This window comes from Vandammella animalimorsus, assembly GCF_002288875.1.
GTDB classification, from domain to species: domain Bacteria; phylum Pseudomonadota; class Gammaproteobacteria; order Burkholderiales; family Burkholderiaceae_C; genus Lampropedia; species Lampropedia animalimorsus.
Genome location: NZ_NTBH01000002.1, coordinates 1 through 352346, shown reverse-complemented (window position 1 = coordinate 352346; position 352346 = coordinate 1). Strand labels below are relative to the sequence as shown.

Below are 352346 nucleotides of genomic sequence, written 5' to 3'. Positions count from 1 at the left end.
CCGCCAAACTTCTTGGACAGCACGGTGGCGATCGCTGCAGTCAGCGTCGTCTTGCCATGGTCCACGTGACCAATCGTGCCCACGTTCACGTGGGGCTTGGTGCGCTCAAACTTACCTTTTGCCATTTTGAAATTTCCTTGAGAGAAAAGAACACGCCCGTGATTGCGGTTTTAGGTCTGCATGCCGCTGCTGATTTCCTGCCCACGGGCGAAACAGGAGCGCGGCATCGCAGACCGACCCTTGCGGATCGGGAAAGACGCAAGCAGCTTACTTTGCGCGAGCGGCAACGATGGCGTCGGCCACGTTCTTGGGCGCTTCAGCGTAGTGCTTGAATTCCATGGTGTAGGTGGCGCGGCCCTGCGTCATCGAACGCAGCTGCGTGGCGTAGCCGAACATTTCGGACAGCGGCACCTCGGCTTTGATGGCCTGGCCGCCGCCAGCGATGGCTTCCATGCCCTGCACCATGCCACGACGGCTGGAGAGGTCGCCCATCACGGTACCGGCGTAGTCGTCCGGGGTCTCGACTTCCACGGCCATCATCGGCTCCAGGATTACAGGGTTGGCCTTGCGGGCCGCTTCCTTGAAGCCGAAGATGGCAGCCATCTTGAAGGCCTGTTCGGACGAGTCCACGTCGTGGTACGAACCGAAGGTCAGGCGCACGCGAACATCCACCACGGGGTAGCCGGCCAGCACGCCGCTGGTGAGCGCTTCTTCCACGCCTTTTTGCACGGCGGGGATGTACTCGCGCGGCACCACGCCACCCTTGATTTCGTCAACGAACTCGAAGCCCTTGCCGGGCTCCATGGGTTCGAGCGTGAACACCACGTGGCCGTACTGGCCCTTACCACCGGACTGACGCACGAACTTGCCTTCCACATCGGTCACCGACTTGCGCACGGTTTCACGATAGGCCACCTGCGGCTTGCCGACGTTGGTTTCCACGCCAAACTCACGCTTCATGCGATCGACGATGATGTCCAGGTGCAGCTCGCCCATGCCAGCGATGATGGTCTGGCCCGATTCTTCGTCGGTGCGCACGCGGAATGACGGATCTTCGGAGGCCAGGCGCGACAGGGCAATGCCCATCTTCTCCTGGTCAGCCTTGGACTTGGGCTCCACGGCCTGCGCGATCACTGGCTCAGGGAAGACCATGCGCTCCAGCACGATGGGCGCAGCCATGTCGCACAGCGTATCACCGGTGGTCACCTCCTTCAGACCCACACAAGCGGCGATGTCGCCAGCGCGGATTTCATCGATTTCCGTACGCGCATTGGCACTCATCTGCACGATGCGACCGATGCGCTCTTTCTTGCCCTTGGTGGCGTTGAGCACGGTGTCGCCCTTGGTGAGCACGCCCGAGTACACGCGCACGAAGGTCAGCTGACCCACGTAGGGGTCGGTCATCAGCTTGAACGCCAGCGCGGAGAACTTCTCGTTGTCGTCGGCCTTGCGGGTCAACGGCTTTTCCTCGTCGTCCGGGTCGGTGCCTGCCACGTCGGGGATGTCCACTGGCGAGGGCAGGAAATCCAGCACCGCGTCCAACATGCGCTGCACGCCCTTGTTCTTGAACGCCGAGCCGCACAGCATGGGCTGGATTTCGTTGGCGATGGTGCGCTGACGCAGGCCGGCGATGATTTCCTTTTCGGACAGATCGCCTTCCTCAAGGTACTTGTTCATCAGTTCCTCAGAGGACTCGGCTGCGGCCTCGACCATCTTCTCGCGCCATTCCTTGGCGGTATCCACCAGCTCGGCAGGAATGTCCACGTATTCGAACTTCATGCCCTGCGAGGCCTCATCCCAGAGGATGCCCTTCATCTTGATCAGATCGACCACGCCCTTGAAGCTGTCCTCGGCGCCGATGGGGATCACCACCGGCACGGGGTTGGCCTTCAGGCGCAACTTCATCTGCTCGACGACCTTGAAGAAGTTGGCACCGGTGCGGTCCATCTTGTTGACGAAGGCCAGACGCGGCACCTTGTGCTTGTTGGCCTGGCGCCAGACAGTCTCGGACTGGGGCTGCACGCCGCCCACGGCGCAGTACACCATGCAGGCGCCGTCGAGCACGCGCATGGAGCGCTCCACCTCAATGGTGAAGTCCACGTGGCCCGGGGTGTCGATGATGTTGATGCGGTGCTCGGGGCGGCTCATGTCCATGCCCTTCCAGAAGGCCGTCACGGCCGAGGAAGTGATGGTGATGCCACGTTCTTGTTCCTGCTCCATCCAGTCGGTGGTGGCGGCGCCGTCGTGCACCTCACCCAGCTTGTGGGTCACGCCGGTGTAGAACAGGATGCGCTCGGACGTGGTGGTCTTGCCGGCGTCGATGTGCGCCGAGATGCCGATGTTGCGGTAGCGCTCAATGGGGGTTTTGCGAGCCATTTGTCAAATACTCCATAACGGCCAAAGCCCGCCCTGTGCTGTACGGTACAGGCCGGGCTTGCAGCCGCAGAAAAAATCAATCAGAAACGGAAGTGGCTAAAGGCCTTGTTAGCCTCGGCCATGCGATGCACCTCATCGCGCTTGCGCATGGCGCCGCCACGGCCTTCGGTGGCCTCGATCAGCTCATTGGCCAGGCGCTGAGCCATGGACTTTTCGCTGCGCTTGCGGGCTGCATCCTTGATCCAGCGCATGGACAGGGCCAGACGACGCACCGGACGCACTTCCACGGGCACCTGGTAGTTGGCGCCACCAACACGGCGGGACTTGACCTCGACCATCGGCTTGACGTTGTTGATCGCGGTGGTGAAGACCTCCAGCGGATCCTTGTCCTTTTGTTTCTCACCGATGATGTCCAGCGCACCGTAGATGATGCGCTCGGCCACCGCCTTTTTGCCGCCTTCCATGATCACGTTCATGAATTTGGACAGCTCGACATTGCCGAACTTGGGATCCGGCAGGATTTCACGTTTGGGAACTTCGCGACGACGTGGCATTTTTCACCTCAAAAATTGCTTCAGTTGGCGCTGACGCGCCATGCAACACCAAAGGGCGCTGCACTTACTCGACCCCAGACAGGCACACACCTGCAACCAAAGGGCCACTACGCCTGCCGCTCGTCAAGCGGATACAGGCACCGTAAAACCAGAACACCGGCCAGGCCGGCAAAAAACGAAAGCGGGCACCGCAGCAAAGCCGGCACCACAGGCGGCCATCAGGCCTTCTTGGGACGCTTGGCGCCGTACTTGGAGCGCGCCTGCTTGCGATCCTTGACGCCTTGCAGGTCCAGCGAACCACGCACGATGTGGTAGCGCACACCAGGCAAGTCCTTCACACGACCGCCGCGCACCAGCACCACGCTGTGCTCCTGCAGGTTGTGGCCTTCACCGCCGATGTAGGAAATGACTTCGAAGCCGTTGGTCAGGCGCACCTTGGCCACCTTGCGCAAAGCGGAGTTCGGCTTTTTGGGAGTCGTGGTGTAGACGCGAGTGCAAACGCCGCGGCGCTGCGGGCACTCTTCCATCGCAGGGCTCTTGGACTTGACAGTCTCCACCGTGCGCCCGCGACGGACAAGCTGATTAATCGTTGGCATTGAATCGAGTTCCTCAACGTGATTGCAAAACGTGAACCCAGGCAGGGGCCCGAGCATAGCCTCTCACCCTAGCGAAAACAAAGTACGCAAGGCGAAAAGCCGACCATTATCACATGGCCGAGCCAATCAGGCAAGCCTCGCCCTCTGGGCCCGGCTGCTCCCATGGGCGCGCCGATACGCTGCAGAGCCCTCAGATGGGAACCGTTGTGCGGGCCGCTGGGCAAAACTTTTCACAGACTTTCATCCGCCTTCATCACGCGCCCTCATCGGCGTCGAAGGCAGCTTGGAGCCATTGCATTTCGGCCTGCGGCCCTTCGCCATCGACCAACATCACATCAAAACGGCAGCCAGGCCAGCTCACGCCCGAGTGCTGGGCCAGGTAATGCCGCGCTGCGGCCACGATGCGCCGGCGTTTGCGCGCGTCGATGCTGGCCGCCGCGCCTCCGTGGCTCTGGCGGCCGCGCACACGCACTTCGACGAACACCAAAGTGCCATCGGGCTCGCGCACGATGAGGTCGATTTCCCCGCCGCCACGCCCGGGCGCGCGCCAGTTGCGCTGCACCAGTTGTAGGCCCTGGGCCTGCAGGTGCGCCAGCGCGCGCGCCTCGCCCGCCTGGCCGATGCGCTGTCGCAGCGGTGCGACAATGCCCGCCTGTGCCGCGCTTGGCGCGCTGCGCCCCTGCCCCAGCCTGCCGGCAATCGTTTTGAGAAACCGCATGACTCCATCCTTCTCCCTGGCCTTGCAGGCAGCGCAACAGGCCGCCGCCGCACAGCATTACCCGAAGGCCGCACTGTATGTGGTAGCCACACCGATTGGCAATCTGGCCGACATCAGCCTGCGCGCGCTGCATGTGCTGCAGCTGGCCGACACCATCGCCTGCGAGGACACGCGCCACACCCGCCAGCTGCTCAACGCCTACGGCATCGACAAGCCCCCTGCCGCGCTGCTAGCGGCGCATCAGCACAACGAGCGCAGCGCTGGCGATGCCATCGTGCAGCGCTTGACCCAAGGCCAGCGCGTGGCCCTGGTCAGCGATGCGGGCACGCCCGGCATCAGCGACCCTGGCGCGCTGGTGGCGCAGGCAGTGCAGCAGGCGGGCTTTGCCGTGCTGCCCATCCCCGGGGCCAGCAGCGTCACGGCGGCGCTCAGCGCCACGGCGCTTGCGCAACCGCCCGATGCGCCGGGCGGCTACGTCTTCATGGGCTTTTTGCCCGCCAAGGGGCAAATGCGGCAGGCTGCTCTGCGCGAAGTGCAGCAGCAGGCGCGCGCTGTGGTGCTGCTGGAGGCGCCGCACCGCATTACCGAGCTGGCGCAGGCCTTGGCCGAACTGGGCGAACGCCGCATCACCCTGGCCCGTGAACTAACCAAGCAGTTCGAGCAGCTGCACACGCTGCCTGCCGCAGAAGCCAGCGCCTGGCTGACTGCCGAGCCCTCGCGCCAGCGCGGCGAGTTCGTGGTGATCGTGCACCCGGACACTGCGCCGTCTCAGGCCGCCACCCCGGATAGCCCGCCGCCCGAAGCCCTGCGCCTGCTGCAATTGCTGCTGGCAGAAGACATCCCCCTCAAAAGCGCCGCGCGCGCTGCGGCCCACTTCACGGGCGCATCGCGCAAACTGCTGTATGCCGCTGGACTGGAGCTGGGCAAGACAGACGACGCCCCGGGCCCTGCGGGCGGGTGATGCCCGGCCCGTTGGCAATGGGCAGCGGCAGGTAGAATCGGCCCTTTTTGCGCGCGCATCGCGGGCTTGCAGATTGACGAACACCGCCACATGGTGAGGGCCTGTTCAGGGTCTGAGCGCGCCGCGCCGCCTGGACTCGCCCCGCCCAGCCCGAGATCACGTTCCGCTCACGCCATGTCTTCCGACCACTCCGCCCCTACCGATTACCGCAGCAAGCTCAACCTGCCCGATACCCCCTTCCCCATGCGCGGCGATTTGCCCAAGCGCGAGCCGCAATGGGTGCAGCAGTGGGAAGAAGGCGGCCTCTACCAGAAGCTGCGCGCGGCGCGCAAGGGGCGGCCGCTGTTCGTGCTGCACGACGGGCCGCCGTATGCCAACGGGCAGATTCACATCGGCCACGCGGTCAACAAAATCCTCAAGGACATGATCGTCAAATCGCGCCAGCTCGAAGGCTTTGACGCGGCCTACGTGCCCGGCTGGGATTGCCACGGCCTGCCGATCGAGAACGCGATTGAAAAGCTGCACGGGCGCAACCTCAGCCGCGACGACATGCAGGCCAAGGCGCGCGCTTTTGCGCAGGAGCAAATCGCCCAGCAAATGGCCGATTTCAAGCGCCTGGGCGTGCTGGGTGACTGGGAGCAGCCCTACAAAACCATGAACTACGCCAACGAGGCGGGCGAGCTGCGCGTGCTGAAAAAGGTGATGGAGCGCGGCTTTCTCTACCGCGGCCTCAAGCCCGTGTACTGGTGCTTTGATTGCCAATCCTCGCTGGCCGAGTTCGAGATCGAATACGCCGACAAGAAATCGGACACGCTGGACGTGGCCTTCAAGGCCCACGATCGCGCCCGCCTGGCCGCGGCCTTTGGCCTGCCGGCCCTGCCCGATGCGGCCAAGGATGCGTTTGCCGTGATCTGGACCACCACGGCCTGGACGATCCCGGCCAACCAGGCGCTCAATCTCAACCCCGAGATCGAGTACGCGCTGGTCGATACCGCCCGGGGCTATCTGATCCTGGCGCGCGTGCTGGTAGAGAAATGCCTGGAGCGCTTTGGCCTGACGGGCGAAGTCATCGCCACCGCGCCGGGCAAGGCCCTGGCCGATCTGCCCTTCGAGCATCCGCTCTACGACGCCGATGCGGGCTACCGCCGCCTCTCGCCCGTGATCCTGGCCGACTACGCCACCGCCGAGGACGGTACCGGCATCGTGCACTCCGCGCCCGCCTATGGCGTGGACGACTTTTATTCCTGCCTGGGCTACGGCCTCAAACACAACGAAATCCTCACCCCCGTGCAAGCGGGCGGCGTGTACGCGCAGGACTTCCCGCTCTTTGGCGGCCTGCACATCTGGAAGGCCGTGCCCGTCATCCTCGATGCGCTCAAGCTCGCCGGGCGCCTGCTGGCCACGCAGCCCATCACGCACAGCTACCCGCATTGCTGGCGCCACAAATCGCCGGTGATCTACCGCGCCACGGCGCAATGGTTTGTGCGCATGGACGAAGGCCAGGGCCTGTTTGCCCTGGAGCAGCCGCCCATGACGCTGCGCCAGACGGCGCTGGCCGCCATCGAGCAAACCAGCTTTTACCCCGCCAACGGCAAGGCGCGATTGCACGACATGATCGCCAACCGGCCCGATTGGGGCATTTCGCGCCAGCGCAACTGGGGTGTGCCGCTGCCCTTCTTCCTGCACAAGGAGACCGAGGAGCTGCACCCGCGCACCATGGAAATCTTCGACCAGGCCATTGCCATCGTCGAGCAAGGCGGCATCGAGGCCTGGAGCCGCGCCAGCGCCGAGGACATCCTCGGCCCCGAGGATGCGCCGCATTACAACAAGCTCAACGACGTGCTGGATGTGTGGTTCGACTCCGGCTCCACCTTCTCGCACGTGCTGCACGGCACGCACGCCGCCGTGGGCCACCACAGCGGTCAAGAGGCCGATTTGTACCTGGAAGGGCACGACCAGCACCGCGGCTGGTTCCACTCCTCGCTGTTGCTGTCTTGCGCGCTCAATGGCCGCGCACCCTACAAGGGCCTGCTCACCCACGGCTTCACCGTCGATGGCCAGGGCAAGAAGATGAGCAAATCCCTGGGCAACACCGTCGCGCCGCAGCAGGTCAGCAACAAGCTGGGCGCGGAAATCATCCGCCTGTGGGTGGCCTCGACCGACTACTCGGGCGATTTGGCCATCGACGAGAAAATCCTCGCCCGCGTCGTCGATGCCTACCGCCGCATCCGCAACACGCTGCGCTTTTTGCTCGCCAACACCAGCGATTTCGACCCCGCGCGCGACGCCGTGCCGCTGGAGCAAATGCTGGAGATCGACCAATACGCCCTGGCGCGTGCTGCCGCCTTGCAGCGCGAGATCCTGGCGCACTACCACGTCTACGAGTTCCACCCCGTGGTGGCGAAATTGCAGGTCTATTGCTCCGAGGAGCTGGGCGCGTTTTATCTGGACGTGCTCAAGGATCGGCTCTACGTCACCCAGGAGAAAAGCCTGGCGCGGCGCAGCGCGCAAACCGCGCTGTGGCACATCACCCACGCCATGCTGCGCTGGATGGCGCCCTTCCTCTCCTTCACCGCCGAGGAGGCCTGGCCCATCTTCGCCCCCGGCCAGAGCGAGAGCATCTTCATCGAGACCTTCTACGACATCCCGGTCACCGCCAGCGCCGACCAGTTGCTCGCCAAATGGGGCCGCATCCGCGCCATCCGCGACGTGGCCAACAAGGAGATCGAAAACCTGCGCGCCGCCGGCGGCATCGGCGCCTCGCTGCAGGCGGCCCTGCACATCAGCGCCCAGCCCGAGGACTACGAACTGCTGGCCAGCCTGGAGGACGACCTCAAATACGTGTTCATCACCTCGGCCGTGCAACTGCAGCCCGGCCAGCCCGGCCAAGCACCGCAGGTGCAGGTCTCGCCCGCGGCGGGCAACAAATGCGCCATGACCTGGCACTACAGCGACACCGTCGGCCAGGACGCCCAGCACCCCACGCTCTCGGCCCGCGCCATCAGCAATCTGTTCGGCGCAGGCGAAGTGCGCCGCTTCGCCTGAACGCGGCCGCCGCCGCGCACCGCCTGCCTGGAGCACCGCGCCCGTGCCTGGCCGCAGCGCATCCAAGCCCCCAGCTCCGCCCAGCGCCAGCGCGGGCCGCTGGCGCAGCGCCGGCTGGGTGCTGCTGTACCTGTTGATCTCGGCCCTGGCGCTGGCGCGCTCGCTGCCCTGGTGGGATCCCGTCTATGCCCACACCGCCTGGTACTTCGATTACACGCAAGGCTTCGTCAAGCGCGGTCTGGCCGGCGAGCTGCTGCGGCTGGCCGGGCTTGCGCCCACGCACGCCACACTGCGCCTCATCAGCCTGGGCCTGAGCGCCGCCTTCTGGCTGGGCGCCAGCCTGCTGCTGTGGCGGCTGTACCAGCGCAGCGGGCGCCACAGCGGCATGGCTTGGCTGGCGCTGGCGTTTGCCAGCAGCTCGGCCACCTGGCAGCACTGGCTGATCGACGCGGGCCGACTCGACCATCTGCTGCTGGCGCTGGCGCTGGCGGGCATGGCGCTGCTGACCACCGTGCAACGCCCGGCGCTGGCCTTGGCCCTGGTGTTGCCGCTGAATCTGCTGGCGCTGCTGGTGCATGAGGCAGCGCTGCTGCTGTTCATCCCGCTGCTGCTGGCCTGGTGGCATTACCGCCAGGGACCAGCCGCGCGCGGCTGGATCCTGGCCTGCGCCGCCCTGAGCGCACTGGCCGCCGTGCTAATTGCCGCGCTGGGCACGCGCGAGCCGCTGGACTTTGCCGAGGACTTCGCCCGCCAGCAGGCCCGAGCTGGCGGCTGGCTGGTGGCCGAGTCCTACGCCGTGCCCTACCAGGGCGGCCTGCGGCACAACGTGCAACTGAGCCTGCAGCGCCTGGGCGATGTGCGCCAGCTCTACTACCACCTGGAGCTGTTGCTGCTGTGTCTGCTGCCCCATGCCTGGCTGCTGTGGCAGGCCGGGCGGCAGCCTGCTGCGCCCATGCCTGCCTCCGCCCCGGCTTCAGCTGCTGCGCCAGTGCCGGCACGCCCCATCCTCTGGCGCGCATGGCTGTTGGCCTGCCTGGCGCCCTGCCTGCTGTATGCCGTCTCGATCGACTTCTACCGCTGGTGGGCCTGGGCCATTTGCAATCTGTACCTGGCCGTCATGCTGCTGTGCCTGTGCGATGCGCCGCTGCGCACGCGCCTGGCGCACGCTCTGGCCGAGCAGCGCGCCGTATTGCTGTACCTGATTGCCAGCGCGCTGCTGATGGGTGGCCTGGGGCCCGACAATCCTTACCCGCTCGTTACCCTGCACACCCGCTGGGGCGAGCTTTAGAGCCCCGCAGATCAGTCGCGCAGGCTCTACCGCCGCCCGCCCAGGCGGGCCAGCGGATCCTGCCGATAGAACGCGCGCAGCAGCGCATACCACTCTGGCTGCCATTGCTGCAGCCGCTGCGGCTCGGTGAAAAAACTCTCGGAGCTGACGGCAAAGAACTCCGCCGGATCGGTGGCCGCATAAGGGTCCAGCGGCAGGCCGTCGTAGAGCGCCTGGCCCTGGGGCGAATCGGGGTCCACATCCGGGGGCATGGCCGCATCCAGCATGTCCAGCGCCCGACCCAGGCGCCGCCAGCCGCCCATCAGCTGAGCCTGCCAGTGCGCCGGGTCAATCCCTGTACCTCCCAGATGCGGCATGCCATCGGCCGCGCCATGGGCCATGTCCAGCTTGTGCGCGAACTCATGGATGACCACGTTCATGCGCTGGCCGAGCTGGCCAGGCGACTCCTGCTGGCCGGGCCGGGCCTGCTCCCAGGCCAGCACCAGCGGCCCGCCCTCCCAGGCCTCGCCATAGCTGGGCTCGTCCATGGCGTGCACCACGCCAGCGGCATCGACTTGCGCATGCCGCGTCACGAACGCACCGGGGTAGATGACGATACCCGTCCAGCCCTCATACCACTGTGTGCCCAGATTCAGGATCGGCAGGCAGGCCTGTAAGGCAATGCCCAGCGCCATGGCGTCCGTGACCTGCAGGCCCTGCACGCCGTCGAACCTCTTGCTGGCCAGAAACCAGGCGCAATGCTGGCGCAGTCGCTGCTGCTCCTGCTCCTCCAGCCCATGCAGAAACGGCAACGCCGCCAGTTGCTGGCGCCACAGCCCTTCGTCGATGGCCGCCTGCTTTTTCGCCACCGCCCGCGCCGAGGCGCCCTTGCCCAGCAGCCAATTGAAAACTCCCATACCTTGCTCTCACTTCCCGTGAAAGTTGTGATGACATTCCAGACGGAAAAAAGGCCTTGAAGGAGCACTACCCCTTCAAGGCCTGTTTTGGAGCTCGTCCTCCAAACCCTCGCGCTGCGCTCTTAACCCAGGAGTGGTAACGCTAAACGCAAGGGATTTGGCAATAAGCTCTCATCGCCGGCGCCAATCAACGGCGGCCCAGCCGGCCCTGGCGGGCCAGCACCAGCACCGCCAGCATCATCAGCAGCAAAGCCCAGGGCGCATTGGCAGGCACCGGCACCGGGCTGGCGCTGGGTGCGCCCACTGGCGCGGGCTGCACGCTCGAACGGTTGTTGCTCTGCACCACATCGCTCTGATCGCTGTCCACCGTGGCCGTATTGCGGTACTCGCCCGAAGGCTTGACCTTGGCATCAATCCACAGCGAGGCGCTGGCGCCATTGGCCAGGTTGCCCAGCGTCCACACGCCCGTTGCCGCATCGTAGGCTGGGCTCTGCGCCGCCACGAACTCATAGCCCGAGGGCAGACGATCCTCCACCTTGACGCCCGTCGCATCGGCCGGCCCCAGGTTCTTCACCTCCAGCGTGAAGCGCACGGTCTCACCCACGTTCGGCGCGAGTTTGTCCACCGACTTGGTCACCTGCAGGTCCACCTGCACATCATTGACCTTCACCGTGGCTTTCGCAGGGCTGCACACCGTGTCGTTCGGGGCCAGCAGGCAGATTTCGTACGGATATTCGTACGTGCCCGCAGGCGTGCCCGGCTTGACCGTGATGGTGCCGTCCGGATTCATTTCCAGACCGCCCGTGGCCGGCGGGTTCGGCAGCGTGCCCGGCTTGAGCGTCACGTTCGTGCCAATCACTGCCGGCTGGCCATTGGCCTTGTCGCCGCCATTGCCGTTGTTGTCGGCCACCACCGACGGCGTCTTGCCGCCCGTGCTGGGGATCGTGCCCATGTCGTCGTCCACGGCCTGGATGGTCGGGTTGACCTTCACCGTGGCTTTCGCAGGGCTGCACACCGTGTCGTTCGGAGCCAGCAGGCAGATTTCGTACGGATATTCGTACGTGCCCGCAGGCGTGCCCGGCTTGACCGTGATGGTGCCGTCCGGATTCATTTCCAGACCGCCCGTGGCCGGCGGATTGGGCAGCGCGCCCGGCTTGAGCGTCACGTTCGAGCCAATCACTGCCGGCTGGCCATTGGCCTTGTCGCCGCCATTGCCGTTGTTGTCGGCCACCACCGACGGCGTCTTGCCGCCCGTGCTGGGGATCGTGCCCATGTCGTCGTCCACGGCCTGGATGGTCGGGTTGACCTTCACCGTAGCTTTCGCAGGGCTGCACACCGTGTCGTTCGGGGCCAGCAGGCAGATTTCGTACGGATATTCGTACGTGCCCGCAGGCGTGCCCGGCTTGACCGTGATGGTGCCGTCCGGATTCATTTCCAGACCGCCCGTGGCCGGCGGGTTCGGCAGCGTGCCCGGCTTGAGCGTCACGTTCGTGCCAATCACTGCCGGCTGGCCATTGGCCTTGTCGCCGCCATTGCCGTTGTTGTCGGCCACCACCGACGGCGTCTTGCCGCCCGTGCTGGGGATCGTGCCCATGTCGTCGTCCACGGCCTTAACCGTTGCCTTGGCCGTCACCGTCGCCGTGCCGCTGTTGTTGCTCGGATCATCGCCCGGGGTCGTCGTGCTGCTCACCGTCGCGGTGTTCGCGTAGTCGCCCGTGGCGTTCACCGTCGCCTTCAGCGTCAGCGTCGCGCTCGCACCATTGGCCAGGTCGCCCACCGTCCACGTCGGGGCAGTGTAGGTACCCTCGCTCGCCGTGGCGCTCACCAAGGTGTAGCCGCTTGGCAGCTGCTCGTTCACCGTCACCGCTTGCGCTGCCGACGGGCCGTCGTTGGTCACCGTGATCGTGAACGTCACTTCATCTCCCACAGACGCATCGGCTTTGTCCACCACCTTCGTCAGGCGCACGTCCGCCTTCGCCTTGGCCGTCACCGTCGCCGTACCGCTGTTGTTGCTCGGGTCATCGCCCGGGGTCGTCGTGCTGTTCACCGTCGCGGTGTTCGCATAGTCGCCCGTGGCATTCACCGTCGCCTTCACAGTCAGCGTCGCATTCACACCATTGGCCAGGTCGCCCACCGTCCAGGTCGGGGCGGCGTAGGTGCCCGCACTCGGCGTGGCGCTCACCAGTGTGTAGCCGCTTGGCAGCTGCTCGTTCACCGTCACCGCTTGCGCTGCCGACGGGCCGTCGTTGGTCACCGTGATCGTGAACGTCACTTCGTCTCCCACAGACGCATCGGCCTTGTCCACCACCTTCGTCAGGCGCACGTCCGCAGCATCTTTGACCACCACCGTTGCGGTGGCATTGGCACAGGTTGCAGGATTGGTCGCAGGATGCAGGCAGATCGTGTACGGGTAGGTGTACGTACCAGGCGCAGTGCCTGCAGCCACCGTGATCACGCCAGTGTTTGCATCCATCGTCAACGCAGTGTTCGATGGCGTGCCCGGCGTCAGCGTCACGTTTGTGCCGATCACTGCTGGCTGGCCGTTGGCCGTATCAACCCCTGCGCCGTTATCCAGCACCACGCTCGGCGTCACGATCGGGTTCGTCGCACTGAAATTGTGCTCACCCATGTTGTCGTTCACTGCAGCAATCACGCCTTTGATCACCACCGTTGCGGTGGCATTGGCACAGGTTGCAGGATTGGTCGCAGGATGCAGGCAGATCGTATACGGGTAGGTGTACGTACCAGGCACAGTACCTGCCGCCACCGTGATCACGCCAGTGTTTGCATCCATCGTCAACGCCGTGTTCGACGGCGTGCCCGGCGTCAGCGTCACGTTCGTGCCGATCACGGCCGGCTGGCCGTTGGCCGTATCAACGCCTGCGCCGTTATCCAGTACCACGCTTGGCGTCACAACCGGGTTCGTTGCACTGAAGTTGTGCTCGCCCATGTTGTCGTCAACAGCGTCGATCGACACCACATGCACCGTTTCCGTTGCCTTTGCGCAGATCGTCGGGTGGCTCACCAGGCAGATCTCGTACTCCACCGTGTGCGCCCCCACAGGCGCGCCCGCAGCCACTTCAATCAGGCCCGTGGCCGGGTTCAGCGCCACGCTCGGGTTCGACGCAGACACCTGCGCCAGTCTCACGTTCGTCAGCGTGGCATCCGCGCCATCGGCCTTGTCCGTGCCGCTGCCATTGTCGGCCAGCACAGAAGGCGTTGTGCCCCCTGTGGCCGCGTTGTAGCTGCCCAGGTCGTCGCCATGCGCCTCGATCGTGGGCAGCAGCTCGCCAAAGTTGTAGTTCACGGCGCTCACGCCGCCATCAAGCAGCATGCCTGTGATGGCGCTGGGGGTCGTGCCTTGTGCAGTGGCAACACCCACGGCGGCAGGGCCAGTGCCAGGGGTGGTTTTGCCATCGTAGTAACCAGCCGGTTGATCGGGCTGCACCACTTTGTACAGACCGTTTTGCAGGCCGGTGAACTGGTAGTCGCCATCTGCATTGGTGAGGGTTTCCGGATAGGTCACCAGGATGTCGTCACCCGCACAAACAGGTGGCAGGGTCGTTCCCATGTCGGTGCTGTCCACCGTGCCATTGGGGCCGACCGTGCAGGCGTACAGCACCAGTTTGTTGTTCTGGATGCCGTCATCACCCGCATCCACCTGGCCGTTGTCGTTGCGATCGACGTACACCTTGCCCGATAGGCTGTTGACGCCGCCCTGAATGCGCACGCTTTCATTGGCCAATGCGTAGATGTACTGCAGGCCGCTGGGCGCTGCCTCGGGTGAATGGGCGCCCACGCTGTTGTTGTAAATGTCGCCTTGCCGGGCAATGGCCGGGTCGGTCGCAAAGTGCAGCATCACCGGATACTGCTGGCCATGGGCCATGGTCATGCCAGCGGGCGGGTTGATGCGTACGGCTGTGGCCGCGCCAATGTCGCTCGGGCAGCCTGCAGTGCCAAACTCCGTGCTCAGGCACCATTTGGTGGCCCCGCCTGGGATGGCATTGCTGGGATCGCGTGGATTGTTGTGGATTTCGCCAGGCGCGCGATTGGTGTAGTACACCGCCTCGCCATGCGCCACATCCACTTGGGTCAGACGGTAGGCGCCAGGTTGCATCACCGTAGCTGGGCTGCGGCCCGTGAAGCTGCGGGCAGGGTCGCTCTGGTCGTCACCTACATAGGGCAGGATGTCGATCAGATCGGGCACATCTTCTGCCGCCACTGGCAGGTCAGAGCTGTAGGCGATGCGGTACTGGAAGTTCTGACCCGGTTGGATAGAGCCAGCGCCGCCAGTCAAGGTCTTGCTCAGGCTGACCCGGGCTGGCACTTGCACCAGGATGTCGGTATGCGCGGCCTTGAGGCAGTTGCCATAGCCGATCGGCGCCACGGCGCTGAAGCTGCAATCGGCCTGGTCGTCATTGGCCCCACCGCTGACGGCGGCGTAATTGCGCAAGGTGCTGTTGGCTGCGGCAGTGACTGCCACTTGGGCGGCGAACTCGATGGTTTCGAGCTTGGCGCCGTCGCTGTTGTCTTGCCCCAGGAACGGCTTTTTCGTGCCCAAATCCCAAGTCAGCGTGGTAAAGCCAGCCGCCGGGGTGTCGGCCTGGACCGCAGGCTCACGCGCTGTGCCAGCCACCGTGGCGCTGCCAGCCACGTAGCTCAGGCCAGGCGGAAGGATGTCGGTCACCGTATATGGCGCATCGACCTGCGGCATTTGCGTCGAGAAACGCGGCTGCAGCACATAGCGCACCTGATCGCCAGCGGAAATCACCGGCAGGTCGTTGACATTGGTGTGGCCCTTGACGGTCTTGGTCACGCGCGAGTAGGTCAGCGAAGGCACGACCTCCAAGTGCTCACGGTAGTTGTATCGTTCAAAGTTGTAGTTGTCGGCCCGGGCTGTGGCGCGGTTGCGGATCAGACTGCCTGCGGCAATGTTCTGACCCGCCTGGCGTGTGGTGCCCGCCCCGCGACCGCTCTTGACTTCGATGTCGGCCGCCCAAGTTTTGCGCAGCTTCAGGCCGCGCACAAACAGATAGGCGCTCTGCCCAGGGGGCAACGCCTCAATGTCGGCGCGCACATAAACCAAATCCTCGCCCACAGCCGCCAGGTTGTCGTGCCACTCGATATCGGTGTTGCTGTCAGCGCAATGGTGGAGCGTGCTAGGAAGGCCACCGCCTCCGCCATACTCGGAGTCTCCCGGCGCACCATTGTCCAGCGGGCCCGATGACGAATCGGTGCTGGCGAAATAACGGCTGCCATTTTTGCGTTTGCCATAACGAATGCGTGTTACCAGGCTTGCATCGCCCTGAATCTGCGCTTCAAAGTCTGCGCCCGGCACCCGCTCAGCGCCCATGGAGAGATCGAATGCCGTGCGGTCGATCACTTCACAGGCCGAAATCCCCCGCAAGGGCTCCGGGCCTTTGTTGACAATGCTCAGGCGCGAAGCCACCACCTGGCCTGCCGCCATGTAGTTGACGTGATGATCCCCGTCCTGGCCCGGATCTCTGAACGTGCCGTAAGGCGCGCCCGGGCGGGAATCCGGGGTGTAGATCTTGCTCATGGTGCCCTCAGGCTGACGCACCATGTCGTAAGCGGCTTCATCATTGCCCGTGTTGTTGCTCACGGCGCTGACACCGGCAATCGGCTGGCCACTGACCGAAGCGCCTTGGTAGTTCAGCAGCTTGATCTTGTGCGGAGTCGACACACCGGGCGTATAAGAGGTCAATGGCGTCCACAGCACCAAGGCCTTGTTGCTCACCCACCAGGCCGGATCGTTGCTGATGTCCAGGCCACCGCGCAGCAAGGTCGGGCGGCGCAGCAGATTGGTGTCCATCCCGCTGATGGTGACTGCCAGCTGGCTGCCCGCCGCCGTCACCGCGCAGCTGCCGCCATTGGGCACAACATAGGTTTCCGTGCCGTTATAGGCTGCGCCGGTATCCCCCACCCTTTGGTACAGGTTGATGGAACTGCCGTTCTCATGGCTGGGCCAGCCGTTCAGAGGGCTACCACAGGCGCTGCTGATAAAACTACCCGAAGCGCCCCCGTGCTCGCCAGCCCCAGCGACGTGCCAGTTGTCCAGCTGGGTGCCTGCGGGATAGCCGGAAATGTCCACATTGATGGTCACGTCGCCTTGCAGACGCTCCACGCCCTTGCGGCCCCAACCGGCCGGGTGAGCGGCGCGCAAGCCAATCAAAGGACGATGGAATGTGCCATCCTCGTTGTTCGGGCCGTTGCTAACAGAAAAACCATAGGCCCTTGGGTTGCCCGAATAGCTCATTTCCACCACTGCGTCGTAAAACGGCGCAGCGGTAATGTCGATGGAATTGGCATTGCTGACCGGCTGCAAAGGCGCCGTCACCGCCGCCGAGGTCAGCGTAGTGGCGGGCGCCTGCAAGGTATCGCCATTTTTGGTGACGCTGCCGCGCACGAAGGCGCGCAGAATCACGTTCTCCGTGGTCGAAGCGGCAATGCTGGGCAACACACACGTGAGCGTCTGCTTGTCCTGGGAGATGGCCGAACCCGCCCCGGTACATTGGCTGGGCAAGGCCAGCCATTCGGCAAAGCCGCCAACGGGCAGCACACTGACGATCGTGACGTTGCTGTCGGGCTGCGGATCGGTGCTGACAGCCACCTGGTAATGCACTTCATCATTGGTGCGTACCCTGCCATTGCTCGGCCCCGAGTCATAGCCTGGCACGCTGTCCTGAGCTGGCTGGTCCCAGCCGGCGGTGCCATCGGCCGCCACGGCCACAGTCAGCTCCTTGACTGCGGCATGCGCCTGCGGCAGCGCCACGGCCAGCCACAAGGCGGCAGCCGTCGCACTCAACTGCCACAGCCTGCCCGGCCTGGATGAGTTGATCTTCGTCATCAAAGAAAGTCCTTTCGACTGTGAAAAATGAATGGGGCCGCCATCTGCTGCGCTCTTTGCACATGAGCTACCGCAACAGTCAATTGCAAAAAGATGCAATAAAAACACATCACTCAAACTTGCGCAGCCCCATTCCTGAGCCGGGCAGCAGCGCCCGACTCTCCCTTATAAAGTCGCATATGCTACTGGAAGCACAACTGGTTGCAAAAACAAACTGGGCAGAAGGGAACTATTTCAAGTCTTTGATGTGCGGATTCCTTTTAGCTACAAGAAAAAGAAAGCCTGCAATCAGACGGCTTTGGTTGCTACAGACTCATACATAGCCTGATCCGAACGGGGGCTTTCAAGTGTCTCTGCCTGAACAAACGTGAACCGCTCCAGCTGCAGCAACAGCCCCACCGGCGCCGACGCTTTTTCTGTCCCGCTAGAATCCTGCGGTCTTCAGCAGCCACCTCCACTGGCTGCGGCGCAGATGCGGGTCGCCATCGGCCTCATCGCCCATTCACAACCAACCACAAAAGGACGACACATGAGCTACACACTGCCCGCCCTGCCCTACGCCTACGATGCCCTGGAGCCGCACATCGATGCGCAAACCATGGAAATCCACCACACCAAGCACCACCAAGCCTACATCAACAATCTGGCCACTGCCGTCAAGGGCACAGAGTTTGATGGCCAGGCCGCCGAAGCGCTGATCCAGCAACTGGACAAGCTGCCCGAAGGCATTCGCACTGCCGTGCGCAACAATGGCGGGGGCCATGCCAATCACAGCCTGTTCTGGACGGTGATGGCACCGGCCGGACAAGGCGGCGGCGGTCAACCCAGCGGCGCGCTGGCGCAGGCCATCGAGCGGGATCTGGGCGGCTTCGAGGCCTTCAAAGAGGCCTTTACCAAAGCCGCACAAACGCGCTTTGGCAGCGGCTGGGCCTGGCTGTCGAGCGACAAGAGCGGCAAGCTGCTGGTGGAAAGCAGCGCCAACCAAGACAGCCCGTTGATGGCCGGCATTGGCTCTGGCAATACCCCCATCCTGGGCCTGGATGTGTGGGAGCACGCCTATTACCTGAAGTACCAAAACCGCCGCCCTGACTACATTGGCGCGTTTTTCAACGTCGTGAACTGGGCCGAAGTGGCGCGCCGCTACGAAGAGGCCATGGCATCCTGAGCCCCAGGGATCAGTAGCACCAAGCAAAAAACCGCAGTCCCTGACCGGGTCTGCGGTTTTTTCATTGCCCAATCAGACGAGGCCTGTCCGCTTCAAGGGATTGGACGATTGGGCACCCCCCTCTAGACTGCCGCCCATCGAGCGCCTGTTCAAAACCTTGGGTTCACAGTCCGGAGTCGAAAAAAGCCGGCTTGAGCTGGGCGGCAAGGCTTTGAAACAACCCTTCATTGCCCACCCCTCAAGCACTTGCTTGGCCCTGCAGAGATTTTTGCTCGGGTTATCAGCCCCCCAGCCAACTCTGGCCAGCCTGGGAAGCCTGCAACAGCAGCCACGTCATCACCACATAGCGCAGCAACTTACCCAGCGCCATGTAGATCGCGCACTGTGCTGGCGGCAAGCGCAGCCAGCCTGCCACCGCGCACAACGGATCGCCGACCACTGGCAAAAAACTCAGCAAACAGGCTTTGGGACCGAAGCGCTGCAGCCAACGCAAGGCTCTGGCGTGCGTTGGCTGCCCATCCAGTCGGCGCTTACGCTGCACAGCGCGCTGCGCTGCGCTGCCCATCCACCAACTGATCATGCCGCCCAAGGTGTTGCCCAGCGTAGCCACCAGTACAGCCGGCCAGAACAACGCTGGATTGAGCTGCACCAGGCCAAACACCGCCGGCTCCGACCCCAGAGGAAGCAACGTGGCCGACAGCAAGGCCACAGCGAACACCGTGGACAAGCCATACTCAGGCAACGCCAGCCAGCCCAGCAGCGTATCCAACTCGAATTGCCACATGCAAAAACGCGTTCGTTCGATCAGGCACGCTGGCCGCAATGGGACAACGCCTTCAACCTCAGAGCCGGCTCAAAAGCATCCGCACTGAGCGCACCATGCGCAGGTTTGAGCGGTCTGCGGCGCTGCAGCCCACTGCAGTTGCAGAACGCATTTACCCACTCGCGCCGAAGCCTGGAACAAGCGCTCACTGTGCAGGCGGGCGAGGCGTGACATCCGTCACATCCGCGGCCTGTGTGCGGCCTGGCACCCCCCCCGACCGACGGCGCAACCCCGGGCGCTGGGCTGCAGCATAAGCACGCCGAAAGCCATTTCTCGGGTCAAAGCGAGCCCCTTGCCAGACGGTTTTCGGCTCGCGCCCCAGCCACCGGGCCCAAAGCTGGCGCACCTTAAAGACCAGCCAAGCGCCAGCCATCACAAACATGAGGACGAAAAACAGCGCAGCACCCAACATCAGGCCCAATAAAAGTAAAAAAGTGCTAGCAATTGTTGTCATCAACCCATTCACATTCACCTCCTGCTCACTCAATCCTCGCAGCTGATCGCCAAACACCTTTGACAAACCATGCCCCCAATTTTGGGCGCATGCCAGGCGCTTCAATGACAGGCCTCGTACTTTTACATTTCAGTCACATACCAGATGCCACACCATGGAGCATACCGCAAAATTTGCTGTGCCGTATCGTGGCTGAATTCAACGACCATCCATTTACACCATTTCTAAAAAACATATTTTTACCTCAGATTTTCTATTTTCCATACAATGTGTTTTCGTTTTTGACAGAAAAAGAAAGGACTTCCTATGCTTCGCTATGCAGTGATCTTCTTCGTCATCGCACTCGTTGCCGCACTCTTTGGCTTCACCAGCATTGCTACAGGCGCTTCAGAGATCGCGAAGATTCTGTTCTTCGTATTCATTATTTTCGCTATTGTGACATTCGTTCTGAATGCCATCCGAAAATAAATCAACACATCCTATAGAGCGGATATGTGCAATCGACCGGATTACGATTGAATCGCATTTTCGAAAAGCGACCCTTTGCACATCTCCAAACACACGCAGCTTTGCGCAAAATTATCACAATCAGAAAAGGATTTTCAATGAACACACAAGGAAAAACTCCCGTGCAAAATGCGGCCGTCGAGGCAGAGGCAACGGTGCGCAAAGCAGCTTCACAAAGCGTGCAGGCAATTGAAAAAGGCGTTGATAAGGCCGCAGATACCGCGCAGGATCTGACCGACAAGGCCCTGGATGGCGTTGAGCGTGGTCTCAATCAAGCTCGCAAGGCCATCGATTCTGGTCTGGAGAAGGCCGAGCACTCCGTGCGCAGCCTGCATCAACGCTCCGACCCTGCCATTGACGCTCTGGCACACAAGGCACTGGACGTGGCCACGCAAAGCATCAACCTGGTCGCCGATACCAGCGAGCGCGCACGTCAACGCGTGCAAGAACTCAGCGAAGCCACCAACCGCTATGTGGTTGAGAAGCCAGGCAAGTCGCTGCTCATGGCAGCCGCCACGGGCGCCATCCTGACTTTGCTGCTGACCGGTCGTCGCGGCCGCTGAATCCGCGATCACAACCACGCGGGGTTTGCCGTGCATCCCCGCTTTACTTCCACACAATAGAGGAGAGAACCCCATGACCGCTACACGACTGACTCAAGCCCTGGCACTGGCTGCAGCACTGGGCATTGCCGCCGTCACAGCCACCGGCTGCGCCGTGGCCCGCGACCAGCAAACCGTTGGCGCTTACATCGACGATGCAGGCATCACCACAGCCGTCAAGGCCAAGCTGGCTGAGGATCCCACCACTTCTGCCGTAGCTATCAGCGTTGAAACCCTCAACGGCGAGGTGCAACTGTCGGGCTTTGCCAAGTCGCAGCACGAAAAAGACCAGGCTGGCCAGATCGCCGCTGGCGTCAAGCACGTGAAAAACGTCAAAAACATGATTGTCGTGCGCCCGTAATAGTGCTTGCTTGGTTGGCAGATGCGGTGCGTCTACCGCGCGGCCTCTGCCCACAGGCATTGCAATTGCTTCACAGCCCGGCCTTTGTGCCAGGCTTTTTTATGCCCTCCGCCCAGCGGCATTCAACGTTCGAATTTCGTGGAGAGGATGATGGCCGTGGTCGTGCGCTCCACGCCATCGAGCATGCCAATGCGGTCGGTCAGCTCGTCCATGGCCTGTACCGTGGGCGCCACGGCCAACGCGATCAGGTCCGAGGCTCCACTGACTGAGTACAGCGCCCGCACTTCTGGCAGACCATGCAAGGCCCTGGCCACAGTGGGCATCTGCCGTGGGGCCAGCTGGACCATGATGTGCGCACGGATATGGCCGCGCTCGCTCTCGTCGCTGACACGCACGGTATAGCCGGCAATCACGCCCTCGCGCTGCAGGCGCTGCATGCGGCTTTGTACCGTGGTGCGCGGCAGCTTCAAGCGCCGCGCCAGCTCAGCGATCGAGGCGCGCGCGTTCTCGCGCAGCAAGTTGAGCAATTGCCGATCCTGCTCGTCCATTGGCTTGTCTCCAGTCGTTTTGCCATCAAAACCACGTCATTTTGCCGAAATCCATTGATTTTTCGTCGAAACAATGGATTGAAAGCGACGGTTTGATCTGGAAAATGTCAACCAGCGTGCAGCCCCCGCAGGCATCTGCCCCCCATCAGCCCGATGGCTTTCGCCTCAGGCCAAGGCGCAAGGGGCAGCGCGATGCCGGGCCGGGGTATCGCGCCAGCATTGGCAGCGCAGTCTTGGCGCGCAAGGCGCGGTTGGACGGTCGGCTATTTGCGGGGCGGCACGCCAGGCGGCTGCACGGCCCAATGCCCAGACAGTGCCACGGCCTGTGGCTATGTCCGTGCTCCCGCCCCTATCCATAGAGCATCGACTTTGCGAGGAGCACGCCCATGACGACCCTGCTGCACACCCTGGCGCCGCTGCGCGCCCATGGCCTGGCCAGTACGATAGGTCTACCCGATGACTGCATCGAGCGCATGGCCGCCAACCATCCCGAGCTGGCCGAGGCCATCGCCGAAGCCGCATCTGCCTATGCCCACATCGCGGCAGAGTTTCCAGAGCTGTTGCAGCTCGACGAAGCCGAGCAGCTGCGCCGCATCCAGGCCGGCTTCCTCAACTTCTACGCAGGCGATGCTGTCAACCCCTACGTGGCCATTGCCGCGCGCGGGCCCTGGCTGGTCACGCTCAAGGGGGCTGTGCTGCTGGATTGCGGTGGCTACGGCATGCTGGGCCTGGGCCACAGTCCGCAGGCCGTGCTGGACGCCATGGCCAGGCCCCAGGTCATGGCCAACATCATGACGCCCAGCCTCAGTCAATTGCGCTTTGTGCGCGCCATGCGCCGCGAAGTGGGCCAACGCGCCGGGGCCTGCCCTTACAGCCACTTCATGTGCCTGAACTCCGGCTCCGAAGCCGTGTCACTGGCTTCGCGCATCGTCGACATCAACGCCAAGCACCAGACCGACCCGGGCGCACGCCATGCTGGCAAGGCCATCAAGCGCCTGGTGCTCAAGGGCGCCTTCCACGGCCGCACCGAGCGGCCTGCGCTGTATTCCGATTCCAGCCGCCAGGCCTATATCCAGCATCTGGCCAGCTACCGTGGCGAGGACTCGGTGCTGACCGTGGCGCCTTACGACGTGGCTGCCCTCGAAGCCGTCTTTGCCCAAGCCGAAGCCCAGGGCTGGTTCATCGAGGCCATGTTCATGGAGCCCGTGATGGGAGAGGGCAACCCCGGCCGAGCCGTGCCGCGCGCCTTCTACGACCGGGCGCGCGCGCTGACCGCAGCGCACGGCGCGCTGTTGCTGGTGGATTCCATCCAGGCCGGGCTGCGCGCCACGGGCTATCTCTCCCTGATCGACTACCCGGGCTTTGAAGGCATTGCCCCGCCCGACATGGAAGCCTACTCCAAGGCCCTGAACGCCGGCCAGTACCCGCTGTCGGTGCTGGCCGTAGGCAAGCGAGCCGCCGCCATTTACCAGCGTGGCCTGTACGGCAACACCATGACGGCCAACCCGCGCGCGCTGGATGTGGCTTGCGCTGTGCTGGAGGCCATGACGCCAGCGTTGCGCGAGAATATCCGCCGCCGAGGCATCGAAGCCGTGTCCCGCTTGCAAGCCCTGCAGGCCAAACTGGGCGGGGCCATCGTCCAGGTTCAGGGCACAGGCCTGCTGTTCTCTTGCGAGCTTTCACCAGAGTTCAAAAGCTACGGCCAGGGCAGCATTGAGCAGTGGCTGCGCCAACATGGCCTGGGCGTGATCCACGGCGGCGAAAACGCCCTGCGCTTCACGCCGCATTTCGGGCTGGATGCGCAGGAGCTTGAGCTGCTGCTGCAGCTGGTGCAGCGCGCCTTGCAGGAGGGCCCGCGCATTGCTCCTGAGCGCCCCTACACCAGGGCCGGCAGCAATGCCACGCTACAAAGTCGGCTTGTCGCCACTTCTTGAGCGCCCCCCGCCTCTCGCCACAGCGCAAGGGGGCGTTGAGAATGGGTTTGCGCAGCGGTTTTTCGAGGCAAAAGTCGCAAATGCAAGGCAAAAACGCTTGTAAGGCCTGGACACCTTGCAAGCGTTTTCAACGCAGCAGTTGCGGCTTCTCGATCGAAAACACCGCCGCAGCACTCAATCTCAACAAGCCCTAGCCCCAAAAAGGGGGGCCGGGCATCAACCGCGAAAACGATGCGGGCTGTAAGGTGCTGGATCGACCAGCGGGGCTTCACCGTGCATCAACTGCGCCAGCAGTTGGGCCGTGACCGGGCCCAGCGTAAAGCCCTGGTGCGCATGGCCGAAGTGGAACCACAGCCCCGGATGGCGCGGCGCAGCGCCGACGATGGGCTTCATGTCCACCGTGCAGGGGCGCGAGCCCATCCAGGGCTGGGCCTCCACCGGCTCGCCCAGCGCCACCACGCTGCGCGCCACCTGCTCGGCCTTGAACAACTGCACCGGCGTGGCCGGGGAGTCGAGCCGCGCGAACTCGGCCCCCGTGGTCAGGCGCAAGCCCTGTTGCATTGGCACCAGCATGTAGCCGTGGTCGGCGTCGAGCACCGGGCGCTGCAAGGCCTGGCTGCGGTAATGACGGTGGTAGCCACGCTTGATGAACAGCGGCAGGCGATACCCCAGCCGCCGCGTCAGCGGCTCGGCCCAGGGGCCCAGCGCGATCACGGCCTGCTGCGCATCGATGCGCCCTTGCGCCGTCTGCACAGCCCAGCCCGCGCCCTGCGGCTGCAGGCTGGCGGCGTCGCCCTGCAGGATGCGCCCGCCCAGGCGCTCGAAATACTGCGCATAGCGCTGCACCAGCGCCCCTGGATCGCGCACAGCCCAGGGCTGTGTCCAGTGCAGCCCGCCAGCAAAACCGCCTTGCAACCCAGGTTCCAACGCCTGCAGCGCGGCGCGATCCAGCGGCGTGGATTGCACGCCCCATTCGCGCTCAAGCTGCCGGGCATAGGCCTGCAGCAGCGCCAGCGCCCGCTCGTCGCGCATCGCTTTGATCCAGCCGCTTTGCTGCACCAGCTCCTGGCCGCCGGCCTCAGCCAGCAGCGCGGCGTGTTCGTCCAGCGCGTGTTCGATCAAGCGGCCAAAGTCGCGCACGATGGCGGCATAGCGCTGCGGCGTGGAGTTGCGCCAGTACTGCGCCAGCCGCCCTGCCAGGCCAGGCAGGGCCGTCCAGTCGTAGCGCACATCGATGCCCCGCTGCAGCGCAGCCCGGGCGATGGGCAGCAGGCCCTGCGGAAAGCCGTAGGGCTCGACCGCCTCGCGCTGGACCAGGCCGGCATTGCCGTAGGATGTCTCGCGCCCAGGCCGCTGGCGGTCGAGCAGCACAACCGCATCGCCGCGCCGCGCCAATTGCACGGCGGTGCAGACCCCGACCATGCCCGCGCCCAATACGATGACGCTGTTGCCCACTTGCACCTCCTTGTTGTTCTGCCCTTGCCGGTGCGCCGCTGTTGCATCAAATCAAGGCAACGATCACTGCGGCTTCTTGCGCGGCTTGCGGCCTCGCCCGGCCAAAGCATAGTCGAAGACGGCATCGGGCAGGCGGCGCAACAGGCGCGCCACCCAGCCCATTTGCCAGGGGATGACGACCGAGCTTTGCTGCTTTTCAATCGCCTCATAGGCACGGGCGGCAAAGTCTGGCGCGCTCATCAGAAACGGCATCGAAAACGGATTTCCCGCCGTCATGGCCGTATCGACAAAGCCCGGGCTGATGGTCACCACGCGCACGCCACTGCCGCGCAGATCACCGCGCAAGCTCTCGCAATAGGCGATCACGCCGGCCTTGCTGGCGCTGTAGCCGGCGTGGCCAGGCAGGCCGCGCACGCCAGCCACGCTGGCAATGCCCACCAGCGTGCCGCTGCGGCGCTGGCACATGGGCGTGATAAAGGGGATGAAAGTCGCGGCCAGGCCGCGGTTGTTGGTCTCCCAGATGGCCTGCATGTGCGCCAGGTCGTCCCAATCGGCGGTGTCGATGCCGTGGCTGATGCCGGCGCTGGCAATGACCACATCGGGCAGGCCCTGCTGCTGCAGGCATTGCTGCGCGACGGCGCGGATTTGCTCGGGCTCGGACACATCGGCCGCATACAGCGCGCAGTCGGCCTCGGGCAGTTGCAGGCGCGCGCGCCACTGCTGCATCAGCTCCAGCCGCCGCGCCACCAGGGCCAGCCGCCAGCCTCGGCGCGCATAGTGCTCGGCCAGGGCCTGGCCCAGGCCGCTGGAAGCGCCAGTGATGAAGACCAGTCGCGCCGGCTGTGTGGCCACGGCTTTGCTGGCAGTTGAAGGGGATTGGGCATATGTCATGAGCAAGATTCCTGCCAATGCGGTGGTGGTGGAGGTAGCGACAGAACCTGCGCGCGATCTCTGTGCCGAACCCAGATCGCTCTCAGGGCCGCGCCCGCGCCGCCGTTTCGGGCTGCAGCACGCCGCGCACGCGGCCTTGCAGTTCGGTAATGCGCTGCTTTCTGTCGTAGTCCAGGCGCTCGCCGCTGAGGCGGTCCTGGCCGCGCAACAACAGCACCGGCTGCGTACTGCGCACGCGCTGCGCGTCGGGCCAGAGCTGCAGCTCCTCGCCACGGAACTCCATGCGAGGGCTACCAGCGCTGGCATGCTGCACGACTACGGCGTTGCCCTGCAAGCGCACATGCAGCTGCTGCTGATCGCGCGTGTGGGTGCTGGTGCCGGTATCGGCGGTGGCTGTGACGATATCGCCCGATTCGGTCACAGCCCGCAGGCGCATTGCATCGACCTGCAATGTGTCGTCATTGGGGTAATGGCGCCCCTGCTGGCCGAAGAGCTCCAGCGTCAGCTGCCCATCGGGTGTGTAGTTGCGCACGACGAAGTCGCGCATTTGGTAGTCCGGCTCGTCCTGCGGCAGCTCTACGGCCTCGAACACTTCGGGCTGCGGCGCATTGCGCACCAGCCAGTAGCTGCCCAGGGCCAGCAGGCCCATGGCCAGCATGGGGCTGTAGATGGAAAGCTTGTCCAGCCGGTAGCGCAGGCTGCGTTTGGCCTTGTGTTGGTTTTGCTGGGGCATGGCGCGGTGTCCTCGCTGCGTTGCGGCGGCCCTGCTCAGGCCGGGTTGCCCATGGCCTGCTGCAGCAGCGCGCCATAGTGGCCGCCGGCCGTCAGCAGCAGGTCGCACAGCTCACGCACTGCGCCCTGCCCGCCCGCCGCCTGGGTAGTGTAGTGGGCCAAGGCCTTGACCTCTTCATGCGCGCCAGGGGGCGCGCAGGCCAGGGCGCAGCGGCTGAGCACGGGCAGATCGGGCCAATCATCGCCCATGGCCGCCACCTGCGCCCAGCCCAGGCCCAAACTGTGCAGCAGCTGCTCGGCCGCGGGCAGCTTGTGCTCCGTGCCGTACATCGCATGCTGCACCCCCAACGCTTGCAACCGCAGGCGCAGCGCGGCGCTGTCGCGGCCGGTGATGACGGCCACCTCGATGCCCGCCTGGGCCAGCAGCTTGATGCCGTGACCGTCCAGAGTGTGAAAGCGCTTGAGTTGCTCACCCTCAGGGCCGTAGTAAAGCCCGCCGTCGGTGAGCACGCCATCGACGTCGAGAAACAGCAGGCGCACCGGCTCGGCCTGCACCAGCAGGTGGTGCGCAAAACGCGGTGCAATGGCAATCGCAGGCATGGCAGCTCCATCCACAACAAGGTCTGCGCCCAAGGCGCAGACGGGCAATCTCAAATGACCTTGGCGCGCATCAGGTCGCCCACGTGCAGGGCGCCGATGAGCATGCCGGCCTCGTCCACCACCAGCAAGCTGGTGATGCGGTGTTCCTCCATCATCTGCGCCGCCTGGGCAGCCAGGGCCTGGGGGCCGATGCTGCGCGGCCGCGCGTGCATCAGCTCAGCGGCGGTGCTGGCGCGCAAGTCCAACCCGGCCTCGATGTGGCGGCGCAGGTCGCCATCGGTGTAAATGCCCAGCACCTGGCCCGGCGCGGCCTGGCCGTCACTGCCATCGGCAATGACGGCGGTCATGCCCAGGCCCTTGGCGGAAATTTCGTGCACCAGCTCGGCAAAGCCGGCCTGCGCGCCAACGCGCGGTACGGCGCCGCCGCTGCGCATGACGTCGCGCACACGCGTGAGCAGACGCCGCCCCAGCGCGCCGCCCGGGTGCGAGCGGGCGAAGTCCTCGGCGCGAAAGCCGCGCGCGTCAAGCACGGCCACAGCCAGCGCATCGCCCAGGGCCAGCTGCACGGTGGTGCTGGCCGTGGGCGCGAGGTTGAGCGGATCGGCCTCTTGCGCCACCTGGGTATCCAGTACCACGTCGGCATGCCGGCCCAGGGCCGATTGCGGGCGGCCAGTCATGGCAATGATGTGTGCGCCCAAGCGACGAATGACAGGCAAGATGTTGACCAGCTCCTCGCTCTCGCCGCTGTTGGACAGGGCCAGCACCACATCGGCGGCCGTCACCATGCCCAGATCGCCGTGGCTGGCCTCGGCCGGATGCAGGAAGAAGGCTGGCGTGCCGGTGGAGGCCAGTGTGGCGGCAATCTTGCGGCCCACGTGGCCGCTTTTGCCCATGCCAGTGACAACCACCCGCGCCGGGCTTTGCAAAATCATCTGCACAGCCTGCGCAAAGGCCTGGCCCAAGCGGGAATGCAGGGCCTGCAGTTGCTCGATCTCAATCTGTATCGCCTGACGCCCCATGTGCAGGGCGCGCTGGGCATCGAAAGGCTGAGGCGCGGCGGCACGGTCGGGTTCAGGCAGGGTCATGGTCACGACAGGGAATTTCAAAATAGGCAAGAAAAGGTCTGCACAAATCCAGCGGAAAAGCGTGCCCGGTGATTCAGGATGGGCTGCCAAGCGCAAGCCGAAGCGCAAACCAATGCAATACCAGGCGGTATCGCGAGGGTTTGTAATGGAAGCAGCCCCCTGGCTCCGCAGATGCGCCCGGCGCTGCAATTTGGGCAGTCATCCCCAGGGCGATCGGGGCAAGGGCAAGCGCACGGGCCGGCAAGCCTACGGCAAACGCGGCGCTGAGGCTTCTGATCCCCAAGCTCATCGCAGCCAGGCCAGCACGCCGTCCGCCTCGGCGGCCTCGCTGCCGCCGGACTCCTGGCTGGCCAGAATTTGCTTGGCCAAGCCCTTGCCCAGCTCCACCCCCCATTGGTCAAAACTGTTGATGCCCCACAGGCGACCAGCGGCGAAGGTGCGATGTTCGTACAGCGCAATCAGCGCCCCGACGGAGAAGGGGTCAAGCCGCTGCAGCACCAGCATGGTGCTGGGTCGGTTGCCAGGGCAGTGGCCATGCGCCGGGCCGTCGTGCTTGCCCACGGTCAGCGCCTGGGCCTGGGCCAGCGCATTGGCCTGCAGCGCACGGTGCTGGGCCAGGCTGCCCAGGCCTTTTTCCCGCAGCACGATGAACTCCACCGGCACGATCTGGCGACCCTGGTGGATCAGCTGGAAAAATGCATGCTGACAATTGGTGCCCGCCTCGCCCCAGACCACGGGCGCCGTGCTCAGTGGCAGCGGCTGACCGGCCCAGTCGCAGCCCTTGCCATTGCTCTCCATTTCCAGCTGCTGCAGATACGCCGGCAAGCGGCGCAGGCCATGGCTGTAGGGCGCAATGCAGCGGCTGGCAAAGCCATGGAAGTTGCCGTACCAAATGTCCAGCAGGGCCAACTGCACAGGCAGGTTGGCCTCCAAAGGCGTGTGGCGAAAGTGCTGGTCCATGGCATGCGCACCAGCCAGCAAGGCATGGAAATGCCCAGCGCCGATGGCAATGGCCACCGACAGGCCGATGCTGGACCACAGCGAAAAGCGCCCGCCAACCCAATCGGCAAAGGGGAACAGGGTTTGCACGCCAAAGGCTGCAGCAGCCTGGGCATTGCTGGTCATGGCCACGAAGTGCCGCGCCACCAGCTGCCGCTGCGGCTCGGTCAAGGCATCCCACGAAGCCGGGCTGCCCTGCACTGCCGGTGCCAAGCCATGGCCGGACAGCAGCCAATCGCGCGCCACATGCGCATTGACGATGGTCTCGGCCGTGCCAAACGATTTGGAGGCCAGCAAAAACAGCGTGCGCGCGGGATCGAGTCCGCGCAGCGTCCAGCCCAGGTCATCGCCGTCCATGTTCGAGACGAAATGGATGCGCTTGCCCGGCATCTGGTAAGCCTGCAATGCCTGCACGACCACGGCCGGCCCCAGGTCTGAGCCGCCAATGCCAATGTTGACGATGTCGGTGATGCGCTCGTCGGCGCGCACCTGCTGGGCAAAGTCCAGAAACGCCTGCTGGCAAGCGCGCATCTGTGCCAGGGCCTGGGCCATGGCGGGATGCTCTGCCGGGTAGTCGGCCGGGCAGCGCAGCAGCACATGCCAAGCCGCGCGCTGCTCGGTGGTGTTGAGCGCCGCGCCGCCAAACAGCGCCTCGATCGACTCTTCCAGCCGGCACTGCTGCGCCAGCGCCACCAGCAGCGCCTGGGTCTGAGCATCGAGCAGATTTCGCGAGAGATCGGCCTGCACGCCAGGCGCCTGCAGCGCCATGCGCGCAAAGCGCCCAGGCTCCTGCTGCAGGGCCTGGCGCACATCAAAATGTCGCGCCTGTTGCGCAAAGTGCTGCTGCAGCGCCTGCCATGCGGGCACTGTGTCGCAGCGAGGCGTGTTGGGCGAGGACAGCGGATCAAGCATGCAATCAGCGCCCATGCGGGCTGTGTCGTAAGCCGTTGCAGGAGGAATACAAGGCTGTTGTATCCATCAGCGAACCGCTCATGCGTTTTGCATGATCTGCTCCAGCCGCACGGCATCGGCGGCAAATGCGCGAATGCCCTCGGCCAGCTTCTCGGTGGCCATCGCGTCCTCGTTGAGCGCGTAGCGGAACTGCGCCTCGTCGTAGCGCACGAACTGCTGCGGCTGCTGCTTGGCGCGCTGCGCATCGAGCTGAGGCACCAGGCCGCCCGGCTCGGTCGGCGTGGCGGCCAGCTGCGCCAGCAGCTCGGGGCTGATGGTCAGCAGATCACAGCCGGCCAGTGCCAGGATCTGGCCGGTGTTGCGAAAGCTCGCGCCCATGATCTCGGTGTCGATGTCAAAGTGCTTGTAGTAATCAAAGATGCGACGCACCGATTGCACGCCGGGGTCGTTTGCGCCAGCGTGGGCGGCTTCGTCCCAGGCGCTGCCGGCCTGCTTCTTGTACCAGTCGTAGATGCGCCCCACGAATGGGGAGATCAGCTGTACCTTGGCCTGGGCGCAGGCCACGGCCTGGGCGAAGGAAAACAGCAGCGTCAGGTTGGTGGCGATGCCGCGCTGCTCCAGCACGCGTGCGGCCTGGATGCCTTCCCAAGTGGCGGCGATCTTGATGAGCACGCGCGCCGTATCGACGCCGGCGGCGCGGTACAGCTCGATGATGCGCTCGGCGCGCGTGAGCGTGGCGTTGGCGTCAAAACTCAGGCGCGCATCGACCTCGGTGGAGACGCGGCCGGGTACCTGCTGCAGGATTTCCGTGCCAAAGCGCACGATCAGGCGATCCATGCGTTCGGCCAGATCCAACCCCTGGCTTTGTGACAGCGTCTGGGCCACCAGATCGGCGTACTCGGGCTTTTGCACGGCCTTGAGAATCAGCGATGGGTTGGTGGTGGCGTCTTGCGGCTGGTAGGCCTGAATTTGGTGGAAGTCGCCCGTATCGGCGACCACAGTGGTACAGCGCTTGAGGGCTTCGAGTTGGGTGGACATGGGCAGGATGCTGCAGGCAAAAGGGCGAGTGTAGCGGCATTGCCGCAAGGCGCGGCCCTGCTGAGAGCAAGCGTTATCCCCAGCGATGGTGGGCAGGCTCTCAGAGCCTGTTCAAAATCTTTGCACGGCGGTCAAGAGAGCGGATTTGGGCGCTCTGCCGCGTTGCAAAGCCTCGCCATAGCCCAGCTATGGCTGCGTTTTGCGCCTTGCAGTCCACCCCAAACCACTTCTTGTCCACTCGCGCCGAGATTTTGAACAGGCTCTCAAAGGGCTTGCGTCGCTGGCGCGTCCAACCCATCCTCCGGCGGGGTCTCAGGCTCTGGCTGGGCATCGGGCTTGCGGCGCGCCAGCTTGCGCAGTTCGCCCATGAGCTCGCTGGCCATCAACTCCAGCAGTTGCAAGTCCACATCTTCTTCGTCGTGCGGCTCATCGTCCATCAGGCACAACGTGCCGATGACCTCGCCGCGCCGCGCCCGCAGGGGCACGCCAGCATAAAAGCGAATGCCCTGCTCGTTCAATGCCGGATTGCGGGCAAAGCGCGGGTCGTGCTGCACGTCCTCCACCACCAGGGGCTGGCCGTTGCGTGTGACGTAGGAGCATACCGACTGCGCGCGCGGCAGGCCGGTGCTGGCCGGGTCCGCGTCCACCTCGGCCAGGGTGCTGCCAGGGGTATGCACCCAGTCCTCGCCCACCAGTGAGATTTGCGCATGCTTGACGGCAAAGGCATTGGTGGCTCGGCGCACCGTGTCGCGGTACAGCGCCAGCTTGTCTTCGGCCAGCATGTCGCTTTGCTGCAGAGCGCGCAGGCGCCGCGTTTCGTCCTCGGGGATGGCCGCCGGGATGTACTCCAGCGCCGCGCCATCGGCAAACTGGCTGTTCACGCTCAGCACCACCTCGTGCATGCGGTTGACCAACTCATCGGCCGAGAGGCGCTGCGCCATCTGCGATGTCAGCTCCAAGCCTGGGGCGTTGAAGACGCAGGCAATGATGCGCACATGTGGCCAGCGTCGGCGGATGCGGCGGCTGATGTGGCGAATCTGCGCCTGTGGCTGCGGGCTGAAGGCCACCAGACACAGCACCTGGCAGGTGTCCAGCTGGGGCAGGCTGGCCAGATCGACGCGCGCGCCCAGCGCGTGGGTGCTGACGCTGGCAGTGTGGCCATACAGCCGCAGGCCATGCGCCAGGGCTGCAGCGGCCATGGCGTCCACTTCCCAGCGCGAGCCCAGACAGTGCACAGCGGCCACCTCGCCTTCAGGCGCCAGGGTGTGCGCCGGCGGCGGGTATTCATCGGCCAGCTCATCGAGCAGACCATCCATGCCGTTGTCGAAGCGAAAACGCTGCTCGGCCGTAGCCATGCTGCTGTGCAGGTGACTGGACAGGCGCAGAGACGGCAGCAGCACGGAGTCGTAGTACTGCACCAGCGCCAGGGGCAGATCCTGCTCGTCGTCTGCAGAGCGCGGCATGCTGTCTTCGATGGTCTGTTGCGAAATTTCCAGCGCAGTCTCCACGTCTTCGACCAGCAGGCGCTGGTACAGGCGTTGCGCAGGCGTCAGCACCGGCTCGCTGCCCAGCAGCACTTCCAGAAAGTGCAGCGCAGGGATGGTGCGCCCCAACACCAGCAGGCAGACCGACAGCGGCGTGGCCAGGATCAGTCCGATCGGCCCCCACAGCGCCGTCCAGAATGTGGCCGAGACGATGATGGCCAGCGTGGACAGGCCGGTGCTTTCACCGTACAGCCAGGGCTCGACGATGTTGTTGCTGATCAGCTCCAGCGCCAGGATCAGCGCTACCGTCCAGATCAGCATGCTCCAGCCTGGCTCGACGGCGAAGGCCAGCGCCACAGGGAAAATGGCCGCCAAGGCCGGGCCTGCATAGGGCACATATCGCATCAGCGCCGCGACCACGCCCCACAGCAACGCCCCAGGCACGCCGATCAGCCACAGCCCGACCGCCAGCGGCACGCCGTAGGTGATGTTGACGATGAGCTGCATGCGCAGGTATTTGCCGATGCGCTGCGAAGCGTCGTCCAGCGCCTCCGTGGCCATGTTGAGGTTGCCGCCCATCAGGCGCAGCAAGCGATCGCGCAGCGCATCACGATCCAGCAGAATCAGCACCACGAACAGAATCACGATACCGGCCATGAGCAGCGGCTCGCTGATGCGCAGCAGCCAAGTCTGGGCCAGCTGCACGTTCGTGGGAGGCGCAGGCACCACCTGCACTTGCTGCACGGACTGCTCGGGCTCTGCCTGCGCCGCGCCTTGCGGCTGTCCGGGCGCAGGCTCGGCCGACTGACCTGCGATGTCGCGCTGCAAATCCTGCAGGGCGCGCGTAAGCCCATCGAACATGCCCGCCCCCTCCACAGAGGCGCTCAGCCCGCGCAGCTTTTCGCTCATCGTGGCCTGGTAACGGGGCAGGCTCTCACCCAGCGCCGCCAGTTGCTGTCCAAGGTATGCGCCCAGGCCACCCAGGCCGCCGAGCACCACGGCCACCACCAGCACGATGGCCACCATGCGGGGCAGGCCCCAGCGCTTGAGCCTGCGCACCAACGGATCAAGCAAAAAACCCAGCAGGATCGCCAAAGCCAACGGAATCAGCAATTCACGCCCGAAATACAGCGCACAGATGACGGCCGCGCCAATCACCAGCACCGTGGCAGCGCGCAGGCCCGGCACCAAGGCGGTCAGCTGCGCCAGCGCGGCTTGCTCGGGCACATCACCATGCCGCAACACTTCAGCGGGTCGGTGCGGCTGGGCGCTGGGCGCGGCTGCGGGGGAAGAAACAGGCTTTTCAGACATGGGCAAATGGGATAGATGCAGGGCACAGCGCCGCAACGGCCCCGATTCTCGGCAAGCGCCCTGGCATGGGCCGCCACGGCTGCTGTAAGAGTTGCAAGCCTGTGTGGAAGCAAAGGCGGGCCTGGAAGGCCCGCACACACGCACGCACAGACCAGATCAGGCCATCGCCGGGGCCTGCTCGGTCTGGATATTCAGGCGGCCTTCCTGCACGGCATGGCAGGCCACCTGGGCGCTGCCCACACGCAGCATGACGGGGCGCTCGGTGCGGCAGCGCTCGTTGGCGTGCGGGCAGCGCGGGTTGAAGGCGCAACCTTTGGGCGGGTTCAGCGGGTTGGGCACCTCGCCCTGCACTGGCGTGCGCGCCTTGCCTGTGTCGTGCATTTTGGGAATGGCATCGAGCAGCATGCGCGTGTAGGGATGCAGCGGCCGCTCGAACAGGTCTTTCTTGTCGGCCAGCTCGACGATGCGCCCCAGGTACATCACGCCCACCTGGTCGCTGACGTGACGCACCACGGCCAGGTTGTGCGAGATGAACAAATAAGTCAGCTGGCGCGCCTGCTGCAAGTCTTTCATGATGTTGAGCACCTGCGCCTGCACCGACACGTCCAGCGCGCTGGTGGGCTCGTCACACACCAGGAACTCAGGCTCGGTGGCCAAGGCGCGCGCAATCGAGATGCGTTGGCGCTGGCCGCCAGAGAACTGGTGCGGGTACTTGCTCATGTCCTGCGCGCTCAAACCCACCGATTGCAGCAACTCACCTACGCGCTGGCGCAGCTGCTCGCGGTTTTTCATCATGCCGTGCTCACGCAGCGGCTCGGCAATGATGTCCTCGACCAGCCAGCGCGGGTTCAGGCTGGCGTAGGGATCCTGAAAAATCATCTGGATGCGCCGGCGAATGCGCTCGGCGCCGGCAGAGCGGTAAGCCTGATGCGCATCCTGCCCGTCAAACAAAAACTGGCCGCGCGTGGGCGGGTACAGGCCCACCAGCAGGCGCGCAACGGTGCTTTTGCCACAACCGGACTCGCCCACCAGCGCCAGGGTTTTGCCCTTGGCGATCTCAAAGCTCACGCCATCGACAGCGTGCAAAAAAGTCTTGGGCTTGCGCTCGATGACGCGGTTGAGCCAGGGGGCCGAGACATCGAAAGTACGCGCCAGATCGTGCACGCGCACCAAAGGTTGGGCAGTGCTTTCGGAGTTGGCAACCCCGGCCTGCGGCGCGGCCGCTGCTGAAGTGGCAATCAGGGCGTCGGTCATACGGTCTCCGTCTCGTGGGGGGCGGCTGGCTGGGCGGTGGCCAACCAGCAGGCGGCATGGGTAGCGCCGGCGGGCTGCAGCTCCGGGCGCTCGCGGTAACAGCGCTCGAATGCCTGGGGGCAGCGCGGGTTGAAGGCGCAGCCCGCCGGGATGGCATTCAGGCGCGGCATGGCGCCGTCGATCTGGTTGAGGCGCTCGCGGTCCATGTCCATATCTGGGATAGAGGCCATGAGCCCGCGCGTGTACGGATGGGCCGGATGGTTGATGACTTCGTGCACCGGGCCGATCTCTGCCACGCGCCCGGCATACATCACGGCCACGCGGTCACAGGTTTCGGCGATCACGCCCATGTCGTGCGTGATGAGCATCACAGCCGCGCCGCGCTCCTTGCAGATGCGCTTGAGCAGGCCAATGATCTGCGCCTGGATGGACACATCCAGCGCCGTGGTGGGTTCGTCGGCGACGATGAGCTTGGGCTCGGCCGCCAGCGCCAGGGCAATCACCACGCGCTGGCGCATACCGCCAGAGAACTGGTGCGGGTAGTGGTCGATGCGCTCCTCGGCAGCGGGGATGCCCGTGTCCTTGAGCAGCGCGATGGCGCGCTGGCGCGCCTCCTTGGCAGAGACCGGCAAGTGCGTGACGATGGTTTCCACCAGCTGGCGCCCCACGGTGTACAGCGGGTTCAACGAGGTCAGCGGATCCTGGAAGATGGCGCCAATGTGCCGCCCACGAATGGGGCGCATCTGCTCCTGCGTGAGCTGGTCGATGCGCTGCCCATCCAGCCAGATCTGGCCGCCAGCCACGCGCCCAGGCGGCTCCAGCAAGCCAATGATGGAGGCGCCGGTGAGCGATTTGCCCGCTCCCGATTCACCCACCACACCCAGGATTTCACCCGGGGCGATGTCAAACGAGACGTTGTCCAGCGCACGCAAAACGCCGTGGCGGTTGGGGAACTCCACCACCAGGTTTTTCACTTGCAATAAGCTCATGGGGACTACTCCTTATTCTTCTCTTCAGCGCCCGGCAGCCCAGGGCGCTGCACCGCCTGCCTGCATCAGCGCAGCCGCGGGTTGAGCGCATCGCGCAGCCAGTCGCCCAGCAGGTTCACTGACAACGCAATGAGCACCAGCATCAGGCCCGGGAAGATGGTGATCCACCACTCGCCGGAAAACAGGAAGTCGTTGCCGACGCGAATCAGGGTGCCCAACGAAGGCGAGGTCGGCGGCGCGCCCACCCCCAGGAAGGACAACGTGGCTTCGGTGATGATGGCTGTGGCAACCTGGATGGTGGCCAGCACCAGCACCGGGCCCATGACGTTGGGCAGTACGTGCTTGCGCATGATGCGCACCGAAGGCACGCCCGTCACGCGGGCGGCCTGCACGTATTCCTTGCCGCGCTCAACCAATGTGGAGCCGCGCACCGTGCGCGCGTACTGCACCCAACCGGTCAACGCAATCGAGAGCACCAGCACGCCAAAGGCCAGGGTATCGCCCGCATTGGGAAACACGGCGCGCCCAACACCCGCGATGAGCAGCGCAATCAGAATGGCCGGGAAGGACAGCATCACGTCCGAGATGCGCATCAACACGGCATCCACCCAGCCGCCCTTGAAGCCGGCCACCAGCCCCAGCGTGACGCCCAGCAGCAGGGACAGCAGCACCGAGCTGATGCCCACGACCAGCGAGATGCGCGCGCCATAGATCAGGGCCGAGAAGATGTCTCGCCCCTGGTCATCCGTGCCCAGCAGGTACTTGGTGCTGCCGCCCTCGATCCATGCGGGCGGCAGTCGCGCATCGCCCAGCTCCAGCGTGCTCACGTCCAGCGGGTTGTGTGGCGCCACCCAGCCCGCAAACAAGGAGCAGAACACGCACACCAGCGCAATCAGCGCCGCGACGATGGCCAGGGGCGAATGGCGAAAGCTGTAGCCCACATCGCTGTGCCACCAGCGGGCCAGAAAGTTGGAACGGGAAGCAGGTTCAGTCATCGTGTATTTGGATCAAGCAAATTGCAATTTGCCAGGTGCCCGGTTGCAATGGCGCAGTCGCCAGACATCTGGTTTTTTTCTTGTCCGATGCGCGCGTGTCGCATCGGCTCCGGCGCTGCGTCAATGGCCCGCCGACTTCTCCACCCGCAGACGGGGGTCGACCACGAAGTACAGCAGGTCCACGATCAGATTGATCACGACGAAGATCAGCGCGATCAAGCACAGGTAGGCGGCCATCACCGGCACGTCGGCAAAGGTCACGGCCTGGATAAACAACAGGCCCATGCCCGGCCACTGGAACACCGTCTCGGTGATGATGGCAAAAGCAATCAGCCCGCCCAGCTGCAAGCCAGTGATGGTGATCACGGGCACCAGGGTGTTCTTCAGCGCATGGCCGAAATAAATGGCGCGGTTGTGCAAGCCACGGGCGCGGGCGAACTTGATGTAGTCGGTGCGCAGCACTTCAAGCATTTCGGCGCGCACCAGACGCATGATGAGCGTGAGCTGGAAGATCGCCAGCGTGATGGCTGGCAGCGTGATGTGGTGCCAACCCTTGGCGCTGAGCAAGCCAGTGGACCACCAGCCCAGCTCGGTGACCGGGCCGCGCCCAAAACTGGGGAACCAGCCCAGCGTGACGGAAAACACCAGAATCAATAAGATGCCGATTAAGAAAGTCGGCAACGACACGCCCAGCAGCGAAATCGTCATGAACACCTGGCTCATGAAGCTGCCACGGCGCAGCGCTGCATAAACGCCCATGGGCACGCCCACCACCAGCGCCAGCACAGCAGCCACCAGCGCCAGCTCCAGTGTGGCCGGAAAGCGCTCGGCAATCAGCGCCGAGACCTTCACCCCCTGGCGCAGACTCAAGCCAAAATCCCCCTGCACGGCATTGACGAGAAAGTGCCAGAACTGCACGAAAAAGGGCTTGTCCAGCCCTAGATCGGCGCGCAATGCGCTGATTTGCTCGGGCGTTGCGTCCTGACCCAGCATGGCATACACCGGATCGCCCACGTACTGAAACAGCATGAAGGCAATGAACGCGACGGAGACCATCACCACAATGGCCTGAATCAAGCGGCGGAGAATGAAGACAAGCATTCGAATCGAGGGGGTATGGATGTCATCGCAGCATGCGCTGCTGGCGTAGCCTGGCATCACGCGCTAGATGCTAGATGCGCGCAGGCCAATCATGGCAGTGTCAAGTGAAGTTCGCGTGCCAACTGCTGGAGCGGTCACAAACAGGCGCCCCAAGCCAGCGCACACGACAATCGTCGTCGTGATGAGGTATTCCGGATACTCAGCCTTTACTGGCTATCCGCAATACCTCATCTTGGGCGGTATCGATGGTGATAGGCACTGCCTGCAAAAACAAAACTGGGCAATCCCCGGACGCGCAAGGGGTGATAGCGTAGCAGGCATCACCGGCCAGCGCACAGCCATCCGCCCAAGCCACACTTTGCGACTGGCTTCAAAGCGCTGTAGAAGTGCATGAACCCTGCCTGCACAAGCGAAAGCTCGTGCGGGAGATCTCGCGGCAGTCGCGCCCACATCAAGCAAAACCCCGCCAAGCCAAACAGCTCGGCGAGGTTTCGCAGAAGCGGCCAACAGACTCTGGGCTTATTCAACCACCACGCGGCGCATGTCCAGGCGGTTATCAGCGCGGTGCACCACGCTGACGTTCTTCTTCATCACCCAAGGGATGATCTGGTTGTGCAGCGGCAAGTGCGACACGGTGTCATTGGAGACCTTCAGAGCCTGGCTCAGCAACTCAGTACGCTTGGCCGGGTCGCCTTCTGCCTTGGCAGCGTCGATCAGGCGATCGGCCTCGCTGTTGCTATAGCGCCCCACGTTGTAGTTGCCATCGGCGCCCGTGGCCTTGGTGCGCACCAGGGACTGTAGGGAATACATGGCATCGAAGGTCGGCACGCCCCAGCCCAGCATGTAGATGCTGGCTTCATGGCGCTGGATCATGGGGAAGTAGGTGGCCGTGGGTTGCGTGCGCAGTTTGGCTTTGACGCCAATGCGCGCCCACATGGCCGTGACGGCCTGGCAAATGGCCTCATCGCCAATGTAGCGGTTGTTCGGGCAGGCAAAGTCCACCTCGAAGCCGTTAGGGTAGCCGGCTTCTTCGAGCAACTTCTTGGCAGCGGCCACGTCGTAAGGCAAGCGTTGGTCCAGCTCCTTGGTGTAGCCGTTGACCATGGGCGCCACCAGCGTGCCGGCCGGCTGGCCAAGGCCACGCAAGCTGTTCTTCACAATGGTGTTGATGTCAATGGCCTGGTAGAGCGCCTGGCGCACCTTGACTTCCTTCAGAGGGTTCTTGCCCTTGATGTTGGAACCAGGCAGCTCATCACGGTGCTGGTCCATGCCAAAGAAGATGGTGCGGTTCTCAATGCCGTCCACCACCTTCAGGCTGGGCGTCTTGCGCAGGCGCGGCAGGTCTTGCGGCGTGGGGTCGAGCACGAAATCCACTTCACCCGAAAGCAACGCGGCCATGCGTGTTGCCGCCGAGCCAATGGGCTGATAGATGACCTCCGTGACATTGCCGGGCATCTTGCCCCACCAGTTCGGGTTGCGCTTGAGCACCATGCGCGTGTCAGGCTGCCAAGACTCCAGCACGTAGGGGCCGGTGCCCAGGGCATTGCGGTGCGCAAAGTTTTCATCCGCACCTTTCATATCCTTCGGGGCCACGGAATTGTTCTTCTCAGCCCAGGCCTTGCTCATCATGCGCAGCTCGGTGAGTTGGCGCGTCAGAATCGGGTTGACAGCCTTGAGGTGCAAATCCATGGTGTGTTCATCGACTTTTTCTGCACGCTCAATGCTGTTGGCAAAAACAGCCAGGTTCGAAGTCGGCGCCATGGCTCGCTGGATCGAGAAGACGGCGTCGTCGGCCGTGAAAGGCGTGCCATCAGAGAACTTGACCCCCTCGCGCAGCTTGAAGCGCACTTGCGTAGGAGAGACCTCCTCCCAGGAAACAGCCAGCAAGGGCTCCACTTCGAAAGTCTCACTGTTGTAGTAGGTCAGACTTTCATACACCATGGCATGAACGCTATTGTTCAATGCATTGTTCTGCGAGTGGATGTCCCAGCTGGTGATATCGCCCTGGCTGCTCCAGCGCAGCGTTTTGGCATGGGCCACGGGCAACGCCGCCAACACTGCAACCGCCACCGAGGCAGCCAACACACGTTTCTTCAAAGCCATTCAAAACTCCTGTAATTCAATTTGCGAGAAAGCCACCTCGACACAGCCAAGCAGCCTGCTGCGCATAGCAATCCCATCTCGGGCGCCCGCTGGTGACCAACAAGACTCGACACACGACTGGCCGCGTACCTTCCGCATAAGCAACGGCGCTGCAGTCAAGCCAATGCCAAACTGCAGCGCCGCGGATGACGAATAAGCGCATTATTCCATCGTGACTGCCCATCGCAATCGGCATTGCGTAATTTTTAGGGAAATTCCTGATCAGCTGCTTTGCGACCCCACAGCAGTTCAATCAGAACAATCCAATAAAAAAACGCCCCTGTTTTACCAGGGGCGTTCAATCAAATCATCCATTGGGGCCTGAATTTCTCAGGCCAACCAATTAGAAGTTGTGGCGCAGGCCGATACCGAAGTTGTTTTCGTCGCTGAAGTGCGTGCCGTAAGCAGGGCCTTCTTTGTCAGCACGGTAGTAAGCACCGTACACGAAGGTGCGCTTGGACAGAGCGTACTTGCCTTCGACCACGAAGTCGATACCGTCACGGGTACCATTGCGGTCTTCAGCGTACACAGCGTCAGCAGCCAGGCTGAAAGCGCCCAGGGGCAGGCTCACGCCCAGGGAGTAACCTTCCACGCCAGGAACAACCTTGGTCGAACCAGTGTTCGGGCCACCCATGTAGCCACCAGCGGCCACATCGTTGTAGTGGTAAGAAGCAGCCAGCTTCAGGGCGCCGAAGTCGTAAGAAGCACCCACGTTGGCGTTCTCAACACGGCTACGCTGACCCCAGCCAGTAGCCACTTCAGCAGCGTTGTAGCCAGCAGCCACAGCCAGAGGGCCGTTTGCGTAGATCAGAGCCACGTCATAATGACCCTTGGTGTCGGTGTAGCTGCCCAGCTTGTAGTTGTCTTCGAACACATAGCCGACAGAAGCCTTCAGGCCACCGAAGCTAGGAGTCACGTACTTGATCATGGCGTTGTCACGCGAACCACCGCCGTAACCGAAGTTCAGAGCAACCGCCGAATAGTTGGCAGTACCGGTGATTTCGTAAGCAGCAACGGAGTCGAAGCTGGGAGTCAGCTGACGACCAGCGCGCAGCGTACCGAAGCCACCTGCCAGGCCAACCCATGCCTGACGCTGGAAGCCGGAGCTAGCGCCGTCGGCCAAGCTCACACCTTGTTCAAATTGGAAGTTGACCTTCAGGCCGTTGCCCAGATCTTCAACGCCACGGAAGCCGATGCGGCTGGTGCCGTTGTTAATGTTCGAGTTGGCGTGCGCGCCTTGCGTGTCGTTGGCATCACCGATAGCGATGTCGGCCACGCCGTACAGGGTCACAGAAGACTGAGCCATTGCCAGGCCAGAAGCAGCAACAGCGGCCAAGGCGATCAGAGATTTTTTCATTGCGGATACTCCAAGGTTAAACATAGGGCTCCGGTACGGGGGGTCAGGGGCTGCATTTCTGCCATGTTTGAATCCCGCCGGTTCCCCGAGCCAACCTCCTGGTGGGGAAGTTAGGACGTATTGCAGCAGACGCGGCGGAGCTTGGCAAAGAGTATTTGCAATTGGCGCGGCATTCTTCCGCTTTTCGTTGCATCAAGACAACACCACCGAGCGCAGCCCATCGCGGCGCGGAGTTGGCGCCGTACACGCCGTCACCGGCTTTTGTCTCCCACAGCGCAAAAAATGGCCTTGTACTGGCTGCAAAATCGGCGATCCCCAATCAAAACGGCTCTGCCTGTCATGTTGACACCACACCCCTACCCGGCCTGGCGTGGCCCAATGTGGGCCTTGCCCGCGCTACTGGCCGCGCTGAGTGTTCTGGGCCCATTTGCCATCGATACCTATCTGCCTGCATTTGAAGGCATTGCCGCATCACTTGGTACGTCCAAAGCCCATCTGCAGCACACATTGGCGGCTTATTTGCTCGCTTTTGCCGTCATGAACCTGTTCCATGGCGCTCTGGCTGACAGTTTCGGTCGCCGCCCAGTAGTGTTGTGGGGCGTTGCTGCCTTTGCCCTGGCCTCTGTCGGGTGCGCTCTTGCTCAATCGCTGGAGCAGCTGGTGCTCTTTCGTGCACTGCAGGGGCTTTCATCTGGCGCCAGCATGGTGGTGTCGCGCGCCATCATTCGCGATGTGTTTCCGCCTGCGCAGGCTCAGAAGGTGATGAGCCGGGTCACCTTGTACTTTGGTCTGGCACCAGCCATTGCACCCGTCATCGGTGGCTGGCTTTACACCTGGGCTGGCTGGGAGAGCATTTTCTGGTTCATCGCCCTGCTTAGCGCCGGGCTGTGGTGGCTGAACTGGCTGGTACTGCCCGAGACCCTGGCGCCGCAGGCCCGCCAGCCGTTTGCATTGCAATCGCTGCTGGCCGGATATTTTTCTTTGGGCAGAAGCGCTCGCTTTCTGCTGTTGGCCATCAGCAGCGCCCTGCCCTTCAACAGCATGTTCATCTATATTTTGGCGGCGCCAGAATTCCTTGGGCAACATCTGCAACTGGCTCCCACGCAGTTCTTTTGGATGTTTCTCTGCACCATCGGCGGCATCATGGGGGGCGCCATTGCCAGCGGCCGCATGGCCGGCATCATGCCCCCGAAACGCCAGATTCGCCATGGCTTTCTCATCATGGCCATCGCCGTTGTGCTGAACATGCTGTTGACCGGGCTGAGCATGGCGCTCGGGCAGCTCCAACCCTTTGTGCTGATCCCCCCGCTGGCACTGATTTCTTTTGGCTGGGCCATCGTCATGCCGCCAGTAACTCTGCTGGTGCTGGACATCAACCCCATGCGCCGCGGCATGGCCGCATCCATGCAAGCCTGCTTGGCGTCTGCAGCCAATGGGCTGGTTGCCGCACTGGTCGTGCCGCAGGTCATGCACTCGCCCATGGCGATTGCAGTGGCCTCCGCTGTGTTCTGGTTGGTGGGCATGCTGGCCTGGTTGTACCTGCACTTGCGCTGGCCAGACATCGGCCGGCACACCGACGCCACTTGAGTCTGCGCAGCAAGCCTTTCACCAACGCCTACACCCCAGGACATTGGGGTAATCGGGCATAGGCAATGTCTTGCACAACTGTTATATTTTGCAGCGCACAAAATTTCTTTTCTCCAGCCATGCTCTACCAGATCTACGAAGCGCAGCGCTCACTCTCTGAGCCCTTTGCCGACTTTGCCAAAGCGGCATCCAAGATGTTCTCCAGCCCTTCGCTGCCGTTTTCCAGCCTGCCCATGGCGCAGCGCGTCTCTGCAGCCTACGACTTGCTCTATCGCTTGGGCAAGGACTACGTCAAGCCGGAATTCGGCATCGAAACCGTTGATCTCGATGGCGTCAATGTCGCCATCCATGAGCGTGTGGAGATTGACAAGCCCTTTTGCCGCCTGCTGCGCTTCAAGCGCTTTTCCGATAACCCCGCCACGCTGGAAAAAATGCTGGGCCAGCCCGTAGTGCTGATCGTCGCGCCGCTGTCTGGCCACTATGCCACTTTGCTGCGCGAGACGGTGCGCACCATGCTCACCGGCCACAAGGTCTACATCACGGACTGGAAAAACGCCCGCATGGTGCCCACCAGCGAAGGCGATTTTCATCTGGATGATTACGTCAACTACGTGCAGGAGTTCATCCGCTACCTGCAAAAGCAGTATGGCAACTGCCACGTGGTCAGCGTCTGCCAACCGACAGTGCCCGTGCTGGCAGCCGTGTCCCTGATGGCCAGCCGCAAAGAGCTGCTGCCCCTGTCAATGGTGATGATGGGCGGCCCCATCGATGCGCGCAAGACCCCGACCTCCGTCAATGACCTGGCCGTCAAGCGCAGCTTCGAATGGTTTGAAAACAACCTCATCTACCGCGTCCCCTACGGCTACCCAGGCGAAGGGCGCCGCGTCTATCCTGGTTTTCTGCAGTACTCGGGCTTCGTTGCGATGAACCCGGATCGCCACGCCAGCAGCTATTACGACTACTTCCGCAACCTCATCAAGGGCGATGAAGATGCCACCGAACACCACCGCAAGTTCTACGACGAGTACAACGCGGTGCTGGACATGGACGCCAACTACTACCTGGAAACCATCGACACCGTATTCCAGCGCTTCAAGCTCGTACATGGCACCTGGGAAGTGCGCAACCCCGAAGGGCAGCTTGAGCTGGTGCGCCCGCAGGACATCCAGAACGTCGGCCTGCTGACCGTTGAGGGCGAACTCGATGACATCGCCGGCAGCGGCCAAACGCAAGCGGCTCACCAGCTGTGCGAAAACATCGATGAGTCGCAGCGCGCGCACCTGGATGTCATGGGCGCTGGGCACTACGGCATCTTCAGCGGCAGCCGCTGGCGCAAGGTTGTCTATCCGACGATCCGTGACTTCATCGGGCGCTTTCAACCTGCTCTGCCAGCAGCGGCCAAGGCCGCAGTGCAAGAGGCCGCTGCCGCCACTGCCGCAGGCGATGCACTGGCAGCCGCCAACAATGAAGAAGCTGCCCTGCCCTCGGCAGAGCAATCCGCGGCCGTCAAGGCCTCCGCCAAGGCACAGGAGTCGACTGCGCCTGCAGCCACCAAGCCTGCCTCAGCAAAGCCTGCTGTCAAAGCGGCGCCCAAAGCACCGTGGCCGGAGCACAAGGCCAAGGCTGGCGGCACCAAGCCCAGCCGCAGCACATCCTCCGGCAGCAAAAAAACCAGCGCCTCCAACAGCAAAGCCAATAGCTCGCGCTGATTTGCTCCCAAATCAGCGCGGTATGGGGTTGCCTGCGGGCCTGTACACGGCGCACGAGCAGGCCCGCACCACCTTGTTCTTTCAAGGCCTTTTGAAATACAGCATCCCCTGCGCTGCGCGCCATACCGTACATCGCCCTGTTTCAAGCCATGTCCCAATGCACCCGCGCCATGCAGGCAGCGCAGCTGGATGCGGCTTTGCCGCAAACGCAATGCACCCGCTGCGGCTACCCGGATTGCCAATCCTACGCCCACGCCATTGCCTTTGAGCAGGCCCCCATCAATCAATGCCCGCCAGGTGGACAAGAGGGCGTGCGCAGGCTGGCCGAGATCACCGGGCGGCCCGCCTGGCCATTGAATGCAGCACACGGTGAGGAATCCGCCCGCGCCATGGCCATCATCGACGAGCAATGGTGCATTGGCTGCACGCTGTGCCTCAAAGCCTGCCCAGTCGATGCCATCATCGGCGCCAACAAACGCATGCACACGGTGCTGGAGTCCGCCTGCACCGGCTGCGAGCTGTGCATCCCCGTCTGCCCGGTGGATTGCATCCGCATGCAGCCCATCACCGGCCAGGCCACAGGCTGGGCTGCATGGAGCCCCGCCCAGGCTGAGCAAGCACGAGTGCGCTATCGGCGCCACATGCAACGACAGGCAGGCCGCGCCACCATCGCCACTGTCGGCCCCAGCAGCAGCAGCGGGCCACTGGCTCGCCACCATGGGCAACACGAGCCAGCACCAGGGCCTGAACAGCCAATGGCCTTGCACGACAACCGCCCGCTGCAAGCAACGGGCGCTGCCCCCACAAAAGCTGAAAAACACCAAATCCTGGCGGCCGTGCTGGCCAAAGCGCAGGCCAGGCGGCGCGCACAGTAATTGCGCACTGGCTCCCCCCTTGCATGCGACAGACCCTTTGTATGACTTCATCCTGGTTGAAATCAGGGCTCGTGGCTTTGTGCATGAGCATGGCCTGGATTGCAGGACAGGCTCAGCAGAGTCCAGCGGCCACAAATGCAACGAACAGCCAGACTGGCGTGACTCCCATACACGCTGCAAAACAACAATCCAGTTCATCGGCACAGGCAAAAGCGCCTCCGGCGCCATCGCCATCAACGCCCACACAATCTGAAAAGCCCAACACTGGGCCTGTACTGCTGCGCATCCAAACACCCTGGCACGACACACTGAGCCTGACTGAGCAAGATCTGCTGGCCCTGCCTCAAACCGAAGTGCGCACCAGCACTCCCTGGACAGACGGGGTTCGCAGTTTCCAAGGCCCGCTGCTGCGCGAGGTGCTCCAACTCGCCAGTCACGGGCGCGACGTCAGGAGCATGAGCCTGCTGGCAAAATCGCTCAACGATTATCATGCCCAGATCCCGGCCAGCGATGCGTGGAAGTGGGATGTGATCATTGCCTTGCGCATGAACGGCCACCCCATGTCGCGGCGCGATAAAGGACCGCTGTGGATCGTTTATCCGCGCGACTCGCATGCTGAGCTCAAACAGCCCCATTACGACCACCGCTGGCCCTGGCAGCTGCACTTTATGGAGCTCTACGAACTGCCGTAACCACCAGCCTGATCCCCAAAAGCCGCCACAAAAGTCATATCCCCGGCCCTGCAATGACGCGCCCTTCACGTCCATTCCCACCGCCGCCCCAGCTGTGGCGCTTGGCCTTGGCGGGCATGATCGCTCTGGCGATCACACTGGTGTATTTGCTGATCCAGATCTTGCTGATGCAGCAGACACAAATTCAACGCACGGGCGAGCGCGTTCTGTGGGACATCGCGCAAGCCGAACGCGAGACGCTGCGCATGCAGCACAGCTTGCAGCAATGGCAAAGCGGCGCGATGGACAACGAAACCATGGCCTTGCGCTATGACCTTTGGCAAAGCCGCATTCAGCTGCTGCGCGATGGGCCGCAGTGGCGCAATCTGCACGCCATGGGGCTGGCGCCGTTGCTGCATGACGTATTCAGCCAAGCCCTGACCGGACCTGCGCGCGCGGCCTCAGCGCCCGACACCCCCATGCCCATGGCAATGCCAAGTCCGGCTTTGCTAGAAAGTCTGTCAGAAAAACTGCGCGCCGCAAGCAGCCAGATTTCGACCACCGAGCGCGTCGAATACGACCAGGCGTTGGCATACCAACACCAGCTCATCCGCGCTGCCCTGTTGGCTTTGCTGCTGCTGATCATTTGCACGCTCGCTCTGCTATTGATGCTGCTGCGCCAGCTGCGGCAACGCGCGCGCCACACCGCCCTGCTGATGGAGCAACGCAGGCTCCTGCAAAGCGACATTGCCGCATTGCAAACCGCCCACCGCGCGCACGCCCTGTACCGCTACTTCGTGGCCCTGCTCTCACAGCAAATGCGCGCGCCGCTGCTGGAAATCAACACCCACATGCAGCGTCTCAAGCATGGCATACAGCGCCACCCAGCCAACTTCCCCGACCAGGGCAATGATCTGAGCCCCTTGCTCGAACGCAAAAGCCGCCACATCCGCGAAGCCACCTTGCGCGTGCACAACCTGATCAACAGCGTGCTCAGCAGGCTGCGCATCGAAAACGGCCAGCTGCGCGCCAGCCGACTGCCTTGCAGCCTGTATGTGCTGGCGCAGCAATGCTCTGGACACATCCGCACCCTCTACCCTGGGCGGATTCTGCATCTGCGCATCCAGGATGCCGACCAGAGCGAGACGGACGGCAGCGACACCCATGCGGCCCCCAAGCAACCGCTGACGCTGCGCACCTACCGCACCGCGTTCGACGTGCGCCAAGCCCGCCTGGCCAACCTGCCAGCCTTTGCGCTGTCGGCCGATCCAGCCCTGCTCGAACAACTCATCCTGAATGTGCTGGAAAACGCCTGCCGCTATACCCCACCCGACTGCCCCATTGAAATGAGTCTGTCCAGCACTCGCAACGCACTGGAGCTGCGCGTACGCGACTGGGGCCAAGGCCTGAGTGAAGCGCAAATTGCCGCCCTGCTGCCAGCCGCCCAGGACGACATCGAGGCCATTTTGACCAACGAAAAAGGCCTGGGCTTGCAGGCGGCGCAAGCCATTGCCCAGCTGCACGGCGGCACGCTGAGCGTCACATCCGCACAGCCGCAGGGCTTGTGCGTCACACTGATCCTGCCGCGCTGAATGGTATGCGCTGCAGCCACAGCTGCAGTTGCAGCTCCAGCCGCGCCTTGGCTGGTGGCAAAGGCAGCAATGGCCAGTTCGGCGCTGGGCCGGGCACCACGGCCCCGGCATTGCAGCGGCTGGTTACGGCCACGGCCACCCCAGCCTCGCGCTGGGCCTCGCACAAGGCCGTGTGCAAGGCATGGTGCAAGGTCGCATTGCCCGTGCCCGCCACCAGCAGCCCCTCAAAACCGGCCGCCACCAAGGCCTGAACCTGGCGCGCATCAAACCCCGCATGGCTGCTCAGCCAAGCCACGGCAGGCGGTGGCGTCTGCGCTGCAGCCCGCAGCAGCGCCTGGTAATGGCCTGGCGCCCATAGCCCCTCGGCCCACGGCTCATCCTGCCCGGGCCCTGGCGAGCAAGGCGCTCTGGCCAAGCGCACCTGCCCCTGCTCCACCCAGGCCAGCGGGCCAGCCTCACCGGCACTGAAAGCCGGCACATGGTAAGGCTGCACTTTCTGCACTGTCAGCGCATCGAAGACGCGGCCCGCAGCCACTGTCAGCACCTGGCAGCCTGCGCCTGCGCGCACCAATCCAATCTGCACGGCAGACAGTGCGAGCACACAGGCGTCAAACAGGTTCTGCGGTCCATCTGCGCCCAGCGCACCAGCCGGGCGCATGGCGCTGACCAGCACCACTGGCTTGCCCACGGCAGGCAGGCAACGGTGCAGAAACCAAGCGGTCTCCTCCAGCGTGTCCGTGCCATGCGTCAGCACCACGCCCTGCACCTGCGGCTGCGCCAGCGCGGCGGCCGTGGCCTGGGCAATGCGCAGCCAATCGCCGGCATCCAGATCCTTGCTGTCCTTTTGCAAGATTTGCTCGGCATGCAGCTGAGCTGGCAGTTGCTGCAGCGCCGGCACGGCATCGAGCAATTGCTGCACCGGCAACACGGCGGCTTGGTAGCCCACGTGGTCGCTTGCGCTGGCGGCCTGACCGGCGATGGTGCCGCCCGTGGCCAGGATGCGCAGCTGCGGCGCGGCGCCGCCGCTCATGCCTCAGCCCCAACCGGCGCCAGCGCCAGCAAATGCGCATGCACCTGGCCAGCGCGCAGATAGTGGCGGCGCTGCCAGCCCAGTTCGGCCAGCTCGGCCTGGCCCCATTCACGACCGCTTTCCCAGTACAGCCAGCCATCGGGCGTCAGCGCGTTACGCGCCAGCTGCAAGGCTGACTCATCCAACCCAGCGGCATAGGGAGGGTCGAGAAAGACCACATCCCAACCCTGGGGCTGCTGCGCGCAGGGCGCACGCAGCGCCGCCAGGCCATCGCCGCACTGGATGCGCACATTGCCCGCCTGCAGGCGCTGCGCATGGGCCTGCAATTGGCGGCACAGGCCCGGGTCGCGCTCAACCAGCAGCACCTGCGCCGCATGGCGCGAGGCGGCCTCCAGCCCCAACGCGCCGCTGCCCGCAAAGGCGTCCAGGCAGTGGCGACCGTGCAAATCCTGGCCCAGCCAGTTGAACAGGGTCTCGCGCACGCGATCGGGCGTGGGCCGCAGGCCAGGGCGCGCGGCCACCGGCAGGCGGCTGCGCTTCCATTGCCCGCCGATGATGCGCACCTGCCCTGGCGCCGCTTTGGCCGCTTTGACCGCTGTCGCCTTGGCAGCGCCGGCCTTGGTCTCGCGGGCGCGGCCGGCCAACGGCGGCGTATTCAAGGCCTGTCCCCCAGGCCGACAATGACGGTGGCCATGGCCTGCGGCTGCAGCGCCTTTTGCAACGCACGGTGGATGTCGGCAACGCTCAGAGCCTGGACCTTGGCCGTCCAGGTGTCCAGATAGTCCAGCGGCAGGTCGTTCCAGGCGATGTTGGCCACATTGCCCAGCAGCTTGGCGTTGCTGTCGATACGCAGCGCAAAGCCGCCAATCAGATTGGCCTTGGCATCGGCCAGCTCTTTCTCGGTCGGGCCCTTGGCGACGAATTCGGCCACCAGCTCATGCACCAGCTGCACGGCCGCTTCGGCCTGGTCGGCGCGCGTTTGCAAACCGATGGTGAAGGCCCCGGCATGGTTGCCCGGGCTGAAGCTGCTGGAGACGCCATAGACCAGGCCGCGCTGCTCGCGCACTTGCTCCATCAGGCGCGACCCAAAGCCACTGCCGCCCAGGATGTGGTTGGCCACCAGCAGCGCCAAAAAGTCCGGGTCATCGCGGCGAATGCCCGGCTGACCAATCAGTACCTGGGCCTGCTCAGCCGCAAAGGGGATACGCTGGCTGCTGGCCTGCGACAGCGGCTGCACCTCAGAGACGGCCGGCAAGGCCTTGCAGACCGTGGCTTGGGGCAACTGGGCCAGCAGCTCGTGCACCAGGCGGTCGGCCTGCTCGCGGCCGATGCGGCCGACCACGCTGACCTTGGCCTGGCAGGGCTGCACATGCCGGGCATAAAAAGCTTGCATGTCGCGCACGCCGATCTGCGCCAGGGTCTGGGGCTGTACTTGATAGCCGTAGGGGTGCGCGCCGTAGACGGCTTGATCGAAGGCCTGGCCTGCGATCACGCCCGGGCGGGTCTGGGCCTCACGCAGCGCGGTGCTCCAGCGCTGGCGCTCGCGTTGCCAGACGGCCTCGGGCCAGGCGCTCTGGCCAATTTGCCGCGCAGCCAGCGCCACGGCCTTGGGCAGAAGCTGCTCATCGGTCAGGCTGCGCAGGTGCAGCGTGAAGCGATCGCGGCTGGCGCTGGCCTCGAACGATGCACCCAGGTCGGCCCAGGCCTGGCCCAACTGGTCTTCGTCCAGGGCGGCCTGGCCGGCCACTGCGCGCACGCCCTTGGTCAGCATGCTGGCCGTGGCCGTGGCCAGGCCGGCCTGGTCGGCCGGATCGCGCCGCGCGCCGCCATCGAAGTCGATCTGTACATCCACCATCGGCAGGCTGGGGCTGTGCACCAGCCAGACCTGCGCGCCGCTGGCCTGGCGCCAGTGCTCGATGGGCAGCAGCGATGGGGCCTGCGTCTGCGCATCGGCCGGCAAGGGCTGGTGCAGCACCGCTGGCTGCTGTACTTGTTGCTGCGCTGGCTGTGGCGCTGACTGCTGTGCAGCCTGCTGGGCCGCTGGCGGCAGCGGCGCGCAGGCCACCAGCGCCGCCGCGCTCAGGGCATGGATGAGAAATGGGCGCTTCATCATGGTTGCTCCTTGCGTGTGGCCTTGGGTGCCGTGGATGCTGCGGCGGATGGCGCCTGCGGCTGCAACTCGGCCACCGTCAGCCCATCGTCACCGAAATAGCGCGCCGCCACGGCCTGCACCTGCTCGGGCGTGACTTCGCGCAGCCGCTGGATCAGCAACTCGCTGGCATCGAGCGGCCAGCCCTGGACCCAATTGCGCCCCAGCTCATTGGCCTGCGCGAACATCGAGTCCTGCTCGTACACCGTGGCCGCCGTCCACTGCGTGACCACTCGCTGCAGCTCCTGCTGGCCAACGCCGCGCTGCGCCACCTCGGCAATCGTCCGGCGCAGCGCCTGCTCCACGGCCTGGCCATCGCGCCCGGGCGCGGGGATGGCGCTGAGCAGGAACAGGCCATTGCCGCTGCGGTTGCTGAGCATGGCGCTGGCATCGACGCTGTCGGCCACGCGCTGCGGGCCGCGCACCAGCGCGCGCTCCAGCCGCGCGCCCTCATAGCCGCTGAGCACGCCGGCCAGCGCCATCAGCGCCAGCGCCTCACGATCGCTGGCGGTAGGTTGCTGCAACTGCTGCAACGCCGGGGCCTTGAAGGCCATCAGCAGCACCGGCTGCTCGACCCGATCGCGCAGCACAATGCGCCTGGGGCCTTGCTGCGGCGGCTCCTGCGTGATCTTGCGCGCCGGCAGCGTGGCTGCCAGCTGCGCACTGCTCTGCAGCGCATCGCCATAGTGGCGCGCCACCAGCGCCAGCGCCTGGCGCGGCTGCACCTGGCCTACCACCACCACGGCGGCATTGGACGGCACATACCACTGGCGGTAGAAAGCGCGCACGTCCTCGGCGCGCATGCGCTGCAAGTCGTCCATCCAACCGATGATGGGGCGGCGCTGCGGCGCGGCCATGAAGGTGGCGGCCATCAGCTGCTCGAACAGCTTGGCGCGCGGCTGGTCGTCGGTGCGCAGGCGGCGCTCTTCCTTGATGACCTCGATCTCGCGCGTGAACTCCTCATCGGGCCACTGGTTGTGCGCAAAGCGCTCGGCCTCCAGGCCCATCACCACGCCCAGCTGCTGCACCGGCACCTGCTGGAAATAGGCCGTGTAGTCCAGGCTGGTGAAGGCATTGTCCTGCCCGCCCAGTTCGGCCACGCGGCGCGAGAACACGCCCGGCGCCAAGGCCTTGCTGCCCTTGAACATCATGTGTTCCAGCGCATGCGCCACGCCGCTGGTGCCATCGGCTTCGTCGATCGAGCCCACGCGCACCCACAGCATGTGGATGGCCGTCGGCGCGCGCCGGTCGGGCTTGACGATGACCTCCAGCCCATTGGCCAGCCGGTAATGCGCCAGCGCCTCATCCTCGCGCAGCGCCTGCGCGCCGACCGGCAATTGATCAGTCGATGCCGCTGGCGCTGCCACCTGCGCGGCCGGCGGTTTGTCCGCCTCCAGCGCGGCAGTGCCTGGGGCGCTGGCGCATGCGGCCAGGCAGGCCGCAGCCAGCAGCGCTGCGCTGCGCCTCAACCAAGGTTTCATACAATCGCGCTCTTGCGTCTTCACAGTCCAGGTTCTCCATTGATGAAGGCGCCACAGCGCCCCGTCGGGCACGTTGCCCAACGCCTAAATGCCATTTTGGCGCGTGCCCAGGCCCGTGCCCCTGGCAGCACCAACGCCGCGCATTATGTTCAGCTTTTTCAGAAAAAAATCCCCAGCCCCCGCGCCCAGCGAAACCAGCGCCAAGCCACCGGCTGTCGACAGCAGCGTCATGGACTGGTTGCGCCAGCAAGCCATCGACACGCCGCCCGCCGCGCCCCCCGCCGCGCCGATTGCGCCGCCCACGCCTGCGCCCCTTGCTGCCCCTGAGGCCCCCAAGCTCGCCGACGCAGCTGAAACAGTGGGCCCGGCTCACACAGCGCCTGCCCCTGCACAGCGCCCTCAGCCCCCGGAGCCAGTCACCGCGCCACCTGCGGCCGTTCCCGCCGTCGAGCCGCACGCGCCCCCCGGCATCAACGCGCCAGCGTCTGCCCCCGTGCAGCCCCCTGTATCGGCTGCCATCCCGGCCCCGCCCACAGCCGCGCCCCTGCAACCCGCCGACCTACCCGCGGCGCCGGCCCAGTCACTGAGCCCACCACCGGCCGTGACCACAGCGCCGCCGCCTGCGCCGCTGCCCCCATCCGCGCCCGCCGTGCCCGCACCCGGCACAGCGTCGTCAGCCCAGCAGGCTGTGCCCACGCCCACGCCCATGCCGCAGCCGGCAGCCCCGGCCGTGGGCAGCGCCCCCGTGGCCGCGCCCGCCCCTGCCGAAACAGCCCCCGCCAGCGCCACACCTGCACCCGCTGCGGAACGCAAAAGCTGGCTGGACAAGCTCAAAGCCGGGCTGCGCAAAACCGGCAGCAGCATCTCCACCGTCTTTACCGGTACGAAAATCGACGAAGACCTGTACGAGGAGCTGGAAACCGCGCTGCTCATGGCCGATGCGGGCGTCAAGGCCACCACCTTCCTGCTCGATGACCTGCGCCGCCGCGTCAAGGCCGCCAAGGCCACCGATCCGGCCCAGGTCAAAGGCCTGCTGGCCGATGCCATTGCCCAGCTGCTGCAACCGCTGGAAAAAACCCTGGTGATCGGCGAGCACGAGCCCACCGTCATCATGGTCGCGGGCGTCAACGGCGCGGGCAAGACCACCTCCATCGGCAAACTCACGCGCCACCTGGCCGATGCCGAGGCCAGCGTGCTGCTGGCCGCGGCCGACACCTTCCGCGCCGCCGCGCGCGAGCAATTGGGCGTCTGGGCCACGCGCAACACCGTGGAAATCATCGGCCAGCAAGGCGGCGACCCGGCCGCCGTCAGCTTCGACGCCGTCACCGCCGGCAAGGCGCGCGGCAAGGACGTGGTGCTGGTGGACACCGCCGGTCGCCTGCCCACGCAGCTGCACCTGATGGAAGAGCTGAAAAAAATCAAGCGCGTCATCACCAAGGCCGAAGCCAGCGCCCCGCACGAGGTGCTGCTGGTGATCGACGGCAACACCGGCCAGAACGCGCTGGCCCAGGTCAAGGCCTTTGACGACGCGCTGCAACTGACGGGCCTGATCGTCACCAAGCTCGACGGCACCGCCAAAGGCGGCGTGCTGGCCGCCATCGCCCAGGAGCGCCCCGTGCCCGTGTACTTCATCGGCGTGGGCGAAAAGCTCGAAGACCTGCAAACCTTCAACGCCCGCGAGTTCGCCCAGGCGCTGCTGGATTGAGCGGCCTTGGCCGCTTACGCCAAGCCCCTGACGGCCCTCTAGGCCGCCAGGGGCTTTTTGCATGGCAGTCATAGAGGCCGAGCCTGCTCACGATCTCGGCACGAGTGTGAGCAGGAGGCGGTTTGGAATGGGCCGCTCAGACGGCCCGTGCAGAGTCTCAGCGGCGGCGCAGGCCCAGGGCCGATACCAGTGCCAGCAGCCCGCCCAGCAGCATCAAGCCCAGCGGCCCCAGCACGGGCACGCCCGGCAGCCCCGTGGCGCCTGGCAGCGGCACATGCTGTGGGCGGAATGCGGCGTTGACCGTGCAGGGCGCGGTCACCGGCCCGGTGGCGAACGCGCGCTCGCCCACGTGCGCGCCATCGCAGTCGCTGGTCACGGATTCGACCTCATAGCCATCGGCCGGCAGCAGTGTGAACACGGCCCTGCCGCCTGCGGCCACGCTTTGCACGCTGGGCAGGATCTGGCCACCATGGGCATCGGTGGCCACGGCGCGCACGGCATGGTGCGGCCCAGGCGCCCAGGGGCGGAAACGGGCCTGCACCCGGCAATCGGCCGAGAGCGGGCCGGTGAAGAACGTCTCGGCACCGGCCCAGGATGCTGTGCCGCAACTGCTGTCGATGGCATCGAGCATCTGGCCAGGGTCAGGCTTGATGACGATGGCCGCTTCTGCACCGGCAATGCCCTGCTGCAGCGCCGGTGACACCTGGCCGCCCGGGCCGGCACTGGCACGCACGGCCCAGCTGATGCTGGCGCAGCCTGCAGCCCAGTCGCCGCCAGCAAAAGCATTCCACTGGGCATCGGTGGGCGAAGCCGGCTGCAGTCGGTTCGGGCACAGAGCCGACCAGGCGCCCGGCATCAGCCCTGGCGGCAACTCGGCCGGCGGGCTGCCGGTGAGCAGGTTGTGCTCGACGCGCAGCTACAGCAGCGCCGTCAGGCCGCCCAGCTCCGGCATCGCTCCGCTGAACTGGTTGTTGTTGAGGGACAGGCGCTTCAGCCTGGGCAGGCCCTGCAAGGCTGGCAAGGGGCCGCTGAACTGGTTGAAGCTGGCATTTAAATCCTGCAGCTGCGGCAAGTGCCCCAGCCGCAGCCGCCCGGCAAGCCGGTTGTGGCTGAGGTTGAGCTCCACCAGAGCCGGTAAGGCATCGAGCAGCGGCAACTGGCCATCGAGCAAATTGTGGTTGGCCACGAAGGCCTGCAATCGCTCCATTCCGGCCAGGCTGGGCACAGCGCCGGTGAGCCAATTGCCCGCCACACTGAAGTGCTGCAGCGCCGGCGCGCCCGTCAATACTGGCAACTCGCCGCTGAGCCGATTGTCCGCAGCGCCAAACTGGCGCAGCGCAGGCAGGCCATCGAAGCGGGGCAACGCACCGCTGAAACGGTTGCTGGTCACATCGAAACGCTGCAGCGCGCTCAGGCCCTGCAACGCGGGGATGGGCCCGTCGAGACGGTTGCGGCTGACATCCAGATGCTCCAGTTGTGGCCAGGCAGCCAAGTCGGGCAGCGGCCCCGCAAGCTGATTGCCGGAAAGCTCCAGCCGGCGCATGTGCCGCAGATTGGACAAGCCCTCTGGCAACTGGCCATCGAGCCGGTTTTCCGGCAAGCGCAAACCCACCACATGGGCCTGGGCCGCATCGCACAATACCCCCTCCCAATCGCATTCAGTGCCCGGTGCGGCGAAATCGGCGCCCTGCTTCCAGCCCGTGCGGCGATGCCAGCCATCGCCCTGCGTGTGCGTGTACACATCCAGCAGTGCTTGGCGCTCGGCCGCAGGGATGGCTGCCTGGGCTGCCGCCAGGCCCAGCAGCGCCAGCGCTGCCCCAGCCAGGGTATTTCGCAAGATAGGCGTCATTGGCAATCCTTTTTTTCTGAACCCAGATCCAGCTGTTCATGGCGTGCAGACGCGCACCACCTTTTGCCCACGTGGCCTGGATTCTAGGCAGCGGCCTGGCTACACCCCATCGGTGATAACGCCAGCGCAGGGCGCATGTCCCACACCATCACTGTGGCGCAGACGAGCGCTGGCGGCTGCCTACCAGCAGCGTGCCCAGCCAGCCCAGCAGCGCGATGGCGGCCAGCACGGCCAGCGGGCCCAACGCGGCGGCCAGTGGCGCGCCCAGTTGGTTCAGGCGCAGCGAGGCCTGGATGGCCGCCGTGCTGGGTGAGGCCCAGCGCAGCCATTCCAGCCAGAGCGGCAGGGCTTCGGCCGGCCAGGTGAAGCCCGCCAGAAAGGCCAGTGGCAAGCTGGTGAACAGCACCAGGTAGAGCACGCGCTCGCGGTCGGCCACCCACAGCCCCAGCAGCGCCGCGCAGCCGACTACGGCGGGCACGAACAGGCCCAGCAGCGCCAGCGCGCCCAGCGGGTTGCCGCCGCTGGGGTAGTCGTGCCAGAAGAACATCCAGCCAAAGTAGTACAGCCCGGCCAGCCAGCCGGGCAGGCAAAAGGCCAGCAGCCGCGCCAGCCAGGCGCTGGGGCTGGCTGCGGCGCGTTGTTGTTCACGCCAGGTGGCCACCAACATGGCAATGCCCATCAGCAGGGTTTGTTGCAGGATCAGCAGCGCCACGGCCGCCACGACGAAGCTGCCATAGCCGCCCGTGGGGTTGAACAGGGCGGCGCTTTGCAGTTGCAGCGGCGCGCGGCTGGCGGCGGCCTGCGGCGCACTTTGCCCGCCAGCCTGCAAGCGCTTGAGCTGCACCCCGGCAGCGACGGTGCCAAAGCTTTGCGCAAAGCCTTGCTGCACTTGCTTGCTCACCAGCGGATAGCTGCCGTGGGCATAGACCGTCACATGCACCGGCTCGCGCCGCAACACGCCACGCTTGAGGCCGCGCGGCAATTCGGCGTAGCCGTAGATGTCGCCGCGCAGCAGGGCCTGGCGGGCCTGCTGGGCATCGGCCGTGACCAGGTTCACGGCCAGTTGCGGGCTGGCATCGGCATAGCGCAGCAGTTGGCGCGTCAGGCTGTCGGCCTCGGGCACGACGATGGCCACGGGCACGCGCTGCACCACCTGCGCGCTGTAAAACCAGGGGTAGAAAAAGCTGTAGAACAGCGGCCCGCCCACCACCAGCAGCAGCACGCCTTGATCCCTGAGCATGGCGCGCAGCGCCGCCAACCAATGGGCAACAAAGCCTTGGCGCGGCGCAGCATCCGCGGGCGGGGCTGGGGGCGTGGGCCGGACCATCTCAGCGCCCTCCCCACAAGGCCGGGCGCGGCAAAGCCCAGCGCAAGGCCATGGCAGACAGAGCCAGGCCCAGCAAGCAGGCCAGCCACAGGCCGCCCAGCACCGGCAGGCTTTGCGCGATGTCCGCGCCCATTTGCAATTGCTCGATTTGCAGGCGGATGTAGTGCGTGTACGGCATGGCCACAGCCCAGGCGTGGGCGCCGGGGCTCATGGCCAGCAGCGGAAAGCCCACGCCGCTGAAAGCGAAGGCCGGCGCGGCCAGCAGGCCGGCAAACGACAGCGCCGTGCGCAGCGAACGGGTGGCCGCCGCCAGCAGGCCGCCCAACACCAGGCTGACCGCCACCAACGAGGCCAGCGCCAGCAGCACCCAGACCAGACTGCCAGCGGCCTGCCAGCCGCGCCATTGCGTCAGATACACCAGGCCCGCCATGCCCACCAGCGACAGCGACAACCAGGCCGGGGCGAGCTTGCCAACCAGTGCGCTGGCAATGGCCCACCAGCGCGGCAGACCCAGCCTGGCCGCCGTGGCCACTGCGGGCGCATCGGATGCATCGGGCACAGCGGGCGGTGCGGGCAGCAGCCAGTCGCCCAGGCTGCGGTCGCGCAGCTCGCGCCCGACCACCCAGGCCCCGCTCGTCATGGCCAGCACGTACAGCAGCGCGGGGATCAGCGCCAGGGCCAGAAAGGCCTCGTAGTTGCCCGAGGGGTTGAACAGCGGCCGCAACTCCAGCGTGATGGGCTCGCGCCAAATGGGCAAGGCCTGGGCGGGCGTGCCGCGCTTGGCGCTGGCCTGCATCTCCAGGCCGGCGCTCAGGGTGCCGACGACCTGGCGCACATCGCGCTCGATCAAGCCCGAGTGTGTGCCCATCTGGGCGTTGTGCAACAGCGTCAGCGCCGCGCCCTGGCCTTGCTGGATGCGCTGCTCGGTCTGACGGGGGATGTGCAGCACGGCATACACCCGCATGGACTGCAAAGCCTGTTGCGCCTGGGCGGCGCTGTGCACGGGCTCGGCCAGCGCCAGCCCAGGGCTGGCTTGCAGCATCCGCTGCAACTGGCGCGGCAACGCGCCCGCGCCCTCATTCCACACGGCAATGGGCAGGCCGCGCGGCAGGCCCGCCGAGAAGGTGGCGCACAGCAGCGCCACGGTCAGGGCCGGCACCCAGGTGAGCATGGCGCGATCCCAGGGGCGGCGGCGCAGCAGGCGCAGCTCGCGCCGCAGGCTGGGCCAGAACGCGGCCATACTCACAGCGCCTCTTGCAGCACCACGCTCATGCCGGGGCGGGCGCCTTCGATGGGTTGGAGCGGCCGGGCGCGCACTTCAAAAGTGCGGGCGTCGAAGCCCTGGCTGGCGCGGGTGGCGCGCCAGGTGGCAAAGTCCGGCAGCACGCCCAGGAAGTACACCTCGAACGTCACGCGCTGCCCGCCCAGCGCGGGCAGCGCCGCCTCGAAGCGGCTGCCCTTGGCAAAGCGTTGCAGCAGGTCTTCGCGCACGTTGAGCACCACCCATTGGTCGCTCAAGTCGGCCACGGTGACCACGGCCACGCCCTGCGGCGACAGCTCGCCCTCCTTGGCCAGCACCTTGGCCACCTCACCGCCGATGGGGCTGGCCAGCCGGGTTTCGGCCTGCGCCACCTGGGCCTCGGCCAGCACGGCCTGCACCTGACGCGCCTGGGCGGCGGCGGCGGCGCGGTCCTCGCTGCGCGCGCCCTCGCGCGCCAGTTGGTATTGGGCCTGCGCGGCCTGGGCCTGGGCGCGGCTGGTGCGGGCGTTGGCGCGCGCCTCGTCGCGCTTTTGCGCCGCCACCAGCCCTTGCGCGTACAGGCTTTGCACGCGCTGATAAGAGGTCTCGGCCAGCTCGGCGGCGGCCACGGCGCGCTGCCATTGCAGGCGCGCCATTTCGATTTCCTGCGGCCTGGCTCCGTGCTCGGCCTTCTCGGCCTGGGCCTGGGCGGCCTGCCCGGCGGCCTCGGCCTGGGCGATCTTGGCGCGCACCTCGGGGCTGTCCATCTCGATCAGCAGATCGCCCGCAGCGATGCTCTGGCCTTCGCGCACCAGCACCTTGGCGATGCGCGCGGTGATCTTGGGGGCGATATCCACCTCGCGCACTTCCAACTGACCTTGCAGGTACAGCGGCGCGGGCTGGGCGGCACGCCAAAAGCCCCAAGCGACGAAGGCCAGCGCAGCCAGCGCGACGATGGCGCTGAACAGGCCACGCAACAAGGAGCGAGGGGCCGTGGTGGGGGGCGGGGCAGAGGCAGTCATGGGCTCAAGAAGTGATCGATCGACGGCATTGCGGGCCAAACCCGCCAGGAATGCACAGGCAAGCGGGAGAGGGGTCAGGGCGTATCGGGCAGGAGCTGGATATCGGCCTGCTGCTGGTAGTGCTGGAACTGCTCGCCCTGGCCGCTGCTCTCCAGCAGCGCCGCCAGGGCCTTGACGTATTGGTTGGCGCTTTGAGCGCGCTCGGTCTGCACCTTGGCCAGTTGCAATTGCGCGTCCATCAAGTCCAGCGCAGTGCTGGTGCCCGCGCGCAACCCGGCCTGGCGCAGGCGCAGCAGCTCCTGGGCCAGTTGCTGCTGATCTTGCTGCGCCAGGTAGCGCGTGCGCGCGTGTTCGGCATCCAGCCAGTGCTTTTCCACCAGCAGGGCGATGTCCTGCAGCGCCTGGCGCTGGCTGTGCTCGGCCTGCTGCACCTGCTGCTGGGCGGCCTGCGCCAACTGGCGATGATCGATACCGTCCCACAGCGTCCAGCGCAGCGCCACGCCGGCCACCCAACTGGGCTTGCCCGAGCTGGGCAGCTCGTGATTGGCAAAGGCCAGCACGGTGGGCTTGCGCCGCGCCTGCTGGGCGTCGTGCAGCGCCTGGGCCTGGCCGCGCTTGGCCTGAATCTTGTCCAGCCCAGGGTGCTGGCGCTGAGCTGCCGCAACGAATTGCGCCAGCGGCGGCAGCGGCTGCGATTGCACGAACAGCGGCGTGCTCAGACGCAGCGGCCCTGGCTTGCCGATGCTGTTCTGCAAAGCCGCCTGGGCCAGCCGGGCGGCATCGCGCGCCTGCAGGGCCTGCTGCGCGGCATCGGCCAGCGCGCTGCGCGCCTGCAGGCGCTCGACGTGGGCAATCACGCCGGCCTGCTCCATGCGCTGTGCAGCCAGGTCATGCTCGCGCACGGCCTGCAAGGCGCGCTCGCGCAGCGTGGCGGCGCGCTCGGCCAACTGGGCGTCGAAGTAGCGCTCGATCAGCTGGCGCTGCAGGCTGGCGGCGGCCAGGCTGGCATCGGCGGCGGCCTCTTGCTCGGCCGCGTCCAGCCCGTGGCGCAACGCCTGAGTCAACCCGCCGGTGTAGAGCGGCCAGACGCCCGAGAGGCTGGCCGTGGCGCGCTCGTCGCGGCGGCGCAGCGCGTAGCTGTCCGGGATGGCCGGCAGCCCGGCAGCAGCTGGGCCCACGGCGTGCGCCAAATCGCCGGGCAACTGCGCCAGCGCACCAGCAACAGCCTGGCGGAAGCTGCCCAGGCCCAGATCGGCATTGACGGAATAGGCATAGCCCGAGGCCTGCAAGGCCAGCGAAGGCCGGCCCAGGCCCTGCATGCCAGCGCGGCGCAGGCGGGCGCTGTCGAGCTGGGCCTGGCTGGCCGCCAGCTGCGACGAATGCCGCAGCAACAGCGCCTGGGCTTGCTCCAGGCTCAGGGCCTGGCTGGGCGCCGGTGCTTGCGGCGCTTTCGGCGAGGTAGTGTGGACAGGCGATGCAGGCGGCGCGGCCTGCGCCGCAAGGCAGAACAGCACGCTGGTGGCAAACAGGCGGCAACGCATGGCAAAGCTCGTGGGGGAAATATTGCAGTGGGCCGGGCAAGCGATGATACTGCGCGCCTTGCGCGCGGCGCAGCGCGGGCCGCGCGCCATGTTTCATTGATTGCCGCCGCGCTTCTTATTCCCCCCTGCGATGACCACATTGACCATCACCCGCCCCGACGACTGGCACCTGCACCTGCGCGATGGCGCGGCGCTGCACACCACGGTGGCGCATGCCGCAGCGCAGTTTGGCCGCGCCATCGTCATGCCCAATCTGCGCCCGCCCGTGACCGACGCGGCCCAGGCGCTGGCCTACCGCGAACGCATCCTTCAGGCGCTGCGCCAAGCGGCCCCCGAGGCGAGCTTCGAGCCGCTGATGACGCTGTACCTGACCGACCGCACCACGCCCGAGACCATCCGCAGCGCCAAGGCCCAGGGCCTGCCGGCCTGCAAGCTGTACCCGGCCGGCGCCACTACCAACAGCGACGCTGGCGTGACCGCGCTGCGCAACATCTACCCGGCGCTGCAGGCCATGCAGGAGGTGGGCATGGTGCTGCTGGTGCATGGCGAGGTGACAGACCCCGAGGTGGACCTGTTCGACCGCGAGGCGGTGTTCATCGAGCAACAGCTCATGCCGCTGCGGCGCGACTTCCCCGAGCTGAAGATCGTCATGGAGCACATCACCACCCGGGAGGCCGCGCAGTACGTGGCCGAGGCCGACCAGCACCTGGCCGCGACCATCACCGCGCACCACCTGCTCTACAACCGCAACGCCATCTTTCTGGGCGGCGTGAGGCCGCACTACTACTGCCTGCCGGTGCTCAAGCGCGAAATCCACCGCCAGGCGCTGCTGCAGGCGGCCACCTCCGGCAACCCCAGGTTTTTCCTCGGCACCGACAGCGCCCCGCACGCCGCGCCGCTGAAGGAGGCGGCCGTGGGCTGCGCCGGCTGCTACACCGCCGCCGCCGCCATCGAGCTGTATGCCGAGGCCTTCGAGCAGGCCGGCGCGCTCGATCGCCTCGAAGGCTTCGCGGCCTTTCATGGCGCAGACTTCTACGGCCTGCCGCGCAACACCGAGCGCATCACGCTGCACAAGCGCAGCTGGCAGATGCCCGAGGCCTACCCCTACGTCGAGACCGTGCTCAAACCCCTGCGCGCCGGCGAAGCCATGGCCTGGCACAGCGCGCCGGCGGCCACATTGGCAGCCAGTTGAGCCCCTGCCGATGGCGGCCTGACGGTCGCGCCGCCGCCCGCACACGCAGGCGCGCCGGCCGCCTCCCGGCAGGGCCGGGCGGCGCTTATACAATGCCCGCTGCATTTGCTCCCACCGCCTTTTCTTCGAGCCGCCCGTGTCCCTGACTGCCACCGCCGCCCCTCTCTCCCCCCAAGCCTCCCAGCCCGGCCAGCGCCGCCTGGGCGAGTTGCTGGTGCAGGCCGGCAAGCTCGGGCCGCGCGACCTGGAGCGCGCGCTGGCCGCGCAGCAGGAGATGGGCGGCATGCTCGGGCGCGTGCTGGTGCGCCTGGGCGTGGTCTCCGAGGCCGATCTGATGCCAGTGCTGGCCGGCCAGCTGCAGGTGCCGCTGGCCACGGCCGCCGACTACCCGGAGCAGCCGCTGGAAGTGCCCGGCCTGGCGCCCGGCTTTTTGCGCACCCACAATGCCTTTGCGCTCTGGCAGCGCGAGGATCGCCTGGGCGTGGCCCTGGCCGTGCCGCAGGACGAGTTCGTGCGCAAAGCCCTGCATCTGGCCACAGGCTTGCAGATCGTGCCGCACCTGGGGCTGGAGAGCGACATTGAGCGCGCGCTGGATCAGGCCGAGGCCGCCGCCCAGCAGGCCGAGCAGGAGGCCAGCGCCGACGACCTGCTCGGCGGCCTGGATGCGGCCGATTTCGTCGAGCACCTCAAGGATCTGGCCAGCGAAGCGCCAGTCATCAAGTTGGTCAACACCATCATCGGCCGCGTCATCGACCTGCGCGCCTCGGACATCCACCTGGAGCCGTTCGAGGATGGCCTGCACGTGCGCTACCGCGTCGATGGCGTGATCAACGTGGCCGAGGTCATCGCGCCGCGCCTGGCGCCGGCCGTGGGCTCGCGCGTGAAGCTGCTGGCGCACCTGGACATCGCCGAGCGCCGCCTGCCGCAGGACGGGCGCATCAAGACCCGCGTCAAGGGCCGCGAGCTGGATTTGCGCGTCTCCACCGTGCCCACGGTGTATGGCGAGAGCATCGTCATGCGCGTGCTCGACCGCGCCAGCGTGCGCCTGAACCTGGACGACATGGGCTTTGCCCCCGATACGCTGGCGCGCTTCAACGAGCTGCTGGCCAAGCCGCACGGCATCTTTCTGGTCACCGGGCCGACCGGCTCGGGCAAGACCACCACGCTCTACGCCGGCCTGGCCAAGCTCGACGCCGACAGCCAGAAAATCATCACCGTGGAAGACCCGGTGGAATACCAATTGGCGGGCATCAACCAGATTCAGGTCCACCCGCAGATCAACCTCACTTTTGCCAACGCGCTGCGCGCCATCCTGCGCCAGGACCCGGACATCATCATGATCGGCGAGATGCGCGACGGCGAGACGGCGCAGATCGCCGTGCAATCCGCCCTGACCGGCCACCTGGTGCTCTCCACCCTGCATACCAACACTGCGCCCGGCGCCATCATCCGCATGGAGGACATGGGCGTAGAGCGCTACCTCATCACCTCCTCGGTCAACGGCGTGCTGGCCCAGCGCCTGGTACGCACGCTGTGCCCGCACTGCAAGCAGCCGCACGAGCTGGCCCCGCAGGTGCTGCAGGACACGGGCCTGGCGCGCTTCGTGCAGCCGGGCCAGACGCTGTACCGCCCCGTGGGCTGCGAGCACTGCCGTGGCACGGGCTACAAGGGCCGCACCGGCATCCACGAGCTGATGGTGCTCGACGAAGTGCTGCGCCGCGCCATCCTGGACGGCAAGGACGCAGCCGAGCTGGCCAGCCTGGCCGCCCAGCGCGGCATGCTCAGCCTGTACGAGGACGGGCTGCGCAAGGTGGCCCAGGGCCTGACCAGCCTGGAAGAAGTCACCCGCGTCACACAGGACCAAAGCGATGCCTGATTACGCATGGCGCGCCGCCAATGCCAGCGGCCAGATCAGCAGTGGGGTGCTTTCGGCGGCCTCGCAATCGCAGGCCATGCAGCAATTGCGCGCGCGCGGCCTGCACCCGCTGGCGCTGACCCCGGCCAGCGGCGAGGAGCTGGCCCTGGCACGCGGCCAGGCCGCAGCCGGCCAGGCGCCGCTGCTGGGCACGGCCAAGCCCAGCCGCAAGGACCGCGGCCCCGTCAACGCGCAGGACGTACACGCCATGACGCGCGAGCTGACCATCATGCTGCGCTCGGGCCTGGCGCTGGACACGGCGCTGAAGGTGCTGATCGACATGAGCCACAAGCCGGCCATGCGCCAGCTGGTGCAGGAGCTGCTCGAGGCCGTCAAGGGCGGCAGCGCCTTCAGCAAGGCGCTGGCGCAGCACCCGAAACACTTCGACGACTTCTACGTCAACATGATCCGCTCGGGCGAGGTCAGCGGCCAGATGGCCGGCGTGCTGGCGCGCCTGGTCGAGCACATGGAGCGGCTGCGCGCACTGCGCGAGAGCGTGGTCTCGGCCTCCATCTACCCGGCCATCCTGCTGGTGATGACCCTGGCCGTGTTGGTGTTCATGATGACCTTCGTCGTACCGCGCTTTCGCCCGATGTTTGCCGATATGGGCGATGCGTTGCCGCTGCCCACGCAAATTTTGATGATCTCCAGTGATTTCTTTGTCTCTTGGGGCTGGCTGCTGGGGCTGGCGCTGGCGGCGCTGGCGGCGCTGGGCTGGCGCTGGCTGCGCAGCCCGGCCGGGCGCGCCTGGTGGCAGGCGCGCATCCTGCGCCTGCCCATCATCGGCGCGCTGGCCGCGCGCTACCAGATGACGCTGTTCACGCGCTCGTGGGGAACCTTATTGGGCAACGGCGTTCCGATGCTCACCGCCCTGGGCATTGCTACCGACACGGTGAGCAACCGCAGCATCCGCGAGCCGCTGCTCAAGGTCGCGCCCGCCGTCAAGGAAGGCGTGCGCGTGGTCGATGCCATGGGCAAGACCGGCATCTTCGAGCCGCTGGCCATCAACCTGATCCGCGTGGGGGAGGAGACCGGCAAGATCGGCGCCATGTCGCTGGAGCTGGCCGACATCCTTGATCGCCAGGTCGAAACCGGCATCAAGCGCGCGCTGACGCTGCTGAGCCCGCTGATGATCGTCGTGCTCGGGGTCATGGTGGCCTTCATCCTGATTGCGCTGATGATGGGGATTTTGTCCATCAACCAAGCAGTTGCATGATTTGGTGTATGCGTCCGCAGCACCTGTTTTTTGTTTTTCCGTGTCAGAAAGAACTTTTATGCTGTTTTCTATACCAACCCGTCCAGCAAGTTCCACGCTCCGTATGGGGCACTCATTACAGCGCGGTTTTACGCTAATTGAAATTCTGGTGATCGTGGCCATCCTAGCCTTGCTAGCTGGGCTAGTAGGTCCACAGGTCATGAACTTCTTTGGCGGTTCACAGACAAAGACAGCGCAAATTCAAATTAATCAATTTGAAAACACCTTGGAAGCATTTAAGTTGGACACTCTTCGTTATCCAAACTCAAGTGAAGGCTTGCAGGCATTAGTGACTCGTCCTGGCAATGTTTCTAATTGGAATGGTCCTTATATGAAAAGTATCCCGGCAGACCCCTGGGGGAATCCTTACCAATACAAATTCCCTGGTCCCAATGGCGGTGTGCAAATCCTCTCCTACGGTGCAGACGGTGCCCCCGGCGGCGAGGGCCCAAACGCCGACATCAGCAACGCCAAGTGATGAGGGCCTGCCCAAGCTGCCACAGCTGCAGCTTCTGGCATCCCATCCGGCATTGACCCAGGCCACAAGCTCTTGCTCCGCCCTGTCCTGCACCTCGCCTCCTGGCCGCGCGCGCTGCGCAGGCGCCAGCGCGGCTTCACGCTCATCGAGCTGCTGGTGGTCATCGCCATCGCCGGGCTGATGGCGGCGCTGGTGCCGCTGGCCTACACCCGCATCCACGAAGGCGCGCAATACCGCGATGCGGTGCGCAGCCTCTGGACTTCACTGCGCACGCTGCGCGACGAGGCCTACAGCAGCGGCACGGTGACGCACTTCACGCTCGATTTGCGCAGCAGGCAGTTCAACCTGGGCCCGCGCAGCTACACCCTGCCCGAGGGGTTGGAGCTGCGCACCACCGTGGCCGAGCTGGACCCGCAGGCCGGGCGTGAGGTGGCCGCCATTTGGTTCCTGCCCGAAGGCGGCTCCACCGGCGGCAGCATCGAGCTGCTGCGCCCCAATGGCGATGGCACGCGGCTGCGCGTGGACTGGCTCACCGGCGACATCACGCAGGAGCCGCTGCTGCCATGAATGCCCGCCGCTCCAGTCGCTCAATCCCAGCCCGCGCTGCGACAGGCTTTACGCTGATCGAAGTGCTGGTGGCGCTGTTCATCATGGCACTGGCGCTGGCGCTGCTGTACCGCACGCTGGGCAGCAACACCCAGGCCGTGGCCATCAGCGGCCAATACCAACGCGCCACCATGCTGGCGCAGTCGCTGCTGGGCGCCCACGACGCCTTGCCCGAGTCGGGCTGGAACGCCCAGGGCCAGTCCGGCGGCTTCGACTGGCAGGTCAGCAGCCAGCCCTACGCCACCGCGCCACAACAGCAGCACCTCAGCGTGGTGCCGCTGCACGAGCTGAACATCCGCGTGTCCTGGCGCGACGGCGAGCACGAGCGTGTCATCGCCCTGTCCACGCTGCGGCCGCAGCGCTACATCGATGGCAGCGCCAACGCACTGCCTGATGACGCAGGAGCGCCGCAATGAAGCGCATGGCTCGCGGCATGGCGCACGGCTTCACGCTGCTGGAAATGCTGGTGGTGATGGCCTTGCTGGGCCTGGTGATGCTGGGCCTGGGCTCGTCCTTCTACAGCCTGGCGCAGACCGAGACGCGCATCGACGCGCGCCTGGACCGCGCCAGCCAGTTGCGCAGCGCCATGCACTTTCTCGAGCAAACCCTGGGCCATGTGGTGATGCGCCGCCGCCCTGGCGTGCGCCATGAAAACGAGTCGCACTACTGGTTCGAGGGCGATGCCCAGCGCATCCGCTGGATCGGCATCATGCCCGCGCGCTACGGCATGGGCGGGCAGCACTTCTTCCAGCTCGCCGCCGAGCCCACCGAGCAGGGCCAAGCCCTGGTGCTGCGCTTCATGCCCTGGCAAGACCTGCCCCAGCTGCCCGAGCCCAGCCAGATGCAATCGCGCGTGCTGCTCAACGACCTGAGCCACTTCGCCATCCGCTATCGCGGCGAGGAGCAGGACGCCATCGCCTGGGCCGAGCAATGGCGCTTTCCCTTCCAGCTGCCCTCGCACGTCATGCTGGAGATGCGCACCACGCAGCTGGCGCTGCCGGTCAAGATCATTGCGCTGCGCCGCCCGGGCGCGGCCTCGCAATCGGGCAACCGCGCCACGGTGGGCGGAGGCAACGGATGAGCCCGCGCAGTCCCATGCCTCAGCGCAGGCTGCGAGCACGCGGCTTCGCGCTGATTGCCGTGCTCTGGGTCGTGGCCATCATGAGCGTCATCACCGTCGGTCTGGTGCAATCAGTGCGCTCGGAGATCAAGACCACCGCGCTGGAACGCCAACGCCTGCAGGCCCAGGCCCTGGGCGAAGCCGCCATTGCCCTGGCCGCGCAGCAGGCCGACCTGCTCGCCCAGGAGCGCCCCGACCAGGGCGTGTTCGAGCTGAACGTGCAGTACGGCGGCGTCAGCATCCCGGTGCGCATTCAAGGCCTGCACGGCCTGGTCAACCTGAGCAGTGCGCCGCCCGAGCTGCTGGCGCTGCTGCTCGAGCGCATCGGCGGCCTGAACGGCGCTGCCGCGCAGGAGCTGGCTGCGCGCATCGTGCAGTGGCGCGACGAGCCCACCAGCAACGGCATCGCACGCGGCATCGAGGCCCCCGAAGACCTGCTGCAAGTGCCCGGAATGCACTACGCGCTCTATGCTAGAGTGGCGGGCTTTGTGACGGCCAGCCTGCGTTATGGCAACCTGGATTTGCGCTCCAGCCCGGCTGCGCTGCGCGCCGTGTTTGGCCTGCAGCCAGGCGATACCGCGCCAGCGGGTGCTGCACAACGCATGGAACGCATCCAGCTGTTTTTCCGCTTTACCGCCCTGGTGCCGCAAGAGGGCGCCACCTTTGAACTCACACGCGATATGCGCGTGAGCCACTTTGCGCAACGCAGTGGCCTGTATTGGCAGGTGCTGGACAGCCGTATCCGCGTGGCCAGCGCCGATGCCACTGTGCCCTGAAGCCCCTCTGCCACACCCTGTTTTCGGTCTGTCGTTTCCCCATAGCCCGCATGAGTGCACCGCCCTCTTTCACCCCGCCCGAAAAGCCGCAAGATTCACCCTGGGTGCTGTTCGGCCTGGACCTGCGCACCATCGGCCGGGACTGGCTTCAGGCCATGAAGCAGTTGCACCAGCGTGCGCCGCTGCGCTGGTTTGAGCTGGCGCCCAGCTACCAATTGCTGCGTGCCGATGGCAGCCTAGCGCGCTGGCAGGATGGCCGCCTGCGCCCTGAGGAGCGCCCGGAACGCGCCAGCCATACACCGCTGTGGGCCATCGAGCTGCCCGAAGCGCTGCTGCTGCGCCGCAGCCTGACGCTGCCAGACCTGCCTGCGGCCCAAATCCGCCAGGCTGTGGAGCTGGACATCGCCAGCAGCAGCCCCTTTCCTGCAGACGAGCTCATCTGGGGCTTCAGCGAACAGCCTGTGAGCAGCCACAGCGCCGCACGGCAGATCCAGGCGGTCTTTGGCGCGCGTCAGCACATTCAGCAATACCTGGACGGGCTGCGCCAGCGCCCGCCCGCCCATGCTGGCGCAGCAGCCCTGCCTGCCGCCTGGCCCTTGGAGCGCAGCGAGCTTTGGGCCTTCGCGCCGCAGGGCGGCCGCCCCATCGTGCTGCAGGGCTTTGCCGAGGGCATTGCCCAGCAGGCCATCAATGCCCGTCGCCAGCGCACCTGGCTGGCCCTGCTGCTGGCCGCCGCGCTGCTGACGGCCCTGGCCGTCACGCCCACCTGGCGGCTGCGCAACCAGGCCATCGAGGCCAATCAGGCCTATCACGCGCTGCTGGCTCAGGCCAGCCGCCAGGACGGCGAGCGCACGGTGCTGATGAGCGCGCTGGAGAGCGCCACCCACATCCAAAGCCAGATGGCGCGGCGCGTCAACCCGGCAGAGGTCATCGAGCTGCTGAGCAAGCTGCTGCCCAATGACGTTTCGGCGCTGGAGCTCAAATGGGACGGCGAGGCCATCGACCTGACAGCCGAGGCCGGCAACGCCGCCGCCATCATCCAACTGCTCAGCGAGCATGAGGCCTTTGCCGAGGTGCGCACCACACGCCCAGTGCAGGTCGTGCCACGGGCCGACAAGGAGCGCTTTTCCGTGCAGATGCGCCTGGCGCCCGGAGCGCTGAACACCGGCTACACGCCCGAGCCCCTGCCTGAGACAACGCCACAGGCCGCACAGGCCGAGCCAGCCGCTGCGCCCATCCCCCAGCCCGATACCGCCGCAGGTGCAGCCAGCACGGCCGCACCTGCGCCCAGCCCGGCATCGCCCCAAGCTGCCCCGATGGACGCAGGCGTGACGCCGCCTTCGGCCAGCCGCAGCCCGCAAGGCCAGAGCGACGTGGCCCCGGGCGCCATCGCTCCGGCCCCGGCGCTGGCCCTGCCCGGTGCCTCGCCGAACACACCCGTCCCAGCCAACATGCCCGGCGTTGGCCAGTCACCTGCCGCTGGCAGCAGCGCCACGGCGCCGGTGGCTGAGCCTGCGCCCACAGCGCCAGCCGATGGCAACGCGCCTGCCGAGGCAGACGCCGAGGCCGAGGCTTTGGACGAGCCCGCTGAAGGAGGAAACGCGCAGTGAGCGTCGCCCAACCAACTACGATCCCATTCGCGCAGCGCCGCCTCTCCAAGGACAGCCTGCTGCAACTGCTCACTGGCCTGCTGGTGCTGGCCGCGCTGCTTGCCGGCGGCGCCTACGTAGTGAAAAAACACCTCTGGGCCCAGCAGACCCTGGCCGACGTTGGCCCGCGCTATCAGCGCCTACTGGGCATCACGCAATCCGAAGCGCAAATGCAGCAGGCCTTGCAGCGCAGCAGCCTGCTGCTCGATGCCTACACCTACCCGGCCGAGCGCGACACCGGCCAGATCGGCACCGACATCCAGCAAAAGCTGCGCGCTGCGTTCTCCGGCACGCAAATGGTCATCCAAAGCAGCCAAGTGCTGCCCGAGGAGGAGCAGGAAGGCCATCTGCTGGCCATCCCCGTGGAAGTGCGCATGGAAGGCAACCTTCAAAGCCTGCGCCAGGGGCTGGTGACTCTCTCGGCCCAGCGGCCCACCATTCAGATCGCCTCCATCTCGCTGCAGGCTGGGCGCAAACTCAGCCCTTACGACCCCATCCAACTCATTGTGCAAGCCCGCTTTTTCGTCTGGAGGCGCGCCGCATGAACACACGTCGTTCTCCGATCGCGCTGCTCTGGCTGCTGAACCTGGTGCTGGCACTGGCCCTGGCATTGGCTTGGCTGCTCTGGGGCCGCTCGCGCTGGACTGCGCCGCCGGCCATCGCGCCGGATTACACCTCGGCCCTGCAAGGCGCGGCGCTGCCAGGCCAGCTGCAACTGGCCGATTACCCGACGATCACGCAAAAACCGCTGTTCGAGCTCGAGCGCAAATGGCCTGATCCAGCGCCGCCGCCCCAGACTCCGCCCGCGCCACCGCCAGAGCCCGAGCCGGCCCAGGCCTTTGATTCGGCCCGGTTGCTGGGCGTGTACGACCAGGATGGCCAAGGCGTGGTGATTGTGGAAATCGAGGGCAAGAGCCGGCGCCTGCGCATCGGGCAAAGCCTGGAGGGCTGGACGCTCTCGGCCCTGGATGCCCGCTCGGCGCGCTTCACGCGCTCTGGCCAGAGCGCCAAGATACTGAGCATCGAGCGCCGCCGCCCGCAGGCCAAGGACAATGCCGCAGCAGGGGCAGCCCCCGCTGCCTTGCCGGGCGCGGCCACCGCCAACCGGCGCCCGATCATCGCGCCCGTGCCTGCCGCAGTGCCGCGCCCGCTGCCGCCGCGCTGATGCTGAGTGAACGCCCCCGTACACAACCCAATGAATCGCCTCACTTCGTAACGATTTTTTCATGCCATTGAAACCCGCCGCCTGCCTGGCGCAGTGGGCAATGCGCCCGCTGTAATACAGTGCCCCATTGCTTCAATGGATCCGATTGCATTTGATCGCCGCCGATTGCGCGCCATGCCCATGTCCCGTTTGACTTCCGTCCCCCGCCCCCAGGGCCCAGGCCGCCAGCCGCTGACTGCGCGCTGGGTCTGGACCTGTCTGGCCGTTGCCGCCAGCCAGTTCGCCTGCAGCCACCTGCCGCCACAGGCCGACAACGCCACCGGCCAAACCAGCGCCAGCGCCTCTGCCAGCGCCACGACGGTGCAGGCCAATTCAGAAGAGGTGCAGGCCTGGCAGGGCACGACCATGGCCGTCTCTGGCGATGCGCCCAGGCCCAATCCCCGCATCGAAGGCCGTGCTGCCAATGGCCAAGACGATGGCCCGCCCGAGCCGCAGATCCGCATCTACGAAGGCGAGGGCGTGACCCTCAACCCGCCCAAGCGCGCCGTGGCGCTGACCGGCCAGGCCGGCGAGTTCAACTTCGAGGAAGCGCCCATCACCGAAGTGGTGCACGTCATGATGGGCGAGATCCTCAAGGCCGACTATGTGCTGCACCAGCCCATTGGCGGCACTTTGACGCTCTCGACCCGCAAGGCCGTCTCCAAGGACACGGCCATGTCCCTGCTCGAGACCGCGCTGCTGGCCAACGGCCTGCTGATCGCGCAGGACAGCCGCGGCTTCTACCACATTGGCCCACCCGAGGCGCTGCGCGGCATCGTGCCCGCGCCGCGCATGGCCGGCACCGGCTACGGCCCGCTGCCCCCGGGCTATGGCATCGTGCTGCTGCCGCTGGAATACATCGGCGCGGCCGAGATGGCCGAGATCCTCAAGCCTGTCATGGGCGACAGTTCGCTGCTGCGCGTGGACACCATCCGCAATCTGCTGGTGCTGGCCGGCACCCGGCCACAGGCCGAGGGCTGGATGGAGCTGGCGCGCACTTTCGACGTGAACCTGCTCAAAGGCATGTCGGTAGGCATCTTCCCGCTCAAGTACGCCTCTGTATCCGACGTGCAAGCAGCCATGCAGGTGCTGGCTGGCGAAACGCCCGGCGGCAGCGGCGCAACGGCCACCGCGCCGGGGCAGCAAAACCTCTCGCCACAGCAGCGCGCCGCCCAGCTGCGCGCACAACAGCAGGCCGCACAGGGCCGCCAGGCGCAGCCGGGCGGCCAGCAGCAGGCGGCCACGCCCATTGCCGCGCAGGTACTGCCGGTGCTGGGTTCACTGCGCATCGTGCCGCTGGAGCGGCTCAACAGCATCATGGTCATCACGCCGCGCGCGCAGTATCTGGAGCAGGTCAAGACCTGGATCGAGCGCCTGGACCAACCCAATGACAGCGTGGAGCCGCAGCTGTTCGTCTACGGCGTCAAGAATGGCTCGGCCGCGCACCTGGCCCAGGTGCTAGGCGGCATCTTCGGCGGCACGCCCTCGGCCAGCGGTGCCGTTGCCAACAGCGGCGTGGCCCCTGGCCTGAGCCAGGCCAGCACGCAGACCACCGGCTTTGCCAATGCCAACACCGGCAGCCGCTTCGGCGCCGGGGCGGGCCTGGGGGGCAACAATCGCCTGAGCGCCGGCGGTCTGGGCAGCAACCAGCCAGTCGTCAACACGGCCCCAGTGGCCATGGATCTGGGCGCAGCGCGCGTCATCGCCGACCCGCTCAACAACGCCATCCTGGTCTGGGGCACGCGCCAGGAGTACGAAAAGATCGAGGCCACGCTCAAGCGCCTGGACAAGCAGCCCGTGCAGGTGCTGCTGGAGGCCAGCATCATCGAGGTCACGCTCACCAAGGAGCTGGAGTACGGCCTGCGCTGGGCCTTCAACGGCAACCTGGGCGATGGCTTCCGTGGCACGGGCGGCTCGCCCGTACTGCAAGGCATTACCCCGCCGACCAACAGCGCGCTGGACATCGGCCGCTTTGCCGCTGGCGGCACAGGCAATGCCTTCACCTATGCGCTCACGCGCGGCAACCGCGTCAATGCGTTGCTGCAAATGCTGGCCAAGCGCAACCTGGCCAAGATGCTCTCCAGCCCCTCGCTGCTGGTGCTGGACAATCACACAGCCAGCATTCTGGTGGGCGATCAGATCCCGATCGCCACCAGCTCACTGACCACGCCATCGGGCACGAACAACACCCAGAACGTCTCGCGCACCTACCAGTACCGCGACACCGGCGTGTCGCTGCAGGTCACGCCCTCGGTCAACGCTGGCGACATCGTGACGCTGGATGTGAACCAGGAAGTCACCAACCTGCTCTCGGCCGGCAGCGGCGACGACACCAACCCCAGCTTCGTGCAGCGCCAAATCTCCAGCAAGGTGGCCGTGCGCTCGGGCGAGCCCATCGTGCTGGGCGGTCTGATCCGGGAAAATACCCGCAACGGCAACGACGGCATCCCCGGCCTGGTCGACATCCCGGTGGCGCGCCATGCCTTTGGATCCACCAACCAGCGCAATGAGCGCACCGAGCTGCTGGTCATCATCACGCCGACGGTGATCCGCTCCAGCGACGAATTGCGCGATGCTGGCAACGAGCTGCGCGACCGCATGCAGGATCTGCTGCGCACCCGCGTCGAGGAAATCAAACGCGGCGGCCCGGTGCTGCCAGGCGAGGAAGACCTGGCCGATCTGGTCAAGCCCTTGACGCAAACCACGTTGCCGCCCGCTGCCGAGTTGCCCGCCACGGGCCAGAATTCGGCCCGCCCTGCCAACCAATAAACTTGGAACAGGCCCTACCACGGAGAATTGTCTATGCCACACACCAGCCGCCAACCCGCCCGCCCTCGCCTCAGCCACCGCGCCGCCTGGGCCGCTGCACTGTGCTCGGCCGCCGCACTGCTGGCAGCCTGCAATACCCAGAAAGCCGACAACCGCCCGCCCGAGGAAATCATCAGCGAGCGCGCCGCCGCCCGCTGGCAAGCCATGATGGATCGGGAGTACGCCAAGGCCTACGAGTACGTGGCCCCCAGCGTGCGCAGCGTCATGTCGCTGGACGGCTACAAGCGCCGCTACAACATCCTCAGCGACCAGCACCCCTCATCCTGGAAAAAGGCCGAAGTGCGCGGCGTGAGCTGTGAGAGCAGTGATGCCTGCACCGCCAAGGTCTATCTGGAAACCCAGATCCACGTGCCCAAGTTCCAAGGCATGCGCGCCACGGCTGAGACCGAAGAGCGCTGGATCCTGCAAGATGGCCAATGGTGGGTGCATTTGCGCTGAGCGCTGAGCATCGAACGCGGGGCCTCACACCCACCCCCAGCAAAACGCCACGCCTTGCCGCAACGGACAAGGCGTGGCGTTTTTTTGATGGCCTGGGCCTGGGCGGCACACGCCGTTCAGCTACGCTGCATTGCCATTAGTCCTGCTCAAACGCAGCCTGCGCCTGCGCGCCCGGCATGCTGGCAATGACCTGGGCCACAGCCGCCGTCAAGCGTTTGGCATACGGCACATGCAGAAACTCATTAGGGCCGTGGGCATTGCTCTTGGGGCCCAGCACCCCGCAGACCATCATCTGCGCCGTGGGAAAGCCCTGCGAGAGCAGGCCCATCAGCGGAATGGTGCCCCCCTGGCCGATGTAGCCACAGGGCGCACCAAAGTGCGCCTGGCTGGCCGCATCCAGCGCCTGACGGAACCAGTCGTCCATGGCCGGGGCATTCCAACCATTGCTGCCATGCACGTTCTCCCAGGTCACGCGCGCCTGGTAGGGGGCGTTGTCTTCCAGCAGGGCTTTCATCTGCTGCACGCAGGCGGCGGCATCCACCAGCGGCGGGATGCGAATGCTGAGCTTGAAGGCCGTGTGCGGACGCAGCACATTGCCCGCGCTCTCCAGCGGCGGCATACCGTCCACGCCGGTCACGCTCAACGTGGGCCGCCAGGTGCGCTTGAGCAGCGCCTGCACCGGATCGGTGGTTGTAGGCAGAGCGAACAGCGTGGCGCCCCCGCAGTCGTAATGCGCCCAGGGAAAGCGCGCATAGACTTGCTCACCCAAAATGGCAGCCGTGGCGCGCGCCTGCTCCAGCCGCTCGGGCGGCACTTCACAGTGGAAGACCTCTGGCAGCAGACGCCCGCTGGCGCTGTCCTCGAGGCGATCGAGCACCTGGCGCATGATGCGAAACGACGAAGGCACCACGCCCGAGGCATCACCCGAGTGAACGCCTTCGGTGAGGATTTCGACTTTGAGCGTACCGGTAATGTTGCCGCGCAGGCTGGTGGTCAGCCACAGTTGGTCGTAATTGCCTGCACCCGAGTCAAGGCAGACCACCAGACCCACGTCGCCCATGCGCGGCTTGAGCGCATCGATGTAGGGCAGCAGATCGACCGAGCCGCTTTCCTCAGAGGTCTCGATCAGGCCGACGATGCGCGGGTGCGGCAGCTGCTGGCGCTTGAGCTCCTGCACAGCGGCAATGCTGGCGTAAACGGCATAACCATCATCGGCGCCGCCGCGGCCATAGAGCCGGCCTTGCTCATACTTGGGCGTCCACGGCCCCAGGTCGCTGCGCCAGCCGGAGAACTCGGGCTGCTTGTCCAGGTGGCCATACATCAGCACCGTTTTGCCCGAGGCGCGGCCACTGGCAGCGATGTCAAAGAACAGCACCGGCGTGCGCCCGGGCAGGCGCACGATCTCCAGCTGCAGGCCGGGCACTTTCTGTGCCAGCACCCAATCGGCCGCATCCTGCAGCACCTTGTCCAGCAAACCATGCGCGGCCCAGTCCGGATCGAACATGGGTGACTTGGCCGGCACGGCAATGTAGTCCTGCAAGCGCTGCAGAATGTCTTCATCCCATTGACGGCCAATGTGCGCCAAGGCCTGTTCGGGCTGCAGAGTACGGGAAGAGATGGGAGTGCTCATGAGTGCCAACGGAGCAAAACAGGGGGATGCGTCAATCTCAGCAGAGGCCACCCAGCCAGCGCGCCCCGCTGGCTGGGTGGGATGGGCCAAGGCGCCCGTTCAGCGCCAGCGGCTCAGGGCGCGCAGCGGTCGCTCCATGCGCTCGACCATGCGCCAGCCGCGCCAGACCAGCGGGCCCATCCACAGCAGCGAGCGCAGCAGCTTGCGCGGGCCCAGCACCAGGCCGCTGCCCAGGGCCAGCCCCACGGAGATGGGGTGGCGCAGCGCAAAGTCTCGCCCTGCCAGCCACAGCGGATTGGCACCGACGGTGTGCGCCGCCGCACGCGCCCAATGCCTGGGCGGGGCCGGCTCGGCGTCGAACGCAGCCGCCTCGCTGGCCGCCAGGCGCGTGCGCGCTGCCATCGCATGCCTTGGCGCCTGCGCGGCATGCAGACGCAAGCGTTGGCGCTGCTGGGCAATGCGCTGCAGCACCAGCGCCTCCTCTGGCTGCACCGAAGCGCCAGCGTGCTTCAAGAGGGCCGCCACGTCACGCAGTGCGTCGTCGTCGTCGCGGCCTGGTATGCGGTTGACATTCATAAACGCTCCTTCATTGCGCGAAAGTCCTGCGCCAACACCGTGCGTGTCAGCACGAAAGGCTTGGCCATGCGCTTTTTCATCATGACGATGACCAGCAGGGCTATCAGCAGCAGCCCGCCCCATGCGCCGCCCAGCACCCACAAGGCCGTATGCCACTGCGGGCTTTGCCAGTAGGCCAGCATCACAGCCAGCGAGCCCACGATCAAGGCCCCGAACAAGAACATCAGCAACAAGGCCACGGCAATGGCCATGCCCACAAGGCCCGTCCATTGCTTGCGCCATTCGAGCTGCGCCAGATCCAAGCGGTCGGCCACAGCCAGGCCGCCCTCATCCAGCCAATAGCGCGCCGACTCGCGCAGGCGCTCAACACCCAACAATCTTTGCCAATTCATTGCCCAGCCTTTCTTCAAAACAAGAAGCCAGCCTGCGGCTGGCTTGATTGGCCTGCAACTGGCAGGCCACGAAGAGCTTGTTCCGCCTTTGAATAGGCCTCAGAGCCTGCTCAAAGGCTTTGCGCAGCTGCTGGATCAACGACGGCCCAGCAAAAAGCCCAGCACTACACCCACAGCAACGGCTGCGCCAGCCACATGCCAGGGCTCATCGTGGGCATAGCGGTTGGCGGCATCGGCGCCATCACGTGCACGGCTGGCCGCTTCCTGGGCGGTACGCACCGTGGCTTCGCGCAGACGGTGGTAGCCATCGTCGAATTTTTCGCGCAGCTGGCGGATTTGCGGCACGTCGTCCAGATCGCGGCTGGAGATCACATCGCGCAGTTCAGACACCAAACGCTCGAAATCATCGCGGGGTTGCTTGGAGAAAATTCCCATCTCTATACCTTTCTTTTCTGTTGGTTGATGCCCGCAGACTACAGGCACAAAGGACAAGGGGTTCTGCCACAACCCCATGGCCGGCCATCTTAACAAGCGGTGTTTTCCTCAGGGGCTCGTAAGGTTTTCAGTGCCAGCGGCTGCATCAAGCCAGGCTTTCCTGCTGGGCAAACTGCACCAGCGCATCCTCGCGACCAGTCTCGCGGATGTGCGTGGGCAGGCCAATGCGATTCATCAGATTGATGAAGGGCTGGTAGGGCAACTCTTCCACATTGACCATGCCGCGCACGTCCCACACGCCCTGGGCAATCAGCATGGCTGCGGCCGCAGCCGGCACGCCGGCGGTGTAGGAAATGCCCTGGCTGCCCACTTCGGCAAAGGCCTCGACGTGGTCGGCCACGTTGTAGATGAAGACCTCGCGCGGCTGGCCATTCTTGACGCCCTTGACCAGGTTGCCGATGCAGGTCTTGCCTACGTAGCCCGGCGCCAGCGAGGCCGGATCGGGCAGCACGGCCTTGACCAGCTGCAGCGGCACGACGCTTTGGCCGTTGTCCAGCGTGACGGGCTTTTCCGACAACAGACCGATGTTGCGCAGCACGTTGAAGACGTTGATGTAGTGCTCGCCAAAGCCCATCCAGAAGCGGATGTTGGGCACGTTCAGGTTTTGCGACAGCGAGTGCAGCTCATCGTGACCTGTCAGGTAGGAGGTTTGCTGCCCGACCACGGGCAGATCGTCGGTGCGCTGCACCTCGAACATCTTGTTGGACTGCCACTGCCTCCCCTGCCAGGACCAGACCTGGCCGGTGAACTCGCGGAAGTTGATCTCCGGGTTGAAGTTGGTGGCGAAGTAGCGCCCGTGGCTGCCGGCGTTGATGTCGATGATGTCGATGGAGTCGACCTGGTCGAAGTATTCGTTGACGGCCAGCGCCGCATAGGCATTGACCACGCCGGGATCGAAGCCGCAGCCGAGGATGGCCGTCACGCCGCGCTCGGCGCAGCGGGGCTTGCGCTTCCACTCGTGGTTGGCGTACCAGGGCGGGGTTTCGCAGATCTTGTCGGCATCCTCGTGGATGGCCGTGTCGATGTAGGCTGCGCCCGTTTCGATGCAGGCCTCCAGCACCGACATGTTGACGAAGGCATGGCCCAGGTTGATGACGATTTGCGCGCCGGTGCGCTCGATCAGCGCGCGCGTGGCTGCAGTGTCCATGGCGTCGAGCTGATGCGCCTGCAGCACGCCCTGTGGATCCTGCAGCGAACCTTTCTCACGGATGCTGTCGATGATGGCGTGGCATTTGCCAATGGTGCGCGAGGCGATGTGGATGTCGCCCAGCAAACGGTTGTGCGCTGCGCACTTATGCGCCGCTACCTGCCCAACTCCACCAGCGCCGATGATCAAAACGTTCTTCTTCATTTCGCACAAAGCCCCCTGTAAACAGTGGTTGAAAAAATCGCCATTCAGGCCCTCAGGCATGCCTCAGGAGAGGCTGCGCAGATAGTCCTCATAGCCAAAGGATTGCACCAGCTCCTCGCGGCCATCCAGCCGGGCCACGACGATGCTGGGCATGGCCACGCCATTGAACCAGTTCTTCTTGACCATGGTGTAGCCGGCCGCGTCCTCGATGCTCAGACGATCGCCCACTTGCAGCGGCCGCTCGAAGCGGAAGCTGCCAAAGATATCGCCGGCCAGGCAGGTCTTGCCGCACACCAGGTATTCGTGCTCGCCGGTGTTGGGCTCGATGCGCGCGCTCAGGCCATAGATCAGCAAATCCAGCATGTGCGCTTCGGTGGAGCTGTCGACGATGGCCAGCGGCTTGCCGTTGAAACCCACGTCCAGCACGCTGACCTCCAGCGTGGCCGCGCCGGCCACAGCGGCCTCACCGGGCTCCAGGTACACCTGCACGCCATGGCGCTGGGCAAAAGCCTTCAGACGCTGCGCCAGCGCATCGAGCGGATAGCCAGGATCAGCAAAATGGATTCCGCCGCCGAGGCTGACCCATTGCACCTGCGCCAGCAACGCGCCAAAGCGCGCCTCGATCTGGCCCAGCATGGCATCGAAACTCTCGAAGCTGCGGTTCTCGCAGTTGTTGTGGAACATCAGCCCCGAGAGCTGGCCCACAACCTCAGCAATGCGCTGCGGATCAGCCTCGCCCAGCCGGCTGTGCGGACGCGCCGGATCGGCCAGCAAATAAGGCGAATTACTCACCCCCGGATTGACCCGCAACCCCACGGGCAGACCCGCCGCAGCGGCGCGCGCGCCAAAGCGCTGCAACTGGCCCAGCGAGTTGAAAATGATCTTGTCGCTGTGCGCCAGCACCTCGTCGATCTCATGATCGGCAAAGGCCACGCTGTAGGCATGCGTCTCGCCGCCGAACTTCTGCCGGCCCAGCTTGACTTCGTGCAGCGAAGAGGAAGTCGTGCCCGCCAGGTACTGGCGCATCAGCGGGAATACCGACCAGGTCGAAAAACACTTGAGCGCCAGCAGAGCCTTGGCGCCGGACTGCTCGCACAGCTGCGCAATGCGCTGCATGTTGACCAGCAACCGCTGCTCATCGATGCGGTAGTAAGGGGTTGCGAACTGGGCCGCTGACTGGGCCGCTGGGGTGGTGGTGGGCAATTGCTCCTGCTCCTTGGAAAAAGCGATGCATCAACCAAGCCGGCAAGCGGCTGGTGCGAAAAAAGTATGCGCTGCTGGCCTTGCGCTGCTGCAAGGCTGGGGGGAAGTGAGGCGTGGCCTGCGCCTGAGGTCGGAGCAGCCGGCAAAGCAGACCGACCCATCAGCGCGGGCTGTGGCGGCTTGGCCACTGGGGCGCGGCATACGCGCCCAGGCAAGACCACAACAAAGAAACAACGGCCCAGCCTGCGCCGGCAGGGCCGCTGCGCCATTACCAGACGATCAGCGCACGCAGCGCGTGGTAGCTGCGCGCTGCCGCCAACGACAGCGTGGCATCACGCTCCCAACGATAAGTCGTGGTCAAGGCAAAAGTCATGGCGTTGCATCAACCTGGTTGGCGAATAAAGAAACGGGGCCGGCCGGCCCCGTGCGGATGCTTGCAGGCTGCGCGGCCTGCAGAGGCTGGGCATTTTACCTGAGTTGCCCCAAACCCAGTCAGTCCAGCGCCGCCAGCGGATGGGCTGCGGTTGGCCAAGGGCTGTCGAAGAATGCCGCCACCTCGCGCTCGTCCACCTCCTCAATGCGCGCTGGCTTCCACTGCGGCTGGTGGTCCTTGTCCACTGCCAGCGCGCGAATGCCCTCGATGGTCTCGCTGTTCTTCTGGCGCTCATCGCGCAGGTAGAAGCAGTGACGCACCAGGTCGCGCTCCATGCGCAGGTCATCGGCCAGACTGAGCTGGCGGCCACGGCGGATTTGCTCCAGCACCACGTGCAGCATCAGCGGCGAGCGCTTGCGCAGGGTCTGCGCCGTCTCGGCCGCCCAGGTGGCTTGGCCGTCTGCATGGGCGCCGCCCTCCAGGGCCTCGATGATGGCCTTGACGCTGCCCAGGCCGAAGATGCGGTCGATCGCCTCGCGCTGGGCGCTGGCCGGGCTTTCGGGCGCAGCGGCAAACTGCTGGCGCACATAGTCGCTGACGGCTTGGGAGTCGGCAAAATCACCGGCCAGACCATCCCACAGCGCGGCCAGTTTTTCCGAGGGCATGAAACCATCGGCCAGGCCAAAGGCCAACGCATCGCCCGCGCCAATCACGTTGCCCACCAAGGCCAGGTATTCGCCCACGTGGCCCGGCGCACGGCTGAGGAAGTAGCCGCCGCCCACATCTGGGAACAGGCCAATGCCGGTCTCGGGCATGGCCATCTTGGTGCGCTCGGTGACGATGCGCAGATCCGCCCCTTGCGAAATGCCCATGCCGCCGCCCATGACGATGCCGTCCATGAAGGCGATGTAGGGCTTGCCCAGGTGGTGCGTGAGGTGGTTGAGCTGATATTCCTCGGTAAAGAAGTCCTCCAGCTGCGGGTTGCCATCACTGCCGGCGCGGTGCAGGAAGCGAATATCCCCGCCAGCGCAGAACGCTCCGAACGGCCCCTCGCGCCCATTGCCGCGAATAGCAATGGCCAGCACAGCCGGATCGTCGCGCCAAGCCTGCAGCACGCGGGCCAGCTCACGCACCATGCCCAGCGACAGCGCATTGAGCGCTTTGGGGCGGTTGAGGGTGATGAAGCCGGTCTTGCCGCGGACTTCGGTCAGGATTTCTGGGGAATCGCTCATGGGTTGTCTCCTGAATGGTTCACAAGTCAAGCAAAGCAGCCGATTATGCAGGCTGCCCGGCCTGCGCAAGCCCGATAATCGCGCGCCATGCAAGAGTGGCTCATTGTTTCGTTCGCATCGCTGTTTGCCGGCTTCGTTGACTCCATCGTCGGCGGTGGCGGCCTGGTGTTGCTCCCCACCCTGTTTGCCGTCTATCCGCTGGCCTCGCCCGCCACGATCAGCGGCACGAACAAGACCGGCGCCATCTTCGGCACCAGCTTTGCGGCCTGGAAGTACGCGCAGCGCGTGCACTTCGACTGGGCCGTGCTGCTGCCGGCCGTGGCCTGTGCCTTCGCCGGCGCCATGCTCGGCGCCTGGGCGGTGACGGTGGTCTCGGCCCAGCTGGTGCGCAAGCTGCTGCCCTTTATGCTGCTGGCCGTGCTGCTCTATACCCTGTACAAAAAAGACTTGGGCAGCCACCACCAGCCGCGCGGCAGCACAGGCCGGCAAGCCGCGCTGGCCAGCGGCCTGGGGCTGATGATTGGCTTTTACGACGGCTTCTTCGGCCCGGGCACCGGCAGCTTTTTCGTGTTTGCGCTGGTGCGCCTGCTGGGCTACGACTTCCTCAACGCCTCGGCCAGCGCCAAGCTGCTGAACATCTCCACCAACTGCGCCTCCATCTTGCTGCTGGGCCTGGGCGGCTATATCTGGTGGCACCTGACCGTGCCGCTGGCGCTGGCCAACGTGCTGGGCAGCATGCTGGGCACGTTCATGGCGCTGCGCTATGGCTCAGGCTTCGTGCGCTGGATCTTCGTGGCCGTGGTCTCGCTGCTGATCGTCCGCTCGCTCTGGGATGCCTTTTTGCGCTGATGGCACAGCTCGGGCGCAACCGGTCGCGCTCTTGCGCCGCCACAGCGCATGAGCCGATACTGCCGCATCACGAATGGACTGTGCATTTCGAGGAGATGACCATGGATTGCTATTGCCTGCTGTTTGCCGACTACGACGCGCTGGACTTGATGGGGCCGGTGGAGATGCTGCAGCACGCAGGCGCGAGCTTGCACTATGTGTCGCAGCACGGCGGACTGGTGCGCAGCCGCGCGGGCTTCGAGGTGATGACGACGGCGCTCAAAGAGCTGCCGGCGCAGGCGCTGCTGCTGGTGCCTGGCGGCCAGGGCACGCGGGCGCTGGTGCAGGATGCGCATTTCCTGCAGACGCTGCGCCAGTGGGTGGCGCAGGCGCACACAGTGCTGTCAGTGTGCACGGGCGCGGCGCTGCTGGCGGCTACCGGGGCGCTGAACGGGCTGCGCGCCACAAGCAACAAGAAAGCCTTTGCCTGGGTGCAAGGCTGCGGCCCCCAGGTGCTGTGGCAGCCGCGCGCGCGCTGGGTGCAGGCCGGCAAGTTCCACACCTCTTCGGGCGTGTCGGCGGGCATGGACATGGCCCTGGCCTTCATTGCCGAGCGCTGCGGCCTGGAAGAAGCCCGGCGCATCGCCCGGCATTGCGAGTACCTCTGGAGCGAGAACCCGCAGGACGACCCGTTCGCTGCGCCGCTTTGACCTGCCCCATGGCCATTGGCGCTGCGGTTCGTGCAGCCCGGCGCACTTGCACTGAGACTGAGATTCTTGAACAAGCCTCAAGGCGCTGGCGGGCCATGCTGCCAGGGCTCCAGGCTGTGCTGGGCGCCGCTGCGCTTCAACGTGTGCAGTGGCAGTACGGCAGCATCCATGGCCACTTCATCCACCCGCCTGGGCTGGCCCAGCGGCGCGGCCGTGGCACGGCCGGTCTGCACGGCGGCGATGTCTTCTGCGCTGGGGTAGAGGCCAGCGAGCCAATAGTCCATCACGCGCCGCGCGATGGGAGCGGCGTGGGCTGCGCCAAAGCCAGCGTTTTCAACGATGACGGCCACGGCGATTTGCGGCTTTTCCAGCGGCGCAAAGGCAATGTAGAGCGAGTGGTCGCGCTGGTGCTCAGCCAGCTTGGCGGCGTTGTAGCGCTCGCGCTGGCCGACGGAGGCGGCCTGGGCTGTGCCGGTCTTGCCGGCCGAGCGGTAGGGCGCGCCAGCAAACACACGCCGCGAGGTGCCGCGCAGTACCACGCCTTCCATGCCCTCGGCGATCACGCGCAGGTGCTCGGGCCGGTAACCCAAATCCACACCGGCGGGCTGCTCGATGGCCAATAGCTCGTTGCGGGTCACGTCCAGGCGGCCCTTGGCCAGGTGCGGGCGGTGGCTGATGCCTGCGTTGGCCAGCGTGGCCGTGGCATGGGCCAGCTGCAGCATGGTGAAACTGTTGTAGCCCTGGCCGATGCCCAAGGACACCGTGTCGCCGGGGATCCAGCTCTTGCGCCGCGGATCGCTGAAAGCATTGCGCTTCCATTCGCGGTTGGGCAGGATGCCACGGCTTTCGCCGTTGAGGTCAATGCCGGTGAGCTGGCCAAAGCCCAGCGGTTTCATGAAGTCGTGAATTTTCTCCACGCCCATCTCATAGGCCAGCGAGTAGTAGTAAACGTTGCTCGAGCGCGTGATGCTGCGGCGCATGTCCACCGGGCCCAGCGCCGCGCCGCTGCGGTAGCGGTGGCCGGCCAGGGTCCAGGTGCCGCCGTCCTGGATGACGGTGTTGGCGCTGCGCGCGCCAGTCTCCAGCGCGGCCAGGGCCATGAAGGGCTTGTAGGTCGAGCCTGGTGGGTAGGTGCCGCGCAGCGCGCGGTTGAACAGCGGCCGGTCGATGGATTCATTCAGGGCCTGCCAGTTTTCCTGATCAATGCCTTCGACGAACAGGTTGGGGTTGAAGGTCGGCATGCTGACCATGGCCAGGATTTCGCCATTGCTCGGGTCGATGGCCACCAACGCGCCGCGCCGTTCGCCAAAGAGCTCCTCGACCAGGCGCTGCAGCTTGATGTCCAGCGACAGCACGACGGTGTTGCCCGCGCGCGCCGGGGAGCTGTCCATGACGCGCAACGGCCGCCCGGCCGAAGAGCGCTCGAGCTGCTCCACGCCCGTGATGCCGTGCAGTTCACTCTCGTAACTGTCCTCGATGCCCAGCTTGCCAATGTGGGTCGAGCCACGGTAATTGGCTTCTTCGTCGCGCTCCTCGATGCGCTCAAGGTTTTGCTGTGTGATACGGCCGATGTAACCGATCACGTGGCTGGCGGTGTTGCCCATGGGGTAGGTGCGAAACAGCCGCGCGGCCACTTGCACGCCAGGAAAGCGCCAGCTCTGCGCGGCAAAGCGCGCCACTTCCTCGTCACTGAGCTGGGTGCGGATGGGCAGCGAGTCGTAGCGCCCGGCCTCGCTGCGCAGGCGCTCAAAGCGACGCCGGTGGATGGGCTGAATGTCCACCAGCTCGGCCAACTCGTTGATGGTCTGCTCCAGGTTGCGCACCCGCGCCGGCGAGATCTCCAGCGTATAGGCCGAGTAGTTGCCCGCCAGCAGCACGCCGTTGCGGTCGACGATGTTGCCCCGGTAGGGCACGATGGGCACGACTGCCGTGCGGTTGCTCTCGGCGCGCTCCTGAAACTCCTCATGGTGCAGCACCTGCAGGTAATAAGCCCGGCTGGCCAGCACCAACATGCCAGCCAGCACCAGCAAAGCCATGAAAACGATGCGACCCGTGAAGCGGCCAGCATCATTTTTCACATCCTCAAAGCCAGTCATAGCGGACGCCGCTCTTTTTCCGTCAAGGGGCTGAGCTGTGGCGCCAGCAGCCAGTGCCGCACCAGCGGCCACAGCAAAGCCTGTAGCAGCGGGGCCAGAAACACCAGAGAAGAAGGCCAGATGCGGCTGGAGAGCCAGCCCAGGCAGGCCTGCAGAGCGCTAACGAAAAAAAACGGCAACAGCAGCAAGATGGCTTGCTGCATACCGCCCTGGTACCAACGCAGGCGGTTCTGCACCGTCTGCACCCAAAACACGGCCACGATGTAGGCCAGCGCATGCTGGCCCAGCAAGCTGGCGTGCAGCACGTCTACGGCCACCCCCAGCACAAAGGCCGTGCCAATGCCCACGCGCTGGGGCTGGTGCAAGGCCCAGAAGCACAGTACCAGCAGCATGACATCGGGAAACCACGGCACTTGGCCCATGGGCAAGGCATGCAGGCACAGCGCAGCCAGCAGGCTGGCGGCAATGAATAGGGGCCTGGCCGGACGCAGAAGCTGTTCAGTGCGGTGAATGTTGAACATGTGGCCTACCTCCCTGCGGCCCTGGCAGCCCCGGTCTGCCCTTGGCCCGCATTGCCTGGCGTCACTGGCTCGGGCGGCAGCTGTGGGGGCTCAGGCCCGTGCTCGCCATACAGGCCTACGGGTTCGAGCACCATCACGTAGCGGGCACTTTGCACCTGGGCCAGGGCCTGGGCAAAGATGCGAATGAAGGGGGCATCGCTGTGCGTTTCGACGAAGTTCACAGTCCCCACGGGCACGCCCGGCGGATAGTAGCCGTCGATGCCGCTGGTGACCAGCACATCGCCTTCCTGCACGTCCGAGCCGGTCGGCACAAAGCGCAGCTCCATGCGCCCGCCGCTGCTGGCCGCGCGCACCCCGGATGCCACCATGCGCAGCCCGGTGCGCAAGCTCATCACCGGCACGCTCTGGTCGCGATCGGTGACCACACGCACCTCGCTGGAGAAAGGAAAAACCTGCGTGACCTGGCCGAGCACGCCAAACGAATCGAGCACCGGCGCGCCGGGGCGAACGCCTGCCAGCTGCCCTTTGTCGATCACCAGCCGGTTGGTGTAAGGGTCGGGCGCGGCATAGGCCACTTCGGCCGACAAGGCCTTGGTGGAAACGCGCGCGCGCAGCTCCAGCAAGCTACGCAGGCTTTCGTTCTCGCGCTCCAGGTATTCAACGTGGTTGACCCGCTCTGCCAGCGCCATGGCTTCGCGCTGCGCCTGCTGCGCCTGCTCTTGCGCCTGGCGCAAATCCTGCGTATAGCCTTCCAGCGTGCGCCAAGCCTGCACGGGCTGGCCCATCAGCCATTGCAGCGGATAAACAGCCGCGCCCACGGCCTGGCGCAGCGGCCCGGCAACCTGAAAGCGCCCATCGACGACCATCAACAAAATGGCCAGCGCGCCAAATACCAGCAGCTTCGCCGCCGGCGTGGTGCCATCCGTGAAGATGCGTGGCGTGCGGCGCTCGAACATGATGGCCGGCTATCGGTGAGTGTGAATCAATGCCCCGGCTGGCGCATGCGCCAGGGCGCGGTGGTGGCAAAAGGCGCACGGCAGTAGTGCAGCCATGGACCCCACCCGTCAGCCTTCGTCGGTGAAGATGCTGGCCATGTCGTCGATGCGATCCAGCGCCATGCCACAGCCGCGCACCACGCAGGCCAGCGGCGTCTCGGCCACCAGCACTGGCAGGCCAGTTTCCTCGGCCAGCAGGCGGTCCAGATCACGCAGCAGCGCGCCGCCGCCTGTGAGCATCATGCCGCGCTCGGCAATGTCCGCGCCCAGCTCGGGCGGGGTCTGCTCCAGCGCCGTCTTCACGGCCGAGACAATCTGGTTGAGCGGCTCGGTCAGTGCTTCAAGCACCTCGTTGCTGGAGATGGTGAAGCTGCGCGGCACGCCTTCGCTGAGGTTGCGGCCCTTGACCTCCATCTCCAGCACCTCGCCGCCGGGGAAGGCCGAGCCGATTTCCTTTTTGATGAGCTCAGCCGTTTGCTCGCCAATGAGCATGCCGTAATTGCGGCGGATGTAGTTGACGATGGCCTCGTCGAACTTGTCGCCGCCCACTCGCACGCTGCCTTTGTAGACCATGCCGCCCAGCGAGATCACCCCCACCTCAGTCGTGCCGCCGCCAATGTCCACCACCATGGAGCCGCGCGCCTCGGACACGGGCAGGCCCGCGCCGATGCCAGCGGCCATGGGCTCCTCGATCAAATAGACCTTGGATGCGCCAGCCTTGAGCGCCGCATCCTTGATGGCGCGGCGCTCCACCGGGGTGGAGCCGCAGGGCACGCAAATGATGATGCGCGGCTGCGGCGCCAGCAGCGAGCGCGGATGCACCATGCGGATGAACTGCTTGATCATCTGCTCGGTGATGACGAAATCGGCAATCACGCCATCCTTCATGGGGCGGATGGCCTCGATGTTGCCTGGCACCTTGCCCAGCATGGCCTTGGCCTCATGGCCCACGGCCTGGATCACCTTCTTGCCCCCTGTGCTCAGGCGGATGGCGACCACCGAAGGTTCATCCAACACCACCCCTTTGCCACGCGCAAAGATCAAGGTGTTGGCCGTGCCAAGATCAATCGCCAAATCGGTGGAGAAATAGCGACGCAAAGATCCGATCATTGAAAAAAATCCTTTGCCAGCGCTGCCCGGCGCGCTCCAGTGCGCCGCAGCGGTGGCGTTCGCAAACGCGATGATGGCCTGTTCACCGCCACCCTTTGCCCAGGCGGCCCAAGACGGCGCGAACAAGCCTCAAATGTTCTGAAAAGACGGCAAAGGGCAGATAATACCGCACCTGTTCACGCTGCTGAAGCAGACTGCCCATGACCGAGCCTTTGGCCACTGCCTCAGCCCGTTGAGTCGCGCGCCCATCCCCGCACGCGAACTTCCCCATGGCATCCCCGGCTGCGCCGCCAAGGCAATGCCAAGCCCCGTATTCCACGACATGGCCCTGACCTCCGACGACCTACACCGCATTGCCAGCCTCTCCAAGCTGTCCTTTGACGAGCCACAAAGCCAGGCGCTGCTGGCCCAGATCAACAGCTTTTTCGAGCTGGTCGAACGCATGGAGGCGGTGGACACCAGCGGCATCGAACCGCTGTTTCACCCCGTCTCCGCCATCGAAGACATTCAGCTGCGCCTGCAACCGGACGAGCCCGATGCCCGCAGCCAGCGCGAAGGCAACATGCAAAACGCCCCCGCCGCCGAGGACGGCTTCTTCCTCGTGCCCAAAGTGATCGAATAAGCAGGCCCTGCCGCCCAGCGCACACTGCCCTTTGCGCACGCCGCCCTGCCCGGCATCGGGCTGGCCAGCGCAGCGCCTTCGGCGGCCTGCACCGCTTTCTCGCATTGAAAACCCACACTGCCCGATCCCGCCCTGATCCATGAGCACCACCGACTTGCACGCCCAGAGCCTGCGTGAACTGAATGCCGCTCTGCGCCAGCGCCGCATCTCCGCCACCGAGCTGGCACAACACTTTCTGGCCCGCATCCGCCAGCACCAGGCGCTGGGCGCCTTCCTGGCCGTGGATGAAGAACTGACGCTGGCCCTGGCCCGCGCCGCTGACGACCGCCTGGCCGCTGGCCAGGCCGGCGCGCTGGAAGGCCTGCCGCTGGCGCACAAGGACATCTTCGTCACCCAGGGCTGGCCCAGCACCGCCGCCTCGAAGATGCTGGCCGGCTACCGCTCGCCGTTCGACGCCACCGTGGTGCACAAGCTGGCCGCCGCCGGCGCGGTCACGCTGGGCAAGCTCAGCTGCGATGAATTCGCCATGGGCTCGGGCAATGAAAACACCGCCATCGCCCCCATCGGCCAGTCACAAGCCGCGCCCTGCCGCAACCCCTGGGATGCCAGCCGCGTGCCCGGCGGCTCCTCGGGCGGCAGCGCCGCCGCAGTGGCCGCAGGCCTGACCCCCGCGGCCACCGGCACCGACACCGGCGGCTCCATCCGCCAACCCGCCGCCTTCTGCGGCATCACCGGCATCAAGCCCACTTACGGGCGCGTCAGCCGCTACGGCATGATCGCCTTTGCCTCCAGCCTCGACCAGGCCGGCCCCATGGCCCGCTCGGCCCAAGACTGCGCGCTGCTGCTCTCGGCCATGGCCGGCCCCGACCCCGAGCACGACTCCACCAGCCTGGACGCCCCTGCCGAAGACTTCACTCGCCAACTGAACGACAGCATCGAAGGCCTGCGCATCGGCGTGCCACAGGAGTTCTTCGGCGACGGCATTGCAGGCGACGTGCGCGCCGCCGTCGAGGCCGCCCTCAAGGAATACGAAAAGCTCGGCGCCAAGCTGGTGCCCGTCTCGCTGCCGCGCACCGAGCTGTCCATCCCCGTCTACTACATCATCGCCCCGGCCGAGGCCAGCTCCAACCTCAGCCGTTTCGATGGCGTCAAGTTCGGCCACCGCGCCGCGCAATACGACGACCTGAACGACATGTACGTGCGCACCCGCAGCGAAGGCTTTGGCGAGGAAGTCAAACGCCGCATCATGGTCGGCACCTACGTGCTCTCGCACGGCTACTACGACGCCTACTACCTCAAGGCCCTGAAGCTGCGCCGCATGATCGCCGACGACTTCCAGCGCGCCTTCCAGCAGTGCGACGTCATCGCCGGCCCCGTGGCACCCAGCACCGCCTGGGCCATTGGCGCGCACAAGGATCCGCTGGCCGACTACCTGGCCGACATCTTCACCCTGCCCGCCTCGCTGGCGGGCCTGCCCGGCATGAGCGTGCCCGCCGGTTTTGGAGCAGGCGGCATGCCCGTGGGCCTGCAACTGATTGGCAACTACCTGCAGGAAGCGCGCCTGCTGAACGTCGCCCACCGCCTGCAACAGGCCACGGATTGGCATTTGCAAACGCCCGCTGGCTTTTGAGTTGCGTGGCTTATGTGGCTGGCCTATTTCGACGAAAACAAGTTCGACCTCTCAACGGGGCGGGACTCGTTTTGGATCGGCGGCATTTACGTCTCGGAAGAAGCCCTGCCGGAGCTGGAAAAACGCCTGCGCCAGATCCAGACGGACATTTTCGGCAGCTCCGTGCTCTCGGCCAAGACCGAATTGCATGGCAAGGAGCTCTTCCACGGCAAGGGCAATCTGCGCAGGCACTCGCTGCCTGAACGCCTTAAAGTCTTCAATGCCGTGGCCGACGCCTTGGTGGAGCTGGCCCTGCCACTGCAGTTGATCCGCATCGACGTGGCCAAGCACCGCAAGCGCTACACGACGCCAGAGCCGGAATACCGCCTGGGGCTGATGCTGATCCTGGAGCGCTACAGCGAATTTCTCGAACAGCAAGAAGCGCGCGGCCTGGTCTTTTGCGACTATGAAGCCGATGAAATCACCCAGGCCGTCATGGACTTCTCCGCCTACAAGCAAGCGGGCTCGACCAAATACTGGTTTGGCCGCTCACTGGAGCCCATCCACGACACCATTTACTTCACCTACTCGCACCACAGCCGCTTTCTGCAAGCAGCCGATTTAATGGTGTATCTGGCCGCACGCTTTGACCACCAGAACATGCCGCCTGCCAAGTGGCACGAAGCCCAGGCCTGGGCCATCTGGCAAAAAATAAAGGCCAGTGTTCGCATTCAACACTGGCCCTGAAAGAGGAACGACTCTCTTCACACTTGAAGATACCGCTTACAGGAACGGCGCGAGTCGTTGCGGGCGATTCTACAACAGCACATCCACATGACCACAGCACTCATCCAAGGCTACGAAGTCGTCATCGGCTTTGAAACCCACGCCCAACTGGCCTGCGCCAGCAAAATCTTCAGCCGCGCGCCGCTGGGCTTTGGCGCCGCGCCCAACACGCAGACTGCGCCGGTGGATTGCGCCCTGCCCGGCACGCTGCCGGTGATGAACCGCCAGGCCGTGGCCTGCGCCATCCGCCTGGGCCTGGCGCTGGGCAGCCATGTGGCGCCGCGCTCGATCTTTGCGCGCAAAAACTACTTCTACCCCGATCTGCCCAAGGGCTACCAGATCAGCCAGTTCGAAATCCCCGTGGTGCAAGGCGGCGAGGTCAGCTTCTTCGTCGATGGCGAGAAAAAAACCGTGCGTCTGGTGCGCGCCCACCTGGAGGAAGATGCGGGCAAATCCGTGCACGACCAGTTCCCCGACGCCTCGGGCATCGACCTCAACCGCGCCGGCACGCCGCTGCTGGAAATCGTCACCGAGCCGGACATGCGCTCCACCGCAGAAGCCGTGGCCTACGCCAAGGAACTGCACAAGATCGTCACCTGGATCGGCATCTGCGACGGCAACATGCAGGAGGGCAACTTCCGCTGCGATGCCAACGTCTCCGTGCGCAAGCCCGGCCAGCCCTTTGGCACGCGCCGCGAGATCAAGAACCTCAACAGCTTTCGCTACATGCAGCAAGCCATCGACTACGAGATCCGCTGGCAGATCGAGCAGCTCGAGGACGGCCACGCCATCGAGCAGGCCACCGTGCTGTTCGACCCCGCCACGGGCGAGACCCGCGCCATGCGCACCAAGGAAGACAGCGCCGACTACCGCTACTTCCCCGACCCGGATCTGCCGCCGCTGGTCATCGCCCCCGAGTGGATCGCGCAGGTCAAGGCCGACATGCCCGAGCTGCCGCGCCAGATGGCCGAGCGCTTCGTGCGCGACTGGGGCCTGCCCGAATACGACGCCACCACGCTGACGCAAAGCCAGGCCATGGGCGCTTACTTTGAAGAAGCGGCCCAAGCCTGCGGCCAGGCCAAGCTGGTGAGCAACTGGGTGATGGGCGAAATCTCGCGCCGCCTCAACACCGAGGAAATCGGCATCGAAGCCGCCCCCGTGCGCCCGGCGCAACTGGCGGCGCTGATCGGCCGCATCCACGACGGCACCATCTCCAACAACGCCGCCAAGCAAGTCTTTGAAGCCCTGTGGAGCGGCCAGGCCAGCAAGGTCGATGCCGTCATCGAGGCCAAGGGCCTCAAGCAAATGAATGACAGCGGCGCGCTGGAAAAAATCATCGACGAGGTGATCGCCGCCAACCCCGCCAACGTCGAGCAATACAAGGCCGGCAAAGACAAAGCCTTCAACGCCCTGGTCGGCCAGGTGATGAAAGCCAGCAAGGGCAAGGCCAACCCGCAACAGGTCAACGAATTGCTCAAGGCCAAGCTGGCGGGCTAAGCTGTCCAAGCAATGCCTGCAAGCTGCTGCGCCACACAACTCTGCAAAGGAGCGCCATGAACAGCCCCACCCCATCGACCGACCCGCTGCAGCGCTGGCACCAGGTGCTGCAAAGCCGTGACCCGACGCAGCTGCAGGCCTTGCTGCACCCGGACGTGGTGTTCCTCTCCCCGGCCGTTCACACGCCGCAACAGGGCCGGGCGCTGACCATGGCCTATCTGCTGGCGGCCATGCAGGTGCTGGGCCAAGACAGCTTTCAGTACCTGAACACCTGGCGCGGCGCGCAGTCGGCGGTGCTGGAGTTCAGCGTGCAGCTCGATGGCGGCCTGCAGGTCAACGGCATCGACATGATCGAATGGGACGACGCCGGGCTGATTACCCGCTTCAAAGTCATGGTGCGCCCGCTCAAGGCGCTCGAAGGCGTGGTGCAGCACATGCGCGCTGCGCTGGCGCAGCAGGCCCAGCGCAGCGCGGATTGAAGGGCCTCTCACAGGCCCAATCACTCAGCCCGATGGCTCAGCCCAGCAGCCCTTGCGCGCGCAGCTGCTCCACGCGCGCCTTTTCCTTGGCCATGCTCTGCGCCGCATAGGCCGCGTATTCCTTGGGGCCCATGTAGTTCAGCGGCTGGTTAAGCTGCGCCAGCGCCTGGCGCCCTGCGTCCGATTCCAGCGCCTGCTTGAAGGCATCGTGCACAGCCTGCACTTGGGCCGCGTCCATGCCCGGCGGGCCGGCCAGACCAAAGGGCGAATCCACCCAGGTGTCAGCGCCCAGCTCGCGCATGGTGGGCAAATCGGGAAACAGCTCCGAGCGCTGCTCGGTGAGCATGGCCAAATACCTCATGCGCCCGGCGCGGATGTACTGCACCGCTGTGCCCGTCATGGCCGCAGCGTCCAGGTGGCCGCCCAGCAGCTCGGTGGTGATGTCGCTGTCGCTCTTGTAAGGCACGATGTTGAGCTCCAGCCCCAGCGCCTGCGCCACCTCGCCCATGACGATGCGCGGCGTGCCGGTGGCGCCGGTCACGCCCACTGTCAGCTGGCCTGGGCGCTGCTTGGCCTCTTGCGCAAAATCCTGCCAGTTTTTCCAGCGCGCATCCTGGCGCACGGCGAAGCCGAACACGTAATTGGTCATGCAGATGATGTAGCTCAGCTTGAGCGGATCGAAGCTGACCTTGGTCAGAAAAGGCTCGCGAAACACCGTTGCCGGCAGCACGGCAATGGTGTGCCCATCGCGCGCCCGCGCCAGGGCCACCGCGCCGAAGGTGCCATTGGCGCCGGGACGGTTTTCGATCACGATCTCCTGACCCAGCGCCTGCGCGGCCTGGGCCGAGAGGGTGCGCAACAAGGTATCGGTCGGCCCGCCCGCGCCATAGGGCACGATCAATTGCAGCGGCTTGCTGAACTGGCCTGCAGCCCAGGCGGGGATGGCGCCTGCGCTGGTCAGCAGGCCCAGGCCTGCCAGCAACTGGCGGCCCATGAAGTCACGGCGATTGGGGTGTTGGCGCATGGTGGATTCCTTTCGATTGGGGCGTTGCACATTGCCGGCCAGGCCAGCGGGTTGAGGTGATGTGGGGCTGTGTCGCGGTGGTCGTTTCAGGCCAGGGGCCTCACAGGCCCTAATCCAGCGTGATGCCGGCTTGTTTGATGACGCCGGCCCATTTGGCGGTTTCCTCGGCCATGAAGGCATCGGTCTGGGCCGGCGGCAGGCCTTTGGGGAAGGTGCCCATGCGCTGCAGCGTGGCCTGCACTGCGGGCTCTTGCAGGATTTGCGCCGTGGCCTGGGCGAGCTGCTGCACCACGGCGTCGGGCACGGCCGCCGGGGCGATCAGCGCGGCCCAGGTGCTGCCTTCGACGCCGGCAATGCCTTGTTCGGCAAAGGTGGGCACATCGGGGATGGCCGGCAGACGCTCGGCCCCGGCCACGCCAATGAGCTGCACCCGCCCTTGCGGGCCGCCGTGCTCGATCAGGTTGGTGGGCGCATCGAGCAGCAGGTCGATGTGGCCGCCGATCAAGTCGGCCAGCGCCGGCGCTGCGCCGCGGTAGGGCACGTGCACCATGTCCACCTTCGTGCGCCACTTGAGCAATTCGGTCGTCAGATGCGCCGATGCGCCCTTGCCCGATGAGCCGTAGCTGAGCTTGCCCGGGTGCGCCCGGGCGTACTCGACCAGCTGGGCAGCCGATTGGAACGGCGCCTGCTTGGCCACCCCAGCCACCAGCGGCGAGATGCCCAGCAGCGAGACACCGCGCAAGTCCTTGGCCGGGTCGTAGGGCAGCTTGGGGTAAAGCGTGGTATTGACGGCGTAGGCAGCGATGACGACGCCCAGCGTGTGGCCATCGGGCGCGGCGCGGGCCAGCTCGGCCACCCCGGTGATGCTGTTGGCCCCAGGCTTGTTGTCCACCACCACGGGCTGGCCCAGGCGCTGCTGCAGGCCTGGCTGCAGCAGCCGCGCCATCTGGTCGGTGAAGCCGCCGGGCGCATAGGGCACGATGATGCGCAGGGGCCGGCTCGGCCAGGGCTGGGCGCCCTGCCCGGCCTGCGCCTGGATCTGGGTCTGGGCCTGCTCACTGGCCTGTGCAGGTAGGCCAGGCAGCGCCAGCAGAGCTGCCGCGCCCAGCGCTGCCCAGGCGGCCCGCGCCATGCGCGCCGTACGCCCAGTCCCCCCCATCTTCCCAATGCGCGCAGAGCCTGCGATACCTGCGACGCCGCAGCGGCGCAGCGCCTGAAACGGTGCGTGACAAGCGGTGATGACGGACATGGCGATGCTCCTTCCCCGGTGGTTGTTGACCAGATTAGCGCCCGCGCCTGCGCCAGGGTCACGCCATGCGCGAGCTTGTGGCCCCGGCACAGGGCCGTTCAGACCATTCAAGAAGGCTTGGATGCGCTCGACGCCTCAGCCGCAGCGGGCAGCTTGAGCACGCCCTGCGCCTGCAGTTGCTGCAATTGCGCATCGCTCATGTCCAGCAGCCTGTGCAGCACCTCGCGCGTGCCCTCGCCCAGCGTGGGCGGCGCATGGCGGATGGGCAGGCGCTGGCCGTCGAGGCGGTAAGGCGGCGCGAACACCGGCACCGCGCCTGCCACGGGGTGGGGCAGCCTTTGCAGCAGGCCGCTGCGCTGGGTGCGATCGCTGCTTAGCGCCTCGTGCAGGCCGCTGACTTCGCCGCAGGGGATGCCCTGCGCACGCAAGCGCTGCAGCAACTGCGCGCGCGGCCAGGCCGCAATGGCCTGCTGCAGCAGCGGCGCCAGCGCCTGGCGGTGGCGGGCGCGCTGCACGTTGGTGGCAAAACGCTCGTCCTGCACGATCTCCGGGCGCTCGATGACGTGCAGGCAAAACTTCTCGAACTGCGCGTTGTTGCCCACGGCAATGATGAGCGGGCCGTCAGCGGCCTCGAACAGGCCGTAGGGCATGATGGACGGATGGGCGTTGCCGTAGCGCGCCGGGTCGTGGCCCAGCTCCAGGGCCTCCAGGCCGTAGTAGCCAGTCACCATCAGGCCGCAGTCGTACAGCGCCATTTCGATCAACCGGCCGCGGCCGCTGCGCTGGCGCTCAAACAATGCCGCCAGCACGGCCTGCGCGGCGGCCATGCCGGTCATCAAGTCCACCACGGCCACGCCAAATTTCAGCGGTGGCTGCCCGGCCTCGCCGTTGAGGGCCATCAGCCCGGCCTCGGCCTGGATCACCAGGTCATAACCGGGGCGCGCGGCCTCAGGGCCGCTGCTGTCGTAGCCGGCCACGGCGCAATAGATCAACTCTGGCTTGAGCGCCTTGAGCCGCTCGTAGCCCAGGCCGAGCTTTTCCGCGCCGCCGCTTTTGAAGTTGTGCACCAGCACATCGATCTGCGGCAGCAGCGCCTCGATGATCTGCAACGCCTGCGGGGTTTGCAGATCCAGCGTGACCGAGCGCTTGTTGCGGTTCATGCTGTTGTAGTAGGTCGTCTCGGTCTGGCCGATGCGCAGGCCCCAGTCGCGCGTGTCATCGCCGCGGCCAGGGTGTTCGATCTTGATGACCTCGGCGCCGAAGTCGGCCAGCACCTGGGCGCACAGCGGCCCGGCAAACACGCGCGAGAGGTCGAGCACGCGCACGCCGGCCAGCGGCAGGGGCTGCGGCGCTGCGGCATCTGCTGCATCTGGGGCCGCACGCCCGGCGGGCTGAGTTTTTGCATCCATGGCCTGCTCCTCAATCGCGCGGCGCCTGGCGCAGGCGCACAAAATCGGGGTTGCGCTTTTCGAGAAAGGCGCCAATGCCTTCGCGCGCCTCGTCCCGGCCCTGGGCCTGCACCATGCGCTGCGCCTCTTCTTCGAGCTGTTGCGCCAGCGGCTGGCTGGCGGCCATGCGGCACAGCGCCTTGATGTCGGCCATGGCCTGCATCGGCCCCTGGGCGATCTGCTGGCCCAGCTCCAGCGCCTGGGCTCGCGCCTGGCCCGGCGGCGTCAGCGCGTTGACGGCGCCCAGCGCATGCAGTTGCACGCCGCTGATGCGCTCGCCCGTCAGGCACAGCTGCGTCATGCGTTGGCGCGAGAGGAACTGCGCCAGAAAATGCGTGGCGCCGCCATCGGGGCTCAGGCCGACTTTGACGTAAGCGACGGAAAACACGGCGTCTTCAGCAGCCACCAGCATGTCGCAGGCCAGCGCCAGCGACAGCCCGGCGCCTGCGGCTGCGCCTTCGACGGCGGCAATCACCGGCTTGGGGCAATCGGCGATGGCGCGCACCAGGATGTTGAGGCGTTCGAGCTCCTCGCGGCGCTGCTGCGGCGCCATGGCGTGGCGCTGCGCCAGCTGGCGCAGATCGCCGCCAGCGCAGAAGTGCCCGCCCTCGCCGGTGAGCACGATCGCGCCCACGCTGGCATCGTCTGCGGCCTCGCGCAGCGCCTGCACCAAGCCCAGGTAAAAGCCGGGCGTGAGCGCGTTGCGCGCCGCCACGTTGTTGTTGGACAGCAGCAGCACAGCGCCCAGGCGCTGGCGCAGCAATGGCTGCTCGGTCGTTGCAGGGGCGCTCATGTGGTCTGCTCCTCCGTGGTGGCTGCGGCGGCATTGAGACTGGCGAAATTGCGCCCTTGCGCCACCAGTTGCTGCAGCAGCTCGGCAGGCTGCCAGAACAGCGCATCTTCCTGGGCGAAAGCCTGGATGTCGGCCAGGATGGTCTGCAGCCCTTGCGCATCGGCCCAGTGCATGGGCCCGCCGCGCCAGCGCGGAAAGCCATAGCCGCCCAGGAACACGGCGTCCACGTCCAGCGGGCGCAGCGCAATGCCTTCCTGCACGACCTTGGCACCTTCATTGACCATGGCGGCCATGTAGCGGCGCATGATCTCATCGGCGCTGAAGCTGCGCGGCGTGATGCCCTTGCGCGCGCGCTCGGCAGCGGCGATGGCCAGCACCTCCTCATCGGGCTGGCCGCTGCGCGCGCCCTCGGCATAGCGGTAAAAGCCGCGCCCGGTCTTTTGGCCGAACCAGCCGCGCTCGCAGATGCGGTCGGCAATCTCCACATAGCGCGCACGCGGATCGCGCGTGGCGGCGCGGCGCTTGCGCGTGGCCCAGCCGATGTCGCCCCCGGCCAGGTCCGTGACCTGGAACGGCCCCATCGGGTAGCCAAAGCCGCGCACGGCGGCATCGATCTCGTAGGGGCTGGCGCCGTCTTCCATCAGGTAATCGGCCGCCTGTTTGTACACGGCCAGAATGCGGTTGCCGATGAAGCCATCGCAGACGCCGGCGCGCACCGGCGTTTTCTTCATGCGCGCAGCCAGTGCAAAGGCCGTGGCCACCACGTCCGGCGCGGCCTGCGCGGGCACGACGATCTCCAGCAGCTTCATGATGTGCGCCGGGCTGAAGAAGTGCAGGCCGATCACGTCCTGCGGCCGGCCCGTGGCCGCAGCGATGGCGTCGATGTCCAGGTAAGAGGTGTTGGTGGCCAGCACCGCGCCGGGCTTGCAAACGCGCTCGAGCTGGGCAAACACGGCCTGCTTGACGGCCAGATCCTCGAACACGGCCTCGATCACCAGATCCACCTCGGCCAGCGCGGCGTAATCGGTGCTGGCGGCAAAGCGCGCCATGGTGGCGGCCTTGGCCTGCTCGCTCATGCGGCCCTTGGCAATCAGGCCGTCATAGACCTTTTCCACATTGGCCTGGCCACGCGCCAGGGCCTGGGCGTCGCGCTCGATCATGGTCACCGGCAGGCCTGCATTCAGCGCCGCCACGGCAATGCCTGCGCCCATGGTGCCGCCGCCGACCACGCCGATGCAATGCACTGGGCGCGGCGCGGCGGCGCGCGCCTCTGGCACCTGCGCGGCGGCGCGCTCGGCCCAGGCCGCATGCAGCAGCGCGGCGTGCTGGGCGCTGCCGCGGGCTTGCTCGAACACGGCCTGCTGGCCCGCCAGGGCCTGCACCCAGGGCTGCTGCACAGCCGTGCGCAGCGCCTGCAGGATCAAACCGGGCGCTTGCAGGCCGCGGCTGCTCTTGCGCTGCGCCTGCTCCTGCGCGTCCAGCTCTGCCAGAGCCTGCTCAGGCGATGCCAACGGCTGGGCCGAGGCCGGGCGCGGCCCAGCCTGCTGCGCCAGCAACTGCCCGGCCCAGGCCAGGCCAGCGGCCAGGGCATCGTCGCCATCGGCCAGCAGCTGATCGACCAGGCCGGCATCGCGAGCCTGCTGGGCCGTCAGCGCCTTGCCGCCCAGCAGCCATGCGGCAGCGGCTTCGGCGCCCATCCAACGCAGCGCGCGCGCCATGCCGCCCGCAGCCGGCGGCAAGCCCAGCGCCCAATCGGCCCAGGCCAAACGGGCCGAGGGCAAGGCCAGCCGGTAGTGCGCAGCCAGGGCCAGTTCCAGGCCCGCGCCTTGCACGCTGCGTTGCAGCACGGCGATGACGGGTTTGGGAAAGGCTTCGATGCTCTGGCAAGCCGCGCGCAGCGCCTGGCCATCGGGCGTGCGCGCGGCATCGCCCTGCACGGCCGCAGCGTCCAGCGCGCCATCCCAGGCGGGGCCGGCCAGCAGCAGCACGGCCTGCGTGGCCGCATCGTCCTGGGCCTGTTGCAGCGCCTGCTGCAGGGCGGCGCACACGACGGCCTGATCGGCCAGCACAGGCGCGCGCTGCAACTGCAGCGCCAACACCGGGCCATGCTGCTGCCGCAGCAAGGGCGCCGCAGCATTCGGGTTGGGGGAAGAGGCAAGGTCGGACATGAAGAAAAGGCCTTTTCTGTTCGGTTTCCAGCGGACGAGGGGCCATGCTAAATGCAAGGCATGGCAAAGGCTGTCCGCCAGCCGACAGCGGCACGGGGCGTGCAGTCAGCGTGAGGCTCAAATCCTGCTCAACCGCTCGGCGCAACTGGGCAAGAAGCGGTTGGGCATGGGTGCAAGGCGACACATTGCGCCGATCACGCAGCCATGGCCAACGCTGTGGCGAGGCTTTGCAGCGCAAGCGGATCGGCCCAATCCGCAATCCGGAAACCGCCGTGCAAAGATGTTGAACAGCGGCTCTCAGCGTCGCTGCGCTGCGGGCTGGCCTGGCTGGCCTGGCTGTGGGGCCGTGCTCAACGGCGCCAGCGGGGCGTCCAGCGTTGGCGGCGGCACGGCGCATTCGCGGCCCACGGTGTGCAGCGTGCGGCCATCGCGGCGCAGGATGTAGTGGTCCTGGGTCTGCAGCGCGTCCAGGCGCAGCCGGCCACTGACGAGAAAGTAATCGCTGCCGACGCTGAAATAGCGCTCGGGCAGCGCCATCTCCCCAGGCAGCAGGGCCTGGGCCATGGCCAGCGAATCAAAATGCTGCAGGCTGCGCACGGCCACCAGGCGCGCTGCGGCGCTGCCGGCGCCCTCGGGCAGCGCGGCGGCCAGCACACGCTCGCTGGCGGTGTTGAGGTTCAGCCGCGTGCGCACCGCCGGCAGCAGCGTGATGTGCGGGCGCAGCAAGGCGATCTCGGGCTCGCGCAGGCCCAGCCAGGCCAGCTGCTCGACACAGGTGGGCGCCAGATCCACATCGGCCTGCAAATCCACGCGGGTGGCCTCCAGGTAGCGTTGCGCCAACGGCGCAGCGCGGCCTGCGCCCAGACCGAGCTCGATGAACAAACGCTCGAACTGCTGCAGCACCTGCGGGTCGATCTGGCCGCCATCGAGCAGATTGGCAAAGTTCAGCCGGCCGTTGAGATCGACGATGGCGCCAGAGAAGAAGGCCTCACCCAGATCGGCGTTGGCGTCCGTGGCGATGTTGTGCTCGGCGCTCAGAAAGGTGCCCAGCTTGGCCTCGGCCAGCGGCACGGCCCAGGGCTCGTTGAAGTGATCGCTGGGCTGGCCGCCCTGGCTGCTGGAGGCCGAATCGACCACGGCGTCGATGTTCAGGATGATCTTGGACCAGTCCAGCGCGCCGCGCACCAGCCAATGCGACTGCATTTGCGCGCGCTCATCGGCCTCGGCCTGGGCGCTGCGCCACTGACGCCAGCTGGCCGCAGCTGCCATGCTGGCCAGCAGCGCCACAATCAGCATGGCCAGCAGCAAGGCCGCGCCGCGCATGCGCGCCGCAGCGGCGGGCCGCAGCCGCTGCGCCAGGCCGCCTGAGCGATGGGGGGGCATGCGGCCGGCCATCAGCGCGCACTCCCGAACAGTGGGCTGAGCCAATCGCGCGTGATGCGACCGCCAAAGCCGCTGTGCTCGGCCAGCTCCAGCTCCAGGCGGATGCCGTCGGGCAGGCGCATGCGCACGGCTGGGCTTTGGTAGCGCTGCGCATTGCCTTCGCCCTCTGCGCCGCCCTCGCCATTGCCCTGCCCGTTGCCTGGGGCCTGGCCACCTGGGGCATCGGGCGCATCGAGTGCGCCATCGCGCTGGCCATCGGCTGGCGGCCGCTCCTGGCGGTCGAAGGGCTGGTCCAGCCCGCCCTGCGGGCCGCCACCGCCTGGGCCTGGGCCACCGGCCCAGCCCAGTTGCTGGCTGGACAGCGGGTTGCTCCAGCGCCCTTCCAGCGCATAAAAAATCTGCCAGCGCACCAGCGGCAGCAGGCGCACGGCCTGGCCGTACTGTGACTGGCCCTGCCCCTGGGCCCAGAGCTGGGCCGCATTCCAGGCCGCCAGCCATTGGTGACGCTGGCTGATGGGCTGCGACTGCCAGCGCAGCCAGTGGCTCTGGCCGTCGATCTGCTGCTCCGCCCAGGCCACGACGCGCAGGCTGGGGGGGTCGCCCTCGTGCACGCGCGTGCTGGCGCGCGTCAGGCGCAGCACCTTGCCGTCCCAGTCCAGCGTGGTCAACGCCGGCACCTGCACCAGTTGATCCAGGTCGCGCTGCCACTGCGCCAGCGCGGTCTGCAGCAGCGCCTGCTGCTGCGCGCTGCGCTCGGCATGGGCCTGGGCGCGCAACAAGCCGTCGATGCCACGCCAGCTCAGACCTGCCAGCACCGCCATCAGCGCCACGGCCACCAGCACCTCGATGAGCGTGAAGCCGCACGCCGCGCGCCCTGCGCCTGCAGAAGTTCTTTGGCCCGCCATCTCAGAAGCGCCCCACCAGGGTCGAGAGCGAGAGCACAAAGTGCTGCGCGCTGTGCACACGCGCATCGACGCGCCGCAGCGAAGGGTTGACGGTGCCGCTGCTGACCACCTCGACCTCGAACGCGCGCCCGGCCTGCTCGCAGCGCTCGCGCGTGGTGCCAATGGAGGGCAGCTGGGTCTGCGCCAGCAGGCGCACCTGCACCAGGGCGTTCTCGGCGCACCACTGCGCCAGCATCACCTCCTCGCGGCGCTGGGCGTTGTGCAACAGGCCGCCTGCGGTGCGTGAGCCCGCAGCCAGCGCCACCGCCACGATGGCCAGCGCCACCAGCACCTCCACCAGCGTGAAGCCATGCTGGCGCAGCCCGCGCGCGGCAGGCTTGGGCGCGGCTCGGCGCGGCCAGGGCAGCGTCATGGCACGCGCACCTCGAACGGCGCCAGACCATCGCTGACCACCTGCACGCGCAACGCCGGCTGATCCGGCAGGCTGAGCGTGATGGCCGTGGGCGTGAGAATGGGCTCGGGCCCCAGCAGCACCGGCTGCACGGGCTGGGCCACTACGCCCGGCTGCTCCCAGCGCGTGGGCAGGTCTTGCAGCAAATGCGGGATGCGCCCCTCGAACACAAAGCCTTCGGGCGTGGGGCGCCAATGCACCGCATGGCCGCTGGCGCGCGAGTGCAGCCGCGCCGACTCCAGCAACGCCGCCAGGCGGTCGCCCTCGCGCTCGAGCGCGCGTTGCCCGCTGTCTGGCCAGGCCAACACCATCACCGCCGCGCCGACAGCGATGATGGTGGCCACCACCAAAATCTCCATCAGCGTGAAGCCGCGCTGGCGGCGCGGCTTCAGCGGCGTCAGTGACAGGCGCGAAGGGCAGCACGGCCAGGCTGGCCGGCCTGCAGTGCTGCCCGCCCAGGCCATGGCTGCGGTGTACGCCTTGCGGCCCATGCCAACTGGCTCCTCGCGCTGGAACTTTGAACCGTCTGAACAGCCAGCGGGCGCTTACTGCCAGCTGCCGATGTCCGCGTCCGTGCCCTCGCCGCCGGGGCGGCCATCGCCGCCGTAGGAGAGCACATCCACCTCGCCATACACGCCGGGGAAGACGTACACATACGGATTGCCCCAGGGGTCATTGGGCAGCTTGCCATTGTCCAGGTACGGGCGACTCCACTTGGCCGGCACCGGCTCGGTACTGGGCCGCGCCACCAGCGCCTGCAGACCCTGATCGCTGGTCGGGTAGCGCATGTTGTCGGTACGGTAGAGCTTGAGCGCCGTCATCAGCGTATTGATGTCGGCGCGCGCGGCTGTCTGGCGCGCCTCGTCAGTGCGGCCCAGGATGCTGGGCGCCACCAGCGCAGCCAGCACCCCGATGATGACCACCACCACCATGATCTCGATCAACGTAAAGCCCTGCTGGCGGCGGCCAGCAGGGCGGCGGGAAATGCTTGTCAACATAGAAACGCCCTGGAGCAAAAAAACACAGGCAGCACACGAGCCACAGGATTAGGGCTTGTCGAGATGGGGGTGTTGCGGCGGTTTTTCGATCAAAACTACGCAGTTGCTGCGTCGAAAATGCTTGTAAAAGGCATCCAACCTTGCGCGCATTTTCGCCTGGCACCTGCGGCTTTTGCCTCGAAAAAAACGCTTCGCAACCCCCATCTCAACAAACCCAGCCGCCAATGCAACACACGACAGCGCAAAGGCAGCAACCAGGCAGCTGCTGCCAGCTGCGGCGTGAATCATAATCGCAGCCCATGCGTACGCCTTTTCTCTCCTCCGCCTGGCCTCCGCGCCTGCTCACGCTGGGGCTGTGGGCCCTGGCTGTCGGCAGCGCCGCTTTCTGGCTGCTGCAACTGCCCAGCCAACAGCCCCCGGCCGAGGCCGACGTGGCCCAGGCCGCCTTGCTGGCCGATGCCCAGGGCCTGAATCAGCTGCTGGGCGCTGATGCCGCCGAGCCGCAAGCGGCCCCGGACGAGCCACCGCCGCCGGCCGCGCAGTACCAGCTCGTGGGCGTGCTGGCCGGCGCACGCAGCGGCCACGGCGCCGCGCTGATCGCCGTCAACGGCCAGCCCGCCAAGCACTACCGCGTTGGCGCCTTGCTCGACGGCGGCGAAAACCTCTACCTGCAGTCGGTCTCGGGGCGCAGCGCGCAACTGGGCCCCAGCCGGGGCGGCGCAGCCCAGCTGCAATTGCAGCTGCCCGAGTTCGAGCCCGCCCAGCGCCCGGCCGCCGCCAGCCCACTGTACGCCGCGCCGACCACCCAGCCCATTACCAACAATCTGCCACCGCGCCACTCACCGCGCTCCACCCAACAGCATGTACCCATGCCGCCTGGGGGTTGAACAAGGCCATCACCGGCAGGCCCCATGCACCCGCGCAGGCAGCGTGTGCGCCAGTTCCGGCTGCTTGAAAAACCACAGCACCCGGATCAATTTGCGCTCACCGCCCCATTCCCGAATCGGCATGTCGTCGTATGTCACCAGCTCCCAGCCCTGCGCATTTTTCGCCTGCGGCGGCGCTGCGCCATCGGCCAGGTACTGGATGTCCTGCACGTAATGGGCCATCTTGAAATAATCGGCGCGGCATTCGTGCCGATAACTCACCAGCGGGCCGTACACGTAGAAATTTCTCAATTGATAACCGGGCTGCCCTTCCGTCCAAACGGCCATTCTGGGCACGAGCGCAGCGTCCTGCCCCTGGGTCTGCCAATGCCGCTCAATGGCCTGTGCCTGCTGGGCAAAAACCTTGTTGGCCTGCTTGTTCGACGGCCCTGCGCCGGCGCGGCTGAATTCGTACCAATCCTGCCCGCCTGGAATGAGCAAGGCCAGATTGAAATTCAGGGAATGCTGGTCAATGCCATACACCAACGTCAGCTGCACCAGGCCCATCAGCCCATAACCCAATGGCTTGGGCGCCACAGGCAAATACCTGAGCGCCGCCCACAGCAGCACAGGGATGATCGGCACAAACAGGCGATACAAATACATCATGTGCACGGTGCCTGCAAACAGCCCATACGCGCCATAAAGCAGCAAACCGGCTATCAGCGCGTGAAAGCGGCTCGGCTCGGCTCGGCTCGGCTCATTTTCAGCTACTTTTTGCCTGCCCAACAACAATGCCAAAGCCAATGGCAACAGCAGCAAAACCACTAACGAAAATTCATAAAAAAGCCCTTTACCCAGCGCAGCAGCAGAGGATTTGGAAATATTTTTATTGTAAAAAGAGGTTGGCAATAAATCGCCATAATACCAATAGCACCATGCAAACCACAGGGCAAACAGCGTTGCCAGAAAAATTGCCACGCCCCACACCCTGACATTGCCTTTGCGCCGCCACAGCACGGTGCACACCAGCGGCCCCAACAGCAATACCATGTCATAGCGGGTGAAGCCCGCCAGCGCGCACAGCACCAAAATACCCATATCGCCGCGCACGTTGCTGTCTTGTGCTGCACATGCACATATCAGCAGGATCAGCACCAGCAAAATCGGGGTTTCCAGGCCACCCAAAGTCCAGAACGCCACGGGCGGGAATGTCAATAACAGGAATTGGTACAGGCGGGCCTTTTCAGGACTGAAAGCAAACATCCTGTACGCGGCCCAGCCAGCCACCCCAAAGACTGCCACTGCGGCCAGCAGCACATAAGTCCTGACCGAGCCGCCAGCCAACCACGCAAGCCCCGCCATAAAAAACGCATGCAATGGCGAAGTCAGCGCATTGACGGCATCCCCCTGATTGAAAACCAGGCCAGCCCCATGCACCAGGTTTTCCGCATAACGCGCCACGATGAATGCATCATCGGCAAAGGAGCCGTAAAACAAAAAAACAACGAAAACAAAAAACAAAAAACAAAAAATAAAAGACCTACTCACAACCCATTACCCAATCAACAAACCACCACAAACAGTCAAAACTGACCAAAATCACAGAAATTCCACAAAATACACCAGCTCCCAAAACCCCAAAAGCCATCATAAATGACATATTTTAAATAAAAAACCCCAAAACAACCAGAATAGCACATCTTCAATAGAAATAAATCCCCAGACCCAGCCAAGAAACTAAGGGTTTACACCGATATCCGCAATCAAAGAAACGCTTACCATCAAGACTCACTCAACAGGAGATAGCAACATGGCAACAATCGTGATTGAAGGTCTTTTGAGAAATGGCGTAACATTTCATGGAGACTCCATAATGGAGAAAAGAATATTCAAAGAAATCGTCAACCGCTACGAGAGCTCTACAGGACAAGAGGATCCACCTTTTTACACAGGGACAAACAAAAAGTTTTTTTGCTGGGCCCGTTCAGGACATACATCGCTATGGGCGCTAGATACATACAGAAACGCCATGCAATTCGCAATGACAAGAAATCACGTCATCATGCTCGGCGCAAATGATGTTGGCTTTCACTGGAGTCCACATTCACTTGGCACCAGAGTAAAAGAGCTAGCCACATTAATGCTAAACCAAAGACTACATCAATTCAACCCCAATTCGCCAGCAGACAATATAAATTTCATAACAACATCTGCGAATGCAAACTTCAAAGTCCTCATTTGCGGACTTCCTGTTATGCAATCCTTCCAAAACGTATGGCAACAACACAACAACCAACTGCAAATCAAAACAAATGAATTAATTTCTATTTATGGCTCATCTAGAGTGCAATTCTTGAACTTTTCTGGGCTGGTTCCACCATCCATGGTAGACGGGATAGGCCACCCCTCAAAAGCAGCCGCCGCAACATATGCAAGCCACATTTATCAGAAATGTCTCAACATGGGCATGCAGATAGCATAATTCATTCAAGAGAGAAACACATGATAAATCGCCGATCATTTTTATCCAGCTCTGCAATTTTTCTATTTGCAGCACCAAAGATAGCAGCAGCCTCTTCACACCAATCAATGAGCCTCAGCTCTCTATTAAAAGAAATAGATAGCCTTAGGATCAAGGAAGGAAAATTTGTCAACGCTTTTAAAAACACCAAGAATGGTGGAATCGAATGGGCAGCATCCAGCCAGGCCCTCTTAAGCATTTCACAAATTATCATCAATGATGACACAGATGGAATATTAATTCCCTACTTAACCAAGCTTCTTGAAAACATAAACAACCACCTGTTTACCCCCGACATAAAGTTCACAGCCAACTCATATCAAAAAGAAGAGCAATCAAAAAATAAGATTGCTGCAACTGGAGCATTTCTTTCACTGATAGGGAAAATTAAAGAAAAAGACTCAAACCAACGCTGGTTGAGAGAGAACATATCGAAGATCATTAACTATGCATACTTCAACTCCTTCGAAGACCAAGCTCAAAGCCCTCAAAAAAGCCCTAAAAATATTACCAACCCCGAAATTCTCGAAGATCTAGAAGGCTACATCTACCTTTACAACGGCCTAAAAGATATAGAGAAAAAATTAATTGATAACGGATTTAAGGAAGAGGCTCACTTCATATCAAGAAAAACCCCGGACTATGAGAAAAAAATAAATCAATTGATAATCGACTCCAACTATAAAGATCCATCAGCACTCTACGCTGAATCACTGAGTATAGAGTCACTCTCACATCACGCTGAAGAAATATGGAAATACAATAAGAATAGAATTTTAAACTCAACCGATAGCACAGAGTTTCCAACGAAGTATTTGGCTCTATCGGCAAGCATCGCCACTCAACGCAGGGCGCACTTAGTAACAGAAAGATGCCTTTCACTGCTTAGCCGCCAACGCCAAGAAATCAACTGCACACTTCCAATAGATATCATTGCATTACTTGCTGTTTCGGCTTATCATTCAGGAGGCATACTGCACTAAATTTTATAAAATCCCTGTAAGGCTACTCAAAATCGGCTTTGGATGGCTGCAAGGTAAAATTTCCATCATCACAGGAACCATATCCACAGTCCATCCAAGTCCGTCCACCTACCCCTGCAGTGATTTACCTCCTTTCAGCCCTATCATTTCTGAAGTTCTCTAATTACCCCAAAAAATCTTTTCTCCACTATTTTCAATTAGCGGCATTTACCTGCCTTCGCAGGCAGAGACTGAATAACTAGAGAGTACGGAGCACATCCGTCAGAATGTAATGCTTTCGCTGGCAAATGCAGCATCTCCTTGCGGGTGCCCCTTTTAATCCCCCTCTAACAAGGTGAGAGGGGAAGTGAAAAACTCTGCTTGTAAAGATCTTAAAAGGAATGGCTTTTAGCCCAGCGCGCGCTGGATCAGGATTTTCTGCACGTCGCTGGTGCCTTCGTAGATCTGGCAGACGCGCACGTCGCGGTAGATGCGCTCGACCGGGAAGTCGTTGACGTAACCGTAGCCGCCCAGCGTTTGGATGGCGGCGCTGCAGACGCGCTCGGCCATTTCGCTGGCGAACAGCTTGGCCATGGCCGCCTCGCGCAGGCAGGGACGGCCGGCATCGCGCAGGCTGGCAGCGTGCCAGATGAGCTGGCGCGCTGCCTCGATCTGCATGTCGCATTCGGCCAGGCGAAAGCCCACGGCCTGGTGGTTGATGATGGCGGTGCCAAAGCTCTCGCGCTCCTTGGCGTATTGCACCGCGGCCTCGAAAGCCGCGCGCGCCATGCCCACGCTTTGCGAGGCGATGCCGATGCGCCCGCCTTCGAGCGAGGACAGCGCGATCTTGTAGCCCTCGCCCTCTTCGCCGATGCGGTTTTCCACCGGGATGCGGCAGTCCTCGAAGCGAATCTGGGCCGTGTCGCTGGAGTGCTGGCCGAGCTTGTCCTCGAGCCGCTCGACGTGGTAGCCGGGATTGTCGGTGGGCACGATGAAGGCGCTCATGCCCTTCTTGCCCGCGGCCTTGTCGGTGACGGCAATGACGATGGCCACCTGGCCGTTCTTGCCGCTGGTGATGAACTGCTTGACGCCATCGATGATGTATTCATCGCCCTGGCGGCGCGCAGTGGTGCGCAGCGCAGAGGCGTCCGAGCCGACCTGCGGCTCGGTCAGGCAGAACGCGCCCAGCATCTTGCCCTGCGCCAGCGGCTGCAGCCATTGGCGCTTCTGTGCGTCATTGCCATAACGCATCAGGATGGCGTTGACAGGGCAGTTGGTCACACTGATGGCGGTGCTGGTGCCGCCATCGCCGGCGGCAATTTCCTCCAGCACCAGTGCCAGCGTCAGGTAGTCCAGACCAGCGCCGCCGTATTCAGCGGGCACGCAGATGCCATAGGCGCCCAGCTCCGCCAGGCCCTGGTGAACGTCGGCAGGGAAGTGGTGCGTACGGTCCCATTGCGCGGCATGCGGGGCGATTTGCTCCTGCACGAAAGCGCGCACGGCATCGCGAATCATGGTCTGGTCTTCAGTCAACAGCATGGGCAGGTCTCCAAGGTGCGTTGCAACGGAAAGGCCCGCACGGGCCACGCACCAGTGCGCCTGCACGGCACGGGCGCTGCGCAGCACGCGCGGCGCGCTGCGTGCAGACCCTTCAAAGGGAAAACAGGCATTGTAGGGGCCGGCCCACGCACCCGGCTGCTACCATGGCCGCCGTTTTTTGTCCTGTCCGCGCCCATGTCGCACCCCTCGCCCGCCAGTCACGCCCACGCCCCACTCGCCGCATCCCAACCCCGCGCAACGCCGCCGTCACAGGTCACCGCCGGGGTCGTCAATGCCCTGGTGGCCGGGGCGTTCTGGGGGCTGATCTTTTTGATCCCGCTGCTGCTGCCGGACTTCAACGCCTGGCAGCTTTCGGCCGCGCGCTATCTGGTCTATGGCTGCGTGGCCGTACTGCTATTGGCGCCGCGCTGGCGCCGCCTGCGCGGCCGGCTGGGCCGCCAAGAGCTGCTGGGGCTGCTGGGGCTGAGCATGCTGGGCAACATCGTGTACTACGTGCTGCTGGTCTGGGGCGTGCAATGGGCCGGTGCAGCGCCCACCACGCTGATCATTGGCTTGATCCCGGTGCTGGTGACGCTGTTTGGCACCAGCCGCCAGGGCGCCATCGGCCTGCGCCCGCTGTTGGCGCCGCTGGCGCTGTGTCTGCTGGGCACCAGCCTGGTGGCAGCCCAAAGCCTGCTGCAAGGCAGCCCGGCCACGGCCACGCTCAGCACCGCCCAGCGCGCACTGGGGCTGCTGGCCGCCAGCGGCGCGCTGCTGAGCTGGTCGGCCTATTCGATCTACAACAGCCACTGGCTGCGCCGCCGCCCGGACATCTCGCCGTGGGACTGGTCGCTGCTGACTGGGCTGGCCACCGGGCTGCTGTCCCTGGGGCTGGCTGTGCCGGCCTTTCTGGCCCCCTGGGTGGCGCCGACTGCAGGCGACTCGGCACACACACCTGCGCAGTGGCTGTACTTCTGGCTGCTGACGGGCACGCTGGCCATCCTGGCCTCAGTGGTGGGCAACAACTTCTGGAACCGCGCCAGCCGCCAGCTGCCGCTGACCATGATCGGGCAGATGATCGTGTTCGAGACCGTCTTTGGCCTGGTCTATGGCTTTCTCTATGACTGGCGCCTGCCCTCCATGCTGGAATGGCTGGCCATGACGGCCCTGATCGCCGGCGTGCTGTGGTGCGCGCGCGTGCACCAGCGCCAGCATCGGGGGGCTGCATAGTAGGGCCTGTCCCCAAGGCTGCAGGCCCGTGCATGGCCTGCAACTACGATTTGCCACCACCATCGCCCGGTGCGCCCAACCGCCCGGCAAAGCCCAAGCATGGCCAGCGCCGGCAATGGCCGCGCCGCCTGCCACGACCAGCCAGAAAGGACCGCCATGACAGCAGAACGCCTGCCCCCCTACCCCGACATGCCCGCCGCACACACCATCGACGCCAATGGCGCGCGTTTTTCGGTGCATGTGGCCGGCGCCGGTCTGCCCATCGTGCTGCTGCACGGCTTCCCCGAGCTGGCCTACTCCTGGCGGCACCAGATCGAGCCGCTGGTGCAGGCCGGCTGCCAGGTCATCGTGCCCGACCTGCGCGGCTACGGCCACACCGGCGCACAAGGCGCACTGGAGGATTACCGCATGCACAACCTGGCGCGCGACGTGCTCGGCATGCTGGACGCACTGGGCATTGCGCAGGCCGTGGTCGTCGGCCACGACTTCGGCGGCGCCCTGGCCTGGACGCTGGCGCGCGACCACGCCGAGCGCCTGTTGGGCGTGATCGCCCTGAACACCCCCTACACCCGCCGCACCGAGGACGACCTGATCGCCACCTTGCGCAAATACCGTGGCGAGCAACACTACATGGTCTTCTTCCAGAAGCCAGGCCAGGGCGAGGAGCTGCTGGGCCGCGACGTGGCCGCCACCTTCTCCGGCATGATGCGCCGCCCCAACCCAGCCGCCATCGCCGAGATGGCGCGCCAGCAGCCCGAACTGCTGCGCGCCCTGCCCGCCACACTGCTGGGCCACACCCCGCAGCTGTGGGGCGAGCCGCTGCTCAGCCAGGACGAGCTGGCCGTCTATGTGCACACCTACAAAGCCACTGGCTTCACCGGCGGCCTCAACTGGTACCGCAACCTGCACCGAAACTGGCTCGACAGCGCCGGCACGCCCGACATGGTGCAACTGCCCGCGCTGATGCTCACCGCCGAATACGATCTTGTGCTGCCGCCAGCCACCGCACAAGACATCACCCGCAACGTACCACGCGCCCAGACCGAACTGATCCGCAACTGCGGTCACTGGAGCCAGCAGGAGCAGCCCGTGCGGGTCAACCAACACATCATCGACTGGCTGCGCGGCTGCGGGCTGCTGCCTGCCTCCTAGGGCCTGTCGAGATTGGGTTTGCGAAGCGGTTTTTCGGGGCAAACGTCGCAAATGCAAGGCGAAAACGCTCGCAAGGCTCCTGGACACCTTGCAAACGCTTTCAACGCAGCAGTTGCGGTTTTTTGACCGAAAACACCGCCGCAACACTCAATCTCAACAAGCCCTGATAACACCGCCACGCCTGCAATGGTCGCAGCGCATCACAGCATCTGCCCCACATGGGCCACCATGGTGTACATGGGGCGGCGCAAGCTGGGGTCAAAGGGGTTGATGTGCTGCGACAGCTGCCGCGCCTCACGCAGCAGCAGGTCGCGCACGATGGGTAGGCGCTCATCGCTCAGACGCGAGACGTGCGTGGCGATGGACAGCGCCGCCACCACACTGCCATTGACATCGAATACCGGCACGGCAATGCCGGCCATGCCCTCGAGCAGGCCGTCGCGCTTGAAGCTGTAGCCCAGCTCGCGCGCCTGGCGCACGGCGTTGCGCAGATAAACCTCGTCATAGACGTTGTAGTGCTGGATGCGAGGCAGGTTGTAGCGCAACACCTCCTCATGCTCGGCCTCGGGCAGGTGCGCCAGGATGACCAGCGAGCCCTGCCCTACCCCCAGGGCCACGCGCCCGCCCACATCCCCCGTGAAGGTGCGCACCGGGTATTGGCCTTCGACGCGATCGAGGCAAACGGCATCGAAGCTGGAGCGCACCATGAGCAGCACCGTATCGCCCAGGCTGGCATTGAGGCGCAGCAAGGCTGGTCGCGCCAGAGTGCGCAAATCCTGGCCCGCCGAGGCCTGCGCGGCCAGGCAGAACAAGTCCAGGCTCAACCGATAACGCTTGCTGTGCGCATCCTGCTCGACCATGCCTTCCTGCACCAGGCTTTGCAAGAGGCGGTGGGCGCTGGCCTGGGTCAGCCCCAGCGCCTGGGCCAAATGGGTCACGCGCACGCCTTCGCGCTGATGCTGAGCCAACGCCCGCAGCACGCTAAAGATGCGGTGGGTGGCGCTGCGCTGGTGCTGGGCAACAGTGGCTTGCGTGTCGTCGGCGGCCATTGCCGGATGGTGGCGCTGTCTGCCGGCTCGTGCGGATGTGGTCATGGCGTGCATCCTATCGGAAGGAATCGGAGACTAACATGCAAATTATTTCGATGAACGGAAGATTTATATTTCTTGTTCCGTTTTTGGTGTTTTCACCTAATTTCTTTTGCGCAATCTGATTGAAAAATGCAAAAAACCTTTGGTCGTTTTGCGGTGAGTGGATTCATTCAATGAGCTTTCTGCGTCTTCATCAGCTTGGGAAACAGTATGGCAAGAACTGGGTGGTTCAGGACTTCAGCCTGGACGTTGCCCAGGGGGAGTTCGTCTCGCTGCTGGGGCCCTCGGGCTGCGGAAAAACCACGACCCTGCAGATGATTGCCGGCTTCGTGCAGGCCAGCACAGGGACCATCGAGCTGCAAGGGCGTGATATCACACGGCTCAAGCCGCATCTGCGCGGTCTGGGCATCGTGTTCCAGAGCTACGCGCTGTTTCCGCACATGACGGTGCGCCAGAACGTGGAATTTGGCCTGGAGATGCGCAAATGCCCGGCGCAAGAGCGCCGCGATCGGACCATGCGGGTCTTGGAACTTGTGCACTTGCTGCCCCTGGCCGATCGCTACCCACGTGAACTATCAGGCGGCCAGCGCCAGCGCGTGGCGCTGGCGCGGGCGCTGGTGATCGAGCCACCGCTGCTGCTGCTCGATGAGCCGCTGTCCAACCTGGATGCGCAACTGCGCGAGGAGATGCAATTGGAGCTGCGCGACATCCAGCGCAAGCTGGGCACGACCACAATCATGGTCACGCACGATCAGGCCGAGGCCATGTCCATCAGCGATCGCGTGGTGGTGATGCAGGCCGGGCGCATCACCCAGGTGGACACTCCCCACACGCTGTATGAAAGGCCGCGCACCCCGTTCATTTCCCGCTTTGTCGGTAAAGCCAATGTCATTCAGGCCCAGCCCGTGCTGGATGCTCAGGGGCGCTGGCAGGCCGTCGCCGCAGGCATTGCGCTGCTCGGCCCGCTGGATGGCCCGCCAGCGGGCACGCCTGAAGACGCCACGCTGGCGCTGGCCATCCGCCCCGAGAAACTGCAGCTGACGACCACCGGCGCGGGCCGCTGCCAGGGCCGCATCACGCAATGCCTGTTCCTGGGCAGCCAGTGGATGTATGCATTGCACACCCCTTTGGGCACGCTGATGGCCTTGCGCAGCAACGACGGCACAGCCCCGCTGGCGCTGGGGCAAGAGGTGGGCGTGGACTGGCAGGCGCACAACCTGCACATGCTGGAGGCCCAGGCATGAGCGCACCTAGCAACGCCAGACGCTGGCAAGCCTGGGCCATGACGGCGCCCGCGCTGGCGCTGTTTGCCACGCTGCTGCTGACCCCGCTGGCGCTGATCGTTGCCTTGTCATTCAATGCCTACGACCCCATCGCCGGAGCAGTGCCAGGCAGCTTTACGCTGAACAACTATCGGCAGGTACTGAACGACCCGTATTACTACGAGATCTTCTGGCGCACGCTGCGCATATCCGCTGTGGTGACGCTGCTGTGCATTCTGATCGGCGCGCCCGAAGCCTATATCCTCAGCCGCATGCGCAGGCCCTGGCGCTCGGTATTCCTGCTGGTAATCTTGGCGCCGCTGCTGATCTCCGTAGTGGTGCGCGCCTTCGGCTGGAGCATGCTGCTGGGGCCCAACGGGCTGATCAATGCGGCGCTACAGGCACTGGGCCTGGGGCCAGTGCGCCTGCTCTACAACGAGACGGCCATCGTCATCGCCCTGGTGCACGTGATGATGCCCTTCATGGTGATTGCGGTGTGGACTTCGCTGCAAAAGCTCGACCCCTGGGTGGAGAACGCCGCACTCTCGCTCTCGGCCACGCCGCTGACCACGCTGCGCCGCGTGGTGCTGCCGCAAGTGATGTCTGGCGTGCTCTCGGGCGGCCTGATTGTGTTTGGCCTCTCGGCCAGCTCATTTGCCATCCCCGGCCTGCTGGGCGGCCGCCGGGTGAAGATGGTGGCCACGCTGATTTACGACGAATACCTGCATGAGCTGAACTGGCCGCTAGGGGCAGCCATCGCGCTGCTGTTGTTGGCGCTCAATCTCATCATCATGGTGGGCATCAGCCGCATGGTCGAGCGCCGCTATCAAAAAGCCCTGGGTTGATTGCAACGCGCAAGGGATAAGAAAAAAAGGAGATGCCCATGCAGAAAAATGGCCCCATTGCCTTGCTGTTTCACACGCTGGTCATGGCATTCATGCTGGCGCCGCTGCTCATCGTCTGCCTGGCTGCGTTTTCGCCAGCAGAGACTCTGTCCGTGCCCACGGGCAGTTGGTCGCTGCGCTGGTTCCGGCAAGTCTTCCAGCACCCGGACTTCGTGCAAGCCTTCTACAACAGCCTGGCGCTGGCCACGGCAGCGGCAAGCATCTCCACCGCCTTGGCGCTGGCTGCGGCCATGGCCATCGTGCGCTACCCCATCCCTGGGCGCGCCTGGCTGCAGGGGCTGTTTCTATCGCCGCTGATCATTCCGCACCTGGTACTCGGGGTGGCCATGCTGCGCCTGCTCTGGCTGGTGGGCGGCCAAGGCAGTTTTGGCTGGCTCATCCTGGCCCATGCGCTGGTGGTCACGCCCTATACCATGCGGCTGATCATGGCCGCTTTGCTGGGCGTTGACCGCAGCGTCGAGCAGGCTGCCCAATCGCTGGGCGCCAGCAGCAAGGTGGTGGTGGTGCGCATGACGCTGCCCATGATCCTGCCCGGCCTGACTGGCGGCTGGCTGCTGGCCTTCATCAACAGCTTCGACGAGCTGAGCATGTCCATCTTCGTGGTCTCGCCCTCGACCGTCACGCTGCCAGTGCGCATGTACATGTACGCCACGGAGTCGCTCGACCCGATGATGGCCGCCGTCTCCGCCCTCATCGTCTTTCTCACGCTGGGTCTGATGCTGCTGCTCGACTGGGTCTATGGCCTCGATCGCGTGCTGATCGGCAAGCATTGAGAGGAGTCTGCTCTCATGCCCAGACCATCCGCACATGAAGTCCGCGCAGAGGCCCTGCTCCAGCGCCTCAAGGCCCTGGATCGACCTGTGGTGCAGTTCACGCTCGACGGCCAACCAGCCAGCGCCCTGCTGGGCGATACGGTCATGACAGCCATCCTCACCCAGCGCACACGGCTGCGCATCCATGAATTCAGCCAACTGCCACGGGCGGGCTTTTGCGTCATGGGCGCCTGCCAGGATTGCTGGGTGCGCCTGGCCGACGGGCGCAGCATCCGCGCCTGCCAAAGTCTGATCGAACCGGGCATGGCCATTTGCACCGACGGCGCACAACGCCCTCCAGGCCCATGAACGTCGCCGTGCCCGATTTCCGCCTGCAGCGCCACGCAGCCGCCGACCTTCCGCCCGTTGTCGTGGGCGCAGGCCCCGCTGGCGTGCGCGCTGCCGCCACCTTGCTGGCCCACGGCCTGCGCCCAGTGGTGGTGGACGAGGCGCCCCGCGCGGGCGGGCAGGTGTATCGCCAGCCGCCGCCGGGGCTGGAGCGCAGCCCGCAGGAGCTCTATGGCATCCAAGCCGGGCGCGCCCAGGCCGTGCACGCCTGCTTTGCCAGCATCCAGGCCCAGATCGATTACCGTCCCGATACGCTGCTGTGGAACGCCCAGCCTGACGGGCTGGATCTGCTGCACCAGGCCTCGCAAACACTGTCCTGCCTGCCATGGCGCGAGATCATCGTCGCCAGCGGAGCCACTGACCGCGTGCTGCCCTTGCCAGGGTGGACGCTGCCCGGCGTCTACACCCTGGGCGGCGCGCAGGTAGCGCTGAAATCCCAGGGCTGCGCCATCGGCAGCGCCGTGGTGTTCGCGGGCACCGGCCCGCTGCTGTACTTGGTGGCCAGCCAATACGCCCTAGCCGGCGCACAGGTTGTGGCCGTGCTCGATACCGCCCCGCGCGCGGCGCGCTGGCGCGCCATTCCCGGCATGCTCAACCAGCCCGTCACGGCAGCGCAGGGGCTGCAACTCATCGCCTGGCTGCGCGCAAAGCGCGTGCCCGTGCATCGGGGCGTGCAACTACTGCACATCGAAGGCGATGCCCGCCAGCAGCGCGCCCAGGCCATCGTCTGGCGCGACCATGCCGGCCGCCCACAGCGCAGCACCTGCAACGCTGTGGGCCTGGGCCATGCCCTACGCCCGGAAACCCAGCTGGCCGATCTGCTCGGCTGTGCGTTCAGCTTCTCGCCCGTGCAGCGCTGCCACGTGCCAACGATCGACGCCATGCGCCGCAGCAGCGTGCCCGGCGTATACCTGGCCGGCGATGGCGCCGCCATCTTGGGTGCCAATGCGGCCGAATGCTCGGGCGAGCTGGCAGCCTGGGCGCTGCTGGCCGACCGCGGCCTGCCGGTGGATGCCGCACGCATCGCCCGCCTGCAGCGCCAGCTTGCGCGCGCGCAGCGTTTCCGCCAGGCCATGGAGCTGGCCTTCCCTCTGCCCGCCGCGCAATGGGCGCAGCACTGCCCAGACGAGCTCGTCATCTGCCGCTGCGAGCACATCACCGCAGCCCAAGTGCGCACTGCCATCACGGAAGGCGGCGCGCAGGAGCTCAACCGCCTCAAGGCCTTGTGCCGCGTGGGCATGGGCCGCTGCCAGGGCCGCATGTGCGCCCCAGCCGCCACCGAACTGCTGGCCCACACCCTGGACATGCCCGTGCAGCAGGCCGGGCGATTGCGCGCGCAAGCCCCCATCAAGCCCGTGCCGCTAGGCGCCGCCCTGGGCCCGCAAAAAACGGAGGGCAATGCCCCATGAGAGACGGCACCCGCATTGGCAGCGACGTCATCGTCATTGGCGGCGGCATCATGGGCTGCGCCACGGCTTTGTTCCTGCGTCAACGGTACAGGCTGCGCGTCACGCTGCTGGAGCGCGACGTCTGCGGATCCCGCGCCAGCGGCATCAACTTCGGCGGCGTGCGCCGCCAGGGTCGCGCCATCGCCCAGTTACCGCTGGCCCAGCGCTCCCAACAGCTCTGGGGGCGGCTGCGCAGCCTGATCGGCACCGATGGCGAATACGAGCGCAGCGGCCATTTCAAGATGGCGTTCACGCACGAGCACATGCAGGCCCTGGCCGAATACGCAGAGCGCAGCAAGGACTACGGCCTGAATCTGCAGCTCATCGAAGGGCGCAGCGCCCTGCAAAAGCACTTCCCGGCCGTGGGCGCGCGCATCCTCGGCGGCTCGCTCTGCCCCGAGGACGGCCAGGCCAATCCGCGCCTGGTAGCGCCAGCCTTTGCCCAGGCGGCTCGCCGCCATGGCGTCGATGTGCGCGAGCACACCACCGCCTGCGCCGTAGAGCACGATGGCCAGCGCTTCATCGTCCACGCTGCTCCCACCCAACGCACAGCCCAGCCTGAGGCCGCAATCGCCCCTAGCCTGTGCGCCTGTGCGCCTGTGCTCGTCAATTGCGCCGGCGCCTGGGCAGCCCCTTTTGCCGCCCAATGGGGCGAGGCTGTGCCCATGCACACCATCCCGCCTGCCATGGGCGTTACCGAACCCCTGCCCTTCTTCCTGCCCTGGAGCCTCGGGGTCGAGGGTGGCAGCATCTACCTTCGCCAAGTGCGCCGGGGCAACATCGTTTTCGGCGGCGGGCGCGGCCATTTGTTCCCTGCCCCACATACTCCGCCGCCCCACGACTGCGACACCCCCAGCCAGCCGTCCGAGCACGCACGCACAACCCAGAGCGCCTTGCTGACACAGATGGCGCGGCTAAGCACCTTGTTTCCTCAGCTGGCCCATGCCCAGCTGATCCGCACCTGGAGCGGCAACGAAGGCAACCTGCCTGATGACCAGCCCATCCTCGGGCCCAGCTTGCGCCGGCCCGGCCTCTACCACGCCTTTGGCTTTTCCGGCGCTGGCTTCCAGCTCGGCCCCGGCGTGGGCGAGGTGCTGGCCGAGCTCATCGCCCAAGGGCGCACCAGCACGCCGCTGAACGCCTTTGCCATCGACCGTTTTTGCACCCGCGGGGCGGCACAGCCCCACACAACCCATGAAGGAGACATGCCATGAAAAAACCGCAACAGACCTTGCTGAAGGCGTCCTTGGGCCTGGCAGCGACCAGCGCCGCACTGCTTTGCGCCAGCGCCCAGGCGCAAACCCAAACGCTGTACATCGGCATGAACGGCGGCAACATGGAGCGCACCTACACGCAATTCGTCTTTCCGCCCTTTGAAAAGGCGCACAACGTCAAGGTCGTCGTCGTGCCCGGCACTTCCACCGACATCCTGGCCAAGGCCCAGGCGGCCAAGGGCAAGGCGCAAATGCACGTCATGACGCTGGACGACGGCATCATGTATCGAGCCATTGGCATGGGCCTGTGCGAAAAGCTCCAGCCAGGTGAGCACCTGGCCTCGCTGCCACAGATCACGCGCATCAAGGACCAGGCCGTGGGCCTGTCCATGGGGTTGACGGGCCTGGCCTACAGCACCAAAGCCTTTACCGATCAAGGCTGGGCGCCGCCCACCTCCTGGGGCGATCTGGCCGATGCCAAATACAAAGGCAAGGTCGTCGTGCAGTCCATGCCCGCCTCTTCCTTTGGCCTGCACGCCTTTTTGATGTTCAACCGCCTCAAGGGCGGCAACGAGAGCAACGTCAACCCCGGCTTCGAGGCCTGGCCCGAGACCATCGGCCCCAACGTCGTCGAATACATCCCCAACTCCAGCAAGATCGTCGAGATGATGCAAGCGGGCGACGCCGCACTCTTTCCATACACCTTCACGCAGACCGAGCTGATGAAATCCAAGGGCGCTGCCATGGAGTTCGTCGCCCCCAAGGAGGGGGCCGTGGTGCTCATGACAGCGCAATGCGCACTGGCCGACAACCCCGACAGCGCCATGGCGCACAAGCTGATGGACTACCTGGTCAGCCCAGAGGCCCAGGCGCTGGCCATGGAGCACGGCTCCTACAACCCTGTCAATCCACAGACCCCGCTCAAGGGCAAGGCCGCTGAAGACCAGACGCGCATGAATGAAATCCTCAAGTCCGCCGTCGTGCTGGACTGGGACGTGATCAACGCCGAGCGTCCGGCGTGGAGCAAGCGCTGGAACCGCACGGTGGAGCGATAAGCATCCCCCAACACATTGCATGGGCCATCAACAAGGAGATTTTTATGACCACATTGCATTGCACTCGCAGCCGTGGCCGCGGTCGTAAGCTGGCGCGCAGCGCCGCATGGGCATTGCTCACGCCCCTGGCTCTGTCTGCGGGCCTGGCTTGGGCCCAGTCACTGACCATAGGCCTGGCCTCGGAGCCCACCGCCGCCGACCCGCACTACCACAAGGTCACGCCCAACGATGCCTTGGCCGCGCATGTCTTCGAATCGTTGGTCCATCGCAATGCGCAAATGCAGCCCGTGCCGGCCCTGGCGGAGTCCTGGCGCGCGCTGGACGACTTGACCTGGGAAATCAAGCTGCGCCAGGGCGTGAAGTTCTCCAACGGCGCACCCTTCACCTCGCAAGACGTGCTGTTCACCATCTGCAGGGTTTTGAACAACGAGGCCAACGTCTCGCGCTCCTACACCGAGCCGGCACGCAGCTTCACCGATGTGCAAACGCCCGATGCGCATACCGTCATCCTGAAGACCACGCGCCCCATTCCCACCATGCCTGTGGAGCTGGCGCGGGCGCTGCCCATCATCTGGAGCGGCATCGCCCAGTTCGACAAGTTGCATTTCGCCCCCAAGGAAGGCTGCGGCGTGACATCACCCTGGCCCACCGTGGCCGATTTCAATACCGGCAAATTCCTGATCGGCACAGGGCCCTACAAGATCAAGTCCTACGTCAAGGGCGCCGGCACCGAGCTGGAGCGCAACGAGGGCTATTGGGGCGAGAAGCCGCACTGGGAGAAGGTCAAGCTGGTGCCCGTGCCCAATCCAGGCGCCAGGCTGACGGGCTTGCTCGCCGGCGACTACGACCTGATCGAAAACCCTGCGGCGCGCGATTTGCCACGCATCAAGAACAACAGCCAGTTCGATTTCGTGGCCACGCCATCCACGCGTCTGATCTTCTTCCAGCCTGACGTGGGCCGCGCGCAAAGCCCGTTCGTGAAAGCGCCCGATGGCAAGAACCCGCTGCAGGATCTGCGCGTGCGCCAGGCCATCAACATGGCCATCGACCGCAAGGCCATCGTCCAGCGCCTGATGGATGGCATGGCCACGGTGGCCTACCAATACATGCCCGATGGCATGTTCGGCAGCCTGGACAAGCCCGAGGAAATCGCCTTTGACCCCAAGCGTGCCAAAGAGCTGCTGGCCGAAGCCGGCTACCCCAATGGCTTTGAACTGACGCTGACCTCCACCAACGACCGCTACGTCAATGATGGGCAAATCGCGCAGACCGTGGCCCAGTACCTCACGCGCATCGGCATCAAGACCCAGGTAGACGCGCAATCGGCTGCCATCTACTTTCCCAAGCGCGCCAAGCGCGAGTTCAGCTTTGCCATTGGCGGCTGGCCATCGGAAAACGGTGAGGCATCGGCACTGTTCCAGTACTGGCTGACCACTACCGATCGCGAGAAAAGCCTGGGTACCAGCAACTACGGCGGCTTCAGCCATGCACCATTCGATGAAGTCTTCTTGCCAGCCATGCTGCTCATGGACGATGGCGAGCGCCGCGCCCAGTACCAAAATGCCACACGCATCGCGCTGGAGAATGTGCCACTGATCCCTCTGCATTTCGAAAGCAGCATCTGGGCCTTCAAGAAAGGGCTTAGCTACGAAGGGCGGCGCGACCAATACACGCTCGCTACGGCGGTTAAACCTGCACCTTGAGAAGCCCGTTCACGATTGCGGTGCGAGTGCGAAAACGGCAGCTTTGGATGGCTTTGCGAGGCAACAGACTCGCGCCAATCCACCAGTCCGCCAATCCGCACGATGCCGAAATTCGTGCAGACCTTGCCTGACAAGGAGTTCCCGTGATCCTGTATGTGCTGCGTCGCCTGGTGCAAAGCGTGATGGTGCTGCTGGCGGTATCGCTGGTGGTGTTTCTGGCCGTTTATGCCGTGGGCGACCCCATTGAACTGCTGGTCAGCCCCGACGCCAGCGAGGCCGACCGCCAGGCCATGATCGAGCGCCTGGGCCTGGATTTGCCTGTGTGGCAGCAGTACGTGAACTTCATGCACAAAGCCTTGCATGGGGATCTGGGCGTTTCCTTCGTGCACGGCGTGCCCAGCATCGAGCTGATCCTGCAGCGCTTCCCGGCCACTTTCGAGTTAGTGCTGGTGGCCATGGTGCTGACCTGCGTACTGGGCATTGCGCTGGGACTGCTGGCCGGCCTTTACCACGACCGGGCCCTGGGGCGTGCTCTGATGGGCGGCTCGGTGCTGGGCTTTTCCCTGCCCAATTTCTGGCAGGGCATGATGCTGATCTTGCTTTTTGCCGTCTGGCTGCAATGGCTGCCCGCCTCGGGCCGGGGCGAGACAATGCCGGTGCTGGGCGTGCCCTTTTCGCTGCTGACGGCCGATGGCTGGCGCCACGTACTGCTGCCGGCCACGAATTTGGCGCTGGCCAACATCGCCCTGGTCTTACGCTTGACGGCCACGGGCGTGGTGGACGCCAAGACACAGGATTACGTCAGGTTCGCCCGCGCCAAGGGCATCAGCGAGCGGCGCATCGTGGGCCGCCACATCCTGCGCAATATCCTGATCCCGGTGATCACTGTCATTGGCATGGAGTTTGGCCATCTGCTGGCGTATTCGACCATCACCGAGAAAGTGTTCGCCTGGCCCGGCATGGGCAAGCTGCTGATCGAGAGCATCGAGCGTCTGGACCGCCCGGTGGTGGTGGTCTACGTCATGCTGGTGACCTTCGCCTTCGTCGTCATCAACCTGGTGGTGGACGTGCTTTATGCAGCGCTCGATCCCCGCGTGCAATTGCAGCAGGAGGCCGCATGACGCAGCGTCTTGACTCGCCGCCGCTCACACCTGAGCCGCGTGCCGCTTGCGCCGCCCAGCCATTGCAGCACACACCCCAGCGCCGCGCTATCCTGCGCCGCCTGCGCAGCAGACCTTCAATCAAGGGCTCGGTCCTGGCGCTGCTGGCGCTGTTGGCAGTAGTACTGCTGGCGCCCTGGCTTGCGCCCCAAAACCCCTATGACCTGGCAGCGCTGGATTTTCTCGATGGACGCCTGGCGCCCGGCTCGCAGTCGGCATCGGGCGCGACCTATTGGCTGGGCACCGACGACCAGGGGCGCGACATGCTCAGCGCCATTCTCTACGGCCTGCGCATCAGCCTGGTGGTAGGGCTCAGTGCCGTGGGGTTGGCCGCACTGATCGGCTCCCTGATTGGCCTGTTCGCAGCCTACCGGGGCGGCGCCATCGATGCCCTGCTCATGCGCGTCGTGGATTTCATTCTGGGTTTTCCATCCATGCTGGTGGCGTTGGTACTGCTGGCAGCCATTGGCCGAGGGGTGGACAAGGTCATCCTGGCCATCGTACTGGTGCAATGGGCCAACTACGCGCGCATCATGCGCGCCCGTGCCTTGCAGGAGCGCAAGAAGGAATACGTCGAGGCCGCGCGCAATCTGGGCTTTTCTGCCTGGCGCATCATGACGCGCCACTTGCTGCCCAACTGCATCGCCCCGGTGCTGGTGTTTGCCACCATTCAGATAGCCAATGCCATCGCGCTGGAGGCCACGCTCTCCTTCTTGGGCGTGGGCGTGCCCATCACCGAGCCTTCGCTGGGCCTATTGATTGCCAACGGTTTCAGCTATCTGCTCTCGGGAGAGTACTGGATCAGCATGTTCCCCGGCCTGGCCCTACTGGCGCTGATTCTGTCGATCAATCTGCTGGGCGATCGCTTGCGCGCAGCCCTGGACCCAAGAAGCTAAAAGGAGCTAAGACATGGCAGAGCCTTTGCTGCAAATCCGCGATCTGCACACCGTCTTCCACACCGAGCAAGGGGCCTGGCCAGCAGTGAGCGAGCTCAGCCTGCACCTACAACGCGGCGAAATCCTGGGTCTGGTGGGAGAGTCGGGCTCGGGCAAATCGGTCACGGGCTTTTCCATTTTCGGCATGATCGATGCGCCGGGTGAAATCACCCAGGGCCAGGTGCTGCTGCAGGGCCAAGACCTGCGCCAGCTCTCGCCCAAAGCCATGCGCAGCCTGCGCGGCAGGCGCATCGCCATGATTTTCCAGGACCCGCTGATGACGCTCAACCCAGTGCTGCGCATCCAGGAACAGATGGTGGAGGCAATCCTGGCCCACGAGCGCGTGCCGCGCGCCCAGGCCTTGCAGCGTTGCGTCCAAGCGCTGGCCATGGTCGGCATCCCCGCGCCGGAGAAGCGTCTGCGCAGCTACCCACACGAGTTCTCCGGCGGCATGCGCCAGCGCGTGGCCATCGCCATCGCCATGCTCAACCGACCCGAGCTCATCATCTGCGATGAACCCACGACGGCGCTGGATGTCACCATCCAAGGGCAAATCCTCTACCGCATGCAGCAGATTTGCCAGCAACACGGCACGGCGCTGATCTGGATCACTCACGACCTGGGCGTGATTGCCGAGCTGGCCGACCGCGTGGCCGTGATGTACGCCGGGCGCATCGTCGAAAGCGGCCAGGTCGATGCGGTGTTCGACGCACCGCGCCATCCCTACACGCAAGGCCTGCTGCAGTCGCTGCCCGCACAGGCCCAACCGGGCCAGCGCCTGGCACAAATCAATGGCATGGCCCCCAGTCTCTCGGGGCGCGTGAGCGGCTGCGCCTTTGCGCCGCGCTGCACCCGTGCCAGCAACCGCTGCCTGTCCGAGCAGCCAGCGCCACGCACTGAGGAAACCGCGCAGGGCCTACGCGAATATCGCTGCCTCCACCCACTGGAGGCCAGCGCATGAACAGCACTCATAGACTGGACATGAAAACCGCCGAGCCTGGCCAGGCCCTGCCAGTGATTGCACTGCGCGAGGTGCATAAACGCTTTAGCCATCGGCCAGACGCCCTGACCCGATGGCTGGCCGCCATCACGCGCCAGCCGCTGCAAACGCGCACTGTGCACGCCGTCAATGGTGTCAGCCTGGACGTCGCGCGCGGTCAGGTGCTGGGGTTGGTGGGCGAGTCCGGCTGCGGCAAGTCCACCCTGGGGCGCATCGTCGCCGGCCTGCACCAGCCCAGCCAGGGCCAGCTGTACTACCAGGGGCAGGATGTGCGCAGCCTGCAAGGGGCCGACAAGCTGGCCTACACCCTGGGCGTACAAATGGTGTTCCAGGATCCGCAGGCCTCGCTCAACCCGCGCCAAAAGCTCCATCAAATCCTCGGCGAAGCCTTGCGCGTACACCGCCTGACGCCTGCGGCCGACATCCCCGAGCGCATCGACGCCGCACTGGCCGAGGTAGGCCTGGCGCCGGAATACCGCAGCCGCCTGCCGCACCAGCTCTCCGGCGGCCAGCGCCAGCGCGTGGGCATTGCCAGGGCGCTGATGGTCAACCCGGAATTTCTCGTCTGCGACGAGCCTGTGGCCGCGCTGGACGTATCCATCCAGGCCCAGGTCATCAACCTCTTCATGGACTTGCGCGCCCAGCGCGGCCTGACCTGCCTGTTCATCAGCCACGACATGAGCGTGGTGCGCCACATCTGCGACCGCGTGGCCATCATGTACCTGGGCAAGATCGTCGAAATGGCCGATACCGCCAGCGTCTTCGCCCAGGCCCAGCATCCCTACACCCAAGCTCTGCTGGCCGAAGTCCCCGACGTCTCGCGGCGCAAGCGCATCTTCGCGCCCATTCAAGGCGAAATCCCTTCGCCGCTGAATCCGCCGCCGGGCTGCAGCTTCCACCCACGCTGCCCACACGCCATGCCGCGCTGCCGGCAGCAGGCGCCCGCACTGCAGGCCTGCGCCGCCGGACACAGCGTGGCCTGCCACCTCGTGCAAGGCTGAGTGCAATGCCTGTCAGAACCTCCACCCAGGCTCTGACGCGCCCCGCCCGTTTTCTGCACCTCTTGAATGAACACATGACTTTCGATACCACCCCCCTCGTGCAAGGCATTTGCGACTGGATGCGCTGCGAATCTCCTTCCAGCGATGCGGCTGCCGTCACACGCATGGCCGAGCTGATACGCGATGCAGCCCAGGCCGCCGGCCTGCGCACCACGCTCACGCCCATCCGCGCCGAGCGCCCAGGCCGGCCCAGCGGCCCTGAGCTGCCCCTGCTGCACATCAGCAACCGGGCAAAGGGCGACGCCCGCCCAGGGCTGTTGGTGCTGGGCCATTGCGACACCGTCCACCCCATCGGCATGCTGCAGGAAAACCCCGTGCGCATCGAAGGCGATCGCCTCTACGGGCCAGGCGGCTACGACATGAAGGCCGGGGTGTACATGGCGGTCAGCGCACTGGGTGCAGCAGCACGTCCCGGCAGCACGGCGTTGCCGGTGGATCTGCTCATCGTGCCCGATGAGGAAACCGGCAGCCATGCCTCGCGCATGCACATCGAAGCCTTTGCCCGCAACGCCCGCTACTGCTTGGTGGCCGAACCTGCACGTGCGCACGGCGGACGCTGCGTGACCGCGCGCAAAGGCACGGGCATGCTGCATCTGTGCGTACAGGGGCGCGCCTCGCACGCCGGGGTAGCCCACGCACAAGGGCGCAGCGCCATCCGCGAAATGGCCCACCAAATTCTGGCTCTGGAGGCCATGACCGATTACGAGCGCGGCATCAGCGTCAACGTCGGCACCATCACGGGTGGCAGCGCCACCAACACCGTGCCGGCCCAATGCCGCTGCACCGTGGATTTGCGCCTGCCTGATACAGCAGCCATCGACGAGCTGCTGCCCAAGCTGCGCGCTTTGCGTCCCATGGGCGAAGACATGACACTGCAGATCGACATTGAAATCAACCGCCCGCCCATGGTCAAAACCGAACATACCCAGCGCTTGCTCGAACGCGCCCAGGCCTCGGCCCGCGCCGTGGGTCTGACGCTCGAAGAAGCACCCCCAACCGGCGGCGGCAGCGACGCCAACTTCACCGCAGCGCAGGGCGTTCCATCACTGGACGGCCTGGGCGCAGACGGCGACGGCGCCCATACCCGGCAAGAGCACATCCTCATCTCCACCCTGGCATTGCGCACACGCTTCTGGCATCACCTGTTGACGCATCTAAATTAGGGACTGTCTACATGACCAAGGCAATCTCAGCGCAAAGGTATGCACTACGAATCAAGATGGGCAACAAGGCTCAAAGTGGCGCAGACAGTCCGAATTCGCATTCTTGCCTGCCGTGCATGGACCTTGAACAAGCTCTTGTTTAATTAAGGGGAGGCACATCCACCCCACAGCCGCACGGCTTACGCCCTGCTTCAGCGCTGGCATGGGCATCCGCTTCTACAATTGGCCCATTGCGTGCCATCAATGGCCGTCATCACTTTTTCGCCAGCTCGCGCCAGCCACTGATGACGCCATAAGCACTGCGGGCCTGTCAGGAGTTCTTGCCGGCAGGCGCTTTTCTCTCTCATTTCCCGATCGAAGCGATCCGCCCAAGCCGTGTTCTGGCATGGGCAAGCCGCACCAGCGAGTGCCGCCAGGTAAGCCTTGAAGGGGAAATGGCATCACCCCCATCGACGAGATATCCCTATGTGCGCAAGAAAAATCAACCTGGCAGAAATGGCCGATGCGGTGGCCACCAAGGTGCAAACTCCCGTCGCAGCGCCCCCCGCGCCCCTGAGCGCGACATTGTCCAGCCCTGCCGATGCTGGCAGCACGCCACAACAGGTAAAAACACGCCAGGCCCGCAAGGCCCTGGGGCTGCCTCAGGTCAATTTCGCGCGGTTGATCAATACTCCGTTGGCCCTGCTCAACGACTGGGAGCAAGGCCGCCAAGTGCCTCCCGGCGCGGCCGTGTGCCTGTTCGAGCTGCTGATTCGCCACCCGGAGCTGGCCAAGGAGCTGGAGCAGCCCGAGCAGGGCTGAGCCCTTCCGCCTTCGAACTCTGCCACCCCAAGGCACACAGCCCCCGGCTCGCCGGGGGTTGTTTTGTTTCAAAGCAGGCAGCAAAAAAGGGCTTACGCCCATTCAGGTCGTAAGCCCTTGCACATTCGCTGGTGCCGGAGGCCGGAATCGAACCGGCACGCCTTGCGGCGGCGGATTTTGAGTCCGCTGCGTCTACCAATTTCACCACTCCGGCTGGCAGAAAGCAGCAAATTATATGGCACATTCGCGGCATGCAATTCCAAACAATTGAGGACATCGTCGGCCAAACGCCATTGGTGGCGCTGCAGCGCCTTGAACGTCAGGCGTGTCTGGCGCGCGGCAATACGCTGCTGGCCAAGCTCGAGGGCAATAACCCTGCGGGCTCGGTCAAGGATCGCCCCGCGCTGGCCATGATTCAGCGCGCGCAGCAACGCGGCGAGATCCGCCCCGGCGACACGCTGATCGAGCCGACTTCGGGCAACACCGGAATTGCGCTGGCCATGGCTGCGGCCATCAAGGGCTATCGCATGGTGCTGGTCATGCCCGAGGATTTGTCGATTGAGCGCGCTCAGACCATGAAGGCTTTTGGCGCCGAGCTGATTCTGACGCCCAAGAGTGGCGGCATGGAGGCCGCGCGCGATCTGGCCGAAGCCATGGCCGCCCGGGGCGAGGGCGTGATCCTCAACCAGTTCTCCAACGCCGACAACCCGGGCATTCATTACGAGACCACCGGGCCGGAGCTGTGGCAGCAGACCCAGGGGCGCATCAGCCACTTCGTCAGCGCCATGGGCACCACCGGCACCATTACCGGCGTGGCGCGCTATCTGAAGGAGCAGAACCCTGCCATCCGCATCATCGGAGCCCAGCCTGCTGCTGGCGCGCGCATCCCAGGCATCCGCAAGTGGCCCGAGCCCTACCAGCCCAGCATCTACGATCCGGGCCTGGTCGATGAGCTGCTGCTGGTGGCCCAGGACGATGCCGAGGAGATGTGCCGCCGCCTGGCCCGTGAGGAGGGCATTTTCGCCGGCATTTCATCGGGCGGCGCGCTCTGGGCCGCGCTGCAGGTGCAAGCTGCAGCGCGCGACGCAGTGATTGCCTTCGTGGTGTGCGATCGGGGCGATCGCTACCTGTCCACCGGCGTGTTTCCGATCTGAAACGCTGCCAGTTCCCCCTCCACCGCCCGCACAAGAGCAAAGTACCCATGAGCACCCCCACCTACGAGATGCGCTACTGCCCCCACTGCGCCACGGCGCTGGCCTGGGTGCAGGCGCCTGAAGACAGCGGCCTGGTTGACCGGCTGCGCTGCCCGGCCTGCGGCTGGACGCACTGGAACAACCCCACGCCCGTGCTGGCGGCCATCGTCGAGTACCACGGCCAGATCCTGCTGGCGCGCAATGCGTTATGGAAAGACCGCTTCTTCGGCCTGATCACGGGCTTCATGGAGGCGGGCGAGTCGCCCGAGCAAGGCATTGCCCGCGAGGTCAAGGAGGAGGTCAACCTCGACGTACAGCAGTGCACACTGGTTGATGTCTCGGCCTTTTTGCGCATGAACCAGGTGCTCATCAGCTACCACGTGGTTGCCACTGGCGAGATCGCGCTCTCGCCCGAGCTGTCCGAATACCGGCTGGTCGATCCGGCCCAGGCCACGGTCTGGACCACCGGCACCGGGCTGGCACTGCAGAAATGGCTGCGCGCGCGCGGCTTCGAGCCGCAGGTCATCGAGCGCTATCCACAGACCAGCGCCCAGGCCAGCAGCGCAGCGCCCAACGATGACGCAGCCAGCGGCGCGCCAACTGCTGCTGCCTCACCGTCGGCAACCAGCCCAACCGCGCCCCACGATGGCGCCGGCGATGCGGTGGCCCTCGAAGTCGATGCCAAGGGCCTGCGCTGCCCGCAGCCCATTCTGCGCGCCAAAAAGGCCTTGGCCACGCTGCAAAGCGGCCAGCGGCTGCGCGTGCTGGCCACCGACAGCGGCTCGCTGCAGGACTTCGCTGCCTTCGCACGCCAGACCGGCAATGCGCTGATCGCACAGCACACCGACGAGGCCGGGGTGCACCATTTCGTGCTGCAACGCCGGTGAGCGCCGATCGCCCGCCCCGGCACTCTGCCACCTGCCACGCCATATGAGCACCGCCACCGCGCCCGCGCCACGCCACGCGGCAGGCATTGCCTACATGCTGGCCGGGGCCTTTTCCCTGGCCTGCAGCGACGCCCTGGCCAAATGGCTGGGCGCGCACTACCCGCCCATGCAATTGCTGCTGCTGCGCGCTGCGCTGGCCACGCCGGCGCTGCTGGCACTGGTGGCGCTGACGCTGGGCCCCGCCGCGCTGCGCACGGCCAACCTGGGCATTCACACGCTGCGCGGGCTGATCAACGTCGTCTGCGCCATCTGCTTTTACTGGAGCATGACGCTGCTGCCGCTGGCGCACACCACGGCGCTGACTTTCTGCGCGCCGCTGTTCATCGCGCTGATCTCCGCCCTGGTACTCAAGGAGCGCCTGGGCCTGGGCGCCTGGCTGGCCATCGGCGCGGGCTTTTGCGGCGTGGTACTGATTGCCGCCTCACATGGCGGCGGCGCGCAGGCAACCCATCAGCCCCTGTGGGCCATGGCCTTGCCCGTGATCACAGCGCTGGGCTACGCCATCATGATGCTCAGCGCGCGGCGCATCCGCCCGGGCGAACACATGCTCACCACCATGACTTACATCGTGCTGGGCCAGCTGGTGTTTGCAGCGCCCATCGCCCTGCTGGGCGGCTTCTGGGTGCCGCTGTCGCCCGCGCACGCACCGCAGCTGGCCGCGCTGGCGCTGTGCGCCACGCTGGGGCTGGGCTTCATCACACAGGCGTTTCGGCTGGCGCCGGCGGCCGTGGTCGTGCCCTTTGACTACAGCCTGCTGCTGTGGTCCACGTTGCTGGGCTGGCTGATCTGGCGCGAGCAGCCAGCATGGGGCTTTTACCTGGGCGCAGCGCTGATCGTCGCCGCCGGGCTGTACACCGCCCTGCGCCACGCCCGGCGCTGATTCAGCGCCTTGTTCAGACCCGTTCAAAACTGCGGCTTGCGCTTGGCCAGAAAGGCGGCAATGCCTTCGCGGTGCTCAGCGCTGGGGGCGTAGTCGTATGCGCCCGGCAGCAGCGCGGCCAGGGCCTGTTGCGGGCTGGCATCGGCCAGCGTGCGCAGACTGCGCTTGTGCATGCGCGCGGCCTGCGGCGCCAGGGCCAGCAGGCGCTGCACCCATTGCTGCGCGGCAGCCTCGAACTCCTGCTCGGGCAGCAGCTGGGCCAGAAAGCCCACTTCGTGCAACGCCTGCGCCGGCAACACCTGCGCGGCCAGCAACATGCGCCGCGCCAGCGCATCACCCACGGCGCGACCTACCAAGGCCAACTCGCGCGGCGCCATCGGAAAGCCCAGCCGCGCAATCGGCGCGCCGAACTGCGAGCGCGCCGTGGCAATGCGCAGATCGCAGCAACTGGCAATCTCCAGCCCCGCGCCCATGCAGGGGCCGTCGATGGCGGCAATCAGCGGCACGTCACAGGCCAGCATGGCGCTCAGGCCGCCCCAGACCTGCTGTTCATGAAAATGCGCCAGCGACTGGGGCTCAAAGCGAAACTGCGCGTACTCGGAAATATCGCCGCCGGCGCAGAACGCGCCATCCTCGCCGGTGACCAGCACGCAGCGCAGCTGCGGCTGCTGCGCGATGCGCTCGAATACCTCGCGCAACTGCAGCCACATGGCCACCGTCATGGCCCCGAGTTTTCCCGGATTGCGCACGCGCACATGCGCCCAGCAGGGCGTACCGCCTCCATTGCCATCGCCCCCGCCTGCGGCGTGCCAATCCAGCGCAATGCCTGCAGTGGCGCGGCTTTGCTTGTCCTCCATTACCATCCTTTCGTCCTGCGGCGCACGCCTGAGCAACAGCGCTGCGCTCCATTGATGAACCCGTACCACGGGCTCGGAAATCCGCGTTTGCCTCAATGGCGCAAACAATTTTGGCGTGTATGCTTGATCCGTTTTGCGCGTTCTGCCGCCAAGCGCATGGTCAGGCACGCGCGAGCAAATCCATCAAAACCTGTTCTGCATCTCGAACAGTCCCGCACACACATCAAGGAGTCATCATGACGCAATTTCGTCTCAAGTCGGTCGTCACTGCCGCCGCCATCGCTGGCGCGCTGGCATTCTCGGCTGGCGCCTACGCCCAGAACATCAAGATCGCCGTGGTCGGCCCGACCACCGGCCCCGTGACGCAGTACGGCGACATGGTCAAGGAAGGCGTGGAAACGGCCATCGAGCAGATCAACGCTGGCGGCGGCGTGCTGGGCAAGCAGCTTGAGGCCGTCTACATCGACGACGCCTGCGAGCCCAAGCAAGGCCCAGTGGCTGCCAACCGCGTGGTCAACGACAAGATCGGCTACGTGGTCGGCGGCGTTTGCTCGGGCGCCACCATCGCTGCTGCGCCGATCTATGACGAGGAAGGCGTGGTCATGGTCACGCCCTCGGCCACCTCGCCCGCGCTGACCGACGGCAAGGACTACCAGTTCATCTTCCGCACCATCGGCCGCGACGACCAGCAAGGCCCGGCCGCCGCCAAGTTCATCATCGAGAAAATCAAGCCCAGCAAGGTCGCCGTGCTGCACGACAAGGCCTCCTACGGCCAGGGCATTGCCAGCGCCGTGCGCGACAACCTGCAGGCCGCCAAGGTGCCCGTGGCCATTTTTGAAGGCATCAACGCTGGCGATACCGACTACTCGGCCGTGATCACCAAGCTCAAGTCCGAGGGCATCGACTTCGTGTATTTCGGCGGCTACCACCCCGAAATGGGCCTGCTGCTGCGCCAGGCCAAGGAGCAAGGCGTGACGGCCAAGTTCATGGGCCCCGAAGGCGTGGGCAACCCGGACATCAACGCCATCGCTGGCGACGCCGTTGAGGGCATGCTGGTGACGCTGCCGGCCGACTTCACGCAAAACCCGGACAACGCCAAGATCGTGCAGGCCTTCAAGGACAAAAAGCGCAACCCCGGCGGCGCCTTCCAAATGACGGCCTATGCCGCCACGCTGGCCATTGCCGAAGGCATCAAGGGCGCAGGCGCCAACGAGCCTGAGAAGGTGGCCCAGTTCCTCAAGGGCGCCAAGCTGCCCAGCCCGGTGGGTGAGCTGTCCTGGAACAAGGCAGGCGACCTCAACAGCTTCAAGTTCGACGTCTTCAACTGGCACAAGGACGGCAGCAAGACTGCTGCGCAATAAGGTCCGCGTCCAGCACCGTGCTGATGCCGCAGCCTTTGCGGCATCAGCGCATCAAAAAAGCAGCGCCCACAGGGCGCTGCTTTTTTATGCCGCGACAAACAAACTCAACGCACGCGCATGCCCGGCTGCGCGCCGGGGAAGGGTTCGAGCACGTAAATGCCAGGCTGGCTGCCCTCATCGGCGTGGCTGGCGGCCAGCACCATGCCTTCGGAGAGGCCGAACTTCATCTTGCGCGGCGCCAGGTTGGCGACCATGACAGTGAGCTTGCCCACCAGCTGCTCGGGCTGGTACATGCTGGCAATGCCGCTGAAGACGTTACGGGTCTTGGGTTGGCCGTGCTCGTCCTGCTCACCCACGTCCAGTGTCAGCTGCAGCAGCTTGGTTGAACCTTCGACGGCGCTGCACTGCAGGATTTTGGCGATGCGCAGGTCGATCTTGACGAAGTCGTCGATGGTGATGGTCTGGGCCAGCGGCTCGCCGCCGGGGGCTTGGGGATCGAAGGCCGGGGCAGCTTTTTTCTTGGCCTCCTTTTTCGTCTCGGCAGGCGCAGCGGCGGGCGCGGCGGGGGCCTCGAACAAGGCTTCGAGCTGTTTTTCGTCCACGCGCTGGATCAGGTGCTTGAAGCCGGCGATGACCTGGCCCGCGCCCAGCGGCGTTTGCACATCGGCAAAGCTGAAGGGGGGCACCTGCAAAAAGCCCTCGACCTGGGCCGCCAGCGCGGGCAGCACGGGCTTGAGGTAGATGGTGAGGATGCGGAAGGCCTCGATGCAGGTGGTGCAGACATCGTGCAGGCGCTCGCTCTGGGCCGGGTCCTTGGCCAGCTCCCAAGGCTTGTTGGCGTCCACGTATTCGTTGACGCGGTCGGCCAGCAGCATGATCTCGCGCAGCGCGCGGGCAGTGTCGCGGCGCTCGAAGGCATCGGCAATGTCATCGGCCTTGGCGCGCAGGGTTTGCAGCAGCGCATGGCCATCGCCCGTGGGCAGGCCCAGGCGGCCATCGAAGCGCTTGGCGATAAAACCTGCGGCGCGGCTGGCGATGTTGACGTACTTGCCCACCAGGTCGGCGTTGACGCGGGCCATGAAGTCCTCGGCGTTGAAGTCGATGTCCTCATTGCGGCCGTTGAGCTTGGCGGCCAGGTAGTAGCGCAGCCATTCGGGGTTCATGCCCAGCTTGAGGTACTTGAGCGGGTCCAGCCCGGTGCCACGGCTCTTGCTCATCTTCTGGCCGTTGTTGACGGTGAGAAAGCCATGCACGGCAATCTGGTCGGGCGTCTTGCGGCCAGAGAAATGCAGCATCGCGGGCCAGAACAGGGTGTGGAAGGTGACGATGTCCTTGCCGATGAAGTGCACCTGCTCCAACTGCGGGTTGGCCATGTAGGCCTCATAGTCCTCGCCGCGCTGCGCCAGCAGGCTCTTGAGCGCAGCCAGATAGCCCACCGGCGCATCCAGCCAGACGTAGAAGTACTTGCCCGGCGCATCGGGAATTTCGATGCCGAAGTACGGCGCATCGCGGCTGATGTCCCAATCGCCCAGGCCCTCGCTGGTGCTGCCGTCCGGGTTGGTGCGCACAGTGAACCATTCCTTGACCTTGTTGGCCACCTCCGGCTGCACATGCTGGCCGTTTTGCGTCCACTCCTGCAGGAAGCCCACGCAGCGCGCGTCCGAAAGCGTGAAGAAGAAATGCTCGGACTCCTTGAGCACCGGCTTGGCGCCCGAGAGCGCCGAATACGGCGCAATCAACTCAGTGGGCGCGTACACGCTGCCGCAGACCTCGCAGTTGTCGCCGTACTGATCCTGAGCATGGCAGCGGGGGCACTCGCCCTTGATGTAGCGGTCGGGCAGGAACATGCCCTGCTGCGGGTCAAAGAATTGCTCGATGGTGCGCGTGGCAATCAGCCCGGCCTGTCTCAGATCGCGGTAGATCTGTTGCGCCAGCTCGGTGTTCTCCGGGCTGTGGGTTGAATGCCAGTGGTCATGGCTGATGTAAAAACCATCCAGATACTGCTTGCGGCCGGCAGCAATGGCGGCCACGAACTGCTCGGGCGTCTGTCCCGCCTTCTGCGCCGCGATCATGATGGGCGCGCCGTGGGCATCGTCAGCGCCCACAAAATCCACCCGGTGGCCCTGCATGCGCTGAAAGCGCACCCAGATGTCGGCCTGGATGTATTCCATGATGTGGCCGATGTGGAAAGTGCCGTTCGCATACGGCAAGGCAGTGGTGACGAAAATGGTGCGTGGCTTCATAGATTCATTCGGGGCGCAGGCCGTGCCTGGCAAAACAAGCGCGCCCATCAAGCAAGGCCTGCATGAATCGCAAGGCTCACTGGCCGCTGGATTCATGCAGACCTTGCACAGGCTCTGAGGGCGCGGCGATTTTATGGCCTGTTGCCGCGCCATGCCCTGGCGCTATGCAGCCACTAAGGGGCAAAGCCCGCTGGCGGGTGAACAAGCCCTAGAATCTGGCGCACCCCATAAGCAAAATTCATGCCGCAATGAGCAAGACCCTGTTCCTCCCCTTGGCCACCGCCAGCGTCGTGCTGTTGGCTCTGGCCTTGCCCCAGCCTCAAGCGCACGCGCTGGCCAGCGACCGCGCCCAGCCCATGAACATCGAAGCCGATTCGTTGCGCCACGACGAGGCCAAGCAGACCACGGTGTTCACCGGCCGCGTGGTCGTCACCAAAGGCAGCATCGTGCTGCGCGGCGACTCGCTCAATGTGCTGCAGCGTGCTGATGGCAGCCAGCTGGGCACAGTGCAGGCAGGCGGCGGGCGGCGCGCCTTCTTCAGCCAGCAGCGCGACACCCCCAAAGGCGCCCCGAAGGAAACGGTGGAGGCCGAGGCCACGCGCATCGAGTACGACAGCAAGGCCGACCGGGTGCGGCTGCTGGGCCGGGCGCAGCTGCGCCGTTACCAGGGCGGGCAGCTCAACGATGAGATCAGCGGCGGCGAGATCGTCTACCACAATGGCAGCGGTCAGTTCAGCGTCGATGGCGCAGCGCGCGGCGGCAGCAGCAGCGGCTCGGCGCCTGCCGGCCAGGGCGGTCGCGTGCGCGCCGTGATCGGCGCCAGCACCACGGGCCAGGCCGGCAGCGGCAGCGACCGTGGCAGCCGTGGCGCCAAGGCCCCGGCCACGCCGCTGGCGCCCAGCAGCGAGCTGCAACAGACCGCCCCTTGAACCCACAGCCATGACGCAAGCAACACAAGGCCCGCACGGGCCAGACACGCCAGCAGCAGCCGCTGCCCCAGCCATCGGCCTGGTGGCGCGCCACTTGCAGAAAAGCTATGGCGGGCGCAAGGTGGTCAAGGACGTTTCGCTCGATGTGGGTCCGGGCGAGGTCGTAGGCCTGCTCGGGCCCAACGGCGCGGGCAAGACCACTTCGTTTTACATGATCGTCGGCCTGGTGCGCAGCGACGGCGGCGAAATCCTCATCGACGGCCATGACGTCACCGACATGCCCATCCACAAGCGCTCGCGCCTGGGTCTGTCCTATCTGCCGCAGGAGGCCTCGATCTTTCGCCGCCTGACGGTGCAGGAGAACGTGCAGGCCGTGCTGGAGCTGCAGTTCGACGCCCAGGGCAAGCCGCTTAGCAAGGCCGAGGTGCAGCAGCGCCTGCAGCAACTGCTGGAGGAGTTGCGCGTCGATCATCTGCGCAGCGCGCCGGCGCTGTCGCTCTCGGGCGGTGAGCGCCGCCGCGTCGAGATCGCCCGGGCGCTGGCCACGCAGCCGCGCTTCATCCTGCTGGACGAGCCCTTTGCCGGCGTGGATCCGATCGCGGTGATGGAGATTCAGCGCAGCATCGCCTTTCTCAAGGAGCGCGGCATCGGCGTGCTCATCACCGACCACAATGTGCGCGAGACCCTGGGCATTTGCGACCGCGCCTGCATCATCAGCGAAGGCGCCGTGCTGGCGCACGGCCCGGCGCAGGACATCATCGAAAACCCGGACGTGCGCCGCGTCTACCTGGGCGAGAACTTCCGCATGTGAGGCGCGGCCATGAAGCTGGGCGTTTCCCTCAAGACCTCGCAAAACCTGGCGCTGACGCCACAGTTGCAGCAAGCGATCCGGCTGCTGCAGCTGTCCACGCTGGAGATGCAGCAAGAGGTCGAGCACATGCTGGAGGAAAACCCCTTCCTGGAGCTGCAGGAAGGCGACGGCGACGCCAGCCTGGATACCCCGCCCGCAGACGGCAGCGCGCCAGAGCTGGGGCGCGATGGCCCCACCAGCCCCGGCGGCGACCACGTCGGCAGCCATGACGGCGCTGCCGAAGAGAGCGATGGCGAGAGCGACGCCACCGGCCAGGCCCAGGGCAGCGAGGAGCGCGAGTTCGAGGCCGTGCCCGAGGACTGGAGCGGCGATGGCTCCATGGACATTTCCCCAAACGATGGCGAATGGGGCAGCGATGCGCCCGCACCCGGCGCAGCAGGCGCGAGTGACGAGGTGGACGCGGCAGACATCAACAGCGCGCACATTTCGCTGGCCGACTTCCTGCACCAGCAGGCCGGCGAGTTCTTCCTCGACGCCGTGGACCGCTGCGCGCTGGACTTTCTGATCGAATCGCTCAACGAGGACGGCTACCTGGAGGACACGCTCGAAGACCTGGCCCTGCCGCTGGCGCGCAGCCTGGAGGACGTGGACGAGCTGCTGCACCACTTCCAGCTGGCGCTGAACCTGCTGCACACCATGGAGCCCGCCGGCGTGGGCGCGCGCGACCTGGCCGAATGCCTGCAACTGCAGCTGCGCGCGCTGCAGCGCGACGAGCACTGCGACTGCGAACCCGCGCTGCTGGCCCTGGCGCAGCAGCTGTGCCAGCAGCCACTGGAGCTGCTGGCCAAGCGCGACGTGCGCCAGCTCTGCCAGCTCACCCAGGCCGAGCCCGAGCAGGTGCGCAACGCGCTGCTGCTGATCGCCCGGCTCGAGCCCAAGCCCGGCAGGCGCTTTGCCGACGTGGAGCGCAATGCCATCGTGCCCGACGTGCTGGTGCACGCCGCACAGACCGGCCAGCAGCGCGGCGCGCCAAGCGGCGACTTCGTGGTGCGCATCAACCCCGACGTCATGCCGCGCCTGCGCGTGCACGAGGTCTATGCCCAGGCACTGCGCGGCAGCAGCAGCCACGCCGAGCTGCAGCAGCGCGTGCAGGAGGCGCGCTGGTTCATCAAGAACATCCAGCAGCGCTTTGACACCATCCTGCGCGTATCCAAGGCCATCGTCGCGCGCCAGCACGACTTCTTCGTGCATGGCCCCACCGCCATGCGGCCGCTGGTGTTGCGCGACATCGCGCAGGAGCTGGGCATGCACGAATCGACCATCTCGCGCGTGACCACGGCCAAGTACATGGCCACGCCGCAAGGCACTTTCGAGCTCAAATACTTCTTCGGCTCTGGACTGGAGACCGACAGCGGCGCCAGCGCCTCCAGCACCGCCGTGCGCGCGCTGATCAAGCAATGGATCAGTGCCGAAGACCCCAGCCAGCCGCTTTCGGACAGCCAAATCGCCAACCTGCTCAAGGAGCAGGGCATCGAATGCGCGCGCCGCACCGTGGCCAAATACCGCGAGGCGCTGCGCATCGCCCCCGCCAATCTGCGCAAAAGCCTGTGACCACCGCCTCCCGCCCCCCATCGCCCCGCCCTGCACCTGCGCCTGCATCCACTCCCGCGCCCGCTGCTGCGCGCCAGGCTGCGCAGCCCGTGCCCTATTTGTTCCTGCCCTGCGCCGCGCACACCGAGGCGCTGCTGGGCGCCGAGGTGCAGCGCATCACCGGCCTGCCCGAGGCAGCGCTGACGCTGCAGCGCGCCGGCCTGGCCATCCACCCCAGCGCCGACAGCCAGCAGCTGCTGGCCCTGGCCATGCAGCTGAACCTGCACAGCCGCATCGCGCAGCGCGTGCTCATCGTGCTGGCGCAAGGCCCCTACCAGCGCGAGGACGATCTCTATGCCCTGGCCGCCCAGGTGCCCTGGGAGCAATGGTTCACGCCCGGGCAGACCTTCAAGATCGAGGCCACGGCCCAGCGCAGCCCGCTCAAAAGCCTGAACTTCGCCGCGCTGCGCATCAAGGATGCCGTGGCCGATCGCTTTCGCGCCCGGCAGGGCCAGCGCCCCAGCGTGGACACCCAGCGCCCGCAGGTGCGCATCCACCTGCACCTGGATGCTCAAACCCAGCAGCTGGCCATCGACACCAGCGGCGCGCCGCTGTTCAAGCGCGGCTGGCGCGAAGACAAGGGCGATGCGCCGCTGAAGGAGACCCTGGCTGCCAGCATGATCGCCGCCACTGGCTGGCAACCGCTGTCGGACGCCCCGCTGCCGCTGTACGACCCCTGCTGCGGCAGCGGCACCATCGCCATCGAGGCCGCGCAAATGGCCTGCAACATCGCCCCGGGCCTGCAGCGCCGCTTTGCCTTCGAGCACTTGCTGCCGCACCAGCCGCAGCACTGGCAACAGCTGCGCGAGCAGGCCCTGGCGCAGCGCCGCGCGCCGGCCGCGCCCGTCTTTGGCAGCGACATCGCACACCGCATGGTCGATTTCGCGCGCCGCAATGCCGAGCGCGCCGGCGTGGCCCAGGCCGTGCAATTGCGCGGCGGCGACCTGTTGCAGCGCCTGCCGCCCTGCGCGCAGCCGGGCATCCTGCTGCTCAACCCGCCCTACGGCACGCGCATCGACGCCGCCGGCAGCGCCGGGCGTAACCTGCAGGCGCGCAAGCAAGTGGGCTTTTCAGCGCGTGAATTCAGCAGCGACGACGACGGCGCAGCCTTCTTCGCCCAGCTGGCTGCGCACTGGAAAAGCCACTACGGCGGCTGGACGGCCTGGCTGCTCAGCCCGGACATGAAGCTGCCGGGCAAGCTGCGCCTGAAGGAGTCGCGCCGCGTGCCCATGTGGAACGGCCCCATCGACTGCCGGCTGTTTCGCTTTGACCTGCAAGCGCGCCGGTCATAGCGTGCGCTCTCAGCGCAAGCGCCCGGTGCGCAGGTCGCACTGCATGGCCTGGCCGGACTGGAAGTCGGCGATGCGCATGCCCGAGTCGGGATGGGTGGACAGCCAATCCCAAGCTGCGCCCGACTTGCGGCCAGCCTGGCCCTGCCCCTGTGATGTGGGCATGGGGGTTTCGGTCACGGCGGCAAACAGCTTGGCCAGCGGGCGCGTGTCCATCTTCTGGTGGCGCATCAGCGCCATGGAAAAGCAGTCGGCCTCGCGCTCGTGTGCGCGGCTGTAGGCCAGCGTGGTCAGGCTGGTGCTGGCCAGCGCCACCCAGCCGGAGACGTCGCTGAGCGCCATGCTCAGCACGGCATTGAGCACGGTCTGCTCGATCAGCGCGCGGCTGGAGTGGCGGTGCACGATGTGGCCGATTTCGTGCGCCAGCACGCCCAGCAGCGCGTCATCGCCCAGCTTGTGCTTGTCGGCCAGGGCCACCATGCCATCGGTGAGCACCATCACGCCGCCGGGAAAGGCCAGCGCATTGGCGCCGATGAGCTCGCTGGCGCGAAACTCCAGCCGCCACATCGGCTGGTAGCTGCGGTAGCGGCGCAATGGCTCGGGGATGTCGGCCAGCATGGCCTCAAAGCGCTGGCGCAGCGCCAGCTGGCGCGCGGCCGGCAGGCCGCTGGGCCTGAACACCTTGCCATCGAGCTGGGCCAACGCTTGCTGGCTGATCTCCAACTCCCAGCCAATGGGCACGAAGCGCGCCAGCTGCGTGGCCACCATCGGCGTGCCATAGCGAAAGAGCAGCACCAGCAGCAGCACGCTGGCGGCGGTAAAGCCCAGCAGCAGCTTCCAGCCCAGTTGCAGGCGCTCGGCCACTTTGCGCTTGCCGCCTGCGCGGTTGTAGGCCTCGTGCCATTGCGCGGCGCTTTGCACCTCCAGCGTGCCGTGCTCGCCCAGGGCCACGGTCAGGCGGTTTTGCGCCGCGCCGCGGCCATAGGTTTGCGGCCATTGCACCTGGCGGTGCGCCAGGCACAGGCCATCGCCGGCTGCATCCAGAGGCTCGATCACCAGCTGCGGGCCACCAGCGGCCGGCTCGATCATGACCAGCACGCGCCGGCCGCGGCTGCTCAGGCCGTCATACCACAAGGCCTTGAGGGCGCGGCCAGGCTGTGCAGCCGGGGCAGGGGCGGTGGCGCGATGGGCGGGCATGAGAGCTCAGGAGATGATGTCAAAACCGGCAAAGTCGGCAACGGCATCGGCCAGCGCGCCGCCTTCCTGCTGAATCACCAGCAGGCTCTTGATCTGCGAGACGCCGCCACGGATGTAGACGGTGGTGGAGTTCCACTTGGCGCGGTATTCGCGCACCCGGGCAAAGGGCCGGTAAAAGCCCAGCGTGAGCAGCGTCAGCAGCCAGTTCTGCATGCGCAGCCAGACGAAGCCCGGCACGCTCAAAGCGCAACGAAAGCGCGCGATGTCGCTGATGCCGGTGCGGTTCCACACCAACCGGTGCTGGGCCGCCTCGCGGTAGGCCAGCGCGGCCTGTAGGCCCGTCAGCAGCGCGATCAAGCCGCCCAAAAAGGCCAGCAGCACTTGCTGCATGGATGGAATCCAGTCCTCCAGCCGCTCTTGATCGAATTGCTCGCAGGCCTGCGGCAGCGCGCTGCCTGGCTGCTGCCCGCCTTGCTGTGGCGATGCCGGCGCTCGGGACGATTGCGCCTGCTCAGCCTGGCGCTGCATGTGCTGCAAAAACTCCTGCCACTCCTGCTCAGACACGCCCTCGGGCCGCTCCATATCGCGCAAGTCCTCATAGGTTTGCTGTTGTTGCAGCTGCACGGCGCACTGGTAGGCCTGCACCAGCCCGCTTTGCACGAGCACGTAGCCCACACCGCCGACCATCACCGCCAGGCCCACCAGGCCAATCAGCGTGCTGGCCAGCCAGATCTTGACGAAATCCCAGTAGCTGGCGCGGAACACGCCGCCTTCGATGCCCAGGTAGCTGCGCTGCACCAGCAAGCGCTGGTAGTTGAACAGCACGCGCACCACACACAGCCAGCTCACCAGCAGCGCCAGCGCAATCAGCACCCAGCTGCCAGGACTCAGGCCCAGCCAGGTCGTGGGGCGGGTTTCCTCCAGCAGGCTGGGCGAGGTGAAGGTGGCGATCATGTCCAGCCCGACGTAGGCGAAAAACCAGCTGGCGGCCATCAAAAACACCGGCCAGCTGGCCCAGTAAATCTCCTTCCAGTTCGTGCCAAAGCGCAGGCGCAAGCCCCGCCAGCGCGTGGCCGTGACACGAAAGCGCTTGGCGCTGCCCCACAGAAAGGGGATGGCCACGGCTGCGCTGGTCAGCGCCAGGCCCACCAGCAGCAGGTTGTCGTGGCTGATGGCCCAGTCAAAGAGCTTGTACAGCCCCAGGAAGATGAAAAAGCCAATCACCATGCGCTTGATGCTGGCGTGAAACTCCAGCGGGCTGCGCGCGATCACGCTGTGGCTGAAGAAGTATTCGGCCGTGCGCTTGCGCGCCCAGGGCGTGTAGATGCCCAGCGTCAGGATCAGCAGCAGCACATTGACGAACCAGACGCGGAAGTACTGCGCGCCCGTGCCGGTGAACTTCAGGGGGTAAGCCTTGACGGGAATCTTGGATTTGTCGGCCCTGGGCGCAGCCGGGCGCGCGGCCCTGGGTCGCAGCGGCGGCGCAGCACCATCTGGCGGTTGCAAGGGCGCGCTGGCGGGCTCCTCATGCAGGCGCGATTGCGCCACCAGCTCCCATTGCTGCGAATCCGCACTCGATGGCGAGTCCACGCTCGAATCGCTGGCGCGCGAATCGGCATCGTCGGGCATCCCAGCTGCCCCGCTGCTGTGCACATCGTCCTGGCTCATGCGCTTTCCCCCCTCATATAAGAGCCTGCCCCCCCAAAAAATCCTCGCGCCGCGCTCATCCCCAGAATCGGGCCTCTGCTGCGCCCACGAAACTTGCCAATAGCGCGCTGTTGGCCGCGCTTTGCGCCTTGCAGGCATCCCGACCTGAGCGAGCGCCATTCGCAGCGAATGGGGGGGTAGGCTCTCAGGCGCAATATCGAAAGGATGCAAGTGTAACGTTTTGTCTAAAGATCCCCGAACATGCCAGGAACATGCGGTTTTGTCGGCACAACATGGGCGTCTGGATCAAGGCAAGGGATTTGCAGGGCTTGCCCAGCAGGCGCAGAATCGCGGCTTTGCCGCCCGCCCTTTTGCCCTCTTGCCAACCGTGAAATTCCGTGCCTACTGGCGCCGTGCCCGCCCGCTGTCGGGCCGCACCCGCACTGCGCGCAACAACCTGTGGCTGAGCCTGGTGCTGGCCTTTGTGGCCGGCGCGGCCAATGCCGGCGGCTTTCTGGCCGTGCAGCAGTACACCTCACACATGACGGGCATCGTGGCGCACATGGCCGACTCCATCGCGCTGGGGGCCTACCATGCGGTGTTTGCCGGCCTGGGCGGGCTGCTGTCCTTCATCATGGGCTCGGCCTGCACCGCAGTCATGATCGGCTATGCCCGACGCCACCGGCTTGAGAGCGAATACGCCATGCCGCTGCTGCTGGAAGCTGCGCTGCTGATGCTCTTTGGCGCGCTGGGCGCACGTCTGCAAGCCCTGCCCTCGCTGCTGTTCATCCCAATGACGGTGGTGCTGCTGTGCTTCATCATGGGGCTGCAAAACGCCGTGGTCTCGCAACTGGGCGGCGCGCAGATCCGCACCACGCACGTCACCGGCATCGTCACCGACATTGGCATTGAGCTGGGCCGCCTGCTGTACTGGAACCGCACTGACCTGGGCGATGAGCAACGCAAGGTGCGCGCCAACCGACGCCACCTGGCCATGCTCGGCGCGCTGCTGCTGTGCTTCTTCGTCGGCGGCGTGGTGGGCGCTGTGGCCTTCAACACCATTGGCTATGTGTTCACGGCCGCGCTGGCCTTGATTCTGGTGACCCTGGCCACCGCGCCGGTGCTGCTGGATTTGCGCATTGCCTGGCGGCGCTGGCGCAGCGTGCGCCGCCGCCGCCGCAGCGCCCCCACTGAAGGAAAAACAAGCCCCAAGGGTTGTTGAGATTTGGTTTGCGAAGCGGTTGTTCGCGGCAAAAGTCGCAAATGCAAGGAAAAAACGCGCGCAAGGCCTGGACGCCTTGCAAGCGTTTTCCAACGCAGCAGCTGCAGGTTTTGACCGAAAACACCGCCGCAGCACTCAGCCTCAACAATCCCTAGGCTGCTGGGTTCGCTCAGGCCTTGCCTGGGGCGTTGCAGCACAGGGCCGCTACAATCGCCCAGCCCATGCCATGCCGCCATCGCGGCAGCGCCCGGCAAGGCGCTGCGGCACAGCGCGCCACACACCGGGCGGGGGGGCTTGTTCCAACCTTGCTTGGCCGCTGCTTGCGTGCGCCATGCCTGCGCCATTTTCTATGCACACCACTGACCTGCTTCGCCTTTGCAGCGCGGCAGCGCTTGCGGCCTTGCTCGCAGCCTGCTCCAGCACCTCGTCCGATCGCTCCGCCAACTGGTCCCCCGACCGGATCTACACCGAGGCGCGCAGCGAGATGAATGCCTCGAACTTCGAGAAGGCCGTGCCGCTGCTGGAGCGCCTGGAAGGGCGTGCAGCGGGCACTACGCTGGCGCAGCAGGCGCAAATCGACAAGGCCTACGCCCAATACCGCAATGGCGACAAGGCCGAGGCCATCGCCACGCTCGATCGCTTCCTGCAGCTGCACCCGACCAGCCCGGCAGCCGATTACGCGCTCTATCTCAAAGGCATCGTCAACTTCAACGACAACCTCGGGCTGTTTTCCTGGCTGCACCGCCAGGATTTGTCCGAGCGCGACCAGCGCGCGGCCAAGGAGTCCTTCGAGGCCTTCAAGGAACTGGTCGAGCGCTACCCCGAGTCGCGCTATGCACGCGACGCCCGCCAGCGCATGGTCTATATCGTCAATGCGCTGGCCTCCTACGAGGTGCATGTGGCGCGCTACTACTACTCGCGCGGCGCCTACGTGGCCGCCGTCAACCGCGCCCAGCTGGCCATTCAGGACTACCAGGACGCCCCGGCGCTGGCCGAGGCGCTGCAGATTCTGGAGCGCTCCTACGACAAACTGGGCATGACCGAGCTGCGCGACGACACGCGCCGCGTGATCGAAAGCTCCTTCCCGCAAGGACTGCCCGGCGCGCAACCGGCGCAGCCCAAATCCTGGTGGCGCTTCTGGCGCTGACCCGCTGAGCCGCTGACCACTACGAAAGGGCGCTGTCATGACACCTCTGCAATCGGCTTGCCGCACCTTGTTGTTGAGCGCCGCCCTGGGCCTGGGCGCTGGCGCGCCGGCCTGGTCTTATTGGATGAGCAGCGATGGCGGCATGAGCCTGTCCATCGGCGCGGGCAATTACCTGCTCAGCAGCCAGGTGCTCAAGAACAGCTCCGGCGGCGGCAAAAAGGCCCAGGCCTCGCGCAAGGCCGCGCCCAAGCCCAGCGCCTACCGCTACCGCTACGCCCCAGCCGTCAGCCAGCAGGTGCGCGCAGAGTTCGTGCAAGGCATGCGCCAGCGCATCGAACAATCCAGCGCGGGCGATGCCACCAGCCTGGCCATCGTCAACGCGCTGGCCGATTACGACGGCATTGCCTCCGTGCGCGAGCAATTCAAGCGCATGGGCCACGACCCCGACAGCGTGGCCACGGCCATGGCCTTCTGGCTGCTGGGCAATTACCGCATCGTGCATGGCATCGACACGGCCCAGATCGAAACCGCCGGCCTGCTCAAGCAGCTGCAAAGCGTGCTCAGCAGCGACCAGGGCATGCTCAAGCAAAGCGATGCCGACAAGCAGCGCATGGCCGAGCTGCTGCTGTGGACGGCCATCGTGCAGCAAATCGCCTACAACCAGGCCGATGAAAAGAAAGACGCCAGCGCCAAGGCCCAGGCTGCCAGCCAGGCGCGCGCCAGCCTGCAGCGCGTGGGCTTTGACGTCGATGCGCTGCAGCTGGACTCCAGCGGCTTGCGCCTGCGCTGACGCCCTGCCCACCGCCGCCATCAACGGCCCCCCAAGCGCCATCAGGACTGCATGATGGCGTAGCCGTGCAGGCGCTCGTGCTCGGCCAGCGCAAAACGGTCGGTCATGCCGGCGATGAAATCGGCCACGCTGCGCGCCGCGCCTGCATCGCTGCCGGCCTGCTGGGCGCGGGCGGCAAACTCCGGCGGCATGCGCTCGGGCGCGGCCAGGTAGTGTTGGAACAAATCGGTGATGACCTGCTGGGCGCGCTCGGTGGTCTGCTGCACCTGCGGGTGGCGGTACAGGTGCTGAAACAGCGCCTGCTTGAGCTGCACGGCCTGGCGCTGCATGGCCTGACTGAAGCGCAGCAGCGGCGGCAGCAGGCGCACGGCATCGGCGCTGGCTGGCCGGTGCTGGGCCAGGTGTGCGCTGGTGGTGTCGATGACGTCGTAGATCTGCGCGCTGAGCATGCGGCGGATGGTCTCGTACAACCAGCGTCGGGGCTGCTGGCGCAGCGCCGGGAACTCATCGGCGGCCTGGGCGTGGTGCTGGGCAAACAGCGCCACGTCCTGCAGTTGCTCGGCATGCAACAGGCCCGAGCGAATGCCGTCGTCGATGTCGTGCGCGTTGTAGGCGATGGAGTCGGCCAGGTTGCACAGCTGCGCCTCCAGGCTGGGGCTGGGCCACTGCGCGTCCAGAAAGCGCCGCGCAATGCCGCCAGGCTCGCGCGCCTCGATGGCGCGGGCATTGCGCGCCGAGCAGTGCTTGAGGATGCCCTCGCGGGTTTCAAAGCACAGGTTCAAGCCGTCAAACTGCGGATAGCGCTGCTCCAGCACATCGACCACGCGCAGGCTTTGCAGGTTGTGCTCGAAGCCGCCGAAATCACGCATGCAGGCGTGCAGCGCATCCTGCCCGGCATGGCCAAAGGGCGTGTGGCCCAGATCGTGCGCCAGCGCAATGGCTTCCACCAAATCTTCATCCAGCCCCAGCGGCCGGGCGATGGAGCGCGCCACCTGCGCCACCTCCAGCGAATGCGTCAGCCGCGTGCGGAACATATCGCCCTCGTGGTTGAGAAACACCTGCGTCTTGTAAACCAGGCGGCGAAAGGCCGAGGAATGCACGATGCGGTCGCGGTCACGCTGGAAATCGCTGCGCGTGGGCGCAGCGGCTTCGGCCACGCGCCGCCCGCGCGTGTGCGCAGGCTGGCTGGCATAAGGCGCGTGGCGGGCGCTGGCGGGGGCGGGGCTCATGGGCGGGTGGTTTCTGCAGGGCATCACAAAGGGGTTGTTCGGCAACGGACGGCAACAACAGGCGGGCAACAACAGGCGGCAACAGGCGCGCGGCGCATTGTGCCGTCTATCATGCGCTGCTGCGGCCACAGCGCCGCGTCTGAGAGCCGTGCAGGAGATGAACGACATGCGCATGCCCACCGCCGAGCCATTCGAGCGCTACTGGATCGTCAACCCACACACCGTGGCCGAGGCCAATCTGCGCATGGGCGCTGCCTTGCTCATGGTCATGGGCGGGGGCATCGGCGTGTTCTCGCTGCTCAAGATCGGCGGCTGGTTCAGCCTGCTGGCCCTGCCCTTTGCGGCCCTGGCGCTGCTGGCCGCGCTGGTCTGGGGGCGGCTGTTTGCCTTTGCCTTTTTGCACCCCCAGCGCCGCATGGCGCAGATCGACCAGCATGGCCTGCGCCTGGTGGTGGACCACAGCGCGCTGGCCGGCTTCTGGCCCCGCCAGGAACTGGGCCCGCCCATGCCCTGGCCGCAACTTCAGGCCGTCTACGCTTACCAAACGCAGCGCATGGGCGAGCACGGCATGCTGTACTTCAGCCACCTGGCCGTGGTGTTCAAGGATGGCCAGACCCGGCGCTTTGACACCGACGTGCTGGGCCAGCACGCCGTCAGCGAAGACATTGCCGCCGCGGCCCAGGCCGTGCTGGCCGGCCAGCGCCCGGCTGCCGCGCCGGATGTGGCGCTGCGCATCCGGCCGCTGGGCTGGCTGGTGGCGACGCTCGGCCCGCTGTGCGCGCTGCTGCCAACCAGCCTGCTGGTCTTGCAGGAGGAGCTGAAGCCCATCTTGGGGCCCCACTTCGAGCGCACCATCGACTACTCCATGCTGCTGCTGCTCCTGATGCTGTGCGCCCGTCTGGCGCCATCCTGGCAGGCGCAGCAAGTGGAGTTGCCTGCCCCGCCCTCACGCGCGTAATGGCGCTTGGCAAGAAAAGCCAAACGCCCATCCGCTGCGCTGCCATTGCACGCCGTCCAGACAGCGCCTTGACGCAAAGGCTCCAAAGCCTGGGGCCGCCTTTCAAGTCAGGCTGGTATCGACCACGCGCTTTTGCAGCGCCAGGTATTCCTGCGACTGCATTTCGTTCAGGCGCGAGACGGTGCGCGGGAATTCATGCGCCAGCGGGCCTTGCAGGTACAGCTGCTCGGGCGCAACAGCGGCCGAGACCATCAGCTTGACGCTGCGGTCGTAGAGCACGTCCACCAGCCAGGTGAAGCGCCGCGCCTCCGAGGCCAGGTTGACCGACATCTGCGGGATGTCCGACACCAGCACGGTGTGGAACTGGTTGGCGATTTCCAGATAGTCGTTCTGCGAGCGCGGGCCGCCGCACAGTTGCTTGAAGTCGAACCAGATCACGCCGCCGGCGCGGCGCTTGGCCGGGATGCTGCGCGACTCGATGCGCATCAGCGGCTCCTCATCGGCGCTTTCGGCCAGTTGCTCGAAGGCTGCGGCCATGGCGGCGTCGGCCTCGGGGCCGTTGGGGCAGTGGTAGAGCTGCACGTGCTGCAGCGTGCGGCGGCGGTAGTCCGTGCCGTTGTCCACGTTGACCACCTCCATGCGCTCGTTGAGCAGGGCGATGGCCGGCAGAATCCGGTCGCGGTGCAAACCGTTGGGGTAGAGCTCATCGGGCCTGAAGTTGGAGGTGGTGACAAAGCCCACGCCGTTGTCGAACAGCGCCAGCAGCAGCTTGTAGAGAATCATCGCGTCCGTGATGTCGGCCACGTGGAACTCATCAAAGCAGATCAGCTTGTAGCGCTTGGCAATGCGCGCGCCCAGCACGTCCAGCGGATTTTGCGTGCCCTGCAGGGCGTGCAGCTCGCGGTGCACCTCGCGCATGAACTCATGAAAATGCAGCCGCACCTTGCGCTGGATGGGCACCTGCTGAAAGAAGCATTCCATCAAAAAGCTCTTGCCGCGCCCCACGCCACCGTACATGTACACGCCCTGCGGGATCTCAGGGCGGTTGAGCAGCTTCTTGAAGCGGTTCGAGCGCTTGCTCTTGTAGGCCGCCCATTCCTCGGCGCAGCGCTGCAGCGCCTCCACCGCGCGCAGCTGCGCTGGGTCGGCCTGATAACCCTTTTCCGCCAAACTGGCCTGATAGGCCTCTCGCACATTCATGCCTGTGTCACCTTCTGTTGTTGCGCCACGCCCTGCGGCCAAGCGGGCGATTGTCCCATAGCCCCGGCGCGCAGCCGCGCACGGCCCTGAGCCAGCCAGCGGCGACAATAGCCGCCTTGGACATACCGCCACCCACCTCCCGTCGTCACACTGCCGCCGCCCGCCCCATGCCCAGCCAAGACCCCTTCAGCCCCTGGCACGCCGCAGACGATGCCCACGACAGCCCCGCCGCGCCCATGAGTACCGCCCGCGCCCCCGGCGCCAGGGTCTGGCCAGTGGGGGCGCTGTGCCTGGCCATTGGCGATGCGCTGCAGGCGCGCTTTGGCGCCGTGGCCGTCGAAGGCGAGATCAGCGGCCTAAGCCGCGCCGCCAGCGGGCACCTGTACTTCGCCCTCAAGGATGCCCAGGGCCAGCTGCGCTGCGCCATGTTCCGCCGCGCCGCGCAACTGGCCGCCTTCGAGCCGGCCGAGGGCGACCGCGTCATCGTGCAGGGGCGCGTCAGCGTCTACGGCCCGCGCGGCGACCTGCAGCTGGTGGTCGAGAGCATGCGCCGCGCCGGCCTGGGCAGCCTGTACGAGCAATTCCTGCAACTGAAGCAACGCCTGCAGCAAGAGGGCCTGTTCGATGCCGCGCGCAAGCGCCCGCTGGCGGCGCTGCCGCGCGGCCTGGCCATCGTCACCTCGCCCAACGCCGCCGCGCTGCACGACGTGCTCAGCGCGCTGCGCCGCCGCGCGCCGCACGTGCCCGTGCTGCTGGCGCCGGCCCTGGTGCAGGGCGCGGGCGCGCCGGCCTCGCTGCGCGCGGCGCTGGCCCAGCTCTACGAGGGCATCGCCCAGGGCCGGCTGCGCCGCGCCGATGGCCAGCCGCTGCACATCGACACCATCTTGCTGGTGCGCGGCGGCGGCTCCATCGAAGACCTCTGGGCCTTCAACGACGCCGAGCTGGCGCGGCTGATCGTGCAAAGCCCGGTGCCGCTGGTGGCCGGCATCGGCCACGAGACCGACTTCACCATCGCCGACTGGTGCGCCGACCTGCGCGCGCCCACGCCCACCGCCGCCGCCGAGCTGGCCGCCCTGCCCCGCCAGCAGCTGCTGCAAGCCTTGCAGCACAACCACGACCGCCTGACCCAGGCGCTGGACCGCTACGGCATGGAGCAGCAGCGCCGCCTGCAATGGGCCGGCCACATGCTGGCGCGCCCCTCGGCGCTGCTGGCGCAGCACGCCGCGCAGCTGCAACGCAACGCCCAGCGCCTGCGCCACAGCGGCCAGCAACAGCTCGGGCGCCAGGCGCTGCGCCTGCAACAGCACGGCGCGCAATGGCCGCGCGCACTGCAGGCCAGCCTGCAGGCGCAGCAACAGCGCCTGGCCCAGGCCGCGCTGCGGCTGCGCATGCTCGACCCGCAACAGGCGCTCGAACGCGGCTACGCCATCCTCAGCACCGCGCAGGGCGAGATCGTGCGCGAACCCGCGCAACTGCAGCCCGGCCAAACCATCACCGCCCGGCTGGCCCAGGGCAGCGCCACGCTGCAGGTGCCACCGCACACGCCTCGCGCGTCGCCACACCCCCAGCCCAAACCCCCACCAGCGCCGCAGCAAAAGCTGCCGTTTTGAGAGCCTGCTCAAAGTCTCGGTCGAGTGGGCAAGAAGCGATTTGGAATGGGCTGCAAGGCGCAAAACACCGCCATAGTCACAGCTATGGCGAGGCTTTTCGGGGCCACAGACCGCCCCAACCCGCTTTCATGCCGACCGCGCAGAGATTTTGAACAGACTTCTGCGTCTCAAAACCGCACTGGCTGCTGCAGGCGCAACAGGCGCTGCTCTATGGGCGGGTGGCTATCGAGCCAGCGCGCCAGGCGGCCGTAGAAGTCTTCGCTGGGGGCGATCCACAGGTGCGCAACGGCCAGGCTTTCCGCGCCGCTACCCATCAGCTCCAGGTCTGCGAGGCGGTTGCGCGGCACATCGCGGGGAAGGTTGCGCGCGCGGATCTTGCGCAGCGCGCCGGCCAGGCCGCGGCTTTGGCGCGTCCATTCGACGGCCCGCGCATCAGCCAGGTATTCGCGCTGGCGTGAGATGCCCGCCTGCAGCGCACAGCCGGCCAGCCAGCCCAGCAGCCCGGCATAGCGCATCAGGCCACCGAACAGGCGCACCGTCCACAAGTCGGAGTTCGCCAGCGTGCGGCCATAGCCATAGACCATTTGCAGGCCGAAGACCATGGCCGCCAGCTGCATGTTCAGTGCGGTATCGCCTTCACGGATGTGGCTGAGCTCGTGCGCGACCACGCCTTGCAGCTCATCGCGCTCGAGCTCGGCCAATGCCTCGACCGTGACCAGCAAGGCCTGATCGCCACGCCGCCAGCCTGCGGCCAGTGCGTTGATCTGCGCGCTGCGATCCAGCACCATGATGGCCGGCACGGGCATGCGCGCGGCCACGCACAGCTCCTGCACGACGTTGATGTAGACCTGCTCGCGCGGCTGCGCGGCATCGGCCATGCGCCCGCCCAGGCGCCGCGCCAGGGCCACGCCGCCGCCTTGCTGCAGGTGGCTGTGCTCCAGCCACCAGCCGCCCAAGATCAGCAGCAGCGCCATGCCCATGTTGCCCCAGAAGAAACCGCGCGGCCTGGCATCGAAATCCAGCAGCCATTGCAGCAGCCACAGCGGCAGGCTGAGCATGGCATGCACGCCCAGCCCCACCAGCGGCAGCACCAGCCAGAAGCCCAGGCGCAACCAGCCGCTGGTGCGGCGCGAGTGGCGTTGCTGGCGGCGAAATCCCATGGCCTTTGCCCCTCATTGCTCAGTACAGGCGCTGTACCTGCCCGGCCTGTGGATGGGGATGCGCAAGATGCTCAAAACCGCACCTTGGGCGCCTGGCGCTCTTGCTCGCTGCTGGTGGATTCGAGCATGGGCAGGCTGGCAAAGCGCGCCAGCGCCGCAATCAAATTGGAAGGGAAAGACTGCGTAGCGTTGTTGTAGGCCAGCACGGTGTCGTTGTAGGCCTGGCGGGCAAAGCCGATGCGGTTCTCGCTGCTGGCGATTTCTTCGCTCAGGCGACGCATTTCACCATCGGCCTTGAGCTCGGGGTAGTCCTCGGCCACGGCCATCAACCGACCCAGGCCGGCGCCGAGCACGGCCTCCGCCCCGGCCAGCGCCTGCAGCGCGCTGCCGTCACCGGCGAGGGCGCGCGCCTGCTGCGCCGCGCTGATGGCCTGGCTGCGCGCCTCGGTGACGGCCTGCAGGGTCTCGCGCTCGTGCTGCATGTAGGCGCGCGCCACTTCGACCAGGTTGGGGATCAGGTCGTAGCGGCGCTTGAGCTGCACGTCGATCTGCGCATAGGCGTTCTTGACCTCGTTGCGCAGCGCAATAAAGCGGTTGTAGGTGGCCACGGCCCAGACCAACAGCAGGGCCAGCAAGACGAGGATCACGATGGTAGTGGTGGACATGGCGCGGCCTCCTCAACAAATCCAGTGACAGACCTGCAGCCTGTGCGCAGGCAGACTGCAGAAAACACAGCCCAATTATCACATGTGATTCATCACATGACTACCGGATTTGATGCTCTGGCGGCTTGGCTACCCGGCATCGCGGCGCGCCAGCAACATGCTGTCGCCATAGCTGAAAAAGCGGTATTGCTGGGCGATGGCGTGCTGGTAGAGCGCACGCACGTGTTCATAACCGGCAAAGGCGCTGACCAGCATCATCAGCGTGCTCTTGGGCAGGTGGAAGTTGGTCAGCAGCAGATCGACGACCTGGAATGCAAAGCCTGGGCGGATGAAGATTTGCGTCTCGCCCTCGGTCTGGCCGGTCTGCGCCCAGCTCTCCAGCGCGCGCACCGAGGTCGTGCCCACGGCCACGATGCGCCCGCCACGGGCGCGGCAGGCGGCCATGGCAGCCAAGGTCTCAGGCGGTATGTGGTAGCGCTCGCTGTGCATGCGGTGCGCGTCCAAGTCTTCGGTCTTGACGGGCTGGAAAGTGCCCGCCCCAACGTGCAGCGTGATGGCCGTACGCTCGATGCCGGCAGCCTGCAGCGCCGCCAACGTGGCCTCATCAAAATGCAGGGCAGCCGTGGGCGCGGCCACGGCGCCAGGGGCGCGCGCGAACACGGTTTGATAGCGCTGCGCGTCCTGCGCGGCGTGCGGGTCGTCGCCCTGGGCCTGCTGGCGCTCGATGTAGGGCGGCAGCGGCAAATGGCCCAGCCGCTCCATCAAATCCCAGGCGCTCTGGCCGGGCGGCGCCAAGAGGCGCAGGCGAAACAGCGGCCCCTGCTCGTCTGGGTAGCGGCCCAGCAGCTGGGCATCGAAGCCGCCTTGCTCGCGGCCGCCGGCAAAGTGCAGCAACGCGCCGACGGCAGGCTTTTTGCTCACGCGCAAGTGCACGGCCACTTCGTCTCCGTGCAGCACGCGCTCGACGAGGATTTCCAGCCGACCACCGCTGGCCTTGTGGCCGAACAGCCGCGCTTTGACGACCTTGGTGTCGTTGAACACCAGCAGGTCGCCAGCCCGCAGCAGGCTGGGCAATTGGTGGAACACGCGATCGACCGGCGGCCAGCTGCGCCCATCAAGCAAACGCGCCGCGCTGCGCTGCGCTGCGGGGTGGTGGGCGATGAGCTGCTCGGGCAGCGCGTAGTCGAAATCGCTGAGACTATGATGGCCGGAGGCAGCAGGCATGGGGAAGTCTGAAGTTCAGGAAGGCATCGATTTTATGGATGCGATGCACGTGCAGCAGCGCCATGCATCTCTACAGCCTTCGACTGCTTTACTTGACAGGAAAAGCCAAGACCCGCCGTTACCTGAATCTCAACAATGCCCAAACACCTTGCCTGTTGGCCGCTATATCGCCGATGCTTTGGTCGAAGAAGCTGAGATCAGCCAATCGCGTGATGAGGCAATCCGTGTCAGCTTCCTGCCCCAGCGGCCTGTACGACGACCAAGGCGTCCACAACCGTAACGCCATTAGCACTGGCCATGACTGGATTCAGATCCACGGATTGGATGCGGCCATGGGCCTCAGTCACCCACTGCCCCAGCGCCACTGCGCTGTGCGCCAATGCCAGCAAGTCGATCGGTGATTCGCCACGCACCCCTTGCAGCACCGACGCGATACGCAAGCGCGAGATGGCGTACAGCACTTCATCCATACTGCACGGTGCGATCAGCAGCTGAGTGTCCCGCAGACTTTCAACATACTTGCCACCGTCACCGATCAGCACAGTCGCACCAAACACCGGATCCCAGTGCGCGCCCAGCATCATTTCACGCTGACCCTTTACCATGCGGGCCACCAGCACTCCTTCACACGGGGCTCCCAAACGAATCAGGGTCTGAGTTTGTGCTTCAAACGCGGCCCGCACAGCGGCCTCGCTGTTGCAATCGAGCGCCACCAGGCCATGCTCACTCTTGTGCGGCACGGCCGGAGAGCTGGCCTTGACCGCCACAGATGCGCCCATGTCACGCCAAGCCTGCACAGCCTCGTCAGCGCTTTGGCAAAGACGGTGTTCGACGATCGGCAGCCCAGCGCAGCTCAGGGAGCCGGCAGACTGCAACATCGCCGGCGACAAATCGGCAACCCCAGCCCCAGCCCCAGCGCCACCGAGCAGCATCAGGCTAGTAGCTTCGCTGAGTGTATGAGAGGGGGCTGCTGCAACCAGCTGGCTCGGCGGAGCCTGCCAATCGGGGTTTTGCTGACTGCTTCGCATCAGCTCGTGGTGACTAGCCAGTTGAGCCAAAGCCGACAGGGCCGCACCGGTATGGCCGGCAGTCGGGACACCACGACGCTGAAAGGCCTGCATGGCCTCTTCTTGCCAGACTGATACGACAATCGGTTTATCGAACTCCTGCATGAAGCGCAAACTGTCATCAGCGAAGCGGTCAACGTCATACCCCATGCCAGTGACAGGGATGTCCAGCAGCAGCATGTCCACTTGGGGGTCACGGGCCAGAGCAGGCAGGGCCTGACCAAACAGGCCGCTGTTGGTCAGCAACGCCGCCGTCACATCGACCGGATTGGTGGTGGCAGCAAAACTCGGCAGACTCTGGCGCAGCCAGGCCTGCGTGTCCGGCTGCAGCACGGGCAGCTCCAGACCCAGAGTTTCAGCATGGTCCGCTGCCATCACACAGCTGGCACCTGAGTTGCTGAGCACTGCCACGCGTCGACCCTGCGGCTGCCATCCATGCAAATAGACGGATGCACAAGCTGCCAGCGCATGCGCATCTTCGACGCGCCAGATGCCATGCTTGCGCAGAAAAGCCGAAACCGCCCGATCCTCGCTGGCCAACGCCCCCGTGTGAGAGGCGGCGGCCTTCTGCCCTGCAGCGGAGTGGCCAGCTTTGACCGCCACGATGGGCACACCGCGCGCGCGCGCCAGCCGCGCTGCCTCGGCCAAGTGCTCCGGATCCTTCAGGCTTTCCATATAGAGCAGCAGTAGTTGGACTGTGGGGTCCTGCAGAACTTCGATCGCCAATTCGCTGACGGTCACATCGGCCTCGTTGCCGGTTGCATGCATATGGCGCACACCGATACCCTGACGCCGCAGCATCCCATAGACCATGGCGCTAACGCCTCCACTCTGACTGACAATCGCCACCGGCCCGTCTTTCGGTGGCGCTTCAATAAACATCGTGGAAAAGCTGGAGATCGCGCCCGTTCCAAAATTGGCTAGGCCCTGACTGTTCGGGCCGACGATGCGCACACCGCCCGCCTGTGCCGCGGCCATCAGCCGCGCCTGTGCCGCACGCCCATCCGGACCAGCCTCCCCGTAGCCAGAGGCAATCACGATGGCAGCCGGCACGCCCAGTACCGCACAATCCTCTATAGCCTCCTGCGCGGCATCCCCAGCGACCACCACGATCGCTAGATCCGGCGGTTCGGGCACATCGCGCAAACGCGCATAGCATGGCAGACCCTGCACCACATCCCGGCTAGGGTTGATGGGCAAGATTGAGCCAGCAAAGCCGTGCTCACGCATGTAGTGAATGGGGCGGCCTCCGATCTTGTGGATATTGTCGGAGGCTCCTACCACCGCCACGGAACGAGGAGCTAGAAACGCAGACAGGGAATGATTCATAAATACCAATCAGAAAGGATTTGAAAGTAGGCTATTTCGCTGTGCACACTGACGAACGAAATACAGCAGCACGCCTTCCTCGTGAGACCTGAATGACGCACGCACTGGCTCACCGATCACCAAGCCAGTATCGGCATGGCCCATAACGAGCGGGCCTTCTTCAAGACGAGCCAAAACGATGGTGTAGGGCACCAAGGCCTTGAAGCTCTGTGCCGGCGCTCGATGGATCTCTGTGACGGCATGCACCCAAGCACGCCCTGAAGCCGCACGCCACTCCAGCGCACGACTGTGGCAGTCAGGACAGCTAAAACGCTCCAGTGCGTGGTGCTGGCCACATTCTCGGCATACCTGCAACAGCACTTGCCGCGCTGCCAGCCCTTGTTGGAAACGGCAGTGGGTCATGGGAACTTAGCTCGCATCAAGGATCAGACTGACATGGGCAGACAACACCCCACCATCGGCATGAAACAGCGCTCGCCGACGTCCTGCAATCTGACGACTGCCGGCCCGTCGCGCCAGCTGTTGATAGGCCTCGACCAAATGCATCAGACCACCAGCCACGCCGGAATGACCAAACGACAGTAGCCCCCCATGGGTGTTGAGCGGGCAGGCTCCATCGGTATCGAAATCGCCCGCCAGCAAGCGGCGCACAGCCTGCCCAGGCGGCGCCACGCCCAGCTCCTCAAGCAGCATCACCAAGGTGATGGTGAAGGAGTCATAGATCGCCAGGTAATCTATGTCAGCGATGCCATAGCCGGCCTGCGCCAGCGCTGCCTGTGCACTGCGCGCTGCCCCTGTGTCGAACACATCATCGATAGCGCAAAGGTGCTGGTGGCGGTGCGCCTGGCCTGCTCCGGAAATGCGTACTGGAGTACCGGTACCTGGCTCAGCCGAAACAACCACAGCCACGCCGCCATCGGAAATAGGGCAGCAATCGGACAGACGCAACGGCGTAGCAATAACGCGCGCCTGCTGTGCCTGCTGCAGATCAAGCGGCTCGCGCAAATGTGCCTGGGGGTGCAATTGCGCATGGCTGCGCATCAACACGGCAAAACGCGCCAGATCAGTGGAGTTCACCCCCGACTCGTGCATGTAGCGCGAGGCTAACAGTGCATAGTAGGCTGGCACCGAGGCCCCATTGGGCACTTCGACAGCAGGGTCACCGACCTGTGCCAAAGTCTGCATGGCTTGGTCACGCTGCTGGCCGCTCAAGCGATTCTCACCGGCCACGACCAGCACATTGCGGCAGCGCCCAAAGCTCACCAATTGCGTCGCCAGCATCACCATCACGCCACCAGTGGCCCCTCCCGAAGCCAAGCCATGGGCATACTGCGGTTGCAAGCCCATAAACTCGCAAAATCGATTGGCCAACATCAGGTGTGGCAGAGTAGTTGCGTAACCACTGAGCACGCCATCAATGGCCGCCCCCTCCAACCCAGCGTTGTCAAGGGCTTGCGCAGCTGCCTCACCCATTAGCGTCAGAGGATCACTGCCAAGCAATCGACCGAATGCAGTGTGGCCACCCCCGCGGATGAACACCTCTCCAGCCATCATTTCTGAACCAACGGGCACTGAGACTCCGCCAGCGGCATGAAGGCCTGCTGGCCCGGGATCGTCGCCAACAGCTTGTAGTAGTCCCATGGCTCCTTGGACTCCTCTGGCTTCTTGACCTCGAACAGGTACATGTCATGCACCATGCGACCGTCTTCGCGGATATGGCCACCGGTAGCAAAAAAGTCATCAATGGGCGTAGCCTTCATCTGTCGCATTACTGCCTCGGTATCGTCAGTACCTGCTGCCTTGATGGCCTTGAGGTAGTGCATCACCGAGGAATAAACGCCCGCCTGACTCATGTTGGGCATGCTCTTGACTCGTGCGAAGTAGCGCCGGGACCATTGCCGCGTGGCCTCGTTCATATCCCAGTAGAACGCTTCGGTCAGCACCAGGCCCTGCGCCGCCGGCAGGCCTAACGCGTGTACGTCGTTGATGTAGAGCAGCAGCCCCGCCATGGTGGTGCGGCCATCCTGCGTCAGCCCAAACTCGGCGGCCGACTTAATGGCATTGACAGTGTCGGTGCCAGCATTGGCCAAGCCCACCACGTCGGCGCCGCTGGTCTTGGCCTGCAGCAAATAGGCAGCAAAGTCGCTGGTGGAGATTGGATGGCGCGCCGCACCCAACACCTCCCCGCCGTTGGCTCTGACCACCTTCGAAGCGGAGGTCTCCAGGCTATGGCCGAAGGTGTAGTCGGCTGTAAGAAAGTACCACTTCTTACCTCCGCGCTGCGTCAGCGCCTGTGCGGTGGAGTTGGCCAGTGCATAGGTATCGTAGACGTAGTGCACCAGCGTGGAGGCACACAAATCATTGGTCAGACGCTCCGTACCAGGGCCGGAAAACAGCGTGATACGGTTTTTCTGTCGGGCAACTTCCAGCACTGCAATCGCCGGCGCGGATCCGGTGACATCGACGATGGCGTCGAGCCGATTCTTGTCGAACCATTCACGCGCCTTGCTGGCAGCAATGTCCGCCTTGTTCTGGTGATCCACGGACAACAGCTCAATCTTCTTTCCCAGCACCTCGCCGCCGAAATCTTCAATGGCCATCTGCGCGGCCATCACGCTGCCCCGCCCCGTGATATCGGCGTACGGGCCGCTCAAGTCCATCAGCATTCCCAGTCGTACGGCATCGTCAGAAACCTGCGCCAAAGCAAAGGCATGTCCAGCCAATGCCGAGACGGCCATCAGGCTGGCCAGCCAGGCGCGCGGAGAAAATGTTTGTTTCTGCATACTTTGTCTCCTGTTGGTAGTGGAAAAAAGAATGGCTCGCGATCAGACTCCTACACTGTGGCAATGGGGGTGACAGGTGAGCCGACCGCCCCCGGCAGGCGCAACGGCGGCGCCGTAAGAAAAAAACGATAGCGCTGGTGTGCATACAACCAGTCAGCCAGATCACGCAGGTACCACAGCTCGGCCAGCGGCAGGCCCAATTTGAAAAGGCAGTGCTGGTGCAACGGGAACAACGGGTACTTGACCTGCCCCACTGGCGGGGGCAGGGCAGGCGTTCGCTCAACAGCGTAGTTGTCAGCCGCAATGGCGGCGACCTGTGAGTCAGTGATCCATTGCAGCAATCGCTCGTCACGACCATTGAGCGCTGCACAATGGCGGTGCAGCTCCGTCACGTCCGGCTGTCGCTCCATTTGCAGTAACAGCTCTGCATAACCGGTGCGCAATACCAACATATCGCCAGCTTCTATCTCAACACCTGCGCTCTCAATGGCATACATCAGGTCGTCGTAGCCAACGTGACGCAACTCCATGCCGAACACGCGCACCAAATCGAGCAGCACGCCCCGCCCTTGCATGCCCTTGACGGCCATGGCGTCCACCCCCAGCGCGCCAGCATGGCTGAGCTGCCCATGTGCTGCGCAAGCGCGGTCGCTGGCAGAGTTTGCACAAGACATTTCGGGGCCGATGATGTGCTCGCCGGCTCGGTAGCCGTTGTAGTAAACCAACTCCTCCACTCCATCCCCATCGGCATCGAACAGCGCGCCCACATGAGCCAGTGAGTCCCACTGCGTCGAATACTGCATTGACAGCAGCACCTGATCGTCGCTGATGCCATCAATAGCAGCCGCATCCAGATCGTCCCGCAGCAAGTGATTGAAGTACGGCGTCTCGCCCCGGTAGGTCGGCCCTTTTTGCGGCGGATGCCGGCGCGGGTTGAGCACACTACCTCCGGGGAAATCCAGTGGCATCGACAGACAGAAACTGAGTCCTGCCTGGATCTCTTGCGCCCCCTTGCGCACCTGCTCGGGGCCAATCAGATTGACTCGTCCCAATTGATCATCAGGGCCAAAATCGCCCCAGTTGGAGCCTGGTGGTCGTTGAATCCAGCGTTTCATGGCAAGACAGCGTGAGGTAAGTCAAAGGGTCGGCGAGATAGTTCGGACTGTTCGTGCCACTGCTGCGTGATCATGGCGGCCTCTTTCCGCAACTCGACCACGATGGCATCTCGACGCTCGATCAGGCGCTCGCTCAAAGCGGCAATGCTGATGGCGCCTAGCAAGTCACCATTAGCGTCAGGCACAGCGATCGCAATGCCGCCCATGTGCTCCACCACCACATCCAGCAGCAACGCATAGCCTCTTTTACGCGTGCATTCGACCTGCTGGCAGAGAAAATCCACACTGATGCGTGGATAGCGCTGCAAGCGCGGAGCGATGCTCAGCATCACCGCCTCAACCTCGGCATCGGGCAGTGCCGCCAATAACGCCAAGCTACCCGCACCCACGCCCAACGGACGCCGGCTACCGATGCCCAAATAGTTGGCCCGGATCGGGAACGTGCCAAAACGCAACTCGGTGCATACCGACTCCCAGCCGCTGAGCTCAGAGAAAATGACCGAATCTTCGAAACGGTGCGCCAAGCGGATCAGTGCAGGTCGCGCCAAGTGCCGCGCATCCATCCGTTGAGCAGCAGCAGCACGCGCCACCAGCCACTCTCGCCCTAAGCTAAACCGTTTGCTGCGCGCATCGCGCTGAACCATTCCTTCGGCCACCAAGGTTTCCAATAGGCGCAACGCTGACGCCTTGTCGATGCCGGTGGCCTGGGCCAAATCCACCAGGCGCGCATTGCGCTCATCCGACAGCGCTTTGAGCAAGCGACAAGCTTTTTGCACGGACGTATTGATGGCAGGCAACAGCAGGCTCCTTAAATCAAAAGGATTTCACTGGCATCGATTTTTCTGCGCCGTCTAGACTCTGTCATTGCGCAATGCAGCATAGTTTTGTATTCCAAAACTGCCGTTCCTCTCCTCCTCGCTATGCAGCCGACCTGAAGCCTCCAACAGCCTCGGCCCTCACGCAGTTTTTCAGAAGACAAAACTTTTATGCACTGCAGCGTGACTCTTGCCCAAGGAAGGGCTAGAACGGGCTCCTTCATCTTCTTGTCCATTGAAGTTGGCAACGAAAGCAAATCAAGGAGCAGTCATGGCAAAAAAAGTCTTAGTGGTAGGCGCCTCCGGTGTAGTTGGCCAGTCGGTACTGCGGCATTTCAGCACCCTCCCAGACTGGCAATGCATAGGCGCCAGCCGGAGAAAGCCGTTCGATGTCGGGGATGCGGAGCATGTGGCCATCGACCTGCGCGACGCCGAGGCCACCCAGCGCCAACTAGCACAGTACAAAGGCATCACGCATCTGGTATTTGCTGCTGTGCACGAAAAGCCTGGGCTGATCGCAAGCTGGAGCGATCCAGAGCAAATGCAGATCAATCTCGCCATGCTTCGCCACGTAGTCGAAGCGCTGGAGGTCGGCGAGCACGAACTGCAACATATCACCGTGTTCCAGGGGGGCAAGGCCTATGGCGTGCACATCAACCCGCAGGTGCCTGTGCCCGCTAAGGAATCCTGGCCACGCCATCCCCACGCTAACTTTTACTGGCTACAGGAGGACTACCTGCGCGAGAGACAACCGCGACGCCGCTGGCACTGGACAGTGCTGCGCCCGAGAATAGTTTTCGGCGATGCATGGGCCAGCAACATGAACATCGTTCCGGCACTGGCCGTATATGCAGCCCTGCTCAAAGCTTCCGGCGAGCCGCTGCATTTCCCCGGCGGGCCGCCACGCATCTACCAGGCCACTGATTCGGACCTGATCGGTCGCGCTTGCGCCTGGGCCGCCACTTCACAAAGTAGCCATGAACAAATTTTCAACCTGACCAACGGCGATGAGTTTGTCTGGCACAACGTCTGGCCCACGATCGCACGCGCATTCGACATGGAGCCGGGCGAGCACCGCCCCTGTTCACTGGAGCAAAGCCTGCCAGCCAAGGAGGGTCTGTGGCAACAAATCGTGCACCGGCATGGCTTAAAAGCACCTGCGCGGCTGGCTGACTTTGTCGGCCAGGGTTTCGCCTATGCAGACTTCCAACTCAACCATGGCAAGCAGGCTCCGCTACCAGCGTCCATCGCCAGCACCATCAAGATCAGGCAGGCAGGTTTCGCCGACTGCATCGACACAGAGGCCATGCTGGTCAAGTGGATCGACCGCTTCAGGCAACTGTCATGGGCGCTGTAGCACACAGATCGACATGGCCAAACGCTACCCCATCGACACGGATGCACCGACAATCAGCGTAGCCGCATCGAAGTTTCAAGCCGCAGCAAACGCGCACCTACAACGCCGAGCACGTATGCGGCATAGCGTGACGGTGCGGTGCCTCCCACACTACAAAGTGCTGCTGTGTACTGCTTGAGCGAAAAGGAATGCTCCTATCAGGGTGCAATAGGTGTCACTATCAAAAACGCCATACGCAATCGAGAACTGCGAGTGCGGCAGACAGCGCCTTGCTTGGGCAATGCAATGGCAAAGCCGCCGATTGTAGGAGTGCCATCCGGCCACGCACGGCACGTGCAATGCGCCCATCCATGAAAAACCCCCGCAGCCAATGCAGGCGGCGGGGGCGTTGGGGTTGGGTTGGAGTTGGGGCGCGGGATGCTTCAACGCTTGCGCTGCAACAACGCAATGGCTTCGCCCACAATGCCACGGCGGAACAGCAGCACGCAGACGACGAAGATCAGGCCTGTGACGATGGTGACCGACTCGCCCAGCGAGCGGAACCATTCGATCTGGGTGAGCGAGGCGATCCACTCGCCCCATTCGCCCACCTTGTTCTCGATGGCCACGACCACCACCGCGCCCACCAAGGGGCCGAGCATGGTGCCCATGCCGCCCACCAGCGTCATCAGCACGGCATGGCCGGACATGGCCCAGTGCACGTCGGTCAGCGTGGCAAAGCCCAGCACCAGGGTCTTGAGCGCGCCGGCCAGGCCCGAGAGCGCGGCCGAGAGCACGAACACCAGCAGCTTGAAGCGGTTGGTGTCATAGCCCAGGGAGATGGCGCGCGGCTCGTTCTCCTTGATGCCGTGCAGCACGTGGCCAAAGGGCGAATGCACGATGCGCATGATGAACAAGAAGGCCACAGCCACGATGGCCAGGGTCACGTAGTACATGGTCAGGTCGCTGCTCAGGTCAAGCACGCCCAGCAGCTTGCCGCGCGGCACGCCCTGCAGGCCATCTTCGCCGCCGGTGAACTTGGCCTGCAGCCAGACGAAGTACAGCATTTGCGCCAGCGCCAGGGTGATCATCGTGAAGTAAATGCCCTGGCGCTTGATGGCCAGATAGCCCATGACCAGGCCCAACAGCGCACCAAAGGCCGTACCCAGCAGCAGGCCCAGTTCGGGCGGCACGCCCCAGACTTTGAGCGAGTGGCCGGTGATGTAGGCCGCACCGCCCAGAAAAGCTGCGTGGCCGAACGAGAGCATGCCGGTGTAGCCGAACAGCAGGTTGAAGGAGCAGGCAAACAGCGCGAAGCAAAACAGCTTCATCATGAAGATCGGATAAGCGCCGATGTGGGGCGCGGCGATCAGAGCCAGCAGCAGCGCCGCATAGCCGACGGCAACGAATGTCTTGTTCATAGTCTTGATTCCCGCCTTGTCATTGTTCCTTGCCAAACAAACCGGCAGGGCGCACCAGCAGCACGATGGCCATGATGACGAACACCACCGTGGACGAGGCTTCCGGATAGAACACACGGGTCAGGCCCTCGACCACCCCCAGCAGCAGGCCGGTGACGATGGAGCCCATGATGGAGCCCATGCCACCGATCACCACCACGGCGAAGACGGTGATGATGAGGTTCTGCCCCATCAATGGCGAGACCTGGTAGATCGGCGCAGCCAGTACGCCGGCAAAGGCCGCCAGTGCCACGCCGAAGCCGTAGGTCAGCGTGATCATCAGCGGCACGTTGATGCCGAAGGCCTCCACCAGGCGGGGGTTCTCGGTGCCGGCGCGCAGGTACGAGCCCAGGCGCGTCTTCTCGATCATGAACCAGGTGAACAGGCACACCGCCAGCGAGGCCACGACCACCCAAGCGCGGTACTTGGGCATGAACATGAAGCCCAGATTCACGCCGCCCTTGAGCAGATCAGGCGTGCCGTAGCTCAGGCCGGATACGCCATAGGCCGAACGGAACGCGCCCTCGATCAACAGCGTCAGCCCCAGTGTCAGCAACAGGCCATAGATGTGGTCGAGCTTGTAGATCCAGCGCAGGAAGAAGCGTTCGAGCACGATGCCAAACAGCCCCACCACCACGGGCGCGCCCACCAGCATCACCCAGTAGTTGATGCCCAGGTAGTTGGCGGCCATCCAGGCCACGACCGCGCCCATCATGAACAGCGCGCCATGGGCAAAGTTGATGACGTTGAGCAGGCCAAAGATCACAGCCAGGCCAAGGCTGAGAATGGCGTAGAACGAACCATTGACCAGCCCCAGCAAAAGCTGGCTCAACAGGGCGGGCAGCGGTACTCCGAAAATGGTATCCATGGCAAAGATGCACTGGGTTGATCAGGCGCGAGACAATCGCTGGGGCCTGCTGTGCGCGGAGGCAATCAGCAGGCTAAGGCGCGCGCAAGCGCGCCACAAGAGCCAGGGCGCCGGGCAAGCCGGCGCCCCGCGCTACGGCGTCACTTCCAGAGCGCGCACTTGGTTTCTTCTTTCTTGAAGAACACTTCGCTGGCGGGCAGGGTCTTGACCACCTTCAGGTAATCCCACTCGCGCTTGGACTCGGCCGGCTTCTTCACCTCGACCAGGTACATGTCGTGCGCATAGCGGCCATCGGGGCGGATCGTGCCCTTGGCGTAGAAGTCGCTCAGCTCCTTGCCGCGCAGCACGGCGTTGACTTTTTCAGTCTCCAGCGTGCCTGCTTCCTCAACGGCCTTGAGGTAGTTCATCACAGCCGAGTAGTTGGCCGCATGGATGGAAGTGGGCATGCGCTTGGCCTTTTCATAGAACTTCTGCGCCCAGGCGCGCGAGGCCTCATCCTGGTCCCAGTACCAGCTGGTGGTGAACTGCAGGCCCTTGGTGGAATCCAGCCCCATGCTGTGGATGTCGGTCAGGAACAGCAGCAAGCCAGCGAGCTTCATCGAGCCAGTGATGCCAAACTCGTTGGCAGCCTTGATGGTGTTGATGGTGTCGCCACCGGCATTGGCCATGCCCAGCACTTTGGCGCCAGAGGTCTGCGCCTGCAGCAGGAAGGAAGAGAAATCCGAAGCATTGAGCGGATGACGCACATTGCCCTTGACCTCGCCGCCAGCGGCCTTGACGGTGGCGGCCGTGTCTTTTTCCAGCGCGTGGCCGAAGGCGTAATCGGCCGTCAGGAAGAACCAGCTCTTGCCGCCTTCTGCCACCACGGCCGAGCCCGTGCCACGCGCCAGGGCCATGGTGTCGTAGGCGTAGTGGATGGTGTAGGGCGCGCACTGCTCATTGGTGAAGGCCGTCGAGCCTGCGCCATTGACCAAATACAGCACGTTCTTTTCCTTGGTGATGGCGTTGACGGCCAGGCCCGCGCTGGAGTTGGTGCCGCCCAGGATCATCGAGGCCTTTTGCGTGTCGATCCACTCGCGCACCTTGGCTGCAGCAATGTCGGCTTTGTTCTGGTGGTCGGCCGTGACCAGCTCGATGGGCTTGCCCAGCACTTTGCCGCCGAAATCATCGATGGCCATTTGCGCAGCCAGCGCGCCATTCTTGCCATCCACGTCCGAGTACAGGCTGGACATGTCGGTCGCAAAGCCGATCACGACCTTGTCCTGTGCTTGGGCGGTGCCCATTACACCCGCGGCGGCCAGCAGGCTGGCCAGCACAGTCAGTTTGGTTTTCATGATGACGATCTCCTTGTTCACTTTGAGGGGGTAAAAGATTGGCAAAGGATGAAAAACGGCTGGCGCCACAGACCTCAGGCCATTTTCAAAATGAAGAATACGCAGCGCGATGCTTGCACATCGCGCCCTGCTGCGATTGGGGAAGTGACATCACACGCCCAACAGCTCGTTGAGCAAATCCATCTTCTCCTGCAGCTGCGCCGCCTCGAAGTGCTCAATGACCTCGCCATGCTCGATCACGTAGAAGCGATCGGCCAGCGGCGCGGCAAAGCGGAAGTTCTGCTCCACCATGACCACGGTATAGCCCTTGGCGCGCAAGGTACTGATCATGCGCGCCAGCGCCTGCACGATCACCGGCGCCAAGCCTTCGGAGATTTCATCGAGCAGCAACAGATTGGCGCCCGTGCGCAGGATGCGCCCCACGGCCAGCATCTGCTGCTCGCCGCCGGAGAGGCGCGTGCCTTGGCTGTGGCGGCGCTCCTTGAGGTTGGGGAACATGGCATAGATCTCTTCCACGCTCATGCCCGCCTCCTGGCCTTTGCCCACGCTGCCGCCCAGCGCACGCACGAAACCCACGCCCAGCACGGGCGGCAGCAGCAGGTTTTCCTCCGTCGTCAGACTGGAGAAAATGCCCCGCTCCTCAGGGCAGTAGCCAATGCCCAGGTGCGCGATGCGGTGCGTGGCCATGCCCACGGTCTCCACCCCGTTGACTTTGATGGAGCCGCTGCGCTTGCCGATCAGGCCGGTGATGGCCCGCAGAATCGAGGTGCGGCCCGCGCCGTTGCGGCCCAGCAGGGTAACGACCTCGCCACGGCGCACCTGCAGATTCACGCCATGCAGCACGTGCGATTCGCCGTACCAGCCGTGCAGATTGTTGATTTCCAGGGCCAGGGGCGCCTGGCTTGCGCTGGTGCTCGTCATGTCAGTGCGCTCCTTGCAATTGGCCTTCGCTCGTGCCCATGTAGGCCTCCATCACGCGCGGATCTTGCGAGACCTGCTCGTAATTGCCCTCGGCCAGCAACGCGCCACGCTGCAGCACCGAGATGCGGTCGGCGATCGTCGAAACCACCTTCATGTTGTGCTCGACCATCAAGATGGTGCGCCCCTTGGAGACTTCCTTGATCAGCGCCGTGACGCGATCCACGTCTTCGTGGCCCATGCCTTGCGTAGGCTCGTCCAGCAGCATCAGCTCAGGCTCCATGGCAAGCGTGGTGGCGATCTCCAGCGCACGCTTGCGGCCGTACGGCAGGTTGACGGTGATTTCATCGGCCAGCTCGCGCAGCCCCACCTCGCCCAACAGCTGCAGGGCGCGGTCGTTGAGCTGATCGAGCGTGCGCTCGCTCTTCCAGAAATGGTATTGCGTGCCCAACTGGCGCTGCAGCGCGATGCGCACGTTCTCCAGCAGCGTCAGATGCGGGAACACTGCCGAGATCTGGAACGAGCGGATCACGCCGCGCCGCGCAATCTGCGCCGGCTTCTCGCCCGTGATGTCAATGCCGTTGAAAGTGATGGTGCCGCGCGTGGGCACGAGAAACTTCGTCAGCAGGTTGAAGCAGGTGGTCTTGCCGGCCCCATTGGGCCCGATCAGCGCATGGATATGACCGCGCTGGACCTGGAGGTTGACCTGGTCCACGGCAGTGAAGCCCTTGAACTCCTTGGTCAGATTCTGCGTTGCAAGAATGATGTCACTCATGGCCAAAAACGCGCCTGTGAAACGATGGCAGTTCTTGGGGTGTTCTGCATGAACCCCAGCGCGCACCAGGCGCCGAATTCGTGCAGACCCCCTTGCCCAACAAAATTGTTGAACAAATCGTCAAAGCGTTTAAGCATACAGCCAATCGGGCGCCATTCAGGCCGGCACATATATGGGAAAACCCTTGGATGCCTGCCCATGCCGGGCCGCCGCAAGCCGCTGCCCTTGCGCACGCAGCCGCGGCCCGTGGCATGGCCGCCGCTTCTACAATCCAGCGCCCGATCCCTCGACAGCCTGTCCGCGCCTGCTGCCATGAAGAACACCGCCGCCCCCTGCCCTGCCGACGCCAAGCCCGAGCTGGCCGGCCACACGCCGATGATGGCGCAATACCTCTCGCTCAAGGCCCAGCATCCGCACACGCTGCTGTTCTACCGCATGGGCGATTTTTACGAGATGTTCTATGACGACGCGCACAAGGCCGCGCGCTTGCTGAACATCACGCTCACGCAGCGCGGCCAGTCCGCCGGGCAACCCATCCCCATGGCCGGCGTGCCATTCCACTCGGTCGAAACCTATCTGGCGCGGCTGATCAAGCTGGGCGAGTCGGTGGCCATTTGCGAGCAGGTTGGCGATCCGGCAGCCAGCAAAGGGCCGGTCGAGCGCAAGGTAGTGCGCGTGGTCACGCCCGGCACACTGACCGACAGTGCCCTGCTGCCCGAAAAGCATGAGGCCGTGCTGCTGGCCATCAGCGAGGCCAGTGGCGCGCGTGCGCGCAGCCAGGCTGGCGGCGCCCAGTACGGCCTGGCCTGGATGAGCCTGACCCAAGGCATCGTGCACCTGGCGCAGTGCCCGGCGGCGGCGCTCGATGCCTGGCTGGAGCGCATCGGCGCGGCCGAGGTGCTGCTCAGCGCTGGCGCCAGCAGCGCACTGGAAGAGCAATTGCGCCAGCGCCAGCAGGCAGGCATCGGCTGCGCCCTGCAAACCGTGCCGGCCTGGCAGTTCGACGCCACGCTGGGCGCCAACAAACTCAAAGAGCTGCTGCAGGCGGCCAGCCTGCAGGCCTGGAGCGCCGAGGCCCTGCCGCTGGCGCACGCGGCCAGCGCCGCGCTGCTGCACTACGCTGCCCACACCCAGGGGCGCGAGGTGCCGCACCTGCAGCGCATCAGCGTGGAGCGCGACGACGCCGTGATCCACCTGCCGGCCACCACGCGCCGCAACCTGGAGCTGGTGCACACCCTGCGCGGTGAGGCCGGGCCCACGCTGCTGTCGCTGCTGGACAGCTGCATCACCAGCCTGGGCAGCCGCCAGCTCAAGGCCTGGCTGTTGAACCCACCGCGCGCGCGCGATGCAGCCATGCAGCGCCTGGCGCACATCGACGCGCTGCGCCAATGGCAGGACGATGGCGCCCAAGCACTGTGGCAGCACTACCGCCAGCAGCTGCAGGGCGTGGCCGATGTCGAGCGCATCAGCGCGCGCATCGCGCTGGAGCAGGCGCGTCCGCGCGAGCTGGTGGCCCTCAAACACACGCTGCGCCAGGCACAGGCGCTGGCCGAGGCGAGCGGCCATGCGGCGCTGCAGGATGTGCTGCAGGCCCTGGCGCCGCCGGGTGGGGTCATCGCCCTGCTGCAGCAGGCCCTGCTGGAAGAGCCCGCCGCCCTGGTGCGCGATGGCAATGTCATCGCCCGCGGCTTCGATGCCACGCTCGATGAGCTGCGCGACATCCAGAACAATGCCGACGGCTTTTTGCTGGCGCTGGAGGCGCGCGAGCGCGAGCGCACCGGCATCGCCAACCTGCGCGTGCAATACAACAAGGTGCATGGCTTTTACATCGAGGTCACGCAGGCCCAGCTGGACAAGGTGCCCACCGAATACAAGCGCCGCCAGACGCTGAAGAACACCGAGCGCTTCATCACGCCCGAGCTCAAGGCCTTCGAGGACAAGGCCCTCTCGGCGCAGGAGCGCGCGCTGGCGCGCGAGAAATGGCTCTACCAACAACTGCTGGCGCAGCTGCAACCGCACGTGCCGGCGCTGCAGCGCGTGGCGGCGGCGCTGGCGCAGCTCGATGCGCTCAGCGCGCTGGCCGAGCGCTCGGTCACGCTGAACTGGTGCGCGCCACAATTTGCCATCGAGCCCTGCATCGACATTGAACAAGGCCGCCACCCAGTGGTCGAGATGCGCCTGGCCGAAACCTCGCAGGCGGCCTTCATCGCCAACGACACGCGCATGGGCGGGCGCACGCGCATGCAAATCATCACCGGCCCGAACATGGGCGGTAAATCCACTTACATGCGCCAGGTGGCGCTGATCGTGCTGCTGGCCAGCATGGGCAGTTACGTGCCAGCGCAAAGCTGCCGCATCGGCCCCATCGACGCCATCCACACCCGCATCGGCGCGGCCGACGACCTGGCCAATGCGCAATCGACCTTCATGCTGGAGATGACCGAGGCGGCGCAAATCCTGCACAGCGCCACGGCGCATTCGCTGGTGCTGATGGATGAGATCGGGCGCGGCACCTCCACCTACGATGGCCTGGCGCTGGCCGGCAGCATCGCCAGCCACCTGCACGACAAGACGCGCGCCTTCACGCTGTTTGCCACGCACTACTTCGAGCTCACCGAGCTGCCTGCTCAGCTGCCACATGCAGTGAACATGCACGTGGCCGCCGCCGATAGCGGCAGCCGCATCGTGTTCCTGCACGAGCTGCAGCCCGGCCCGGCCAGCCGCAGCTATGGCATCCACGTGGCCAAGCTGGCGGGCATGCCCGCCGCCCTGCTGCACCAGGCGCGCGCCACGCTCGAGCGCCTGCAGGCCCAGCAGCAGCCGCAACAGGCCCAGGCCGATTTGTTCAGCCCGCCGCCCATGGCACTCGAAACCGCAGGAGCAAGCAGCGCCGACGCCGCGCGCACACAGGACGCCATTGCCGCCCAGGCCCTGGCCCAGCTGCAGGCGCTGGACGTGGACGCCCTGACGCCGCGCCAGGCGCTGGAGCAGCTCTATGCGCTCAAGGAGCTGCTGGCCTCCTGATGCGCCACAGCGCAGGCCGTGCAGGAGAATCGCAGGCAGCGATGCTCAACCGGCCTGCAATTCCAGCCCCGCGTGCTCACGCAGCGGGTGGAAGGTGATTTTCGGGAAGCGCTCCTGCGCCAGGCGCACGTCGTAGGGGCTGGTGCACATATAGGCCAGCGCGCCAGCGGCGTCGTGCGCCATGCGCAGCGGGTAGGCGTTTTCGAACTGGCGCAAATCTTCGGGGGTTTCGGCCGTGATCCAGCGCGCGCTGGTGTACTGGCTGGGCTCCAGCCGCACTTCGGCGTCGTATTCGGTTTTCAGGCGGTGCTGCACCACTTCGAATTGCAACTGCCCCACCGCGCCCAGCAACATGTTGCCGCCCGCATCGGGTTTGAAGACCTGGATCGCGCCCTCCTCGCCCAATTGCAGCAGGCCTTGCTGCAATTGTTTGGTGCGCAGCGGGTTTTTCAGCACCACGGTGGCGAACATTTCCGGCGCGAAGAAGGGCAGGCCGGTGAATTGCAAATTCGCGCCGTCGGTGATGGTGTCGCCCAATTGCACGCCGCCGTGGGTGGTGAAGCCGATGATGTCGCCCGCGAAGGCTTCTTCCACGGCCTCGCGGCGCTGGCTCATGAAGGTGACGACGCTGGTAGGGCGCAGCTCTTTGCCGGTGCGCTGCACCTTCATCTTCATGCCGGGCTTGTATTGGCCGCTGGCCACGCGCACGAAGGCGATGCGGTCGCGGTGGTTGGCGTCCATGTTGGCCTGCACCTTGAAGACCACGCCGGAGAAGGCCTTGTCCTCGGGGTGGATGGTGGTTTCCGTGGCCTCGCCATTCTTGGCGATCAGGCGGCTGATGCGCGGGCCGGGCGGGGGCGACATGTCCACCACGGCGTCCAACACCTCCATCACGCCAAAGTTGTTCACGCCCGAGCCGAAGAACACGGGCGTGAGCTTGCCGGCGAGGAATGCCTCATGGTCCCACTCGGCCGATGCGCCCTGGGCCAGCTCCATGCTTTCCAGCGCATCGTCAAAGGTTTTGCCAAAGCGTGCGCGCAGCTTGTCGGCCTCAGCCAAGGGGATGACTTCAAAGTCCTGCGGGCGCTTTTCGGTGCCGGCCTGGAACACCGTCATGCTTTGCGTGCGCAGGTTGATGATGCCGCCAAAGCTCTTGCCCTGGCCCACGGGCCAGGTGATGGGGCAGCAGGGCATGCCCAGCTCGCGCTCCACTTCATCAAGAATGTCCAGCGGGTCGCGCACCTCGCGGTCCATCTTGTTGACGAAGGTGATGATGGGCGTGTCGCGCTGGCGGCAGACTTCGATCAGGCGCCGCGTTTGCGCCTCCACGCCGTTGGCCGCGTCGATCACCATCAGCGCCGAATCCACGGCGGTGAGCACGCGGTAGGTGTCCTCGGAGAAGTCCTTGTGGCCGGGCGTGTCCAGCAGGTTGATGACGTGCTCGCGGTAGCTCATCTGCATCACGCTCGATGCCACCGAAATGCCGCGCTGCTTTTCGATCTCCATCCAGTCGGACGTGGCGTGGCGGCTGGCCTTGCGGCCCTTGACGGCCCCGGCGATCTGGATCGCGCCGGAGAACAGCAGCAGCTTTTCGGTCAGCGTGGTTTTACCCGCGTCCGGGTGGGAGATGATGGCGAAGGTGCGGCGGCGGCGGGTTTCTTTGGCGTAGGTCACGGCAGAAGGCTCGGGCAGGCAGGCCCGTGCGCCCAAACGGGCGCCAGGGCAAAACAAAAGCGCGCTATTTTAAGAAGCTGTTCACGGCCCCCGCCCCCGGCTGAAAAGCTCAGTGAAGTGGTTTGGGATGGGCTGCAAGGCGCAAAACGCAGGCGGGCCGGGCGGCCCAGCGAGGCTTTGCGGGCGCGGCAGACCTCCCAAATCCGTTTCCATTACCCCGCTTCCTCACAGAGCCTTCGACCAGGCTCAGAGCTTGGTCAAGGCCTGGGGGCGGCGGGCAACAAGTGGTTTGGGACGGGCTGCAAAGCGCGAAACGCAGCCGGGCCGGGCGGCCCGGCGAGGCTTTGCGGGCGCGGCAGACCGCCCACATCAGCTTCCACCACTCCGCCGTTCATGCAGAGCTTTCGACCAAGCTCAGAGCTTGGTCAAGGCCTGGGTGCAGCGGGCAATCAAGCGGTTTGGGATGGGCTGCAAGGCGCGAAACGCAGCCGGGCCGGGTGGCCCGGCGAGGCTTTGCGGGCGCGGCAGACCGCTCACATCAGCTTCCATCGCTCCGCCGTTCATGCAGAGCTTTCGACCAAGCTCAGAGCTTGGTCAAGGCCTGGGGGCAGCGGGCAACAAGTGGTTTGGGATGGGCTGCAAGGCGCAAAACGCAGCCGGGCCGGACGGCCCGGCGAGGCTTTGCAACGCGGCAGACCGCCCAAATCCACTTGATTGCCCGCCGCCCCCAGGCCTTGATCAAGCTCTTAGGGTAATCCTGCCCATGACAAGCCCCATGACGCACAGCACAATACGCCCCCCAGCCACGCTGCCACCCAGCGTGGCATTTTGATGGCAGGCCTCTGGCCTGCCTTTGCGGCCCGGCCATTGAGCTGTGCAGCCGCCTGCACGACACAACACTTCGACACTCACAAGGAGCTTCTCAGCATGATGCTTTCCTGGCGCACCCCCGTCCTGGCTGCGGCGGCCGCACTTTGCCTGGGCGGCGCGGCCCTGGCCGCGGACACGATCAAGATCGGCATTCCCCAGCCCATGACCGGGCCCAACACGCAATACGGCGACCAGATTCAGGCCGGGGCCCTGACGGCCATCGAAACCATCAACGCCGCCGGCGGCGTGGTGGGCCGCAAGCTCGAGCCCATCCTGATCGACGACGGCTGCGAGCCCAAGCAGGCCGTGCCGGCGGCCAACCAGGTGGTCAATTCCGGGGCGCGCTACGCCGTAGCGCACGCCTGCTCGGGCACCACCATCCCGGCTGTGCCGATCTATGAGGAAGAGCAGATCGTCACCATCACGCCAGGCGCAACCAACCCGGCCGTGACCGATACCATCAAACCACATTTCTTCTTCCGCACCATTGGCCGCGACGACCAGCAAGGGCCGTTTGCCGCGCAATACATTGCAGAGAAGCTCAAGCCCAAAAGCGTAGTGGTGCTGCATGACAAGCAGTCCTACGGCGCAGGCGTGGCCACGCAAGTGCGCGATGCGCTGCAAAAGCATGGCGTCAACATCAGCCTGTTCGAGAGCATCAATGTGGGCGACAGCGATTACTCGGCCATCATCACCAAGCTCAAGACCATGGCGCCGGATTTGGTGTATTTCGGCGGCTACCACCCGGAGCTGGGCCTGCTGCTGCGCCAAGCGCGCGAGCAGGGCCTGCAGGTGCAGTTCATGGGCCCGGAGGGCACGGCCAACCAGGATCTGGTGGCCATTGCCGGCCCGGCCATCGAAGGCCTGCTGGTGACGCTGCCAGCGGACTTCACCAAGCGCCCGGAAAACGCAGACATCGTCAAGGCCTTCCGCGATGCCAAGCGCGATCCGGATGGCGCCTTCCAGATGCCAGCCTATGCCGCCGTGGAGCTGCTGGCCACCGCCATCAAGGCCGTGGGCGACGACCCGGAGAAAGTGGCCAATTACCTGCACGCCGGCAGCTTCGAGACTTCGATCGGCAGGGTTGAATTCGATGCCAAGGGCGATCTGAAGAATTTCGAGTTTGCCGTCTACCAGTGGGACAAGGACGGCAGCAAGAAACAACTGTAAACAGGCCTTAGTATTGCCCCGCCGCGCGCCTGCCAGGCGCCACCCGCCGCAGCGCGCGCCATCCTCCCAAGAGGGATTCCGAAGCCGGCGCCAGCCACACGCTGAGCGCCGGCTTCGTCAGGAGCCATTTCTACATGTCTGAACTTGCACAAATCATCCAGCAGATCTTCAACGGTCTGTCATTGGGGGCCATCTACGCCCTCATCGCCATCGGTTACACGATGGTCTACGGCATCATCGGCATGATCAACTTCGCACACGGCGAGATCTACATGATCGGCGCCTACGTCGGGCTGGTCACGCTCACAGCCTTTGGCACACAAAGCGGGCTGCCGCTGCCGCTCATCATTGCCGCCATGCTGCTGGTGGCCATGGTCGTGACCGCTGCCTACGGCTTTGCCGTCGAGCGCATTGCCTACCGGCCGGTGCGCGGCGGGCCGCGCCTGGTGGCGCTGATCTCGGCCATCGGGATGTCGATCTTTCTGCAGAACTGGGTCGCGCTGGGCCAGGGCGCGCGCGACCAGGCCGTGCCCACGCTGATCTCCGGCGCAGCCACGCTGGACATGGGCGGCTTCACCGTCACCCTGCCCTATTCGCGCATGCTCATCATCGGCATCACCGTGGCGCTGATGGTGGCGCTGACGCTGTTCATCAAGAACTCGCGCATGGGCCGCGCCTCGCGCGCCTGCTCGCAGGACATGAAGATGGCCAGCCTGCTGGGCATCGACACCAACCGCGTGATCTCCTTCACCTTCGTGCTGGGGGCGGTGCTGGCCGCCGTGGGCGGCGTGCTCATTGCCATCACCATCGGCAAACTCAACCCCTTCATTGGCTTCATCGCCGGCATCAAGGCTTTCACCGCTGCGGTGCTGGGGGGCATTGGCTCCATCCCCGGCGCCATGCTCGGCGGCGTGATCCTGGGCCTGGCCGAGACCTTTGCCGCGGCCTACATCTCCTCGCAATACAAGGACATCGTGGCCTTCAGCCTGCTGGTGCTGATCCTGTTGTTCCGCCCCACCGGCCTGCTGGGCAAACCTGAAGTGGAGAAGGTCTGATGTTGATGCGCGACGCTCTGAAAAATGCCTTCATCGCCGCCGCCATGACGGCGATCATCATTACCCCGATTTTCGGGCTGCAACTGGTGCGCCAGGGCTCCCAAACACACCTGAATTCGCAGTGGGGCCTGGTGGCTGCGGGCTGCGCCATCGTGTTCGTGCTGCAGCTGCTCAAGCCCTCGCTGGCGCAGATCTTCAGCTATGCACGCCTGCCCAGCCTGCCGGCCATGCCGCGCAACGGGCAGAAGGTCTTGGGCCTGCTGCTGATTGTGCTGGCCATTGCCTGGCCATTCTTCGGCACGCGCAGCCAGGTGGACATCGCCACGCTGGTGCTGATCTACGTCATGCTCGGCCTGGGCCTGAACATCGTCGTGGGCTTTGCCGGCCTGCTGGATCTGGGCTTCGTGGGCTTTTACGCCGTGGGCGCCTACACCTATGCCCTGCTCTTTCACTGGGCTGGCTGGTCGTTCTGGCAGGCTCTGCCGCTGTCGGGCGCAGCGGCGGCGCTGTTTGGCTACCTGCTGGGCTTTCCGGTGCTGCGCCTGCGCGGCGATTACCTGGCCATCGTCACGCTGGGCTTTGGCGAGATCATCCGCCTGCTGCTGATCAACCTGACCGAGTACACCGGCGGCCCGGACGGCATCTCCGGCATCCCCAAGCCCACCGTGTTCGGCTATGAGATGACGCGCCGCGCCAGCGAGGAAGGCGCGCAGACCTTTCACCAGATGATGGGCTGGACGTTCTCCAACCAGCACATGGTGATCTACCTGTACCTGATGGCGCTGGTGCTGGCGTTGATCACGCTGTACGTCTCCAACCGGCTGATCCGCATGCCCATCGGCCGCGCCTGGGAGGCGCTGCGCGAGGATGAGATCGCTTGCCGCTCGCTGGGCCTGAACCCGACCAACATCAAGCTCTCGGCCTTCACGCTGGGGGCCATGTTCGCCGGTTTCGGCGGCGCTTTCTTCGCCGCGCGCCAGGGCCTGGTCAACCCCGAGTCCTTCACCTTCATCGAGTCGGCGCTGATTCTGGCGGTGGTGGTGCTGGGCGGCATGGGCTCGCAGATCGGCGTGATCCTGGCGGCCATCGTGCTGACCGTGCTGCCCGAGGTGGCGCGTGAATTTGCCGAGTACCGCATGCTGCTGTTCGGCCTGGTCATGGTGCTGATGATGATGTGGCGCCCGCAAGGGCTGCTGCCCACCAAGCGCCCTCACGTGGAGATCCAGCAATGACCGCACAGACCTTTTCCCACTCCGCCCCGGCCGCCATGGCCGGCGGCCAGGTGCCGCTGTTGAGCGTGCGCGAGCTGAGCATGCGTTTTGGCGGCCTGCTGGCCGTGGACAACGTGGCCTTCGACGTCGGCCCCACCGAGATCTTCGCCATCATCGGCCCCAACGGCGCGGGCAAGACCACGGTGTTCAACTGCGTCGGCGGCTTCTACCGCCCCACCAGCGGGCAAATCCAAATGGCCGGGCAGAACATCGCCGGCCTGCCCAGCCACAAGGTGGCGCGCCACGGCCTGGTACGCACTTTTCAGAACGTGCGCCTGTTCAAGGAGCTGACCGCACTGGAAAACCTGCTGGTGGCGCAGCACACCCAGGTTGAGAGCAACATGCTCAAGGGCCTGCTGAAGCTGCCCTCTTACCGCAAGGCAGAGCAGGATGCGCTCGAGCGCGCCGTCTGGTGGCTGGACTTCATGGGCATCCGCCAGTACGCCAACCGCGAGGCGGGCAATCTGGCCTATGGCCATCAGCGCCGCCTGGAAATCGCCCGCTGCATGATCACCAAGCCCCGGCTGCTGATGCTCGACGAACCGGCTGCGGGTCTGAATCCGCAGGAGAAAGTCGAGCTGCAGCACCTGATCGCCCAGCTGCGCGAGGACTTCAACGTCGCTGTGCTGCTGATTGAGCACGACATGAGCCTGGTGATGAACGTCTCCGAACGCATTCTGGTCATGGAACACGGCAAGCCCATCATCACCGACACCCCCGACGCCGTGCGCAACGATCCGCGCGTCATCAAGGCCTACCTGGGAGAAGAATGATGAGCCTGATCGTCGAAGAAACCCTCACCGTCACCACCCACGCCACGTACAGCGCCGCACCGCTCAAGCCCATGCTGCAGCTGGAGGACATCCACACCCACTACGGCGCCATCCAGGCGCTCGATGGCGTCTCCATCCACGTCAACCAGGGCGAGATCGTCACCCTGATCGGCAGCAACGGCGCGGGCAAGACCACCATGCTCATGACCATCTGCGGCAACCCGCGCGCCACCAGTGGCCGCGTGCTGTTCGAAGGTCAGGACATCACCCGCCAGCCCACGCACAAAATCATGCAGGGCGGCATCGCCATCTCCCCCGAAGGGCGGCGCGTGTTCCCCGATCTGACCGTGGTGGAAAACCTCAAAATGGGCGGCTTTTTCCAGGACAACGACGCCATCGAGGCCGGCATCGAACACGCATTTGCGCTGTTCCCGCGCCTGAAAGAGCGCGCCCACCAACGCGCCGGCACCATGTCTGGCGGTGAACAACAAATGCTGGCCATCGGTCGCGCCCTGATGAGCAAGCCGCGGCTGCTGCTGCTGGACGAGCCCACGCTCGGCCTGGCGCCGCTGATCATTGCGCAGATCTTCGAGATCATCCAGACCATCCGCGCCGAAGGCGTGACCGTGTTCCTCGTCGAGCAAAACGCCAACAAGGCCCTGCAGATCGCCGACCGTGGCTACGTGCTGGAGACCGGCAAGGTCGTGCTCGAAGACAGCGGCGCCAACCTGCTGGGCAACCCGGACATCCGCAAGGCCTACCTCGGCGCTTGAGCAAGCGCTCAAGGCGCAACGCCACCCACATGGGCAGCCCACGGGCTGCCCATTTTTTTGCCGTGCAGACCCATGCCGGGCGCTTGTGCCTGACAACCCCAATCAGCCCAATCAGTTTGCCAACAGATAATTAGCCCGCATACAATATGCCGCATGATGAGCCTTGAGAAAAAATACCAGGCCCTGCTTAGCCAGGCCCAGCAGCACGATCTGGCCGATGCACAGAGCATGCGCCTGTGCTTCGAGCTGCTCTCACTCAGCAGCGCCATTGACCGCGACTGCGCCGCACGGCTGGCGCCATACCGCCTTTCCGAAGGGCGCTTCGTGCTGCTGTTCCTGCTCGACGCCGCAGAGGGCGCAGCGCTGGCGCCCAACGTACTGGCCGAGCAGGCCGGCATCAGTCGCGCCACCGTCACCGGCCTGCTCGACGGACTGGAACGCGAGGGCCTGATCGAACGCCAGCCCGATGCCCACGACCGGCGCGCACTGCGCATCGTGCTCACCGCCCAAGGGCGGCGTACGGCCCGCAAGGTGATCGCACAACACAGCCAATGGATCGCCCAGCTGCTGGCCCCGCTCAGCAGCGCCGAGCGCGGGCAGCTCCAACGTCTGCTGGGCAAAGTCGCCGCCGCCATGCAGGAGAACACTCCATGAGCGACCAGGCCCCAGCGCGCAAAGGCGCTACCCGCGCCGCCGACATCCCGCCCGAGTTGCTGCAGGCGCTCTCGCGCGGCGAGGCCGCCAGCGCCACGCTGACCGAAGCCCTGGCCCTGGACCAACGCCAGCTCGCCCGCAGCGCCTTGCCAGAGCTGAGTGCAACCGCCCTGGCCCAGATCGACGCCGCCTGCCAGCTGGGCATCCTCAAGCGCATGCAGGCGGTGGCCGACGCGCTGCTGGCCGCGCTGGGCCCAGATGGCATCGCCCGCTGCCAGCAGCACCCCAGCGACACTGTGCGCGGCTGGGCCTGCTTCATGATCGGCGCCCAGCCCGGCCTGCCATTGCCAGAGCGGCTGACCGCCATCGCCCCACTGGCCGACGACCCGCACTTTGCCGTGCGCGAATGGGCCTGGCTGGCCCTGCGGCCCCATCTGGCCGCAGAGCTGGATGCAGCCATCGACGCACTGACACCCTGGGCGCAACACCCCAGCGAAAACCTGCGCCGCTTCGCCAGCGAAGCCCTGCGCCCGCGTGGCGTCTGGTGCGCGCACATCGCCGCCCTCAAAACAGCGCCGCAACGCGCCCTGCCCATCCTGCAGCCGCTGCGCGCCGATGCCTCGCGCTACGTGCAGGACTCCGTGGCCAACTGGCTCAACGATGTGGCCAAGGACCAGCCCGAGTGGGTGCGCACCCTGTGCCGCCAATGGCTGCAGCAATCGCCATGCCCGGCCACGGCCCGCATCTGCCAGCGCGCCCAGCGCAGCCTGCCCGCACAAGCCCCATAGCGCTTGCCTTGCATAACACGCTCTAGTGTGAACAGGCCCTAACCGTTTGGATTTTTTGGAGGACAAGACCCATGACCCAGCAATACCTCGTCGAGCTTTACACCCCCAACGCCGCCTGGCTGGCCCTGCCTGCAGAACAAAGGCAGGCATTCATGAACCAGATCAATCAGGGCATGCAAGGCCTGGCCGATGCAGGCATTGAGCTGCTGAGCCTGGCGCCCACCGCCATGAATACCCCGCACGCCAGTGCGCATCGCTTTCTGGGCATCTGGCGTTTTCCCGACGCCCAAGCCCGCGATGCCCTGCTGGCCGGCATTGAAGCCAGCGGCTGGTACCGCTATTTCGATCATCTCAACGCTGCCAGCGCCACGGGCGGGCTGCAGGCACATTTGCAGGATTTGCTGCACTGGCACAGCGCGCCGCAGCAACATGATGCAGCCCAGTGAAAAACCACCTATGAGCTTGGGCCCCATCCCCCATAGGCGGCTGCATTGAGCTGCCCCAACGGGCTAACGGGCTCATTGCGCAGGCGCGCATTTTTTGGATCGCTGGTTTGGGGCTGTGGGCGTTTGATGAACTACGCGCCTGCCGCCAAATTCGTTACGAATGGCTCTGCCCCAAGATGAGGTGGCCCGCAAGTCATCAAACATTCCGATCCGATTGACTGCCCACTCGCGCCGAGAGTCTTGAGCAGGTTTTCATGCGCGCAAAAAAACCAGGCGACCCATAAGGGCCGCCTGGTTTCAAGCGCGCTCAGCCTATCAGGCTACGCGACGGCGCAGGCCCACGGCGACCAGCAACGCCAAGGCCAGCAGCAGCACGCCACCCAGGCCCAGGGTCGGCACCGGCACTGTCGAGGGCGCTGGCGCCCCAAGCGTGGTGCGCGAGGGGTTGTTGCCCGCAGCCGGATCTGTGCCGCCCTTGCTGTCGTTGTCAGCGCCGGTGCCGCCACGCACGTCCAGCGGGCTGGATGGAACCGGGAATGGGCTGGTTTTGCACACAATGCTCTCACCCACAGCCAGCGTGGCCTGCGGCGAGTTAGGTGTGCAGCTCACGGTCACGCCCGAAGGCAGGGCCGAAGTGAAACCACAGGTCGCATTCAGCGCCGTGGATGGCCCATTGTTCGTACAGGTCAGTTCACACGTTGCCGATGTGCCCGAGACCGTACAGGCAATGGCCGAAGTCAAATCGGTGTCTGCGCCCCGCTCGGCAAAGTTGTTGCCTGTCGAGCCGCCAGCCGGCAGAGTCGCAATGGTGATCACGCTGTTGGCGGTGGTGCCAGGCGTGCCACCACCGCCATCGGCCGCCCCGGTGCCCGGGGTGTTGTAGGCATTGCCGTGACCTGTGGGCTGGGTCTCAGTGATGGTCACATTGGTGGCGCCCACCGGGAGGTTGGCAAACGTGTAGCTGCCATCCAGCCCGGTCGTCGTGGTCAACGTCACTGGCGAACCGCCGCCCGGGGGCGTATACGTCAGCGTGACAGTCACGCCGCCAATGCCTGGGTCGGTCGTGTTGCCATCGTCGGCATTGTTGCCATTGCCTTCGACATAGACGCGGCCGGAGACCGAGGTGCTCTGGCGCTGCTCGGCAAAGTTGTTGCCCGTCGAGCCGCCTGCCGGCAGAGTCGCGATGGTGATCACGCTGTTGGCGGTGGTTCCAGGCGTGCCGCCGCCGCCATCGGCCGCGCCGGTGCCCGGGGTGTTGTAGGCATTGCCGTGACCTGTGGGCTGGGTCTCAGTGATGGTCACATTGGTGGCGCCCACCGGGAGGTTGGCAAACGTGTAGCTGCCGTCCGGCCCGGTCGTCGTGGTCAACGTCACTGGCGAACCACCGCCCGGGGGCGTGTAGGTCAGCGTGACAGTCACACCGCCAATGCCTGGGTCGGTCGTGTTGCCATCGTCGGCATTGTTGCCATTGCCTTCGACATAGACGCGGCCGGAGACCGAAGTGCTCTGGCGCTGCTCGGCAAAGTTGTTGCCCTGCGAGCCACCCACGGCCAGTGTCGGGATGGTGATCACGCTGTTGTTTGTCGTGCCAGCGTCGTCGCCACCGTTGACTGCCCCGTTGGAGCCCGGGGTGTTGTAGGTGTTCACGTAATTCGCAGGCTGAGTTTCGGTGATGGTCACATTGGTGGCGCCCACCGGCAGATCGTTGAAGGCATAGCTGCCATCCGGCCCGGTAGTCGCGTTCAGCGTCACTGGCGCAGCGCCGCCCGGGGGCGTATAGGTCAGCGTGACCGTCACGCCGCTGATGCCAGGGTCGGTGGTATTGCCATCGTCGGCATTGTTGCCATTGCCTTCGACATAGACACGGCCCGAGACCGAGGTGCGCTGGCGCAGTTCGGCAAAGTTGTTACCCGTCGAGCCGCCCGCCGGCAGCGTGGCAATGGTGATCACGCTGTTGTCGCTCGTGCCAGGCGCGCCGCCGCCGCCATCGGCCGCCCCGGTGCCCGGGGTGTTGTAGGCGTTTTCGTAACCCGCAGGCTGGCTCTCGGTGATGCGCACGTCGGTGGCACCCACCGGCAGGCCGCTGAAGATGTAGCTGCCGTCCGGCTCGGTCGTGGCGTTCAGCGTCACCGGCGCGCCGCCGCCGGGGGGCGTGTAGACCAAAGTGACGGTCACGCCGCCAAGACCTGGGTCGGTGGCATCGCCATCGTCGCTGGTGTTGCCATTGCCTTCGACATAGACGCGGCCCGTGACCGAGGTGAGCGAGCGCTCGCCGAAGTCATAGCCAGTGGCATTGTGGTCGGCTGGCAAATCAATGGCGCTGATGGAATCGCCGGCGACCGTGCCGCCTGCCGTGCCTGCTTTGTTGCCGGTGGTTTCATAGTCTGCAGGCTGAGTTTCGACCAGCGTGTATTGGCCCGCTTCCAGGTCGCAGAACAGGTATTGCCCCACAGCAAGGCCAGCGGCAGGCACCGGGCACAGGCCGGGGCCGCCAGTGGCGGAGGCGCTGCCATCGACCGGGTTGTAGAACTGGCCAGCCGGGATAGCGGCCGTGGCCGTCACCGCGGTGCGATCGGGCATGCCAGTGCGCTGCAAAGTCACAGTCTGGCCGCCCAGACCGGTGTCGCCGTTGCCCGGATCGAAACCGGCAGTTCCACCATTACCGTCCGGATCGGCGAAAACCGTGCCCTGGATGCTCGATGCGTACACGCGCACCTGCACGTTGTTCGAGGTCACATCAAAGCGCGCGCCCGTGCCTTCCTGCGCGGCGGTGCCTGCGCTGCCGTGGGCACCGCTGAAGTTGTTGGCGTACACATCGTCGTGGCGCGAGCCGGGCGTCTCGAAGTCGAGCTGGAATGCACGGCTGGGCGCACCAGAGGCAAAGGGCGTGGTGTCCTTCATCAGCAGTGCTGTGGTGTTTTCCGGCACCGTCCAGTTCACGCCTCCTATATTGGTGGCCAGCACCCAGTTGGTGCTGCCGCTGTTGTTGCCACAGCCAGCCGCTGCTGGCACGCCCGGCGCGAACATAGGCCAGCTGCCTGTAACACTGGTGATGTTGCTGGAGCATTTGGGGTTGGTATTGACGGTGGTCGGGAGATCGGTCGTGTAATAAACCGCATAGCCGCTCGCCGCAGGCGCACGCACCTGCGTCACGGGACGGGTACCGCTGAAACCAGTGCCACCACGCGGCGGCTCGCCGTTATAGGGCAGTACGTCGATCAACCGGTGCTCTTCCACCTTCTCGTTGCCCACGTTCTGGTAGCGCAGCTCCATGGTGAAGCCCGAGCCGATTTGCTTAAGGGCATCGCCAATCACCGACTTCTGCACCACCAGGCCGTCGATGGCGCCCAGGCGCACAGTGCGCGTGGCCTGCCGCTCTGCCAGGCGCTGGGCCGCGGTCTGGTTGACGCAGTTCAGTGCGCCGCCCGCGACGCTGGCCCCGGGGGCGCAGCCACGGATCTCGACCTGGTTGATCAGCGAGGCATTGGGGATATTGCCCGGCGCATCAAGCATGATTTCCGCTTGGAACTCGACCACCGCGATGTCTGCCGCCGGGTTGCTGGCATTCACGTTCGGCAGACGGATCTGGAGGGTGGAGGCGGCGAAGGCGGCCGACTGGTCGTCCAGATGGAAATTGCCGGCCGGCACAGGCGCTCCGCCCCATTTGAGCGAGCCACTGACAAAGCGCATGCCCGCCGGGATGGTGTCGATCAGGATCAGGTCGTTGCCGATGGTCACGCCCGGCTGGTTCGACACCAGGCGCGGCCACAGTTGGTAGGTCACGATCTGACCCTTGGTCTTGGGCACGACCGGGTTGTCGGCCGCCGGGCCTCCAGCGGGGTCAACGCCCTCAATGCCTTTGCGGATGCCAACAGACTGCGTGGACAGGCGCAGGCGGTCACTGTAGGCATCGTCGCAATAGCGGGCCGGGTCGGTACTGGTGGCAACGCAAGTTGCATTGCTCGAAGGCAGCAGTGTGGCATTCGGGTCATTGCCCATGAAGGCACGGCTGGAATGCATCCAGTTGAGGGTGCCGGGCTCGAAGCCGGATGCGACCGAGCTTTGCTGCAAGCCGTAGTTGGGGATGATGCTGCCATCGGGCCAGGTAGCGCCATCATCCGGGTTCGCGGGCAGCGTGTTCAGGTGCACGAACATCTGGACGCGACCGCCTGCGGGAACGTTGGCATTGAGCAGGCGGGCCGAGTTGATGAACGGCACCAGCGCCGGGTTGGCCTCCAGCGCGCTCTGGGTGATCCAGCCGGAAGGCAGAATGCCGGTGGTCGCCACGCCGGCAGCGGCGGCGACGGCGCTCAGCGTGGAGTCGCCATCGTTGCAGCTCGCATCGCGCAGCATCGTTTCGTCGCCGTTGCCAAAGGCGGAGAAGCCGAACTGGACTTCTTCATCCTCAGGCTGCACACTGGCCGAGCTGACGCCACCCGCGGCGCCCGAGTCCCTGTAGAAGTGGGCGTAGCCGGGGCTGTAATCAGTGTTGCTGCTGATGGTGGGGAGCTTTTTCCAGCGGTAGGGGCTGTTGGCGCCTACGGCAGGATTGCTCGGCGGCGGCACCCAGATCCCGTGTACGGAGGGGTCGAACAGGTCGAGCCGCAGTTTGCGGTTGTCCCAGTGGTCGCACAGCGAAACCTGGACGGCACTGAGCCCGGTGTTGCTCCAGAGCAGGTAGGAATCGATGAAATCGCCCGGCCCGATCATGTCATTGCTCATGCGGTTGGAGGGCGCGTGGATCAGCGGCGCGGAGCGGCCCTTGCTCGTGGCGTAGAACAGCTTCTCGAAGGCGCCCGAACAAACGTTGATGTTGTTGGTCACCACCACGTTGTTGGCGGGCTCATCACTGCCGTTGGGTACGCCCGACAGGCCCGGGGCGGTGAACTCCGCGATCTCGTTCTTCGGCGAATACTGGCACCTGTTGCCGTTGTCGGTCACCGTGTCCTTGGGGACCCAGACGCGGATGTAGTGCAGCGCCGTGGCATTGGTCGCAGCCACCCAGGGTGCCGTGATCTCGCCCGAAGTCAGCGGCGGATTGGTGGTGGAGGCGGTGACGGTGACCGTGTTGCCAGTCTGGCTATAGGCATAGGAGCCAGTGCCAGCATCCACCGGCGTGGTGCCCGGCACGCCGCCAGCGGGGAAGGTGTTGCCGTTGCGCTCGCGGTAGCTTTTCACCTCGTATACACAGGCGTCCGGCCCCAGGCCGCTGAGATCGTCGGTGTAGCTCCAGCCCTGTCTCAGCGATTCATGGCCTTTGGTTTCCGGGATGTTCAAGGCCACGGTGTAGATCAGCGCCACCCCCTTGCCGGTGGCGGGGGAGTTGCAACCAGCGGGCTTGTCCATGGCCCCGAGCCTGTCGATGAAGCGCTTGACCAAATCGATCTGCGGCTTGGCCACCACGGTCACGCCAGGCGCGGTACCGCTGGCGCCAGCGGCATCCTGATCGGACACGATCTTACCGGCGACGCTGCTCAGCACGCTGCCGTTCTGGGCCTGGCTGTTGGTGGTGACATCAAAGAACAGCGTGCCGGACTGGTTGGCAATAGGGCCATTGGGCGGATTGGCGCCGCTGCCGGCCAGCAGGCAGTCCACCGTGCGGCCATCGGCGCTGAGGGCACTGGTGGCATTGCGGCAGGCGGCCAAGCCGCCGCTGGTGGGGGCAAAGCGGAACGGCTCCGTGGCAGGCAGGCTCACCGTGATGCGGACGTTGTCCTGCGCCCCAGGCGGCGGCGAAATCTGGTAATCCACCTTGTAGCGCGCCTCGTCATTGGTACACAGCACGCCGTTGTTGACATCCGCATCCAATGCACAGCTGCCGGTGCCATCGTGCACCTTGGCAACAGCAACGCTCAGCCCGGCCAAAGCCTGGCTTGACCACGCGCTGCCCAGCACCAGCAGCGACAGCGCCGCCAACTGCTTTCTGTGACAGCGGAAAGAAGCGCTGAAACGCTTTCTGACTCCAATCCACATGATTAAAAAGCTCCCTTGCAAATGCAACTGGATTCGGCACCGTCAACCGTAGCAGAGCCGAAATGGCGGATAGTGTAGCCGTAACCTTATGAAACCTCTGCAAACTCTCAGGCCCTGTGTAAAACCTCGGAGCCAGCGAGCAACAAATGATTTTGGGATGGGCGGAAAAGCAGTGCAGGTTGCCAGCATGGGCAAAGCGGCGGACTCCATGAAAAAAGCCGCCTACGGGCCATACCTCCCATAGGCGGTTCAAGCTGCGATTGTGCCGGCCTCCTCTGGCAGCAGGCACAGGCCCTACGGCGCGTTAGCGCATGCGCCGCACCCCCAGAAAGGCCAGAGCGCTGGCCAGCAGCAGCAGCCCCAGCGGCGCATTGACCGGCACCGGCGTCGTCGAGGGCCCAACAATGAGCGAGGCCACCACCACCGTCACCGTCGCCTCGGCACAGTTCGGCGCCAGGGCATGACACACGCGATAGACCAAGGTGTAGCTGCCAACGCCCAGGGGCGATGCCATGCGGACACTGCCTGTGGCCGGATCCAGGCTCAGGTCGGGGTGGCTGCTGGAGCGCTGCGTCAGCACCACCTGCGCCAGCTGCACAGGGTTGCCACCCAGCGTGTCATTGGCCAGCACGCTGGGCAATACCACGCCCGTTGCCCCTTCGAACACGCGCACCTGATCGGGCTGGGCCACGATGTTGGTTGGCCCGGCGCTTCCGATGGTCACTGTCACCGTGGCCGTATCACACGGGCTGCCGCCGGTGGCGCAGATGCGATATTGCAGCGTATGCGCGCCCACTGGCAGGCCTGCCGCTGCCTGGACTGCGCCAGTGGCGACATCGAGCGTAAGGCCTGGATTGGAGCTGCTCACCAGGCTGAGCGTCACAGCCCCCAGCGCGGCTGGCGTGCCATTGACGGTGTCGTTGACCAGCACATTGGCCACGGCCACGCCGCCTGCCGCCGTGGCCGCTCCTGCATCGTCCACGGCATCAATGGCGGCTGCAGCCCCATTGACGCGCAGCACCTGGCTGCCGACGAAGTTGGCCACGTTGCTCAGATTGGTGATGTTGGCCGTGCCGTTGGTGTGGCTGCCGGGCACGTCCGAGGTCACGTCCACGGCCACTTGGCAGGTGCTCTCCGCACCGGCGGAGGCCGCAGCGGCCACGCTGGCGCCGCCGACCACGATGCTGCCCGCCCCGGCTGCGGCATTGACCGTCATGCCCGCTGGCAAGGCCCCCATGGCGCCGCCGGCCGGGCAGTTGGTCTGCACATTGGGCGTGGCCGCCACCTTCACGCCAGCGGGCAGGTTGTCGGTAAAGCCAATGCCGTTGACGGCCGAGGTGGTGCGGTTGTTGATGTTGAACGTCAGCTTAGAGACCTGACCGGCATTGATGACTGCGGGGGCAAAGGCCTTGGTCAGATCCACCGCGCTTTGCGCGAAGCTGATCATGTATTCGACCTCAAATTGGGGCGCGCCCGCCGGTACATTCCACTGCACGGCAATGCCGTTGTCGGTGGCGGTATTGGTATCGATCTGATTGCTCAAGTCGCCTGTGCCGGTCTTGCAAGAAGTGCCGTTGTCGGTGCCCGAGCAGATCTGGTTGCCCGGATAGGTGTAGCGGCCAGAGAAATAACGATCCCAAAGCGGCGTGTTCGAGCCTGGCGTATGCCACAAGGCCTCGAACTGGGCATTGCGCGTCACGCCGACCAGATCGGGCACGCCCGTGGTGTTCCAGGCGGCCGTGCGCACGATGCCAGGCCCCTCATCATCACCGAGCAAATAGGTGTCAATATTCTGGTAGAGCTTGACGCTGGCACCGCTGGCTGGCAGGCCCGAGAGCGACAGGCGTCGCTTGAGCCACAGCTCGGGGGCCACGTATTCGTCACGGATTGTCAGCGTGATGCCGGCATCGACCGCCTCCGCTGGCTTGAGCACCGTGGTCACGGCCCAGGGCGAGGCGCTGGTGCCCGCGCCAGAGACCGCGCTTTGCGATACTTGCGTGAACTGGTAGCCCACGTCGGTATTGGCATTGGAGTTGTGATAAACACGCGTTTGCGCATCGCTGCCCCGATCCACACGCAAGAACACGCTGTTATAGATAGATCCGCTGCTGGGCGTGTTGTTGGGGCCGTAAACCTGCCCCTGGCCATTGAGCCAGACCTGAATCTGGCTGTTGCTGCCAATCGCCCAGCGCAGTCCATCGGCGCCCTGGGGCTGCTGGCCGCCAGCGGGGTTGAGTTCCCTCTGAGTATTGGCTCCGCCTGCCTGCACCGCGCAGGCCACTGCCAAGCTGGCTGCCCCCAGCAGCCATCCCTTGGCCCTGGCGGGCAGGCGCCGCCGCTTGACTTGACTCACTCTTCTCTGCATTTCCTTCACTCCTTGTTATTGCAATATGCATGCGATGCATGGCCCTGCCTGGAGCTCGGGGAAAAACCAACCAAGCACCGGACGAGAAACGATAGTGGCTGGAAATTCTATGAAAGCCAAATATCAGCTACCGCAGGAATGCAGCAATTCACAATCCATCAAGAACTGTTACGTAAAAAAAAGTTGCAAGCGCCGCTTTCGGATGTTCGCACCGCTTGTTGGAGTTTTGCATCTCAGTGCTTCAGGCGAGCGACATCCGCCCCACTTGCCTGTCGCGCGCGAAGGTGGGGCAAAAGGATCAGAAAGGCCGCAGCGCCTGGGCTTACCAAGCCAGGCTGGGCAAAGCGAAGCCCTGTGGAGCTTGTTTTTCGTCGCCGAAACTGACCAGCTCCCACGCTTGCTCGTCGGCCAGCAGGGCGTGCAGCAGCTGGTTGTTCATGGCGTGGCCGGAGCGGTAGGCGCTGTAGGAGGCCAACAGGGGCTTGCCCAGGATGTAGAGGTCGCCGATGGCGTCCAGGATCTTGTGGCGCGCGAATTCGTCGTCGTAACGCAGGCCGTCCTGGTTCAGGACTTTGTAGTCGTCCATGACGATGGCGTTGTCGTAGCCGCCGCCCAGCGCCAGGCCGTTGGCGCGAAGCATTTCCACGTCGCGCGTAAAGCCAAAGGTGCGCGCGCGGGCGATGTCGCGGGCGTAGTTGCCCTGGCCCATGTCGAAGCTCACGCATTGGCCGGTGGAGTCCACGGCCGGGTGGCTGAAGTCGATCTCGAAGCTCAGGCGGTAGCCGTGGTAGGGCTCCAGCCGGGCCCATTTGCGCTCGCCCAGCGACTCGGTGCGCACTTCGACGGGTTTGCGCACGCGCACGAATTGCTTGGGTGCGCCCTGCAAGGCAATGCCGGCCTTGCGCAACAGGTACACAAAGCCAGCGGCAGAGCCATCGAGGATGGGCACTTCCTCGGCCGTAAGGTCGATGTAGAGGTTATCGATGCCCAGCCCTGCACAGGCGGACATGATGTGTTCGATGGTGCTGATGCGCGCGCCTTCCCGGCCAATGGTGGAGGCCAGACGCGTGTCGAATACAGCCTGGGCCGAAACCGGCACGGGCTCAGGCTCGGGCAGGTCAACGCGTGTGAAGACGATGCCCGTGCCCACTGGCGCAGGGCGCAGAGTCAGCTCGACCCGTTGGCCGCTGTGTAGTCCAACGCCCACGGCACGGATCAGGGTCTGGATGGTTCTCTGGGCTAGCATGGGCGCGCATTCTATTGAAAAACGGTATTGGCCGCTGTGGGCCTGCCAGGGCCGTCCCCGGCTGCTGCCGGGGACGGCCCTCCTTCACAAACCAAGCACGGGTTTTAGTCGGCCTGTTTGCGCAGGAAGGCGGGGATTTCCACGTCGTCCATGCCGCTGGAGGACATGGCGTCCACGCGCGCGGCGGCGGCGCTGGCATCGCTGCCGCGCGAGGTGCGCCAGGCCGTGGGCACGGCCAGGTTGTTGAGCTGGCTGCTGCGCATGGGCACGGCCGCGCCGCCGGCCAGGCCGCCGCCGCGCACCATGCCTTGCATGCCTTGCAGGGGCAGGTTGTCCGTGCCGGTGCGCAGCGTGCTTTGCACCATGGTCAGGTTCTGACGGCGCTGCTGGTGGTTGACCAGGCCGGTGGCCACGACGGTCACGCGCAGCTCGTCACCCAGGCTGTCGTCGTAGGCTGCGCCGTAGATGACGTGGGCATCGTCGCTGGCATAGGCGTTGACGGTGCTCATGGCCAGCTTGGACTCGGACAGCTTGAGGCTGCCGCGCGCGGCCGTGACCAGCACCAGAATGCCCTTGGCGCCCGAGAGGTCGATGCCTTCGAGCAGCGGGCAGGCAATGGCCTGCTCGGCGGCGATGCGCGCACGGTCAGGGCCGGAGGCGCTGGCCGTACCCATCATGGCCTTGCCCGGCTCGCTCATCACGGTCTTGACGTCGGCAAAGTCCACGTTGACGTGGCCGTGTTCGTTGATGATTTCGGCGATGCCGCCCACGGCGTTGCGCAGCACGTCGTTGGCGAAGCCAAAGGCCTCATCCTGCGTGATGTCGTCGCCATAGACGGTCAGCAGCTTTTCATTGAGCACCACGATCAGCGAGTCCACATTGCGCTCGAGCTCGTCCAGGCCGGCATCGGCATTTTTCATGCGGCGCGGGCCTTCCCAGTCGAAGGGCTTGGTGACCACGCCGACGGTGAGAATGCCCATCTCCTTGGCCACGCGCGCGATCACTGGCGCTGCCCCCGTGCCCGTGCCGCCACCCATGCCGGCGGTGATGAAGAGCATGTTGGCCCCCTCGATGGCGCGGCGGATTTCCGACTCCGCCAGCACCGCAGCCTCCCGCCCCTGCTCAGGCTTGCTGCCTGCGCCCAGGCCGTTGGTGCCCAGCTGGATGATGCGCGCGGCCGAGCTGCGCGAGAGCGCCTGTGCATCGGTGTTGGCGCAGATGAATTCCACCCCCTGCACGTTGTTCTCGATCATGTGCTGCACGGCGTTGCCGCCGCCGCCGCCCACGCCCAGTACCTTGATGCGTGTGCCTTGGGTGAACGATTCGTTGTCGATCATTTCGATGCTCATAGTGTTTCTCCTTGCGGGTTGGGGGATGGGGTGAAATCAAAACCAAAACAAAAATGAATGGGGCCGTGGCGATGCCTGAAAGCGGCATCGCCGCGCCAGCGGCTGCAATCTGTAGGCAGCCGCCAGCGCCGGCGGCCGCGCTTGCGCAGGAACCAGCGCAACAGCTTGCGGGGGATGGGAATGGGTGGCGCCATGTCAGAAATTCCCCGCGATGAAGTCACGAATGCGCGCCAGCAGGTTCTTGACCGGCCCGCTTTTGGTGGCGGCCTTGTAGCCGCGCGTGCGCTCGATGCGCGCGTCTTCGAGCAAGCCCATGACGGTGGCCGCGCGCGGCTGGGCAATCATGTCGGCCAGTGGGCCGTCGTAGTTGGGCACGCCCCGGCGCACGGGCTTGAGGAAGATGTCCTCGCCGAGCTCGACCATGCCGGGCATGACCGAGGAGCCGCCGGTGAGCACCACGCCCGAGGACAGCAGCTCCTCGTAGCCGGACTCGCGGATCACCTGCTGCACGATCGAGAAGATCTCCTCCACGCGCGGCTCAATCACGCCGGCCAGCGCCTGCTTGTTGATCAGGCGCGGGCCGCGATCGCCCAGGCCAGGCACTTCGACCTGCGAATCCGGATCGGCCAGCATGGCCTTGGCGCAGCCGTTCTCGACCTTGATGTCCTCGGCGTCCTTGGTGGGGGTGCGCAGCGCCATGGCAATGTCGCTGGTGATCAAATCGCCTGCGATCGGAATGACGGCGGTGTGGCGGATCGACCCGCCCGAGAAGATCGACACATCCGTGGTGCCCGCGCCGATGTCCACCAGCACCACGCCCAGCTCGCGCTCGTCGTCGGTGAGCACCGACAGGCTGGAGGCCAGCGGATTGAGCGCCAACTGGTCGACTTCCAACCCGCAACGGCGCACGCACTTGATGATGTTTTCGGCCGCGCTTTGCGCACCGGTGACGATGTGCACCTTGGCCTCCAGGCGCAGGCCGCTCATGCCAATGGGTTCCTTGACCTCCTGGCCGTCGATGACGAACTCCTGCGAGGCCACCAGCAGCAAACGCTGGTCGGAGGGGATATGCACCGCCTTGGCGGTTTCCAGCACGCGGCTGATGTCGGCCTGCGAGACTTCCTTGTCCTTGATGGCCACCATGCCGCTGGAATTGAAGCCGCGCACGTGGCTGCCGGTGATGCCGGTATAGACGCGCTGGATCTTGCAGTCGGCCATCATCTCGGCCTCGCGCAGCGCCTGCTCGATGCTTTGCACCGTGGCCTCGATGTTGACCACCACGCCGCGCTTGAGCCCATTGCTGGGCGCAGCGCCAAACCCGGCCAGGCGCAGCTGGCCGCCCTCCTGTACCTCGGCCACCACCGCCATGACCTTGGCTGTGCCGATGTCAAGCCCCACGATGACGTCTCTGTATTCCTTAGCCATTTTCATCAGGCCTTTGCGGCCAGTGTCCATTTCGTGTCGGTTGATCCATTGCCCATGCCCCGGCCTCACTTGCCCTGCCCACGCGCCTCGGGCTGCGTGGCCACGCCACGCAGGCGGATGGCATAACCGTTGCTGTGCCGTAAATCGGCATACTCCAGTGCACCGGGCTTGACGCCCAAAGGCCCCAGGGCCTGCGGCAAGGTGTCGATGAAATCCAGCAGCCGAGCGCCAACCTGGGCCTGCTCGCCAGCGCCCAGCTCCAGCTGCGCGCCGTTATCCAGAAACAGCTGCCAGTTGCCACGTGGCGTCAAGTACAACGCCACAGCCTGTGCGGCTTGCGCGGTTGGCTGGTGCTGCTGCAACAGCTGCGCCAGATAGCGGTACATGGCCAGCACCTGCTGTGACTGCCCATCCGGGCCAGCCAGACGCGGCAGGTTCTCGTGCTCGACCTCACCACGGTTGGCCTCAAACACTTCGCCAAAGCTGTTGAGCATGGCCTGGGTGTCCGAGCCGTCCCACATGGCCACGGGCTGATGCTCTTCCAGCACCACCTCCAGCGTGTTCGGAAAGCCACGCCGCAGCTCAGCGTGTCGCACCCAGGGCATTTGCTCAAATGCCTGCCTGGCCAGTGCCAGGTTCAGCGTGAACAGATTGCCCTGCAACTGCGGCAGCACATTGGCGCGCAAACTCACGGCGCTGCTGTGTTGCGGGTTTCCATGCACCACCACTTGCGCAATGGCAAAAGCCGGATTGCGCAGCAGCCAGGCCACCAGCGCAGCACAGGCCAGCGCAAACACGCCCAAAAACACCAGCGAAGCCGTGGCGTTCATCAGGCGTACATCCACTGGTGGCGGCTGGATTACGCTCATACCGCAGCGGCCCTTTCGTCCATGTGTTGCCGAGGTGCTGCGCCATCGCAGCGTGCCGCCAACAGGATTTGCAGACACAAGTCCTCATAACTGATGCCTGCAGCGCGCGCGGCCATCGGCACCAGCGAGTGGCCAGTCATGCCTGGCGAGGTGTTGATCTCCAGCAAAAAGGGCTTGCCATCGCTTTCGCGGATCATCACGTCCACACGCGACCAGCCGCGGCAGCCCAGCGACTGGTAAGCCTGCAGGCTCATGCGCTGGATCTGCTCTTCCAGCTGCGCAGGCAGGCCACTGGGGCAGTAGTACTGCGTGGACTCGCCGAAATACTTGTTCTCGTAGTCGTAATTGCCGCCGGGCGCGACGATGCGGATCACCGGCAAGGCGCGCGCCTTTTGCCCGGGCAGCTGCAGCACCGCACAGGTGGTTTCCTCGCCATCGATGAATTGCTCGCACAGCACCTGCGCGTCGTAGCGCGCGGCCAGCGCATAAGCCTGCTCACACTGATCGCTGCTGACGACCTTGGTCAGGCCGATGGTCGAGCCCTCGCGCGCGGGCTTGACGATCATGGGCGCGCCCAACTCTTCAAGCGCCTGGGCCACGGCCTGGGGCGAATCGGCCAGGCGCCAGCCTGGGGTGGCCAGCCCATCGGCTTGCCACAGGCGCTTGGTCAGCACCTTGTCCATCGCCATGGCCGAAGCTGTCACGCCCGGGCCGGTATAAGGGATACCCAGCAGCTCCAGCAGGCCTTGGATGGTGCCGTCCTCTCCGCCACGGCCGTGCAGCGCAATGAAGCAGCGCGCAAAGCCTTCCTGGCGCAAGTCCCACAGCGGGCGCTTGCCAGTGTCGAAGGCGTGCGCGTCCACGCCATGCGTGCGCAGGGCCTTGAGCACGCCCTGGCCTGACATCAGCGAGACCTCGCGCTCGGCCGAGGTGCCGCCCATCAGCACCGCCACCTTGCCCAGCTCGGCCACGCTCAGCTCCAAATCCTTGTTCATTGTTTCGACTCCACTTCAATGCCTTGCGCCGCCCTGGCACGCAAGCGCTGGGCCCAATCGTCGGCGGCCGCGCCAATGTTGCCCGCGCCCATGAACACCACCACATCGCCATCGGCCAGCGTGGCCTCGATGGCCTCGCCCAGCGCCGCCACCGATTCGACGAACACCGGCTCGACCTTGCCAGCCACGCGGATGGCGCGCGCCAGCGAGCGCCCATCGGCAGCAACAATGGGAGGCTCGCCTGCGGCGTACACCTCGGTCAGGAACACGCCATCGGCAGCGCTCAGGGCTTGCACGAAATCCTCAAAGCAATCGCGCGTGCGCGAATAGCGGTGCGGCTGAAAGGCCACCAGCAGGCGCCGCCCCGGGAATGCGCCGCGCGCTGCGGCAATGGTGGCGGCCACTTCCACCGGGTGGTGGCCGTAGTCCTGCACCAGCTCGAACTCGCCGCCGCGCCCGGTGGGCAACGCGCCGTACTGCTGAAAGCGCCGGCCCACGCCCTGGAACTGCGCCAGCGCCCGCTGCATGGCCGCATCGTCCGCACCCAGCTGCGTGGCAATGGCGATGGCCGCCAGCGCATTGCGCACGTTGTGCTCGCCCGGCAGATTCAGGCAAACAGGCAAATCCGGCATGGCGCGGGCCGTGCCGTGGCCGCGCTGTACGGTGAAGTGCATGCGCGTGCCCTCGGCGCGCAGATCAACGCCACGAACCTGCGCCCCCTCGCCCAGGCCATAGGTGGTCACGGCGCAGTTGACCTGGGGCAGGATGGCGCGCACGCCTTCGTTGTCGCTGCACAGCACGGCCGTGCCATAGAAGGGCATGCGGTGCAAAAAGTCCACGAAAGCCTGGTGCAGGCGGCCCAGGTCGTGGCCGTAGGTTTCCATGTGGTCCGCGTCGATGTTGGTGATGACGGCCATCACCGGCGTCAGGCACAGGAAGGAGGCATCGGACTCATCGGCCTCGACCACGATGTAATCGCCCTGCCCCAGGCAGGCATTGGCGCCAGCGCTGTGCAGACGACCGCCAATGACGAAGGTCGGGTCCAACCCAGCCTCAATCAGAATGCTGGTGACCAGGCTGGTGGTGGTGGTCTTGCCATGCGTGCCGGCCACGGCAATGCCCTGGCGCTGGCGCATCAGCTCAGCGAGCATCATGGCGCGCGGCACCACTGGGATGCCGCGTTGACGCGCGGCCACGACTTCGGGGTTATCGGCCTTGACGGCGGTGGAGGTGACCACGGCATCGGCCTGCGCCACCTGTGCGGCATCGTGGCCGATGAAGGTGTGAATCCCCAGCGACTGCAGGCGCCGCACGGTGGCGCTGTCCTGCAGATCCGAGCCGCTGACGATATAGCCCTGGTTGTGCAACACCTCGGCGATCGGGCTCATGCCCGCGCCGCCGATGCCCACGAAGTGAATCTGGCGCACGGCGTGCTTCATTCGACCAACTCCTCGCATGCCTGCACGATCTGCTCGACCGCATCCATTTTTGCCAGCGCCTGGGCCTTGGCGGCGCGCGCGCGCAACTCATCGCGCGTCAGGCGCTGGATGAACTCGGCCAGGGCCTGGGGCGTGAGCGCGTTTTGCTGTACCAGCCAGGCCGCGTCCTCGGCCACCAGGTAGTTGGCATTGACCGTCTGGTGGTCGTCCACCGCGTGCGGATAGGGCACGAAGCAGGCTGCCGCGCCCACAGCGGCGATCTCGGTGACGGTGCTGGCGCCAGCGCGGCACAGCACCAGATCGGCCTCGGCATAGGCGCGCGCGGTGTTCTTGATGAAGGCCGTCAATTCGGCCTCGACGCCCGCCTGGGCGTAATTGGCCTTGAGCGCTTCGAGCTGCTTGGCGCCGCTTTGGTGCATGACCTGCGGGCGCTGCTGCGCGGGGATCAGCGCCAGCGCGCGCGGCACGATGTCGTTGAGCGCCTGCGCACCCAGGCTGCCGCCGATCACCAGCAGGCGCAGCGGCCCTTCGCGGTGGGCAAAGCGCTTGCGCGGCGAGGCCTGCTGGGCGAACTCAGCGCGCAAGGGGTTGCCCACCCACTGCGCGCCGCGCAGCGCCTTGGGGAAGGCCGTGAACGTCAGGCGCGCCACGTGCGCCAGCAGGCGGTTGGCCAGGCCTGGCACGGCATTTTGCTCATGCAGCACCAGCGGGATGCGGCGGCTGACTGCGGCCAGCCCGCCGGGCACGCTGATGTAGCCGCCAAAACCCAGCACCAGCTGCGGCTGCAGCTGCGCCATCAGGCGCCGCGCCTGCAGCCAGGCCGAGCCCAGCCGCCAGGGCAGCAGCAGCAAGGGCTTGACGCCCTTGCCGCGCACACCGGCAAAAGCCACGGTGTGCAGCTCCAACCCATAGCCGGGCACCAGCTGGTGCTCCATGCCGCCGGTGCCGCCCAGCCAGGCCACCTGCCAGCCGCTGGCCTGCAGCGCCTGGGCCACGGCGATGCCTGGGAAGATGTGCCCACCCGTGCCGCCGGCCATGATCAGTACCCTTTTGCCCGATGCACTCATGTTGCCCTCTCCCCCCGGCCTTCTGCGTCGAGTCTTCTGCCCTGCATCAAAAGCCTGTTTTCATAATCCACCCGCAGCACCACGGCCATGGCCACCAGGTTCAGCAGCACGGCCGAGCCGCCAAAGCTCATCAGCGGCAGCGTCAGCCCCTTGGTGGGCAGCGCGCCCAGGTTCACGCCAATGTTGATGACCGACTGAAAACCGATCCACAGCCCGATGCCTTGCGCGACCAGGCCGGCAAAGATGCGGTCCAGCGCCACGGCCTGGCGGCCGATGACCATGATGCGGCGCGTGAGCCAGAAGAACACGGCAATCAGCACCGCCACGCCCAGCAGGCCGAACTCCTCGCCGATCACAGCCAGGATGAAGTCGGTGTGCGCCTCGGGCAGCCAGTGCAGCTTTTCCACGCTGCCGCCCAGGCCCACGCCCCAGCCCTCGCCACGGCCAAAGGCGATCAGCGAGTGTGTGAGCTGGTAACCGCGCCCGAGCCGGTGCTCCTCGGCCCAGGGGTCGAGGTAGGCAAAAATGCGGTCGCGCCGCCAGGGCGAAGTCCAGATGATGAACATGAAGGCCAGGCCCAGCACCAGCAGCATCAGCAAGAAGCCGCGCAGATTCACCCCGCCCAGGAACAAAATGCCCACGGCAATCACCGCCACGACCACGAAGGCGCCCATGTCCGGCTCGGCCAGCAGCAAAAAGCCAATCAGCCCCACGGCCGCGCCAATGGGCGCGACGGCGCGAAAGAAGTCCTCGCGCACGTCCATGCGCCGCACCATGTAGTCGGCCGCGTAGATCACCACGGCCAGCTTGGCCAGCTCCGAGGGCTGAAAGCGCATCACGCCCAGCGGCAGCCAGCGCCGCGCGCCGTTGACGGAAATGCCCAGCCCCGGCACCAGCACCAGCGCCAGCAGCGCCAGCGTGCCCAGCAGCAGCCAGATGGCGCTGGCGCGCCAGGTTTCCATCGAGATCTGAAACACCGCGATGGCGGCCACCAGCGCCACGACCATGGAGACGGCGTGACGGATCAGGAAAAACTCGTTGCTGATGCCGCCAAAGCGCGGGTTGTCGGCCAGCGCGATCGAGGCCGAATACACCATCACCAGGCTCCAGGCCAGAATGCCCGCCAGCACGCCCAGCAAGGTCTGATCGACGCTCTGGATGGTCACCGGCCTGGGCGAAGTGGTGTAGCGGTACTCCAGCCCGGCCGAGCGCACCGGCAGCTCCAGCGCGCCATCGGGCTCGCGCCCGCGCAGACCCAGGCGGCCCAGCCAGCCGCTTTTCTTGTTCGGTGTGGCCATGCTCATGTCCAGGCCTCCAGACTTTGCCCAGCGTCCAACGCCAGCGCCTGCACGCTGTCGGCGAACACCTGGGCGCGGTGTGCGTAGTCGCGGAACATGTCCATGCTGGCGCAGGCCGGCGAGAGCAGCACGGCATCGCCCGGCTGCGCCAGCGCCGCCGCCTGGGCCACGGCTTCGGGCAGGCCATCGGCGTGCACCAGCGGCACGCCGCAGCCCTGCAGCGCCTGGGCAATGGCCGGCGCATCCTGGCCGATGAGCAGCACCGCACGCGCCGCCTGGCGCACCGGCTCGCGCAGCGGCGAGAAATCCTGCCCCTTGCCCAGGCCGCCCAGAATCACCACCAGCCGGCGGCTGGCGCGGGCATCGGGCACCAGGCCGCACAGCGCCGCAGCGGTAGCGCCCACGTTGGTGCCCTTGCTGTCGTCGATGTACTCCACGCCCTGCACCAGGCCCAGCGACTGCACGCGGTGCGGCTCGCCACGGTATTCGCGCAGGCCGTGCAGCATGGGGGCCAGGGCCGCGCCCGTAGTGCTGGCCAGCGCCAGCGCCGCCAGGGCGTTGGCCACGTTGTGCTGACCGCGGATGCGCATCGCATCGGCCGGCATGAGCCGCTGCACGAACCACTCGCCCGCCTGGGCCTTGCGGCCCTGGCCGCTGCGGCCGGCCGGCGGCGCCTCGCCCACGGTGGTTGCCAGCCAAGGCATGCCGTGCTCCACAACCACGCCCCAGTCGCCCCATTGCTGCGGCGCCTGCAGGCCGAAGTGCAGCACCTGGCGCTGTGCCGCAGCCCGCCCGCCCCTGGGCGATTTGGCGGCGGGCGCGGGCGTCAGCTCGGGCAACAAGGCCATCAAAGTGGCGTCGTCACGGTTCATGACGACCACGCCCTGCTGGCCATACACCTTGGCCTTGGCCTGCACATAGGCCTGTTGGCTGCCGTGCCAGTCCAGATGGTCCTGGCTGATGTTCAGAATCACGCCGGCCGTGGGCTCGAAGCCGCTGCTGTAGTCCAGCTGGAAGCTCGACAGCTCCAGCACCCAGGTCTGTGGCAGCGCGCGCGCCAGGGCATCGGGTCCGGCCTGCGCGGCTGCGACGAGCGGCTGTGCCTCGCCGTCAGCGTCGGTGTCGGTATCGGTGTCGGCTTCAGCCTCGGGGCCGGCGTCCAAGTCGGCGCCGGTCTCCTGCTCGGCGGAGGGCGCGGCAAGCGCGGGTTGCGCCTGGCCCTGCGGCTCTTCTTCTTGCTGCGCTGCGGCCTCGGCCTGGGCCAGACATTGCGCCAAGGTGTCGAGCAGCGAGGGGCCGATGTTGCCGGCCACGGCCACATGCTGGCCGGCGCGTTCGAGCAGCTGGGCCGTCAACGACGTCACCGTGGTCTTGCCATTGGTGCCAGTGATGGCCAGTACCCTGGGCTGGTAGTGGTGCTGCTGGCGCAAGTGGCGCAGCGCCTGGGTGAACAGATCCAACTCGCCACCGAAGAACACGCCGCTGCGCGCTGCCGCCTCACGCACTGCGGCCACTTCGGTTGGGGCCAGGCCGGGCGAACAATACACAGCCGAAACTTCGACGTGGCCCACGCTGCTGCACAGCAACTGGGCCTGCAGCGGCTGGCCGAAGCGGCACTCCACGCCTGGCAGCTGTTGCAGCGCCTGCTGCCCAGGCGGGGCGGCGCGCGTATCGGCCACGCGCACGCGCTGGCCCTGGCTGGCGCACCAGCGCGCCATGGCCAGGCCAGAAATGCCCAGCCCCAGGATCAGCACCAGGGGCGAGGCATTGGTTGTCGTTGTCGGCATGTGCGCAGGCATGGCTTACCTCAGCTTCAGCGTGGCCAGGCCCGCCAGGCACAGAAACATGGTGATGATCCAGAAGCGCACCACGACCTGGGTTTCCTTCCAACCCTTTTTCTCGAAGTGGTGGTGCAGTGGCGCCATCAGCAGCAGGCGGCGGCCCTGGCCGTAGCGTCGGCGCGTGTACTTGAACCAGCCCACCTGGGCGATGACCGAAAGCGCCTCGGCCACGAACACGCCGCCCATGATGGCCAGCACGAACTCCTGACGAACGATCACGGCAATGGTGCCCAGCGCGCCGCCCAGCGCCAGCGCGCCCACGTCGCCCATGAAGACCTGGGCCGGGTGGGCGTTGAACCACAGAAAGGCCAGGCCCGCGCCGGACATGGCGGCGCAAAACACCAGCAGCTCGCCCGTGCCCGGAATGTGCGGGAACAGCAGATAGCGCGAGAACACGGCATTGCCGGTGACGTAGGCGAACACGCCCAGCGCCGAGCCGACCATCACCACCGGCATGATGGCCAGGCCGTCCAGGCCGTCGGTGAAGTTCACCGCATTGCTGGCGCCAACGATGACCAGAAAACTCAGGATGACAAAGCCCAGCACGCCCAGGGGATAGGCCACGCCCTTGAAGAACGGCACGGTCAGCTGGGTGTTGAGCTCAAAGCTGGGCGAGAAGCCCGAGGCCACCCAATCCACAAACAGCGCCAGCACGCGCATGTTGTTGACTTCAGAAATGCTGAAGGCCAGGTACAGTGCCGCCACCAGGCCGATGATGGTCTGCAGCAGAAACTTCTGGCGCGAACGCATGCCCTCTGGATCCTTGTAGACCACTTTGCGCCAATCATCGACCCAGCCGATGGCGCCAAAGCCCAGCGTGACCCAGAGCACGACCCAGACGAAGCGGTTGCTCAGATCGGCCCACAGCAGGGTGGACACGGCTATGGCGATCAGGATCAGCACGCCGCCCATGGTGGGCGTGCCGCTTTTGACCAGATGGGTTTGCACCCCGTATTCGCGTACCGGCTGGCCGATCTTGAGCGAGACCAGGTAGCGGATCACGCGCGGGCCGGCCACCCAGCCGATGACCAGCGCCGTCATGGCGCCCATCATGGCGCGGAAGGTCAGGTACTGCACCACGCGCAGAAAGCTCAGCCCCTCCGGGCTCAGGTTCAGCAGCCATTGCGAGAGCCACAGCATCATAGGCTGACCCTCCCGCTGGCTGCGCCGTCAAGCGCCAGCACAGCCTGCACCACCTGCTCCATGGCCATGCAGCGCGAGCCCTTGACCAGCATGCTGGCGGGCAGGTGCGCCTGCTGCGCCGTCGTGTGCAGCAGCGCCTCGCGCGACTCGAAATGCCGCGCCTGCGCGCCGAAGGCGCTGGTCGCGTGTGCGGCCAGCGCGCCCAGCGTCCACAGCCCGTCGATGCCACGGGCGCGGGCGTATTCACCCACCTCGGCATGAAACTGCGGCCCCTGTGCACCAACTTCTGCCATATCGCCCAGCACCAACAGGCGCGGCGCGGGCAGCGCCGCCAGCGTGTCGATGGCCGCGCGCACCGAATCCGGGTTGGCGTTGTAGCTGTCGTCGATCAGCCACTGCTGCGTGCCATCGTCGTGGCAGAAACGGTGCAGCACGCCCCTGCCCTGCACTGGGCGGAAATCCTGTAAACCCTGGGCGATGGCCGCCAACGGCACGCCAGCAGCCCAGGCCGCAGCGGCGGCGGCCATGGCGTTGCGCACGTTGTGCCGCCCCAGCACACCAAGCTGCAGCTCCAGCGCCTGGCCTTCGATGTCCAGCTCCATGGCCCAGCCGGCCTCGCCCCACTGGGCGCGGCGCAACTGCACGGCGCTGCCGGGCGCGCCGAAATCCACGATGCGCCGGCCCTGCGCCAGCTCGCGCCACAGCTGAGCAAAAGCATCATCGGCGGGGAACACGGCCACGCCATCGGCCGGCAACGCCGCCAGCACGGCGCCGTTTTCCTGCGCCACGGCCTCGACGCTGTGCATGAATTCCTGGTGCTCGCGCTGCGCGTTGTTGACCAGCGCCACCGTGGGCTGGGCCACGACCGCCAGCGCGGCGATCTCGCCCGGATGATTCATGCCCAGCTCGAATACCGCCATGCGGTGCGCCGCGCGCAGCCGCAGCACCATCAGCGGCAGGCCAATGTCGTTGTTCAGATTGCCCTGGGTGGCCAGCGCAGCCTGGCCATGCGCGGCGCGCAAGATGCTGGCGAGCATTTGCGTCACCGTGGTCTTGCCATTGCTGCCGGTGACGGCGATGACGGGCAGCGCCAGCTGGCTGCGCCACTGCCCAGCCAGCGCCAGCAGGGCCTGGCGCGTATCGGCAACTTCCAGGCAGGGCAGCTGCTCTGCAGCGCGGCCGCGCTGCACCAGCGCCGCGGCCGCGCCGCTGGCCTGCACCTGAGCCAGGAAGTCGTGGCCATCGAAGCGCTCGCCGACCAGCGCGACGAACAAATCGCCCGCGCGCAGGCTGCGGCTGTCGGTGTGCACACGCTCGATCGCCACCTGCTCCTGGCCGGGCGCGGCGCGCAGCTCGGGCGCCAGCCCTTGCTGGCCGAGCCACTCAGCGGCCTGTTGCAACTGCATCATCATGCGGCCACCCCAGATGGGGCCTGGCCCCGTTTGTCGTTCTCGTCATTGCCTTCTTCTTGCTTGTTCTTGGCGCTGCCCCAGCTGGCCAAGGCTTGCTGGGCTTCATCCAGATCGGAGAAGGGGTGACGCACCCCTTTGATCTCCTGATAGGCCTCGTGGCCCTTGCCGGCCAGCAGCAGGACGTCGTGCGCGGCCGCGGCGGCCACGGCGGCGGCAATGGCCGCGCGGCGCTCAGGCAACACCTTGGCCGCGGCGCGCTGCGCTGGCGTCAGCCCGGTTTCGATCTGCGCGATGATGGCCAGCGGATCTTCGCTGCGCGGGTTGTCGCTGGTGATCCACAGCGCATCGGCGGTCTGCGCAGCGGCCATGGCCATCAGCGGGCGCTTGCCGGCATCGCGGTCGCCGCCGCAGCCAAACAGCACGCTCAGCCGGCCGCCACGCTGCGCCGCCACCGGGCGCAGCGCCTGCAGCACGGCGCGCAGCGCGTCGCTGGTGTGGGCATAGTCCACCACCACCAGCGGCTTGCCCGGCTGCGCCAGCATCTGCATGCGGCCGGGCACAGCCGGCACCTGGCGGCACAGCTGCGCGGCCTGCTCCAGCTCCAGCCCCATGGCGCGCAGCATGCCAAGCAAGGCCATCAGGTTCTGCACGCTGTAAAGCCCAGTAACACGCGCGCGCACTTGCGCCTGGCGCAGCGGCGCACTGACTTCGCCCTGGGCTGCGCTCTGGGCGGCAGGGGCGTATTCGAGCACCTCGAAGCGCACGCTGTCGCCATCGAACTGCACACCCTGGGCGCACAGGCGCGCCGTGGCCGCCGGCAGACCATCGGCCTGCACGGCGTAATCCCAAAGGGCCAGTCCAGGCCGCGCCAGCAGCGCCTGGCGCAGGCTTTGACCGTAGGCATCCTGGGCATTGAGCACCGCAGCTTGCAGGCCGGGCCAGTCGAACAGCAGGCGCTTGGCTGCGCCGTAGGCCTGCATGCTGCCGTGGTAGTCCAGGTGGTCCTGGGTGAAATTGGTGAAGGCGGCCACGCGGATGCGCGTGCCGGCCAGGCGCGCCTGCTCCAGCCCGATCGACGAGGCCTCGATGGCACAGGCGCTGGCGCCCTGGCGCTGCATGTCGTGCAGCGCCGCTTGCAGCAGCAACGGCCCGGGCGAAGTCAGGCCGGTGTCGCGCAAAGCCTGCGGCGGCATGCCCACGCCCAGCGTGCCGACGTAGCCGCAGGGGCGCCCGGCCAAACCGAGCACATGGGCCAGCCACCAGGCCAGCGTGGTTTTGCCGTTGGTGCCGGTGACGGCCACCACATCCAGCGCCTGGCTGGGCTGACCGTGCCAAAGCGCAGCGATCTCGCCGCTGGCCTGGCGCAGTTGCGGGTACAGCGCCAGCGCAGGCAATGCCTGGGCCTGGGCTTGCCCGGCCGCGCGTGCGGCCAACCAGGCCTGTGCGGCCTGGGCATCGACCAGCAGCGCAGCAGCGCCAGCGGCGCTGGCGGCCTCAATGTGCGCGGCCAGTTGCGCAGGGCGCGCCAGTGGGCGACCTTGGGCAGACTGGCTGGGCAGCGCGAAGAAAGCATCGCCGGGCTGCACGGCCCGGCTGTCGTCGCGCAGGCTGGCGCCGGGCGCCAGGTGCTGTTGCAGCCAGGCCAGCGCTTGGCTGGGCTGTTGCAGGATGGGCGGCTGGCTCATTGCAGCACCTCCTCGTCCACGCCGGTGGCAATGATCTGCGGCTTGACGTCCATGTCCGGCTGGACGCCCAGCAGGCGCAGGCTTTGCTGCACCACCTGGCTGAACACGGGCGCAGCCACAGCGCCGCCGTAATACTGGCCGGCGCTGGGCTCGTCGATCATCACCGCAACGATGATGCGCGGGTTCTCCATCGGCGCCATGCCGACGAACCAGGAGCGGTATTTGTTGGCCGCATAGTGGCGCCCGATTTGCTTGCGCGCCGTGCCGGACTTGCCACCTACGGAGTAGCCCACGGTCTGCGCGCGCTGGCCCGAGCCGCCCGGCGCAGCCGCCAGCATCAGCATGTGGCGCACGGCCCGCGCCGTCTTGGAGGAAAACACCTGCACGCCCACGGGCGGCTGGCTGCGCTTGAGCAGCGTGGCTGGCAGCAGCACGCCATCGTTGGCGAACACGGTGTAGGAGCGCGCCATCTGCAGCAGGCTGGCCGATAGGCCGTAGCCGTAGGACATGGTGGCCTTCTCCACCGGGCGCCAGGTCTTCCAGGGCCGCAGGTTGCCGCTGGCCACGCCAGGAAAGCCAATCTGCGGGCGCTCGCCAAAGCCAGTGGCGGCGAACACGTCCCACATGTAGCGCGACTCCATCATTTGCGCCAGTTTGGTGGTGCCCACGTTGCTGGACTTCTGGATGATGCCCTCCACGGTCAGCGTGCCGAAATTGCGCACGTCCGAGAGCTTGGCGCCAGTGACGGTGATAAAGCCGGGACTGGTGTTGATGGGCGTCTTGGGGCCGACCAGGCCAGCTTCGAGCGCCATGGCCACGGTGATGGGCTTCATCACCGAGCCGGGCTCGAACACATCGGTCAGAGCGCGGTTGCGCAGCTGCTCGCCCGTGAGGTTGCGGCGCGCCGAAGGGTCGAAGCTGGGGTAGTTGGCCAGCGCCAGAATTTCGCCGCTGCGGGCATCGAGCACCACCACGCTGCCTGCCTTGGCCTTGTGCGCAGCCACCTGCTCGGCCAGTTTCTGGCTGGCGAAGAACTGCACCTTGCTGTCGATGGACAGCTGCACGTCCTGGCCGTCCACCGGCGCAACCGTGTCGCCCACGCTCTCGACGATCTGCCCCAGGCGGTTGCGGATCACGCGGCGCGAGCCGGCCTTGCCGCCCAGCGTCTGGTTGTAGGCCAGCTCCACGCCTTCCTGACCCTGGTCCTCGACGTTGGTGAAGCCGACGATGTGCGCCGCAGCCTCGCCCTCAGGGTATTGGCGCTTGTACTCCTTGCGCAGATGGATGCCATTGATTTTCAGCGCCATGATCTCCTGCCCCAGCTCCCAATCGAGCTGGCGGCGCAGCCAGACGAAGGTTTTGTCCTCATCGGACAGGCGCGCCTGTAAGTCCTTGAGCGGCATGTTCAGCAGCCTGGCCAACTGTGCCAGCTGCTTTTGCACATCGGCCCCGCCCCCCTGACGCACATCTTCCGGGATGGCCCAGATGCTGGCCGCAGGCACGCTGGAGGCCAGAATCAGGCCATTGCGATCGACGATCTTGCCGCGATTGGCCGGCAAATCGAGTGTGCGCGCATAGCGCACCTCGCCTTGGCGCAAGAAGAAATCGTTGCCGAATACCTGCACATGCGCGGCGCGCGCCACCAGGCCCATGAAGGCCAGCGCCAGGGTAACAACCACTACGCGGCTGCGCCAGACCGGCGCCTTGCTGGCCAGCAAGGGGCTGGTGGCGTAAGCCACAGGGCGGCTGGCGCGCACGCGCTTGTTGCTGTTGCCGCTCGGCTTCATTGCCCCCCCCCTTGCTGCGCCGGGGCCGCTGGCGCGCTCTCCTGCGCCTGCGGCAGCAAAGCCTGGCGCTGTTGCTCGGCCAGGCGCGCGCTGCGCCCGGCCGGCTCGCGCACGTAGCGCGTCGTGGCCGGCATGGCAGGCGTCATCTTCAGCTCAGTGCGCGCAAACTGTTCCACGCGCGCGGCCGCAGCCTGGGCGCGCACGGCCACTTGCAGCGTTTCGGATTCAGTCTCCAGCTGGCGGGCCTGCACCACTTCGCGGTCCAGCTCGGAATACAGGCGGCGCGACTCGTACTGAACGCGCACCAGCGCCAGCGCAGAGCCCACCACGAGCAGCAGCAACACGAGATTCAGGCGCACGATCATGGCGCCTCCGTTCTTTCAGCCACGCGCATGATGGCGCTGCGCGCGCGCGGGTTGGCCTCCACCTCGGCCTGCGTGGGCTTGATGCGCGCCACGGCGCGCAGCAGCATCGGGCGCTCCTGGGCCAGTGGCATGCGCCGGTCGTAGTGCTGGCGCGAGTGCTGCTCAATGAAGCGCTTGACGATGCGATCCTCCAGCGAATGGAAGCTGATCACCACCAGCCGCCCACCGCTCTTGAGCACCCGCAGGCTGGCCGTCAGCGCTTGCTGCAGCTCTTCAAGCTCTGCATTGATGAAAATCCGTAAAGCCTGAAAGGTGCGCGTCGCGGGGTTCTGACCCGGCTCACGGCTTTTGACCGCACCAGCCACGAGTGCGGCGAGTTCTGCGGTGCCTGTGATAGGCCCCCGCTCCTGTCGGCGAGCAACAATCGCCTTTGCAACGCTGCCAGCATACCGCTCTTGCCCGTATTCACGAATCACCTCTGCAATCTCGCCTTGCTCGGCGTGTTCCAACCATTGCGCCACGGTCTGCCCACGGCTGCTGTCCATGCGCATGTCCAGCGGGCCGTCCATGCGGAAGCTAAAGCCCCGGCGCGCGTCGTCAATCTGCGGGGAGCTAACCCCCAGATCCATCAAAATGCCATCCACACTGGCGGGCTCCAACCCGGCCAGCTGGGCAAAGCCCTCGTGGCGAATCTGCAGGCGGCCATCGCCCAGCGACTGGGCGTGGGCGATGGCCTCGGGATCTTTGTCGAACACCACCAGGCGGTCCTCGGCCGCCATGCGCGCCAGGATGGCGCGGCTGTGCCCGCCACGCCCGAAAGTGCCATCGACCCAGCAGCGCGGCCCGGGCGCAGCCGGCCCACCCAGCAAGGCCTGCACCGCTTCGTGCAGCAGCACCGTGGTGTGGCCCAGCGCCGCTGCGGCCTGCTGCGCGGCGGCGCAGGCCGCGGGCGCGCCGGGGTCCGCTGGCGGGGGCATGGCAGTTGAAGGCAAGGTCTTGCTCACAGCGTGATGTCCTTGATCGCATCGGGCATGGCCTGCTGCTGCAGAGTCTCGGCCTCTTTGGCCTCGTAGCTGGCCTTGTCCCACAGCTCGAACACATTGCCCAGGCCCAGCAGCACGGCCTCCTTGCTCAGGCCGACGGCCTGGCGCAGCTCGGGCGGCACCAGCAGACGACCGGCGCCGTCCATCTCCACGTCCATGGCATTGCCCACCAGGATGCGCTTCCACCAGCGCACCGACTCGGGCAGGGCCAGCACTTTTTCGCGGTACCTCTCCCACTCCGGGCGCGGGAAGATCATCAGGCAGCCATCGGGGTGACGGGTGATGGTCAGCCGCCCCTCGAACTGGTTCGCGATGGCGTCACGATGCCGGGTCGGCACAGAAAGCCGACCCTTGGCATCAATGGTCACCGACGAAATCCCCTGGAAAAGCATGATTGCTAGCCGCGCCGGGTATGCGCACCCTCACCCCAAAATGAACTGACGCAACCCACTCTAGCCCACTTTATGACTGGATTACGTCACTTAATTACACTTTAACAGGATTTTCTGGCGACGCCGTCTGGCAAACAATTACTTTCAATGGAATCAATAAGTTAGCCGCCAACCCCTGACGAGGATGGCGGCCTAAATCTTTTGGAAAATTAACGAGTTAGAAGGGTATTAGAAAATCCTTATGAGATTCAAGCAACCCTTTGCGGCAGCGCTCACAAGATGTAACGAGAGAGGTCCTCGTCGCGGCTGAGATCGCCCAGCCGAGCATCGACGAAGGCGGTGTCAATAAGGATGTTCTGACCACTCAGGCGTGCGGCATCGAAACTGATTTCCTCCAGCAGACGCTCCATCACCGTGGCCAGGCGGCGCGCGCCGATGTTTTCCGTACGCTCGTTGACCTCGTAGGCGATTTGCGCAATGCGCTCGATGCCATCGGGTTGAAACTGCAGCTGCACGCCCTCGGTGGCCAACAACGCCTGGTACTGCTTGACGATGGAGGCCTGGGTATTGGCCAAAATGGCCACGAAGTCCTGCACCGACAGCGAATCGAGTTCAACGCGGATCGGGAAGCGCCCTTGCAACTCAGGAATCAAGTCGCTGGGCTTGCTCAGGTGAAAAGCGCCTGAGGCCACGAACAGCATGTGATCGGTCTTGATCAGGCCATACTTGGTTTGCACCGTCGTGCCCTCGACCAGCGGCAGCAGGTCGCGCTGCACGCCCTGGCGCGACACATCAGTGCCGGAGGCCTCGCTGCGCACGGCCACCTTGTCGATCTCATCGATGAACACGATGCCGTTTTGCTCGGCGTTATTCAGGGCGCGGCTGCGCAACTCCTCCTCATTGACCAGGCCAGCGGCTTCTTCGTCGATCAGCAGCTTGCGCGCCTGGTCGATGCGCAGCTTGCGCTTTTTCCTGCGGCCCTGCTGCATCTGGCCCATCCAGTCGCGCAGGCTTTCGGCCATGTCCTGCATGCCGGCTGGCCCAAGGATTTCCAGCTGAGGCTTTTGCTCCAGCAATTCCAGCTCGATTTCCTTGTCGTCGAGCTGACCCTCGCGCAGCTTCTTGCGAAACACCTGGCGCGCCGTACTGTCGGAGGCTGCGCTGTCGCCCGAGGCCGTGGGGATCAGCACATCAAGAATGCGGTCTTCGGCCGCATCCTCGGCGCGGGTGCGCAGGCGGCGCATTTCGCTTTCACGCTCGAGCTTGACGGCCACTTCGACCAAATCGCGCACGATGGAGTCCACGTCCTTGCCAACATAGCCCACCTCGGTGAACTTGGTGGCCTCGACCTTGATGAAAGGCGCATCGGCCAGCTTGGCCAAACGCCGCGCCAGCTCGGTCTTGCCCACGCCGGTGGGGCCAATCATCAAGATATTTTTGGGCGTGATCTCGGCACGCAGGCTCTCGGCCACCTGCTGGCGACGCCAACGGTTGCGCATGGCAATGGCCACGGAGCGCTTAGCTGCTTGCTGGCCCACCACATGGCGGTCGAGCTCAGAGACGATTTCCTGGGGTGTCATCGAGGACATAAAAGCACTTTCTTCGGGTCTGGATCGTCGCCTGGCAGGCCCGGCGCGCAGGCCAGCCTGGCGGGGCGAAAAGGCATGGGCAGCGCAGCCAGGGCGCAGGCGGGCAGGGTCAAGATCAGTCCAGCACTTCGATGGTGTGGCTGAGGTTGGTGTAGATGCACAGCTCGCCGGCGATTTGCAACGACTGGCGCACGATCTGCTCGGCCGAAAGCTCCGAGTGTGCCAACAGCGCCTTGGCCGCCGAATGGGCAAAGGCGCCGCCCGAGCCGATGGCAACGATGCCTTGCTCAGGCTCGAGCACATCGCCGTTGCCGGTGATGATCAGGGAGACGTCCTTGTCGGCCACGGCCAGCATGGCCTCCAGACGACGCAGCACGCGATCGGTGCGCCATTCCTTGGTCAGCTCGATCGCGGCACGGGCCAGGTGGCCCTGGTGCTTTTCCAGCTTGGCCTCAAAGCGCTCAAACAGCGTGAAGGCATCGGCCGTGGCCCCGGCAAAGCCGGCCAACACCTTGCCGTGGTAGAGCTTGCGTACTTTGCGCGCCGTGCCCTTGACGACAATGTTGCCCAGGGTCACCTGGCCATCGCCGCCAATGGCCACCTGCATCCTGCCTGCCGCATCGCGGCGGCGCACGCTCAGAATCGTCGTGCCATGAAATTGTTCTTGCATCGCCGCCACGTAGGGGCGGCCCGCAGAACTTCAAGGGCGCGGCAGCAAAAGCGGCTCAAAGCCTGTTCAGAGCCCGTTCAAGGCTTCAATTCTTGCGCGGCAGCACACGCGCGTGCTCGTTGATACCGATGACGTTGAAGAACACCGCCACCAGCCGGTGCAGGTTGCTGAACACCACGACGCGGCCTTCGCTTTGCTGCTGCGCCGCCCAGTTCAGCACCGAGCCTGCAGCGCTGAAGTCCATCGCGATGAGCTTGCCGCAGTCGATGTCCAGCGGAGCGCCAGCCGGCAATGCCGCCACGGCCTCATCGAGCAAGGCGGTGGCATCGTCTTCGATGCGCCCCTGCAAGCGGGATTTCTGCATGTCCAAATGTACGGACTCTTCGCCCGCCGTGGCCGCGACCGCGCTCACTGCATCGGGCTGGGCTGAGCCATCACGGTACTGAACTTTGGGCGCAACCCAGGCCGGGGGCGATTCCTCATAGGTGATGGTGTAATCCAGCGCAGCCAGCTCGAACTGCTCGGCCTCGTTCATCAGTCGGTGCAGTGCCAGACGCAGCAACCACCAATCGCGCGCCACGCTGGCATCGTTGGCCACCGTGCGCTCCTGCACCAGATTGACCAGCACATCGCCGCCGGTGAACTGCACCACGCCCTGCAAGCTGGCAAGCTCGCCAATGAGCTGCACCAGTGAGGCCACGGCATCGGGCTGAATGTTCTTGAGCCTGCTCCAGTTGAACTGGTAGGGCGAAGCCGCGCGCTGGCGCAGGGCCGAGGCCGCAGCCACCGTTTGCACGCTCACCTCGGCCGAGCAAGTCCATGAGAAGGGGCGCTTGGCCTCGCGCTGCTGCGCCAGCTCAGTGCCCAGCTGCTCAGGCAGCGAAAACCACACCGGGGCAGAGCGGTCGAAGCGCCGTGCGAAATCCAGCGCCACGGCGTCGAAACGATCCTGCGCGCCCACGGCGCGATACAGGTCGAACAGGGCCATCCAAATGTCCACCTGCTCCTGCGGCGGATCGTTGACGTGCTTGCGAATCACGTCAACCAGAATCTTTTCCGCCTCTGCGACACGGTTGCTGGCAAACAGTATCGAGGCCTCTTCCAGATCTGCCTGATGCACAAACTCCTCCTGCAATTCAAAAAATGCCAACACCTCGTCCATGCGCTGTAACTTGGCCGCCATGTCCCGGCAAGCCTGCTGTTGCGCTGGATCCTGCGGCAGATGCTCGGCCTGCGGATCCTGCAAGTAGCTGCGCGCCTGGCGCACCTGCCTGGCCACCATGTCGGCAAAGAACAGGCTGTCGCTGGCAAACAAAAACTCCGTCTCCTCCTGCTGCAGGTCCGATGGCGCTTGCGCGGCGCCTTGACGCCGGCCCTGTTGCCACCATTGCTTGGAAATCTGCTCCTCGATCTCGTTGATCTTCTTCAGCGTGCCCAGCCGGCTGCCCAGCGTGGTCGTCGGTTGGGCACGCGCCTCTTCCGAGGCGCTCTTGTTGGCCGCCAGCCTGGCCAACACGCTGGGCGGCACCTGCGCCTGCGGCTGGCGCTTCTTGCGCGCATTGATGATTTTGCGCCAGTGCGCAAACTCTTCTTTGCGGATGAAGTCGTTGCGGCGCTTGCGCTCGATGCGCTCGCGCAATTCCTGCGCATTGACGTCGTCTTCGGGGCTGGACTCTGCCTGGCCCAGGCTGTCGAGCTCCTTCCAGTCCTTGGTCGGATTGCTGACAAACCTGACCATCTTGGACAAGAACCCCGTCGCCGGAGCTCCTCCTGCTGGCGGCGGCGTGCTCTGGGTGGTCATGGGCAGACCTCGGTGGGGCCCTTCAGTCCCCGAACATTTTTTGCTTGAGCTCGCGACGCTGCTGCGCTTCCAGCGACAGCGTGGCCGTTGGGCGGGCCAGCAGGCGGCCAATGCCTATGGGCTCACCCGTTTCATCGCAATAGCCGTATTCGCCAGCATCGATGCTGGCAATCGACTGCTCGATTTTCTTGAGCAGCTTGCGCTCGCGGTCGCGGGTGCGCAACTCCAGCGCGTGCTCTTCCTCGATCGTGGCGCGGTCGGCCGGATCGGGCACCACGGAGACTTCTTCACGCAGATATTCAGTGGTCGCGCCAGCCTTGCGCAGCATGTCTTCTTTGAGCTGCACCAGCTTGTTACGGAAGAACGCCAGTTGCACGGCATTCATGTAGTCCTCCTCCGGCATGGCCAGCACATCCTGGTCGGTGAGCATCTGCACATCGCTGGCGGCTTTGCCTGCCGCGGTCTTGCCGTTGGTTTGGGCCGGCTTGGCCCGCGCTGCTGATGTGCGCGCAGTGGTTTTAGTTGCCATGATTTCTCAACCGCCTCTCTCTTCTAACTCTGGTGCCGCGCGCTGCGCGCCGGGCAGCCTGCCGGTTTGCGCCTGTCAGGAATGGCTCGGCGCCAGGCCCTGCACGGCATTGCCGCCTGGGCACACAGACCGGACACAAAACACCGTCATCCTGCAAGCACTATCCGGAAGGCCGATGGCGCCAGTGCCGCACTGGTCTCCATTGATCTTCTTACCCCAGCCACGCCTGGTTGGTGCGGCTGGGAACGGGCGCGGATTGTAGCCACAATCGCCCGCTTTGCGCTGCCCTGGAATGTAGCGCATTGCCCTGCGTTTTACTGCGGCACAAGGCATTGCTCAAGACCTTGCACGAGGATGTCGCGCGGCAGATCAATGCCGATGAACACCATCTTGCTCTCGCGCGACTCGCCCTCGGCCCAGACCGGCCCCAGGTCACTGCCCATGAGCTGGTGCACGCCCTGGAAGATCACCTTGCGCTGCGTGCCGGCCATGTCCAGCACGCCCTTGTAGCGCAGCATCTTGGGGCCGTAGACGTTGACGATGGCGCCCAGAAAATCCTCCAGCCGCGCGGGGTCGAAAGGCCGCGTGGCGCGGTAGACGAAGCTCTTGACGTCGTCGTCATGGTGATGGTGGCTGGGGTGGTTGCACTGTGCGCCATGACCGTGCTCATGGTGCGCGTGTCCATCGCAGCACTCGTGCTCGCCATGTTCATGGCCGTGCCCATCGCAATGGTGGTGCCCGTGACTGTGCTCATGCGCATGCTCTGACGCGCCAGGATCCAGCAGCGCCGGCTCCAGATCCAGCTTGGCATTGAGGTTGAAGCCGCGCACATCCAGCACCTGCTCCAGTGGCACCTGGCCAAAGTGCGCCACGCTGATCTGCGCGCGCGGGTTGATGCGCTGCAAGCGCTGCACCAAGGCCTGGCGCTGCGGCGCGTCGATCAAGTCGGTCTTGCTCAGAAAGATGCGGTCGGCAAAGCCAACCTGGCGGCGCGCCTCTTGACGGTCGTCGAGTTGCTGCTGCGCATGCTTGGCATCGACCAGGGTGATCACACTGTCAACCAGGTACTGCTCGGCCACTTCGTCGTCCATGAAGAAGGTCTGGATCACCGGCCCGGGGTCGGCCACGCCCGTGGTTTCGATGATGACGCGATCGAATGCCAGCGCCCCGCTGCGCCGCTTGGCCGCCAGATCGCTGAGGGTGCTGCGCAAGTCTTCGCGGATCGTGCAGCAAATGCAGCCATTGCTCATCTGCACGATTTGCTCTTGCCCCTCACGCACCAGGATTTCGTTGTCGATGTTCTCCTCGCCGAACTCGTTCTCGATCACGGCAATGCGCTGGCCGTGCGACTCCTGCAGCACACGATTGAGCAAGGTGGTTTTTCCCGCGCCGAGAAAGCCAGTCAGGATGGTGGTGGGGATCAACGCCATGGGTACACAAGTCCTAGAAACAACGGCCGCCCGCGCAGGGCAGCCGCCAAAAGCCAAAAACCAAAAGAATCAGTGTAGCGAGCCTGTCAAGCCCTTGGGCGCGCGCGCTGAGCTGGCGCTCATACCCAGCCCAGCGCGCGGCTGACGGCCTGGGCCTCGCGCTGCACGGCCTGGGCGATGGGGCCGTCCAGCCCGGCATCGAAGCCGCCGCTGGCGCCCAGCGCCGTGAGCACGGCCACGACCTTGCCGCCGTGGTCGCGAATGGGCGCGGCCACGGCGCTGATGCCTGGCAGATTGGTGTCGCGCACGGCCAAGCACGGCGCTCGGCCCAGCTCGGCGCGCAGCGCCTGCAGCGGGCGACTGGGCGCCAGCTGGCTGCGTTGCTGTGGCGTGCAGCGGCGCAGCTCTGCCTCGGCCATGCGATCCATGGCGGCATCGTTCAGATGCGACAGAAATACCCGTCCCGTGGCCGACCACAGCAGCGACAGCACCGAGCCGGCGCGCACGTTCACGGTCACCGGCAGGCTGGGCTCCTCGAAGCGCACGATGGTCGGGCCCTGGTTGCCCATCACAGCGATGAAGCAAGTCACGGCCAGCGTTTCGCGCAGGCGCAGCAAGGCCGGCTCGGCCAGGCGAATGGGATCGGCCTGGCGCATGGCCGCCAGGCCGATGCGGATGGCCTGCGCGCCCAGGTAGTACTGCTGCGAGGCCGGATCCTGGGCCACCAGCTCGGCCTCGACCATGCTCATCAGATAGCGGTGCACCTTGGCCAGCGGCAGCTGCACATGCTGCGACAGCGCCGTCAGGCTGGCGCGGCCATCGAGCTCGGCCAGGCCCTTGAGCACATCCATGCCGGTCTGCGCAGCCTGCACGCGCTGGCGCCGATGGCGCGACGTCGGCGCTGCGGTCGCTGGATTGCGAGGGGATGAAGAAGCTGGCATGGCAGGGCAAAAGGGCCAAATCAACGCAAGGCGCAGGCCATTCTATCGGGGTAAACACGCAGGCAAAAATTACGCCTTGCGTATATGCTTTACGCAAAGCATAAGAACCTGTTCAAAGGGCAAAGGGCCGATTGCGACAGCCACGCACAGCCCAGATGCACTCCAACCCCTCGCCAGGGCATTGCCATGGCGAGGGGTTTTCGGTGCCGGCGCGCCCGCTTCGACCAAGCCTTCTTGATGCTTGCACACACCTGCAAAGGCTGTGCCCCGCTTGCAGGCCAAGCGCCCTGCCGGCGTCCCCCCACCTGCTTCACCACAAGGAAAAACACCATGAAAAAACTGTTTGCCGCCCTTTGCCTGGCCGCCCCCTTGCTTCAGCCGATGCCCTCGGCCGCCGCTGACTGGCCCAGCCAGTCGCTGCGCTGGCTGGTGCCCTACCCGGCCGGCGGCGGCTCGGACTTCCTGGCCCGCACCATCGGGCAAAGCCTCTCTACCCGCATCGACCAGGCCGTGGTGGTGGAGAACAAGCCCGGCGGCAACACCGGCATTGCCGCGTCCGAGGCCGCGCGCGCTGCGGCCGACGGCCACACCATGGTCTCGGCCGACAACGGCACGCTGGTGTTCAACCCGGCGCTCTACCAAAAGCTGGTCTACGACGTGAAGGATCTGGCCCCGGTCACGCTGATGGGGCGCTTCCCGATGATTCTGGTGACCTCTCCCGAGCTGCCCGCCAAGGACTTGGCCGAATTCACCGCGCTGGTCAAGAACAGCGCCAATGGCTTCAACTACGCCTCGGCCGGCGCGGGCAGCCCGCACCACCTGGCCATGGAGCTGTTTCGCACTCAGGCCAAACTGGACATGACGCACGCGCCCTACCGTGGCGCTGCCCCCGCCCTGTCGGACGTGGCCAGCGGCCAGGTGCCGGCGATGATGGTGGACCTGGCCGCTGGCGCGGGCTTCATCCGCAGCGGCAAAGTGCGCCCGCTGGCCGTGGCGCACTCGCAGCGCCTGGCCCAGCTGCCCGAGGTGCCGACCTTCGCCGAGCTGGGCCTGCAAGGCGTTGAGGCCGCCGCACTGGTCGGCCTGGCCGTGCCAGCCGCCACGCCCAAGGACACCATCGCCGCGCTCAACCGCGCCGTGGTCGAAACCATTCGCGACCCCCAGGTTGAGAAAAAGCTCATCGAGTTCGGCATCGAGCCGGTGGGCAACACGCCCGAGGAATATGCCGCCTTGCTGGAAAGCGAAACCACGCGCTGGCACCAGCTGATCCGCGATCTGGGCATCTCGCTGGACTGATGGATTGCGCTGGATGGCGCTGGCAGGCCCACATGGCCATGCCAGCGCCCCAGAGAACGCCACAACGACCCACGACCCACGCCCATGCCCAGCACCTCCCAACCCCAGGCAGCCACCGGCTGCCCATTGAGTGGCGCTGCCCACACTGCCGCGCTGGCGCCCAATGGCTGCCCCGTCAGTGCCCAGGCCGCACAGTTTGACCCCTTCAGCGCCGCCTACCAGCAGCACCCGGCCGATTACGTGCGCTGGGCCCGCGAGCAAGAGCCCGTGTTCTGGAGCCCCCAACTGGGCTATTGGGTGGTCACGCGCTATGCGGACGTCAAGGCCGTGTTCCGCGACAACCTGCTGTTCTCCCCGGCCAATGCGCTGGAGAAGATCACCCCGCCCACGCCCGAGGTCAGCGCCATCCTGCAGCGCTATGGCTACGCCATGAGCCGCACCATGGTCAACGAGGACGAACCCGACCACATGGAGCGCCGCCGCCTGCTGCTCGACGCCTTTCTGCCGGAGCGGTTGATCCATTTCGAGCCCATGGTGCGCTCGCTGGCGCGCCAGTACATGGATCGCTTCATCGACAAGGGCCGCGCCGATCTGGTCGGCGAGATGTTCTATGAAATCCCGCTGGCCGTGGCGCTCAAGTTCCTGGGCGTGTCCGACGAAGGCGTGCAGCAACTGCAGCAATTTGCCGCCGCGCACACGCTCAACACCTGGGGCCGGCCCACGCCCCAGGAGCAAATCGACATCGCCGAAAACGTCGGCCAGTTCTGGGCCACTGCGCAGCGCATCCTTGACGACATGCTGGCCCAGTCCGAAGGCCAGGGCCAGGGCTGGATGTACGAAACCATCGCCCAGCACCGCAAGCACCCGGATGTAGTGCCCATGTCCTACCTGCGCTCGATGATGATGGCCATCCTGGCCGCCGCGCACGAGACCACCTCCAACGCCACAGCCAACGCCTTCATGACGCTGCTCACGCAGCGCAACGCCTGGCAGGCCCTGTGCGACAACCCGGCGCTGATCCCCAACGCCGTCGAAGAATGCCTGCGCGTGGCCGGCTCCATCATCGCCTGGCGGCGCGTGGCCACGGCCGATGCCGTCGTCGGCGGCGTGCCCATTCCCAAAGGCGGCAAGCTGCTGCTGCTGCAGGCCTCGGCCAACTTCGACCCGCGCCATTTTGAAAACCCTGGCGAGGTCGATCTGTACCGCGAGGCCGCCGTCGAGCACCTGAGCTTTGGCTACGGCGCGCACCAGTGCATGGGCAAGAACATCGGCCGCATGCAAATGCGCGTCTTCCTCGAAGAATTCGTGCGCCGCCTGCCGCACATGCGCCTGGTGCCCGGCCAGACGCCCGGCTACCTGCCCAACACCTCGTTTCGCGGCCCCGACGCGCTGTGGGTCGAATGGGATCCGGCGCGCAACCCCGAGCGCCTGGCGCAAGCCATGCCCGAGCCCGCGCCGTTCTACATCGGCCCACCCGCCAAGGACAGCATCGCCCGCCCCGTCGTGGTGCGTGAAAAGCACCAGGAAGGCCAGGGCCTGTGGCGCCTGGTGCTGGCCAGCGCCACGGGCGAGCCCCTGCCGGCCTGGAGCGCCGGCGCCCACGTGGACTTGATCGCCGGCGGCTTTCGCCGCAAATACTCGCTGTGCGGCCCGGCCGGCCCGAACGACAAGAACGGCCAAAACAACCCGAACGGCGCGTGCGACACCCTGCAGGTCGTCGTGCAGCGCGAGGACGAAGGCCGCGGCGGTTCACGCTTTTTCTGCGACACGCTGCAGCCGGGCAGCCAGCTGCAACTGTCCGGGCCGAAAAACCTGTTCCGGCTCGACGAGGAGGGGCAGCGCTTCGTGCTCATCGCCGGCGGCATCGGCATCACGCCCATGATGGCCATGGCCGACCGCCTCAAGGCCCTGGGCAAGCCCTACACCCTGCACTACGCCGCGCGCTCGCGCGCGCACATGGCGCTGCTGGCGCGGCTTGAGCGCGATCACGCCCCCGCGCTGCGGCTTTACGCCAAGGACCAGGGCCAGCGCATGGAGCTGGCCGCGCTGCTGGCCGACGTGGACGCCAGCACCCGCGTCTACGCCTGCGGCCCGGCGCGGCTGATCGAGGCGCTGGAAACCCTGGCCGAGAACTGGCCCGAAGGCGTGCTGCATTTCGAGCATTTCCACACCGACAGCGCCGTGCTCGACCCGGCCAAGGAGCACGGCTTCACGGCCCACCTCAAGGATTCGGGCCTGGACATCCCCGTGGCCGCCGACCAGACCCTGCTGCAGGCCCTGCAGGCTGCGGGCTTCGACATCCCTTGCGACTGCGGCGAGGGCCTGTGCGGCACCTGCGAAGTGGCCGTCGCCGAAGGCCAGATCGACCACCGCGACAAGGTGCTGACCAAAACCGAACGCGCCGCCAACACCCGCATGATGGCCTGCTGCTCCCGCGCTGCGGGCGACAAGATCGTGCTGTCGTTGTGAGAGCCTGCGCGCCGAGCCAAGCCCCTGCGATGTTGAGGTGTGCGGCAACCAGTGGCGCGAAGCCGTGGGCGCAAAGCGTCCACCCAAGGGCCGAGCGCAGCGATGGCCCGGGCAAAGCCCCCTTCTGCCTGCGCCTGTGACGCTGGCCTGACAGGGCGGGCAGGCCCACACACAGTGGGCCTGCTTCCAAAAATCAAATTTCGCTGCGGCTGTTTGAGCGTAGCGGCAAAGCCGCGCAGCGAGTTTCCGCAGCACCCGCCCTGGCCGGCCAACGGCACAGGTCGCCCCGGCGCGCAGCGCCGGGGTCGCGGGCAGTGGGGTCGCCTTCTTTTGCCTCCTTTTCTTGGCGAGACAAGAAAAGGAGGTGCGCCGCCGGGCGCACATCCCGGCCCCGGCACGCAACGCCCGTGCAGGCAGCAGTTACTGGGCGCCATCCTCTTTGGCCTGTGCATGCTGCCCCACGCAGGCAGCACGCACATCACTCCAGCACTGCCAGCAAACCGCCCGCGGCCACGCTGCTGCCTTGCTGGGCGTGCAGGCGCAGCATGCCCGCGGCCGGGGCGGTGATCGGCGCTTCCATCTTCATGGCCTCCATCACGGCCACCACCTCGCCAGCCTGCACGGCCTGGCCATCGGCCACCAGCCAGCGCAGCAAGGTGCCCGTCAGCGGGGCCAGCAGCATCCGGTCCTGCGCGGCCGTGGCCGGGGCTTCTGCCGCCTGCTGCAGCTGCTGCAGCGGCTGGCCGCTGGCGGCAGCCAGGCTTTGCGCGGCGGCCGCGCCCAGCCAGTGCGCTGGCAGGCCCAGCGCCACGCGTCGCCCGTCGATCTCGATGAAGCTGCGCTGCAGCGCCGGCGCGGGCGGCTCGGGGCGCTCGGTCATGGGCCAGGAGGCCTTGAACTGGGTTTCGATCCAGCGCGTGTGCACGGCAAAGGGGCTGTGCTCGGCGGTGAAGTCCGGCTCCTGCAGCACGGCCTGGTGAAAGGGCAGCGTGCTGGCCACCCCCTCAATGCGGAACTCGCGCAGCGCCCGGCGCGCGCGCGCCAGCACTTGGGCGCGGCTGCTGCCGCTGACGATGAGCTTGGCGATCAGCGAATCGAACTGGCCTGGCACGGGAGAGCCGGCCTGCACCCCGGCATCGAGGCGCACGCCCGGGCCGCCCGGGGCCTCGAACACGGCGATGGTGCCTGGCGTGGGCAGGTAGCCGCGCGCCACGTCCTCGGCGTTGATGCGAAATTCCATGCTGTGGCCGCGCGGCTCGGGCGTGTGCGTAATGGCCAGCGGCAGGCCGTCGGCAATGCGCAGCTGCTCCAGCACCAGATCCAGGCCGGTGGTTTCCTCGGTCACCGGGTGTTCGACCTGCAAGCGGGTGTTGACCTCCAGAAAGGACAGCTGCCCGCCCTGGCCGAGCAAGAACTCCACCGTACCCGCGCCCACGTAGCCCGCGGCCTGGCAGATGGCCTGCGCGGCGCTGTGGATTTGCTGGCGCTGCGCATCGCTGAGGAAAGGCGCAGGCGCTTCTTCCACCAGCTTTTGGTTGCGCCGCTGCAGCGAGCAATCGCGCGTGCCCAACACAACGACCTGGCCGTGCGCATCGGCCAGCACCTGGGCCTCGATGTGGCGCGGCTGGTGCAGGAATTGCTCGACGAAGCATTCGCCCCGGCCAAAGGCGGCCGTGGCCTCGCGCACGGCCGATTCGTACAGCTCGGCCACCTCCTCCATGCGCCAGGCGATCTTCAGGCCGCGCCCGCCGCCGCCAAAGGCCGCCTTGATGGCGATGGGCAGGCCGTGCTCGCGGGCAAAGTCCAGCACCTGCTGGGCGCTGTGCACCGGGCCGTCGCTGCCGGCGGCCAGCGGCGCGCCGACCTGGCGGGCGATGCGCCGCGCAGCGACCTTGTCGCCCAGCGCCTCGATGGTCTCGGGCCGCGGGCCGATCCACACCAGCCCGGCCTGCTGCACGGCGCGCGCGAATTCGGCGCGCTCGGACAAGAAGCCGTAGCCTGGGTGCACGGCATCGGCGCCGCTGCGCCGCGCCACGTCCAGCAGCTGGTCAATGTTCAGATAGGTGTCGGCTGGGCTCTGGCCGGGCAACGCCCAGGCTTCGTCGGCCAGGCGCACGTGCAGCGCGTCGGCATCGGCGTCGGCATAAACGGCCACGGACTGCACGCCGTAGTCTGCGCAGGCGCGCGCCACGCGCACGGCGATCTCGCCTCGGTTGGCGATCAGGACCTTGCGAATCATCGCGGGGGTTCTTTCATGGTGGTGGTGGAAGTTGGGGCGTCGGCCTGCGCTGCGGGCAACGCCGCGTCGCCCTGCGGCCAGCGGCCTATGGGGCGAAAGCGCAGCTGGACATCGGCGGGGATTTGCGCCGCCAGGTCCAGATGGTGGCTGGCCAGCACGGCCAGCACCGGGTAGCCGCCGGTGAGCGGATGATCGGCCAAAAACAGCACCGGCTGGCCGCTGGCGGGCACCTGCAGCGCGCCGGCCACGGTGGCCTCGCTGGGCAGCTCTTGCCCGGCCCATTGCGGCGCGCGCTGCAAGGGCTGAGCCCCGGCCAGGCGCATGCCCACGCGGTTGGACTGCGGCGTGACCTGCCAGGGCTGGCCCTGCAGCAGCTGCAGGGCCTGGGGGCCGAACCAATCGGCGCGCGGGCCGGGCAGCACGTCCAGCACCACGGTCTGGCCGGGCCGTGGCAGCGCGCGGGCCGCCGCGCCCCAGGTCAGGCCATCGGCATCAACGGCTTGCAAGGGCCCCAGCGCGCCCGCTGGCAACAGCGGCAGGCGCGCACCGGCGGCCAGCGGCTCGGGGCCGATGCCGGCCAGCGTGTCGGTGGCGGCGCTGCCCAGCACCAGCGGCGCCTGCAGGCCGCCGCGCACGGCCACGTAGCAACGCGCGCCGGCGCGCGGGCTGCCCAGCTGCAGCTCATCGCCCGCATTCAGGGCCAGCGCGCAGCCGGTGGCGGCCTGGCGGCTGCGGCCATCGGCACTGCGGATGCGCAGCGGCACGTCGGCCCCGGTGACGGCCAGCACGGCAGGCCCGGTGGCCACCAACACCAGCTGGCCCAGCAGGTTTTCCAGCACGGGCGTGCCCGGCGGGTTGCCCACGCAGCGGTTGGCCGCGCGCATGGCCCAGCCATCGAGCGCGCCGCTGCGCCCCACGCCCAGGGCCGTCTGGCCCGAGCGACCGCCATCTTGCAGCAGCGTTTGCAGGCCGGGCGAGCGCACCTCCAGGCAGGCGCCAGGCTGGGGCGGCGGCGCCATCGATGCTTGCCGCGCTGGCGCCGGGGGCGCCGGGGGCGCCGGGGGCGCCGGGGGTGCCGCGGGCGGCGCGGGCGGCGCGGGCGGCAAGCTGATACTGGCGCCGGGGCGCTCCAGGTCGTGAAAGCGCACGCGCCAGCCGGGCTGGATCAGCGCCGGCTCGGGGCGCTGCAAATCCCACATCACGCAGGGCGTGCTGCCGATGAGCTGCCAGCCGCCCGGGCTGGCCTTGGGGTAGATGGCGCTGAAGTGGCCGGCCAGCGCCACGGCCCCGGCCGGCACACGGGTGCGCGGCGTGGCGCGACGCGGCACTTGCGCAAAGCAATCATGGCCGCCGGCCAGGTAGACGAAGCCCGGCGCAAAGCCGGCAAAGGCGGCCAGATAGTCGCAGCCGGTGTGGCGCTCGATGAGCTCGCTGCGGCTCAGCCCCAGCAGCTCGGCCAGGGCGTCCAGATCTTCGCCGTCGTAGCGCACCGGGATGGGCACGCAGCGCGCCGCACCCTCCTGCGCCCCTTGCAGCGGCTGCGTCAGCGTCTGCAGCAGCGGCTGCAGGCTCGCCAGCAGCTGCGCCGCCGTGCATTGGTGCGGGTCGAACTCCAGCAGCAGCGTGCGCGCCGCCGGCACCATCTCGCCCAGGCCGGGCAGCAGGCCCTGCGCCTGGGCGGCCTGCAGTCGCGCCAGCAGCACCAGGGTCTGGGGCAGATCCTCCAGCTCCAGCAGCAGGGCCTGATCGCCCGCGGGCAGTGCGCGCCAATGCATCACGCTGCGCCTCCGGCAATGGGCGTGGCCGTGGCTGCGGCCGTTGGGGCAGGCTCGGCAGGCAGCGGCGCAAACGGCTGCAGCGCCACGCCAGCGGCCTGCAACTGCTGGCGCAGCTGCTGCGCCATGGCCACGGCCGCCGGGCTGTCGCCATGCACGCAGATGGAGTCTGCCTGCAGGCGAATGCGCTGGCCATCGATGCTGGGCAGGCAGCCGGTGTGCACCCAGTCGAGCATGCGCTGCGCCGCCTGCTGCGCATCGTGCAGCACCGCACCGGGCGTGCCGCGCGGCACCAGCGCGCCTTGCGCGGTGTAGGCGCGGTCGGCAAAGATTTCCGCCACAGTGCGCAGGCCGCGCGCCTGGGCCCAGCCCAGCAGCGGCGAGCCGGCCAGGCCCATCAGCACCAGTTGCGGATCCACGGCCAGTATGGCCTCGATCACGTCCTCGGCCTGACGCCGATCGTGCGCGATGGTGTTGTACAGCGCGCCGTGGGGCTTGACGTAGCGCACGCAAGTGCCTGCGGCGCGCGCCAGGCCCTGCAGGGCGCCGATCTGGTAGATCACGTCGGCCACCAGCTCGCGGCTGCTGGGGCTCATGTTGCGCCGCCCAAAACCCACCAGATCGGGGTAGGCCACGTGCGCGCCAATGGCCACGCCCTGGGCTGCGGCCAGGCGCAGCGTCTCCAGAATGCCTGCGGCGTCGCCGGCGTGAAAGCCGCAGGCCACGTTGGCGCTGGTGACGATGCGCAGCATCTGCGCGTCATCGCCCATGCGCCAGGCGCCAAAGCCTTCGCCGAGGTCACTGTTCAAGTCCATGCACTTCTCCTGTCGATATGATTGCGCGCTGCCATTGACTGCGCTGCCATTGACTGCGCCGCTACTGACCGCCCTGCCCCGATATGCCCCGCTCGACCACTTTGTCCAGCACGACCTCCGACCACCCCGCCGCGCCCAGCCTGACCGAGACCGTGGCCGACGTCATCCGCCAGCAGCTCATCTGCGGCCAGTTGCGCGCCGGGCAGCACCTGTCGGAGGCCGCCATGTGTGAGCAGCTGGACATCTCGCGCAACACGCTGCGCGAGGTGTTCCGCATCCTCACCAAGGAAGGGCTGCTGCACCACGAGCCCAACCGCGGCGTCTCCGTGGCAGTGCCGCGCATTGCCGACATCATCGACATCTACCGCGTGCGCCGCTTCATCGAGTGCCCGGCGCTGGCCCAGGCCTGGCCGCGCCACCCGGCGCACCAGCTGATGTGCCAGGCGTTGCAGCGGGCCCGCCAGGCGCGCGATGCCGGCGACTGGCAGGCCGCCGGCACGGCCAACATGGCCTTTCACGCTGCCATCGTGGCGCTGGCCGACAGCCAGCGGCTCTCGAGCCTGTTTGCCAACGTCGCCGCCGAATTGCGCCTGGCCTTTGGCCTGCTGGGCGACGAACAGTACCTGCACGCGCCCTACGTGGAGCTGAATGCGCAAATCCTGCAACGCTTCGAGGACGGCCAGCCCGCCGCTGCGGCGCAGATGCTGCAGGAGTACCTGGTGCAATCCGAACGCATGGTGCTGGCCGTGTACGGGCGCTGCAGTCTTTGAAGCGATGCCAGCGCCGCGTCGGCAGGCATTGGGGAATCTACGGGACAGAATGACAGACCAAAGCAGAGTAGGATGCACATTGTTGAACAATCTTGGCCATTAGATCAACACCCAGTCGGAATTTCAACCACGCACAGGCCACCGGCGGCACGACACAGGCCTGTTTTTTGCCAACCCCCAGGGGGATAGCCCGCCGGCCCCCTTGCCCAACCAGTCAGGAGCCTTGTCCATGCAACGCCGTTCCTTCATTGCCGCCGCTGCTGTGCTCAGCAGCGCCCTTGCCGCTCTTCCCGCCCAGGCCCAGACCAAGTGGGATCTGCCCTCGCCCTACCCGGCTTTCAACTTCCATTCGGAAAACATCGCCCAGTTCGCCAAGGACGTGGAAAGCGCCACCGGCGGGCAGCTGCGCATCACGCCGCACCCCGGCGCCTCGCTGTTCAAGGGCCCGGAGATCAAGCGCGCGCTGCAAGGCGGCCAGGTGCAGGCCGGTGAGTTCCTGCTCGTGGGCCACCAGAACGAGTGGCCGCTGTTCGGCGCCGATGGCCTACCCTTCCTGGCCACCAGCTATGAGCAAGCCCAGCAGCTGTACCAGGCGCAAAAGCCGCTGCTGGAGAAAAAGCTCGGCGAGCAAGGCATGGTGCTGCTGTACGCCGTGCCCTGGCCGCCGCAGGGCCTGTTCTCGAAAAAGCCCATTGAATCGGCCGCCGAACTCAAGGGCATGAAGATGCGCGCCTACAGCCCGGCCACCTCGCGCATTGCCGAGCTGGTCGGCGCGCAGCCGGTGACCATCCAGGAGGCCGAGCTGTCGCAGGCCCTGGCCACCGGCGCGGTCGAGACGCTGATGACCTCGGGCTCCACCGGCACCGACAAAAAGCTCTACGAGAGCATGAAGTACTACTACGACGTGCAGGCCTGGCTGCCCAAGAACATCGTCGTAGCCAATGCACGCGCCTTCAAGGGCCTGGACGCCGCTGCGCAAGAGGCCGTGAAAAAGGCCGCCGCCGCCGCCGAGGAGCGCGGCTGGGCACGCTCCAAGGAGGTCACGCAGCAGTCCATGGACAAGCTCAAGCAAGAAGGCATGCAAGTGCTCGAACCCAGCGCCCAGCTCAAGGCCGATCTGGCCAAGGTGGGCGAGACCATGCAGGCCGAATGGCTCAAGAGCGCCGGCACAGACGGCCAGACGCTGCTGGACGCCTACAAGAAAGGCCAGTAACCCAAGGCCTGAGCATCGCCCCCTCGCCCTCAATACAGCCAGTGGGAGGGCAATGCCCTTGGCAAAACGCTGCGCCTGATCGCCCGCGTCTGGCCTTGCCCTGCCGCCCGGGTGCGCCCACCAGATGCGCCCAGTCTGCCGGGCGCAGCGTTTTGCCCTCCTCCTCATTTCTTCCCACCCACACCCCAAAACCAAGGCCATGCGCAAGACACTCGATGCCCTCTACGCCGCCAGCCTGTGGCTGGCTGGCCTGTCCATGATCGGCGTGCTGCTCATGGTGCTGCTGAGCATCGCCAGCCGCCTGCTGGGCTTTTCCGCCGCCGGCAGCGATGCCTATGCCGGCTATGCCATGGCCGGCGCCGGCTTTCTGGCCCTGGCCGGCACGCTCAAAAGCGGCGAGCACATCCGCGTCACGCTGGTGCTGGGCATGCTGCGCGGCCGCGCGCGGCGCGCGCTGGAAATTGCCGCGCTGGCCATCGCCAGCCTGCTCTCGGCCTTTCTGGCCTATTACTCCGCGCGGCTGGTGTGGCAGTCCTACCAGTTCAACGACATCTCCACCGCCAGCGACGCCACACCGATGTGGATCCCGCAGCTGCTCATGGCCGCGGGCACGCTGGTGCTGAGCATTGCCTTCATCGACGAGCTGCTGCTGGCGCTGCGCGGCCAAAGCCGCCTGGCCAGCCTGCAGGAGGAGCGCCACCATGAGTGAAATCGCCGCCAGCATCACGCTGCTGACCGTGCTGTTCGCGCTGCTGGCCGGCGGCGTCTGGGTCGGGCTCACGCTCGCTGGCGTGGCCTGGTTTGGCATGCAGGTGCTCAGCGGTCGCCCCGCGGGCGACGCCATGGCGCTGACCATCTGGGGCTCATCGAGCAGCTGGACGCTCACCGCCTTGCCGCTGTTCGTCTGGATGGGCGAAATCCTCTACCGCACCAACCTCTCGGAGAACATGTTCCGCGGCCTGGCCCCCTGGGTCGAGCGCCTGCCCGGGCGGCTGCTGCACACCAACGTCATCGGCTGCACCATCTTCGCCTCGGTCTCGGGCTCCTCGGCCGCCACCTGCGCCACCGTCGGCAAGATGAATATCCCCGAGCTGCGCCGCCGCGGCTACCCGGAGATGCAAATCATCGGCTCGCTGGGCGGGCCAGCCACGCTCGGCCTGCTCATCCCGCCCTCGATCATCCTCATCGTCTATGGCGTGGCCGCCGACGTCTCCATCGCCAAGCTGTTCATGGCCGGCGTGCTGCCCGGCCTGCTGCTGGCGGCGCTGTTCTCCGGCTGGATCATGCTCTGGGCGCTGCGCCACCCAGGGCGCGTGCCGCGCGCCGACGGGCCCAGCAGCCTGGCGCACAAGCTGCGCCAATCGCGCCACCTCATCCCCGTGGTGCTGCTCATCCTCAGCGTCATCGCCAGCATCTACAGCGGCATCGCCACCGCCACCGAGGCCGCCGCCGTGGGTGTGCTCGGCGCGCTCATTCTCTCGGCCCTGCAGGGCGCGCTCAATTGGCGCACCTTCCGCGACGCCCTGCTGGGCGCCACGCGGCTGTACTGCATGATCGCGCTGATCCTGGCCGGCGCCTCCTTCATGACCTTGGCCATGGGCTACATCGGCCTGCCGCGCCAGCTGGCTGAGTACGTCGGCGGCCTGGGCCTGTCGCCGGGCATGCTGATCCTCGTGCTGGGCCTGTTCTACATCCTCATCGGCTGCTTTCTGGACGGCATCTCCACCATCGTGCTCACCATGGCCGTGGTGCTGCCCATCATCCAGGCCGCCGGCATCGACCCGCTGTGGTTCGGCATCTTCCTGGTCATCACCGTCGAGACCGCCCAGATCACCCCGCCCGTGGGCTTCAACCTGTTCGTGCTGCAGGGCATGACCGGCAAGCAAATCACCACCATCGGCAAGGCCTGCGCGCCCTACTTCCTGCTGATGGTGCTGGCCCTGGCCATCCTCTGGTTCTTCCCGGCCATCGTCACCTGGCTGCCGGGCAGGATGTGAGCGCCACATCGCAAGCATGCCTCTCATTTTCCTTCCACCTCACTGGGGAGCTGAGATGAAAAAAACATCGCTCGCATTGCTCTTGCTGCTGACCTGCAGCGCCGCGCAGCCCCAGACTGGCGCGCCCAACCACACTCGCTTTTTGACGCTCGAAGAAGCTATGGCCGAAGTGCCATACCACCCCATGGATGACGAGGAAAACATTCGACTTTCCGACGAAATCTACAAGGACTACGACGCCATCCGGGCTGACCTTGGGGATGACTTCGCCGGGATGTGGCTGGAATTCAACCCATACGGCAAGGTCTATCCCGTCATCGCAGTCGCCAACGGCAAAGCCATTGATCGAAAGTGGCTCAAGCACGGCGCCGTGGTCGTGCAGGTCGCGCGCAGCGTCAAGCAATTGACTGCGATGCAGGACGTCATCATGGATGCCATGGGCAGCAGCGATCCGCACGACGAGCTGGCCATTTACAGCAGCTACGTCGATGAGAGAAGCAACCGGGTCGCCATCCGCGCGCCACTGCGGCACCGGGAAAAAATCATGGCAAAAATCCAATCCCTGGGGGTCGATGCCTCGGTCATTCTGTTCGAGGAGCAGGCCCGGCCCATCACGCTCTACGGCATCGGGCAAGTCGATTGAGCAAGAGCATCGCCCTGGGCCATCACCAGCCCAGAGCACTGCAGCGCAAGAAAAAACCCCCGCCTGGCATGCGCCAGTGCGGGGGTTTTGCATTGCCGGGCTGCACCGGCAGTCACGATCTAGGGAGCCGCGCCAGCTACGCGCGGCCCTGCCGATCACATGTGATCGATCATCACCTGGCCAAAGCCCGAGCAGCTGACCTGAGTGGCGCCTTCCATCAGGCGGGCGAAGTCGTAGGTGACTTTCTTGCTGGAGATGGCCTTGCCCATGGCGCTGATGATGATGTCGGCGGCCTCGGTCCAGCCCATGTGGCGCAGCATCATTTCGGCGCTGAGGATTTCGCTGCCGGGGTTGACGTAGTCCTTGCCGGCGTACTTGGGCGCGGTGCCGTGCGTGGCCTCGAACATGGCCACGGTGTCCGAGAGGTTGGCGCCCGGGGCGATGCCGATGCCGCCGACCTGCGCGGCCAGCGCGTCGGAGATGTAGTCGCCGTTGAGGTTGAGCGTGGCGATCACGCTGTACTCGGCCGGGCGCAGCAGGATTTGCTGCAGGAAGGCGTCGGCAATGCTGTCCTTGATGACGATGTCCTTGCCGGTCTTGGGGTTCTTGACCTTCAGCCATGGGCCGCCGTCGATCTCCTCGCCGCCGAACTCCTTCTTGGCCAGGGCATAGCCCCAGTCGCGGAAGCCCCCTTCGGTGAACTTCATGATGTTGCCCTTGTGCACCAGGGTGACGCTGGGCTTGTCGTTGTCGATGGCGTACTGGATGGCCTTGCGCACCAGGCGCTCGGTGCCCTCGCGCGAGACGGGCTTGACGCCGATGCCCGAGGTCTCGGGGAAGCGGATCTTGTTGACGCCAAAGTCGTCCTGCAGGATCTTGATGAGCTTCTTGGCCTTGTCGCTCTCGGCCTCGAACTCGATGCCGGCGTAGATGTCTTCGCTGTTCTCACGGAAGATCACCATGTCGGTCTTGTGCGGCTCCTTCACGGGCGAGGGCACGCCGGCAAAGTACTGCACCGGGCGCAGGCAGACGTACAGGTCGAGCTGCTGGCGCAGCGCCACGTTCAGGCTGCGGATGCCACCGCCCACGGGCGTGGTCAGCGGGCCCTTGATGGAGACCACGTAATCGCGCACGGCATCCAGGGTCTCATCGGGCAGCCACACGTCCGGGCCATAGACCTTGGTGGACTTCTCGCCAGCGTACACCTCCATCCAGTGGATCTTGCGCTTGCCGCCGTAGGCTTTTTCCACGGCCGCGTCCACCACCTTGATCATCACCGGGGTGATGTCCATGCCGGTGCCGTCGCCCTCGATGTAGGGGATGATGGGGTTGTCCGGAACATTCAGCGAGTTGTCGGCGTTGACGGTGATTTTCTGGCCTTCGGCAGGCACTTTGATGTGCTGGTAAGTCATGTGTGAACGTCTCCAGTGACCGCGCCCGATGCCGCAGGCCGCTCGCACGTGCAAAACAAAATCAAGCGCGGCGCGGCGGCGGTGGAACGCAAACGATGCGCAGGCCATGCCCTGCGCGAACAAAAAAGCGCCCCATTCTAGCGGCAAACCATCCCCGCCCAGCCTGGGGCCTGGCTTGCCAGTGGCTGCCCACAGGGGGCTGCACGCCCCAAACCTGTTCACAATCTCTGCACCGCAGGCAATGAATCGGATTTGGGCGGCATGCGGCGTTGCAAGGCCATCCCAAACTGCTTCTTGCCCACTCGCGCCAAGATTCTGAACAGACTCTCAAACGCTGCACTACACTGCCCGCGCCCGGCCGTTTGCGCCGCCCGCCCTGCCCCCATTGATGCCATGAAAAAACCCCTGCTCTGGTTCCTGGTGCTGACCACGCTGGCGCTGCTGGCCTGGGGCGGCACGCGGGCCTGGCAGCGCGAGCAGGCCCGGGCCCAGGCTCTGCAGCAGGAGATGCAGCAGCGCCAGGCGCTGCGCGTGCGCCTGTTGCCCAGCGAGATCACCACCGTGCAGGCCCTGGCGCTGCCGCAGCAGGTGCCCGCCAGCGGCACGCTGCGGCCAGCGCAGCGCCTGAGCATCAAGGCCCAGGCTGGCGGCCGGGTGCAGCAGCTGCAGCTGCGCGAGGGCCAGGCGGTGCGCGCCGGACAGCGGCTGTTCGTCATCGCCGCGCCCGATGCCGCCGCGCGCGTGCAGCAGGCCCAGCAACAGGCGCGCGCCGCGCAGGCGCAGCTGAGCATGGCGCAGCGCACGGCCGACAACGACCGCGCCCTGGCCGAGCAGGGCTTTCTCTCGCCCACGGCGCGGGCGAGCAGCGCCGCGCAGCTGCAGGCCGCGCGCGCCCAGCACCAGGCGGCGCTGGCGGCGGTCGAGGTGGCGCGCAAGGGCCTGGGCGACACCCAGGCGCACAGCCCTATCGATGGGCTGGTGGCGGCGCGCCACGTGCAGCCGGGTGAGGTGGTCGCGCCTGGCCAGACGGTGCTGGAGATCGTCGCGCCGCAGGCCTTTGAGTGGCAGGCCGAGGTGGCCGCCGCCGATGCCCGCCACCTGGCCCCCGGCCAGCGCGCGCAGCTGTGGATCGAAGGCGGAGGCGCGCCCTGGCAGGCCGAGCTGGAGCGCATCGGCCCGGCCACGCAGGCCGGCAGCCGCAATGTGGCGGTCTTTCTGCGCCTGCTGCCGCCCGGGGCGGGTGGTGAAGGTACGGGTGAAAGCGCAGGCGAAGCTCCAGGCCAAGCCGCGCCCGACGCGGCCCAAGGCGCTCAGGCGGGCGATGCCGCCCTGCTGCGCGATGGCCTGTTCGCGCACGGCCACATCCGCACGGGCGCGCAACAGGTGCTGGCCGTGCCGCAGACGGCCATCCGCACCGAGCGGCCCCAGCCCTACGTGCTGGTGCTGCAGGGCCAGCGCGTGCAGCAGCGCAGCGTCACGCTCGGCCCGCGCGCGCTGCTGGACGGCCAGCCCTGGCAGGCCATCGAGGGCGTGGCCGCTGGCACCCCCATCCTCAGCGGCGCGGCCGGCCTGCTGGCCGATGGCACGCTGGTGCAGATCGAGGCCAGCGCCGATGCCGAGGCTGGGGCCGCTGCCAGCGCCGATGCGCTCGGCCACACCTCCGCGCCGCCCGGGCCGTGACGCGCCATGTGGTTCACACGCGTCAGCCTGCACAACCCGGTCATGGCCACCATGGTCATGCTGGCCTTCATCGTGCTGGGCGGCTTTTCCTACCAGCGGCTCAAGGTCGATCAATTCCCCAGCATCGAGTTTCCGGTCGTGGTGGTGGTCACGCGCTATCCCGGCGCCTCGGCCGAGATCGTCGAGAGCGAGGTCACGGAAAAAATCGAGCAGGTCGTCAACACCATTGCCGGCATCAGCCAGTTGAGCTCGCGCAGCTACGACAACGTCTCGGTGGTCATCGTGCAGTTCGCGCTGAGCATGGACGGGCGGCGCGCCACCGAGGACGTGCGCGAAAAGATCGCCGGCATGCGCAGCCAGCTGCGCGAGGAGGTCGAGGACCCGGCCGTGCAGCGCTTCGACCCTGAAGACCGGCCGATCTGGTCGCTGGCGCTGGTGGCAGACCCGGCAGCGCCCAGCGCCGCAGCAGCTTTGCCAGCGGGCACGGCGACGAACCTTGCGGACACCGCAGGCGCTGCGAGCGCTGCGGGCACTACTGCGGGCACAGCGACTGACCGCGCCGCCAGCGCCCATGCCGCGCTGGCGCTGCACGACCCTGTGGCCCTGACCAACTGGGCCGAGCAGGTGCTCAAGCGCCGGCTGGAAAACGTGCGCGGCGTGGGCGCGGTGCAGGTCCTAGGCGGCGTGCAGCGGCGCATCCACATAGAGCTGCAGCCGCAGGCCTTGCGCGCCTGGGGCCTCAGCGCGCAGCAGGTGGCCGACGCCCTCGAAGGCGAAAACCAGGACTTGCCGCTGGGCAGCCTGCGCTCGCTCGAACGCGAGCGCCTGGTGCAGCTGGACGCGCGCGTGGCCTGGCCGGCCGACTTTGGCGAGCTGATCGTCGCGCGCCGTGGCGGCGCGCCCGTGTACCTGCGCCAGCTGGCCCAGGTGCGCGACGGCGCCGCCGAGCTCGATTCTCTGGCGCTGTTCAACGGCCAGCGCACGCTGCTGCTGAGCGTGCAAAAGGCCCAGGACGAGAACACCATCGAAGTGGTCGATGGCCTGAACGCCGTCGTGGCCGAGCTGCAGGCGCAGCTGCCCGCCGGGCTGCGCCTGCAGGCCGTCAGCGACGACTCGCGCCCCATCCGCGTGGCCGTGGCCAGCGTGCAGCGCACGCTGCTCGAAGGCGCGCTGCTGACGGTGTTGATCGTCTATCTGTTTCTCAACTCCTGGCGCTCGACCATCATCACCGGCCTGACCCTGCCCATCGCGCTGGTGGGCACCTTCATGTTCATGGGCCTGCTGGGCTTTTCCATCAACATGCTCACGCTGATGGCGCTGAGCCTGTGCGTGGGCCTGCTGATTGACGATGCCATCGTGGTGCGCGAGAACATCGTGCGCCACCTGCAAATGGGCAAGAGCGCCTACGACGCGGCGCTGCAGGGCACGCAGGAGATCGGCCTGGCGGTGCTGGCCACCACGCTGTGCATCGTGGCCGTGTTCCTGCCCATCGGCTTCATGGGCGGCATCATCGGCAAGTTCTTCCACGAGTTTGGCCTGACCATTGCCGCGGCGGTGCTGATCTCCATGTTCGTGGCCTTCACGCTCGACCCGATGCTCTCCTCCGTCTGGCACGACCCGCAGGTCAGCCCCGCGCTGCGCCGCAGCCTGCCGCCGCAGCGCCACGGCCCGGTCACCGGCCGCATCGTGCGGCTGTACCAGGCCACGCTGGGGCGGCTGACGCGCTGGTTTGCGCGCGTTACCGAAGCGCTCTCGCAGCTTTATCAGGATGCGCTGCGCTGGGCGCTGGACCACCGCCTGCTGACGCTGGCGCTGGCGGCACTGGTGTTCGTGCTCAGCCTGTTCATGCTGCGCCTGCTGGGCACTGAGTTCGTGCCCGCCTCGGATTACTCCGAGGCCACCATCGAGTTCCACACCCCAATGGGCTCGTCCATCGAGCACACCCAGGCCAAGGCGCGCCAGGTGGACGCCATCGTGCGCGCCCTGCCCGAGGTGCGCTACACCGTCACCCGCATCGGCAACACTTCGGGCAAGCACCAGGCCAGCATGTACGTGCGGCTGGTCGAGCGCCAGCAGCGCACGCGCAGCGTCAACGACATGGCGCTGGTGCTGCGCCGCCAGCTGGCCGAGGTCGCCGGCATCCGCGTCACGCACGTGGGCCTGCTCGACCCCGTGGGCGGGCAAAAAGAGCTGGAGTTCTCCCTCAAGGGGCCCGATCTGGGCGAGCTCGGCCGCATCACCGCGCAGCTGCAGCGCGAGCTCGAAGGCATCCCCGGCCTGGTCGATCTGGACGCGCGCACCCAGCAGCGCGTGCCCATCGTCAGCGTGCAGGTGCAGCGCCAGGCCGCTTCCGCCCTGGGCCTGCACCTGCAGGACATTGCCGCGCCGCTGCGCGTGCTGCTGGCCGGCCAGAGCGTGGGCAACTGGCGCGCCCCCGACGGCCAGACCTACGACTTGCGCCTGGGCCTGGCGCCGCAGGCGCGCCAGCACCTGCAAGACCTGGCCCAGCTGCCGCTGAACGTGCGCAGCGCCACCGCCGGCGACCAGCCCCAGGTCGTCACGCTCGGCCAGGTGGCGCAGCTGCACGAAAGCAACGCGCCCAACGTCATCGACCGCCACAGCATGCAGCGCGAAGTGCGCATCACCGCCAACACCGCGCTGCGCTCGCTGGGCGAAGTCTCCGCCGACGTCGAGCGCGTGCTGCAGGCCACACCCATGCCACCGGGCTACGGCTACAGCTTTGGCGGCGCCGCCAAGGACATGGCCGAATCCTTCCAGTACGCGCTGATGGCCCTGGCGCTGGCCGTGGTCTTCATTTACATGGTGCTGGCCAGCCAGTTCCAGAGCTTTTTGCAGCCCATCACGCTGATGATGTCGCTGCCGCTGACGCTCATCGGCGTGGCCGCGGCCCTGCTGGTGTTCGGCTCGCGCATTTCCATGATCTCGGTCATCGGCATCGTCATGCTCATGGGCCTGGTGACCAAGAACGCCATCTTGCTGGTGGACTTCGCCAACCGCGCCCGCCAGCCGCACGACGACGAGGACGGCAGGCGCGTGCCCGGCCTGCCGCGCGACCAGGCCCTGCTCAAGGCCGCGCGCGTGCGCCTGCGCCCCATCCTGATGACCACGCTGGCCATGGTCTTCGGCATGCTGCCGCTGGCCCTGTCCAGCGGCGAAGGCTCCGAGGCCATGGGCCCGCTGGGCCAGTCGGTCATCGGCGGCGTCATCACCTCCTCGGTGCTCACGCTGGTGGTCGTGCCCGTGGTCTACGGCTACCTCGACGACCTGGGTGCCTGGTGCCAGCGCCTGTGGCAGCGCACGCATTTGTAGCGGTTGTTGAGATTGAGGATTGCAGCGGCTTTTCGGTCAACACCCGCAACTGCTGCGTTGAAAAACCGCTTCGCAAATCAAACCTCAACACCCCTGGCGGCCATGGACTCAGGGCCGTGCAAGGGCTACCATCGCCCGGTGTGAATTTGTGATAAGGCCCGCCATGGCAACGTCCCTCAAGATCGACGACACGCTCAAAAGCCGCGTCCAGCGCCTTGCCAGCCAGCGCCGCCGCTCGCCCCACTGGATCATGCTCGAAGCCATCGAGCAGTACGTCGAGCGCGAAGAAGCCCGTGAGCGCTTCCAACAGGAAGCCCTGGCCTCCTGGGAGGCCTACCAGGAAACCGGCCGCCACCTCCGCGGCCAGCAAGTGCGCGCCTGGTTGCGCACCTGGGGCAGCGATGACGAACAGGCGATGCCCGAATGCCACGGGTGATCGTCACCGAAGGCGCGGTGCAGGGCCTGGAGCGATGCAGGCGTTTTCTGGCCGCCAAGGTGCCGGAGGCAGCCAGGCGGGCCGGGCAGGCCATTGAGCGGCAATTCCTGCTGCTGGAGACAGCCCCCGACATAGGGCGGCCACTGCCCGAAATGCCCGAGCTGCGTGAGCTGGTGATTGCCTTCGGGGCCTCAGGCTATGTGGCTCTGTACCGCCACGAACCGGCCGACGATGCGGTGTACGTGCTGGCCTTTCGGCATCAGAAAGAGGCGGGCTACTGAGCGCCTGTCATCAGCTGCGCTCTTGCTGACGGTCTTGCGCAGGCCCCGGAAAGTGCATAACACGCTCTAAAATGCCGGGCTGTCCAGCGCCAGGCGGCCCGCGCCGCCCCAACGCGGCGCCACTACAGCACGCCCGGAGTACACGATGACCCTGCCCCTGAACCGCCTGCACGAATTCACCCACCCTGACGAAGCCGCGCGCTTCAACATGATCGAGCAGCAAATCCGCCCCTGGAACGTGGACAACCCCGTGGTGCTGGCCACGCTGGCGCGCATCAAGCGCGAGCATTTCGTGCCCGAGGCCTACCGCAGCCTGGCCTTCATGGACATCAGCGTGCCGCTGCTGCCCGAGGACCAGGCCCTGGCGCGCCCGGACTGCTGCATGCTGCCGCCCAAGATCGAGGCGCGCATGCTCAACACCCTGGACGTGCAGGCCCACGAGCGCGTGCTGGAGATTGGCGCCGGCTCGGGCTACATGGCCGCACTGCTGGGCGCGCTGGGCCATGAGGTGGTGACGCTGGAGATCGCGCCGGACATGGCCGAGCTGGCCCGCGCCAACCTGCAGCAGCAGCGCAGCGCCAACGTGCAGGTGCTGCACGCCAATGGCGCGCAAAGCCTGCCCGCCGGCGGCTTTGATGTCATCGTGCTCAGCGGCTCCGTGGCCGAAGTGCCGCAGCAGCTGCTGGGTGCGCTCAACGAAGGCGGCCGCCTGCTGGCCTGCGTCGGCCAGGAGCCTGTGATGCGCATGCAGCTCATCCGCAAGGAGCAGGGCCGCCTGCACAGCAGCACGCCCTGGGATTTCAACCTGCCGCGCCTGCAGGGCTTTGCCGAACCCAGCGGTTTCGAGTTTTGACCTTCTGACATCCTGAGGCCGCCCCGGCCGACATTCATTGCCCATGCGCGCACTTGCCCTGCTGAGCACAGGCCTTGGCTGCGCCTTGGTGCTGGGCGCAGCCGCCCTGCTGGCCTCGGCCCGGCAGGCCCAGCCGCCCCAGACGCTGCTGCTGGCGCCAATGCTGGAGCTGACCGACACCTGCGTGCTGCCGGGCAGCGCCCAGGCCACGGTGCCGCAAAGCCTGCAAGCGGCCTGCACCGGCGGCGCGGCACCATCGGCCGCCGCGCTGGTGGAGCAAACCCTGGCCCAACTGCCCCAACCACAGCCCGGCACAGCCGCAGGCCAGCGTTACACGCTGGGCTACACGCTGCCCATCCCGCTGCTGCAACTGTTCGCGCAGGACGCACAAGGCCAGTGGCGCATCCAGCCCGAGCGCGTGCAGCGCTTCGTGCACACGCTGCGCGATGCGCCGCAGCCGGCCATTCTGTACCTGTTCTCCACCCACTTCAGCGCCCACGCCCCGCTGGAGCAAGCCCTGGCGCAGGACAGCGCCAACCTCGCCCACGCGCAGGACGGCCCGCTGCCTGCCAGCCAATACCTGGGCAGCCCGCTGTACCCCTGGTCGGTGGCGCGCACCGACAACGCGCTGAGCCATTACCGCGCCCAGGCCATCAACGCCGTCGCCCAGGCCCTGTGCGAAGCGGGCGAGCCGGCGCTGCGCAAGCTGCGCGGCATCACCCTGCTGGGCGAGGTGCACCAGCTCTTTCCGGACTTCGAGACCAACCCCGGTTACGCCCAGCCCTACCGCATCAGCGACTACAGCGACGCCTCCGTCGCCCAGTTCCGCCAGTTCCTGCAGCGGCGCTTTGGCAGCCTGCGGGCGCTCAACCGCGCCCTGCACTCGGCCTATACCGACTGGGCACAGATCGACGCGCCGCGCAGCGATCTGCTGACCCTGCCGCGCGCGCAATGGGCCACGCAATGGCCCGCGCGCCTGCACAGCCACATCGACGCCTACGCCCACGGCCAGCTGCCCGTCAGCGGCTGGGCCTACCTGGCCGACGGGGCGCAGCACGCCCAAAGCCGCATCCTCGTCTATGCCAATGGCCGGCAGCTGGCGCGCCTGCCCATCGCCCAGGGCCGGCAGGACGTGCTGGAAGCCAGGCCCGAGTTTGCCGGCCGCGCCGTCGGCTGGCACACCCAGCTGGACTACCGCCACTGGCCCAGCGGCCCGCAGCGGCTGGACTTCTACCTGCACACGCCCGGCCAAGCACTGCGCCACCTGGACACGCGCCACATCCACGTCCACACCCGCCACGCCCCCCACAGCGAAGCGGGCGCCAGCCGCCCCGATGGCGGCGCACTGCCGCGCAGCATCCCGGCCGCAGCCACCCCGGCCACGCAGCTGCAGGCCTATGTGGATCTGCCCCTGGGCCAGCGCCACTACCTGTACAACCCACTGGCCGAGCAATGGCACGCCTTCCGTCAGCAACAGGTGGTGCGCTACCTGCGCCATTTCGCCACGCAGCTGCGCCAGCACCGCTGCCTGGCCGACACGCAGCTGTACCTGCACCAGATCGTGCCGCACACCAACCCCGGCTGGGATCCGCAGAAATTCGCCATCCAGCACAGCCTGCAGGCCCTGCCCGGCCTGCAACTGGGCGTGAGCCTGTACGGCGAGCCGGGCATGCGCCGCGACTTCATCGACGGCCTGCTGCTGCAAGGCCATCGCAGCTACGGCATCACCGAGTTCCACCCGCTCAAGCCCATCAGCGCCGGGCAAATGCACGAGACGCTGGAGCTGCACCGGCGCAGCGGCGCGGCGTTCTTCTCATTCTTCCTGGAGCCCGTCTGGCAGCAGCGGCCCGTCGAGCGCCGCGCCAACCCGTTCTCTCTCTCGCCAGTCAATGCCTTCAAAGGCTCGGACAGCGCCTTCGAGGCGCTGCGCAGCGTGCTGCAGCAGTGACTTGCGACCGCGCAAAAGCAACGCCCCTGCCATGTGCAGGGGCGTTGCTTTTACAGATGCGGCCAGGCTGAGCCCTCAATCCTTCCAGCAGAACTGCTCGTCCACATGCCGGGCCTTGCGCTGGGCCTGGTACTCGGCCCGGCGCTTGGGGTCGGCCAGGTAATCCTGCTCCTGCTGGGCCGCGTCGCGGATGCCTTGCAGGCTTTTGGCGAAGTTCTGCCGGCGATCGCCAGGCCGCGCCGGCAGCTGCTCCATCCACAGTGCAGCATAGGGGTGCTGCTGCGTCCAGGCGATGCTCTGGCGCAGCAGGCGCTGCTGCTTGTCCAGGTCGCAAAAGGCGTAGCTGTTGATGTAGGGACCAGCCAGCGACATGAAGTTGCGCGAGGCGTGGCCGGCTTGCGACAGGCTCGGGTGATCCAAATCCAGCACCTCCTCCAGCGTCACGTAGCGGTACTTGGCCGCGTAGAACCAAAACACCGCCTCATCGCGCAGGCCCACGTCGTACAGGCGGATGGCCAGCACCATCAAGGTCATGGGCGTCAGGCTGCCTGGCTCCTTGGCAATGGCATCGCGAGCGCGCTCAACATCCTTGCGCGCGCTGGAGGAAAGCAGCGCATCCAGCGGCGCAAACACCGCCACGCGCGGGCGCCCGCCCTGCTGCGCAGCCGCCTCGTAATAGGGGCTGACGTAGATGTCGATGGTCTTGATGGGGGCGCGCGCTTGAGTCTGGGCCTGGGTTTGAGCCTGGGCCAGCGTGGCCGTGCACAGGGCACAGGCCGCCAGAGCGGCGGCTGCGGCGCGACGCGGAGTGAGGTGGAGCCAGCGGTTCATGGCGGACATTGTTGCCCTGCCGCCGGGTTTGTCAACCAGCCGCCCCGCGCGCTGCCTCGGCGCGCTGCTGGGCGATGGCCAACAGGCCGTCGAAGATCAGGCTTTCGACCAGCTCGAAGGGGCGCGTCATGCTGGGCGCCATCTTCCAGCCTGCGCCGCCGGTCATGATACACAGCGGCTCCTGGCCGGTGCGCTGCTGCAAATGCTGGATCATGCGCTCGACTGCGCCGGCAATGGCATAGGTGCCGCCGCTGGTGAGCGCATCGCTGGTGTTGGTCGGGAAGGGGCAGACCTCGCCCGTGGGCACGTGCAGCCCGGCTGTGCCCGATTCCAGCGCGCGCAGCATGATGCCGTGGCCGGGTAGGATCAGGCCGCCAAGAAAGTGGCCGCGCTCGTCGATGGCCTCGACCGTCACAGCCGTGCCAACCATGACCACGATCAGCGGCTTGCACTGGCCGCGCGCCAGCATGCGGTTGCGCGCGCCGATCATGGCCACCCAGCGGTCTGCGCCCAGGCGGCCTGGGTGGTCGTAGCCGTTGACCAGGCCGGCCATTTCGCGGCTGGCGTGCACCCAGGCGGGCTCCACGTCCCAGATTTCCAACTGCTCCATGACGCGGTAGCGCACCGCATCACCGGCCACGGCGCAGCCCAGCATCATGCTGGGCGCAGGCAGGCTGGCCCAGTGGTTTTCGGACAGGCGGTCCACATGGTCGAGGAACTCCACGCCCTGCGCCAACAGGCTGGCGCCCCAGCGCGCCTGGCTGTACAGCGCCCATTTGAGCCGGGTGTTGCCAATATCGATTGCAAGAAAGGGCATGGGGAAAAACACAAACAGGCCAACACGGCCAAGACTTGGCGCAGGCGCAGGGCCAGAAAAAACCCGCCCAGGGGGCGGGCAGCAGCGGGCGCCGATCATAACCGCGCCCTGAAAACACGGGGCTTAGCAAAAACGCTACACTGCCCCCAGCCCCGCATACGGCAGTTGTTGCCCGCCGCCTTGGCGGCGGGTTTGGCTTTTGCCCAGTGCGGGCCGTTTCTTTTCGTTATTCAAGGAGTGAACACCATGGGTCTGTTCAAATTCATTAAAGAGGCTGGCGAGAGGCTGTTTGGCGGTCAGGCTGCCAAGGCCGAAACCGCTGACAGCGGCAATGCAGCCCAGGGCACGCTCGACGCCACGGCGGCCAAGGCCATCGAGGCCTACATTGCCTCGCAGAAGCTCAACGTCAGCGATGTGCAGGTAGCGTTCGACAGCGCCTCGGGCAAGGTCACGGTCAAGGGCCAGGCACAGACTCAGCAGGATCTGGAAAAGGTCACGCTGTGCTGCGGCAACGTGGCCCAGGTTACGGAGGTGGATAACCAGATGACGGTGCTAAACCCCGAGCCCGAAGCGCAGTACCACGACGTGGTCAAGGGCGATACGCTCTCGGCCATTGCCAAGAAGTACTACGGCGATGCCAACAAGTACCCGCAGATCTTCGAGGCCAACAAGCCCATGCTCAGCCATCCGGACAAGATTTATCCGGGCCAGAAGCTGCGCATTCCGCCCGCGCAGTAAGTCAATCAAGGCCATCGCAGCCAGCTAGGCTGCTTCAAGTCTTTGACCTCAAGCCCTGCCAAGGCCTGCTTTGGCAGGGCTTTTTCATGCCTGCTCGGTGGCGCCAGGCTGCGGATCGGCCTGTTGTGCGGCCAACTGCGCAGCCAATGCGGTGTATTCATGCACCGGAATTTCCTCAGCGCGGCGCTGCAGGTCGAATGGCCCGGCAAAGCCGCGCGCCTGCAACCATTTGCCCAGGGTGTGGCGCACCAGCTTGCGCTTTTGGCTGAAGGCGGTCTTGACCAGCTCCTCCAGCAGGGGTTGGGGCACGCGCGCCCAGTCGCTGCGCGGCACCATGCGCACCACGGCGCTGTCCACCTTGGGCGGCGGGTCAAAGGCCGCTGGCGGCACGTCCAGGATGCGCTCCATGGCATAGCGCCATTGCAGCATCACCGAGAGGCGGCCAAAGGCAGAGTTGCCGGGCTGGGCCAGCATGCGGTCGATGACTTCTTTTTGCAGCATGAAGTGCTGGTCCTGCACCACATCGATGGCGCCCAGCAGGTGAAACAGCAGCGGCGAGGAGATGTTGTAGGGCAGGTTGCCCACCACGCGCAGCCGCGCTGGCTGCTGCGGCGCGCCCAGCTGCTGGGCCAGCGCGGTGAAGTTCACCTGCAGCACGTCGCTGGCCACAACGTGCAGGCGCGGGTTCAGGCGCAGGCGCACCACCAGGTCACGATCGAGTTCGATGACGGTCAGGCGCGGCAGACGCTCGAGCAGTGGCGCCGTCAGCGCAGCCATGCCCGGGCCGATTTCGACCACGGCCTGCTGGGGCTGCGGGTCGATGGCCGAGACGATGCGCGCAATGACGGCGTCGTCGATCAAAAAGTGCTGGCCAAAGCGCTTGCGAGGGATGTGGCGCATGGAGCGCTCCTTTGGGGACAAGTTGCGCTGCCCTAGTCGCGCACGGGCTCGTCGCGCATTTCGATGAAGGCGCGCGCACGCAAGCCGTCGATCCATTTGACGAAGGCCTCCTGCACTTTTTGCTCGCGCACTTCGCCGCGCACCATTTCGCGCAGCTCGCTTTGGCTGACCTTGCGCTGGCGCCGGTCGAGCAGCTGGATCAGGTGCAGGCCAAAGCGCGAGACCACCGGCTGGCTGATGTCGCCGGGCTGCAGCTCATCGAGCACGGCCTGGAACTCGGGCACGAACATGCCCGGCCCGGCCCAACCCAGGTCGCCCCCCTGGGCGGCGCTGCCGTCTTCGGAGTACTCACGCGCCAATACGGCAAAGTCCTCCCCGCCTTGCACGACGCGCTGGCGGATTTCCTGCAGCATCTGCCCGGCGCTTTGCGCGCTGCGGCCTGGCGCGGGCTTGATGAGGATGTGGCGTGCATGGTTTTGCACCACCATGCCCGCGCCGCCGGCCTGGCGTTCGAGCACCTTGAGCAGGTGGTAGCCCGCGCCCGAGCGGATCGGCCCGGCCACTTCGCCAATGGCGCGGCCTTCGGTGGCCTGCAGGAACAGTTCCGGGTATTGCGTCACCGGGCGCAGGCCCAGCTCGCCGCCACGGCTGGCCTCGCCTGCGTCGGAGAACTCGCGCGCGACCTCGGCAAAGTCACGCCCCTGGGCCAGCTGGCTGGCGGCCTGCTCGATGCGCTGCTTGTACTGGGCCTGCTGCGCGGGCGTGGCCTTTTCAGGCACGATCACCAGCACATGGCCAAGGTTGATGGCATCTGGCAGCTGTTGGCCGGCGTCGATGGGGTGCTCGCGCAGGTAGCGGTCCAGCTCCTGGTCGCTGACGCGCACGCGCGCTTCGACAGCGCGTTCGCGCACGCGCATGAGCATGATCTGGTTGCGCAGCTGGTTGCGGAACTGCGCCCGTCCAATGCCGGCTGCGGCCAGTTCCTGGTGCATGGCAGCCAGGCTGACGCCGTTTTGCTCGGCCACGTTTTGCTCGGCCTGGTCAAGCGTGTAGTCATCGACCTGCAGCTTGCTTTCCTTGGCTTCCTGCAATTGCAGGCGCTCGGCAATCAGCAGGTTGAGCACTTCCTGACGCAGCACCGATTCGCTGGGCGCCTGGCCCTGCTGGGCCAGCACGGCGCGCGCGCGCTGCATGCGGTTTTGCAGCTCCACATGCGTGATGGGCTCGGAGTTGACCAGGGCCACGATGAAGTCGGCCTGGCGCTGGCCGCCCGATGCCTGACCAGCCGAGGAGGCCACTGCGTTGGAGGCGGCATCGCGCAAATCATTGGCAAATGGCGCCGGCCCGCTTTGGCGGCCAGCGCTGGCGCTTCCGGCCATGCCGCCCATTTGCAAGCCGCTGCCGCTGGCGCCTGGCATGCGCAGGCCCTGGGCCTGGGCGCTGGGCAGCAGCAAAGCCGCTGCGCCCAGCCAGCACGCAGCCAAGCTCAGCAGCCTGGGCAGAAGGCGCGCCCTGGCGGGGGCATGGTGTACGCGGGGAGGGGCAAGACGCGGCAGGGAGCGGGGCTGGTCGGTCATCATCAACAGGCCATGGCAAGAGGAGATGGGGGAAAGACCGGGGCGGCGCATGCGGCGGTGCAAAGTGCGCTCAGCGCCGGCTGGCGGTCACAGTAGCGGGCAGCGGCAGGCAGTGGCAGACGATGGCGGCGCGGCCCGAATCACTGGCCGTACTCGCTGAAGCGGCTCGCTGGCGGCAGGCTTTGCGGGCGGATTTCCTGGTAGTAGGGCACGTGATTGCGCAGCGAGTTTAACGGGTTGGAGCCAATGTTGATGCGCGAGATACCAGCCAGCTCCAGCTGCAGCAGCAAGCGGGTATTGGCGTTGCGCGCGCTGTTTTGCAGACGCTCGACGACCACGCGGCCAATCCAGCAGCAACCGTTGTATTCCACGCCAACCACGGTATCGACGAGCTTTTTGTCGCGCATGCTGTAGTTGAGCCGGCCCACGCTGTACCAGCGCCCGCCCTGGCCGGGTACATCGCCCCACCAGGCCAGCGGCCATTGCCAGCCCAGCTCGGCGTGCTTGCTGGCGTCGGCCTTCATGCGGTAGCCCATGCTCAGCACACGGTAATCGCCGGGCTTGTAGTGGCCGGTGAGCGTGTAGCGCGCCGTACGGCGCTCGTCCAGGTTGTACTGGATGATGCCGCTGCTGGCCCAGCGCGGCGACCAGTTGACCGCGCCGCCCAGCAGGATGTCGGACCAGCGCGCGGTGTAGGGCGCCACGCCCGGCGCGGTCACGCGCTGGTCTTCAAAGCGCAGGCGCTGGGCGATGCTCAGCCGCGCCAGCTCGGCGCCATCGCCAGCGCCCAGAAAGCGCGAGCTCAGGCCCAGCGTCAGCACGTTGTCGTCGGCAATGCGGTCGTGGCCGACGAAGGAGTTGGGCGCATAGATGCTGGCGAAGGTGAAGTCCAGCTCTGCCGTGTCGTACATCGGCAGCATGCTTTGGTCGCGGTAAGGCGTGTAGGTGTAGAAGGCGCGCGGCTCCAGCGTCTGCAGCAGATCGCGCCCCAGCCAGCGCAGCTCGCGCTCGAACACCAGCCCCGCATCCAGGCTGTAGGTGGGCAGCACTCGGCTGTGGCGGCGCAGGCCGCCAGGCAGCGGCGCATCGAAGCGGTACTGGCTGGCATGCAACTGCACGGCCGGCGTGATGAAGCCTTGCGGCGCCACCCAGGGCCGGCTCAGGCGCGCCAGCGCGTAGCTGCGCTGGCCGTCGGTCAGCTGGGCGGCAAAGTCGCGATCCGCGCGAAAGCGCGTGCTGTCGAACTCCACATGCAGATCCAGACCGTGGCCCAGCGCCCAGGGCTGGTAGCGCAGGTTCAGCTGCGGCAGCATGTCGTAGGGCGGCAGGATGATGGCGTCCGCATCCTGCAGCGTCTGCCACTTGAGCGCGCGCAGCCTCAGCTGCCAATCGCCCCGCTGCCAGTTGGCGTTGAGCTCGCTGGGCAGCAGGCGCTCGTTGAGTCCGTAGCCGCTGCGCGGGAAGTCGCGCCAGTAGTCGTTGTCGCTGACGCGGTTGAGCTGCGCGCCCAGCTGGATGTCGCCCAGCGGCGAATGCAGCGTGTGCCGGTGGCGCGCGGCCATGCTCCAGCGGTCGCGATCGCGCAGCCGGTCGCTGGGCATGTAGCGCGCCGCCAGCTCGCCGCTGAAGCTGCGCTCCAGATAGCGAAACTGCCCGCCCAGGTCGATGCCGCGACGCGCCATCAGCGTCGGGCTCAGCGTGGCATCGCGGTTGGGGGCGATGTTCCAGTAAAAGGGCTGCGTGTACTGCAGGCCCGAGACGCTGTCCAGCCCCAGCGTGGGCGGCAGCAGGCCGCTCTTGCGCCGATCCGACAGCGGAAAGCTCAAGTAAGGCACGGGCAGCACCGGCACGCCCATGAACTCCAGCGCCGCGCCGCGCGCCACGCCCACATCGGCCACGCGATCCAGCCGCAGCTCGCGCGCGCGGATGCGCCAGGCCGGGCGCCAGTCGGGGTCGTACTCGCTGCGCTGGCAGGTGGTGTAGTCGCCCTCGTGCACCACGTAGCGCTCGCGGTCGAGGAAATCCACGCGCCGCGCCTGGCCGTGGGCCCGGTTTTCGCGCAGCTGGTAGCGCACATCGTCGAAATGCCCCTGATAGGTCTGCACGTTCAGCTGCAAGGCGCTGCCCCGGTAGCTGCCGCTGTCGGCCTCGATCTGCACCTGGCCGCTGGCCGTGGCCGTCTGGCTGGCCTGGTCGTAATGCAGCTCATCGGCCTGGATCAGCGCATCGGCGCGCCGCAGCCGGGCATTGCCGCGCACACGCACCGGCCCGCTCTGGCTGCCTTCGATGGACTGACCGCTCAGATGCACCGGGCGGCGCGAAGCCTGCTCGGGCGGCACCTGCTCCTGCAGCTGCGCCGTGCCCTGCAGTTGCAGCGGCGCACGCAGCGGGCCATTCCAATCGCCCGCCCCGGCCGGCTGTGGCGATACAGCCTGCGCATGGGCCGCAGATGTCAGCACCGCAACAGCGGCAGACAAGGCGCCAGCAACGCCTCGCAGGCGCTGCCGCGCAGGCACGGCGGCGTGTGTCACAAAAATCCCCTGTATCCCGTGCGGGCCGCAGCCCGGCGTTGCAGCGTCAAAAACAAAGGCGCGAATATACCAGCAGGGCCTGTGCACGCCTTGCACGAAACGGCGCGACATCAGCGCTGCGGCGCATGCCCAGCATCCCTACAATCGCCGCCCATGACTGACACCAGCACCCCCATCGCCTGGCCCGATCCGGCCCGCCAGGCACTGTTCCAGCAATGGCTGGAGCGCACTGCCGCCGAGCACCAGCTGCTGCCCGCCAGCCTGCGGCACGCCTCGGCCGATGCCAGCTTCCGGCGCTATCTGCGCGTGCAGGACGCCGCCGGGCGCAGCCGCGTCATCATGGACGCCCCGCCGGACAAGGAGCCGTTGGCGCCCTTTCTGGCCAGCGCCGCGCTGCTGCGCGAGGCCGGCCTGGCCGTGCCCGAGCTGCTGGCCGTGGACGAAGCCGCCGGCTTTTTGCTGATGAACGACCTGGGCCAACACACCGCCTTGCAACACCTGGCGCCGGACTACGCCCCCGAGCGCGCCCAGCCGCTGATGCTGCAGGCGCTGGACTGGCTGGTGCAAATGCAAACCCGCGCCCGGCCCGATGCCCTGCCCGCCTACGACGCCGCCGTGTTGCAGCGCGAGCTGCAACTGTTCCCTGACTGGTACATCGCCGCACACCGCCAGGTGCAGCTCAGCGACGCACAGCGCCAGCAGCTGCAGGGCGTGTTCGACACCCTGGTGGCGCACAACCTGCAGGCTCCCAGCGTTTTCGTGCACCGCGACTACATGCTGCGCAATCTGATGGTGGCCCCGGCCGAGGCCGGCGCGCCCGCGCGCCTGAGCGGGCTGCTGGACTTCCAGGACGCGCTGCGCGGCCCGCTGACCTACGACCTGGCCAGCCTGCTGCGCGATGCCTTCCACAGTTGGGAGGAGGACTTCGTCATCGACCTGGCCGTGCGCTACTGGGAGCGCGCGCGCCAGGCCGGCCTGCTGGCCGCGCGGCCGGACTGGGCCAGCGATTTTGGCGAGTTCTACCGCGCCGTGGAGTGGATGGGCCTGCAACGCCACCTCAAGGTCGCCGGCATCTTTGCGCGGCTGACGCTGCGTGACGGCAAGCCCCAGTACCTGGCCGACACGCCGCGCTTCATCCACCACATCCGCAGCACCGCCAGCCGCTACCGCGAGCTGCGGCCGCTGCTGCGCCTGGTTGATGCCATCGAGCAAACGCCACAGACCGAGGCCTTTTCCTTCGGTCGGATGTAAGAGTCTGTTCGAACCGCCCATGAGCGCCACCGCCCCACGCATCCACGTGCCCGAGCCGCTGACGCCCGGCGCTGAGCTGGCCCTGCCTGCGCGCGCCGTGCGCCATGTGCAGGTGCTGCGCATGCAGCCCGGCCAAGCACTGTGCCTGTTCCCCGGCGCCGACGCGGACAGCCACAGCGAATACCAGGCCACCATCACCGCCATGGGCCGCAGCCACGTACAGGTGCGCATCGACGGCCAGACCCAGCGCCCGCGCGAAAACGCCCTGGCCCTGCACCTGGCCGTGGGCATGCCCAGCAACGAACGCATGGACTGGCTGATAGAAAAAGCCACCGAACTGGGCGTGGCCAGCATCCTGCCGGTGATGACCGAGCGCAGCGTGCTGCGCCTCAAGGGCGAGCGCGCCGACAAAAAACGCGCCCACTGGCAAGGCATCGCCATTGCCGCCTGCGAGCAATGCGGCCGCAACCGCGTGCCCCCCATTGCCGAGCCCACTACGCTGGCCCAGCTGCTGCGCGACCCTGCCCTGCCTGGCACGCGCCTGCTGCTCAGCCTGGCGCCGGACGCCACGCCGCTGGCGCAATGGCTGGCGCAACAACAACTGCTGCCACAGGCCAGTGCCGCAACAGCTTCACCTCACTCCAGTGGGCCACGCAGCCTGTGCGTGCTCTCCGGCCCAGAAGGCGGCCTCAGCCAAGCTGAAGAGCAACTGGCGCGCCAGCACCAATTCCACCCCATTGGCCTGGGCCCCCGGACACTGCGCGCTGACACCGCCCCGCTGACCCTGGCGGCCGTGCTGGCCTGCCTGGGCCAAGGCGCAGCGTCTGCGGCGCCTGCGGCGTCGTAAGCGCACGCGCCAGGGCCGGGCAAAGCCCGCCCCTTCTGCCAGCGCCACACCAGCGCCACTCAATCGATGGTCACGCCCGTCTCTTTCACTGCCTTGGCCCAGCGCTCACGATCGCTGCGCACCAGCTGCCCCAAATCCGCCGCCGTGCCCACAAACGGCTCGCAACCCAAGGCGCCCAGCTTCTCCAGCATCTGCGGGTGCGCCAGCGCGCGCTGCACCTCGCCCTGCAATTGCGTGACGATGGGCTCGGGCGTACCGGCTGGGGCAAACAGCGCATACCAGGGCGCAGCGCCAAATCCTGGCAGGGTTTCATTGATGGTGGGCACATCGGGCAGCGCCGGCGTGCGCTCAGGGTTGACCACGCCCAGCACTTTCAGCTTGCCCGACTGCACGAAGCCCATCACCGAAGGCAGACTTTGCACCGACAGCGGCACCTGCCCGCTCACCACATCGGTCGCCGCGGCCGCCGAGCCCTTGTACGGCACGTGCAGCAATTCAATGCCTGCGGCCTTTTGCAACAGTGCGGCCATCAAATGGTTCAGCGTGCCATTGCCCGCCGAGGCAATGGCGTAATGCCCCGGCTTTTCCTTGGCCAGGGCGATCAGGCCGGCCATGTCGTTGGCGCCAAAGTCCGGGTGCGCCACCAGCACGTAACCGGCGCGGGCAATGGGCGCCACGGGCATGAAATCCTTCTCGGGATCAAAGCCTGGGTTTTTGTACAGGGCCGGGGCGATGACCTGGGCGCTGTCGGTCGTCACCAGCAGGGTGTAGCCATCGCCGCGCGTGCGGCTCAAGGCGGCGGTGGCGCGCGTGCCGCCCGCGCCAGGGCGGTTGTCCACCACCACGCTCTGGCCCAATTGCTCGGCCAGGCGCTGCGCCAGCACGCGCGCCAACACATCGTTGGCGCCGCCGGCGGCCTGCGGCACCACCAGCGTCACCGGCCGGGCCGGGTACTTCTCCTGCGCCAGCACAGCGCCCGCAAGCCAGGAAGAAGCCAGCCCAGCAGCAGCCAGCACAGCCAGGGCCTGGCGGCGGCTGGCCGCCTGGGAAAAGGGATGCAAAGTCATGGTGTGTTTCCTCAAAAAAAGTGGGCAGCCATCCGCCAGGTCCCTCCAGCCTCCGCTGGGAGCGCTGCGATTTTCTGGTAGATCGTGCACGCCCGAGACGCGCGATGGACAGAGCAGCGCTGATTTTTGCCTGCGCTAAAGGCAGAAATATTCAAAAAACATGTAATATCATGCCACCCCCGTGGCGGCGCGCTCATGAGGGGGATGTTGATATTTGGTTGGCGAAGCGGTTTTCGATGAAAAAGTCGCAAGTAAAAAGCGAAAACGCAGCATTTGTGGCTTTTTGACCGAAAACACTGCCACAACACCCAATCTCAACACCCTCTGCGCCTGCTGCGGGGCGATGCATTCGTGTATCCCCATTTTGCAGAGGTTTTGCCATGCTTCGCTTTGATCTACCCCCTGTCTGGTCCCACGTCACACGCTGGGAATCCTTCGTCAACTTCCTGTTTTGCGGCGCGGCGCTGCTGTGGTCGCCCTGGCTGATGGCCGTGCCCATGGTGCAGGGCCTGGTGCGCGGCTTCATCGGCCATTACAAGTGCCCTTCGCATCGCGTGTGGGCCAAGCTGTTCGAGGCGCGCGGCTGGGGCGGCAAGAAGGAGAACGCCGGCGCCAAGATGTTTGCCAACAAGCTGCTGTTCATCGCCAGCGCCGTCTCGCTGCTGCTGGCCTACCTGGGCAGCCCGATGTGGCAAGTGCCCTGCATTGCCGTGATGGTGCTGACCACGCTGGATTGGGCTGTGGGCTTCTGCGCCGCCTGCACGGTCTATGGCCTGTGGTACAGCAAGTTCCCGCCCAAGACCATGTGATCCAGGCAATGGCGTGGGCGCTGCCTTGCTCCGTTACCTGGGGCTAACCCTAGAAAGCGGCGCGACTGGGGTTTGGCTGCCCAGGCAGCAGACACAATAGCGCCCGCAAATTTTTCCCCTCTGGCTGCCAAAGAGCAGGCCTTGGGGCCTTGTTGCACATCCCGGTGTGAATATTGAACAGGGCCTCATGCCATGCCCTTGGGCCTGCTCAGGATTTCGCCGCCAAGGCTGCCGGTACGGTTTTTGGACGGACTGTAAGGCGCACAACGCCGCAGACCGGTCAAGGCCGTACTTTTTTGCCCGCTGGGGCGGCCAAGACTTTGAACAGGCCCTTAGCCTGCCACCCCCTCCGTTCAACACAAGGAACTCTGTCAATGACTGAAGAAAAACAATCCGCATTGAACCGCCGCGAGCTGATTTCGCTGGGCCTGGCAGGTGCGGGCCTGAGTCTGCTGCCCGCCAGCGGCGCGCAGGCCGCACCGGCCAAGGTCAAGACCAGCGCGCGCATCGTCATCGCAGGCGCGGGCGCGGCCGGCCTGGCCAGCGCTTCGCGCCTGGCTGCAGCGCTCGATGGCGCCAAGATCACCATCATCGACCCGCGCAAGCAGCACCTCTACCAGCCCGGCTACACGCTGGTGGCCGCCGGCATCAAGCCGGAAAACTACCCAGTCTCGACCACGGCCGAATACATTCCCAAAGGTGTGGAATGGGTGGCAGAGCGCGTGGCCGAGATCGACCCCGAGGGCAACCGCGTGGTGACCGACTCGGGCAAGAGCTTTGCCTATGACTTCCTGTTCGTCACCACCGGCCTGGTGCTGGACTACGCTGCCATTGAGGGCATGGACGAGAGCCTGATCGGCCGCGAGGGCATCGGTAGCATCTACCACAGCCCGCAAGGTGCATTTGCCACCTGGCGTGAGATGGACCGCTTCACGCAAAAAGGCGGCGTGGGCGTGTTCCTGCGTCCAGCCTCGGAGATGAAGTGCGCGGGCGCGCCGCTGAAATACACCTTCCTGGTGGAGGACTACCTCAGCCGCCGTGGCGTGCGCGGGCGCTCGCAGCTGATTTACAACGCCCACAGCAAGGCCTTGTTCAGCGTGCCCGTGGTGGCTGAAAAAGTGCGCATGCTGTTCCAGGAGCGCGGCGTGCAGGTCAATTACGAGCGCTCGCTCAAGTCCATCGACCCGGGCCGCCGCATTGCCACCTTCAACACCACCGAGGGCACAACCGAGCTGCAATACGACTTCATCAACGTCGTCCCGCCGATGAAGGCGCCTGACGCCGTGCGCAACAGCCCCCTGCCCTGGCAGGAAGGCAAGTGGGCCAAGGATGGCTGGATGGAAGTGGACAAGGGCACGCTGCGCCACGTGCGCTACCCCAACGTCTTCGGCGTGGGCGACATTGCCGGCGTACCCAAAGGCAAGACGGCCGCCAGCGTCAAATGGCAAGTGCCCGTGGCCGTTGACCACGCCGTGGCCGAAATGGCCGGCACCACCAGCAAATCCCTCTACACCGGCTACACCTCCTGCCCTCTGGTCACCCGCCTGGGCCGCGCCATGCTGGTGGAGTTCGACTACCAGAACAACCTGCTGCCCTCCTTCCCTGGCGTCATCGCCCCGCTGGAGGAGCTTTGGGCCAGCTGGGTGCTCAAGACCACCGCCCTCAAACCCACCTACATCAGCATGCTGCGCGGCCAGGTCTGAGCGCGCGTCAACGACAAGGAGAACAACACATGAAAGAACTGGATTTTTCCTCCGTGTGGGCCGTGCTGCAGGAAATGCTGGGCGCGCCCCTGCTGATCGCCCTGCCCCTCATCAGCATCCTGGGCACACTGGCCTTCCTGCTGCTGTTGCTGCGCGAGCGCCGCCTGGCACCCGCGCGCCTGGTGGCCTGCCAATTCCTGGGCCTGCTCGGCGGCGCGCTGGCCGTGGCGCTCATGTTCCAGGTCGCATCCTCGGGCACCACCAGCCCCGGCGGCGCCATCGACTGGCTGATCATCGGCCTGGTCTACCTGCTGGGCATGATCGGCACGACCATCGTCTGCTACAGCATCGCCGGCTGGTTCCGGCAGCTGCGCGCAGCCTGAGCCCAGGGCCTGCTCAAGATTTTGAACAGGCCTTCAAGCAGTACCACCTCAAGGAGTAACCCATGCAAACCACCGACTTCGTCGCCACCCTGTTCGACGGTCACAGCAACCCGGACAAAGTCACCGTGGCCTTCACCATGGCCGTCAACGCACTCAAGAAAGGCCACAGCGCCACGCTGATCCTGATGGCCGAAGGCGTGACACTGGGCAAGCCCAAAGCCACCGAAGGCATGGACATTGGCGCCCCCTTCGAGCCCGTGCCCACCCTGCTGGGCAGCTTTCTCGAACTGGGTGGCCGCGTCGCCATCTGCAAATCCTGCATGCTGCACAACGGTCTGCAGGAAAGCGACATGGCCCCCGGCTACGACATCATCACCGCCCCGGACGTCATCGACCTGCTGATGGCCGCCAAGGGCAGCCTGCAGGTGACTTGAGCGCGCTGCGCTGATGACACGCGCTCTTCGATTCCCTACTAACTCACAAGGCAACGGCCCAGCAGGCAATACACCGCTGGGCCGTTGTTTTTTCGTGCTCGGCTTGCTCCAGGCACTGGTCAAGCCAACTGGCTGCAAGCGAGTTGGCCGCACCGGAGGCCCGCTCACCGATCACGGCAGATCGGCAATCGCCGCTGGGTCGCCCTCCTGGCGTGGGCCGATGTGAGGGCCCAGGCGCAGGCTGGGCGATTGTGGCTGGCCACTGAGGATGGCGCCGTAGACGGTGGCGTTGGCCAGCACTTTTTGCACGTAGTCGCGCGTTTCGTTGAAGGGGATGTTCTCCGCCCAGATGGCTGTCTCCAACACCGGGCCGTTGCGCCAGCTGCGCGGCCGCCCTGGGCCGGCGTTGTAGGCAGCAGCGGCCAATGGCATGGAACCGGCAAATTCGTCCAGCGCCAGTTTCAGGTAAGCCGTGCCGATGGCGATGTTGGTGTCCTTGTGGTTGAGATCACTGGGCTTGAAGTCCTCCAGGCCGATGCGCTTGGCCGTCCAGCGGGCGGTGGCGGGCATGACTTGCATCAGCCCCGAGGCGCCAACGCTGGAGCGCGCGTCCATGATGAAGCGGCTTTCCTGGCGGATCAGGCCGTAGACGTAGGCCGGATCGAGCTGGATTTCCTTCGTGCGGCGCACCACGTCGTCCTTGAAGGGCATGGGATAGCGCTGGCGAAAGCTCATGAAGTCGCGCGTGCGCTCGCTGGTGTTGATGCAGCGATCCCAGACTTCGTAGCGGCAGGCCAAGTCGGCGGCGGCCAGCAGGTCGCGGTCGTTCATGCCGCCGCGCTCGTGCAGGTTGGTGGTGTAGTTCCATTCGCGCACGCCTTCGCTGCGCAGGCCAATGCTGATGGCGTAGATGCCACGCAGCAGGCCAGGGTTGGTGCGCGCGCGGGCTTTCTCGGCTTCGGTGAGGGCGGCGGGCTCTGGCGCGATGCCGACTTTGCCGCCCAGTGCCTGGTAGGCCAGCTGGGCGTAAAAGTTAGTTGTGCCGGCGATGCTTTGCAAGAGGCGCTGCGCGCTGGCCTGGTCCTCGGCCCGGCCGGTGGCCTGTAGCGCGCGCGCGCGCCAGTAGGCCCAGGTGGGCGACTGTTGGTCATCGACGCTCATGGCGTCGATGGCGCGCGCCACCTGCGGCCATTGGCCAAAGCGCAAGGCCACACGGGCCTTCCAGTGCAGTTGCTCATCGAGCAGGTTGCGCGGATTTTTCACCTGCGCGAAGTAGCCCTGCGCTTGCGGCGCGAGACGGATGCCGGCCCAGCGGCCGATGGCGCCCCAGACGAAGTCGCGCTCGGCCGGGCTCATGTGCGCGGCCCATTGGCTTTGCATTTGTGCGGCGGCAACGGCGGCATCGCTGCTGGCCAGGCGCGCCAGGGCCAGCGGCACCAGGGCGCGCCGCGCCGGGTCGCTGGCGGTGCTGCGATGGCCCAGGAAGGCTGCGGCCTTGCCCATGGCGCTGTCCACATGCGCCAGTGAGGCTGGCGCGACGATGGCCACGGCCGCACGCACCACGGCCGGGCGGTTGTGGTGCGCGCCAATGCGGGCGCGCTGCCAGACCTCCTGGGGCTTGATGCGGCCATCGGCGAAGAACTCTTGCACGGCGTGCGTGCAGCCGTCGTCGGCGCGGTTTTGCCCCCACCACAGCGACAGCACCTGCTGGGGCGCGGCGGGCGCGGCACGCCCCTGGATGTCGCTGATCAGCAGCTCATAGCATTTGACCTGGGGGTCGTCCTGCATGCGAAAGCCCTGGGCATAGTGCATGAATTCGGCCCATTGGCGGCGCTGGCCCAGCAGCAACAGCCAGTCGTTGCGCAGCCGGTCTTCAACGTAGCTGCCGCGGTAGCGCGCCAGGAAGGCGTCGACCTCGCGCCGCTCGGCATCGCGCAGGCGGTGGCTGAGCTCCCAGTACGCGCCCCAGCCCTCCAGCGCATGGCCTTGCACGCTGGGCAAGAGCTGGGCCAAGCGCACGCCATTCTTTGCCGTGTAGGCTTGGCGCATCTCCAAAATGGCCTGATCGCCGGCGCGCGACGACGCCTGCGGGGCGGTGCTGGCCGTAGGCTGCGGCTGGGCCTGCGCCGGGCCTGTGGCAGCGGCTGCCAGCAGGGCCAGAGCGGCGCAAAGTGGTGTCAGAATGGTGGTCGATCGCATGCTGGGAATTATGAAATGGACAAAGCCACGCTGAGGAGAACTCTGGTGCAGCGGCGGGTCAATATGGCCAGCCGCATCGAGAAGAATGCGCAGCTGCAGCAGGTCATGCGCATCTGGCTGGTGGATCGCCCCGAGCTGGTTATCGGCGCGTACTGGCCGATCAAGGGCGAGTTCGATCCGCTGCCGGCGCTGCATCGCTGGAAGGAAGATGGCGAGCTGCTGGACGCGCCGATGATGCGCCGCATCGCCTTGCCCGTGGTGGACAAGACCCACAAGACGCTGCGCTTTCACGCCTGGTACCCAGGCTGCCCAATGGAGGAAGATGCCTACGGCATCCCCAAGCCCAAGGACACGGACATTCTGGAGCCTGACCTGCTGTTCATCCCCTGCGTGGGTTACGGCGCAGGCGGCTATCGGTTGGGCTACGGCGGGGGCTTCTACGACCGCACGCTGGCAGCGCTCAAGCCACGCCCGTTCACCGTCGGCCTGGGCTATACCGAAGGCTTCGTCGAAGACTTCGAACCCGAGCCGCACGACATTCCGCTCGACGCCATCCTCAACGACAACGGTGTGGTCTGGCCCGTGTAAGAACCTGAAGCCTTGCGCCCGCCCCGCCGCCATCCGCACAACGATTCACCCAGCAGGAGAGAGACGCCCATGACCGCACCCGCCACCGCGCTGACGCTCTACATCGGCAACAAGAACTACTCGTCCTGGTCCATGCGCCCCTGGGTGCTGATGCGCGAGCACGGCATCGCCTTCCGCGAAGTGAAGCTGCGCTTTGACAGCTTCGCGCCCGATTCGGAGTTCAAGAAAACCATCTCGCACATCAGCCCGGCCGGAAAGGTGCCGGTGCTGGTCGATGGCAACCTGGTGATCTGGGATTCGCTGGCCATCGTCGAATACCTGGCCGAGCGCTTTCCCCAGCGGCACCTGTGGCCAGAGCACACTGCGCAGCGTGCACGGGCACGCAGCATCTGCGCCGAAATGCACACCGGCTTTACTGCCCTGCGCAGCACCTTGCCAATGAACATCGAGGCGCACCTGCCCGAGGCCGGCGCCATCGCCTGGCGCGACAAGCCCGCACTGCGCCGCGACATGCAACGCATCGAGGCTTTGTGCGGCGAGCTGCTGCGCAACCACCATGGCCCCTTCCTGTTCGGCGAACGCTTCACCATCGCCGATGCCTTCTACGCCCCGCTGGTCATGCGCGTGCAAACCTACGCCCTGCCGGTGAGCGACACCGTGCGCGGCTACGCACAAGCCATCTGTGCCTGCCCTGGCGTGGCAGCCTGGATTGAGGATGCCTTGGCCGAGCACGACTTCGTCGTCTCCGAAGAGCCCTACCGCGTACAGGCCAGCGGCGCGCACGGCGACTGAAGCCCCCAGCCACGCCCGCCATGACCCACCGCCAGAGCCAGGCTGCCAGCGATGCGCCAACCCCACGCATCTACATGGTCGGCGGCGCTGTGCGTGACCAGTTGCTGGGGCGCCCCGTGCAAGACCGCGATTGGGTCGTGGTCGGTGCTACGCCCCAATGGATGAGCGCCCAGGGCTTTACGCCAGTGGGCAAGGACTTCCCGGTCTTCCTGCACCCGCAAACCCATGAGGAATACGCCCTGGCGCGCACCGAGCGCAAAAGCGGCCGCGGCTACAAGGGCTTTACCGTCTACGCAGACCCCAGCGTCACGCTGGAGCAGGACTTGGCCCGGCGCGATTTGACCATCAACGCCATCGCCATGCGCCAGTTGGCCGATGGCCGGCAGGAGTGGGTGGACCCCTACGGCGGCCGCGCCGATCTGCAGCGCAAGCGGCTGCGCCACGTCAGCGCAGCCTTCGCTGAAGACCCGCTGCGGATTCTTCGCCTGGCGCGCTTTGCCGCTCGCTTTGCCGATTTCAGCATCGCCGAGGACACCATGGCGTTGATGCGCGGCATGGTGCAAGCTGGCGAGGCCGCCCACCTGGTGCCCGAGCGCGTCTGGCAAGAGCTGGCCCGTGGGCTGATGGAGCACGCACCGCTGCGCATGTTCACCGTACTGCACGACTGCGGCGCACTGGCCGTAGTGCTGCCCGAACTGGCGCAGCGCTGGGGCCAGCCGCCCCCTGCGCATAGCCCCATCCCCCCCGCTCTGCAGGCGCTGGCCGCGGCCGTACGCGCCCAGGCCCCGCTGGCCGTGCGCTACGCCTGCCTGCTGTACGGCCCCGCCCCACACGGCACGCCCGGCGCTGCCGAGGCCCAGGCCATGGCCACCCGCCTGAAAGTGCCCACCGAATTGCGCGAACTGGCGCTGCTGCTGGCCCGTCAACGCCAGGCCATCGACGCCAGCCTGTATGCCGATGCGGCGCACACCATTGCCCTGCTGGAGCGCTGCGACGCACTGCGCCGCCCGGAGCGCTTCGCCCTGGCACTGTGGGCCTGCGAGTGCATGGCCCAGGCCGATGCCGCCCTGCCCCAGCCTTCGCAAAGCGCAGCTGCAGACGCCATCGCCCCAGCCTATCCACAGCGCCCGCGACTGCTGGCAGCGTTGCAGGCCGCGCAATCAGTGGATACCGCCCCCATCGCCGCCCAAGCAGCGCGCCAGGGCCTGCAAGGCCCGCAAATCGGTGCCCACATCCAGGCCGCCCGCATCGCTGCCGTCGCCGCGCTGTTCTAGAGCGTGTTCAGAGAGGCGTTCGAGATTCGGTTTGCGAAGCGGTTTTTCGAGGCAAAAGCCGCAGATGCAAGGCGCAGCGCACACTCAGGCGCTGCGACTCGCACAGCCCTTTTGCCAGAGGGTCTCGCCCTGCCGCTCAACGCTTGCGGCTTTTGCGGGCCGCGTCTTTGCGGCGGCTGCTTTTGCGGCTACCGGCATCGCCCGCCTGGTGGCGGCTGGCGCGGCGCTGCGCCGCAGCGCTGGCCTGCCAGTCATCGGCCTGGCCTGCGCCCTGGCCCTGCGCATTGCGGCGCGAGGCACGGCGCGGGCGCAGCAGGGCCGCAGTCGCAGCATGGCCTGGGCCGACATCGCCTTTGCCAGTCGGGTCGTCGATGACCGGCACGAAATCGATCTTTCGCGCATCCAGATCGACGCGGCTGACCTGTACCTGCAGCCGCGAACCAATGCCATAGCGCTGGCTGGTGCGCTCGCCGCGCAACTCCTGGCGCGCCTCGTCATAGCGGAAGTAATCGCTGCCCAGTTCGGCGATGTGCACCAGGCCATCGACGTACATGGCGTCCAGCGTGACGAACAGACCAAAGCTGGTGACTGCCGAAACGGTTCCGGCAAAGACCTGGCCCAGGTGCTCACGCATGTACTGGCACTTGAGCCAGGCTTGCACATCGCGGCTGGCCTCATCGGCGCGGCGCTCACTGGCACTGCAGTGCAGGCCAGCCTGCTCCCAGACCTGCATGCGCTGGGCATCGGGCAGGGCGGCCTTTTTGCGCCCCCGGCCTTGGCGCGCCGCGCCTTTGGCCTGGCTCTTGGCAGCCTCTTGCTGCACGCCTTGGGTGGGCGGCGCCACCATGGCCGCCAGCTTCTGGCGGAACTGCTGCGTCACGGAGTCTGCTTGCGGGATGGCCGGCAATTGGTATTGCCCGCCGGCGAGAATGGCCTTGATGACACGGTGCTGCAGCAGGTCCGGATAGCGGCGGATCGGGCTGGTGAAGTGCGCATAGGCATCGAAGGCCAGGCCAAAGTGCCCGTTGTTGTGCGGGGTGTAGATGGCTTGCTGCATGGCGCGCAGCAGCATGGTGTGGATCTGCTGCGCGTCGGGTCTGTCCTTGGTAGCTTCGGCAATGGCCTGGAAGTCCTGTGGCTTGGGGTCATCGCCAATATTCAAGCCAATGCCCATGGCCTTGAGGTAGGCGCGCAATACATTCTGACGCTCGGGCGTCGGGCCTTCGTGTACGCGGTACAGCGCCAAATGGCCAGCTGCGCCTTGCACGAAGTCGGCCGCGCAGACGTTGGCCACCAGCATGGCCTCCTCGATCAGGCGGTGCGCTTCGGTGCGCGTGCGCGGCAGGATTTGCGCAATGCGGCCGTTGTCGTCGCAGACGATCTGGGTTTCGGTGGTTTCAAAATCGACTGCGCCGCGCTGCTTGCGCGCTGCCAGCAGCGCCTGGTAAACGCCGTGCAGATTGAGCAGCTCGGGCACCAAGCCCTGGTACTGTTGCGCCAGCGGGCCACGGGTGTTGAGCAGGATGTCGGCCACCTGGGTATAGGTCATGCGCGCATGGCTGTGCATCACCGCCGGATAGAACTGGTAGGCATGCAGCTCGCCCTTGGCCGTGATGAGCATGTCGCACACCATGCACAGGCGATCCACGCCGGGGTTGAGCGAGCACAGGCCGTTGGAGAGCTTTTCCGGCAGCATCGGGATGACGCGGCGCGGGAAGTAAATGCTGGTGGCGCGCTCGAACGCATCAGCGTCAATGGCCCCGCCCGAGGGCACGTAGTGGCTGACATCGGCAATGGCCACCAGCAGGCGCCAGCCTTTGCCACGGCCCACGCGCGCGGGCTCGCAATAGACGGCATCGTCGAAATCGCGCGCATCCTCGCCGTCGATGGTGATCAACGGCACGTCGCGCAGGTCAATACGGCCCTTGCGATCGGCGGCGCGCACCGTGGCCGGCAGCTTGGCCGCCGCCTTCAGGCAGGGTTCGGAAAATGCATGCGGCACTTCGTACTTGCGCACCGCGATCTCGATCTCCATGCCGGCGTCGTCGGCATCGCCCAGCACCTCGACAATCCGGCCCACGGGCTGGCCGTGCAGTGTGGGGCGCTCGGTCAGCTCCACCACCACGACCTGGCCCACCTGGGCATGGGCCGTAGCCGCATCGGGCACGATCACATCCTGACCGTAGCGCCGGTCTTCGGGCGCCACCAGCCAGACGCCGCTTTCCTGCAGCAGGCGGCCAATGATGGTCTTGGTGGGCCGCTCGAGAATCTCCAGCACCTGGCCCTCAGGGCGGCCCTTGCGATCCAAGCGCACGACGCGCGCGCGCACTCTGTCGCGGTGTACCAGTTGGCGCATGGCCTCGGGGGGGAGATAAATATCGTCGGAAGCATCATCGGGCGTTATGAACCCGTGTCCTTCGCGTCGGCCTTGTACGGTGCCGATGATTTCTTGCATCAAATGGGATTTGTTCAATTCAGATCCAGTTTTTTTGGATTACAATTTGCGCTTTCCTGAAGTGCCCAGGTGGCGAAATTGGTAGACGCACTAGCTTCAGGTGCTAGCGGGGGCGACTCCGTGGAGGTTCGAGTCCTCTCCTGGGCACCAAGTGTAACGACAAAACAGCAGCCCCAAGCCACTCCGATGAGTGGCTTTTGTTTTGCCTACCTTCTCCGCCTGGTTCCAGGCTTCGATAGGGCCCGCTCATGCCCAACCAAATTTTTACGCAACGAGCGCGCAAGGGACTACGTTTTGCATTAGAATGCGCGCTTTCCTGAAGTGCCCAGGTGGCGAAATTGGTAGACGCACTAGCTTCAGGTGCTAGCGGGGGCGACTCCGTGGAGGTTCGAGTCCTCTCCTGGGCACCATCATCAAATTCACTGTTTCGCGCAGCCGCTGTCCATCCGTCAGCGGCTTTTTTGTTGCCTGGAATGCCTGGCGCACTTGCTGGGATTCAGTATTGCGGCAACCCTGTGCATCAGCCACGGGCCTCGGCCAAGACAACCACCCACACCCGCAGACGTCCACGGCGCGGTGATGGATGCAAGCTGCTTCAAAGTCTGTTCAAAATCTTGGCGAGTGTGGGCTCGCAGCGGTGTGGGATGGATCAGGACGGCAAGGAAGTTTTGTCCGTCGGCAATGCCCACAATGCGCCGGCGCGCCCCGGTGCCTATGATGTGAGCGATGCCAATAACCTGCGCTGGCATGAAAAAGGCGGCAGCGGCATCCTCAATTACCCGGCCAGCGATGGCCGCATGTTGGAAACCCACTGCAGCGCACGCTGAATTTCCGGTGCCAAACGCCCCCCCTCCCGTTGACGGGAGAGGGGGTGGCGTTTTATCCGCGGTTTCAGCCTTTTTGCGCGGCCATCACTTTCTGCACGGCCGCATCCTGCTCCATGCGCTGCATCAGTGCGGCGACGTTGGGATATTCCTTCCACGACTTGGGCGTGTATTCGGTCCAGCGTGCCATTACGAAGGCATAGGCATCGGCGATGCTGCGCTTGCCCTGATAGACATGGCCGTTGCCTTCGGCAATCAGCTTGTCCAGATGCTGCATGGCGCGGTCGATGCGGGCAAATGCCGCCTGCTTGGCCTTCTCCAGCGCAGCTTCGCTCTCGTCAGTGGTATAGCGCTGCGGGAAGAACAGCGGCCAGAACGCCGGGTGCAGGTCACTGGCCAGGAACGAGAGGGTTTCGTTCATCTCGAACTCGTTGAGCAGCCCCTCGTTGGCGCCGATGCCGGCCTCTGGGTGCAGCGCCACGATGTATTGCAGGATGGCCGGCGCTTGGGTAAGCGCGCGCTTTTCGCCAATATCCAGGGCAGGCACAGCAGCCAGCGGGTTGATGCGCTTGTATTCCTCGGACGAATAATCCGCGCGCACGGCTTGGTAATCGGCGCCGGCCCATTCCAGGGCAATCCAGCAGGCCAGTGCACAGGTGCCGGGGGCGTAGTAAAGCTTCATGGTTTCTCCTTGGGGTTGAAGTTTGTTGGCAGGGCAGTCGCAGTCAATGCCCGCCCACTTTGGAAAGCGTGTTGAGTGCCATCACATCGGAAAGAATTGCCTCCGGGTACACCAGCAGCCCCATCGGCACGGGGACTGTCAAGCGCTGTTGCCAGGCCGGCCTGAGGGTAGCGTTGAGGCGACGCTGGAGCGACGCCAGGGCGGCAAGGCCGAAGCTGCACCAGGGGCAGCAGGCAGCACACGGCCGCCTTGCCCATATCAGCGCCCGGCCCAGTCGTAAAAAGCGGCGGCAAATTTGTTGAGAAAGCCGGCAGTGCTTTCGTTGGCCACTTGCCCGTCTTCTCCCAGCGCGGTGTTGGCGCGGCTCAGGAAGACTTCCGGGGCAATCAGTATCTCCGCGCCGAGGGATTGCAGGCTTTGGCGCAGGTGCAGGCCGCTGTTGATGCCGCCATAGGCCCCGGGCGAGGCGGTGACGATGGCGACTTTCTTGCCACTCCATGCGCTGTGGCCGAAGGGGCGCGAGCCGATGTCGATCAGGTTCTTCATCGCCGCTGGGATGCTGCGGTTGTGCTCGGGGCTGACGATCAGCGCGGCATCGGCTGCCTTGAGCTGGGCGCGCACGCGATCGTAGGCAGGGATGGTTTGGCTGTCCAAGTCTTGCGTGTACAGCGGCAAGTCACCGATTTGCACTTCGTCAATATCCACGCCTGCCGGCGCCTGGGCGGTGATATAGCGGGCGATGGCGCGGTTGAGGGATTTTTGGGCAAGGCTGCCAACGACAAGGGCGATACGGGTCATGAAATGCTCCGGGTTATAGCAACACAGGCCAGATGGATTTTCAGGCGGCCTGCGCCAGCAAATGCTGGTATTGAGGGTGTTTTTCAATGTAGGCCGCCACAAAACTGCAATCGGGCCTGACTTTGTGCCCTTCGGCGGCTGCCCAGTTCAGCGCATGGCGTACCAGTTGGCTGCCGATGCCGCGCCCGCCCAAGGCATCGGGCACGATGGTATGGGTAAAGGCCATTGCGCCAGGCACGGGCGCAAGCTCTAGCCAGGCTGTATGGCCGTCGATTTCCAGCTCGAAGCGGTTTTCCAGCGGTTTGAAGAGGATGGTGGGTTTATCGGTCATGGTGGATTCCAGTCGGCAAATGGCACATCAACATACGCCCTTGAAGGAGGGCTCGGGATTGGGTTTCTACGGTGCTGCGCATCAAGCGCATCACGTCCCGCAAAAGGTCTGGTAGCCCGGCGTCGGCGCGTCGGGCAAGCGTTGCCAGTGGCGCTCGGCGCTGTAGTCAAACGGTTTTTGCAAGGCGGCCAGCAGGGCGTTGAAGGGCTGCATATCGCCCGCTTCGGCGGCGGCCAGCGCTGCTTCCACGCGGTGGTTGCGCGGGATGACAAACGGGTTGGCCGACTGCATCAGCGCCGCAACCTCCGCCCTGCCCTGCGCTTGTTCGGCCAGCCGCGCCTGCCAACGGGCATGCCATTGGATGAAGGCCGGGTCAGCAAACAGCGCGTGCGTACCAGCGAGATACGCGCCATCGGCATCAAGCATGTCCAGCGTCAGCCGCACGAGGGTATGGGTGTAATCGGCGGCCTTGGCCTGCATGCGTTGCAGCAAGTCATCCAGCAAGGCGGTATCGGTTTCTTGCGGCTGAAAAATACCGAGTTTGCGCGTCATGCCTTGCTGGTAATGCTGGTTGAAAAGCGGCGCAAATTTCCGCAACTCTGCGTTGGCGATGTCGATGGCGGTTTTTTCATCCGCATCCAGCAAGGGCAGCAGCGCCTCGGCCAGCCGCGCCAGATTCCATTGCGCCATCGGCGGCTGGTTTTCATAGCGGTAGCGGCCATCGCGGTCGATGGAGCTGAACACCGTGGCCGGGTCGTAGGCATCCATGAAGGCGCAGGGGCCGTAGTCGATGGTCAGGCCTGGGATGGACATATTGTCGGTATTCATCACGCCGTGGATGAAGCCGACGGTTTGCCAGCGGGCAAGCAGCGCCGCCTGCCGGGCGATGACCGCGCGCAACAAGCCCGGATAGGGATGCGCCGGGTTTTCCGCCAACACTTCGGGGAAATGCCGCTGCAAGGCGTAATCGGCCAGCGCGCGCAGATTAGCCACCTCGCCACTGGCCGCCGCAAATTCAAAGGTACCCACGCGGATATGGCTTTGCGCGGTGCGGGTCAACACCGCGCCGGGCAGCAGGCGCTCGCGGCGGATGTGCTCGCCCGTGGTCACCACGGCCAGGCTGCGCGTGGTCGGGATGCCCAGCGCGTGCATGGCCTCGCTGATGAGGTATTCGCGCAGCATCGGCCCCAGCGCCGCTTTACCATCGCCCCGGCGTGAATACGGCGTCGGGCCACTGCCCTTGAGCTGGATGTCGATGCGCTGCCCATCGGGCGTGATCTGCTCGCCCAACAGCAGGGCGCGGCCATCGCCCAGCCGGGTGAAATGCCCGAATTGATGCCCGGCATAGGCCTGCGCAATCGGCCGGGCGCCTTCGGGAAAGCGGTTGCCGGCAAACACTTCCGCCACCGCTTGGCGGTCAATGGCCGCATCCGCAGCGGACAACAACCCCAGCTCAGCCGCCAGCGCACTATTGAACAGCACGGTCTGGGGCGCGGGAAAATCAGCGGGCGCCACGGCCGAATAAAACACCGGCGGCAGGGCTTGGTAAGTGTGGGAAAGGTTCCAGTTCAATGCAGGGGGTTTCATAAGGTCGCTCAAAAATCCACCATTTTGCGCAGCGTATTGCCATTGCGCGTGGTCAACACCTGGCCGAGCTTGTTTTCCAAAAACGCATTGCCAAGGCGGCTGCGCGAGGCATCGCCGGGGATATACAAATAGGCCGCCTGCGGCAGAATCGCCAGTTGCTCCTCGCCATAATCTTTCCTGCTTAAACCCTTTGGGTCAGCCAGCGGCGCATTGCACAGCGCGTAAAACACCCGTTTTTCATCGTAAGCGCTGCTTGAAAACGGATTTTGCTCCAGTATTTCCCGCAACTGCGCCGGGGTTTTGACGATGGCGGGCAAATCCACCTGCAAATGCGCGCGCAAAAGCGCCTGAATGCGCTCAGCGGTGGCGGCAGCATTCAAATCGGTTCGCAGCGCAATATTGCCGCTTTGTATCCAGCTGCGCACATCATCAAAACCGTTGCCGCCCAGCACCCGACGCACGTCCGCCATCTTCACCGTGTTCTTGCCGCGCGGCATCACCCCGCGCAAAAAGGCGACAACATCATGCACGGAACTTGTCATATCTGGCCAATGCAAAAATCAGGGCTTTCATCATAACGGCTATCAGCCGCGGGCAAAGATCGCCACGCGCGCGGCATCTTCTGCCGCATAGTCCGGGTCGCCATAGCAGTGGTAGCGGGCGATTTGTCCGTGCGCATTGAATTCGAACACATTACAGAATTTGCCGAAGCTCGCTTTGCCATCGGGAAAGTCGTGGCCGCTTGCGGTCGTGCCGTACTCCACGATTTCCACGGCCACACGGCGGCCTTCGCCGGTGTAAACAAATTGGCTCAAATCAAAGCCAAAGCGGCTGACGGCGCTTTGCACGCGCTGCCCCAGCTCGGCAATGGCTTCACGCCCGCGGGCGATACCGAATTTGGGGTAAAAAACTTCCACATCCTCGGCAAAGAGCGCGAAATATTCCTCATCAATTTCGCCGGCGTTGATTTTTTCGTAATAGCGGCGGGCTTTTTGCCGGAAGGCGTCGCTGCCGTGCGTTGCTGCGCTTGAGTTTGTTGACGGGGGTTGCGCGAGCGGAGAATTTTCATTCATTTTCATGGTTTCCTTTGGATAAGTCGTAGTGCAATATTTCCCCGGGCAGGCCGTCAAAGTCCTTGAATTCATGGTGCGCAAAGCCCAGCCTGATCAGGATTTTGCGCGAGGGGATGTTGGCCGGGTCGATGATGGCGAACAGGCGCTCGATTTGCCCGCCGTGCGCCTGTGCCACGCCCAGGAGTTGCGCGGCGATGCGGCTGCCCATGCCTTTGCCCCAGTATTCAGGCAGCAGCATATAGCCCAGCTCCGCCTCGCGGCTGTCGGCCTGGGTAAGCGCCAATTTGCCCAGGCCCATGAATGCGCCGCGCGCATCCAGCACTTTGAACTGGCCAAAGTCAGGGTGCAGCGCATTATTGGCGAGCAGTTGCGCAAACTCCTGGCGCGCTTCCGTCTCCGGCAGGGCGCGTTCGGTAATCATCGCCATGACGTCGGCGTTGCCGACCAGGCGCAAATAATCGGCGAAATCGTCTTCACGGAATTTTTCAAATATCAAGTGCATCACGGATCCATTTTCGGGTTTCATGCCGATTTTTCGGCGACAAGCGATTGATGGCGGCAAAAACGCCTGTCTTCAATTTTTCTGGCGTTTTTCACGCTTCAGCGGCGGCAGCCAATCGGGCGCTTTCAGGCAAAGCTGCCACAAGCGCTCTGGAATGCCATAGCGGTCGGCGCGCGCCGGGTCGAGTTCGGTGATGATGTCGCCGTCTTTGCCTTGTGCCAGAAGTTCCGCCAAATCGGGGTTGAGCATCACCGCCTTGCCAAGGCCAATAAACTCGGCCCAGCCGCTTTCCCAGGCGGACAATATGGCTGGGCGGTCAAGCAGGTTGCCGACGCCTATCAGGGGAATTCGCCCGTTGATATGGCTGTGCAGCAGGCGCATCCGCGTTTGATTGGCGTCGGCTCCGCGTCGCGCTTTGCCATGAAAGCTGGCGAGTGAAACGTGCAGGTATTGCAGCGGTTTTTCTGTCAATGCGTCGATGAGTGCAAAGCTGTCTGCCATCGTCAGGCCGTCTGCGCCGTCTTCTTCGGGCGAAAAACGGTAGCCGATGATGAAGTCGGGGCGCTGCATGGCTTCTCGAACGGCAACGACGGCATCCACCACGGCCAGCGGAAAGCGCATGCGTCTTTCCCGGCTGCCGCCCCATTCGTCCGTGCGCCGGTTGCTTTTGGCCGAATAAAACTGCTGCAATAAAAAGCCGTTGGCGCCGTGGATTTCCACGCCGTCAAAGCCGGCGCGAATCGCCAAATCGGTGGCACGGGCGAAGGCGCCAATCAGGGCGTAAATGTCGGCTTGCGCAGCTTCCCGCGCTTCGCCGTCGGCACTTGGCGCGAGGCGCTGCGCGCCGGCGGGAATGGCGGGATAAGGCAGCACGCCATCGTGCATGACGACGGATTTGCCGCCGTGGTGAAGTTGCAGTATCGCTTTTGCGCCCTGCGCCTGAATGATACGGGCCGTTTCCCGCAAGCCGGGCAGGTGCTGCTCGCCCGCCGCTTCCGGCTCGCCGTAGAAGGATTTGCCTTCCGGCGATACGCAGGTGGCGGCGGTGATGAACATGCCAAAGCCCTGGGCGCGGTTGCCAATAAAACGGCGCTCTTCGTCGCTCAGCGCGCCGTCTTCATGCGAGGCGTAATGCGTCATCGGCGCAACCACAAGGCGATTTTTGAGGGCAATGCCGTTATTGAGGCGACAAGGCGAAAACAGCGCAATACCAGCAGGATTCATGGTCGTTTTCATAGGGATGGGCAAAAATCTCCGCGCCGGGCGCAGATTTTCAAAGTGTCGTGGTTCATATCGTTTGTGCGGGTTTGATTGAGAGGGTTGTTTCCAGCCAATCCAGATAATCGGCTGCGCTTTGCTCGATCACGGCGCGGGCGGCATCGTCATAGGCGGCGTTGCTGTCGATGGTGTGGAAAACAAAGGGCGGGCGATAATCGGCGTTGCAGTATTTCATGGTCAATTCAAAAGGGCGCAAGACCTCGGCAACGCCGTAGCCGATTTTGCCGTCCACGCGGTAATCCGCAGCCGGTGTGCCAAGAGACACCGCCAAGGCGACGGTTTTGCCTGCCAGCGCTTTGCCTTGGCTGCCGTAGGCCCAACCGTAGGTGAGCACTTCGTCCAGCCATTTTTTCAGAAGCGGCGGGCAGTTGAACCAGTACACCGGAAATTGCAGGACGATTTTCCGGTGCGCATCCACCCGCGCCTGCTCGGCGGCGACGTCGATATGGCCGTCGGGATAGGCGTCATAGATTTCATGCACCGTGGCGCAATCCCGGTGACGCACGGCGTCCAGCCAGCGCCGGTTGACCACGGATCGGGATATATCCGGATGGGCAGCGATAATCAGGGTTTGTGACATATGGTTTCTCCGGTCAAAATGCGTCGCCTGGCAAAGCCGCCATCACCGCCTGCAAGGCCTGTGGCAGCTGGGTAAAGCCATCTGAAGCGAGCAAATGCCCGCCCTGGGAAATGCGGATCACGGCGCTGCTCAGGCTGTTGGCCAGTTTTTGGCTTTCTTCCGGGGCAACAATGGGGTCGTTGTCGCTGATAATGCTGGTCATGTGCGGCGTCATGGCGCGAATGGCGGGCAAATCCAGGCGCACCTGCGCCACATAATCATCGACGCTGTAGCCGTTGATTTCAGAAAGTCCGGGCAGCTTGCCGGCAAACCCCGAAGCCAACACCAAAGCGCCAATGCGCGCGGGGCGGGTGTGCGACAAATAATGCAGCAGGCTGATGGTGCCCAGGCTGTGGGCAATGAAAATATCCTCCGCGCCCGGCGTGCCAATGGCAGCGGCCAATGCCTGTTGCCAACGGGCAAAATCCGGCGCATGGCTATCGGGGAGGGCAATGCGCTGTACGCGCAAACCCTGCGCCTGCAATTGCTCGGCCAGCCACGGAAACCAGTGGTCCTCCGGGCTTGCGCCATAACCGTGAATAATAAAAATGCGTTTTGGCGCGGTCATGGCGGTTTCCTTTTTCGGCGGCGAAACACAGGCCGCAAGCAGCAACGCGGCAGCGCCAATGCAAAAATGGCGGCGGGGAATATCGGGTTTCATGGGGATCCTTGGCATATAAACACTCAGGCTGCGCCGGTCACCACCGCATGCTCGCGGAAAACCTGCCAGCGGCTGCCGTCATGGCGCAGCATCAGGGTAAAAACGATGCGCTTTTCGCCCTGCCCCAAATCCATGCGCCGGGTGGCGGTGACATAACCGATGCCCTCATGCGCCTCGGCATGGTTGAAAATCACGGCGGTATTGAGCGGCGCAGCGCCCGCGTCTTTCAAGGATTGGAAAAAAGCGAGGTTTTGCGCGTAGTCGAACGTCAGGGTTTCGCCGTTTTCGTGCACCATCACGATGCGCAAATCCGGCGCATAACAGGCGGCAAGCGCTTCCATGCGGTAATGGCAACCGCTGTCGATGAGATGGCGCACGGCGGCGGTGAGATCGGGATCAAGGTTCATGGGGATTCCCAGGCTTTATTACAACAAGGCCGCATCTTATAATCGCGCTTGCCAATCGCCAAGTACGCACCTTGACGCTACATACTTACCCGGAAGAAAGCGCCATGATCCAAATCCCCTGCGGCCCGCAAAGCGGCCATTGCACCCTTGATGCCATTGAAGACAGCGGCGTCGGCTATACCCTGTCGCTGATCGGCGGCAAATACAAAATGGTGATTCTGTACTGGCTGTACCGCGAAGGCGTGGTGCGCTTCAATGGCTTGCAGCGCCTGATCGGCGGCATTTCCTATAAAACGCTCTCCAGCACCCTGAAAGAACTGGAACGCGACGGCCTGATTATCCGCACCGAATATCCGCAAATTCCGCCCAAGGTGGAATATCGCCTCTCCGACAGCGGGCAATCGCTGATCCCGATACTGGATGCAATGTGCGAATGGGGCCATGCGCAGCGCGCGGCAAAAGCGCAAGCCTGACTGCGCATGTGCGGCCATCAAGCGCTTACCGCGAGAAAATGGCTGCGCTTGGCGTTTTGCCCTGCACAGCCACATCAAACAAGTCTTGATGCAATTGGATTGCGCAATGACATAGCCCCGCGATTGCGCGCAGTGGCAATGCCGGTACATGCCGCCCTCTGCACACCACCCATGCAAAGGGCGTCTCCTATTCAGTCTTGCAGCAGACCGAGCACGGCTTCGGCCACGCCCTGCGCTGAAGCCGGGTTTTGCCCGGTGACCAGGCGCTCGCTGACCACCACCTGTTTCTGGAAATTGGCGGCGGGCAAATGCCGCGCGCCGCGTTCGATCAGTTTGTCGGCAAGCAGAAAGGGCACGGTGTCGTGCAGGCCGACGGCGCGCTCTTCGTCGTTGGTGAAGGCGGCGACGTCTTTGCCGTCCACCAGATAGCGGCCATTATCGAGACGGATGTTGACCAGCCCCGCCGGGCCGTGGCACACCGCCGCCACCACGCCGCCCTGCTGGTAAATGCGCGCGGCAATATCGGCCAGCGCCGGGTCATCGGCAAAATCCCACATGGTGGCGTGGCCGCCGGCGTAAAAAATGGCGGCGTAATCGGCGGGGTTGATTTGCGCCGGGGACAGCGTGGTTTCGGTTTTTGCGCGCAATTCGGGGGTATTCCAGAATTTGGCGTTGCGCGCGTCGCTCAAATCCAGCCCGTCCGCCTGGGTTTTGCCACCCTTGGGGCTGGCGAAATCCACGGCAAAACCGGCTTCGCTGAACACGAAATACGGGTGGCTCACTTCGGAAAGGTAAAAACCGCTGGGGGCGGCGCTGGCATCATCGGCCGCGCCTTTGCGGTCGTGGCTGGTGAGGATGAAAAGAATGCGTTTTGACATGGTGAATCCTTGGGTAAAAAGAACAGGCAATCGTCCGTTTGGACAGGCGCACGATACGCGGCAAAATTTACACCATAAACACCCAAACAAACCCTATACTTTCGCCAATATGACCCAAATAGATTTGCACAACCTCGACGATCTGGCCGTTTTCGTGCATGCAGCCGAGGCCGAAAGCTTTTCCGCTGCGGCGCGGACGCTGCATCTGGATCCGAAAATGGTCAGCAAGCGCATTGCCCGGCTGGAAGCGGCGCTGGGCGTGCGCCTGTTCATCCGCAACACCCGCCATCTGGCCATCACCGAGGAAGGCCGGCAGGCGCTTGCCCATGCGCGCACAGCGCTGGCGGCGATTGCGGAAATCGGTCAGAGCCTGGCCGGCGATGCGCTTTCGGGGCCGATCCGGGTGGCCGCCCCCGCGCCTTTCGGGCGCAAATATCTGGCCGCAGCCATGGCCGAATTTGCCGCCCGCCATCCCGCCGTGGGCTTCGATCTTTCCCTCTCCGATCAGGTGGCCGATCTGTACGGCGGCCATTTCGACTTGGCGCTGCGCATCGGCGATCTGCCCGATTCGCGCCTGATTGCGCGCCCTCTGGCCGTCAACCGCCGAATATTGGTGGCCGCGCCGGGCTACCTGAAAACCCACGGCGCGCCGCAAACGCCCGACGAGCTGCCCGCGCACCGCTGCCTGATCTTCGCCTACCCCGGCCTGCGCCACGACCAATGGGCGCTGCAACACGCCGACGGCCGCCAATGCAGCGTGCGCGTGACCAGCCCCTTCAGCAGCGACAGCGGCGAAGTGCTGCACGCCTGGAGCCGCGCCGGGCTGGGCATTGCCCTGCGCGAAACCTGGGACGTGCACGCGGCGCTGGCCGCAGGCGCACTGGTTCGCGTTCTGCCGGACTGGCAGGCGCTGCCCGGCCACATCCACCTCGTGCGCCCGCAGCGCCACCCGCCCACCCGCCGCGTGGCCGCCTTCATGGATTTTCTCTGCGAAAAATGGCGCGATGCGCCCTGGGATACCACAGTGCAGTGACAGCGCCCTGATCTTGCAACACCTGACGCCATGAAGCGCGCCTGCTCGCCGCCTTGCTGCGGGTGTTGGAGGGGGATGGGATGAACCCGTAAACAGCATTTCGATGCGACGCCATTTCAGCCTGCGGGGAAAACGGCAGCCGCAGAGCATCAAGCGCTTGCCGCTTGACATCGCTCAAAAAATGTCTGCGGCGGTCTGCCCTTAAGCTTTGACAATTGGATGCCGTGGATTGGCGCAGGCCGTAACCCAACAATTATTGAAGTCATCCAGCTGGGCCATGCTGGGTTTTCGCTGCGCCGCAAGCTGCGCTTGCCGCCCTTCACGCATTTTCCAGATCTGGATTGACATCCTCGCTCCAGCCCAGCAGCCACTCTTTCACCGCTTGCGTGGCGGGGGCGAGGGGGCGTTTGGCGGGGGTGCAGACGTGGTAAAACTGCCCCGGCAGGTGCGGTTCGCACACCACCTCCAGCAGGTTCAGGCGCAGTTCTTCGCGCAGCAGCGGCAGCCCCAGCAGGGCGACGCCTTGCCCGGCCAGGACGGCTTGCAGGGCGTGGGTGCCGTCGGAATAGCGCGCGCCGGTTTGCATAGCCTGCGGCGGCAGATTGGCGGCGCGCGCCCAGGCAGCCCAGTCCAGCGCTTGTTGCGCAGGCCCGCGCCAGTTCAGGTGAATCAGCGGCCATTGCGTGGCATCGGCCGGCAGGCGTTGCTTGAGCCAGGGCGCGGCCACGGGGGCGAAGCATTCTTGAAACAGCGCCTCGGCCTCTACGCCGGGCCACGGCCCTTGACCATAGCGCACGGCCAAATCGGCGGCGCCCGCATTCAAATCCACCGGCTGGTAACTGGCGTGTACGTGCAAGTCCACCGCCGGGCAGGCGGCCTGAAATGCCGCCAGCTTGGGCACCAGCCATTGCCCGGCGAAATCGGGCGTGACCGATAGCGTCACTCGCGCCCGCCCGGGACTGCGAACGCGCGCCACAGCGGCGGCGATGCCGTCCAGCCCATCGCTGACCGCCGCCCACAGCAGCCGCCCTTCCGCCGTCAAGGCCACGGCGCGCACCTGCCGCACAAACAGCGCACAGCCCAGCGCTTCCTCCAGCGCGCGGATGCGGTGGCTGACCGCCGTGGCGCTGACGGAAAGCTCCACTGCCGCCGCCTTGAAACTGCCCAGACGCGCCGCCGCTTCAAACACGGCCAAAGCATCGAGCGAAGGCAATAAACGGGACATAGATAGATGAGAAAAAGTTATTCATTGGCTGAAAATATACCGTTTGTCAGCAATACAGTTCAAGCTCAAAATGGGTTTTCACATTCATTTGATTCATCCGTCAAAAGGAAAACCCATGACCACTTTGCTACATCTGGACGCCAGCGCCCGCCCCGGCCTTTCCGGTCAGGATGCCTACGGCTCGCACACCCGCCGCCTGTCGGCCCGCTTCGTTGCGCAATGGCGACAGCACCAGCCCGACGCGCGCGTGATTTACCGCGACGTCGGCCAGCATCCGCCCGCGCCTGTGAGCGGCCAATGGATACACGCCGCCTTCACCCCCGAAGCGCAGCGCGAGGACTGGATGCACGAGGCGCTGCGCGAAAGCGATGCCTTGATTGACGAGCTGCTGGCGGCCGATGTCATCGTGGCCGGCGTGCCCATGTACAACTTTGGCCCGCCCGCCCAGTGCAAGGCCTGGGTGGACAACATCGTGCGCGTGGGGCGTACCTTCGGCTTTGACCGCAGCCGCGCGGGCGATCCGTACTGGCCACTCTTGGCCGGGTTGGGCAAACGCGCCGTGGTGCTCACCTCGCGCGGCGATTACGGCTACGACGGCGGCAAGATGCAGGGCAAAAACCACGTCGAAGCCAGCCTGTTCACCGCGCTGGCCTACCTGGGCATTACCGAACACCACAGCATCGCCGTCGAATACGATGAATACGCCGACGAGCGCCTCACTCAATCGCTGCGCGATGCCGAAGCTGCGGTGGATGCGCTGGCGGCGCGACTGACGGCTGCGATGGCATAAGTGTGGCCGGTCTGCGGACATAAGCGCCGCTAGCGGCATAGCCGGGCCGCCGCCCTGATGCCCGAAAAATGGCTGCGCCCGGCGTTTTGACCCACACAGCCGCACCAACCCCTCAAATCCGCCGCCATAGCTGCTCGACCGGCGCCCGCACTTTCTGCGCCTGGGCGACCGCCGCTTTGCCCACGGCCACCAGCAGCACGGGCAGATGGCTTTCCGGCAAACTCGCCAGCTTGCGCACCGCGGCGGGGTCGAAGCCGCTCATGGGGCAACTGGCCCAGCCTGCCTCGGCGGCGGCCAGCATCAGCGCCATAGCCGCCAGCGAAGCGCTGCGCATGGCCTCGTCGCGCTGGGCCTGGGGTTGTTCGTGGAAGGCGGACTGGGCGAACGCCGCCCAGCCGTCGGCGGTGGCCTGATCCATTTGTCCGGCTGCGACCACCGGCTGCAATCGCTCCGCCAGGGCTTGGTAACCCAGCAGATCGCCGCTGATGATGAAAACGGCGGCAGCCTGCAAGATCTTGGGCTGCCTGAAGGCCGCTTCACACAAAGCCTGCTTGGCTTCGGGCGAGCAAACGGTGGTGAAGCGCCAGTTATGCAGGTGGAAGGCCAAGGGCGCGAGGCTGGCGGCCTGCGCCAGATGCCGCAGCTCGGCATCGCTGATGGCGCTTTCGGCAAAGGCATGGGCGGAGCTGCGCCGGCGCAGCAGTTCCATCAAATTCATGAATCAGGACTCCTTTGAATAAAACCATGGGTGCACGGCTGACAGGACACGCGGTATGGCGCAAGGGCGTTCAACCTTCGCCTCGCCCGGCCCATTGCAGCCAGGCCGCGCCGAGCAGCACCAGCGCCACCCCGCCGATGCGCCCCGGATTGGCCGCTTTCACCGGCAAGCCCATCAGGCCGAAATGGTCGATGGCGACCGAAATCAGCACCTGCCCGGCCACCACGCACAGCATGAACGGCGCCGCGCCGATGCGCGGCACCAGCAACAATGCGCCGGTTACGAAGGCCGCCCCCCAAAGCCCGCCCGACCATGCCCACCACGGCAGCGCGGACACTGCCGGGAATTTGGCGGCGGGCACGCGAAACCACAGCAACAAGGGCAGCACGCACAACAAGCTGACCAGCAGCGACACCAAAGTCGCCCACAAGGGATGCCCCAGGGTTCGACCAAGCAAGGCATTGGCACCGGCCTGAAACGGTACCGCCATGCCGATTAAAAAAGCGGCCAATAAAAACAGGGTCTGCATATCGCCTCCTATTGAAAATATTTCGCTCAGGCGGCATGATTGATTATTCTTTTAATTTATGGAAATTCTATTTTTGAATATTGGATATTCTCTCCATGAATAATCTGAGCCGCATCGACCTCAACCTGCTGCTGACCCTGCACGTGCTATTGCAGGAGCGGCACATCAGCCGCGCTGCCGCGCGTTTGCATAAAAGCCAGCCCGCCGTCAGCCATGCCCTGGCGCGGCTGCGCGAGCTGTTCGACGATCCGCTTTTGGTGCGCGAAGGCAATACGCTGCGCCCCAGCGCCAAGGCGCAGGCCTTGCAGCAACCGCTGCAACAGGCGCTGGCCGGCTTGCAGCAGGTGGTGATGCCGGAGCCATTCACGCCCGCGCACAGCCGGCGGCATTTCCGCCTGGCCATGTCCGATTACGCGGCCACGCTGCTGCTGCCCGCCCTGCTGCGGCGACTGCGCGAACACGCCCCGCACATCACGCTGGGCATCAGCCAAGGCAGCCGCGAGGCCATGCTGGCCGCCGTTGCCGATGGCCAAACCGATCTGGCGCTGGGCGTTTTCCCGCAGCCGCCCGCGCAGGTGCAGCACGAGGCGCTGTTTGAAGAACGCTTCGTCAGCGTGGCCGATGCCGCCAGCCTGCCGCCGGGCGGCGCCTTGTCGCTGCAAGCCTGGCTGGCGCGCCCGCACGTGGCGGTGGCCATGCGCCCGGACATGGAGGGTGAAATCGAACGCGCCCTGCAACAGCGGCATTTGCGCCGCCGCATCGCCGTCAGCCTGCCGCATTGGCGCGTGGCCGCCGAGCTGTTGCCCGGCACGGAATTCATCCTGACCATCGCCCGCCGCAGCCTGCCGCCCGAGGCGCAAACGCCCGGCCTGCGCCGCTTCGAGCCGCCACTGCCGATCCCGCCTTTCGTGTTCGGCCAGATCTGGCACCCGCGCAACGCGCACGACCCGGCCTTGTGCTGGCTGCGGGCGCAGATAGCCGACATCTTGGGCAATCTTTAGATGTCACATCCCGCACGATCATATGGCCGCTTGTTGAACAGATCAGGCCGTTCTCGATACCATAGTTTCATGACCTGCATGGGCGTTTGGCCCTTGAGGGCAGACTGCGGCAGCTGGTGGTTGTACAAGGCCACGTAGCGCAGCAGCGTTTGCTGCAGGTCTTGGGCGCTGTTGAAGCGGTGGGTCTTGAGGATGTCGGCAATGCGCCCATTGAAGCGCTCGGCCATGCCGTTGGTTCTGGGTGTGCGCGGTCGCGTCAGGCGGTCCTCAATGCCCAGCTGCGCGCACAGCGCATCGAACTCATGCGGCTTGCCCGCTGCACCATTGCAGGCCAACAGGCCGTTGCTGAACTCCTTGCCGTTGTCGGTCAATATCTTGCTGATCCGAATGGGGCAGGCCTTGTGCAAGGCGTGCAAGAAGGCTTTGGCGCTGGCGGCGCGACTGACGGCTGCGATGGCGTGAGTGTGGCCGGCCTGCGCACATGAGCGCCGCTGGCGGCATAGCCGGGCCGCCGTCCTGATGCCCGAAAAATGGCTGCGCCCGGCGTTTTGACCCACACAGCCGCACCAACCCCTCATATCCGCCGCCATAGCTGCTCAACCGGCGCCCGCACTTTCTGCGCCTGGGTCGCCGCTTTGCCCACGGCCACCAGCAGCACGGGCAGATGGCTTTCCGGCAAGCCCGCCAGCTGGCGCACGGCAGCGGGATCGAAGCCGCTCATGGGGCAGCTGGCCCAGGCTGCCTGAAAGGGATTTTCTGTCTTCAGGCAGCCTTCCTCGCAGTGGTGCGAGCCGTTCTGAGCCATCAAAGTGACAACATCGCATCAATGATTCAATAGTTCTTGAAAAATTGTTTTGATGGGAGTAGGATGTGCCACATCCTGCTGTCAACCCGAAATGCAAGTGATGAGTCCCGAACCGAATCGCGAGCTGGATACCGAACAAGCCAGCTTTTTGTTTGAAAGTCTGTCGTCTCCGGTGCGGCTGGCCGTGTTTCAAGCACTTTCGGCCATGGGTACACAGGGCATGACGGCAGGCGATTTGGCCAGGCAATTGAATCTGGCGTCAAACAACCTGTCTTTTCATCTCAAAACCTTGAGCCACTCGCGCTTGGTCAGCAGCCAACAGGAGGGGCGATTTGTGCGCTATTACGCCAATTTGGAGCTGATGCTGGCACTGACCCGGTTCTTGAGCAACAACTGCTGCCGCAACAGCCGCGAATGCTGTGATACGCAGGGCGCTTGCTGATGCGCTATTTTTTATCGCCTATCATTTCAATAATTCTTGATAAGTTGAAACCATGAAACACACTGCCACGATTTACCACAATCCTGATTGCGGCACCTCGCGCAATACCCTGGCCTTGATTCGTCATCTGGGGATGGAGGCTGAGGTGATTCATTATTTGCAAACCCCACCCGATGAAGCCTGTTTGCGTGATTTGCTGGCAAAAATGAACCTCACCGCGCGGCAATTGCTGCGCACCAATGTGCCGCCTTATGCCGCATTGGGGCTGGCGGACGAAACACTGGACGAGCATGCGCTGATTCAGGCGATGCTGGCCGAGCCGATTTTGATCAATCGGCCCATTGTGGTGACGCAACTGGGTGTGCGCCTGTGCCGGCCATCGGAAGTGCTGCTGGACATCGCCCCTGTGGCGTTGACGGCAGATTTTGTCAAGGAAGATGGCGAAATTGTGCGGGCAAGGGTTTGATGATGGGGATTTTCGAACGCTTTTTAAGCCTGTGGGTCGCGTTGGCCATTGCGGCAGGCGTCTTGTTGGGTACATGGCAACCGGATCTGTTTGCCGCCATTGCCCGCATGGAAGTGGCGCACATCAATCTGCCGGTCGCATTGCTGATCTGGCTGATGATTTATCCGATGATGGTGCAGATTGATTGGTCTGCCGTGAAAAAAGCGGGCAGCCAGCCCAAGGGCTTGTTACTGACGGTATTTGTCAACTGGCTGATCAAGCCATTCAGCATGGCTTTGATTGGCTGGTTGTTTTTCCGTTTTTTGTTTTCTGGTTGGGTGGACGAAGCATCGGCCACACAATACATTGCCGGCATGATCTTGCTGGGTGTTGCGCCCTGCACTGCGATGGTCTTTGTCTGGTCGCAGCTGGTACGCGGGGATGCCGGTTATACCTTGGTGCAGGTTTCGGTGAATGATGTCATCATGATTTTTGCCTTTGCACCGATCGCAGGCTTTTTGCTGGGTATCAGCAATATCAGCATCCCTTGGCAAACCCTGATCTACAGCACCGTGCTGTATGTGTTGTTGCCGCTTGTGGCAGGCTGGCTGACCCGCGTGCTGCTCAAACACGCAGCCGCTCGCATTCACCGGCTTGCGGTGAAGCTCAAGCCTTTTTCCATGGCTGGTTTGCTGCTGACGGTATTGCTGCTGTTTGCCTTTCAGGCACAAACCATTTTGAGCCAGCCTTTCATCATTTTGCTGATTGCCATTCCGCTACTGGTACAAACCTACGGCATATTTTTTCTTGCACACGGCCTTGCCATGCGCTTGAAACTGCCGCCGGCAATTGCCGCGCCAGCCTGCCTGATTGGCACCAGCAATTTTTTCGAACTGGCGGTGGCCGTGGCCATATCGCTGTTCGGTCTGCATTCCGGGGCGGCCTTGGCTACCGTGGTTGGCGTACTGGTGGAAGTGCCGGTCATGCTGTCGCTGGTGGCTTGGCTGAACCGGCGTTCCTCGCCCCACTGATAGGAGTCAAACCATGAAGCGTCTGCACATCCACCTTTCCGTTGATGATCTTGAAGAAAACATCCGTTTTTATTCCGGTATATTTGCCAGCGCGCCCACCGTGCGTAAAGACGATTACGCCAAATGGATGCTGGAAGACCCGCGCGTCAACTTTGCCATTTCCACGCGCGCCCAAGGCCGTGGCATCAACCATTTGGGCATTCAGGCTGAAAGTGCCGAAGAATTGACGGAAATTCACCAGCGCGTGCAGCAGGCCGGCCTGATTTCGCGGGCGGAACCGGCGGCCAATTGCTGTTATGCCCATTCCGACAAACACTGGCTGCAAGACCCGCAAGGCGTAGTGTGGGAAGCATTTCACACTTTGGCGGAAGTTCCAGTCTATGGCGGCTGCCGGTTTTCACCTGAAAATCAACACGCCGCAGGCAATACAAATACACCCTGCTGCCCGACAAAACAGCCGTCCTGAGGCTACCTGAAAGCTGCTTGTGCAAAACCAACGCCCATAGTGCGGGCGTTGGCTTTTCCGGCAGGGGCGATGGTTGTGATGGGCAGCCCGCGCTTGCCTGTCCATCCTTGCAAGCCAAGGCTCAGGCATTGAGCGCCGGGTAGTCGGTATAGCCTTTTTCGCCGCCACCGAACAGGGTGGCGCGGTCGGCCGGGTTGAGCGGGGCGTTTTGCTCAAAGCGCCGGGGCAGGTCGGGGTTGGCCAGAAAGGCGGTGCCGTAGGCGATCAGCTTGGCAATGCCTTTGTCCAGATCGGATTAGCCGCCTTGGCGTTGCGCCGCAGTGGCGCCGTAGCGTATCGGTGCACACATCAAGCCGACGCACCAACCCCTCAAATCCGCCGCCATAGCTGCTCGACCGGCGCCCGCACTTTCTGCGCCTGGGTCGCCGCTTTGCCCACGGCCACCAGCAGCACGGGCAGATGGCTTTCCGGCAAGCCCGCCAGCTGGCGCACCGCGGCGGGGTCGAAGCCGCTCATGCGGCAGCTGGCCCAGCCTGCCTCGGTGGCGGCCAGCATCAGCGCCATGGCCGCCAGTGAGGCGCTGCGCATGGCCTCGTCGCGCTGGGCCTGGGGTTGTTCGTGGAAGGCCGACTGGGCGAACGCCACCCAGCCGTCAGCGGTGGCCTGATCCATTTGTCCGGCCGCGACCACCGGCTGCAACCTGGCTGCCAGGGCTTGGTAGCCCAGCAGATCGCCGCTGATGATGAAAACGGCGGCGGCTGCACGATCTTGGGCTGCCTGAAGGCCGCTTCACACAAAGCCTGCTTGGCTTCGGGCGAGCACACGGCGGTGAAGCGCCCGTTTTGCAGGTGGAAGGCCGAGGGCGCGAGGCTGGCAGCCTGCACCAGATGCCGCAGCTCGGCATCGCTGATGGCGCTTTCGGCAAAGGCATGGGCGGAGCTGCGCCGGCGCAGCAGTTCAATCCGATTCATGAAGACTCCTTGGACGCATTTTGGGAAGCGTTGCCCTGAAAGGCGCGTTGCACGCCGTAGATGGCGCACAGCACCAGCCCGAAGCCCAGCAGCGCGGGCAGGCTCAGGCGCTGGTCGAGAAACGCCCAGCCCAGCGCGAAGGCGCACACCGGGCTGAGCAGGCCCAGCGAGGACACCACCGCAGGCGGCAGCAGGCGGATGCCGCGGAAAAACAGCGCATAGGCCAGCACCGCGCCCACCAGGCACAAATACAGGTAGCCGCCCCAGTGGCGCAGGGTCAGCACCGGCAGCGGCGCTTCCAGCCACAGCGCCAACGGCAGCAGGAACAGGCCGCCGGCCACCAACTGCCAGCCGGTAAAAGCCAGCAGCGGCATGGACGACTGCCAGCGCTTGGAAAACCACAGCCCCAGCGCCATCGAGGCCGCCCCGGCCAGCGCTGCGACCATGCCCAGCGCATCGAACCGCGCCTGCGGCGAATACACCAGCAGCGCAATACCGGCCACGCCCGCCAGCGCCCAATACCACGCCGCCCTGGGCTGCGGCTGCCGCCCCAACAACCAGGACAGCGCCAGCACCATCAGGATTTGCGTCGAAGTGAGAATGGCCGCCAGCCCGCCCGGCAGGCGATAAGCGGCCACAAACAGCATGGCCTGGAACAAGCCGATATTGAGCACGCCCAACAGCAGCAAGCGCAGCCACTCGCCGCGCTGCGGCCAGCGCCGCGTCCACAACAGCAGCAACAACCCGGCGGGCAGACAGCGCAGCAAAGCCGCGTGAAAAGGCCGATCCGGCGGCAGGAATTCAGTGGTGACCAAGTACGTGCTGCCCCAGATCAGCGGCGCCAGCGCCGTGGTGAACAGCAGCAGGGGATAACGGGTGGAATGCGGATTCATGGATGCGCCTCGCTCGATTTATCTTCAATTAAAGACAAATCCATTCTGCTCGCCATTTATCTTTAAGTCAAGATAAAATGACGACCTGTTGCCCGCCAAGGAACCTCCCATGAAGACCCAGCCCGATCACCAAGCAATGCCCGATGCCGTAGACGCCATCGTCGCCCAATGGCAGCGCGAGCTGCCTAAGCTGCCCACCGCCGACATGGCGCTGATCGGCCGCCTCAAGCGCTGCGCCGCGCTGATCCAGCCCCGGCTTGAAACCGTCTTTGCCGAACATGGCCTCAGCAGCGGCGGCTTCGACGTACTCGCCACCCTGCGCCGCAGCGGCGCGCCCTATACGCTGAGCCCCACCGCCCTGTTCGCGGCGCTGATGATCACCTCCGGCACCATGACCCAGCGCCTCAAACACTTGGAAGCGCAGGGCTGGATCCGCCGCCTGCCCAACCCCGACGACGCCCGCAGCCTGCTGGTGCAGCTGACCGACAGCGGCAAGACGCTGATCGAGCGCGCCCTCGTCCCGCACGTGGACAACGAAGCCCGCCTGCTCGCCGCCTTGCCGCCCGACGCCCGCCAGCAACTCGATGCCGGCCTTGCCGCCCTGCTGCGGGTGTTGGAGGGAGACGGGATGAACCCGTAAACGGCATTTCGATGCCGCTTCAAGTACAAGGCGCAGAAATAAGGCGGCCCTGCATCACGCCTGACTCTTGCGGCGCGGCCATCCCTTTTGGCGATTCCCCCCAACTTCAGGCCGCAGCCACGAAAAGCAGCCCATCACGGGCAGTTATCGAACACCCGCGCCAGCCGCCGAGAAAAGCGTTTCGTTTATTGCGATTTTCGATTATTTCGATTATAATCGCCGCCGTAACCGCTTTTGTTTCAGGAGCTCCCATGACTGCCATCGCCCCATCCAAGATGATGCTGCCCGCCGAGGCAGAGATGAAGGCCGCCGAGCAGGGTCAGCGCGCCTTGGCGGCCTGTCTGGCAACCCAATTGAAGACGCAGCGCATCCAGATTTTTGATGACCATCAACACGCGCATCAGGTGGAGTTGCCCACCTCGGCGCTGCGATTGCTGGTGGATATCCTGGCCGAACTGGCCGATGGCAACGCCGTGCGGGTGGTGCCCGTCCATACGGAGCTGACCACCCAGGAGGCTGCGGATTTGCTCAACGTATCGCGCCCCCATCTGGTCAAACTGCTCGAAGAAGGCGTCCTGGCGTTTCATCGCACCGGCAAACACCGCCGGGTGAAATTGGCCGACCTGATGGAGTACAAGCAGGCGCGCGAGCGTGCGAGCGCGCAGGCCATGGCCGAACTCGCCCAGCAGTCGCAAACCTTGGGCATGGGCTACGAGTGAGGCGCTCTCCCTTGACGGCCGTCTATGACGCCTGTGTTTTGTATCCCGCGCCGCTGCGCGACTTCCTCATGTGGCTGGGCTTGTCCGGGCGGTTGCGGGCGCGTTGGAGCCATGACATTCATGAGGAGTGGAAGCGCAACCTGATGCGTAACAGGCCCGACCTGAGCAGGCCGCAGCTTGACCGGACATCCGAACTGATGGATCGCGCAATCCCGGACGGCCTGGTGGACGGCTACCAAACACTGATCGCCAGGCTGCAACTGCCAGACCCGGACGACCGCCACGTGCTGGCGGCGGCGATTCGCTGCGGCGCCAGCGTGATCGTGACTTTCAACACACGCGATTTCCCCGCAGAGACGCTGACCGCATACGGCATCGAAGCGCAGCATCCCGATGCGTTCGTAGACAGGCTGTTGGATATTGACACGGCTGCCGTGATAGAGGCCGCACAACGCCAACGCGCCCAACTCAAACATCCGCCGATAGATGCGGAGCGCTATCTCGATATCCTGTGTCGCCAAGGTTTGGTCCAAACTGCCCAGGCGCTGCGCGCTTACCGGGCCATGCTCTGATGTTTCCTTAGAGCCTGTTCATAGTTTTCTTGTGTAGACGTTTTTCGAGGAAAAATCGTGTATGCAAGACGAAAATACGCACAAGGTTGGACACCTTGTAAGTTTTTCAACGCAGCAGACGCGGTTTTTAACCGGAAATACGACCGCAATGGAGACTATGAGCAGGCTCTTATAACCAACACAACGAAATGCGCCTGCTCTCAGCCTTGCTGGGGGTGTTGGAGGGGCAGACATAGAAACTGTTAGACAATGGATTGATGGAATTCCGCGGAATCCCATTCACTTCAGAAATATTCATGGCGCTGATTGCAGCAAGGAGGTTTTATGATAAAAAACGCTGAAACGCACTACAACAAGATTGGTCAAGCAATACTTGAAGCGCTCAATCAGAATTTTGATTCTGCATATGCCAGGATTGAAATGCTGGATGATATCGACTCTATTGGATTATTTTTCGAAAGAAAGGGAGAATATTTCTATTTGAATGAAGGTCTGAATGATCTTTTGGATTGTTTTAGAGAATTCCATAACGACTTTAAAGAAGAGCTTAAGCATAGCTGGACGAGCGCAACTTTTAAAATCAATCCCTCGGGAAAAATGGATTTGGACTTGGGATATGACGACATATCTGACTTCTCCATGTCATCACAAAGAAGAGACAAATGGATGAAAAAATATTTGGATTCGAGCAAGAAAATAAATTGGTAGTTCCTGTTGCTGATCGTAAGCCAGGCTGGCTGACCTCAATCCTGGCCAGCCCGGAATATTTATAATCGATTCTCAACGAAGCGATCAGAAAAAAAAAAAAAAAACGGTACAACTTATGATTAGCGAGAACTTGCTAGCAGCAATCGCCAAGGCAAAAGAAATGACGGAATTTCGTTTGAATGCAAACCGAAATTATGGGGTTTATATTCACGCCAAAGAACAGCTGAAAAATATGCAAGATGCCGTTGCGGGGAAAATTTCGATTGATGGATTGGCGATTGATATTGGCATCATGGCTGTTAAAGAGCTGGAAGCCTCTGACCCGGAATACGCTGATGCACTAAGCTTGGCTGCTTATTTGTTTCAACAATGGTTTTCACGGATGCCATGAACGTCGGCTCTTCCCGCCACAGCCCGTACTGCGGGCTGTAAATACCGGGATTGACCAGGGCCATGAACTGCTCGCCCCAGCGCTTGGGCGCTACGGGCTGGGTGGTCCCTTCCGCAAGGCGGCGTGGGCCCGGCGCGGCACTTGCACCAGCAGATAAGGCTGCAACCGCCGGGCCAGCGCGCCAATGGTCAGCGCATACACCGCCAGCAACTGGATGCAGGCCTTGCCGCCTTGCTGCGGGTGTTGGAGGGGGAAGCAGAGAACTCGTGAGCATAGGCGCTCACGCAAAGCTGGCGCGGGTTTGGCGCACTGCGCTAAACGGCTCCAGCCACCGGCGGCGGGTTGAGTTCGGCGAACTGGCCGTTCCAGTAGGGGTAGTAGGGATAGGGCGGCATGCGGAAGCTGGCGGCGTCCAGTTGCGCCATGTGTTCGGCGCTGAGCGTCCAGTCGGCGGCGGCGAGGTTTTGTCTTCGTTTCGCGCGCCGATCAGCACGGTGGCGACGCTGGAGCGGGGCGTAGCCAGTTGAACTTGGGGGCATGCGCCTATGAATATATGAATATATAAGGCATTCATACCTGTTGACATGAGACTAAATGCGCGATAAAGGTGGCGCGTTACTGAAATGGGCTTGACCAAAAGGGATATCTATATTTGAAAGGAAGAAGCCAATGAAGAATATTGTTTTATCTGCCAGCGTCTTGCTGCTGGCCGCTTGCGCCAGTCAGGCGCAGCCTGTCCCTACTCCGGAAAAAGCGAGTGAGCCCATGAAGCAAGCCGCCTGTAAAAATCTTGCGCCAATCAAAGACATTGATGATCTGCTCTACCAGATGTACAGCAACTTGGATAGTCAGTGTTTATTTGAAATGCCCACTTCAGAGCTGGAAGAAATATGGGGGATACGCATTTTTGATTTAACAGGCCCTCATGGCAGCGAAAAAAGAGAGGCGCAACTTAAGGCATATCACCAACACCACGCCAACGGTGTCAATGGCGTTTTTATGGTGAAAAGCGATGACGAGCCAAGCTCAGGTCAGTCATTAAGAATAGAAGCGGCCATCCATGCAGCGAATGGAATGAATAATAAATTTGGCGGAAGCCTTGGAGAGCTTCGTCTCCCGGTTCAACTGCCACCCCCAAACAGATCTCATCAGATGCACCCTTTAGCTTGGCCGGATGCTATGCCAGAAAATCTAGGAAGCAATCCCACACCCACACCAAAAAACATTGATAAATCAGAATATGATGTATTTACCGATTATTTTTGGTTTACAGCGCCGCCTAACCCAAAGAATCCACTTCTAATCATAAAAACTCACCACATCCGCGAGCCCGTTCAGATCGAAGTAAAACAATACTCTAACGATGCTTGAGTTAAGAAGCCCTTCTTTCAGGCAGCCTCACAAGCTGCCTGAAAGTGGCTCGAGTTTTATCCAACCGCCACCGGCGGCGGGTTGAGTTCGGCGAACTGGCCGTTCCAGTAGGGGTAGTAGGGATAGGGCGGCATGCGGAAGCTGGCGGCGTCCAGTTGCGCCATGTGTTCGGCGCTGAGCGTCCATTCGGCGGCGGCGAGGTTTTGCCGCAACTGCTCTTCGTTGCGTGCGCCGATCAGCACGGTGGCGACGCTCGGGCGTTGCAGCAGCCAGTTGAGCGCGATTTGCGGCACGGGGCGGCCGGTATCGGCGGCGATGGCGTCCAGCGCATCGGTGACGCGCCACAGGTGTTCGTCGGCCACGGGCGGGGCGAATTGCGCGGTTTGGTGCAGGCGACTGCCTGCAGGCAGCGGCTGGCCACGATGCAGTTTGCCGGTCAGCCGCCCCCAGCCCAGCGGGCTCCACACCACGGCGCCCACGCCTTGGTCGAGCGCCAACGGCATCAGCTCCCATTCGTAATCGCGTCCGATCAGCGAGTAGTACACCTGATGCGCCACGGGCCGCGCCCAGCCGCGGCTCTCGCTGATGCCAAGCGCTTTCATCAGCTGCCAGCCGGCGTAGTTGGAGACGCCGACATAGCGCAGCTTGCCCGCGCGCACCAGATCATCGAGGGCGCGCCAGGTTTCTTCCAGCGGGGCGCGGGCGTCGAAGGCGTGCAGTTGCAAGAGGTCGATGTAATCCGTGCCCAGGCGCTGCAAGCTGGCGTCCACCGCGCGCAAGAGGCGGTGGCGGGACGCGCCGGCGTCGTTGACGCCTTCGCCCAGGCGCAGCGCGGTTTTGGTGGAGAGGATGAGCCGGTCGCGCCGCCCGCGCATGGCTTCGCCCAGCACGCGCTCGGATTCGCCGTCGGAATAGACGTCGGCGGTGTCAAAGAAATTCACGCCGGTCTCGATGGCAATGTCCAGCAGGCGGCGCGCCGACTGGGCGTCGGTATCGCCCCAGGCGGAAAACAGCGGCCCTTTGCCGCCAAAGGTGCCCACGCCGAAGCCGAAGGCGGAAACTTTCAGGCCGGATTGGCCGAGGAAGCGGTATTGCATAGGGATGACTCCTTGGGTATCAATGGGAAAGGTGTTCAGGTCGGCGCAAGCGCTCGCGCCGGATGGCCACCCAGGCCACAATCGTGGCCAGCAGCGGCATGACAGCAGCGAACAACGGCAGTACGTGCAGGCCCAGCCCCTGGGCGATGACCACGCCGCCCAGCCACGCGCCAATGGCATTGCCCAGGTTGAACGCGCCGATGTTGAGGCTGGAGGCCAGGCTTTGCGCCCGGCCTGCGCGTTGCAGCACCCACATTTGCAGCGTGGGCACGGTGGCAAAGGCGGCCGCGCCCAGCAGCAGAGAGAACCCTGCCGCCGCCGGGCGGCTGGGCAAGGCGGCGGTCATCAGGGCCAGCACGGCGGCCAGCCCCGGCAGGCTGATCAGCAACGCGCGCGCCACGCCGCGATCGGCCAGCTTGCCGCCCGCGAGGCCGCCGATGACCATGCCCACGCCGAACAGCAGCAGGATGGGCGCGACCGCGCTTTCGGTAAATCCGGCCGCTTCCATCAGAATGGGCTGGATATAGCTGTGCACCACGAACAGGCCGCCAAAGCCCAATACCGTCATGCCCAGCCCCAACAGCACCGGCAGGCGCAGCGCTTGGCGCACCTCATCGCGCACCCGGCCCGGCGGCGCATCGGCCTGCGTGCGCGGCGCCAAGGCCAGCACCACCAGCGCCGCCAGCGCGCCAATGGCCGTTACCGCCCAAAAGGTCGAGCGCCAGCCGTAGTGCAAGCCCAGCCAGGCTCCGGCGGGCACGCCCAGCAAGGTGGCCAGCGTCAGCCCGGTAAACATCAGGGCAATCGCCTGCGCCTGCCTGTTCGGCGGCGCCAGCTGCGCCGCCGCCACCGACCCCACGCCGAAATAGCTGCCGTGCGCCAGCGCCGTCAACACCCGCGCCGCCAGCAGCCAGCCATAGCTGGGCGCCAGCGCGCAGGCCAGATTGCCCAGGGTAAACACCGCCATCAGCCCCAGCAGCGTGGCCTTGTGCGGCAAGCGCCGCGTGGCCAGGGTGAGCAGCGGCGCGCCGAAAAACACCCCCAACGCATAAGCGGAAATCAACCAACCCGCCTGCGGCAGCGTCACCTGCAACTCGGCAGCCACCTGCACCAACAGCCCCATGATGACGAACTCGGTCGTGCCGATGCCGAACGCGCCAATGGTCAGCGCATACACCGCCAGCGGCAGGCGTTGAGGGGCAGAAAGCGGCATGGGCATCCTTTTCTTATCGTGGAAAAGCGCGCACTATCCGCTTTTTGATTACCCGCATAAACCGGCGTATTCTTGAATCTCTTTCAAAGAAAAATTGAAAAAGGAGCCAAAATGACTACTACGGCCACCGCGCACCACCCCCGCCATCAGGCAACCGCCGTCCGCCTGCCGCAAACGCCATGAACCGCTTGAGCGACATCGCCCTGTTCCTGCAAGTGCTCGACAGCGGCTCCATCAGCGCCGCCGCGCGGCACATGGACATCTCTCCCGCCGTCGCCAGCCAGCGCCTGCAACGGCTGGAAAGCGAACTGGGCCTGCGCCTTCTGCACCGCACCACGCGCCGCCTGCACCCCACGCCCGAAGGGCTGGCGCTAGCCCAAGAAGGCCGCCCGCTGGTGACCGAACTCGAAGCCCTCGCCAGCCGCCTGCAACAGCACAGCCAGCGCATCAGCGGCGCCCTGCGCCTCACCGCCCCGCCTTCTTTCGGCAGCCACTACCTCAACCCGCTTTTGCCCGGCTTTCTCGCCGCCCACCCGCAATTGCACATCTGCCTGCATCTGGATGACCGCCCCATCGACCTGGCGGGCGACGGCTTTGACCTGGCCATCCGCATCGGCACGCTGGGCGACTCCAGCCTGATCGCCCGGCGCTTGGCCGACAACCGCCGCGCGCTCGTCGCCGCCCCCGGCTACCTGAAAACCCGCGGCGCGCCGCAGCGCATTGCCGACCTGGCCGAACACGACTGCCTGCTGCACCACAGCCAGCCCCGCCCGCACTACTACTGGCGCCTCATCAACCCCGAAGGCGAAGAAGAAAGCGTGCGCGTGCACGGCCGCCTGGCCAGCAACTACGGCGACGCCCTGCGCCAGGCCGCCATCGCCGGGCAAGGCATCGCCATCCACTCCCTCTGGCACGTACACCAAGACCTGCGCGCCGGGCGGCTGGAGCGCGTGCTGCCCGACTGCCGCCTGCCCGACAGCGGCATCTACGCCGTGATGCCCACCCGCAGCCACACCCCGCCGCGCGTGCGCGCCTTTGTCGATTACCTGGCCAAGGCGCTGGCCGGGCTTGATTGGCATCCCCCCTGAGCGGCAACGCTCATGCAGAAAGAATGAGCGCGGATTCGGCGTGCCCGTGCTAAACCCCTGCAGCCACCGGCGGCGGGTTGAGTTCGACGAACTGGCCGTTCCAATAGGGGTAGTAGGGATAGGACGGCATGCGGAAGCTGGCGGCGTCCAGTTGCGCCATGTGTTCGGCGCTGAGCGTCCAGTCGGCGACGGTGCAGACGGCGCTTTGTACTGCGCACACCGAGGCGTTCTCGCACGGGGGCCGGAAAGTGCATAACACGCTCTAAAAAACCCTTGCGCCCCACCGACCAGGCTGCCTGAAAAGCTTTCAGGCAGCATCACAGATACTTTTCCGCTTCGCGGATACTCAAAGCCGCCATGTGGCTTCGGTGGCGGGTGATGAATGCACGCACCCATGCGGGGTTGGTTTTGCTGTAGTCGCGCAATGCCCAACCGATGGCTTTGTTGATGAAAAATTCTTTTTGCGCCAGGTTGTTGCGGATAATTTGCTCCAGGAGCGCGGTATCGGTTTTTTCTTTGCGCAAAAGCTGATGATCGATGGCGACGCGCCGCAGCCAGATATTATCGCTGCGGCTCCAGTCCAGCAGCACGGCGTTCACTTCCGAGTAATTCAAGGCAATGCCGCCGACAATGCGGTCGAGCACGTCGGACGTGTCCCACCACGATTTTTCAGTAATCAGTTTTTCAAGGCGGGGGATGTCTTGCGGCGTGAGCTGTTTTTGCATGGCTTTCAAATAGTTCAGTGCGCAATATTGCAGCTCGCGGTACGGGCTTTCCCAGCATTGGGCGACGAATCGCCAATCAATATCCTGTTTTGCCGCCTGCTTGAAAAACGGCTTGCAAATCTGGGCGATGTGGGGCTTGGCAATGCCCAGATAATCAAAGCGGTTTTTCATATACGCCTTCATCGGCACGGCGCGCTCGGGGTCGGCGGCGCTGTGCAGAGCGGCCAGTAATGCTTCGCTGTCGATCATGGTCTTATGCTCAGGCTTGGGGTGGGCGGTTTTGGGAAGGTGTGTCCGGGCCGTCTGTTTGCGGCCCAATCGGCAAGCCATTGGCGATTGTGGGGCAAGTATTCACTGCGGGATTTTGAATATCCGCCGCGCCTGTTCGGCCTTGGCGCGCAGGGCGCAGCCCGGGGCGTGGTCGTTGACCAGCCCCATAGCCTGCATGAAGGCATAAACGGTGGTGGGGCCGAGGAATTTCCAGCCGCGTTGTTTCAGCGCCTGGGCCAGCGCCTGTGATTCGGGGGATTGCGCGCGAATTTGCGGCGGGGGCGGGGTGGGCGGCTCAAAGCGCCAGATGAAGGCGGCCAGCGAGCCTTCTTGCTCAATCAATTCCACCGCCCGTCGGGCATTGTGGATGACGGCTTCGATTTTGCCGCGATGGCGCACGATGCCGGGATTGTTTAAAAGGCGCGCCGTATCGGCCTCGTCAAAGCGCGCCATTTGATGAAAATCGAAACCGCAAAAGGCGTGTCGAAAGTTTTCACGTTTTTCCAGAATGGTGCGCCAGCTCAGGCCGGACTGGAAGCTTTCCAGACACAGTTTTTCAAACAGCCGGATATCGTCGCCCACCGGGTAGCCCCATTCTTCATCGTGATAGGCGGTGTATTGCGGCGTGGCGGCGCACCAGTGGCAGCGCGGCTGGCCGTCGGGGTAGGCGGTGGCGATAGTCATGGCGCGGCCTTGTGCAGCATGTGCATCACCAGCCGGATCAGCACGTCTTTTTGTTGGGGGTCGGATTCGGCCACCAGCAGGGTGAGCGCGGCCAGGCCGGTGTCGTTGATGACGGGCTGACCCTGGGCATCGAGCAGGCGGCAGTTGCGGTGCAGAAAATCGACGAACAAGAATGCGCCGCTGCGTTTGTTGCCGTCGGCAAAGGGGTGGTTTTTGACCACGAAATACAGCAGGTGCGCGGCCTTGCTTTCGATGCTGGGATAGGCGGGCTCGCCAAACACGGTTTGCGCCAGATTGCCCAGCAAGGCGGCCAGTCCGTCGCCGCGCTCCTGCGCAAACAGGGCGCTGGCTTCGCCGCGCGCCACCAGTTGCGCCTTCAGCCCGGCCAGCGCGGCGCGGGCCTGTTCAACCGTGGGCAGTGCGCCGCCGCTTTCGCCCGCCGGTTCGGCCAGCAGACCCTCGTCGTACTGTTGCAACCACAAAAAGGTGTGGGTGTAGCGGCTGACGATATCGACCAGCCCGCGCCCGCCTTCCAGTGTCAGCGCCGGGGAGCGCGCGGTTTTCCGGATCAGCGCCAGGGCCTGTTCCAGCTCGGCGGCGTTTTGCGCCAGGCGCTGCTGGTTCAGGCTGTAGCCTTGCAGCAGGTATTCCTTCAGGCGAGTGGTGGCCCAGATGCGAAATTGGGTGCCCGCCTTGGAGTTGACGCGGTAGCCGACGCAGAGGATGGCGTCGAGGTTGTAGTACTCAACCTGATAGGTTTTGCCATCGGCGGCAGTTGTTGCATTTTTTGCAACAACTGAAGGCCGCATCAATTCGCCCTCGGCAAAGATGTTCCTCAGGTGCCGAGAAATCACCGATTTGTCGCGGCCAAACACCTCGGCCATTTGCTGCAAGCTCAGCCACACGGTATCGCCGTCAAACCGCACTTCCACCTGCGTTTGGCCGTCGGGGCTTTGGTAGATTTCAACGGGATGGTTCATGGGATGGCTCCGGTTTATCCAGCCGTGGCGACTTGTCCGGCCAGCGTGGTTTCAGTCCGCATTGTTCAAACTACAGCAATTCCAGCTTGCCGATGCGCTCGCCTGCCCGTTGGTAGGCCGGGTCGGTTTCAATGCGGCGCACATAGGCGGCGACATTGGGCAGATTGAACGAGGTGCGCGCCACAGCGGCCTGCAAGGGGAAGCTCATCATAATGTCGGCGGCGCTGATTTCCTCGCCCAGCAGCCAGGTGCGTCCGGCCAGCCTGCTTTCGACAAATTCCAGATGCCGTTTGAGTTGCGGGTTCAAGAACGAGGCGCGCACGCCGTCGGTAATCTTGCGGGCAATGGGTTTGACGAAAAACGGCATTTTGCGTGTTTCGATTTTGCGGAACACCAGAGACATCACCAGCAGCGGCATCAGCGAGCCTTCCGCGTAGTGCAGCCAGAACAAGTAATCGGCATAGGCCGCGCTGTTGGCAGGCGGCTTCAGCGCCGTTTTCTGCCCGTAGCGGCCAATCAGGTATTCAATAATCGCGCCGCTTTCGGCCAGCACCAGGCCATCGTCATCAATCAGCGGTGATTTGCCCAGCGGGTGGATACGGCGCAGGCTGTCGGGCGCCAGCGCGGTTTCGGCATCGCGCGCCATGACTTCCGCGCGGTATTCCAGGCCGAGCAATTCCAGCAGCCAGGCAATGCGGTAGGCGCGGGATTGCTTGAGTGCGTAAAGGGTGATCATGGCGCATGTCCTTTTTTGTTTTTCAGGGCCATTTTTCAACGATGTTTTGCCAAGGCCGTGTTCCGGCAGCCTGCGGGCTTGCGTCGGGCATACCAAAAATGCATGTCAAGCCTCCCGCATGCCAGATATTTCGCGCGATCGACGCGGAGGAGTGCACGTGTGTGACGGGTAAGAAAAAAAGAAGATAAACTTTCAAAAATATTCGATTTCAATAAAAATCGCCCTGGCCTGAGCTGAGTCATTCTTCATTGGTGTCGTAAGTAAGGAGGCAGACGCTGCCCGGAATTGGTTCGTTGGCCTGAAGTCGCCAAGAACGAAGGGGAGAGCCGGCGAACAAAGGCGTGCCCGCGCCAAGGATGAGCGGATTCAGCTTGATTTGCAGCTCATCAATGTGTTCGATGAGTTGACTTGCAAGATTACCGCCGCCGCAAAGCCAGATGTCGCCACCAGCCTGCCGCTTTAGCTCGGCAATACGCGGAGCGAGATCGCCCGACCAGACATCGACAGCGGGATCATCGGGCAATGTCCGATGCGTAACGATAATTTGCTTCAAATGTGGGTACGCGCTAGTCAGGCCAGCTCTCAGCGCTGGTTCGTGCGTGCGATAGCCCATGATCACCGTGTCGAAGCGACGCGGCGATCCGGTGACGCCCAGAGGCTGGCGCAGGTGCTGCGGACAAGTCTCCGGATAGCGGGAGAACAAATGAGTCAAGGTCTCAGGCTTTGCCGGGAAAACGGAAGCATCACCGTTCTTATCGGCAATATAGCCGTCAATACTGGTCGCGACATAATAGACAAGCTTTCTCATTCCTGATCCAATCGCAAAAATGGGCACAAGCCATATTGACAATTCACAAGACAAATTTCAAAAAGCACCGCGGCATTATTATGAATGAAGGCAATAGGCGTCTGGCTTTTGAGGCTTTCAAACCTTATGGCGGGTTACTGAGAAAAGGATCTTCGCAGATACGGGTAGTCGCTGGCAGTGATTTTTGATAGGCAATGAGTTTCACGGGGTTTTCCTGCGAGGGCGATGTGCCATTCGGCCATGCCGTCCATCGGGCTTGCATCTGGCGCACCGAAAATGCACGCCAAGCCTGGCTACGCGCCGACGCGATACAAATGCACCGGCTTGATGGGCGCGCGCTGGATGATGCCCTTGGCTTCCAGATCGAGCTGAACCGCCTTCAGCCACCAGCCTGCGGTGGCGCCGCCGGGAAAGAGCGCTTGCGGCAACTGCGGCAAAAGCGCCGCCTTGGCCTGCGCTACCGTGATGCCCGGCGGCTCGGGCGGCAGTACCGCCAGCAAGGCCTTGCGCATGGCCAGGTATTTCGCGCGATCGACGCGGGCGGTTTTGCCCGGCGTGTTGATGTTTTCGATGGCGATTTTGTCGTCAGACATGCAGCTTCTCCTTGATGGCAATGGGCGGATTTTTGAAGCCCATGGCCGCCCACGCGCCGAACAGCTTGGCGTAGAACCCCAGCGATTGTTTGGGCAGATTGGGCAAGTCGTCGGGCAGCGCCGAGGCATCGGCCAGGTCGCTCGCCATGGTGCGCATTTGCGGCTTGGGGCGGGCAGCCGCCGGCCACAGATGCAGGTAAATATCCAGCCAGTGCGCGCCCTTGAGCTCCATGAACAGGGGCGTGTTGCAGCAGATGGCGACCACTCGCCGGGTGCCTGAATCGTCCGTCAGGCGAAATTCGGCCAGACGGTCAAAGCCCTCCACAAAGCGCACGCGGTCTTTGCGATACAGGGCGGTTGCCGTTGCGCCCAAAGAGGTGAGCAGGTTATGCGCCTGCGCAAGCGTCGCCAAACGCCCTGCGGCGGCGCGGCAGCTGTTGCACAGGCATTCGGTCACCATAAACGGCGCGCCGATCACTTCAATGCGCGTCTGGCCGCAGCGGCAGGCCAGCGGGGTGGATGGGGTCATGGATGTTTCTCCTTATGTGTCAAGGGCTGCCTGAAGCGCTTTCAGGCAGCATTGCCATGGGGCACGACGTCAACCGGCCATCCTGCCGCAAATCGCCGTGCGGCATTTGTCACGGATTGCGCGCGGGCACAGAAAGCAGGTTTTGTCCGGCCATATTCTGGGGGTTTCACAAATCAAAGCCTACGAACCATGATGCAGTCTTGTTCATTTTCGCGGACAATTTCAAAACCCAGTTTTTCATACATGCGCAGCGCAGGATTGGCTTTTTGAACCGAAAGCGAAACTTGCTTGTATCCTCGCTTTTTCAAAGTCAAAAGGATTTGTTGCATAAGCGCCGCGCCAATACCCAAATTTCTATACCCCTTGAAAATCGAAATGGAAAGGGACGGGGTTTCATCATCAACATGGCCAAAATCATGGATGATGCGCGTCCATACCGCCCCTACCACCTTACCCTCGACTTCCGCCACATAACAGACATCATCTTTTCCGCCAAAATCTGCAATATATTTCTGCAAATCAGGGTGGTTCACAATATCTTTGGGCGGCGCTTGCGCCCCTTCAGGAATGAAAATCGCCTCATACAGAAATTCATTCAATAACGGAATTTCGCACGATTTTAGTTCCCTTATTTGATAATTCATGCCAGCCTCCGCTTGCGTCATTTTTAATGAAACAAATTCATTTAAGCAGGCAAGCGATGGATCTGGCATCTTCAAATCAGCGCGAGGCTGCCTGAAGTGGTTTCAGGCAGCCGCAGCAACGTCTGCCGCAATGCCGCACAAGGCCGATGATGCCGTCCTTTGCCAATCGCCAAGCCGCGCTACAAACCCTTGCGCATGATGCGCTGCGCCAGCGCGGGCGAGAGGCGCTGGATCAATGCCAATAGGCGGGTTTTGCCGCCCAGCACCTCATGGCGGTCGGCCGCGAAAGCGCGCCAGAACTCGGCGACCAATGCATCGGGGCTGATCTTGCCCTTACCGCGGCCTTGGGTCATGGCGGTATCCACCAAGGGCGGCAACAGCTCGAACACTTGCACCGGCGTGCCTTCCAGCTGCCAGCGCAGGGTTTGCGAAAAACTGTGCAACGCAGCCTTGCTGGCGCAATAGATGCTGGCCGCCTCCTTGGGCACGATTGCCAGACCCGAGGAGACATTGACAATGGCCGCCTGCGGCTGGCGCAGCAGCGCGGGCAAAAACGCATGGGTCAGCAGCACCGGCGCGGCCAGATTGGTTTCCAGCTCGTGGCGGATGTCGGCCTGGTCTTGCTCAAGCAGGGGGCGGTTGATCTGGATGCCGGCGTTGTTGACCAGGATGGAAATATCGCCATGCGCCTGCAACAGTCGCGCGCGGTCGGCGGGCTGGGTGATGTCGGCCACTGCCGTTTGCGCGCCGGGCAAGGCGCGCGCCGCCTCGGCCAGGGCATCGGCGCGGCGGCCTGCCAGCACCACCGAGTTGCCCGCGGCATGGAAGCGCTTGGCCAACGCCAGCCCGATGCCGCTGGCGCCGCCGGTGATCAGTACTTTGTGGCCGGATGTGTTCATGGGTTTTCTCCTTGCGACCAAGCGTGGTCAAGATGCCGCTGGCGCAGCCACAGAAATAGCGGCAGCGCCAATGACACGCCAACCGCCAGCCCCAGCAGGGCCAGCGGCCCATGGCGCAGGCCGAGGCGGCGGCTTTCGGCCAGCACAAAAGGGATCAGCGCCAAGGCCGATACCAGCACATCCGCCCAGGCAAAGGCCGAGAGCCGGTCGGCCTGAATCTGTTGCCACATCAGCGGCAGGTGCAGACCGTGTGCGGCCAGCCAAGGGATGAACTGCGCCAGTGGCAGAGCGGTGCCGATCAGGCACAAGGCAAGATAAAGCCGTTGCATGTGGGGTCTCCTGCACGTTGTCGTGTCCGCCAGACTAAAGCCGCCGGAAATGGCGCGCCAGACGGTCAGCGATCAATCAACGGCTGCCGCCCTGCCGCATTCAGTAGCTTTGCAGTTCGGCATTCACCTGCCACGGGGTGCCGAAGCGGTCGGTGACGATGCCAAAGCCCTTGGCCCAGAAGGTTTCGGCAAACGGCATTTGCACCTGCCCGCCTTCCGAAAGCGCCCGGAAAATGCGCTCGCCCTCGGCCAGGGTATCGACGTTAATCGCCACCTGAAAGCCTTGCATGGGCTGGAAGCCGCCTTCGCTGCAAAAGGCCGGCAGGCTGTCGCTGGCGTTGAGCAGGCGTTCGCCGTTATGCATCAGCTGGCTGTGCGCGACTTTGGTTTTATCGGCTTCGGACAGCGGCGGCATGTCGGGATCGGACGGAATTTGTGCATAAGTCATGATTTCCAGCTTGCCGCCCAAGAGTTCGGCGTAAAAGGTCATGGCCTCGGCACAATTGCCGTTGAAATAAAGATAGTGGCTGATTTTCATGAGGTTTCTCCTGTGTGGGGTGAGCGGGTGCGCTTGTGGCGCGGATGAAAATGGATACGTTAGAGCAATTCCAGTTTGCCGAGGCGCTCGCTTGCGCGCTGCCAGGCCGGGTCGGCCTCGATACGGCGCACGTAGGCGGCGATATGGGGCAAATCCAGCGCGGTGCGCGACACCGCAGCCTGTAGTGGAAAGCTCATCATCACATCGGCGGCGCTGATTTTTTCGCCCAGCAGCCAGGCGCGGCCTGCCAATTTGCTTTCAACAAATTCCAGATGCCGTTTGAGTTGCGGGTTCAAAAACGAGGCGCGCACGCCGTCGCTGATCTTGCGGGCAATGGGTTTGACGAAAAACGGCATTTTGCGTGTTTCGATTTTGCGAAAGACCAACGACATGACCAATAACGGCATCAGCGAACCTTCGGCGTAATGCAGCCAAAACAGGTAATCGGGATAAATCGGGCTATCGACCGGCGGCTTCAACGCGGTTTCCTGTCCATACCGGGTCATCAGGTATTCGATAATCGCGCCGCTTTCGGCCAGCACCAAGCCGTTGTCGTCTATCAGCGGCGATTTGCCCAGCGGGTGGATGCGGCGCAGGCTGTCGGGCGCCAGCGCGGTTTCGGCATCGCGCGCGATGACTTCCGCGCGATATTCCAGGCCGAGCAATTCCAGCAACCAGGCAATGCGATAGGCGCGGGATTGCTTGAGTGCGTAAAGAGTGATCATGGCAAACGCTCCTTATGGGTTTTTCAATGCCGTTTTCGGGCAATCTGCGCGGCGATGCGTTGATCTCTGCCACAGACCTGCTTCACAAACCGATGAAGGGCACACCCTACAGGGCAAAGTCGCTCAACGGGGATGGTCAGGCTCGCCATCCTGCCGCAAATCGCCGCACGGCATTTGTCACGGATTGCGCTGGCGCAGGTAGTCAAACAGCAGTTTGGGCATGTTGACAGTGATCGGCGGGTCGCTGGGACGCAGCGGGCGGAAGGCTAAATCAAGCGTTTGCGGTGCAGGCAGCGGGAAGGCAATCGGCTCGGGATGCAGGGCGCGCAGGCAGTGGTTGAGGCGGAAGAAATCCAGCGGGTTGAGGCTGGGGCGCATTTCACAGCCGAGCAAGTGGTAGCGACCGTCGGGAATGTGGTCGATGACAAAGCGGCGGGTGTGAAACAGCGCCCGCCCCAGCACCGGCACACCGCGCGGAATCGGCTCGGGAAACAGCCCGACAAACACCAGCGGTGCCAGCCCCTCGCCCTGTATTTCCACGTTGAGCGTATGCGTTTGCGGATGGGCGGCGGGGTCGAAGCCGTGGTAGGGCAGCACCCGGGCGCGGCCGTCATGCAGCGCTTGCCGCAAGGTGGCGCTGAAGGTGGCGGCCTGTGCGCGATAGTCGCGCGGGCTTTGCCCGGTATGGGCGCGGAAGCGGTGCGCGTAGGTGGCGGCGCTGGCATGGCCGGCCTCCAGTTGCGAGGCAATCACTGGCTGGCCTTGTACCAGCGGGGCAATGCCCTGCTCGATTTTCAGCGCGGCAATGTAGTCGCGCAGCGACAGCCCGGTTTCGGCGCGAAACCAGCGGCTCAGGGCGAAGCGGTTAACCCCGAAATGCGCGGCAATCTGCGCCGGCGTGGGGTCTTGGTGCAGCTGCGCACGAATGTGCGCAGTCAGGGCGTCAACATCCATCATGAGCGCGATTGAAACATGACGGCCTGCGCGCTGGCAGGCCGCATGCAGCTTTAGCGCAGGTTGCCGGGCTCCTCTGGCGCCTGCAAACGCCGCAGCGGGGTGTCGGTGAGGTCGATTTCCTCGCCAAAGCGCGGGCTGTGGTTGTTCCACTCGTCCACGGCGCGAGCCAAAGCCTCGCGGCTGTCGGCGACGAAGTTCCACCACATGACGGTGGGGTGCGGCAGCGGCTCGCCGCCCAGCAGCAGGAAGTGGCTGCCGGCTTCCGCTTCGATGGCGAACTGGGTTTCGCCCGCAGCGATGAAGGCCAGCTCATCGGCGCCAAAGGTTTCACCGCCGATGCGCACCTGACCGGCAATCACCAGCACGCCGTATTCCCAACCGCTTTGGCAGGATATTGGCAGGCTGGCCTCAGCCTGGCATTGCACATCCACGCCAAGCAGTGGGCTGTGCTGGGTGGTGGGCGCGGTGCGCCCCTGAAAGTGGCCGGTGGTGAGCACATAGCGCACGCCGTTGGCGTTCTCGTCCTGCCAGGCGGGCAGTTCCGGGTAATGCACAAAGCCCGGCGCGATGGATTGATTCATCGGCAGGGCAATCCACAGCTGCACTGCGTGCAGGCTGCGCACCCCCTCGGGGGTCTGCTCGGTATGGGCGATGCCGTGCGCATCACCCGTGCCTGCGGTCATCAGATTGACCTGGCCTGGGCGAATCACTTGCCGAAAGCCCAGGCTGTCGCGGTGCAACAGCTCGCCTTCCAGCATCCAGGTAAAGGTTTGTAGGTTGGTGTGCGGATGCGCGCCGACTTGCAGGCCGGGGCTGTCCGCCTCAAAGCGAGCCGGGCCGATATGGTCGAGAAAGCACCAGGCACCGATGGTGCGACGCCCGGCCTGCGGCACCAGCCGGGCAACGGGGATGCCGCCAACGTCTTTGCTATGGGCGGTGAATTTTTGTGGGGTCATGTGTGCTCCTTGGCTTTGGGCTGGGGATAGAAATGGGGGAAGGCGCTGCAATTGATGGCATTGCGCCCTGCAAGCCCAGTGGCCAGGGCCTGTTCACCCTATGCAAAGAGTCGCGAAGGCCTGAAAAATCGCTCCGATCAAGGCGCACGTCGCAGGGCGTATGTCGATACGCCCAAGACGGGCAACGCCGAGCGGGGGGATTTTTCATGCCTTCCCCAAGGGTTGTGGCCTGTAGGGGCCGCCCACGGCGTTGGCAATCCTCGTAAGGCATCCAGCCTTGCTGCGGTTGCCGCCTTGTGCTCGGCCCCTACAGGCCACAACGCGATCTCCTTGCCTAGGGTGAACAGGCCCTAACGGATAGGCGGCAGGTGATGGCCTGCCGCCACGCTTCAAGCCATGCGGCCAAACTTGCCACTGTTGAAGTCACGGATGGCCTCGGCGATTTCGGCCTGGCTGTTCATCACGAACGGGCCATAGCCCACCACCGGCTCGTCAATCGGCTCACCGGCCAGCAGCAGCACCTTGGTGTCGGCATTGGCCTCAATGGTCACGCCGCTGCCTTCATGCGAGAGCGTGGCCATTTCGGCCTTGCGCAGCACCTTCTCGCCATTGACCAGCACCGTGCCATCGAGCACCACAATCAGCGTGCTCCAGCCTTCGGGCTGCGCCAAGTCGGCGCTTTGTCCGGCCTTCAAGCGCATATCCCAGACGTTCATCGGGCTGTAGGTTTCGGCAGGGCCTTTGCCTTCGCCATAACGTCCGGCAATCACCCGCACTCGACCGGCATCACCCGGCAACGCGATGGATGGGATTTGCGCATCGGTAATGCCCTGATAGTGCGCCGGGGTCATCTTGTCCTTCTTCGGCAGATTGACCCACAGCTGCACCATCTCGAATGGCCCGCCTTCGCGGCTGTAGCGCTCGGAATGAAACTCCTCGTGAATGATGCCGGCACCGGCCGTCATCCACTGCACATCGCCACGACCAATCACGCCGCCAGCGCCAGTGCTGTCGCGGTGCTCGACTTCACCCTCATAGACGATGGTGACCGTCTCGAAGCCGCGATGCGGGTGCTGCCCCACGCCACGGCGGTAGCCGCTGTTGGGTGGAAATTCAGTCGGCGCAGCATAGTCCAGCATCAGAAACGGGCTGCGGCTGGGCACATCCGCGCCGTTGTAACCAAACATGCCGTGAACGGGAAAACCATCGCCCACCCAGTGACGGCCAGGGGCGCTGCGGGTGTCGATCACGGTCTTGGCGGTGGTGGCAACAGTGGTCATGGCAAACATCCTTTCTTGAATGAAAACCGCCCAAAAGCGGCATGGACGCTATGGTATGGATGATCATTGACGGAATAAACTGCCGTTTTCTCACCACATCATCCTGCATTTGCAACAATCAACCGCATCCCCATGCACGCCACCAGTGACGACTTGCACGACCTCAACGACCTGGCCTACTTCGCCCACGTGGCCGGGCACGGCGGCTTTGCCGCTGCCGAGCGGGCCACCGGCATCCCCAAATCCAAACTCAGCCGCCGCGTCGCCGCGCTGGAAGAACGCCTGGGCGTGCGCCTGATCCAGCGCACCACGCGCCGCTTTGCCATCACCGACATGGGCCAGCGCACCCTGCATCACGCCCGCGCCATGCTGGCCGAGGCCGAAGCCGCGCAGGCCCTGGCGCGCGAGCACAGCGGCGCGCCGCGCGGCGCGGTGCGCCTGTCCTGCCCGCCCGCGCTCTTGCACCACGCCGTGGGCCCGATGCTGGCGCGTTTTCTCAACGCCTGGCCGCAAGTCAGCGTGCAGGTGCAGGCCAGCAACCAAAACATCGACGTCTGGCAGGACGGCATCGATCTGGCGCTGCGCGTGCGCGCCCCCGGCACCCCCTTGCCGCGCGAAGAAACCCTGCGCCCGCTGGCCCTCAGCCCACACGTGCTGGTGGCCGCCCCGGCCCTGCTGGCCAACGCCGCCCCGCCCGCCACGCCCCAAGACCTGGCCCGCCTGCCCAGCGTGGCGCTGGGCAACTCGCCCGAAGAAAGCCAATGGCTCTTGAGCAGCCCCGATGGCCGCCACGCCGCCTTGCCGCTGGCCCCGCGCCTGGTGGTCAACGATGCCGAAGCCCTGCTGTGCGCCGCGCTGGCCGGCGTGGGCTGCGCCGCCCTGCCCCGGCTGCTGGCGCACGACGCAATGGCGCGCGGCGATTTGCAGGAAGTGCTGCCCGGCTGGGCCCCGCCAGCGGGCCAGGTGCAGGCCGCCTACGCCACCCGGCGCGGCATGCGCCCGGCAGTGCGCATGCTGCTCGATGCGCTGGTCAGCGGGTTTGAAGAGCTGATCCGTGGCGGCCGCTGCCTACAGCCATTGGCGCCACTGACTTGACGCTGGCGCGCGCATAGCCCTTCAGGGCTTGCCCCGAGACTCGTATTCGCCATCTTGGCGCAAACGGCAAGCAGCGGTTGGGCATGGGCAGCAAGGCTGCGCCGCCCAGCCTATGGGCCGCAGAGGCCTTGTGGGCACGGCAGCGCACCCTATCCACCCAATCCGGCTTGATGGGGCCCGCCGGGCAGGGCTTTTGAGCAGCCCCTCAAACCGGCATGGCCGCATATTCGGCCATGCGCTGCTTGTAATTGTCTGGCGTGTGGCTCCAGCGGTTGGGGTCGTCGTATTCAAAATCTGCGCCCACATCCCCGGCGCGCGAGATGCGGATCATGCATTTAAGCCAACCGCGCCCATTGGGGTTTTCCGCTTTCATGACAGCATGCAATTTGATGAGCAAATCCAAGCGCGGCCCATCCGGCGCCACCATCAGGCAGGTATTTTGCGCGTCATACGAATATCCGCGCATGCCGGCATGGCTATCGCCCACTTCCCCAATCAGGATGATTTTCTGCCAACCCTCCTGCTCGGTGACTTCCGCATCCTGCAGCAAGGATTTGCAAAGCTCCATCAGGGCTTCGTCCTTTGTCATTCTTTCCTCCATCAGATTGATGAAAAACCTCAAACCGGCATGGCCGCATATTCGGCCATGCGCTGCTTGTAATTGTCTGGCGTGTGGCTCCAGCGGTTGAGGTCGTCGTATTCAAAATCTGCGCCCACATCCCCGGCGCGCGAGATGCGGATCATGCATTTGAGCCAACCGCGCCCATTGGGGTTTTCCGCTTGCATGACGGCATGCAATTGTTTGAGCATGCCCAGACGCGGCGGGTCAGGGGCAACCAAAAGGCATTGATTCTCGGCGTTGTATGAATAGCCGTGCATGCCGGCATGGCTATCGCCCACTTCCCCAATCAGGATGATTTTCTGCCAACCTTCCTGCTCGGTGACTTCTGCATCCTGCAGCAAGGATTTGCAAAGCTCAATCAGGGCTTCGTCCTTTGTCATTCTTCCCCCCATCAGATTGATGAAAAACCTCAAACCGGCATGGCCGCATATTCGGCCATGCGCTGCTTGTAATTGTCCGGCGTATGGCTCCAGCGGCTGGGGTCGTCGTATTCAAAATCTGCGCCCACCTCCCCGGCGCGCGAGATGCGGATCATGCATTTGAGCCAACCGCGCCCATTGGGTTTTTCCGTTCGCATGACCTGCTGCAAAGCGCGCAGCTTGTCCATATCAAAATCCAGCGATGGCGATATCCATTGACATTCGCCCTGCTGGTTGTACGAATAGCCAAATGCCTTGACGCTGGCGCTGGTGACGCAATCAGAATCAGTTTTTGCCAGCCTTGCTGCGCGGTCAGTTTGGCATCCTGCACGCACGCTTTGCACAAATCAATCAATGCGTCGTTCTGGTTCACGGCGCTTTTCTCCCATCGCGCAAATTAGGGCCTTTGGGGCTGGCAGCGGCGCGCGTTTTGGCGCTGCCTCGCGCAGCGCCAGCGGCCTTGGCGCGGGCCGTCGGGGTTTTGGGCTTGGCCTTGGCGGGCGCTGCGGCTTTCTTGGCCCGGGGGCGGCGCGGCGCTTTGGGCTGGGTGGCGGCAGGCGCGGCAGCGGCTGAAGCCTGGGCGGCGGCCACGTTCTGGCCGATGTCGTCCAAGGCCTTGGCGGCAATGGCCTGGAACTGCTCGGTCAGCGCGCCCCACCACTGCAGGGCCTGGGCCTGCATGTGCTGCATGGCGGCCATGCCCTCGGCCGTGGGGTTGGCGGCGTCCTCGGCTGCGCCCTCAGTCGCACCCTCGGCAGTACCCTCAGTCGCACTTTGGGGCGCGTCGTGCGCCGCACCGGCCCCGTCATGGGCTTTGCCATCGGCCGCAGGCATGTCGGGCATGGCGGCCTGGAACACTTCGGCCGAGCGCTGCGCCCCCTGCTGGATGCCTTCGCTGAAGGCCTGGGCCATCTCGCGCGCGTCGCGGTTCATGCGGCCCAGCGCGCTCAGCGTCATTTTCTGCACCTCCAGGGCCTGGATGGTGGCTTCCAGCGCACGGCCGTTTTGCTCCAGCCAGAACTTGACGACCTTGAGCTCGTCGATGCGCTTTTGCACTTCGGCCGGGTCCATGGTCGGGGCCAGCCATTGCTGAAAGGCCGCCCCGGCTGCGCCGCTCTGGCCCTGCGCCTGGCCCAGCGCCGCCGGGGCCAGGTTGCGCAAGAAATCGAACCCGGGCACAAACCGGGTGAACTCCATCCAATTGCTTTGTTCGCTCATCGCCTCTCTCCTGCGGGCCGGCCGGTTCGCTGGCCCATACCGGCGCGAGGATACGGGACAATGGGCGCCGCTCCCAGCCGGGAAAACCGCAGCCTGGGCCGCCCCCTTGCCATGAATTGCCCCACCCCCGCCACGCCCGCCGCCACGCCTGCGCCTGCGCCCGAGCCCGTTTCGGGCCAGGCCGTGCGGCGCATTGCGCACCTGGACATGGATGCGTTTTTTGCCTCGGTGGAGCTGCTGCGCCAGCCGCAGTTGCGCGGGCTGCCGCTGGTCATCGGCGGCGGCCGGCGCGCGCCGGGCTGGCTGGGCGATGCGGCGCTGGAGGCGCTGCCGCCGGCGCAGATCCCGCTGCAGGCCTTCCCCCGCCTGGGCGGCTATGCCGGGCGCGGCGTCATCACCACCGCCACGTATGAGGCGCGGCAGTTCGGCGTGGGTTCGGCCATGGGGCTGATGAAAGCCGCGCGACTGTGCCCGCAGGCCTATCTGCTGCCGGCCGATTTCGATCAGTACCGCGCCTACTCGGCGCGCTTCAAGGCGGCAATCGGCGAGCACGCCAGCCGCATCGAGGATCGCGGCATCGACGAGGTCTACATCGACTTCAGCGGCCTGCCCGGCTGCGCCGAGGATGGCGGGCTGGCGCTGGCGCAGCGCATCCAGCGGGCCATCTTCGCGGCCACGGGGCTGAGCTGCTCGATCGGCGTGGCGCCCAACAAGCTGCTGGCCAAGCTGGCCAGCGAATGGCACAAGCCCAATGGCATCTTCATCCTGCAACCGCAGGAGGTCACCGCGCGCATCTGGCCGTTGGCCTGCGGCAAGGTCAATGGCATCGGCCCCAAGGCCAGCGCCAAGCTGCAGGCGCTGGGCATTGCCACGCTGGGCGAGCTGGCGAAGGTGCCGCAGGAGCAACTGGTAGCGCACTTTGGCGCCAGCTACGGCCGCTGGCTGCACGCTGTGGCCTGGGGGCGCGACGAACGGCCGCTGGTGGTGCAAAGCCAGCCGGTGTCGATGAGCCGCGAGACCACCTTCGCGCGCGACCTGCACGCCCGGCGCGACCGCGCCGAGCTCTCGGCACTGTTCACCGCGCTGTGCCAGCGCGTGGCCGATGACCTGCAGCGCAAGGGCTACGCTGGACGCACCATCGGCGTGAAGGTGCGGCTGAGCGATTTCCGCACCATCACGCGCGCGCATTCGATCGCGCACTACACCCAGGATGCGGCCACCATCCGCCAGGCCGCCGGGCAATGCCTCAAGCGCATGGACTGGTCGCAGCCGCTGCGCCTGCTGGGCGTGAAGGTGGACAAGCTGCTGCCGCTGGCACAGGCGCAGCAGCACAACGCCAGCCTGGCTGCGCAAGGGCAGAGCGCAGCGCAACAACTGGACTTGCCCTTGCAGCAGGGGCTAGCTGAATAAAATCGGTTCTTTTTCCACGAGAGAGACAAGGCCAGTGATGCACAAGATCAAACGGGGCCTGGATCTGCCCCTGGCCGGCGCCCCCCAGCCGCAACTGGCCGACGCTGCGGCCGTGCGCCGCGTGGCCGTCATCGGGGCCGATTACCACGGCCTGAAGCCGACGATGGCGGTGCAGGTGGGCGACCGGGTGAAAACGGGCCAGCCGTTGTTTTCCGACAAGAACCAGCCGGGCGTGCACATCACCGCGCCGGCGGCAGGCGTGGTCAGCGCCATTCACCGCGGGCAGCAGCGGGTGCTGCAATCGGTGGTGATCGATGTTGAGGGCGCGCCGGGCCAGGAAGAGGCGCTGGCCTTCGCCCGTTATGACGAGGCCCAGCTCGACGCGCTGAGCGACGCGCAGGTGCGCGAGAACCTGCAGCACAGCGGCCTGTGGGCGGCGCTGCGCACGCGGCCGTTCAGCAAGATTCCGGCCGCTGACGCCACGCCCGCGGCGATTTTCGTCACGGCCATGGACACGCACCCGCTGGCGGCCGACCCGGCCCCCATCATCAATGCGCACGCTGGCGATTTCCGCCACGGCCTGCGCGTGCTGGCGCGCCTGGCGCCGCTGGTGCTGTGCAAGGCGGCCAATACATCAAATACATCGGCCAGCGCCTCGCTGCCGGGCGAGGATGTGCCGGGCCTGAAGGTGGAGCAGTTCGACGGCCCGCACCCGGCCGGGTTGCCGGGCACGCACATTCACTTTGTGTACCCGGTGGATGCCACGCGCACGGTGTGGCACATCGGCTATCAGGACGTGATCGCCATCGGCAAGCTGTTCACCACGGGCCAGTTGTGGACCGAGCGCATCGTGGCGCTGGGCGGGCCGGTGGTGAAAACCCCGCGCCTGCTGCGCACGCGCCTGGGCGCGAGCCTGGAGGAGCTGACCGCCGGCGAGCTGGAGGGCGCGGACAACCGCGTGAACAACCGCGTGATATCCGGCTCGGTGCTGGGCGGGCGCACGGCCAGCGGGCCATATGCCTTTCTGGGCCGCTACCACGTGCAGGTGAGTTGCCTGCACGAAGGCACGGAGCGCGAGATGCTGCATTACCTGCGCCCGGGCGCGCGCAAGCATTCGGTGACCGGGGCCTTTCTCTCCAGCCTGCTGGGCCGCCGCCTGCTGCCCATGAGCACCACCACCAACGGCAGCCCGCGCGCCATGGTGCCCATTGGCAATTACGAGGCGGTGATGCCGCTGGACATCCTGCCCACGCAGCTGCTGCGCGCGCTGATCGTGGGCGACACGGAGATGGCGCAAAAGCTCGGCTGCCTGGAATTGGATGAAGAAGATTTGGCGCTGTGCACCTACGTGTGCGCGGGCAAGTACGAATATGGCCCGATCTTGCGGGACAACCTCACCCGCATCGAGAAGGAGGGCTGAACACCATGGGCCTGCGATCTTTTTTTGACCGTATCGAGCCGCACTTTCACCAAGGCGGCAAGTACGAGAAGTGGTACGCCTTGTACGAGGCGGTGGACACCTTCCTCTACCGCCCTGCCAGCGTGACGCGCTCCACCGCGCACGTGCGCGACAGCATTGACCTCAAGCGCATGATGATCATGGTCTGGCTGTGCACCTTCCCGGCCATGTTCTTCGGCATGTGGAACGTGGGCTGGCAGGCCAACACCGTGTTTGCCGCCCAGCCCGAGCTGCTGGCCGCGCAGGATGGCTGGCGCTTTGCGCTGATGCGCATGCTCGGAGGCTTCAACCCCGCCAGCGCGTGGGACAACATGCTGCTGGGCGCACTGCACTTTCTGCCCATCTACGCCGTCACCTTTGCCGTGGGGGGCTTTTGGGAGGTGCTGTTTGCCTCCATCCGCCGCCATGAGGTCAACGAGGGCTTTTTCGTCACCTCGGTGCTGTTTGCGCTGACGCTGCCGCCCACCATCCCGCTGTGGCAGGTGGCGCTGGGCATCAGCTTTGGCGTGGTGCTGGGCAAGGAGGTGTTTGGCGGCACCGGCAAGAACTTCATCAACCCGGCGCTGGCCGGGCGCGCCTTCCTGTTCTTCGCCTACCCGGCCGCGCTCTCGGGCGATGCGGTGTGGAACGCAGTCGATGGCTACGCCGGCGCCACGGCGCTCAGCCAGGCCGCCAGCGGCGGCGTGGCGGCGCTGGCGCAGGGCGGCCTGAGCTGGTGGGACGCCTTCCTGGGCTTCATGCCCGGCTCGGTGGGCGAGACCAGCACGCTGGCCATCCTGATTGGCGGCGGCGCGCTGATGCTGATGCGCATTGCCGCCTGGCGCATCGTGGCCGGAGTGATGATCGGCATGGTGGGCTTCAGCCTGCTGCTCAACCTCATCGGCTCCGACACCAATCCCATGTTCGCCCTGCCCTGGTACTGGCATCTGGTGCTGGGCGGCTACGCCTTCGGCATGATGTTCATGGCCACCGACCCGGTGTCGGCCTCCATGACCAACACCGGCAAGTGGATCTTCGGCGCGCTGATCGGGGTGATGGTGGTGATGATCCGCGTCATCAACCCGGCCTTCCCCGAAGGGATGATGCTGGCCATTTTGTTCGGCAACCTGTTCGCCCCGCTGATCGACCACTTCGTCATCCGGGCCAACATCAAGCGGAGGGCCGCACGCCGTGTCTGATCAAAAAGAAACCATTGGACGCACGCTGCTGGTGGCGCTGCTGGTCTGCCTGGTGTGCTCGGTCTTCGTGGCCGGCGCGGCCGTCAGCCTCAAGCCCACGCAGCAGGTGAACAAGCAGCTGGACAAGCAGCGCAACATCCTGGCCATTGCCGGGCTGGCCCCGGCCGATGCGCCCGCCGCCGAGGTGCAGCGCCTGTTCAAGGAGCGCATTCAGCCGCGCCTGGTCGATCTGCAAACCGGCCGCTTCAGCGACGCGCACGAGGCCGCCAGCTTCGATCCGCTCAAGGCCGCCAAGGACCCTGCCCTCTCCGACGCCCTGCGCCCCGAGCAGGACGCGGCCTCCATCCGCCGCCGCGAGCGCTTCACGGTGGTCTATCTGGTGGAAGGCGAAGGCGGCCGCCCGCAGACGCTGGTGCTGCCCGTGCGCGGCTACGGCCTGTGGTCCACGCTGCACGGTTTTCTGGCGCTCAAGGACGACTACAACACCGTGGCCGGTTTCGGCTTTTACCAGCACGCCGAAACGCCCGGCCTGGGCGGCGAGGTGGACAACCCGCGCTGGAAGGCGCTGTGGCCGGGCAAGCAGGTGTTTGACGCCAGCGGCCAGCCGGCCATCGCCATCGTCAAGGGCGGCGTCGATCCGGCCAGCCCGCGCGCCGTGCACCAGGTCGATGGCCTGGCCGGCGCCACGCTGACCAGCAACGGCGTCGATCACCTGCTGAACTTCTGGCTCGGCCCGCAGGGCTTCGGGCCTTTCCTGGCACACCTGCGCGCAGGAGGCAACTGAGATGGCACAACCCACGATCAAGCAAGTCCTGTTCGATCCGGTCTTCAGGAACAACCCCATCGGCCTGCAAATCCTGGGCATTTGCTCGGCGCTGGCCGTTACCTCCAACCTCAAGACGGCGCTGGTCATGTCGGTGGCGCTGACGCTGGTCACCGGCTTTTCCAACCTGTTCATCTCCAGCATCCGGGCGCAGATTCCGGGCTCCATCCGCATGATTGTGCAAATGGTCATCATCGCCTCGCTGGTGATCGTGGTGGACCAGGCGCTCAAGGCCTTTGCCTATTCGCTGTCCAAGCAGCTGTCGGTGTTCGTCGGCCTGATCATCACCAACTGCATCGTCATGGGCCGCGCCGAGGCTTTTGCCATGCAAAACCCGCCCATGCTCTCGTTCTTTGACGGCATCGGCAACGGCCTGGGCTACAGCGCCATGCTGCTGCTGCTGGGCTTCATCCGTGAGCTGTTCGGCGCGGGCAAGCTGTTTGGCATCGCCGTGCTGCCCACGGTCAATGACGGCGGCTGGTACGTGCCCAACGGCCTGCTGCTGCTGCCGCCCTCGGCCTTCTTCCTCATCGGCCTCATCATCTGGGCGCTGCGCAGTTGGAAGACCGAGCAGAACGAGGCGCCCGCCTTCCGCATGGCGCCGCACGTGAGCGGCAAGGAGGGCATCTGAAATGGAACACTACCTCAGCCTGTTTTTCCGCTCCGTGTTCGTCGAGAACATGGCGCTGGCCTTCTTTTTGGGCATGTGCACCTTCATCGCCATCTCCAAGAAGGTGGAAACGGCCATTGGCTTAGGGATTGCCGTGGTGGTGGTGCAGGCCATCACCGTGCCCGCCAACAACCTGATCTACACCTATTTGCTCAAGGACGGCGCGCTGGCCTGGGCCGGCCTGCCCGAGGTGGATTTGAGCTTTCTGGGCCTGCTGTCCTACATCGGCGTGATTGCCGCACTGGTGCAGATTCTGGAAATGCTGCTGGATAAGTACGTGCCCAGCCTCTACAACGCGCTGGGCGTGTTCCTGCCGCTCATCACGGTGAACTGCGCCATCATGGGCGGCACGCTGTTCATGGTCGAGCGCGACTACAACCTGGCCGAAAGCGCGGTGTATGGCGTGGGCTCGGGCCTGTCGTGGGCGCTGGCCATTGCCGCGCTGGCGGGCATCCGCGAAAAGCTCAAGTACAGCGACGTGCCCGCCGGCCTGCAAGGGCTGGGCATCACCTTCATCACCATCGGGCTGATGGCCCTGGGCTTCATGTCGTTCTCGGGGGTGCAGCTATGAGCACGGAAATCCTGCTGGGCGTGGGCATGTTCACCGCCATCGTGCTGGCGCTGGTGCTCATCATCCTGTTCGCCCGCTCCAAACTGGTCGCCAGCGGCGACGTGACCATTGAAATCAATGGCGAGCGCAGCATCACCGTGCCCGCCGGCGGCAAGCTGCTGCAAACCCTGGCGTCGCAAAACATCTTCCTCTCGTCGGCCTGCGGCGGCGGCGGCACCTGCGCGCAGTGCAAGTGCATCGTCGAAGCGGGCGGCGGCGAAATGCTGCCCACCGAGGAATCGCACTTCACCCGCCGCCAGGCGCGCGAAGGCTGGCGCCTGTCCTGCCAGACCCCAGTCAAGCAGGACATGAAGATCGAAGTGCCCGAAGAAGTCTTTGGCGTGAAAAAGTGGGAATGCACGGTGGAGAGCAACCTCAACGTCGCCACCTTCATCAAGGAGCTGACCTTGCGCCTGCCCGAGGGCGAAAACGTCGATTTCCGCGCCGGCGGCTATGTGCAGCTGGAATGCCCGCCGCACACCGTGGCCTACAAGGACTTCGACATCGCCGAGGAATACCGCGCCGACTGGGACAAGTTCAACCTCTGGCGCTACGTCTCCAAGGTCGATGAGCCGGTGATCCGCGCCTACTCCATGGCCAACTACCCCGAGGAAAAAGGCATCGTCAAGTTCAACATCCGCGTGGCCACCCCGCCGCCCGGGCGCGACGACCTGCCGCCGGGGCAAATGTCCTCCTGGGTGTTCAACCTCAAGCCCGGCGACAAGGTCACCGTGTACGGCCCGTTTGGCGAATTCTTCGCCAAGGACACCGACGCCGAAATGGTCTTCATCGGCGGCGGCGCGGGCATGGCGCCCATGCGCTCGCACATCTTCGACCAGCTCAAGCGCCTGAATAGCAAGCGCAAGATCAGCTTCTGGTACGGCGCGCGCTCGCTGCGCGAAGCCTTCTACACCGAGGAATACGACCAGCTCGCCGCCGAAAACCCCAACTTCACCTGGCACCTGGCCCTCTCCGACCCGCTGCCCGAAGACAACTGGACGGGCTACACCGGCTTCATCCACAACGTGCTGTACGAGAACTACCTCAAGGACCACCCTGCCCCCGAAGACTGTGAGTTCTACATGTGCGGCCCGCCCATGATGAACGCCGCCGTCATCCAGATGCTGCTGGACCTGGGCGTGGAGCGCGACAGCATCTTTTTGGATGATTTTGGTGGATGAAAACCCAACAACTAGGAAAATGCAATGACCATTAAAACAGAAAAGGAATTGGCTGAAGCACTAAAAAATAGCCAAGAAACCATTGAGCTAGAAGGAAAAATTAAAGACACCGTAATAAGAATAAAGGCCACAGGGAAAGTCACCTGGGCCATTGCTATTGGCGCCATAGGGATTGCCGTCGCTTTAGTTTTATCTCCTGTCCGAGATCCTAAATCACAAGTCGCCAGCAAAATTTCTGGTTTTGCCGCCGCTAGTGGAGCAGTCGCCATCCTTGGATCAGGAGCAACATATGCAGCGATTTCAATCGCTGTAGCGGCTGGAGGCATTGGAGCTTTGAATAGTTTGCGAGACTACAAGATAGTCAGCTCCAATGGAGAAAAGCTAATCTTGAGGAAGTCATAAATTCACAGCTCTACGTGCAAATCTTCCATAAAAACCTATACATTTTTCTACCATTTTTGCTTGCCGCCTGCCAGCCTGCCGGACAGGCTCGGCAAATCGTGAAATTCACCGGCCCCACCATGGGCAGCAGCTACCAGATCAGCTACGTGGCTGAATCCGGCGCGCCCGGGCTGGCGGCGGCGCAGGCGGGGGTGCAGGCCATCCTGGGCGAGATCGATGCCGCCGTCTCCACCTACCGGGGCGATTCGGCCCTGGCCCGCTTCAACGCCGCGCCCGCGGGCGCTTGCATGGACATGCCTGCCGCCGCCATCGCCCTGGCCGAGCACGCCCAAGCCCTGCACGCGGCCAGCGGCGGCGCGTTTGACGTGAGCCTGCTGCCCGCGCTGGAGGCCTGGGGCTTTCGCCACCGGCCCAGCGCCCCGGTGACGACCAACATCCCGGCCAGCGCGGCCGCCGCAGCCGCAGCCCCCACAGCACCTGAAGCGCCCACCGAGGCCGAACTGCAAGCCCTGCGTCAGCGCGTGGGCATGCAGCACCTGCGCATCGAGGGCGCGCGGCTTTGCAAAAGCGCGCCCATCCGGCTTGAATTCAACAGCACCGCTGCGGGCTACGCCGTGGACCGCGTGGCGCAGTGGCTGGAGGGCCAAGGCGTGCGCAGCTATCTGGTGGAAATCACCGGCGAAATGCGCGCCGCTGGCCGCAAGCCTGGCCGCAAACCCGATGGCGAGCCCTGGCGCATCGCCATCGAAGCGCCGCTGGAAAACGCGCGCCAGGCGCAGAAAATCCTTGCACTGCAAGACATGGCCCTGTCCACCTCGGGCGATTACCGCAACTGGCGCGAGGCGGGCGGGCAGCGCTATTCGCACACGCTGGATGCGCGCAGCCTGCGCCCCGTGCGCCACGCGCTGGCCTCCGTCACCGTGGCCCATGCCTCGGCCTTGCAGGCCGATGGCCTGTCCACCCTGCTGATGGCGCTGGGGCCAGAAGCGGGCTACGACTACGCCAGCGCGCACGGCCTGGCCGCCCTGTTCATCACCCGCACGGGCGAGGGCAAAAACGAAGGCGAAAATGGCGGCTTCGCCACCCGCAGCACGGCGGCCTTTGATGTCGCTTTCCCTTCATCCGTTTCTGGAGCACAACCATGATCTGGCTCGTCACCCTCATCCTCATGCTGTTGGTCGTGGCCGGCATGGCCATCGGCGTCATGGCCGGGCGCAAGCCCATTGCCGGCTCCTGCGGCGGCCTGGCCAACAGCGTGGGGCTGGATCACACCTGCCATTGCGGCAAGGCCCCCGGCACCTGCGGCAGCGATGCCGGCAAGGCCTGAGGGCGCGGCTCAAAACCCCTGGCTTGAGCGGCGGGCGCTCAGGCGGATTGGGGCGGTTGGGCCGTCTGCGGCCTTGCATCCCATCCTGCTCCGTTCCATTCCAAGCCGCTGCTGCCCAATCGCGTCAAGCGCTTGAACAGCCCCTAAAACGTGCTATGCACTTTGCGCCCCCCGCGCACGGGCGCCAGTCTGCTGCAGCATGTCGCGCAGCAAAGGCGCGGCGCTGAAAACCAGGCCATCGCCCCCTGCCCAAGGCTTGCCATCAAAACCGTATTGCAGGCCCTTGCAGGGCTGCCCAGCCTGCGGCAGGGCAAAGGTGCAACACCGGCGCCGACCAGCAACGCCAGCAACGCCAGCAACGTTAGCCGTTGGCAAGTACGTGGCCGCACCCTACAATGGCTCCGGCTTGTTACATGATTTGCAAAAATCTGTCTCTTTGGCAGGTTTTCCCCGCCGGTCATTTTTCATGAGGAGGTCTTGCACATGCACCCCAGCCAGGCGGCGCGGCCCTTGCCATGCCACCCCCAATATTGCTTCAGGAATGCGCGCTTGCATGCAGCGCCATGATTTTCTCTATTAACCATGTTTTTGAAAATGAATATTATGTCTTTTTATAGAATCCCGTTGGCAACCGCTTTTTTTCTGGGTGTTGGTCTCAGTGTTGCCCAGGCGCAATCATTCTCGATTGACGAAACCGTGGCGTTGCCAGGCACGAACGATCACATCGTGACCGTCCAGTTCGAGAACTCCAACCCACGAAAAATTGCTTCCTTTTCTCTCTCGATTCCCGTTAGCAGCAGCATCACGGTTACCGATGCCGACTTTCAATATTTCGGGAACGCTGATGGAAGATGCTTTGTTGCGGCCGGGAAGATCAACTGCAATGTTGATGAAAAATCAGTGGGAGCTTTTCTTCCAGAAAGATACAGAATAAAAATCAAAGTGGACGTCAAGCCGGATGCTCCACTGGGGGATATACCTTTTGCTGTTTCCGACGATGATGACAGCGTTGTCTTTTACGGCGAAACAGGCAATAGATACCCTATTAGTGCCGTTGCCTTGTCAAGCGGAAAAATCACCGTCAGCAATAGCCTGCCACCCCCAAGGCAGGCGAGCGGATTTCTGAACCCAACTTCCGGCACACCCATTGAAGCTTCCGGCCATAATATTGGCAGTGATGTGGCGTTCAAAATCACCTTGTCGGCTGAAGATGGCGCGGCCACTGCCACTGCCAAGCTGGATAACTGCCAGATCAGCGGCGCCGATGCAGCGGATTTTGCTTTCTATGACGCCATGCCGCTGATCGTAGCCAGTGAGAGCAGCGCTGATATTTTTGTGAGAGGCCGAGTCAAAAAAAGCGTCGAGCAAAATGCTACGCTGAGCTGCAAATTGTTTGACCATGCCAACCCCGCCGGCGCCACGGTCAGTTGGCCGCTGAAAATTGGTGCGGGAATAGCCGATAGCGGCTCCAGCAAGCCGACACTGAAAATCATTGACAGCACGGTAGAAGTGGGGGCTGTCGATCATGAAATCACGATCCGGCTTCAATCTCCCAATCCGCCAAATGTCGGCGCAGCTGAGTTTGTTGCTGCCTACGACAAGAACCGGATGACGCTGAAATCATGGGAATCTTCTGCCACCGCAAACACCAATTGCACAATTGACAACAATGCTGGCAAATTGAAATGCAATATTGCCCGATTGCTTCCCTCGCCTTACATCCCACAGGCCTATGAGATTAAAGCCAAGGCAACCATTGATACCACTTCGTCAATGGATGACATTTATTTGTTTTTCGAAAGCCATCTTTTCCGCGACAAGCCTGGCAGCGATGTTTATTTATCGGGGAATGCATCCGGAGGAACAATCAGCGTGCGCTCTGCGCCGCTGCACGCTGCACCGGTCGCCGTTCCCGCTTCCTCGCTGTGGTCGCAGATCGCCATGTCCGCGCTTTTGGGCGCACTGGGCATACTGGCTTTGAGCCTGCGCCGAACTCGCTGAGAGCCTGTTCAAAATCTCGGCGCGAGTGGGCAAGAAGCGGTTTGGGGTGGGCTGCAAGGCGCAAAACGCAGCCATAGCTGGGGCTATGGCGAGGCTTTGCAACGAAGCAGAGCGCCCAAATCCGCTCTCGTGACCGCCGTGCAAAGATTTTGAACAGGCTCTGAGCCGGCAGCTTTCACATCAAACCAAAAGGCGCCCCGAGGGGCGCCTTTTTTATCCGCGCCTTATCGCGTCATTGATCGTGTGTGGTTGATGGTGTTTTTGAGTCGCCCCCGCAAACTCCGCCCCCCAGTCTGCCTTGCGTCGTGGCCCCGATCCGCTGTGCTGCAAGCCTCGGTTTGCGACAGACTCACCTTCCTTGTCTTGCGGCTTCGAATCATTGCATGCGCCAGCGCACCGCTGCCACCTGCACCCCTGGCGCTGTAGGGCCTGAGCGGCCTGCTCCATCTCCCGGCCCCTGACAGGCGCTCAGGCAGACGGCTCGCTTTGCAACCCCAACCCCGCCTTGCAAGAAAACCAGGCTCACCGCCCCCTTGCCCAAGGCTGGCCATCAAAACTGTATTGCAGGCCCTTGCAGGGCAGCCCAGCCTGCGGCTGGGCAAAGGCGCAACACCGGCTACCGGCCCAGCAACGCCAGCAACGCCAGCAACGCCAGCAACGCCAGCAACGCCAGCAACGTTAGCCGTTGGCAAGCGCATGGCTGCGCCCTACAATGGATTCAGCTCGTTACATGATTTGCAAAAACCTGTCTCTTGGACAGGTTTTTTCCCGCCGGTCATTTTTTTCATAGGAGGTCTTGCACATGCACCCCAGCCAGGCGGCGCGGCCCTTGCCGCAGCTTTTCCCCCCTCCCCCCCGAAAGTTTGAGTGCCTGAGGCGCCTGGCTCGCTGGGCCGCCGGCACCGCGCTGGCCCTGGGCGCAGCCGCCACCGCCCAGGCCCAGCACTGGAAGTTGGATGCTTCGTTCAAGGCCGATCAAGGCTCCACCCATGCCATGGTGCAGCACGACGGCAAGCTGTGGGCGACCTTCCTCACCGAGCTCGTCCGCCTGAATGTGAACAGCGGCGCCGATGAACAGCGGCTAGATGGCAAGGGCGGCCCGGTTTTCGCCTTGGCCTTGCAGGCCGATGGCAAGCTGCTGGCGGCCGGCGGATTCACCGAATTTCCCGTTGGCGAGCCCGCATCGCGGGTCGTGCGCCTGAACCCGGATGGCACACGCGACACCAGCTTCACCTCCCCGACCATCAGCGCACTGCTGCCGCATAACCAACTGGTGAAGCATCTGGCCGTGCAGGCCGATGGAAAAATTCTGATCGCTGGCAATTTCGGCCAGGTGGACGGGGCGCCCGCGCACGGCCTGGCCCGGCTGAACGCTGACGGCAGTCGCGATGCCAGCTTTCAAAACACCCTGCCCGACCACTTTTTGGCGGGGGGCCTGCTGCTTTTGCCCAACGGCCAAATTCTGGCGGGGGCGAACAACGGGCAGCTGTACCGGCTCAACCCCGATGGCAGCCTGGCCAACGATGGGCTGGCCTATGTTGCGTCAGGTGTGACGATGCTGCACCGCCTGGCCAGCGGCAAGATTCTGGTGGGGGGCGGCTTCACTTACGTAGAGCACAAGCCCTACGAAAAGCTGCTGCGTCTGAATGCCGATGGCACGCTGGACACCAGCTTTGCCAACCCCCGCATCCAGGGTGGTAGTGAACAGGTGCAGGCCGTACAAGAGCTGCCCAACGGGCAAATCCTGATCGGGGGGAACTTCACCCAGGTGCACGGCCAGGCCCGCGAACACCTGGCCCTGCTGAACGCCGACGGCACGCTGGACAACCAGTTCAACGCACCCGCCGTGGACGGAGTCATCACCTATAGCCGTGGCATCTCCTCCTTTTTGCTGCAAGACAGTGGCAAGCTGCTGGTGGGCGGTTGGTTCAGCATGCGAGATGGCACGGTGATGCGCTCCGATGTGGTGCGGCTGATTCCGCCTGCTACCCACGCCATCACCACCGCCATCAGCCCCGCAGGCAGCGGCACGGTGACCTGCTCGCCCAGTTCGGTGTTCGAGGGCGGCAATGCCACCTGCACAGCCACGGCCAACGCGGGTTACACCTTCAGCGCCTTCAGCGGCGACTGCACGGGGACGACCTGCACGCTGACGAACGTGACTAGCCCCAAGAGCGTGACGGCCAACTTCACCACGACCCACGCCATCACCACCGCCATCAGCCCCAAAGGCAGCGGCACGGTGGGCTGCTCGCCCAACCCCGTGCCCAACGGCGGCATCGCCATCTGCAAGGCCTCGGCCAAAAAGGGCTTTGTGTTTGACAGCTTCAGCGGCGATTGCTCGGGCACGAACTCGACCTGCGCGCTGACGAACGTGACCAGCGCCCAGCACGTGATAGCCAAATTCACCGCCAAGGGCACGACCCACGCCATCACCGCCACGGCCAACCCGCCCGCTGGCGGCACGGTGAGCTGCACGCCCAACCCCGTGCCCAACGGTGGCGATGCCACTTGCACGGCCACTGCCAACGCGGGCTTCGCGTTTGACAGCTTCAGCGGCGACTGCACGGGGGCGACTTGCGCGCTGACGAACGTGACCAGCCCCAAGAGCGTGACGGCCAAATTCACCGCCACGGCCACGACCCACGCCATCACCGCCACGGCCAATCCGGCCGCTGGTGGCACGGTGAGCTGCGCGCCCAACCCCGTGCCCAATGGCAGCAATGCCACCTGCACGGCCACGGCCAACACGGGCTACACCTTCACCAGCTTCAGCGGCGATTGCACCGGCACGACCTGCGCACTGACGAACGTGAGCAGTCCCAAGAGCGTGACGGCCAACTTCACCGCCACGCCCAGCACCCACGCCATCACCGCCACAGCCAACCCGGCCGCTGGCGGCACGGTGAGCTGCGCGCCCAACCCCGTGCCCAATGGCGGCAATGCCACCTGCACGGTCACGGCCAACGCGGGCTTTGTGTTTGACGGCTTCAGCGGCGACTGCACGGGGGCGACCTGCACGCTGACGAACGTGACCAGCGCCAAAAGCGTGACGGCCGCGTTCAAGGACGTGCGCCGCCGCTTCGAGGGCACGACGGTGCCGCCCAGCGGCGCGGGTGCCCCGGCGGTGGCCACCTTCACCGGCGGCGGGGCCAACTGCCGCTTTGACGCGGGCAGCACCGCCTTCATCGCCGCGCCGGCCGCGCCGCCCAGCGGGCAGGCCATGCCGCACGGCGCGCTGCGCTTCAAGCTTGTTGACTGCGACCCCGGCAGCACGGTGAACGTGACCGTGCGGTGGCCCGGCCCGGTGGATGGCGCGCTCAAGTACGGCCGCGCCAGCGCTACGGCAGACAGCTTCTACGCGCACCCGGGCATCAGCGCCAGCGGCAATACGACCAGCATTGCCCTGACCGACGGCGGCCTGGGCGATGCGGACAACGCGGCCAATGGCGAGATTAGCGACCCGCTGGCCGCCACCACGGCCATTACCGCCGGCCCCATGGGCGTGACGGCCGTGCCCACAATGGGCCACTGGGGCCTGATGCTGCTGGGCCTGGCCGCCGCCGGCCTGGGCGCGCGGCGCTTGCGCCACAAGAAGGCCGCCTGAGCGGCCGGGGCCAGGGAAAAGCCGGCATGGCCTGAACCCACGGCCCCCCGGCCCTGAACCCCGCCGGGCATGCACCCGGCCTTGAGTGAAAAACCGCCCTTCGGGGCGGTTTTTTTCTGGCGCTGGCTGGCGGGGCCGCCCTGCCTGGGGCGGGTGTCAGCATGGCAGGGCGGGCGCTTTTATTTTGGAATGCAGTTGTTGCTCTTTTCTACCCAGATTCTCCCCAGAGGGCAGAGGAGCCGGGGAAGAAGATATGCGCCCCACGCTGTCTTGCACCATGCCGCGCACAAGCGTCCTGTCGAGCGCACACCCTCGCCCCAGCTCTCTCCCGCAGGCGGGAGAGAGCGTACGTGTGCGGGGTGGAGGGCGCTTGGGCAGGATTTTGGGCAAGTTCTCGCGCTATGCGCCTTTCACGCTGCCCAGGCTATACGCCACACCCGGGAACGCCCGCAACACCTGCTTGTCCTGGGTCATCAGCGGGCAGCCCAAGGCCTGGGCCAGGGCGACGAATTCGCAGTCGTATGCCGTGCAGCCGCTTTGCTGTGCCAAGGCCAGCACAGCGGCGGAATCCACGGCTTGCTCGCCCAGCGCCATCAGGGCCTGGGCTTCCTGCTGGATTTGGATCGCGTCGGCCAGGCTCAACTGCTGGCGGCGCACGTAGCCGCTCAAGATGTTGCGCAGCTCGCTGCGCCAAAGCGGTGGGGCGTGCCATTGGGGGTGCTGGCGCAGCAGGGCTTCGGCCTGCTGGCTGAATTGGCCGGGCAGGTAGAGGTAGGCCAGCACGTTGCTGTCCACCACGATCATGCGCGGCCCTCTTGGCGCAGGGCGGCAATGTCGGCGGCGGCGAAGTCCTGCCCGGCCAGGCGCTGGCGCAAGGCGCGGGCGCGTTGCAGGCGCTCCTCGGCGCTGGCGCTGGCGGGCATGAGCACGGTTTGCAGGCAGACGACGGCCTCGTTGCTGAGGCTGCGGCGATGCGCCTGTGCTGCGGCCTTGAGGCGTTCGTAGATTTCGTCGGGGATGTTTTTCAGCGTCAAGGTGGCGGGCATGGCGATGCTTGCTTGGGAATCAATCTGGTTGCATTTTGGTTGCCTTTGCCGTGATCGTCAAACTTTCGGGGCCAGTGCAGGGGCACAAAGCCACGGACCAGGGAAACCACGCCTTCACGCGCTGGATGCTCCCGCCCATCATGGTCAGGCGGCAAACCCCGCGGCAATGACAGAGCGCGCCAGTCGGCCAAGCGCGCTGGCCAATGAAGCCCAGCGAGCCTGTATCTACAATCGCGCCCTCTTCGTGGCCTGTCGGTCTGGGTGCGACGCACCCGCAGGCCGCTGCCTTGACAGGACAAAAACAAGAGATCCTCTGAACCTTTTGAAAGGTCAACCCCATGATGAACGTCTCCAGGCGCCAGTTCATGCAAGTGACTGGCTCAACCCTGGCAGGCTCCAGTCTGGCGCTGATGGGCTTTTCGCCCTCTGAAGCGCTGGCGGAGGTGCGCCAGTACAAGCTTGCGGCCGCGCAGGTCACGCGCCAGACCTGCACCTATTGCTCGGTGGGCTGCGGCATTTTGATGTACTCGCTCAGCGATGGCGTGCGCAATGCCAAGCGCGCCGTGATTCACGTCGAGGGCGACCCCGATCACCCGGTCAACCGCGGCACGTTGTGCCCCAAGGGTGCGGGTTTGCTGGATTTCATCAACAGCCCCAACCGCCTGCTCAAGCCCCAGTACCGCGCCCCTGGCGCGAGCGAGTGGACGGATCTGTCCTGGGATGAGGCGATGGATCGCATTGCCCGCCTGATGAAAGACGACCGCGATGCCAACTTCGTCACGCACACGGACGATGGCAAGGTGGTCAACCGCTGGCTGACCACGGGCATGCTGGCTGCCTCGGCCTCCACCAGCGAAACGGGCTACATCACCCACAAGGTGATGCGCAATTTCGGCCTTCTTGCATTCGACAACCAGGCGCGTGTCTGACACGGCCCGACGGTGGCAGGTCTTGCCCCGACGTTTGGCCGTGGCGCGATGACGAACCATTGGGTCGACATCAAGAATGCGGATGTGATTTTGATCATGGGCGGCAATGCCGCCGAGGCCCACCCCTGCGGGTTCAAGTGGGTGACCGAAGCCAAGGAGCACAACGGCGCCTATTTCATGGTGGTCGATCCGCGCTTCAACCGCTCGGCATCGGTGGCCGATTACTACGCGCCGATCCGCTCGGGCACGGACATCACCTTCCTGGGCGGGGTCATCAACTACCTGTTGAGCAACGACAAGATCCACAAGGAGTACGTGCACAACTACACGGACTTCAGCTTTGTCGTGCGCGATGACTTCGAGTTCGTCGATGGCATCTACTCGGGCTACAACGAAGAGACGCGCACCTACGAGAAAACCTCGTGGGATTACGAGCGCGGCGCCGATGGCTACGCCGTGGTGGATCCGACGCTGCAACACCCGCGCTGCGTCTATCAGCTTTTGAAGAAGCACTACAGCCGCTATACGCCGGAGATGGTCGAGCGCGTGTGCGGCACGCCCAGGGAGAAGTTCTTGCACGTGGCCGAGAAGCTCGCCAGCACGGCTGTGCCGGGCCGCGCGGCCACCATCATGTACGCGCTGGGCTGGACGCAGCACTCCATCGGCGCGCAGATGCTGCGCACCGGCGCGATGGTGCAGCTGCTGCTGGGCAACATCGGCGTGGCCGGCGGCGGCATGAACGCGCTGCGCGGGCACTCCAACATCCAGGGCCTGACCGATCTGGGCCTGCTCTCGGCCAGCCTGCCGGGCTATCTGAGCCTGCCGCGCGAGCATGAGCAGGACTACGCCGGCTACATCGCCGCGCGGGCGCACAAGCCGCTGCGCCCCGGGCAGGTCAGCTACTGGCAGAACTACTCCAAGTTCCACGTCAGCCTGATGAAGGCCTGGTACGGCAAGAACGCCACGGCCGAGAACAACTGGGGCTACGACTACCTGCCCAAGCTGGACAAGGAGTACGACATGCTCCAGTACTTCCAGCTCATGAACGAGGGCAAGGTCAATGGCTACCTGGCGCAGGGCTTCAACCCGCTGGCGGCGCTGGCGGACAAGAACCGCGTGCGCAACGGCCTGTCCAAGCTCAAGTTCCTGGTGGTCATGGATCCGTTGGCCACGGACACCTCCGAGTTCTGGAAGAACCACGGCGAGTTCAACGACGTGGACGAGAAAGCCATCCAGACCGAGGTCTTCCGCCTGCCCACGACCTGCTTTGCCGAGGACGAGGGCGAGATCGTCAGCTCCAGCCGCGTGCTGCAATGGCACTGGAAGGCCGCCGAGCCGCCCGGCCAGGCGCGCACCGACATCCACATCATGTCGGAGCTGTTTTTGCGCATGCGCGAGCTGTATCGCAAGGAAGGCGGCGCCTACCCCGACCCGATCCTGCACCTGGACTGGCCCTATGCCCAACAGCATGAGGCCAGCGCGCGCGAGGCGGCCATGGAGCTCAACGGCCGCGCGCTGGTGGATCTGACCGATCCGAAAGACCCCAGCAAGGTGCTGCGCAAGGCAGGCCAGCAAGTCTCCGGCTTTGGCGAGCTGCGCGACGACGGCAGCACCGCCTGCGGCTGCTGGATTTTTGCCGGCTCCTGGACGGAGGAGGGCAACATGATGGCCCGCCGCGACAACTCTGACCCCACCGGCATCGGCAATACGCTGAACTGGGCCTGGGCCTGGCCGGCCAACCGCCGCGTGCTCTACAACCGCGCCTCCTGCGACCCACAGGGCAGGCCCTTTAACCCGCACCGCCAGCTCGTGCACTGGAACGGCAAGCGCTGGACGGGCGCGGACGTGCCGGACTTCGTTGCCACCTCTGCGCCCGAAGCGGGCGCTGGCCCCTTCATCATGAATGCCGAGGGCGTGGCGCGCTTCTTCTCGCGCAAGCTGCTCAATGAAGGCCCCTTCCCCGAGCACTACGAGCCGTTCGACACGCCGCTGGGCTACAACCCGCTGCACCCGAACAACCCCAAGGCCACCAGCTCGCCAGCGGCACGGGTCTTCACGCCCATCTGGGAGACTTTCGGCAAGCCCGAGGAATTCCCCCACGTGGGCACGACCTACCGCCTCACCGAGCACTTCCACTACTGGACGCGCCACACGGTTCTCAACTCCATCAGCCAGCCCGAGCAATTCGTGGAGATTGGCGAGGCGCTGGCCGCATCCATTGGCGTCAAGGCGGGCGACCGCGTCCGGGTCAGCTCCAAGCGCGGCTACATCAAGGCCGTGGCGGTGGTGACCAAGCGCATCAAGGCCATGCAGATCGACGGCAAAACCATCCACCACGTGGGCATTCCCATCCACTGGGGCTTCAAGGGCGTGGCCAAGCCAGGCTTCATCGCCAATACCCTGACCCCCTTCGTCGGTGATGGCAACACCAACACCCCCGAGTTCAAGACCTTCCTGGTGAAGGTCGAGAAGATCTGAAGGAGTCCACATGGCATTGCAATCCCTGGACATCAAACAGCGCTCGGCCACCACCACACCCTCGCCCCAGGTGCGCGAGCCGCGCTCGGGCGAAGTGGCCAAGCTCATCGACGTCTCCAAGTGCATTGGCTGCAAGGCTTGCCAAACCGCCTGCTCGGAATGGAACGACCTGCGCGACGAAATCGGCCACAACCATGGCGTGTACGACAACCCCATGGACTTGACGGCCGACTCGTGGACGGTGATGCGCTTTACCGAGTACGAGAACGAGGCCTCTGGCAACCTGGAGTGGCTGATCCGCAAGGACGGCTGCATGCACTGCGAGGACCCCGGCTGCCTCAAGGCTTGCCCCTCGCCCGGCGCCATCGTGCAGTACACCAACGGCATCGTGGACTTCCATGAGGAGCACTGCATTGGCTGTGGCTACTGCGTCACCGGCTGCCCCTTCAACGTGCCGCGCATCTCCAAGAAGGACAACAAGGCCTACAAGTGCACCCTGTGCTCGGACCGCGTGGCCGTGGGCCGCGAGCCGGCCTGCGTCAAGACCTGCCCCACCGGCGCCATCATGTTCGGCACCAAGCAGGCCATGACGGAACAGGCCGAGCGCCGCATTGGCGACCTGAAAAACCGCGGCTACGCCAACGCGGGCCTGTACGACCCGGTCGGCGTGGGCGGCACGCACGTCATGTACGTGCTGCACCATGCCGACAAGCCCTCGCTGTACGCGGGCCTGCCCGATGCGCCGCAAGTCAGCCCCGTGGTGCGGCTGTGGAAGGGCGTGACCAAGCCGCTGGCCCTGGCCGGCATCGCCCTGGCCGCGCTGGGCGGCTTCTTCCACTACACCCGCGTAGGCCCCAACAAGCCCACCGAGCAAGATGAGGAGGAGGCCGACGCCCAGGCCCTGGCGCGCCGCCAGGCCGCAGGCATCGCCACCGAACACGCGCACCATGAGCACCATGCCCAGCACGTCCAGCACGCGCCGCACGCGCCATTGCAGCAGGAGGCCCGCCATGACTGAACACCATCGCCCCACGCCCATCGACTTCGCCGTGGACGCCGAGGGCCGTCCGGCCATCCAGCGCTACACCGCCAACGAGCGCAGCAACCACTGGCTCACCGCCATCAGCTTTGTGCTGCTGGCGCTCTCGGGCCTGGCGCTGTTTCACCCCTCCATGTTCTGGCTCACCAACCTGTTTGGCGGCGGCCCGTGGACGCGCATCCTGCACCCCTTCATCGGCATCGTGATGTTCCTCTCGTTCACCGTGCTGGCGCTGCGCTTTTGGCGTCACAACTTTCTGGACAAGAACGACATCCAGTGGCTCAAGCAGCCGGGCGACATGCTGGCTAACCAGGAGCACAAGCTGCCACCCGTGGGCAAGTACAACGCTGGCCAAAAGATCCTGTTCTGGGTTCTGCTGGGCAGCATGCTGGGCCTGCTGCTGACGGGCATCGTCATGTGGCGCGCCTACTTCAGCCACCTGTTCGGCATCGACATCATTCGCGTCGCCTCGCTGCTGCACGCCTTCTTTGGCTTCGTGATGATTTTCTCCATCGTGTTCCACATCTATGCAGCCTTCTGGGTCAAGGGCTCCATCAAGGCCATGACGCGCGGCACCGTCAGCTACGCCTGGGCCAAGCGCAACCACCGCCTCTGGCACGACGAAATCGTCGCCCGCGAGCAGCGCCTGGCTGCTCAGCGCCAACAGCGCACCAGCAGTTGATGCACACTAGGCCCCTTGGCAACGCACCGTTGCACTGAGGGGCCATCGCTTCACAGACGAACGCGCACACGCCGGGCACGCCCGGCGTTTCATTTGCCACTTTGCGCCACCACCCCAACACGCCATGCAACGCATTCTTCAACCCGGTGAGATCGAAGCCCTGGACCGCACGCGCATGCCCCATGCGCGCCTGCCCCAGCCCGCCAGCCTGTTTCGCGAGCGCGCCGCCCGGCTGCTGCAACAGGCCGAGGGCAACCCCATTGGCGATTACCTGCGCGTCATGGCGCGCATCGTGCAGGCCCAGGCCGAGCTGGCCGGCCACATTCAGACCGAGCCCTGGGCGCGCGAGGCCATCGCCCAGGCCCAAAGCCATGCCATGCCGCTGTGCAACCCGAGGGCCGAGCTGGACGCAGCATGGCATGGCGCGCTGGCGCAGCTGCTGGCGCGCCTGGCGCCCGAACAGGGCCTGCCTGCGCCCATGCAGCAGGCCCTGAACGCCCTGGGCCAGCACAAGCCCGAGGCGCTACAAGCCCTGGCAGCGCGCATCCTGGACGAGCGCATGGAGGCCGGCGACCTGCTGGCCGCACCCATCGTCATGGCCGCGCTGCAGCTGCACTACGCCCACAGGGCCAGCCAGCTGCAGGAAAGCGACGTGCCCTACACCCAGCCCATGACCATCTGCCCCGTCTGCGGCTCACAGCCCGTGGCCAGCGTGTTGCGCATCGGCGGCGCCGAAGGCGGCCTGCGCTTTCTGCACTGCAGCCTGTGCTGCACCGAGTGGCACATGGTGCGCATCAAATGCAGCCACTGCGAATCCACTGGCGGCATCCGCTACCAAGGCGTCGTCAACCAGGATGAGCCCCATGGCGACACCGCCCAGGCCAGCCCCGACGTCAGCAAGGAAGTCGTGCTGGCCGAAACCTGCGACCACTGCCACAGCTACCGCAAGATCGTCAACCAGGAAAAAGACCCGTACGCCGAGCCGCTGGCCGACGACCTGGCCAGCATGAGGCTGGATTTGCTCATGGGCCAGACCGACTACGCCCGCGCCAGCGCCAACCCGCTGCTGGCGCTGAGGCAGCGGTAAACGCCTGCTCTGACGGGCCGGGCGACCGCTGCCGCTGGGCGCAGCAGCAAGCCAGGCTGCCCCATCACCACAGGTGGCGCATGGCCTGCTGCTCGTGGCGGATGCGCACCGCCAGGATGGCAAGGTACAGCGGCAGGCCCACCAGCATCACCGCCCAGGCATGGCACAGCAAGCCCACGCCGATCAGCTCGGGGATGATGTTCAGAAAGTAATTGGGGTGGCGCACATTGCGGAACAGCCAGTTGCGATTCATTTTGTGCTGCGGGTGGATGTAGAGCTTGACCGTCCACACGCTGCCCAGCGCGTGGATCACATAAAACAGCATGGCCAGCGCAAACGCCAGCACGGCCGTGCCAATGGCCGAGATCGCATCGAATGTTGCGCCACGCACATAGGACTCGGCCAGCGCCGCAAAGTAATAGACCACGTGCGCGGCCGACAGCAGCTTGGAATTGCGCTCCCCATACTGCCTGGCGCCTTCAGCGATCAGGCGTTTTTCGTTCTTGATGGAAATGGACAGCGACACCAGGCGAATGGCAAACACCAAGGCAAAAACAGCAGCAATCATCTTTCTCTCAACAACTAAGAATCTGTTCAAAATCTCGGTGCGAGCGGGCAAGAAGCGGCTTGGGATGGGCTGCAAGGCGCAAAACACAGCCATAGCTGGGGCTGCTATGGCGAGGCTTTGCAACGCGGCAGACCGCCCAAATCCGCTTGATTGCACACCGCGCAGGGATTTTGAACAGGTTCTAAGGGGCCCTAAAACAACAAAGCCCCGCGCAGCGATGCCACGCGGGGGCGCGATTGTGCCATGCCTGTGGCAATCGTAAAAAATCGTCAACTGCCGCGCGATACCGCATCTCCCACGCTGCCCAGGCCGCCCCAGCGCGCCGCGGCGCTCAGCACCGCACGCACGGCGGCCGTGGCGGTGTTGGCATGCACGGCTGCGCCAAAGCGCGTGCCGGGCTGGCCGGGCCAGGCAGCCTCGATGACGGCCAGCGACTGGGCTTGGGCGCCGTGGCCCAGGCTTTTTTGCTCGAAGCTGTCGATGCGCAGCGGCAGGCCCAGCGCGGCCACGGCGGCCTCCACCGGGCCGCTGCCCACGCCGCGCCGGGTTTGCGGCTGGCCATCCACCCCTTGCAAGCGCAGCTCGATGCCTTGTTGGCCGCCTTCGGCGTCAAACAGGCGATGGCCGAGATAGCCGCCATCGGCGCTCAGATACGTCTGCGCAAACAATTGCCACAGTTGCGCGCTGGAGAGTTCGGTTTCGCTGGCATCGGCCGCCTGCTGCACGATGGCGCTGAATTCCACCTGCATGCGCCGCGGCATGCGCACGCCATGATCGCGTTGCAGCAAAAAGGCGATGCCGCCTTTGCCCGATTGGCTGTTGACGCGCACGATGCTGTCGTAGGTGCGGCCCAGGTCTTGCGGGTCGATGGGCAGGTAGGGCACGCGCCAGGGCGCATCGGGGAGCTGGGCGGCAAAGCCTTTGGCGATGGCGTCCTGGTGCGAGCCGGAAAAGGCGGTGAAGACCAGATCGCCCACGTAAGGGTGGCGCGGGTGGATGGGCAGGGCCGTGCATTGCTCGGCGATGCGGGCCACGGCAGCGATGTCGGAAAAATCCAGCCCGGGCGCGATGCCCTGGGTGTAGAGGTTGAGCGCCAGCGTGACCAGATCGACGTTGCCGCTGCGCTCGCCATTGCCGAACAAACAGCCCTCCACGCGCTGCGCTCCCGCCAGCAGGGCCAGCTCTGCACAGGCCACGCCGGTGCCGCGATCGTTGTGCGGGTGCACGGACAGCGTGATGTGCTCGCGCCGCTCCAGGCGGCGGTGCATCCATTCGATCTGATCGGCAAAGACGTTGGGCGTGCTCACTTCCACCGTGGTGGGCAGGTTGACGATCATGGGCCGCGCCGCGCTGGCATCCCAGGCGCGGATGGCGGCGTTGCACACGGCCAGGGAGACGTCCAGCTCGGCCATGCAAAAAGTCTCGGGCGAGTATTGCAGCACCCATTGCGTGTGCGGCTGCTGCTCGGTCAGGCGGCGCAGCAAGGCGATGTGGCGCTCGACCAGCGCGATGATGTGCGGCACATCCATGCCGAACACGACTTCGCGCCACACGGGGGCGATGGCGTTGTACAGATGCACGATGACGCGGCGCGCGCCCTGCACGCTGCGCACGGTCTGCTCGATCAAATCCTCGCGCAACTGGCACATCACCATGGGCGTGACGTCTTCGGGGATCAGGCCCTGCTCCACCAGATGCCGCACGATCTCGAAATCGGTTTGCGAGGCGGCGGGAAAGCCGATTTCAATCTCCTTGAAGCCAATGCGCACCAGCTCGTGAAACAGTTGCAGCTTGCGCTGGCGGTTCATCGGCTCGAACAGGGCCTGGTTGCCATCGCGCAAATCGGTGGACAGCCAGACGGGGGCCTGCGCCAGCGTGCGCGAAGGCCATTGGCGCCCGGGCAAATCGATTGGGGCAAAGGCAGGGTATTTGGCGGCGGGGCGGGTCAGCATGGGCATGGGTTGCGTGGTGCTCTGTTCACGGAAGTTCTCGGGAAACAGGCACTGTAGGCAGCCGCCATTTGTCCATCTACAAAAAATCAGACAAATTCTTTTGCAAAATGGACATCTTCGAGCGATCCAAGCCCTCTTTCTCCAATGGGATACACCGCCCCCACCCCCGAGCGCGCCGCGCACGCGCTGGACTTGTACCTGCACGAACACAGCCCCCTGCCCGCCACCTGCGTAGCCGTGCGCTACCCCGCCGGCCACAGCGTGCCCGAGCACCAGCACGCCTGCGGGCATGTGCTGTATGCCGCCGAAGGCGTGTTGCGCGTGCAAACCCCGGCTGCCCACTGGCTGCTGCCGCCCACCGCCGCCGTCTGGCTGCGCCCGGGCGTGCCCCATCGCCTGCACACGCCCGTGGCCGTGCGCGCCTATGGCGTCTTCATTCACCCCGCGCATGGGCCAGCCCTGCCCGCGCACGACGGCGTGCTGCACGCCTCAGCCCTGCTGCGCGAACTCATCGCCGCCCTGGCCCTGGTCGATCCAGCCCAGCCGCCCACACCGCGCGCGCAACTGCTGGGCCAATTGCTGGTGACCGAACTCAGCGCCGGGGCTGATAGCGACACCGCCACGTCCGGCCAGCCCCTTCATCGCCCCCTTCACCGCCCATTTCATTTGCCCTGGCCCGCCGATGCCACACTGGCGCGCATCTGCACGCAATTGCTGGCGCAACCCGACGACGCCCGCGAAGCCGCCGCCTGGGCCGCGCAATCGGCCATGAGCGCCAAGACCTTGCAACGGCGCTTTCTCCGGCACACCGGCCTGGGCTTTGGGCAATGGCGCCAGCAAATGCGCCTGCTGCACTCGCTGCCCCTGCTGCTGGCTGACGCCCCCATCACCCAGGCCGCGCTGCAATCGGGCTATGGCAGCCCCGGCGCTTACAGCGCGGCATTCAGAAAGCACTTTGGCTGCACGCCGTCGGAATTCCTGGCGGGCAAACGGTGAGCGGCGAGTGCGCGGCTGGGGGCAAAAGAGCAAGCCTTCACCCACAAAAGCCTTATGCTGCGCCCTTGCCTGTCCATTCGCGCCGCGATTTTTGGCAGGCTTCAAGAAATCCACGATCAGGAAAGCGCCATGCCCCGACACACCCTGCACACGGCCCTGCTACTAGCCGCCGTGACCTTGAGCCTGCCAGCGCTGGCCGAAACCCCAGCCGGCGCGGCGGCCTGCCCGCCCGCGCAAAACATTGGCTTTTACGGCTTGCACCTGGGCGCAACGCTGGCGGACATCCAGAAAACCATCCCCCAGGCCAAGCGCAATGGCAACGGCAGCGCCATCGTCATCCCGACCGATGTGGCCATCGACAAGGCCATGCCCGGCGTGTCCAGCATCCGCCACATCCGGCTCGATCAAGACGGCAAGGTCATCGGCTTTGCCCTTGGCTTTGACGGCCAGAGCCAACTGCCCGGCGGCATCTCCTACACCGCCACCACGCCGCTGGCCGAGATGGTCGCCAGCTTCAGCCGCCAGCACGGCCTGCCTGCCACGGCTTGGAAAACCCAGCCGCTGATGAGCCAGGAAGAAATGCAATCCCTGGGCTACGACCCCGCCAGCGCCGAGGCCGAACTGGCCTGCGCGGGCTACCGCATCACGCTCTCGCAGGATTTCGCCAGCGGCCGTCAGGCGCTTGGACCCAGCCTGATGGTGCAGGCCGAAACGCAAGCGAACCAAGAGCGCGAACCGTCTTGATGCGATCGGCAAAACCCGAATCAGACCGGGCCCCGTACTCCCGTCAAGCGCAAGCCATCTCCTTCAAGGCTGCACTGGCACGGCCACCAGCCGCACACCCAGCGCCGCCATGACGCGCTGAATGGTCTCGAAACGCGGCTGTGCATCGGCTCGCAGTGCTTTGTACAGCGCCTCCCGGCTGACTCCGGCATCTCCAGCGACCTTGCTCATGCCGCGCGCACGCGCCACATCCCCCAAGGCTGCGGCCAAAAGCGCCGGGTTGCCCTCTTCCAAAACGGCCGTGAGGTATTGGGCGATGGCTTGCCCGCTGTCCAAATGCTCGGCCACATCAAAGGTTTTCAAGTCTGTAATCTTGACCACTGTCAATCCTCCAACTGCGCCGCAAGTGCCTTGGCGGCAGCGATATCCGCAGCCTGCGTACGCTTGCTGCCACCACCCAGCATGACCACGATCACCGGGCCACGCTGAACGCAGTACATCCGCCAGCCTGGGCCAAAATGCTCACGCAATTCGCTGACCCCTTCGCCCACAGGCCGGGCATCGCCCCACAAGCCCAGTGACAGTTTGCGCAAGCGTGCAAGCAACCGGGCTCGCGTCATGACATCTGTGATGCCAGCCAGCCAATCGATGAACTCTTGCGTTTGCTTGATCGTGAACACGCATGAATTGTAATCGATCGAATACACCCAAGACCACATCACATTCCCAGTCAAGCACTCCCCAAGCCCTGCCATGCCCGCCCCCACTCCCCCCCAATTGCGCCTGCCCGCGCTGGACAAGCTGCTGGCCGCGCCGCCCATGCAGGCGTTGATCGCCACCTGGGGCACGGCCGCCTGTACCGAGGCGGCGCGCGCCTGTCTCGATGCCTTGCGCCCGGCCATGCGCGCCGGGCAACTGACCGCAGCGCAAATCACGCCCGATGCCCTGGCCGCGCAGGCCCGGCAGCATTTGCAGGCCCGCTTTGCGCCGCGCCTGCAAGCCGTCATCAACCTCACGGGCACGGTGCTGCACACCAACCTGGGCCGCGCCCTGTTGCCCGATGAGGCCGTGCAGGCCGTGGTGCGCGCGCTGAGCGCGCCGGCCAATCTGGAATACGACATCGCCAGCGGCGGGCGGGGCGACCGCGACGACTTGATCGCCCCGCTGCTGTGCGAGCTGACCGGGGCCGAGGCCGCCACCGTCGTCAACAACAACGCCGCCGCCGTGCTGCTGACGCTGCATGCGCTGGCCGCGCGCCGGGAAGTCATCGTCTCGCGCGGGGAGCTGGTGGAAATCGGCGGGGCCTTTCGCATCCCCGACATCATGTCCCGCGCGGGCGCGAAGCTGGTGGAGGTGGGCACCACCAACCGCACCCACGCGCACGATTACGCCAACGCCATCGGCCCTCGCACCGCCTTGCTGATGAAGGTGCACACCAGCAACTACGCCGTGCAGGGCTTTACCAAGGCCGTGGGCGAGGCCGAAGCCGCCGCCATCGCGCGCCAGCACGGCCTGCCCCTGGCCGTGGACCTGGGCAGCGGCACGCTGGTGGACATGGCGCAATGGGGCCTGCCGCCCGAGCCCACGGTGCGCCAGACCATCGCCGCCGGGGCCGACGTCGTCACCTTCAGCGGCGACAAGCTGCTGGGCGGCCCGCAGGCCGGGCTGATCGTGGGCCGCAAGGACTTGATCGCCAAAATCAAGAAAAACCCGCTCAAGCGCGCGCTGCGCGTGGGCAAGCTCACCCTGGCCGCGCTGGAGCCGGTGCTGCAGCTCTACCGCATGCCCGACTTGCTGCCCCAGCGCCTGACCACGCTGCGCCTGCTCACCCGCAGCCAGGCCGAAATCGCCCGCCAGGCCCAGGTGCTGCAACCGCTGCTGCAAGCCGCGCTGGGCGATGCCTGGGCCGTGCAGGCCGAGCCGGTGTTCAGCCAGATCGGCAGCGGCGCCCTGCCCGTGGACACCCTGCCCAGCTACGCTCTGGCTGTGCGCCCGGCCGCGAAAAAAGGCCGTGGCCGCCAACTGCTGCGCCTGGAAGAAGCGCTGCGCCAACTGCCCCGCCCCGTCATCGGCCGCATCGCCCAGGATGCGCTGTGGCTGGACTTGCGCTGCCTCTTGGCGCAGGAAGAAGCCGCATTCACCGCCCAGCTCGCCACCTTGGCGCAGATACTTTCGGAAAAGGAAACCCCAAATGAAAAATGCCATTGACTGGCATTTTTCATTCGAGGCATTCAAAACGAAATGCACGCAATAGCGTGAAAACCCAACCATCAATGCAGGGCCAGGCCGTTTTTGCCAATGGTCATTTTGTCCGGATCAATGCCCAGACTTTTCAAATTGCTGCGCGCCTGGTTGGCTGCGGCTTGCAGCGCGGCAGGGTCCTGCCCCGCTTCTTCCTGAATGACGATTTGCACCAGGGCAAGCCAGAGCAGGTTTTCAGCAAGGCGTTGCTTGTCGGCATCGCTCATGGCGAGCATGTCCTTGTCCTTGCTCATCACCGTTTCAAGCTGATTGACCAAATTGCCGGTTTCCACGCCCATGTCTTGCGCCTTGCGAATGGTGCCGTAGTTGATGACCAGCCAGAATGCCATGGCCTGGGCGACGCTGTCTTTGCTGCCACCTTTTTTGCGCAGGGTTTCGCGGATGGTGGGGATGAAATTCCAGCTTTGCATGCGGCGGATTTTGGCTTCGGCTGCCGCATCCAGAGTGCCGGTTTTCTTGGCATGGTCCAGCAAGTTGGCAATGAAGGCTTCTTCGGTTTGCTGGCTGACACTTTGCGAATATTGGTATTGATAGGCTTTCGGGTTTTTCTGGCCCTGCTCTTTGGCGCCAGACTTTTTGCTTCTTCTGCCTGAGCTGTTGCCGAAAACGCGGTTGTGGTTGTTAAACGTGTTTTGCAGCTGCAGGCGGCTGTTGACATCGTAGGTGAGAAAGTCAGAGCTGTAGCCGCCCCAGCTCGGGGTACTCCAATCAATATCGGCACGAGTATCTTGTGCAAGGCAAAGGGCAAACGCGCTGGCAGCGGCAAGAATGAAGGCCTTGCTGCGGCGGGCAAAAAAGATTGTGCTCATGTTTCTCCTCTTTGTGGTTGGATGAATCTGCGTCAATCGCGGCAGCACGATGCAAAAAGAAAACGCGCATGGCAGATTGACAATTTGGCAAGAAAGCGGGCAGTGCAAAATACGCGCCATCGGTAATCTGCCTTGAAACGCCGGTTTTTTACCATGAGTCACGGCATATTCCACGCAAGCACCACACTCCCACGCAGGCATGCCGCCTGAGCACCCACTCTTTCACATTCAGGCCCACACCATGATCATCGGCACCGCAGGCCACATCGACCACGGCAAGACCGCGCTGGTGCACGCCCTCACCGGCGTGGACACCGACCGGCTGCCTGAAGAAAAAGCGCGCGGCATTTCCATCGAGCTGAGCTACGCCTACCTGCCCGTGCCGGGCACGCAGCAGGTGCTGGGCTTCATCGACGTGCCCGGGCATGAGAAATTCGTCCACACCATGGCCGCCGGGGCCGTGGGCATTGACCATGCGCTGCTGGTCATCGCCGCCGACGACGGCCCCATGCCGCAAACGCGCGAGCACCTGGCCATCCTCGAGCTGCTGGGCGTGCGCCAGGGCTGCGTGGCGCTGAACAAGGCCGATCGCGCCTCGCCCGCGCGGCTGGCCGCCGTGCAGGCCGAGGTCGCCGCGCTGCTGCAGGGCACGCCGCTGGCGGGCGCTCCCGTCTTTGCCACCAACGCGCTGGATGCCGCCGACGCCGGGCTGGCGGCGCTGCGCGCGCATTTGCTGGATGCCGCGCGGCGCTTTCCCGCCCGGCCCAGCCAGGGGCTGTTCCGCCTGGCGGTGGATCGCAGCTTCACCCTGCCGGGGCAGGGCACCATCGTCACCGGCACCGTGTTTGGCGGCAGCGTGCGCGTGGGCGATGTGCTGCGCCACAGCCCCAGCGGCCAGAGCGTGCGCGTGCGCAGCATCCACGCCCAGAACCAGCCGGCCCAGGCCGGGCACAGCGGCCAGCGCGTGGCCCTCAATCTGGCGGGCATCGAGCGCACGGCCATTGCCCGGGGCGACTGGATGGCCGAGCCGCAAGCGCTGCAGGCCACGCGCCGGCTGGACGTGCAATTGCGCGTGCTGGCCAGCCAGGCCCAGCCCATCAACCCATCGGGCCAGACTGAAGCCAACGCCGCCAAGCCCATCGGCCCCTGGACCAGCGTGCACCTGCACCTGGGCACGGCCCACCGCACGGCCCACGTCGTGCCGCTGGAGGGCTCGCACATCGCCTGCGGCCAGCAGGCGCGCGCCCAGCTCGTGCTGGATGAGGAGGTCTTCGTCACCGCAGGCGATCGCTTCATCCTGCGCAATGCCCAGGCCAGCCAGACCATTGCGGGCGGCCAGGTGCTCGACCCCAACGCCCCCGAGCGCAAGCGCCGCAGCCCCGAGCGCATGGCCTATCTGGATGCCGTGCAGACCGCCATCGACACCGGCGACATCGCCCCTCTCATCGGGCAAGCTCCCTGGGGCATGGGCCGCGCGCAACTGGCGCGCCTGCTGGGGCAACCCGCCCGCAGCCTGCCCGCGCCGCCGGGCTGCATCGCCCTGGGCGCGGATGAGGCCGAGCAACTGCTGCTGGCCCCGCAGCACTGGGCCGCCTTGCAGGCCAAGGTGTGCGAGGCGCTGGCGCGCTTTCACGAGCGCACGCCCGACGAGCCGGGCGTGAACGCCGCCCGGCTGCGCCGCATGGCCCTGCCCGACCTGCCGCCCGCTGCGCCGCAAGGGGCGGATACGCTATGGCGCGGCCTGCTCGCCGCCCTGCTGGAGCAAGGTCAGCTCGCGCAGACCGGCCCCTGGCTGCACCTGCCCAGCCACCGCGTGCAACTGAGCGCGCAGGAGGAGCAGCGCGCCGCCCGGCTGCTGCCCGCCATCGCCGCAGGGCGTTTTGATCCGCCCTGGGTGCGCGATCTGGCCCAGGCCCACCAGCTACCCGAGGAGGAAGTGCGCCAACTGCTGCGCAAGCTGGCGCGCCAGGGGCGGCTGCACCAGGTCATCAAGGATTTGTTCTACAGCCCCGAAGCCATCGACGCCCTGCTGGCCATCGCCGCCGAGCTGGCCCGCCAAAGCCCGCAGCAGGCCGTGCAGGCGCGCCACTTCCGCGACGCCACCGCCCTGGGCCGCAAGCGCGCCATCCAGGTGCTGGAATACTTCGACCGCAGCGGCCACACCCGCCGCATCCGCGATGCGCACGTGATGCGTACGTGATGCGCTGATGCAGCATCGCTCCATCAAAGGCACACCAAAAGGCACATATTGGGCTGCGCTGTGCGGCACTGAAGCCCGCAACAACCATCGGCCCGGTTTTCAGCCGTTGGCCGCGCCATAAAATTTGCCGCATGCCAAACACCCGCGCAGCGCCCGCATCGCCTTTTCACACGTTTGCCCACTCCCTTCGCGCCCTGCTGCCCGGCCTGACCGTGGCCGTGGTGGTGGCGCTGGCCGCCACTTTCGTGGCCGAGCATTACGGTGGCCCCAAGTTTTTGTATGCGCTGTTGATTGGCATTTCGCTGCACTTCCTCTCCGAGCATGGCCGCTGCCAGGCGGGCATCGAGTTTGCGGCCAAGAAGCTGGTGCGCTTTGGCGTGGCGCTGCTGGGCGCGCGCATTGCCCTGGCCGACGTGAGCGCACTGGGCGGCTGGGGCGTGGCGGCGCTGGCGGGCGCAGTGGTGCTGACCATCGGCTTTGGCCTGCTCATGGCGCGGCTGCTGGCGCAGCCCACGGTGTTCGGCCTGATCTCCGGCGGGGCCACGGGCATTTGCGGTATTTCGGCGGCCATGGCCATCTCGGCCACGCTGCCTCAGACCGAGGACAACGAGCGCTACACGCTGATGACGGCCATTGGCGTGGCGGCGCTGTCCACCGTGGTGATGGTGCTGTACCCGCTGCTGGTGCAATGGGCGGGCTGGCCGGTGCCGCTGGCGGGGCTGTTTCTGGGCGGCTCCATCCACGACGTGGCGCAGGTGGTGGGCGCGGGCAACATTGTCTCGCCCGAGGTGGCGCAGGCGGCCACGCTGGCCAAGATGATGCGCGTGGCCATGCTGGTGCCCGTGGTGCTGGTGTTGGCGCTCATCTTCCGCGATGAAGTGGCAGCCTTTGCCCGCGCCGGGGGCAAGCAGGCCAGCCGCCCGCCGCTGCTGCCGCTGTTTTTGCTGGTGTTCGTGGCGCTGGTGGTGGTCAACAGCCTGGGCTGGATTCCCGCACCCGTGCAGGCGGCGGCGGGCGGCGCCTCGCAATGGGCGCTGGTGATTTCCATCGCAGCGCTGGGGGTGAAAACCTCGTTCCAGAAAATCCTGGCGCTGGGCTGGCGGCCGGTGGCGCTGCTGGTGAGCGAGACGCTGTTCGTGGCGCTGTTCATGCTGGCGGTGGTGGCGCTGCTGGCGCGCTGAGGGCCGCTCCATACTCAGCCAGACATGTCGGAAGGCAACGGCCCCAAGCCACCGCGCTGGCGGCATGGCAAGGCCCTGAAAACGCCACAGACCGTCAACAATCCACACTCTTTCCTCTCCCGCAGACTTTGAGCCAGCTCCAAGAGGTGTTACGCTCGGCGTCGGGGCTTGTCATCGAGTTCTGTAAGCCTGCGGCCAGCGCCACCCCCCCTTTAACAACAACTCCAAACCCGTCTGAGAGAGAACCATGCCAACCAACCACTACCCTCGTCCAGCCTACACGGTTCGCCTGCTGGCGACGCTGGGCGCCTTCTCCGGCCTGTGCGCCAGCACAGCCGCCTGGGCCATTACCCCTCCGGGCACGCCCCCCACTTTCTACTGCGATGCCAATCGCCCAGCCGATGCCGATACCGTAGAGGGCCAGTTCAACACCCGCACCGCCGACGGCAGCGCTGATGCAGCCGACCGAGGCAACCAGCCGCGCTGGGAATACGGCAGCCGAGTGGACGTAGGCACAGGCAGGGGCACCCCGCCCACGCCGGATGCGCTGCCCGACCAGACCTGGAAATTCTTTACCGGTCATGAGCTGGATCGCTACCTTACGCCAGGCACTCAAGCTCCGTACAACACCTACCCTGGCATTGCCGTAGGCCATTACCCAGCCATTGGCACACCCCAGCTTGCACAGTATGGTGTGCACTACTTTCGCTACCGCTTCAAGCTCGACGGCTCGGTAGACCCTGCCAGCTACGCCATCACCATCCCCGCAGGGGTGTTCGCGCCAGGGCAGCCTCATCTGCGCGTGGACGACTACATTCAAGGCGTTTACGTCAACGGCGCCAAGGTGGCTGTTGCACCGACGCTGCCTCAAGTCCTGGGCGGGGCCGCTATGCCCAACCAATGGAAGGCTGGGGAGAATGAGTTGGTGCTGGCCATCCAGAACACCAGCGTTGGCGGCGCTGTATGGCTGAGCCTGCAAAAAGTGGAGCAATCCGCCTGTAATGTTCTGCCGCCCGATACCACGCTGAGCCAGCCAGCAGACGTGACGAGCGACGAGCTGCCCACCTTCAGCGGCACGACCAGCAACGCTCCAGCTGGCGCAACCGTGACCGTGGTGATCAAGCGCGCCGATGGCTCCACCGCTGCCACGCTGACCGCCACCACCGATGCCAGCGGCAATTACACCGTGGCCGCCACCAACAAACTGCCCGCTGGCACTTACACCATCGAAGCCAATGTCGATGGTGATACATCGCCGGCCAGCCAAAAGCTGACCGTGACTGCGGCCCCTGTAGCGCCCGCACCCGACACCACGCTGGCCCCACCAGCGAACGTGACGACCGACGAGCTGCCTTCCTTCAGCGGCACGACCAGCAATGCAGCTGCCGGCACGAAGGTGACCGTGGTCATCAAGCGCCCTGACGGCACACCCGTCGCCACGCTGACCACCACCACCGATGCCGGCGGCAAGTACACCGTGGCTGCCACCGACAAACTGCCCGCTGGCACCTACACCATCGAGGCCAATGTCGATGGCGATACCACGCCGGCCAGCCAGCCGCTGACAGTGACCGCCGCAGCCACCCCAGACACCACGCTGCCCCCACCGGCTGCCGTGTCGCCTGATGAGCTGCCCACCTTCAGCGGCTCGACCAGCAACGCTGCCCCTGGCACAACCGTGACCGTGCTCATCAAGCGCCCTGACGGCACCATCGTCGAGACCCTGACCACCACCACCGATGGCAGCGGCAATTACACCGTCACCGCCACCAACAAGCTGCCCGCTGGCACTTACACCATCGAGGCCAGCGTCGCTGGCGACACCACACCGGCTACGGCTTCGCTCGTGGTGCGTTCTGCACCGCTGATCAACGGCGCCGTGCCCGTGCCCACCCTGGGGCATGGAGCGCTGGGATTGCTCAGCCTGCTGTTGATGGGCGTGGCTGCTTGGCGCCGCAAGCGCTTCTGAGCGAGCGCGCCCTATCATCGCTCAGGGCCGCAGCGCATACAGCTGGGCCTTGAGCTGTGCATTTCCGGCCTGCAGGCTTTGCAACCTGCAGGCCGTATGTTCTGGAAGGCATACGCACCCGGTGGTGCGCCCGGGCTTCAAACCCGGTAGGGGGTGTCAGACGCTCCCTGGTAGGTTCGACTCCTGCTGCTTTCCGCCACCCATGCGCGTGCTGTCGCTTCCGCGCGGCACAGTCTGGCCCGACCTTCTCCCTTGTTGGCCGGGCTGTTTTTTTGCCTGCGCTGTGTCGGCAACGCGTTTTGAACCGTCTCTGCCATGAATTCATCTGCTTCTTCCCCAGCCTCGCCGCCGCGGCTGACCTCGCTCTCGCACGGCGGGGGCTGCGGTTGCAAGATTGCCCCAGGCGTGCTCAGCGACTTGCTGGCGCGCAGCCGCCTGCCGCTGCCGCAGCAGTTCCCGCAGTTGCTGGTGGGCACCGAGACGGCCGACGATGCCGCGGTCTATCAGATCAACGAGCGCCAGGCCATCGTCGCCACGACGGATTTCTTCATGCCCATCGTCGATGACCCTTACGACTTTGGCCGCATTGCGGCCACGAATGCGCTGTCGGACATCTACGCCATGGGCGCCACGCCGCTGTTTGCGCTGGCCATCGTCGGCATGCCCATTCAGGTGCTGCCGCACGAGACCATTGCCCGCATTCTCGAAGGCGGCGAGGCCGTGTGCCGCGATGCCGGCATTGCGTTGGCCGGTGGCCATTCGATCGACTCGGTCGAGCCCATCTACGGGCTGGTGGGCATTGGCATCGTCGATCCGGCCCAGCTCAAGCGCAATGCCAGCGCGCAGGCCGGCGACGTGCTGATCCTGGGCAAGCCGCTGGGGGTGGGCGTGCTCTCGGCGGCGCTGAAGAAGGGCCAGCTCGATGAGCAAGGCTATGCCCGGATGCTGCACAGTACCACGCAACTGAACCGCCCCGGCACGGCACTGGCCGCGCTGCAAGGCGTGCACGCCATGACGGACGTGACGGGCTTTGGCCTGCTGGGCCATGCGCTGGAGCTGGCGCGCGGCGCAGGCTTGCAGGCCCAGCTGCAATGCGCGCAGCTACCGCTGCTGCCGGGCGTGCGCGAGCTGGCGGCACAGGGCATCGTCACCGGCGCCTCGGCGCGCAACTGGCAGTCCTACAGCGACAACGTGCAATTGCCCGCAAACTGCGACGAGGCCACGCGCGCGTTGCTGACCGACCCGCAGACCTCCGGCGGCCTGCTGGTGGCCTGCGCGCCCGAGGCCGCTGACCAGGTGTTGCGCCTGTTCACCCAGGCCGGCTTTGCCCAGGCCAGCGTCATCGGCCGCATGGCCGCGCTGCCGCCCGGGCAAGCGCCAGTGTGCGTGCAATGAAGCGGCGCCTACAATCGACCGCTGCCATTGACGACACACAGGAGGAATCTGCATGAAGCTCATCAGCCACAGCTTTCAGGATGGCCAGGCCATCCCCGGCGAATTTGCCTTCGGCGTGCCCGACGCCAAGACCCATGTGGCCTTGTCGGCCAACCGCAATCCGCACCTGGCCTGGAGTGAGGCGCCGGCAGGCACGCAATCCTTCGTGCTGATCTGCCACGACCCAGACGTGCCCAGCCGTGGCGACGACGTGAACCAGGAAGGCCGCACCGTGCCGGCCGATCTGCCGCGCGTGGATTTCTTTCACTGGCTGCTGCTGGACATCCCCGCCACAATCACGGAAATCGCCGCTGGCGCGCACTCGGACGGGGTCACGCCGCGCGGCAAGAGCGGCCCCGAGGCGCCGGGCGGCATGCGCCACGGCATCAACGACTACACCGGCTGGTTTGCCGGCGACGCGCAGATGCAGGGCGATTACTACGGCTACGACGGCCCTTGCCCGCCGTGGAACGATGCGCTGCGGCACCGCTACGTTTTCACGATTTATGCGCTGGCGCAGCCGCAACTGCAGGTCGATGGCCCGCTGACGGGCGCCAACGTGCGCGCCGCGCTGCAGCGCGCACAGGTACTGGGCCAGGCCAGCATCACCGGGCTGTACACGCTCAACCCTGCTGTCTCGCTGGGTTGAGACGCCACTCTGAAAATCGACTGAACCACACAAAAAGCCGCGCCGATCGCATGCACGATCGGCGCGGCTTTTGTTTGTATCGGGCGCAGGCGCTCAAGACCTGCTCACGATCCCAGCGCCTGCTCAGAACGCCGGCACGATGGCGCCTTTGTACTTGGTGTTGATGAACTCGCGCACTTCCTCGGTGCGCAGTGCATCAGTGAGTTTTTGCAGCGCGGCATCGTCTGCGCGGTCGGCGTGGGTGACGACGATGTTCACGTAGGGCGAGTCCGCACCTTCAATGAGCAGCGCATCCTTGGCCGGCACCAGCTTGGCCTCCAGCGCGTAGTTGGTGTTGATCAGCGCCAGGTCCACGTCGTCCAGCGCGCGCGGCAGGATGGCCGCCTCCAGCTCGCGGAACTGCAGCTTCTTGGGGTTTTCGGCAATGTCGGCCACCGTCGAGGTGATGTTGGCGTTGTCCTTGAGCTTGATCACGCCGTGCTTGTCCAGCAGCAGCAGCGCACGGCCGGAGTTGGTCGGGTCATTGGGGATGGCGACGATGGCGCCTTCCTTGAGCTCGCCAATGGCCTTGATCTTCTTCGAGTAGGCGCCAAAAGGCTCGATGTGGACGCCGCCCTTGGGCAGCTGCACCAGCTGGGTCTTGCGGTCCTTGTTGAAGCTCTCCAGGTAAGGCAGGTGCTGGAAGAAGTTGGCGTCCAATTGCTTTTCCTGCGTGGCGGTGTTGGGCAGCACGTAGTCGGTGAACTCCTTGACCTCCAGCTCGATGCCCTGCTCCTTCAACTTGGGAGCGACGAAGTTCAGCAGCTCGGCATGAGGCACGGGCGTAGCGCCCACCACCAGTTTGGTCTGGGCCTGGGCATGCAGGGCCGCAAAGGACAGGGCCGCAGCGGCCACCAGGGGAAGCAGTTTTTTCATCATGAAGATTCCTTGCAAAACGGTTCTTGGAAAAGAGATGAGATGGAGATGAGGTGAGGTGCGCCCGACCAGCCATGCCAGCGCCGACGCAAGTGGCTTGAATGCCTGAGGGCCTGCCGGGGTTGACCTGCCTGGCGAGCGCCAAGGCCGCGAACAGCGCAGATTCTAGAAGCGCGCGCGCAGCGCCCTTACGAATATTCTTTTCTTTGGATATGCCTGCCAGCCATATGGCCATATGACCAAGTTCAGAGCCAGCCTTGGCGCAGCCAGCCCAGCAAGGCAGCGGGCACAGCCCATTGCCCGGCCAGGATGTGCTCTACCGGCACCCATTGCAATGGATTGGGTGCATGGGCCTGCTCCATTCCAGACGACGGCAACAGCGCATCAGCATCAGCAGGCAATTGCAGCACCGCCGGGCGCAACGTCAAATCGCGGTGCGTGAGCACGTGGCGAAATTCCGCCTGCCATTTCAGCGGCAGCCCCGCCCAGCCGCAGGCGATCTGAAAGCGCTCCAGCTGCTCCCGCTGCTCAAAGCAGGGAAAGCAGTACAGCTGCGCCCAGATGGAGCCCGAGGCGCTGCGCGCCGGGCGCTTTTCCAGCAGCACGCGGCCCTGTGCATCGCGCACCACCAGCCACAGCCAGGTCAGTGCGCGGCGCTGCAGCTTGCGGGTCTTGACCGGGTAATGCAGCACGCGCTGCTGCAGGCGCGCACGGCAGTCGGCCGCCAAGGGGCAGGCGTCGCAGTCGGGCTTGCGCGGGGTGCAAACCATGGCGCCCAAGTCCATCAGGCCCTGGGTGTAGGCAGGCATGGCGCGCTGCAGGTCTTGCCGGGGCAGCAGTTCATGCGCCTGCTGCCACAGGCTGCGCACGGCGGCAACGCTGGCCAGGTCGCCATCGAAGGCCAGCCAGCGCGCCATGACGCGCTGCACGTTGGCATCGAGGATGGATTCGCGCGCACCAAAGCAAAAGGCGGCGATGGCATGGGCCGTGGAGCGGCCAATGCCCGGCAGGCTGGCCAGTTGCTGCGGATCGCGCGGGAACTGACCGCCCCATTGCTCCACCACCTGCTGCGCGGCGCGATGCAGGTTGCGCGCACGGCTGTAATAGCCCAGGCCGCTCCAGAGTTGCAACACCTGGTCCTGGCTGGCCTGGGCCAGTTGCTGCACGCTGGGGAAAGCCTGCAAAAAACGTGGGTAGTAGCGCAGCACGGTTTGCACCTGGGTTTGCTGCAACATGATTTCCGACAGCCAGACGCGGTAAGGGTCGCGCGTGCCCTGCCAGGGCAGGCCGTGGCGGCCGGCACGCCGCTGCCAGGCGATCAGGCGCTCACTGAATGGGGTGAGGGTTTGGGCTGGGGCGGCAAAGGCCTGCTCCTGCTGCATGGCAGTGGGCAGCCTGGCCGGCTCGGCGTCGGCCAATTCGACCGCCACCGATTCGGGCGCTGTCATCAAGCGCTGGCCGCAGCCGTGGCGCTGCTGCCCAAATCCATGCTGCGGGTGATGGAGTGCAGCGACAGCTCCAGCCGCTCGGCGCGATCGTGCAGCTGCAAGGCCACCTCCTTGAGGGCCGCTGTGTCGTCCTGTAGCTCCTGCAGGCGCTCGGTCAAATCCAGGTCAGCCTGCTCGATGCGCTCGGCCGTTTCACTGCGGTTGATAAAGCTGTGGCGACGCTCCTTGAGCTGCACATCCAGCTGCGCCGTCGACGCCTTGTTCCACAGCTCCAGCTCATTGGAGGCCGCTTCGAACACCGAGCGCAGCCGCATCGAGATGGCCGAGACCAAACGCTCGCTGAACTCGGTCGAAGAGAGCTTGAGCACGTTGGTGATCGAGAAGTGGTGCTTGTTGCCCTCGGCGATCTTTTCCAAATCCAAGGCGAACTGGCGCAGGTCCACCTCCTCGGGCGGCTGCAGCGCAAAGCCAAATTCCGTGTTCAGGCTGTTGTAGGAGTCAACCAGCACGCGCTGCATCTGGTTGGCAATTTCCTGGCTGCTCTCCAGCACCTCGCGCAGGTTGGAGAAAGTCTCCATGAAGCGCTTTTGAAAGCCCAGCGTCAGCATCTTGCCCTGTAGCTCGCCAGCCAGCGTGTTGAGTTCGCCCTTGATGGTTTTGGCGCTGAGCTGGTTGAATGCCTGATTGAGCAGTTTGTTCTGCGCAGCGCGCAGACCCAGGATCTTGTTGACGCTGCTGTCAAACTCCTTGCGCTCACGCGCAATGCGCATGCGGATGCTGCGCCGCGCGCTGCTGTTCTTGCCTTGCAGGCTGGTCAGCTCCTGAATTTGCTCGGTCAGATCGCGCAGGCGCACGTGCAGCAACTGGCGCGCCTCGGCACGGATCTCTGTCAGGCCGCGCATCAGCGCACGGTTGAGGATCAGATGGCGCTGGCCCAGCAGGGTATCGACCAGCACCCATTCCAGGCGACGAATGGCGCTGTCGCGCAGCAGCTTGTCGTCCTTGTTGATCTTGGCCACCAAGGCTTTTTGCGCCGAAACGGCCAGCACGTGGCTGGTGGGCACGCCCAGCGTTTCCGCCACGCTTTGGCGCTGGCGCTTGATTTGCTCCTCCTGTTCCTGCTTGCTGGTGAGCTCATCCCACAGCACGTCGATCTTGTTGAGTACCACCAGACGCAGGCCAACCGAATCCACGTGACGTGCCAGGTGCTCTTGCCAGATCTGGCGATCCGAGCGCGTCACGCCGGTTTCTGCGCCCAGGATGAAGAGCACGGCCTGGGCCTGCGGCAGCAGGCTGACAGTCAGCTCGGGCTCGGCGCCAATGGCATTCAGACCCGGCGTGTCCAGGATCACCATGCCCTTCTTCAGCAGCGGGTGGGGGAAGTTGATCAGCGCGTGGCGCCACTTGGGCACCTCAAGAATGCCCGAGGCGTTGACCGGCGGGTTGTCCTCCTCGTTCTCGTCGGACCAGAAGCCCAGGCGGCGCGCCTCTTCCTGATCGACCTGGGTGGTCTCGGTGACTTTCTCCAGCGCCTGCGCCACGCTGTCGCCCGAGTGCGGGTCGAAGGGCACATTCAGCCACGACGAGGGCTTGAGCTTCCAGTCCGCCAGGCTGGCGCTGAGCTTGCGCGTCTCAATGGGCAGCAGGCGCACGCCCGGCGGGTGGGCGTCGTCCCAGGTCAGCTCGGTCGGGCACATGGTGGTGCGCCCAGCGCTGGCGGGCATGATGCGCCGCCCGTAGCTGGAGAAGAACAGCGCGTTGATCATCTCCGACTTGCCGCGCGAGTATTCGGCCACGAAGGCCACCGTGATCTTGTCGTTGGCCGCCTGGCTTTGCAGCCGTGCCAGACGCTCCATGGTGGCGTTGTTGCGCAGCCCCTTGCTCTCTAACCAGTCCGAGAATTCCCGCAGCTCGCTGGAGAACTCGGCGCGCCATTGGCCGTACTGATCGAATCGCTGGTTGAAAGTTTGGCTGTCGACGCTCACGGTATGCTCTTTTTTGTATGGAATGAATCAAGGGAAGTTCTGCAAAGCCTCAGCCAGCCAAGCAAGGCCAAGAGCCATGCGACCCTGCGCCAGGGCCACATGGCCGCAGCATCGAAAACGCCCGGCATTGTCGCACTCATCGCCGCCTGGGCAAACCGCTCAGTGGCGCCCTTGCGGCCGGCCGGCCAGAAAACACCGCTTCAGCGCTCTTGATGGCGGCGGTAGGCATTGGGTGAAACCCCCAGCCAACGCGTGAACGCACGAGTAAAGCTCTTGGCATTGTCAAAGCCCACCAGCGCAGCCACCTTCTTGACCGGATAGTCGGTGCGCGCCAACAGCTGCATGGCGCGCTCGCGGCGCACCTCGTCCTTGATGGCCTGCAAGCTGGTGCCGTCGTCCTGCAAAAAACGGTGCAGGCTGCGCACCGAAACATGCAATTGGCGTGCCAGGCTCTGGGCGGTGTGGGCGCTGCCATCGGCATGGCTGAGCAGCTGGCGCACGCGCTGCTGCACCAGCCGGTCGCGCCGGTAGGGCTTGACAACCACCAGCAGCGCGCGCTGCAGCATCTGGTTGAGCGCGGCCTCGCCACGGCGCAGCGGCATGTCCAGATAGCTGGCATCGAAGCCAATGCTGGCGCAGGCCGCGCCATAGACGATCGGCCCTGGAAACATGCGCGCCAACTCGGCGGCATAGGGTGGCGCGGCAAAGGGCAGCTGCACGCCCGACAAGGGAATTTGCGAATCAAGCAGCCAGCAAGAAAAGCCATGGATATTGCGCAGCAGCGTCAGCAGGCCCAGGCGGCGCTGCGGCAGCGGCGCCTGCAGCAGCTCGTGCACGGAGATCGTCGCCTGCTTGCGCTGCACCTCCAGCTGCAACTGCACGTCGCGCGTGAGCAAGCCGTGGTGGCGGCACCAGCGCAGCAGCGCCACGCGCAGGTTCGGCGCCGAGATCGAGGCCCGCGCCAGCAAGCCATAGCTGCCCCAACGCAATGGCTGCGACAGCCAGCCCAGCGCCTCATCGTCAAGCTCGCGCATGGCATAGCTGGACAAACGCTCCATCTGCAAGGCAGTGATGCAGCCGCCAGGATTGCGCAGCTCCAATGGCGTGATTTGTGCATGCTCCAGCGCCGCCTGCGGATCCTTGCCGTAGCGCTCATAGGCCTGCAGGATTACCAGCACAAAATCCAGGGGCGTGGCCTTGGCGGGCTGCTGTATTGGGGTTTTCCTGGATGGGCCAGGCGCCATGGGCGCGGCGGCAGCGGCCATGGCTGGTGCATTGGCGGGCTTTTTCATCGGCAGGCGCAGGTTCACAGAACTGGGCGCATTCTGGCACTTTTTGTGCCCCAGTCCAAACACCAGGCTAGCCCTTGCCACAGTAAGATGCCGCGCGCGCCCCGGATTGGGGCCCATCACACAACAAGAGGAGACACAGCATGGACAGCTATGCTCAAGGTAACGCCGCGCCTGCCCTGATCGAGCAAACGATTGGCGATTTCTTCGACGCCATGGCGCTGCAGCACCCCGGGCGCGAAGCGCTGGTCAGCCGCCACCAGGGGCAGCGTTACACCTACCGCGAGCTGCAGGCCAAAGTCAACCAATTCGCCAGCGCTTTGCTGCGCACAGGCCTTCAGCCAGGCGATCGCATCGGCATTTGGTCGCACAACAATGTGGAATGGGTGCTGATGCAACTGGCCACAGCCAAAGTGGGCTTGGTGCTGGTCAACATCAACCCGGCCTATCGCACGGCCGAGGCCGAATACGCGCTCAACAAGGTTGGCTGCAAGGCCCTGGTGGCCATGCCCAGCTTCAAAACGAGCGACTACCTGGGCATGTTGCGTGAATTGGCCCCCGAGCTGGAGCAATGCGAGCCTGGGCAACTGGCCGCCCGCCGCCTGCCCTTTTTGCGTCGCGTGGTTTGGATCGACGTGCCCGGCCAGGGCCAGGAGCAGCCAGGCATGCAGCGCTTTTCCGAGCTGCTGGCCACGGGCGATGCCAATGATCCGCAAGTCGCACAGGTGCAGGCCGGCCTGAGGAACACCGACCCGATCAACATCCAGTTCACCAGCGGCACCACGGGCTTTCCAAAGGGGGCCACGCTGACGCACCGCAACATCCTCAACAACGGCTTTTTCATTGGCGAGTGCATGAAGCTCACGCCAGAAGACCGGCTGTGCATCCCTGTGCCGCTGTACCACTGCTTTGGCATGGTGCTGGGCAATCTGGCCTGCATCACGCACGGCAGCGCCATCGTCTATCCCAACGACGGCTTTGACGCCCTGACGGTGCTGGAGACCGTGCAGGCCGAAAAATGCACTGGCCTGCATGGCGTGCCCACCATGTTCATCGCCGAGCTGGACCACCCGCGCTTTGCCGAGTTCGATCTCTCCAGCCTGCGCACCGGCATCATGGCCGGCACGGCCTGCCCCATTGAAGTCATGCGCCGCGTGGTCGATCAAATGCACCTGTCGGAAATCACCATCGCCTACGGCATGACGGAAACCAGCCCGGTGAGCTGCCAGAGCGACACGGCCACGCCGCTGGAGCGCCGCGTGACCACCGTCGGCAAAGTTCAGCCGCATCTGGAGATCAAGATCGTCGATCCCGGCACCGGCGAGACCGTGCCGCGCGGCCAGTCGGGCGAGTTCTGCACGCGCGGCTACTCCGTGATGCACGGCTACTGGGGCGATGAGGAGAAAACCCGCGAAGCCATCGACGCCGAGGGCTGGATGCACACGGGCGATTTGGCCACCATGGATGATGAGGGCTACGTCAACATCGTCGGCCGCATCAAGGACATGGTGATCCGCGGCGGCGAGAACATCTACCCGCGCGAGATCGAGGAATTCCTCTACCGCCACCCCAAGGTGCAGGACGTGCAGGTCGTGGGCGTGCCCGACGAAAAATACGGCGAGGAGCTGTGCGCCTGGATCATCGCCAAGCCCGGCGCGCTGGTGACGGAGGACGACATCCGCGAATTCTGCAAGGGCCAGATCGCGCACTACAAGGTGCCGCGCTACATCCGCTTCGTCGATGCCTTCCCGATGACGGTGACGGGCAAGATCCAGAAATTCGCCATCCGCGACGAAATGAAGAAACTGCTGGGCCTGAGCGAAGCCAAGACCGCCTGAAAACCCCGTTCAGAACGCCCCCGCAACACCCCCAACACCAGGCCCCGGCAAGGGGCCAGCACACAAGAACCCCCTATGGCCATCCTCACTTCCAAGATCAATCCCCGCTCCGCAGACTTCCAAGCCAGCGCCGACGCCATGCGCGCCCTGGTGGACGATTTGAACCAGCAGTTCGAGCGCATCGAACAAGGCGGCGGCCAGGCCGCGCGCGACAAGCACCAGTCGCGCGGCAAGCTGCTGCCGCGCGATCGCGTGCAGGCCCTGCTCGACCCCGGCTCGCCCTTCCTCGAAGTCGCGCCCCTGGCCGCGCTGAACATGTATGACAACGCTGCGCCCTGCGCCGGCGTGATCTGCGGCATCGGCCGCATCAACGGCGTGGAATGCATGGTGGTGTGCAACGACGCCACGGTCAAAGGCGGCACCTACTACCCCATGACGGTGAAAAAACACCTGCGCGCGCAGGAAATCGCCATGCAGAACCGCCTGCCCTGCGTGTATCTGGTCGATTCGGGCGGCGCCAACCTGCCCAACCAGGATGACGTATTCCCCGACCGCGACCACTTCGGCCGCATCTTCTACAACCAGGCCAATATGAGCGCCCAGGGCATCGCGCAGATCGCCGTCGTCATGGGCAGTTGCACCGCCGGCGGCGCCTATGTGCCCGCCATGAGCGATGAAACCATCATCGTCAAGAACCAGGGCACCATCTTCCTGGGTGGCCCGCCGCTGGTCAAAGCCGCCACGGGCGAAGTCGTCAGCGCCGAGGACCTGGGCGGCGGCGACGTGCACACGCGCCTCTCGGGCGTGGCCGACTACCTGGCGCAAAACGACATGCACGCCCTGGCCCTGGCGCGCGAAAAGGTCAAGAACCTGCAATGGAGCAAGGCCCCCTGCCCGGCCGACGCCCAGCCCAAGGCCCCGCGCTTTGCCGCCGAGGAGCTCTACGGCATCATCCCCACCGATACACGCAAGCCCTTTGACGTGCGCGAGATCATCGCCCGCATCGTGGACGACAGCGAGCTGGACGAATTCAAGGCCCGCTTCGGCACCACGCTGGTCTGCGGCTTTGCCCGCATCGAGGGCATGATGGTGGGCATCATCGCCAACAACGGCATCCTGTTTTCCGAATCCGCGCAAAAAGGCGCGCACTTCATTGAGCTGTGCTGCCAGCGCAAGATCCCGCTGGTGTTTTTGCAGAACATCACCGGCTTCATGGTCGGGCGCAAATACGAAAACGAAGGCATTGCGCGCCACGGCGCCAAGATGGTCACGGCCGTGGCCACGGCCAACGTGCCCAAGTTCACCATCATCATTGGCGGCAGCTTTGGCGCGGGCAACTACGGCATGTGCGGCCGCGCCTACTCGCCGCGCTTCCTGTGGATGTGGCCCAACGCGCGCATCTCCGTCATGGGCGGCGAGCAGGCCGCCAGCGTGCTGGCCACCGTCAAGCGCGACGGCATTGAGGCCAAGGGCGGCCAATGGAGCGCCGAGGAGGAGGAAGCCTTCAAGGCCCCCATCCGCCAGCAGTACGAGGAACAAGGCCACCCCTACTACGCCAGCGCCCGCCTGTGGGACGACGGCGTGATCGACCCCATCGACACCCGCCGCGTGCTGGCCCTGGGCCTGTCGGCCGCACGCAATGCGCCGGTGGAAGACGTGAAGTTTGGCGTGTTCCGCATGTGATGGGAGGTTCAGCGTGGGGGCGACTTCTCGCTGAACGCCCAACGCTGAGCCCATGATTTACCCAAAATTACCAAAACAGCAATAATTACCTGAAAACAGTAATTCAAGGTAATTCGCCATGCTCTTCCCCCGCCCTGACTACGCCAAGGCGCTGGCCGATCAATTGCTCAGCCCCTCGGGGCTGCACACCGGCGTGCGCTCGGGTGTGTTTTTGTCCAACATCCGGCGCGTTGGCAAAAGCACCTTCTTGCGCAACGAGTTGGTGCCAGAGCTGCGCCAGCGCGGCGCCATCGTCATCTATGTGGATTTGTGGGCCGACGTGAACCGCGCCCCCCTTGATTTGGTGCTGGAGGCGGTGCGCAAAGAGCTGCACGCGCTGCAAACGCCTGGGGCAGACATGCTCAAGCGCCTCAAAGGCATGGGGCTGGGCGCAGCGGGCCTGTCTTTGAGCTTTCAACTCGACACGCTGGGCCGCCAAGGCGGCGCCACCCTGGCGCAGGCCATGCACGAGCTGGTGCATCAGGCCCGGACCGATGTGGTGCTGATCGTGGACGAAGTGCAGCAGGCCGCAGGCGCGGCGGGCAATGCCCTGATGGCCGCCCTCAAAGCCGCGCGCGATGAAGTCAATGGCAACCCCGAGGCACCCGGGCATTTCCTGTTCATCGGCACCGGCTCGCACCGCTCACTGATGAACGACATGGCCACCAAGCCCTCACACCCGTTCAAGGGCGCGGTGACCGCGACCTTCGAGCCGCTGCCGCAAGCCTACGTGCAGTGGAAGCTCAACCAGCTGGCCGCCGATGGCGTGCGCCTGCCCTCGCCCGAGGCCGCCTGGCGCGGCTTTCAAACCCTGGGCCACCGCCCGGAAGAGTTCGAGCGTGCGCTGGGCCAATTTCAGGCCGCGCCACAAGGCAGCGATGCCGAGTTTGACCTCATCTGCGCCACCCTGGCCTCGACCGCAGCCGACATTGAATTTGCCCGCGCCGGCGAGATTGGTGGCGAGCTGGCCGAGCTGGTTTTTGCCCGCATTGCCAACGGGCCGGAAGACGGCACGCGCGAGCTCTACGGCCAGGCCGCACTGGCCGACTACGCCGCTGCCCTGGGGCTGCCGGTGGAAGTCAAGCAAGTGCAAACCACGGTGGACGCGCTGATTGCCGCAAACCTGATTGCCCGCATCGGCCACGGCCGCTTCATCATCTCCGACCCCTACGTGCGCAGCATCTGGCGCCAGCGCAATGCCATCACGCAGGCGCTGCGAGCGGGCCAGCCCATACCCGTGCAAAGGGGCGGGCTGTGACTGCTATCTACCCAAGCCTCAAGCAAAAATTGCAAGAGCGAATGGAAATTTATTTGTAAGGAATTTTATGAGAAAGAATTGTTTATTAATTTTATCTTCATTGTCGCTTATATCTTGCGGAACGCAAGATAAACATGATCAATATTGGGTTCAACAGAATGAAGAAGGACCCTCTGACAATCACTCGCACCTGGCGATAAAGAACCAACAAAGCAACGCCTATATTGGCATCCTAAGAAAACACAATGAATTGGAATATTTAATTGTAGACAGCGGATTACCCACCCCTTCGACAACCGTGGGGATTCAATACAAAGACAACAAGGAAATTGGCCACATAAAAATTAGCGAGCGCACTGAAACTGATGGAAACTCTCTCAAGAAAAGCATTGTAATAAGAAAAATTGATGGCAAGTGGGTGTTAAAAGAATCAACAGATTAATTTTTACGCAAGGCAACTCCCGGCCAGACCCCGTATTGACGATCAATTCCACTCATGGCCGAATGCGGCAATGTTTTGCCATTATGAATTTGCTCCATAATTTTCCCGTCCCCGCCCTCAATAGCGCTGCCCGCACCTGCAGCCCGCGCTTTCTGTGGATGCGGCCCAACGCCCGCATCAGCGTCATGGGCGGTGAGCGCTCCGCCAGTGCGCTGGCCACCGTCAAGCACGACGGCATCGCAGCCAAGAGCGGCCAACGGAGCGCCGAGGAAGAAGAAGCCTTCAAAGCCCCCATCCGCCAGCAATACGAAGAGCGCCAACGCGCCGCACGCCGCTTGCTGACCTGTGCCGCGCTGTGCATGCCTGACCAGATCACCGCGCTGCAGAGCTGCATCAAAAAAGTGGCTGAATACCGCTACGCCAAAGAACAAGACCGCCCTCTTCCCAAAGGGGTGAACTTCAAAGCCACACAGGACTTTTTCAACCAACTGCAAACCACCATCACGCAAAAGCACTTCAACTTCGCTTTGGAGCCAGCCACCCAAGATGGTGAATCCCAAAACGCCTGAACGCCCGCATCCAATAACCATCTTCCAACCCGCCATGACCCAAGCCATCCGCATCGCCACCACCGGCCACGTTGCCACCGTCACCCTCTCGCGCCCGGACGTGCGCAACGCCTTCAATGACGAAGTGATTGCCCAGCTCACCCAGGCCTTCACGCAATTGGGCGCAGCGCCCGAGGTGCGCGCCATCGTGCTGGCCGCTGAAGGCAAGGCCTTTTGCGCCGGGGCCGATCTGAACTGGATGCGCCGCATGGCCGATTACACGCGCCAGGAGAATCTGGCCGACGCAGGCAAGCTGGCCGAGATGCTGCGCGTGATCTACACCTGCCCCAAGCCCACCATTGCCCGCGTGCAGGGCGACGTGTACGCCGGCGGCATGGGCCTGGTGGCCGCCTGCGACATGGCCGTAGCCGTGCAAGCCGCAGGCTTTTGCCTCAGCGAAGTCAAGCTGGGCCTGATCCCGGCCACCATCAGCCCCTACGTCATCCGCGCCATGGGGCCGCGCGCCTCGCACCGCTACTTCCTCACCGCCGAGCGCTTCAGCGCGCAGGAGGCGCTGCGCATCGGCTTCGTGCACGAGGTCGTGCCCGACGAAGCTGCGCTGGATGCCAAACTGGCCGAGCTGCTGGGCGCGCTCACCAGCGCCAGCCCCAATGCCGTCAAGGAATGCAAGCAGCTGCTGCAGGACGTGGCCGAGCGCGACATCAACGCCGCGCTGATCGCGCAGACCGTGCAAGGCATTGCCGACATCCGCGCCAGTGACGAGGGCAAGGAGGGCGTGCAATCCTTTCTGCAAAAGCGCAAGCCCGCATGGCTGGAGGCTCAGGCAGAAAAAACGGCCTGACTTCCCCGGCCCTGTTCAAAATTATTGATCAGAAATAAAAAAACTTGAAATAAAAGCTTCAATCTGCAGATAATGTCTTATGGAAATGATCGACATGAGAAAGCTGAGCCCTGAAGCGCGGCAAGAGCGGCGCAGACAGGTCATCAAAC

Annotated in this window: 312 protein-coding genes, 4 tRNA genes and 3 pseudogenes; 150 read left to right on the top strand and 169 right to left on the bottom strand. The window is 65.1% G+C overall.

Features of this window, described 5'->3' with window-relative positions; genetic code table 11:
• The 5 genes from CLI93_RS05575 to CLI93_RS05555 all read right to left on the bottom strand — a co-directional run.
• Positions 1-125, bottom strand: a 125-nt coding sequence (locus tag CLI93_RS05575; RefSeq protein ID WP_229427325.1) for a GTP-binding protein, incomplete at its 3' end; no start/stop codon positions are given.
• Between the two features lie 142 nt (positions 126-267).
• Positions 268-2376 (bottom strand): elongation factor G, encoded by a 2109-nt coding sequence (gene fusA / locus CLI93_RS05570; RefSeq protein WP_095542628.1) that lies wholly within the window; start codon positions 2374-2376, stop codon positions 268-270.
• An 80-nt stretch (positions 2377-2456) separates the two neighbouring features.
• Positions 2457-2930, bottom strand: coding sequence for a 30S ribosomal protein S7 (rpsG, locus tag CLI93_RS05565; protein ID WP_095540274.1), 474 nt, complete (start codon positions 2928-2930; stop codon positions 2457-2459).
• 218 nt (positions 2931-3148) lie between these two features.
• Positions 3149-3526: a 30S ribosomal protein S12 gene (gene rpsL, locus CLI93_RS05560; protein WP_095540275.1), complete on the bottom strand. Its 378-nt coding sequence runs from the start codon at positions 3524-3526 to the stop codon at positions 3149-3151.
• A gap of 253 nt (positions 3527-3779) precedes the next feature.
• Positions 3780-4244 (bottom strand): YraN family protein, encoded by a 465-nt coding sequence (locus CLI93_RS05555; protein ID WP_095542629.1) that lies wholly within the window; start codon positions 4242-4244, stop codon positions 3780-3782.
• Here CLI93_RS05555 and rsmI point away from each other — a divergent pair.
• The 3 genes from rsmI to CLI93_RS05540 all read left to right on the top strand — a co-directional run bounded on the left by rsmI (position 4243) and on the right by CLI93_RS05540 (position 9538).
• Positions 4243-5205 carry a 16S rRNA (cytidine(1402)-2'-O)-methyltransferase gene (gene rsmI, locus CLI93_RS05550; RefSeq protein ID WP_095542630.1) on the top strand — a complete coding sequence of 321 codons (963 nt, stop codon included), beginning with the start codon at positions 4243-4245 and terminating at the stop codon, positions 5203-5205. The genes CLI93_RS05555 and rsmI overlap by 2 nt on opposite strands.
• 174 nt (positions 5206-5379) lie before the next feature.
• Complete coding sequence (gene ileS / locus CLI93_RS05545; RefSeq protein WP_095542631.1) at positions 5380-8250, top strand: isoleucine--tRNA ligase; 2871 nt, start codon at positions 5380-5382, stop codon at positions 8248-8250.
• 43 nt (positions 8251-8293) lie between these two features.
• Positions 8294-9538, top strand: a complete 1245-nt coding sequence (locus CLI93_RS05540) for a hypothetical protein (protein ID WP_095542632.1) — start codon at positions 8294-8296, stop codon at positions 9536-9538.
• 26 nt (positions 9539-9564) lie between these two features.
• Here the strand turns inward: CLI93_RS05540 and CLI93_RS05535 are convergent, their stop codons facing one another.
• Entirely contained in the window at positions 9565-10434 is an 870-nt protein-coding gene (locus CLI93_RS05535; RefSeq protein ID WP_095542633.1) for a M90 family metallopeptidase, read from the bottom strand.
• 187 nt (positions 10435-10621) lie between these two features.
• Positions 10622-17302, bottom strand: coding sequence for a CARDB domain-containing protein (locus tag CLI93_RS05530; protein ID WP_095542634.1), 6681 nt, complete (start codon positions 17300-17302; stop codon positions 10622-10624).
• 529 nt (positions 17303-17831) lie between these two features.
• Here CLI93_RS05530 and CLI93_RS05525 point away from each other — a divergent pair.
• Positions 17832-18467 carry a superoxide dismutase gene (locus CLI93_RS05525; RefSeq protein ID WP_095542635.1) on the top strand — a complete coding sequence of 212 codons (636 nt, stop codon included), beginning with the start codon at positions 17832-17834 and terminating at the stop codon, positions 18465-18467.
• A gap of 280 nt (positions 18468-18747) precedes the next feature.
• On the opposite strand, the gene CLI93_RS05520 is transcribed toward CLI93_RS05525, so the two are convergent.
• Complete coding sequence (locus tag CLI93_RS05520; protein WP_095542636.1) at positions 18748-19251, bottom strand: YqaA family protein; 504 nt, start codon at positions 19249-19251, stop codon at positions 18748-18750.
• Between the two features lie 799 nt (positions 19252-20050).
• Between CLI93_RS05520 and CLI93_RS05510 the strand changes: the two genes are divergently transcribed.
• The 3 genes from CLI93_RS05510 to CLI93_RS05500 all read left to right on the top strand — a co-directional run bounded on the left by CLI93_RS05510 (position 20051) and on the right by CLI93_RS05500 (position 21214).
• The gene (locus tag CLI93_RS05510; protein WP_095542638.1) at positions 20051-20212 is read left to right on the top strand and encodes a DUF1328 domain-containing protein; all 162 of its coding nucleotides are present in this window, start codon (positions 20051-20053) and stop codon (positions 20210-20212) included.
• Positions 20213-20349: 137 nt separating this feature from the next.
• Positions 20350-20814: a hypothetical protein gene (locus CLI93_RS05505; RefSeq protein WP_095549551.1), complete on the top strand. Its 465-nt coding sequence runs from the start codon at positions 20350-20352 to the stop codon at positions 20812-20814.
• A 73-nt stretch (positions 20815-20887) separates the two neighbouring features.
• Positions 20888-21214 (top strand): BON domain-containing protein, encoded by a 327-nt coding sequence (locus tag CLI93_RS05500; protein ID WP_095540284.1) that lies wholly within the window; start codon positions 20888-20890, stop codon positions 21212-21214.
• 122 nt (positions 21215-21336) lie between these two features.
• Here the strand turns inward: CLI93_RS05500 and CLI93_RS05495 are convergent, their stop codons facing one another.
• A complete protein-coding gene (locus CLI93_RS05495; RefSeq protein ID WP_095542640.1) occupies positions 21337-21762 on the bottom strand; it encodes an Lrp/AsnC family transcriptional regulator in 426 nt (141 codons plus the stop codon).
• Positions 21763-22148: 386 nt separating this feature from the next.
• Between CLI93_RS05495 and CLI93_RS05490 the strand changes: the two genes are divergently transcribed.
• Positions 22149-23696, top strand: coding sequence for an aminotransferase class III-fold pyridoxal phosphate-dependent enzyme (locus CLI93_RS05490; RefSeq protein WP_095995724.1), 1548 nt, complete (start codon positions 22149-22151; stop codon positions 23694-23696).
• Positions 23697-23912: 216 nt separating this feature from the next.
• Here the strand turns inward: CLI93_RS05490 and CLI93_RS05485 are convergent, their stop codons facing one another.
• The 14 genes from CLI93_RS05485 to CLI93_RS05420 all read right to left on the bottom strand — a co-directional run bounded on the left by CLI93_RS05485 (position 23913) and on the right by CLI93_RS05420 (position 42041).
• Positions 23913-25151 (bottom strand): NAD(P)/FAD-dependent oxidoreductase, encoded by a 1239-nt coding sequence (locus tag CLI93_RS05485; RefSeq protein WP_420823111.1) that lies wholly within the window; start codon positions 25149-25151, stop codon positions 23913-23915.
• A gap of 63 nt (positions 25152-25214) precedes the next feature.
• Positions 25215-26042: an SDR family oxidoreductase gene (locus tag CLI93_RS05480; protein WP_095995722.1), complete on the bottom strand. Its 828-nt coding sequence runs from the start codon at positions 26040-26042 to the stop codon at positions 25215-25217.
• Positions 26043-26124: 82 nt separating this feature from the next.
• Positions 26125-26775 carry an LPS export ABC transporter periplasmic protein LptC gene (lptC, locus tag CLI93_RS05475; protein ID WP_095542644.1) on the bottom strand — a complete coding sequence of 217 codons (651 nt, stop codon included), beginning with the start codon at positions 26773-26775 and terminating at the stop codon, positions 26125-26127.
• Between the two features lie 35 nt (positions 26776-26810).
• Positions 26811-27374 (bottom strand): KdsC family phosphatase, encoded by a 564-nt coding sequence (locus CLI93_RS05470; RefSeq protein ID WP_095995721.1) that lies wholly within the window; start codon positions 27372-27374, stop codon positions 26811-26813.
• A 50-nt stretch (positions 27375-27424) separates the two neighbouring features.
• The gene (locus CLI93_RS05465; protein ID WP_095995720.1) at positions 27425-28459 is read right to left on the bottom strand and encodes a KpsF/GutQ family sugar-phosphate isomerase; all 1035 of its coding nucleotides are present in this window, start codon (positions 28457-28459) and stop codon (positions 27425-27427) included.
• 285 nt (positions 28460-28744) lie between these two features.
• A complete protein-coding gene (gene pgi / locus CLI93_RS05460) occupies positions 28745-30370 on the bottom strand; it encodes a glucose-6-phosphate isomerase (protein ID WP_095542693.1) in 1626 nt (541 codons plus the stop codon).
• A 78-nt stretch (positions 30371-30448) separates the two neighbouring features.
• Positions 30449-31408, bottom strand: a complete 960-nt coding sequence (tal, locus tag CLI93_RS05455; RefSeq protein WP_095542646.1) for a transaldolase — start codon at positions 31406-31408, stop codon at positions 30449-30451.
• Between the two features lie 263 nt (positions 31409-31671).
• Positions 31672-34203, bottom strand: a complete 2532-nt coding sequence (locus CLI93_RS05450; protein WP_095542647.1) for an AI-2E family transporter — start codon at positions 34201-34203, stop codon at positions 31672-31674.
• A gap of 156 nt (positions 34204-34359) precedes the next feature.
• Positions 34360-35457 carry an ABC transporter ATP-binding protein gene (locus CLI93_RS05445; RefSeq protein ID WP_095542648.1) on the bottom strand — a complete coding sequence of 366 codons (1098 nt, stop codon included), beginning with the start codon at positions 35455-35457 and terminating at the stop codon, positions 34360-34362.
• Positions 35454-36446, bottom strand: coding sequence for an ABC transporter ATP-binding protein (locus tag CLI93_RS05440; protein ID WP_095542649.1), 993 nt, complete (start codon positions 36444-36446; stop codon positions 35454-35456). Before CLI93_RS05440 ends, CLI93_RS05445 begins: the two co-directional genes overlap by 4 nt.
• Positions 36447-36511: 65 nt before the next feature.
• The gene (locus tag CLI93_RS05435; RefSeq protein ID WP_095542650.1) at positions 36512-37441 is read right to left on the bottom strand and encodes an ABC transporter permease; all 930 of its coding nucleotides are present in this window, start codon (positions 37439-37441) and stop codon (positions 36512-36514) included.
• Positions 37442-37561: 120 nt separating this feature from the next.
• The gene (locus tag CLI93_RS05430) at positions 37562-38542 is read right to left on the bottom strand and encodes an ABC transporter permease (protein ID WP_095540294.1); all 981 of its coding nucleotides are present in this window, start codon (positions 38540-38542) and stop codon (positions 37562-37564) included.
• 519 nt (positions 38543-39061) lie between these two features.
• Positions 39062-40645, bottom strand: a complete 1584-nt coding sequence (locus CLI93_RS05425) for an ABC transporter substrate-binding protein (RefSeq protein ID WP_095542651.1) — start codon at positions 40643-40645, stop codon at positions 39062-39064.
• A gap of 382 nt (positions 40646-41027) precedes the next feature.
• Positions 41028-42041, bottom strand: coding sequence for a porin (locus tag CLI93_RS05420; protein ID WP_172424288.1), 1014 nt, complete (start codon positions 42039-42041; stop codon positions 41028-41030).
• A 342-nt stretch (positions 42042-42383) separates the two neighbouring features.
• On the opposite strand from CLI93_RS05420, the gene CLI93_RS05415 reads away from it, so the two are divergent.
• The 5 genes from CLI93_RS05415 (at position 42384) to CLI93_RS05395 (ending at position 48475) form a co-directional block, all read left to right on the top strand.
• Complete coding sequence (locus tag CLI93_RS05415) at positions 42384-43628, top strand: multidrug effflux MFS transporter (protein ID WP_420823110.1); 1245 nt, start codon at positions 42384-42386, stop codon at positions 43626-43628.
• A 119-nt stretch (positions 43629-43747) separates the two neighbouring features.
• Positions 43748-45337, top strand: coding sequence for a polyhydroxyalkanoate depolymerase (locus CLI93_RS05410; RefSeq protein WP_095542653.1), 1590 nt, complete (start codon positions 43748-43750; stop codon positions 45335-45337).
• Between the two features lie 149 nt (positions 45338-45486).
• Positions 45487-46212: an RnfABCDGE type electron transport complex subunit B gene (locus tag CLI93_RS05405; RefSeq protein WP_095542654.1), complete on the top strand. Its 726-nt coding sequence runs from the start codon at positions 45487-45489 to the stop codon at positions 46210-46212.
• Positions 46213-46253: 41 nt separating this feature from the next.
• Positions 46254-46904 carry a putative pterin-binding protein gene (locus tag CLI93_RS05400; protein WP_238945832.1) on the top strand — a complete coding sequence of 217 codons (651 nt, stop codon included), beginning with the start codon at positions 46254-46256 and terminating at the stop codon, positions 46902-46904.
• Positions 46905-47020: 116 nt separating this feature from the next.
• A complete protein-coding gene (locus tag CLI93_RS05395; protein WP_172424289.1) occupies positions 47021-48475 on the top strand; it encodes a sensor histidine kinase in 1455 nt (484 codons plus the stop codon).
• Here the strand turns inward: CLI93_RS05395 and CLI93_RS05390 are convergent.
• The 4 genes from CLI93_RS05390 to CLI93_RS05375 are packed head-to-tail and all read right to left on the bottom strand — an operon-like array spanning position 48453 to position 53135.
• Positions 48453-49505, bottom strand: a complete 1053-nt coding sequence (locus tag CLI93_RS05390) for an asparaginase (protein ID WP_095542656.1) — start codon at positions 49503-49505, stop codon at positions 48453-48455. The genes CLI93_RS05395 and CLI93_RS05390 overlap by 23 nt on opposite strands.
• The gene (rsmD, locus tag CLI93_RS05385) at positions 49502-50164 is read right to left on the bottom strand and encodes a 16S rRNA (guanine(966)-N(2))-methyltransferase RsmD (RefSeq protein ID WP_420823106.1); all 663 of its coding nucleotides are present in this window, start codon (positions 50162-50164) and stop codon (positions 49502-49504) included. Before rsmD ends, CLI93_RS05390 begins: the two co-directional genes overlap by 4 nt.
• On the bottom strand, positions 50161-51618 hold the full coding sequence (locus tag CLI93_RS05380; protein WP_238945833.1) for a M16 family metallopeptidase: 1458 nt from the start codon (positions 51616-51618) through the stop codon (positions 50161-50163). Before CLI93_RS05380 ends, rsmD begins: the two co-directional genes overlap by 4 nt.
• Positions 51615-53135, bottom strand: coding sequence for a M16 family metallopeptidase (locus CLI93_RS05375; RefSeq protein WP_238945834.1), 1521 nt, complete (start codon positions 53133-53135; stop codon positions 51615-51617). Before CLI93_RS05375 ends, CLI93_RS05380 begins: the two co-directional genes overlap by 4 nt.
• A gap of 544 nt (positions 53136-53679) precedes the next feature.
• Here CLI93_RS05375 and ftsY point away from each other — a divergent pair.
• The gene (gene ftsY, locus CLI93_RS05370) at positions 53680-54840 is read left to right on the top strand and encodes a signal recognition particle-docking protein FtsY (RefSeq protein WP_420823109.1); all 1161 of its coding nucleotides are present in this window, start codon (positions 53680-53682) and stop codon (positions 54838-54840) included.
• A 157-nt stretch (positions 54841-54997) separates the two neighbouring features.
• Here the strand turns inward: ftsY and CLI93_RS15105 are convergent, their stop codons facing one another.
• The 6 genes from CLI93_RS15105 to CLI93_RS05340 form a co-directional block, all read right to left on the bottom strand.
• Complete coding sequence (locus CLI93_RS15105; protein WP_172425523.1) at positions 54998-55573, bottom strand: InlB B-repeat-containing protein; 576 nt, start codon at positions 55571-55573, stop codon at positions 54998-55000.
• Between the two features lie 183 nt (positions 55574-55756).
• Entirely contained in the window at positions 55757-56689 is a 933-nt protein-coding gene (locus tag CLI93_RS05360; protein ID WP_095542660.1) for a leucine-rich repeat domain-containing protein, read from the bottom strand.
• Positions 56690-56837: 148 nt separating this feature from the next.
• Positions 56838-57929, bottom strand: a complete 1092-nt coding sequence (locus CLI93_RS05355) for an ABC transporter permease (RefSeq protein WP_238945835.1) — start codon at positions 57927-57929, stop codon at positions 56838-56840.
• 88 nt (positions 57930-58017) lie between these two features.
• Entirely contained in the window at positions 58018-59256 is a 1239-nt protein-coding gene (locus tag CLI93_RS05350; protein ID WP_095542662.1) for an ABC transporter permease, read from the bottom strand.
• A gap of 2 nt (positions 59257-59258) precedes the next feature.
• On the bottom strand, positions 59259-60278 hold the full coding sequence (locus CLI93_RS05345) for an HlyD family secretion protein (RefSeq protein WP_095542663.1): 1020 nt from the start codon (positions 60276-60278) through the stop codon (positions 59259-59261).
• Positions 60279-60352: 74 nt separating this feature from the next.
• Positions 60353-61819, bottom strand: a complete 1467-nt coding sequence (locus CLI93_RS05340; protein WP_095542698.1) for a TolC family protein — start codon at positions 61817-61819, stop codon at positions 60353-60355.
• 130 nt (positions 61820-61949) lie between these two features.
• Between CLI93_RS05340 and pyrC the strand changes: the two genes are divergently transcribed.
• The 13 genes from pyrC (at position 61950) to CLI93_RS05275 (ending at position 75281) form a co-directional block, all read left to right on the top strand.
• Positions 61950-63011 carry a dihydroorotase gene (gene pyrC, locus CLI93_RS05335; RefSeq protein ID WP_095542664.1) on the top strand — a complete coding sequence of 354 codons (1062 nt, stop codon included), beginning with the start codon at positions 61950-61952 and terminating at the stop codon, positions 63009-63011.
• Positions 63012-63153: 142 nt separating this feature from the next.
• On the top strand, positions 63154-64887 hold the full coding sequence (locus tag CLI93_RS05330; protein WP_420823108.1) for a GspE/PulE family protein: 1734 nt from the start codon (positions 63154-63156) through the stop codon (positions 64885-64887).
• Complete coding sequence (locus tag CLI93_RS05325) at positions 64880-66142, top strand: type II secretion system F family protein (RefSeq protein ID WP_095542665.1); 1263 nt, start codon at positions 64880-64882, stop codon at positions 66140-66142. Before CLI93_RS05330 ends, CLI93_RS05325 begins: the two co-directional genes overlap by 8 nt.
• 58 nt (positions 66143-66200) lie before the next feature.
• A complete protein-coding gene (gene gspG / locus CLI93_RS05320) occupies positions 66201-66659 on the top strand; it encodes a type II secretion system major pseudopilin GspG (protein ID WP_420823105.1) in 459 nt (152 codons plus the stop codon).
• 72 nt (positions 66660-66731) lie between these two features.
• The gene (locus CLI93_RS05315; RefSeq protein ID WP_238945837.1) at positions 66732-67226 is read left to right on the top strand and encodes a GspH/FimT family pseudopilin; all 495 of its coding nucleotides are present in this window, start codon (positions 66732-66734) and stop codon (positions 67224-67226) included.
• Positions 67223-67681 (top strand): type IV pilus modification PilV family protein, encoded by a 459-nt coding sequence (locus CLI93_RS05310; RefSeq protein ID WP_095542667.1) that lies wholly within the window; start codon positions 67223-67225, stop codon positions 67679-67681. Before CLI93_RS05315 ends, CLI93_RS05310 begins: the two co-directional genes overlap by 4 nt.
• The gene (locus tag CLI93_RS05305) at positions 67678-68346 is read left to right on the top strand and encodes a prepilin-type N-terminal cleavage/methylation domain-containing protein (RefSeq protein ID WP_095542668.1); all 669 of its coding nucleotides are present in this window, start codon (positions 67678-67680) and stop codon (positions 68344-68346) included. Before CLI93_RS05310 ends, CLI93_RS05305 begins: the two co-directional genes overlap by 4 nt.
• Positions 68347-68360: 14 nt before the next feature.
• Positions 68361-69161 carry a general secretion pathway protein GspK gene (locus CLI93_RS05300; RefSeq protein WP_095995719.1) on the top strand — a complete coding sequence of 267 codons (801 nt, stop codon included), beginning with the start codon at positions 68361-68363 and terminating at the stop codon, positions 69159-69161.
• A gap of 50 nt (positions 69162-69211) precedes the next feature.
• Complete coding sequence (locus tag CLI93_RS05295) at positions 69212-70771, top strand: PilN domain-containing protein (RefSeq protein WP_095542670.1); 1560 nt, start codon at positions 69212-69214, stop codon at positions 70769-70771.
• Positions 70768-71355, top strand: coding sequence for a GspMb/PilO family protein (locus tag CLI93_RS05290; RefSeq protein ID WP_095542671.1), 588 nt, complete (start codon positions 70768-70770; stop codon positions 71353-71355). Before CLI93_RS05295 ends, CLI93_RS05290 begins: the two co-directional genes overlap by 4 nt.
• Entirely contained in the window at positions 71352-71975 is a 624-nt protein-coding gene (locus CLI93_RS05285; RefSeq protein ID WP_095542672.1) for a hypothetical protein, read from the top strand. Before CLI93_RS05290 ends, CLI93_RS05285 begins: the two co-directional genes overlap by 4 nt.
• Positions 71976-72155: 180 nt before the next feature.
• On the top strand, positions 72156-74783 hold the full coding sequence (gene gspD, locus CLI93_RS05280; protein WP_172424290.1) for a type II secretion system secretin GspD: 2628 nt from the start codon (positions 72156-72158) through the stop codon (positions 74781-74783).
• Positions 74784-74816: 33 nt separating this feature from the next.
• The gene (locus CLI93_RS05275; RefSeq protein WP_095542674.1) at positions 74817-75281 is read left to right on the top strand and encodes a hypothetical protein; all 465 of its coding nucleotides are present in this window, start codon (positions 74817-74819) and stop codon (positions 75279-75281) included.
• A 136-nt stretch (positions 75282-75417) separates the two neighbouring features.
• Here CLI93_RS05275 and CLI93_RS05270 read toward each other — a convergent pair whose 3' ends face one another.
• The 7 genes from CLI93_RS05270 to CLI93_RS05240 form a co-directional block, all read right to left on the bottom strand.
• Positions 75418-76911: a M20 family metallopeptidase gene (locus tag CLI93_RS05270; protein WP_095542675.1), complete on the bottom strand. Its 1494-nt coding sequence runs from the start codon at positions 76909-76911 to the stop codon at positions 75418-75420.
• 99 nt (positions 76912-77010) lie between these two features.
• Entirely contained in the window at positions 77011-77487 is a 477-nt protein-coding gene (locus CLI93_RS05265) for a hypothetical protein (RefSeq protein ID WP_095542676.1), read from the bottom strand.
• Positions 77484-77879: a phage holin family protein gene (locus CLI93_RS05260; protein WP_095542677.1), complete on the bottom strand. Its 396-nt coding sequence runs from the start codon at positions 77877-77879 to the stop codon at positions 77484-77486. The genes CLI93_RS05265 and CLI93_RS05260 overlap by 4 nt, the downstream gene beginning before the upstream one ends.
• A 135-nt stretch (positions 77880-78014) precedes the next feature.
• Positions 78015-78314, bottom strand: a complete 300-nt coding sequence (locus CLI93_RS05255; protein ID WP_095542678.1) for an ElaB/YgaM/YqjD family protein — start codon at positions 78312-78314, stop codon at positions 78015-78017.
• 145 nt (positions 78315-78459) lie between these two features.
• Positions 78460-79725: a saccharopine dehydrogenase family protein gene (locus CLI93_RS05250; protein ID WP_095542679.1), complete on the bottom strand. Its 1266-nt coding sequence runs from the start codon at positions 79723-79725 to the stop codon at positions 78460-78462.
• A 63-nt stretch (positions 79726-79788) separates the two neighbouring features.
• Positions 79789-80841: a carboxynorspermidine decarboxylase gene (locus CLI93_RS05245; protein ID WP_095542701.1), complete on the bottom strand. Its 1053-nt coding sequence runs from the start codon at positions 80839-80841 to the stop codon at positions 79789-79791.
• A gap of 579 nt (positions 80842-81420) precedes the next feature.
• Entirely contained in the window at positions 81421-82533 is a 1113-nt protein-coding gene (locus tag CLI93_RS05240; protein ID WP_095542680.1) for an enoyl-CoA hydratase/isomerase family protein, read from the bottom strand.
• 87 nt (positions 82534-82620) lie between these two features.
• On the opposite strand from CLI93_RS05240, the gene CLI93_RS05235 reads away from it, so the two are divergent.
• Both CLI93_RS05235 and CLI93_RS05230 read left to right on the top strand, forming a co-directional pair.
• Complete coding sequence (locus CLI93_RS05235; protein ID WP_095542681.1) at positions 82621-83382, top strand: sulfite exporter TauE/SafE family protein; 762 nt, start codon at positions 82621-82623, stop codon at positions 83380-83382.
• Between the two features lie 101 nt (positions 83383-83483).
• Complete coding sequence (locus CLI93_RS05230; protein WP_095542702.1) at positions 83484-84071, top strand: DJ-1/PfpI family protein; 588 nt, start codon at positions 83484-83486, stop codon at positions 84069-84071.
• 77 nt (positions 84072-84148) lie between these two features.
• Here CLI93_RS05230 and mrdA read toward each other — a convergent pair whose 3' ends face one another.
• From mrdA to CLI93_RS05210, 4 genes are all read right to left on the bottom strand, one after another.
• Positions 84149-86167, bottom strand: a complete 2019-nt coding sequence (gene mrdA / locus CLI93_RS05225) for a penicillin-binding protein 2 (protein WP_095542682.1) — start codon at positions 86165-86167, stop codon at positions 84149-84151.
• On the bottom strand, positions 86164-86688 hold the full coding sequence (mreD, locus tag CLI93_RS05220) for a rod shape-determining protein MreD (RefSeq protein WP_095542683.1): 525 nt from the start codon (positions 86686-86688) through the stop codon (positions 86164-86166). The genes mrdA and mreD overlap by 4 nt, the downstream gene beginning before the upstream one ends.
• Positions 86689-86693: 5 nt before the next feature.
• Positions 86694-87644: a rod shape-determining protein MreC gene (mreC, locus tag CLI93_RS05215; protein WP_095542684.1), complete on the bottom strand. Its 951-nt coding sequence runs from the start codon at positions 87642-87644 to the stop codon at positions 86694-86696.
• A gap of 108 nt (positions 87645-87752) precedes the next feature.
• Positions 87753-88793, bottom strand: a complete 1041-nt coding sequence (locus tag CLI93_RS05210) for a rod shape-determining protein (RefSeq protein ID WP_095540328.1) — start codon at positions 88791-88793, stop codon at positions 87753-87755.
• Between the two features lie 322 nt (positions 88794-89115).
• Between CLI93_RS05210 and gatC the strand changes: the two genes are divergently transcribed.
• The 5 genes from gatC (at position 89116) to CLI93_RS05180 (ending at position 93786) form a co-directional block, all read left to right on the top strand.
• Positions 89116-89415, top strand: a complete 300-nt coding sequence (gatC, locus tag CLI93_RS05200; protein WP_095995717.1) for an Asp-tRNA(Asn)/Glu-tRNA(Gln) amidotransferase subunit GatC — start codon at positions 89116-89118, stop codon at positions 89413-89415.
• 139 nt (positions 89416-89554) lie between these two features.
• Complete coding sequence (gene gatA / locus CLI93_RS05195; protein WP_095995716.1) at positions 89555-91045, top strand: Asp-tRNA(Asn)/Glu-tRNA(Gln) amidotransferase subunit GatA; 1491 nt, start codon at positions 89555-89557, stop codon at positions 91043-91045.
• Between the two features lie 12 nt (positions 91046-91057).
• Positions 91058-91771, top strand: a complete 714-nt coding sequence (locus CLI93_RS05190) for a DUF3800 domain-containing protein (protein ID WP_095542687.1) — start codon at positions 91058-91060, stop codon at positions 91769-91771.
• 87 nt (positions 91772-91858) lie between these two features.
• Positions 91859-93307 (top strand): Asp-tRNA(Asn)/Glu-tRNA(Gln) amidotransferase subunit GatB, encoded by a 1449-nt coding sequence (gene gatB / locus CLI93_RS05185; RefSeq protein WP_095542688.1) that lies wholly within the window; start codon positions 91859-91861, stop codon positions 93305-93307.
• 56 nt (positions 93308-93363) lie between these two features.
• Entirely contained in the window at positions 93364-93786 is a 423-nt protein-coding gene (locus CLI93_RS05180) for a nuclear transport factor 2 family protein (protein ID WP_095542689.1), read from the top strand.
• 37 nt (positions 93787-93823) lie between these two features.
• Here CLI93_RS05180 and CLI93_RS05175 read toward each other — a convergent pair whose 3' ends face one another.
• From CLI93_RS05175 to gspG (CLI93_RS05130), 10 genes are all read right to left on the bottom strand, one after another.
• Positions 93824-94810 (bottom strand): tripartite tricarboxylate transporter substrate binding protein, encoded by a 987-nt coding sequence (locus CLI93_RS05175; protein WP_238945839.1) that lies wholly within the window; start codon positions 94808-94810, stop codon positions 93824-93826.
• A gap of 109 nt (positions 94811-94919) precedes the next feature.
• Positions 94920-96059 (bottom strand): tripartite tricarboxylate transporter substrate binding protein, encoded by a 1140-nt coding sequence (locus tag CLI93_RS05170; protein ID WP_238945840.1) that lies wholly within the window; start codon positions 96057-96059, stop codon positions 94920-94922.
• A 107-nt stretch (positions 96060-96166) separates the two neighbouring features.
• Entirely contained in the window at positions 96167-97468 is a 1302-nt protein-coding gene (locus tag CLI93_RS05165; RefSeq protein ID WP_095542705.1) for a CaiB/BaiF CoA transferase family protein, read from the bottom strand.
• A gap of 10 nt (positions 97469-97478) precedes the next feature.
• Positions 97479-98300 carry an oxepin-CoA hydrolase, alternative type gene (locus tag CLI93_RS05160; RefSeq protein WP_095542691.1) on the bottom strand — a complete coding sequence of 274 codons (822 nt, stop codon included), beginning with the start codon at positions 98298-98300 and terminating at the stop codon, positions 97479-97481.
• Entirely contained in the window at positions 98297-100468 is a 2172-nt protein-coding gene (locus CLI93_RS05155) for a 3-hydroxyacyl-CoA dehydrogenase NAD-binding domain-containing protein (RefSeq protein WP_095995715.1), read from the bottom strand. The genes CLI93_RS05160 and CLI93_RS05155 overlap by 4 nt, the downstream gene beginning before the upstream one ends.
• Before the next feature lie 297 nt (positions 100469-100765).
• Complete coding sequence (gene gspK, locus CLI93_RS05150) at positions 100766-101851, bottom strand: type II secretion system minor pseudopilin GspK (RefSeq protein WP_172424271.1); 1086 nt, start codon at positions 101849-101851, stop codon at positions 100766-100768.
• Between the two features lie 11 nt (positions 101852-101862).
• Positions 101863-102756, bottom strand: a complete 894-nt coding sequence (locus tag CLI93_RS05145) for a PulJ/GspJ family protein (protein ID WP_172424272.1) — start codon at positions 102754-102756, stop codon at positions 101863-101865.
• 1 nt (position 102757) lies between these two features.
• The gene (gspI, locus tag CLI93_RS05140) at positions 102758-103168 is read right to left on the bottom strand and encodes a type II secretion system minor pseudopilin GspI (protein ID WP_095542435.1); all 411 of its coding nucleotides are present in this window, start codon (positions 103166-103168) and stop codon (positions 102758-102760) included.
• A complete protein-coding gene (locus CLI93_RS05135) occupies positions 103165-103698 on the bottom strand; it encodes a prepilin-type N-terminal cleavage/methylation domain-containing protein (RefSeq protein WP_238945811.1) in 534 nt (177 codons plus the stop codon). Before CLI93_RS05135 ends, gspI begins: the two co-directional genes overlap by 4 nt.
• Before the next feature lie 54 nt (positions 103699-103752).
• Positions 103753-104205 carry a type II secretion system major pseudopilin GspG gene (gene gspG / locus CLI93_RS05130; RefSeq protein ID WP_095542436.1) on the bottom strand — a complete coding sequence of 151 codons (453 nt, stop codon included), beginning with the start codon at positions 104203-104205 and terminating at the stop codon, positions 103753-103755.
• A gap of 299 nt (positions 104206-104504) precedes the next feature.
• Here gspG (CLI93_RS05130) and CLI93_RS05125 point away from each other — a divergent pair, with 299 nt between their 5' ends.
• Complete coding sequence (locus CLI93_RS05125; protein WP_095542437.1) at positions 104505-105092, top strand: type II secretion system protein N; 588 nt, start codon at positions 104505-104507, stop codon at positions 105090-105092.
• A gap of 9 nt (positions 105093-105101) precedes the next feature.
• Here the strand turns inward: CLI93_RS05125 and CLI93_RS05120 are convergent, their stop codons facing one another.
• Positions 105102-106595, bottom strand: coding sequence for a hypothetical protein (locus tag CLI93_RS05120; RefSeq protein WP_095542438.1), 1494 nt, complete (start codon positions 106593-106595; stop codon positions 105102-105104).
• A gap of 289 nt (positions 106596-106884) precedes the next feature.
• Between CLI93_RS05120 and CLI93_RS14755 the strand changes: the two genes are divergently transcribed.
• On the top strand, positions 106885-107556 hold the full coding sequence (locus CLI93_RS14755) for an SGNH/GDSL hydrolase family protein (protein WP_143326399.1): 672 nt from the start codon (positions 106885-106887) through the stop codon (positions 107554-107556).
• Positions 107557-107576: 20 nt separating this feature from the next.
• A complete protein-coding gene (locus CLI93_RS14750; RefSeq protein WP_143326400.1) occupies positions 107577-108578 on the top strand; it encodes a hypothetical protein in 1002 nt (333 codons plus the stop codon).
• A 387-nt stretch (positions 108579-108965) separates the two neighbouring features.
• On the opposite strand, the gene CLI93_RS05115 is transcribed toward CLI93_RS14750, so the two are convergent.
• Positions 108966-110096, bottom strand: a complete 1131-nt coding sequence (locus CLI93_RS05115; RefSeq protein ID WP_095542439.1) for an acyl-CoA dehydrogenase family protein — start codon at positions 110094-110096, stop codon at positions 108966-108968.
• A gap of 195 nt (positions 110097-110291) precedes the next feature.
• Here CLI93_RS05115 and CLI93_RS05110 point away from each other — a divergent pair, with 195 nt between their 5' ends.
• Both CLI93_RS05110 and CLI93_RS05105 read left to right on the top strand, forming a co-directional pair.
• A complete protein-coding gene (locus tag CLI93_RS05110) occupies positions 110292-111326 on the top strand; it encodes a DMT family transporter (RefSeq protein ID WP_095542440.1) in 1035 nt (344 codons plus the stop codon).
• A 156-nt stretch (positions 111327-111482) separates the two neighbouring features.
• Positions 111483-112478 carry an alpha/beta fold hydrolase gene (locus tag CLI93_RS05105; protein ID WP_172424273.1) on the top strand — a complete coding sequence of 332 codons (996 nt, stop codon included), beginning with the start codon at positions 111483-111485 and terminating at the stop codon, positions 112476-112478.
• Between the two features lie 200 nt (positions 112479-112678).
• On the opposite strand, the gene CLI93_RS05100 is transcribed toward CLI93_RS05105, so the two are convergent.
• Positions 112679-113527 carry an IclR family transcriptional regulator gene (locus CLI93_RS05100; RefSeq protein ID WP_095542507.1) on the bottom strand — a complete coding sequence of 283 codons (849 nt, stop codon included), beginning with the start codon at positions 113525-113527 and terminating at the stop codon, positions 112679-112681.
• A 215-nt stretch (positions 113528-113742) separates the two neighbouring features.
• Between CLI93_RS05100 and CLI93_RS05095 the strand changes: the two genes are divergently transcribed.
• The 14 genes from CLI93_RS05095 to CLI93_RS05030 all read left to right on the top strand — a co-directional run bounded on the left by CLI93_RS05095 (position 113743) and on the right by CLI93_RS05030 (position 128436).
• Positions 113743-114813 (top strand): ABC transporter ATP-binding protein, encoded by a 1071-nt coding sequence (locus CLI93_RS05095; RefSeq protein ID WP_095542442.1) that lies wholly within the window; start codon positions 113743-113745, stop codon positions 114811-114813.
• On the top strand, positions 114810-115676 hold the full coding sequence (locus CLI93_RS05090; RefSeq protein ID WP_238945812.1) for an ABC transporter permease: 867 nt from the start codon (positions 114810-114812) through the stop codon (positions 115674-115676). The genes CLI93_RS05095 and CLI93_RS05090 overlap by 4 nt, the downstream gene beginning before the upstream one ends.
• Positions 115677-115714: 38 nt before the next feature.
• The gene (locus CLI93_RS05085; RefSeq protein ID WP_095542508.1) at positions 115715-116509 is read left to right on the top strand and encodes an ABC transporter permease; all 795 of its coding nucleotides are present in this window, start codon (positions 115715-115717) and stop codon (positions 116507-116509) included.
• Between the two features lie 15 nt (positions 116510-116524).
• Entirely contained in the window at positions 116525-116857 is a 333-nt protein-coding gene (locus CLI93_RS05080) for a (2Fe-2S)-binding protein (RefSeq protein WP_095542444.1), read from the top strand.
• On the top strand, positions 116854-118305 hold the full coding sequence (locus tag CLI93_RS05075) for an FAD/NAD(P)-dependent oxidoreductase (RefSeq protein ID WP_172424274.1): 1452 nt from the start codon (positions 116854-116856) through the stop codon (positions 118303-118305). The genes CLI93_RS05080 and CLI93_RS05075 overlap by 4 nt, the downstream gene beginning before the upstream one ends.
• Complete coding sequence (locus tag CLI93_RS05070; RefSeq protein ID WP_095542445.1) at positions 118302-119558, top strand: NAD(P)/FAD-dependent oxidoreductase; 1257 nt, start codon at positions 118302-118304, stop codon at positions 119556-119558. Before CLI93_RS05075 ends, CLI93_RS05070 begins: the two co-directional genes overlap by 4 nt.
• A complete protein-coding gene (locus tag CLI93_RS05065) occupies positions 119555-120613 on the top strand; it encodes an extracellular solute-binding protein (RefSeq protein WP_095542446.1) in 1059 nt (352 codons plus the stop codon). The genes CLI93_RS05070 and CLI93_RS05065 overlap by 4 nt, the downstream gene beginning before the upstream one ends.
• A gap of 44 nt (positions 120614-120657) precedes the next feature.
• Positions 120658-122316: an ABC transporter substrate-binding protein gene (locus tag CLI93_RS05060; protein ID WP_095542447.1), complete on the top strand. Its 1659-nt coding sequence runs from the start codon at positions 120658-120660 to the stop codon at positions 122314-122316.
• A gap of 143 nt (positions 122317-122459) precedes the next feature.
• A complete protein-coding gene (locus CLI93_RS05055; protein WP_095542448.1) occupies positions 122460-123437 on the top strand; it encodes an ABC transporter permease in 978 nt (325 codons plus the stop codon).
• Positions 123434-124372, top strand: a complete 939-nt coding sequence (locus CLI93_RS05050; RefSeq protein ID WP_095542449.1) for an ABC transporter permease — start codon at positions 123434-123436, stop codon at positions 124370-124372. The genes CLI93_RS05055 and CLI93_RS05050 overlap by 4 nt, the downstream gene beginning before the upstream one ends.
• A 13-nt stretch (positions 124373-124385) precedes the next feature.
• Entirely contained in the window at positions 124386-125372 is a 987-nt protein-coding gene (locus CLI93_RS05045) for an ABC transporter ATP-binding protein (protein ID WP_095542450.1), read from the top strand.
• Complete coding sequence (locus CLI93_RS05040; RefSeq protein WP_420823104.1) at positions 125369-126412, top strand: ABC transporter ATP-binding protein; 1044 nt, start codon at positions 125369-125371, stop codon at positions 126410-126412. The genes CLI93_RS05045 and CLI93_RS05040 overlap by 4 nt, the downstream gene beginning before the upstream one ends.
• A 74-nt stretch (positions 126413-126486) precedes the next feature.
• Positions 126487-127635 carry a M20 family metallopeptidase gene (locus CLI93_RS05035; RefSeq protein WP_095542452.1) on the top strand — a complete coding sequence of 383 codons (1149 nt, stop codon included), beginning with the start codon at positions 126487-126489 and terminating at the stop codon, positions 127633-127635.
• Between the two features lie 465 nt (positions 127636-128100).
• Positions 128101-128436, top strand: coding sequence for a helix-turn-helix domain-containing protein (locus tag CLI93_RS05030; RefSeq protein WP_095999805.1), 336 nt, complete (start codon positions 128101-128103; stop codon positions 128434-128436).
• Positions 128437-128565: 129 nt separating this feature from the next.
• Here the strand turns inward: CLI93_RS05030 and CLI93_RS05025 are convergent.
• A tRNA-Leu gene (locus CLI93_RS05025) sits at positions 128566-128650 on the bottom strand.
• 37 nt (positions 128651-128687) lie between these two features.
• Between CLI93_RS05025 and cysM the strand changes: the two genes are divergently transcribed.
• The 4 genes and pseudogenes from cysM to CLI93_RS05010 all read left to right on the top strand — a co-directional run bounded on the left by cysM (position 128688) and on the right by CLI93_RS05010 (position 131456).
• Positions 128688-129590, top strand: a complete 903-nt coding sequence (cysM, locus tag CLI93_RS05020) for a cysteine synthase CysM (protein ID WP_095542454.1) — start codon at positions 128688-128690, stop codon at positions 129588-129590.
• 47 nt (positions 129591-129637) lie between these two features.
• Positions 129638-130210: pseudogene (locus CLI93_RS15100) on the top strand (NUDIX domain-containing protein); the annotation flags it as partial.
• Positions 130211-130291: 81 nt separating this feature from the next.
• Positions 130292-130516 (top strand): sulfurtransferase TusA family protein, encoded by a 225-nt coding sequence (locus CLI93_RS15095; protein WP_172424454.1) that lies wholly within the window; start codon positions 130292-130294, stop codon positions 130514-130516.
• A 43-nt stretch (positions 130517-130559) separates the two neighbouring features.
• Complete coding sequence (locus CLI93_RS05010; RefSeq protein WP_095995714.1) at positions 130560-131456, top strand: DMT family transporter; 897 nt, start codon at positions 130560-130562, stop codon at positions 131454-131456.
• A 23-nt stretch (positions 131457-131479) separates the two neighbouring features.
• On the opposite strand, the gene CLI93_RS05005 is transcribed toward CLI93_RS05010, so the two are convergent.
• A complete protein-coding gene (locus tag CLI93_RS05005; RefSeq protein ID WP_095995713.1) occupies positions 131480-132313 on the bottom strand; it encodes an enoyl-CoA hydratase/isomerase family protein in 834 nt (277 codons plus the stop codon).
• A gap of 236 nt (positions 132314-132549) precedes the next feature.
• Between CLI93_RS05005 and CLI93_RS05000 the strand changes: the two genes are divergently transcribed.
• A complete protein-coding gene (locus CLI93_RS05000) occupies positions 132550-133674 on the top strand; it encodes a high-affinity branched-chain amino acid ABC transporter substrate-binding protein (protein WP_095542457.1) in 1125 nt (374 codons plus the stop codon).
• A gap of 104 nt (positions 133675-133778) precedes the next feature.
• On the opposite strand, the gene metG is transcribed toward CLI93_RS05000, so the two are convergent.
• The gene (gene metG, locus CLI93_RS04995; protein WP_095542458.1) at positions 133779-135917 is read right to left on the bottom strand and encodes a methionine--tRNA ligase; all 2139 of its coding nucleotides are present in this window, start codon (positions 135915-135917) and stop codon (positions 133779-133781) included.
• A 248-nt stretch (positions 135918-136165) separates the two neighbouring features.
• Between metG and lptA the strand changes: the two genes are divergently transcribed.
• From lptA to CLI93_RS04975, 4 genes are all read left to right on the top strand, one after another.
• A complete protein-coding gene (gene lptA / locus CLI93_RS04990) occupies positions 136166-136846 on the top strand; it encodes a lipopolysaccharide transport periplasmic protein LptA (protein WP_095542459.1) in 681 nt (226 codons plus the stop codon).
• Positions 136847-136856: 10 nt separating this feature from the next.
• A complete protein-coding gene (gene lptB, locus CLI93_RS04985) occupies positions 136857-137657 on the top strand; it encodes an LPS export ABC transporter ATP-binding protein (protein WP_095542460.1) in 801 nt (266 codons plus the stop codon).
• A gap of 9 nt (positions 137658-137666) precedes the next feature.
• Complete coding sequence (rpoN, locus tag CLI93_RS04980; RefSeq protein ID WP_095542461.1) at positions 137667-139268, top strand: RNA polymerase factor sigma-54; 1602 nt, start codon at positions 137667-137669, stop codon at positions 139266-139268.
• A gap of 89 nt (positions 139269-139357) precedes the next feature.
• Complete coding sequence (locus CLI93_RS04975; RefSeq protein ID WP_238946616.1) at positions 139358-140599, top strand: THUMP domain-containing class I SAM-dependent RNA methyltransferase; 1242 nt, start codon at positions 139358-139360, stop codon at positions 140597-140599.
• A gap of 9 nt (positions 140600-140608) precedes the next feature.
• On the opposite strand, the gene CLI93_RS04970 is transcribed toward CLI93_RS04975, so the two are convergent.
• Together CLI93_RS04970 and CLI93_RS04965 are read right to left on the bottom strand one after the other, a co-directional pair.
• Positions 140609-141793 carry a M48 family metallopeptidase gene (locus tag CLI93_RS04970; protein WP_095995711.1) on the bottom strand — a complete coding sequence of 395 codons (1185 nt, stop codon included), beginning with the start codon at positions 141791-141793 and terminating at the stop codon, positions 140609-140611.
• Positions 141794-141799: 6 nt separating this feature from the next.
• Positions 141800-143461: a YjgN family protein gene (locus tag CLI93_RS04965; protein WP_172424275.1), complete on the bottom strand. Its 1662-nt coding sequence runs from the start codon at positions 143459-143461 to the stop codon at positions 141800-141802.
• Between the two features lie 367 nt (positions 143462-143828).
• On the opposite strand from CLI93_RS04965, the gene CLI93_RS04960 reads away from it, so the two are divergent.
• The 3 genes from CLI93_RS04960 (at position 143829) to CLI93_RS04950 (ending at position 146599) form a co-directional block, all read left to right on the top strand.
• Positions 143829-144662, top strand: coding sequence for a YoaK family protein (locus CLI93_RS04960; protein ID WP_095542510.1), 834 nt, complete (start codon positions 143829-143831; stop codon positions 144660-144662).
• A 349-nt stretch (positions 144663-145011) separates the two neighbouring features.
• Positions 145012-145809, top strand: coding sequence for an outer membrane protein assembly factor BamD (locus CLI93_RS04955; RefSeq protein ID WP_095542465.1), 798 nt, complete (start codon positions 145012-145014; stop codon positions 145807-145809).
• Between the two features lie 37 nt (positions 145810-145846).
• Positions 145847-146599 carry a DUF6683 family protein gene (locus CLI93_RS04950; RefSeq protein WP_143326402.1) on the top strand — a complete coding sequence of 251 codons (753 nt, stop codon included), beginning with the start codon at positions 145847-145849 and terminating at the stop codon, positions 146597-146599.
• Between the two features lie 41 nt (positions 146600-146640).
• Here CLI93_RS04950 and CLI93_RS04945 read toward each other — a convergent pair whose 3' ends face one another.
• Positions 146641-147828, bottom strand: a complete 1188-nt coding sequence (locus tag CLI93_RS04945; RefSeq protein ID WP_095542467.1) for a deoxyguanosinetriphosphate triphosphohydrolase — start codon at positions 147826-147828, stop codon at positions 146641-146643.
• 166 nt (positions 147829-147994) lie between these two features.
• On the opposite strand from CLI93_RS04945, the gene CLI93_RS04940 reads away from it, so the two are divergent.
• Complete coding sequence (locus CLI93_RS04940; RefSeq protein WP_143326403.1) at positions 147995-148786, top strand: hypothetical protein; 792 nt, start codon at positions 147995-147997, stop codon at positions 148784-148786.
• A gap of 102 nt (positions 148787-148888) precedes the next feature.
• Here the strand turns inward: CLI93_RS04940 and zapE are convergent, their stop codons facing one another.
• Complete coding sequence (gene zapE, locus CLI93_RS04935) at positions 148889-149986, bottom strand: cell division protein ZapE (RefSeq protein ID WP_095542469.1); 1098 nt, start codon at positions 149984-149986, stop codon at positions 148889-148891.
• Between the two features lie 236 nt (positions 149987-150222).
• On the opposite strand from zapE, the gene xseA reads away from it, so the two are divergent.
• Positions 150223-151596 carry an exodeoxyribonuclease VII large subunit gene (gene xseA, locus CLI93_RS04930; RefSeq protein WP_095995727.1) on the top strand — a complete coding sequence of 458 codons (1374 nt, stop codon included), beginning with the start codon at positions 150223-150225 and terminating at the stop codon, positions 151594-151596.
• A 167-nt stretch (positions 151597-151763) separates the two neighbouring features.
• On the opposite strand, the gene CLI93_RS04925 is transcribed toward xseA, so the two are convergent.
• From CLI93_RS04925 to CLI93_RS04885, 9 genes are all read right to left on the bottom strand, one after another.
• A complete protein-coding gene (locus CLI93_RS04925; protein WP_095542470.1) occupies positions 151764-152756 on the bottom strand; it encodes a M48 family metalloprotease in 993 nt (330 codons plus the stop codon).
• 71 nt (positions 152757-152827) lie between these two features.
• Entirely contained in the window at positions 152828-153421 is a 594-nt protein-coding gene (locus CLI93_RS04920; protein ID WP_095542471.1) for a LemA family protein, read from the bottom strand.
• Between the two features lie 129 nt (positions 153422-153550).
• Complete coding sequence (queA, locus tag CLI93_RS04915) at positions 153551-154645, bottom strand: tRNA preQ1(34) S-adenosylmethionine ribosyltransferase-isomerase QueA (RefSeq protein WP_095542472.1); 1095 nt, start codon at positions 154643-154645, stop codon at positions 153551-153553.
• A 227-nt stretch (positions 154646-154872) separates the two neighbouring features.
• Positions 154873-157041, bottom strand: a complete 2169-nt coding sequence (locus CLI93_RS04910) for an acetate--CoA ligase family protein (RefSeq protein WP_095542473.1) — start codon at positions 157039-157041, stop codon at positions 154873-154875.
• Positions 157042-157050: 9 nt separating this feature from the next.
• Positions 157051-157443, bottom strand: coding sequence for a Zn-ribbon domain-containing OB-fold protein (locus tag CLI93_RS04905; RefSeq protein WP_095542474.1), 393 nt, complete (start codon positions 157441-157443; stop codon positions 157051-157053).
• 6 nt (positions 157444-157449) lie between these two features.
• Positions 157450-158592: a thiolase family protein gene (locus tag CLI93_RS04900; protein WP_095542512.1), complete on the bottom strand. Its 1143-nt coding sequence runs from the start codon at positions 158590-158592 to the stop codon at positions 157450-157452.
• Positions 158592-159779 (bottom strand): ABC transporter substrate-binding protein, encoded by a 1188-nt coding sequence (locus CLI93_RS04895; protein WP_238945814.1) that lies wholly within the window; start codon positions 159777-159779, stop codon positions 158592-158594. The genes CLI93_RS04900 and CLI93_RS04895 overlap by 1 nt, the downstream gene beginning before the upstream one ends.
• Before the next feature lie 95 nt (positions 159780-159874).
• A complete protein-coding gene (locus CLI93_RS04890; RefSeq protein ID WP_095542476.1) occupies positions 159875-160939 on the bottom strand; it encodes a cyclase family protein in 1065 nt (354 codons plus the stop codon).
• A complete protein-coding gene (locus CLI93_RS04885; protein ID WP_095542477.1) occupies positions 160936-161736 on the bottom strand; it encodes an IclR family transcriptional regulator in 801 nt (266 codons plus the stop codon). The genes CLI93_RS04890 and CLI93_RS04885 overlap by 4 nt, the downstream gene beginning before the upstream one ends.
• Before the next feature lie 289 nt (positions 161737-162025).
• Here CLI93_RS04885 and CLI93_RS04880 point away from each other — a divergent pair, with 289 nt between their 5' ends.
• Positions 162026-163111 (top strand): SDR family oxidoreductase, encoded by a 1086-nt coding sequence (locus tag CLI93_RS04880; protein ID WP_095542478.1) that lies wholly within the window; start codon positions 162026-162028, stop codon positions 163109-163111.
• Between the two features lie 422 nt (positions 163112-163533).
• Here the strand turns inward: CLI93_RS04880 and CLI93_RS04875 are convergent, their stop codons facing one another.
• From CLI93_RS04875 to CLI93_RS04855, 5 genes are all read right to left on the bottom strand, one after another.
• Positions 163534-164511 (bottom strand): branched-chain amino acid ABC transporter permease, encoded by a 978-nt coding sequence (locus CLI93_RS04875; RefSeq protein WP_095542479.1) that lies wholly within the window; start codon positions 164509-164511, stop codon positions 163534-163536.
• A gap of 19 nt (positions 164512-164530) precedes the next feature.
• A complete protein-coding gene (locus CLI93_RS04870; RefSeq protein ID WP_095539592.1) occupies positions 164531-165418 on the bottom strand; it encodes a branched-chain amino acid ABC transporter permease in 888 nt (295 codons plus the stop codon).
• Positions 165419-165558: 140 nt separating this feature from the next.
• Positions 165559-166752 (bottom strand): ABC transporter substrate-binding protein, encoded by a 1194-nt coding sequence (locus CLI93_RS04865; protein WP_095542513.1) that lies wholly within the window; start codon positions 166750-166752, stop codon positions 165559-165561.
• Positions 166753-166902: 150 nt separating this feature from the next.
• Positions 166903-167673 carry an ABC transporter ATP-binding protein gene (locus CLI93_RS04860; protein WP_095542480.1) on the bottom strand — a complete coding sequence of 257 codons (771 nt, stop codon included), beginning with the start codon at positions 167671-167673 and terminating at the stop codon, positions 166903-166905.
• Position 167674: 1 nt separating this feature from the next.
• Positions 167675-168445, bottom strand: coding sequence for an ABC transporter ATP-binding protein (locus CLI93_RS04855; protein ID WP_095539709.1), 771 nt, complete (start codon positions 168443-168445; stop codon positions 167675-167677).
• Positions 168446-168757: 312 nt separating this feature from the next.
• On the opposite strand from CLI93_RS04855, the gene mutS reads away from it, so the two are divergent.
• A complete protein-coding gene (gene mutS / locus CLI93_RS04850) occupies positions 168758-171469 on the top strand; it encodes a DNA mismatch repair protein MutS (protein WP_095542514.1) in 2712 nt (903 codons plus the stop codon).
• A gap of 45 nt (positions 171470-171514) precedes the next feature.
• On the opposite strand, the gene CLI93_RS04845 is transcribed toward mutS, so the two are convergent.
• Complete coding sequence (locus tag CLI93_RS04845) at positions 171515-173143, bottom strand: peptide chain release factor 3 (RefSeq protein WP_095542515.1); 1629 nt, start codon at positions 173141-173143, stop codon at positions 171515-171517.
• Between the two features lie 927 nt (positions 173144-174070).
• On the opposite strand from CLI93_RS04845, the gene CLI93_RS04840 reads away from it, so the two are divergent.
• From CLI93_RS04840 to CLI93_RS04805, 8 genes are all read left to right on the top strand, one after another.
• The gene (locus CLI93_RS04840; RefSeq protein ID WP_095542481.1) at positions 174071-175183 is read left to right on the top strand and encodes a high-affinity branched-chain amino acid ABC transporter substrate-binding protein; all 1113 of its coding nucleotides are present in this window, start codon (positions 174071-174073) and stop codon (positions 175181-175183) included.
• A 134-nt stretch (positions 175184-175317) separates the two neighbouring features.
• A complete protein-coding gene (livH, locus tag CLI93_RS04835) occupies positions 175318-176238 on the top strand; it encodes a high-affinity branched-chain amino acid ABC transporter permease LivH (RefSeq protein ID WP_095542482.1) in 921 nt (306 codons plus the stop codon).
• Complete coding sequence (locus tag CLI93_RS04830; protein ID WP_095542483.1) at positions 176238-177470, top strand: high-affinity branched-chain amino acid ABC transporter permease LivM; 1233 nt, start codon at positions 176238-176240, stop codon at positions 177468-177470. Before livH ends, CLI93_RS04830 begins: the two co-directional genes overlap by 1 nt.
• 35 nt (positions 177471-177505) lie before the next feature.
• The gene (gene livG / locus CLI93_RS04825; RefSeq protein WP_095542484.1) at positions 177506-178282 is read left to right on the top strand and encodes a high-affinity branched-chain amino acid ABC transporter ATP-binding protein LivG; all 777 of its coding nucleotides are present in this window, start codon (positions 177506-177508) and stop codon (positions 178280-178282) included.
• 71 nt (positions 178283-178353) lie between these two features.
• A complete protein-coding gene (locus CLI93_RS04820) occupies positions 178354-179055 on the top strand; it encodes an ABC transporter ATP-binding protein (RefSeq protein WP_095542516.1) in 702 nt (233 codons plus the stop codon).
• Positions 179056-179211: 156 nt separating this feature from the next.
• A complete protein-coding gene (locus tag CLI93_RS04815; RefSeq protein WP_095542517.1) occupies positions 179212-179709 on the top strand; it encodes a MarR family winged helix-turn-helix transcriptional regulator in 498 nt (165 codons plus the stop codon).
• The gene (locus CLI93_RS04810) at positions 179706-180497 is read left to right on the top strand and encodes a HEAT repeat domain-containing protein (RefSeq protein ID WP_095542485.1); all 792 of its coding nucleotides are present in this window, start codon (positions 179706-179708) and stop codon (positions 180495-180497) included. The genes CLI93_RS04815 and CLI93_RS04810 overlap by 4 nt, the downstream gene beginning before the upstream one ends.
• 71 nt (positions 180498-180568) lie before the next feature.
• Positions 180569-180943 carry a DUF6616 family protein gene (locus CLI93_RS04805; protein ID WP_095542486.1) on the top strand — a complete coding sequence of 125 codons (375 nt, stop codon included), beginning with the start codon at positions 180569-180571 and terminating at the stop codon, positions 180941-180943.
• Between the two features lie 315 nt (positions 180944-181258).
• Here the strand turns inward: CLI93_RS04805 and CLI93_RS04800 are convergent, their stop codons facing one another.
• The 24 genes from CLI93_RS04800 to CLI93_RS04680 form a co-directional block, all read right to left on the bottom strand.
• A complete protein-coding gene (locus CLI93_RS04800) occupies positions 181259-186859 on the bottom strand; it encodes an MSCRAMM family protein (protein ID WP_172424277.1) in 5601 nt (1866 codons plus the stop codon).
• 361 nt (positions 186860-187220) lie between these two features.
• Positions 187221-189281 (bottom strand): DUF7933 domain-containing protein, encoded by a 2061-nt coding sequence (locus tag CLI93_RS04795; RefSeq protein ID WP_143326404.1) that lies wholly within the window; start codon positions 189279-189281, stop codon positions 187221-187223.
• 322 nt (positions 189282-189603) lie between these two features.
• Entirely contained in the window at positions 189604-190527 is a 924-nt protein-coding gene (gene lpxC, locus CLI93_RS04790; RefSeq protein WP_095542489.1) for a UDP-3-O-acyl-N-acetylglucosamine deacetylase, read from the bottom strand.
• A gap of 104 nt (positions 190528-190631) precedes the next feature.
• A complete protein-coding gene (gene ftsZ, locus CLI93_RS04785) occupies positions 190632-191876 on the bottom strand; it encodes a cell division protein FtsZ (RefSeq protein ID WP_095539604.1) in 1245 nt (414 codons plus the stop codon).
• A gap of 195 nt (positions 191877-192071) precedes the next feature.
• Positions 192072-193301, bottom strand: a complete 1230-nt coding sequence (gene ftsA, locus CLI93_RS04775) for a cell division protein FtsA (RefSeq protein ID WP_095542518.1) — start codon at positions 193299-193301, stop codon at positions 192072-192074.
• Between the two features lie 65 nt (positions 193302-193366).
• The gene (locus CLI93_RS04770) at positions 193367-194170 is read right to left on the bottom strand and encodes a cell division protein FtsQ/DivIB (RefSeq protein ID WP_095542491.1); all 804 of its coding nucleotides are present in this window, start codon (positions 194168-194170) and stop codon (positions 193367-193369) included.
• On the bottom strand, positions 194167-195165 hold the full coding sequence (locus tag CLI93_RS04765; RefSeq protein ID WP_095542492.1) for a D-alanine--D-alanine ligase: 999 nt from the start codon (positions 195163-195165) through the stop codon (positions 194167-194169). Before CLI93_RS04765 ends, CLI93_RS04770 begins: the two co-directional genes overlap by 4 nt.
• The gene (murC, locus tag CLI93_RS04760; RefSeq protein ID WP_095542493.1) at positions 195162-196604 is read right to left on the bottom strand and encodes a UDP-N-acetylmuramate--L-alanine ligase; all 1443 of its coding nucleotides are present in this window, start codon (positions 196602-196604) and stop codon (positions 195162-195164) included. The genes CLI93_RS04765 and murC overlap by 4 nt, the downstream gene beginning before the upstream one ends.
• Positions 196601-197671, bottom strand: coding sequence for an undecaprenyldiphospho-muramoylpentapeptide beta-N-acetylglucosaminyltransferase (murG, locus tag CLI93_RS04755; RefSeq protein WP_095542494.1), 1071 nt, complete (start codon positions 197669-197671; stop codon positions 196601-196603). The genes murC and murG overlap by 4 nt, the downstream gene beginning before the upstream one ends.
• Positions 197668-198969, bottom strand: coding sequence for a putative lipid II flippase FtsW (gene ftsW / locus CLI93_RS04750; RefSeq protein ID WP_095542519.1), 1302 nt, complete (start codon positions 198967-198969; stop codon positions 197668-197670). Before ftsW ends, murG begins: the two co-directional genes overlap by 4 nt.
• 2 nt (positions 198970-198971) lie before the next feature.
• On the bottom strand, positions 198972-200756 hold the full coding sequence (locus CLI93_RS04745) for a Mur ligase family protein (RefSeq protein WP_172424278.1): 1785 nt from the start codon (positions 200754-200756) through the stop codon (positions 198972-198974).
• A gap of 15 nt (positions 200757-200771) precedes the next feature.
• Entirely contained in the window at positions 200772-201953 is a 1182-nt protein-coding gene (gene mraY / locus CLI93_RS04740; protein WP_095542496.1) for a phospho-N-acetylmuramoyl-pentapeptide-transferase, read from the bottom strand.
• A complete protein-coding gene (locus CLI93_RS04735) occupies positions 201950-203362 on the bottom strand; it encodes a UDP-N-acetylmuramoyl-tripeptide--D-alanyl-D-alanine ligase (protein ID WP_095542520.1) in 1413 nt (470 codons plus the stop codon). The genes mraY and CLI93_RS04735 overlap by 4 nt, the downstream gene beginning before the upstream one ends.
• Positions 203362-205050, bottom strand: coding sequence for a Mur ligase family protein (locus CLI93_RS04730; RefSeq protein ID WP_095542497.1), 1689 nt, complete (start codon positions 205048-205050; stop codon positions 203362-203364). The genes CLI93_RS04735 and CLI93_RS04730 overlap by 1 nt, the downstream gene beginning before the upstream one ends.
• On the bottom strand, positions 205047-206837 hold the full coding sequence (locus CLI93_RS04725) for a peptidoglycan D,D-transpeptidase FtsI family protein (protein WP_095542498.1): 1791 nt from the start codon (positions 206835-206837) through the stop codon (positions 205047-205049). The genes CLI93_RS04730 and CLI93_RS04725 overlap by 4 nt, the downstream gene beginning before the upstream one ends.
• Positions 206834-207202, bottom strand: coding sequence for a cell division protein FtsL (gene ftsL, locus CLI93_RS04720; RefSeq protein ID WP_338066617.1), 369 nt, complete (start codon positions 207200-207202; stop codon positions 206834-206836). Before ftsL ends, CLI93_RS04725 begins: the two co-directional genes overlap by 4 nt.
• Positions 207199-208206 (bottom strand): 16S rRNA (cytosine(1402)-N(4))-methyltransferase RsmH, encoded by a 1008-nt coding sequence (rsmH, locus tag CLI93_RS04715; protein ID WP_420823103.1) that lies wholly within the window; start codon positions 208204-208206, stop codon positions 207199-207201. Before rsmH ends, ftsL begins: the two co-directional genes overlap by 4 nt.
• Positions 208203-208637 carry a division/cell wall cluster transcriptional repressor MraZ gene (gene mraZ, locus CLI93_RS04710; protein ID WP_095539615.1) on the bottom strand — a complete coding sequence of 145 codons (435 nt, stop codon included), beginning with the start codon at positions 208635-208637 and terminating at the stop codon, positions 208203-208205. The genes rsmH and mraZ overlap by 4 nt, the downstream gene beginning before the upstream one ends.
• 272 nt (positions 208638-208909) lie before the next feature.
• Entirely contained in the window at positions 208910-210226 is a 1317-nt protein-coding gene (gene hslU, locus CLI93_RS04705; RefSeq protein WP_095539616.1) for an ATP-dependent protease ATPase subunit HslU, read from the bottom strand.
• A 115-nt stretch (positions 210227-210341) separates the two neighbouring features.
• Positions 210342-210896 (bottom strand): ATP-dependent protease subunit HslV, encoded by a 555-nt coding sequence (gene hslV / locus CLI93_RS04700; protein WP_095542500.1) that lies wholly within the window; start codon positions 210894-210896, stop codon positions 210342-210344.
• An 85-nt stretch (positions 210897-210981) separates the two neighbouring features.
• Positions 210982-212697 carry an STAS domain-containing protein gene (locus tag CLI93_RS04695; RefSeq protein ID WP_095542501.1) on the bottom strand — a complete coding sequence of 572 codons (1716 nt, stop codon included), beginning with the start codon at positions 212695-212697 and terminating at the stop codon, positions 210982-210984.
• A 22-nt stretch (positions 212698-212719) separates the two neighbouring features.
• The gene (dksA, locus tag CLI93_RS04690) at positions 212720-213127 is read right to left on the bottom strand and encodes an RNA polymerase-binding protein DksA (protein ID WP_420823107.1); all 408 of its coding nucleotides are present in this window, start codon (positions 213125-213127) and stop codon (positions 212720-212722) included.
• A 413-nt stretch (positions 213128-213540) separates the two neighbouring features.
• On the bottom strand, positions 213541-214656 hold the full coding sequence (locus tag CLI93_RS04685; protein WP_095542503.1) for a CobW family GTP-binding protein: 1116 nt from the start codon (positions 214654-214656) through the stop codon (positions 213541-213543).
• A gap of 119 nt (positions 214657-214775) precedes the next feature.
• A complete protein-coding gene (locus CLI93_RS04680; RefSeq protein ID WP_095542522.1) occupies positions 214776-215597 on the bottom strand; it encodes an IclR family transcriptional regulator in 822 nt (273 codons plus the stop codon).
• Positions 215598-215927: 330 nt separating this feature from the next.
• Between CLI93_RS04680 and CLI93_RS04675 the strand changes: the two genes are divergently transcribed.
• Complete coding sequence (locus CLI93_RS04675; protein ID WP_095542504.1) at positions 215928-216893, top strand: Bug family tripartite tricarboxylate transporter substrate binding protein; 966 nt, start codon at positions 215928-215930, stop codon at positions 216891-216893.
• Positions 216894-216977: 84 nt separating this feature from the next.
• On the top strand, positions 216978-219362 hold the full coding sequence (locus CLI93_RS04670; RefSeq protein ID WP_095542505.1) for a cytochrome P450/oxidoreductase: 2385 nt from the start codon (positions 216978-216980) through the stop codon (positions 219360-219362).
• A gap of 478 nt (positions 219363-219840) precedes the next feature.
• Here CLI93_RS04670 and CLI93_RS04665 read toward each other — a convergent pair whose 3' ends face one another.
• Genes CLI93_RS04665 through CLI93_RS04655 form a run of 3 tightly spaced genes read right to left on the bottom strand, consistent with a single transcriptional unit; the run spans position 219841 to position 224191 of the window.
• A complete protein-coding gene (locus CLI93_RS04665) occupies positions 219841-221598 on the bottom strand; it encodes an acetyl/propionyl/methylcrotonyl-CoA carboxylase subunit alpha (RefSeq protein ID WP_095542523.1) in 1758 nt (585 codons plus the stop codon).
• Positions 221598-223376 carry a 5-oxoprolinase subunit B/C family protein gene (locus tag CLI93_RS04660; RefSeq protein ID WP_095995709.1) on the bottom strand — a complete coding sequence of 593 codons (1779 nt, stop codon included), beginning with the start codon at positions 223374-223376 and terminating at the stop codon, positions 221598-221600. Before CLI93_RS04660 ends, CLI93_RS04665 begins: the two co-directional genes overlap by 1 nt.
• The gene (locus CLI93_RS04655; RefSeq protein WP_095543682.1) at positions 223376-224191 is read right to left on the bottom strand and encodes a LamB/YcsF family protein; all 816 of its coding nucleotides are present in this window, start codon (positions 224189-224191) and stop codon (positions 223376-223378) included. The genes CLI93_RS04660 and CLI93_RS04655 overlap by 1 nt, the downstream gene beginning before the upstream one ends.
• An 83-nt stretch (positions 224192-224274) precedes the next feature.
• Between CLI93_RS04655 and CLI93_RS04650 the strand changes: the two genes are divergently transcribed.
• The 5 genes from CLI93_RS04650 (at position 224275) to CLI93_RS04630 (ending at position 228814) form a co-directional block, all read left to right on the top strand.
• Positions 224275-224961 (top strand): GntR family transcriptional regulator, encoded by a 687-nt coding sequence (locus CLI93_RS04650; protein WP_095543683.1) that lies wholly within the window; start codon positions 224275-224277, stop codon positions 224959-224961.
• 229 nt (positions 224962-225190) lie between these two features.
• The gene (locus CLI93_RS04645; protein WP_095543684.1) at positions 225191-226174 is read left to right on the top strand and encodes a TRAP transporter substrate-binding protein; all 984 of its coding nucleotides are present in this window, start codon (positions 225191-225193) and stop codon (positions 226172-226174) included.
• Between the two features lie 199 nt (positions 226175-226373).
• Positions 226374-226883 (top strand): TRAP transporter small permease, encoded by a 510-nt coding sequence (locus CLI93_RS04640; protein ID WP_095543685.1) that lies wholly within the window; start codon positions 226374-226376, stop codon positions 226881-226883.
• A complete protein-coding gene (locus CLI93_RS04635) occupies positions 226876-228171 on the top strand; it encodes a TRAP transporter large permease (protein WP_095543686.1) in 1296 nt (431 codons plus the stop codon). Before CLI93_RS04640 ends, CLI93_RS04635 begins: the two co-directional genes overlap by 8 nt.
• A gap of 55 nt (positions 228172-228226) precedes the next feature.
• The gene (locus CLI93_RS04630) at positions 228227-228814 is read left to right on the top strand and encodes a hypothetical protein (protein ID WP_095543687.1); all 588 of its coding nucleotides are present in this window, start codon (positions 228227-228229) and stop codon (positions 228812-228814) included.
• Positions 228815-228969: 155 nt separating this feature from the next.
• Here CLI93_RS04630 and icd read toward each other — a convergent pair whose 3' ends face one another.
• Positions 228970-230226, bottom strand: a complete 1257-nt coding sequence (gene icd / locus CLI93_RS04625) for an NADP-dependent isocitrate dehydrogenase (protein WP_095543688.1) — start codon at positions 230224-230226, stop codon at positions 228970-228972.
• A gap of 393 nt (positions 230227-230619) precedes the next feature.
• Here icd and CLI93_RS04620 point away from each other — a divergent pair, with 393 nt between their 5' ends.
• The 6 genes from CLI93_RS04620 to CLI93_RS04595 all read left to right on the top strand — a co-directional run bounded on the left by CLI93_RS04620 (position 230620) and on the right by CLI93_RS04595 (position 238754).
• Entirely contained in the window at positions 230620-231906 is a 1287-nt protein-coding gene (locus tag CLI93_RS04620; protein ID WP_172425522.1) for an efflux RND transporter periplasmic adaptor subunit, read from the top strand.
• Positions 231907-231912: 6 nt separating this feature from the next.
• Positions 231913-235236, top strand: coding sequence for an efflux RND transporter permease subunit (locus tag CLI93_RS04615; RefSeq protein ID WP_095541839.1), 3324 nt, complete (start codon positions 231913-231915; stop codon positions 235234-235236).
• Between the two features lie 163 nt (positions 235237-235399).
• A complete protein-coding gene (locus CLI93_RS04610) occupies positions 235400-235672 on the top strand; it encodes a CopG family ribbon-helix-helix protein (protein ID WP_095541838.1) in 273 nt (90 codons plus the stop codon).
• Positions 235660-235953 (top strand): type II toxin-antitoxin system RelE/ParE family toxin, encoded by a 294-nt coding sequence (locus CLI93_RS04605; protein WP_095541837.1) that lies wholly within the window; start codon positions 235660-235662, stop codon positions 235951-235953. Before CLI93_RS04610 ends, CLI93_RS04605 begins: the two co-directional genes overlap by 13 nt.
• 145 nt (positions 235954-236098) lie before the next feature.
• On the top strand, positions 236099-236806 hold the full coding sequence (locus tag CLI93_RS04600; RefSeq protein ID WP_095541836.1) for a protein-L-isoaspartate O-methyltransferase family protein: 708 nt from the start codon (positions 236099-236101) through the stop codon (positions 236804-236806).
• A gap of 43 nt (positions 236807-236849) precedes the next feature.
• Entirely contained in the window at positions 236850-238754 is a 1905-nt protein-coding gene (locus CLI93_RS04595; RefSeq protein ID WP_095541835.1) for a hypothetical protein, read from the top strand.
• A gap of 75 nt (positions 238755-238829) precedes the next feature.
• Here the strand turns inward: CLI93_RS04595 and CLI93_RS04590 are convergent, their stop codons facing one another.
• Both CLI93_RS04590 and CLI93_RS04585 read right to left on the bottom strand, forming a co-directional pair.
• Entirely contained in the window at positions 238830-239585 is a 756-nt protein-coding gene (locus CLI93_RS04590; protein ID WP_095541834.1) for a hypothetical protein, read from the bottom strand.
• Positions 239586-239616: 31 nt separating this feature from the next.
• Positions 239617-240402, bottom strand: coding sequence for a type III pantothenate kinase (locus tag CLI93_RS04585; protein ID WP_095541833.1), 786 nt, complete (start codon positions 240400-240402; stop codon positions 239617-239619).
• A 246-nt stretch (positions 240403-240648) separates the two neighbouring features.
• Here CLI93_RS04585 and lysM point away from each other — a divergent pair, with 246 nt between their 5' ends.
• Positions 240649-241140 (top strand): peptidoglycan-binding protein LysM, encoded by a 492-nt coding sequence (lysM, locus tag CLI93_RS04580; RefSeq protein ID WP_095541832.1) that lies wholly within the window; start codon positions 240649-240651, stop codon positions 241138-241140.
• An 84-nt stretch (positions 241141-241224) separates the two neighbouring features.
• Here the strand turns inward: lysM and rsmA are convergent, their stop codons facing one another.
• The 3 genes from rsmA to CLI93_RS04565 form a co-directional block, all read right to left on the bottom strand.
• A complete protein-coding gene (gene rsmA, locus CLI93_RS04575; RefSeq protein WP_095541831.1) occupies positions 241225-242040 on the bottom strand; it encodes a 16S rRNA (adenine(1518)-N(6)/adenine(1519)-N(6))-dimethyltransferase RsmA in 816 nt (271 codons plus the stop codon).
• A 32-nt stretch (positions 242041-242072) separates the two neighbouring features.
• Positions 242073-243524, bottom strand: coding sequence for a peptidylprolyl isomerase (locus tag CLI93_RS04570; RefSeq protein ID WP_238945755.1), 1452 nt, complete (start codon positions 243522-243524; stop codon positions 242073-242075).
• 233 nt (positions 243525-243757) lie between these two features.
• The gene (locus CLI93_RS04565; protein ID WP_238945754.1) at positions 243758-246148 is read right to left on the bottom strand and encodes an LPS-assembly protein LptD; all 2391 of its coding nucleotides are present in this window, start codon (positions 246146-246148) and stop codon (positions 243758-243760) included.
• A 153-nt stretch (positions 246149-246301) separates the two neighbouring features.
• Between CLI93_RS04565 and CLI93_RS04560 the strand changes: the two genes are divergently transcribed.
• Both CLI93_RS04560 and CLI93_RS04555 read left to right on the top strand, forming a co-directional pair.
• Positions 246302-247399 (top strand): aminoglycoside phosphotransferase family protein, encoded by a 1098-nt coding sequence (locus CLI93_RS04560; protein WP_095541829.1) that lies wholly within the window; start codon positions 246302-246304, stop codon positions 247397-247399.
• A 19-nt stretch (positions 247400-247418) separates the two neighbouring features.
• Positions 247419-248246 (top strand): 16S rRNA (uracil(1498)-N(3))-methyltransferase, encoded by an 828-nt coding sequence (locus tag CLI93_RS04555; protein ID WP_095541828.1) that lies wholly within the window; start codon positions 247419-247421, stop codon positions 248244-248246.
• A gap of 59 nt (positions 248247-248305) precedes the next feature.
• Here the strand turns inward: CLI93_RS04555 and CLI93_RS04550 are convergent, their stop codons facing one another.
• On the bottom strand, positions 248306-249313 hold the full coding sequence (locus tag CLI93_RS04550) for a Bug family tripartite tricarboxylate transporter substrate binding protein (RefSeq protein WP_095541827.1): 1008 nt from the start codon (positions 249311-249313) through the stop codon (positions 248306-248308).
• Between the two features lie 380 nt (positions 249314-249693).
• On the opposite strand from CLI93_RS04550, the gene CLI93_RS04545 reads away from it, so the two are divergent.
• From CLI93_RS04545 to CLI93_RS04530, 4 genes are all read left to right on the top strand, one after another.
• Positions 249694-250122, top strand: a complete 429-nt coding sequence (locus CLI93_RS04545; RefSeq protein WP_095541826.1) for a DUF4395 family protein — start codon at positions 249694-249696, stop codon at positions 250120-250122.
• A 374-nt stretch (positions 250123-250496) separates the two neighbouring features.
• The gene (locus tag CLI93_RS04540) at positions 250497-251825 is read left to right on the top strand and encodes an NAD(P)/FAD-dependent oxidoreductase (protein WP_095541825.1); all 1329 of its coding nucleotides are present in this window, start codon (positions 250497-250499) and stop codon (positions 251823-251825) included.
• 29 nt (positions 251826-251854) lie between these two features.
• Complete coding sequence (locus CLI93_RS04535; protein ID WP_095541824.1) at positions 251855-252208, top strand: DUF5368 family protein; 354 nt, start codon at positions 251855-251857, stop codon at positions 252206-252208.
• A gap of 62 nt (positions 252209-252270) precedes the next feature.
• Entirely contained in the window at positions 252271-252642 is a 372-nt protein-coding gene (locus CLI93_RS04530; RefSeq protein ID WP_095541823.1) for a DsrE family protein, read from the top strand.
• A gap of 171 nt (positions 252643-252813) precedes the next feature.
• Here CLI93_RS04530 and CLI93_RS04525 read toward each other — a convergent pair whose 3' ends face one another.
• Positions 252814-254841, bottom strand: coding sequence for a lytic transglycosylase domain-containing protein (locus tag CLI93_RS04525; protein ID WP_095541822.1), 2028 nt, complete (start codon positions 254839-254841; stop codon positions 252814-252816).
• A gap of 15 nt (positions 254842-254856) precedes the next feature.
• Between CLI93_RS04525 and CLI93_RS04520 the strand changes: the two genes are divergently transcribed.
• From CLI93_RS04520 to CLI93_RS04510, 3 genes are all read left to right on the top strand, one after another.
• Positions 254857-255429 (top strand): 5-formyltetrahydrofolate cyclo-ligase, encoded by a 573-nt coding sequence (locus CLI93_RS04520; RefSeq protein WP_095541821.1) that lies wholly within the window; start codon positions 254857-254859, stop codon positions 255427-255429.
• A 69-nt stretch (positions 255430-255498) separates the two neighbouring features.
• The gene (locus tag CLI93_RS04515) at positions 255499-256221 is read left to right on the top strand and encodes a glutathione S-transferase family protein (protein WP_095541820.1); all 723 of its coding nucleotides are present in this window, start codon (positions 255499-255501) and stop codon (positions 256219-256221) included.
• Positions 256222-256241: 20 nt separating this feature from the next.
• Positions 256242-257495, top strand: coding sequence for a multifunctional CCA addition/repair protein (locus CLI93_RS04510; protein ID WP_095541819.1), 1254 nt, complete (start codon positions 256242-256244; stop codon positions 257493-257495).
• 136 nt (positions 257496-257631) lie between these two features.
• Here the strand turns inward: CLI93_RS04510 and rnr are convergent, their stop codons facing one another.
• Entirely contained in the window at positions 257632-259968 is a 2337-nt protein-coding gene (rnr, locus tag CLI93_RS04505) for a ribonuclease R (protein WP_275249250.1), read from the bottom strand.
• Positions 259969-260013: 45 nt separating this feature from the next.
• Here rnr and CLI93_RS04500 point away from each other — a divergent pair.
• The 3 genes from CLI93_RS04500 to CLI93_RS04490 all read left to right on the top strand — a co-directional run bounded on the left by CLI93_RS04500 (position 260014) and on the right by CLI93_RS04490 (position 260777).
• Positions 260014-260100: transfer RNA gene (locus CLI93_RS04500), tRNA-Leu, on the top strand.
• Positions 260101-260273: 173 nt separating this feature from the next.
• Positions 260274-260360 (top strand) — tRNA-Leu (locus CLI93_RS04495).
• A gap of 234 nt (positions 260361-260594) precedes the next feature.
• Complete coding sequence (locus CLI93_RS04490) at positions 260595-260777, top strand: hypothetical protein (RefSeq protein WP_095541818.1); 183 nt, start codon at positions 260595-260597, stop codon at positions 260775-260777.
• A 64-nt stretch (positions 260778-260841) separates the two neighbouring features.
• Here CLI93_RS04490 and CLI93_RS04485 read toward each other — a convergent pair whose 3' ends face one another.
• From CLI93_RS04485 to CLI93_RS04435, 11 genes are all read right to left on the bottom strand, one after another.
• The gene (locus CLI93_RS04485) at positions 260842-261456 is read right to left on the bottom strand and encodes a glutathione S-transferase family protein (RefSeq protein ID WP_095541817.1); all 615 of its coding nucleotides are present in this window, start codon (positions 261454-261456) and stop codon (positions 260842-260844) included.
• Between the two features lie 258 nt (positions 261457-261714).
• Positions 261715-262254, bottom strand: coding sequence for an NADPH-dependent FMN reductase (locus tag CLI93_RS04480; protein ID WP_095541816.1), 540 nt, complete (start codon positions 262252-262254; stop codon positions 261715-261717).
• Between the two features lie 40 nt (positions 262255-262294).
• The gene (locus CLI93_RS04475; RefSeq protein WP_095541815.1) at positions 262295-262585 is read right to left on the bottom strand and encodes a GNAT family N-acetyltransferase; all 291 of its coding nucleotides are present in this window, start codon (positions 262583-262585) and stop codon (positions 262295-262297) included.
• A 90-nt stretch (positions 262586-262675) separates the two neighbouring features.
• Positions 262676-264172 carry a protein adenylyltransferase SelO gene (locus tag CLI93_RS04470; protein WP_095552191.1) on the bottom strand — a complete coding sequence of 499 codons (1497 nt, stop codon included), beginning with the start codon at positions 264170-264172 and terminating at the stop codon, positions 262676-262678.
• A gap of 8 nt (positions 264173-264180) precedes the next feature.
• Complete coding sequence (locus tag CLI93_RS04465) at positions 264181-264714, bottom strand: DUF1697 domain-containing protein (protein ID WP_095995707.1); 534 nt, start codon at positions 264712-264714, stop codon at positions 264181-264183.
• 42 nt (positions 264715-264756) lie between these two features.
• A complete protein-coding gene (locus tag CLI93_RS04460; RefSeq protein ID WP_095552193.1) occupies positions 264757-265317 on the bottom strand; it encodes a nuclear transport factor 2 family protein in 561 nt (186 codons plus the stop codon).
• A complete protein-coding gene (locus tag CLI93_RS04455) occupies positions 265238-265747 on the bottom strand; it encodes a GNAT family N-acetyltransferase (RefSeq protein WP_095995726.1) in 510 nt (169 codons plus the stop codon). Before CLI93_RS04455 ends, CLI93_RS04460 begins: the two co-directional genes overlap by 80 nt.
• A gap of 72 nt (positions 265748-265819) precedes the next feature.
• On the bottom strand, positions 265820-266983 hold the full coding sequence (locus tag CLI93_RS04450) for an NADH-dependent flavin oxidoreductase (protein ID WP_238946615.1): 1164 nt from the start codon (positions 266981-266983) through the stop codon (positions 265820-265822).
• A gap of 52 nt (positions 266984-267035) precedes the next feature.
• A complete protein-coding gene (locus tag CLI93_RS04445) occupies positions 267036-267605 on the bottom strand; it encodes an NAD(P)H-dependent oxidoreductase (protein WP_095541811.1) in 570 nt (189 codons plus the stop codon).
• A 13-nt stretch (positions 267606-267618) separates the two neighbouring features.
• Positions 267619-268212 carry an RBBP9/YdeN family alpha/beta hydrolase gene (locus CLI93_RS04440; RefSeq protein ID WP_238945752.1) on the bottom strand — a complete coding sequence of 198 codons (594 nt, stop codon included), beginning with the start codon at positions 268210-268212 and terminating at the stop codon, positions 267619-267621.
• 116 nt (positions 268213-268328) lie between these two features.
• Positions 268329-268712 carry a nuclear transport factor 2 family protein gene (locus tag CLI93_RS04435; RefSeq protein ID WP_238945751.1) on the bottom strand — a complete coding sequence of 128 codons (384 nt, stop codon included), beginning with the start codon at positions 268710-268712 and terminating at the stop codon, positions 268329-268331.
• A gap of 71 nt (positions 268713-268783) precedes the next feature.
• Between CLI93_RS04435 and CLI93_RS04430 the strand changes: the two genes are divergently transcribed.
• A complete protein-coding gene (locus tag CLI93_RS04430; RefSeq protein ID WP_338066616.1) occupies positions 268784-269185 on the top strand; it encodes a winged helix-turn-helix transcriptional regulator in 402 nt (133 codons plus the stop codon).
• Between the two features lie 191 nt (positions 269186-269376).
• Here CLI93_RS04430 and CLI93_RS04425 read toward each other — a convergent pair whose 3' ends face one another.
• Entirely contained in the window at positions 269377-270063 is a 687-nt protein-coding gene (locus CLI93_RS04425; RefSeq protein ID WP_095541807.1) for a type 1 glutamine amidotransferase domain-containing protein, read from the bottom strand.
• Between the two features lie 109 nt (positions 270064-270172).
• On the opposite strand from CLI93_RS04425, the gene CLI93_RS04420 reads away from it, so the two are divergent.
• The gene (locus CLI93_RS04420) at positions 270173-271096 is read left to right on the top strand and encodes a LysR family transcriptional regulator (RefSeq protein WP_095995706.1); all 924 of its coding nucleotides are present in this window, start codon (positions 270173-270175) and stop codon (positions 271094-271096) included.
• 319 nt (positions 271097-271415) lie between these two features.
• On the opposite strand, the gene CLI93_RS04415 is transcribed toward CLI93_RS04420, so the two are convergent.
• On the bottom strand, positions 271416-272321 hold the full coding sequence (locus tag CLI93_RS04415) for a LysR substrate-binding domain-containing protein (protein ID WP_095995705.1): 906 nt from the start codon (positions 272319-272321) through the stop codon (positions 271416-271418).
• A 115-nt stretch (positions 272322-272436) separates the two neighbouring features.
• Between CLI93_RS04415 and CLI93_RS04410 the strand changes: the two genes are divergently transcribed.
• Entirely contained in the window at positions 272437-273111 is a 675-nt protein-coding gene (locus CLI93_RS04410; protein ID WP_095995704.1) for an FMN-dependent NADH-azoreductase, read from the top strand.
• Between the two features lie 112 nt (positions 273112-273223).
• Here the strand turns inward: CLI93_RS04410 and CLI93_RS04405 are convergent, their stop codons facing one another.
• Together CLI93_RS04405 and CLI93_RS04400 are read right to left on the bottom strand one after the other, a co-directional pair.
• Positions 273224-273829, bottom strand: coding sequence for a nitroreductase family protein (locus tag CLI93_RS04405; RefSeq protein ID WP_095995703.1), 606 nt, complete (start codon positions 273827-273829; stop codon positions 273224-273226).
• 70 nt (positions 273830-273899) lie between these two features.
• The gene (locus CLI93_RS04400) at positions 273900-274358 is read right to left on the bottom strand and encodes a DMT family transporter (protein ID WP_095552212.1); all 459 of its coding nucleotides are present in this window, start codon (positions 274356-274358) and stop codon (positions 273900-273902) included.
• A gap of 95 nt (positions 274359-274453) precedes the next feature.
• Here CLI93_RS04400 and CLI93_RS04395 point away from each other — a divergent pair, with 95 nt between their 5' ends.
• Positions 274454-275359 (top strand): LysR family transcriptional regulator, encoded by a 906-nt coding sequence (locus CLI93_RS04395; protein ID WP_095541800.1) that lies wholly within the window; start codon positions 274454-274456, stop codon positions 275357-275359.
• Here CLI93_RS04395 and CLI93_RS04390 read toward each other — a convergent pair.
• Together CLI93_RS04390 and CLI93_RS15535 are read right to left on the bottom strand one after the other, a co-directional pair.
• Positions 275356-275802 (bottom strand): annotated as a pseudogene (locus CLI93_RS04390) (integrase core domain-containing protein); the annotation flags it as partial. The gene CLI93_RS04395 and the pseudogene CLI93_RS04390 sit on opposite strands and share 4 nt — an antisense overlap.
• Positions 275803-275933: 131 nt before the next feature.
• The gene (locus CLI93_RS15535) at positions 275934-276164 is read right to left on the bottom strand and encodes a nitroreductase family protein (protein ID WP_095541799.1); all 231 of its coding nucleotides are present in this window, start codon (positions 276162-276164) and stop codon (positions 275934-275936) included.
• Between the two features lie 100 nt (positions 276165-276264).
• On the opposite strand from CLI93_RS15535, the gene CLI93_RS04380 reads away from it, so the two are divergent.
• The 4 genes from CLI93_RS04380 to CLI93_RS04365 are packed head-to-tail and all read left to right on the top strand — an operon-like array spanning position 276265 to position 278548.
• Positions 276265-276606: an ArsR/SmtB family transcription factor gene (locus tag CLI93_RS04380; protein ID WP_238945749.1), complete on the top strand. Its 342-nt coding sequence runs from the start codon at positions 276265-276267 to the stop codon at positions 276604-276606.
• Between the two features lie 52 nt (positions 276607-276658).
• Entirely contained in the window at positions 276659-277072 is a 414-nt protein-coding gene (gene arsC / locus CLI93_RS04375; RefSeq protein WP_095541798.1) for an arsenate reductase (glutaredoxin), read from the top strand.
• Between the two features lie 2 nt (positions 277073-277074).
• Positions 277075-278082 carry an ACR3 family arsenite efflux transporter gene (arsB, locus tag CLI93_RS04370; RefSeq protein ID WP_095541797.1) on the top strand — a complete coding sequence of 336 codons (1008 nt, stop codon included), beginning with the start codon at positions 277075-277077 and terminating at the stop codon, positions 278080-278082.
• A 13-nt stretch (positions 278083-278095) separates the two neighbouring features.
• Entirely contained in the window at positions 278096-278548 is a 453-nt protein-coding gene (locus CLI93_RS04365) for an ArsI/CadI family heavy metal resistance metalloenzyme (RefSeq protein WP_095541796.1), read from the top strand.
• A gap of 369 nt (positions 278549-278917) precedes the next feature.
• Here CLI93_RS04365 and CLI93_RS15530 read toward each other — a convergent pair whose 3' ends face one another.
• The 3 genes from CLI93_RS15530 to CLI93_RS04345 are packed head-to-tail and all read right to left on the bottom strand — an operon-like array spanning position 278918 to position 280412.
• Positions 278918-279220: a nitroreductase family protein gene (locus tag CLI93_RS15530; protein ID WP_143326345.1), complete on the bottom strand. Its 303-nt coding sequence runs from the start codon at positions 279218-279220 to the stop codon at positions 278918-278920.
• Positions 279103-279519 carry a nitroreductase family protein gene (locus CLI93_RS15620; protein ID WP_095541794.1) on the bottom strand — a complete coding sequence of 139 codons (417 nt, stop codon included), beginning with the start codon at positions 279517-279519 and terminating at the stop codon, positions 279103-279105. Before CLI93_RS15620 ends, CLI93_RS15530 begins: the two co-directional genes overlap by 118 nt.
• Positions 279516-280412: an EamA family transporter gene (locus CLI93_RS04345; protein WP_095541793.1), complete on the bottom strand. Its 897-nt coding sequence runs from the start codon at positions 280410-280412 to the stop codon at positions 279516-279518. The genes CLI93_RS15620 and CLI93_RS04345 overlap by 4 nt, the downstream gene beginning before the upstream one ends.
• 109 nt (positions 280413-280521) lie before the next feature.
• Here CLI93_RS04345 and CLI93_RS04340 point away from each other — a divergent pair, with 109 nt between their 5' ends.
• The 5 genes from CLI93_RS04340 (at position 280522) to CLI93_RS14745 (ending at position 283442) form a co-directional block, all read left to right on the top strand.
• Complete coding sequence (locus tag CLI93_RS04340) at positions 280522-281052, top strand: MarR family winged helix-turn-helix transcriptional regulator (RefSeq protein ID WP_238945748.1); 531 nt, start codon at positions 280522-280524, stop codon at positions 281050-281052.
• Positions 281053-281303: 251 nt separating this feature from the next.
• Entirely contained in the window at positions 281304-281771 is a 468-nt protein-coding gene (locus CLI93_RS04335; RefSeq protein WP_095995702.1) for a helix-turn-helix domain-containing protein, read from the top strand.
• Positions 281768-282343 (top strand): PIN domain-containing protein, encoded by a 576-nt coding sequence (locus CLI93_RS04330; protein ID WP_095995701.1) that lies wholly within the window; start codon positions 281768-281770, stop codon positions 282341-282343. Before CLI93_RS04335 ends, CLI93_RS04330 begins: the two co-directional genes overlap by 4 nt.
• Before the next feature lie 324 nt (positions 282344-282667).
• A complete protein-coding gene (locus CLI93_RS04325; RefSeq protein WP_095995700.1) occupies positions 282668-283051 on the top strand; it encodes an immunity protein YezG family protein in 384 nt (127 codons plus the stop codon).
• A gap of 115 nt (positions 283052-283166) precedes the next feature.
• On the top strand, positions 283167-283442 hold the full coding sequence (locus tag CLI93_RS14745) for an immunity protein Tsi6 family protein (protein WP_143326987.1): 276 nt from the start codon (positions 283167-283169) through the stop codon (positions 283440-283442).
• A 314-nt stretch (positions 283443-283756) separates the two neighbouring features.
• Here CLI93_RS14745 and CLI93_RS14740 read toward each other — a convergent pair whose 3' ends face one another.
• Positions 283757-283981, bottom strand: a complete 225-nt coding sequence (locus CLI93_RS14740) for a hypothetical protein (RefSeq protein ID WP_143326986.1) — start codon at positions 283979-283981, stop codon at positions 283757-283759.
• Positions 283982-284111: 130 nt separating this feature from the next.
• Between CLI93_RS14740 and CLI93_RS14735 the strand changes: the two genes are divergently transcribed.
• Positions 284112-284813, top strand: coding sequence for a hypothetical protein (locus CLI93_RS14735; protein ID WP_143326985.1), 702 nt, complete (start codon positions 284112-284114; stop codon positions 284811-284813).
• Positions 284814-284869: 56 nt separating this feature from the next.
• Here CLI93_RS14735 and CLI93_RS04320 read toward each other — a convergent pair whose 3' ends face one another.
• Positions 284870-285910: an aldo/keto reductase gene (locus CLI93_RS04320; protein ID WP_095995699.1), complete on the bottom strand. Its 1041-nt coding sequence runs from the start codon at positions 285908-285910 to the stop codon at positions 284870-284872.
• Between the two features lie 19 nt (positions 285911-285929).
• A complete protein-coding gene (locus CLI93_RS04315; RefSeq protein ID WP_095541787.1) occupies positions 285930-287129 on the bottom strand; it encodes an MFS transporter in 1200 nt (399 codons plus the stop codon).
• Between the two features lie 173 nt (positions 287130-287302).
• On the opposite strand from CLI93_RS04315, the gene CLI93_RS04310 reads away from it, so the two are divergent.
• Positions 287303-288211, top strand: a complete 909-nt coding sequence (locus CLI93_RS04310; protein WP_095541786.1) for a LysR family transcriptional regulator — start codon at positions 287303-287305, stop codon at positions 288209-288211.
• 49 nt (positions 288212-288260) lie between these two features.
• Here CLI93_RS04310 and CLI93_RS04305 read toward each other — a convergent pair whose 3' ends face one another.
• The 16 genes from CLI93_RS04305 to CLI93_RS04230 all read right to left on the bottom strand — a co-directional run bounded on the left by CLI93_RS04305 (position 288261) and on the right by CLI93_RS04230 (position 299864).
• Positions 288261-288431 carry a hypothetical protein gene (locus CLI93_RS04305; protein ID WP_238945747.1) on the bottom strand — a complete coding sequence of 57 codons (171 nt, stop codon included), beginning with the start codon at positions 288429-288431 and terminating at the stop codon, positions 288261-288263.
• A 97-nt stretch (positions 288432-288528) separates the two neighbouring features.
• Positions 288529-289185, bottom strand: a complete 657-nt coding sequence (locus tag CLI93_RS04300) for a DNA alkylation repair protein (RefSeq protein ID WP_095541785.1) — start codon at positions 289183-289185, stop codon at positions 288529-288531.
• Between the two features lie 102 nt (positions 289186-289287).
• Positions 289288-289890, bottom strand: coding sequence for a DNA-3-methyladenine glycosylase I (locus CLI93_RS04295; RefSeq protein WP_095541784.1), 603 nt, complete (start codon positions 289888-289890; stop codon positions 289288-289290).
• Entirely contained in the window at positions 289887-290870 is a 984-nt protein-coding gene (locus tag CLI93_RS04290; protein ID WP_095541783.1) for a virulence RhuM family protein/type II toxin-antitoxin system death-on-curing family toxin, read from the bottom strand. Before CLI93_RS04290 ends, CLI93_RS04295 begins: the two co-directional genes overlap by 4 nt.
• 70 nt (positions 290871-290940) lie before the next feature.
• On the bottom strand, positions 290941-291606 hold the full coding sequence (locus CLI93_RS04285; RefSeq protein WP_095541782.1) for a glutathione S-transferase: 666 nt from the start codon (positions 291604-291606) through the stop codon (positions 290941-290943).
• 238 nt (positions 291607-291844) lie between these two features.
• Positions 291845-292414, bottom strand: a complete 570-nt coding sequence (locus CLI93_RS04280; RefSeq protein ID WP_095541781.1) for a dihydrofolate reductase family protein — start codon at positions 292412-292414, stop codon at positions 291845-291847.
• Between the two features lie 293 nt (positions 292415-292707).
• A complete protein-coding gene (locus tag CLI93_RS04275) occupies positions 292708-293007 on the bottom strand; it encodes a DUF6958 family protein (protein WP_095541780.1) in 300 nt (99 codons plus the stop codon).
• Positions 293000-293536, bottom strand: a complete 537-nt coding sequence (locus tag CLI93_RS04270) for a GFA family protein (protein ID WP_095541779.1) — start codon at positions 293534-293536, stop codon at positions 293000-293002. Before CLI93_RS04270 ends, CLI93_RS04275 begins: the two co-directional genes overlap by 8 nt.
• Positions 293537-293709: 173 nt before the next feature.
• Entirely contained in the window at positions 293710-294249 is a 540-nt protein-coding gene (locus tag CLI93_RS04265; protein WP_238945746.1) for a GNAT family N-acetyltransferase, read from the bottom strand.
• Between the two features lie 110 nt (positions 294250-294359).
• A complete protein-coding gene (locus CLI93_RS04260; protein ID WP_095541778.1) occupies positions 294360-295079 on the bottom strand; it encodes an SDR family oxidoreductase in 720 nt (239 codons plus the stop codon).
• The gene (locus tag CLI93_RS04255; RefSeq protein WP_095541777.1) at positions 295076-295408 is read right to left on the bottom strand and encodes a DUF2834 domain-containing protein; all 333 of its coding nucleotides are present in this window, start codon (positions 295406-295408) and stop codon (positions 295076-295078) included. The genes CLI93_RS04260 and CLI93_RS04255 overlap by 4 nt, the downstream gene beginning before the upstream one ends.
• A 100-nt stretch (positions 295409-295508) precedes the next feature.
• Positions 295509-295946, bottom strand: coding sequence for a VOC family protein (locus CLI93_RS04250; RefSeq protein ID WP_095541776.1), 438 nt, complete (start codon positions 295944-295946; stop codon positions 295509-295511).
• Positions 295947-296005: 59 nt separating this feature from the next.
• Complete coding sequence (locus CLI93_RS04245; RefSeq protein ID WP_095541775.1) at positions 296006-296671, bottom strand: glutathione S-transferase; 666 nt, start codon at positions 296669-296671, stop codon at positions 296006-296008.
• Between the two features lie 177 nt (positions 296672-296848).
• Positions 296849-297625, bottom strand: a complete 777-nt coding sequence (locus CLI93_RS04240) for a helix-turn-helix transcriptional regulator (protein WP_238946614.1) — start codon at positions 297623-297625, stop codon at positions 296849-296851.
• Positions 297626-297678: 53 nt separating this feature from the next.
• The gene (locus tag CLI93_RS04235; protein ID WP_095541773.1) at positions 297679-298584 is read right to left on the bottom strand and encodes a pirin family protein; all 906 of its coding nucleotides are present in this window, start codon (positions 298582-298584) and stop codon (positions 297679-297681) included.
• A gap of 389 nt (positions 298585-298973) precedes the next feature.
• Entirely contained in the window at positions 298974-299864 is an 891-nt protein-coding gene (locus CLI93_RS04230; protein WP_095541869.1) for a pirin family protein, read from the bottom strand.
• A 153-nt stretch (positions 299865-300017) separates the two neighbouring features.
• Here CLI93_RS04230 and CLI93_RS04225 point away from each other — a divergent pair, with 153 nt between their 5' ends.
• Positions 300018-300959 (top strand): LysR substrate-binding domain-containing protein, encoded by a 942-nt coding sequence (locus CLI93_RS04225; protein ID WP_095541868.1) that lies wholly within the window; start codon positions 300018-300020, stop codon positions 300957-300959.
• A gap of 205 nt (positions 300960-301164) precedes the next feature.
• Here CLI93_RS04225 and CLI93_RS04220 read toward each other — a convergent pair whose 3' ends face one another.
• The 4 genes from CLI93_RS04220 to CLI93_RS04205 are packed head-to-tail and all read right to left on the bottom strand — an operon-like array spanning position 301165 to position 303218.
• Positions 301165-301581 carry a hypothetical protein gene (locus CLI93_RS04220; RefSeq protein ID WP_143326344.1) on the bottom strand — a complete coding sequence of 139 codons (417 nt, stop codon included), beginning with the start codon at positions 301579-301581 and terminating at the stop codon, positions 301165-301167.
• Positions 301578-301994 carry a hypothetical protein gene (locus CLI93_RS04215; protein ID WP_143326343.1) on the bottom strand — a complete coding sequence of 139 codons (417 nt, stop codon included), beginning with the start codon at positions 301992-301994 and terminating at the stop codon, positions 301578-301580. The genes CLI93_RS04220 and CLI93_RS04215 overlap by 4 nt, the downstream gene beginning before the upstream one ends.
• Complete coding sequence (locus CLI93_RS14730) at positions 301991-302344, bottom strand: hypothetical protein (RefSeq protein ID WP_143326342.1); 354 nt, start codon at positions 302342-302344, stop codon at positions 301991-301993. Before CLI93_RS14730 ends, CLI93_RS04215 begins: the two co-directional genes overlap by 4 nt.
• 25 nt (positions 302345-302369) lie before the next feature.
• Positions 302370-303218 (bottom strand): PhaM family polyhydroxyalkanoate granule multifunctional regulatory protein, encoded by an 849-nt coding sequence (locus tag CLI93_RS04205; RefSeq protein WP_238945745.1) that lies wholly within the window; start codon positions 303216-303218, stop codon positions 302370-302372.
• Between the two features lie 111 nt (positions 303219-303329).
• Between CLI93_RS04205 and dinB the strand changes: the two genes are divergently transcribed.
• The 12 genes from dinB (at position 303330) to CLI93_RS04135 (ending at position 317886) form a co-directional block, all read left to right on the top strand.
• Positions 303330-304628 (top strand): DNA polymerase IV, encoded by a 1299-nt coding sequence (gene dinB, locus CLI93_RS04200; RefSeq protein WP_420823102.1) that lies wholly within the window; start codon positions 303330-303332, stop codon positions 304626-304628.
• Positions 304629-304665: 37 nt separating this feature from the next.
• Positions 304666-306048, top strand: a complete 1383-nt coding sequence (locus tag CLI93_RS04195; RefSeq protein ID WP_095995698.1) for a Na(+)-translocating NADH-quinone reductase subunit A — start codon at positions 304666-304668, stop codon at positions 306046-306048.
• 5 nt (positions 306049-306053) lie between these two features.
• Positions 306054-307265: an NADH:ubiquinone reductase (Na(+)-transporting) subunit B gene (locus CLI93_RS04190; RefSeq protein ID WP_095995697.1), complete on the top strand. Its 1212-nt coding sequence runs from the start codon at positions 306054-306056 to the stop codon at positions 307263-307265.
• Positions 307258-308049 (top strand): Na(+)-translocating NADH-quinone reductase subunit C, encoded by a 792-nt coding sequence (locus tag CLI93_RS04185; protein ID WP_095995696.1) that lies wholly within the window; start codon positions 307258-307260, stop codon positions 308047-308049. Before CLI93_RS04190 ends, CLI93_RS04185 begins: the two co-directional genes overlap by 8 nt.
• Position 308050: 1 nt before the next feature.
• On the top strand, positions 308051-308719 hold the full coding sequence (locus tag CLI93_RS04180; RefSeq protein WP_095995695.1) for an NADH:ubiquinone reductase (Na(+)-transporting) subunit D: 669 nt from the start codon (positions 308051-308053) through the stop codon (positions 308717-308719).
• 1 nt (position 308720) lies between these two features.
• On the top strand, positions 308721-309329 hold the full coding sequence (gene nqrE, locus CLI93_RS04175) for an NADH:ubiquinone reductase (Na(+)-transporting) subunit E (protein WP_095541765.1): 609 nt from the start codon (positions 308721-308723) through the stop codon (positions 309327-309329).
• Complete coding sequence (gene nqrF, locus CLI93_RS04170) at positions 309326-310549, top strand: NADH:ubiquinone reductase (Na(+)-transporting) subunit F (RefSeq protein ID WP_095541764.1); 1224 nt, start codon at positions 309326-309328, stop codon at positions 310547-310549. The genes nqrE and nqrF overlap by 4 nt, the downstream gene beginning before the upstream one ends.
• A gap of 24 nt (positions 310550-310573) precedes the next feature.
• Positions 310574-310951, top strand: a complete 378-nt coding sequence (locus tag CLI93_RS04165; protein WP_095540817.1) for a hypothetical protein — start codon at positions 310574-310576, stop codon at positions 310949-310951.
• A 98-nt stretch (positions 310952-311049) separates the two neighbouring features.
• On the top strand, positions 311050-312096 hold the full coding sequence (locus tag CLI93_RS04160; protein ID WP_238945744.1) for an FAD:protein FMN transferase: 1047 nt from the start codon (positions 311050-311052) through the stop codon (positions 312094-312096).
• Entirely contained in the window at positions 312093-312278 is a 186-nt protein-coding gene (nqrM, locus tag CLI93_RS04155) for a (Na+)-NQR maturation NqrM (RefSeq protein WP_095541763.1), read from the top strand. The genes CLI93_RS04160 and nqrM overlap by 4 nt, the downstream gene beginning before the upstream one ends.
• A gap of 582 nt (positions 312279-312860) precedes the next feature.
• Positions 312861-314279 (top strand): hypothetical protein, encoded by a 1419-nt coding sequence (locus CLI93_RS14725; RefSeq protein ID WP_143326341.1) that lies wholly within the window; start codon positions 312861-312863, stop codon positions 314277-314279.
• An 802-nt stretch (positions 314280-315081) separates the two neighbouring features.
• Positions 315082-317886, top strand: a complete 2805-nt coding sequence (locus CLI93_RS04135) for an IPTL-CTERM sorting domain-containing protein (protein ID WP_095541759.1) — start codon at positions 315082-315084, stop codon at positions 317884-317886.
• Between the two features lie 399 nt (positions 317887-318285).
• Here CLI93_RS04135 and CLI93_RS04130 read toward each other — a convergent pair whose 3' ends face one another.
• Together CLI93_RS04130 and CLI93_RS04125 are read right to left on the bottom strand one after the other, a co-directional pair.
• On the bottom strand, positions 318286-318690 hold the full coding sequence (locus tag CLI93_RS04130) for a type II toxin-antitoxin system VapC family toxin (RefSeq protein WP_095541758.1): 405 nt from the start codon (positions 318688-318690) through the stop codon (positions 318286-318288).
• Positions 318687-318932 carry a FitA-like ribbon-helix-helix domain-containing protein gene (locus CLI93_RS04125; protein ID WP_095541757.1) on the bottom strand — a complete coding sequence of 82 codons (246 nt, stop codon included), beginning with the start codon at positions 318930-318932 and terminating at the stop codon, positions 318687-318689. Before CLI93_RS04125 ends, CLI93_RS04130 begins: the two co-directional genes overlap by 4 nt.
• A gap of 338 nt (positions 318933-319270) precedes the next feature.
• Here CLI93_RS04125 and fdnG point away from each other — a divergent pair, with 338 nt between their 5' ends.
• The 4 genes from fdnG (at position 319271) to fdhE (ending at position 325147) form a co-directional block, all read left to right on the top strand.
• Complete coding sequence (gene fdnG / locus CLI93_RS04115) at positions 319271-322339, top strand: formate dehydrogenase-N subunit alpha (protein ID WP_143326340.1); 3069 nt, start codon at positions 319271-319273, stop codon at positions 322337-322339.
• 10 nt (positions 322340-322349) lie between these two features.
• Positions 322350-323357 carry a formate dehydrogenase subunit beta gene (gene fdxH / locus CLI93_RS04110; protein ID WP_095541755.1) on the top strand — a complete coding sequence of 336 codons (1008 nt, stop codon included), beginning with the start codon at positions 322350-322352 and terminating at the stop codon, positions 323355-323357.
• Positions 323350-324060 carry a formate dehydrogenase subunit gamma gene (locus CLI93_RS04105; RefSeq protein WP_095541754.1) on the top strand — a complete coding sequence of 237 codons (711 nt, stop codon included), beginning with the start codon at positions 323350-323352 and terminating at the stop codon, positions 324058-324060. The genes fdxH and CLI93_RS04105 overlap by 8 nt, the downstream gene beginning before the upstream one ends.
• A gap of 124 nt (positions 324061-324184) precedes the next feature.
• The gene (gene fdhE, locus CLI93_RS04100) at positions 324185-325147 is read left to right on the top strand and encodes a formate dehydrogenase accessory protein FdhE (RefSeq protein ID WP_095541753.1); all 963 of its coding nucleotides are present in this window, start codon (positions 324185-324187) and stop codon (positions 325145-325147) included.
• Between the two features lie 64 nt (positions 325148-325211).
• Here the strand turns inward: fdhE and CLI93_RS04095 are convergent, their stop codons facing one another.
• Complete coding sequence (locus CLI93_RS04095; protein ID WP_095541752.1) at positions 325212-325715, bottom strand: isoprenylcysteine carboxyl methyltransferase family protein; 504 nt, start codon at positions 325713-325715, stop codon at positions 325212-325214.
• A gap of 269 nt (positions 325716-325984) precedes the next feature.
• A complete protein-coding gene (locus CLI93_RS04090; RefSeq protein ID WP_095541865.1) occupies positions 325985-327667 on the bottom strand; it encodes a 2-isopropylmalate synthase in 1683 nt (560 codons plus the stop codon).
• Between the two features lie 144 nt (positions 327668-327811).
• Between CLI93_RS04090 and CLI93_RS04085 the strand changes: the two genes are divergently transcribed.
• Both CLI93_RS04085 and CLI93_RS04080 read left to right on the top strand, forming a co-directional pair.
• Positions 327812-328663 carry an AraC family transcriptional regulator gene (locus tag CLI93_RS04085; protein WP_095541751.1) on the top strand — a complete coding sequence of 284 codons (852 nt, stop codon included), beginning with the start codon at positions 327812-327814 and terminating at the stop codon, positions 328661-328663.
• Positions 328664-328792: 129 nt separating this feature from the next.
• Positions 328793-329407, top strand: a complete 615-nt coding sequence (locus CLI93_RS04080) for a hypothetical protein (RefSeq protein ID WP_143326339.1) — start codon at positions 328793-328795, stop codon at positions 329405-329407.
• Between the two features lie 63 nt (positions 329408-329470).
• Here the strand turns inward: CLI93_RS04080 and CLI93_RS04075 are convergent, their stop codons facing one another.
• Complete coding sequence (locus CLI93_RS04075; RefSeq protein WP_238946393.1) at positions 329471-329749, bottom strand: addiction module antidote protein; 279 nt, start codon at positions 329747-329749, stop codon at positions 329471-329473.
• A 20-nt stretch (positions 329750-329769) separates the two neighbouring features.
• Complete coding sequence (locus tag CLI93_RS04070) at positions 329770-330093, bottom strand: type II toxin-antitoxin system RelE/ParE family toxin (protein WP_338066615.1); 324 nt, start codon at positions 330091-330093, stop codon at positions 329770-329772.
• A 46-nt stretch (positions 330094-330139) separates the two neighbouring features.
• Between CLI93_RS04070 and selA the strand changes: the two genes are divergently transcribed.
• Positions 330140-331594, top strand: coding sequence for an L-seryl-tRNA(Sec) selenium transferase (selA, locus tag CLI93_RS04065; protein ID WP_095541747.1), 1455 nt, complete (start codon positions 330140-330142; stop codon positions 331592-331594).
• A gap of 62 nt (positions 331595-331656) precedes the next feature.
• Here the strand turns inward: selA and CLI93_RS04060 are convergent, their stop codons facing one another.
• Entirely contained in the window at positions 331657-332619 is a 963-nt protein-coding gene (locus tag CLI93_RS04060) for a DUF6683 family protein (RefSeq protein ID WP_143326338.1), read from the bottom strand.
• A 79-nt stretch (positions 332620-332698) separates the two neighbouring features.
• Here CLI93_RS04060 and selB point away from each other — a divergent pair, with 79 nt between their 5' ends.
• The 6 genes from selB (at position 332699) to CLI93_RS04030 (ending at position 339890) form a co-directional block, all read left to right on the top strand.
• Positions 332699-334657, top strand: coding sequence for a selenocysteine-specific translation elongation factor (selB, locus tag CLI93_RS04055; protein ID WP_095541864.1), 1959 nt, complete (start codon positions 332699-332701; stop codon positions 334655-334657).
• A gap of 131 nt (positions 334658-334788) precedes the next feature.
• Positions 334789-335838, top strand: coding sequence for a YeiH family protein (locus tag CLI93_RS04050; protein WP_095541745.1), 1050 nt, complete (start codon positions 334789-334791; stop codon positions 335836-335838).
• Positions 335839-336085: 247 nt separating this feature from the next.
• Complete coding sequence (locus CLI93_RS04045; protein WP_095541744.1) at positions 336086-337807, top strand: IPTL-CTERM sorting domain-containing protein; 1722 nt, start codon at positions 336086-336088, stop codon at positions 337805-337807.
• A gap of 103 nt (positions 337808-337910) precedes the next feature.
• A tRNA-Sec gene (locus tag CLI93_RS04040) sits at positions 337911-338006 on the top strand.
• A gap of 116 nt (positions 338007-338122) precedes the next feature.
• Positions 338123-339202 (top strand): selenide, water dikinase SelD, encoded by a 1080-nt coding sequence (gene selD, locus CLI93_RS04035; RefSeq protein ID WP_095541743.1) that lies wholly within the window; start codon positions 338123-338125, stop codon positions 339200-339202.
• A gap of 52 nt (positions 339203-339254) precedes the next feature.
• The gene (locus CLI93_RS04030) at positions 339255-339890 is read left to right on the top strand and encodes a YbhB/YbcL family Raf kinase inhibitor-like protein (protein WP_095541742.1); all 636 of its coding nucleotides are present in this window, start codon (positions 339255-339257) and stop codon (positions 339888-339890) included.
• Positions 339891-340013: 123 nt separating this feature from the next.
• On the opposite strand, the gene CLI93_RS04025 is transcribed toward CLI93_RS04030, so the two are convergent.
• The 4 genes from CLI93_RS04025 to CLI93_RS04005 all read right to left on the bottom strand — a co-directional run bounded on the left by CLI93_RS04025 (position 340014) and on the right by CLI93_RS04005 (position 345482).
• A complete protein-coding gene (locus CLI93_RS04025; RefSeq protein WP_095541741.1) occupies positions 340014-340808 on the bottom strand; it encodes a MetQ/NlpA family ABC transporter substrate-binding protein in 795 nt (264 codons plus the stop codon).
• A 242-nt stretch (positions 340809-341050) separates the two neighbouring features.
• Positions 341051-342187 carry an A/G-specific adenine glycosylase gene (gene mutY, locus CLI93_RS04020; protein WP_095541863.1) on the bottom strand — a complete coding sequence of 379 codons (1137 nt, stop codon included), beginning with the start codon at positions 342185-342187 and terminating at the stop codon, positions 341051-341053.
• Positions 342188-342252: 65 nt separating this feature from the next.
• Positions 342253-344238 (bottom strand): dynamin family protein, encoded by a 1986-nt coding sequence (locus CLI93_RS04015; protein WP_095541740.1) that lies wholly within the window; start codon positions 344236-344238, stop codon positions 342253-342255.
• Positions 344239-344438: 200 nt separating this feature from the next.
• The gene (locus CLI93_RS04005; RefSeq protein ID WP_095541862.1) at positions 344439-345482 is read right to left on the bottom strand and encodes an AraC family transcriptional regulator; all 1044 of its coding nucleotides are present in this window, start codon (positions 345480-345482) and stop codon (positions 344439-344441) included.
• Between the two features lie 188 nt (positions 345483-345670).
• On the opposite strand from CLI93_RS04005, the gene CLI93_RS04000 reads away from it, so the two are divergent.
• From CLI93_RS04000 to CLI93_RS03980, 6 genes and pseudogenes are all read left to right on the top strand, one after another.
• On the top strand, positions 345671-347365 hold the full coding sequence (locus tag CLI93_RS04000; protein WP_095541739.1) for an AMP-binding protein: 1695 nt from the start codon (positions 345671-345673) through the stop codon (positions 347363-347365).
• Positions 347366-347440: 75 nt separating this feature from the next.
• Positions 347441-349048, top strand: a complete 1608-nt coding sequence (locus tag CLI93_RS03995) for a carboxyl transferase domain-containing protein (protein ID WP_095541738.1) — start codon at positions 347441-347443, stop codon at positions 349046-349048.
• Between the two features lie 118 nt (positions 349049-349166).
• Positions 349167-350345: a P-loop NTPase family protein gene (locus CLI93_RS03990; RefSeq protein ID WP_095549360.1), complete on the top strand. Its 1179-nt coding sequence runs from the start codon at positions 349167-349169 to the stop codon at positions 350343-350345.
• A 67-nt stretch (positions 350346-350412) separates the two neighbouring features.
• Positions 350413-350787 (top strand): hypothetical protein, encoded by a 375-nt coding sequence (locus CLI93_RS14715; protein WP_143326984.1) that lies wholly within the window; start codon positions 350413-350415, stop codon positions 350785-350787.
• Between the two features lie 131 nt (positions 350788-350918).
• A pseudogene (locus CLI93_RS15340) lies at positions 350919-351356 on the top strand (carboxyl transferase domain-containing protein); the annotation flags it as partial.
• A gap of 34 nt (positions 351357-351390) precedes the next feature.
• Positions 351391-352197 (top strand): enoyl-CoA hydratase/isomerase family protein, encoded by an 807-nt coding sequence (locus CLI93_RS03980; protein WP_095995694.1) that lies wholly within the window; start codon positions 351391-351393, stop codon positions 352195-352197.
• Positions 352198-352346 lie beyond the last annotated feature (149 nt).

Coding starts and splice junctions, on each gene's coding strand:
- lptC (WP_095542644.1), bottom strand. CDS start 26,775: ATGCCCCAGCAAAACCAACACAAGGCCAAACGCAGCCTGCGCTACCGG.
- CLI93_RS15530 (WP_143326345.1), bottom strand. CDS start 279,220: ATGGATCAGGCCACCGCTGACGGCTGGGTGGCGTTCGCCCAGTCGGCC.
- CLI93_RS04085 (WP_095541751.1), top strand. CDS start 327,812: ATGGGATACACCGCCCCCACCCCCGAGCGCGCCGCGCACGCGCTGGAC.
- CLI93_RS04105 (WP_095541754.1), top strand. CDS start 323,350: ATGACTGAACACCATCGCCCCACGCCCATCGACTTCGCCGTGGACGCC.
- gspK (WP_172424271.1), bottom strand. CDS start 101,851: ATGCCCCCCCATCGCTCAGGCGGCCTGGCGCAGCGGCTGCGGCCCGCC.
- CLI93_RS04325 (WP_095995700.1), top strand. CDS start 282,668: ATGATAAAAAACGCTGAAACGCACTACAACAAGATTGGTCAAGCAATA.
- CLI93_RS04290 (WP_095541783.1), bottom strand. CDS start 290,870: ATGAACCATCCCGTTGAAATCTACCAAAGCCCCGACGGCCAAACGCAG.
- CLI93_RS05080 (WP_095542444.1), top strand. CDS start 116,525: ATGCCCAGACCATCCGCACATGAAGTCCGCGCAGAGGCCCTGCTCCAG.
- lysM (WP_095541832.1), top strand. CDS start 240,649: ATGGGTCTGTTCAAATTCATTAAAGAGGCTGGCGAGAGGCTGTTTGGC.
- CLI93_RS04310 (WP_095541786.1), top strand. CDS start 287,303: ATGAACCGCTTGAGCGACATCGCCCTGTTCCTGCAAGTGCTCGACAGC.
- CLI93_RS04405 (WP_095995703.1), bottom strand. CDS start 273,829: ATGAATTTGATGGAACTGCTGCGCCGGCGCAGCTCCGCCCATGCCTTT.
- xseA (WP_095995727.1), top strand. CDS start 150,223: ATGAGTACCGCCCGCGCCCCCGGCGCCAGGGTCTGGCCAGTGGGGGCG.
- CLI93_RS05270 (WP_095542675.1), bottom strand. CDS start 76,911: ATGAGCACTCCCATCTCTTCCCGTACTCTGCAGCCCGAACAGGCCTTG.
- CLI93_RS04245 (WP_095541775.1), bottom strand. CDS start 296,671: ATGATCACTCTTTACGCACTCAAGCAATCCCGCGCCTATCGCATTGCC.
- CLI93_RS05520 (WP_095542636.1), bottom strand. CDS start 19,251: ATGTGGCAATTCGAGTTGGATACGCTGCTGGGCTGGCTGGCGTTGCCT.
- CLI93_RS05165 (WP_095542705.1), bottom strand. CDS start 97,468: ATGGATGCAAAAACTCAGCCCGCCGGGCGTGCGGCCCCAGATGCAGCA.
- CLI93_RS04045 (WP_095541744.1), top strand. CDS start 336,086: ATGCCAACCAACCACTACCCTCGTCCAGCCTACACGGTTCGCCTGCTG.
- CLI93_RS04660 (WP_095995709.1), bottom strand. CDS start 223,376: ATGCATTGGCGCGCACTGCCCGCGGGCGATCAGGCCCTGCTGCTGGAG.
- CLI93_RS04685 (WP_095542503.1), bottom strand. CDS start 214,656: ATGGCGTTGATCCCCACCACCATCCTGACTGGCTTTCTCGGCGCGGGA.
- livG (WP_095542484.1), top strand. CDS start 177,506: ATGGCCGGCGGCCAGGTGCCGCTGTTGAGCGTGCGCGAGCTGAGCATG.
- CLI93_RS05105 (WP_172424273.1), top strand. CDS start 111,483: ATGACAGCAGAACGCCTGCCCCCCTACCCCGACATGCCCGCCGCACAC.
- CLI93_RS04645 (WP_095543684.1), top strand. CDS start 225,191: ATGCAACGCCGTTCCTTCATTGCCGCCGCTGCTGTGCTCAGCAGCGCC.
- CLI93_RS04695 (WP_095542501.1), bottom strand. CDS start 212,697: ATGACCACCCAGAGCACGCCGCCGCCAGCAGGAGGAGCTCCGGCGACG.
- CLI93_RS05010 (WP_095995714.1), top strand. CDS start 130,560: ATGAGCACCGCCACCGCGCCCGCGCCACGCCACGCGGCAGGCATTGCC.
- CLI93_RS04535 (WP_095541824.1), top strand. CDS start 251,855: ATGAAAGAACTGGATTTTTCCTCCGTGTGGGCCGTGCTGCAGGAAATG.
- CLI93_RS04395 (WP_095541800.1), top strand. CDS start 274,454: ATGAATAATCTGAGCCGCATCGACCTCAACCTGCTGCTGACCCTGCAC.
- CLI93_RS04235 (WP_095541773.1), bottom strand. CDS start 298,584: ATGACCCCACAAAAATTCACCGCCCATAGCAAAGACGTTGGCGGCATC.
- gspI (WP_095542435.1), bottom strand. CDS start 103,168: ATGACGCTGCCCTGGCCGCGCCGAGCCGCGCCCAAGCCTGCCGCGCGC.
- CLI93_RS04670 (WP_095542505.1), top strand. CDS start 216,978: ATGCCCAGCACCTCCCAACCCCAGGCAGCCACCGGCTGCCCATTGAGT.
- CLI93_RS05190 (WP_095542687.1), top strand. CDS start 91,058: ATGTGGCTGGCCTATTTCGACGAAAACAAGTTCGACCTCTCAACGGGG.
- lptB (WP_095542460.1), top strand. CDS start 136,857: ATGACGCAAGCAACACAAGGCCCGCACGGGCCAGACACGCCAGCAGCA.
- CLI93_RS04895 (WP_238945814.1), bottom strand. CDS start 159,779: ATGGCCGTCTCGGCATTGGCTGGACATGCCTTTGCTTTGGCGCAGGTT.
- CLI93_RS04910 (WP_095542473.1), bottom strand. CDS start 157,041: ATGAATCATTCCCTGTCTGCGTTTCTAGCTCCTCGTTCCGTGGCGGTG.
- CLI93_RS04615 (WP_095541839.1), top strand. CDS start 231,913: ATGTGGTTCACACGCGTCAGCCTGCACAACCCGGTCATGGCCACCATG.
- CLI93_RS05095 (WP_095542442.1), top strand. CDS start 113,743: ATGAGCTTTCTGCGTCTTCATCAGCTTGGGAAACAGTATGGCAAGAAC.
- CLI93_RS05060 (WP_095542447.1), top strand. CDS start 120,658: ATGACCACATTGCATTGCACTCGCAGCCGTGGCCGCGGTCGTAAGCTG.
- ftsW (WP_095542519.1), bottom strand. CDS start 198,969: ATGGCCACACCGAACAAGAAAAGCGGCTGGCTGGGCCGCCTGGGTCTG.
- dinB (WP_420823102.1), top strand. CDS start 303,330: ATGAATTGCCCCACCCCCGCCACGCCCGCCGCCACGCCTGCGCCTGCG.
- CLI93_RS05265 (WP_095542676.1), bottom strand. CDS start 77,487: ATGAATGTCAACCGCATACCAGGCCGCGACGACGACGACGCACTGCGT.
- CLI93_RS04610 (WP_095541838.1), top strand. CDS start 235,400: ATGGCAACGTCCCTCAAGATCGACGACACGCTCAAAAGCCGCGTCCAG.
- CLI93_RS04335 (WP_095995702.1), top strand. CDS start 281,304: ATGACTGCCATCGCCCCATCCAAGATGATGCTGCCCGCCGAGGCAGAG.
- CLI93_RS04465 (WP_095995707.1), bottom strand. CDS start 264,714: ATGACAAGTTCCGTGCATGATGTTGTCGCCTTTTTGCGCGGGGTGATG.
- CLI93_RS04135 (WP_095541759.1), top strand. CDS start 315,082: ATGCACCCCAGCCAGGCGGCGCGGCCCTTGCCGCAGCTTTTCCCCCCT.
- CLI93_RS05000 (WP_095542457.1), top strand. CDS start 132,550: ATGACGCAATTTCGTCTCAAGTCGGTCGTCACTGCCGCCGCCATCGCT.
- CLI93_RS14740 (WP_143326986.1), bottom strand. CDS start 283,981: ATGCCCCCAAGTTCAACTGGCTACGCCCCGCTCCAGCGTCGCCACCGT.
- gatC (WP_095995717.1), top strand. CDS start 89,116: ATGGCCCTGACCTCCGACGACCTACACCGCATTGCCAGCCTCTCCAAG.
- rpoN (WP_095542461.1), top strand. CDS start 137,667: ATGAAGCTGGGCGTTTCCCTCAAGACCTCGCAAAACCTGGCGCTGACG.
- CLI93_RS04265 (WP_238945746.1), bottom strand. CDS start 294,249: ATGCCAGATCCATCGCTTGCCTGCTTAAATGAATTTGTTTCATTAAAA.
- CLI93_RS04590 (WP_095541834.1), bottom strand. CDS start 239,585: ATGAACCGCTGGCTCCACCTCACTCCGCGTCGCGCCGCAGCCGCCGCT.
- ftsA (WP_095542518.1), bottom strand. CDS start 193,301: ATGGCTAAGGAATACAGAGACGTCATCGTGGGGCTTGACATCGGCACA.
- CLI93_RS04320 (WP_095995699.1), bottom strand. CDS start 285,910: ATGCAATACCGCTTCCTCGGCCAATCCGGCCTGAAAGTTTCCGCCTTC.
- CLI93_RS04435 (WP_238945751.1), bottom strand. CDS start 268,712: ATGAACCTTGATCCCGATCTCACCGCCGCCGTGCGCCATCTCATCGAC.
- CLI93_RS04820 (WP_095542516.1), top strand. CDS start 178,354: ATGCTGCAGCTGGAGGACATCCACACCCACTACGGCGCCATCCAGGCG.
- CLI93_RS05285 (WP_095542672.1), top strand. CDS start 71,352: ATGAACACACGTCGTTCTCCGATCGCGCTGCTCTGGCTGCTGAACCTG.
- CLI93_RS05325 (WP_095542665.1), top strand. CDS start 64,880: ATGCCTGATTACGCATGGCGCGCCGCCAATGCCAGCGGCCAGATCAGC.
- murG (WP_095542494.1), bottom strand. CDS start 197,671: ATGAGTGCATCGGGCAAAAGGGTACTGATCATGGCCGGCGGCACGGGT.
- CLI93_RS05310 (WP_095542667.1), top strand. CDS start 67,223: ATGAATGCCCGCCGCTCCAGTCGCTCAATCCCAGCCCGCGCTGCGACA.
- fusA (WP_095542628.1), bottom strand. CDS start 2,376: ATGGCTCGCAAAACCCCCATTGAGCGCTACCGCAACATCGGCATCTCG.
- CLI93_RS04125 (WP_095541757.1), bottom strand. CDS start 318,932: ATGCCCGCCACCTTGACGCTGAAAAACATCCCCGACGAAATCTACGAA.
- CLI93_RS05050 (WP_095542449.1), top strand. CDS start 123,434: ATGACGCAGCGTCTTGACTCGCCGCCGCTCACACCTGAGCCGCGTGCC.
- CLI93_RS05245 (WP_095542701.1), bottom strand. CDS start 80,841: ATGCAGCGCATTGCGCAGCTGTGCGAGCAGTCCGGCGCCAAGGCTCTG.
- tal (WP_095542646.1), bottom strand. CDS start 31,408: ATGTCCACCCAACTCGAAGCCCTCAAGCGCTGTACCACTGTGGTCGCC.
- murC (WP_095542493.1), bottom strand. CDS start 196,604: ATGAAGCACGCCGTGCGCCAGATTCACTTCGTGGGCATCGGCGGCGCG.
- mutY (WP_095541863.1), bottom strand. CDS start 342,187: ATGCAGCAGGAGCAGGCCTTTGCCGCCCCAGCCCAAACCCTCACCCCA.
- CLI93_RS05300 (WP_095995719.1), top strand. CDS start 68,361: ATGCCTCAGCGCAGGCTGCGAGCACGCGGCTTCGCGCTGATTGCCGTG.
- rsmA (WP_095541831.1), bottom strand. CDS start 242,040: ATGCGCCACATCCCTCGCAAGCGCTTTGGCCAGCACTTTTTGATCGAC.
- CLI93_RS05510 (WP_095542638.1), top strand. CDS start 20,051: ATGCTTCGCTATGCAGTGATCTTCTTCGTCATCGCACTCGTTGCCGCA.
- CLI93_RS05040 (WP_420823104.1), top strand. CDS start 125,369: ATGAACAGCACTCATAGACTGGACATGAAAACCGCCGAGCCTGGCCAG.
- CLI93_RS04880 (WP_095542478.1), top strand. CDS start 162,026: ATGGCAAAAAAAGTCTTAGTGGTAGGCGCCTCCGGTGTAGTTGGCCAG.
- CLI93_RS03995 (WP_095541738.1), top strand. CDS start 347,441: ATGGCCATCCTCACTTCCAAGATCAATCCCCGCTCCGCAGACTTCCAA.
- CLI93_RS05070 (WP_095542445.1), top strand. CDS start 118,302: ATGAGAGACGGCACCCGCATTGGCAGCGACGTCATCGTCATTGGCGGC.
- CLI93_RS04745 (WP_172424278.1), bottom strand. CDS start 200,756: ATGCCGACAACGACAACCAATGCCTCGCCCCTGGTGCTGATCCTGGGG.
- CLI93_RS05305 (WP_095542668.1), top strand. CDS start 67,678: ATGAAGCGCATGGCTCGCGGCATGGCGCACGGCTTCACGCTGCTGGAA.
- CLI93_RS04025 (WP_095541741.1), bottom strand. CDS start 340,808: ATGATGAAAAAACTGCTTCCCCTGGTGGCCGCTGCGGCCCTGTCCTTT.
- CLI93_RS14755 (WP_143326399.1), top strand. CDS start 106,885: ATGGCAACAATCGTGATTGAAGGTCTTTTGAGAAATGGCGTAACATTT.
- CLI93_RS05240 (WP_095542680.1), bottom strand. CDS start 82,533: ATGAGCGATTCCCCAGAAATCCTGACCGAAGTCCGCGGCAAGACCGGC.
- CLI93_RS05160 (WP_095542691.1), bottom strand. CDS start 98,300: ATGAGCGCCCCTGCAACGACCGAGCAGCCATTGCTGCGCCAGCGCCTG.
- CLI93_RS04810 (WP_095542485.1), top strand. CDS start 179,706: ATGAGCGACCAGGCCCCAGCGCGCAAAGGCGCTACCCGCGCCGCCGAC.
- CLI93_RS05260 (WP_095542677.1), bottom strand. CDS start 77,879: ATGAATTGGCAAAGATTGTTGGGTGTTGAGCGCCTGCGCGAGTCGGCG.
- CLI93_RS04640 (WP_095543685.1), top strand. CDS start 226,374: ATGCGCAAGACACTCGATGCCCTCTACGCCGCCAGCCTGTGGCTGGCT.
- arsC (WP_095541798.1), top strand. CDS start 276,659: ATGAAACACACTGCCACGATTTACCACAATCCTGATTGCGGCACCTCG.
- CLI93_RS04735 (WP_095542520.1), bottom strand. CDS start 203,362: ATGATGCAGTTGCAACAGGCCGCTGAGTGGCTCGGCCAGCAAGGGCTG.
- CLI93_RS04955 (WP_095542465.1), top strand. CDS start 145,012: ATGCACACCACTGACCTGCTTCGCCTTTGCAGCGCGGCAGCGCTTGCG.
- CLI93_RS04770 (WP_095542491.1), bottom strand. CDS start 194,170: ATGAGCGTAATCCAGCCGCCACCAGTGGATGTACGCCTGATGAACGCC.
- CLI93_RS05135 (WP_238945811.1), bottom strand. CDS start 103,698: ATGGGCCGCAAGGCGTACACCGCAGCCATGGCCTGGGCGGGCAGCACT.
- CLI93_RS05170 (WP_238945840.1), bottom strand. CDS start 96,059: ATGTCCGTCATCACCGCTTGTCACGCACCGTTTCAGGCGCTGCGCCGC.
- CLI93_RS05420 (WP_172424288.1), bottom strand. CDS start 42,041: ATGAAAAAATCTCTGATCGCCTTGGCCGCTGTTGCTGCTTCTGGCCTG.
- selB (WP_095541864.1), top strand. CDS start 332,699: ATGATCATCGGCACCGCAGGCCACATCGACCACGGCAAGACCGCGCTG.
- gatA (WP_095995716.1), top strand. CDS start 89,555: ATGAGCACCACCGACTTGCACGCCCAGAGCCTGCGTGAACTGAATGCC.
- CLI93_RS04595 (WP_095541835.1), top strand. CDS start 236,850: ATGCGCGCACTTGCCCTGCTGAGCACAGGCCTTGGCTGCGCCTTGGTG.
- dksA (WP_420823107.1), bottom strand. CDS start 213,127: ATGCTCACCGACCAGGATGTGCTGGCCATGCCGGAGGAGGACTACATG.
- mreC (WP_095542684.1), bottom strand. CDS start 87,644: ATGTTCGAGCGCCGCACGCCACGCATCTTCACGGATGGCACCACGCCG.
- CLI93_RS04095 (WP_095541752.1), bottom strand. CDS start 325,715: ATGATTGCTGCTGTTTTTGCCTTGGTGTTTGCCATTCGCCTGGTGTCG.
- CLI93_RS04480 (WP_095541816.1), bottom strand. CDS start 262,254: ATGACCCGTATCGCCCTTGTCGTTGGCAGCCTTGCCCAAAAATCCCTC.
- CLI93_RS04600 (WP_095541836.1), top strand. CDS start 236,099: ATGACCCTGCCCCTGAACCGCCTGCACGAATTCACCCACCCTGACGAA.
- CLI93_RS04180 (WP_095995695.1), top strand. CDS start 308,051: ATGGCACAACCCACGATCAAGCAAGTCCTGTTCGATCCGGTCTTCAGG.
- CLI93_RS04905 (WP_095542474.1), bottom strand. CDS start 157,443: ATGACCCACTGCCGTTTCCAACAAGGGCTGGCAGCGCGGCAAGTGCTG.
- CLI93_RS04295 (WP_095541784.1), bottom strand. CDS start 289,890: ATGACTATCGCCACCGCCTACCCCGACGGCCAGCCGCGCTGCCACTGG.
- CLI93_RS05100 (WP_095542507.1), bottom strand. CDS start 113,527: ATGGCCGCCGACGACACGCAAGCCACTGTTGCCCAGCACCAGCGCAGC.
- ileS (WP_095542631.1), top strand. CDS start 5,380: ATGTCTTCCGACCACTCCGCCCCTACCGATTACCGCAGCAAGCTCAAC.
- selD (WP_095541743.1), top strand. CDS start 338,123: ATGAATTCATCTGCTTCTTCCCCAGCCTCGCCGCCGCGGCTGACCTCG.
- CLI93_RS04925 (WP_095542470.1), bottom strand. CDS start 152,756: ATGGGATTTCGCCGCCAGCAACGCCACTCGCGCCGCACCAGCGGCTGG.
- CLI93_RS05400 (WP_238945832.1), top strand. CDS start 46,254: ATGACTTCATCCTGGTTGAAATCAGGGCTCGTGGCTTTGTGCATGAGC.
- ftsL (WP_338066617.1), bottom strand. CDS start 207,202: ATGATCGTGCGCCTGAATCTCGTGTTGCTGCTGCTCGTGGTGGGCTCT.
- CLI93_RS04050 (WP_095541745.1), top strand. CDS start 334,789: ATGCCAAACACCCGCGCAGCGCCCGCATCGCCTTTTCACACGTTTGCC.
- CLI93_RS05065 (WP_095542446.1), top strand. CDS start 119,555: ATGAAAAAACCGCAACAGACCTTGCTGAAGGCGTCCTTGGGCCTGGCA.
- CLI93_RS04280 (WP_095541781.1), bottom strand. CDS start 292,414: ATGAGAAAGCTTGTCTATTATGTCGCGACCAGTATTGACGGCTATATT.
- CLI93_RS04490 (WP_095541818.1), top strand. CDS start 260,595: ATGGATCAGGACGGCAAGGAAGTTTTGTCCGTCGGCAATGCCCACAAT.
- CLI93_RS04585 (WP_095541833.1), bottom strand. CDS start 240,402: ATGCCCTTTCTTGCAATCGATATTGGCAACACCCGGCTCAAATGGGCG.
- CLI93_RS05445 (WP_095542648.1), bottom strand. CDS start 35,457: ATGACCGACGCCCTGATTGCCACTTCAGCAGCGGCCGCGCCGCAGGCC.
- CLI93_RS04415 (WP_095995705.1), bottom strand. CDS start 272,321: ATGTCCCGTTTATTGCCTTCGCTCGATGCTTTGGCCGTGTTTGAAGCG.
- CLI93_RS04680 (WP_095542522.1), bottom strand. CDS start 215,597: ATGCCAGCTTCTTCATCCCCTCGCAATCCAGCGACCGCAGCGCCGACG.
- CLI93_RS05175 (WP_238945839.1), bottom strand. CDS start 94,810: ATGCGCCAACACCCCAATCGCCGTGACTTCATGGGCCGCCAGTTGCTG.
- CLI93_RS04605 (WP_095541837.1), top strand. CDS start 235,660: ATGCCACGGGTGATCGTCACCGAAGGCGCGGTGCAGGGCCTGGAGCGA.
- CLI93_RS04830 (WP_095542483.1), top strand. CDS start 176,238: ATGTTGATGCGCGACGCTCTGAAAAATGCCTTCATCGCCGCCGCCATG.
- rsmI (WP_095542630.1), top strand. CDS start 4,243: ATGACTCCATCCTTCTCCCTGGCCTTGCAGGCAGCGCAACAGGCCGCC.
- rpsG (WP_095540274.1), bottom strand. CDS start 2,930: ATGCCACGTCGTCGCGAAGTTCCCAAACGTGAAATCCTGCCGGATCCC.
- CLI93_RS04620 (WP_172425522.1), top strand. CDS start 230,620: ATGAAAAAACCCCTGCTCTGGTTCCTGGTGCTGACCACGCTGGCGCTG.
- lpxC (WP_095542489.1), bottom strand. CDS start 190,527: ATGCTAGCCCAGAGAACCATCCAGACCCTGATCCGTGCCGTGGGCGTT.
- CLI93_RS05395 (WP_172424289.1), top strand. CDS start 47,021: ATGATCGCTCTGGCGATCACACTGGTGTATTTGCTGATCCAGATCTTG.
- CLI93_RS05450 (WP_095542647.1), bottom strand. CDS start 34,203: ATGTCTGAAAAGCCTGTTTCTTCCCCCGCAGCCGCGCCCAGCGCCCAG.
- CLI93_RS04900 (WP_095542512.1), bottom strand. CDS start 158,592: ATGGCTGGAGAGGTGTTCATCCGCGGGGGTGGCCACACTGCATTCGGT.
- CLI93_RS05085 (WP_095542508.1), top strand. CDS start 115,715: ATGCAGAAAAATGGCCCCATTGCCTTGCTGTTTCACACGCTGGTCATG.
- CLI93_RS04080 (WP_143326339.1), top strand. CDS start 328,793: ATGCCCCGACACACCCTGCACACGGCCCTGCTACTAGCCGCCGTGACC.
- CLI93_RS04890 (WP_095542476.1), bottom strand. CDS start 160,939: ATGAAACGCTGGATTCAACGACCACCAGGCTCCAACTGGGGCGATTTT.
- CLI93_RS04865 (WP_095542513.1), bottom strand. CDS start 166,752: ATGAAAACCAAACTGACTGTGCTGGCCAGCCTGCTGGCCGCCGCGGGT.
- CLI93_RS04805 (WP_095542486.1), top strand. CDS start 180,569: ATGACCCAGCAATACCTCGTCGAGCTTTACACCCCCAACGCCGCCTGG.
- CLI93_RS05030 (WP_095999805.1), top strand. CDS start 128,101: ATGTGCGCAAGAAAAATCAACCTGGCAGAAATGGCCGATGCGGTGGCC.
- CLI93_RS04440 (WP_238945752.1), bottom strand. CDS start 268,212: ATGACCGCGCCAAAACGCATTTTTATTATTCACGGTTATGGCGCAAGC.
- CLI93_RS04965 (WP_172424275.1), bottom strand. CDS start 143,461: ATGAGCCAGGACGATGTGCACAGCAGCGGGGCAGCTGGGATGCCCGAC.
- CLI93_RS04510 (WP_095541819.1), top strand. CDS start 256,242: ATGACCCACCGCCAGAGCCAGGCTGCCAGCGATGCGCCAACCCCACGC.
- nqrM (WP_095541763.1), top strand. CDS start 312,093: ATGATCTGGCTCGTCACCCTCATCCTCATGCTGTTGGTCGTGGCCGGC.
- CLI93_RS05155 (WP_095995715.1), bottom strand. CDS start 100,468: ATGTCCGACCTTGCCTCTTCCCCCAACCCGAATGCTGCGGCGCCCTTG.
- CLI93_RS04945 (WP_095542467.1), bottom strand. CDS start 147,828: ATGAGCCCCGCCCCCGCCAGCGCCCGCCACGCGCCTTATGCCAGCCAG.
- zapE (WP_095542469.1), bottom strand. CDS start 149,986: ATGAATGTGCGAGAGGCCTATCAGGCCAGTTTGGCGGAAAAGGGTTAT.
- ftsZ (WP_095539604.1), bottom strand. CDS start 191,876: ATGAGCATCGAAATGATCGACAACGAATCGTTCACCCAAGGCACACGC.
- CLI93_RS05525 (WP_095542635.1), top strand. CDS start 17,832: ATGAGCTACACACTGCCCGCCCTGCCCTACGCCTACGATGCCCTGGAG.
- CLI93_RS05500 (WP_095540284.1), top strand. CDS start 20,888: ATGACCGCTACACGACTGACTCAAGCCCTGGCACTGGCTGCAGCACTG.
- CLI93_RS04300 (WP_095541785.1), bottom strand. CDS start 289,185: ATGATCGACAGCGAAGCATTACTGGCCGCTCTGCACAGCGCCGCCGAC.
- CLI93_RS04130 (WP_095541758.1), bottom strand. CDS start 318,690: ATGATCGTGGTGGACAGCAACGTGCTGGCCTACCTCTACCTGCCCGGC.
- hslU (WP_095539616.1), bottom strand. CDS start 210,226: ATGTCCTCGATGACACCCCAGGAAATCGTCTCTGAGCTCGACCGCCAT.
- CLI93_RS04240 (WP_238946614.1), bottom strand. CDS start 297,625: ATGGATGTTGACGCCCTGACTGCGCACATTCGTGCGCAGCTGCACCAA.
- CLI93_RS04485 (WP_095541817.1), bottom strand. CDS start 261,456: ATGAAGCTTTACTACGCCCCCGGCACCTGTGCACTGGCCTGCTGGATT.
- CLI93_RS04795 (WP_143326404.1), bottom strand. CDS start 189,281: ATGCAGAGAAGAGTGAGTCAAGTCAAGCGGCGGCGCCTGCCCGCCAGG.
- CLI93_RS04285 (WP_095541782.1), bottom strand. CDS start 291,606: ATGATCACCCTTTACGCACTCAAGCAATCCCGCGCCTACCGCATTGCC.
- CLI93_RS04920 (WP_095542471.1), bottom strand. CDS start 153,421: ATGTCCACCACTACCATCGTGATCCTCGTCTTGCTGGCCCTGCTGTTG.
- cysM (WP_095542454.1), top strand. CDS start 128,688: ATGCAATTCCAAACAATTGAGGACATCGTCGGCCAAACGCCATTGGTG.
- livH (WP_095542482.1), top strand. CDS start 175,318: ATGTCTGAACTTGCACAAATCATCCAGCAGATCTTCAACGGTCTGTCA.
- CLI93_RS05435 (WP_095542650.1), bottom strand. CDS start 37,441: ATGACTGAACCTGCTTCCCGTTCCAACTTTCTGGCCCGCTGGTGGCAC.
- selA (WP_095541747.1), top strand. CDS start 330,140: ATGCCCGCCCCCACTCCCCCCCAATTGCGCCTGCCCGCGCTGGACAAG.
- gatB (WP_095542688.1), top strand. CDS start 91,859: ATGACCACAGCACTCATCCAAGGCTACGAAGTCGTCATCGGCTTTGAA.
- CLI93_RS04950 (WP_143326402.1), top strand. CDS start 145,847: ATGACACCTCTGCAATCGGCTTGCCGCACCTTGTTGTTGAGCGCCGCC.
- CLI93_RS05275 (WP_095542674.1), top strand. CDS start 74,817: ATGCCACACACCAGCCGCCAACCCGCCCGCCCTCGCCTCAGCCACCGC.
- CLI93_RS04410 (WP_095995704.1), top strand. CDS start 272,437: ATGACCACTTTGCTACATCTGGACGCCAGCGCCCGCCCCGGCCTTTCC.
- gspD (WP_172424290.1), top strand. CDS start 72,156: ATGTCCCGTTTGACTTCCGTCCCCCGCCCCCAGGGCCCAGGCCGCCAG.
- mutS (WP_095542514.1), top strand. CDS start 168,758: ATGAAGAACACCGCCGCCCCCTGCCCTGCCGACGCCAAGCCCGAGCTG.
- CLI93_RS05405 (WP_095542654.1), top strand. CDS start 45,487: ATGTCCCAATGCACCCGCGCCATGCAGGCAGCGCAGCTGGATGCGGCT.
- CLI93_RS04940 (WP_143326403.1), top strand. CDS start 147,995: ATGCGCATGCCCACCGCCGAGCCATTCGAGCGCTACTGGATCGTCAAC.
- CLI93_RS04675 (WP_095542504.1), top strand. CDS start 215,928: ATGAAAAAACTGTTTGCCGCCCTTTGCCTGGCCGCCCCCTTGCTTCAG.
- CLI93_RS05495 (WP_095542640.1), bottom strand. CDS start 21,762: ATGGACGAGCAGGATCGGCAATTGCTCAACTTGCTGCGCGAGAACGCG.
- CLI93_RS04470 (WP_095552191.1), bottom strand. CDS start 264,172: ATGAAACCCCCTGCATTGAACTGGAACCTTTCCCACACTTACCAAGCC.
- CLI93_RS04270 (WP_095541779.1), bottom strand. CDS start 293,536: ATGACCCCATCCACCCCGCTGGCCTGCCGCTGCGGCCAGACGCGCATT.
- CLI93_RS04655 (WP_095543682.1), bottom strand. CDS start 224,191: ATGGACTTGAACAGTGACCTCGGCGAAGGCTTTGGCGCCTGGCGCATG.
- CLI93_RS05035 (WP_095542452.1), top strand. CDS start 126,487: ATGACTTTCGATACCACCCCCCTCGTGCAAGGCATTTGCGACTGGATG.
- CLI93_RS15620 (WP_095541794.1), bottom strand. CDS start 279,519: ATGAATCGGATTGAACTGCTGCGCCGGCGCAGCTCCGCCCATGCCTTT.
- CLI93_RS14745 (WP_143326987.1), top strand. CDS start 283,167: ATGATTAGCGAGAACTTGCTAGCAGCAATCGCCAAGGCAAAAGAAATG.
- CLI93_RS04550 (WP_095541827.1), bottom strand. CDS start 249,313: ATGACTTTGCATCCCTTTTCCCAGGCGGCCAGCCGCCGCCAGGCCCTG.
- CLI93_RS04855 (WP_095539709.1), bottom strand. CDS start 168,445: ATGAGTGACATCATTCTTGCAACGCAGAATCTGACCAAGGAGTTCAAG.
- CLI93_RS04540 (WP_095541825.1), top strand. CDS start 250,497: ATGACTGAAGAAAAACAATCCGCATTGAACCGCCGCGAGCTGATTTCG.
- CLI93_RS04630 (WP_095543687.1), top strand. CDS start 228,227: ATGAAAAAAACATCGCTCGCATTGCTCTTGCTGCTGACCTGCAGCGCC.
- CLI93_RS03990 (WP_095549360.1), top strand. CDS start 349,167: ATGCTCTTCCCCCGCCCTGACTACGCCAAGGCGCTGGCCGATCAATTG.
- CLI93_RS05375 (WP_238945834.1), bottom strand. CDS start 53,135: ATGAAACCTTGGTTGAGGCGCAGCGCAGCGCTGCTGGCTGCGGCCTGC.
- CLI93_RS04815 (WP_095542517.1), top strand. CDS start 179,212: ATGAGCCTTGAGAAAAAATACCAGGCCCTGCTTAGCCAGGCCCAGCAG.
- CLI93_RS05125 (WP_095542437.1), top strand. CDS start 104,505: ATGCGTACGCCTTTTCTCTCCTCCGCCTGGCCTCCGCGCCTGCTCACG.
- CLI93_RS05440 (WP_095542649.1), bottom strand. CDS start 36,446: ATGAGCTTATTGCAAGTGAAAAACCTGGTGGTGGAGTTCCCCAACCGC.
- CLI93_RS04765 (WP_095542492.1), bottom strand. CDS start 195,165: ATGAACAAGGATTTGGAGCTGAGCGTGGCCGAGCTGGGCAAGGTGGCG.
- CLI93_RS05535 (WP_095542633.1), bottom strand. CDS start 10,434: ATGGGAGTTTTCAATTGGCTGCTGGGCAAGGGCGCCTCGGCGCGGGCG.
- CLI93_RS05235 (WP_095542681.1), top strand. CDS start 82,621: ATGCAAGAGTGGCTCATTGTTTCGTTCGCATCGCTGTTTGCCGGCTTC.
- queA (WP_095542472.1), bottom strand. CDS start 154,645: ATGCCTGCTGCCTCCGGCCATCATAGTCTCAGCGATTTCGACTACGCG.
- icd (WP_095543688.1), bottom strand. CDS start 230,226: ATGACTTACCAGCACATCAAAGTGCCTGCCGAAGGCCAGAAAATCACC.
- CLI93_RS04650 (WP_095543683.1), top strand. CDS start 224,275: ATGCCCCGCTCGACCACTTTGTCCAGCACGACCTCCGACCACCCCGCC.
- CLI93_RS05110 (WP_095542440.1), top strand. CDS start 110,292: ATGTCGCACCCCTCGCCCGCCAGTCACGCCCACGCCCCACTCGCCGCA.
- CLI93_RS04165 (WP_095540817.1), top strand. CDS start 310,574: ATGACCATTAAAACAGAAAAGGAATTGGCTGAAGCACTAAAAAATAGC.
- CLI93_RS04870 (WP_095539592.1), bottom strand. CDS start 165,418: ATGGATACCATTTTCGGAGTACCGCTGCCCGCCCTGTTGAGCCAGCTT.
- lptA (WP_095542459.1), top strand. CDS start 136,166: ATGAGCAAGACCCTGTTCCTCCCCTTGGCCACCGCCAGCGTCGTGCTG.
- CLI93_RS04555 (WP_095541828.1), top strand. CDS start 247,419: ATGAGCGCCACCGCCCCACGCATCCACGTGCCCGAGCCGCTGACGCCC.
- hslV (WP_095542500.1), bottom strand. CDS start 210,896: ATGCAAGAACAATTTCATGGCACGACGATTCTGAGCGTGCGCCGCCGC.
- CLI93_RS05410 (WP_095542653.1), top strand. CDS start 43,748: ATGCTCTACCAGATCTACGAAGCGCAGCGCTCACTCTCTGAGCCCTTT.
- CLI93_RS04520 (WP_095541821.1), top strand. CDS start 254,857: ATGGACAAAGCCACGCTGAGGAGAACTCTGGTGCAGCGGCGGGTCAAT.
- CLI93_RS04090 (WP_095541865.1), bottom strand. CDS start 327,667: ATGCTGACCCGCCCCGCCGCCAAATACCCTGCCTTTGCCCCAATCGAT.
- CLI93_RS04400 (WP_095552212.1), bottom strand. CDS start 274,358: ATGCAGACCCTGTTTTTATTGGCCGCTTTTTTAATCGGCATGGCGGTA.
- CLI93_RS15535 (WP_095541799.1), bottom strand. CDS start 276,164: ATGGCTCAGAACGGCTCGCACCACTGCGAGGAAGGCTGCCTGAAGACA.
- CLI93_RS05490 (WP_095995724.1), top strand. CDS start 22,149: ATGACGACCCTGCTGCACACCCTGGCGCCGCTGCGCGCCCATGGCCTG.
- CLI93_RS04635 (WP_095543686.1), top strand. CDS start 226,876: ATGAGTGAAATCGCCGCCAGCATCACGCTGCTGACCGTGCTGTTCGCG.
- mraY (WP_095542496.1), bottom strand. CDS start 201,953: ATGATGCTGTGGCTCTCGCAATGGCTGCTGAACCTGAGCCCGGAGGGG.
- pgi (WP_095542693.1), bottom strand. CDS start 30,370: ATGCTTGATCCGCTGTCCTCGCCCAACACGCCTCGCTGCGACACAGTG.
- CLI93_RS04875 (WP_095542479.1), bottom strand. CDS start 164,511: ATGAACAAGACATTCGTTGCCGTCGGCTATGCGGCGCTGCTGCTGGCT.
- CLI93_RS05145 (WP_172424272.1), bottom strand. CDS start 102,756: ATGGCGGGCCAAAGAACTTCTGCAGGCGCAGGGCGCGCGGCGTGCGGC.
- CLI93_RS05470 (WP_095995721.1), bottom strand. CDS start 27,374: ATGCCTGCGATTGCCATTGCACCGCGTTTTGCGCACCACCTGCTGGTG.
- CLI93_RS04425 (WP_095541807.1), bottom strand. CDS start 270,063: ATGTCAAAACGCATTCTTTTCATCCTCACCAGCCACGACCGCAAAGGC.
- CLI93_RS05075 (WP_172424274.1), top strand. CDS start 116,854: ATGAACGTCGCCGTGCCCGATTTCCGCCTGCAGCGCCACGCAGCCGCC.
- CLI93_RS05465 (WP_095995720.1), bottom strand. CDS start 28,459: ATGACCCTGCCTGAACCCGACCGTGCCGCCGCGCCTCAGCCTTTCGAT.
- CLI93_RS05340 (WP_095542698.1), bottom strand. CDS start 61,819: ATGCGTTGCCGCCTGTTTGCCACCAGCGTGCTGTTCTGCCTTGCGGCG.
- CLI93_RS05390 (WP_095542656.1), bottom strand. CDS start 49,505: ATGAGCGGCGGCGCCGCGCCGCAGCTGCGCATCCTGGCCACGGGCGGC.
- CLI93_RS05505 (WP_095549551.1), top strand. CDS start 20,350: ATGAACACACAAGGAAAAACTCCCGTGCAAAATGCGGCCGTCGAGGCA.
- metG (WP_095542458.1), bottom strand. CDS start 135,917: ATGAAGCCACGCACCATTTTCGTCACCACTGCCTTGCCGTATGCGAAC.
- CLI93_RS04560 (WP_095541829.1), top strand. CDS start 246,302: ATGACTGACACCAGCACCCCCATCGCCTGGCCCGATCCGGCCCGCCAG.
- rpsL (WP_095540275.1), bottom strand. CDS start 3,526: ATGCCAACGATTAATCAGCTTGTCCGTCGCGGGCGCACGGTGGAGACT.
- CLI93_RS05115 (WP_095542439.1), bottom strand. CDS start 110,096: ATGCTGTTGACTGAAGACCAGACCATGATTCGCGATGCCGTGCGCGCT.
- CLI93_RS03980 (WP_095995694.1), top strand. CDS start 351,391: ATGACCCAAGCCATCCGCATCGCCACCACCGGCCACGTTGCCACCGTC.
- CLI93_RS04260 (WP_095541778.1), bottom strand. CDS start 295,079: ATGAACACATCCGGCCACAAAGTACTGATCACCGGCGGCGCCAGCGGC.
- CLI93_RS14750 (WP_143326400.1), top strand. CDS start 107,577: ATGATAAATCGCCGATCATTTTTATCCAGCTCTGCAATTTTTCTATTT.
- CLI93_RS04340 (WP_238945748.1), top strand. CDS start 280,522: ATGAAGACCCAGCCCGATCACCAAGCAATGCCCGATGCCGTAGACGCC.
- CLI93_RS04860 (WP_095542480.1), bottom strand. CDS start 167,673: ATGACGAGCACCAGCGCAAGCCAGGCGCCCCTGGCCCTGGAAATCAAC.
- mraZ (WP_095539615.1), bottom strand. CDS start 208,637: ATGCTTTTCCAGGGGATTTCGTCGGTGACCATTGATGCCAAGGGTCGG.
- CLI93_RS04005 (WP_095541862.1), bottom strand. CDS start 345,482: ATGGCGCCTGGCCCATCCAGGAAAACCCCAATACAGCAGCCCGCCAAG.
- CLI93_RS04380 (WP_238945749.1), top strand. CDS start 276,265: ATGAGTCCCGAACCGAATCGCGAGCTGGATACCGAACAAGCCAGCTTT.
- CLI93_RS04420 (WP_095995706.1), top strand. CDS start 270,173: ATGACCCAAATAGATTTGCACAACCTCGACGATCTGGCCGTTTTCGTG.
- CLI93_RS05180 (WP_095542689.1), top strand. CDS start 93,364: ATGAACAGCCCCACCCCATCGACCGACCCGCTGCAGCGCTGGCACCAG.
- CLI93_RS14715 (WP_143326984.1), top strand. CDS start 350,413: ATGAGAAAGAATTGTTTATTAATTTTATCTTCATTGTCGCTTATATCT.
- fdhE (WP_095541753.1), top strand. CDS start 324,185: ATGCAACGCATTCTTCAACCCGGTGAGATCGAAGCCCTGGACCGCACG.
- nqrF (WP_095541764.1), top strand. CDS start 309,326: ATGAGCACGGAAATCCTGCTGGGCGTGGGCATGTTCACCGCCATCGTG.
- CLI93_RS04545 (WP_095541826.1), top strand. CDS start 249,694: ATGCTTCGCTTTGATCTACCCCCTGTCTGGTCCCACGTCACACGCTGG.
- CLI93_RS05230 (WP_095542702.1), top strand. CDS start 83,484: ATGGATTGCTATTGCCTGCTGTTTGCCGACTACGACGCGCTGGACTTG.
- CLI93_RS05250 (WP_095542679.1), bottom strand. CDS start 79,725: ATGAAGAAGAACGTTTTGATCATCGGCGCTGGTGGAGTTGGGCAGGTA.
- CLI93_RS04345 (WP_095541793.1), bottom strand. CDS start 280,412: ATGAATCCGCATTCCACCCGTTATCCCCTGCTGCTGTTCACCACGGCG.
- CLI93_RS04230 (WP_095541869.1), bottom strand. CDS start 299,864: ATGACCACTGTTGCCACCACCGCCAAGACCGTGATCGACACCCGCAGC.
- CLI93_RS05555 (WP_095542629.1), bottom strand. CDS start 4,244: ATGCGGTTTCTCAAAACGATTGCCGGCAGGCTGGGGCAGGGGCGCAGC.
- CLI93_RS04000 (WP_095541739.1), top strand. CDS start 345,671: ATGGACAGCTATGCTCAAGGTAACGCCGCGCCTGCCCTGATCGAGCAA.
- CLI93_RS04195 (WP_095995698.1), top strand. CDS start 304,666: ATGCACAAGATCAAACGGGGCCTGGATCTGCCCCTGGCCGGCGCCCCC.
- CLI93_RS04030 (WP_095541742.1), top strand. CDS start 339,255: ATGAAGCTCATCAGCCACAGCTTTCAGGATGGCCAGGCCATCCCCGGC.
- CLI93_RS04455 (WP_095995726.1), bottom strand. CDS start 265,747: ATGCACTTGATATTTGAAAAATTCCGTGAAGACGATTTCGCCGATTAT.
- CLI93_RS04730 (WP_095542497.1), bottom strand. CDS start 205,050: ATGAGCCAGCCGCCCATCCTGCAACAGCCCAGCCAAGCGCTGGCCTGG.
- CLI93_RS04970 (WP_095995711.1), bottom strand. CDS start 141,793: ATGCCCGCCCATCGCGCCACCGCCCCTGCCCCGGCTGCACAGCCTGGC.
- CLI93_RS04255 (WP_095541777.1), bottom strand. CDS start 295,408: ATGCAACGGCTTTATCTTGCCTTGTGCCTGATCGGCACCGCTCTGCCA.
- CLI93_RS04450 (WP_238946615.1), bottom strand. CDS start 266,983: ATGAAAACGACCATGAATCCTGCTGGTATTGCGCTGTTTTCGCCTTGT.
- CLI93_RS05360 (WP_095542660.1), bottom strand. CDS start 56,689: ATGACGCCTATCTTGCGAAATACCCTGGCTGGGGCAGCGCTGGCGCTG.
- CLI93_RS05045 (WP_095542450.1), top strand. CDS start 124,386: ATGGCAGAGCCTTTGCTGCAAATCCGCGATCTGCACACCGTCTTCCAC.
- CLI93_RS05005 (WP_095995713.1), bottom strand. CDS start 132,313: ATGGAGGACAAGCAAAGCCGCGCCACTGCAGGCATTGCGCTGGATTGG.
- CLI93_RS05430 (WP_095540294.1), bottom strand. CDS start 38,542: ATGCTTGTCTTCATTCTCCGCCGCTTGATTCAGGCCATTGTGGTGATG.
- CLI93_RS05425 (WP_095542651.1), bottom strand. CDS start 40,645: ATGGCTTTGAAGAAACGTGTGTTGGCTGCCTCGGTGGCGGTTGCAGTG.
- CLI93_RS14725 (WP_143326341.1), top strand. CDS start 312,861: ATGTTTTTGAAAATGAATATTATGTCTTTTTATAGAATCCCGTTGGCA.
- CLI93_RS04275 (WP_095541780.1), bottom strand. CDS start 293,007: ATGTCTGACGACAAAATCGCCATCGAAAACATCAACACGCCGGGCAAA.
- CLI93_RS04190 (WP_095995697.1), top strand. CDS start 306,054: ATGGGCCTGCGATCTTTTTTTGACCGTATCGAGCCGCACTTTCACCAA.
- CLI93_RS04515 (WP_095541820.1), top strand. CDS start 255,499: ATGACCGCACCCGCCACCGCGCTGACGCTCTACATCGGCAACAAGAAC.
- CLI93_RS05210 (WP_095540328.1), bottom strand. CDS start 88,793: ATGATCGGATCTTTGCGTCGCTATTTCTCCACCGATTTGGCGATTGAT.
- CLI93_RS04725 (WP_095542498.1), bottom strand. CDS start 206,837: ATGAAGCCGAGCGGCAACAGCAACAAGCGCGTGCGCGCCAGCCGCCCT.
- CLI93_RS04530 (WP_095541823.1), top strand. CDS start 252,271: ATGCAAACCACCGACTTCGTCGCCACCCTGTTCGACGGTCACAGCAAC.
- gspG (WP_420823105.1), top strand. CDS start 66,201: ATGCTGTTTTCTATACCAACCCGTCCAGCAAGTTCCACGCTCCGTATG.
- mreD (WP_095542683.1), bottom strand. CDS start 86,688: ATGTTCAACATTCACCGCACTGAACAGCTTCTGCGTCCGGCCAGGCCC.
- CLI93_RS04460 (WP_095552193.1), bottom strand. CDS start 265,317: ATGAATTCAAGGACTTTGACGGCCTGCCCGGGGAAATATTGCACTACG.
- CLI93_RS05350 (WP_095542662.1), bottom strand. CDS start 59,256: ATGGCCGCGTTCTGGCCCAGCCTGCGGCGCGAGCTGCGCCTGCTGCGC.
- mrdA (WP_095542682.1), bottom strand. CDS start 86,167: ATGACTGGCTTTGAGGATGTGAAAAATGATGCTGGCCGCTTCACGGGT.
- CLI93_RS05480 (WP_095995722.1), bottom strand. CDS start 26,042: ATGACATATGCCCAATCCCCTTCAACTGCCAGCAAAGCCGTGGCCACA.
- CLI93_RS05295 (WP_095542670.1), top strand. CDS start 69,212: ATGAGTGCACCGCCCTCTTTCACCCCGCCCGAAAAGCCGCAAGATTCA.
- CLI93_RS14735 (WP_143326985.1), top strand. CDS start 284,112: ATGAAGAATATTGTTTTATCTGCCAGCGTCTTGCTGCTGGCCGCTTGC.
- pyrC (WP_095542664.1), top strand. CDS start 61,950: ATGACCACATTGACCATCACCCGCCCCGACGACTGGCACCTGCACCTG.
- CLI93_RS04250 (WP_095541776.1), bottom strand. CDS start 295,946: ATGAAAATCAGCCACTATCTTTATTTCAACGGCAATTGTGCCGAGGCC.
- CLI93_RS04315 (WP_095541787.1), bottom strand. CDS start 287,129: ATGCCCATGCCGCTTTCTGCCCCTCAACGCCTGCCGCTGGCGGTGTAT.
- nqrE (WP_095541765.1), top strand. CDS start 308,721: ATGGAACACTACCTCAGCCTGTTTTTCCGCTCCGTGTTCGTCGAGAAC.
- CLI93_RS05255 (WP_095542678.1), bottom strand. CDS start 78,314: ATGGGAATTTTCTCCAAGCAACCCCGCGATGATTTCGAGCGTTTGGTG.
- CLI93_RS05090 (WP_238945812.1), top strand. CDS start 114,810: ATGAGCGCACCTAGCAACGCCAGACGCTGGCAAGCCTGGGCCATGACG.
- CLI93_RS05530 (WP_095542634.1), bottom strand. CDS start 17,302: ATGACGAAGATCAACTCATCCAGGCCGGGCAGGCTGTGGCAGTTGAGT.
- arsB (WP_095541797.1), top strand. CDS start 277,075: ATGGGGATTTTCGAACGCTTTTTAAGCCTGTGGGTCGCGTTGGCCATT.
- CLI93_RS05380 (WP_238945833.1), bottom strand. CDS start 51,618: ATGATGAAGCGCCCATTTCTCATCCATGCCCTGAGCGCGGCGGCGCTG.
- fdxH (WP_095541755.1), top strand. CDS start 322,350: ATGGCATTGCAATCCCTGGACATCAAACAGCGCTCGGCCACCACCACA.
- CLI93_RS04205 (WP_238945745.1), bottom strand. CDS start 303,218: ATGAGCGAACAAAGCAATTGGATGGAGTTCACCCGGTTTGTGCCCGGG.
- CLI93_RS04445 (WP_095541811.1), bottom strand. CDS start 267,605: ATGTCACAAACCCTGATTATCGCTGCCCATCCGGATATATCCCGATCC.
- CLI93_RS04475 (WP_095541815.1), bottom strand. CDS start 262,585: ATGACCGATAAACCCACCATCCTCTTCAAACCGCTGGAAAACCGCTTC.
- CLI93_RS05345 (WP_095542663.1), bottom strand. CDS start 60,278: ATGACTGCCTCTGCCCCGCCCCCCACCACGGCCCCTCGCTCCTTGTTG.
- CLI93_RS04840 (WP_095542481.1), top strand. CDS start 174,071: ATGATGCTTTCCTGGCGCACCCCCGTCCTGGCTGCGGCGGCCGCACTT.
- CLI93_RS04365 (WP_095541796.1), top strand. CDS start 278,096: ATGAAGCGTCTGCACATCCACCTTTCCGTTGATGATCTTGAAGAAAAC.
- CLI93_RS04525 (WP_095541822.1), bottom strand. CDS start 254,841: ATGCGATCGACCACCATTCTGACACCACTTTGCGCCGCTCTGGCCCTG.
- CLI93_RS05355 (WP_238945835.1), bottom strand. CDS start 57,929: ATGCTCAGGGATCAAGGCGTGCTGCTGCTGGTGGTGGGCGGGCCGCTG.
- gspG (WP_095542436.1), bottom strand. CDS start 104,205: ATGTTGACAAGCATTTCCCGCCGCCCTGCTGGCCGCCGCCAGCAGGGC.